The organism is Granulicella mallensis, assembly GCF_014203225.1.
Lineage (GTDB): Bacteria > Acidobacteriota > Terriglobia > Terriglobales > Acidobacteriaceae > Granulicella > Granulicella mallensis_A.
In genome coordinates this window covers 1-424397 of sequence record NZ_JACHIO010000002.1, presented here as the reverse complement: position 1 = coordinate 424397, position 424397 = coordinate 1, and the positions used below count along the sequence as shown (strand labels likewise).

The window sequence follows — 424397 nt, the reverse complement described above, 5'->3', positions numbered from 1 at the left end:
AGCGGTTGTTCCGCAGGCTCAAGGGCTTCCGAAGAATCTTCTCCCGCTTCGAGAAACTGGACGTACTCTTTATCGGCTTCCTCCACTTCGCACTCATCGTCGAAGCGCTCAGATAGCGTGAACACGCCCTAGATGCTTTGCACAGTCAGCTTAGGGGGCCCGGGATCATGATTGCCGAAATCGTATCGGTAAATATCAGCAGTCTGCAAAAGATGTGGTGGAACGGCCAGGAGATCCTGACCGGAATCCACAAGAGCGCAGTCAGCCATCCTGTTCAGGTCGAAACACTGAGCATCGTTGGTGACTCGCAAGCGGATCTGGTAAATCATGGCGGAAAGGATAAAGCCGTCTATTTTTATCCCTCCGAGCACTTTCCGTTTTGGGCCGAAGTTCTCGGTAAGCCGCAACTCCATCCGGGTGACCTGGGTGAGAACTTCACGTCGAAGGGCGTCCTGGAAACCGACGTCTTCATTGGGGATACCTGGCGTGTGGGAACAGCGCTCGTGCAGATCACCCAGCCTCGCAGCCCTTGCTACAAACTAGCGATCAAGCATGAACGTGCCGATCTCGTCACGAGGTTCCTGGAGGCGACGAAGCCTGGTTTCTATGCCTCCGTATTGCGGGAAGGGGTCGTCCGGGCTGGGGATTCCATGGAACTGGTCTCCCGGGAACAAGACCAGATCACGGTGGCTGATGTATTTCGTTTGGCCGTTGGCTTCGAACCGGAGGTGAAGCTGCGGTCGGCGATTCGAGACTATGATCTGATCCCGGAGTTTTGGCGAAAAAAGGTCAGGGCGCACGGTCCGGCGGTGGAGAGCATAGCGCTCGCAAGTTAGCTCCTTGTACGGAACAGAGAATAAGAAGGTGAAGGAGCGCCGTGGCCCGGGTTTTGGGCGACCAGGGATAGCTCCGCCTGCGGAGATGTATGTTCTTTGTCATCGTGGGAAACCCACGGATGTAAGAACTATAAAATCAAACCAGAATCAGCTAACGTGCATTTACCCAAGGAGTTCAATCTCTGATGTCAGCTACGCCTGCCAAACCGCTAGACTCCGAGAGTCCGCTATCGAAGGCGATGCCAGATGAGACTGGAACGACACGAGAGGTGATTGCCTGGTCCAGCTTCTTCTTTGCCCTTCTTCAAAGCGTCTGCACATTCTTTGCGGCTCTTGACGGTCTCCGGCTCGCGATTGGGATAGGTTCTCTTGCTGTGAGTGCCGGCGTCGGAACGGCGATGGATCGGTTTCATCAGGACTGGATTCGGGTCCCAATGATGGGACTTGCGTTGGTTGGCTCCTTGCTGAACCTGGTGATCCTGGCGCAGGTTCGTCATCTGCGTAATCGCCCGGCCTCGCAGTGGCGTCGAATTCCGTTGAGCCCTCACAAGATTCGGATGGAACGAGTGCAAATCGTCTTGTCCATCGCCACCCTTGTTCTCATCGGGCTTGAAGAGTATCTGCATCTCCGTTGGTGCGGGCATCTGTAGGTATCGTCATGAAACTGCTCTAGAACGTAATCTTTGCCGCGAATTGGAATTGTCTGGCCGCCGAGCCAGCGGTCGTCGAGGTGCTGATGCCGAAGTTTCCTGCATTGGTCGCTTCGAATCTGCCATTTGCATCAGGCGTCGGGCTGTAGCTGGAGATCTGGCCGCCAGGTTGAGCAAAGTTCGGAGTGTTCGAGATGTTGAAGCACTCAGCGCGGAACTGAAGATTGAGGGAGTTGTGCAGCGGAACCGTCTTGAACAACGAGAGGTCTGTGCGTCGTTGATGAGGGCCGTGTATGAAGTTGCGACCGGCGTTGCCGGCTGTGCCAAGGGCCTGGCGGGCAAAGGCCGCCGGATTCAGGAATCCAGTCGTGGCGCTGGGGTGAGCGAGGAAGGGCGATCCAATACGATCAGGGCGATCGGATGTTACCGTTGCCAGATTGATGTAGGCGCGCCCATTCTGCGTCACGCCGCTGGTGATAGAGAACGGCGAACCCGTCTGCCAGAAGCTCAACCCATTCACCTGCCAGTCGCCCAGCGCGAGTTTGGCCAGACGGTTGGTCCCGTGGAACGGAATCGCATAGTTTGCGGTGACGGCGATCCGATCCCGGACATCGAGGATCGAATTTCCGTAGTCATAGGTGCTGATCTTCGTTGGCTGCAAGCCGTATCCTCCATCGCCATCTGTTGACTGGTTATCGGTATCGTCCAGTGCATGCGCGAGAGTGTAGTTTGCGTTGAGTGTCAGGCCGTGATTCAGGCGCCTTTCGAAGGTGGCCTGGAGCGAGTTGTAACTTGAACTGGCGAAGTCTCCGAAGTATTGAATCGTGTTCACATTCGGAAGCAGCGCCGCATAGACCGGAGACGGTACGGTTGCCGAGCCACTCGGGCTTGGCAGATTGACGTTGGGAATCATCGCTGCCAGGTGGCGGCCCAGTTCACCCACATATCCGATGGTGACGACGTTGCCGGAGAAGTCGCGTTGGAGGAGCAAGTTGAATTGCTCGACGTATGCCGTCTTATAGTCGAAGGGTTTCGCTGCTACAGATCCGGACAGGGCTGTTGTCGATGGCGTGGAGACTGCAACGACTCCAGCCGATAGCGGTGTCGTCGACGTGACCGTGCCGGTCGCAAAGCTGTATGGAGGATTCAGAAGTTGGAAGGCGTTCTGGACGTCGCTGGCGTAGAACGTCATTCCGAAACCGCCGCGCACAACCATGTGTGGCGTGATGGAGTCGGCAAAGCCGAATCGAGGTGCCAGATTCGCATGGTTTGTTTGAATGCCACCAGTGTTTGAGGTGATCAGGGTTCCCGTAGAAAAGTCGAGATCGGAGTTGAATCCATCTTTCTCGTTAGGGGCGGTGAACACATCGTAGCGGAGACCGAGATTGAGGGTGAGGTTCGGCCTTATGCGCCAGTCGTCCTGAACGAACATGCTTGGCTCCCACGTCCGCACGTGCGGACGGCGTGTCAAGCCCTGCCGTTGATAGTTGAAGGGATCGCCGGCAAAGAACTCTGCGAGTGCCGCCTGAGGCGTAGCGCCGTTGAAGGAGATACTCGGCTTGCCGTAATTCTGCTGCAGATTGCTGACAAGACGCCGAATCAGGGCACCCCCGACTTTGATCGTTTGGGAGCCGCGTATGTAGGTGAGGTTTCCCGCGTACTGGTAGTTGCTTTCGGTCAGCAGGATCGGCAGAAAATTTCCATCGCCAATGCCTGAGTAGCCGCCCCCGGGCGCGATCGGTGCCAGGCCTGAGCAATCCAGACAGGTGTTTGCGTTGGGGATGGCATAGGTGGGCGTGTCATTGAGGTTTGTACCGGAGTTCAAGGCCGTGACCTGATCGAGGAACAGGGTGTAGCCAGTTCTCAACTCCAACAGCAGTCGTGGTGAGAAGACATGGGAGTAGTTCAGTTGGCCATTGTTGGTCGTAATGATCGAGGTGCCGGGGAAGGTGCCGGCGGTTCCGCCAGGCTGGATCGAGCCAACCGACGGCAACTGTCCTGGGACGAAGGTCTTCACGTTGTTATAGGAGTAACGACCGAACAGAATATCCGTAGGACTGAAGTGGTGGTCGATCCGGAGATCCCCGAGCGTTGTGCTCTGTGTGCGAGCAGGATCAAACAGGAAGTTGTTGGAAGGAACGCTTACTCCAGGTGTGAAAGATGTGCCGGGCTGGTTGGGTGCAGGATACAGCTTGAAGTATGCCAGCGCAGTGGGGTCGATCTTGGTGACAAGAGGACCACCGACGTCTGTGAGGTCGCCTGGATGCTGCTCTTCATACAGAGTTGGGACCGTAGAGGTGTAGACCGTGCCCGTTGCATCCACCTGGCGGAACTCCTCCAAATCGGCGAAGAAGAAGGTTCTGCCGTGGAGGATGGGACCACCGATACTTCCACCAAACTGGTTCTGCCGGAGCTCTGGCTTGTGAGGGAGTGTGGACGATCGCGCGAAGTAGTTACGGGCATCAGTCACGTCGTTGCGCAAGAACTCGTAGAGTGAGCCGTGAAAACTGTCGGTTCCAGATTTGGTGAGGATGGTTACAGCCGCTCCGGCGGTGCGGCCAACCTCAGCGGTATAGGTGTTCGTGTCAACGCGCACCTGTTGAATCGCCTCGACCGATGGCCGCAACAGGATGAGGCCCTTATAGCGCTCGTTGTTGTCGAGGCCATCGATGAGCTGGTTATTCAGCAGCTCATATTGCCCGTTCGCGGAGATGGAACTTGACTGGCGACGATCATCCGGCCGGTTGCCGCTGGTGAGCGAACTGGGGCTTCCGGCATTCGCTCCTGGCGCTACCTGGACGAGCCCAAAGACGTTGCGGCCGTTCAGGGGAATATCGGAGATGGCCTTCGCCTCGATCGACGAACCGACGTTGGTGCTGTCGGTCTGCAGAGCGCTTGGCTGGGTAGTGACCTCAACGGTCTCGGTCGTCTCGCCTATCTGCAGGGTGGCATCGACGCGGGCTCTATCGCCGGCGATCAGAACGAGTGAAGGATTGGAAAAGAACTTGAATCCGCTCATGCCGATGCCAAGGCGATAAGTGCCTGGCTGTAACTGGGTAAAGGTGTAGGACCCGTTTTCTCCCGAGGTCGCCTGTTGGTGGACATGGGTTCCTAAGTTCTCCAAGCGCACCTTGGCGTTGGGAATAGCCGCGCCGGTGGAGTCGGTGACGTTGCCGAGGATGTCTCCGGTAGCGACTTGCCCTTCGACGAGGGGGGCCATACAGACCAGAAGAAGAACTACGAACAGACGGGTCGCGATCCGTGCCGCCCTGAACGGGAGATTACAGATCACCTGCGCTCGGATGAAGGAGTGGCGGTTTACATCCTGTCGGTCCATAGAGGATTTCTCTTTTCTTGTGTGAAGTCTGCCGGCAGCAGTTGCGCCTCGGCTCCTCGCTGGCGAATTACGCCAGCGTTTCGGAGCGAAAGAAGACGCACCTCTTTAGCGGCCACCATCCTAGGAGCCGATTTGTACGGCATGAAAGGGGAATTTCCGGGGAAGTTCGAGCTTTTACGGGGAAAGTGCTGTGTGGAGGCAGGGAATCGGGATGCTGCTAAGAGGAAGGGGTAATAGCGCGTTGGGCGACTACTCGTATGTTCCCGGGAACTGCGTTAATTCCCTTTACCTCAAGAACGACCTCGAACGACGGTAGTTGCGCGAGGGAGCTGACTTGAAAGCGACGCAGCAGGTCATTCAGGAAATCCTGTGAGATCAGGTAATCTCCGCCTGCCTCGAGCGATTCCAGGCTGTTCGCTCCGACCAGGACGACCTGGCCGCTCTTGTTCAGGTTCGGCAAGACTGCGATCCGAACGTAGGTGATGGTCTGGCCGTTCTTCTGACGGGGTACGAAGGTCGCAGGCTCGCCCGGTTGGGGATGGCGATTGAGAATCACTGACCCGGCTGGGTTGTCCGGAGGGGGAACCAGTTGAAAGTTGAGCCGGTCCTCAAACAACTGACCCCAGGGATTGATCCAGGGGCCACCGAGCAGGATCATATTCCCACTTTGGAAGTCTCTCAGGCTCAGATCGTGAGGGTGTCTTATAGAGACAACCACCGGAGCGGCGGCTTTTTGAATGGTCGCTGCGACGATCGCGGACGTGAGAGTGGTTTCTGTCGTGCCGCTTGCATATTTCAACGCCCCCGCAGAAAGGTTATCCACGGCGTTCGGTTGGGACCGGACGTACGAGCGATCAATATAGGAGTCGAGCGAAACCTCCTTCTTGAAGATCTCGCGATAGGCCTGCAGATTGGAATCAGTGACGACAACGGTCAGCTGGTTGCCGTGCTGGACCAGCATCTGTAGCAGGCCCGAACTTTCTTGAGATCCGGCTCTGGCAGCGTTTCCGAATTCCACCCTATAGAGGGTGTAGCTGAGGGCTAGTGAGAGCACCAGCAAAGCACCGGCGACCAGCCAGCCGATTCCAACCCTGGAAGACAGCGAAGGCGGAGGAGTAGGATCGGTTTCAAGAGCCTGTAGCAGTCTGGGCGGTGTTGCTGCTGCAGGCGTGCCGGATCCTGGGTGGCCTGCCTCGCGGGGAACAAGAAAGGGAATGTACTTGCCCTTGGGGATCTCGAGAATGTAGGTCTCGTGCTTTCCCTCGGTGCGATAGAACTCTTCGAGACGGGTGCGAAGGTGACGAAGTGTGACGCGGACGATGTTATCGTCACCCGGATTGTACCCAACCGGTTTGCCGAATACAGCTTCCCCAATGCTCTGTTCGGTAATCTCGTTGGATCGGCCTTCTATAAAAGCGTCGACCAGATACCGAAGGACGGCACATAAGCGAGGAGCCCGTGTCATCGTCTCGCTTTCGAGTAACCGCGCGAGCGAGGCTCGTTCTTCTTCACGGAGTTCCGTCTTTGCCACTAGGGTCCTTGAACTGGCCAAGTCTTTGCAGGCCTTAGGCATCCAGACGATCTCGAAGGAGATACGTCATATCAGCCTAATTTTACAGGGAATCCGAGTACGATTCTCGGGAAATTCCCCTTCCGCACAGAATGCGAAGAGACGTAGCATCGCTGGTGTTGGTGCTTAGAGCTCAGTGCGTGGCGAGTAGGGAACGAACCTAATTAGCTGAGGAGTATTTTCGAATGCCGATCGATCGACGTAGTTTTATGAAGACGCTGAGTGCGGCGTGTGTTGTGCCGTTGAGCCCGGAAGCAAAAGCCAGTCAACCCGAGACCGCCGTCGTGACCGGCCAGCGCCGTCAGAGATCGCACTCTCCCAATGTGATCGTGATGATTTGCGATGACCTCGGCTATGGCGATCTCGGCTGCTATGGGTCTCACCTGCCTACGCCGAATCTCGATCGCATGGCTCTTGAGAGCACTCGGTTCACCCATTTCAACGCGGCACATCCGATCTGTTCGGCTTCCCGCTCCGCTCTGCTTACGGGAAGGTATGCTCAACGAACGCATACGCAAGGCGCCTATTTTCCGCATTCGAAGACGGGGATGTCGCTTGATGAAGTTACGTTGGCGAACGCCTTCAAGGGCGCGACTTATGCGACGAAGTGTATCGGCAAGTGGCATCTTGGCGACGCACCGGAGTACCTGCCCACGAATCGTGGCTTTGACTCTTACTTCGGGGTGCCCTACAGTGTCGACATGCAGCCGTTGCCGCTTCTTCGCGATCTCACGGCTTTGGAGCCGGAGACCGATCGCGACGACCTCACGAAGCGATACACCGAAGAAGCGGTTCACTTTCTGGACAACGCCGGAGAGGGTCCTTTTTTCCTCTACCTCGCCTACTCCTATCCCCACGATCCAGCGCGAGCCTCGAAGGAGTTCCAAGGCAAATCGCATTTCGGAGATGTCGGAGACGCGGTGATGGAGATTGACTGGAGCGTCGGAGAGGTGATGAAGACGTTACGGCAGAGAGGTTTGGATTCGGATACGGTCGTCTTCTTCACCAGCGATCATGGGCCATGGTTTCAAGGCAGCCCCGGAGGTTTGCGGGGGCGCAAGGCGTCCACGTTCGAGGGGGGCTTCCGCGTTCCGATGCTCGCACGATGGCCCGGCCAGATTCCTGCAAACCGTGTCGTCAGCGATTGGGGTTCGAACCTCGATCTGTTTCCGACGCTTGCTGGCCTTTGCGGTCTCAAGCTCCCGGAGCATCCGTTGGATGGGGCCGATATCAGTCATGTTCTCTTCAAAACAGGGAACGAAGAGGTAACGCGGAAACCTATTCTCTACTTCAGTCCGATGAGTGCGCAGGGAGCCGATCTGCACTGCGTTCGGGAGGGCGATTGGAAGCTGCGAGTCGCGCAAGGAGGAGGGAATATCTATATCAATGACAGCGGCTCCAGAAGCGAGAGTGCTTGGCTTCCGCGCCCTGAACTCTACAATCTGGCGATCGATCCGGGAGAGAGCTACGATGTAGCAAAACAATATCCTGAGCGGGTTCAGCAGATGCTGGCAGATATCGAAGCCCTCATGCCGACCTTTCCACCCGACATCATCGCTGCCTACACTGCGCTCAAGCGCAATGTAGCAAGCCGGACGACACCCCCGGGCGCGGCGTTCCGGCAGAAGACGAATGCTCCGTTGCCGGAATGGGCCTGGGAACCGCAGGATCGCCGCTGAAGGGATGGCTGAATTCTTTGTTACTAGTTAACCGAAGAGTTATCTAGCTGCGGGGACTTCGAGTTAGTACTCTGCTTTCTCTCCCTTAGCAGGGATTGAAGTGGGAACGCCGGGTGTGCCTGCATAGGTGATGAGCAGCACGGTGGGTTCGTCTCCCGACTCGCCCCGATGGACAGCGTCTACCGATTCTCCGACGGCCGCTCCCTGATGGACGACCTGGGTCTTGCCGCTGGCTTTGTCGTGCAGGGTGAGCGTGCCGGAAAGTACGTAAACAACATTGGGGAAGGGGTGGGTGTGCCACGGCAGAGCGCTGTGCGGTGCGATGGTCAGCTTGATCATGGTGAGTTGCGGCTGGCCTGTGGGGTAGTGCGTATAGGGCTTGCCGTTCCACGATTGATTTGTTTGCAGCAGGATTTCGCGTTTGCCGCTTGCAACGGATGGAGCACCGTTTTGAGCGAGTAGAGCCGTGAGAGAGGCTCCGGTGAGTACGGCCACGATTCCTGCATTGCGATATTTAAAGACCATCTGGATTCTTCCCCTGTTTGTTGGTGATTCGATAGAGCAGGCTACAGCCATTTCTGTAGCTACGATGTCATTCTTTCATCTCTGAGGCTCGAGGACTTCCCCTTGGGTTGAAGAGGAAGTCCTCTGCGGAGCACTGAGCAGGTCTGCAGGTTGCCGTATCAGGCAGCTAAATGGATTACTCCGACTTCACAATCTGGCCGCGAATTTCACCGCCCGGATTGGCAGACGTATGGAGGTTGAAATACCACTTCCCATCGAGCAAGTCTTTGGACTGTTCCGGTGTCAACGTCACCTTGCCGTCAACCGGACTAGTGATGGGGCTCCCTTTGATTGGGACCTGGGGCTTTGCATTGGCTCCTTCGAGTGCCGGGCCGTGGAAGTGTGCCGCGACCACGGGGCCGGTAAGACCGCTGAAGTCAATGTGGTACGTCAATTCGTTCGTGTCGGTGTTCAGCGTAGCGGTCAGGTGGCCTGTTCCGGCGCTGTCCTTTGGGGGAACTTCGGTGGAGGCCTTCAATTCCGCCTGGAGATGGAGCGTTGCGGCGTGGGAGGCGATGGAGACGAAGAGCAGCGCGGAAGCGGCCACGGCTGTACGGATAAGTCTGGATATCTTTTTCATGTGAATTCTCCTTGAGGTTGATATTGGGGATGAATTGCGAACGATACAGGATCGGCACAAAGGGAGGACGATTGGTCCGACAGTATTACGATGCCTGCGCCATGCCTAAACGCCGCAATGGAACGAAGCAAAAGTTTGGAAATGAGGTGGGATAGGAGCAATTGCAGGTTTGCAATCGTTTCGTGCAGCCGTTAAGGGCTAGTCCAGAAGAGGACAACAGAGGGAGTGTCGCGTTTGATGGTTCGCAAACATGGTGTGCCTTAGAAGCTAACGTACTTTCATTCCTTGTGCAATCCAGTACCTGGTAGTAACTAATCTTTCGAAGGGATGATGATGCTCTATAGCTCCACAGAGATAACTCCTCCAGCAGTTACCAACTATTGGAGGAGTTATCGCCGAAAGATGGATAAAAGCATTGCAATCCGGAAATATTTTTAGTAGTATTCGGGAAATGCAATATTTGACGAAAATTTCTCTACGTTGTTGCCCGAACTTCCTGCAATCAGCAGATGTGAGCGGCTTCGTGGAGAGCGTCATCCAACCTATCTAGCAGTCCGGCAGACCTATAGGTCTGTGCTGCATAGGCCCACGAGATCCTCTCGTGGGCTTTTTCATTTTTACAACTAAAAATTCTGGAGGCAGGTGTGAGGCTTATTTCTATAAGCAGGCGCGTAGTTGCGTTTGTGCGTCCTGTTGTACTCATTGCATTGGTATCGATTGGTTTCAATGCAGTTCGAGTGAATGCCCAAAATGCAGCATCCATCTCGGGCGCCGTTCAGGACACCCAGAAGGCGCAAATCCCTGGTGCTCGGGTGGTCGCGATACGGGCGGAAACAGGCGATATCCATGAAACAAGCTCCGATGGCTCCGGGTTCTTTTCTTTTCCTGTGCTGCTTCCGGGACACTACAACCTGAAGGTTGAAAAGGATGGATTCAGTCCCCAGGTACAGTCCGGTGTACAGATCTTTACCGGAGGTACAACGCCGGTGAACTTTGTTCTGGATCCAGGACAGGTGGAAGAGCGTATCGATGTTCAGGGGGACGTTGCTTTGCTGCAGACTGCAACCTCGGCGGTTTCGGATGTGATTGAAAACAAGACCATCGTCAACTATCCGCTGGTGGATCGTCGCGCAACTCAGTTGCAGCGGCTCAACGGTTTTGTGATTGGTGGTGGTACTGGTTCCGGTGCTTATTTTGCGATCGCCGGCGGTCGCGGGGGCAATGCAAACTACACGGTCGATGGCGGCACGACACAGAACCTGTTGCAAGGCGTGCCGACGCAGATGTTCGATCTTCCTATCGACTCGCTCCAGGAGTTCAGCTTGAGTGTGAGCAACTACACCGCTGACCAGGGACGATCGAGTGGCGGCATTATTCAGATGACTACCAAATCCGGCACCAATCAGCTCCACGGCAGCGCCTATATCTACTATCGCAGCCAAAATCTGCAGGCGATCCCCGAGTTCGCGCCGATCAGTCCTATTACAAATAAGCCTATCAACGCTCCTTTGAGCTACAAGCTGTTCGGAGCCAGCATCGGAGGCCCGATCAAAAAGGGCAAGACCTACTTCTTCTTTACCTACGAAGGGAAGGTGGAGACGACGACCAGCATCCTCTCACTCAATGTGCCTACAGCCGCGGAGCGCATCGGAGATTTCTCGGCCATCTCTACCCCCGTTATCGATCCTCGCACCGGAAAACAGGCCATAGGAGACAACGGAACCCTCAACGTACTACCCAGCTCTGAAATCGACCCGTATGGGCTAAAGTTGGCTTCCTATTATCCGCTGCCGAATGTTCCCGGAGCGGCGATCAACAATAACAATTTCGCGGCCAATGATTCGGATGTGCAGCTTTATAACGACTATGTCGTGCGTATCGACCACACCTTCAATGAAAGGAATTCAATCTACTTCCGCTTTTTAGCACAGCCCGATCATGAGAATACGTTGGATGTCTATCCGACAGCAGGGACGGATGGCTATGGCTCTCTTTCCCATAACTTTTACTACAACCCCTCCGCAACCTGGAATCACGCCTTCACTTCTGCGCTGCTCAACGAAGCGCGCTTTACGTTTACCAACCGCCAGGGCCTGTCGATCAGTCATGGGGTCAATGCCGCAGCTGCCACGCAACTGGCGCTCCCTGGGACGAATCCTACTTTCTTCCCTGGAGCCACCCTCACCGGTCTGGCTGCCATTGGCAATACCTCGCAGCAGCAGCGGCTGCAAACCCCCATCATCAGCAACGAATACACCGATAATCTCTCCTGGCAACGGGGGAATCATCAGTTGAAGTTTGGAGTTGACTACCGTACTTCCGCAGACGGTGACTTGTACTCTCCTTCTGCTGGTGGTTTCTTTACCTTCACTCCTGCCGGCGCCAGTGCCAACTCGGCCGCAGGCAGTCTGGCGAATCTATTGTTGGGTGTTGTCAATACCGCCAGCCGTCAAGAGACGGAGTATCTATACTCGGCAGCCTGGAGTTGGGGGCTCTACGCGCAGGACAACTGGCACGTGAACAATAAACTCACCTTGAACTACGGGTTGCGTTGGGATGTTGACTCCCCTCGCTATCTGGAGAACAACCGCCAGAATTCGTTTGATACAAAGGCGATCAATCCGGTCTCCGGAACACCTGGCGTGATTACTTTTTCAGGGATCAATGGACAGAGCCGTTATGCCAACAACTTTGACGATCATCTCTTTGGGCCGCGTTTTGGTTTTGCCTATACTCCACGGGAGCACACAGTCGTTCGTGGGGGAGCGGGAATTCTTTACCCTGGTGAATACGATCAAGCCACTCCGATCGTTCTCAACACCGGGTTTTCCAATGCCGTCACGATTAATTCTCCGAACTCCGTTGCGGGCACGCCGGCCTTCCTGCTCAAGAACAACGGCACCCAAGGGACGGGCCTGGCTGTATTTCCGACGATTTCTCAACTGACGCCTGGATACGGTGCTGTCGCGGCACCTTACACCGCGCCCTATATTGCGCCGCAGTTTATAGCACCCAAACGCCTAACCGGATATCTGTATCAGACCAACCTTGATCTACAGCATGAGTTTGCAGGCAACCTGCTTCTTGATATCGGATATCTCGGAACCTTTGGCCATCGCCTGGCCAGTCCCTTTGCGGAGAGCATCAACCAGATCACCCCTGCAAATCTGGCTACCTTGGCCAACGGAACCGCAACGGTAAAGCCACAAGCCTTGCGTCCTTTCCCTCAGTTCAGTAATGTGCAGAATCTCTATCCTGATATCGGGCAGTCTCGTTATAACGGCATCAATATCGGTGTGCAGAAGCGATATAGCCACGGGTTCCAGTATCAGTTGAACTACACCTACTCGAAGTTCATCGATAATGAAGAGTCGCGCAGTGAACTGGCCGGTTATCCCGGCATAGATACCTATACGGATTATTACAACCCGAAGGATCGCTTTGGTCTCTCCGGTAACGACGTTCGCAATCGGCTCATCGCCAATGGGGTGCTTGAGTTGCCGTTTGGCAGAGGGAAGCTAGTGAACGTGCAATCCGGCTGGCTGAATGAGGTTGTTGGCGGATGGTCTATCAGCGGTCTCGCCGAGATCCATTCGGGCACGGCGCTCAGCGTGATCGATGCAACCAATAACACGGGCAGCTACTCCGATGGCGTGCGGCCTAACCTGACCGGTAATCCGAACGGTCTATCGAAGTCCAGATCTCGGGCGGCTAAAACGGCTGAGTGGTTTGATACAAGCGCCTTTACCCAAAATGCCGCGTATACCTTCGGCAATGCACCCCGCACCTTTGGCCGTGGACCTGATCTGGTAACCGCCGATCTCACATTGCTCAAGAGAGTAGCGATCCACGAACAGCAGGGAATCGAGTTTCGCCTGGAGGATTTTAACGCCTTCAACCATGCAAACCTGGGTAATCCCAATACAGTTTTTGGTAATGCAAACTTTGGCAAGATCAGTACGTTGCAATCTGGAACTACCGGTTCCAGAACATTACAGCTTGCTGCTCATTACACCTTCTGATCTGCGCGGGCTGCGATTGAAGAGGTCGGGAGAGAAAAGAAGATGCCCCAGCAGAGAATCTCTGCTGGGGCATCTTCTTTTTTTGGTAGAGCTGTTATGGCATATCGATTTATTTGCCTTCTGTAGCGGCTACAGCATGAGTTGCACTGGTCTGTTCTGCGGTGGGCTTGGGTACAGCGATCTTCAGCAGTGCTCCACCTTCGGTCTCATAGGTCTGCGCGCCGATGGCTCCTGCTACTTCGAAACCATTCTCTGCCAGCAGGTCGGCTGCTATGGAGGCTCTCGCGGCGTGATTGGAGACTGTGATGATGAGTTTGTCTTTAGGAATTTCTCCAAGATGGATTTTCAGGTCCTTGATCTGGATGCTGAGATAGACGGGAAAGCCTCCGATCGAAGAGATCTCATCGGGTCTGCGAACATCGATGAGCAGCACTCGATCGGGATGAGCGATAAGGGCATCGAACTCTGCACGAGTTAGTTTCTTTGCCTTCGAGGCAGGTTGTGTTTCCTTCGCCTGATTGGGTTGGTGGGGAGAGACAGGGGACTGCTGTGCGAACGCTATGGTTGATAAGAAACTGATGGCGCTAATCGTCGCTATTTTCTTCAACATGATTCATCTCCTCTTTCGTTGATCTTTGGGGTTTTCGTTAAAAGGAATGGCCCGCTCTCAAGGTATTGGCGAGCGGGCCTATTGATTTGGAGGCGATAAAATCGCACCTGAACTCAGGTGAGGTGATAGGTCGCCGTCTGCCGCTTGCATAAGCGATACAGGGACGGGCAACAATCCATGCGGTGGGCGTGGTTTGTCATTTAGGCGAAGACCTGATGTTGAACGACACCCGCTACATTGGTCAGACGGAAGTCGCGGCCGGCGTAGCGGTAAGTAAGCTGCTCGTGATCGATGCCCATCAATGCCAGCAGTGTGGCGTGCAGATCATTGATGTGCATGCGACCATCGACGGCTGTCATGCCGATCTCATCGGTGCCACCGTAGCTGAATCCTTTCTTGACTCCAGCACCGGTAAGGAACATCGCGTAGCCCGTGATGTTGTGGTCCCGTCCATCGGCTCCCTGCGAGGTGGGTAGCCGTCCGAACTCCGAGCCGAAGAGCACGAGAGTATCTTCAAGCAGGCCGCGTTGCTTCAGATCTTCCAGCAGTGCGGCAGTAGGCTGATCGATTCTGCGGCTCTGTTCGATGAGACCATTGTGCAGGTTGGTGTGATGGTCCCAGCCCGGTTGGCGAATCTCGACAAAGCGAACACCTGCCTCGCTGAGCCTGCGGGCCATCAGGCACTGACGGGCGAAGGAACCCTCCAGGCCCGGCTTGACACCGTAGGCATCGAGTACATGCTGCGGCTCCTTTGAAATATCCAATAGTGCAGGCACACTATCCTGCATGCGAAAGCCCAGCTCATAGGATTTGATCACTCCGTCTACTGCTTCCGGTGCACCTGCATAGGAAGCTACTTCATGATTGAGATCCTGGATGAGATCGATCTGCTCACGCTCGAGAGCTCTGGATGTAGTCGCTGCTATATTCGGCATGCCGCCTGCATCACTTATCGCTGTTCCTTGATAGTAGGCGGGAAGAAAGGCGCTGCCATAGTTTGATGCTCCACCGAAGGCGACTGGGGGGTTGATGGTGACATAGCCGGGAAGATCCTGATTTTCTGTGCCAAGCCCATAGAGTAGCCACGAACCCATACTGGGGCGAGTCAGTGAAGCATTGGCGCTACCGGTATGCAGTTGCACAACAGCCTGCGGGTGAGCTGGCGTATCGGTGTAGAGACCGCGCAGAAAGCAGAGGTCGTCGGCGTGCCTGGCAATATTCGGCATTAATTCTGAGAACCATGCCCCGGAGCTTCCATATTGCTTGAACTTGAATTTAGAAGCAGTAATGGTTCCGCCGCCGGGCCCGGATTTGCCATCACGTTTTTTAAGCTCCGGCTTGTACTCAAAGGTGTCGACACTCGACATCGCACCTTCTTGAAACAGGAAGATAATGCGCTTGGCTTTGACTGGAAGGGGTGGGCGCTTTGGCGCCAGTGGGTTCAGAGCGTTTAGTTCAGCGGCAGAGGCCTTATTCGCAAGGGAGCCCAGAAGGCCAGCCAATGCGAGATGGCCGAAGCCTGCGCCGGCAGCACGCAGAACGTTACGACGAGTTGTGATGAGAGGTTTATATTCCGACATATCTGGCTTCTCCATGATCGTTTTCAAGCGTGGGTGTTACCTGACAAACTGAAAGGCCGCGGAGCCATACAGCGATTGCACAAAGGCAGCCCAAGCTGCTTGCTTTGCGGTATCCGGTAAGGGAACTGGCGAATCATCCTGTTTCTCGTTGGCGTTCTCAACCGCATCATCCTGTGCCAGGCCATCCGAGCGAACGATGCCTGCTGTGATGGAAGAATCCTGGCTTCCGACGAGTGCTGCGCCTGGCGTGGTAGCCACGGGATGCGATTTACTCCAGGTATCCGCGTAACGCGCGAGAAAAGCTTTCACTCTCGCGGTGTCTTGCGGTGTCGGACCGTGCCCAACAACTCGTTCATAGGCCTGTCGAATCTGTTCCGTATCGCTTTGAGACCGATCCGCGAGCAGACTATTGGCGAGCTTCGCGGATTGTTGGCGAACGAAGGGTGAGTTGAGCATAAACAGAGCCTGCGATGGAACAGTCGTTGAGTCACGTTGTCCAGTTACAAGCGTCTGTGTCACTGGATCGAAGGCTGCCAGTGGGCGAGGTATCTCATCCCGAAGAAGTGGCAGGTAAACACTTCTATAGTGGCTGCGATCCGCGGCGGACAGAATCGAGTGAACGACCGGACCATCGTCGCGCATCTCGATCATCCGTAGCGCCATGGAAGGCGAGCCCTTGGGGTGATCCAGACTGAGCTGGCCGGACGATGCCAGGATGCTGTCTCGAATCTCCTCCGCTTCCAGACGGCGCGGGGCGTGCCGCCAGACGAAATGATCCGCGGGATCGATGTCACGGTAGCCCGGTGGAATATCTGAACCTAGCCGATAAGCACGAGTAAGAACAATCTCCCGGACAAGCTTCTTCGTTGACCATCCATTTCGGATAAAGTCTTGCGCGAGGTAGTCGAGTAACTCCGGATTGGAGGGTTGATCTCCCGTGGTTCCAAAGTTATCCAGACTACTTACAATGCCTGTGCCGAATAGATGCTGCCAGACCCGGTTTACATACACTCTCGACGTCAGTGGGTTGTCGGGGCGAGTAATCCATTGCGCCAGTTCCAGACGTCCGCTGTGATTTGCTGGGATCTGTTGTGTATTTGGCAGGCTAACCAGCGTCAGGAATCCTCTGGGTACGGCTGGTCCATGACGCTCTTCCACCCCGCGAATACGGACGGTGGTATCGGCTATGACTCCGTCATGCACACTGTGTACGCCGTAACCACGTTCTCCCAGGTCGTTGATGAGCTGCAGATCTTCTCGGTGTTGAATAAAGTTTTGGGTGATAGTCAGGCGCCGTTGCTTCTCGGCTGCAGACAGCGGTGGTTGTACTGGATTTATCTTCTTTGAGGCCTCTTCTTTTTTCTGGATGACCTGTAAGGCGTCGAATTCTTTCTTGGCTGCGTCTGTTTCAGCTTTTAATTTGTCGATCTGTGTCTGCGGAATTGCGGGTGCTTGAGAGGCAGTGCTAAGGTAGCCGAGCTGTTTGGGCTCGTAGTAGGCCAGGCTGCTGCCACCCATCTTGCTGCCCAGGCCTGCGGCGTCTACCGTGCTGGTGAAGATGCCGGCCAACGCATAGTAGTCGGTGGCTGGAATGGGATCGAACTTATGGTCATGGCACCGGGCGCAGGATACGGTGAGGGCCATCGTGGAACGGGTAACGGTGTCGATCTGATCGTCGACGTTGTCCATCTTGAAGCGGGCTTTGAAGCGTTGGTTGACGTCCTTGGGGCCCAGGGCAAGATATCCGGTAGCTATGAGTAAGCGGTCGTGTTCAGCTGGTGTTGCAGCGGGAAGCAGATCTCCGGCTAACTGCTCCTGAAGGAAGCGGTTGTAGGGAACATCTCGATTGACGGAGTCAATGACGTAATCGCGATAGCGCCACGCATTGGGATAAGGCATGTTGCGCGAAGGGCCGGAGGACTCCGCATAACGCGCTACGTCCAGCCAGTGGCGACCCCAGCGTTCTCCAAACTGTTGTGAGGCGAGAAGACGATCTACGAGCCTGGTGTAATCCTGCGCAGAGTGGTTCTTCTGGAAGGCCTTTACCTCTGCTGGTGTAGGAGGAAGGCCGGTAAGGTCGTAGCTCAGGCGGCGAATCAGGGTAACTGGGTCCGCATCTTTGACGGGAGCTAGCTTCTTCTCTTCAAGCTTAGCCAGAATGAAATGGTCGATATTAGTCGATGACCATGAGTTATCAGCCACTGCTGGAATTGCCGGATCGGTGAGGGGCTGCCAGGACCAGTAATGAGCCCGCAGCTTTGGGTAGGCCGCTGCAAGCCGGGCAGGCGTCTGCGGGAGTTTCTCGGTCTCGTCCGGCCAGGCAGCGCCGTTTTTGATCCAGGTCTCCAGAATGGCAACTTCCTCCGGAGGAAGTGCTTCGTCGGTCTCCTGGGGCATGCGCTTTTTCGCATCGGCCGACTTGACGCGCTCGATGAGAAGACTCTTCTCCGGATGTCCGGGGATAATGACTGGGCCATCACTGCCGCCTGCGAAGATGCTGATACCTACATCGACACGCAACCCACCGGCTTCTTTGAAGGCATCCGAGTGGCAGTTATAGCAACGATTGACCAGGATAGGACGAACGTTCTTCTCGAAGTAAGCTAACTGTTCGGCTGTCGCCGGCCTTGGATAGGGAACGAGTCCGGCATGGACAGCCTGCTGGCCTGCGGTGGCACTGGAGGAGCCTGCGTTCTTACCGGCAGACCATAAGGCGCCCTGCTGGATCCAGGCCTTCAGGTCGGCAATCTCTTTTGTGGAGAGCGGTTCGTCTTCGCCTTTGGGCATGCGCGTCTTGGGGTCAGTGGACAAAACACGCTGCAAGAGAAGGCTATCGTCTGGCTTTTTGGGAATAATCGCGGGGCCTGACTTACCACCCTTCAGCAAAGCGTCGCGATCATCTACAAGCAGACCGCCGGCAGACCGCGTCTGCGTTGAGTGGCAGTCATAGCAATGATTGGTAAGAATCGGCTGAATATTCTGGTCAAAGAAAGCCGTTTGCTCCGGTGTAGGTGTTTGGGGAGGGGGCGTAGATGTTTGCGGAGAGATACGTGCGGCCGTAACCGGTGTGATCCGGTTAGAAGCGATAAGACCACCTAACAGGAGCGTAGTGACAAAGAGGCCTGCGTATACGGGCCTGACTCTCTTTAAATGTGTGTTCATGCAAACCCTTTAGGCAACACTCAAGTGCCCTGCATGTGAAGCATGCGGAGATAGGAAGTATCTGAGAGTCATGCAAGCAAACGGAGATATCCGCAGGCATGGCTGAGATCAGAGATGAATTTTAGAAGGGGGTGTTACGGGAACTAGCAACAACGGCGACGGGGAGTCGCGCTGGGAGAGAACACAGAACCAGATAGCAATGTATAAGTTTTCTGCATTGATATTGATTGAGCCACGGGCGAATAGAAAAGTCAAGGAATATTTGAATTATCGACCTGTATTTGAATGAATCGTTCGAATGCAGGTCGGTAATTCAAAATACCAAACAGGTGCTTAAGAGTTCATGGAGGGCTCTCGGCTGTCTGTTCGTCATGCTGGCTCTGGCTTTGTGTCAAGATCTCGTACGAGATCGATTCTGGGCAGATGCAAATCAGCGATCCCTTTGGATCTCTAAAAAGGCCTTGTCGAGGAGGGATACTGTGCCCCTTGGTATACCGATCCCTTGGAACCTGATGAAGACCTTAAACCCGCAACGATGTCTTTCAAGGTTAGGGAAGAGCCTCGCACGCGGCTCTGCCTCGCTGGCCTCCCGTGCCGCAGGTTTTGGCTATTGGCTCATATAGTTTAGGCTATCAACTATAAAGATCAATACGAAACCTCGATTGCTCAATCTTCAATGAAGATGCACGCTGAATAGAGCTTGCAAGAAAGAACTTGCGCGAGGTTTTCCATGCAAAACGTGACGGCTGCCCCTTCCTTTTCTCTGCTCAGCAACGAACTTCTTGCCGGAAAGATCCTCCGAGTTGCCCTAGGCACGCTTGTTCTTACGGCCTCCTCCTGGATCTCGATTCCCCTGTCTCCCATCCCCATTACCATGCAGACGTATGCGGTGATCGTGATCGGCTCGTTGTTTGGGGCTCGCATGGGGGCTATTACGGTACTGGCATGGCTGGCCGAGGCCGCGATCGGGTTCCCGGTTCTTGCCCAGGGAGCTGCTGGCCTGCCTGTATTCTTTGGGCCGTCCGTTGGATATCTTGTCAGCTTTCCTGTGATTGCCGCCTTTGCTGGCTGGTTTTCCGATCGCAAGTTCGACGGCGGACCGATCCGTTCGCTCTCCACGATGCTTGCCGCCAATGCCATCAATCTTGGTCTTGGGGTGATGTGGTTGGCCGCCCTCCTCGGGTGGCATCGTGCTGTCATCGTCGGCTTCATGCCCTTTTGGATTGGCGGGATCGTCAAGGCCGTTCTGGCGACCACTACAGTACTCCTGATCCGTGGAGGCCGCGCTCGGCGCGCAACCGACGCGCGATGACGATCAGGCTTCGTCCCCACCACCTGCTTTGCATGCTGACTTTTGTAGGGGAAGGCTATACTCCCGCTTTCGTTGAGAACCTCGAACAGGTGATCGATCGCATTGCAGCGGGTAAAGAGGGGATAGAGATCGTTGAAGGGCCTGATGACATCTGCGTAGGACTCCTGACGGAAGGGGACTGCCACTGTCATAACGCCAGCGTTTTGATCCGGGACCAGCAGGCGGCAATCGCTGTCGGCGAACTCCTGCAACAGCGGATTCACGCGGGAACGCTGTTGCAGCCGACAGACGATCTTCTTGGACGCCTGCGCCAGGCGTTTGCCTCTGGAACGATCCGCCAGGCGTGTACCGGCTGCCAGTGGTTCTCGATCTGTAGCCAGGTAGCTGGAGACGGCTTCAACGCAACGCGTCTGCTCAGTGCCGAATCCTGATTAATCGTCGCCTTCCAACTCAAAATCGCCCACCTCAGAGGTGGATGAGGAGCGGACGGTGCCTGTGGCAAGGGTAAAGAAAGCATTGCCGGCACGCGTCAGCGGCAGGTCGTTGCGCGATATGAGGGCGAGGTCACGTGGTATGTTGACCCCCTCTATATCGATGGCTTGTAAAAGTCCTCGGTTGAGTTCGTCGACGACGTTGATGCGTGGCAGGAAGCTGATCCCCAGGCCCCCGATAATCAGGCGTTTCAACAACTCGCTGGAGTCAAGCTCCATGGCAATGCGCCGGGCTGTCTTGTTCTGGACGAACAGATGGTCGATCATCTCGCGCCGGCGGCCTTCTTTGGGAACAAGAAAACCGTACTGTGCGGCATGCGACAGCGTGACGGATTCCAGAGTGGTCAGGGGATGCCCCGCAGGCACCACAAGCACCAGCTTGTCTTCGTGAACCACCTCGACGTGGAGGCGTGGGTCTTTTACGGGCAGGGAGACAATGCCGAATTCCACCTCGCGATCCAGAACCAGTGCCAGGGTTTTGGACCGCTCGGCACGAACGATGTTGAGGGCGACGCGGGGGTATTGCTTTTTGAACTTGGAGATCAGAAGAGGCAGGACGTAGAGCGCGGTGGAATCGTTTGCGCTGACTGTCAACGTGCCGCGCGGCATACGCTCCAGGTCAGCCAACGTGAGTTGGATGTGCTTCAGCTGAATCAGGGACTGTTCCGCGAAGGGTTGAAAGACCCTGCCGGCCGCGGTAAGTGTCACTTTACTGCCGCCACGGTCCAACAGCCTATGCCCGAGGTGTGTTTCGAGAGCTCTGATCTGTGCAGAGATGGAAGGCTGTGTAACGTGCAGCTTCTCTCCGGCACGCGAAAAGCTCCTCTGGCGTGCCACCTCAAGAAAAGTATTTAACCAGTCAAAATCCATTTTGGCCCTTTGCAGAGTTTATGCAGCAAGGAGTACGTGGCGTCTCAGTCCATATCCTCCCGGCTGCGCACGGGAACTTGCGTATGAACTACTCAAGGCTGCTTAGGGGGTCGTTCATACGACCCGGTTGGATTGAGTTCACCTTCGCGTGCCTGGCTCACGTTGATGAATTTCCTGGATGTTCCTATCTGTCGAACTTTACTGCCTCCTCGGCAGGGCCATGGTGAAGGGACGGCAGTGTCTTCGCCATGGGAGTCACCGCAGATCCAGCCAAATTGAAAAAGCTTTCTGCTTCAACGGTAGATGAAAAACAAATGTTGCGCATAGGAAATACTGTGAATCGCATTATAGCCTATACGGTCAATACGAAAATCCCATACTGCAAGGTCGATGGCCCGCGCAGGCCCATTTTGCAGCGCTTGAAGCGTGAGGTCTGAGAGCTTCCAGGACGTTGATTCGTCTTGGAGACAGTAGTTGAGCGCGGGTGAGGACGTGGTTGTGTAGCCGAAGGAGTGAAGGGCAAAGAAACATTCTTCCAGATTGAGCCTCAGGAGGAGTGTGCTCCGTTGGCCGCGACAAAGGTTTGCGTCTCATTATTTACTGCAAAGAAAAACAGTATCTAAATTCTCTATCCAGAGAATAGGTAAATGCCGGTTTTCTTGATTTATGCAAAGTGCCTTCGCATAATCGACTCACGGTATTTCATAAACATTAAAAAATTCCAGAGCTTTACCGACGCTGACCAGATTCAGCCAGTATTTGCCTTCCATGCCGAATGATCGTTTGGCGTGCAAAGTCCTCGTTCGTCCTAAAAACCTGCAGGGTGCTGTCGCAGCTAACACTGCGCATAAGCAGTTAGGCCATGCCTACTCTGCCGGCTCTGCTTTTCCATGGAGAATGTATATGCAAACTCGCTCTATTCGATATAGCACCACTCTTTTTCTTGCCTTTCTGTTTGCGGTGGGGGCCCCCTGGCTCTTAGCTCAGACGAACACGACGGAGCTATCTGGAACGGTGACAGATGCAACAGGTGCAATTCTTCCGGAAGTGAGTGTGAGTCTTTCGAATGAGGCGACTGGCAGTGTGCAGAATACGCAGACAAAGTCCAAAGGCGAATTTTCGTTTGAGCAGATACCTCCTGGGACCTATGACGTAAAGGTCGTCGCGCCGGGGTTCGCTGAACTGGATCAAAAGGTAGAACTACTGGTATCGACACCCGTCAAACTGACCTTCAAGATGACCGTAGGCACGAATGAAGTTGTGAACGTCGAAACGAGCCTGTCGGAGGTAAATACCACGGATGCCACGCTGGGAAAGGCTTTCAATAGTGCGCAGGTACAAAACCTGCCGTACCTTGCGAACAACGTTACCTACCTTCTCTCCTTGCAGCCAGGCGTTCTTGCACTGGACAGCGGTTCGCAGACCGGTGGATTGAATGCTGACCCGAGAACGGGCATTGTCAACGGCGCCCGCCAGGATCAGAGCAACATCTCGCTGGATGGAGTGGACAATAACGATCAGGTATTTGGCTATGCCTTCAACGGTGCGCTGCGCTCCACGCGCGATTCGGTCGAAGAGTTTCGGGTGACGACAACGAATGCCAATGCGGATTCCGGGAGATCTTCGGGGGCACAAGTGTCTCTCGTGACACGGAGCGGCACCAATAAATTCCATGGCAGCGCTTACGAGTATTATCGTGATCCCGGCACTACTTCTAACAACTGGTTTATTAAGCAGGCGCAGGTGAGTTCCGGAGAGCCGAACATCGCGGCCAAGGTTTTGGAACATACCTATGGAGCTTCGCTAGGGCTCCCTATCCTAAAAGACAAGCTGTTTTTCTTTGGGGCGTATGAAGGATTTAAGCAGGCGAGTGATGTCCCGGTTGGCGAGACCGTGCCGTCAATCATTGGCGGTGGCGGACTTGTCACCGGTAACGTAACGTATGAGGCCTGTCCCAGCTCGGCAAATTGCCAAAATGGAACTGCCCATAAAACACTCACTCCCGCAGACATTGCGCAGTTGGATGGAAGGGCTCTCGATTCAGCCTGCAATCCCGCTTCACTCTGCACTGCTCCGAGCACAAATGCCGCGGCCGTTGCTTACTTCAAGCAGTTTCCCATCGCTAACTCCAATGGCGCCGGCGATGGTTATAACACGGGTGGTTACAACTTCACCTCACCCGCGCCCGTTCATCAGATTACGAATATCGCTCGATTGGACTACACCATCAGCTCGCGGCAGACGCTCTTTGTGCGTGGCAACCTGCAAAGCGATAACCAGGCGACGCCGCTCCAGTTTCCCGGTTTACCTGCTGCAGCGAATATCTTTGGTGATAGCAAAGGCATTGCAGCAGGCCATACCTGGTCCATTAACGACAATATGACCAACAACTTCCGCTATGGCTTTGTACGCATGGGGAGCGCCACAAGAGGCACCGGCAGCCTGCCCAACGTCAAGTTCGGTGCTTTCGATAATTTGAATGCTACGACGACCACGACGATCTATGACGTTGTGACCAACAATATCGTGGATGACTTTACATACGTGAAGGGGCGGCACACGATACAGGTTGGTGCAAACTTCCAGATACTCTCGAACGGCGAGTACTTCGACGCCCCGCTGGTAGCGACTGCGAATGTAAGTCCCAATCTTCTGGCGACCGCAGCGATCGCCAATCAGGGAGGGAGCCTTGATCCAGCGGCTTTTGCCTGTGCCGATTGCGGAACAGTATCGGCTGCCTTCTCTAACTTCTACAACAATGCGATCATTTCGAACGTCGGAGCGATCGAGACGGCTACCTCCGGAACTGAGTTCGAGGTGAAAAATGGTTCGCTGAATCCTTTGGGGGCAGGTGTTATTCCTACCCATACCTTCCGTAACCTCGAACAGGAGTATTACGTTCAGGATCAATGGAAGGCTACGTCGCGATTCACACTAACGGTTGGTTTGCGTTATGTTCATCTTGGGGTTCCGTATGAGAAGAATGGACAGCAGATTGCCCCCACGATCTCTGCCGATACTTTTCTGGCCGATCGTACCGCGGCCGCCGAAGCAGGCACCGCGTACACTACGCGCATCGCGTTTCGTGCCTCTGGTTCTCCAAATGGTCAGCCCAACTTCTGGACTCCACAGAATCTCAACTTCGCTCCTCGTATTGCGTTTGCCTATGCTACGCCGGATAACAAGACATCGGTCCGCGGAGGCTTCGCTCTTGCCTACGATCACTTTGGCGCAGGTGTCATCGATTCTTATCAGTCAAACCCCCAGTCGCTGCTCTCGCTGTCTCAGACGAATCTTGCTACGTATACGGACATCAACTCTAACCCACGCTTTACCGGCTACCACGATGTTCCGACAGTGCCGGGAGCTACAGGATCTTTGACGTTACCGTATACGCCCGCAGATAGCCCCTTTACCTTCGATTACAGCATCAACGATCATCAGAAAACTCCTTACGCAGAGACCTTTAACCTGACGTTGGAGCATCAACTTCCCCATAGTCTGGATGTAACGGCATCGTATGTCGGACGCCTGGGGCGTCACCTGTTTGCGAATCTGGATATCGCGCAGCCAACCAATCTTTATGATCCAGCCAGTGGCCAGTCTTACTTTCAGGCGGCTACTGCCTACGATAAGATGGTTGACGCTGGGGTAGGGGCCGCGAATGTACCGGATACAGGCTACTTTCATAATATCTTCCCTAACTTCAGCTATAACGGCTATAAAGGCGCGCAGGCCTACTATGCTGTCTTCGCCAATAACCGGGGCAACGAAACAAACGTTCTCTTCCAGGCGGATACCGACCCGACTGCTTCACCGAGTGGGCAGTCCTTCCGCTACTTCTTCCCCCAGACTTCCTCTATCTTTGTCCAGTCCAGTATCGGGACAAGCAACTACAACGCCCTGCAGCTTTCTGTGCGCCAGGCTCTGAAGTACGGTCTGGAGTATGACGTGAACTACACCTACTCCAAATCGATGGATGAAGGCTCCGATCCAGAGAGAAATGGGACGACCGGAAGTCCCATCATCAACACCTTTGGCAGACATCAAATGTACGGAGTTTCGGACTTCGATGTTCGTCACAACCTCACGGCCAACTATTCCATACCGCTACCTTTCGGCAAAGGGACACCGTTTCTGAACAAGGGTGGTTTGTTGGATCGTCTCGTGGGCGGATTTCAATTGAATGGGGTCGTTCACTACAGCACGGGTTTTCCCTTTAGTGCCACGGCCTCAGGTAACTGGGGAACCAATTTCGCGTTTTCCAGCAATATGGTGGAGACCGCTCCTATCCCAACGGGCGGACATCACTATGTTGCAAGCAACCAGACCGAGACAGCACTGAATGGAATTACGTCACAGCAGGCGCATGCAAATCTTCGGTTTGCTTATGTGGGAGATAGTGGCCAGCGTAATAACTTCCGTTCTGATGGATACCTTTCCATCGACGATGGTTTATCGAAATCCTTCCATACCTTTGGCGAGCAAAGATTGAGGATCTCCGCGGAAATCTTCAATGTGATCAATACAAACCGCTTTGGGATCGTGCAGAATGACGGTACCAGCAGTAACTTTGGCGTATATCAAAATCAGCCTGCAGTCTCGACTGGTGGCCCGGGGTCGCTGCTGCTGCAGCCTCGACAGATGCAATTCTCAGGTAAGTACATCTTTTAGGGTTTATTGAAAGGGCCGGTGTAGGTCTCATTCGCACCGGCTTCATTTTCCAAAACTTAAACTCCAGTCATTTGATTGGTCCAACTGGCAAGTATTGAGGCACGTGTGAACAAGATATCTTTTGCTTTGACGAATCTGGCGGCGGTGCTTTGCCTTACCTTGTGTTCCGCTCATGCGCAACTTCCTGAGCCCGATGGCGGGACGATTGAGCGTGGTGTACTGCCCACTCGGTGGCTGTCAGAGGGATTGAAGTGCATGGAGATTCCGGAGTGGCAGGTGCACGAGTACAACCCAAACTTCTTCCTTCTGCGGCAGTCTCCCTGTACGGATTATGAGAAGCCGGTTGTCTTTCTCTTCTTTGGGAAGGACAAGGCGATGCTGATCGACACGGGGTCGAGGAAAGGCAATCTCGCTCCTTCTCTCCAGTGGGTCGTGAAGAACTGGCTGGCAAGGAATGGCCGGACCAGCATTCCGTTATTGGTGGTTCATACTCATGAGCACGGCGACCATATAGCGGGGGATGCGGCACTCCAGGCTATGAACGATCCGGCAATGCCCGTGACCTTTCTCGCTCCTACCGATCTGGAGGCGGCTAAGCGCTTCTATGGAATTACGAACTGGCCCACCGACATCGGACACATCGATCTTGGCGGACGCATGATTGACGTGATTCCGATCCCGGGACACAGTGCGCTGAGCATTGCGTTTTACGATCGGAGGACGGCAATTTTGCTATCGGGCGACACCCTCTATCCGGGACGGCTCTACGTGCAGGACTTCGCAGCCTTTCAGGCAAGCACGGAGCGGCTGATCGAATTCACGAAGGGCAAGCCGGTAGCCCATATTCTGGGGAACCATATCGAGGAGACGAGCACGCCGTTTTTGGATTACCCGGTAGGCACGATCTATCAGCCGAACGAGCATGAACTGGCGTTATCGCGGGGATCGCTGCTGGAGTTGGAAGATGCGCTGCTATCGATGCATGGTGTCCCGCAACGGATGGCGCTCCGGGACTTCTCGGTATGGCCTTCGGGACGGCAGTTTGCAAAACCCGGGGACAAGGAAAAGTACGAGAAGCATGCGAAGGAAGAGAAGGAAAAGATGTGGGACCATTCGCTGCAGTAGCAGCGAATGGCTTCAGGACAAGGCATCGGTAGTCTATCTTTAGATCTTGCATCATCGAAGTTTCTTCGATCTATGAGGAGGAATATGAAGTCAGGTGTTGGTCTTATTGGCTTGATGGGGTTCAGCATTGCGGCTCTGGTATCTGTATCCGTCGGTTTCAACTCGACATCCGTTCAGGCTCGAGAGGATACCGCGAAGCCTGAGTTCTACACAACGCGCGTCAAGCCAATCTTCGACACGAATTGCGCCCGTTGCCACGGGGGACCGAACCATCGCGGAGGATTGAATATGGATACCCGCGAGGCTCTGCTGAAGGGCGGACGTGATGGCGCGGTGGTAGTGCCGGGAGATCCGGCAAAGTCTCTGCTACTCACATTGATCCGTCATGAAGGTCCAGCGAATGATCCCAAGGACATGCCCCCGAACAAGTCAAAGCTTTCGGATGACGATATCAAGACCGTGACGGACTGGATCAAAGCAGGAGCGATCATGCCGCCAGCAGTCGCGCAGTAGAACGTCATACTTGGCCATGAAGAAACGCACAAGCCGGTTGGCTTGTGCGTTTTACTTTGAGGAACCGTTATAGACAACAGGGCTGCCGAGGCTGCCGGCCTTGGGGAGATGGCGAATGTAGAGAACCATCTGCCACATCTCATCATTGGAGAAATCGCCGTTGGACGGGGGCATGCCGGAAGGGTAGATGCCGTTCTTGATGATCCACTTGAGCTGGCCGTCGGTGTAAGCCTGAACCTGGGGCAGAGCGAGCGAGGGGACCGGGGGAGAGACGGCCGCGGCGAAGGGGACGCCGGTGTTCTGGCCGTCGAGGCCATGGCAGACCATGCAGTAGGAAGTAAAGAGCTCTTTTCCTTCTTCGATGTTTTCGGCGCTCGCCTTGATCGGATTGATATCCTTTTTGCCCCCGACGGTGATGTGGTGCTTGGTCCAGTACGCGACCTTGGTTTCGGTTGGCGAGGGAGGGGTAGCGCGGCAGCCCGCGAGGACTAGCGTCGAAAGCAGAAGGATGGCTGGCAGGTGCTTCATGGGTCCATTCAAATTGAGGATTGGGATCAAGGTAATTTGTGTCTCATCATAAACGCCACCCAACGATGATGGAAGTATCGACATCGTTGGGTGGCGCTTTGATGTGCCTGAGAACGGGTCTTCCGGTTAGGCGATGATGTCGTGAATGACGTTTCCAGCAACGTCGGTGAGGCGGAAGTCGCGGCCGCTGGAGCGGAAGGTGAGCTTGGTGTGATCGATACCCATGAGGTAAAGGATCGTAGCGTGGATGTCATGGACATGGACGGGTTTGTCGACCACCTTCCAGCCGAAGTCATCGGTAGCGCCATAGGTCATGCCGCCTTTGACACCGCCGCCTGCGAGCCACATCGTGAAGCCGTGAGGGTTGTGGTCGCGTCCAGCGTGCGTGCCCGCGCCGCCGAGTTCAACGACCGGGGTACGGCCGAACTCCGAACCGCAGACGATGATGGTCTCATCGAGAAGACCACGAGCCTTTAGATCCTTGATGAGGGCAGCGAAGGGCTGATCGGAGTCCTTCGCATTTTTACGGTGGGCCTGGATGTCCTGGTGCGCATCCCAGGGATCGCCAGCGGAGTAGTAGACCTGGACCATGCGGACACCGCGCTCGATGAGGCGGGCGGCGGTAAGACATCCGCGAGCCGTTGAGCCTTCGCCGTACATCTTGATGGTCGCCGCAGACTCTTTGCGAACATCAAAGACGTCGGGGGCTTCGGTCTGCATGCGATAGGCCGTCTCCATCGAGCCGATCGTGGCTTCGAGCTGGGGATCAGCATCCGCTACGTTGCCGTAGGTCTCTTCTTCGTTGAGAGAATCCAGCTTCTTGACGAGTTCCAGTTCCTTGCGCTGCTGCGTGATGTCGTACTTCGAGTTGTGGATGTCAGGAATCAGCTTGTAGGGATCGAAGTCTTTCGAACTCGTGTCGCTCGTCACATAAGTCGCCTGGTTGACGGCAGGAAGGAAACCAGAGCTCCAGAGCGGCGGACCCACGGTGGTGGGAACCTTGGGGCAGAGAACCACAAAGCCAGGAAGATTTTTATTGGTCGTACCGAGGCCATAGGTGAGCCAGGAGCCCATGGAGGGGCGGCCAATGATATTCGCGCCGGTGTTCATCATGATGAGCGCGGGCTCGTGGTTGGGAATCTCCGTGAAGACGGATTTGACGACGCAGATGTCGTCGGCGCAGGCCCCTACATTAGGGAAGAGCTCCGAGACTTCGAGGCCGCTCTTGCCGTAGCGAGAGAACTCGAAGGGAGACTTCATCAGGGTGCCGGTCTTGCGCTCGTGGCCCAGATCGCCGCCGGGCATGGGCTGTCCGTGGTACTTGGTGAGCATCGGCTTGTTGTCGAAACTGTCGATGTGGGACAGGCCGCCGTTCATGAACAGGAAGATGACGTGCTTGGCCTTGGGCTTGAAGTGCGGATCGCGGAGCATCCAGGGATTGGTGGCAGCCGTGTCCGCGGCGACCGAGCCGGGGTTCTTCGCGTTGAGAGTTTCAGCCTCTGCGAGAGACTCGCCGAGCATACCGGCGAAGCTCATCATGGCGAATCCGCCGCCAATCTTACGGAGGGCATCACGACGATTGATAGGTTTCGGCTTCTGACAAGACATAGTCTGATCTCCTGGTTCGAGCAAAATTTCTAGTACTTTCGAATGCCTGGGACCTGTCTGAAAGCGACCGGACCCGCTATAGCCGTGCGATTAGTTGAGAAACTCGAATTCGTTGGAACTGAAGAGAACGCGGCAATATTCCTTCCATGCGCTGATCGGTTCCTGGTTGACCATATAGCCGGGTTTATCCGGAGTCGTCTTCAGGAAATCAATGCCGGCCTGAAGCTCAGCGGGAGTTGGGGCGCGGCCGAAGAGGAGGCGGTAGGTCTCCGTAATGCGGGCTGCGTCGTCACCCTTCGGATAGACACGGTTGGAGAGTACCTCCGCCTGCTTGTACACGAAGGGATCGTTCATGAAGTAGAGGCGCTGGACGGGCACGTTCGTAGAGAAGCGCTGTTCCGCCGTGAACGTCGGGTTGGGGAAGTCGAAGGCCTGCAGGAACGGATCGATGCGGAAGCGGCTGACCTTGGCATAGACCGTGCGCTTGTCGTTATCGATGCCGAGCGCTGTGGCTGGGCCACCTGTCTCCTTGGTGTCGAGATCTCCTGCGACGAAGAGGATGGAGTCACGAAGTTGTTCGGCGTCGAGGCGTTGCAGCGAGAAGTGCGAGTAGAAGCGGTTGAGGGGATCCTTGACGTGCTCGTCCGGAGTCTCCTTGCTGCTCTGCTGATAGACGGCGGAGAGCATGATCATGCGCTGCAGCTTCTTGAGCGACATGCCGTTCTTCTGGAACTGCGTGGCAAGATACTCGAGTAGTGCCGGATCGGAGGGCGGATCGCCGATGACGCCGAAGTTATCCGGCGTATTGACGATACCCGTGCCGAAGTGCCACTTCCAGACCCGATTCACGAAGACGCGGCTGGCGATCGGGCTGGCGATGATATCGTCTGCGAGCTGAAGTCTTCCGCTTCCCTGGGTGTAGGGTTTTTTCCCTGCAGGTCCCAGGACGGTGAGAAAGGCTCTCGGAACGACGTCGCCCTGGGCGTGGGGGTTACCACGCAGGTCGAGCGCGATGTCTACGAGCTTGGGTTTGTCGGCCATGCCATGGACGAAGGGATACATCTCCGGAACGTCCTTGGGGGCACCACGGCGGCCACCACCACCGTCGCCTTGCAGCGAGGTGAGATAGGCCTGTTCGACGGGACCGAGGCGACGGGTGAGTTCCCAGCCGCGGAAGCTGAAGAGAGCTGGATCGCCGCGACCTTCTTCATCGCCCGAGCTGAGGCTACGGACAAAGAGGTCGGTATAGAGATTGGCTTCCTCAGGGGGAAGGACCTTGAGCTCCAGCGTGCAGCCTGGGCAGAACTCATCGTAGGTATCGAACTGATTTGGCTTGACGTCTTTTTCGCGCCGGGTGGGAACACCAGCCTTCGCTTTGATCTTGTCGTTCTCGTCCTCGATGGCTTTGTTCTTGAGTTCGAGATCGAGAATCCGCTGCTGGAAGGAGCTGGCGAGGAACTTGGCCTGATCCTCCGAGCCTCCCTCCGCGATCATGAGCTGCCAATCCTTGAGGTAGGGATAGTAGAGAGGCTTCTTGGCGAGGAACTTTACCCAGCGATCCAGAAGTTCGGGATCGAGACGAGCCTGATCGGCAGCGTCTTCAGACTTCATCTTGGGCTTTCCTGCGACTCGCCAGGCAGCAACCATGTAGGCAGAGCTCTGGGCGGCATAGGCTTTAGAAAGCTGCTCTCCCGCGGTCTTGGTGTACTCCTGCGAGGCATCTTCCTTGCTGTTGGCTTGCTTGAACTTCTCGCGCCAGAAGTTGACTTCGGAGTCGGGTACGAAGTTGTACTCTTTATAGGTGGAGTTCGCGAAGACTCCGCCGAGTGCGTAGTAGTCCTTGGCCAGGATGGGGTCGTACTTGTGATCGTGGCAGCGAGCGCAGGCTACGGTCATTCCGAGGAAACCGCGAGTGACGGCATCGATGCGCTCATTGCGTTCGTCTGCGCGGCCTTGAATCGGCTCTGCCTGATCCCAGATCCAGGGTGCACCGCCGAGGAAGCCCGTCCCCTTGAGATCTTCGGCCGTGGGATGGTTGGACATGAGATCGCCGGCGAGCTGCCGTTTTACGAACTGGTCGTAGGGCATGTCCTGGTTGATGGACTTGATGACCCAGTCGCGATAGACCCAGGCTCCATCGAGCGGCATGTAGCCACGGCCACGCGGATCGAGGCCACGGATATCATCGTCGCCGTAGCGTGCGACATCGAGCCAGTGACGGCCCCAGCGTTCTCCATAATGTGGTGAGGCCAGAAGGCGATCGACGACCTTGGCGAACGCGTCGGGGGTGTTGTCCTTTTCGAAGGCCTCAATCTCTTCAGGCGTGGGCGGCAGGCCGATGAGGTCGAGCGTGGCGCGACGGATGAGGGTGCGCTTGTCGGCCATAGGCGCAGGTTTGAGGCCCTTTTCTTCAAGCTTCGCGAGAACAAAGTGATCGATGTCGGTCTTGGCCCAGGCCTTGAGCTGGGCATCCTTGATCTCGGGAACCGTCGGTTCCTGCAGGGGAACGAAGGACCAGAACTTACGCATGTCGTCGGTGATCTGCTTGCCCGCAGGACGAACCGCCGCAGTGCTCTGGGGCCAGGGAGCGCCCATGCGAATCCAGTCGGAGAGAACCTGAATCTCGTCGGCGGTCAGCTTGGTGCCCTTGGGCGGCATCTTGAGCTCGCCTGTCTGGTGAACGGCCTGGATAAGAAGGCTCTTTTCGGGATCGCCGGAGACGATGGCAGGGCCAGTGTCGCCACCCTTGAGGATGGACTCGCGGGAGGTAAGGCTGAGGCCGCCTGCTGCACGGTCCTGATGGCAGGAGCCGCAGGAGTTGGCGAGGATGGGGCGCACTTTGGTCTCGAAGAAGTCGTCGCCGGGCGTGCCTTTTGCCTGGGCTGAGGTCAGCAGGGCTACGACGGGCTTGGAGGGTTCAGCGCTATCCCAGGAGCCTCCACGTCGAACCCATTCGACGAGGTCGGCAATGTCTCCGTCGGCGAGCTTGTCGCCCTTGGGGGGCATCTTGAGATCGCCGGTCTGGCGAACAGCTTTGATGAGGAGGCTCTTCTCGGGATCGCCGGGAACCATTGCAGGGCCGGAGTCGCCACCCTTCAGTACGCCGTCGAGAGAGTCCAGACGCAGACCGCCGGCCATCTCAGTGGTGTGGCACTGGTAGCAACGCTGAGCGAGAACAGGGCGAACCTTCTGCGTGAAGTATTGAGTGTTGTCCTCGGCTGACGGCGTGGCGGCGGCATGGGCGTTCGCTTGTCCGTGAACGGTGGTATTGCTGGCAGCCAGGAAGCTGATCGTGACGAAGCTACAAGCCCCGAGGATACGGATAAAGGTTTGAGTGGGGATACGAAGGTTCTTCACAGCGTCTCTCCATTTGAGGGGAAGGCGTTAGGTGATTCGTAAGGACCGTTGGCGGCGTCGAGGTCGGCAGAAGGGGCGTGGTGATCTCCGCGAGAGAAACGCTCGACGTGCTCGACGAGATCGAGGAATTGCTGGCCGTTGTTGCGCAGGCTCATGCCGGAGGCGGGAAGCTTCATGTCGAGAGCGACGCGCGAGCCGCAGTGGTCTTCGCGGCTCTGACGAGCGAGAACGATCACGCGGGTTCCGAGGATGAGAGCTTCAGCCGTGTTGTGGGTGACAAAGACGACCGTAGGTTTGGTCTCTCCCCAGACGGTGCGCAGCAGGCGTTGCAGGTTAGAGCGGGTAGCAGGATCGAGTGCGCTGAAGGCCTCGTCCATCAGCAAGACACGAGACTTCATCATGAGTGCCTGCGCGATCGCTACGCGCTGCTGCATGCCGCCGGAGAGCTGATGTGGATACTTCGCGGCGTCCGATGCCTGTAGTCCCATGTGGCTAAGCTGACGAAGCGCCTCTTCGCGGACTTGGCGGCGGAAGGCGCGGAAGCTGGGGAGTAGACGACCGAGGATGTGGTACTTGGAAGTCTCCGGTCCCATGGCGAGGTTCTCGAGAACGGTGCGGTCGGGGAAGAGGGAGTACTTTTGCGGAACGTAGCTGGAGCGGGCATCGACTCGCTGCACGAGACTGCCTGCAACGGAGATACGCCCGGAGGTAGGACGATCCTGACCGAGGATCAGGCGGAGCAGCGTGCTCTTTCCGCAGCCGGTCTCTCCGAGCAGAACGACGAACTCGCCTTCTTCGATATCGAGCGAGATGTTCTCCAATACTGTGCGGCATCCCTTACGTCCCGTGGGGAAGGAGACGGAGACGTCGTCAATATGAATAGCGGTGGCCGTACGGACAGGCGCAGTCGTCATGGTGTCGAGAGATTTCGTCTCTCTCGCGGCGTTTAAGGGAGGTGTCATTTCGAGCGTGCTCAAGCCTGAAACCATGGATGCAGCCTCCTGTTGATCACGCGCAGAGAAAAGTCGATGAGGAAGAGAAGAAAGGCAACCCAGAGGACGTAGGGAAGAATGATGTCCATGCCCATGTGGCGACGCATGATGGCGATGCGATAGGCCAGGCCATCGGAGGCGGCGATCATCTCTCCGGCGAAGAGGAAGAGCATCATGGGCTTGAGGTTGAGGCGAAGGCTGTTGATGACCTGCGGCAGGATCTGCCGGAAGACGACGCGGTAGGCGACGTCGAAGTTGTTGGCGTCCAGGGTGAAGGCTTTGACGATCTGCTCCTGGGGTACGGCCTTCACCATCTGGGTTACATCGAGGATCATGGTGGGCGCGACGCCTATGACGACAAGAGCGATCTTGGACCACTCGTCGATGCCGAAGACGATGAAGAGAATCGGCAGAAGCGAAAGAGCGACGATCTTATCGAAGAAGAGGACGAAGCGCAGGAACCCGGCGCCAAACCAGGGGAAGAGACCGATGTGAAGGGCGAGGATCACAGCAGGAATCAGAAGGAAGAGGCTGATGAAGAAGCGACGGCCGCTCGATACTGTGTCCTTCCAGATCATGGAATGATGAACCCGCTCCCACGTAGAGGCGTTGTCGGCGGGGATGTAATCATCCTCTTCCGCAGGCTCAAGGACAGCGGAACGAATGCCGGCGAGAAGCTGGTGTCCGCTGGGGACGATGCGGTCTTCAGGATTCTCGCGATGCCGGCTGATCGAAGTCTGCATATAGAAGCCGATGCACACAATGAAGATGAGACAGGAGAACGCCTGCATCAGCAGCCGGTTAGGCCGCGCCTGGATGTCGAATGGGGAAAGGTTCGCCATAAGCGCTAGAGCTTTCCTTGTTGGGCAGCCTGCATGTAGGCCGCGTTGAAGCGGAAGCGGACGCGATCTTTCTTGCCCTGAATCGCGCCATTTGGGTAGGCGATAGCTACGTCATCGACGGACTTGATGCCCTGGCCAAGCAGGCCGTGCGTAAAGCAGAACTGGCGAACCAGGTCCATCTTCTTCTGAAGGTCGGGGCTGGTGGTAAAGTCCACGGCGGACTTGGGTGTAGCGAAGAGGGCTGTGGTCTTGAGCTGCTCTTTGTAGGAGTCGGTGGAGTCGCCGGAGGCCGCAGCGGAGTACTTGATGGCAGCAGCTTGTCCTGAAGCGACCTGCTGAATCGTCTCGTACCAGGCGCCGGTGATGGCCTTGGCGAACTTCTGACCATTGGGGGTGTTGAGCAGTTCGGTGCGGATGACGAGAAGATCCATGATCTCGCCGGGAATCTTCGAAGAGTCGAAGATCGAGTGGACACTCTTATCGCCAACAATCTGGCTGACGAGAGGCTTCCAGGTAACGACGGCCTGATTGGACTTGTTATTCAGGAAGGCTGCGACGATGTCGGAGTCTGAGGTGTTAATGAGGTGAAGCTTGGAGAGCTGCGCCTGCTGACCGTTGAGCACCATGCCACGCTCCAACAGATACTCGGATACGGTCTTCTGAACCAGCATAATGGGCTTGCCGGGGAGCGTGCCGAAGTTGAGACCGTTGCGTACCAGGACTGCGTCGTTGCCGTTGCTGTAGTCGCCGACGATGATCGCGGTGGAGTCAACACCGGCGGCGGCCGGCATGTCGAGCGCCTCCATGTTGGTCATGGTGCAGGCATCGATGTTCTTGGCTACAAATGAATCGAGTGAGGCCGCATAGTCAAAGCGCTGAACCTTGATGGTGATGCCGTACTTGTCGGCCCACTTTTTCAGAATGCCGGACTTCTGCATGTAGAAATAGGGGTTCCAACCGGCATAGACGGACCAGCCAACGGTAAAGGTCGGTGTGTCGGCCTGTGCGGCAGCAGGAGCAAGGATTCCGAGAAGCAGGAACATCGCACAGGTCAGAGAGAATAAGCGCGGCTTGGTCACTTTTATCAACACCTCGGCGTTTCGAACGGTCGTACCGTTGCAACGTGTTCTGAGAATTAAGAGTTAGTTAGCTTTCCCTGAGAGCGCCGATCAAGCTGTTACCTGAAGCGGCATCTGTAGTTAACACCGCAAACATGAGCCAAGTTTAGACCGGATAATCGTGAAATCAACGGGGTATTGAAGCAATCGATGCAGGTCATATGAGAATGACATGGGATAGATTTTCTATTATGAGTCGAATAGAGAAATCGAATACTCAAGCGGTTTCTTTCGCGGAAAGCAAGTTAGTTTGAATCGCTGGATGCCGCGCCCATGCCCGCCTTTCCGCCTTCTTTTTTGGGCTTGTAAGTGCCATCGAGGACCTGATCGATCGTGGAGAGCATTTCAGGAGAGTCCGGGGCTGCATCCGGGTCGAGCCGGGCTACGACGTTGCCTTTTTTGTCCACGATGAACTTCGTGTAGTTCCAGGCGACGGGGCCGCCAGCAGGTGCGTTCTTGCTCTTCGTGAGATAGAGATAGAAGGGAAGTGCGTCGTCGCCGGTGAGCTTGGAGACGCCTGTGATGAGGAAGTCGACCTTGGCATCGGCATAGGCCTTTTGAATCTCGGGGCCTGTGCCAGGTTCTGCCGCACCGAATTCGTTGGACGGAATACCGATGACGACGAGCCCCTTGTCCTTGTAGGTATCGTTCAACTTGATGAGAGCGGGAAGCTGGTCGTTGTAACTCGACTTGCGGCCAAGGTTGACGATGAGAATATATTTGCCCTTGTAGTTTGAAAGCGGGATGTCTTTTCCGTCCGAGCTTGGAAGGGAATAGTCATACGCGTTCTTCTCGGACTTGGCATTCGGCCCTTCTGCCGCGTCGGCTCCGCCACCGTGCCGTCTGCCTCCTCCTCCGCCTGATGGTTTTGCTTGGTCTGCGCGGGCGGCCTGTGGGGCTGGGGTGGCAGGAGTATCAGGAGTGGTCTTTGCCTGGGCGAATCCGGGCGTAGCTGAGACTATAAGAAGCGTGAGAAGCAAGGCGTAGCCTGTCTTCGTGAGAACCGTCTTCTGAGGCTTCGGATTTTTAATCAGGTTAGGCACTTGAATACTCCTGGTAGTTATTCCCGGAATCAGCGAAGCTGAATCGATACACCTTCGTTGAAGCCTTACACCCCATCCTCTTGACGTTGAGAGCATGAGGTGTAAGGCGATGACGGTTAGAAGTAGTACTTGCCCGAGAACTGCATCTGCCGAGGCGAGGTAAGCAACGCAGTGTTAGTAGCTGTCGGTGCGTAGTTGCCGAACTTCACATTGGCAACAGGGGCAACAGGAGTACTGAAGCGGACGTTATTGAAGATATTGAATCCCTCGACCGAGATCTTGAAGCTTTGATCGCGGAAGGTCCTGAACGACTTGCTCAGACCATCGTCGAAAGAGAGATAGCCATCGGCCAGCAGCGAGTTCCGTTGGCCGACCTCACCTGGATAGGCATACCGGAAGGCCGCTGCGGCCTGGGCCTGTGTATCCGACTTGAAGGCTGTCTCGTAGGGAGTCGCTGTATTCTGTACGAAGCGATGTCCCCCTGAGGCAATGGGAGCGATCTTAACCAGATAGCTCGTCATGTCGAAGTTGGTTCCATATCCAGAGGCGGATGCGCTCCAGGGAAATGCGCTGCTGTAGCGGACCGTGCCGTTGAGTTGCCAGCCGCTGAGGATGCGGTCCATGATGGCGCCGGGGTTGCTGAAGAACCGCTGGCCTTTACCGAAAGGCAGGCTAAGGCTGTAGTTAGCGGTGAGATTGTGGCGTGCGTCGAAGTCAGAGACAGCGTAGTTCTCATGCGGGTCGAAGGTGTTGAGGATACTGCTTGCGTTGGAGCGCTCGGGGGACGATCCATAGTCCAGCGACTTCGACAATGTGTAGTTGATGTCATACTCATTGCCGTATTTGAAGGCGTGCCGCACGGAAAGCTGGAACGCGTTGTAGTTGCTGGTTCCGATTGAAGACTCTACGTAAATCGAGGTGTATTGAGGGTAGAAGAACTGCTCGATGCCCTTGGGATTGAAGCCGGGAGTGGTATCGAAGTTGTAGAGAGTGTTGGTGTCGTTACCACTCTTGCGATCGACGGAGAGTGAGGCATAGTAGGCCTTGGCGCCGGTGTAAGTGCCCTTTGGAATGGTCGGAGTCGCAGTCTTCTGAGTGTAGGTTGCATTCGGGAAGATGTCCTGAAAGTAACCGCTATTCGGAATGCTGCCGATCGAGGCTCCGGCATCGATCGCCTTGTCAAAGGCGGTCGCGGCTTGGAAGTAGGTGAGGCTACTCGCTGGATCGTAAAGGTTGGTGGGGGCCGCGACATCGAGATTATTTAGAACGTGGCGTCCGAGCCTGCCGACATAAGAAGCCGTGACCGTCATGCCATGGATCACTTCATGCTGGACGGATAGGTTGAAAGTTTCGGCATACGGTGTTTTGAGGTTGGAGTTGATGTCCTTCTTGAAAGAGCTGCCGAAGGCCGTGATAGATGTATCCGCCGGGGTAATGGGGAAGGACTGGGTGGCTGCACTTACAGCGGGTGCGGGTACATTCTCGAAGCCGGTAAACTCCGCGGTGGTAGCGGTAGTAGGGAATGCAAAGCCATTATTACGGCTCAGAGCGAAGGCGCCACCGGAGTCATAGGAATCGATGACCGCTTCACCGAAGTGATCGAAGGCCAGAGCGAAGCCACCGCGAATGGAGGTGCGGTTGTTCGGCGTGGCATAGGCGAAGGCCAGGCGCGGGGCGAAGTTGAGCTTCTGCGGGGTATAGAGGTTGGGCGCTCCATTGGCCTGACCACCCGGCACGACACTGATGCGAGTGTTGTAGGTTGTGCCGGCGGCTGCGGCTGTCTCACGATTCTGCAGGAAGGTAGTGCCAAGATCGATATTGGGTGCGACCTGCTGACCGTTCTCCTCGTAGGGCACGCCAAGATGGGTATAGCGGAGGCCGGCGGTCAGAGTAAGCTGCGACGTGGCCTTCCACTGATCCTGAAAGTAGTATTCCTGCTCAAGCGCCTTATAGATGTGAGTGGGAACCGTTCCGGTGGGGGCGGCAACCAGTGAGTTGTTTTGAACGACGAAGTTGGTATAAGAGGTGGCAGAGGTGATGCCGCCAACGTTCGCCAGGATGTCATTGTTGTACGAAGGATAGAAAGACGTCGCGACTGCTCCGTAGGCTCCGGTTGGATCGAGGTTGGCACCACTCCCCGCAATAGCATCCGAGGCCAGCACCGTGTAGGACACAGAGGCAGAAGAGTAGAGCGTGTTGGAGGCATAACGACTATTGGAGATAAAGCGGTCGTTTATTCCGAACTGAAGGGTATGTTTACCTTTTACATAGGTCGCGTCATCGATGATGTTGTTGGTGGTGACGATGTAAATCGTGTCTCCTGTGGATCCGGTACCTGTACCGGTGAGCGAACTAAAGGCGCCGAAGCTGACGTACGGATGAGATCCGGCGCCTCGAGTTGCCGTTCCCTCACGGACATACCCATACCGCAGATTGTTTGTCAAAGCATTGTCGATCTGCCAGATATGACCGGCGGCCAGGCCCTTATTATTGCTGTAGGTAAGGCTGTTTGCCGGTTGGCCAGGAAACTGAAGTGCGCTGGCCTGATTGTCGCTCTGGAGTGTGCCTCGAATGAAGAAGCTCTGGTGCGAGTTGATCGTGTAATCCAGGCGAGCGACATTGGTGATCTGGTGGACGGGCTGCGGCGATGCGAAGATATAGGTTCCCGTGTTATAGCCGTCACCACCGGAGTTTGAATTCGCCGCGGGGAACTGTTTGAAGTAGGCGAGGGCCGCAGCATTGGTACCGGGTGCGCTGCACAGCGTGCAGCCCTGATCAATAGCCGCGATATCACTCGGCGTCAGCACCTGAACCCCGCTCGAGGCCAATGGGTAGAGGACGTTTCCAGTGACCAGGCCACCCACATTTACGCCATTAACGTTGACCATTCCTCCAGCAACAGGATTAGGGATGGAGGGCACGATCTGCGTGACGATGGCGTCTGTCGCCTGCTTGAAGCCTTCATAGGCCCCGAAAAAGAAGAGCTTGTCCTTAATGATCGGAGCGCCCAGAGAGCCGCCATAGGTGTGCTGCAGCACCTTAGCGGCGATGTTGGGCTGCTGCGACTGGAGTTGCGTTTGTTTGAGAAACCAGCTATTTGCCGCTGCCGCTGGATCGCGATAGAGCTCGTAAGCACTGCCATGAATTTTGTTGGTGCCGCTGCGGGTGCTGACGGAGACCTGGCCACCGGAAGACCGGCCTGCATCCGCGCCGCTGTTGGTCGTGGTGACGCGGAACTCTTCGACAGACTCACGTGTGGAACGCAGCACCCCGACAAAGGCATATCCGTAGTTAGGGTCATTGTTGTCGACGCCGTCGAGAGTGAGGTTCGTCTGGTCCTGTCGCGCGCCATTCACGATGCCGGTACGGATGTCGGTATTGACGCCGCCTGTGGTAGCACCGGGATCAAGGGCGAGAACACCTGGTTGAAGCGATAGAAGATAGTTGACGTTATTGGCCAGATAGGGAAGATTCTGGACCTGTGCACTATTGAAGGCTTTGCCAAGGGTCGCATCCGTGGTGTTGATTGCAGACAAGGATGTGCTCTCGACATCGACGACTTCATTTGCTCCAACCGTCAGCTTGAAGTTGGCTTTGAGTGGGGTGGCGACAAGGAGTTCCACTTGCTCGACCTGCTCGGAAAAGCCCGGAACGACGACTGTGACCGTATATTTGCCAGGCTCAACCTGTTCGAAGCCATAGTTGCCCTTGGCGTCAGTCTTGATGCTCTTGGTAAGTCCGGTCGCAGGGTTGGAGATGGTAACAGCAGCATCGGCCAGCATGGCGCCGGTGGCATCCATGACAGTGCCTGTGAGGCTGGTGGTATTACTCTGCGCCATCATGGGGCGAGACAGAAGCGGAGAGACAGCTCCTAGAAGCGTACAGATAAGGCCGAAAAACGATACCGTAACCAATCGTTTGATACGAAAGTCCATGCACTACCTCCAAGGAAGCGGGATGAAATAGAAGCGGATGATTTTGCAATTCTGCAAGTGCAGATGGAATCTGCATTCGTCGGAACCGACGAAAGGCCTTTTATTGCTGTCTGGTGAAAAGAGCTTAGCCTGCGAGAAGTGAAAGTCAAAGGGACATGGATTTCTCTTATGGACCGCATAAGGCGCGAAGATTGCATCTCTGCCAAAGGATCGGTACTGTGTGTGCCCCATCCTTTCGTGAAACTCCAGCAATTGAAACGAGATGACGCTATCTATAGAAGGGAACGCACGAAGATGAGAGATAGGATCTCAACGGAGTAAATGGCCCATATTTGAGCCTGTTTGGGTGCAATCAGCTATGTAAGGCGCTTGCTATCCGTGTTTGCCTATATCGGTGATAGCCAATTTGCATACCCGCTCATTGCCAAATGCTTTTGTGGTCTAGTTAAGAAAATCTGTGACTACGCAGAATCTCCTTTCCTATCCATGATTTCCATGCAGGGGGCTTGAAAGAAATGTCCTTACACGATCAGGTTTTGTCCGTAACGGGGCGTACCCTTCTCTTCGCTGGGATTGCGTTGGCACCGCTCGCATTCAGTCAGACGCCATCCTCACCGCCAGTTCCTCCAACGGGACAGGCTCCCGTCAGGGTTCGGCCGCCTCGTATCGTCAGGCCGGGCGTGGCTACGGAAGGTGTCTCGCGCTCCATGGCGGATATCCAGACCGAAGCTGTCCTCCCGGTTGAGGGATCGCCTGATTGGGCTGTCGTCACGAAAGACTCCGTCTGGATTACCAGTGCTCGATCGAATCATGTCGTCCAGCTTCTTGCAGCTACCAATAAGGTGGGGCTGATCGTCGATGTGCAGCGTCCTTGCTCGGGATTGGCGGACGGATTCGGATCGATCTGGATTCCGAGCTGCGGTGGACACTCTGTCATTCGTGTCGATCCCACAACGGGAAAGACGGTGGCGGAGATCACACGAGATCCGGCGAACTCGGAGGGTGGAATTACTGTTGGTGCGGGCTCGGTCTGGATGGTTACGAAGCCATCAGCCCTGGTGCGCATCGATCCAAAGACGAATGCGGTAGTCGCAACGATTCAACTGCCCTCTGGTTCGGAAAATCCTTTATTCAGCGATGGCTTTCTATGGGTCTCCTCTTTTGAGCATGACCAACTACTGAAGGTCGATCCTGCTTCGGAAAAGATTGTCGCCACGATTCCCGTTGGGCCGAAGCCGCGTTTCCTTACGGCGGGTGCCGGTTCGGTATGGACGCTCAACCAGGGCGATGGAACGATCTCCCGGGTCGAGATGAAGACTGGCAAAGTCGTTGCGACGGTCTCGTGTGGCATCCCCGGCAGCGGGGGAGAGATCACCTTTGGAGCTGGATCTGTGTGGGCTACCATGTTTGATTTTCCCTTGACCCAGGTGGACCCCAGGACAAATAAGGTCGCGAAGCAGTGGGGAGGCCCAGGCGGTGATGGCATACGGTTCGGATTCGGATCGGTGTGGCTTTCCAATGGACGTCAAGGCACCGTGTGGCGAATATCCCCAGACCAGAAATAACGAGCTGTGCTTTTGATTTATGACATCAGCAGAAATCCTGGAACGGATGCACTGGATGTGCATCGCCCTTTCAGTAGAAGGTACTGAAGAAGGACGGATCTATTGAATACATCTACTCTCTGGGAGGAGACTCTCCCCGGCTCGTCTTCCTGGTCTCATATCTTGAAGCGCGGTACAGCGCTTCGCATTGAGGCGATTGAAGACAACAGCAATGTAGGCGCTATCTTTCTCAACGCCGACAATCCGTCAGAACGTCTCAATCTATCCGATACGTTGAAGGCGCAGCATATTGCCCGCCTGGCGAAAGATTCTGTCCTGTACTCCGATATGGGAAGGATTCTCTGCTCCATTACGGACGATACGCTTGGCTGGCACGATCCTCTTGGCGGTTGCTCCGACGCTACGCTTGTCGAGAAGAAATACGGCAGGCTCTCCTATCAGGAGGCGAAAAATAACTGGCATCAGAATGCGCTCGATGGCTTCCTGATTGAGTTGGCAAAGTATGGAATGAACGGCCGTGACCTCATGATGAATGTGAACTTCTTCAGCAAGGTTGCGGTACGCGAAGACGGCGGGATGCGGTTTGTTGAGAATCACTCGGCGGCTGGTTCGGCTATAGAGCTGCGTTCAGAGATGAATACGCTTGTGATTCTCAATACCTGTCAGCATCCCATGGACCCGGACAAGACCTATGCGCAACGTCCGGTCAAGCTGACGATCAAGAAGGTAGAAGCTCCAGGACCTGACGATACCTGCCGGAATGCCTGTCCGGAAAATGGTCGAGGTTTCATTCTCACCGAGCGATATTTCGTTTAAATCCAAGGAGTTTTTATGGTGACAGAGACAACGATTCAAGTGAGCCCGCGTCTGCCCGATGACGCAATCTTCAACGAGACCATTGAAGCCGGTGATTACTTCGTCCACGAGATCTTTCAAGGACAGACCGTTCGCATTGTCGATCTGCGGGGAAACCAGGCAGTAGATACTCTTTTTTACAATGCGCATAACTACTCCGATCGCTATAGCGCGCAGGACACGATTCGCGAGCAGAACAATATCTACCTCACGACGGGAACAAAGCTGATCTCAACCAATCGTAACGTCATGTTGACGATTGTGGCGGACACTTGCGGTCAGCACGACACCCTTGGAGGCGCTTGTTCCGCGGAGAGCAATATGATTCGCTACGCCATTCATACGCATTCCATGCACGCCTGCCGGCAGAGCTTTCTGAAGGGAGCTCTCGCCTGGTCCAAAGAGACTGGACAGGAGCTGGGGAAGCGTGATCTCACTGCTAATGTCAACTTCTTCATGAACGTTCCCGTGACCTCCGAGGGAAAGCTCACCTTTGAAGATGGGGTATCCGATGCGGGAAAATATGTGGAACTGCGGGCGGAGATGGACGTGCTGATGGTCATCTCTAACTGTCCCCAATTGAACAATCCGTGTAATGCGTATAACCCGACCCCTGCGCAGGTTCTTGTCTGGGATGCGAAATAGGAGATGTATGTTTAGAAAAATTTTGATCGCCAACCGCGGCGCAATTGCCTGCAGGATTGAACGTACCTTGCATCGTCTGGGCGTAGGCTCGGTGGCCGTTTACTCTACGGCGGACAAAAACTCCTTGCACGTTCTGCAGGCTGATGAAGCTGTTCTGATTGGCGAAGCTCCGGCGGCCTCGAGCTATCTTTCTTTCGAGGCGATCTTTGCCGCTGCGGCGCAGACGAGCGCAGAGGCGATTCATCCTGGCTATGGCTTCCTGAGTGAAAACATTCAGTTTGCACGTGAGTGCGCGGCGCGGGGGATCACCTTTATTGGACCTGCTCCGGAACATATTGAAGCGTTTGCGCTGAAGCATACGGCACGCGCTACCGCAAAGGCTTGCGGTGTTCCTTTGTTGCCTGGCACAGGTCTGCTGTCGAGTCTCGAAGACGCTCTGGCGCAGGCTGAGCTGCTGAAGTACCCAGTGATGCTGAAGAGTTCCGGCGGCGGTGGTGGGATCGGCATGCGTGTTTGCCACTCCGCTGAACAGCTTGGCGAAGCCTACGAGTCTGTGCTTCGTTTGAGCCGTGCGAACTTTGGCGATAGTGGTGTGTATCTTGAGAAGTTTGTGTCGCGCGCGCGCCATATTGAGGTGCAGATCTTTGGCGACGGAGCGGGCAATGTCCTGGCCCTGGGAGAACGGGATTGCTCTGCCCAGCGCCGCCATCAGAAGGTGTTGGAAGAGACGCCGGCTCCGGGCCTTACAGAGGCTACTCGAGAGCAGTTGAGGTCCGCAGCGATTCTACTGGCGAAGGCCGTGAACTATGCCTCAGCCGGTACGGTCGAATTTATCTACGATGACGACACGAACGAGTTCTACTTCCTGGAGGTAAACACGCGCCTGCAGGTGGAACACGGCGTGACCGAAGAGGTTACTGGGATCGATCTAGTTGAGTGGATGGTCCGTCAGGCTGCGGGTGATATGTCGCCCCTGGATTCTTTTACGATCAAGCCTGCAGGAGCTTCGATCGAGGCCAGGGTCTATGCGGAAGATCCCGCGCATAACTTCCAGCCGACTCCGGGAAAACTGACTCTGGTGAAATTTCCGGATGCCAGCCTGGCTCGTGTTGAAACATGGATCGAGTCCGGAACTACCATTACCTCTTTCTACGATCCGATGATCGCGAAGATTATCGTCCATGGAAAAGACAGGGAAGAGGCTTTGCAGAAGCTCTCTGCGGCTCTTTCCGCTACCGCGATTGATGGTACTGAGACGAATCTGCGGTATCTGAGAGAGGTGATTCAGACGCCGGAGTTTGTGTCGGGCAAGATCACAACCTCCTTCCTTGGGACCTTTGCGTTTGCCCGGCACGCCGTGGAAGTGCTCGAGGGTGGAACGCAGACTACGATTCAGGACTACCCAGGCCGCATCGGCTATTGGAATATCGGCGTGCCGCCCTCCGGTCCGATGGATCATCTGTCCTTCCGGATTGCCAACCGGTTGGTGGGTAATCCCGAGAGTGCCTCTGCGACCGAGTTCGCTACGATGGGTGGCCGTCTCAAATTCCATGGCAATACACGCATTGCTCTTACAGGCGCCGATATGGGGGCAAAGCTCAATGGGACGTTGATACCAATGTGGACAGCTGTTGAGGTCAAGGCGGGTAGCGTACTGTCCCTTGGTGCGGCGTCGAAAGAAGGTACTCGTACCTATCTGGCTGTCCAGGGGAGCTTCGATACGCAGCCTTATCTTGGAAGCCGCAGCACCTTCGTGCTCGGTGGTTTCGGCGGTCACGCTGGGAGGGGATTACGCGCTGGGGATGTTCTTCATATCGGCCAGCAGGATTTAGCGCTTGAGACGGCAGCAGTCTTGCCCTCTGCGCTTGTGCCAGCGCTCACGCACACTTGGACCATCGGCGTCCTCTTCGGCCCTCATACGGCACCGGAGTTCTTTACCGAAGAAGATATCGAGATGCTCTTCTCGACGCAGTGGAAGGTGCATTATCAGAGCGATCGGACAGGGGTAAGACTGGTTGGACCGAAGCCCACGTGGGCGCGGCCTGACGGCGGCGAAGCCGGACTGCATCCTTCCAATATTCACGACAACGCCTATGCCATCGGTACGATCGACTTTACTGGCGACATGCCAATCCTGCTCGGGCCCGACGGTCCCAGCCTGGGAGGATTTGTTTGCCCTGCCACAATCGTGCAAGCCGAGCTCTGGAAGCTCGGGCAGCTTAAGGCCGGTGATCTCGTTCAGTTCTACCGCGTGAATCTTGCCCAGGCTGAAGCGATGGAGAAAGAACAGGATAAGTTTCTCCAGAGCTTTAGCAGCCCCTTAGCCGCACTTCCTGAAGCGCCTACGCTTGAACCGGCTATATTGAAGCGAATTACAGACCGTGCCCAGTCCATGACCTTTCGTGCGGACGGCGATAAGTATCTCCTCGTGGAGTACGGAGAGTTACAGCTTGATCTGAACCTGCGATTCCGTGTTCATATCCTCGAGCAGAATCTGCGTGCTGCGAATATTCCGGGCATCATCGATATCACTCCAGGAATCCGTTCGCTGCATATTCACTACGACAGCCGCAAGCTTGCCCGGCAGAAGTTGATCGATGCTCTGGACGAGATCGACCGCACCATGCCGGAGCTTACGGACATCACAGTTCCGTCGCGCATCGTGCACCTGCCGCTGTCGTGGGACGATCCTCAGGCAAAGCTCGCACAGCAGAAATATATGCAGGCCGTGAGGCCGGATGCTCCCTGGTGCCCCTCGAATATCGAGTTTATTCGGCGCATCAATGGACTGGATTCCATCGATGACGTCTATCGCATTGTGCATGAGGCTAGTTATTTAGTGCTTGGGCTGGGCGATGTTTATCTCGGAGCCCCGGTAGCGACGCCGATTGATCCTCGCCATCGCCTTGTCACCACGAAGTACAATCCTGCGCGCACGTGGACTCCGGAGAACGCTGTTGGCATTGGCGGAGCTTACATGTGCGTCTACGGAATGGAAGGCCCCGGCGGATACCAGTTAGTCGGTCGCACCATTCAGGTGTGGAACACCTGGAAGTCAACGCCGGCCTTTGCCGAGGGCATTCCGTGGTCGCTGCGCTTCTTCGACCAGATTCGTTTCTATCCGGTTTCCGCGGAAGAGTTACTTGATGCTCGGGAACGGTTTCCGCATGGCGGTTACGAACTGAAGGTTGAGGAGACTACCTTCAACCTCGCTGACTATCAGCGTTTTCTCGATTCCATCAGCGTTGAAGCCGCTGCGTTCAAACGACATCAGAAGGAATCCTTCGATGCGGAGCGGGAGCGCTGGCGTGCTGACGGTTTGCTGACGGTGGTTGAACCGCCTGAGGTTCCTCAGGAGACGGAAAGCGCCACGGTGGCAGAAGGTTGCGAGGGAGTTTCTTCTCCTCTTACTGCAAGCGTCTTCCAGATCGCCGTCAAGCCGGGACAGGTCGTTGCCGAGGATGAAAAGTTGATCGTCCTCGATGCCATGAAGACCGAGATTGCGATTTCCTCGCCTATCAGCGGCACCGTCGAAGAGATCCATTGTGAACTCGGAGCCATTGTCAACGGTGGACAGTTACTCGTTTCCATTCGTCCCTCTTAGCACGGAAAATGATGTGGTGAAAGGCAGCAACGATTATGGATATTACATCGATCCACAAAGCCTATGCCTCCGGCCAGGTGACTCCTGAAGCTGTGGTCAACGAGATCTACGACCGCATCGATGCAGAAGGATTGCATCCTGTGTGGATCGCGCTGGTTCCCCGGGAGCAGGCTCTGGAGCGCGCAAGGAAACTGCAATCCGCAGTACAGGCGGATCTGCCCCTTTATGGAATTCCTTTCGCGGTGAAAGACAATATCGACGTTGCCGGTATTCCTACTACGGCAGCGTGTCCGGAATATTCCTATACTCCGGAGCAGAACGCTACGGTTGTTACCCGGTTGGAAGCTGCAGGAGCCTTGCTGATCGGTAAGACCAACATGGACCAGTTCGCAACGGGACTCGTTGGTACGAGAACTCCGTACGGAGTCTGCTCCAGTGTTTTTGATAAGAGATATATCTCGGGTGGTTCCAGCTCTGGTTCGGCTGTCTCGGTTGCCAGCGGTTTGGTGAGCTTCTCGTTAGGTACGGATACTGCAGGCTCGGGGCGTGTTCCTGCGATGTTCAATAACCTGATCGGACTGAAGCCGACACGTGGGGTCTTGAGCACTCATGGCGTGGTCCCTGCCTGCCGCACGCTGGATTGCGTGTCGATCTTCGCGGAGACTGCATCCGATGCTGCAGTGGTGTTGAGTGCGGCTCGAGGCCTCGATGGTCAAGACCCTTACTCTCGTGTTCCTGCCATTGGTGCGGGAGCGGCTCCCTGGATCGCCGCACCAAGCTTTCGCTTTGGTGTTCCTGCGGCTGCCATGCTGGAGTTCTATGGGGACGCACATAATCCCGCGCTCTATCAGGCTGCGGTAGAAAAACTCGTGGCGCTGGGAGGACAGCCCGTCGAATTTGACCTCGCTCCTTTTCTGGCCACGGCACAGTTGCTCTATAAAGGGCCCTGGGTTGCAGAGCGTTATGCTGCGATAGAGCCGTTCATTGAGAAGCACGTTGAGGCGATGGACGCGACGGTTGCGAAGATCATTCAGGGTGCGGCTAATTATTCAGCAATCGATACCTTCAAGGCAGCTTATAAGCTCGAAAAGCTTCGCCAGCAGACTGCACGAGTGTGGAACTCCATCGACGTGATGGTTCTTCCAACTGCACCTCGAACCTATACGATAGAAGAGATTGCTGAAGCTCCGATTGAGCGGAATAGCCACCTCGGACAGTACACGAACTTCGTCAATCTGCTGGATCTTTCAGCGGTCGCCTTACCGGCTGGTTTTCGTCCGGATGGCTTGCCGTTCGGTGTCAGTCTTATTGGACAGGCATTTCAAGAGACCGCTCTTCTTGTGCTGGCGGACCGTTTGCATCGAGGCCTTGTATCTACTCTGGGTGTCTCCGACAGGAAGCTGGCTGAAACACCTGCGTTGGTTGCTGCAACGCCGCCGCCCGGCTGCTTACTGATGGCGGTTGTCGGCGCCCACCTTACCGGTCAACCGCTGAATTGGCAGTTGACGGAACGCAAGGGCTCTCTTCTCCGAACCTGCCGCACGTATTCCAACTATAAATTTTACGCTTTGAAGGGAACCGTACCTCCTAAGCCCGGACTTGTGCGTGTCCCCGGTTTTGAAGGTCCAGGGATTGAAGTTGAGGTCTGGGCTCTTCCAGAGGATACTGTCGGAAGCTTTGTTGACGGAGTTCCGCAACCACTTTCGATTGGGACGCTTCGTCTTGAAGATGGGGTTCTAGTTAAAGGTTTTCTTGTAGAACCTGCCGCAACTGATGATGCCATTGAGATCACCCATCTTGGTGGATGGCGCAAATATCTCGAAAGTCTGAAGTAGGTGAAAGAGGCGTTGATTAGTTTCCTCCCGCGACTGATCCCAGTGTAGGCGATGCCAATTCCAGGCGGATGACGTCGTAGCAGATACCGCTCATAGGACTACCGGCAGGGACGGTCAGTACGATGGTGTTCGCTCCCGGCTTGAGCAGGGAGGCGTCGAAGGTGAAGTCCTTTTCGGTCCATGTGCCTTCGACTCCATCGCGGTTGATGACTGAGCCACCGCCAAACATATTGGTCAACTCTCCAGCAGACTTATCGTTGACAGAGATTGCAAGTGAGCGCGTTGAAACGCCCGAGAGACCGAAGCGCAATGTAGCTTGGCCGGTGGGCTGAGAGGTGCCGGGCATATTGAAGTGGATGGTCCAGGGCGTGGCTCTCCCCTCGGCCTTTCCGGTGGGGTCGTCGACGGTCACGTGGGGTACCTGGTAGATGAACCAATCCTGCGCAGGATCGGATTTCCCGATGGTGAAATCAACGTCATGGGGAAACAACTTCGAGTATTCGAGGTAGAGACCCCAGTGCCAATGATCGTTGCCCATCTTGAATTCTTTGGCGGAGCGGTTCGGTGTTCCAATCTGCCAGAGCTGGCGACCGAAGTGTACGGGGTGCCACTCGATGGTACGCAAATCGAGCGGCTTACCGGCTTCTATCGTTATGGGATCGGAAGCATATTCTCCGAGAACGCCATCCGTTACGGCGTGAAGCTGGTAGGTTCCAGGCCGTACATTCCGGATATTGAATGATCCATCGGTCGCGCCATTCACCCAGAACTCATAGTGTTTTGCATCGTTCTGCCAGGTGATGGGTTGAGGTGGGAAGCGGAAGGTGCGAGCTCCGCGTGGACGATGAGGCACATACGTTCCGCGATTGAGGATATGTCCCTGGGCATCGCGCTGGGGCCCGGGATCCGGCGTTGTCTCTGGTTCGGCAGGTGGCGGTGGAGGAAGCGGGGCTTGCGCTGGTGCGGGTTGATCGGGGTAAGAGAGGCCCACAAGGAGATTCGTAAACTTCATGGAGGGTGCTTGTGGGTCGACAAGCTTGAGACGTCCGTGGACGGTAGTGCGTTCCGCAGCCTGAGGATAATCAACACCCTTTACCCAGGGGTACGGCCAATGTGCCGACTCGACCGTTGCCTGGTGTCGTGCCTCTGCAAACAGTGCATTTGGAGAAGCTCCGGTGGGGACGTAGATGAAGATAGGGCCGACCACTTTCGTCCAGGGCTCATTCGCGTCGAAGTTGAGTACGGAGCCTCCGTAGTGTGTGCCGCGCCAGTAGTCGAGAAGCGTAGGATCGCCACCGTCTCCGTCATCGATGTGGCCGCTCAGCTCAAAGTGGAGCGGGCCGGAGGAAAGATATTCCATGGAGGGATTGATGAGATAGAGCCCAACCTTTTGAGTCGTCGATGCCCAACCGAAGGCGGGCGTTTTGAACTGGTCCGTGGAGTAATCGTATTTGTGCTCCGCGCGACCTTTATAGATGCCTGTCGTAAGGCGGCGTGCTTCCTTCATGTTGAGGTCAGAGGCTGCGTCCCAATCGGCTCCGGTGGGCATCAAGGCGTTCCGCTGGTTGTCGACTGAAAGCCAATCGAACACCTTACCCGAAAGTTTGAAGCCGAAGCGTGACTCGCCGACAGAGCCTGTGGGATAGGTCGATTGATGCGTGAAGATCGCATAGGTATAAACACCATGCGCAGAACGCGCGAGAGTGTAACGAATCTCAAGATCTGCAATGAGGCCTCCCTCCTGTCCGGCTGCGGTAGGATGCGGGCCCAGAATCGATTGACCGTCGGAATAACCTTTGACCGAAACCTCGACGAGGTCGGGAGTCTGAATGGTTATCTTTGTTTCGTGGCGCGCCGCTAGTGCAGGGCTTTGCTCCCAATAGCCGGCATGATGGCCGGAGAGATAACCCATCAGCTCAATATTGGGAGTCGTTGTGGCAGGAGTTTTTAGAGAGGTGAGATCTCCGGTCCGTTTATCGATCTTCACTGTAAGGTATCCGTTGGTCATCGTGTAGGACGAGCCATCTTCTGTCACCGTGACCGGCGGGGTCGTGGCGACTGCCCTGGCGGCGGGAATTGTCATGGCAGAGCAAAGGGCTAAAAGAGAAAGTATGCGCACGAGAGACACGGCGGAGCTCCTGACAGGTAGAACAATGGCGGTTGTAAAAGAAGAGAGGAACGATCAGGGCCAGGCACAAGGCATCTGTGCCTGGCCCTGATCTTTAGAAGGTGATGCGACCTGAGAACTGGAATCTGCGATTTCCGCTAAAGCTGGTTAGTTCACCGAAAGCCGATGAGGTTGCTGCTTTTGTTACCGATACGGTCTCAGTCTGATTGGAAGGGAATGCAAAGGTGACTTTGTTTGTCACGTCGAAGCAGTCTGCTCTGAAAATAAACTTGACTCGTTCCGGAGTGATATTGAAGCTGCGTTGCAAGGCTGCATCCAGGTTGTAGTGACTTGGTGTCCATAGGTTGAGTGAGCTGCGTGGAGAGCTGCCTATCTTTGTAATAGGAACAGCATTCGATGGAGCTCCTGCCGGCAGAGCGAAGGTTTGCAGAGGAGCAAAGGCCGTAGGGTCGAGATACTGTGTTGTGGCGAAGTTCGCATAGGTCACACCTTTTCCGCCATACCCGCCGTGGATACGGATCGAGTCGAGGGTCCGCCCGGGCGCAAGATCGGGCATGCAGGTTCCTCCCGATGGATTCGTGCATCCTGATCCCACGACGAGAAGAGGGTTTCCAGAGGTATAGCTGAAGATTCCAGCTATTTGCCAACCTCCAGCCAGATTGCGTAGAGCCCAGTTGTCCCCGCCAATTTTGTTTTTGCCGAAGGGAGACTTGGCCAATCCATAGGCATTTAGATTTTGAGGAACGTCGGTGATGACCAGGTCTCGGTCGGCACGATTATTGCCTGCTATGGCGACGCCATTGGAAGACGCTGATGCCGGTACGGCGAAGGCGCTGCGTGTTGTGCCGTCGTCGCCGATATTACGGGAGTAGGTGTAGTTGAGGGTGAACGTGACACCTTTGAATTCACGCTGTTTGAGCGTGAGCTGAAAGGCGTTATAGCTAAGGTTGGCCACATTATCCCATTCCGGACTCGGTGGGCTGGAGTACTGCGGATAAGGACGCAACATACGGCCGATCGTTGCATTTGAGTTTGCGCTGCCGGACTGTGTCTGCGCATAGGTGACATAGGGCACCTTTACGGATGGATCTGCAGCTTCGGCAATCGCAATGTTCGCCGGAGTCGCGGGGGCATTGAGGATGTTGGTGGCTCCATCGGTAGCGAGTACGGAACCCAGCGTGGCAAGGTACTTGGGATCAAGCTGCCCTGACCAGAATCCTGCAATGCCAGCCCCTCCGACAAAGTGGGATTCGCTTCCCGAGTAGCCCAGCGTGACTGTCATATCTTTCGTCAGGACTTTCTGCATCGCGAAGTTGTAGAAGATGAACTCCGGCGCACGACCGGAGAGATAAGGATCTGCATAGGAGGGAGCGCCTCCTGCTGTTACGTAGCTCCCAGCTCCGTTTACGTAGTTTCCGATGCCCAGTACGAGAGAGGACGCGCTCGGTCCTGTCGGAGCTGGAATTGCATAACCTGGCCCGCCGAAGTTCGTGTTCGCCACACCCGCTGCCGTAAAGGCGGTGCTGTTGTTGAGATAGTACGACGGTCCGGCGGCTACTCCTGTACTAACTGCGGGGGGGAGAATAATGCTGGATCCAAAACCGCTTTGTCCGGTTCCGGAGGCGTCACCAGCGCGGCCTCCGACTCCTCCCGCACGTGAGTATGCAATTGCGAAACCTGCACGGAAAACCGTCTTCGGATCGGGAGAGAACTCAGCCCCAAGGCGTGGTCCCCAGTTCTTCCAGTAAGTCTGCACAGGAGTCCTGCATTCGCAACTGATATCCGAACCGCGGAAGCCGGCGTACTGAAGCTCTCCTGCCGTACCTGTCTGGGGATTGTTTATGTTGGGATTGAAGAAGGCGAACCGGTCCTGAGCTTCATGAAAAGGCGGCAGGTAGTCCCAGCGCAAGCCCAGATTGAGGGTCAGGTTGGGAAGGATCTTCCAGTCATCCTGAAAGTAAGGAGAGATCGGACGGAACCGGCCTCCTGTTTCGTTGAAGAGAGGGACTGAGGTTGCACCGCTATTTACAGCACCTAGAAGGAAGCTGGCATAGGAATATCCCGTAGCCGTGCTGCTCAGACTGGTTCCGACGTAGTTTGCGGTCGAGGTTCCTGCAAAGGCCTGGGTATAGATGCCTGAGGGGCTGCTCTGCGACGTTGCATTGTCCTGCAGCCACTGCATCTGGATGCCAAAGGTCATGTTGTGCTGGCCCTTGTTCCATTGAAAGTTGTCGACAATCGTATAGGCGTTAGGCACGGTATTGTGAGTCGCATCGGACGCACCCGCTTCTGTCCATGACGATTGTGCGGTAGCAAAGGCTGTGGTTGCGCCGAAGGTTGTACCGGGGAAGTTACCCGAGGATTGTCCGGGAGGCAAGCCTCCAATGCCCAGGTCAGGACCTGCACGGTAAGGGGCCAGTCCATCCGTGGGGGCTATCACCGGTTGAGGGAACCGGGTGAAGCCATATTTGAACTGGTTCACCATGCGCGACGTAACGGCGAAGGAGTGTTCGAAGATCAACATGGTAGGCGAAATAGAGGAGCTGTCAGCAGCCGCATAGGGAATAGGGAGGTTCGCGCCATAACCTACAGTCTGCCGAACACCATGCGAGTACACGAAAGAAAAGCGTTGCGACGAAGTCAGATCGTAGTCAATTTTGAATACCAGCTCATGGTTGTCGAATCCGGAGAGACCGCCTTCCAAGAAGTTATTTGCAATACCCGGCAAGTTGGGGTCGGGCATATATTGCTGCTCGTTGAGTGAGATGGGAGAGAGGTAACTGGTTGGGATGACATTGGCGGTTGGAACGCCGTTCTTCAGGCCCATGAAGGGTTGACGGGTGCACGTGCTTCCCGCACAGGAGTTACTCAGTGGGTTATAGATATAGGTTCCTGTACCGAGTTCGGTAAAGTCGCCTGTCTTCATCAAGGCTGTTGGAATGGTGAACACGCTTGGGTTGACGCCGATTCGGCCGTGGAACTTATCGTAGTTTGCGAAGAAGAATCCTTTGTGGCGGGTGAAGGGAATGGGGCCTCCGACAGCGGCGGAAAGCTCATTCTGGTGTTCGATATTCTTGCCTGCGGGAACGGTTGTAATCTTGCCGTTGACCACTGCGCTCGTTGTCGCCTGATTTCCCGCAAAGCCCCAGGTGTCAAAGATGGTATTGCGGATGAGGTCGACAATCTGTCCGTGATACTTATTGCCACCCGATTTAATGGTGAAGCCGATTGCGCCCGCGCCCTGGTACTCCGCCGAGGGACCACTCGATATGATCTGCAACTGATCCACCGATTCGACAGGTACGCCATTGGCCACAACGCGATTGTCTCCTTGCTGATTCGAAGTGGTAGTGGGTATGCCATCCATGTAGACCTCAGCGAGGTAGTTGCCCGTGCCGGAGAAGATAGGTGCGCGTGCACCGCTCTGCGCTCCGACAGCAAGAGTGGCAAACCCTGTGGGATCGCGTTGCTGGTTATTCATGATCAAGGGCAGTGACTCATAGGTCTCATTGGTGATCACTGCTTCAACGGCCGCATCCGTGGTCTGTAGCTGCGGTGGAGCTTCCGTTACGGTGACGTCCTGCTGTGAAGAACCCACATTCAGCTTCGCGTTGAAGCCAGTTACGGTCAGCCCATTTACTTCAATGTTTTTCTGCGTGAGTGTTTCGAATCCTGCGACCTTCACCGTAATGGTGTAAATGCCAGGGATCAAGGGAGTGACGCTGTATAGGCCGGCTCCGGAACTTACGCGTGTCGTTTTGACGCCGCTCGCTTGATCGGTTGCTGTAACGGTCACGTGAGGAATCACCGCTCCGGTTGTATCTGTGATCGTTCCTTCCAGCGCTCCTTGTCCACCGGTCTGCGCCAGTGCGTTATGTCCGTCGATCAGGAACGGTGCCAGCAGAAACAGTAGTGTCAGACTGACCGCATATTTTGCAATCGCCTTCAAAAGCTCTTTGCTGGCGTACGTTTTCTTCGTAATCCTATGCTGCATACCGCCTCCAAAAGTTGTTCTTTTGTTCCCACAATCCAATGCGGTGTTTGAAGCCGTTGCAGAGTGGGTTGTTCGAGCGGCGATCATTTAAGCAGCCATGAATCGTTTGTGTCAATGGGAAAATAGTTTCCTATTAGGCAATGTGCGTAATGAGCCTTGCCTGGCTTCGAACTTTTGCGCATAGAAATGCGGCGGGGCGTGTAAGCCGCCGTGAGCGAGGTTGGTGCGAATTTGTTCGATCGTTCGGACTGCCCGCGCGATCAAAAAGAACGAATAAAAGAGGCTGGTTTGACGGGTATGGCTTTGAGTAAAGTGGTGCCGTTCGTGAGGCCTGGAGCCGAGGCTGTTACTTGAATCGTTCCTTTAGCTGCAGTGGCACGAATGAGAACAACGGCTCTTCCTTGATAAGCATGCCGCTGAGGAATTTGAAACGAATCATGATCGGCGTTGCTGCCATTGTCGACGGCGACAATCGTTCCAGGTCCGCTTACTGAAAAATGAATGAGTGTGGACGCGCCCGGTACTTTATTTCCGTTCCGATCGTTCAGGGAGGCTTCGACATAGACGAGATCCTCCGCCCCCGCGGAGACTGTGTTCCGCTCTGGCGATAGAACAAGGTGTGTGGCTTCGCCTGCCGTGCGTAACTCATCTTCGGCAACTTGCTGGCCGTGGTTGTAGGCGACAGCCTTCAAAGTCCCTGGGACATACGCGACCTTCCAGATAAGTGCGGAGGCATCGGGATGCAATTGTTGCTTCCCGAGCGAGACCCCATTGAGGAAGAGCTCAACCTCTTCGCAGTTGGTGTAGACCTCGACTGATTCGTTATGTGGTGCTGGATTCTGTGGTGTCCAGTCGAGAAAAAGAGACTGTCGGAATCGGAGCGGCGCCGACTCGTAGCCGGGGTCTCCTGATAAATGTTCGGTGGGCGCGATACGGCGAGCCATGTGCACATTGGGCTGCGATGCCCACCAGCTCTGACGCTCAAAGGCACGGGCACGCGGATAGGCAGTGCGATCCAGAAGACCGGAGCCATTGCCGATAAGGGGCCAGTCGCCGCCTTCACGAGCTTCTCCGAGATAGTCGATACCTGTCCAAAGAAATTGTCCGGAGTAGGGTGGATGATCGCGAAGCGCGAGCCAGATGTCGCGATCATGGCCATTTTCCGTGCCGACGATCTTGCGTGTGGGCTTCGCTTCGTGCGCGGCCAGAATCTCTTTTTCGCGATAGTTCTGCCCGACGACATCGAGCAGATCGGCAAGACCATTGTCATAGTCATGGCTTACGTTGGGGCGGAAGAGTGCCTGCGTGACGGGGCGCGTCGGATCGTTCTCGTGAAAGGTAGCCACGAGGGAGGAAAGAATCTTGTGGGCCAACTCTTCGTGAGGCGTGTCATGAATCTCATTCCCAGCACTGTAGAGGATGATGCTGGGATGATTGCGGTCGCGACGGACAGCGTCACGCGTGTCGCGCAGAGACCACTGCTGGAAGAAGAGGTGATAGTCGTACGGATTCTTGCCGACAGTCCAGGCATCGAACATCTCATCCATTACGAGAAAGCCGAGACGATCGCAGAGATCCAGGAACTCAGGTGATTGAGGATTATGTGCCGTGCGAATGGCATTGACGCCAAGCGCGCGCAGTGCGAGCAGGCGATGCTCATAGACTGCGGTCGGTACAGCGATCCCGACAGCCCCACCATCGATATGGAGCGCCGCTCCTTTCAGCTTGAAGTTGCGGCCGTTGAGCCAGAAGCCGGTGTCGGCGTCGAAGTGAAATTCTCGAATGCCGAACTGCTGTTGTTCGTCATCGGTAATTGTGCCACCGGATTTTACCTGCACAATGGCGCGATATAACTGCGGACTGTCGATGTTCCACAACGCTGGCTTGGTGAGATTGATGTCGGTGTTGAACTGTGCGGTACCGCCCTTGGCGATAGTTTTCGCAGGCACGTTCTGCGTGGCGGCTGTATGGCCGTCAGGGCCGATGAGCGAAATTGTCAGCGCTGTGTTCGCCTCGGCAGAGCTTTCATTTACTACCGTGCTCTGCACATGAACAACAGCCTTGTCGGCAGTGATGGTGGGTGTAGTAACGAAGACACTCCAGGGATCGAGATAAAGATCCTCTGTCGACACAAGACGTACGGAGCGATAGATACCTGCGCCTTCGTACCAGCGGGAAGCAGGCTGTTGAGAGTTATCGCAACGAACCGCGAGCACATTATGAGCTCCGGGCCCAAACTGAAGGTGGCCTGTGAGCTCATAGAGAAAACTGACCGTACCATTCGGACGATGGCCCAGATGATATCCATTAATCCAGACGTCGCTATTGGCCATCACTCCATCGAAGACGATGTAGAGATGGCGATGCGAGTCCTGCTGGGGGAGCGCGAATTCCTTGCGATACCAGCCGATGCCGTTGGGGAAGTAGCCTCCTCCTTGTCCGGTCAGATTGGATTGGGCGACCGGACCCGCAATGCTCCAGTCATGCGGAACACTGAGCGAACGCCACTTGCTGTCATCAAAGCCAGGCTCTTCGGCATGGTCTGCGTCGCTCTGCAGAAATCGCCACGCGTCGTTGAAGTTGCGTACCTGCCTGGTCGAGCTCAGGATCGGACTCTTCGACCTGGTGCCAGATGCAGCACGAGCTGCCGGAACCAGAGTCGGCATGAAAAATAAGAAGGACGCCGCAAGGGAAAGACCGGTAGCGCGCCGGCATCGATTGCCGAATGAGGGACGAAGCAGGGCGATCAAGGGGCAGACTCCGATGACAGGGGATTCACGAAACTCGATGGAACCTGTGCTCAGCGTTTCGATGCCGACGATCATACCCTTTCGATAGTTTGGTAGGGAAATAATTCCCCAAATGCATTGCGCCTGCTGTTCTGATCGTTGTTTTGAGGGTTGAAATGATTCGATGTATTCCTATTGAAAAAATTTCTGTACTACAATGATCAGCGTAATGCGGGAGCGTGTTTGTGGTCTGCCACGACGGCTTCTGATTCCGAAAGCACCGGGGAACCCATGTCGAATACCTCTTCCCGCCGTGAATTTCTGACCACTGCGGCTATAGCCGCGGTGGGATTGCCTGCCATTCTTCGCTCCGGCCTTCCTGTCTTTGCCGCCACGGAACAGGCTCAGACGTATAATCCACCGTCCTCTCCCCGAGAGAAGTTGGACTTCAATCTCGATTGGCGCTTTCTTCGTGAGGATGCGGTGGGCGCCGAGACCCTGCAGTTCGACGATGCTCAGTGGGCCACGGTGAGTACGCCACATACGTTCAACGATGTCGATTCCTTTCGAACGATCATCTCCCACAGCGGCGGCGATCGAGGAACCTACAAAGGACTCTCGTGGTATCGCAAGCACTTTAAACTTCCGGCGAGTTTAGCGGGTAGCAGAATCTTTCTTGAGTTCGAAGGGATGCGCCAGGCCGGCGATATCTTCCTTAACGGAAAGTCTGTTGGTCTCGATGAGAATGGGATTACCGCTTATGGGGTCGATATCTCCGATGCCGTGAAGTTTGGTGCGCAGGAGAATGTGCTGGCCGTAAAGGTCGACAACCGGACGAATTATCCGGAGCGAGCGACGGGCACCACCTTTCAATGGAACGCCAACGACTTTAACCCGGATTTTGGCGGCATCCATCGCCATGTGTGGCTGCATGTGACAGGGAAGATCTACCAGACCTTGCCGTTGTACTACGGGCTTGAGACTACCGGCGTGTATGTGTATTCGGGGAACTTCGATATTGCGAAGAAGCTCGCCGATGTGACGGTGGAGTCGCAGGTGAAGAATGCCTCGGGAGACCGCGCCACGGTTGAGTTATCTGCTGTGGTCGTGGATGCAAGCGGGCGTTTGATCGCACAACTCGAGGGTAACTCGGTCGACATGGTCGAAGGAGAGAAGACCGTCATCACTGCAAGTGGTGGTTTGAAGAATGCACGATTCTGGAGCGTGGAAGATCCCTATCTGTATGACGTCTACACCGTTTTAAAGGTCGATGGAAAAGTCGTGGATGTGGAGAGGTCTACAACGGGATTTCGCAAGGCTGAGTTTAAGGGTGGGGCTGGAACCGGCGGAGTCTACCTGAACGGCAAGTTCGTTTACCTGAAAGGCTTTGCGCAACGTTCGAGCGATGAGTGGGCCGGTCTGGGGCAGGCTTATCCGGATTGGATGCACGACTTCACCGCCAATATGATCCGTGCCTGCCATGGCAATTACATTCGCTGGATGCATGTATCTCCTCAGAAGGTAGATGCGGATGCGATGGCGCGCTATGGCGTGATCCAGGTGTGTCCGGCGGGAGATAAAGAGGCTGATACCCAGGGCCGCCGCTGGGAGCAGCGTCTTGAGGTGATGCGCGCTTCGATGATCTATTTCCGCAACAATCCGAGCATCCTGTTCTGGGAGGCGGGTAACACTGTAGTCACCGCAGAGCACATGCAGCAGATGGTTGCGCTGCGTAAGCAATGGGACCCCGAAGGGGAACGTGTCATCGGTGCCCGCGGCAATAGTGACGATGCGGCCAATAGCGCTATTTCACCCATTGCAGAATATTTTGGCGTCATGCTGGGGCAAGATCCAAAGACGGACCAGCTAGAAGGGAAGAGTGCGATATTCCGGGGATATAGTGCCGATCGTCGTGACCGCGGCCCTATCATCGAGACCGAAGATTTCCGGGATGAAGGCGCACGACGTTTCTGGGACAATGACTCTCCACCGTACTTTGGCTTTAAGAAAGGGCCGGAGGATACGTACGAATACACCTCGGAGAGCTTTGCGCTGGCTGGCATTAAGCGCTACTGGGCGTATTGGCAGAATCGCATCTCGAATACCGATCCTGCACATTCAAAGTGGTCAGGATATGCCTCAATTTATTTCTCCGATTCGAATGCGGATGGAAGGCAGGATTCAAGTGAGGTCGCTCGTGTAAGCGGCAAGGTCGATGCTGTGCGTCTGCCGAAGGAGATCTACTATGCGCATCGCGTAATGCAGAGCGAGAGCCAGGATCTTCATATCCTCGGGCACTGGAGTTATCCAGTAGGGGCACAGGCAAAGAAGACGGTGAAGACGATCTACGTCGTAGCGAATGTGGAATCCGTGGAGCTGTTCCTCAACGGGAAATCCATTGGCACAAATAATAAGCCGGACGATGGATATGTTTTTGCATTTCCTGCCGTCGAGTTTGCCCCGGGAAGTCTGAAGGCGATAGGCCGTATCCGTGGCAAGGCTGTGGTCAATCAGGAGTTGCTGACGGCTGGATCTCCTGCAGCGATACGGCTGACGCCCATCGTAGGTCCACAGGGACTCCAGGCCGATGGGCAGGACGTAGTTCTTGTCGATGTTGAGGTGGTAGACGCGCAAGGAAGGCGCGTGCCTACTGATGACGCTAGAGTTGATTTCACTTTGACTGGGCCAGGGATATGGCGTGGTGGATACAACAGCGGCAAGACGGACTCGACCAATAACCTGTATTTGAACACTGAGTGCGGCATCAATCGTATTGCCGTGCGAACTACGTTGTCTCCCGGCACTCTTACGGTTACGGCCAAGCGCGACGGACTCAAGCCGGCACAGGTACAGATTGTGGCCAAGCCTGTGGAGGTCGTGGATGGTATTGGGCACGGCCAAATTCAGAGACTTACGCTGCCTTCATGAGACTTTTGGAACATAACGATTGTTGGAGCATCGTTCCCGATAACGATGACCTCCATGGAGGCATTTTCAGTGAGTATGGAGAAGATGAGGAGCTCTCTTCAGGGAAAGAGAGCGATCGTAACCGGAGCAAGTTCCGGGGCTGGCTGGGCTACAGTGAAGGCGTTAGCGGCTGAGGGTGTGAAGGTCATGGCGACAGCGAGGCGGGAGGAGCGATTGCAGGCGCTTCAGGCTGAAGTCTCAGAGGCAGGTGGACACTGTATTTATTCGGTGGGCGATGCAGGAGCTTCGGAGACCGCATCGTCCGTGGTGGATGCGACGATGGAGCACTTCGGCGGAGTGGATATTCTCATCAATAATGCGGGACAGGGAAACTACAAGTCTCTGATCGATACGTCCCTCGATGAATACGACGAGCTGATGCAGAGCAATATGCGCAGCTCGTTTCTCTTTACTCGTGCGGTTGTTCCGTACTTCATGGCGCAGCGTTCCGGTGTTCTTGTCTTTGTATCGTCGGTGGCCGGCCTTGCGGGGGCTGCGAATGAAGCTGTCTACAGTGCCAGTAAATTTGCGCAGGTTGGTTTTGCGCAGTCGCTCGATCACGAACTTCGTCCCCATGGGATCAAAGTTTCCACGCTCTGTCCGGGAGGCATGAAGACGGAGTTTGCCGTAGGACGTGGCCGGCTGGCGACAGACGTGGAGAACTCACGCATGATGGAGGCCTCTGATTTTGCCGACTCCATTGTGTTTGTCTGCATGCAACCGGCCAATGTGCGATTGCCGTTGCTGACCGTGCGTCACATGGGATAAGACTCTCAATTTGTACTTCCGGAGAATTCGATGCTTCAGAGACTTTGTATCCTTCTGCTCCTCTCGCCGGCCCTGCTGGCGCAGAGTTATACGTGTGGGCGCAGTGCTAACGGGCAATCCAATATCGCTCTTACGCGAGACACCACCTATACCTCTGCTGCCGGTGGTTTTGATCTGGGCATGCTGCCGGAGCAGATAGACGCTGCTGGTTGTACCTCCAGCAAGGCCTTTTTCTTCTCGGCTCCCGTGGCGGAAGGGAACTACAACGTTACCGTCGTTCTTGGAGGAGCACCGGATGCGGTTACGACAGTCAGGGCGGAGTCTCGCCGGCTTATGCTGGCCAGGATCGCGACATCTGCCGGGCACTCTCGCACGGAGAGCTTTGTGGTGAATGTTCGGCGTCCGGAGATCTCTACGGGAGGTGTCGTGAAGCGCAAGCCACGAGAGATCGGCTCGCTCGACTGGGACGATAAGCTGACCCTGGAGTTCTCCGGGCAGCAACCTTCTGTGCGGAGTATCAGTATCAGTCCTGTAGCTGCCGATACTCCGACAATCTACCTTGCAGGAGACTCTACCGTTGTGGATCAGGACAACGAGCCCTGGGCAGCATGGGGGCAGATGCTACCTGCTTTCTTCGGCCCAAAAGTAGCTGTAGCGAACCATGCTGAATCTGGCGAGACGATTCGCAGCTTCGAAGGGGAGCAGCGGTTTGCAAAGATCTTTTCCGTGATCAAGAAGGGAGACTATCTTTTCTTTCAGTTCGCGCACAACGACCAGAAGCCGGGGGGAGGATATGTCTCTCCTGAGATGTATACCGGGCTTTTGCATAAATACATTGCGATGGCGCGGGAACGCGGTGCCACGCCTGTTCTGGTGACGAGTATGAATCGACGTACCTTCGATACGGAGGGACATGTGCGAGACACGCTGGCTCCTTATCCGCAGACGATGCGAACGGTAGCAGAGACAGAGCACGTTATGCTGCTGGATCTGAATGCGATGAGCAAGACGCTTTACGAAGCGATTGGAGAGAAGGATTCGCGGATATTGTTTGTCTATGCTCCGGCGAATACTTATCCCAACCAGAAAGAAGCTCTGCACGACGACACGCACTTTAATAACTATGGAGCCTATGAACTGGCTCGGTGCATCGTTCTTGGGCTACAGCAAAAAGGATCTCCGCTTGTGCACTATCTGCGTTTGCCTAAACAGCGTTTCAATCCGGAGAAGCCTGATGCGCAAGATGTAGTAGCTCTTCCGGGAACGCCGTTTGTTGATATTCAGACTCCTTATGAGAGGTGAGATTGGGTGCAAAGGGTCGGATTCCGGGGGAGATTGATCTTTTTCCGCGGATTGAAATGTTTCTATAGAAAGAGTTGCCCTATTGATTCTGGTGTGACATCATTATCACGCTGCAAAATCGCTCGCTACGCCAGAGGTTAATCGGTGTCTGAGGGCACGCCAGCACAGCTTTAATGCGAGGGAACGAATGCGGCTGCGACAGTCATTGCAGGGACGTGGATTGAGAAGCATTGGGTTGATTGTCTTGAGCTGCGGCATTCTTTGCGTTCATGCCGTCGCGCAACGTCCCGTGGATGTTGCTAGTGTCCAGCGGAGCTTCGTTACGCCGCCTGACGATGCGCGGCCCATGATGCGGTGGTGGTGGTTTGGGCCGGGAGTGGTGAAGCCTGAGCTGGAGCGCGAGATTCTTGCGATGAAGGCCGGCGGTATCGGCGGGTTCGAGATTCAGCCGGTGTATCCGATGGCGCTCGACGACCAGACGAAGAACTTTCGCAACCTGCCGTATCTGTCCGATGAGTTTCTCGATGCGGTGAAGTTTGCGTCAGAGACAGCGAATAAGAATGGCATGCGTGTCGACATGACGCTGGCCAGTGGCTGGCCCTACGGCGGACCGCATGTGCCTATCGATCAGGCGTCAGAGCAGTTGAAGGCGATCACGGTGGAGGTTGCGCCCGGGGCGGATTTCGTCGTGGCTCCTGCGATCGGCAATGGTGAAAGCCTGGTCGCGGCCTTTATCGCCGATGGAGCGGGCAAGCAGTTCGATAGCGACAAGATGACGCGGCTTACGGAAGAGGTTAGGAACGGACGCATGGCGCTTGCTCCGAAGCCTGAATCTCGCGTCGTCGAGTTCTTTGTCGCGACGGGCACCGGGCAGCAGGTCAAACGTGCGGCGGTCGATGCCGATGGTTTTGTGCTCGACCACTTCAGCCGCACGGCGGTCGACAACCATCTGCACACGGTTGCCGACCGGCTGATGACGGCCTTTGGAGACAAACCGCCTTACGCGGTCTTCAGCGACAGCCTTGAGGTCTACAACGCCGACTGGACGCCCGATCTGCTGGCGGAGTTTCAGCGGCGGCGGGGATACGACCTCGCGCCGTATCTGCCGCAGCTTTACAGTGGTACGAGCGCTATCAGCGGAGCACTGCGCCACGATTGGGGCGTCACCCTGACAGAGCTGGTTGATGAGCGCTATCTGACACCGGTGAACGACTGGGCGATTGCGCATTACACGCGCTTCCGTTCGCAGACCTACGGTCATCCGGCGGTTTCGCTCTCCAGCAACAACCTGGTCGCTCTGCCGGAGGGCGAAGGGCCGCAGTGGAAGAGCTTTTCGTTTACGCGCTGGGCCACTTCGGCGAGCCATCTGTATGGGCGTCCGGTTACCTCCGCGGAGACGTGGACGTGGCTGCACTCTCCCGCATTTCGTGCGACGCCTCTGGACATGAAGGCGGAGGCCGACTGCTTCTTTCTGGAAGGCGTCAATCAACTGATCGGACACGGCTGGCCGTATACCCCGCCGGGAGTTGCGGAGCCGGGATGGTCGTTCTATGCGGCTGCCGTATTCAACGATCACAATCCCTGGTGGAGCGTGATGCCTGACGTCACGAAGTATCTGCAGCGCATGAGCTACCTGCTGCGGCAGGGCAAGCCGGCGAACGATGTAGCACTGCTACTGCCGAACGATGATGCCTATGCGAACTTCAAGCCGGGTACGGTGAGCCTGTCGGATGAGATGAAGAAACTCATCTCCCCGGCGCTGATGCAGGGAATTCTGAGCGCGGGATATAACGTCGACTACATCGATGCGGAAGCTATTAAACAGGTGGGCGTCCCCTATCCTGTGTTGATCCTGCCGCATGTCGAACGGCTCTCGCCGGAGACGCTGAAGACGATTGCAGCCTACACGGAGCATGGCGGCAAGGTCATCGCGGTAGGTTCGACGCCGGACCTTGCTCCGGGATTTGTTCATGCCGAACAAGTCACGGCAGAGGTAAAGAGCTTGTCGAAGGCGCTCTTCGCAGGTCCTCATGCGCAAGTGGTCTCGCAAGACGACGGGCTTGGTGCGGCCCTGCAGCAGGCGGTGCAGCCGGATATGAAGCTGTCGAGCGGTTCGGATGTCGTTGGCTTCCTGCATCGCAAGCTGGAGGGGGCGGATGTCTACTTCGTTGCCAACACCTCGAACCATGCGGTGAATGCGACGGCCACGTTCCGGGCAAACCGCAAGTTTGCCTCTTCGTGGAACCCATTTACTGGCGTGACCAACGGCTTGCAAGCAGGGCCGGTCAAGATGGAACTCGCGCCCTATGAGTCTCGCGTGATCGTGTTCAGCGATACGACTCTTGCAGCTCCTGAGGCTGCATCCACCGACAAGGGACGCATGGTCGCCGATCTATCGCATGGCTGGGAGGTTCGCTTTCCCGGCTCGGAGAAGACACAGCATTCCCTCGATGCTCCTGCCTCCTGGACGGATGATCCGGGGACACGATTCTTTTCCGGCGAGGCTGTCTATACGAAAAATGTGACGCTGAGCGCTGCCGATCTTGCCGGAGCCAAGCGGCTGGTGCTGGACTTTGGTGAAGGGACGCCAGTGAGCGTCGATCCGAAGATCAAGAGCGGAACGCGTGCGCTGCTGGATGGTCCGATACGCGAGGCAGCTATCGTCAGCGTGAACGGCAAACGGGTTGGGTCGGTGTGGCATCCGCCGTATGTGCTCGATCTCGGCGGGGAACTACACGCTGGTGAAAACCGCATCGAGATTCGCGTCTCCAATACGGCTATCAACGAACTGGCCGGGCGTGCTCCGGCGGACTATCGCCTGCTTTGGGCGCGTTATGGACAGCGGTTTATCCCGCAGGATATGGACAATCTGCAACCACTGCCTTCGGGGATTCTCGGTGGCGTGCATCTGCTGGAGATGAAGTAAACGTCGGCGGTTCGGGCTGCAAAGGGATAGACGGAGGAGATTGAGATGATTGGGAGATCGACGAAGTGCGTTCTTGCTGCTGCGATGTTGCTGCTGACTGTTCAGGGAGTCATGAGTGCGCAGAAGTATCCTCTGCCCACGGCGGCGCAGCAGGCCGGGATCGATAAGGACGCCTCGCGGCACTTCGGAGATTCACCCGCGGACCCCGGTCCTCTGGCGACGGACCTTTCGCCTGACCTTACGCCCGCCGCCATCGATGCGGCCACGCGCAAGGTGGCGGACTGGCAGTTGGCGCGGTCGCAGCCGTACTTCGACCGCATCTGGACGTGGAGCGTGCTGTACAGCGGCTTTATGGCGGCGTCGGACTCGACGGGTGATGCGAAGTATCGCGACGCCATGACGGCGATGGCGAAGAAGTACGATTGGTCGCTGCGCAACCGCCTGCCGAATGCGGACGACCAGAGTGTCGGGCAGACCTATCTCGAGCTCTATCTGCACGACGGCAAGAAGGACCCGGCGATGATTGCGCCGACGCGTGCGGATCTCGATTCGGTCATTGGTCTGTCCACGCTGAAGCCGGGAGATCCGAGGATTCCGTGGTGGTGGTGCGATGCGCTGTTTATGGCTCCGGGAGTATGGGTGCGGATGTCCGAGGCGACAGGCGATCACAAGTACATCGACTATCTGAATGCGCAGTGGCAGCGCACGTATGACACGCTGTGGGACAAGGATGAACATCTTTACGCGCGAGATGCCAGCTATCAGGCAAAGCGCGAGGCGAACGGGAAGAAGATCTTCTGGTCGCGCGGCGAGGGCTGGGTGATGGCCGGGATCGTGCGCGTGCTACAGTACCTGCCGAAGAACGATCCGCATCGTGCGTTCTATGTTGAGCAGTTGCGCGAGATGTCGGCGCGGGTGGCGCAGTTACAGGATACGGACGGCCTCTGGCACGCAGGCCTGCTGGACCCCGAGCACTATCCGCTGCCGGAGGTGTCGGGATCGGCGCTGTTTGTCTATGCGATGACGTGGGGCGTGAATGAAGGCGTTCTGGACGGTGCGACCTACCGTCCGGTGATTACCAAGGCCTGGGGTGGGATGCTGCAGCATGTCTATGCCGATGGGCGGCTTGGCTGCATTCAGCAGACCGGGCCTGAGCCTGCGCTCTATCTGCCTTCCGCGAGCTATACCTACGGTGTTGGTGGATTCCTGCTGGCCGCGAGCGAGTTGAAGCGGATGTCGCTGCAGCATTCTGGATCTGGGGTTGTCGATACCGATCCGGGCCGTTCGGCCAATATCGTTCTGCCGGTACCTGCGAACCCGTCGCTGCCGACGATCTTCCTGGTGGGGGATTCAACGGTGCGCAACGGCCACGGAGATGGCGCGAACAACCAGATGGGATGGGGCGAGCCTTTTGTCTCCTACTTCGACACGTCGAAGGTGAATGTCGTCAATCGGGCGATCGGGGGCCGCAGTTCACGGACCTACATCACCGAGGGACACTGGGAGAGGACGCTGGCGCTGATCAAGCCGGGCGATGTCGTGCTGTTTCAGTTTGGGCATAACGACAGTGGATCGCTGGATGATACGGCGCGGGCACGGGGCACGATCAACGGCGTAGGCGATGAGTCGAAGGAGATCGAAAACCCGATCCTGAAGAAGCATGAGGTGGTGCATACCTTCGGCTGGTACATGGCGCAGTATGTCGAGGAGACGAAGGCCAAGGGGGCGACGCCGATCATCTGCTCGCTCGTGCCGCGCAAAACATGGAAGGACGGGAAGATTGTTCGCGGCGCGAGCTCGTATGGCGGGTGGGCGAGGGAAGTGGCGGAGAAGGAGCACGTCGGCTTCATCGATCTGAATGAGATTACCGCGCGCAAGTACGACGCGCTGGGTGAGGCTGGGGTAGAACCGCTGTTCGGCGATCCGCATACGCATACGACGCTTGCCGGGGCTGAGATGAATGCGGAGAGTGTGGTGTCGGGGTTGAAGGCGCTGAAGAAGGACCCGGTGGCGAAGGACTTTTCGGGTAAGGGCAAGGCGGTTAAGGCTTATCGAGAGAAGTGAAGTCTTTTGACAGGGTTCATGCCTTGTCCTCTTGGTCGAAGCGTATGGTTTCCAAAGAGCGTTATCTGGGGTGCAAGCATGACAGCTCCCTGTCGCGCGTCTCTCAGGATTCAACCACCGCGTACGTCTACCAAGCCTTTATGTGTGGCCACAGCGCCGTAAGTGGAGGGTAGATCCCTCTGCACATAAAGATGGTGTAGCGCTCATCGTCACGCGAGTATTCCGCGTTTACATTGCCAGCGGGTTCGACCGAACGGAAGTGCTCGCGATCCCCGCTGCCATCGCTGCCCAGAACGATCACACTCTGTCCGTCATACTGATGCGGACCCCACAGCCAGTACGTTTCAGAATTACTGATCGAGGCAGGCAGTCCGTAACGAGGGCCAAAGAAGTCGATGGCCGCTGCTTGGCCATAGTCGTTGGCGAAGATCGCTGTATGCGCCTGTTCTTGCGGCGGAAGGTGGTGAAATATCTGCGCTGTTGTCTGGGTCATCGCTTCCCAGCCAAACTCGTCGGAGAAATACTGTGGCAGAGGACGGTCAGGCTCGTCTTCAAAGACCACCGGCGTGAAATCGTGCCACAGATGATGGTAGGCAAGAAACCTCTGAGGAGACAGGATCGGCATCACCAAAGGCGCGAGCGCGCATCCGGAAACGAGAATGCAAAGCGGGTAAGCTGCTCGAATCCAGACACGGCGCGCAGACAACCGTTCCAGAAAGATCGCTCCACTTGCAAAGAGAACCGGATAAACCGGCGAAACGTAATAGTTCTTCGCTTGCATTCCGAGCAGCAGCAAAATGACAAACAGCGCAGCAATGCCGATCGAACGGAGGGCCTTGCCTTCTTTCGTAAAAAAATAAGCCAAACCTAGCAGCCAGAGCGGGGCCAGTACAGGGTTCATGATGCGTGCCTGGTCCACCAGGAAGGACACAGGTCCGCGAAGGATGCGCGAGCCGCTCTGCCTTGAATTGCGCTCGAATTCAAGGAAAGGGAATCCGTGATGAACGAGCCACAGCAGATTCGGAAGGAACAGCAGCACAGCGACCCCAACGGAAATCGCAAGATACTGTGATCGAAGCCACTTCCTCTCAGGTGTGAGCAGCAATCCAAAGAGCAGACCCACCAGAGGAAAGACGATAGAGTATTTGTTTTCGAGGCCGATGCCCGCCAACACTCCGATCAATACCAAATAGCGGGGGTTCTGACGAAGAATGATGCGCGAGGCGGCCCAGAAGATCCCAACCCAGCATAAGGGCTCGAAAGCGTTCATCGTGAGCCAGTGCTGGAGTATGAGATAGATCGGGACCGGAGCGATGGACAGGGCCGCGAGGAATTGGGCATAGCGCCCGCCACCCCACTCCTGCGCGATGCATGCGGTCATCCATACGAGGAGTCCGCTTGCCAGCGCCGGTAACAGTCTCAGCGCAAGCAGGGAGGAGCCAAGGGTGTGCAGAACAATCCAGGTGATCCAGGCAATCAAGGGCGGATGATCGACATATCCGGCTCCGAGGTGTCGAGCGCAGGCGATGTAATATAGTTCGTCGCGAAAGATCCCGTATCGACTAGCCGTCAGCAAATGAGCAAGCACGACCAAACAGGCAATGGGGAGAACTACAGGCGAGCTTGAGCCTCGCTTTTCATCTAAAGGCACGATCCCTCCGATACCCTTTATACGTCACCGTATGAGTGTTGGTTCCAGAGCATTCGTATCGAGAATGTATGGTCCGCCGCGTGACTGCAAGAGTTAGTTTGGGCGAGAAGACAAGCTGCGGCAATGTATTCGGCCTTTGATGGAGCCGCGTGCTCCTGGTCAGGATGAGTTCCGCTGCAGCGGAGCATCGGGCTGACCTCGGAACAAAACAAAATGACACAGAACTAAACGCTGATCGACTGCAAGGCCCAGCACGGGATAGTGGTTCATGTAGCGCCATCAACCAAGCCCTAGCGGTTGCCCCGCATATTGCGCAACGGGCGTTGGTGTTGATAGATCGCGGGCGAGTAAAGTCGTGCTTTGATGTGCATGACTGACACTCTTGCTCTCCCACATCTCAGAAGCGAGATGTGGGGCACCCGGCGGTACGGGCAGCACCCAACGTCTATGTCTTCAATCAGAATCTACGGTTCGGCATCCGCATCATCATCTGGGAAGGAGGCCTGTCGGTTTTTCCTAAATGGGGTAAGGCGGTTAATTTGCTCTCCGGCCCACCGAATAACAGACATGAAATTTGTTTGGGAGAGATGCCCTGAAAATAGTGCGTATAGACATATCAGAACGATAGCCAACGTTGTTATAACCATGACCAATGAAAAGCCGGTACGGCCAGGATGATGAACGAGTGCATACCAGCAAGCCCACGCTGCCAGACCAATGACTATGGTTGCTAGAAGAGTAGCGACCGTCGGAGAGATTTTCGCTTCCGACTTCTGATGCTGTTTTTGTCTCTCGTTAGCCAGTGTGACGGCGGCATTGATGATTGCGGGATGGGTTGATTTGTCGGCGAGTTGTAGAAAATCCATGATTTGCTCATGGGCCTGCGCGCTCAAATTGGGGGAGGCTGAAGGTTTCCGCTTCCGAGCAAGAGCGGTTTGTTTCATGCAGCCATCCCGATATCTCGCGCCGAGGGAAATTGGAACGCGAGTTCTAACCGGAGTCCGTCTCTTTCATGATCCTCATCGCATTCGTCACAATGCGGGATGTCGTTTAACTTGTCCTCGCTAGACACTGTTGCAAGAAGTGCTCCGCTCTTCTTGCAATAAACATTGAACGCGCGTGTCAGCACTCCGGCGCGCGCTAAAACCTCCAAGAGCACGTATGCTTCTCCGTCATTCAGGCGGAGTTTCGCCGCAGCAAGCTTTGGCAGGAAGAAATGTTGTCCGCTTTGTTGTTGACGCTCAAGGTATTGCATGAGTTCGTCTAGGAGGTCGGAGAGACCCGGGTTATCACGTTTAGCGCGCTCGAATTTGCGAGACAACATAGTTCACCTCTTCGTCGCTACAATCTGCATTGACTTTAACGTACCCGGTTTCGGCATCGATATGCGAGTAAAGTTCACGAGTTAGAAATCCGTTGGAAACTTTGGGTAGCCAGTAGAAAGATTGTGCATCCCAAGCCCACGATTCACCGTTTTTTTTATACGCAAGTTTCCAATCGGGATCGTCTCGCACATCGGCCCGTGATGAGTGGGTTTTGGCTTTCGTGTTGCTCTGGTTTGTGTGGTTGTCGATGTGAATGCGAACAACGCGCGGCTCCTCTTCTTCGACCAATTGTCGTACGACGGGGCGCCATTCGATTGGAAGAAGTGTGCATTCCAGCAGATCAGAAACTTTATCGAGATATGCCTGATAGTAAAGTTCGGAAGGTGTTCTACCTGATGCGTCTTCGTACGCGTGCCGAGTCTCGGGAGGGTTCATTCGCAACTCTGCCGTTTTGGACGCAAGGTCAGCTATCAATACTATTCGTCTGGGCACCGGCTCTTTGACTACAGCCCCCGTTTTGTCGTCAATCTTTAGGCTCTCGTGTTCCTCAGCCCACTTCACACGTAATAATTCACCTTCCAATTCGGCATATACAGGCGACATCGGTTTCGTCTTCTCGCCCGCGAACGTGCGGATTTTTGTTAGCGCGAAACCTGTATTCAGGAGGCGATTTGGGAGCCACTTTCTGGTATCTACTTTGGGTAATTCATCTAGTTTGTAAAGGTAGATGCGCATGTCGCTGGCCTCTTCAAAGCCGATCAGCGCTCTTTCAAGTGCATCCTCCGCTAATCTCTTTTCGGCGATCTCATCCGCAACCAAATTGGTGATTGTTGGTCGCGTATACGCAGAACTTGATAGGCCTATGGCTTTAAGCCACGCCCTTAATCCTTTTACCGCAACCTTATCTAATGTGGGCTTGATCCGCGCTCGAATCTCGTCTCGTGACTGCTTATCAGTGCTCATGTAAGGCGGGGTGTCCTTCTGACTTCTCAGATGTACGAAAATGATGGATGAGCGATTATGCCATCCGTTTTTGGTGCAGGCAATGAAAATACTTAGCATGGCACGTGGCAAACGTCAGTCTCAGATTCGGACTAGCGTTAGCGCTGATGGCGTCCTCGTCCGGCAGTTGTCTCCTTTTCCTCTCATTTATGCCATTTCGTCCCATAATCGACGATATTGGTGCTCACCACTACATTGATCGGTCTTCGGGGAACCTGCAGCCGCTCGATGGATTATTGGTGGAGGCGTTGCTTCAACCCGATGCGATTGCGTGGCGCAGGGACAACGATTCGCCTCTTTTCAACCTCCTCAGAATAAGGGGGCGAGATTGATGCAGATTGGCTCTCAGTTCGCGTTTTACCGCTCTCTGAGTTTTAACGAGCCGACTGGGTGACCTTTTGAGGGACTTCTCGTCCATTCTTTGACACCGAAGATCAAGAGCTCATCATGCCTTACACTAGAGAGTGATTTGCGTGCCCGGAAGTCCAGGACCCGCTTTGGGAAATCGACACACGTAACGGTTGCGAACCGGTTCAGAATCAAGCTCTTCTGCTGGGCATCACTTTTGGTCACAACAGCGCTCCCCCAGGCACTCGGGCAATCTACTAACGTCGCCGCGTTCCCGTATCTGGGTTGGAGCAGTTTCAGCTTACAGACTCAATCGAGCGGCTTTCTGAGCCAGACAAATATCGAAGCGCAATCAGACGCGCTGAGATCTTCGGTTCTGCAAGAACACGGTTTCACCTATATCAATATCGTCGACGGATTTCAGCTTCCGCAGAACATCGGGCTGACCTCGGAACAAAACAAGATGACACTGAACTACACGCTGACCGACTGCAAGACTCAGCACGGGATAGTGGTTCATGTAGCGCCATCAACCAAGCCCTAGAGGTTGCCCGCATATTGCGCAACGGACGTTGGTGTTGATGGGTAAAGTCGTGCTTTGATGTGCGTGACTGATACTCTTGCTCTCCCACATCTCAGAAGCGAGATGTGGGGCACCCGGCTTTTGTGGCACAAGACTGATGTGCAGCGCGCATCGAGAGCGGATCGTATTTCGAAGCGCTTTAGCGTTGGGAGAAGCGAAGGCGCATCGGTAGGTGGGCTCGGGCATTATTGCTGCCTCGAACAAAAGGTCCGGGCCTAAAGGCCACATCTTGCCTGGTCCTTATTCCGTAGCCTAAAGGCGATTGCCTCCCTTACCCTCCGTCTCCGTGACGCTGAAGCGTCGCGGAACGCGCTTCGCGCTTCGCGCTAAAGGCGAGTGGTGATGTAGGCATTTGTGACACCCATTCGACTGCGCTCAGGGCAGGCCCTGAAGCCGTGCCCTTGACGAGACTGATCTGCAGCGTGCATCGAGAGCGGATCGCATTTCGAAGCGCTTTAGCGTTGGGAAGGGAAGGCGCATCGGTAGTTGGGCTTGGGTATTCTTGCTGCATCGAACAAAAGGCCCGGGCCTAAAGGCCACATCTTGCCTGGCCTCCTTATTCCGTAGCCTGAAGGCGATTGCCTCCCTTACCCTCCGTCTCCGTGACGCTGAAGCGTCACGGAACGCGCTTCGCGCTATGAGCCGTATGGGGATGTAGGGTTTTGTGGCACCCATTCGACTACGCTTAGGGCACGTTCTGAAGCTGTGCCCTTGACGAGACTGATGTGCCGCGCGCATCGAGAGCGGATGTGGGGCACCCGGCACCCGGCGCGTTGCCCGTTTCCTATGACTGCGGAGGGTTTCGCAGGCGTGTTTCTGGCATGCTTGCCGTTCCAGGTTCGGGAACGGATTGTAGATTGTCGTCTCCAACCCTACTGCTATCTTGTCTATGTGATTTCGGTCTCGTGTCGCTTTCTCGATTGGAGAACAAATGTTCCGGTTGCAGCATTTAGATAGGGAGTTTCTAACGGTACTTTGTGCACTCGTGATTGTTGCATCGATTTCGACCGGAACAACCGCGCAAGTCCCGACAGAGCCGTCCCGTCCGCAGCGGCTTTCTTTCGACGTGGCTTCCGTTCGAGCCCACGACCCAAACGAGATCGAGGACACGGATAATTACCAGCCGTATCCTGGTGGAAGATTCACGGCTAGTAATTGTTCTCTGTGGATGCTCATCCATTACGCCTTCGAATTGCAGCCGTACCAGATCACTGGCACGCCCGGTTGGATCAAATCCGAACATTACGATGTGGATGCGAAACCTGCAGAGGCCGACCCGAACTTCGACGATATCCACCTTATGGTTCAGGTGCTGCTTGAAGATCGGTTTCAACTCAAATACCACTGGGAGACGAAGGAACAACCAGGTTACGACCTCGTGGCCATGAGGCCCGGTAAGCTCAGCGCATCGATTCTCAAAGGCGATTGCCCTCCATACCTCTCAAATTCTGAGCTGCTTCCCAAAGGCGCTGCGTGCGGAAGCCTTACGAATTCCCCAGGTCACACCAAGGGCTATAATCTCACTGCCAGTGACCTGGCAGGAAGCCTCTCGTGGCTGTTGTCGAAGCCGATATCGGACAAGACAAATCTGACGGGCAGATATGATGTCGAACTTCGATGGACTCCTGAGTCCATCGAAATGAGATCAAATGCCTCCTCAGAGCAGGACGTCCCCAACATCTTCACAGCCACCCAGGAGCAGCTTGGTCTCAAACTGCAGCCTTCCAGAGTTCCGGTCCGCGTGTTTGTCGTTGATCACATCGAGAAGAAGCCTTCAGACAACTAGCGATTTGTCAGATGGTGGGCGAACCAGTACCGACAAGGCGGCTTGTCGAAAGTAATCTGTCAACTTTACGAAAGCGCGTTTACTGGTACTAATCACTTAGCGACTCCGAAACCTTCGTCGCAATCGATCGAGAAACGAACGTTTCTTCTGATGAGCCAACTCTAGAACTAGAACCAGAATCGAAATCAGGACACTGTCTCCCCCTATTCTGTTGTACGTTTCTTGGGTTGGGGTTGGGCAAAATTTAATTATTGGGCAACCCTATTCTGGCGAAACCAGACAGTCTCAAAGGTTGAGCATCGGAGCCCGGCTAGTCGCTACCGGAGGCCTAGACCTTTATTTAAAGCTATGCGTCATAGCAACCGGTCAATAAAGAATATGGCATCCTCAAACTCAACCGATCGATCGCAACCTGCACCAGTTCGCGCACCCTGGATGGAGGGACATCCAGAAACCTTGCGACCTCGATCTCAGAAGAACGCAAAACGAGCTTGAGCATGAAAGCGAGTCGCGGCATATCCGGCAGATCCCCGAGAGAACTTGGCAGATACGCTGCATCTTCTTCACTCTCCTTGCGCCCCAGATTTAATCCCGCAATCGCCTGTGTAATCAGCTCCGCCTTGGCCTGCTTATAGGCAAGCAGAGGCATCGACGCCTCGAAAGGATTCATCTCGAGCTGAGCCAACGTACGCTGAATCGTCTCTTCCACGAGTTGGTGGTCGGCCACCAGGTACCAGGCCAAGGTCGCAAATTCGTCCAGATGTTCGAGAAAAAGCAGATACCACGCGGGATTTTTCCATGCAGTCTCCTGCGGCGCCGTTTGGGACGACGACCTGAGCGATACATCGAATCGAATTGACATCATCGTCCTCCTGGCGGCATTTCGCGGCCGCAATAGACTACGCCCTTCGCTTATGCGGCACGGCGTCTTGTTCGGGCTGCGCAAATCTCGCGGCCACAACCTTCGAACCGGGCACACTGAAGCGCTCGAACACATCGTTGGCAGTCTCTTGCAATCGGGTATTTGGACGATGCAGCTTGCGGGTTCCCTTCGCGATCAGCCGGCACAGTTGATAACGGTTCGATTCATTGACAAGTGCTTTGAAGACCAAATTAGAACGCATCGGTATTTTCTCCTGACAAGATTGAAATAGGCTCTCTGCTTTCGATCACCCTTGCTCATCAGTAGTGGGCGTCCCAACGTTTTCATCCTTCGTCATCGCTACAACAGACATCCAGCAGACGGTTATGACTGTGCCGGATAATAGTTGATCGATGGTTTTGCAAGTCTCAAAGCGAATATGGTGCAACCGGGATAAGTGCATTCAATCTGCAGGCTGCCACAGTACTCACGTGCTACATAATGTGCGATCGTGATGCCGAGGCCGATCCCGTCCTGTTTGCCGGATGTAACAAATGGTTGAGACATACTTTGCCGCACGCCGGCAGGAACGCCCGGACCATTGTCTTTCACGCGAATGCAAACGAAGGACTGATCCTCGTGAAGTGAGATCTCAACTTTCCCCGATTCACTTGTCCGTTGCGCCGCGAAACAGGCATTGAGCAGCAGATTGTAGACGGCACTGCCGACGATGGTTTTATTGAAGAGGGCGGAGATCGACGGAGACTCTTCAATGGTGATCCTTACTCCTGTCGCATGCGGATGGGGCCGAATGGCGGCCACGGTTCGCTCCATGAGATTGTTGAACGACTCCAGGACAACCTGCGAAGGGAGCTCGCTTTTAGCATGGAGAAGTATAAAATCGAGGGTTTTCGTTATATCTTCGATGGCCAGTCTAACTTCTTCAAAGAGCTGTTTACGGTCAGCTGCCAGAGTTGCCGGGTCATTCATGAATTCAGCATTGCAATAGACAGCTGCCAGATGATGTCGAATGTCGTGTGACAGCAATGACGCTATCAACGTTGCCAACGACTCACCGCATCCCACATTGAGACGACTTCGATGAAGTAGCATATCGCTTCTCTGCGATACTCCGGTAGAGGTGAGAGCTCTCTTTGTGTCGAGGCTAGTGTCGTCGACTGACATAAGCTGACCCATGGATCGACTCCTTTGGTTTGTCACGCAGGCAGGCGTCCAACCGCTGGACTACCGGCCTGCGAAAATTTAACAGAAGGCGCTCTTTTGCTCTTGATTCGCCTGAATACAAGCTCTACACGGCAAAAACTACGGCATTGAATTTCGATGTCGACAGCTTATTGAATGTTCCAAGATCTTCGTTTCTTCGTTACCCACTGTCCTATGTAGGCGAGCAAGGCACGATCTCGATTCCATTGCCCCGCAGATTGCTCGACGAACCTGATAGAACGGCGAAGTGAAGATAAGTTTCCATCAGTTCCCGCAGAGACGAAAGCCCCATTCGGATGGCATTCGTATAACCCTTTGGTATATCCACAGACCTTAGGGGAAGGACCAAGAGCCACCTTACTGCCGGTTGCTCACATATCGAGCGCGGCTCGAACTCTGTTGAGCAGGACCTGATCGTCGAACGGTTTCGCCAGGAACTCGGCTGCTCCCTCCCTCATGGCTTGCATCCGCACTCTCGCATCTCCGTGCGCGGTGATGAAAATGACCGGAGTGTCAGATTGAGCAGCCTTAAGCTTTGCCTGCAGTTCCAGGCCTGACATTCCCGGCATTCTGATATCAACTATCAGACACGCGGCTTCATGCTGCAGGCCGGATTCGAGGAATTCTTCCGCTGACCCAAAGCAAAGAGCCGGAAGCCCATCCGCTTCCATCAGGTCCTGGAGCGCGCTTAGGACTGATTCATCGTCATCTACAATTGCAACGAACTTAGTGCTCTGGTTGCTCGCCATTTCACCACCGTAACGCGACAATGGACAGAAAACAATCAGACCTTCGGACGGCGCAATAAGACTTTGGTCAAGGCGTGCCTTCGGCTATAGATTGAGTTTGGAATGCCGAAACGGAAGTGATGGGTATCAGCGGTGAGGTGAAATCTTGAGCCTGTCCGCCATTCTGACCAGGTCGGGCAAAGACTTAGCCTGCATCTTTTGCATCACGCGGCCACGGTGGATTTTTACTGTAGTTTCGCTGGCTCCGAGTTCCGCTGCAATCTGCTTGTTGAGCAAGCCGGAGACGACCAGATTCATGACCTCATCCTCGCGGGCACTCAGCGTGCCATAGCGCTTCTGCAGTTCCGCTAATTGCTTCTGCTTTTCGCGGATTCCCCGGTCGCACCTGAGTGCGCGATGAATCACATCGAGCAGGTCCTGCTCCCGGAAGGGCTTCGTGAGAAACTCGACAGCACCAGACTTCATGGCTTTCACGGTCATCGGAATGTCTGCGTAGCCGGTGATGAATATGATGGGAATTCTAATTCCTGCCCTGCTCAATTCCTGCTGAAGATCCAAACCGCTGGTGTCGGGGAGTCTTACGTCCAAAACCAGGCAGCTAGGGCCGTCTTGCCGCTCGCCCGACAAGAACCCTTGCGCCGTAGAAAAGGACTCTGCGTGCAGGCTCACCGACTCCACTAAATCGTGAATTGATTCACGCATGCCGGCATCATCGTCGATGATGAATACGGTGGGTACCTCTGCAACGCTCATGGCTGCAGCTCCGCAGGCAAGGTGAAATGAAAGGTCGCACCACGCTCCGCATTGGCGGTGGCCCACAAGCGGCCACCGTGTGCTTCAATGATGGAACGGCTAATTGCCAGGCCCATACCAGTGCCTTGAGGTTTCGTCGTATAAAAAGCCCTGAAAAGCTGGTCCAGCTTTTCGCAGGGAAGTCCAACGCCGGTATCGCTAACGGAGATCAGCAAAAGCCCGTCTTCAGTGCTCTGCGATCGGATCATAAGCTTGCCGGCCCTGCCCGTCATGGCCTCCATGCCATTCAGTAACAGGTTCAGTAATACCTGTTGCAGTTGCACTCGGTCGGCCATGATTTGCGGCAGTTGAGTGGCAAGCTCCGTGCGTAGAGAGATGGAGTGCTGGTCTGCCTCGTCACGCAGCAACGCAAGCATCTCCCCGGCGACCTCGTTTATATCGACCAACTCACGCTCCGGTGGAGCACCTGTCTTGTAGAACGCCCGCAGACGTTGAATGATTTCGGCAGCACGGCTTCCGTCATGCTCAATTCTTGTTGCCGCGGCGCGGGCTCTTTCCAGATCCGGGGGATTGTGCGCAAGCCATCGCGAGCAGGCATTGGCGCTTGTGATGGCAGCGGCGATGGGTTGATTGAGCTCATGGGCAAGGGAACTGGCCAGCTCACCAAGCATGGTCACCCGGTTCATGTGCGCGAGGTCTGTCTCCAGCTGGCGCAGTCTCTCGCGCTCCTCTTCCGCACGCTTGCGTTCCGTCACATCGATGGTCGTTCCGATCATTTCAACGAGCTCGCCGGACAGGCTCAAAACAGGATGTGCGACTGCGTGCAGGTGCTTGATGGTGCCATCGGTGAGAACGATCCTGTAGTCCCCCTCATAGTCCGTTTTCAGGCGTTCACTTTTTTCAAAAAGTTCCCGGATGCGCTGCTGGTCCTCCGGATGATTTCTGCCAAACCAAAATTCAGCGCTCGAAGTATCCTCATCGGGTTGGACTCCGAATATTCGGAGGATCTCAGGCGACACGATGACTGCCCCGGACGCAATATCGTGTCGCCAGCTGCCCATATGGCTCAGCCTTTGGGCTTCAAGAAGAGATTCTTCGCTGCGGCGCAGTTTCTCCTCCGCACGTTTGCGCTCCGTCACGTCCATGATCGTGCCCACAACTTCGGTGATTTCTCCCGACTCATCCACCACTGGGTGTGCGAGCGCGTGGAGGTGCTTTATCGTTTCGTCTGTCAGCACGATGCGAAAATCCGACTCGAAATCTTTCCATTCCTTCTTCAGGGACTCTATCTTCACTCTCCGCTCGATCTTCGCTCGATCTTCGGGGTGAGTCTTCTCGATGAGAAAGTCCCAGGTGGGCACCATCCTGGGATCGCAGTCGTAAATGCGAAAGATCTCCTGCGACCAGAAGTAAGCGCCGGTACGAACATTCCAAGCCCAACTTCCGGTGTGTGTCAGTCTCTGCGCTTCGGCCAAATAAGATTCACTCCGCTGTAGAGCTTCCTGTATCAGTTTTCGTTCAATCGCAACTCCTACCAGATGCGTAATCTGTTCGATGGTCTCCAGGTCGTGGGAGCTCGGGCTGCGCGGCTCACGATAATACATGGCGAACGTCCCGATTACTTTGCCTTGAGAAGAGAAGACAGGAGTGGACCAACAGGCGCGTAGAGAGTGTGGCAAAGCCGCCTCGCGGTAGTTCTCCCACAAGGGGTCGGTTGCGATGTCCACCACGATCACCTGTTCTCCGCGGTATGCGGCTGTCCCGCAGGAACCTGTAGATGGCCCAAACGTAAGTCCATCGATGGCATCCGTGTAGGTCCGTGGAAGGCTGGGCGCCCCGCCATGCCGTAAACGACCGCCGTCAACTAATAAGACCGACGCCAGAAAACCGCTGGCTTGTTCCTCTACGAAACGGCAGACGCCGTCCAGTATCTGATTAAGCGGGTCTCCTTTGGCCACCATCTCAAGAATCCGCTTCTCACCAGTAAGTAAGTCTTCGGCACGTTTCCGCGCGGTGATGTCAGTATTTATCCCGAACCATTTGACGATGTTGCCGGATTCATCGCGCAAGGGGTTAGCCCGAAACAGAAACCACCGATACTCTCCGTCGAAGCGGCGCAATCGCGCTTCGGCCTCTCCTACCTTACCGGTAGCCATAATGGATTGCCACGAACCAGCCAGGCCGCCAAGGTCGTCCGGATGAACCGCAACCGTCCAGCCCCAATCCTGTGCCTGTTCCGCGGACAAGCCCACAAAGTCAAGGTAGTGCTGGTTGAAGAAATCCGCCGTGCCGTCTGTACGGGCCGACCATGACAGTGCCGGGATCGTGTTGATGATCAGGTTAAGCTCGCGTTCGCTCGCCCGAAGGGCTTCATCGGCCCGCTTGTGATCTTCAATATCCGTGGCGATTCCGTACCATTTGAGGACCCCGCCGTGCTCATCGCGCAAGGGCATACCACGAACTAAAAACCAGCGATATTGTCCATCGGCAATCCGCCGCAAACGCACCTCATGCTCCAACGGCTGGCCCGTAGCCAGGGACTGACGCCACTTCTCTGTATGTCCGCTGGCGTCTTCGGGGTGAACTGTGCTCAGCCAACCTGCAGTTTGCTCCGCCGATAAACCCGTATATTCCGCCCATTGCCTGTTTACGAAGGCATTGGAGCCATCGGGCAGGGCACTCCACGCCATCGCCGGCATCGTTTCGATGACCTCACGAAGCCCCTCTTCACTCCGGCGGGCAGCGGCTTCTGCCCGCCGGGCGTTCAGAGCTTCTCTACGGACGCGGTCGGAAAGATAGCTGGTAGTGATCCCGATGAACAGGAATGCCGCGAGCGCAAAGATGTCGCGGGAATCACTGAGCTGAAAAAAAACACCGACTGGCGGGAGCAACCAACTAAACGCCAGGGCTGCCAGTAAGGAGACGAAGAGCGCGTAACGAAAGCCCCAGAAGTAAGAGACAGTCCACACGAGAAAGAGAAAAGCCAGGACAGCGGATAAGGTCCGGTCATGAAGGGGAACTGTATAGAGCACGGCCGTAAGCACGCCGACAGCCGCAATACATATCAGAAGCCGGAGAATCGGGTTCTCAACAGCCCTTGCGTGCATCATGTCAGAGGAGCGATCGCCCTGTGATCCCATAGATGCCTCAACGTTAGCGTGTCTGCCACCTGGGGTGTCCAGACGCAGTTTCATAATGGCTTCAAAATGCTAACTGCTGGACATGATAGCGCATTCCCGAAAGGGTTCTCTAATCGCCAGCAGCAACGTTCGCCACCCGCTTCGACAGAATACGAGCCACACCTGCCTATGGCTAGGGCCTGTCATCTAACTGCTGTCCAAGATGACGACTGAGTCTGCCGACTCCGTGCTGCTGTAGTTCTTCTACATCTTCTATGGGAATGTGTTGCTGATTGCATTGATAGTGAGTTGGGACTGGCGATGCGGGAGGCTCGTGTGGTCGTTTGTGGTGGGAGCGGCGAGGTTATTGGCAGTAGAGTGGGTTGCCACACTCCTGTACTTCTGGGGGCTCTTGGACGATGCAGATGTGCTCGCAGTTCGCGTTTTACTGCTCTCTGAGTTTTTAACAAGTCGATTGGGTGACCTTTTGAGGGGCTTCTCGTCCATTCTTCGATACCGAAGATCAAGAGCTCATCATGCCTTACACACTAGAGAGTTATCTGGCTGCCCGGAAGTCCAAGACCCGCTTTGGAACATCGACACGTGTAACGGTTCCGAACCGATTCAGAATCAAGCTCTTCTGCTGCGCATCACTTTTGGTCACAACAGCGCTTCCCCAGGCACTCGGACAGTCTACTAACGTCGCCGCGCAGCCGTATCTGGGTTGGAGCAGTTTCAGCTCGCAGACCCAATCGAGCGGCTTCCTGAACCAGACAAATATCGCAGCGCAATCAGACGCGCTGAGGTCTTCGGTCCTGGAAGAACACGGCTTCACCTATATCAATATCGACGACGGATGGCAGAAGGGTTACGACTCAAGTGGGAGACCCACTCCGAACTCCGCGTTATTTACGGACATCTCAGCGCTAATCTCGCACATTCACCAAAACGGGCAGAAGGCCGGCATCTACTGGCGGCCCGGTGTCGCCCAGGAAGTGGTGCAGGCCAATCCGCTGATTTCAGGGAGCACCCAGTACGTCAAAGACATCCTCGCTGTTCCGCACGCTCCAGGAAACGCATTTGCGGCGTCCGATGCGACAACGTCTCTTTCTAATCTCAAAATCGATTTCAGCCAATCAGGAGCACAACTCTATGTTGAGTCGATCGTGAACCTCTTCGCATCCTGGGGAGTGGATTACATACGGCTCGATGGCGTTGCGCCAGGCTCCGGCGTGCTGACAGTGGACAACCAGGAGGAGGTTCAGGCCTGGGCTCAGGCGATCAGCAAGTCAGGACGCCCCATGTGGCTTACCGTCTCAACGGGCGTCGAGCTGGGCGATTTCAGCACCTGGGGGAGCTATAGCAATGCCCGCCGCATTGGAGCTGCGATCGAATGCAAAGGCTCTTGCAGTACGCTTACCGACTGGGCCCTGACTTCAGAACGCTGGTTCGATCTGATCGGGTGGCAGAACTTCACCAGTGCGCAAACGGGATGGAACGATCTTGGACCGCTCGAAATAGGTGTTCCAGCTTCTGTCGGTTTGTCGGGCGTTGAGCAACAGTCCGCGATTACCCTGTGGGCCATGGCCAATGCGCCGATCTATGTTGGCGGCGATATCAGCGCTATCGACACGGATGGAACGAACCTTCTGACCAACGATGAGGTGATCGGCGTCGATCAGTCAGGGGAACCTGCTACGCAGCTGGCCGGTGGCCTCACGCCCGTATGGGTCAGCGCGCCGAGCAATGGAGTGTTCTATGTTGCGCTCTTCAATCTCAACGCTTTTCCAGCTGAAGTTACGGTGCGATGGAAAGATCTTGGCTTCCTGGACGCATTGAACGTCCGCGATGTGTGGAATCGCAAGGATCTCGGTCCATCCAAACAGAAATTTTCCAGCGTGATTCTCGGGCACGGTGCCCGGCTCTTACGGGTATCGAAATCCGGCGTCGTGGATCCCCAGAGTTCCCAGTCCTATCCGGCGTTCCTGGGGAAGACCCATGGAAAGACGGCCTTCATTCGCTGCCCCGGCGCATGCGCTTCCGGGCACGAGGTGGTAAAGCTCGGACTGGAAAAAGAAAACTACGTCGATATCGAGGGAGTTTCTGTAGAGAAGTCGGGAATCTACCGCATGAAAATTGACGCCGCAACCTATGGGCCAAGCGATCTCTTTTATCAACCGAACGGCGGCGCCGAAATTGCAGTGAAGGTCGGCGGCAGCAGCTTCGGCGTGCCCTCAAACACAATCGTTCCTGTGTTCCTGAAGAGCGGAGAGAACACGATCCGGTTCACGAATCCTACCGGCGTGGCTCCCTATCTTGACCTCATCACGATCGTCGGGAACGGAGACCTTTCTGACTCACACATCGGGGTCTACGATGCCGAGGTCGGAGTTCTTGAGGGTAACGCGACGCACACTCCCTGCGAATATTGTTCCGGGAATACGAAGGTCATCACGCTCGGCGGAAAGCCTGATAACGATGTTCTCTTCGACAATGTCGTGGTCCAGGCTGACGGCGTGTACATGATGGAGATTGATTTTGTGGCGCAAGGGACCCGGCCGCTTTGGATCAAAGTCAATCACGAAAAGCCCTTTCAGTTGAACCTCACAGGAGATAGCGATTCTCTCCCGGCCAGCATGGTCATTCCGGTCGCGTTGAAGCAAGGCAAGAACAGTATCACCGTAGGGGGCGGCAAAGAGGATGGTCCTGGAGTCGATAAGATTGTCATCGGGCCTTCCGAACCGGCCAATCACCTCGCCATGGGTCTTGTCTCTCGCAAAGGAACATCCGTTAGCCGTGTTTGGACGCTTGAGTTGGCGAATCTCGGTAACGAAGCGCTCCAGGCAGCGCAGGTGAATTCTTTCGCTTTCGTGCAAGTGAGCGGCCAGGGGTCTTGCCAGCCAGCGATTTTGACGGGCTTCCCAATCGCTGTCGGGGATATTCCTGCTCAATCCTTCAAGACATTTGAGCTTGCCATGGATTTCTCCGGATGCTCTTCCGACGCGCGATTCAACACGAGTACCTCCTATTCGGCCGACCGTGGAGCTGTTGCTGCCGGTGTTGTCGACGTATCGCTTGAGCCGTAATGCCGGACGAAGTGGGCGAGACTGGACTACTTTTTTGCAGCCGAGTCGGTCCCCGCATGATTGGCTTTGCGCGAGTCGCGCGCAAAGCGGACAGAACCGAAATCAGCCGGCCCGGTCGTTGTTCAGCGTCAAATCGTAGGGAGCAAGCAAGAGCGTTCGTCCGCTCCTGCTTGCTCGTAGACTGGAGCGATTTACAGATTCGGGTGCAGATCGCTTACAGGGCTAACCTGCTCGAGAAGGGAAGCGATGTAAAGAATTGTCGACTCGGCTTGCCAGCTACCAACGATTTGTACTCCGATCGGCATTCCTTCCTTGCTTGTGCCGAACCGCATAGAAACGGCGGGCAGGCCGGTAACATTTAAGTGCGATGTGATATTCATGATGCCCATGGCGCCAATCGTCTGGCCATTGATCAGCAACTCTGCCTGGTCATGCTTGAAGGATGGGGTTGGCAGTACCGGCGTGAGCAGTACGTCGTACTTCTGGAAGTACTCGGCATAGCCATCCTTCAGCCGCTCCGCTCCCTGCACTGCATCGATGTAATCCGCTGCAGGCGTATCGGGCAGCCCGAGCATGAACCTGGCCATATAGGAGATCTCATCTTCGCTGCGGCCAGCCGTAGTCTTCACGAATCCGGGCTTCATCTCCAGCACGTGCAGACGGCTGAAGACATCAAGCCCAAAGTCGCGCTCAAGGGCAGGGATGCGCACGGACTCGACGATGTGGCCGAGGCCTTTGAGAGCTTCCGCGGCGGCTTCTACTGTCGAGGCAGTCTCGCGGTCGATCGGTCCAAAGCCGGGTTCTACCAGCCAGCCCACACGAAGCGGACGTTTGTTGGAACTACCTATGCCGGCATCAAAGGGGATGGCGCTGCTGGAGTAGCCGTCCTGGCCGTCAGGTCCGGCAAGCTGCGAAAAGGCCAGCGACAGATCGCGGATGCTCCGTGCCATCGGGCCCACATGCCAGAAACGGCGCGGTTCACGCGGCCAGATACCCGTCATGGGCACACGTCCGTGCGTTGCTTTGAGCGACACAATGCCCGTGTGGGCCGCCGGACCACGAAGGGAGATACCAAGGTCCGTACCCAGGCCCAGCGGAGACATGCCCGCCGCGATCGCTGCCGACTCGCCACCACTTGAGCCACCCGGTGTCATCTCCAGGTTCCAGGGATTCTTCGTCCGACCGGTGAGCAGGTTGTCGCTTTCAATCCAGTACGAGAATTCAGGAAGGTTGGTCTTCGCAAGCAGAATTGCCCCTGCTTTCTTCATGCGCACAACGCTGGTCGCATCGGTCTCGGGCGTGCGTCCTTTGAAGATCGGCGATCCACGTTGGGTCAGTACGTTCGCGGTGTCGATCGAATCCTTCACCGTGAAGGGCACACCGTGCAGGGGGCCCAGTTCATCTCCGCGTAGTACGGCCGCTTCTGCTTCTTTGGCGGATTCCAAGGCCCCATCGGCAATCGTGACGATGGCATTCACCTTGGGGTTGACGGCCTCAATGCGATCAAGGTGCGTCTTCATGACTTCGACCGGGGAGATCTCGCGTGTGCGGATCAGTTCGGCCAGCTTCGTTGCATCGGAATAAATCAGTTCTGTGCTCATGGTTGCCTCTCTACCTGCCAGCAGGCAGGTTGTATGATTGAGATTCTACCTGCCACATGGTAGATTCAAAAAAGTAGAGAGACTTTTTGCCGCGCAAGGGTTCGGAGGTTGTGATGAGCACAAATGCCCGCGAAGATATCCTGTCTGCTGCGAAGCTTGTTGCCCAGGCTCACGGCTATGCCGGTTTGAACTTTCGTGATCTGGCTCAACAGGTTGGAATCAAAGCAGCGAGTGTTTACTATCATTTTCCGGGCAAGGCTGAACTGGCCACGGCGGTTGCGAAGCGTTACTGGGAAGACTCGGCGGCCTACCTTGAATCCCTGTTGCAGAGTTCATCCGGGCCGCTGGAAGCGTTGCGCCGCTACCCTGAAACCTTTCGCTGGGCGCTGGAGAACGACAATCGTATCTGCCTTTGCAGCTTTATGTCCGCGCAGTTCGACGATCTGCCTGACTTAGTAAAGACGGAAGTTCAAGTTTTTGCTGATGTCAATATCGCCTGGCTGAAGAAGGTGCTGATTGCGGCTAAAGTTGCCAGCCCCAAGGAGGCCGAGAAGCGAGCACGTGCTATCTACTCTGGAATCGTGGGCGCACAACTCATGGCAAGGAGCCGGGCAGATATCGCTCTCTACGATAGCCTGATCGAAAGCTACCGCACAGCAGGATTGCTTCCTGCGTAAGGCTAATTCTCGATGAAATGTGCTGGTCGGGTATCGAGAGCTCGCGGCAGGTAGCCTGAAGGGGATTGCCTCCGTTACCCCCATCTTCGTGACGCTAAAGAGTCACGGAATGCGCTTCGCGCTGTGCAACAGACCATCCTTCTTTATGAACTAATGGCTTCCCACACTAGCGCCCGCATCGATTAGCAGTTCCTTTGACTTGCGGTAATCGTCTTTATTCAGCGCATTACATCTTGAATACTCCGCGGTCATCCATTTAGGATCCCTCTCCTTTACGATTGGACGTCCGCAATTCGCTGCATTCAGATAGTCCAAGGCGGTTCTCCCCGCTGCATCCTTTTTAAAAGTAGAAGCACCAGCTTTTAGCAAAGTCTTGATTTCGTCCGGCTCCCCGCGCTGGACCAGCAGCATAAGCGTGGTCATTCCAACATCGTTGACCACATTCACGTCCGCCCTTGCATCCAGAAGTTCCTCATCCGCCATGCCCGTGACAGCCGAAGCCATGAGAGCTGTTTCGCCCCGCCTGGACCGCGCATTCACGTTCGCCCCTGCCTTCAGCATCTCGCTCACTACCGATTCGCCATAGGAACTAGCGGCATACATCAGAGGTGTCCAGCCGCTTGCGTCGACATCCGTCAGCTTATCTCCCGCCGCCAATGCGGCCTGAACACCCGCCTTGTCTCCGCGTTGCGCCGCATCCATAAGCTTCGTCTTGCCTGGTTTGGGCAAATACTCGTAGGTGATTTCTATGATGCTCTCGCGACTCGGGTCGCCATGTCGCCACTGGTGCGTATTGGCGGCTGCGTCGACAGCGAGTTCAACCTCCCTAAAGATAGGAGGTGCGACATCGCCATATTCGCCTACGTTCTTTTCTCGTCCACCGATGCGCACCTTGAACGAACTCCCATCTCCATCCATCAGTCCCGCCTGGTTGTAGCGGCCACACAAACTCCAAACAGACTGAGTGCGAAACTGCTCTAAAAGTGACTTCGCTTGATCCGGGGGAATGTGCCCTCTCTGTGAAGTTTTCCCCTGTTCCCAGGCAACCGAGCCGTCGACGTCAACTCTTACAACTTCGTTCCAGCGATCTACCTCCACAAAATCTCCGCTCATCACTGCCGATGGAAGCGCGCGCTCAACGGCGGACGGACACTCCGAGCGCTCAAGCCCCGTTGTGAAGACCGAAAGTACCCGAATGCCACCTATCCCATCCAGTTCTACTTTCGTGATTGGCTGGCTGTTGTCGTATCTATCGTCAGACGGATGAAGCTGGAAGTGAAATGTGACCTTGTGAACCTGCCCGGCAGGCTTCGCCATTGTTGCAAAGTGCCAGGCCTTCACGTTTTCAACGGCGATACCCTGCAACATCGGAGGACCTGAGACCGTCCGCACATCTGCAGTCCTACCGTCCAGTGTCTGCTGGAAGCTCACAACCACGTCACCCTGAACGCGAGCGACTCTGGCAATTGGAGGATATTTCAGTTCAGGCATGAAATCGGGAATCGCTGTCTGTGCCTGACAGACACTGAAGGTTAGCGCGAACAAAGACAGAGAAAACCGTGCCCAAAGATTCGCCATCTGCTGAACTCCGTTCTGACATGTGTGCCGACGATCCCGGATTCATCCTCACCCGCGATACTGGCTCGGTCATGATCTTACTCATTTAATTTCCAAGGATAGCGTTTTCGAAAGCGCCTACCGCTTGAAGGGGTAGGTCTCTACAAGTCGACTTATCGTAGGCAATTGATCTAACCAACAGAAGAGCGTTAATGAGATGGTCCGCCGCTTGATCCTTCCGTGTCGCTGGGGATGGTAGAGGCAGCTTCTAACAAGGGGGATCATTGCTATGCAGATACATTTTCAAGAGGGAGATGGGGTATTCGCCGCGTCAGTATGGCCACGCCCGCATGTCTGCTTCGGCCACACTCCTCAACAACTCGCGCAGCAGTTGATCAATTCAGCATCCGCCAAAAAGCCTCGAAACCCTCTTTGCTGTGCTTCTTTGCGTTGGCCGGATCCTGCGTCATGAAGTCCATGGTCGCCTCCGCCACCGAGTTCATGAGCGCGACCAGGAAAACCATCGACACTTTTTGCATAGGTCCGTGGGCGCGAGCGCGCTCCACCAGATCGGCGACGTGGGCCATCATCTTGTGTCCCGCTGCGCGGGTTACCGGAGTGATCTCGTCGGATACGGTGAGCTGTGCGAGCGCTCGCCGCTTCTCCGGGTTGGAGATTGCCCAGTTCATCCACTTCTTCCACAGGTGAAAGAACTGCTCACGAACTTCGACATCCACCGGAAGATTCATCGCGCCAGTTGCCATTTCCATTTTCAGCTCAAGAAAGAGCTGGTTGAAGAGATCCGTCTTGGTCTCGAAGTAGGTAAAGAGAGAGCCATTCGCCACGCCGGCTTCTTTTGCGATGACCATGGTCGGGGCGCTCAGGCCCTGCTTCACGATGACACGCGTCGCGGCCTCTAAAATCGCAATTCGCTTCTCGTCGCTCCTCGGCCTTGGCATGTTTTCACCCTACATGTACGCGTCTAGACAGTCAACAATTATGAGTGAATGTATTTCATTATCTATATGAATATCTGTTTGTAGTTGACTGTCTAGACGTTTATGTATAGGATCTCAACAGTAGCACAGCCCGCTGTTGCCGCTAGCATCAGCAACCTATTCAGTTCCAGAGAGGGATTGATCCAATGAGAACAGTTGTTATGACAGGTGGAACTGCCGGTTTCGGTGCAGTTGCCGCGAAGAGAATCTCCGACACTCCGAACACGAAACTGATCCTGGGGGCGCGCGACAACAAGAATCCTTCGATCGAGGCCCTGCCATTGGATCTGGCGAGCTTTTCGAGTGTTCGGTCTTTCGTTCAATCGCTTACGAAGAAGTTGGCCGGGACGAAGATCGACATCCTCATCCTGAATGCCGGAGCGCAGTTCGGAAGCACCAGGCAAAGGACAGGGGATGGCTTCGAATCGACATTCGCGATCAATCACCTCGCGCATTATCTTCTGCTCAGGCTTCTGACGCCTGGTCTTGCGAAGAACGCCACCATCGTTATCACTACGAGCGACGTCCACGATCCCAAGATGGTTCCATTCGGACCCAAGGAACTCGATGCCGAGGCGCTGGCTCATCCTAAAGATAAGAACAAAGGCTTCGGCCCGGGAATCAGGGCTTACGCAGGTTCGAAGCTCTGCAACCTCCTCACTGCGCGTGCATTCGAGGCTTCTTCCGATGCGCAGATCCATGGCATGCGGGTCATTGCCTACAATCCCGGACTGACTCCCGGCACGTCGCTGTTTCGCGCGTGGCCCTGGTGGGCAAAGTTGATGATGGGGGTGGCTTCTAAACTTCGTCCCGTGAATACGGTCGAGCAGGCAGGAGATGCGATTGCCGATCTGGGACTCGGAACGATTGTGCCGCCGTCCGGTCGCATCTACGCGTCCCTGGTGAAGGGCAAGCTGACGTGGCCCGATCCTTCGGATCTGGCGCAAAGCGATACGGCAATGAGCGGGCTCTGGCTGGAAAGCGCCCAGATGGTCGGTGTGCGATGAAGATCGAGATCCGGGAGATGGCGACGGCCGACGATGCAACGGCGTTCCGGACGCTGAACGAGGAGTGGATTACGAAGATTTTTTCGCTTGAGGCGAAGGACGTCGAGATCCTCGGCAACCCACAACAGATGATCGTCGACAAAGGGGGGCGAGTCTTTGTGGTGTCGGCTGAGGGTGAGGCGGTGGGATGCGTCGCGTTGATCCCGATGGAAGGAGGTGTCTATGAGCTTTCGAAGATGGCGATATCGCCAAAGCTGCGCGGGATGGGAATCGGTCGGAGACTGATCGAGCACGCCATTGCGCAGGCTCGGGAACTCGGAGCGAAGTCGCTGTTTTTAGGCAGCAGTACCAAGCTGCCTCATGCAGTGCATCTGTACGAGACAGTCGGGTTCCAGCATGTACCTCCGGAGCGTCTGCCACCGAATCCCTATGTGCGCGCAAACGTCTTTATGGAGATGGCACTGTAAAGGCGAGCTTAAAAGTCGCTGCTTGCAAGCAACTAACTGACGTTACGCACCTCCATATTATGCGGTCTTCAATGGTCCGGCGGCCTTGTACGTATTAATGACGATGCCTGAGGGCAAAGCTTTCGAGCTGATGAGTTCGAAGGAGCGTGCCGGGGTCCCCTCCGCAAAGAAGCGCTTTCCCGTGCCGAGCAGGACCGGATAGACGAACAGCAGGACCTCATCCGCAAGCCCATGTTCGAGTAGCGTCGATGTCAGCGTGGAGCTGCCCCAGAGGACAAGGTCCGGGCCGTCCTGCGACTTGATGCGGCGAACTCCCTCGACGAGGTCCGGTCCAAGGCCCTCGAACGGGCCCCATTCGAGACTCTCCGGACGGTGGGTAGCGATATATTTTGTTGCCGCATTGAGGGCGTCCGCCATGGGACTGCTCGGCGCCTTTGGCCAGAAGCCGGACAAGATATCGTAGGCGCGACGGCCCAGCAGCACATCGAAGCTCCCGCCACACGCGGCGAAGAGTGCATCCCGGCCAGCGGGGGTCCGATAGGGCGCGTTCCAGTCGACGTAGGGGAAATTGTCGTCATCGGCGGTGTGCTGGATCACGCCGTCCAGCGAGATGTGTTCGAAGATTTTGAGCTTTCTCATTTGAGTCTCCTGGTTCTGAGATTGGAGTTTCTATTCTGTGGGCATTGCGAGGAACTCACGCACCTCGACCGATGCGCGGCAGGCGACGACGGCTTTGCGTCCCCACGCCACGGCCTCATCCATGTTGGCTGCGTCGAGTATCCAAAAGCCGCCAATGTGTTCCTTGGCCTCAAGGTAGGGGCCATCGGTGAGGAGCGCCTCTCCGCCAGGCTGCTTGCGCAGTGATTTCGCGTGGGGCGCCGATTGCAGGCCGCCGGCGAAGAACCTGGCACCGGCAGCCGCCATCTCTTCGTTGAGTACATCGATATCGAGGATCATCGCTTCGTCCTCTGTGGATGGGTCATAGTTGTCGGGGTGGTGAATAGCAACCAGATATTGCGGCATATCGTCTCCTGGAATGGTCTTCAGCCGGGCTTGTTTCCCGCCTTCACTATAACGACGAACGGCGAGACCGGAATTCGACAAATGATCCAGAGAATTTTAGCTCTTATATTTGAGGGCGGTGTTGCACTCCTCGCCCGCCTGCAGCCGCTGTAGCGTTTTACCCACATGCCCCGGTTGCCCTGTTGCTGGCCTCCATCATCGCTTCATCAACAGAAGCGTGTTTCTCGAGACGGATCACCTCGTGGAGGCATCCTGTAGAGTACTTTCTCAGGAGAGCAATTTGAGAGGCTGCCTACTCGCACTTATCTTAGCTGCGGCAATCCGAGCGGCCAGCTGTCAATCACCGGAAGCTACGCAGGAAGATCGAACGAAACACGAGGTTCTGGCCGTGGAGGTTGAACCTTCCGTCCGGCTTGAAGTCCTGGATTGGGGCGGAAAAGGAAGCCCAGTCATCCTGATCCCGGGACTCGGTATGACAGCTCACTCGTTCGATGCGTTCGCAGTAAAGCTCTCCTCCGCACACCACGTGTACGGCATTACGCCTCGTGGCATTGGAAATTCCAGCACTCCTGCACCCACAGCGACAAACTACACGGCAGCTCGACTTGGAGCAGATGTGGTGGCTGTGATGGCCTATCTCAAGATTCCCAAGGCTGTGTTGATCGGGCACTCTTTCGGCGGAGAAGAATTGAGCGCCGTTGGCACGGCGCATCCCGAAATGGTCTCTGGGCTCATCTATCTTGATGCAGCGTATGGCTATGCGTTCTACGATCCGCGGGTCGGCAACCTTGAAATCGACGTGCGCGATGTTCGTGACGAACTTGCGACGATCGATCCGGGAAAGTTGCCTCTTGATAAGCGAGACCAGTTGCGCGAGCTATTGAGCCAGCTACCCCGTCTTACGAAAGACCTCGAATCGCTGCTGAAGCAAATGAATGACAATCCGCCTCCCTCTGATGATCCGTCCAAACTGCCACCACCCCAACTGGCCGCGATGCTTACTGGACAGCAGAAGTTCACAAAGATGACCGTGCCTGTTCTTGCGATCTTTGCCTATCGACACCAGTTGCCGGGAGAGGGCATGCTTCAGGATGAACAACAGCGTAAGGCTGCCGGTAGAGACGCAGTGTTTACAGAGGAACATGCCGAAGCGCTGAAAGCAGTTGTTCCATCGGCCCACATCGCGCGTATGCCTAATGCGGACCACTTCGTCTTCAATTCGAACGAATCAGAAGTACTGCGAGAGGTGGACGAGTTCATCGACGGCCTTCCGCGATAGTCTTTAGACGGCTGAAGCCGTGCCCTTAACGAAGCGAAGGTTCGGCGCATTTTCGCAGGGCTTTAGCGTTGGGGGAGGCGACGGCGCATCGGTAGTTAGGCTTGGGGATTCTTGCTGCGTCGAACAAAAGGCCCGGGCCTAAAGGCGATTGCCTCCCTTACCCTCCGTCTCCGTGACGCTGAAGCGTCACGGAACGCGCTTTGCGCTATGAGGGCAATATTCCTTGTGCTTGCATCCCTATCATCCGGTGCCTGATAAGGATGCTTCGACGACTAACGACTCAGGACTTTAGGGCTTTGCTTTCTCTATCTCTACGCCGAAGACGTAGGTTGGACCGAACATGTTGGAGCGGAAGATGATCATCTTGCCGTCCGGCGTAAAGCTTACGTTGGGTTCGAGGGCGTAGTTGTGCTTCGACATGTTGACCAGGCGCTCGGCGTGGAGCACGCCGGGTTGCACGAAGTCCTTGCTCTGCAGGCCTGTGTTCTTCAGGAGCTCCGGATGGAAGAGATAGATCCATTCGCCGTCATGAGCTTTCGCTACCTGGCCGGGATCGCCGCCGTCGCCGGCGAAGAGTTCGCCATCCTTGTAGACGTTGAAGTGGATCGACCATTCGTTGCGGTCCATGTGGTACCAGCGGCGCTCGCCGTTGGTCAGATTCAGAGAGGCGAGGAAGAAGTCCTGGCCCTTGGGGGTCTGCAGGTCGTAGTAGACAGTTTCGCCGTTTTGTCCCCAGAACTCGTGGCCCGCAATCTCCATGGCCATGTGGCGCTGGTGCATGAGCTGGTTGTGGGTGCCGTCCGTGCGGATGGTCCAGATGCGGTCGACGGCTTGCCATGGGCCTTCGTGGCAGTACATGAGGACGCTGGGGTCGCTGGGAGAGAAGAGCAGATGGTTGACCCAGTCGGTGCTGTGCAGCAGGGGAGTGATCTTGCCGTTGCCGGTGAGATCAAGCGTGTAGAGCACGAGTGGGATGCGCGCGGCGAGGCGGCGCTCCATCATCTCGCCTTTGTTCGCAGCCTGTTCCAGTGGGCTGGTCTGGGGGCTGACACCAGTGGTGGATTTGCCATCGTTATGTCCGAACTGCTCGTTCGGACGGTCGACCTCGTCATAGGTTCCTGCCGCAAGAGTCTCGTCGGCGTTCACGGTTGAGATGTTGCCGTGCGGGGGAATTTTAGCGAGGAGCTTCGTCTCGCCGGTATCGACGTTGGTTTTGTAGATCGCGTTTTCTTCGGGCTTGATATAGAAGATGCTCGGCGTCTTGTGTCCCACGATGATGGTGTGCAGCATGCCCTTCACTACGGAGCGGGTCTTGTGCGTCGTGAGGTCCAGCACATGGATGCCGTCCGGCGCGGTGTAGACCATCTCGTGGCCGTCCGGCGTGTACCCGTTCACGTTGAAGTAGAAACTTGCGGAGCCGGGTTCGTCGGTCAGACGAATCACGCGGTGTCCGGTGTCTTGATCGATCCAGGTCTTGGGCGGGTTGGCGCGTTCCTCTGCCGTCGGCATCTTGTCGGCAGCTCGTGTGTCGGGATGCGCTTGGGCGAAGGCGATCGAGGAACACAGCATCGTGGCGGCGAACGAAAATCGGTAGAACGAACGGAAGTGCATGCAGACTCCTATAGCGATAGGCGGCGAAAAGCGGTTACAGAAAAAGAGGCCTCGGGCACAAGATACGTACCCGAGGCTTGAGGAGGCACCACAGCGTTAGAAGTTGATGTGACCCGCGAACTGGAAGTCGCGGGAGTTAGCCATTGCTCCCGTGATGACACCGAAGGAGTTTCCGGCGGCGGAGCCCGGAGGACCCCACGTAGACGAAGGATTCGACAGGGTAGCGTGGTTGGCGACGTTGAGACAATCCACTTCGGCTACGAACTGCAGGCGGTTCCATATGCCGAAGGTGCGGCGCAGGCTTACGTCGTCCTTCCAGAAATAAGGGTTCCGCAGACCGTAAGGCGCTGTGCGCGGCGCATTGCCGATCTTGTTGTAGTTCGTGCTGAGATTGGAGCTATAGGTTGTCGGAGCGCTGAAGGCGGCCGGGTTGATGTATTGAGTATTGAACTTGCGGTAGCCCTTCTGGAGGCGAGGGTTGCCGGTAAAGTTCGGGTTGAGATCTACTTCACAGGTACCGGCAGTCGACGTTGTTGAACCGGAAGTCGGCGCGCTGCAACCGCCATACGAAACCACAAAGGGAGTTCCGCTGGTGAACTGGTAGATCGTGGATAGCTGCCAACCGCTGGTAAGTGCGCGGACGATGAAGTGATCTCCACCCATGTGCCCCTTGCCGAACGGCAATTCCCACAGCCCATACGCCGAGATGTTGTGAGTCATATCGGTGATCGTGGGGGAGCGCTCGATGCGGTTCATGTGGTATGCGCTGGTCGTTCCTGAAACAGAGCCCGAGGGCAGGTCGAAGCCTGAGCGGAAGGTGCCGTCGTCACCGATATTGCGTGACCACGTGTAGTTGAAGGTATAGGAGATTCCGTGCGACGCACGCTGTGCGAGTGACGCCTGTAGCGAGTTGTAGCTGATGTTCGCCACGTTCTGTCCCCAGGTATCGGAGAGACCGTTGTATTGAGGGAAGGCAACCAGAGTCTGGGCAATCGTGGCCTGGGCGCCTGCTGAGGAGATCGCGGTATACGGAAGCTTATAGCCTTGTAAGGATCTTTGGGCGATAGCGACGTTCGCAGGCGTAGCCTTAGCGCCGAGCAGAGGGTTCTTGCCGGTTGAATCGGCTACTGCAGCCAGCGCCACCATGTACTTCGGATCAAGCTCGTTGGTCCAATAGCCGCGAGGGTTTGCGCCGCCCGCTAAGAGGAAGTGGCTTTGAGTGCCTGCATAGTTCAGGGTGAACGTGAGATTGCTGTTCAGGGCCTGCTGGATACCGGCATTGAAGAGGGCGAACTCGGGTGCGCGACCGGAAAGATACGGGTCGGCAAAGCCCGGCCCGCTGCCGGTCGAACCGGTTGAGCCGTAGAAGCTGGTCAGCAGAGTTTGTGCTGCCGCATTCTGCTGTGGCAATGCTGGCAGCGTATATCCGGGACCGCCGTACTGCGTGTTGGCCAAGCCCAGACCCTTGAAAACATCGCTGTTGTTCAAGTAGTACGAGGGACCCGGAGCGCCGTTCGAAGTAGCTGTGATTTCAGTAGGCGTGGTAGCGGTGGTATTGAAACCCGTCTGACCGGTACCGGTGCCTGCACCGCCGCGGCCACCGACCCCGCCCCCAATCGAGTACACCATCCCATAACCCGCTCGGATGACGGTCGTCGGACTTACGGAGTACGCCAAGCCAATGCGAGGTCCCAAGTTCTTCCACCACGTCTGCACCGGTGTCCGGCAGTTGCAGCTCACGCCCGGTCCGCCATGATTGCCGGCAAACTGGAGTTCGCCCATGTTTCCGGTGATGGCGTTCTGGAGGTTCGGATTCAGGAAGCTCCACCGATCCTGTACCTCGTGGAAGGGAGGAAAGTAATCCCAACGTAGACCGATATTCAGGGTCAGATTCGGCGTTACTTTCCAAACATCCGCAGCGTAAGGAGAGGTGTCGTGATAGCGACCGCCAGTCTCCGATACTGCCTGAAGGCCGATATTGGATTGGCTTGCCGCGCCCAGCAGGTAGCTGGCATAGGAGAAGCCGCTTCCTTGAGGGATAGTAGCATTCGTAGCATTTGGGGAGACGATTCCACCTACAATCGCGGCCGTCGAATTCGCCGAGAAGCCGAGCTGGTAAACGCTGGAGGGTCCGAGTTGCGCGGCAACGTTATCTTCAAGCCATTGCGATGTGAATCCCAGCGTGAGACTGTGCTTGCCCTTGGTCAGGATGAAGTTATCCAGCAGTGTGAACGTATTGGGGATCGTCGTCTGGGTCGCTCCGCTGGCTCCATTCGAGGTCCACGTTGCAAGTTGTGAGGAGTTTGCGGTGGTAGTCGCGAAGCTTACCTCAGGAAACTCCGTGGAGGCCTGGCCGTCCGGCAGACCTGTGATGCCCAGATCCGCCGCGGCACGATAGGGAGCGACGCCATCAGTCAGGTTGGTGATCGGCTGCCCGAAGCGGTTGAAGGCGAACTTCAACTGGTTGGTCATGCTGTTGGAGATCTGCCACGCATGTTCGATGTCCGTGACGACAGGCGTAATGGTCGCGAAACCACCTGCGGTGTAGGGCAGCGGAAGCACAACGCCGGCTACGGTCGGCACTGCGTTCGAGCCGACGGTGAAGGGGACGTTCTTGCGAACGCCATAGGCGATGACGTAGGAAAGACGCTGCTTCGAGGTGAGATCGAAGTCGGCTCTTCCGGCGATCTCCCAGTTGTCGTAACCGCTGGGCACGCCGCCAAAGAAGTTGTTCACGGTATTAGTGTTGGCGTAGTTCGTGGGCAGATAGCTCTGCATCTGGATGGCCAGCGGCGACTGCTCCGCCAGGGGAATGGTTTTGTTGGGGAACTGGGAGCGGCAAATTTGCTGAGTAGAGCCGGGAATGGCTGCGCAGGTTCCGTCCGTGGTGGGGTCGTAGATCGGGACCTTGAGTTCGCTGAAGTTACCCTGCCGCATGAGTGCCGTTGGGATCGTGAGGAAGTTAGGATTGATGCCGTTGCGGCCGTGATATTTATCGTAGGTCACATAGAAGAAGCCATGCTTCTTCATGAAGGGAATGGGACCACCGCCGGAGGCGACATATTCTGATTGGTGCTCGTCGGGCTTGGGTGAGGGGATGGTCTGGCCGGCTGCATTAACTGCGGTTGCGTCCTTCGAGGCAAAGCTCCAGGTGTCGAACATGCGCGCACGAACGTAAGTGGCCGCCGAGCCGTGATATTGGTTGGAGCCGGACTTCAGCGAGAAGTTGATGATGCCGGCGCCCTGGTACTCGGCATCGGGTGTGCTGGTAACCACCTGAAACTGGTCGATGGATTCAACGGGAAGCGCGTTCGCGACGACACGGTTGTCGCCCTGCTGATTGATCGTCGTTACGGGGATACCGTCGACATAGACCGCAGCGAGATAGTTGCCGGTTCCGCCGATGATGGGAGCGCGAGCGCCGCTTTGGACTCCGGGCACGAGGACGGCGAAGGCCGTCGGATCACGCTGCTGTCCGCTCATCTGGAGGGGCAGGTTGGCGTAGGTCTTGTTTTCCATCACGGCGCCAAGAACGGCATTCGTTGTTTCCAGCGCGGGGGGAGCGTCGGTGACCGTGACCTCGGTCGATTCCGAACCGACGGACAATGTAAGGTTCAAGCCGGTGAGCTTGAGCGCGTCTACGGCGAGATTTTTCTGCGTGGCTTCCTGGAAGCCCTTGGCCTTGACAGACACGGTATAGACACCCGGAAGGATGGGGGAGATCGTATAGAGTCCGTCGCTGGAGGCTACGCGCGACGTTGCAACTCCTGTGCCCACGTTGGTCGCGGTGACAACGGCTCCCGGAACGGCGGCGCCAGTCGGATCGACGACCGTGCCCTGAATGCCGCCTTCACCGCCTGTCTGCGCTTGCAATGTTGCTGAGCCGAAGAGGACCAGGCTGAAGATGCATGCGAAGAGGAACAAAATATCTTTCGCTCGCGAACAAGGGGTTTTACTGAAACGCTTGTTGGGCGTGCTTACGTTGAGTGAAGACATGGTTCCTCCGAACGGGGTTACGTGCAAATGGTTCTCAGCCACAAAACCTTACGTGCCGCCAACAAGAGATGTCAATAGAAAAATTGTTCCCGTATAAAGATACGGCGGGTGTGGGTTTTGTTGATGAAGCGGTTCGAGGTGGTGGTGATTGGGCTCGGGTTTTGGGGGATTGGGCTTTAGATTGGGGCTTGCTGAAGGAACGACCGTTTGTCGTTATTTGTTCGGCTGCATTTAGGTGGTAAGTCGTTATAGCGCGAAGCGCAAACCGTGACGCTTTAGCGTCGCGGGACGGAGGGAGCCGTAGCCTTTAGGCTACGGAATTCAGGCTTAGGAAAGATGTGGCCTTTAGGCCCGGGCCTTCTTTCGGCTGCAAACAAAAGGCCCAGGGCTAAAGCCCAATTCACGCCTGGCCTTTTATTCCGTAGCCTAAAGGCTACGGCTCCCTCCGTCTCCCTGACGCTAAAGCGTCAGGGAACGCGCTTCGCGCTGTAGTGAAGGCCATGGCCGTATTAAAGGCTATGGCTGTAGTGAAGGTGGTCATTGTTCAACGAGCTAAGAACTCGGGATTCTGGTTAGCGGAGCACGAGTACTTCGGTGGCATAGGGAGCGAGCGACAGGGGAAGGGCTCGCTGGTTGCGGCCGGTTGAGTGGGCTTCTTTGATCGGAATAATCGTTCCGGATTGCGGGTCCCATACTTCTACCCGGGTGCCGCGTCCTCGGAGGAGGAGTTGGTCGTTCAGGGGCTGGTTCGATTCGTTGAAGAGCAGGAATAGGGTGGCGTTCTTCAACGTGCGGTGCGTGAAGCGTAGCGCGGGGTCGGCGTTGGCGAGCGACAGTGTGCTGGGTGGAAGTGCTTTCTGGAGAGCTGAAAGGAGTGCCGGTGGCACAATGAGTGGGGCCGGTGGCGACGTGGGTGGTTGGGCCGGAGGGGTGGGTGTTGGGGGAAGCTCGGCGTCGACGAGGGTGGCCCAGGCGAAGTCTTCAGGATGAGCGGCGTGGGCTTCCAGATCATTCTGCCCGCCGATAAAACCGGGGGCTGCGCCAAGGAACACTACGTGTCCGCCGGTAGCGGCGAAGTGCCTCAGGCGATCGACGACCGTGGCCGGGAGCAATGCGGCGTGCGGCACCAGAACGGTTCGGTAGCGATTGCCGCTGAGGCTGAGGAAGGCGCCGGGTTCGGTCTTCAGGAGGGAGCCGATCGCATCTTCATCCACGATATCGAAGTCGATCTGGTGTTCGGAGAGCACGCGCTCGGTGGAGACGAAGGTATCGTCGGCTTTGGCATCGCCCATCCATAGGGATTCGGCGGGGAGCAACAGGGCGACGTCGGCGGCGGGGTGGCCGCTGCTCATCAGGTAGCTCAGACGGCTGGTGTACTGCATGAGCGCCGGGTAGCCGGGGTCGCGCATGAACTCCATCGGGCCGCCGCGGCCGGGAGTGCTGGTGGCGGGGAAGTACATGGTCTCCACCTGGTTCACGCCGCGCACGAACTGCTCGTTCAGGATGTAGCGTGCCAGCGTAATGTCGGGCAACGGGCGATAGGCCGCAAAGCTTTCGGTGAAGGCGCGCGGGTGTCCGTAGACATGGGCCGCCGAGGACGCAAGACGGGGATAGTCGGAGATAGTGTCGGTCCAGATCTGGTGCCAGATCGCGTCGATGCCGGGTACCTGCACGTAGCGCATGTCGCGAAAGAAGTCGCCTTCGCTGTGCGCGAGTTGAATCTGCATCTCTTCGTGATTCAGGTGCACCTGGTACTCGAGCCCGTTGGCTGCGCACCAGTCGGCCTGAGGCTTGAAGAAGCCATCGCGAAAGAGGTTGGCGAAGATGTCGTAGTAGTCGGCGCGGGCACGGAGCTGGCGTGGGGTTAGTTCCACGTTCTTGCCTTGCAGAAACACTGCGAGGAAGGGACGGATGTCGTAGCCTTTGGCTGCCTGAAAGCGGGCGAAGAATTGCGGCGTCCAGGGCAGGCCGTTGATGGAGTAGTCGGGTTCATCGCCGCGGAATCCCAGGATGGTCTTGCCGAACTCGTCTCCTACGGCCTTCTTGTAGCCTTCATGGGTGTAGGCGAGGTACTGTGCGGTGGCGGTGGGGTCGAGGTAATCTTCGAGAGATTGTGAGGTGTCTTTGACTCGCTTGGGGTTGGTGTCCGAACGCGTGGGCGAGGTGCGGAAGGCGTGCTCGACGATGTAAACGGTCCACTTGCCGTCGGGTGCGGTCCAATGCGCATGGCCGTTCTCGATGGGGATCTGTACGGTCTCGCCGCTGGGTGATTGGATTGCGGTTACGGCCACGGTGTTGGGTTCGACAGCCTGATCGAAGGTTCCGCCGCTGGCGACCTGCGTTGGACTGCTGGTGATGAGCGCCTGCATGCGCAGCTCGGGATGTTCAGCGGTGAACTTGCCACCGGCGAAACCGCTTGGGTAGCCTGCGTCATCTACGATCCAGACGCGCATGTTGCGCTTCTTCGCTTCGATGACGAACTGGCGGAAGAAGCGGAAGTACTCCGGCGAAAGATAGGGGCGGTCGGCGCCGTAGCCGTCCTGCACGGTGACCGCGCGGAAGCCGAGGCTGCGCATTGTGTCGAGGTCGCGCTGCACGGTCTCCAGGGTGACGGGGCCGTTGAGACCATAGTAGGGTTCGGGGCCGTACTCGGGCGGCGGGGTAATCCAGAGGGACTGCACCTGATCGATGGTTGGTGTGTTCAGCGTCTGCCAGGGGCGGGGTGCCGAGGTCTGCGCGTTGATGAGGCCGGCGACCGACAACAGGGATGTGAGGACGCTGATTCGCTTGATTTGTACCCACGCAGGGATCACAGGACTTTCTCCGAATCTTGATTCCGAGGGTCGATGGAATCGCGTCCATGATACAGGAGAGAAGTGGAAATTATTTCCCATATGAAGCATGACGGCTTCAGAGAGTGTGTGGAGGGGGTTATATAGCCAGGTGGTTATGCGAGCTTTCGATAGGGCAGAGCCAGCAGCTCGTTGACCAGCGTCGATAGCTTCTTCAGATCGTCGGAGGTCTGGCGGCCTACGGTCTGCGCGTCCGCATTCGTATGGCCTTCCGCGGCCAGGTACAGGATGTTGGTCAGGCTCTGCAGGGGATTGTTGATCTTGTGCGCCAGATCGTTGGCCATGGCGGCAGCGGCGGCGGCGCTTGCTTGCTCGAGCAACAACTTCTGCTGTTGCTGCTGCCGGACGCCCATAGCGGCGAAGTCGGCGAGCATCTGCATCATGCGGCAGTCGTCCTGATCGAAGGCTTCGGTCCGGCCGTGGGCCATGATGAAGATCGTTCCACGCGTCTCACCTGCGACCCAGGGAAGCAGGATACCGTCGGTTACGAGAGGGGCCTCTTTGATTCCCATGATGTCGAAGAAGCGCTGGTCCACGCGAAAGAGTTGCGGCTGTCCGCGTTCGAGACAGATACCGCAGGCGCTGGGATAACGCGGGAGCATGGCACCCAAAAACTCGGTATATTGACCGGCGGTTGCGACCCAGTGGTAGAAATCATGTTCGGTCCGGTCTTCTTTTTCGATGCTGATGCCCGCGCTGTCCGCACCGCAGAGCTCGACGGCGGCGTTGGCCAGCTCCAGCAGGATGGTGTCGGGGTTTTCGACGAAGGCGTGGGCGATGCGCTGCATTCCCTCCATCTGGATGGCGACGTCACGGACGTGTACGCGCCTGGCTGCAAAGGCCGCATCACTCTGGGCGTTGATTACTTCCAGGCCGGTATCAGCAGCTGTATCCATATCGACCTTTCGAGACGTGCGGGATTTCTTTACCTTACTCGCTCCCTGGCGGAATTTTCAGAATACTTTATCGGTGGCCCTCCTGGTGATTGCAGGGATGCGGCGGGTTCCAGGGCGTGTTATCAAACTATTCTTGGATCGAAAGTTGAGCTATGCGTAGTTTTGATGAGCCACGAATCGGAAAGGCCCGGTTTCAACCGGGCCGAAAAGGCTGGGTCAAAGCTTCTTTCCACTCTGCCGAAGGCTGAAGCGGAGGCGTAGCCGGAGCGACTGAATTGCTTTCGTTGATTGTGGCAAAACGAGTGGCCGCATCCTCAAAAGTGTCCCCGGTGGTCCTTGTGCAGCTTGGGCTGCACGAAAGAAGGCAATTCAGTCGTTGCGCCCTTCGGCCTTCACTTCGGCCTTCGGCAGAGTGGAAAGAGCCTTTAAATGCTGCTTTTGTGGCACGGTTGAAACCGTGCCCTTCCGATTTGTGCCTCAATAAACTAACTGCACAGTTCGAGCATCTTCCAAGTGCAGTTTGATGGCATGCCCTAGTGAAGTTTGTAGGGCGACGGTGGCACTTCAACTAGAGGGTGTTTGGCGGGAGCGGGAATCTGCGTTGCTCCTTCGAGCCCGTGACCCGTTACGTTGGCGAGACTCAGCAGTGGTCCGGTGTAACCGGTCACAGAGACGTTCTTGATGGCGACGTTGCGGGCGTTCGCGATCGAGATTCCTTTGGTGCAGGTTCCGGAGATGCCCTGGAGCACTAACCCATCGAGCATCTTGCCGGAGTCGGTGTTCACTGCTTCGACAAGCACCGGAGCGTCCTGAACGCGGATGTTTTCGAAGCGGAAGTTGCGGAAGAGCGGCAGGCCTTCCAGGCCCGGAACAGGATCGGCGTCCTGAATTCCGGCATTGGTCTGGTCGATGCGCAGGAAGCCCATGCGCATCCTGGCGGCGTCCATATCGCGGACCGTGAGGTTCTCGATGAATGCGCCGCGGCCGATGCGGCTCTTGATGTAGATCGCGTACTTGTACACGCTGGTGACGTGGCAGTGTTCGATCACGACGTCCCGGATTCCGGCGGAGGATTCGGTGCCGATGCCCAGGCAGGCGAACCCGCGGCCTTCCAGGGTGCAGTTGGTGATGCGGACGTCCTCGGTGGGGCGGTTCATCGTGTAGGCTTCTTCACCACGGCCCGACTTCAGCGAGATGCAATCGTCGCCGGAGGCGATGTCGCAGGAATCGATCAGGACGTGACGGCAGGAGTCGATGTCGATGCCGTCTCCATTGGTCTTTGTGCTGCGAATGGTGAGATTGCGGAAGACGAGGTTGTCGCAGCAGGTGGGGTGGATGGACCACATGTGTGCGTAGCTGGTGGAGATGCCCTCCAGGTGCACGCCATCGCAGTTGATGAACTCGAGCAGCGCGGGACGCCGCAGTGGGTTGTCCTTCGTTGGCCTACCCGCGACAGCCTCGTTGCCTTCGATCTTTCCTTCGCCGACGATGGCGATGCTGTGCGCGTCGAGGGCGTGCACCAGGGCGGTGTAGCCGGGAATCCATTTGCCCTCCCAGCGGACCTGCGCGACCTGATAGTGGGCGAGATCGGGGGAGCCTAGTAGTGTGGCATCTTTGTCGAGGCGCAAGGTGACACGGCTTCGCAGGCTGAGGCCTCCGGTGAGATAGCGGCCTGCGGGGATGAGCACCTCGCCTCCGCCCAGGACGTTACAGCGGTCGAGAGCCTGCTGGAGGCTGGCTGTTTCCAGTGCCGAGCCGTCGCCGGTGGCTCCGAAGTCTCGAACGTTGAGTTGCAGGGAGGGTGGTGCGGCAGGTTTGGCGGGCTTTTCCGCTGCGAGTGGAATGGCTCTCGCACTGAGCGATGCAGCCAGACTTGCTTGCACTGCGCTTTTCAGGAAGCTGCGCCGACCGATGCCTTGCTGTCCTTCGTGGGTCATGTTTTCCTCTTTCAAATTGTGTGCGAAGGATTACCTGGCGAGTGTGATGGCCAGGAGGCCGAGTACAACGCCGAAGAGTTCGCACTTGAGTCCCAGTTCTGAGAGGTCGCGATGTTCGTCCAGTTCGATCCGCAAGACGTTCGCGGAGCCGCCCTCGATGGTCTTGCCGTGGCCTTTGAGGGCTGTGCGGTCTAGCTCGCGCACGGCTCCTGTCTGCAGGTCTACGCGTAGGGGGAGCGGTTGCTCCGATGCGCCCATGGGTTCGAGGCGGAAGATGTAGTCGTCGACGAGAAAGTCCTGTTCCACCGGCCACCAGTTTTCGGGAGAGCTTAGAACCAGTTCGGTGGCTGGACCGCCGTCCGTATAGTGGACCTGTAAACTGCCATGCCTTGAGCGGGTCGCTTGCGGAAAGGTCGTGCAGGCGAACAGCAGATAGATGGCTTTCGCTCGCCCTGTAAGTTTTACGCTTGCGGTGCTCTGATCGCCTCGCCATTGGGAGAGGAAGCAGCAGTTGGGGGAGCTGGCGTTCTGTGGGGTTGAGAAGACGAGGCCATTTAGGATGGGCAGCTTACCTGCGGCGGCGCGGAGCCCTGCGTCGTTGAGGCTGGCCTTCTTGTCGAAGTTGGCCCATCCTCCGAGGAGTTCCTCTGGGAGATTCAGTGAGCAGAGCCCAGACTTTGGTGCTGTGTATCCGCGCTTGAAGATATCTCGCACCTGGCCGTGCAGAATGTTCTGCAGGTCTACTGTCTCGAAATGCTCTCCGGCTTTTGGAGCCATGCTATGGCTGAGGGATAGATCACCCAGCACGTTGATCTCCAGAGGAAGCCAGTACCGGCAGGTCCCGTGTTCAACTCGGGTGAAAAGGGTATGTCCTCCGAGGCGATGGGCTTTGCCGTTGCGGAGGCAGCTTTGGAGATCGTCTATTTCTGCATATGGGATTTCGTTTGGCCAGGAGAGTGTTTCCCCGAGTTTGCAGACGATCGGATGCGCTGGTACGGAGAGAGGAAGTTTTCCGTGCCACTTCAATTCGACCTTCCAACTCTTCGCTGCATCGAGAGGGCCGAGCATGAGTTGTGGAGAGCCTACGGAGTCGCTGTCGAACACGGCTGTTGCAGGATGCCCATTTACACGCACGATGGGTAGCTCCATCGTGCGAGCTTGTAGATGGAGCATCAACGTTACTGGCTTTGAGAATCGCGACGTGATGATCCAGACTTCTGCCAGGTCCTCGTGTGTGTAGGTGAGATCGAGTTCGGGATGGTGGAGGCTGGCATGATTCCACTCTGGGGGAAGTTGTGGACGAAGCTTCAACCTGCTCGACGATAGATCGGGAAGGATGCCCCACAGGCCTTCGACGATGGTTCGCGAGGCGCAGCCGATGGGATCTCCGAAGTCTCGCTGGGACTCCTGCCGATGAGGATCGAGCTGCAGAGACATCGGGAAGTTGCCGGGACAGAGCCCTCTATAACCAGCGTCAATCAGACAGCCGCGAAGCAGGCCGTAGCCTTGCTCGGACATGCCGGCTTGAAAGAGAGCGAGTGCGGTGTGCAGGTTTTCACCGAGCGCGAGCAGGGTCAGCGACCACTCGTAGGGCATCCAGTCGGAGCACGCGATCTGCCAACCGCCTTCGGGAACGTCCGGGCCTGTGACGGGGACTTTGCGCACGGCGCGGAGGCGTTCGGCGGCCATCTGCCAGGCTTCTTTCGGAGTCGTAATCTCGCTGTCGATGGCGTGATACAGCGTCCACATTGCGGGGCTTTCGCTGAGGGTCTGTTCGCCCAGCCAGTCCTTGCTTTCGGCGAAGGCTCCGCGTTCGGGCATCCACAAGAGCCTGCGCATTGCTGTTGAGATTGCATGTGCCTCGGCGCGATAGGCTGCGGGATCTTCGCCGACCATCTCGGCGATAGAAGCCATGCCGAGATTGAGAAAGACGTTGTAGGCGGAGGAGTGGGTTGCGCCGCCACCGTTGTACTGCAGATTGTCGCTGGCCCAGATTGCGGCATAGGCCTCGTAGAGCGGCAAAGGATCTTTCGCAGAGCCGAAGTTGCGGCGGAAGAGTCGTCTTTCCCATGCCGCATGACGCACCAGGGCAGGCCACGTCTCGCGAGCGAAGGCTGCGTCGCCCGTCCAGCGAAGATGGCGGAGCAGGGCGTCGAAGAAGACGAGGTTCATGTCGTAGTGGTTGTGCGAGAGGTCGCCGTTGGAGTGCAATAGACTCTCTGTTCTTGTTCCGGCTGAGCCTGCATCGGGCGCGCCTGTTGCCGGTGCGATGCCGGCAAAGCCTTGCGGTGTCGGAAGGCCACCTGATCCGTTCGTGATGGCCGATACATTTTGCCGGGCGATCCAGCGGCGAAGATGGCGCTGCATCCGGTCGTGGCGTCCTGTCACGTCAAGCGCGTAAGGGCCGCGCCATCCGGCGAGCGGCATTCGCCACGCGACGGCTCCGTGCATCACGCAGCCAAGAGCCTCATCCCAGATGGCGTCCGCAGCGATGTTCAATGCGCCGGCCATTCCATCGAGCCATGGGTCCGGTGTGCTCCATGCTACGGCTCCTGCCGTGCGAGCCAGGTCCGCTCGCCGGTGTGCGAAATCGTCCGGAGACTGCGAGGGGAGGCTGGGTTGGGTTGCGCCTTCGAGAACGTTGAGGCGCAGTCGGATGGCTCTTCCATCGAGTGCTACGCGCCCAGCCACAAGAGGGAACTCGGGTTTCGTCTTTTCGGCACCGCTGGCCCAGAGGGCGCTCCAGCCGTGGTTCCAGAGCGTGCCATCGCCGATACGCATCTCCGAGGCTTCGGGTGCCTGAAGTTGGATGCGGATCTTGCGTGCGACTACTTCGGCTTCGGTGTTGTGTACCGACCAGCTGTTGTCGCGGCACTCTTCCGGTCTGACTTGAAAGAAGCGGCTGACAGGTTCTACCTCGCAGCCGATATCGCCGTTGCGTTTTCCCTTGCGGCCGCTGACTCCGGCGAAGGCCCAGGTGAGCACTATGCCGGGAATGAGATGTTCGCCGGAGACTTCTACCCAAAGACCTGCGCCGATGGTGAGTGCTTCAACGTGCAGCACTGCTTCATGGCCAAGTAGCGGATCACGCACTTCATAGAGCAGGCGTCCCGCTACATATCGCATGGTTACGGATGAGGCCTGAAACAGCCAGCGGTTTGCACCTTCCGAGGTTGTGATTCCAAGCCTCAGGTTGCCGCCGTGGCCGGGCAGGTAGAGGGAGAACTCAGGCAGGTCTCCACCGTCGACGCGAAAGGGAATGTTCGGTCCATAGAGTGGCCGATTGAAAAACTCTGTTCCGTTATGGATAGTGAAGGCGCCATCCATAATGCTGTACCGCAGGGGACACGCCACGTTCGATTCAAGCAGGGGAATGACGCTGCCGGAGGTGATCTCAGGCGAGCTTGCCTGCGATCGCGGCGGCGGCAAGACTGTTTGGCCCAGTGCTTGCCGCCATGCGGGAACGAGAGACGACGAAGCGCCGGCAGCCGTCGCTGTTGCCAAAAATCTACGTCGCGTCCAGAACCCTTCGTGCATTGGTTTTCAGGCCTTACTTTCCGCTGGGAGGAGCTTCGGGTTTGAACTTCCGTCCGAGCTCCGTCGTCGATTGAATGTCCGCTGCCGGAGGATTGACGGCCTTCTGCACCTCTACGCCGAAGACGTAGCTGGGGCCGAAGAGATTGCTGGTGAAGATGACGAGCGATTTATCGGGAGAGAAGCGCACATTCGGTTCTTCACGATAGTTATGGTGAGCCATGTTGACGAGATGTTCGGAGTGGAAGACGCCGGGATGAAAGAAGTCCGGTCCAGACAGCGCGCCATCACTTATCTTGAGTAGTTCCGGGTGGAAGAGCTCGATCCATTCGTCATCGGGAGCCTTGGCTACGTGACCGGGATCGCCGCCATCGCCGGTGAAGAGATCGAGGTCTTTGGTCAGGTTGAAGTGAATGGACCAGTCGTTGCGCGGCATGTTGTAGGCCGTGCGTTCGTGCGTCTTGAGGTTGTAGCCGGCGAGATAAAAGACCTCGCCGCGGGGATACTGCCAGTCGTACCAGATGGTCTCGCCATCGAGGCCCCAGAACTCGTGGCCGGCGATCTCCATCAGCATGGTGCGCTTGTGGATGAGCGTGTTCTGGGTGCCGTCGGTGTGGATCATCCAGATGCGGTCGACCTTCTCCCAGGCACCTTCGTGGCAGTACATCAGGAGTTCAGGATCGGTGGGCGAGAACAAAAGGTGGTTGACCCAGTCGGTCGAGTGCAGGAGCGTCTTCATGGTGCCCGGCTTTTCGCCGTTGGGGCCGGGCTCCAGTCGAACGGTGAAGAGAACAAGGGGAAGACGTGCGGCGAGACGAAGCCGCATCATCTCGCCTTTGTTGGTGGGTTGATAGTGCGGTCCCTGAGCCGCAGGAGTGTCTGTTTTTCCTGACTTGGGAGGAGCGTTTGAGCCGTACTCTTTGCCGGTGGCATCGCCCTCGATGTAGGTGCCTGCGGCGAGTGTCTCGTCGGCGTTGACTGTGGAGATGCTGGTATGCGGCGGCAGGTCGGTGAGCTTGCGGATGGTGCCGGTGTTGGTGTCGATCTTGTAGACCGTGGTGATGCTTTTGTCGGGACTGGAGACGGTATAGAAGAGACTGTTTGTTTTATGTCCCACGACAACCGGGTGGGGAGTTCCGGCCGCTCTTGATTCACCGGCAGGATTGGGTAGCAGCAGGCGGGTCTTGCGGGTGCTGAGGTCGAGGACGTGGACGCCGTCGGGAGCGGTGTAGATCATCTGTTTGGAGTCAGGCGTATAGGCGTTGACGTTGAAGTAGAAGCCGCCGGAGTTTGGTTCGTCGCTTAGCCGCCAGATGCGGTGGCCGGTGTCTTTGTCTACCCAGGAACGTGGTGGGGATTGCGCGAGGGAGAGGAGCGGCGATAAGACGAGTCCGCCGATGGTTAGGGAGTGGAAGAGAGACTTCATCGGATGTTCTCCTTGGGTGAGTGAAGAGCGAGGCTGTGAGCGGCGTTCTTCGCTGAAACAGATCGTGGCGCGCTGAAGCGCGTTCCCTCAGCGGCTAAAGCCGCGTTGCGACGTAAGTTTTACGGCACGGCTGAAGCGTGCCCTTAACGAAACGAGACCGCTTCAGCAACATCTAAAGTCCGGTCCCATCTCAGAAACAACAACAAAGGCAGAAGCAAATTAGTTGAGACCTGTTACGTCGTGGCTGTCGGTGACAGTTACTTTGCTGCCATCGGCTGTGGTGAGAGCGATGTCTGAAAAGCTCCAGTTGGCGGCATAGGCGATATGTCCGGCCGTCTGGGTTTGCAGCGCCAGGTGATCGAGCTTGAAGCGTTCCAGTGGAGCCTTTGGATGGCCGTCTACCTCGAAGGCTGTCTTTGCCGTGCCCGCGATGTTCCAGATGTGGACGTCGTGGAAGTGAGCGATGCCTTTGTCTTCCGGCACAGGAGTGCCCAGGACCTTCCAGTAGCTGGGATAGTCTTTGATCTCCGGTGGGATCGTGGCGTAGCTATAGGCGGGATTCCAGTTCATGATGACGCGGATGGCCACAGCGACATCCTTCAGGTCCATATCGTGAATGCGGATGTCCTCTGCCCAGCCGCCACGCGTATGTGCCGACTTGAAGAGGATTCCCACCGGCACAGGCTTGAGGACCGTGATGCCGTAGGCTTCGACGTTGCGAAAGCCTCCCGAGGTCTCGCTGCCGAAAGTCACTCCGGCGGCCCCGGCACGGACGATCGAGTCTTTCAGCACGACATCTTCGGTGGGGCGGTTGACGCGCAATCCGTCGGAGTCGCGGCCAGCTTTAAGGCAGAGCGCGTCATCGTTGACGGAGATATCGGCGTGCTGCACCAGAATCTTTTTGGAGGAGTCGATGTCGATGCCATCGGTGCTCGGCCCTTTGCCGTCTTCGTTGTTGCGGATGGTCACTCCATCGACTTCAATGTCGTGCGAGTAGCAGATATGCACGGTCCAGAAGCCTGACCGTTTGAGCATCAGACTGCTCAACTTGATGTGGTCGGAGTTGAAGATCTGGACGAGGCGCGGACGTTTCGCATCGTAGTCCGCGGCCCAGCGCAGGCCCTTGGGATCGTAGTCACTGCGCAGGGTGCGATAGCTGTCCCAGAAGATCTTGCCGTCTCCGTCGATGGTTCCGCCCCCGGTGATCGCGGCGTTTTTTTGCTCGTACACGTTGACCAGTGCGGCGGGCCAGCTCATCTCAATGCCGGCGACACGCGTCGGCATCAGCGGATAGTCGGTAATCTTCTGCGAGCCGCGAATGGTGGCGTCTTTTTCGATCTGGAGGGTTACACCGCTCTTTACGAAGATCGATCCACAGAGATAAGTGCCCGTCGGCACGATGACGGTGCCTCCGGAGTGGGCTGCGGCATCGATGGCGCGCTGGATCGCGGGGGAGTCGAGAGTCGTGCCATCGCCCTTGGCTCCGAAGTCAGATACTTTGAAGATCTTTGTCGCAGGAGCGGCAAAGGCTCCTGCCTCGAAGAGGGGAGCGATCAGCAACAGGCATAGAGCGATGCGCAGGAAGGAGGGCCGAACTAAATTCATTTCATCTCCGGGGGCAAGAGGAGGAGGATAAGGATGAACCGATGGACTTCAGAATGATTCTGCGATCCATCGGTTCATCCCACGTACGTTCATTAGCAAGCTAGAACTCGAAGCGGCCTGCAAACTGCCAGTCACGATTGCCGCTTCCGTTGTTCGACTGCCCAAAGTTCGCAGAGTCGATGTTGGTGGATGCGTATCCGAAGGCAACATTATTCGGTACGTCAAAGCAGTCAGCCTGGAATGTGAACTTGTAGCGATTCACAATAGGAAATGATTTCCGCAAGCTGGCATTCAAAGTGTACGACCCGGGAGACCAGAGGTTGTGGGGGGCGCGGTTCGGAGCGTTTCCGATCATGTAGGGCGCTGGGTCTTGAAAGGCCGCGGCATTGATATAAACCGGTGAGACTCCACCCGCGACATATCCTTTGCCAACGCTGCCATTCATCCGGATAGGACCGGTGAAGTTCGGGTTCAGGTCGGGATAGCAGGTGCCTTGTCCAACGAGTACGCATTTGCTGGCCGTCACTGAAACCGGCCCACCAGAGCTGTACTGATAAGTGGAAGAGAACTGCCAGTCATTGATGAGGGGCCTGGTGATGAAGTTACCGCCACGGAACCTGCGGTCTTTGCCGAAGGGCAGCTCCCAGACTCCATAGAGAGTGAGTTGTTGTTTGTTCGCATTGCTCTGCCAGCTGTTGTCGAGACTGTTCTGCTTGGCGGTTGTGGTGAGGCCCGAGACCACACCGGCGGGAATGTCATAACCGCTGCGAGAGTCGTCCGCATCGCCTGTGGCCAGAGCATAGGTGTAGTTCAGCGTGAAGGTTACGCCGTTCCATGTCTTCTGGTTCAGCGTTAGCTGCAACGAGTGATAGGCCGTGTTCGCCGCATCGGCCCATACATCTGAGATTGCTGAGTATTGAGGAAAGGGAACGAGAGCCTGCGCAATGGTGGCCGCGCTGCCCGCGAACGTTGAGTAGGGTAGATGGAAGCCTGGGAGGATCTTTTGAGCTGCTGCCACATTCGCCGGATTGGCGGGCAGGTTGAGCAGGGGGCCAAGTCCACCGAGAAGATATTTGGGATCCAATTTGTCGGTCCAGTAACCGCGAGGAGCACCCGGAACGAAGTGTCCAAGGCTGCCCACGTAGTTGACGCTAAGCGTTGTCGTATTGGTGACAGCGCGTTGGACGCCAAAGTTTATGTTCTGGAAGTAGGGAACACGACGGCCGAGGTATGGATCGCCGTAACCAATGGTTGAGCCTTGAACGACAGCTCCTGCCGAGGTCAACTGCGCGCTGGAGTTGCCGCTGAGTTGGGTGGGATCGGTGTCCGGCAGTACCGGCACGGAACCAGGAAAGGCGCCTGCGCCAAAGACTGTGGGACCAATTCTGCTGGTGTCCGAATCCCAGGAGAAAGCAGCTTCTCCGAGGGATGTACCGGCGAGTGATGTGGTTCCCGCGAATCCTTGCTGGCTGGGCCCGGTGCGGGCGCCGGAGTTGTGGCCACCCTCAGCGGCATCGCGTGCATACGAGATGCCATAAGCCCCGCGGATGACAGTCTTGGGCGTAACGGCGTAAGCGAAGCCGATGCGTGGCGCGACATTCTTCCACCACATCTGGATAGGAGAAGAGCAGTTACAACTGTTGGGCCCGTTGCCGTAGTACTTCAGCGCGCCGGCGGTACCTGTGAGAGGGTTCGTTTCGGTTGGGTCGAAGTAGGCAGAACGATTGCGAACTTCTTTGAAGGGCGTCCAGAGATCCCAGCGGATACCGAGATTGATCGTCAGATTTTTCAGCGCTTTGTAGTCGTCCTGAAAGTACGGTGCGTAGGTCTTATAGCGAGCGCCAGTCTCCGGCAGAGAGGTAATCTGCAGACTCGAAGAATCTACTGCGCCGAGCAGGAAGCCCGCATAAGCTACGCCCGTTGCCGCTGTATTGAGTGTTCCAGCAGACTTGTTCCCGGCGGGATAAAAGTTCGCGGTCTCGGTGCTGTTGAAGCCATAGGTCATCGGGAAGCTGTTGCTGTTATTGGGATATTTGTAGTTGTCCTGGAGCCACTGGATCTGGCCGCCAAAGGTCATGGAATGCTTGCCGTGGAGATACTGCATGTTGTCGATCAAGATGTACGTATTGACCACTTCGTTGTTCGAAACCGACCCGGAGATCGCGTGCCAGCTCGTCGGATTATCGACGCCCCCTGAAAAGTTGACCGCTGGAAAAGTGTCCGTTGCTTCGCCTGCAGGGAGTCCGGTCAGGCCTGCATTCTGCGCGGTGTTCGGGGTGCCGAGGGTGGCATTTACGTCGGGAGCCGCAAGCCGGTTGAACGCGTACTTCAGTTGATTTACCAGGTGTGGAGTGATCGTGTAACTGTGTTCCACATCTCCTGTGATGGAGAACTGCGAGACGTACTCCGCGGTGCCGTAGGGCAAGGGCAGCTTTGACGTATAGTCCGGGCCGACGGTTGCGTAGTTTCCAACGAGCAGAATTCCCGAGAGGCGCTGTTTGCTGCTGAGATCGTAATCGACTCGTTCGGCGCTCTTCCAGTAGGTCGTTCCTGTTTTGATCGCCGAGAAATAGTTATTTACCAGCGCGGAATTGGTCGGAGTTGGGAGCGCCGCTGCCAGCGCCTTCGAGATAGGAGAGATGCGGCTTGGATCGATCACGTTGGGCGTCGGTACACCATTCTTCAAGCCCATGAATTGATAGCGGCAAGGGGTGCCGGTTGCCGCGGTGCAGGCGGCTGTCGTTGTGGGGTCGTAGACGGGGTACGGATATTCCGTGAAGTCGCCGTTTCTGGCGAGCATGGTGGGAACGGTCAACTGCGTGGGATTGGGTGTGCTTGTGTATTTGAAGTTGTCATAGGTGCCAAAGGCGAACAACTTGTCTTTGATGATCGGGCCGCCAAGGCTGCCGCCTACCTCCAGTTGGTGCTCCACTGGTTTCACCGGCAGCTTGGTGATGCTGTTGATGTTGGTGACTGCTGCCGAGAATCCCCAGGTGTCAAAGATCGTATTGCGGACGTAGCCGAAGAGATTGCCATGATACTGATTCGTGCCGGATTTGATCACGTAGTTTTGAATACCGGCGCCTTCAAACTCAACAGGGGAGCCGCTGGTCTGCACCTGAAACTGCTCTACGGCTTCGGGCGAAACGGTGTACGCTACGGAGCGATTGTCTCCCTGCTGTACGGGAGCCGTCAGTGGGATGCCGTCGACATAGACTTCGTCGAGATAACCTGCAGAACCGCTGCCGTTGAATTCCCCCGAACGTCCGACACCACCATTTACGCCCGGCATCAAGCCTACGAATGAGGTGGGATTGCGTGGCGAACCATTCATGATCAAGGGCAGGTTGGTGTATTCCTTCTGCTCCATCGTCGTGCCTAGTGTTGCGTTCTCGGTTTCGAGAGCCGGCGGTGCGGTGTCGACGGTGATCTTCTCGGTGACGGAACCTATCGTGAGCTTTGGGCTGTACCCAACGGTCTGCAGTGCATCGACGACGAGATGCTCCTGCGTGAGTGGGCTGAATCCCTGGGCTGACGTCGTGATGGTGTACTCGCCCGGCGCGATCGGTGAAAGCACGTAGTAGCCGGCACTTGAAGTAGTGCGGGTGGTGACCGAGTTCGTTCCGATGTTGGTTGCGCTGACGGTAGCTCCTGGAATCGCTGCGCCTGACTGATCCGTGACGGTACCGGAGATGGCTCCCTGGCCGCCGATCTGTCCCTGCGCGAAGGGGGCGTAGACCAACGCCGAAAGCAGAAAGAGCAACGCGAGAACGTTGCAGGAGAGACGGCGGCGAGAGCGGTTAGATGCGTGCATGCTAAACCTCGGCAGAGATGGGGTGAATCCGTTGCAGCTTTTGAGGACGAGGCAGATGTTAGGAGCGTTCCAAAACATTTGTCAATAGGAAAGTTATTTTATGAGTGAAATATATTTGCGAAACTGATACGCTTTGCGCGGAAGATCTAAGGCTGTTCGGACGTTGTCTGGAGAGGCAGTTAACGAGCAGGGATGGATCGGCAATGCCGGAGGTGTGTAAAAAAATGATCTCGACTTATTCCAGCCGCAGGACTTTTCTTGCCCGTGCTGCTGCCGCAGTTTCAGCATTTGCGCTTCCGTTACGGGCTTCGTTTGGGCAAGGTACTTCAGGCTCTATGCCTCCTCCGAAGTTTCCGGATGCCGATGCGCGCTGGCAGCGTACGTGGGATGCGGCGCTGGCCATGCTGGCGGAGAACATCAAGATCGTTCCGCGTTACGATCAGCCTGTTCTGCTGGAGGGCAGTGTCTATCCCGGGGTGTGGCAAGAGTGCGCGCCGCAGGAGGGCCTGGTGTACCGCAGTCTGAGCCGGTACATCGACACGAAGCCAGGGCAGGTGACGCCGCTTCAGGTCGCGCGTAACAACCACATGGCCTTCTTCACGCTGCAGAAAGAAGATGGGCAGCTTCCGGCCTGTGTGAAGATGAGCGCGACGGGCTATGGGCAGATCCAGATGGTTGTCCCTATCGCCGCGACGGCGTGGGAACTGTCACAGATGACGAAGGACGAAGAGTTTCTTCAGACTGCGTACAAGGCTTGCTCGCGTTGGGATGCCTGGCTGCGGCAATTTCGAGATACGCGAAAGACAGGGCTGGTCGAAGGATTCTGCGTCTACGACACGGGGCACGACAACAGCCCGCGCTGGACGGGGACTCCGAAGCAGTGCCCGAGGGCTGACGCTCATCTCTACGACCACAGCGTCGATACACTGCCGCGTCTCTGCCCGGATCTTTCCGCTACGGCTTATGGAGGCCGTGTGGCGCTTGCGGCGATGGCCACGGCCCTTGGCAAGAAGGACGAGGCAGCTCGCTGGCAGGAGGATGCGGAGACGATTCGGCGGCTCATCCTCGATAAGCTCTACGATCCGCAGGATGCGGCCTTCTACGATCTGGATGCACAGGGCAAGTTTGTTCGAGTGCGTTCGGACGTCATCAGCCGAGTACTCGGAGAGCATGTGCTGAAGCTCTCCGATCGCAAGGACAAGGCGATCTTCGAAGCCATATGGACGCGTCAGATTCATAATCCCAAGGCGTTCTGGGCGCCGTTTCCGCTGACGTCGATCGCGCAGGACGATTCGGCTTTTGTGCGGCCGATCCCGCGCAATAGCTGGGGTGGAGCATCGCAGGCGTTGACGGCGCTTCGTGCGCCGCGCTGGATGACGCACTACGGCAAGGCGAAGGAGCAGGCCCACATGATGTACCAGTGGTGCGAGGCCATCAGCCGGCATACGGAGTTCCGGCAGCAGATGGACCCGCTGACAGGAGAGTTCACACGCGTCGATCCCAGCGGCTATTCACCGGCGGCGCTTGTCTATCTCGACTTCATCACGCGGTTGTCGAAGTCGTCAGGACATCAAGAAAAGTGATTCCAGACCTAGATGTGGCTTGAAATTGGCGGTTAGATCTAGCGTCTTTAATCCATTTAAAAGTGGGCCGTTCCGAATAGCGCGAAGCGCAAACCGTGACGCTTTAGCGTCGCGGTACGGAGGGAGCCGTAGCCTTTAGGCTACGGAATCAAGGGCTAAGCAAGAATTGGGCTTTAGCCCCGGGCCTTTTGTTCGCAGCCGAAAGAAGGCCCGGGCCTAAAGGCCACATCTTTGCTAAGCCTCTAATTCCGTAGCCTAAAGGCTACGGCTCCCTCCGTCTCCCTGATGCTGAAGCATCAGGGAATGCGCTTCGCGCTATGGATGGCCACTAGCATGATAATCAGAATGACGAGGAGTCACCGCAACTGGATTTCAGTGACTCCTCATGGACGAAAGTTCATCTCCCGTGAAGAGCGTACCCCGTAGAAAAACGGCGTTGATGTGGCGAGTGTTGGCGATGTTCTCCAGAGGATTCGCGTCGAGAAGCACAAGGTCTGCGATCTTTCCATGTTCAATGGTGCCCATGCTCTTCGATACGCCCATGAACTGTGCGGCATCCCGTGTTGCCGACTGAAGGGCCTGAAGAGGCGTCAACCCAGCCTGCACGAGAAGTTCCAGTTCACGATGCAGAGCTTCTCCTCCCTGGGGATACGGTCCGTCTGTTCCGGCAAGAATGGGGACGCCAGCTTTCTTCATTTCTCCGACTACCTCCAGGTCCTTTGCGAAGATTCTCTTTCCAGACTCCAGATCACGATCGTTCAACTTGTCCCCATCTTTGTTGCTTGCCCACAGGGTGTTCAGGACATACAGTGTTGGGGTTTGTGCGATGCCATGAGCCGCGTAGAGACGATAGAGGCGCTGAGCTTTATCCTCACTAAAAGTGGAGAGAAGTCTATCGTCAAATTCGGCTTTAAATTGTGGTTCGCTGGCCTGACGTTTTTCTTTCATCGCGGTTAAGAGTTCGTTATAGGTTCTCTTTGTTTCCATATTGAAAGATTCCTCGTCGCTGGAGCAGGAGATGAGAACGTTGAGAAATCTTCCACCTAAGTGTTCGACGTTCTTCTGATTCGCCTGCACGATGCTTCCGGCGGAGATCTCTGCAGGGATGTGGCCAACGAGCGGAAGCCCCTGAGTCCTCGCCTCGTCTGCAATAGCCCCATACAGCTCCGGAGTCAGGCTCGTGTCGACTTCAACATAATCGACTCCGCGTTGTTTTAAAGTTCGGACCTCATCGCGTGCCTGCTTCTCATCGAACAGAGCGACGATGAGTGACATTTGGATAGAAACAGGTCCCTCCAATAGAGGACCTGCAATGAAGAGACGTGGACCGATGAGCGCTCCGGAGGCCGTTGCGGTGCGAAGCCGCACAATATCATCCAGCGGCGCGCCCATATCGCGTACGGTAGTGATCCCGTAGGAGACCAGGGATAAAAGAGGTGCCTTTGCCTGATCGAAGGCCGGTCCATGCAGGTCGTTGTTCCAGAGCCCCGGGATCAGGAATTTCCCGGTACCGTCAATGATCTTCGTTCCCTGGGGTTGACGCTTGTGACTACTGGTAATTGCGATGATTGTCGCCCCTTCCACGACAACAGTAGTGCCGTGCCTGGGTGCATGGTCAGTTCCATCGATGAGCGTGACATTTTCAATGGCGATTCGGCTCTGTGCAGATAAGGGAAGGAGCGAGAACGCAGAAAGGGCAAGAAGCAGGAGGCTTCGCATCCTGTGTCATACGCGGCGAATCTATGTTCGGTTCCGCAAAAGTACTTATTGTTCGTGAGATGGAAGCCATACGACCTCGACAAGGGAATCTTGTCGAGGTCGTATGGTGTAAATAAGCCTGCTTGGAGATGAAAACAGGTTAGTAGAGGATCTTGACGGCGAATTGGAGCTGCCGTGCAGGATAGGCGGAAGTGATCGAACCGTAGCCACCATCTGTTCTGGTGTCATCCGGAGCCTGGTAGTTCACCTGGTTCAGCGCGTTGAACGCTTCCGCGCGGAAATCAAGTTTCGTATTGTCTCTCCACAGATTGAAGGCTTTGTGCAGTCCTAGATCGAGCTGCGAGAAGCCGGGTGCCCGTGCAGAGTTTCTGCCGGTGTTGCCGAGAGGCTGGCTTGGATCTGTCGGCAAAACCACGGTGCTGGGATTGAGATATCCATTGAGGGCAGAGGATGTCTTTACCCACTTTGAGGAAGGGTTCACGGGGTTGCCGATGGTGTTGGGGCGTTGAGCATAGAGTGTGCCCGACGACGCCGCGCCTGCCGTAAGGGCGAAGGCATCGGACGCGAGGTTGCCCAGCTTGTAGCCACCGGCAGAGTAGGTGATGTTGATCGGAAGACCGCTGGTTGCCGTGTTGATCGCGGTAAACTGCCAGTCTCCCAGAACACCCCGGACGATGTGATTTGCATTGCCTCCGAAGCGCTTTCCGCGTCCGTACGGCAGATCGTAGACGAGCGAGGTGGTGTCGTTGATCGGCTGATCGTAGCCGGAGCGGCCGCGGTCGTAGTTCGGGTCCTTGTAGGTCAGGAAGTTGGTGTCGCCATTGTTGTTCTCGAGGGTGCCGGAGGCGTTGTCGATGGCGTGCGACCAGGTAAATGAGTTGAGCAGGTAGAGGCCGTACGAGTATCGGTGCTCCAGCTTGACCTGAAGCGCGTGATAGATGCTGTCACCCGCTCCGAAGGCGATTTCGATTCCGGCAAAGCTCTGGATGGGGCGACGTTTCTGTACTGTCAAGCAAGTGGCTGTGTTGGCTGATTGGCAGGTAGGGGCTTGCGGATTCGCTTCGTTGTAGTCCGCCAGGGTCGGCAGGTGCTTTCCTGATACTCCAACGTAAGCGATATCGAGCAGGGTGTTCCTGGTGAGCTGCTGCTGTACGGTCACATGCCAGCTTTCGGCGTAGCCGTTGGGATCGTTCGCGGGCTCGTAGTGCGGCTGGGCCAGCAGAGGATTGAAGTTGGAGGGATCGGTGAAGCCGTTGGCATAACCCTGCATCGTGGTGCGGAAGCAGGAGGCGGGATTCTGCGAGAGGCTGGTGCAGAGCGGCTGTCCGTTGGCGGCCAGGGGAGCGATCTGGTTTACCTGCGCGTCGAAGGTGAAGGGAGCGTTATAGACCAGCAGGTTCTCTCCGCCTTCACGAACGAAGTGGGTATAGCTGATGCCGTAACCTGCGCGAACCACCGTGGTAGGTTGTGCCTGGAACGAGAAGCCGACGCGGGGTGCGAAGTTGTTCTTCTGCATGTTGACCAGCGCACGGTTGTAGATTGAGCCGGGGGATGCGGTGATCAGCTTGCCTGTCGAGGGGGATGTGGCGGGATCGAAGTTGGCGAGCTGGTTGTTGGCCTCCCACTCCGGCGTTCCGAGTTCATAGCGAAGACCGACGTTGACCGTCAGCTTGTGGTTCAGACGCAGATCGTCTTGTCCGTACCACTGGTGCAGACGCTGCTGGATGCTGACGAGGTGAGTGTTATTCAACTCGTAGTGGCTGCGCGCGCCGAAGACGAAGTCCGTCAGGGCGATGGCTTCGTTGGTCACCGTACTGCTGAGCCCGGCAGGTGTGGGCGTTCCCATGGGAGGCGTGCTGAAGGCTCCGGAGTAGGTGTCGTTGCCGTACTTCGGATGGAAGTCATCGTCGGCAACGGAGATGTGCTGATACTCATAGCCGAACTTCAAGCTGTGCGCGGCGCGCAACATGGAGTAGTTGACCTTGGGGTTGATGACGAAGGGGTTCTGTACGTTCGGGCTTGTCGTCTGGCGGCCAAAGCTGCTGAAGTTGTTTACGGCCTGTGAGTTCAGCGGGCCAACGACGCGTGGATCGGTAGGGATGTTGGGAATGCCGGCTTCGGCGAGGAAGCTGGGTTGGCCGATGTTGGGCGGCACCTTGCTTCCGTTGACCTTGCTGATGCCGACGCGAGCGTCGAGCAGGGAGTTATTGCTCACGGTGTAGGTGATGCCGAAGGCTTCCTGCTGGTCGAAGATCGTAACGATGCTGTTGGAGTTTCCGCCGTCGGGGCCGGGGATATTGGGAGGATCGAAGATATCGACGTTGCGCTGGCTGAAGCGAAAGAACGCGTTGAGCTTCGGGGTGAAGTAGCCATCGTAACGGGCATCTCCCTTGTTGTCGTTGAGCGAGCCGCGCGGCAGAGAGACATAGTTGTTGGAGGCGCCCGGAACATTGGTGGCAGGAAGAGCCGCCAGGACCAGCGTTGCCAGCGGATTGATCAATGAGGTGGGCACCTGGGCGAATTTTGTGACCGGATCCACCTGGTAGATCTGTCCGGTATAGGGGTTCATCACAGGGGTGGGGAAGCGTCCGAGCCGCTGGTTTGCGTCCGGAATCGTCGCGGTGGCCAGGCTTCGTGTGACTCGCCGCTCTCCTTCGTAATCGAGGAAGAAGAACTGCTTGTTGCGCAGGAAGGGGGTCTTGATTGGGCCGCCGAAGGTTCCGCCGAACTGGTTCTGCTGATAGGTCGGCTTCTGGGTGTTTCCGGTCAGTGCGTTGACCGGCGGCAGAAAGGGGCCGATGGCATTTAACGAGGTGTTGCGGAGATACTCCCATGCAGCGCCATGGAAGTGGCTGGTTCCGCTGCGGGTTGTCGCGTTGACGACGGCTCCGGTTACACGACCGTACTCGGCGCTGTAGTTATCAGTCATCACCTTGAACTCGCTGAGTGCGTCTGGCGAGGGTTGGATGGTCTGGTTCGAGAAGCCCTGGTTGTCGGTTCCGTAGAGGTTGTTATCCAGACCGTCGAGGATGAAGTTGTTCTGTTCGCTGCGCTGTCCGTTGACGTTGAAGGAGGAATCGCGGCTTGAAAGTGTCTGGTTTTCCAGTACAGATTTTCTGACGCCCGGCACCAGTAGCGCGAGATCGGCGTAGGAGCGGCCGTTGAGCGGAAGGTTGACGATCTCGCGCTGGCCGATGACCTCGCCGCGATCGCTGGTATCTGTCTCGAGCATGCTCTCGGCGCCGGTTACGGTGACGCTCTCGCTGGCTCCGCCTACATCCATCGTGACATCGACGCGCTGGCGTGCCGCCACCGCTACGGTGATGTGGTCGACGTGCGCGGTCTTGAAGCCTGTGAGTTCGGCGGTCAGGTTATAGTCGCCCGGCTGGACGGAGGCGAACTCGTAGTCGCCCTGGCCGTTGGTGACGGCGGTCTGCTGAGTGCGGGTAGCTATATTCGTCAGCACTACCGTGCTCTTGGGGAGGAAGGCGCCGCTGCGGTCTCTAAGGGTTCCGAGCACACTGGCGGAATCGAACTGTGCCATAGCCTGACCTGCGGCGAGCAGAAAGAGAATGGCGAGGAGCAACGAGGAACGGCCGAAAAATCGGGAACGACGCGCGGCGAGTCGCGTTGTCGGACTGGCGGAACGAGGCAGGGAAAAACGGAACATGGTTGAGATTCTCCTGATCTTTCGTTGAATGTAGGGGTGATCAGGATGATGGTGAGGTAAGGGACGGCCAGCGCATAGGTGGTACCCCGGGGTAGGAGAAGAAGATTGCAAATCCTGCTGGTGGAAGACCTCTGTTTTGCTGGGAATAACAGCTTGATTCATACAGTAGGAACGGTGTGTTCACTGTAATTTCATGCTGGAAAAATCAAGCCTACCCTGTGATATTCCACCGTTGAGAGATTGTGGATAGGACTGCTTAACGTTCACATTCTATTGATGAAAGGCTCTTATCTTCGGGGGAAGCCCCGGTTTAATCGATTTTCTTGGTAGTACTCGCATACCGCAGTTGTTCACTGCGAGTAATCCGGGCGGAACGGGCCTATGAAGGATCGCAGTTCCTACAAACCGTCGAACCCTGGACTATCGAAAGATGCACGCTGGCTTCTTGCACAGCGGCTTGTGGCGAATAAGAACTTTGCCAAGTCCCCCTTTCTTACTAACTTTCTTCTGTATGTGTGCGACCGCGAGCTCAGTGGGCGCGCCGATGAGATCACCGAGTACCAGATCGGGATTCAGGCCTTTGGCCGGCCAGTGGACTACAACCCGGGTGTCGACAATGTTGTTCGCAACTATGCTCGCGTATTGCGCAAGCGGCTGGACCAGTACTTCGAGACGGATGGAAAGAATGAGCCAATCCGGATCAGCATTCCTGTAGGCCGCTATGTCCCCATCTTTCACGAGAGTGCGCAGGCATCTGGCGATGGAATGCCTGTGCAACCGACGCAAGCTCCCAAAGAAGAAGTTGAGATAAAGGAGCAGGTTCAAGAGAAGGCAGGGAATCCGAGCAAGCCGGAGAGGAGAGGTTCGCGAGGGCTCCTGCTCGGAGTAGTGTTTGCTGTCGTGGGAGTAGCCCTGGTCACCGGCTTTTTGGGAATCCACCTCTTCAAGCGAAGGCCTGCGACGCTCTCGCATCAGCTCTTGACGCAACTCTTCCGCAAGGACAGGCAGACGCTCGTTGTCCCAGCCGACAGCGGCCTTGGAATTCTTGAAAACCTTACCCGGCGCCCTGTTCGGCTCTCCGAATATGTTACTGGCTCGTATCTCTCCCATGAAGATGCCATGGATCATGTGGATGCGAATAACATGAACGATCTTCGCAACCAGCGATATACCAGTGTGGCCGATCTGAACATTGCGTTGAGCTTGTCTCACGTGCCGGAGCTGGTCCAGGAGCTGTTTGCGATTCGATACGCTCGCGATCTCAGGATGGATGACCTGAAGCAATCGAATGTCATTCTTCTGGGATCGGTCCATACGAATCCCTGGGTCGAGCTCTTCGAGAAGAAGTTGAACTTTGCGCTGCAGTACAGCTCAGAGGTAGATGATTCGATTGTTGTGAATCGGCGCCCTGGGACAGGGGAGAGTGCGGTCTATCAGAACGGCCACGCCGAAGACCCGCAGCGGACGTATGCCATCGTTGCGTTTGTCCCCAGCCTGGATGGAAAGGGACATGCGCTTCTGCTGGAAGGACTCAATATGGCGGGGACGCAGGCAGCTTCCGATTTCTTTCTTAGTGAGAAAGCGATGGATCCCATTCTGCAGAAGGCGCGAGGTGTGGATGGATCGATTCGTCCCTTCGAGATCTTGCTTGAGACGAGTAGCATCGGAGCGAATGCTCCTGAGTCTCGGGTGATTGCTGAGAGATATGCGGATGGTATTTATTAGAGCGTCGGGGTGGTGTGACCTCAAGTTTTGAGGTTTAGCCGGATTTTTGTTTTGAAGGGGCGGGGCTTCAGCCCCGCCGTTGGGACAACACCTAAAGCGGCTTCAGCCGCGGAGGGGAACGATGTCTATCTAGCCAGCAACTCTGTCCCTTGGAGACTCTCGGCGGTGGCAGGCAAGAACTCTTGCATGTGGCAGCGCGCAGGCTTGCCCCAGCATCACTCCCTCCGTGACTAAAGTCACTGTACGTAGAGGCTTCTAACGGCGGGGCTGAAGCCCCGCCCCTTCAAAACAAAAAACTCTTCGGCTGCAATCAAAAGATCCAGGACACCAGAGGACTACTTCAACTCAAAGATGCTGTCGATCTCAACTGGAATGCCCATCGGCAAGGTGTGGACTCCGAGGGCGCTACGTGCGGGGAGCTTGTCCGACCCGAACAAGGTGAGCAGGAGATCGCTGGCGCCATTCGCTACCTTGGGGTGCTGGGTGAAGGATGAATCGGCGCGGACGTAAACAGTCAATCGGCTGCACCGATCGATCTTGTCCAGGCCATGTGCTTGATTGACGCAGGACAGAATCATCAGCATGGTCAGGCGCGCTGCCTCTTGCGCTCTCTCCAGTGAAATGTCTCCACCGACCACACCTACAATCGGCTTGCCGTCTTCAAACGGTCCGAGTCCAGAGACGTAGAGCTGGCTTCCTGAAATCGAAACCGTTTTGTAAGATCCGAGAGGGTTGATGGGGGTGGGTAGTTCAAGGCCGAGTTGTGTGAGGCGATCTGCGAAGTTCATAGTTTCTCTTTTTAGCGTATCAAGATTTCAGGGCGCGTTATTCATCATGCGAGTCGTTCAGACCAGCAGCGTCGCCAGGGAACAGCAGATTCCCTTTCCACCCCAGAGAGCAAAGAACGCTCTCTGGGGGCCCCGGCCTTTGGGTATGACACTCAAGAAAGGCAAAGGCCAAAGGACCGAGGATAAGCCAAAGGCTGGAGTGAGCGAATCCACAATAACCATTGTGATAGCTTGATAGTTAATATCAAGAGTTGAGCCTAGCTCAACGCCAACCTGCTTCCGGGCAAGGTGGAGCTCCCATTGCAGGAGGGAAGATATGGCCGATCTGGCAACACCGGTTTTTATCTCATCGCGTCCACCTATGAGCCATAGAGGGATTTGAGACGTAATGAGTAAAGAAAACATCAATATTGTTCAGCAGTTTGCGAGTGATAACTATTCGGGTATCTGTCCCGAGGCTTTGTCCGCGATGCAGGATGCGAACTTCGGGCATGCCTCTTCTTACGGTGACGATGCCTGGACCGGACGAGCCGCTAATGCCTTCCGTCAACTCTTTGAGACCGATTGTGAAGTCTTCTTCGTATTCAACGGAACGGCGGCTAACTCGCTTGCGCTGGCCTCGCTTTGCCAGTCCTACCATGGGGTCATCTGTGCCGATTCGGCGCACGTGGAGACGGACGAATGCGGTGCTCCCGAATTCTTTTCCAATGGTTCAAAGCTGCTGGTGGCTCACACCACAGATGGCAAGCTGACGCCGGATTCCATTCATGAACTGGCGACGAAGCGTCAGGATATCCACTATCCAAAGCCGCGGGTCGTTACGATGACGCAGCCGACGGAGACGGGACGTGTCTACACAACAGAAGAGGTGCAGGCGATCTCCGCAGCGTGTAAGGCGCATGGTCTCTCGCTGCATATGGACGGCGCCCGTTTTGCGAATGCCTGCGCCAAGCTCGAGCAGTCGCCGGCGGAGCTTACCTGGAAGAGTGGCGTCGATGTTCTGTGTTTCGGCGGAACGAAGAATGGGATGGCTGTAGGCGAGGCCGTGATCTTCTTCGATCGCAAGCTTGCTGCTGATTTTGATTACCGCTGCAAGCAGGCCGGGCAGCTTGCTTCCAAGATGCGCTTTTTGACTGCACCTTGGGTAGGGCTGCTCGAGAGCGGAGCGTGGTTGAGCAATGCGGCGCATGCCAATCGGTGCGCTGCGTACTTTGCGGAACAGATCGCGACGATTCCAGGGGTCACCATCGTCTCTTCCGTCGATGCCAATGCTGTCTTCGTTCATGCCTCTGAGGGGATACTGGAGCCATTGCAAAAGCGTGGCTGGAAGTTCTATACCTTCATTGGCGGCGCCGCGCGCTTCATGTTCTCCTGGGACGCGGATCTGGCCAGGATCGATGAGCTTGTGCGTGACCTGCAGGAGTGTGCGCTTTCGGCAAAGGACGTGCTCGTCTAGAAGACCCAGGCAGCAGATTCCCTGCAGGGAATAAAACAAAGGCAAAAGGGTTCTAATAAAGGAGATGCCGGGCTGAGGCTCGGCAAGGCTTATGATCGAATCGCATATGACAAAAGCTCAATCCCGCCGCAACTTCCTTCGGACCGCGCCTCTTGCCGCGGTTACGCTTCCCTTGGCAAGCACTCTGTTCTCTGCGTCTCCTGCGGTTGCTGAGACGGGACAGTCTACCGATGAGAAATCGCAGGCGACTTTCCAGTTGTTTCCGGCAACAACGATCGACGAGATGGTAAAGGGATTGCAAGCTGCACCCGCCGCTAAAGACATCGTCAGCGCGAAAGGGCTGGCCGTGTCGATGACGGTGAGCGCGGAGGAGAAGAAAATAGCGAAGGAGTTCGAGTTCCATGAACATCGCGATCATGTCTTCCAGGTGCTGGATGGCGCAACCGTCTACGAGGTTGGCGGATCGCCCCAGAACGCGCGCCAGACCAAGCCTGGTGAATGGCTCGCTCCTCACTCGGAAGGATTTACTTCGATCGCCCTCAAGAAGGGGGACATGCTGGTTGTCCCACGGATGACGCCGCATAGACGTGTAACTGAAGTGGGCGTGAGCCTGTTGTTGATCAACGCCACGACGCCTGCCTAGCAGAGTCAACAGATTTATCGCCTTCTCCAACTCCGGTTATTGCACGGAGTGTAACCCCTAACCGATTTACAGTACCTGTACCAAGGAGCCACGTCATGCGTTTCGCATCCGCTATTTTTTCTACGATTATTCTGGCAACCGCCGTCTCCGCCCAGGCCCCTTCGGCCGACCACACCAGCGAACTCAAGAATGGAAGCGGAAGCGTTCTCGGCAAGGTAACGGTGACCGGCACTCCTCGTGGCGTGCTTTTGCGCATTGAGGCCAAGGGACTGACTCCGGGCTGGCATGGCATGCACTTCCATGAAAAGGGCGATTGCGGCGATGCGATGTTCAAAGGCGCGGGCGCTCACGTTCATGCCAAGACGCCGGTTGTTCATGGACTTCTGAACGCCGATGCGAATGACGCTGGAGATCTTCCCAACCTTTTTGTGGCTGCGGATGGAACCGCGACGGTAGAGCTTTATTCGACGCTGGTCACGCTTAAGGGTGGCGACGAACGCCCGGCTCTTCTCGATGCTGACGGCTCGTCGTTGATCATCCATGCCAATCCGGATGATTACCAGTCTCAGCCGATTGGCGGCGCCGGCGGGCGCGTGGCCTGCGCTGTAATTCGGTAACCAGCTACTGGTTGTAGTCAGTAGAATGTTGGCCATGAGACAAAGGATGCGGTCAGGGCTGCTCGCTCTGCTGCTGGGATGGGTATGCTCTTTGGGGCTGCGGGCAGAGAAGGTTGTGACGCTGCCCGCGCCCAAGAGCTACATCAACGACTACGCCGGTGTACTGAGCGATGCGGCGAAGGCGCAGACCGAGGCGATCTGCCGCGAGGTACACGACAAGACCAAGGCGCAGATCTTTGTGGTGACCATTCACACACTTGGGGACGAGTCGAAGGAGCAGTTCGCCAACGATCTGTTTCACAAGTGGAAGATCGGAGAGAAGAAGACAGACCGCGGCCTGCTGCTGCTGTTTTCGATTGACGACCACAAGTGGCGGATCGAGGTAGGGTACGGCTTCGAAGGGATTCTGAACGACGCCAAGGTGGGAGACATTGGCCGGGAGATGGTTCCGGCTCTGAAACAGAAGGACTACGACGGGGCAGTCGAGCTGGGAGTGCAGCGGGTCGCGAAGGTGGTCGCCGACGACGCCAAGATCACGCTCGATACGCTAACGCCTCCAGACTCCTCCGGCGATGCGGGAGATACGACTTCAACACCTCCTCCTGCGGTACTTCCTCTCGCGGATACTCCTGAACCCTGGTGGCAGAGGGTCGACTTGCCTGTATGGCTTATATTTTTCTTCCTCGGCCTCTATGTCTGGTATGAGGTTACCCGTAAGGGGCGTCGAACCTCCGGCGGCTCAGGGACGAGCTTCAGCGATAGCAGTTCAAGCAGCTCTGACAGCGGAAGCAGCAGCGATGACTTCAGTGGAGGTGATGGGGGCGACTCGGGTGGCGGTGGTGCGGGAGGGGACTGGTAGCGTACGATTCCATCGCTGTCTCAAGAGACGTGCACACGGCGTATTCATCTTCAGGTCGCACAATCAATGCTGGTAACCGTCTGATCACGCAAATTGGGATCAGGTAAACAACATCATCCGGCTGGTATGAATCAAAGAATCAGGAGACATTATGAACAAAATTCGCAAAGCTTTGGCCCTATCGATTGTTGCTGCGACCCTCAGCGGAGGAGCGGCTTTCGCACAAGATCATCATGACGACCACCACGATAACCACGCCTATGTCCAACATAAGGAGTGGAGAAAAGGCGCGCGCATGAATCATGACGATTGGAATCGCGGCGAACGCGTTGATTATCGTCAGTACCACCTGAGTGCACCGCGGCCGGGCTACGAATGGCGCCAGGTGGATGGTAACTATGTGATGGCTGCTATTGCGACCGGCGTGATCGCTTCAGTAATCGTTGCTTCGGCAGCACACTAAGCCTTTAGCGAAGATTTGGTCAGGTATCTGGATTAGATATCTGGGTTGACGACAATGCCGGAGCAGTTGCTCCGGCATTGTCGTTTCGATAGAGATATATGTTGCGCAGAGGAAGACCTTGCGGACCCAAAGGAATAAGACTGGTCCAAGTCTGCACCTCTTGATACTCTTCCAGGCGGGGAGGCTAGACAACGTCAAGGCTAGCGAATTTGACGTACGACCCGCACTCCCGGACCTGCACGGAAGAGATAGTGTGTGTGTTGGTCCGTTGCTCTGTTATACGGTGAGACCACCATACGTTGCGAACCAACTAGAACTGTTATCTAACAATGGGGACTGGAAGCGTAACAGGTTTTCCATCCTGTGCGCTATACGCAACAAATACGTCAGAAATCTGGATTAAAAGTCTTTATTATGCGGTATTTAGTCAATCGTCTGCCGAGCAGAGGCAAGAGCTGCAACCATTAATTAAGTTTCGGATAAGCAACAAAATTAATGAGTTGTCGGTTTTTACCTGATCCTCCTCTAGTCTCTGCTCAGCGCACATTCGCGCTAAAGGAGACACAATGTTCAATAGCAATGTCCGTAAGTCTGTTTTGGCGCTTATTCTTCTCGCTCTGGTTATGCCAATGGGTAGAGCTTTTGCTCAGTCTGGTCAATCCACCACCAAGCCGCTCGCATCTGCCCCTGTTGTAGGTGGCACCGATCCCGAGCCGCAGGTTGTGGGTGGTACTGATCCCGAACCGCAGATTAATACCATGCAAATGATCCTCATTCTGCTGCATATGGCATAAGATGATTGCAGCGTATATCTAGGGAGCGGTCGCCCAATTGGAGAGATTTGAATGCAGTTGACAGGCATCGATCTCGTATTTTGGGCGGCCGGTTTCTTGGCGCATGCAGTACTGCTGGTGGTGCTTTGGACTCGTCACCGTGCAACTGTTTTTCCGTTTTTTACTACGCTGATTACAGAATACGTAGTGAGAACGATTACCCTCTATTTCATCGTCCATTACGGGACCAAGCATCAATATCTTCTCGCTTACTTATCGCTTGGAACGGTAGATTTGGTTTTACAGCTTTGCGTTGTATACGAGCTGGCTTCTCATATCTTTCGTCCTCTGGGCAAATGGGCTCCAGATGTGCGGGGCAGTTTCGGGTGGCTGATCGGCGGCAGCATCCTCATTGCATCGGCGCTTACCTGGCTCACGGCTCCTCCTGCTAATTCCTGGATGCGAGCGGTGATCATCCGGGGAAACTTCTTTTCTTCGGTGCTGATGAGTGAACTCTTCGTTGGAATGATTGCACTTTCGGCGACGGTAGGGCTTCCATGGAAGACTCATGTCGCCAGGATTTCGCAGGGCCTTGGGCTCTACTCGATCATTGGAATATTGACCGAGGCAGGGCATAGTTACCTGGGAATGGATCATCACGCACGAATATCTGCGAATTTGTCTTATATTCGTATATCGTCTTATTTGGCCTGCCAAGTGTACTGGATCATCATGCTTTGGCGAGAGGCTCCAGCATCCCTGGAGCTGCCGGAAGAAATGCGGGAACAACTCGCTGCTTTGCAGCGAAGAGTTGAATATGACCTCCGTGAGCTGAGGAGTTGGAGACCATGATGAACACAAGCGCCATTCCCTTTTTCAGTGCAGTCGCAGTCTTTCTTGTCGCTCTGACTGCGACCGCAGCGCATTTCTATCGCCGTCGCCCGAAGACTCCTTATGGGAATTGGGAGATGTTGCTGGCCCGCTTCACCTCAGTCGATCGCGAGAGCATCACCTTGATCGCGCTGGATCTTGTCGATGAGTCGGGTGGTCCGAGGTATGGAGAGGATGACATCATTCTCGATCCCTCTTGCATCTCGCCCCTGATTGGTGGGCTGGAAGGCCTTGAGGTGCTGAAGCGAAATTGTGCCGTGTTGATCGATCTCGCTTTTTACGTACAGCAGTGGTATCCCGAAGCTCTGGTCGTCGCAGAGCAGCTGCGTATGAATGCCAGGGAGATTGAATGGCACATCGATCGCCTGAGAGGCGCCGCGAAGATAGGGAAGCTTGAGTCCGTCTTCCCGGAGTATGGGCAGCGCGTCATTGCGACCTATTACCTCATGACTCGGCACGTGCTTGCACTCTATGAAATCGGCAATTTTCCCGGTCTCGCCGATTTACAGAGAGCGTTATAGCTTTCGTTTCGATCGATGATCGTGGGACCTGTCGGAGTGATAGCGATGGGTCTCGCTTACAAAGAAGGATGGTCTGTTCAGCACAGCGGGAAGCGTGTTCCCTGATGCTTCAGCATCAGGGATACGGAGGGAGCCGTAGCCTTTAGGCTACGGAAATCGAGGCTTAGCAAGGGGATGGCCTTTAGGCCCGGGCTCTCTTTCGGCTGCGAACAAAAGGCCCGGGGCTAAAGCCCAATTCTTGCCTAGCTTTAATTCCGTAGCCTAAAGGCTACGGCTCCCTCCGTCCCGCGACGCTAAAGCGTCACGGTTTGCGCTCCGCGCTATGAGTAACACTAGTTCTTTACGAACTAATGACTCACCACTCTAGTCGCGCATTGCCTCTGGAACACCCGTTCAGGCGAGACGCCGGGAGAAGATTCCAGCGACTGTGCCAATGACTTCAACTTCGTGCTTATAGCGCAATCGTTTGTTGGTTTCGAAGGACAGCATGTGGGGTACCAGCGTCAACCACTCAGACAGCTTGTCAAGATCGCAGAAGCCGCAGAGATAGCCCGTTCGTGTGAATAAAAAATAAATGGGGCGGTTGAACTCGTTGGTCCAGTCCCTCCTGCTGCCAATCGCACGCTTTTGCGTGTCGATCAAGACAATCGATCCCGGGAGAATCATTGGATCCATGGTGCGGTCCCGTTGACCGATGATCCCGCGCCGGTAATGGATCGGCATCACTGTTTTGTCGGGAGGAAGAAGCATTGTGTCCTGGGGCGGAGGATCGGTCACTAATGTTTCAGGAAGCAAGAGCCTGGCGTGCTCCTCCAGAGGACCTTCCAGCAACAGATGCGTCGAGTTCGGACTGGAGGCAGGAGCGAGCTGGGGGGTAGGGGGCTCGTTTGTTTCCGGATAAAGCGCCAGAATCTGATCGGTCTTCAGACCGTAGATGTGCGCCAGAACAATCAGCTTGGTCGCGGATAATCCGCGATTTTCACGCTCTATCCGATCGAGCCAACTGGCTGAGATACGGTACGCAGAGTTGTTCGACTGCTGTGCGAGCGCGCCGCTGCGTTCTTCCACTTCTCGCAAGGTAAGACCCCATTGATTGCGGGCCGAACGAAGCTTAACGCCTATTCCATCCATGTATCACCTCTCCGGAAACGCAACCGGGGATGATTCATCTTCCATGTTGTTCGTTGCAATGACGATCCACTTTGCGAAGCAGATGCCATCCAAACAGGGAAGACTGACCACCGTAGATTTCACGAATTTCACTCCCGGGAAATAGCCCAAAGACATCAATCAGTGCAAGAAAACCAGATTGCCGTTTTTGTTTCAGTTGGGAGCAGTGTAGCGCATGTGACGGTTCTATGGCGTTTTGTGTTCTTTCCGGCTCCCTTAAGAACGCTTCCAGTTGTGGCACAGGATGGTAAACCTGCCTGACCACACGCCAAAGCGAAGCAGGTGAGAATCTGCATTCTCACCTGCTTCGCTTTTGTCGTTACGCCGCTCGTTGCACAGTGTCTGCTCCGCTCGGATGGCAGGCGCAGAGCGTTAGAACGACTCTCCGACCAGCTCTTCGCTCTTCTTCCAGAGCGCCGCAGCATTCTTGGGATCGAGCGCATATCCGCGTACTCCTTCGCTGGCGGGGCTGATCATTACGTCATCCGCTACAGCCTTGCCGACGTGGCAGTTCTCGCAGTACTGTCCGCCCATCTCTTCTGCCGGAGCGACTATGCCTGCCCAGACCGAGGTTGCCGCGCCCTGGGGGACTGTCTTGAACTCGAAGGTGTCATGGCCTTCCGCTGCAAGCTGCTGCCGTATCTGATCGATCATTGCCTGGAGGTGGGCTGGGTCCATGTGGCGGGCCAGCTCGGTATGAATGCCTCCGGGATGGACGGCTGCAGCACGTACGCCCCGCTCCTTATGCCGGCGGTCAAACTCGACGGAGAACAGGATGTTTGCCGTCTTTGAGCGACCGTAGGCGACGAAGGGATCATAGGGTGTGTTCTCGAAGTTCGGGTCGTCGAGGTCGACGTTCGAGAAGCGATGACCAGAAGAGGCGAGGTTGACCAGGCGTCCGCCTGCACGGATCAGAGGAGCGATCCGATTGACGAAGACAAAGTGGCCGAGGTGATTGGTGCCGAACTGTGTCTCAAAGCCGTCCGCGGTATGGCCGAACGGCGTCGCCATGACTCCGGCATTGGCGATGATCACGTCGAAGGGTTCACCCTTTGCCAGCAGCGCGTCGGCGCTTGCACGAACGCTCTTGAGGTTGGAGAGATCGAGCTCAATCAGCTCGAAGCTTCCGCCGTGGGCCGCGGCGTCCTCTCGTACCTGAGTGGTGGCCGCTTCTGCTTTCTTCAGGTCCCGCGCCGCACCGACCACATGCGCTCCATGGGCAGCGAGCGTGCGCGCGGTTTCCACGCCGATTCCGGCGGAGACACCTGTCACCAGTATCCGTTTGCCGTCCAGCTTTACGCCCGATAGCACATCTTCCGTTGTTGAGGTCGCACCGAATACATTCGCCATCTTCTTCTCCTGGTTCTTCTTCTGGGGTTTGTGGAACACTTCAAGAGGGCTGCGCAGGTTCTTCCTGCCAAACAGCCCTTGCTAAAATAAAGCGGAGAGTCTCTCCATAATAATAGATAACCGGAGACTCCCTCCGGTTGCAAATATTTTGCCATGGCTACGAAACATTCAGAATCCGTACCGCGAAGACCGCGCGCCGATGCGCAGCGCAATCGTGAGCGCATTCTGGAGGTAGCCAAAGAAGCGTTTACGCGTTCGGGCGCAGACACCAGCCTGGACGATATTGCGAAACAGGCAGGGGTTGGAGCGGGAACGCTCTATCGCCACTTTCCGACGCGCGACGCGCTGCTGGAGGCGGTGTATCGGACCGAGGTAGAGAAGCTGGCGGCAGCAGAGAAAGAGTTTGCCAGGACCCTGCCGCCGGTCGAGGCCTTGCGTGCCTGGATGTTGCTGTTCGTCGACTACATCGCCGCGAAGCAACTCATCGCGCCGGCTCTCAACACGGTTGTGGGTGGGCCGTCCAAGCTGTATGAGGCAACTACCGGGTTGGTCGTAGGCGCGATTACAGCGCTGGTCGAGCGCGCGATCGAGAGCGGTGAGATACGCCTGGATCTGGAGCCCATGGATTTGCTTCGTGCTCTGGTCGGCGTCTCCTATGTGGCGTCCACTCCGGATTGGCCGCAGAGCGCGAAAAGGCTCGTGGAGATTCTTATTCTGGGGTCACGGACGACTGTCTAAGCTGTTTGTATCGGCCATCATTAGAGGTATAAGTGTCATCGAAGTGATGGCTATAGCCGCTGCTTCTAGACTCGCGCCTTAGGATATACACTTGCTCCAACATGATTCCCTATGCCTCTATGAGGAAGCTCTCGCTCTCAAGACTATGGATAGGCGCACTCGGGGTCTCCCTGCTTCTAAGTGGCTGTAGTACGGGCTATCACTCCTATCGGATAGCGAGCGAATCAATGCTTCCGTTGCTTCATCCCGGAGACAGAATCTTTGTTGATGAAGGGGATCAAGCCCGCTCCGACCTGCATGATGGAGACGTCATCGCGCTACGACGCAGCAATAATGTCATCGTTATGAAGCGTATCCTCGCAATGCCCGGTGAAACCATCGGCGGTACCCAACGCAAGGTTTATCGCGATGGGAAGCAAATTGACGAGCCATATCTCGCCCCGGCTACAGGTGTCGATGGACCAGCACTAGTAACGTTTGCGCCCCAGACAGTTGGTCCAGGAGAATTGTTTGTCATGGGAGATAATCGAGACCGCAGCTTCGACAGCCGAGCCGCAGAGTATGAGCCTGTCCGGCTCTCCGATGTCGTTGGCCAATACAGCTGGACGTACTGGCACACCTCGTCGGTTGCCAAGTAAACCCACACCATAGAAATAAGCGTTCATGCATCTTCACCGCCGCTCCTTTTCGGTCTTTCTGGAGAACCATATCTCGGTGATACCGTAGATTCTGTGAAGCATTCCAGCGATGCTGATCATCTCTGGTTCCTGGGGAACGACATATGAAGCAAGCCCAAAATAGATTGAGACGAGCCGGATGACGATGGTGAACCAACCGGACCAGACACCTCTTCCACAGCCAGTTCTTGGGCCGCTCACGCGTGCGGCGATCTTTCTTGTCGTCACCGTGAAGCAGGATGCTGAGAGCTATGCCGCCATACGTTCTTTCTGCGGCGATATCGCCGGGCTCATTCGGGCCGTGGAGTTTCGCGACATCGATGCCGGACTCACCTGCATTGTGGGGTTCGGATCGAATGCCTGGGACCGGCTCTTCGGCAGGCCTCGGCCGGCAGAGCTGCATCCCTTTCGCGAGTTCCATGCGGGCGATCGACATGCTATCGCTACGCCGGGCGATGTGTTGTTTCACATCCGTGCCGGGCGAATGGATATCTGTTTCGAGCTGGCCACGCAGATCATGGAACGCATCGGCGATGCGGTGACGGTTGCCGATGAGGTTCAGGGCTTTCGATACTTCGAGGACCGCGACCTGATCGGCTTTGTCGATGGCACGGAGAACCCACGGGGCACTCTTGCTCTTGAATCCGCACTGGTTGGCGAAGAGGATGCTGCGTTTGCAGGCGGCAGTTATGTCCTCGTCCAAAAGTACCTTCACGATATGAAGGGGTGGAATACGCTTTCGACCGAGGCGCAGGAGCGGATCATCGGCCGCAAGAAACTGTCGGACATCGAGCTGGATGATGCTGTAAAACCGGCCTCGGCCCACAGCGCTTTGACCGTCATCGTCGAGAACGGCAAAGAGGTCAAAATTCTGCGCGACAACATGCCCTTTGGGCAGCCTGGACGCGGTGAGTTTGGCACGTACTTCATCGGCTACAGCCGGACGCCGCGTATCACCGAGCTGATGCTCGAGAATATGTTCGTGGGCCGTCCGCCGGGAAACTATGACCGGCTGCTGGACTTTAGCAAGGCGGTTACAGGGGGCCTGTTCTTTGCGCCTTCGGCAACTTTTCTTGAAGGCGCAGGGGAAGAAGAGCCTGCAGCAGCGGCCATCGCGACGCCGCCTGTGGCGTCTGAGCCGTCTTCTACAACAGCTGTGAGCGATACATCACTTGGGATAGGATCCCTTAGAGGAGAACGAAATGAATAACCTCCATCGGGAGTTGGCACCAGTCTCTGACGCAGCGTGGGAGCAGATCGAAGAAGAGACGACTCGGACACTCAAGCGCTATCTCGCAGGCCGGCGTGTTGTCGATGTACCGACTCCGAACGGCATTGGTTTGCCGGCGGTTGGCACGGGACATCTGCTGTCGATTGCTCCGCCAGCGGAAGACATCATTGCCAGGCAGCGTGAGGTAAAGGCTCTTGTAGAGTTGCGGGTCCCCTTTGAGCTGACGCGCGAAGCGATCGATGATGTCGAGCGGGGCGCGGATGACTCCGACTGGCAGCCGGCGAAGGACGCGGCCCAGAAGATTGCGTTCGCTGAGGACCGGGCCATCTTCAACGGCTATAGCGCAGCCAACATCCAGGGCATCCGCGAAGGCAGCAGCAATCCGGTGATGACTCTTCCCAGCGATGTGCGGGACTATCCGGATGCCGTGGCTCAGGCATTGAGCCAGTTGCGTCTTGTCGGTGTGAATGGCCCCTACTCGGTCTTGCTCGGCGCCAAGGCCTATACGGAGCTCGCGGAGACTCGCGACCACGGCTATCCCATTCTCGAACACGTGAAGCGCATCGTCGACGGCAACCTCATCTGGGCTCCGGCCATAGAGGGTGCGTTCGTGTTGACGACACGTGGCGGTGACTTTGAACTCAATATCGGGCAGGATGTTTCCATCGGCTACCTCAGCCACACGGATTCCGTCGTCCGGCTTTATCTGCAGGAGAGTTTTACGTTTCGTGTGTTGACGAGCGAAGCGTCGGTTGTGCTCGCACCGTCTGCTTGAGCGCTTAGCATTCGGGCTCGTTTCGCAAATGATGAAGTGCGGAACGAGCCATGAGGGCTGCATTAGAATCGTTTCATGTCCGATCTATCCCTAGCGTCTCTTGCTTCGCCAGATGTGTTGGCCCGCGCCCGTAAGATCAAACTCTTCCTGATGGATGTGGATGGCACGCTGACCGATGGTGGCGTCTGCCTGATTTCTACGACGTCCGCGGACGGCTCTGGAGATCCGATTGTCTCCGAGATGAAGGTGTTTAGCGCGAAGGATGGACAAGGACTGTCCCTGGCCCACACGATGGGGATTCAGACAGGTTTTATCACCGGTAGATCTTCTCCGGCGGTAGCCCGGCGCGCAGCCGAACTAAAGGTCCCGTTTGTGTACCTGGGGCAGGCGAAGAAGACTGCTGCCTTCGAGGAGTGCCTGCAAAGGGCAGGCGTTACCGAAGAGGAAGTCGCCTATATGGGCGACGATCTGCCGGATATTCCTTTGGCGCGGCGAGCCGGTTTAGGGGTGTGCGTGGCAGATGGTGCTCCTGAGTTGAAGGCAGTCTGTCATTTCACCACTCAGCAGCTGGCAGGTCGTGGCGCCGCTCGTGAAGTCATAGAACTGATCCTGAAGGCGCAGGGGCGTTGGGAAGAGGCTGTGCCTCAGGCGCTTGCTTAGCTGAACCCAGGGGCTTCAGCCTGCCTTGCGGAAGGTGAGATTGAATCGGTATCCGCCGGTTAGTGGATGAGACCCCTCCTTGAGCGGGTTGATGCCGTGATAGCGCAGCCGCGCCGGCCCGCCCCAAACCAGCACGTCGCCATGAACTATCGGCAGCCGAATGGTTTTGTCGGATCTCTCCAGTCCTCCAAACAGGAAGACGGCGGGAAGCCCGAGAGACACGGACACGATGGGTTCTGCGAAGTCGTTTTCATTCTTGTCCTGATGTAGCGTAAGCCGTGCACCAGGCTCGTAGCGGTTGATGAGGCAAGCGTCCGGGATGAAGGTCGGATAGCCCGCCAGCGTGGCTGCCTGCCGCGCCAGGTCCATGAAGACCTTTGGCATCGCTGGCCATGGACCGCCGGTTTCCGGGTCCATAGAGGCATAGCGATACCCCTTGCTGTCTGTGACCCAGCCGAGAGCTCCGCAGTTGGTCATCGCCACGGACATCCGGAAGCCTCCTGGCGTGACCATATGCCGGAAAGGGGACTCTGCCGCCACGGCAGACAAGGCTTCCATGATCAGGGCTTCGCGGTCTTGCGCGAGGCCACGCAGGATCGCCGTTCCAGTCCCAAGCTCCTCGCTCAAGGGCTCCTGTTGTTCGAGGTGATCGAAGAGCGTCGGCATCATGATGTCCTCCTAGTTAGCATCATGAAATAGGATGCCGGTGGTGTGCCGTTGTCCTGAGAGCAGGCGGCTCTATGAGGGGGGTAAAACCTCTCACTATCGGGAGATAGAAGATGAAAGGCTCAAGTGATAAAGACTCGGGATATTGTCTGGCCTCAGAAGATCGCTCCGACCACGAGTAGGACAAGGCTTGCGAGCCCGGCAATCACTCGGATGAGATGAAACCTGAGCCAGCGATCGCGAAGCTCCTGCCAGTCGGCGGGAAGAGTGGAAACCGTCCATGTTGCGATCTCTTCGACGATAGGAACTTCAACCAGCACTGTCACAAGCAGCGCCACAATAAAGAGAACGAGTGCGGTTGCGCTGAGGGCAAAGGTCAGTGGCCTCTCGTGATAGGAGAGGAGCAGGACAGGGACAATCGACAAAAGCGACGCCGGCATCAGGACGGTCATCACGGGTGCCATGTTGCGGTTCATCCGGTCCACGATCGCGAGGAAGACTTCAGGCGTGAAGGTATTCATCGACCTGCTCAACGCGGCCCATGGACCGTGGAACATCCCGGCCATTAACGCCAGGAGAACAATGCTGATCAACTCCCATGTCTTCATCGTGACGCCTATTGTCGCCACCACACATCCCTGGCGTCAAACTTCGGCATTGGGTGGCTATCATTGCTCCTGAATCTCAAGCCTATTGCGATCGCAGTGACTCTACCTGATAGCCAGTGCGGAAACGATCAGGCGTCCTCTGCAATGCAGTCTAGGGAGTGTCATCAAACTCCTTCCAGGGCGAAGTCGAACTGTGCAGTCAGTTTATTGAGGCAGAGATCGGAAGGGCACGGTTTCAACCGTGCCGCAAAAGCGGGGACAAAGCCTCTTTCCACTCTGCCGAAGGCTGAAGCGTAGGCGTAGCCGGAGCGACTGAATCGCTTTCTTTGCTTGCGGCAAGATGGGTGGCCGCATCTTCAAAAGTGTCCCCGGCGGTTCTTGTGCAGCCTGGGCCGCACGAAGGAAGGCAATTCAGTCGTTGCGCCCTGCGGGCTTCACTTCAGCCTTCGGCAGAGTGGAAAGGGCCTCTATACGCGGCTTTTGCGGCACGGTTGAAACCGTGCCCTTCCGATTCGTGTCTCATCAAGCTGCTTGCATAGCTCAACTTTTGCTCCAAGAATAGTTTGATGACACGCCCTAGAGCCCACCTATCTCGGCAAACAAACTCTCATCTTCATCTTTCGAGACGTTTGGGGTCGTCAGGAGTTTGTCCCCCATGAAGATAGAGTTTGCTCCGGCGAAAAAAGCTAGTAATTGAGCCTCTCGATTCAGGGAGAGGCGTCCAGCCGAAAGCCGAATCCGAGCTTTTGGCATCAGGATACGCGCCACGGCAATCGTTCTGATCAGCACCGTACTGCTTACTGGCACCGCGCGCTCCAGAGGTGTGCCCTTAACCGGAACGAGTAAGTTCATGGGAACCGATTCGGGCTGTGGGTTCATGCTCGCGAGTTCGGTCAAAAGACGACAACGATCCTCGTCACTTTCGCCAAGCCCGAGGATGCCCCCACTGCAAACAGTGATTCCTGCTTCTCGCACGGATTGAATCGTTCGGAGACGATCATCAAAGGTGCGCGTTGTAATGACGTTGCCGTAAAACTCCCGGCTGGTGTCGAGGTTATGGTTGTAGGCATCCAGCCCGGCCTCTTTCAACAGCTTCGCCTGTTCAGGTGTAAGCATGCCCAAGGTAGCGCAGGCCTCCAGGCCTAAACTCTTCACCTCTCGAATGAACCCCAGTACCTGTTCAAACGATTGGCCAGAGGGTGCGCTACGCCAGGCAGCTCCCATGCAGAATCTCTGGGCGCCTTGTTCCCGTGCGCGCAGTGCAGCCGCGCGCACATCCTGAATCGAGAGAAGTGCCTGACGCTCCAAACCCGTTTCATGGTGAGCCGACTGTGAACAATAGCCACAGTCCTCGGGACAGCCGCCGGTCTTGATCGATAGTAGGACGCACTTCTGGATATCCGACAGATTGTGATGCTCGATATGAACAAGATGTGCGAGGGAAATAAGTTCAAGTAACGGCATTCGATAGAGCGAACCTGAACTTTCAGGCCTGTGTTCGGCAACCACGTATCACCTCAAAGAAGATGATCGGGGCAGCTTGCTGCGAGCACAAGGATGGTTTGGTACGGTGCTAGATAGTTTATTGGCTAAATTATAAATTTCTTCCTGTGCGACCAGAAATTCTTCCATTCTCTGTCGAGATGGCAACACAGATTGATATAGGACTGAAAGTGTCGTAGTTTAAGGGAGAGTCTCTAAGACCCCAGAAAAGAAGCACAAGGACCCCCGCGGCAGTCTTTTTGGCGAAGCGCCGCGAGGGTCCGGAGATCGACAACCCGAAGGCTGACGACTTTTGACAGGATATAAGAATCCGTCAGCCTCGCATCAAGAAAGGTTTTTCCATGGCTGGCCGTTTTTCTCTTCGATTGCGTATTCTGCACGTTTTTTTCCTGTTATCTCTCCCCATAGTCCTCGCGCCGCAGTCGGCCTGGGGGCAGAGCGCGCAAATTGCAGGCACGGTTACTGACACCTCCAAAGCCATCATTCCGGGGGCATCGGTCGTGATCGTCAACAATGCGACGCAGGTGAAGTGGGAGACGAAGTCGAATGGTGATGGCCGGTACCTGGCGCCCTCGCTTCTCCCCGGTGTCTACCAGATCATGGTGCAGGCTCCGAACTTTGAGACCGAGATCATTCAGAATCTGAAGCTCAATATCGCCAGCAAGATATCGCTGGATTTCGTTCTGCATCCAGGTGCGGTCAGCCAATCGGTCACCGTCGATGGGAGCGGTATCACTCTGAATACGACCGATGCCAGCGTGAGCACGGTGATCGACCGGCAGTTTGTCGAAAATCTTCCGCTCAACGGCAGAAGTTTTCAGTCGCTCATGACGCTCGCGCCCGGAGTCCTGATCGTTCCCTCGCAGGGAGTTGGTCAGAGCGGGGAACTCAGCGTGAACGGCCAGCGCACTGAAGCGAATTACTTCACCGTGGATGGTGTGAGCGCGAACATTGGAGCTAGTGTCTCCTCCTCAGGATTTACTGGTGCCGGTTTTGGGGGCGCGACCCCGGGGGAGACGGCGCTGGGAACGACGCAGAGCCTGGTATCGATCGATGCGTTGCAGGAGTTCCGCGCGACCACTTCGACGTATTCGGCGGAGTACGGCCGCACCCCAGGCGGCCAGTTTTCCTTTCAGACGCGATCGGGCACCAACCAGTATCACGGCACGGCGTTCGACTATCTTCGCAACGATGCGCTCGACGCGAACAACTGGTTCAACGGATATACGAACACCCCGCCGATCGCGAAGCAGGCGTTGCGGCAGAACGATTTTGGCGGCACGCTCGGCGGCTTTATCGACATTCCCCATCTCTACAACGGCCGCGACAAGACCTTCTTCTTCTTTTCCTACGAAGGGTTGCGTCTGACCAATCCGACGCCCTCGCAGCTCTATGAGGTGCCGAGCACCTTTCTGCGGCAAAATGCTCCGGCGGCGCTGCAACCGTTTCTTGCGTCTTTTCCCGTCTCCACGCAGCGGGATAACGGCAATGGTTTGTCGTACTATACGGCTGGCTACAGTGCGCCAAGTTCGATCGACACCAGCAGCATCCGGATTGACCATAGCTTCAGCGACAAGTTTAAGATCTTCGGTCGCTACAGCGATTCGCCTTCCAATAGCACAGCCCGCCAGCCAACCGACCTGGCACAGGTGAACGCCACCATCATCAACGTGAAGACAGTCACACTTGGCGCGACGAGTGTGTTGACTCCGAAGATGGACAACGAATTTCGATTCAATGTCACGGGCGACGATTACAAGTCCTCGCGTACTCTCGACAACTTCGGTGGTGCAACGCCGCTCAATCTGTCGGGTGTCCCGGGCCTGCAATCGAATAGCTGGCTCACGTTCTTCCTCTTCTATGACCTCTATCCCTACTACCTGCTGGAGCCGCAGTCGAATCGCGAGAGACAGGTGAATGTTGTCGACACCTTTACGCACACTCTTGGACGGCACAATCTGAAGTACGGCGTGGACTACCGCAGGCTGGTGGTCTCCGAAGAACTGCCGCCGCTTTGGGAGGTGGGGTTTTATTACAGTGAGGCGTCGGTGCTCGCGAACCATGCGGACGGCATCAACATGTACAAGCAGACGATCAACATGAAGGCCGTGTACCCGAACACCTCGCTCTTCGTGCAGGATGAGTGGAAGGTGAATGATCGTCTGAGTCTCTCCTATGGTGTGCGCTGGGAGCTGAATCCGGCACCGCATGATGCCAATGGCAACACGCCTTATACCGTCGACCAGATCACCGATCTTGCTACCGTAAAGCTTGCGCCGAAGGGAGGTCCTCTGTGGCAGACGGTCTACACCAACTTCGCGCCTCGATTGGGGGCGGCGTATCAGGTGCATAGCGGGCGGGGAAGCGGGACAGTGCTGCGTGCAGGAGCAGGTCTCTTTTACGACACCGGCACACAACTCGCGGCGGATGGCTACTACGGCGTGGGTACTACGGGATTCAAGTCCTTCAACGGAGATTCGTTTCCACTGACGACTGCGCAGATCGACAGCGTTCCCCAACCGAATGCGAATCCACCGTACAACGTGGCTGTCTGGGGCTTCGATCCTCATCTCAAAGCGCCGTATACGCTGCAGTGGAACGCTGCGGTAGAGCAGCACCTTGGTGAGCAGCAGACGCTGAATATCAATTACGTGGCGTCAGCCTCGCGCCGCCTGCTCACGCAGAACTTCTATAGTCCTGACCTGCTGGGGAATCCGAACTTCATCTCGGGCAACGGTCTGTACCTGACCACGAACCGCGCCAGCGCTGACTATCAGTCGCTTCAGGTTCGCTTTCAGCGCACGCTTTCGCATGGGTTTCAGGGCCTGCTCGCCTATACCTGGTCGCACTCGCTCGACGATGCCAGCACCAACTTTACGATCTACGAATTAGAACGTGGGCCTTCGGACTTCGACATCCGCAACAACTTCCAGGCGGCGCTCTCTTATGAGGTTCCAGGACACTACGACAATCCGTGGCTCTCGTATGCGTTGAAGCACTGGTCGCTGGATGCCAGAGTCTCCGCTCGCTCTGCTCTTCCAGTCGATGTGTTCTCGAAGACCACAGTCGACAGCGGCTCAGGACAGGGAATCCATTTTCATCCGGACCGGGATCTCTCGAATCCCCTCTATATCTTCAACCCGATTGCTCCGACAGGCCGTCAGATCAATCCTCTGGCTTTCAAAGAGAAAGACAATGCCAACGGCAATGTGATCGAGGGCGATGCGGGCCGAAATTCAGCGAGAGGCTTCGATGCGGTTCAGGCGGATATGACGCTTCGTCGTGACTTTCCCTTCAGCGGACGGGTTGGGCTGCAGTTCCGTGCCGAGGCCTATAACATCTTCAACCATCCGAGCTTTGGCTCCATCTACAACTCTCTCGATAGTGGAGCGCTCTTCGGTCAGGCTTACACCACGCTCGGCAGCCAGTTGGGCGGACTGAGTTCGATCTACCAGCTCGGTGGGTCGCGTTCGATGCAGGTCGCGTTGAAGTTGCACTTCTAGTAGATAAGGAACGGCAACGCATGGGATTTATCGACAGACCGCAACGCGTGTGGTGGCGCATGGCCATGTTCCAGATTCATCTCTGGGGCGGCGTCGTCCTGTGCCTCTACATGCTGGTCATCGGAGTCACAGGATCCATTCTCGTCTTTGAGAGCGAGTTGGAGCATGTCGCCTATCCGCAGCTGTGGCGTGCGACCGATTCGCAAGCAGGGAAGCAGGCTGCAGAGCTTCCCGCCGTAACCGAAACCGTGAGGAAGGAGTATCCCGGATATAAGATCACTGCCGCTTATCTACCGGACAAGCCTGGCGATAACTTCGAGGTCTTCGTCCACGAGGGAAAGACCTTTCGATATGTCTTCCTCGATGCGAATACAGGGAGGATTGTGGGGGCCATCAATCCGGATCGATCCTGGCTGATCTGGATCATCGATCTCCATTTTCGCCTTCTGGGAGGTCGCGTCGGCGAGATCATCAATGGAATTGGCGCGGGGTGTCTGCTACTCTTATGCGCGACTGGAGCTCTTGTCTGGTGGGCGGGGCTGAAACACTGGACGCGTGGGCTCAAGGTCAATCTTCATAGAAGCTGGCGGCGGGTTAACTTCGACCTCCATAGTGCTGTCGGCTTCTGGACGCTGCTGGTTCTGTCGATGTGGGCCTTCACCGGCGTGTATTTCGTTTGGCCGAAGCCTATCGAATCTTTCGTCAACCATTTTTCTTCGATAGCCTCTGCCAACCCACCAGTTTTCGTCGTTCCACCGCGAGGCGATGGGCCCTGGGTAGATCTTCACCGAATGATCGAACAGGCGCAGCAATCCTCTCCGAATGCGAGGTTCGCCGGTGCGTTTTTTCCCGGGAGTGACAAGAGTGCCTTGACCTTGCTCATGGCACGCGGCGCGGCGCGTAATTTCAGCCAGATGGACTATGTCTATTTCGATCCGGCAACAGGCAGACAGTTGGCTCTCTGGCATCGCGGGATCAATACCACCTGGGGTGGATCGTTCATCTTCTGGCTCAGTCCATTGCACTTCGGATACGACTGGGGCCTCGCTATCAAAATTCTCTGGGCTACACTCGGCTGCGCCTTGCCCTTGCTGGCCATTACCGGAGTGCTCATGTACTGGAACCGGTCCTTGAGCAAGAAGTGGAAGAGGCTGTCATGGGCAGAGTCGCAGTAATATTTCAGAAAATGAGCTTTTGCTCACTTATTGCAAGAGGCTGCTCCGCTGACAATCGCTCAGGACGTGAAGACCTGCAGTTGCTGCAGGATTGGTGATGCGCCCGCTGTACTCATTTCAGGTAGGCTCTTACGAGTTCAATCATGTCCTCTGCCAGTTCATGCGGGTTGGTCGTTTTACTCTCTGGCGTCAATAGATGTAATCGTATGTGATCTTCGAGTACTTCTGCCATAAGGCTGTTGATTCCACCTCGCACATTGGCGAGGAGCATCAGAATGTCAGCGCAGTCGTCGCCACCGGTCAGCGAGCGTTCAATAGAATCTACCTGTCCACGGATGCGTTTGATGCGGGCAATAAGCTTCTGCTTTTCTTTATCGGTATGGGACATAAATCTCCTTGGTATACCCTAGGGGGATATGGTACAAGATGGAAGGCGTGAGGTTCACGCGCAGGAGAACGAGAAACACCTATGACCACAAATACAGCACAAGAGCCTCCTAGTAGTCCGAGTGCCTGCCTGTGCCGTGAACAGCATTCTGGAACAAGCCTTTAGCTTTGCTTTTTCTATCGACGATTCCTCACTGCTCATCATGGCATGATACCTGTGATTTGAGCGCGTGAGACCGTGGTCCGAGCGATCAGCCTCACCCCCCAACTGATGATCTGCCAAGCGTTCTCGGTTACGCGCCTTTGTGCGTAGCCGACCATGACGCCTGCGATGTTGATGACGTCTACCACGTCCTCGACCTCTCCGGTCTTCTACACAAGATTCGCTAACTGCTTGCGATACGAAGGAGGAAGTATGGACGACCCGGTTCCAAGTGAGCCTTCGCCTGGCCGGAGGCCTGTAGTCATCCCTCTCTGAGCACGACATCGCATGATGCTCTCTGCTCGCAGCAAGGGATCACTGCCCCCTGCGCGAGCTTTTTGAACAAGCTCCGTAACAACTGAGTGTTTGCGTAACAGACAGACGCAGACGAAAGACTCACTGGCGAACCGGATAGCGGTTCCGCCCAGAACACTCGACGTGTGCCAAAAACGTCGCGGAGATACCATCATGTCGATTTTCAGCAAGCTGCTCGCCGTTCTCAAGGGAGCACAGAGTTTCCCCCAACCCTTCCGTCGCACGGTCTCGATTCTCTTTTTTCTCTCCTGTGTTGCGCCGACATTTCTTATTGCTCAAACGGGTGGGCGCATCGCTGGTGCTGTGAAGGATGCCACCGGCGGGAGGCTTAATAGCCTCCCTCATTCTTCAAAGCCACCAGAACGGAGAAAGACATGATCGGAATCAGCACACTCCACTTTGCCATCCGCTTGTTGCTCGCGATTGCAATGGGCGCGACGGTTGGACTGGAACGTCAGTGGCGACAGCGCATGGCGGGTACTCGTACCAATGCGCTTGTTGCTGCGGGCGCAGCAGCGTTTGTCATGTGTGGCCTTTTGCTCGACAACGACCCCTCAGCCCGGGGGCGCATTGTTTCGTACGTTGTCTCAGGTGTCGGATTTCTAGGTGCAGGCGTTATCTTCAAGGATGGCGCGAACGTGCGCGGCCTCAACACCGCCGCGACAATCTGGTGTTCTGCCGCAATTGGAGCACTGACTGGCCTCGGCTCACTGAATCTCGCCCTTGTTCTGGCGGCTGCAGTTTTGCTCACCAATATGGTGCTTCGCCCGTTGGCCTATCTTCTTCATCCCGTACTTCCTGATGCCTCTCCCGTCGAGACGCTCTATGAGATTCGCCTTACCTGCGGTCTTTCTGTTGCCGTGCATATCCGCTCCTTGTTGCTTACTACGATCAGCCGATTGCCGGTGGTCCTTCAGTCCATCCACGGGGAGCAGGATGAGCAGACTGATGAGACACATATCCGGGCCGAGGTGATGACTGCGGGTAGAAACAACGAGGCCCTGGAGCAGGTGGTGGTTCGGCTGTCGATTGAAGACGCGGTCTCCAATCTGAGCTGGTCGATCGTTCAATCTTCAATGGAATAGGCGAGTGGTCATTGCCGAATTGCTCCGCACGCATTTCAGAGGCATCGAAAGTAATAACAAAGACCGCTACTACCGGTTGGTTGTTCTATCTGTCGATGGGGGATTCATGCGGAGAGCGGCCTTGTTCCGCAGCAGCTTGCGCAGATGATCGCTGTAGGTCCTGCTTACGCGCAGGGCGGTTCCATTCTGCAGTGTTACGCAGCAGTCACGGTTCGGCAGGGAGGAGATGCTTGCAATTCGGTTGACGCGCACGATGGCTCCGCGATGGATCCGGATGAACATGCCGGCGTCGAGCCGGTTGCTCAGCACACTCAGTGATTCACGAATCAGGTGCGTGCGGGTTCCTACATGGATTTCCGCGTAGTCGCCCTGGGCTTCTATCCAGTCGATCTCGTCTACGTTTACGAAGCGCACTTGTTTGCCGACGCGCACGCTGAACTCGCGAAGTGGAGACTCTGTTGTCTCTTCCTGGCCTGTCCGCAACAGATTCTGCATGCGTTCGCGATACTCCGCCGCACCCTGATTGCCTAGAACTCGTCGCGCATGCTGTAGCGCCGCGGAGAAGCGTGCATCATCGACCGGCTTCAGCAGGTAGTCGATCGCATGCACTTCGAACGCCCGTAGCACGTATTCATCGAACGCAGTAAGAAAGATGACGAAGGGATGCGTTTCGGGCGGTAAGGTGCGCAGGAGGTCGATGCCATTCAGATATGGCATCTGGATATCAAGAAAGACTAGATCCGGCTTTTGTTGGAGGATGAACTCCTGAGCTTCGCGCCCGTTGACGCACTCGCCTATGATCTCGATGTCATGGTGATGCTGTAGACGAAGTGCCACTCCTTGCCTGGCGAGCGGTTCATCATCGACAACAAGTACCCTGATCTTCATAGGCCTGACTGCGACAGCTTGTATTCACTGCTATTTCTGTTCATCGAGAGTGGCATCCGCAAGGCAACCTCATAGTTGCCACGGGCGTTGGTGGTGGTGTGCATGCTGCTCTCAGAGCCATACATCTGCTCGAGCCGTTGGCGGACATTTTCGAGACCAACGCCGCCGATGCGTGGCACGCCATCCAACAGCATGGCTGCGGACTCTTCCGGTGGCTCGTTTTCTATCAGCAACGCCAGGTGGTCTCCTTCCCGATGCGTCTTTACCAGAATAAATCCGCCTTGAGGTCGGCGTGCAATGCCGTGGCGTACCGCATTTTCAACCAGCGGCTGCAGGATGAGCCGCGGCACGATGGTGTCGACGAGCGTTTGATCGATGTCCCAGCGCACGGTGAGACGGTCTCCGAAACGCACCTCCTCGATGGCCAGGTACTCTTCGGTAACCGCGAGTTCGTCGCTCAAAGGAATCGTATGCAGATCGGGCGCGTCCAGCGTGCTGCGCAGCAAATGCGCGAGCTTGCCGATCATTTCGGTGGCGGCGAATGTCTGGTTATTCAGCACGAGGGTTGAGATCGCGTTCAAAGTATTGAAGAGAAAGTGGGGTTGCAACTGAAAGCGAAGGGCGCGCAGTTGCGCTTCCTGCGCCATGATCTCCGTCGCGATGAGTTGACGATGCTTCTCCTCAAGTGCCAGGTAATGCTTGATGCCGAAGTAGAACGAACTCCAGGCGATCAGTGCATACCATCCGCTGGGCGTAGCTGTAATGACATCGACCCATTTGAACGGCGGCCGTACCGAGCTGAGCCGCACGGCGGCTTCAAAGGCACTCGCCGAGCACAGCATTCCCAGCGGAAGAGAGGCCAGCATGCACACGAGAGCAACTGTCCAAACGCGTGCGTGGCGCTTCCAGAGCAAGTGGCAAAGCCAGTACATGGGAAAGCTGGCGAGAAAGCTGCTCAGCAGGAAAGCGCCACGAAAAGCGTCGTAATCCAGTCTGCGCCACCACGGCAAAGAGCACAGTACATTCACGCCGAAATAGGTTCCCCAGCCCATCAACTGCAAGGGCCAGAAGCGTAGAAAACGCAGATTGGAATCAGTTCTATTCAATGGGTTTCATCAATTCTTTTCTGTGGTCCTAATTTATTTTTTCCAGTGGTTTTATTGTAGGCACACAACACAGGCATTACAGCCATCGGCTCGGCGCAGGAAGTACACGGCTCGGCGCATACCGTGCTTTGAGCCGGATTACAGGAGCGTTACAGGTTGTACGCTCAGACCCAAGCAAAGACTCACCCCCACAATTTTCGCAATGCCTGCCACCGGCGTGCCTCTCCGTTATCGGCGATGCCGTTCAGGCCTGGCAACTCAAGTCGTATGGCCCCGGATGTCGATGATCGCAGAGTTCCATTCCAGGGGTTCACGGAAGTACCTGATGTTTCCGAAGGAGTTTGGCCGATGATTCGCAATGTACTCTATCGCTCTCTTTGCACCGTAGCTACGCTGGCCATTTGTACTCTGCTTTCTGCCGGGGCCCGCGCGCAGACCTCGCCGGCAGCCCGGCTTATCACCACAGCAATCAATGCCGGTGATAAGGTTCCGCTGTCGAACGAAATTCGCCCGCAGCTAAAACGGTCGCAGGATCTCGGTGCTGTGTCAGGTTCTACCCCCGTGCGCCATATGCTCTTAGTGCTCGCTCGAAGCAGCACTCGCCAGCAGGCGTTGGCTCAGTACCTGAGCGATGTGCAGAACCCCGCGTCGCCGAACTTCCACAAATGGCTAACGCCTGCGCAGTTCGGCTCTACGTTTGGGGCTTCTACCGACGACATCGCCACGCTTTCGTCGTGGCTGCAGTCGCAGGGGTTCACGGTGGAGAAGGTCTCGGCCGCAGCCAATCTCATTTAGTTCTCCGGCAACGTTGCGCAGGCGCAGAAGGCCTTCAACACCGAGATTCATTCGCTCTCCCTGGACGGTGTGCGGCATATGGCCAACACCACGTCGCCGCAGGTGCCACGCGCGTTTTCGTCTGCGGTGGCGGGCCTGGTAGGGCTTGACGACTTTCATCCGCGCCCCACTTTACAGAAGGGGCCGAGCGCTAAGTTTGACGCGAACACGAAGACGATTCGCCCGGACTTCACACTCTTTTCTACTTCAGGCGCACCGTATCTCTACATCAACCCGGCAGACGCGGCAACGATCTATAACGTGCCGAACAGTCTGCTCAATCCGAACTATTCGGGGACGAGCTATGACGGCACCGGCGTTACGGTTGGCGTTGTGGGCGATTCGAACGTCGACCTGACCCCTGTGAGTCTGTACCGCGAGGACTTCCTTGGCGAGACCGCTGCCAACGTTAATTTGCCGACGGTCATCATTGACGGCGCAGACCCCGGTATCAATGGCGATGAGGTCGAAACTTTCCTCGATCTCGAAGTGCTTGGCGGCATCGCGCCCAAGGCGAAGATCAACTACTACACGTCGGATGACAGCGATCTTTCATCCGGGCTCTTCGATGCTATCGAGCGAGCCGTGGATGACAACACCGTCAGCGTGCTCAGCATCAGCTTCGGCGAATGCGAGGCGGGATTGGGAAGCTCGACAAGTCAGTTCCTCGCGGAGAAGTACCAGCAGGCCGCGGCACAGGGCATCACGGTTACGGTTTCCTCAGGCGATAGCGGAGCCGCAAACTGCGACGCGGATAACTCCACCATAGCGACGCAGGGTCTCGCGGTGAACGGGATCGGTTCTACGCCCTACAACGTTTCTGTGGGCGGCACGGACTATGACATTCTCGGCACAAACTTCACTGATTATGTGCAGGACTCGTTGAATGGATCTCCCTACAGTGGTGCGGCGCCGTATTGGCGCACAGCTCTGAAGTACATCCCAGAGCTGCCGTGGAACGACTCGACCTCTTCGAACGGTGCGCTGGCCAATAATTCTCCTCTTACCAGCGGAGGAGCCACCGACATTATCGGTGGTGGCGGTGGCGTAAGTTCCGTCTTCAGCAAGCCCGCGTTCCAGACAGCGCTGACACCAGCAGACGGTAAGCGCGATTTGCCCGACGTTGCATTCATGGCAGGAAATGGCCTGTATGGCGCAGTATGGCTTGTCTGTGGCGCCGGTTCGGCGTTTTCAGGGCCTGACTGCCAGATGACCAACAGCGCGTTCACATCGAGTTCGACGTTCTCCGGCGCTGGCGGCACTTCAGCTTCTACCCCCGCATTTGCCGGCATGCTTGCGCTCGTCGTGCAGGCTACGGGATCTCGCCTCGGTCAGGCGAACGATGTGCTCTATCAGCTTGCAGCAAGCCAGTACGCCACCGTCTTCCATGACGTGACTACGGGCAACAACGCCGTGGTGTGCGCCAGTGGCAGCCCCAACTGCGGCTCCAACGGCTTTACGACCGGTTACGATGCGGGCACTGGCTACGATCTTGCGTCCGGCCTCGGCAGCGTCGACGCGTCCGCCATGCTATCCAACTGGAGCTCTGTTGCTGCGAGCGGCACGTCTATATCGCTGAAGATCGACGGCTCCACGTTGCCGGTAAGCGTCACTCATGGCACCAGCCTGAACTTCAGCGTTGGGGTTACTCCTTCCACCGCGACCGGTTCAGCCGCGTTAGTTACCACGCAGACTGCCGGTGCGGCTCAGCCTACCAATAACGGACAGGTTGTCGTTCCTATCAGCAGCGGTGCGGGCACTCTCAGCTACAACGGACTGCCAGGCGGAACGTATACCGTCTATGCGCGCTACAGTGGCGATACCGCGGATGCTGCGAGCAGCTCAACGCCTATCAATGTGAACATTGCCGCTGAGGCCAGCAGCACGCTCCTGACGGTGAATGCTTATGGCACTGCGGGAGGCAGCGCGCCGCTCACCAACCTCGCTGCGATTCCTTATGGCTCCTACATCTTCGCGGATGCGTCGGTCTACGGAACGGCAGAGGGCTATGACGCCTCACTCGGTCTTGCGACCGGAACCTTCACGATTGCGGACAACGGCGCCACGCTGGGTACCGCACCGATGAGCAGCGGCAACTTCGCTTCGTTTCCCAGCATGGCAGCAGGCGTGTATCCGTTCGTGGTGGGTACACACAAAGTGGTTGCCACGTATCCAGGAGACTCCAGCTACAAAGCCAACACCAGCAATACCGTGGCTTTCACGGTCGTCAAAGGAGCTACGACTGCGTCTGTCTTCGACGCCAGCCCCACGTTGAATTCAACGGCTAGTGAGGTGGTGCAGGTCGATATCGGGACCACCAGCCTCGGGACGGCTCCAACGGGCACCATCACTCTTACAGCCAACGGCGTCACGCTCGGCAGTGCCTCCAGCCTTCTCACAGGCGTTGCCACCGATGGCTCCGCTGTCTCGTATGCGAACTTTACGGTGCAGGGAAGTCAGTTTCTTGCCGGAGCCAACACGTTGTCGGCGACCTATTCAGGCGATAGCAACTACCAGGGGTCTTCGGCCACAAGCAGCATCACTGTCTCGCAGGCGAGCTTCACTCTGAAGGCCGGTACCATCGCGATTACCGCTGGAAGTAACACCGGCAACACAGCCACGATCTCTGCCACACCGAACAACGGATTTGCCGGAATAGTGAATCTGAGTTGCGCGGTTACTTCGACACCTGCAAATGCGACCAGTCCCATCACGTGCAGTGTGCCCGCGACGGTCAACATCACAGGCACAGGCGTGGCGACCGGGACGCTGACAGTCAATTCGACGGCGTCGACTAGTGGGGGCAGCTACACCGTAACGATCTCCGGCACGGATGCGGCGACCGGCAAGGTCACGGCATCCACGACTACGAAGGTGACGGTTACGGCTGCGGTTGCAGCAAGTCTCTTGCTCACCAATAGCGGAGCCCTCAGTATCCAGGCTGGCGCCTCCAGCGGCAACGCCGTAACGATCGGTGTGACTCCGGCGGGTGGATATACCGGCACCGTCAGTCTTGCGTGCGCTGTAACCAGTTCGCCTGCGGGTGCTGTCGATCCGATTACCTGTGCGATGACTCCGCCTTCGGTGAGTATCACAGGCGCGGCTGCAGCATCTTCCGTGCTGACGGTCAGCTCTACGGCTCGCACGACTAGTTCGCTCGACAGGTCTCGTGACCTGTTGCGCGGTATCAGCGGTACGTTCCTCGCTTTCGGTGTCTTCCTGCTTGTGCCCACACGCCGTCGCCGGTACCTGCGGTTGCTGTCGATGCTGATTGTGCTGGCTTCATTAGGCTCGATCATCGGCTGCGGTGGTGGCCACTCAGCCGCGAGCGGTGGCGGTACCGGTAGCAGCCCCACCAGTTCCGGTACGACCGCCGGCGCCTATGTCATTACGGTGACTTCGTCGGCAACAGGTGTGGGTGCGCAGACCAGCACGGTAAACGTAACGGTCAACTAGCCGAATTCTTCAGGTTGTAGTTTCTTCGCGGATCAATAGATGAAATTCAGGAGGCTGTGTATGTCACATAGACTGTTTCAAGGTGCGAAGACCCTCGCGCTGCTCTGTTCGATACTTTCGGGATTCGCCATGGCTCAGAAGCAGGCGCGCCCTGTTCGCACGCAGACCCCACCTCTGCCTGCGGCACTGCAGCGCTTCCAGACGCCAGCCCAACAGGTAATGGTGCCCTTTCTCAAAGCGCATCCCCTGCAGGCCGCAAAAACTAACGGACAGCTCCAGGCGCAGGATACGACCAACTACGTTACCTCGCCGAACTTTGGCGGCTACGTGAACGCGCCGACATTCGACGGGCGTACTACCGCATCGCTCGCTACCGGCGTCTTTGACAATGGCGTAACAGTGGAACTCACTGCCGACTTCAACAAAGACGGGAAACCGGACATTGCGGTTCTGCAGCAGGATGGCACCCTGAACATCTTGCTCGGTAATGGGGGCGGTAGCCTGGCCGCACCGGTGAGTTACTACAATCCGAATTACCAGACATCGAGTGTGAACAACGCCTACGCCATAGACATGAACAATGATGGTGCTATTGACATCGTCGCATTCGACTACAACAACAATGCGATGATCACATGGTTGAACACGGGCAACGGTACCTTCAGTGGGGCGGTGGCAACGACGCTAGACGCCACGAATGGCTATCCGAACGACGTTCTCGTGCAGGACGTGAACGGGGATGGCATACCCGACCTGATCTTTACCGTGTCGCAGTTCGTCTCTCAAACCAGCGCCAATATCTATCTAGAAGTGATGTCTGGCAGCAGCAAACTCAATGGCACCTTCGACCTGCCAACTAAAGCGCAGGTACAGATGTTCTCGGTCCCCGCTTCGGTGCAACTGCCGTATGACGATGGCATTGCGTTGGGCGATATCAACGGCGACGGCAAGCTCGATATCGCAGTCGCCATCGATGAGCAGACTTCGCAAACCACTGGACAGTATGTGGTCACGACGGCTCTCGGCAACGGCGACGGTACGTTTGGCGGGCTCGGCACGACGATTCCTATCTCTGTACCGGTATCGGCGGGCAGTGGCTTTGGCGTACCCTTCAACAGCACCGGGGTACAGTTCGTTGATCTGAACAATGACAAAAAACTCGACGTCGTGAGTGACATCAACGGAACTCTGATGGCTGGGCTGGGACAAGGCAATGGATCGTTCAACACTGCCGTGTCGAGCGGGTTCTATCAGATTGTCGGTGTAACGCAGATGGCCTTCGCTGATCTGAACGGTGACGGCAATCCGGATCTCATAGCCGGCGGAGGCACACTCGGCATCTATCTTGGCAATGGCGATGGGACCTTTGCAGCACCCACAACGGCCGCGCAATATGTCGTCGATCCCACGACGGACCAGGGAATCGTGCTCGCGGATTTCAATGGCGATGGCATTCCAGACATTGCTCAACTTGGCAGCGACTATAAGCAGGTAGCCCTGTTCTTCGGCAACGGCAAGGGCCAGTTTGGCGGAGCTCCCCTCATCACCACCGCCAGCGATCCAGAGGGCATCGATTGGAATCTGGAGACGACGGGCAAGTACACCGCCAGCGGTTACAGCGATGCGGTCTTTCTCCATGCCATCCCTACCGGGGTGGAGATGCTGACAGGCGTCAATGACGGCAAGGGCAACTTTACCTTCGTACAGTCTCTCGCTGGCGGAGTGCCTGCGGATCTGCAGTACATTCAACCCATCCACGCTGACCTGAACGGCGACGGCAATGAGGATCTTGTGTTCACAGGTGCCGCGGGTGACGTGACGGTTGCGCTATCCAAGGGCGACGGAACTTTTGCTGCACCGGTGTCTGTCAACCTTCCCTCTACGCTTGCCTGCCCGGTGTACTACGCTGCGGCTGGTGACGTGAACGGCGATGGCAAGACCGATCTGGTCATCCCCTACGGCGGTGACGTGGCTTGCGGCTCTGCGAATGGCGCTCCGTCCGGATTCTATGTCCTGCTGGGCAAGGGCGATGGTACGTTCGCTACTCCGGCGTTTACGCAAGCCGGCACGGAACTGTATAGCGCGACGCTTGCCGATATCAACGGAGACGGCCAGCTCGATCTTGTTCTCGATGACGCGCCGTTTGCTACTGGTTCGGGTTTTAGCATCCTGCTCGCTTCGGGCAATGGAGACGGCACCTTCGGCTCCCCAAGCACCATTCTGACAAACTACCTCGTCAGCAATGTTGCCGCCGGAGACATCAATGGCGACGGCAAGGCCGACCTGGTGCTCAGCGCGGAAGAGGTGGAGGGAAGCACCATAGCCACTGGCGGTATTCTCACCCTTACCGGCAACGGCGATGGCACTTTCAACACGCCTTCGCTCATCGCAACCGGAAACTTCTTTTGGGGCCTGCAGCTGGCGGACATGAACACTGACGGCAATCCTGACATCGTCGCCACGCTCTACTCCACCAACGGCCAGCCGAAGGATTATTACGGCATGGTGACTCTCCTTGGACTGGGTAACGGCCAGTTCTCCGGACCTGTCAATCAACTCGAGAGTCTCGACGGTACGCTTCCGCAGGTCGGCAACTTTTATAACGACAACGCACTGGATGTGATGACGGAGTCGGGTTATGGTCCTGCACTCTTCGTCGGCCAGGGTGCCTCTACCTTGGGGCTGGCTGTGTCGGCTTCCTCGGCAGCTTTCGGGTCGACCGAAACCCTCACCGCTACGGTCGCGGCGGGCATGAGCAATCGCCCTGTGCCGACCGGATCGGTCTCGTTCTATGACGGCAGCACGAAGCTCGGCAAAGCTGACGTGACAAACGGAACGGCAGTCTTCACAACGGCTTCGTTTGCTGTTGGGGCGCACAGCCTCAAGGCGATCTATGCCGGCGATGCCAACTTCAACCCTGCAATCTCCTCGACGACGGCTGTCACGATCACTGTGCTCACTCCGGCGTTCTCGCTCACAAATACGTCCGCAACGCTCTCGCTTGGCAGCGGAGCCAACGGTGTCGTAACGCTCAACCTCGCGGCAAATGCCAGCTTCGCTGGCGCGGTCAACCTGACTTGTTCAGGGGCTCCCGCGAACGCGTCCTGCACGGTGAATCCGGGCAGCGTTACGCTGGCAGCGGGACAATCGTCGACAGCCACGCTGGTGATCGGCACCACAACCGCCAGCGCAGACGTGAATCATTCAGCGACATCCTGGGGAACGACGGGCGCTACGGCCAGCCTCGCCGTGCTCTGCTGTATCTTCTTTGGGCGCCGCAGGCGCGTGCGGATATTGGCTGTGCTCGGCCTCGGTGTCGTGCTTTCACTCGGCACGCTGCTCACCGGCTGCAACGGGGGTGGAGGCTCAGGCTCGACAGCTCCACCGACGACTGTCCCGATGAACTTCACGGTTACAGTTACGGCTACGCCGGCTAGCGGAAGTACCGCATCGCCGCAAACTACAACAGTCGGCGTCACGGTCAATTAGGGCCGCTGACATTGGAACCCAAATGCCTCCACAACAATGGGAGCGGCCTCAGAAGCAGGCCGCTCCTGTTCTTCCTAACCCAGTAGCGGTACTGAATATCTGCGCGTTATCGTAGATCCAGTTCCTACCCCTGTCCAACGAGGTCTTTCCTAAAGCTGACGAGATGATTGTTCACTGCGTCCACTCCTTCCTGGATCTCCTCTGAGGTCGCAAAGGAGCCGAGGAAGCTGTTGCGCGCAAGAGCAGCGATGTCCTCTACGGATAGGCCCAGAGCCTTCCAGCACGCGAGCAGGTTCTCATTGACGTAGCCGCCGAAGTACGGCGGATCATCGGAGTGAACGCTCACTCGCAGTCCACGATCCAGCATTTTCTTGAGCGGATGTACCTCTAGCGATGGAACACCCTTCAGGCGGAGGTTGGAGAGCGGACAAACCGTGAGAGGGATCAGCTCCGTGGCGAGTCGCTCCATCAGCTCTTCATCGCGATGTGCGGTGACACCATGATCGATCCTGTCGATGGGCAGCATGTCCAGAGCCTCGCGGATGTATGCGGGCGGCCCTTCTTCGCCTGCATGAACTGTGGTTTTGTAACCCAATGCTTTGGCCTTAAGGTAGAACGGCCTGAATCTCCCCGGAGGATAACCCACTTCCGGGCCGCCCATGCCGATGCCGGCGACTTGTTCGGCCCACGGCGCGATAGCGTCGAGTACTTCCATCGCATCTTCGACGGGTCTGTGACGATGAACGCTGACGATATACCCGGCGCTGATGTCGGTAGCGGAGTGCGCGTCATCGATAGCGCCAAGCACACCGCGCATGATGGCCTCGATCGACACGCCTCGCGCAGTGAAGCTCTGCGGGCCGAGAAAAATCTCTGCGCGCCAGACGCCCTGCTCACTTGCTTTCGCCAGGTAAGCGGCAGTCACATCATAGAAATCCTGCTCCGTCACCAGAACCCGGCAACCCTCAAAGTAGAGCGCTAGAAAGTCTTCCAGGTTGGCGAATTCGTAGGCAGCGCGGAGTGTCTCTACAGAAGGCCAACGCAGCGAGATGTTGTTACGTTCAGCCAAAGAGAACAGCATCGCCGGTTCGAGAGAACCTTCAAGGTGCATGTGGAGTTCTGCTTTCGGCAACGTTCGGATGAACTGTTCGATGTTAATTCCTGCCTCCCTCAATTTCATTCCGGAATATACAAGCTCGTGATGTGCCAGAGGCTTGGCCCGCAGCGAAGGGCTGGAGCAAGAGGAGAATCTCTTGTTCCAGCTTGTGGCTATTGGCTTAGAGCGTTGCCGGTACTTCCCATTCGGCAAAGACGAAATCGGCGATCGATTTACGGGTGCGCGGTGCGAGTTCGCGTTGCTTGAGTCCCTCTGGCAGGGTGTCGGGGTCGCCGAGATAGCCAATGGCCCAGCAGGCGCCAATCTCGAAGTCTGCGGGAATGTTGAAGTGAGCGCGGGCCTTCTCCTGGCTGAAGCCGCCAAGGCCGTGTGCGTGCAGGCCGAGCGCGGTGGCCTGGAGCGTCAGATACGCGGAGGCCGCGCCGGTATCGTGCAGTGCGTAACGGTTATTCTGGCCGCTGAAAGGGCCTGGCGAGAAGGTAGACTTGCCGACCGAGAGCAGGAGAACGGGCGCGTGCCTGGCCCAGGCCTGGTTGGCCTCGACCATGGAGTCGAGGATCTTAGCGAAGGTCGCGTCGCCATTGCGCCCGAAGAGAAAGCGCCAGGGCTGCTCGTTGGCGGAGGATGCAGCCCAGGAGGCCGCGGTGAAGATCTTGTGCAGGTCTTCTGTAGAGACTGGCTGATCGCTGAAGGCCCGTGGGGACCAGCGGCTGGCGATGGGATCGAGGATGCCGGCGGAGGCAGGGGCGTGTTTGATCTGTTCGAGGTCGGGCATGGGTTCTCCTTTACTTATTTTATTTGCCCGAGATAAAGGGCAAGCTTCAAGCGAGATGTTCGCATCCCGATATTCGGCACTCTACTCGCAAGTGCCACGTATCTAAATGAGGAAGCGCAGAAGGAAGAAGGCAAGTTCGCGCCACGCCTATCTGGCACGACGGCCTCAAAACTTCCTCGATACGCCATGGTTCTATAGAAGTTCAAGGACTGGACGGGGCCGAGATTGATGCACTTCTATCTTTTCAGCCTTTTCAGTTGAAAAGGTTTTGGAACCGACCTGGCCAGTCGAAGTGGCCCGAGCCGCGTCGTTCCAACCTGCCTCGAGTTCAATCGGATACAGGTGTAGATGAGAGCGGCAGTCGCACTTCAGCGATGCATCCAATCGCATCGGGATTGTTGTAAAGGCTAACCGACCCCTTATGCGCGATCGCGATCTGCTGGGCGAGCACAAGACCGATACCGGTACCCTTTGGCTTCGTTGTGTAGAAGGGGACGAACAGGTTTTCGGGGTTCATCAGTCCAAGACCGCTGTCGACGATCTTTATGATTGCGGAGCTGGAGATCAGTTCCCAGGTGGCCCACACTCTCGCATCCTGGGTCCTTGCTGGATCGAGAGCGGCGTCTGCGGCATTCCGAATGAGATTGATAAACATATGCTGCAGCTGATCTTGGTCCGCGTAAATGGATATAGGTGGGCCAGGAGAGATGGCAACACGGAGGCGTGTTTCCAAAAGGACGATCTGCTCCAGCAGGGGACCGAGCGAGACGCTTTCCAGGCGAGGATTCGGCAACCGCATGAGCCGCTGATAGGCCTGTAGAAAGCGATTGAGTGAAGCAGCGCGCTCCTCGATAACGGAAAGTCCACGACGCATATCCTGATTCGCGCCGCTATCCATGCCAACGGAACCTGGAAGGCGTGTGCGCAGGCTGCCTGCAATGGATATGATCGGCGTGAGGGAGTTATTGATCTCATGGCTGAGCACGCGGATCAGGCGTTGCCATGCCAGACGCTCTTCTTCACGAAGAGCTGCCGCAACATCAGAGAGCACGAACAGGGTATGAGGGACGCCATGCAGACGGAAGGTGGTGCGTCGCACAGACCAGCGGGTATCACCAGCGCCGGATTGAATAGAGCGCGGATCCTTTGCGTATAGGTCCTCATCCGCAACGGCAAGCAGACTGTCGATACTCAATGCTTCTGCGGTTTGATCGAGGCTGATCTCGCGCTGGAGGTCAAGGGCCAGTTCGGCAGCTGGGTTGAGCAGGCGCAGGTGTGTGGAGGCGTCGAAGGCCAACACGGGGGATTGCATGGATGTCATCACGCGCTCGACCAGTGTCAGAGCATCGCGGGCTGAAGACCGTTGCCGCTGCATTGTGCGGGCGAGGGCGTTGATCTCTAATGCGAGGTCGCCGAGAGCATCTCCACGCTGCGCACCACGTGCACGGAAGGAGAAGTCGTCCTCACGAAGCGCACCGACGACGTTCGTGAGCGTCTGCAGAGGACGAACGAGTTGCTCGAAGAAATATGCAGAGGCGATAGCCCACAGGATGGCGGCTGTGGATGCGGCAGCAATGGCGATCGGGAGTGAAGAACTCCGTTCGTAGACGATGACCGCAACGCCTACGATGGTGGGAAGAGAAAAGGCAGTCAGCCAGATGCGAATCTTGTATTCGTAGTGGCGGCGACGTGTTCTCCGGTGAGGCCTTCGCTCAACCGATGCCACAGTTGCGGACTTATGCCGGCTAGAGTCCATACTTTTCCATACGGCGATAGAGAGCCCCGCGGCTCAGACCGAGGGCTTCGGCGGCATGGGTCACATTGCCTTGCGCGCGAGATAGGGCCTTCTGGATCAGCACGGACTCCACGGCTTCAAGGCTGAGATCGTCAAGGTTCTGAGAGGATATACGCGCGGGCTGGAGGCCCAGGTCTGCAACTTCGATGCGAGTGGAACGCGCCATAAGTGTTGCACGCTCCATGGTGTGGTCCAGCTCGCGGACGTTACCGGGCCACTCATGCGAGAGCATCAGCGTGAGGGCGGCAGAATCAAAACCTGTGAGCTGTTTCCGATATCTCGTTGCATATATCGCGAGAAAGTGGGCGGCCAGTGCGGGAATATCTTCGCGGCGCTCCCGCAGCGCGGGAAGGCGAATCTCGACCGTGTTCAGCCGAAACAGAAGGTCAGGGCGGAAGCGCCCGGCTGCGGCTTCTGTGTGTAGGTCGGCGTTGGTCGCGGACAATATGCGCACGTCGACCTTGCGCGTAGTGGAAGAGCCGACGCGCTCAAGTTCTCCGGTCTCAAGCACTCGGAGCAGCTTGGCCTGCTGCCTGGGCGGGATATTGGCGATCTCGTCGAGGAAGAGAGTGGACTGATGCGCGAGCTCAAATCGTCCGATCCTATCGTTGCGTGCGTCGGTGAATGCGCCCTTGATGTGGCCGAAGATTTCACTCTCGAAGGTGCCTTCAGAGAGTGCGCCTGTGTTGACCGCAACCAATGTGCGCTGTGCGCGTTGGGAGAGTCGATGCAGGGTCTGTGCGACCACTTCCTTGCCTGTACCGTGCTCACCCGTTATAAGGACATTTGCACCTGACGGTCCGATACGGCTGACCAGTTCGAGAACGGGCAACATGGCGGGCGCGTTGGCGATAAAGTCCGGAGCGCCTTCCGCACGCAGAATACGGTTCTCCGCCTCGAGCCATTGGGTGCGCCTGACCGCACGGTATAGTTCGACCTGGTTGCGCAGAATCGTAATCAGGCGGGAGTTATCCCAGGGTTTCTGTATGAAGTCGTTTGCGCCGCGGCGCATGGCCTCGACGGCAAGCTCGATGTTGGCATATGCGGTCATGACAATGACAGGGATGTGAGTGTCATGGCTGCGAATGGCGGCTATCAGTCCCAGACCCTCGGTTCCGGACGTGGTGTCGCGAGTGTAGTTCAGGTCAAGCAGGATAGCGTCGAACTCACCAGAGGCGAAGCATTCCAGCAGGAGCGCGGAGGAGCGAACCATGGTGAGCTGATAATCTGCGGGCCGCAACAGTAGATCCAGTGCCTCGAGAACATGGGCCTGGTCGTCGCCAATGAGTATCCGTGGCTGTTTCTCTGATGACGAAGGCTTCTGTTCTTTCAACAAGCTTGGGGCCGGTGGCTCGTGTGGAATGGATAGCTGTGTAGACATAGGGTGAGCTAATACTTCTGTGGTGCCGATGATACGACACCTGTACGAGCCGATTCTACCGAAATTGCGTTGTCCACGAGTGTTCTGCCTGTGGCGCGGTCGAGCTCTACGCTGGCCTTCTGGTACGCGGTACGGGCTGCGACGAGCATGGACTCGGCGGTAGCGAGGTCATGGCGTGAAGCAAGAGTCTGCAGCGCTGAGCCTGCACCGAGGGACTGTTCCTTGGTGGTGATGTCGAAGGTCTTTTGAGCGAGTTCTCGTGCCTTTGTAGCGGAGGTCACCCTGGCCGCGCTTTGTTCGAGGGCATATTGAGCGTTGCGGACTTCGATACGAATCTGTTTTTGCAGCTGCTGGGAGCGAAGCTGTGCCTGTCGCAGTTCGAGGCCCGCACGATACTCGTCGGATTTAGCGATGCGATTGCGCAGAGGTATATTCAGTGAGAGGCCGACATAGTAGTCGGGCGCATCATTCTTGAAGGCGTTGGCGATCTGGCCGGAGTTGCTGGTGGGCGCCGTAGAGGGGATGCCCGAGGTTACATTATCGAGGCCGCCAAGGCCGGTGCCGCCGTACCAGGCTGTGAGTTCGAGCGTGGGAAGAAGCGAGTTACGGACCGCAGCGAGCGAGATGTCACGGTTTTTGAGATCAATGGAGGATTCCGAAAGTTCGATGCGATTTTTCAGCGCCTGTTGAATGACGTCTTCGGTGGGGGCGGTGGTGACGAAGGCCGAGTCGGTAGCGACGGTGCTCAGGTCGGTAGGCTGGACCGGCATCGCTTCGAGGACCGGGTCGTCGAGGTTTTTGGTCAACGCGTTCTTGATGAGAAGCTCCTGGAACTGGAGCGTCGATTTGGCGATGGTAAGGTCCTGCTCGCGGGCAGCGACCTCACCTTCGGCCTTGAGTACGTCGAGAGCAGGGATAGCCTGCAGTTCCAGCTGTTTTCGATCGCTGTCGAAAGTTTGATTCGCGAAGTCGAGAGAGGCCTGCTTCACCTTCTCGTCCTCGTAGGCGTTCACCAGATCCCAGTAGATATTTTCGATTTGGGTAACTGTACTGATGATCTGGAGCTGGAAGGACTGGTCGGAGATCTTCTGGTTGTTGCGGGCGATGCGGAGATAGCGCAGGTTGGGGCTGAGGCCGAAGCCGGAGAGTAATTGCTGCTGGAATTCGACGCGGTAGTAGCTGTCGAGCTCAGGCGTGAGGATGTTATTCGCGCTGTTGGTGGCGATGCGATCGTTGTTGAGCAGCACCGTCAGGGTTGTGCCTGTCGGAAGGGACTGGGTGAAGTTGAACTGGCCGTAGATGCTGTTGCTGCGTAAGGTAGGCACACCGTAGGAGATGGTGTTGGCTAGGGGTTCGGTGTAATGCTCATCCGTGCCCGTGATGCTGATGGTCGGATCATAGGACGAGACCGATGATCCACTGCCGAGAGTGGACTGAACAAGACCGCCCGCGCCGCCACCGGCGCCGCCTGCGCCACCTGTGGTGCCGCCCGCTCCAGCGCCGCCTGCGCCCACGGTTCCCGTGCCAGGGGTGTTCTGGACTACACCGGTATTAACTCCCCGGAAGACGCCGCCCGCTTCCGTGCGGAGGATGTCGGCCTGCGCGATAGGGATGTTGTAGCGGGCGATGGCGAGATCGAGATTGTTTTCGAGAGCGAGTTCAATGGCGTTCTTCAGCGAGAGATGTAGAACGCCGTCAGAGATGAGCTCGTCGATGAGCGCAGAGTTTGCGAGATTGGGTGCGGCCACCGGGGTGGCCCGATAGGCAGAGAGCGGATTCCAGGAGTGTGGAATGTCGAGACGCAGCGTAGGCTGCGGGGTCTCTGGAACAGTTGAGGAGAGGGTGATCTGGGCGTGAATACTGCTCCCCGCAAGTACTAGTAGAGCGGCGATCGCGAAGGTGTGGTAAGAACTCAGAGTCATGGCTTAAGCACCGCTTCCAGTAACAGGTCGTGGTTGAATGTGTTGCAGGCTGGTTTTTCCTCAGGGCGATGAAAGGCGAACGGCGCAGGACTGCAAGCGCGTAGCAGAGATCGGCGATTATTCGTAACTGCGGTAGCTCCGGTCAAGCTACGGTGCTGGTGGATGGATTATGCGTGGGGTCGGCGAGCAGTTGAAGGAGTTCGCCTTCCGCGACGATCTTGCCATCAAAGAGGTGGATCTGCCGATCAGCATGGGCAGCAAAGCGAGGATCGTGGGTGACCATGCAAATGGTTGAGCCTTCGGCGTGCAGGTCCTGCATCAGGCGCATGACGGCCTCGCCGTTCTTCGAGTCGAGGTTTCCCGTGGGCTCGTCCGCCAGCAGTATGGAGGGTGAGCCTGCGAGCGCACGGGCTACGGCGACGCGCTGCTGCTGACCGCCGGAGAGTTGGGCCGGGTAGTGGCGAGTGCGGTGGGCCATGTCGACGCGTTGCAGCGCATGCATTACGCGCTCCTTGCGCTCGGCTGCAGGCATGCCTGCACGATACGTCAGGGGCAGTTCCACATTCTCAAATACGGTAAGTTCCCCGATGAGATTGAAGCTCTGAAAGATGAAGCCGATCTCCTGATTGCGAATGCGCGACCGTTCAGCGAAGTCGAGGTTGGCGAACTCTCTGCCGTTGAGAATGTACTTCCCGGAGGTTGGCGTATCGAGCAGCCCGAGGATGGAGAGCAGTGTTGACTTGCCGCAGCCGGACGGGCCGGACATGGCCACGTATTCTCCGCGCGCAATCGAAAGATGGATGCCGGAGAGAGCATGTGTTTCAAGCTCATCCGTATAGAAGATCTTGGTGAGCTGCTCGATATGAATGAGATCGATCTGAGTTGGCTCGGACATAGTCATGCCTTTCCTTTCTTGCTAGTGATTCTGAAGTTGTACGCGGTCAGCTGAGTCCCATCGAGACATGTCGGAGAGGATGACCGTGTCACCGGCATTAAGGCCCTCGATGATCTGCACGCTGTTGATCGAAGCCCGACCAACCTTGACCGGAACACGGGTCGCGGTCTTGCCGTCAGGCGCGACCCGGAAGAGATTGATCGTGGTATTTTCGCTGCCGAACGCCGGACGACCGACGTAAAGCACATCCGTCATGCGATCGAGGTCGATGGTGCCGTCGACGGAGAGGTCGGGGCGAGCACCCTGGGGCAGGGCACTGACCAATTCGACATCGACTGTGACCGTGCCGTTCTGTACTGCGGGGTCAATCCGTATAATCTTGCCTGAGATGACGCCGTTATGGGTGTCGATCTCCGCTGGCTGACCGATTTGAATATCTCGCGCCTGGGTTTCGGAGATCTTGAGCGCGGCCTTTAGCTGATCTGGCTGAACCACTTTGGCAAGCGTAGTGCCGACTGCGACATGCTCACCTACCTGATGTGGAAGATCGACGAGCACGCCAGAGATTCCTGCACGCACACTGAGGGCTTCCTGCTGCTTCTGCCGCAGCGCGAGAATCGCTTCGGCCTGCCGCACTTTTGTCTGCTGTACGGAGAGTTCGGTGCCGATCGCCTTCTGGTTGAGATCGAGTCGCTGCTGCTCGATGTCGTTGCGCTGGCTTAGTTCGTCTGCCTTCCCCCTGGAGGCGCTGTAGGTGAGGCCGCTGATTACGCCGAGGTCGTAGAGATTTTTGTCCGTCTGGGCCTGCAACTGCGCCTGCTTCTGATCTGCACCGACCGTCGCGGCGCCAGCGCGCTGGGTCATTAGATCACTCTGCAGCTTCGCCTGCGTGTTTTTGTAATCGGCCTGGGCGGCCTGGAGCTGCAGGCGAGCATCCATTAGCTGCTGCTGTAGTTCGGGATCGACAAGTTCCATAAGCACGGTGTCCGGATCTACGAGCGCTCCGGGCAGCACACGAATCCTCACGACGGTCGCCTCCGTCTCCGCTGGGATGAGGCGAATGCGGTCTTCACGCGGCACCAGAGATCCCTGCCCTCGCACCTGACGAAGCAGCGGACCGCGCTTCACCGTGTCGGTCCAGACAGCGCTGTCGACGGTTGGAATCGCTGGCTTCAGCCGAAGGATGAACCAGGCGATTGCGGCAATCACGGCCAGTACAACGGCTGCAACGATCAGTTGCGAGCGTCGCTTACGCTTTTGTATGTCCGGTCGAGAGATATCCATTGAAGTTCAGTAGTGCAAACCGACGGCCAAATTTGCATAGAGCAACGCGCAATAAAATGAATGACTTAGGCATTAGGCTAAACGCCACATTGTCCGAAAGCGAGGAAAGCTGTCCGGAATCGGACACTAGTTGCTAACTTCGATCATTGCTATGGTTGATGGCTTGATAGGAGGAAGCTTGGCACCTTCTAGAGAGAGAGCTCCCGGAAGCAGGTGCTCAGGAACACTCCTCAGTTAGAGGAGCATTTCGGAGTCAGCGCCCGGTTGGCTTGGCCGGGACATCACACGTGGAGCTACCATCTGCTGCACATGGCGCAGGGCCTGTCGGAATCGGCTTGCCCTCATCCGGCATAGGCTTTCCTTCCGCGAAGGCATCGAGAATGGCCTGCTCCAGTTCGGGTGTTACCTCGTGATGCTGCACATAGGCCACCTTGCCATCGTCTCCAATGAACAGGAGCAGGGGCAGATGATGCACATTTGCGCCGACAGCGATAGGGAGCCCGCCCAGATAAGTGCAATCGGTCAATCCCATGTCGTGCACAAAGCTCTTTGTGTCTTTGGCGTTCCCCACAGATGCAAATATGAACTGTAGCTTCCCGGCGTATTGCGCCTTCAGACCAGTGAGGACAGTCGCTTCTTTTCTGCAGTGCGGGCAGAAGGGAGCAATGATCGCAAACACTGTCCGATGTCCCTTGAGATCGACATCGTTCATGGGATGGACCGTCGTGCCTGGCGCGCGCGTCAGCTTGAAGTGTGGGAACGTATCTCCCGGGCTAAGAGACGTTGAGCTTTCCCAGATACCAGAGGTGGGATTCTGGTTGGCTGCTGGCATGGCGGTCGCTTGTAGAAGAGAAATTCCAAGAACCAGTGATGCGATCATTACTGCTCTCCTTTGATGATCATCGATTGGTTGAGTCAGCCGTTCATCAGCGCATAGCTCCCATGACGGATTGCCCTGCACGAACAGGCAGGAAAGCACGCGTTCTTTGTCGTATCGATGCAGGCTTTAGCTGATGCCTTCCTACTGGTGGGTTAGCTGGATCAGCTGTGCCATGGCCAACATGCTGATGAACTGGCCCAAGTATGTCGGTGTCGCTGTAAAGTGTCAAGAATTCACGCTACAGAAAAAATTAAAAGAATTTTAAAAAAAGCTTGCATCGACTTCCGGCCGGTGTTACACAAGATCAACGTATCCGCGCTGAACAATTGTGTGAGTTGACTACCAGAGCAGTACATGCAGCCCTATCAAGGAGTTCGCCATTAGAGATATGTTCTCAATGCAGCCCTACATCCCCTTCTCAGTAATTCATTCATCGCGTCCTGCGCACAGGGCAAGATCGCCTTCGTGTGCGCTTCGCAAGTGGCGACGAAGTAAGACAAGGTAGTCAATCTATTCAGCGAGACGAGAGCAGAGTGCTCGGCTAGTCCAGGCGCATTCGCGGAGTTGCGTTCTTTTTCGAACGCCTCGGCTTATTTTCTAACTCGGCGCTATGTTTGGCGTCAGATGGCTTTGTATCGCAGAGGAGTCTTATGGCCGCAGTTCTTGTGCAACGTCAAGTGCCGTATCGCCGAATACAGAGCAATTCCATCCTGCAGATCGGCCAGCATGTACTGTTTCTAAACGAAACGGCCACAACGATCTGGGATCTGGTGGATGGCAAGACAGAAGATACCGACCTGGTGACGAAGTTGGCCCGGCAATATCCCATTGTTCCCTTTGATCAATTGGCCGCGGACGCCGCGGGAATCATCCGGCGCCTGATTCGGGCGCGAGCCCTCACATACTCGGATGGGCACACGGACCATATTGCGTTGTCGACTTTCGATAAAGGGAGCAATTCAGAGACGGGTGTGACGAAGAACGACAGTCCTTTTTCGATCTGTCTGACACCTAAGCGAGACATCGCGAATGCGACGACAGTTCGTGACCGGATCGAATCTGCCTACTGGCAGAACCACTTCATCCAGAAGATGCACCTGGAACTTACCTATCGATGTAACTACCGCTGTGTGCATTGTTACAACACGACCCACAGCGGAAAAGAACGAGAGCTATCGACTGAGCAATGGATGGACGTCCTGCATCAGCTCAAGGAGATGAACTGCCACACCGTGACTCTCACCGGTGGAGAGCTTTTCATCCGTCGCGATGCAATGGACATTATCGAAGAGGCGTCGCGGCTGGGCTTCTCTATCCTGATGAACACAAACGGCTCTTTGGTAACCGACGAGGTTGTAGACCGTTTGACATCAATCAAAGACTCCATCCAGATGCTTGAAGTCAGCTTCTATGGCGCTGACCAGATTACACACGACTCGCTGTCGCGATCTTTCGGTGGATTTACCAAGAGTACGCGACTCCTGACGCTCTTCACCGAGCGCGGCATCCCGGCCATGGCGAAGTTCATCACGCTGAAGGATAACTTTGCCGGTATTCCTATCTTTGAAAAAACGATGCGCTCTCTCGGCGCTAAGTATCTGATCAGCTCTGGCAATCTAATCCCAAGAACAGACCGAGATCAAGGCCCACTGGTGCAGCTGCTGACAGATGAGCAGTACAACAAGATGCTGGACACTCGTCCTGAGGATGCTTGTCCGCCAGGAAGCCTCCACATGAAGGACTGCCAGCCGGGGCACGTGCGCGGAGCGATTACGCCGGATGGTTCTGTAAGTCCGTGCGAGTGGCTCACCGACTTCAAGCTCGGCAATCTCAAGGACGCTCCGCTACGCGAGATCTGGTATTCGCAGAGCTTCTCGACCTTTAGGAAGGTTTTTGAAGAGGACTCGGATTGCCCCGAATGCTCTCTGAATACGTCTTGCCAGCGATGCCCGGCGATGTCGTATCTGGAAACCGGGAACCTGCAAGCCTGTGCGCCGGTGCCTCGGCACTATGCAGAGCTACATCAGAACTGGACGGAGACAAAGGAGACCACCGTATGTTGACCCAAGCCGTTACCTTGCGCGATAAGGTTGGAACCCGCCAAATTGGAGCTCACCTTTGCCTTATCAACCAGCGATCCCAGCAGGCATGGGTGTTCTCAGGCGTTAGCTCTCAGCTCTGGGACGAGCTTCGCGCTGGCAGGACTCCTGAGGAAATTGCGCTGAGCCTTGCAGCACGCGTGAAGGTTCCTCTCGCGAAAGCAGAAGCCGCCGTTCAGGATTTCCTCGAGAACCTCTGGGGACACGGTTTTGTCACCCTGGAGGAGCGCAGTGGAGAGGCGCCCGCCAGCGCGGAAGAGCCATTCAACAGCCACGGAAGACTGTGGAACATCTGTTTCGATAACCATGTGCTTTTTCGGACGTGGATCGATCTGCTCATCCCGTGTAATCTCCGATGTCAGCATTGTTATCTTGACTTCTCCAAGACAGATGTCATGCCCTTCGCGGATGTCTGCAGCTATCTTGACCAGCTTGCTGAACACGGTTGTCCAGAGGTCGTTCTCACCGGTGGGGAGATCTTCCTTCGACGAGACATCATGGACATCATTGCTTATACCCAGGAAAAGGGTTTTCTCTTCGAACTCTTCACCAATGGCAATTTCATCACTGCGTCTGTCGCCGATCAGTTAGCGAAATATCACATTGGAGCTGTTCAGATCAGTGTGTATGGCACCTCTGCCGCGGTGCACGAAGCGATCACTCGGAAACCGGGAACCTTTGAAAAGAGCATACGCGCAGCGAAACTTCTCATCGAACGCGGAATCCCGGTCCGCCTTGTTAATGTAGTGCAGGCCGTCAACTACGAAGATGCCTTCGGTTTTCCTGCTTTCGCTCACAGCATCGGCGCGGACTACGACATCGATGGAACCTTGATGCCCAACAGAAACGGCTCTCAGGAGCCACTGAAGCTGGGTATCTCGGTCGCCCAGATGGCTGCCCTCCATACAGCCGGCGTTACCAAACCACCGAATCCACAGGTGCAGTGCACGGCGGCCCGTGGAAAGGGAAGGATCACCTCGCACGGAGATATCTATCCGTGCAACGTGATTAACAACGCCAGCCTGGGAAATCTCCGCACGACAAGCCTGGAAGACATCTGGGCTTCACCGTGGAGAAATGAGCTGCGGGAAAGCATCGTCAACTATAAGCCGACACGATGCGGCTCCTGCTCCAACGATCCGGACTGTGTGCCCTGTGCCGCAACTCGCGGCTTCAACCAGGAGCATCATGAAGAAGCTCCGGTATCCGAAGCCTGCATGATAACGACGGCGGATCTTCTCTATCGCGGTCGAGCCATGGCGCCGGATTCGCCAGTCGCACGCGTCGCCGCGAGTATGGGCAGCGATCCTTATGCCCAAAATGCCGGGAACCTTATTCACGGTGGCCTTGTTCAAATTCAGGCTATCGCCGCAGCTCGCTGAGCCGCCATCACGAGGTTGTACAAACTGCACCACCAAAAGGAGAAGTGACATGAATGATCTGAACACGAGCATCGAACCGAAGCACGAAGCGTACGTCGAGCCACAGATGGAAGAGAGCGGAGAAAATTCCTCCGATCTCCTGTCGACAGCCTTTATCAGCCAGGCTGGTGTAGTGAAGGGCGGCAGCACCATTTGTGGTTGCTGCTTCTGCTAAACGAAGATACGGAGTGTGCTTCCTGAAGTACACTCCGTTTTTTCAATTATCCAGGAAGACGCTGCGGAAGAGTTTGATAGCCGTTGGAGGAAAGAAGATTGACAGTAAGAAGCTTTACTACCCGATACTTCCCCTACTTTAAGCGGTATCGCCTTGCCTACACGATAGCTTTTCTGCTGCTAGCCTTGATGTCAGCACTCTCCCTGCTGCCGCCACTGTTGATCCGCTCGGTGGTGGACCGAGCTATTGCCGGACACAACTCCGGGCTGCTATGGAGACAGACGGTCTACCTCGTCGTTCTCGTTTTGTTTCTGGGGCTCTGTCGCGGTTTCATGGATTATCTGCACGAATGGGCAGGGAATCGAGTCATCGCTTCTTTACGGAATAATCTGCTGGAAAAGCTCCTGTCACAGGACATGAAGTTTTATACGGTCACGCGTGTTGGAGAACTACTCGGGCGTCTGCGCACAGATACAACCAGACTATACGGCACAGTGATGAGCACATTGCTCGCGCTATGTTCAGATCTGGTTCAAGCTCTTGGTATCTCTGGACTGCTCTTGTGGATGAACTGGAAGCTGGCGCTGGTTGCGCTCTCATTTGTAATTCCGATGTTGGCCACAACGTATCTGAGGCGTGAACGTCTGCAGCGATTAGCGCTGGAATTTCGTGACAAAGATGTAGGTCTGCTGGATTTTGCACAGGAGCTGTTCACAAACATAAGCCTGGTTAAGCTTCTGAGTGGAGAACAATATGTGCGCGATCGGCATTTCGCTTTGAATGCCGACCTCGTTGATTCCGGTCTTGAAAATGTGAGATACAAGTTTGTCTCCATTTACTTGATTGGAATCTTCTCGGCTCTCCCCAGTATCGTAGTACTGTACTTGTCAGCGCTTGCGGTCATTCATGGCACAATGAGCGTTGGAAGTCTGATCGCGTTCTACCTCTTCGTTACCCGTGTCTATGGGCCGATCCAATCTCTTGCAGGCAGGGCCATCGAGATATCGAGCGGACTCGCATCCGCCACTCGCATCGAGGAGTTCCTGGCGCTGCCTGATAAGGAAGAGTGGCGTCATCTGTTGCCCCACCGTCCGCACCTGGCAGGTGCGCTGCAATTCCGCGATGTGTCATTTACATACCCGGGCCGGAAGCAACCGGCTCTTGCCAACGTCAGCTTCGCTGTCAATTCGGGTGAACGCATCGTGGTCATCGGCGAAAGCGGTGCTGGTAAGAGCACTCTGATCCATTTGATGACTCGCCTCTACGAACCTTCGAGCGGTTACATTGAAATCGCTGGTAAGCCACTGAACGAACAGGCGCTGCCAATCCTTAGGCGGAGTATCGGTGTGGTGTCACAAGACGTTGCACTTTTCAACGACACGATAGAAGGAAACATCCGCTTTGGGGATTTCGCCTCCAGCGCAGAAGATATCTTGGCGGCGATAAGGCTGGCAGGACTAGAACCGTTTCTTGGAACACTGCCTTTGGGACTGCAGACAGCGGTGGGTCCTCGAGGGCTGACGCTTTCTGGCGGACAACGTCAGCGCCTCGCGCTGGCCCGCATGCTTTTGCGACGTCCCGATATCTGGATCCTGGACGAGCCAACATCTTCGCTCGATTCAGTGTCGGCCGTGCAGATCTTTGAGCGGCTGAAAGATGTTACGGCAGGTGTCACGACGATCGTCGTAACACACGACCATTCCAGACTCCTCGAATTCGATCGCGTCCTGACTATCGAAAAGGGACATATGCTGTCGTTTTCAAGTCCACACGATTACCTGGCGAAGCGCAGAGAAGAAGCTTCGGCGAGTCCTTTTGTCGACTTTAGTTCCGACTTCGCAGTGAAGAACGGATATTCTGCGGTTGAACTTTGACCTGACCAGATAGAAACAGATTTCAGGAGATACAGCAGGATGAACTTCACTTCAAGAGCAAACAAGTATCTGCATCAACTGCGCGGCTTCCTTCTTGTAATCGTGTCGATTGCGGCGGCGCTTGCCTGTGGGGTTGTGGTGTGGAGCATTGCCATGACGTATCTTTTCAAGCCGGTGCCGTTTCCCCGGCCGGATACCCTGGTCATGGGATGGTTGCAGCTGCCAGGGAGTGACGATCGTGTCACGTTTTCGCCTGGGATCTTCAATGACTATGCGGGTCGACAAAGAAGCTTCGATAAGCTTGCCATCTTTGAGACGCGTTTTTTTGATACACAAGGCTCGGATGGGGCTCAGCGGATACCGGCGCTGCGTACCTCAACCAATCTGTTCGACCTCTTAGAGTCTCACCCACTAGCCGGCAGGCTCTTCGCGCGTTCAGACGAACAGGCAGGAGCGCCTCCTGTCGTTCTATTGACTTCGAGCTACTGGCGATCCCGCTATGGCGGGCTTACGTCTGCAATCGGAAAGACGATCGAACTGGATCGGCAACGGTATGAAATCGTTGGAGTTCTCCCGGATAACTTCTCCTTCCCGTTGGTGGGATTTCCGGAGAACAATGTTCCTGCCAAGGTAGTGGTTCCTGCGGCATTTTCGCAAGAAGAGGCCACCACACGCAGTGCCATGTTCGAATACTCCCTTCTCGGAAGGCTTCGTGCTGGAGTGACGATAGATCAAGCGCAATCAGAGGCATCGACCATCGTTGCAAACCTGCATCAGGACTACATCTCTACAGGTGGCGACCAGACAAACCAACAGCCCAATGGAATTACCTTATCCAGCTTGAAAGAGACGGTGACAGCAAGTGAGCGCCGACCGATTCAGCTTCTATTGGCCGCATCCGCGCTCTTGCTGATCATCGCAGGCTTCAATGCCGCAACAATCCTTCTGGTCCGTGGCTTGCAGCAAAACAAGCAGTATGCGATCCAGGTTGCTCTAGGGGCAGGGAAACGCGATTTCCTGCATCAGGCGATCGCCGAAAGCTCTGTTATCTCGGTCACGGCCTCGGTGCTTGGATTAGTTATCGGGGTGGTGGGTTTGTACAGCCTCAACAACTATCTCAGTAATTTGACTCCTTACTGGAGAGTGGTGCCTTGTGCCTGGTGGTTTGTCCCACTTATGTTTCTGGTGTACATGGCTGTGTTGAGCACTACCATCTACAAAATCAGCACCGTCTCTATGACTGTGCTTGGACGCCGTCTTTTTCAGGAAGCGGATATGCGTGTCACGGGGTCGAAGATGGTTCGTCTGATTCAGCAAATCTGTGTCAGCGGACAGGTAGCGCTTTCGGTGATGTTGCTGCTGCTTAGCAGTATTCTGACCAAAAGCCTGTATAACCTGCGGAACGCGGATATTGGGGTAGCAGCCGACCACCTATATACTGCGACTGCGACGCTCCCTAGAGAAAGCTATAAATCCGCTACCGCGATTCGTGAGTTCTACAGCTCCGTACTTGATGGAGCCACTGGCTTGCCGCAAACAACACAGGCAGGTATCGGCACGGACCTCCCTCTCGACGCTACGGAGACGGAGACTGTCCATGCTGTAGATGGCCATCGTGCCTCTGCGCGGGAACATATTCCTGTCGTACGAACGTGGACAACGGGAGATTACCTCGGAACGCTGCACGTTCGCTTGATAGCAGGGCGCTTATTCTCAACTGCAGAACAGCCGCAATCCCTCCCTGCGGTGGTCATCAGCGAATCACTGGCAACGCACCTTTGGGGTAGTACCGACGTTCTTGGAAAAACGATTACGGTTGGCCCCTCGGTTGTTCTTACTGTGGTGGGCGTGGTCGGCGACGTGAAGGATTCGACTGTCCGCTTGTCGGCAACGCCTCACGTGTACACCCCGCTCATTCAGGAAAAGGCCGAGATGCTTGAGCATCCGACCTGGAATGGGTTGCGGCGCATGAGTGTGGTGCTCAGGAGCTCCGCCGATTCATCTCTGCTCGACTCGAATCTGAAAGGCATCATTGCGCGCCTGGATCGAGGCCTGGTAGTGACTGATCTCGTTAGCGTCTCTTCTGAAATCAAGAGAGCCGCTTTGCCAGAGTCCTTTATGACGATCGGTACGACTGCTCTCGCTGCTATTGCTTTTGCGTTGGCGCTTGTTGGGGAGTATTCCCTGACCTCTTTCGCAGCCGTTCAGCGGAAGAAGGAGATGGGGATTCGGATCGCACTGGGGGCGAGACGAGGAAATATTCTGGCTCTTTCTGCTCGCTTTGCTCTTCTAAGTGCGCTCGTTGGAGTCAGCACCGGAGTGATCCTCGCTCTCGCTTGCGATCACCTCGTAAAGTCTTTCGTCTTTGGTATTCAGGTCAACGATCCATTGACCTATGTGATCATCGCGATCTGTTCACTTTGCGCAGTAGCGATCGCCGCGGCTATACCGTCGGTTCGTTCTTCAAGGATAGATCCGATGGAGGCGTTGAAGAGTATTTGATAGGAACCGCTGGAAAAGTCCCGTTTGGCAAAGTTTCGAGTCTTCTAAGGGCTGCTTCGACCCTACGCAAGAGATTGGCAGAGCTCTCTGCCTCTATCCCATCACCGTATTCTGGATCGGCCCCGTTCCAGTAGCGCTATATGTATGGCATTCTCTCAACGCTCAAGGTTCCGTTCCAACGCCCGCAATATTCGTAACGAGTACGCTATCGCATACCACTCCGCCCAGACTTCTGCTGGCGGCTAACACACGGTCAAAGTTGAGTCTCAGGCTCAAAGACATGGCAAGCTTACCGTTTATACCTGGTCAGGCTATCTCTCAACGCGATCCTCATTCCGCAACATAAAGAACCGGTGACCTTGCCGTCTTCACACCACTCTGGGCCCGGATGGATATCAGTGCGACACTAAAGGTTCTCCTCATCTGACATCCTTGAGCGTACATTTGAGTCTTAGCGGACCCCAACACGCCAACATTCAGCGGACCTTCAGGTTGCAGCGCGTATGCTCGATTTGAAGAAGCGGAAATCGATCCTCGACTTAAACAATCCGAGCCGGCGAGTGAGCCGGGAAGACCTTAGCTGGAGATATCACTATGTCATGCAAGCCGCTAGTCGTTGCAACCCTCGCCGTGATGCTCTTCCTTGCGAGCCTCGCCAAAGCTCAGGACAGCGGTCCATACAAGGTCCTCAGGATTCAATTGGTCGGAGGCGATGGAGGATTCGATTACGTTACGGCCGACCCTGACAGCCGCAACCTTTACGTCGCTCGGTCTGGCCCCGCAGGCCACATTGGTGTCTATAACCTCGACACGCTGGCACAGGTAGGAGATATCCCGGGCGTGAGCGCGCACGGCGCAGCGGTTGACGCCGCGACGGGACACGGGTTCGCAACTTCTAAGCCAGTAACGATGTTCGACTCTAAGACCTTTGCGATTCTGAAGAAGATCGACGTACAAGGAAATCCGGACGGCTACCTCAACGACTCCTACAATCACCGCTTTTATGTTTTAAGTCATTCGGCGCCGAATATTACTGTGCTCGACGATAAGGATGGCTCGATCCTTGGCACCATCGACATCGGCGGCGCACCTGAGCAGGCTGTTACTGATGGCCACGGCAAGATCTACGTCGACATCGAAGACAAGGCCGCCGTCGCGGTGATTGACGCGAACACCATGAAGATGATCGGCAGGTACGACGTTTCGAGCAAGGGTGGAGGATGCGCCGGCCTTGCGCTGGATGCGAAGAACAATATCCTCTTCGCTTCATGCCGCGACAAGAAGAACATGATCGTTCTGTCAGCTACGGACGGGCAAATCATCACCGATCTTCCGATTGGCAATGGGTCGGATGGTGCCATCTTCAATCCGGCCACAATGGAGGCCTTCAGCTCGCAAGGTGATGGGACGCTTACGGTGGTGCAGGAGAATTCGCCCACGAGCTTCTCCGTCGAGCAGACGGTCACGACGCCAGCGCGGGCGAAGGTGTTGACCCTGGATACAAAGACCAATCAGATTCTGACGATCACCGCCGAGTTTGGCCCGCTGCCAAGCGCGCCGACCTCGGCAGCGGGTACGACTCCGCCTGCTGGTGCTCCGGTCTCGCCGCGCAGTCCTCGCGCGCCGATGATCCCGCACTCTTTCCAGATACTTGTGATCGGCAAGTAACCACCTGACACTTGCGATAACAGAATTCTTGTTCAAGTGACTCCGCCCGGACAGCTCCCTCATTGCCCGCAGCAGAAGCGCTCCGCAGATTTGTCGCTGTGATTCTGGAAGCGCCGGCTCGCATTCTTGAGCTTCACGGATTCGAAGGTTTCAACACGAATGCCATCGCAGAGCGCGCCGGAATGTGTAATGAAGTGCTGGACTCACCAAACCTGACGCGAGGATACCTCGCGTCGGCTCTAGTCAAACTCGCCTCTCCACTTGTCGCTTACAAATCCTTACCAAAATCTACGATCGCTTACAGCACTCTGCTCATGGCCTCCGCACAATAGAAATTCAAGGGTTCATGATAGTTAGAACCTGGTACAGGTTGAGAACAGCAACGGTGGCACAGGCTGTAGAGATGATAGAGAAGTAGACAAGGCGAGGCTAAATGGTCCGACATACGCGAAGGGCGACGGTTTGTTTCGCTTTCGGGATTGAGAGTGGGGCGAGAAACGAATGTCGTCGTTATCCAGCATGGAAAGATGAAAGAATAGAGTGTTGCTTCTTCGCAGCTTCGATTCTAAGGGCTGCACGGAAAGAAATAAGACTTATCAGCTCCATCTCCAAGGAGAGCAGTACATGGTTCGCTTGTTGTGGCTTTTCCTCTTAGTTCCCATCATCATGGTTTTGGGATTGCTGTATCAGTGGGTTGGGTCACGGTACGACCGCAGGCGTTTTCTTCGTTTGGGCCGGTTAGTGGACATCGGTGAGCGCCGGCGACTGTTTATGACGGAGATGGGCGATGGAGTTGGGCCGTCGGTGATCTTCGAGTCGGGAATTGGGGCTACGAGTCAGAACTGGGCCAGGATTCAGATGTCGGTGAGCGAGTTCGCGCACACGGTTTCTTACGATCGGTTGGGGCTGGGTTGGAGTACACCGGCAGTGTCGGAACGAATTCCTTCGAAGGTGGTGGAGGAGTTGCGGGCGATGTTGCAAGCGGCCGGCATTGCGCCGCCTTACCTGCTGGTGGGGCATTCATTTGGCGGGTTGGTGGCGCGATATTTTGCGGCCGAGTATCCCGACGAGGTGGTAGGCGCGGTGCTGGTAGATGCAATGCGCACGGACGAGTGGCCGCCGGTGGATGAATCACAGCGCAGGCTGTTGAACCGTGGGGTGCAGCTGACCCAGTGGGGCGTGCTGATTGCTTATTCGGGTCTTGCACGACTGACTACTATGTCATTTTTCCGGCGGTCGGGCAAGTTTACAAACCTCTTCACGCGCGCGACCGGGGGCCATCATGTGCTTGAGCGGTTGACGAGCGAGTTGAACAAAATGCCGCCGACGGTGTGGCCGATCGTGGCGGCGCACTGGTCGAACCCGGCTTACTTTCGCGGGTTGACGGCACATATCCAGGGAGTTCCGGGAACAGTGATGGAGATGCTGGAGGCAACGCCGATCGTGGGCCTACCGGTGGTGTTGCTGACGCCGGGGCATCCGAAGGCGATCTCGGACGCGGATTTGAGGAAGATTGGGCCGGATGCGGAACAGTTGATCGCGGAGAAGAGTGGGCACTGGGTACATCTTGATGAGCCGGAGCTGGTTATCGAGCAGATTCGCGAGATGATGACGGCCTTACTGTCCAGGCTCTCCTACGAAGCGGTGATGGGGGAGAGCGTGTCGGCCGATTGATGGGGGCGTGATGCTGGGGGTCTAGTGAACGGCCTCGCCTTTGAGTGTGCCATGTTGATCGACACTCATGTTATTAGACCACTGCAACGCGTATAACCTGCCGTTTTCTTAGCGACGCGATCAAGGACGATGCACCACTGGCCACCGTCCTTGATCGCCACGGACCAACTCGGATCCTATCCTGAAGCAATCGTGGGACTTGCAACGAGAAGGTAAGCTGTCAGGACTGGACAAAGCACCACACCTACAAGTAACTGTCGGATATGTCATTAGCTTTATATTCTGCTTGTTCTTTCCCTGACTGCGGGGACAAACCCTCTTCCTGAACGTTCTCAACGTACTTCGTGCGGGCACTCTGGAGCTGCTGTACCTGGTCCCGGCCAAGTGGACGAGCCGACCCGAGTTGACGGGCAACGAGAGCTATGTGAGCCAAGTGTTCAAGGGTCTCCATCTTCATGAAAGCGTCCAGAAGCGTCGCGCCATAGCTGACCGCACCATGATTCTCAAGAAGGATCGCATCATACTCCGAGATGAAAGGTCTCATGCTAGCCGCCACCTCAGCCGTTCCAGTGGTTGCATAAGAGGCCAAGGGAACGGCTCCAACCGTCATCACTGCTTCTTGACAGAGAATCTCATCAATAGCTCGCCCCGAGCAGGCAAAAGCTGTCGCTGTCGGGGGATGAGAATGGACGACGGCATCTACATCCTTTCGTTGCGTATAGATGGCAAGATGCATGGATATTTCGCTAGTGACCTTCCTTGAGCCCGCGAGTTGCCGCCCGTGGAGGTCAACGATCACCATGTCGGATGTCTTAACTAAACCTTTACTCATGCCAGTTGGTGTAACCAGCAGTCTTCGCGAGTCGAGACGTACCGAAAGGTTTCCAGAGGTCCCGGGGGTAAAGCCGAGGCGAGACAGCCACCTGCTGAATCTAACGAGTTCGCGCCGTAATCCTTCTTCTGTCGTGCATCCACTTTCGTTCAAGACTTTGCTCCTGTCGATCTATGTTGGGGATGAGCTGAAAGATCTTCAATGGGACTTGTGGTTCGCGTGTCCGGTTCGACGAGAACATCGCCTGCGCTTTACGCTATTGGCCAATCCTATCTGACACTGTGAAGAAGTGACCAGCACTTAGCCAGCCGATTAGAATGTCCTCACGCTGGGAACAGCTCCGGCATGCAGGGTTGTGATGAGGCCGTGCGAACGACTCTGGGGCGACGTCATCGTCTTGTTTTCTGCGGCACGCATTAGAGCTTGAGGCGCGCGGCGCTTGGGAGAATTTCCAGTTGATCATCAGAATGTTACGTTTCCCACCTGCAAGGAGCCGATGATCTCCGAGACCTATAGCGACGATGGTGCTGATATGGGGTATTCTGAACAAATTGATATTGCACCGTACACAGAATTGCTCGGGTATTCTAGCTTGACCCAGTATCCAATCGCGCGATCAAGGTGCAGTCGTTTGGAAGTCTCTTGGCAATAAACACCGCGCAGTTACAGGATAGCTGGCGCTCCACTCTCGACCACGATAGGACACATTCAAGCGCATGAGCTCAAAATTGTCGTCAGTACGATTTGTCAGGAAGGATATGGGACGGCTACGCCTTCGGACATTCATCAGGTTCTGCGTGGCAAGTAGGGAGAGCAGGGCATTCATTAGTCCGATTCACTATTTTCACCCGTTCCCAGACGAGCTGCTGAGCGTTGTCGTGCTGGCGAAACTAACTGCCGGAGTGTTTCCAGCCTCGCGCGGCATAAGCCTTTCTAAGGTTTAGGCGCTGCGTCATGGCTAGTCCGATTCTGGAAGTACGCAACCTGCACAAGAACTACGACGAAGGACGAATCGAAGCTCTCCGCGGCGTCGATCTCTCCATCGACGCTGGCGAATTTGTTGCCATCAGCGGGCACAGCGGCAGTGGTAAATCGACCCTACTCCACTTACTAGGCGGCCTTGATACGCCCACCCACGGCGCTATTCTTTTTCGAGGCACGCCTCTAGGGTCTTCTCTTAGCCTCGACGCCTATCGCTGCAATCATGTTGGTTTTATCTTCCAGGCTTTCTACCTACTGCCCACATTGCGTGCTGTCGAAAACGTGCAGGCCCCCATGCTCGCTACGAGAAATGGTGCTGGCGATAGGGCGGAACGTGCCGAGGCACTGATGCGTGAAGTGGGGCTGGAGCACCGTATGCGTCAGCATCCGAATGAACTCTCCGGGGGAGAGCGGCAGCGCGTAGCGATTGCTCGTGCACTGGCCAATAACCCTTCAATCCTGTTGGCAGATGAGCCCACTGGTAATCTTGACAGCACGAACTCCATGCGGATCATGGAAATCCTCACTGGCATTCAGAAGGCCCGAGGTATGACGTTGATTGTCATCACGCACGAGGAGGAGATTGCGAACTCTGCGCAACGGCACATTCGCATTCATGATGGAAGGATTGTGCCATGAGACTCGCCTCCATTGTGACTGCGGCGATGCTGATTATTGCGACCTCTGCGCACGCAACGGATACGCCAGCGGTAGTTGCCATCGCGCGAAAGCGCATCGAGGCTACGGATTTTCGCGCCAGCGGACGCCTGATACGGGTGGATGCAACTGGGAATCGAATCAGCAATGCCATCACCATGGCAGCGCACTGGTTTCCAGGCGTTCTGCGCGTGCTCGTGCAGGTGGTTCCATCTCGAAACTCGACGGGAAGTGCGGACCAGAATCCGCGCGTCACGATCTTGTTTGAAATGCGGCCAAGCGGCCAGAGTACGATTCGGATTTTCCGCCCACACGAGTCCCAACCAGCCACGTTGCCTTTTGAGAAGTGGAGCGAGAGTGTAATTGGAAGCGACTTCAACTATGAGGATTTTCTGCAGCCGGAGTACTACTGGCAGCGCCAGACGCTTCTTAAGAGTGCCAGATTTGGTGCTCACGATTGCGATGTACTGAGGAGCGCACCGAGCGAATCAGATCGTTCGCACTATGCCGAGGTTCAAACTTGGCTCGACCACACGATCGGCTACCCCATCTATGTGGAAAAGAAGCCGAAATACGGCGGAGATGTAAAAGAATTTACGTACTTCGGTCTGAGTCAATCGGGAGGGGTGTGGTCAGCCAGACAGGTGGAAGTAAAGATACATGGCCACCCTGGATCGACAGTTTTGATTATCGAACGAGGAAGCGCGAAGGCTAAACTTGGCATCAGGGACTTCAGTCCCGAGCAGATCAGTCGGTTTGAGGATCACCCATGACCCTTTCAGTCGTACTATTTTGAAAGGGATCGAGCAACGAGAGGTGCCGGTAACGGCGACTTCAGTCCATCAGCCTCTGAGAATCGGTCCTGCAGCACTCGACGAAGAAACTTACCGCTGTGATTCTGCGGCAGCTCGCCAGAGGCGAGAATCCAGATGCGCCGCGGCGTCTTATATGCCGCGAGATTATTACGGCACCAATCCAGCAGGTCAACTTCTTGCGCAGTGAAACCTGGCTGCAGTTCAACTGCGGCCACGGGGATCTCGCCTTTCTCTTGATGATGCAAGCCGAAAGCAACCGCGCGGGCCACAGCAGCATGGGCCAGCATTACTTCTTCGAGTTCGCGAACGTACACCGAATAGCCGCCCGATTTGATCACATCCTTTGTGCGCCCAACCAGCCGGATAAATCCCAGGCGATTGCGCGTAGCCAGGTCGCCCGTACGCAACCAGCCGTCGCAGGTAAGGAGGCCCTGAGTGTCGGCCTTGTCCTTCCAGTAGTGCGGAGCGAGACCTCGGCGTCGAATCTGGCATTCTCCCGTGACACCCGCGGGCACGCTTTGGCTATTCTCATCGACCAGCCGAATGCGAAACGGTGGCACAGGGAGACACAGGTCGCCACTCCCTCTCAGCAGCGGCAACTCAATGCCCATCATGGCGAGGCCGCCCAACTCGACCATGCCATATCCGTTCAGCAGAATGGGTGGGATACGCGAACGACCGAACAGCCGGAACAGGGCTCCGAACTGGCGCAGACGCTGTCGAACTTCGGAGGGAAGGTGGTCGCTGGCCGAGAGCCAAACACGCACACTCGCCAGGCGTGCAGGTGCCGGGTTGCTGTTGACCAGGCGGGCAAACATGGTGGGCACGCCAACAAAGGCCGTGATGCGAAAGCGCTCAACAAGCTCCAGCGCAGCATCGACATCGAAGCGATCGAGAAAGCATCCGCGAATACCCGCCATGAGGCCGTACAAAGCAATACTTACAGCCATGATGTGTGACCAGGGCAGCGCTATGAGTGCAAGGTCCCGTGGCCCCAGAAATATTCCCGTTAGTACTGTAGACGCGCGCGCTCCAAGTAGAGCATTGCTTGACAAGGCTGCGCCCTTGGGGAATCCACTGGTGCCGGAGGTATGAAAGATGGCAACCGTTGCGGCCGGGTCGATGGTGACGGGTGGTGCCGGCATACCAGTCTGAGAGACGCGCAGAAATCCGTCGAGCGTCTCCTTCTCATCATCCGCCTGTATCCAGGTGCGCACCTCAAGGGCTTGGCGGTTTCCGATGTTCCGTTCAAATACCATCCTATCGGTGACCAGAATATCTGTGCCGCTATCAGCGAGAATCCGGCGCATCTCGTTAAGGGAGAGCTGTGGATTCAACGGAACCGCAATGCCTCCCGCGCGGATAATAGCAAGAAACCAATGGAAGCATTCGCGATTGTTACTGCGATAGATGGCAACAGCCTGGCCCGGGCGAAGCGCGACGGACTGGCGTAGAAAAGTATCGATGGAGCAGACTTCGTTGTGCAGATCCGAGAGATGAAAGATGCCGCTTTCATGTACGGCGACCTCACAATTCCCTTTGCGACGAACCAATTCATCTACAAGATTGGCTACCGTGACGTCGCTGTCCCGAGCGAGTTGATAACGTTGGATGATGCTCATTGCGCAGTGACCGGCTTGCGGCCCCAGTCGCTGGCCACGCAATAATGGAAGAGGCGGTCGAGATAGTCGAGTACCGGTGGCGGACTCATCCCTGCAGGCTGTAGAAGACTTTCGGCATTGCTGGTGTCAAACTGCATGCGCATAGTGAAGTAATCCCGATAGGCGCGGCCGTCGCGCAGCACACGACGTTTGCGTCCCCACAGGGAGAGAAACAGAAGCGGCCGTACCACGGCGAAGAAAAATTTCGGATCAACGAAACGCGGCTCGGGACCGTTGAAGTATTCCATGGCGCGATGGGCAACCTGCTGGATAGTCGCGCTGGAGCGTGGTCCGGCACAAAGGTGAATGGTAGAGCCCAGGGCGGCTTCATCAAAGAGGAGTTGCGCGACAGAACTGGCGACAAAATCCACGGGCACAATGTCGAGCACTGCGTCCGGATAGCCAGGGACGGTGCGCCAAAGGCGTCGTGCGTAGATCTTCAGTGGCCAGTACATCATCTTGAAGCTGGAGGTGACGCCGGTTCTGGAGTCCCCCACGATGATGCTGGGACGCAGTATTACGCCAGGAATAGAGCCGAGACGCGATTGTACAAGGGCCTCAGCCTCAGCCTTCGTTTGTTCGTAGGTATTGCGATAGCTCTGGCCCACGGCAAGCTCGTTTTCGCGAACCAGGCCCGAGCGCTCGCCGGCCACGTAGGCTGTACCAACGTAGGCGAAGCTTCGAAGCGCGCGCACGCCGCCCGCAAAATCGAGAATATGCCGGGTGCCCTCGACGTTAATGCGGCGTGCTTCGTCGAGCGAATGATCGAACCGCACTGTTGCAGCGGAATGAATCACTCGGGTCGTTTCAGCCGAAAGGCGCCGGTAGGCAGCCGAGTCCAGCCCACAGTTTGGCTGGCTGACGTCTCCAGCAAAAACCTGAACGCGTGACCGCTCCACTAAAGGAATGAAGGAATCAGCGCGCTGTTGAGCCGATTGCCCGGTTCCGTTGCGGATGAGCAGTGCGAGTGTAGCGTTCGGCTTCCGCTCCAGAAGTTCGCGCACCAACTGCACTCCGAGAAAGCCAGTGGCGCCCGTAACCAGAATGAGCTCTTCGTTATTCAGTTCAAAACCTTCCTTAGTCCGCGCACAAAAAAGAGAGCCGGGGCATCATGACCGTTGGGTGCCTATGCGACGGCCTGCACTAAGGCTCAGTATACTGCGAGCAGTGTTGAACTATTTTCTCCTCATGAGACAAGAGAATAACTTTGCGAGAAGTACCGGAATGGCCACGAGGTGGCGCCGCTTGCTGTCTGCTAAGGCGTCTGGATCGTGTGCGGTACCAGTCGGCGATCCGGGCTCAGCAAGCTATAGAGAGAGGATGTTCCGAAAGGCATCAAGTCCGCACGGCTGTAAGAGCAGGGAGCGGTCTCCAGCCAGGCCCAAACCATCTGATGCTTCGTCGACGACCTAGCAGAACATACCCTTGCGCACGGAGTTGCGCAGAGGGGAATCTACGTCGCGATATCGTAGGGCATCTGACGGCAGAGATCGAAAATTGGAATTAACGCCTGAACTTCTTATTTGGAATGGGCGCATCTGACACCGTCGCGGCTAACTAGCAGCTTAACTTTCTTCAATGCGAAGACAAAAGGACGCATTCCAAGTTCATGGCCAGATCATTGTCATTCACGGGATTTGTTTTGAAGAACCTGCGGCGTCGGCGGTTGAGGACACTGCTCACACTGGCTGGAATCGGAACGGCGGTTGGCGCGTTCGTAGGCCTGGTGGGCTTTTCAAGCGCGTTCGAACAGCAGTGGGCACGTATTTACTCCAGCAGTGGCACTGACATTGCCGTAATTCAGGGAACATTCCTGAATACCTCGATGGACGAGTCGACGACGGCTAAGCTGAGTGATATGCCCGAAGTGGCGCAGGCGTCACCTACTATCTTTAACCTGATGGACCTGACACCGGACGTGAATGCGCTTGTTTACGGCTGGAAGGGTGATGCATTTCAGTTTGCTTCTCTGCAAATTCTTGCAGGGCGGCGGTTTCGTGACGGCCGTGCCGAAGTGATGCTCGGCGATATGCTCGCTCGTGGTCTGAAGAAGGCCCCTGGTGACATTCTCGAGCTTCAGGGCACGTCGTTCACAGTAACGGCCATTTACCACGGTGCTTCAACGCTTGAGGCGGACGCGGTCATCATGCCGCTGGATCAGTTGCAGCAGCTAAGCAGCTTGCAAGGCAAAGTTTCGACAATTGATGTTCGGCTGCGCCCAGTGCCTCGCGGAGAGACTCCGGAAGAATACTTGAAGCACGCGCAGGCTGAGATCGAAACTGCTCTTCCGGGAATGCGTGCAGTCCCAGCTGCGGAGCGCGCCAGCGACAATCAGTTTGTGAAACTGGCCCACGCATCTGCCTGGGGCACCTCTTCGATGGCCCTCCTTATCGGCATACTGGGAATCGCCAACACCATGGCGATGTCTGTATTCGAGCGCACTCGGGAGATCGGTATCCTGCGCGCTTTGGGTTGGAACCGATGGCAGGTGCTGGCCCACATTGAGATTGAAGCCGTCACACTCGGCCTGGGCGGGGGATGCCTCGGTATCGCTTTGGGGTGGTGTGCCCTCCGAGTGCTGGCGGCGTTGCCACGTACGGCAAGTCTCGTTTCGGCGTCACTCCACTGGCAGCTTCTTACTGAGGCGATAGGAATCGCGGTGTCCGCTGGACTGATTGCCGGAGCGCTTCCGGCGTGGCGCGCGGGGCAACTCTCACCTGTGGATGCGCTGAGGCACGATTAGCCGAGCTTGGACAGAACCGTTCGCCCCATCCTGGCCGTGGAATATTGCCACCGCAATGGTTGGCAAGTTGCTAGCCAGGAGCTCAGATGAGGCGCGGTGCTTTGCCCGAGGCCGATACAGCAGATTGTTTTCATCGGGCACCCTGCTGAAGTTGGACCTCTGCAGGAAATTGGGACACTTGCTAACGTATCAGCCATTACTGGCACATAAAATCAACGAATTATTGAAGAGGACTATGGCAAGATTTGGAGCATTTTGTTTTCCGGCGACCGGTCATCTCAATCCGATGATCGCGCTGGCGCATTCCCTACAACTGAGAGGCCACGAGGTAGTAATCTTCGGGATATCGGACGTTGAGGCAGTTGTCCGTGCGGCGGGTATCGAGTTCTGTCGAATAGGCTTCAAAGACTATCCGCCTCGCACCCTCAAGAGGCTGGATGAGAAACTAGCGCAGCTAAGAGGGATTGCGGCCTTTCGATTTACGTTGGAGCGGGTGAGAAATTCGACGCGGATGATCCTACGCGACGGACCGGAGGCGGTGCGAACAGCTAATGTAGAAGCGCTGCTGGTCGATGAGGCTGAGTTTGCTGGAAACGTGGCAGAACATTTAGGCCTGCCTTGGATCTCCCTGGCCTTGATTCCTCCCCTCCTTCCTGACGACCGATTTCCGCCCTTCTGGTTAGGCTGGGCGGCGGGACAGGATCGGCTCAGCCGTTTGCGGAACCGCCTTGCAATTCATCTGCTTTTGCGGATCGCTACCCCCATCTTCAGAGAAGTGAACCAGCAGCGTAGCGCATGGGGACTGAGGCCTTTAACACGTCCCGAGGATGGGCTATCGCCTCTGGCGCAAATTACACAGTTGCCTGAAGCACTGGAGTTCGAAATCGGCGGCAAGAAGCCGGCTGGGCTTCACTATACTGGGCCGTTCTTACACGCTCAACAGCGTCCTGCCGTCGATTTTCCCTGGGACCGTCTCGACGGACGTCCACTCATTTACGCATCGTTGGGTACTCTCCAGAACGGTTCAGAGGCTATCTTCAGAACGATCACAGATGCCTGTGCCGGACTCGACGCACAGTTATTGATCTCGCTGGGTGGCGGGCTCGATCCGGCAAGACTGGGAAGGGTGGCCGGCGATCCGGTGGTGGTGCACTTTGCTCCCCAACTGGAGATTCTGAAGCGAGCCGCGCTGGTGATCACACATGCTGGCCTGAACACGGTTCTGGAGTCGCTTTGCGAGGGCGTGCCGATGGTGGCCATACCCCTCGGAAACGATCAACCCGGGGTGGCGGCGAGGCTCAAGGCACGCGGAGCATGCGTTGTGATTTCACGGCACAGGCTAAGCCCGGCCAAGCTGCGTAAAGCAGTGATTCTCGTGCTTCAAGATAACGGATACCGCAAAGCGGCCCAGGTTTTGCAGAGCGCTATCCAGCAGTTAAACGGGCCAGACCGCGCTGTAGATCTCATCGAACAGGTGCTGAAACTCCGTTCGACTCAGCCCCTGGCCTGAACTGCCGGATGGCCACATCGCTTAGCTGCGGGCATGAAGCTATTGTCAATCCTATCGGCACGGATTCACTCGTCGCTTGGGCGTGGGCACCAGGATTCGGCAGAGGGCCTGCCCCGGGGATACAGATAATGGCCGGCGCTTTGGCCCAGGCACAGGTGCCGTATATCCGGTCTCATCGTCGGCAGTCGCTGTTACGATGCGCTGAGATTGCGGAACTCGGTTATTTGTTGCGATCAATGTGTGGCTATGTCTTCCTGAAGACTCAAATGGCAAGAGGCCTGTCGTTGAGATTTCGAATCTGAACCTGCATCCGCGCTCTCTGGCTAATTTAGTAGTCGCCTGATGTGAACGAAAGACTATAGGCTCAAGGCGAGGTGCTGATTCGCATGATTGAGTATTCAAGCCGCACATTTCGTTCGTTGCGAATTCGTTGTGCTCTTTGCTGTTTACTTGGCTGGCTGGGACTGATGACCCCTGCTTTCAGCCAGCAACCGTTCCAAACTCTTCTTGTTGGCCTCGATCGCCGCACCGTCACTAGTCTCGACGGGGACTGGCATTACCTCGTTGATCAGTCTCCTGGCCGCGCTCTCTACACTTCGAACGGGGGGATCAACGACAAGAGCTATGCCATGAACACCCACCCCCACATCGTCGGCATCCACAACGAGGAGTACGACTTCGCTACCGCGCCTACTCTGAAGGTCCCCGGCGACTGGAACACCCAGGTTCCAGAACTTTTCAACTACGAGGGTGTCGTCTGGTATCAACGTGATTTTGATGCCCAACCTAAACCCGGCACCCGTTCTTTTCTCCACATCGGCGCCGCAAACTATCGGTCTCACGTGTGGGTCAATCAGAAGCGGGTCTGCGATCACGAAGGCGGCTACACTCCCTTCGATTGCGAAGTTACTGCGGTACTGCATCCTGGCTCCAACTTCGTTGTCATCGCTGTCGACGCTACTCGACTCGTCGATGGCATTCCCTCTGTCGGTATCGACTGGTTCAACTATGGTGGCCTGACTCGGGATGTGTCTCTCGTTACCGTCTCCCAGTCCTTCATTGATGATTACGATGTACACCTTGCCCATCGTCCGAAATTCGAGCCTGGCAACGTCGAGATCTCTGGCTACGTCCATGTTCTCGACGCTCCAGCCGGAACAGCCGTCGCCATCAACATCCCCGAGGCAGGTGCTAAAACCACCGTTAAGACCGACGCCGAAGGCAACGCGCCGTTTAGCGTTACAGCCACCAAGCTCACACTCTGGTCGCCCGAATCTCCAAAGCTCTACAAAGTCATCCTGACTTCTGGCGAGGATAGTCTGACCGATGACATAGGGTTCCGCGATATTCGCGTCGATGGTACCCGCATCCTGCTCAACGGCAAGGCAATTTTTCTGCAGGGCGCAAATATGCATGCAGAGGCTCCCATTCGTGGAGGTCGCGTCAACACCGACGAAGACGTCACCACCATCTTCAACTATTTGAAGGATATGAACGCGAACTTCGTTCGTCTCGCACACTATCCCCACGACGAGCGGATGGAGCGCGAGGCCGACCGCGATGGCATCATGGTCTGGTCTGAAATACCGAATTGGCAGCACATCTCTTTTGATAAACCCGAGGTCTATGCCAAAGACGTCGTTATGCTCAAAGAGATGATCCGGCGTGACCGCAACAAGGCATCGGTCATCCTTTGGTCCATCTCTAACGAGACATCCAACAACCCCACCCGTACCAGGTTCCTCACCGACTTAGCCAACGAAGCACGCAAGCTTGATCCCACCCGCCCTATTACCTCCGCGATTCTCGGACCCAGACTTGATGGGAATGAAATGGTCAACAATGATCCTCTCTGCGACGCGCTCGACGTCATTGGCCAGAACGAGTACGTCGGTTGGTATGATGGATCCCCCGAAGACGCTGACAGAATTCACTGGAGTTTCCCGCAAAAGCCCGTCATTATGAGTGAGTTCGGTGCCGAAGCCAAGTACGGTAACCACGGCGTGACCAACCAGCGCTGGACTGAAGAGCAACAGGTCTACGTCTTCCAGCACCAGTTCGTCATGCTCAATAAAATCCCCCAGCTCCGCGGCATCAGCCCATGGATACTTGTGGACTTTCGTTCGCCCACGCGAAACATCCCCAAGTTGCAGGATGGATACAATCGCAAAGGATTGATCTCCGAAGACGGGAAGAAAAAGCAGGCCTTCGAGCTACTCGAAAAGACCTACAAAGAGCACTCCGTAGGCAAGCCTGAATAGGACAAAGGGCAGAAACCGAAGCGACAAGAAAATCTTCTTATTGCACGATGAGGGTGAACGATCCCGTTTGGACTTGGGAACCGGAAGTTGTTGTGACGGTGATGGTGCTGGTACCTGTTGGCGTCATCGTGGAGGATGGGGAACTTCCGCCGCTGCTGCCGCAGCCCGTGAGCTGAAGAGCGGCAGTCGCCGTAAGGAGCATGAAGATCAGCAGAGCGAGTCTCCGGGACATTGCGGTAAGGTCACGTTTCTTGCGAAGGGTGACCAGAAATCCTAGTCCCATGATCAGTCCTGCATACCAGATTCCGCGGGTCCCCGTCCGGCCGTCGTTCTTGTTGTCGTTGCTGGCAACATTCACATTGGTCGTAATTGTAAGCATGGTGGATGCGGCAGCGCCTCCGGTGGGAGTTACTGTCGCGGGATTGAAGGTGCAAGTGCTGAACTGGGGCAAGCCAGCGCAGCTAAACGTGACGGGTTGATTGAAGCCGCCTACCGGCGTGACGGTGAGCGTGACTGTTCCACTTTGGCCGCTGCTCACGGTCAGCGATGTCGGATTGAACGTGACGGTGTAGCTCGCCGGAGCGCTGACCGTTTGGGTCAGAACACTGGAGGTCGAGCCCGCATAGTTCATATCGCCGGCATACTGGGCGGTGATCGGGGCTGCTCCCACTGCCAAAGTGGATACGCTCAGTGTTGCCTGCGCGCTTCCATTCAGGGTTCCGGTGCCGAGCGTGGTTGAACCGTTGAGGAACGTCACGCTGCCAGTCGGCAAAGGCGTATTGTCGCCAACGCCCGCGACTGTGGCCGTGAACGTTACGGACTGGCCGTTCATAGAGGGATTGGCTGACGATGTGAGACTGGTGGTTGTTGCGGTGGCCACCGGCATAGAAGTGCCGGTCAAGGTAAGCTGCACGGACGGGGGAGTGGACAGTGTGGTGTTGGTGAGATTGCCGTTGAACGTAGCGATGTCTGTTGTCTTGGCTAAGCTCGTGGGTGTGTACGTGGCGGTCAACGCGCAGACCCCGCCCACGGCCAAGGTTGAGGGCGATGTGCCGTTGAGGATGCAGTCGGTGGAAGAGGCGGCTGTCAGGCTGTAGTCCGTCGTATCCGTTTGGCTGACCGAACTGAGTTGCAAGGGTTGATTTCCAGAGCCAAGCAGGTCGACGGTTTGAGGCGAAGCGGAGGCTCCAGCAAACTGCACGGAGCCTTGCGTGCGGGTGAGTGCAAGGACAGATCCGCCGGAGGAGGTATAGAGATTGCCTGCGGAATCGATCGCGAGCGCCAGGGGTGAAAGGCTGGCAACGGTGAATGGTGTGCTGTTGGTGCTGGCCGGGACTGCGAAGATCGAAGCTGTATCGGCAATCAGCAGGTTTCCGGCAGCATCGGTGGCTATAGCAAAAGGTTTGGCGGCTGGCGAAGAGACCGTGGTGGTCACTCCGCTCTGAAGATTGAAGCGGTAGATGGCTGCCGTGCCAGGATCGGATATGAGCAGGTTGCCGCTAGGGTCGATCGTCAGGCCTGCGGGCGCAGCCAGTGTTCCAACAGCTAGTGCGCGAGCGACCCCGGTAATGGGATTGACTTGATAGACCGTCTGGGCGGACGAATCCGCAACATAGAGATTGTTCAAGGCATCGACGGCAAGACCCGAGGGAGTCTTGAGCGGGAGAGCCAGGGTAGACGTCGCCCCAGCGGGTGAGATCTGCGTAATCGTAGCTTTAGAGGTGTCGGCGACATAGACGTAGCCGCGAGGATCGACGGCAACAGCGCCCGGTGAGGTGAGCGTCACCAAAGACGTTGAAGGTGCGATTGTGCCCTGCGTGAGAGCCGTGGGCGCGAAGCGAAGCAGTTGCTTGCTGTTCGTGTCTGAAACATAGACATTTCCAGCGGTGTCGACGGCCAGACCTGCAACCTTGAGATTCGCGCCGAAGCTAACCTGGTTGGCTGGATCGAGTGTGGACCCGGCACCGAGTCCGGTTCCCGTGAGAGCGAGGTTGGCGCTGTTACCGAGTGAGCTGTTGATGGTAACCGGCATGGAACGTGAGCCAGGAACGGCGGGAGTGAAGGTGGAAGCGAGGAGGCAATCCGCCGTGTTGTCGGCATTGGAAGTGCAGGCAGGAGTTCCCAACGACCACTCGGGTGCAGTGTAGGGAGGAGTGGCGATGGAGGCAAAAGTATCGCCGTTGATGAAGTGCAGTTGTACCGGCTGCGTGAGGAGAGAACCGGTCGCGGTGGAACCCGATGCGAGGCCGGTAGTCACTTTACGGATGCGTGCGTTCAGCGTGTCGGAGATATACAGGTTGCCCTGCGTATCGATGCCGACGCCGATGCCGTTGCCGCCATCGCCGATGACAGCCTGGGTTGCCGGGCAGCCATCGCCAAAGCTATCCGTTGCCGTGGAACAGTTGGCGGTCTGTTTGCCGGCAATGGGACGAATCTCGCCGGTGTGGCTGTCAAGAAACCAGACGGCACCGTTGCCATCGGAGATGTAGAGGTTGCTGCTTCCGTCGATGGCCAGCTTCTGCGGGGCCATGGTCACGTTCGTGGCCAGTGTCGGATAGGTCCCTGAATAAGCCGCCGCAGCACCGCCGGCGATGGTGTAGATGTATCCGTTCTGTGCTGAGGGTGTGCCCAGCGTTGCCAGCAGTGCATCGAGTGGAGAACCTGTGCCGCAGGTGACACAGACGACGCGAACCTTTACCGAATCGGCGATGTAGACGTTGAGGTTTGCGTCGGTGAGGACTCCCTGCGGATTATCGATAGCCGCGGATGTGGCAGGTGCGCCGTCGCCGTTGGAGGCTGCCGTTCCGGTGCCGGCAAAGGTTTGAATATTTCCCGTAATATCGACAACCCGGATCTTATTGTTGGAAGTATCGGCGATGTAGACGTTACCGACCGTATCTCCCCATACACCGCGCGGTGAATTGACTTTGGCCGACGAGGCGGGACCTCCATCCCCGGCGTTGCCTGTGCTTCCGGTCCCGGCTACAACATACATCAGGCCTGTGGAGGCGCTGACTTTGAAGACCAGTTGGCTTTCATAGCCGGCGATATAGATGTTGCCCTGGCTGTCGGAAGAGATGCCGCGCGGCTTGTCGAGGCTTACCAGTGAAGGTGTGCAGCCGGTGGTTGCTGTAGGAACACAGGCAGTACCGGTAACTCTGCCCGCGAAGTCGCTGATGATGCCATTGGGTGCGATTTTGCGCACCAGGTTGGACACCGCATCGGTTAGATAGACATTGCCAAAGGGATCGGCTACGACACTACGCAGGTCGACCGAACCACTGAAGAGCATCGAGGTAGCCTGGCAGCCATCGCCAAAACTGTCGGTGGCCGTGGAACAGTTGGCTGCCGCGCCACCGGCGAGTGTGGTCATGGTGTAGGGAAGAGGAATCGGATTGCCGGGCAACGCAAAGATCGTCCCCGCACTGACGGTGACAGGCACCGGCAGTGAAGCGGACCCGGCAAAGCTTCCGCTGGCAACGTAGGTAGCTGTAATCGAATCAGTACCGGTAGGCAAGCTGACGCCGGCGGTGGCTACTCCACCGATCACTGCGGCGGTGGTCTGGACGGGAGAGCCATTGCCTGTTGTGGTGTAGGTAAACATGACCGCCCCGGTGGGTGTTCCAACCGGGGAGGTTACGGTCGCGGTCAGTGCGATCGGGTGGCCGAGTGTGGCGGTCGTGGCGCTCGCAGACAACGTAGTCGTTGTGAGTGCCGCGGTTACGGTGACCGATGAAGTGGGTGACGTGGAGCCATCGTTAACAGCATCGCCGCTATAGATGGCATAGATGCTGTAGGGGACGGTGCTGAAAGGCAAGCTGATCGTGGCTGTAGCCGTACCCGAAGAGCTCACGGCTGCGACGGAATTGACAGAACCATTCACAATAAACTGCACGTTGCCGATAGGAGTGCTGCCACTGCCGGCGACTGTGGCTGTAGCCATGAAGGAAGTGCCGAACGACGTAGAGCTTGGCACACCCGATAGCATCGTTGTGGTGCTGCCAAGGCTGCCGGCGTTGACCGTGATCTCATAGGGCGCCGTTGTGGAGTAGGCAGTCTGTCCGGGAGTCAGAGGATAGTTGGTGTCGCCCGAGTAGGTCGCGGTGAAGGTGTGCGTACCTACTGCGAGAGAAGTCAGCGGGACAAAGAGCGTATCGGTAGTCCCAGGAAGCGTCACGATGGTTGCGCTGCCGGTGAGCGCGTCTGTCAGCGTGACATTGCCGGTGGGATAGGCGGCGCCTCCCACGGCCGGAGTCAAGATGACGACGGCGGTTGCATTCTGGCCTTCGGTGATGGTTTGTGGCAGACCGCTCGGACCCGTCAATTCGGGTGCAATGTAAGTAAAGTTGCAGGTGGGTGGCAGCAGGTTGCTTGCCGTGATTTTGTTGGTCACGGTATTGCCGTTCGACCCGGCGAAGGTTGCGTAGTCTGTCATGAAGTCGGAAGAGACCTGTCCGGGGCCATAGGTCAGGGCAGCGTTGGTTGGTGCTGGATTGAACTCGGAGGCCGGATAGGTGCCTGGGAAACTCACGTTGTCCAGCGTGAGCTGAAGCGGAAGGATGCTGCCACTGTTGTTCGTGCCGGTGAACTGTGCCGTTCCGCTGGTTAGAAAGGTCAGGTTCTGCATCAGAATGTTTTCGAAGTTGGGCGATAAAGACCCGGTTGTGTTTTCGTAGTTTGGGTTGAAGTCGATTTCAGCGTTGTGATCCTGAAAGCACGAGTTGGAATATTGAATATTTCTAACTACTCCGCCGCGATCGTACCCGGACTTGATGCGAATGCCGGTTGAGTTGGTGTCGGCCGTATTTTCGATAGAGCTGCCGCTACCGGCGATTCCATTGCCGGAAGACATATTGCTATCGAAGAGCACATTGCTCACGCCGCCCTGTGTGAAGCTCCCGATCGACTGACCATGGCCAGCGAAGAAATGATTGTTGGTTACGGAGATATTTGCGGCAGGCGCTGTGTTGGCAGCGCCAACTGCGACGTTGTCGTCACCATCGGAGATCCAGGATCGCGTGATGGTAAAGTTCTGCGCGTTGCCCGGATCTATGCCGTCCGTGTTGCGCGAGCTGGTGGGCGTAACAATCTTGATGTCCCAGGCAGTGAAGCCGGAGACGGCGCCTGTTGTGGAAACATGGAAGAGAGGTGAGTTACGCAGCGTGATCTTATACAGCGTGATATTGCTGGAGCCCGTTTCCATCTGGATGAAACGAGGGTTCTGCTGGCTGCCGCCGCTGTTGGCGATGGAAGACAATCCCCACCAGCTCTGACCCGCATAGGTGGAAGGAAACGCGTTGATCAGCGTATCGCCGCCTCGGCCATCCAGCTTGCCGAAACCCATAATGCCGACGTTCGTCGAACTCGCTGGAATATCGATCAGCGGCAGGCACGAGGAGGTGGCGCTGGCGGAGTTTACCGTGCCGCAGGTGTGTGTGCCGGGCTTTGCGTCGTAATCCTGCACGTTACGCGAGAAGTAGACGTAGACGCCGGGATCCACCAGCAGTGTGACGCCTGAAGGCATGGAAAGCGATCCGGTCAAATAGGCGTTGTGGCCGGCTGCGTCCACCGAAAGTTCAACGGCCTTACCGGTATTGGCGCAGCTATTGATCGCCGCCTGAATGCGCGCTCCGTCGGGATTGGTAACGGTGGCATCGACCGAGACGGGAAGATCGTCATTGACAGAGGTGAGTGCCGCGGTGAGCGTGGTGCACACGGCAGGGAAGGACGGCTCAGCGACGGTGCGGGTGTCGCCGGTGGCCACGAACTGATTGATGGTGAACGCCACAGAGGCACTGGAAGGCTGAGCGTTTGTAGCCCCGGCATAAGCCGCCGAGAGGGTGTGTGTGCCCAGGGCAAGGTTCGACAGGCTCACCATGGTCATGCCGGAGGCATTCAGCATGTAGCTGGTTGCGGCTCCCGAGTCTACCGAGACTGCAACAGCGCTGCCGCTGGGTGCATTCAATACGGTGACTGTAAACATGACTTCCGTGCCACTGGCGGCGAACCGTGGATTGGCCGGTGTCTCGCCCGTGATGCTGGTTGTCGTTAGATTGGTGGGTACTGTGCCGGTGAACTCTGCAGACCCGGTGGTGGTGGCAGCGGGAAGGAACGTAGCGATGTTGCTTACGGCTGCGCCCGAGGTGCTTGTCTGTGGAGTAAAGGTGGCTTGAACGGTGCAGGCCTCGCCGGAGGCAAAGGTCTTCGAAACGGTTGAGAGGGTGCAGCCCGCGGTTAATCCGGGAGCCAGGGTAATGTCGGCTGAGTCCGTCTGCGCAAGACCACTCGCAGCGATGTTGCCTGCATTGGTGATCGTTCCCGCGAGCGTGGTTGTCAAGCTGGTACCAAAGCTCCCTCTGGTAATATTTCGCGGAATCTCCACCAATCCGGACTGCGTTGTGTCGGCCACATACACATTTCCGAAGGGATCGACAGCCACTCCCGCTGGCTGCGTAAGAGATGTGCTAAGCGTAGTCCTGGGGCCGCTGACCGGATACTCGAAGACGCTGCCGGTCAGAGTATCTGCTGCGTAAAGATCACCTGCCGAATCGGCGCTCAGGCCTATGGCAGAGACGCCTGTGGCCAAGGTTGTTTGCACACTGGTGGGAGTGATCGTATAGATCGACTGTACCCCGCTATCGGAGACGTATAGATTGCCGAGACTATCGAGCGCGAGTGCGACTACATGATCGAATCCTGATGCAATGAGGGAAGTGAGTGCTCCGGTTTTGCTCTTGCTCTGACGGTAGATCGACTTGCTCGTGCTGTCGTAGACGAACAGGTTGCCTGCCGCATCGATGGCGATCGCCTGCGGCGTGGCCGTGGCGCCGTTGGGTGCGAAAGCGATCGATCCGGCGGCGGTATAGGAACCGTTGCTGCCGAGCGCAAACTCAGTGATCGCACCGCCGCCAACAGCATAGATGTTCCCGCTGGCGTCGATCGCAATCTGCGTGGGAGTTCCCGGCAGCGTGCCCGTCAAGTGAGTGGGTGGGACCAGCCCAGTGACCTCCGTCATGCTGGCTGTGGCTAAATCGTAAGTAAAGAAATTGCCGTTGCCATCGGTCGCCAATCCTGTTGGTTGCAGCGAGGTGCCGATCAAGGCTGCATTATTGCCGAAGCCGTCGAAGACCAGGGCGGTGCCGGTTGCAGTTCCGATGAGTGGCAGCAGTGCGGTTTCCGAGGCGCCCGAAGGAACGGCGGCCAGTGTAACCGTATGCCTGCCTGGTGAGACTGGCGAAAACGTAACAGGGACGGTGCAGTCAAGCGTCTTGTCCGCGTTTTCACTGCCACAGGACGAAACACCGATGCTGATGGGCTCGGAGACAGAGAGGTTCGCCTGCGAGGCCGCAAGGTATGTTGTTCCCGCCGCACCGTGGAGCAGAATGTTTTGTGTTGAAGAGCTGTTCACCGCGGTCGAAGCCAGTGAAGTCGCGGCTACGTTGCGAATGAGCAGGTTGGTGCTATCGGCAAGAATGAGATCGCCAAGTTCGTTTACAGCAACGCCAAGACCATTGGAGCCACCGAAGGCTGGCCCCGACGGCGCAAGTTTGCGGATGTAGCCTGTATTGATATCGAAGAAGAGCACGGACGTGTTGTCCCCGACGTAAATATTCCCTTGAAAGTCGGTGGTGACCTTGAACGCGGAGGTGTCGATGGAGACTTCGGAGCCTAACTGGGGTGTGCTCGACGAACTGCTGCTGCCACCGCCGGCGATGGAGTAGATCGAACCTGCAACCGGAGAGGTCACCATGGGGTTGTTCGCTGTGATCGCGCTCGCCATCTGCGCGCCACCCATGTAGATCACGCGCAATCTCTGCGCAGAGACATCGCTGATGAGGATGTTGCCGTTGGGGTCAACCGCAATACCCTGAACGGCCGAGGAGCTGGGATTGTTGAGCGAGGATACGTAGTAGGGGCAGCCGTCTCCGAACGCGTCAAGAGAGTTCGTCGAAGAGCCGGTAACGCAGGGCATGCCTGAAGCAGGCGGTGTAAACCCGCCGAGCAAGGGGTAGATATTGCCGACCGCGGTGGCCGCGGTGATTCCGCTGTATGCGGGATTCAAGGCGATGAGTGCAGCCAGTGGATTGGCAACGCCGTTATACGAGGCAGGACCAACTACCACGAGATATCGAAGGTCCCCCGTGTCTGCAATGTAGACGTTGCCGTAACGATCTGCAGTGACACCCCGTGGCTGATCCAGCTCAGTGACGGTGCTGTTGCAGGTTCCAGTGGGCGTGGCGATACCGCCGGTTGCGCCAGTCGCAGCCCCGGGCCCCGCGGTGCCTGCGTTGCCGGTGTTAACCACGCAGCCGGCGACCAGATACATGGATCCAATCTGGTGTGTGCCGGTTGTGTTGGGGCAAAGAGGTGAAACGGCATTGCAAACAAGATTGACGAGATCGCTGCCGTAGCCGGCTACAAAGATGTTGCCGTAGGGGTCGCTCCCCATTCCACGCGGCGTGGAGCTGAACTTTGTGTTGGCCAGGGGGCAATTGTCGCCATTGTCGTCGCTCTTCGAACTGCACGCAGTACCCAGGCCGGCCAGGAGTGTGATGATGTTCGAATGTGCGTTGATCCTGCGAAGCGCGGAGTCGCCACTGTCCATCACATAAATATTGCCGGCGGGGTCCGTTGCTACGCCGCCGCGCAGATCGCCTGATGAAGTCGTTCCGAAGTAGGCCGATGTGGCCGGACAGCCATCGCCAAGCGTATCCGTCGCTGTGAGGGAGCTTCCAGTGCTGCAAGCGGCGCCAACGGTCAGAGCCGATGTAACTCCCCCACCGACGGTGGTGACAGTGTTCGGAAGCGCAATAGGAGCTTGTTGCGCAATGGCGCCCAGGGGACAGATGACACAGAGGGTAAGGAGGCTGGTAAGAGCAAGACGAAGTTGAGATAACACGATGTTCCTTTATGTGACGACGCTGGAATGTTTTGTTTTTTGCTACAGGCCCGTCGAACTGGTTCCGCTTTAGCTGGTCGCGAAAATGACTTGATAGTCTTCCGCGTTGGCTTTGACCTCGCGTGTTGTGCCAGTTCCAAGGTCAACGATTTTGATCGAGGCATTCGGTATGACAGATATTGTTGCGTCACTAGGAGTTTCAGTGATGGCACCTGAACCCGCCTATACATGGAGTGCGGATGTGCAGGCTGAAATGCAGATAATTGGCATAATTATCGCGGCGATTCGAGTCATGCGCGTCATTGTCGATATCCGAGGCGAGATGGCATTGCCCTACAGTCATAAAAATCTGTCATGCAGATTCTGAAGTCGCCCGAACAATAAAGAGTCGCAGAGAGATTTGTCAAGCTCCAGAGGCCTGTCCTCAAATCCGAAAATCTAGAGGTATTTGCCTTTCTAGTTTGTTATTCCGGGCAGAGCGAGGAGCTTGCTTTCTCCCGTTTTCGCAGCTCTTACCGAGAAAGCGGGAGCCAGTGGTAAAGGGTTGGTGGATGACAACACCGTAATGTTTACGGCTGCTTTAGCGACAGTAAGCAACTCTTCTGCACTCACCGCAAGCAGCGCGAGGACCGTCGCAACTACCTGTACGAATCGCGTACCTCAGCGTAGCCGGCCGCATTTGCTTGTTTGCAATGTCAGTTCAGTCGCTTTGTCTGTCGGACAGCATTAGCGCATAGCGGAACACGCGCGTGGCGTTGCCGGATCGCGAAATAAATAGTCAATATCTCTAATAGGCCGAAACACGAAGTCTTTGGAGTTGTCATTATCTTGTCATTTTTTGCTCTCCAGCCCGAATAATCTGTCAGACACCTTCCCAAGCTTAGATCGTTATGGCTATATTGTTCGGCGGCACCAAGTCCACACATTTTGGAGTTGTACTTCTTTGAGGAGGCCTTCCGAGGAGTGTGTGCGCCACGTAATTCCATTTTCAGGAAAGAAGTTCGCCCCCATGGCTCTTCGCTCTTCGCCGTTCGCTGTTTCTATCCGTTCCTCTCTCGAACTCGTCGCAAGCTCTATTCGCCAACGTTTGAAGATCGCGGGAAAAATCGGGGGGCTCGCAGCGGTGGTGGTGCTGGCCGGCTCGAATGTTGTGTCCGCGCAGACTCCTGTGCTGTTTCCAAACACGATCAGCTCGGTTGCAGGTAATACGCCGGTAGTGTCGACACCAAGTGCAGCCTGTCCAACCAATGGGCAGTTCACGGCAACGGACGCAACAGGAAACGGTTGTCCGGCGGTGAATGCGACGCTTCCGTCCGTGGTGACGGGCATTGCGGTGGACCCGTCCGGCAATATTTATATCTCGGCCAACTCGACCAATCCTCAAATCATTCGGAAGATTGATGCGCGTACCGGCATCATCAGCGCGTATGCCGGGGCGTATGCCAGCCAGTGCGTCGGCAGTGGCGGAGTGAAGATTTACGGCACCAAGGCTGTTCAGAACGACAAACTCGGCGATGGTTGTCCCGTGACCTACACCTCCGGGTTCAATGGGCCGGTTTCTCTGGGCACGGACGCCTATGGCAACCTGCTGATCGGAACAACCGGTGACAATGCGCTGCATATGGTTTGCAACGCTGTCTCGCCGATCTGCACCAGTGCGATGGCCGGCGAAAATGTGATGATCGGCGCGGTCGAGTGCACGGTGGCCGGTGGGACGACATCCTTCGCGTCCGCTGTGGCCGGCACGACGGTGGGAAGCGCCGGTGATGGCACGGTCGCAGCGGCGCTGGGCGTTGCTGCCTGCAGTGCGACTGCCGCTCCTCCTGTCGCTGGTGTAGGCGGGCGCATTTATGCACCGACGGGCGACCGGTGGGACAACATTTACTTCATGGATGGTACGAATGGCCGCATCCGCGTGGTTGCCGGTCCTTCTTCGATCACTGTCAATGGAGCTTCAGTCCCCAATCCTCTGTATGCAGCGCTTCAGACAACGGCCGGTGTTGCCGGTCTGAGCTACAGCAGCCCGGAGCAGGGATTTGTCTATCCCATTGCCGGTGGAGCTGTGGCTGGCACGGTCTGCTCCGGTAACACGGATGCGGGCGGCGACGGGTGTCCGTTCTACCAGACGCTAGTTAACACCGGCAGCACGGGAGGAATGGTGCAGGGAACTGCCGTCGATCATGATGGCGACTTTCTCTTCGACGATGGCCTGGGCCGGCTCCGCATTATTTATATGGGCGGCACGATCATCAAGGGTGCGCTTGCGGCGAATGGTATTACCAGCCCTCAGGTCGGTTTTTCGTATGTGCTGATTGGCGGCGGGACAGCGATCAACTTCAACTCGGCTAATCCCGGTATTGTTCTGGGCAAGAGTGCTGCACTGCAAAGTGGCGCGGTCCAGACGTTGGCAATCGACCCCGCTGGAAACATCCTGATCGGCGACCAGGAGCAGATTCTGTTCTACGACATCGCTACCGGCTACGTTCGCCGCATCACGACGGCGAGCGGCGCGACAAGCTGCAATACGTCCGCACTTGGCGATGGCTGCCCGGCGAATCAGTTTGTGTTCGGGGCGAACGGCACGACTCTGCCGGTTGCCGAGGATGTCCTCGGCAACCTCTACATGCTGGACATCGCGAACGCGCGAGTACGCCGTTTGTCCGCGCAAACGCTGCCTTCGACGACGGTCACCAGCGCGGGCAACACTGCGACGCTCAGTTCTTCGCTGACGGTCCATGCGCCGGTGGTGGGATCGACTGTGACGATCACGGCGCCTGCCGGAAGTGACTTCACTGTCGGGAGTGCGACCTGCACAACCAATACTTCGAGCGACGGATCGGTGGATTGCACCGCCCCTGTTACGTATGCCCCGACGATGCTGGCGCAGCGTGCGGAACCGGTCTCGATTGCGACGACCGCGGGCTCCGCGACCGCCACGCAGGACATCTCTTTGAATGCCATCTCTACCGGTTCGGCGCTGGTGTTCGACACGGCCGGTACGCCTGCGACCTCAGTCCTCGGAGCTGCTACCACCGGCAACACAGCCGTTGTTCTGGATGGTGCGGGTAACGCGTACGTGAGTGGAACGCAGGGCATCAGCAAGGTGACCGGTTCGACTGTGACCAACATCTCGGCTATCCCGGCTGCTTATCTTGCAGTGGATACGGCGGGGAGTGTGTATGCTGCCGCCGCCGGTTCGACCACCATCACCAAGTACGTGTTCACAGCAGCGACAGGGAAGTACTCGCCGCAGACGATATCGATCCCGTCGATCGATATCTGCACGACGACGGTCACCACGATCAGTTGCGCGCTGACGCAGGCAAACAGCGGCCCCATGGTCGTGGATACGAACGGCTTGATCTATATCGCGGACGTTACCAGCAGATATGTGGAGAAGTTCTCGCCGACCACGGGCGTTGGATCGCAACTGAACCAGATTCCTCTCACGTCTCCGACTGCGATGGGGATGGATAGCTACGGAAACCTGCTGGTGGTCGATGGCACTTCGGTGTTCAAGATCCCAGCCGGCGGAATCCCGGTGACGACCACATCGCCGACGGAGAACACTGTCGTGACGTTCTCGCCGGTGCTCTCCAATCCCACCAGCGTTACCGCCGACCAGGGTGAGAATATCTACGTCGCCGATGGCGGCAGCATCAAGGTGCAGTCCCTTAGCGGTGGGCAGTACACGATTCCGGGAGTCTCTGGATCTGCGGTTGCCGTCGATGGTGCGGGCAATCTGTACACCACCGCCACAGTGGTTGCCGGAATTACCGAAGTCCTGCGCAGCAGCGGGACATTCAACTTCGGCACGAGCATCACCACAACAGATGTCGGTGTCTTTTCGAACACCGGTGCAAGTGCGCCGACCGGCTTCGGCCAGACGGACACAGGAGGCAACTTTACCGCTGCCGTCCCGGCCACGCCGCTGGCAAGCGCTGCGCCGACCTGCAACCTTACCTCGACGGTGCTGCTCGGAGGGAGCCTCTGCAATGTGTCGCTTTCGTTTACGCCGACGGCGAACGGGAACGGTGCGATTCAGGATGCGATTACGCTGCTACCGGAGACCGACACGCTCGGCTCGCTGGTGTTGAACGGGACCAAGACCGGCACCAATGCCACAACCACGACAGCCATCACCGGTGGCAACACCGGCCTGACCTACACCGCCGGCACTGAAGCGACCTTCACTGTGACGGTCTCGGAAAGCCCTGCAGCGATACCCTCGGGGACTGTTGCTGTGACCATCGATGGCGGTGCGGCGGTCAACTACCCGCTTACGGGCGCGACCGCCTCGACCGCCGCGGCCAGCGTGCCTGTCGCCGGCCTGATCGCGGCCGCACACAGTATCGTCGCGACTTACGGCAACTCCCCAGGCATCGTCGGCTCTACCTCTGCCACGACCAACTTCGCCATTGGACAGGCCACCAGCGCGGTCAACTGGACTCCAAGTGCAACGACCCAGCAATACAGTGCTGCCGTCGGCACTGCGGTGCTCGACGCCGCTGCCACGTCGACCGCGATAGCAGGGAACATCGCCGGGGCCTTTATCTACACCGCGACTCCGAGCAGCGGCGGCACTACAGTTCCGATTCACTCGGCCAGCTACCTGCCCATCGGCACCTACTCGCTGGGCGTCACGTTCGTTCCCAACGATGCGGTGGACTATGCACCGTCCACGGCCACCATTGGCACCTACACCGTGACCAAGGCCACTACTACGGCTGCCGTCGGCGTAACGCAGATGCTGGTCGCCGCCGATGGCAGTGGAAACTTCTCTACGGTCCAGTCTGCTGTAGACGCCTTGCCGTCGGGTGGCTCGATCTACATCAAGCCCGGAACCTACAACGCCTTCATCACTGTCGTTCAACCCAATATCGCGTTGCGTGGTCTGGGCGGCGATTCCACCAAGGTCATCCTCACGCACGGGGGTGGAGCCTTCGGATCGACCTATCCCTACATTGGCGAGTTCCAGGCCACCAACAGTAATGGCTCGCAGATGCAGAGTGGAAGCACCGTCTTTACCGGCGATGAAGGCTCCGCGACGCTCGTCGTCGCGAAGGGAATCAATGCCAAACTGGGTGCAACGCAACAGACGCCCAACGGCTTCTACGCTGAAAACCTGAGCCTCATCAACACCTACGACACCGACGCGACGACGACCACCACTACGTACGCCTCTTCAAGCGGCGGTGCCTGCGCCCTTGGCCAGACCCCTGCGATGACGTATGCCGCTCTTTACAACTCCGGCCAGCTCTGCGCTTCACAGGCGCTGGTGATCTGGACTAACTCCGATCTCTCGATCATGAACAATATCTACGCCACCAGCCTGCAGGACACGGTCTACACGGCCAGCCCCGGCTCCGGTTCGAACGGCTTTGTTCCAACCCGTCAGTACTGGTTCCGCGGCAAGATCTCCGGCGACGTCGATTACATCTTCGGCGATGCCGCCGCGGTATTCGATTCGACCAGTATCTATACCGCATTTCACGGCGCCACCGCGACCGGCACGGAGACGATCGAAGCGCAAAACAAGATGACGGAGACCGGCTCTTCCGGCGATTACCTGAGCGGATACATCATGAACAATGATGTATTCACCTCGCAGGCTCCGGGCATGACCAACCTCTTCCTGGGCCGTCCTTACGGCACGTTCTCCACCTGGATCCTGTTGAATTCGTACATCGACCAGACCAACCCGGCTGGGTACACCACTGGCCTAGGGCCGTCGCTTACCAGCGCGACCTACGGCGAGTACAACGACTTGACCTACACCGATCCCGCGACCGGAAGTGCCGATCTCAACGGCAATCTTTATCTGGGGCTGGGCGGCAACTCAGGTTCGGGAGTCAGTGGCCCGCGCGAAACCACTTCGACGAACCCGGGCACGGCGATGGCGAACAACAACCCGCCGGTCACCATGAGCCAGGCGCAGGCGCAGGCCTACTTCCCCACAAACTTCCTCAGCCAGACGGTACCTTCGTCGATCTCCACTACGACGAACTGGAATCCTACTGCGGCCCTGGCTTCGGCGGTGAACACGTTCATCCCGGCAGGCACGACCGCAACCGTCGCAAGCGGGACGAGCGTAACGATCCTGATGCGTCCGCAGACTCCGGGTCTAGGAGCCATCACGAATGGCGTTTACACCATTCCGACAGGGAGCTACACACTCACCGACAGCATCAACGGCGGCACGGCGACGACCATCGCCTCCGGTCCGCTTGATGCTTCGGGTGAGGCGTACTTCACCTCCAGCAACCTCACGGCGGGCAGCCACAATCTTTCGTGGACGTACAGCGGCGACGCCAACTTCTCCGGTTCCACGACCGCAGCGGCTTACGTGCTGACTGTTACTGGGAGCAGTACCGTGGCCACCACCAACACAACAACGACACTGTCTGCCACCGCTACCACAGCTGTCAGCGGCACTAGCATCAAGCTGACCGCGACCATCGCTCCAGCTGCGAGCAGCACCACAACTCCCACCGGCACCGTCACCTTTATGGACGGCGCCACCACTCTCGGCACCGGAACCGTCGCTTCCGGCATGGCCACTTACACTACCAGCACCCTCGCCGTCGGGCCGAACAGCATCACTGCCGTCTATGGTGGAGATACGAACTTCGCTCCCTCAACCTCCGCGGCTCTCTCCATTACCATCACCGCCGCGGTGCAGAGCAGTTTCACTCTTGGCCTCTCGCCCACGAGCGGTACCGTGACCAGCGGCAGCATGGCTACCTCCACGATCACCATCACCCCATCCGGAGGATTTAACCAGCAGGTCAGCTTCGCCTGCTCCGGTCTTCCCCAAAATGCCTCCTGCAGCTTCAGTCCGGCTACTGTGACGCCGAGTGGGACCGGCACCGCAACGTCCACATTGACGATAGCGACAGGTACGGCTTCGGCTGCTCTCTATCAACATCAGCCTGCGTTGCCCGGCCAGGGCTCCGGTGGAACGTCGGCGCTGGCGTTCTTAGGTGGAGGAGGTTTTCTGGCCTGGACGCTGCTTCGACGCAGGAAGAGCAAGAGCCTATGGTATGTGCAACTCGGCTTGGCGCTCATGATCGTGGTGGCTTCCGCTACAGTCGGGTGCGGAGGCGGTTCAATGTCAACACCAACGCCACCGACAGCAACGACAACACCAGCAGGAACGTATCAGGTCACGATTACCGGTACAGCGGGCTCAGCAACACAAACAGCTACTTATAGTCTGACGGTGCAATGATCGATGGGAGTTGATCGGTAGCCTTGGACGGCGCTTGGGACGGCAGTTGACCGATCGCAGCTGCCGCAGTCGCCAGCGCAATGCAGGTTAGAGAGGAGGCGCGCTGCGACGGTCCTGGTGCGAAGAATCATTGATTCTCCTATATGCGTAAATGGATTTACCTTACGGAATGCGGGACGCACTCAGTTGGCGCACCTGATCTAGATACGGGAGGCCCGCGTGGGATAACGGAGTACGGTTCAGCCTGTAGCGGTCTGCCGAGAGCACACTCTCACTCTGCGCCAACGCGTCGCTTGGCCTTGAGTAACACATCCACAGGCTCCGGACGGTCATCCCAATAGTCCAGCCGCACTCTTCCATCTGGCAATTGGCTCACCGTCGCCGGAACAGCGCTGCCCGTGCAATACCAGCCCGAGGGCAACACTACCGCATTGCGTGGCCGGTCCAGGCTGCGATCGAACACCAACTCGTCGCCATTTATCCGATAGCTCGCCGGAGCTGTATAGGTCTCGGCAATGCGCAGCCGCAGCGTCTGCCCTGTCTGTACCGCGGCAAAGGGAATCACCACGACCTGTGCGTCCGCCGCCACCGTTTCTCCGGTATTGATCCTGGACGCGGCCATCGCTGCACCACTCATTTCTTCCGCCTTCAACTGCTCGCCCGTATCCAGAATGTATGCCGAAGGATGGCTGGCCAGGCTGCCAGGGCGCACCACATTGGCATAGCCATTCACGCCCGCGCGACTCTCGGTGTAGTCGTGATAGAGGCTAAAGGCATGGGTCTCGGGCTGCTGTAGGAAGTACACGATATCCCTGTTCTGCCTGGCCCGCTCCGACAGCCGGTCCTGCTCGGTCTCTCCAGCAAAGGGCGACTCCCAGCTGCGCTCATTCGTCAAAGTCTTGGGCAACGCCGCTGCTCCGGTCTGCGCATCCTTCACCGCGCGCACCTCCAGCGGAGCCTCGCCCGCCCCTGCATGTAGAAAGCTGATCGCAATCCGTCCGTCGTTCTCGGTTAGGATCTGCGAGGGCACGGTCAGCTTCACCACCTCATACCCTATCGGCAACACCACCTGATCGCGCTGGATGCCCAAGGGCCGTTTGAAGACGATCGCCTTCCCATCCAAGTAGTAGCTCTTGGCGTCTTTATATGTCTTGACGATGATGACCCGCCCCTGCCCATGCTCCGGCACCGGGCGCGCCAGCGTCACCTTGATGTACTCGGTATCCAGATCTGCGTCCGCCATCGACGCATCCTTGCGAGCCTCGGCGCCGCTCACCACCTCAAAGTGCAACGGCTTGCCGCCCATGGCGTCAAAGACGCTTTCGTCACTGGCCACGCTGCCTTTGCGGATCGGGTTATAAAAAAATCTTGCACCCGCAGTCGTTGCTGTCACTTCATAGTAGATTTTGAAGCTCGCTGTCTCCGGAGACAGCAGTTCATATCTCGTATATTCGTCGGTCTCCGTTTGCAGCGCGGAAGCCGCCGGATAGTAAACCGCATCCTTGGTCGCCGTGTTTTGAGCCAGTACCACCGAAGGTGCTGCGAGCGCCAGGGACCACACCAGACTGTTGCGAAGAAGCTTTTTCATGGACGCCCCCCAGCATACTGTATTTCTGCTCCCCATAAAGGCCGGGCAACCAGCATCCAGCGTCATCAAGGGCTGAGAGCCCGCCCCAACGGCTGTGGCCAGCGCGTCGATGCTCTATCGAGTGGCTGCGAGCTGTTTGAGCTTGGTTTGAAGCTGCGTGAGATCTTCTTGCGACAGATAGCGACCGTCGCTGACGACCGCCTCAATCTTGCGCGTATTGGCGATGTCCACCAGAGGGTTCGCATCCAGCAGAACGAGGTCGGCAATCCGGCCGGGCTGGACCGTTCCAAACTCATCGAGCCGGTTGAGGAACCTGGCTGGATTGAGCGTAGCCGTCTGTAGCGCCTGGAGCGGAGTAAAGCCAGCCGCGACGAACCGCTGTAGCTCCAGATGCAGGCTGATGCCAGGAATCACATCCACGCCCGCGGGAGTGTCCGTGCCCGCCAGAAACGGAACATGGGCAGCATGGAGTTTGCGAACAATCTCCAATTCGTGGAGCACAAACTCTTTGCGCACCGGCAGCGGATCCACGTCGAGGGTGTTCATGATTCCTTTTTGCGCTGCGGGCCAATGCTTTTCCACCCACGAGCGAGGAGCATATGCCAAATCAGGGTCCTGGCTGTAGTCGATCGCGTCGACCAGCCATTGCCCCCGCTCCCAGAAGAGAGTCGGACACTGCCAGACCTGCTTTTGCGCCAGAAGTTGAATGATGTTGTCTTCCAGTTTGGGGTCGTAGCTAGCGAGGAACATGCCCACCGTTTTCTTACCGGTAAGGTACTTGGTCTCGTCCGGAGAACTGGCCTCAAAGATGCCGATCAGATGCTCGAAGGTGTGTTGGCCGGCGGCGACAGCTTCCGAGGCGCGGATAGCATCTGGAACGTGGCCTTCATAGATGATGCCCACCTTCTTGGCTTCGTCGGCGATGGCGAAGTACGCTTCACGGGGAACGCCGGACTGGACCTTGATAAAGTCCACGCCACGGCTGTGCAGCATGTCGACCGCCTGTCGTCCATCTGCAGGAGTGGTGATGGCAATGGCTGCCCGGTAATGCGATGTTGGGCCATCCAGCATGGGGCCGGAGACGACCATGCGGGGGCCGAGCAGACGGTGTGCGGCGATCTCGTCGCGGGCGTGAAGCACAGGATCGAGTGCGCTGCCCATGTCGCGGATGCCGGTGATGCCGTTGGCCAGGAACAGTGGCAGCACGATATCCGTTCCATCGGCAGCGGTGCTGTCAAAGTAGACGTGCGTGTGCATATCCCACAGACCGGGGATGAGATATGCGCCATGCGCGTCGATGACCTGTGCAGCCTTGGGGGTGCGCCGGGTGCTGTGCGCCACGCGAGTGATGCGATTGCCATCGATGACGACGGTTGTGTCGGATTGGATGGCGCCGCTTACCGTGTCGATGACGTTGGCGTGGGTAATGGCAAGGGTCTGCGCCTGAGCGGCAAGTGCCCACAGTGGCAGAGAGAAGAGAAGTTTTTGTAGGGCCTGCACGCATCCATAGTAATTGGAGGCAATAGGATTCGGCCCGGATCAGAGCTCGTTTGCAACGGGGCGGTAACAAACTTTCCGTGGACCTTCTGTGGACCCATTTACCGTTCGCTACTGCGCAAAGGGTGCGTTCCGGTGGCCGATGGTGTTTTGTCTGGGGCGTTGAATGCGGCGATATTCTGGAAGACTGGGAGGTTGGCGCCGGCGATGGTATTGAGCCGGTAACAGTCTCGTTCCTGCCCCACCTGCCGCGTACCTGCGCGAAGCTCTGCCGCAAGAATGGCGGAAAGATCGAACAGATCAAGTTTCTGCTCGGACACTCCTCGATTCAGACGACCGAACGCTACCTTGGCTCCGAGCAGGAGATCGAGGTAGCGGTGAACGATAACTTGGGGCTTTAGTCACCAGCGATGGGGTCGCCAACGAGGATGCCATCACGAGCTGCGCAAAACTTTTCAGGAGATGCGTCGTGATTGTCGAGGGCGACCTTGAATGTGAATGGAGATAACTCTTAATGTAATGGCAAAGGATCCCTTAGTTCTCGCAGATGGTGGTCCTAGCGAAGTTCAGGTTGGACCCATCGACTTTCCGTATTTTGATCTTGAGCCCTTTTCGTTTGCAGGTTTTTGCAATAGCGATTACCCCAGAGCAGTTCCCGTAAAGGTGTATAGCGAACTACAGGTCTATACGTTCTTTTTCCCTAAGAAAAACAGCACTCGCAGGGATTATCCACTTCACATCAATACGAGAACTGCTCTAGCAAATGCCTCGGCCGCACGATGGAGGATGTTACGGGGTAGCTTTGTTAATCTTCAGCTGGGACACGTAGATCTGTTGGCCTTCTTTGTCCTTGCCGTCACCCTTATTAGCCAAGATCAGCACCCATTCACCGTTTCGTAAGGCGGTCGTCATGCCGGTAGTAGAGTCGGTTTCCGGTTGGATATTCGAGGATTCGTAGATCTGCTTGTTGCCAGACCACGCCTGGTCGGTGAGCATTGCCCAGTAGATCTCTTTGTACTTCTCGCCTTTGTAGGTCATGTACATTGAACCGTTGTACAACGCGATACCGGGCGGCACATTAGACTTCGGGGTTTTAAATTCGCCACGCTTGTCCTTGATGTCTTCGTTGCCGCTCCATTCCTTAGTGATGACGTTATAGGAGGCCCACATCAGTTCGTCGCCGTGGCGTGCCTTGAAAATGACCATCACGCTATAGCCGTAGCCGCACAGCGTAGGTCCGTAATCCGACTGTGGCGTTCCGTTCGAGGCGACTTTCTCGATCTTGCCCATATTGGTCCAGGTTATTCCATCAAAGGTTGCTGTGAAGAGGTCGCTGTCCTTCTGCCAGCCAAGCCACAGAGTCGCTGAACTTCCGGTGCCCTGCACGGTCAGCGAGGGCGCGTGATCGGTCGGCAGATTTTTGCCGCCGATGCTAATCAACTTTCCATCCTGCCATTGCTTAGTGGGAGAGGCCAGCGTCGTCAGCATGATCGGATACTCGCCGTCGATTTTGATCGACGAGCGATAGGCCATGTAGAGTGTTTCATTGAATACGGCGAGGCTTGGTCCATTGCTGGTGTAGAGTTTTTTGTTGTTGATGGTCTCCACGACATCCTCTTTCCAGATGTTGTCCTTGTAAAGACATTGCCAGATGACATTGGTTTCGTCGTAGGAGCAATAGGTGAACAACAGACTGTCGGAAAAGTAGGCCACAGCAGGTGTGGCGCTAGTCCGCGGGTTAATCTTGCCATGGTCGGCGGATAGCAGCGCGATTGATTCGTTGCCGGTCCACGAGTCGTCGCTCGATATGATTTCCAGGGTGGATTGCTCTGACATTTTTCTCCTCCGGATGCTGGTTTGTGTGTAGCGTTAAAGTTGAAAGTCGCAGTATCTCCATCGGTCCAACCCGAGGTTAGCCGTTGAATAAACATGCACACAGTCAGTCGTGAGTTATCTATCGGTCGCCACCGCCATCAGTTGCAGATGAATCTCCAGAATTTCGACCGTATAACCGTATAACAGCGGGGTGAAAGGGCTGCTGCACCCTCGAAGGGTATGATGCGGAAATCCCGGCGAACGCGCGTGCACTAGGATTGCGCTCATGACGGATGCTGATCAGGCAAACAGGAACGTAATACCGGATTTTATCCTTCTGATTATGAATGACTTACATAAGCTAACCCGACCTCAGCGTACTTTCTTGAGGTGATCCTTTAAAGCGGCTCCTTCATGATCGTGCCGTTTATCAGGAAGAGCACGCAGCGCAACTCATTCATAGCCAGGAGACTCGAATCTCCATTCAAGGGCCGAATGCATTTGCGCAGATCTGTCATTCGCCCTTAGCTTTCCCTTGCAGTCGTGCGGCGGACTATACATCTGCGGGAACATTCGCAATTGTCAATTTGTTGACCGTCCAGGCAGGTGTACGTTTCGGTTTGGTAGCCGTCCAACATTTGGGGCAGCATGGATTTAGTGGCAGGCGATGACTTTACATATGGGGCACGGATGAAAAATCTAACACTCTGCACCGTACTCGTCATTGCATCTGCCAGCTATGCGCAAACGCCAACTCCACCGTCCGGTCAGCCCAGGCTTACATTCGATGTTGCATCCATCCGCCCGTCATTACCAATACAGCATGGCTATCAGGACCTCAAGGCGCGCGCCGATGGTTATATGGCGACCTATGTTCCGGTGAAGATGTTGATCGCCTACATGTATCGGATTCCGGCGCGGCAGATTATCGGCGGCCCAAGCTGGCTCAAAGACGATCGCTACGATGTGGAAGCGAAGGCGGATCAAAAGCGTACCGTCGACGACCTCAATACCATGTTTCAGAATATGCTAGTCGACCGTTTCCACCTCAAGTTCCACATCGAGACCAAGGAAGCAAACGCCTACGTCCTAACTATCGACAAAAGCGGCAGCAAAATGAAGGTCAACGATCAGCCCCAGAGCGACGACATGCCTATGACTTTCAGCAGCATAGGCGTTTGGAGTGGCCACCGCGTCCCCATGCCCTACTTCTGCTGGCTACTCAGCCAGAACCTCCAGGACGACGAGCGCCCGGTCGTGGACCTGACCGGGCTTACCGGCTTTTACGACTTCACCTTATCTTTCCTGCCGCCAGGTCTCCCGCAGGAGCAGCTCGACCAGCTCTCCCCAGAAGCTCGCGACCGCCCCACACTTTTTGAAGCCCTTAAAGACCAACTGGGCCTCAAGTTAGTCGCCGGAAAAGGCCCCGTTCAATACTTCGTCATCGACCACATAGATCGCCCGACCTCTAATTGAGTGAAGTGTTGTTGTCTCATTATCTGGCACACTTCTGAACTAATTATTTGGCGCACTGGCTAGGAGAATGTGTGGTGCAGGCGCATTCCTGCTGGAAGTTTAGGATTCAGACGCTCCTCGGGATCCCCGAGCCAGGTCAGGAACGATAGTGTGCCAGATCATCCGCACAAGAATGTGCCAACTAATTAGCAAAACGACAGCCAGTCCTGAACCACCGCGTCACATCTCGACTCTACCCGTTTCGTGAGGTATCCCCAAGAGTTCCACGAAAAGTTCTTATGCCTGGAATAATTGACCGATCTCATTGAGTCTATGCATTCTCCAGCCCTTGCGCGCTCGCTCCCATCTTGTGAGAATTGTCCGAATCGATTTTTACCCAATCCATTCATCTCCAGAGGGACCCATCATGCAGCGCCTCTCCACGCTCCTCGCCCTGCCCGCATTTGTTCTCGCCTCGGCCGTCGCCCAATCGCAGACCCTCGCGCCGGAAACAACCTCCCAGATCGACAAAATCTTTGCGCAGTACGACCACACCGACTCCCCCGGCTGCGCCCTCGGCGTCTACCAGGACGGCCACATCGTCTACCAGCACGGCTACGGCATGGCTAACCTCAACGACGACGTCACCATCACCCCGGAAACCGTCTTCCACGTCGCGTCAATGTCCAAGCAGTTCACGGCCTTCTCCATCCTCCTGCTGCAGCAGCAGGGCAAGCTATCGCTCGACGACGACGTCCACAAATACATCCCCGAGCTCCCCGCCTTCGGCCAGCGCATCACCCTGCGCGAAATGATGCACCACACCAGCGGCCTGCGCGACCAATGGTCGCTGCTTGGCCTTGCCGGCTGGCGCTACTCGCAGGACCTCATCACCGACGGCGACGTCCTATCCGTCGTCACCCGCCAGAAAGATCTCAACTACAAGCCCGGCGAAAAATTCCTCTACTCCAACACTGGCTTCACCCTGCTCGCCGTCATTGTCAGCCGTGTCAGCGGCATGAGCTTCCGCGAGTTCACCACCAAAAACATCTTCGCGCCCCTGGGCATGACCCACACCCATTTCCGCGACGACCACGAAGAAATCATCAAGCACGACGCCCTCGGCTACGAGCAGGACGGCCCCGGCAAGCCCTTCCGTATGAACCTCACCAACTTCGACACCGCGGGCGCCACCAGCCTGCACACCACCGTTGAAGACCTGCAGCTCTGGGACGAAAACTTCTACCATCCCCGCGTCGGCAACGCCGAGCTTATTCAACAGATGGTCGAGCGCGGCAAGCTCAACTCCGGTGAGCTTCAGGACTACGCCTCGGGCCTCTCCATCGGCACCTATCGCGGCCTGCCCACCGTCGACCACTCAGGCGGCGACGCCGGCTACCGCTCCGATATGACGCGCTTCCCCGAGCAGCATTTCTCCGCGTCCGCCCTCTGCAACTTCGCCGACACCAATCCCAGCGATCTGGTCCGCAAAGTCGCCGACATCGTCCTCGCGAAAGAGCTCAAACCCGTGCCGCCCAAGTCCGCAAAGGACACAGCAAACGCAGCACTGCCGCCCTTGACCGCGCAGCAGAAACAAGCCATCGCCGGCAACTACTGGGACGGTGAAGATCAGTTCGCCAAAGTAATCATTAAGGATGGCAAGCTGCTGCTCGACGTCAATCGCGACGACTGGCACGAACTCGTCCAGTTCGCGCCCTCCCATTTCCACGTGGCCGACGAGCCCTGGGGCAACCAGATCGACCTCCACTTCATCGCCGCCGAAGCCGCCAGGCCGCGCAGCATGGAGCAGTCTTTCGATGGGGGCAAGTCCGCACCGTTCCAGTCCGTCAACCCCGCGCCGCTCACCGCCGCCGAAATAGCCGACTACGCCGGCGACTACACCAGCGAAGAGATCGACCCCGTCTACCGCATGGCTGCGCAGAACGGCCAGATCGTTCTCACCCGTCTAAAGAGCGGCCCCGACGCTCTCCGCCCCGCCATCCCCGACGTCTTCGTCGGCGACATCGGCAAAATAAGATTCACCCGCGACCCCGCCGGCCACGTCTCCGGCTTCATCCTCGACGCAGGCCGCATCCAGAACTTCCGTTTCACCAAAAAGAAAAGCTGACCGCCGAAGCGATCAGCCTAGGGCGTATCGACATATAGACTTTGCGTGCAGTCGAAGATTTGTTGCAGTGGATGGATGGGAATCAGTCGTTACGAGTTGAGCGAAGTACAGTGGGAAAAGATCAAGGGCTTTCTTCCTGGGCGAGTGGAGCATGTTGGACGAACGGCAGTGACAACCGTATTTTTGTGAACGGGGTTTTGTGGGTTCTGCGTTCAGAAGCTCGTTGGCACGATCTGCCGGAACGGTATGGCAAGTACAAGAGTGTACATAAGCGTTTCAGCCGGTGGGCGAAGAGCGGCGCCTGGGAGAAGGTCTTCCATGAACTGCTGCGCGACCGGAAGAACCTGTATTTGATGATCGATTCGACGATCGTGCGGGCGCATCAGCAGGCGGCCACTGGCCGCAAAAAGGGGGCTCCGACAAGGCTCTGGGGCGCTCCCGAGGAGGTTTGTCGACCAAGATCCATCTGCTGGCCGACGAGCAGGGTCTGCCGGTGGACTTCGACGTAACGGCGGGACAGGCCAACGATTGCACCCAAGCCATCCCGCTGTTGGGAGAGCGGACAACCGGCCATGTGCTGGCCGACAAGGGCTATGACAGCGACGCAATCGTCGAGCACGTTGCCGCCATGGGCGCGGTGGTTGTCACCCGCCCAAACGCAACCGGAAGGTGCAGCGCGAATACGACAAAGACCTTTACAAACAGAGAAATCGCATCGAACGCTGCGGTCGCCGGCGTATTTGCAATCGGCTGAGTGGCGGGTAAAAACGGAAGCAGCATCAGGGCTCCCCCACTTCAGACCTGGATTGTGCTGGGTCTTTGAAGTGGGTCAAAAATTGGACGGCGTACAAATCACGTACAAAAAACCGACCAATTTATTGCCCTAAAAGGTAAGTCGTTCACAGTAAACGACTTAGAAGTGGTGGAGGCGGCGGGAGTCGAACCCGCGTCCGAAACTACAGTCAACAGAGAGCTTTCATGCTTTTTCCGGTTCACGTTTGTCTCGTGGCGGACGCTTGGAACGGACGAAGACGCGTCAACCACCAGCCTGATTGGTCTCGCCCTTGGCGTCCAGACGGAACTCCTTGGGCCAGCCTACTGTGCGACGATCGGTACAAGCCCGTAGGCGAAGCCTGAGCGATCGGCTACTTAATTAATTAAGCAGCAAGCGCGAATTGAGGTTCGGCACTTATAGTTTTGTGAGCGATTACGGGTGTCCACACCCCGGCATGCCTCTCTGCCGCTAGCAATCCCGTCGAAGCCGTGACGCCCCCATATGCTGGAGAAGCTTCGAGCGTTGCATCATGCAGCGCTGTCAAAGAACTACTTCCATTATAAGGCCCGCTGATCCTCAGGTTCACTCGTGAACTGAAACCGGAAGAATGCTCCTTACTTCTTCACGAAATCACTGACGAACGCAGCGATTTCGTCTGCTTTGGTATCCAAAGCGAAATGCCCAGCGTCCAGAACGTGGATTTCGGCCTTCGGAACGTCCTTCCGGTAACGCTCAGGTTCAGCGGCATCGAAGGAAAGATCGTGCTTTCCCCAAAGGACCAGTAGTTTGGGCTGGGTTTTCTGCATCCATGCCTGCCACTTCGGATAATCCTCGACGTTAGTCCGGTAGTCGTAGAAGAGATCCGTTTGGATTTGTGCCTGCCCCGGAGAGTTCAGAAAGGCGTACTCATCGGTCCAAAGATCCGGGTCATAGAGCTCGACGTTCGGGTCGTCTCCGATATGGCGCGTCTTCGTTGTTGTCATCGACAGCAGGTTGGTGCGCAACGCCGCTTCGTGCGCAGGCCGGTCCGCCCAGAAGGCCCGCCGTGTTGCCCAGTTTGCCCCGAGACCTTCGTTATGACTGACCGCATCCTGGACGATCAGAGCCTGTACCCGCTCGGGGTGTGCCAGGGCCATGCGAAAGCCAACCGGTCCACCGTAGTCCTGCATGTAAAGGGTGTAGTGCTCGAGACCCAGTGCTTTGGTAAAGCTGTCCATGACGGAGGCGATGTGGTCGAAGGTGTAGTCGAACTGCTTCGGGTCCGGCCAGTCGCTGTGCCCGAAGCCCGGATAATCGGGCGCGACCAGGTGGTAGTGGTCCGCAAGCCTTGTCAACAGCGGCTGAAACATCCGCGAGGACGACGGAAGGCCATGCAGCAAAAGAAGGGTAGGTGCGTCTTTCGGTCCGGCCTCTCTGTAGAAGATAGACAGCCCATCGACCTGCACCGTGCGATAGGCAATGGGGTGTTCCATGGGACGCTCCTTTCGCTGCGCAAGACAAGCTATTGAAAGTGATGCGGTCATCAAAGCGATCACTAAGGTCACCAGGGGAAACCTGCGTGTGCTGTTCATTGAGGTAGGTCCTTTCCAGTCTTCTCGCGCAACATCATAGCGGTTGGGTAGCCAGGCCTCTTTCCACCATCACCACCAGCCGCTCGCCCAGCGCCAGCACGATCTCCTTTGGCATCTTATGTAGCGGTCCTTCAAGCACCAAAAGTGCCAACCCGTGAACGGACGACCACGCAAGATACTCCGCATCTTTGCGATCCTTCTTGCTGAGCAGGCCGCTCTGCTGCATGTGATCGAGCGCCAGCGAGAGCAGTTGAAACGGATTCAACCCCATGGACGCCATATTCGCCGGGTTAGGGGAATCAACCGCTGGTGGAACCGAAAAAGCCGTGCGAAACATCCCCGGCTCTCTCATCGCAAATCCCAGATACCCTATACCCACCGCACGCAGACTCTTTCGTGCAAATGCTTGCGGATCGCGTCCTGGACGCTGCTTCTTCATCTCGTCTTCAATCGCAGCAGCTAGCCGCGACAAACATGCTGACCGTACCGCATCCAGCAGTTCAGCCTGGCTGGCAAAGTGCCGGTACGCCGCATTCGGAGAAACGCCTGCCTGCCGCGTGGCCTCACGCAGAATGACTGCATTGGGCCCTCCAGCATGGGCCATCTCAAGTCCGGCTGTGACGAGTGCGTTACGCAGATCGCCATGACGAAAGGTCTTGCGTTTCTCAGTGGTGACGTTCTTTTTCATTGTCTATTCAAAGAAGAGTGTACCGCGGTGAGAATGATTGTGGACATCATCCACTTATGGTGGTAGGGTATGTGGACGGTGTTCACTTTGTGGCGATACGTCGCTAAATGGAAGGTGCAAAATGGCAGACGGATTCATTTGGTACGAGCTTGTCACCAATGACATGGGCAAGGCAGTCAACTTCTATAAAAAGGTTATCGGGTGGGACATCAAGGACGCCGGCATGCCCGGTTTTTCCTACATGCTCTTCGGTAAAGACGGCAAAGATGTTGGCGGCATCATGACCTGGGCTGGAGCAGGTGCGCCTGAGATGCCTCCCGAATGGATGGGCCACATCCACACCGCAAAGCTTGATGAAGAGCTAAAGGCTGTAACAGCCGATGGTGGAACCATTGTGAAGCCCGCTCAGGACATTCCCGGCGTCGGCCGTTTCGCTGTCGTGATGGATCCGCAAAAGGTGAAATACCTGCTCTTTGAACCTGGCAAGCAATATGCTCCGCCACGTTTGGATCAAATGGCAGTGGCCAACGTGGGCTGGCATGAATTGCTCACCGATGACCCGGCAAAAGCCTTTGATTATTACTCGAAGCATTACGGCTGGCAGAAGGACTATGCGCACGACATGGGAGCCCTGGGCACCTATCAAACCTTCCGGACCGACAAACCCCTCTATACCGGTGGAATGATGATTCGCAAAGGCCCCGGCATTCCCGAAGGCATCCCGCCACACTGGAAGTTTTACTTTACGGTCGATGATATCGAGGCCGCGCAGAAACGTGTGATCGATGCCGGTGGGAAAGTCCTTCTGCCACCAATGGACGTCCCCGGAGGCTCACGCATTCTGCAGGCCACAGACGATCAGAACGGCCACTTTGCTTTGATGCAGGGGCCAAAATCGTAACAGCGTCCTGATCAAGGCTGCGCGCGCGAAACAGTAGCACAGATCATCGAACCAACCGCCGGAAGAAAAGGAGGCCCTTTCATGTCACCGGAAGTTCTTTTTCCTGTGCAACTCGCCCTGGGATATGTCGCATGCGTGCTTTGGTTCAGGACGTATGTTTTGCCAAGACTCAAGTCGATGGGAACGTTCGAAGCGCAGCGGATCATCGCCACAATTCATAGCTTTCGCTTTTTCGGACTCGTCTTTATCCTTCCGGGAGTCGTGGGACCCAATCTGCCCGCTGGTTTCGCCACCTTTGCTGCTTATGGAGACTTCGCCACAGGAGTGCTGGCGATACTCGCGCTTCTTGCAACAAGGGTGCGCCCGCTGTTCTGGTCTTTAGTCGCTGCCTTTAATCTCGTTGGCATGGCAGATATCCTCATCGACTATTACCACGCCACCCGCGTCGGCCTCCCTGCGGTAGCGGGGCAACTGAGTTCCGCTTATGTTGTTCCGATCCTCTATGTGCCCGTGCTCATGATCACCCACGTTGCCGCTCTCTATTGGCTCTTGTGTTTCAGGAAAAACGCTGCAGGCTCGATATAGCTACGACCCGCCAGCCTCGTCTAGCGAATCAACGCTGCATGGAGTTGCGTTACGCGAAGGCCAGGACCAGTGCGCCAGCAGTGACGAGCGAGGCTCCAAGGATCTTCATCGGCGTCAGGCTTTCTCCAAGAAACAGCCACGCAAACACGATGACGATGGCTACGCTTAACTTGTCGATGGGTGCGACGCCACTTACAGGACCGAGTTGGAGGGCCCGGAAATAACACAGCCACGACAGCCCTGTACATAAGCCGGAGAGAACCAGAAAGATCCAGCTTCGCCGCTCGATGGCAGGCAGTCCACGATGAGCATTGAGGCCGAGAACGATGGCCCAGGTGAAGAAGAGGACGACTGTCGTCCGGATCGCCGTGGCGAGGTTGCTGTCGATATGCTCGACGCCTACTTTGGCGAGCAGGGCAGTGCCTGCGGCAAAGACGGCGGAGAGAATTGCCCAGAAGATCCAGCTCATAGTTCATCGCCGCCAGTTTGCAGAAACTACATGGTTATGGCTTCAAGGTCGATCTTTTCCCACTCGCCACGTTCGATGCCGGCGCGAATCTGGGCTGGCGTACGGCCCTTTTTCGTCTCCAAATAGGAGTACACGCCTTCCTTCATGCAGGTGGCGCACTCGGCTCCGTGGGTTACTTCAAAGCAGCTATGCAGGCTGTTATGGCCCATCGCGCGATCGCAGTGGCAGTAGCAGGGCTCCTGGTGCAGGACACCGGGAATCTTGGCGGCCATCTTGTAGGCCGTGACCTGAAAGGGATGAGAGAAGTTGGGGCCGGTGAGCTGTGCTCCCTTCAAGATCGGGGGCAGGGGGTGGCTTGGAGGTGCCGCGTTGTAGGCAGGAACGTCGTTTGCGGGGTCGGAGAACTGAGCTGAGGCAGCTAACGTGACGAAGACCAGGGCGACACAACCGAGGAGACGCTTCATAGCTCCGATCATAACCGCTGGCATGTCAACCGTAAAAGGGTGGGCAAGGAGCATTACAGGCTGATAGGGTCATGGCCCCTATCAGCCGCAGAACAGGTGCTAGCGTTTGTTCACTGCGAGCGAGGGTATGCACGGTAGGAATCCGCCACTACCCATGCGCCGGCCATCAGCGCCGCGGAGATGACGGTCTCGCTCCATTGGAAGGCGCTTTTGGGGCCTGCCGCCGCGATGATGGGTACCCACACCAGCAGCACGAACAGTCCAATCTGCAACGTCGAGAGTGCAGCCGCCAGCCGTGCATACACCCCAACGAGCACCGCCAAGCCCGCCGCGATAAAGGCCCCGCCCGTGAAGTACGCCCACGCCACATGCCATGGTAGCCAGCCAGGCACGTCCGCGACAGTCTCTTTGAGAAAGACAAAATGAGCCGTGCCGAAGTAAATCAAAGCCAGTCCGTAGAGCACCCTCGCGATGCGCACCCCTCTGTCGCCGGTGGCGAAACCGAGGCGCTGCCTCTTCCAATCTCCGGTGAACCGGGCATACAGTACCCAAGCGGCGGCTACCATTACCGCAGCCTCAACGCAGCCAAACCAGGAACCTAGCGCAGCGTGTGCGCGAAAGATGTCGGGCACGTTCATCAGCAGGGACCAAAGCAGGAGATAGATGAGCAGCACCCGTGCAGCGGTGGGGGCCGCGCGTTCCCAGAGCAGGCTCAGGCCACAGGCCAGGGAGAGGAAGGCGCAGAGATAGCCCAGGACCTCGTGGGCTGGCACACTTCTGGGTACCGGCTGCCATACCAGGGCGAAATTGCTATTGATCAGGCCCAGGATGCCAAGGGCGATCATGGTCGTCGCAAACACCGCATGACCCACACTTGCAATGCGCATCGCCCTATCCTCCGGTCGCGTTCCGGTTCTAAATCTACAGGGAAACTGTTCTATCGCCAGCAGCTATAAATAGCAGGTCTCTCCGCTGCGCACTGCATAAAACCGTAAGGCTTCGGCTGAGATGACATTGTTGGGGGAAGTGAAGATCTAAATTCTATTGATTGAGGTCACATTCGGCTTAAGAAAAAAGGCGGCATGAACGGTATTTTGTCCATGCCGGGAGGCCAGTGACGCAACTTGCTCTCGAACGAAACTTCCGACCGTCCGAGTAATCTTTAGAGTCGCCCCTGTGGGGTTCACTCTTGAAACATCCTAGCACGGGAATTTGCAAATGTACAAATATTTGCATCGGCACTCTAAAAATATGTAGAAAACTGTAGAAAGTTTTTGGTTGCATTCATTCAATGCTGTTTCGTCGCATCAGCTAATGATTTTTTGTTTCATCATTTTAGGCCGCTTCTTTGGTTCCGAGCGCCTCATTGAGGCTGGCAGCCATGTCCGCATCCTTCGCGGTAATGCCTCCAGCGTCGTGGGTTACCAGTGCCAGCCGCACCCGGTTGTAGCGGATATCGATGTCGGGATGGTGTCCGGCGGCCTCCGCCAGGACGGCGACGCGGTCCACGAACTCCATCGCCGCGATGAAATCTGCGAACTTCCAGTCTCGAACCAGCTTTCCCTCTTCCAGTTTCCATTGGGGAAGAGCGGCGACTGCATCCCGTAACTCCTGCTCATTCAGCTTTTGCATGGCTACTCCTTCGGTTTTGCCTTCGATTTGCGGGCGGCGACCCAGCCGGGCTTGGTGGTCTGGCGGCTGCGTCCCAGGGCCAGGGAGTCAGCAGGGACATCTTCTGTGATGCAGGATCCGGCGGCGATGTAAGACCGGTCGCCGATGGTCAAGGGCGCGACGAGGGTCGAGTCGGAACCGACGAAGACACCATCGCCGATGGTGGTCGTGTGCTTGTGGACGCCGTCATAGTTGCAGGTAATGGCTCCAGCGCCGACGTTGACCCCGGCTCCGATCACGGCGTCGCCGAGGTAGCTGAGGTGGTTGGCCTTGGAGCCGCGGCCCAGGCGAACCTTCTTGGTCTCGACGAAGTTGCCGATATGGGCGGCCTCGCCGATCTCGCTACCGGGCCGCAGGTGAGAGTAAGGCCCCAACAGGGCGTCAGAGCCAACGACAGCCTCGTCGAGGATGCAGCCGTTGCGCACGAGGACGTTGTCCCCAATCACCGAGTTCTGGATGACCGAATAGGAGCGGATGCGGCAGTCTTCGCCGATGCGGGTGTTGCCCAGCAACTGCACGAACGGTTCGATGATCGTGTCCGGGCCGACCTGCACGCCGGAGTCGATGACACTGGTTTCCGGCCGGAAGATGGTCACACCCTGCGCCATCAGTTTGCGGGCGGTTGCAAGGCGCATCGCTGCGTCGAGGTGCATCATCTCGGCGATGGTGTTGGCTCCGAGCACCTCCTCTACGCTGTCCGCCTTCATGGCGACGACGCGCTTGTGATCTGCCACCAGCAGCGCTGCGATGTCCGTCAGGTAGTACTCGCCGTGGGCGTTGTCGGTGGAAAGGGAATCGAGGTAGGCGAAGAGGCAGGAGGTGTTGAAGCAATAGATGCCGGAGTTGATCTCGGGCGCCGCGAGCTGACTCGGCGTCAGCGATTTCTGCTCGACGATGGCGGTTACTTCAGGACAGTCCGCCTTCACTCGCAGCACGCGGCCATAGCCGGTTGGATTGGGTGGGACGGCGGTAAGGATCGTCATCGCCGCACGCTCACGAAGATGCAGTTTGCAGAGGTCGGCGAGGGTCTCCGGACGAATGAGAGGCACATCGCCTGAGAGCACCAGCAGTTGCGCGGGGGGAGCCGCGCCGGTTGCCGCGAAGTGGGCCTTTACCTGCTGCAGGGCGTGGCCGGTGCCACATTGCTCGGGCTGCAGCACAAAGTCAACACCGGTGGCTGCAACCGCGGCTCGTACACGCTTGGCCTCGTGGCCGATGATGCAGTAGATGCGCTCGGGCGGAGCGATTGTTTTGGCCGCGGCGATGACATGCAGCAGCAAGGCCCGCCCGCCGATCTCGTGGAGGACCTTGGGCCGCTTGGACTTCAGCCGCGTGCCTTTGCCCGCGGCCATGATGGCGATACCGAATGCGCTTGTATCCATACGGTGTTTATCCTCTCATGAGGAATCCTCTCCCGTCGTTGGGGAATTGTACGGATTCTGTCAGGCGCGGCAGAGGTCGATGACGGCGGGGCCGTAGGTGTCGATCTTCTCGGGGCCGAAGCCTCGGACTGTGCGGAGGTCGCTCAAGGATTGGGGCCTGGCTACTGCGATATTGCGAAGGACCGTATCGCTGCAGATGAAGAACGAGGGAAGACCGGCCTGTTTGGCGGTTTCACCGCGCCATGTCTTGAGCTTGGCATCGAGGGCCTGCTGCGCTTCGGTAAGCTGCTCCGGGACTGGTGGGGGTGGAGCGGGCCGCTTATTTTCGCGAACGGCTGAGACGGTGGTTGTTGCCGGGCGCTCGCGCTCTATAGGACGTTCCAGGGGAAGCGTGGCGGGACGGGGCTGCGTGATTTTAGGGGCCGGTGGCGGGATGGAGGCGACGGCTTCGCCACGGCAGACCGCAAGAATCGCCGCTCCATAGCGATCGACCTTGGCAGGCCCCATGCCGGGAACGGCGTTGAGGCTGGCGAGGTTCTTCGGAGCGTGGTTGGCGATGGCGCGCATCACGGCGTCCGCGAGGATCATGAAGGCTGGCGTCTTGGTGGGTTTGGCCACTTCGGTACGCCATTGGCGAAGCTGCTCGAAGAGCTGTTCCGCCTGGGGATTAAGCGGCTGCTTCTCTGCTGCCGGTGTGGCATTGCGAGGTTTGCTGCCGGACTTCTTCTTTGAGGTGGGAGCGTCGGAGAGGCTGCCGCGAATCCAGACAGTGTCGAGGGTCGCATCGTCGGGCTCTCGGCCTTCGTGCGTGATGCTGGCCTTCTTGTACGTGATGTCCTTGCCCTCCGGGTTGCGGAAGGTGTCGTTCACGATGCTGATGAGGCCAGAGCGTGCCAGACCGTCGAGAAGGGAGTCGAAGTCCTTCCGGTCTTTCATCAGGTGCAGATCGGTGAAGAGTTTGCCGGTGCTGGTGCTGCGCTTGTCGAGTGCGGAGAGGATCTCGCGGAGCCACTCCCGTTCCTGGCCGCTGGGCTGGTGGGCCGCATTCGCACCCGCACCGCTGGGGTTGCAGACATCGCAGATGCCGCAGCTCTGGGTCTTGTCGCTGGTGTCGCCGAAGTGCTGCACGAGGGCGGCCATGCGGCAGGTATTGGACTCGGCGAAGGCGATCATGCGGTCGATCTGGGCGCGGCGGATGGCGACCTGAGACTCGTAGCCGGCTTGCCACTTCGTCTCTCCGGTGGCCTGGTCTTCGGAGAGGCGGACATCGCCTGCCATGTCCATGAGAGCGACGCCCGCGGCGAGAAGTTTTTCGATGGTACGGTCGAGGGTCTCGCGGTCGATCTTCAGCTTGTGCTGGAGAGAATCGACCTGGACAAATTCATTGGTGAGCGCGCCGGCGACGCGTTCAAGATCCGAGGTTGGCGGATAGTTCTTTTCGAGGAAGAACTCCTGCAGGCGGCGGTCGGCGAAGCCGTGGAGCAGTACTGTACGCGAGGGCTTGCCGTCGCGTCCTGCGCGTCCGATCTCCTGGTAGTAGGCCTCGACGGAGCCCGGCAGAGCGACATGGATGACGGTGCGGACATCAGCCTTGTCGACGCCCATGCCGAAGGCGACCGTGGCGACGACGACGTCCAGCTTGCCCCCGAGAAAAGCGCGCTGCACGCGGTCGCGCGTACCTGCTTCCAGGCCTGCGTGATAGGCGGCCGTGGGGAAGTGTTTGTGGAGTTTTCCGGCGAGCTCTTCCGCGGATTTACGCGAGGAGGCATAGACGATGGCGGGGCGTGCGGAGGACTCCTTGAGCAGCTTGATGGCGAATTCGTCGCGCTGCGGCTTGGAGAGCTCCACGACCTCTACCGCAAGATTGTGGCGGCGGAAGCCGGTGATGAAGATGGAGGGCTGCTGGAGGTCGAGCTGCGCTGCGATGTCGCGCTGAACGGTCGGTGTCGCCGTCGCGGTCAGCGCGATGATCGGCGATGGGCGTAGGGCCGGAAGGTGCTGGCCCAGGGTTCGGTAGTCGGGCCGGAAGTCGTGTCCCCATTGCGAGATGCAGTGGGCTTCGTCGATCGCGATGAGCGCGGGCTTGCGCTTGGCGAGCATCTCGGGAAAGCCGGGGACGCGCATGCGCTCGGGAGCGATGAAGAGGAAGTCGAGATCGCCGGCGAGGTAGTCGCGGCAGGCCTGGCGGGAGTCGTCCCGGGAGAGACCGGAGTGGATGCGGGCGACGCGCAGGCCGAGGGCAGAGAGCTTGGAGGACTGGTCGTCCATCAGCGCAATCAGCGGTGAGATGACGAGAGCTGTGCCGCCGAGTGCCAGAGCTGGAAGCTGATAGCAGAGACTCTTGCCCGCGCCCGTCGGCATGACCAGCAGGACGTCTTTGCCGGAAGCGGCGGCTTCGCAGACCTGCTGCTGGTGCGGTCGAAACTCACGATGACCAAAGACGCTGTGGAGGAGTTTCGGAAGATCGCGAGTTGGCGAAACGGTAGCCATGTGCCTCGGCTATCTTCGCATATTCTTTGCCTCAGCCAAACTGCAAACGCTGAGTTCGCAGAGGACGCCAAGTTTTCGCAAAGTAAACTCTGCGCAAACTTGGTGTACTTCGCGAACTCAGCGTTTGCAGTTTGGAGCTTTGGTGGGAATCTGGGCCTGTCCCGGTTACGCCTGCATGATCTTGTCCGGAGTCATCGGATAGTTTCGGACGCGCTTTCCGGTGGCGTTGTAGATGGCATTGGCCACAGCCGCGGCCGCGCCTGTAATGCCGATCTCACCGATGCCTCGCGAGCCCAGGGGATTGAACTTGGTGTCGGGGATGTTGAGAACGCTGACATCGATGTCGCCGATATCGGCGTTGACGGGAACGTGGTAGTCGGCGAAGTTTCCATTCACCGTACGCCCATAGACCGGGTCGATGACGGCTTCTTCGTGCAGGGCAAACCCAACGCCCCAGACGATGCCGCCCATCAACTGGTTGAGGCCGGTCTTGTTATTCATGAGCGTGCCGATGTCGTAGGTGCCGACGACGCGTCGCACCTGCACCATGTGCGTGTCCTTGTCGACGGCAACCTCCGCAAAGACTGCGCCGAAGGACTGTGTCGTCATCGAGTTTTTGTCCGGGCCAGGTTCCGCAGAGCCTTCGGCTTCGATAGGCGCTGCGCCATTGCGCGTGAGCAAAGCCGTGAAGCTCTCTCCAGTAGAGGGATTCGACTTCAGGAAGATGTGCCCGTCCTTCGTCTCGATATCCGTGTCTTTCGCGTTGTAGAGCGGCGAGTGGGTGTCCTGCATCGCAAGCTGGAACAGCTTGAGCTTTGCCTGCCTGGCTGCGGCATCGACGGCAGGGAGCACCGAGGCCGTCGACTGCGATCCCCCGGAGACGGGAGCTTTGGGCAGGGCGGAATCTCCTAGTTTGACATCGACCAGTGTGGGGTCGAGCCCCAGTGCGGCGGCCGCGGTCTGCGCCATGATGGTGTACATGCCCGTACCGATGTCCTGCGTGCCCGAACCGGCGAAGACGCGGCCATTGGGCAGGATGCGGACAATTGCCGAGGCGGCGGAGCGGTTCGCGGGATAGGTCGCTGTCGCCATGCCGTAGCCGATCTGCTTGTTGCCCTCGGTCTTCTGGCCCGGTTCAGCATTGCGTTTCGACCAGCCGAAGTTCTCGGCGGCCTGGGTGTAACACTCGCGGAGATGCTTGGAGCTGAAGGGCCGGTTTCGGGAAGGGTCGGTTTCGGCATAGTTCACCAACCGGAGTTGAACAGGGTCCATCTTCAGCTTGTGGGCGAGTTCGTCCATCGCGATCTCGAGCACGGCCGTTCCGGTAGCTTCGCCGGGCGCGCGCATGTAGGTCCCCATGCCGAGATTCATCTCCACCATCTTTTCCGTGGTGGCGTTGGCTTCGCTGTTATAGAGCATGCGGCTGGTGCCGGCGGAGTGCTCTACGAAGTCGTCCATCACGGAGGTGTTCATGATGGCATCGTGCTGAATGCCGACGATCTTGCCGCTGGCATCCGCTCCAATTTTGATCTTGTTGACCGTGGTGGGACGCGTGCCGACGGGGCCGAACATCTGGTTGCGTTCCAGCACCAGCTTCACCGGTTTCTGCACGACCTTTGCCGCCATCGCCGCAAGTGTTACATGCGACCATGCCGTGCCCTTGCTGCCAAAGCCGCCGCCGGTATACGGGCACTGCACATGCACATTCTCCAGCGGAAGATTGAGGATTCTGGCCAGCGACATCTTTACGCCGGAGATGTACTGAGTTCCGTCGTAGACGTTGAGCTCTTCGCCCTCCCACCAGGCGATTGTCGCGTGCGGCTCCATCGGATTGTGGTTCTGGAGCGGCGTGATGTAGGTCTCGTCGACGGTGACGGTTGCCTTTGCCATGGAGGCTGCGAGATCGCCGCGCTGGGTGCCTGGCTGCTCTCTGCCGCCCTGTTTCGGAGGGCGCGCCTCGTCGAGACGTCCCATGAAGTTGAGCTTCGCAGGCTGCTGGTTGTACTTGATCGTCAGCATGCGCGCAGCCTGTCTTGCGAAGGGCAGGGAGCTTGCGAGCACAACAGCGATCGGCTGCCCGTTGTAGTGAACGTCTGTGTCCTGGAGGATGCTCAGGTTATGTGGTTTGGCAGAGGTTAGTTTGGGAACGTTGAAGGGGGTGAGGATCGCGATGACCCCAAAGGCCCGTTCCGCCTCTTTCTGATCGATGGAGGCGATGGAGCCGCTGGGGATCGTCGAGTGCACAATATAGGCGTAGACCAGATCCTTCTTCGGGAAGGGCTCAGTGAACTCGGCCGCATACTTCGCTTTGCCTGTGACTTTGGCGATGCCGTCATAACGATGCTCGAGCTGTCCTTCAGGTGTGGGGCGTGCCTGGTTGTTTCTAATCATGCTTGAGCTCCTTTGCTGGCTTGTGTAAGGGCACGGACGATACTCTGCTTGGCGAGCTCGACCTTGAAGGCATTGTGTTCGTAGGGTTTGGCTCCGGCAACGGCGAGTTCCGCTGCGCGCTGGAAGGTCTCTCTGGTTGCGGGTTTTCCGGCGAGGGCATGCTCGGCTTCCGGGGAACGCCAGGGCTTGTGCGCTACACCGCCCAGCGCAAGGCCGGCGGATCTGATGGTGTCTCCGTCCATCTCCAGGCCCGCTGCTACAGAGACCAGCGCAAACGCATACGATTGGCGGTCGCGCACCTTGAGGTACCAGGAGTTCTTCGCAAACTTCGCCGGAGGCAAGGTGACAGCGACGATCAACTCGTCGGGATGGAGGTTGGTATCCACTTCAGGAGTTGTACCGGGCAGTCGATGGAAGTCGGCAAGGGGAAGTGTTCGCTTGCCTTTAGCGCTTTGAATCTCAACCTTCGCATCCAGGGCGGCGAGCGCGACGTTCATATCGGAAGGGTTCGTGGCGATGCAGGTGTGGGCCGAAGTTGCACCTTCATCGGTCTGACCCAGGATGGCGTGAATCCTGTTGAAGCCCTGGATCGCTGCGCAGCCGCTGCCCGGCACACGTTTATTGCAGGCAGGGAAGGCGGTATCCATGAAGTAGAAGCAGCGGGTGCGCTGCATCAGGTTTCCGCCGGTGGTTGCCATGTTGCGGAGTTGCGGACTCGCGCCTGAAAGTAGCGCGTGCGAGAGCAGGGGATAGTGCGCGACGATAGCGGGGTCATTCGCCAGATCGGAGTTGCGAACCAGCGCGCCAATGGTCGCTCCGTTCGCATTGACCAATACCTTGTTCAGGCCGATGTGATTGATATCGATCAGCGTAGAGGGGGACTCGACGCCATCTTTCATCAGGTCGACGAGGTTGGTGCCTCCGCCAAGAAATTTGGCGTTATGAATGGCGATGGCCTGGAGAGCAGCGTCGGGAGCTTCCACACGTTGATAGGCGAAAGGATTCATGCAGCACCTCCCATGCCGGTAAGGGAGCGTACCGCCGCCACAATGTTTGGATACGCGCCGCAACGGCAGATGTTGCCGGACATGCGCTCGCGAATCTCGTTGTCGGTAAGCTCCGGGTGTTCGGTCTTTCCGGTCTCGAAGCTGATGCGAGAGAGGTTGCCGTGCTTGCCCTCTTCGAGCAGGGCCGTCGCCGAACAGATTTGCCCGGGAGTGCAATAGCCGCACTGAAAGCCATCATGTTCCAGGAAGGCTTTCTGTACCGGGCTCAGATGCAGGGCGTCGCCGAGGCCTTCAATCGTCGTTACCTCTGAGCCTTGTGCGGCGACCGCCAGGGTCAGGCACGAATTAACGCGGCGGCCATTCAGCAGCACGGTGCAGGCGCCGCATTGACCGTGATCGCAACCCTTTTTGCTGCCGGTAAGTTCCAGGTTCTCGCGCAGCAGGTCGAGCAGCGTTGTGCGGGTATCGACCGTAAGCCGGTGCACCTGCTTGTTGATCGATAGGCTCAAGGGGAACATCTGCGGCGCGGACGGAGACGGCTGCTGGGCCGCTGCGACTCGCGGCAGCCCGGTGGCGATACCGGCAGTCAATACTCCGGAGACAGTCAGGAATTGGCGACGATTTAGTTCAATGTCGTTTCGTTCAACATCGTTTTGTTCAACATTATGGGCGGATACCTCTTCGGTATCCGGCGTGTCAGCGACTTCAGCGCATGGCGGCATGGCAACCTCATTTCTCTTTCGATGCAGGGAGTACGGGCTTGCAGTTGTTTGCAAAAAGTAAGGCAGAAAAATAGCGACCGGAACGCCCGTTCAGGGTCTGCGCGGCGTACTGGGAATACGATCCGTCCTGCGGGGTTAGACGCTGGATCTTCGGACTTAGTCTATGCTCAGTAACAATCTGAATTTTCTTTGCCTGGGAGGGCTTGAGTGAAGCTTACGGATCTACGTTTGTCCGCAGCATTATTAGGGGTGGCATTGTCGCTTGGTTCTATCGCTGGAGCGCAGGAAGCGCGCCCGCATCGTTCCGCTGAGGCCGGGGCGGACGCAAAACCGGCATCTGATGCAAAGCCGGGGTCTGATAATGATGCCAACACTTTGCCCATTCCGCCGGAGACCACAACTATCAGCAAGCACGACTGGAGCGCGGGCGGCCGCACGGTTCACTACACCGCAACTGCCGGCAACCTGCTGATTAAAGACGACAACGACAAGGCCAACGGCAGCATCTTCTATGTGGCGTACACCGAGGATGGGGTTTCCGCGAAGAACCGCCCGATTACTTTCCTGTATAACGGTGGCCCGGGTTCCGCGACGATCTGGCTGCATATGGGCTCGGTGGGCCCTGTCCGCGTCGTCACCGAAAGCCCCAAGGCAACCGGTCCGGCGCCCTTCGAGTGGGTGCAGAACCAATACAGCCTGATCGACAAGAGTGACTTGGTTTTTATTGACGCGCCGCTCTGCGGTTTTTCGCGCGCCGTGGGCAAGGGAACTGCCAAGGATTTCGCGGGCGTAGACCAGGACATCAAGGCATTTGAGAAGTTCATTACGCGCTATATCACCGTGAACCAGCGCTGGGGATCACCCAAGTTTCTCTTTGGCGAAAGCTACGGCACGCCGCGTTCGGCTGCGCTGGTCGCCGCGCTCAACAATGACGGCATTGAGTTCAACGGCGTCGTTCTGCTCTCGTCGGTCCTGAACTACAACGTTCGCGAACCGGGCTATGACGTTGAGACGAAGACCTATCTGCCCAGCTATGCGGCCGTCGCCTGGCACTACAACAAGGTCCCGCACAATGGCGAGATGAAAGACTTCGTCGAGCAGGCTCGCAAGTTCTCGCGCGGTCCTTATGCCGAAGCGCTGGAGCAGGGCGATCAGTTGCCCAAGGCGGAGTTCGATGCCATTGCGGCGAAGGTCGCCTCCTTCACCGGCCTCAGCGTGCAGTACGTCAAGGAGTCCAAGCTGCGCATCGCTCCGACGCGCTTCCGCAAGGAGTTGCTGCGCGACGATGAGGAGATTCTCGGCCGCTACGATGCTCGCTTTGAGGGCTTCGATGTGGATGCCGCCGGTGAGAACCCCGGCTACGATCCTTCGGACACAGGCATCAGCGGTGTCTTTGTAGGGGCCTTCCACGACTACATCCAGAGCGAGCTCAAGTACACGAGTTCAGAGCCTTACAACTTGCAGGGGCCGGGAATCAACCAGAACTGGGACTGGAAGCATCATCCCTCCGGCGGTGCCCGTGGCGGCGGCGAACAGAGCCAGCCGGATACGGTTATCGACCTGTCCGATGCTATGCGCAAGAATCCGAAGCTGAAGGTCTTTTCTGCTAATGGCTGGTTCGATCTTGCTACGCCCTTCTTCGGGACGGAACACGATATTGCGCAGATGATGCTGCCTGACGCGATTCGCGACAACGTGAGCTTCGGCTACTATCCGGCGGGCCACATGGTCTACCTGAATGTGGACGCGCTCAAAGAGATGCATGCCGACCTGGAACGCTGGTACCCAGAGGCTGCGAAGCACTAGAGCCTGTTTGGTCTGGAAGGTTTGATCGCGCCCGTGTTGTTGTTGCCTCGGTGTGATCAAGCCTTCCGACAAGCCCACTTCTGGTTACCAATCCAACCTCAAAACGCGCATTGGCGCTTTCGCACTAATTGAGATGAGCGCTAGATTCCATCCATACGCAGAGGGGCATATTTTGGATTTATGAACTATAAAGGCATTCATAACCCTTTGCGTTGGGAAACTTGCCGGATGTTCTGTCTGCGCCTCGCTATCGTGTCGTTGTTGTTCACGATTTCTGTTGCGGCTTCAGCACAAATCCAGAATTTGAGAGCAGACGCGGCGCTGGTTCCTGCATCTGGGCATGTTGCCGAACAGATGTTTGTCCAGATTGGTGGCATCCCGCAATGGATCACAATCAAAGGCGAGAATCGTGACAACCCGGTTGTGCTCTTTCTGCATGGCGGACCAGGCGATGTGTTGAGTCCGTACTCCGATTCCATGTTTGCGGGATGGGACAAGTACTTCACGCTTGTGCAATGGGACCAGCGCGGCGCAGGCAGAACCTTCACAAAGAATGGCACCACCATTGAGCCGACGATGACTGTCGAGCGGATGGCGCAGGATGGGATTGAAGTTGCCGAATACCTGGTCGAGCACCTTCACAAGAAAAAGATCATTATTCTAGGAAGCTCATGGGGTTCGATCCTCGGCGTTTACATAGCCCACGCGAGACCGGACCTTTTCTATGCCTATGTGGGCGTTGCCCAAATCGTGAACTCTCAGCAAGGTGTCTCGGCAGGCTACGCACGGGTGCTGGAAATGGCTCGTAAAGATGGGAATCAACAGGCAATCACTGCATTGACGGGAATTGGTTCCCCGCCGTGGCATTCAGTTTTGAAGTGGCCTGTATATCGGAAGTGGGAAAGCATATACCAGGCCAAGCTGGTGACCGCACCTCCAGCTAGCGCTACGATTAGTCCGGAATACGCCTCATCGCAAGAGCAGGCTCAGTACGCCGCGGCAGACGATTTCTCCTTTATGCATTTCTGGGGGGCGACCCTCTCGGGGCCGCTCATGAAAGTCGATCTTCTGGCACTTGGGACGACCTTTGCTATTCCGATGTTCTTCATCCATGGTCAGGAAGACCTGACCGCTCCTCCAGAATTGGCCAAGGCCTATTTCGATAGAATTCATGCCCCGCTCAAGCAGTTCTATCTGGTTCCGGGTACCGGTCATGAGGACTCTGCTCGATCGCTGGTTTTGATAAAGAAGGTGCTCAGCGAACAGGTGCGTCCTCTGACCTGACCCTCTCCAGTCGGTTCACCGATTAGTCCCGCTAAACGCTTTTCTCTTCAGTAGTAGCAATTCGACTCGTGCTGCGCTATCGGAAGCGCAGACCTTCATTTCGCGGAGCAGGACTTTGTCCCGGTATCGGCAATGCTCGCGATCATCCACCTTCCGTCGACACGAACCAGATTGAATAGGTCTGTTCCACAGTGATCAACCTTTCCATCGACCAGGAAGTCGAACGGCGCCCACACTACGGCGAGATCGTTGTCGATACGGATCAGTGGATTGTGAATGCGTTCTTCGATCTGTGTGGTCCCGGGTTTGCCTACGCGCTCCGCGAAAGCTTCAAAGGTCATCTGCGTGGGTTTTCCGTCGCGCATCAGCACCATCGTGCCACCCGGTAGCGTGGGCGCTTTGATCGCCGCGGCATCTCGTTTCGACATGCCCTCAAACATCGCATGGATCGGAGCCAGTACAGCTTGCTGCTCCGCCGATTGCGCAAAGACGTGGATGGCGATGCTCATTGCCAGAATCATGCCGAAAAAGAATGCGAACTTCCTGGTGTGCCTGTTCATGCTCGCCATTCTATCTTGAGATCAACGGCGAGAAACGCGCCTCTCGCAACTAAGGTTTGTGACGACGAAAAACAAACAATACCGTCCTCTTTGTCAGTTTCTCTTTTGCGGACGAACGAATGACTCACCACCCCAGCGCTATTCAATTACCGTTTCCGAACCTCTGGATGACGAGGCGCACGCTCGTTACTTCCTCCGTCGTTGTCGCGCGGTGCAGGCCACCTGCTTGCGGTACCGATAACCGCAGCACGAGCCGTCTGCCGCTCAAAGCCTCTGCGGGCACCGGAATGGTATAGGTTCCAGCGGCTTGACCGGAGCGTATCCCGAAGGGAGAGATGTTACCCAGATCCTTTCCACTCTGTGTCGTGAGCTGAATCTGATTGTGGCCGATCATGCCAACCGTCACGAGCAGCCAGGCCGTCTCACCCTTCCGCAGTGCATGCGGAAGGGTGAGCGTCATCTCGCGGGCGTCACCGGCTTGCCGGGACTGTGCCGTTGGAGCCGGTGTTGAACCAGCTTGCGGTGTAACGAATGCGAGGATGACAGACAACGCTAAGACGGACATGGCCAATAGACTACAGCGACTGCACGGTTACAGCACGAAGCACTGATGCACCTCCGCCAGAAGGTACGGCCCGGATAGTCACTGCGACATTCCCAGCCGCTGCGCTCAGATTGGCGAAGGCTTCTTTCCGCTTCGGCAGCGGAACAATGAAGGTTGCCTCGTCGGTCATTCCGGACATATGCATCATGCCGCAGAAGAAGGCGACCTTGCCGGCATAATAAGGACTATCTGCGGTGATGTTCGTCGCGTCCGCCGGTGCGCCTACCAGTACATCGAACTCGCGATTGGGCGAATTCTCCGTCGGACGAGGCACGGTGACCAGCGCGAAGAGGGATGTTGCCGTATCGCTGTCCAGATGGGTTTTGATCGCGGCGGCGCTGAGTGTCAGCGTGGCGGCGTTCCCCTTCATCAACCCTTCCACGGACGCGGTTGGATGCTTCGCGGCCAGGACCAGGTTCCGTTTCCCGATGATTTCTTCTCCGTAACCCGGTTCATAGTCGTACCCGAAACGGGACATGGAGATGTACTCCTTCGCGATACTGGGACCGACTTGCTTGCCGTTGCCGTCCACGTAAAAGAGGAAGGGTTCCTTTTCGTAAGACGGGAGTTGCTGGCTATTGGGAAGATAGGGCAGGTTGAGGGCCTGCTGCTTGCGTGTCCACACATCCCATAGCCGGTCCATGTTGCTGTGGTGCAGGAAGAAGATCGGATCGACAGGGGAGAGATTGTTGGTCATATTGCCCCAGGGTCCGTTGGGGATGGGTGACCCCTCTCCCGCTCCGCCGCCGATGTAGTTATGCGTGCTGTTGTGAGGGAGTCCTTCCAGGGTGGAGAAGACGGTGCCTTTAGAGGGGGCCGTGTTGTGCGAAGCTGTCGTGGAACTGTTGAAGCCGATTTTAATCGGGTTTGCGATGGGGATATGTTGGTAGTAGGTAGTGGCGAAGTTCGTTGGCTCAAGCCCGGAGTAAACCGTTCCCTTCGATACGTTCTTTTTGACCGAGTCACTCAGCTGGGGATTTTGAAGAGTGAGATAACGCGCAATGGGGGTCGGCGCGAAGGCCGTGTTCTCAGGATTAAAGTGTCCCGGATGTGATAGATGTCCCGTCATCGGGGTCGGAGTCCAACCCGATACATCGTTCCACATATCATCGAAGGTCTTGTACCCGCGGATATTCAGCTGCTGGATCTGGGCCGGGCTGAGCTTGCCCCAGTAGTTCTTGAGGGAAGGCTGAATGAAAGCCGTAAACGTCTGGAGGTCCTTGGTGTAGCGCTCGTAGGCAGAGGCGACCGGCGTCAGTACATCGTTGAACATAGAGTCCGGAATCTGCGCCAGATCGCTCCAATCCCAGTAGGGCATGGCGAAGTTCGGATCGCCGCTCATGGTGCGGATCGTCTGCTCAAAGTAGCCTAAGTATCCGCGGTGCCAGACGTAAAACCACCAGTTGCCGTGCGGACAATCCATCAGGTGGACGAAGGCGTTGCGAAACCAGTTCTGCGGATGATCCGCCGGTAGGTTCAACATCGCCTGGATGGCCTTTGCATAGCTGACGAGAGCCTTCTGGCCTTGCTGGCTGGTGACGCTATAGCGGCGATACTTTGCAGGGGCTTGGGCCAGGGCAAGATGCCGAGAGAGAGCGGCGGTTCCGGCAGTGGCGAGAGAGGTCTTCAGGAAGTCACGGCGAGTCGTTTCAAAGTAAATGCTCATTGTTCTTTTCACCTGAAACGGGCGAGCAGCCGAGCCGTGCGATAGGTAGAGTTCCGCAGAAAGCAGCTCTGGTGCGGGGTCCCGTTGTATCGAATTTGGATTAAGTTACCGTGCGCCCCGGGAAAGGGAAGCACGGGGATTTCTGGTTGCTAGAGGCCCGAGCTCACTAAAACTCTGCGAGAGAAGCAAGTGCGACTACAAACGCTGGAAATCCCGGCAATAGATGCCCGGCGAAAGACGAGGCCAATTATGGAAGAGCACTTTCTCAATGTCAAGGAAAGAAATAAGAAGATTGATTCACTCTATCGGTTTAATCTTCGACCGAGACATGTTGTTACGACATAGCACAGGAAACTACCAAACTAGTTAGGGCCACGGGTGCAGGTGTGCGTTATTAATCGTTCATAAGCAACAAGAAAATATGAAGATGTTGCGGAAACATTCCTGCTATGTATAATTCCGCACATTCTTAGATTCCAATTTGATGCAACGCTGATTCTGTCCGCACGAAGTTGTTGAACTTTAGCGAATACCGCTTGATAGGCTGCAACCTCTAAGCCTTAGAAACTGCTTCACGCTTGAACACACCAGAGCTTTTCAATCGTTACAGATTCTTCGATTTGATGAGGAACGCCTATGAAAGTGAGAGTCAGAACGATCTGCGTCGTGCTGCTCTTTATTGCGGCACTTAGTCTCTACCCACCACAACCTATTTCGGCACAGCCATCATCTCCGCGAGCACCGCAGGTGCGCATGAAGTTACACGACTTCATGCAGGGGCCTGATGGCGTGCGAGCCCGCAGCTCCTAAGCTGCGACTGGCCTGGTGGCACTGCGCGTTACAGCGACAAAGCTGCCATCCCTTGCTGTATTCCGTGCTGTATTACGTTCCAAGGGCCAAGCTTTCCATTGAAGCCGAATCTCGGCAGACCGGGCCCCCATTTACCTGCGCTTCGGCTTTATCTCTATCGCAACAGAACCGGTCGGTCCGCGTTCATCGTGGAGCCGTTCCTTTAGGGAGTCAATAAATGCGCCTACGCATTTTGTTGTTGTCGATGTTCTCTGCGTTGCTGTGCCAGCCTCTCGTCGCACAACAAAGCCCCCAACCCTTTGCAGCGCCACCAACGCTGCAGGAAAAAGCACTTCCAGGCAAGACTCTTTCTCTTGCACTCTCCCAACCGAAGCCTGGCTGCAATCCTTCCGGAGATGTTACCCACAACGGAAACCTCGTCACGCTCGATCTCAATGTGGTCAAGCGGCCCAACAAGATCTACGATCCCGGCACCGGATCCATGGATGATGTGGACCTGCGCTCCTATGGCGGATGCCTGACTGGACCTCTGATTGAAGTGAATCCTGGCAACACGCTACGTGTGTTTCTGCACAATGAGCTGGAGCAGCCGCCACCCGGCGCACCTAAATGCCCGGATGGCGGCCCGAACTGCTTCAGCATCATCAATCTTCACTTCCACGGCATGCATGTTTCGCCTGCGGGCAACAGCGATAACGTCCTGTTGAACATTGCTCCTAAGACCAATTTTCAATACGAGGTCAATGTGCCTGAGGACCATCCTGCAGGTACCTTCTGGTATCACGCACATCGCCACGGATCGACCGCTTTGCAGGTGGCGAGCGGAGCTTCGGGGGTACTGATCGTGCGCGGCAACCGACCGTACACGGGCTACACTCCCGGCGATATTGACACCATTCTGCGCGACGCTAATAACAAGCCCTTTACCGAGCAGGTGTTTCTCTTCCAGCAGATCCCCTACGCCTGCTTTAGTGATCCTCCGATCGATAAGAAGATCATTACCAATCCTGACGGCACCTGGAGCTGTCCGGCCGGCGATACCGGTGTGGTCGAAAACTTTAATGACCAGCTTTCTTCGCCAACGGTCTGGGACAATAGCGGACGGTTCACCAGCATTAACGGCGTCGTGCAACCTGCCATCACCAACGTTAAGGCAGGGGAGATCCAGCGCTGGCGGCTCATTCACGGTGGCATTCACGATACGGTGAATCTGCAGATCGTTCCGATGGTATCGAAGGGGCCGGCAGCCGCGCTGGCGCTACGCGGTATCTTCTCCGGAACACCGGCGCAACAAGCCAAGATCATTGCAGAAGTTTGCCCTATTACCCAGCCCGATTCGACCAAGCCTGTTGCCCTGGTCCCACAGTTTGAGATCGCTTCGGATGGCCTGACACGTACTGCGATTAATCCCATCGGGGTTGATGAAAAGAGCGTCAGTGGAGGCGTTGGCAGTAACTTCCTGCAGCCGGGCTATCGCAGCGACTTGCTAATGGTCTTTCCTCATGCCGGCACCTACTGCGTCCTGAACCAGGCGGCAACGCCGGAAGAGCGTGCCAATGCCGGCCCCGATGGAGGCCCCGGTGGTCAGGGTCCCAACGAGACTCAGCTGCTTGCGACTGTCATTGTGAAGGCTGGAATCACAGTCCCCACCGATCAACTCACAAAGTATGTGGAACAGACCCTGGTCAAGAACAACAAGAATCTTCCAGCGAACGCGTTGAAAGGTCTTGCTAATGGCGACCTGACTCCCTGGCGCGGCATGCCGGAGTCTGGCCCTGCCTCCAACTCTTCTGATCCGCTCGAAGTCGCTTTCTATATCGGGAATCTCCCCAGCCCTCCCGCTAAACCCACGGATCCCCCAGGAAAATTTGGCTTCTACATCAACTCCAAGGAGTACAGCCCCCACCGGATCGACTTCACCCGTCAGGTGGGCGCCACCGAGGATTGGGTGCTTACCTCCTATGGCGAACCCCACATCTTTCACATCCACGTCAATCCCTTCGAGGTCATGGACGTCACCCACGACGGGAAGAGCATCTACGGAGCGCACGGCGAGTGCCTGGTTCCACCCGACAGCGTCGGCCTGCAGAACCAGTACTGCGGCATGTGGCACACCTTCAAGGACACAGTCTTTGTGCAAAACAAATACCAGGTCCACATCCGTACCACCTATGACCGCTACATAGGCGAGTTCGTCATTCACTGTCACATCCTGGATCACGAGGATGGGGGAATGATGACCAATGTCGAGATCGTTCCCGACCTCGGTGCTCCAGGCAACGGCATAGGCATGCCCGAGATGAAGGACATGGACCATAACGAGCAGTAATCACTGGCGACAGCCAAAAGGAGGAATTCGATGAGCAATCCTTTCGCAGGTACCTGGACTTATCGCAGTTTTCTAAATGATCCCGGCCTTGTCGGCGACGACAAGGACAAGCTGTACCATCTCCTGTTCGCCGAGGGGGTGTGGACTGTAGAAGACACCCCCCTCCAAGATTCAGAGGTGTGCTGAGTTTCGGGGCAGGGGAAGACATGGATCTCATCGGTATCATCACACCAGCCGCGCCCGGCGGCCCGGCCCACGTACACATTACCGGCTCAGGGCGGCCAGGCACGCCGACGGCGGATTACTTCTACGACTACGATGGCTCCCTGACAGAACAGTGGCCCAACGGTGTGAAGCAGGTGCCCGCGATCACCGGCTCGACCATCCGCGTAAAACCGCATGATGGCAGGCCGGCAGGGGTAGTCGCTTCCATCATCGTCGTCAAGGCAGGCCTGGCCCAACAAGGCTAAAGGAGCAGGGAATGAAGCTGGGAATCCTGGCCTATGAAGGTGTCGATCTGCTCGATGTCATGGGCCCCTACGAGATGTTTAGCTGGGTCGATAAAAGCAAAGGCCTGGAGACCCTGATTCTCTCCGCCTGCGGAGACGCGGTAACCTCGGGAAATGGCGTGCGGTTCCATGCCCACGCCAGCTTCCGGGAGACTCCGAAGTTGGATATTGTCTGGGTGCCAGGTGGCATCGAGACAGCGCTCCAGAAGATGTTGCAGGATCCAGACTCACACTACTTCACGTATCTGCGGAAAGTATCGGCTCATGCGAAATGGGTTTGTTCCGTCTGCGAGGGCGCAATGCTGCTTGCCCGTGCAGGTCTGCTCGATGGCCGCAGAGCGACCACGCACTGGGCGTTCGTGAGATGTCTGCAGGAGTTTCGAGAGATTGAAGTCGATACAACTCACCAACGCTTTGTCGTGTCCGGAAACCGTCTGACAGGCGGTGGTATCTCTTCCGGATTGGATGAGGCTTTGAAGCTGATTACGCTGCTATACGACGAAGCCACCGCGGAGCAGGTCCAGGTAACAACGCAGTACTTTCCCAAGCCGCCGGTCTCAGGCTCTATCCCGCCAACGCCGGCCTGCACGTTGACGTGGTAAACAGGTTTGATTCGTGACAATTAGATGACAACTCGATGACAACCCAAGGGTTGGGATGGTCTAGATTCTTTTTATCGGTACTGGATCACGCGCGATTCCGGTGCGAAGAATGATTGGATGTAAGGGCTTCCTCTAGTCCAGGTTCCCTGATTTGCAGCGAAAAGTCAGCATCTTGACGTCTTGTTTACACCGCAAACCGGCGGTAGAATAGGAAGTTGCGGATTTGGTAATGGTTTTCAGTCAGTCCGTTGCGTGGAAAGCGAGGAACCTCTTACATGGCAAAACGCCGTGGCAATCCCAATTGGGGCAAGCCGGAGCCGATTGGCCCCGTCGTCCCGACCATCACATCGTTTGAGCAGGTCGTAAAGGAATACAAGCTGACGCCCGACCAGTACGTCCGGTCGACGCGGTTGCGCGAGTGGGCTCGTCGCAACAAGAACTCCAAGTACATTCCTGAGGCTCTGCTCGAGGCCTGGGGCTTCGAGATCGAGTCGACCCTCTAACGCATCAAACCAACATCAAAGCCGTCCGCAAGGGCGGCTTTTTACTGAAGCGGAGAACCGGAAAGACATGGCAGAACACGGCAATGGCTTTGTAGATGTAGCGGAAGCGGTAGCGGAGCTGAAAGCCGGACGGATGATCATCGTGGTCGACGACGAAGACCGCGAGAATGAGGGCGACCTGACCCTGGCAGCGGAGTTCTGCACGCCTGAGGCGATCAACTTCATGGCCAAGTTCGGCCGCGGCCTCATCTGCCTGACGCTGACCGAGGAACGGGCTGATGCAATGCGGCTCGGGCCGATGACCCAGGACAACACCTCGCGCTTCGGAACGGCGTTCACGGAGTCCATCGAGGCGCGCGAAGGCGTGACGACGGGCATCTCCGCCGCCGACCGTGCCCACACAATTCAAGTGGCCATTAGCCCCACGACGACGGCCCATGACCTGGCGCGTCCCGGCCACGTTTTTCCGCTGCGCGCGCGCAAGGGCGGCGTGCTGGTTCGTGCAGGGCAGACCGAGGCTTCGGTCGACCTGGCGCGCATGGCAGGGCTGATTCCGGCAGGCGTGATCTGCGAGATCATGAACGAAGACGGCACGATGGCTCGTGTGCCGGACCTGATCGAGTTCTGCCGCGTGCATGAGCTCAAGATGATCACGGTCGCCGAGGTCATCCGCTACAGGCTGCAGCATGAGCGCTACGTGAAGCGCGTTGCGGAAGCTATGTTGCCCACGGCTTTTGGCGAGTTCCGTATGATCGCCTATGAGAGTGAAGTGGAGGGCGGAGAATCCCACGTGGCTCTCGTGTATGGCGATGTGGAAGAGGGAACCGTCGACAATCCCGTGCTGGTGCGCGTGCACACGCATTGCCTGTCGGGCAACATCTTTGCCGCCAGCCTGTGCGACTGCCGCGCGGTCGTCGAGGGTTCGCTACGAGCCATCGCCGAAGCCGGACGCGGGGCGCTGGTCTATCTGCATCACACGCAGCGCGGCTTCGGGATCGATCGCACCGTGCAGCCGGGACGTCTGAGCTTCCATCGCGAAGAAGGCCGCAGCAATGAAGGACCGGGCGACAAGGAGCATCGTATCCTGCGCCAGGTTGGTCTTGGCGGACAGATCCTCTCCGATCTTGGGATTAAGAAGATCAAGCTGTTGAGCAACCATCGCACGCATGTGCCTGCGCTGCAGGGGTTCGGCATCGAGATCGTAGATCAGGTGTCGATTCCGGTAGAGGCGGTCAAGCGGTAAGAGGAAGAGCTTTAACGTAGAAGGCGGGTTTTGTTTTGAAGGGGCGGGGCTTTCAGCCCCGCCGTTAGAAGCCGCCGGATACAGTGACTTTAGTCACTGAGGGAACGATGTCTGTGCAAGCTCAGGTGCTTCTTAAGGGCAAAGATATTCCAAGAGACAGAGCCCTTGCCCCTAGCTCCCTCCGCGGCTGAAGCCGCTTTACTTATTGCGTTGGCTCAACGGCGGGGCTGAAGCCCCGCCCCTTCAAAACCAAAAGTATGGCCAAATCCTGAAACACAGTTGCATGACATCCTAAAGAATATTCAGCAGCGAGCCGAATCCGCGCTCATTCATCGTTTGAACGAACGCGGCATGGTTTGTGTATTGGATGGCCTGCATCCCCACAGCCTCTGCCGCTTTGATATTTTCCATGCGATCGTCGATGAACAGAATCTCTGACGGTGGCAGTCCGAGCCCTTCGGCTGCGTGATGATAGATCGCAGGCTCCGGCTTCGCGAGCAGGAGTCTGTGGGACCAGGTATGGTGGTCGAAGTCCGCGAGCCAGGCGAAGGTCTGCACGATGCCTACTTCCATGGCGTCGGGCATATTGGAAAGTATTCCGGTCTTGATCCCCGCGCGCTGCAGGCTGGCAGCCCAGTCGATCATTGCCTGGTTCGGCTGCGTCCAGAGGCCGATGTCCGCAGCGACGAGCTCGGCCAGAGCCTCGGGGGTGAGAGGCTGGTGCAGATCGTCGGCAACGATCTGCCAGTAGGCCCGGCTGGTCAGTGTGCCGCGATCATAGTCGTCGCGATGGCTCCAGTAGGCCTGATGGAAGCTCGCTTCGTCGGCGGAGAAGACGCGCTTCAGGCGTTCCCAGGAAGCTGGGTCCGGGGGGCCGGAGAGAACCATTCCGAAGTCGAAGAGGACGGCGCGGATCGTTGCTTTTGAGAGGGGCATCCTTCAGCGATTGTAAGAGAATCGAGGGTGGACGCGTATCCTCGAGAGAGCAACATGAACTTTTCGACACGAACCAACTGGAACCTTGCGGAGAATGATTTCACCGTCGCGGTGCGTGAGGCTTACAGCTCCGGCGCTGAGCTCTTCGATCTGACGGTGTCCAATCCGACGTCCTGCGGCTTTACCTACGACGCTGAAGCGCTGCTTAAGCCCCTGGGGCAACTGGAAGCGATGCACTACGAGCCCGACCCGCTCGGCATGTCTACTGCCCGTGCGGCTGTTGCGCAGTACTATCGCGACGCAGGGGCTGAGATCGCCATCGAACGCATCTGCCTGACGACCAGTACCAGTGAGGCCTACAGCTTTCTCTTTCGACTGCTCTGCGACCCCGGCGACGAAGTTCTGATCGCGCGGCCAAGTTATCCGTTGTTCGACTTCATCGCGCGGCTGGACGATGTGCGGCTCGTCGAGTACCCGCTGCTCTACGATCACGGCTGGCACATTGATTTTCATTCGCTGGAGCAGTCCATCACTCCACGAACGCGCGCCATCGTTATCGTTCATCCGAACAATCCGACAGGGAATTTTGCCTCCGATGCCGAGCGTGCTGCGCTGGACGATCTCTGCGCGAGGCGCAACCTTGCCCTGATCGTCGACGAGGTCTTTCTCGATTATTCGGTTGCCGAGACTACGCCGCCCAGCTTTGCGGCAGATAGCTCGCAGGCGCTGACCTTTGTGCTCAGCGGTCTCAGCAAGGTCTGTGGCCTGCCGCAGATGAAGGTCTCGTGGATCGCGGCAACGGGGCCAGACACAATCGTGTCCGAGGCCATGGCACGCATCGAGGTGATCGCCGATACCTTCCTTTCGATGAATGCACCGATGCAGAGGGCCCTGCCACATTGGCTGGCTGAACGGAGAGATCTGCAACAGCAGATTCGAGCACGGATGCAGACGAATCTTGCCATGCTCGATGCGCGGCTACCAGGAACGCAGGCCAACAGGCTCGCGATGCAGGGCGGATGGACGGCTGTGCTGCGAGTGCCACGAACCGTGCAGGGAAGGCCCTTTGCGGAGGCCGCGCTGAGGCAAGGGGTGATCGTCCAGCCAGGCGAGTTTTATGGCTTGCCTGAAGGGCGCGTAGTGCTTAGTTTGTTGACGCCGTTGTCGATCTGGCAGAGCGGTTTAGAGCGCTTGCCCATCGACTAAAGGTGTTCCGTAGAGGTGTAGAGAGTTCTTTCCGAAGTTAGCTCTAGTGTGATGAGCCGTTAGTTCGTCGAAGAAGCCGTGTGGCCATCTATGGCGCGAAGCGCGTTCCCTGATGCTTTAGCGTCAGGGAGTCGGAGGGAGCCGTAGCCTTTAGGCTACGGAATTCAGGCCTGACGAAGATGTGGCCTTTAGGCCCGGGCCTTCTTTCGACTGCGGACAAGAGGCCTGGGGCTAAAGCCCGATTCTCGGTCTGCCCTTGATTCTGTAGCCTAAAGGCGATTGCCTCCCTTACCCTCCGTACCGCGACGCTAAAGCGTCACGGTTTGCGCTTCGCGCTATTCGGAACGGGCGTCAGATCAAGAAGGGATTGGATGTCCGCTCCCGCACGATGGTCGTTGTCGGCCCATGGCCGGGAACCACAAGGGTTGCGTCGGGCAAGGGAAGCAGGCGTTCCCGAATACTCTCCAGGATCTTGGCGGTGTTGCCGCCGGGGAGGTCGGTGCGTCCTATGCTGCGCGCAAAGAGGGTGTCTCCTGCCAGCAACAGGTTTTCAGTGGGAATGTACAGGCAGAGGCTGCCTTCGGTGTGGCCAGGAGTGTGCAGCACGGTGGCCTCGATTCCGCGCACGGTGATCTTTTCTTCGTCGGCGGGAGAGTGATCGGGCGGCTTGACCTCGGGGACGGCGACCTCAATCCAGGCAGCCTGTTCCTCCATGATCGCGACGAGGGGTAAGTCGGCCTGGTTGTAGAGAATCGGCGCGCCGGTGATCTGTTTGAGTTCGAAGGCGCTGGCGATGTGATCGATGTGCGCGTGGGTCACGACGATCTGCTTCACGGTGAGTTGATGCTTCGCGAGCACGGCCAGGATGCGCGGGATATCGTATCCCGGATCGACGACGATGGCCTCGCGCGAAGCCTCGTCACCAAGTACGGTGCAGTTGCATCCAAGAAGTCCGACAGCCAGGGTCTCGCGAATCAATGTTGTCTCCAAAACAAAAGCGCAGGCGGGTAGCCTGCGCTGTCGATGCTAAAAATGGGTTACTTCTTGGCGGGTGTCGTCTGGCTCGACGGCGTGCCCGAGAACACGGAGTGGCCGCCGGCATTGCGCGACATCATGACCGTGAGGCCAATGGAGGTCAGCATGAAGATGATGGCGGACCAAGTGGTCAGGCGAGTCAGCAGGTTGGCTGCGCCACGAGGACCGAAAGCCGTCTGAGAACCCTGACCGCCGAAGGCGCCGGCGAGGTCGGCCGATTTACCCTGCTGTACCAGAACAACGCCAATAAGGAACAAGCAGACAACGACGTGCAGAATAACGAGAAGAATGATCATGGTTCGAGCGTTGCCTTCGGGCCGCAACTGCGGCAGAGTCCTGAAATAGTGGATTGGTACGGAGGAGGGATGTGCCCCCATGCCTTGCGGCGTTAGCTCCTCAATCTCGATGTAAGTTTATCACCGGTTATCGTGCGGTGTCATGTGATTGATTTTATTGGTAGCGTCCCGGTTTGTGAGGTCGAACTGTGCAGGCCCTTCCGATCCGTGTGTCAACAAGCTGTTGCATAGCTCGACTTCTCCCCAAGAGCAGCTTTATGAGAGCAGAAAGCGCTCCAGCTCTGCGAAGAACGCGGGTGTTTCTTCCAGCCAGGGGAAGTGTCCACTTTTCTCAAAGATCACTAACGAAGATTCAGGGATGCCCTCGTGCAGGCGTTCCGATAAGGCCACAGGACAGATAAAGTCATGCCGTCCTACCAGGATGAGTGTCTTTGCCTTGATCGCATCCAGAGATTTGGTCTGGTCCGTTGGGACAGCCCTGTCCGCTGCAAATTGAGAGGTGAAGGCATAGGAAGAGATGGGACCGGACAGATGCTTGCGGGCCAGAGATAACGACTTTTCCGGGCTGTAAAGGTAGAGCGGCAGAACCTGAGCAATGAATGATTCAAGGCTCTCATCGCTTGAGGCAGGGTTGATCTGTCCTGTAAAAAATGCCGATACAACTTTTGTAGCCTCTTCAAACCGTGGATCGGTAGATCGATCCTGGAGGATTCGTTGTGTGTCTGCAGCCGCGCTCAAGCCCAGCACCTGGCTGTCGCAGAGCACCAACTTATTCACGCGGTCAGGATAGCGAGTGGCATAGGAGAGAGCAATGGCGCCAGAGTTGGAGTGGCCCAGGATGCTGATTTGTGAGAGGTCAAGATGCTCCCGCAGGGCCTCAAGATCATCTGCCATATCGATACTTCCCATGTGCGTGGCATCGGCTGGACGGCCTGAAAGTCCACTGCCTCGGCTATCGATAAAGACGAGCTTAAAGTGCCTGGCCAGGGAGCTGAAAGCGCGCTGCAAGTAGCCGGAAGTTACTCCCCAGCCCGGAGACACAAGAAAGAGTGCCGGGCCATTGCCGATAGTCCTGTAATGAAGATCGACTCCATTGAGGTTGACGGTGTGATCTTCCATAAGGCGTTCTTTGGGACTCATGATTCCTGTCCTATATTCCTTGTTCCATCGTCGATGGTTTTATTGATTGTCCTCTTGCAGCGTGCCTCTTGTGTGGTGCTGATTACGGAGAGCCTTACACAAGAGGCCACTGCATCAGAAGCCAGGGCCACAATGATTCCGCCTTATTCTTCTTCGTTGGTGCCTGTTGCTTCAAAAGTAACGTCACTATCGTTCCACGTTATCTCTATGGGCGTTCCCAGGTTGCGCGATACGCGCTCAGTCATCTGTTTCTTCGCATGGAACACGGTAAATTCCATAAAAGCCTTGTCGAAACCTTCCTTCCTCAAGACTGCCCTCAAGTCCGCTTCGCTTTTGTCAAGAGCTTGAACAAGACTCTTCATGTTGTTGGGGCGACCCCATTCGGTTGTTCTGCTTATATGAATTGAATCTGCGGCAGTCAAAATAGACGGGCCATTATTGTTAATCAGTTTTTGAGCCGTCGATCGCCGGGCAGTCAGATGAAATTGGGTAATCTTCAGATTGAGCTCCGCACCCCGAAAGGAGGTTGGAACACATGTGAAGTTCAGGTGAAAAGCTAATGGGAGACTACCGCTCTTGGCGGGAGGAATGTATGCCTTCGAGATGCAGTTACTGCGTCCTATGCAGCCATCGAGGCCTGTAGTGGGAAACCGAAACTCATCAATTGCGAGATCTTTAAATATCTCGTGGAGAAACTCGGTTTTGTCATTATTTTTGTAGAGATCCATCACATGGCTGCTTGGATGGAGGTTTGCGTTCAATGAATTCGGTTCGATAATGGGCATTGCTTCTCCAGCTTTAAGAGCTTGTAGATCTCGTTCCTGGAGAAATAACACCTGGCCCGGTGATCTATTCCCATGCGCTCGCATTCGAGAGATCGATGCCTCAAAGCTTCGCGTTTGCCTGAAGGGGAATTGAGCAGACTCTGAAGGGCGAGGTTTGCCCCTTACATCATGCGGTGCATTGCATTCAATCTTCTGCAGCCGTCGTCGTGACGAAAAAAGAAGGCCAACCGATTCCGGTTGACCTTCGTAGTACTTGAAACTTTGGATTGGTGCGGAGGAGGGGACTTGAACCCCTATGCCTTGCGGCGCTAGCACCTCAAGCTAGTGCGTCTGCCAATTTCGCCACCTCCGCATGGAGCCTGACACACGCGAAAGTGCGACAGGAGTGACGTGCAATCCGTAGTTGAGTATAGCACCTTCGGCGGGGCATTCAAACCCCTGTGGATCACTGATTTGAAGACGGCAGCGGTGGATATTAAAAATAGCGGGTAAGCTCCGCGATGCCGGCCAGTTCAAGCAGCTTTGCATTGCCGGTGGGAGCGTCGACGGTCTCGTGCTCCAGCACCCAGGTGAAATCATGCGGAACAAACACGGCATGGAGTCCGGCCGCCAGGGACGGATTGATGTCCGACTTCGGCGAGTTGCCGATCATCCAGGTGTTCGCCTTATCGAGACTGTGGCGTGCGGCGAGTTCACGGTAGGCCGTTTCGTTCTTTTCGGCCAGAACTTCCACGGCTGAAAAGAAGGGCCGCAGTCCCGAGCGCTCGAGCTTGTCGGTCTGCTCTTCCAGATTTCCCTTGGTGACCAGGATGAGCCGGTGGCGAAGGCTCAGTTCTTTGAGGGTTTCGGAGACGCCGTCGAGCAGCTCGATCTCCGCCGCTGAGATCGACTCGGTGAAGGACACGATGCGTGCATGCTTCTCCGGGGTGATCACGGAGTCCGTGAGTTGCTCAAAGCAGGTGACCAGCGATCGGCGAAAGCTCTGCAGTCCATAGCCATGCGCGGCAATGGTGGCGCGCTCGCAGGTGTTCAGATGTTCGCGGACCTCTTCGGGCGAATGCACGCGATGGTCGAGATAGGAGATGAACGCTGCAATCGCGCGCTCGAAGTAGATGTTGTTCTCCCACAGCGTGTCGTCCGCGTCGAAGAGGAGCGTCTGGTTGAGGGCGCGAGCTGGAAGCTCAGCTTGCGAGCCGGTTGGAGTTCCTGCGATGATCGAGCTCATGCGCTCATTGTAATGAACGCAGACGCGCCAATTGGGTGCGATGGTACTCTCGCCAGCATGGATAAAGCCGCATACGAGGAGAGCAAGAAGGGCGATGGAGCCTGGCCCCTGGCTTTTCTCCTTTCCCTTGCGGCGATCTTCTTCCTTACCTACTTCAATCGATTTGCCGGGCTTCGCTCGGGAGACGGCGAGTTCAGTGGCGGCGTAGCCTTCCTGGCCGGCAAGCTCCCGTATCGCGATTACTATACGGCGGGCCCCCCGCTCAATCAGATCAAGTCGGCACTGGAACTTGCAATCTTTGGCAAGACACTTCTGGTGACTCGTCTGGCTGGGGTGGCGGAAAGATTGGCGATTGCAGCGCTGCTGTATACGTGGCTGCGGCGGATCTTCAGCTCCTGGGCCTCGGCCATCGCCGCTCTGGTGACGATCATCGTCTCGGCAGGCGATCACACGGACCCGCTGGCTTCTTACAATCACGACGCGATTCTCTTCGCGATCTTGTGCGGCTTTCTGGCGAGTCTCTCTCTGGAAACCAAACACACACGGAGAGGCCTACTTTTGGCAGCTCTGGCTGGAGTGGCCGCTAGTCTCAGCTCTCTGACGAAGCAGACGGTGGGGCTCGGATCGACGGTCGCTGTGCTGGCTCTTGGAGCTGTTGCAATCTTTCAACTGCGTGGGATCAGGAGCTCCATAGGGTGGGCGATGGCCTATCTGGGTGGCTTTGCCGTGCCTGTACTCGCGTTAGGGATCTATCTCCATCGTCTCGGTCTTCTGCGAGCGTGCCTCACGATGCTCTTTGTGAGCGGCCCCTCGGCCAAGGCCTCCGCTCCGCATGCTTTTTTGACGCGCGAGTTTTCTGTCGCTGCGGACAATCCGGCCTGGGTGATCCCGGCCCTGATTGCCATAGTGCTGAGTGCTTGCGCTATCTGGCGTTCGGTAACGGGTACCAGGAGAAGTGAAGAGTGTCCTCCTGTGCGCTGGTTTTATCTTTGGCTGGTTGTGTTTGCGGTGATCGGGTTGGCTGTGGCGCTCGATCTTACGGCGTTGCCTGCTCTCAACGATTTCTCGAAGTGTTCCGTGTATTACGTTCTGCTGGCCGATAGTGTTTTGGGTGCGGTGGTTCTTGGGTATGGACTGAAGGCTCGCAGAGTGGATACGCGCCTCTGGCAGATCGTTTTGTTTGCAGGAGTCGGATGGTCTGTGGCTGTAACGCTTTCTCTCTCGTGGCCGGCGTTTGAAGCCATGACTCTTCCGGGATTGGCCCTACTGCTTGCTGCCGTTCTGGAGGGTTCAAAGGGTTGGGGCAGGCGGTTTCTCTTTCTGGTGATCGCAGCGATGGTCTTTCTTGCGGTGCGCGAAAAGCTGGATCTGCCGTTCAGCTTCGACCATCAGGATGAACCCGCCGTTCGCTTTGCCACGCAGCCCTCCACAGAGCCTATGCTGCGCGGCATGCGCCTGCCACCGGAGACTGTGCGTCTTCTGGATGTGGCGGCCTCGACGATGAGAGCGAAGGCTGGAGCGGGCGATACGGTCTTTACCTATCCTGAGATGGGCCTGCTCTATGTTCTGAGCGGAAAGAATCCGCCGACGTGGTCGGGTTCGCACAACATCGATGTGGTTCCCGACAGCTTCGCGCGAGAGGAGTCCAGCCGCGTGTTGCGAGCCCGGCCTGCTGTCCTGCTCTATGCGCGGCCTACCGAGGCCCAGCTTCGCCTTGAAGAAGCTGTCTGGCGTAACGGAAACCGCAGCGGGCAACGCGATCTCGTCGCGGTACTCGATACACTTGCAGCGGAGTATCAACTGGTGGATACCTTCTGTCTCCAGCCCGGAGATAACCCGATACGTTTGTATGTGCGACGCTCCCGGTAAGTTGACACCCTAAGAATTGGATTGCTATAAAGGGCGCTCCATCAACTCACCGTATGAACAACGCCTACGTGCGAGCCTCTCTGAATCAGTTTTGTGAACGTTATCGTTTTGTGTGGAAGATGGATACAAATAAGGCAAAGAGGTCCCTCGCTGAGGGCCTTTTCTGTATTGAGAGCTAAGAGGCCGTTGTCATACACAACCAAGGAGAGACTGTGAACTGGAAGGGAATCATCGGTTGTTCATCCCTGAAAAATAGATTTCTGGTGCTGACTGGCGTATGCCTGTCTTCGGTGGCCCTCTTTCCCGTGTATTCCCAATCGACTGCTTCTTCTGGAAAGACGAAGACTGTTCTGGTTTACGAGCAATCCAATCTGCCGATCGAAACGCGTTTGGCAGACCTCCTGGGCCGGATGACTCTCGAGGAGAAGGTCCGGCAACTCGACTTCTATAGCGGAACGGACAGTTTTCTTGATCGCGGGCCTAAGAACTCGCTGCCGTCCAAACAGTCGCCCTTTAGTCCGGCGAAGGCTGATACTCTCTTGGGCGGACTGGGAGCTGGTGCGATTCATGATCTGGACCCTACACCTGAGCAATACAACACGATCCAAAAGTGGGTTCTTGAACACACTCGCTTGCATATCCCGGCTCTTTTTATAGAAGAGGGGTTGCATGGTTTTGATACCGGAACGGTCTTTCCTGCACCGCTCAATCTCGCATCCACCTGGAACCCTTCCGTCGCAGAGAAAACAGGAGCCGCGATTGCCGCTGAGGCTCGCGCTACCGGTGTAGGGATGATTCTTGCCCCGGTGCTCGATCTCGCGCGTGACCCGCGATGGGGCCGCATAGAAGAGGACTTCGGTGAAGATCCTTATCTTACCGGTCAGATGGGACTGGCTTATGTGCGGGGAGCACAGGGCGAAAGTCTCAACACGGATCACAACGTAGTTGCGGAGCCGAAGCATTTTGCCGCTCACGGCTCTCCGGAAGGCGGCACGAACACGTCTCCCGTTCATATCGGTGAGCGCGAGTTGCGCAGCGTGATGCTTAAGTCCTTCGAGCCGTCGTTCCGGGAAGGTCACGCGATGGCGACGATGGCGGCCTACCATGAGATCGACGGCATCCCCGTGACTGCGGACCCCTACCTGTTGAAGACCATCCTTCGCCAGGAATGGGGCTTTCAAGGCCTGGTGCTCTCCGATCTGGGTGCAATTCGGCGTCTCTACCAACTGCACCAGGTGGCTTCTTCTCCCAAGGCGGCGTCGTGTCTGGCGATCAAGTCCGGGGTCGATATGCAGTTTTACGACTTCGACCACGATGTGTTTCAGAAAGCTCTCATCGACTGCGTACACGAAGGCAGCCTGCCTCAGGCCGATGTGGATAGAGCGGCTTCAGCGGTCCTCCGTCTCAAGTTCTCGCTGGGTCTCTTTGATCATCCCTACGTCGATCCAGCCCTCAATGCGAAAACGTATCGTTCGAAGCCTCACCTCGATGTCTCCCTGCAGTCTGCGCGGGAGTCACTGGTACTGCTCAAAAACGAGAATGGTTTATTGCCACTTTCAAAGTCCGTCCAACGAATCGCTGTGATTGGCCCGAATGCAGATGTCGCTCGCTACGGAGATTACGAGGAGGAGAGCCATGGCCTTCACATCAGCATCCTGCAGGGCATAAAGGCTGAAGCGCCTCATGTGCAGGTAGAGTTCGATTCGGGCAAAGATATCGACTCCGCAGTCGCCAAAGCCAAGTCGGCAGACGTTGTCATTATGGGCCTCGGAGAGTGGCAGGGTATCTCAGGCGAATCCTTCGACCGAACCTCGCTGGACTTGCCGGGGGAACAGGAAAAACTGCTGGAAGCGATTACGGCGACTAATAAGCCCGTCGTGCTGGTGCTGCAGAACGGACGGCCGCTCACGATCAGCTGGGCCAAGTCCCACGTTGGAGCGATCGTCGAGGCTTGGTATCCCGGCGAATTCGGCGGTCAAGCCATTGCGGAGACACTCTTTGGAGACAACAATCCTGCGGGCCGGCTCACCATTACCTTCCCCAAGACGGTGGGCCAGATCCCCGACTACTACAACACGGATCCTTCCAGGGCTTATGACTCGGACCTTACCAGGAAAAAGGTCTACGTCGATAACGATAGCCAACCACTGTTTCCCTTTGGCTATGGCCTGAGTTACACGACTTTTCATTATGGTGATCTTCAGGTCACGCCGCCGGCTGCAAAGTCCAATGAAGACGTCTCCGTCACCTTCACCGTTACGAATACAGGGACCAGGGCAGGAGACGAAGTGTCGCAGGTCTATCTGCGCGAGCAGTTCAGCAGCGTAGAGACTCCGGTGCGATCCTTGAAAGCTTTTACCCGTATACCGCTACAGCCAAAAGAGAGCAGAACGGTGACCCTGAAGATTCCTCGGTCCGAATTGGCGGTTTGGAATGCCGATGAGAAGTGGGCTGTCGAGGGAGGGAAGTACACGGTGTGGGTAGGTGGATCTTCCGAGGCGGACTTGTCGAAGGAGTTCGAGCTTCAGCCTTGAGGCAGGGAATCAGGGAATGCCTTCGGACAGCCCGGAGGTATGATCGCAGTTGCATTTGTTTTTCTGGTTGTCATTCCGAGCGCAGCGAGCGAATCTGCTGTCTCCCGTTCTTCGTTCGAACTACCCAGAAGATATGTGGATTAGAACTGCGGCATGGTTGTAGCCTTCGCATAAATGTTTGCGGCGGCGCTGGCAAAAACGGGAGACAGCAGATTCGCTCGCTGCGCTCGGAATGACAACCAGAAAAGCAACATCGCCGTATATCTATAGGGGAAGCGGCTTCTAAAGCCACTCGCAGAGCGCCGCCACGCGTTCCGCCCACTCGTCTTCCGTTGGAAGCGGTGGCAGTGGAACCTCGAGTTGTATCCCGCGAACCACGCCACTAATCGCGCTCCGAAGCCCAGGCAACATGCCTTCTTCACCGCCTTCGATGACCGTGGCCCAAGGCGTTGAGCGCAGGATATCGCTCACGCCGGACTCGCGATGCAGCAGCACCGGCAGGCCGCGTTCGAGAGCCTCAATCGCGGGAATGCCGTACCCCTGGACGGCAGGCATAAGGAACAGATGGGCCTGCGCGTAGATTTGCTGCAGTTCGGTATCGCTAATGTATCCGAGGAAATGAACGCGGTTGGTTAGTCCAAGCTCGGAGGCCAGCGATTGCATCGCCTCGATCTGTGAGCCGCGACCGGTGATATCCAGAGTCCAATTCAACTGCGATGAGAGTGGGGAAGAGGCATTCTCCAATGCTGCCAGGGCGCGCAGTATCCAGTCGATTCTCTTGTTGGCTTCGATCCGCGACACGCTCAACATCCGCAACTCGCTCTGTACCGGTCGCAGATGGAAGGCCTGGGGATCGCTCAGCCCACCCATGCGTGCGATGTCGGCCTCCACCCCGTAGACGCGCCGCGTCTCATCGCGGAGGTACTCGCTGGTGACGATAGTATGGCCGCCGCTGCGCAGGCCGTGTGCGGCGATCTTGTCGGAGACCCAGCGTGCAAGGCGCCGTTTGGCGGTGAGTTGGCTCGAGTCTTCAAAGAGACTCGGCGTATCGTGCATCAGGCAGTGGAAGCCGCGCATTCCAGCGAGTGTGGCGTGCAGCGCTGGCTGAAAGCCTGACATCAGCGGAGCAGGGGCCTGGGGCCTTGCGGAGAAATAGCGGCGCAGGGCGGCAATCTTCTTCGTCGCGCGCATCTCCGGATGAAGCTGCACGACCTCGATGGGATGGCCTGCGTGAGCTGCCATGTCGACATGGTCGACGTAGGTGACGAAGTGGTGCGGAAGATCGTGCTGCATCAGCCAGCGCGACAGTGCGAGGACACTGCGCTCCGCACCGCCCATCGCCTCAATCTCGGTCAGGACGATGGCGCGTGAGTTCATCGGGATCTCTCGGCTCATCGTCCTCCTGGGTTATCGAACGGCCAGTTCGTCGAGATAGGTAAAGAACTCGGGGAACGAGATGCTTGCCGCTTCCGCGCCGTGGATCTCTGTCTCGCCCTCGGCACGCAATGCCGCGATGGAGAAGGCCATGGCGATGCGGTGGTCCATGCCGGAGTCGACAATTCCGCCGCGCAGACGCTGGCCGCCGGGGACATCCATGCCGTCCTCGTGCTCCGTAACTTCCGCGCCCATTGCACGGAGGTTCTTCACGACGAGAGCGATGCGGTCGGACTCCTTCACGCGCAGCTCCTTCGCATCGCGGATACGGATGCCATCCTGCGTGTAGGGTGCGATGGCGGCGATGACGGGCAACTCGTCGATCAGCTGCGCGGAGAGTGCGCCCGCGATGTCGATCCCTTTCAGGCCGCCGCGGCTGCGATTGACCTGGATGGTGCCGGCCATCTCACCGTACTGTTCCTGTACGTCGAGTACCTTGATGGTGCCGCCCAGAGCGGTGATGACGTCCAGCAGCGCAGCGCGTGTCGGGTTCATTCCCAGCAGGTCGAGCACGAGATTCGAGTCTTCAAACAGCAACGCAGCGCACAGGAAGAACGCAGCGGAAGACATATCGCCCGGTACGGTTGCGTCGATGGCTTGCAGCTTCTGTCCGCCTTGGATATACAGACGTTCGTCGCGCCGTTCGAGCTCTACACCGAAGGCTCGCAGGGCATGCTCAGTATGGTCGCGCGTGCGAACGGATTCGGCGAACGAGGTGACGCCCTGTGCCTGCAGACCAGCGAACAAAACGGCGGTCTTAACCTGCGCGCTGGCGATGGGGGCGTCGAAGTCAATGGCTTTGAGCGGAGCGCCGTGGACCGTCATCGGGGCATGGCCTTCGGTGAGCTCGATGCGGGCGCCCATGGCCTCAAGAGGCTTGCGAATGCGCTCCATGGGCCGCACGGTCAGCGACTCGTCGCCGACGAACGTGTACACACCCTGCTGCGGCGCTACGAGCCCTGCGAGCATGCGCATCGTCGAGCCGGAGTTGCCGCAATCGAGGTTGTGCTTCGGCTGATGCAGGTTGCCGGCTGTCCCGGTCACGGAGATCGTCCGGCCATCGAGCGCAACCTGTGCGCCCATGGCCTTCATGCAGCCCAACGAGCTGTGGGGATCAGCGCCGGTAGAAAAGTTTGTCAGCCGCGAGGTCCCCGCGGCAAAGCCGGCCAGCATGGCGTAGCGATGCGAGATCGACTTATCGCCAGGCAGGGTAAGAGAACCGCGCAGGCTGCGCGCTGGACGAACGATCTGTGTCGTGGAGGCTGAAGCGTGTGAGACAGAGGACATACTTTTATCTTAGAGCCAACACATGAACAGAAAGTAGAAAACAGGAAACGGGAAAGATAACTCTCCCTCTGTTTCCTGTTTGCTACTTCCTGTTTCCTGCTGCTTAGTGTCCCGGAGGATTCTCCGGCATGATGCGAATGTCTTCGACGCCGCGATAGCGCTCGGCGTAGTCCATGCCGTAGCCAATCACAAAGCTGTTGGGGATCTTGAAGCAGACGTAGTCGGCTTCGATCGGCACGAGACGGCGCTCCGGCTTATCCAGGCAGGTCGCAATCTTCAGCGAGGCGGGTTTGTGCTGCAACATGAGGCCGCGCAGGTAGCTCAGGGTCAGGCCGGTGTCGAGAATGTCCTCGACCAGGATGACGTGCTTGCCTTCAATGGGGTTGTCGATGTCCTTGATGAGCTTGACGGCGCCGGAGGAGACACGGGCGCGGCCATAGCTGGAGACGGCGACGAAATCGAAGGTATTGTCCACTTCGATCGAACGGGCGAGATCGGCGAGAAAGATCGCCGCGCCCTTGAGCACGCCGATCAGCACAATGGCTTGTCCGGCATACTCCTCGGAGATTTCTTTGCCCAGCGCGCGAACACGCTCAGCGATCTGTTCTTTTGAAAAAAGGACTTCCATTGTTCCAGGCGGCACAAACTCGGGCAGATTCGTAGACATGGGCGTAGGTTAGCGCGAAAACATGCTGAGGAAAACGTGTGACTATCTAAAGCTTGACGCTATCCGAACGGGAGTTTGCCCCTCCTCCCGATATACTCGAAGACGACATGTACCCGTTTATCAATATTGGTTCCTTCCATATCGGAACGTTTGGACTGCTTCTCTGGCTGGCGGCCGTCTGTGCCACCGTCGTACTGCATAAGAACTTTGTTCGCAACGGCGTAGATGCCGACGCGCTCACGATCGTCGCTCTGGTCACACTTGCCGGTATTCTGGGCGCAAAGGCCTGGCATGAGCTGGAGAATCCGCGAGAACTCGTTCTCGCCTGGCACCAGATCATGCTTCCGGGATGGCATCATCCTGTGGATATCCTTTTCGGCTTTCTACGTTGGTTCCAGGCGGGTTTTGCCTGGTTTGGAGGTCTGCTGGCCGGGATTATCATGCTGATCGTTCAGGGGCATCTGGCCAGGCCCAATGGTCTGCGCGGGCTGCGCGCGGGCTTGCGGTTGATGGATTTCGCGGCGCCAGCGGCAGCGATTGGCTATGGCGTGGGTCGCATCGGCTGCCTGACCTCGGGCGACGGCGACTACGGCATCAACACCACGCTCCCCTGGGGCGTTCATATGGCCTGGAATGCGCTGGTTCCTCCCAATCCCCCGAACGCCCTGGTTCAGCCGACTCCGGTCTACGAGTTGCTGTTTGCTCTGGTGATCGGCTGGTGGCTCTGGAAGCGCGGTTCGAAGCCGCTCGCTCTGGGCTTCCTGACAGGGGAATACCTTGTACTCAGCGGCATCGGCCGCTTCCTGGTGGAGTTCGTCCGCATCAACCCGAAGCTCTACTTTGGTCATACAATGTCGAATGCACAGGTCGCCGCGCTCGGAACGATCGTTGTCGGTGCCCTGGTCATGTTTGCGACACGGAATAACGAGGCGATTGTATCCTCGCCGTTACCCAAGAAGGCACAAACCAACCCTGCAACGGCCTAGGGATAGCCAGACATGGGGATTGCCTTCGTACTGCTCTTTTATGCTGGTGCGCTCAGCATTGCGGCAGTCGTTTCCATGGGCGTATTGTTCGCGCTGGTTGCTTTCTTCACCCGGCATGTAGAGTCTGGTCGCAAACGAGCACTGGCATTTTCTCTTCTTCTGCCTCCATGTTGCGTTCTGTTTTGTGGGCTTTCTTTCCCTTGTTACTGGGTCATCAATGACACCATTTTTCACCGCGATGCAGGTCTTGGTGACAGTTGGTATACGCCAATGCCAAACGGCTACATGCTCCAGATGATCGATGTAACGGAGTATGGCAGTATCTCCGCCCCCCAAAAACAAGCGGATGGAGAGACTGTTTCTAATGTCCGCCGCCTTCAGGTTGACGGGGACATGATTTCGGGAACCAGCGATAGTCTTGCGCTTCAGTCTTTTGGGCGCTCGGAAGATGCCGAAGATCAATATTTCATACTGAATGCCAAAAATGGTGTGAAGCAGCAATTTAAAAGCATGGCTGAGTTCAATCAGGCTATCCAGAATCTCGGGCTGCACCAGCACTTGCGACCGTTCTGGAACGTGTTCTGCGACTATCGCAACAGTTGGTTCGACTATGTCTACGCTGTTGGTCTGCTGCTTCTGCCTCTTGCGGGGTTAGGAATGCTATTGGGCTATGTCTTGCGAATTCGTAAGACATCAGAAAATAGCCGTTCTTCCTCTTACAGGAGATAACAGTTACTAGTTCTCGGAAGGCTTCTCGATGTGGTCGATTACGAGAACCTGAATAGGGCCCTTCGATGGCTCCAGCTTGAGCCCAAGCTGATCCTGAACCGCTGTGTCTAGCGTTGGCACGGGGTCAAGGTCGTCTGCACTTCTCTCGCTCAGGTGGATGCCGTGGTAGCGCAGTTTGAAGTTATATTTCCCTGTAAGCCCTGTCTTATTCGAAACGGGATGGCCAAATTGTCCAGCCAGTTCTTCCGCTATCTTGTCCGTTGAGCATTGATAGGCAATGAAATCAAAGCCAGTTCGGCTATCGCCTTGCTGATAGATGGGTGGCATGGGTTTGTCACCCCATATTTTGATGGCTTCTGGACTTGGTGGCTCATTTTTTGCTTCTCTTAATTTCGGTCCATTCTTGGCAACGATCAGATTGTAGATCGGACCTTCTCGCGTCTCCCAGTGGGTTTTCAGCTTGAAGCGGTCAGCGAGGAGCACTTGCATCATATGTTGTTGTTCCAGCTTTTCTTGACCTTTGCTCAACTTTGCCAGGCGTTCATCGGCGGCGCTATCTGACTTCGCCTGGATATTAAACATCGCGTGGTGCCAATTCGGCATATCCACTATCTGGTCCCATCGGACGTCATAAGCCATGCTAAGAAGATTCATGGCGTCGAAGTTTACGATACGGACAGAGCTGGAATGAGGCTGGAACATTCCCGTGACCATATAAGAACTTGCCTCTGGGCTCTGCCGGATTGAAGCCACATCAAACGTCAGCGTGGGCACATAGCCCTCGCTCGCAGGGGCAGCATGCGTAGCATCTTCACTCGTACTTGCCTGCGCGAATGCCGCTGGCACGGCGAAGATGATCCACCCAGAGACAAGCAGCAATAGCTCGCGAGCGAAGCTTCGTTTGCATCCCAAAGGGTTCACCATAAGGCACCTTATACACCTGGCCAGCCGATTGCCAGACGAATGTATCGCGCTTTTCCTTATAATCGCTTCAGATACTCCCGCGCTAGCTCCAGCTCAGGAAACAACCGTTCCTCCGCTTGAAACTCCTTGGAGTGCACACACCGCCGCCCGGCCCGTACACGCACGGGGTGCTTCAGGTGCAGCATCTCGTGGTACAGCAGGTATTCGATGGCGTAGCGCGGGGTTCCGGGCCTGTCGAAGACGCGGCTGACGACGATGGTATTGTGCGCCGCGTCATAGTGGCCGAGCATGCGCTTGGCTACGTGGGCGCTCCAGGTCAGCGTAGGCCGTCCCAGCAGACCATGGAAGAAGCGTAGATTGACGGCTTCAAAGACCTCATCCAGGTCGTAGAGATGTCCCTGAGCCGTACTGATGCGCTTGCGTCCGCGATCCTGCCGGATGCGCTCCGCCTGTTTGGAGACCACCTCCGACTGCGTATAGCGGCGATAGCGGTCGGCATGAACAGGGAAGATCGGTTTGCGATACAGCTTGGCCAGCAGGATGTGCGCGATGGCGTGATGGATTGTGTCGGGAGCGTAGATCAGAAGGTCCGAGAGCCGGACGATGAGTTTGCCATCGCGCAACCGGATCGTCGTGTTGAGGCTGGTGAAGCGGCGAAACTTGATCTCCAGCGCAGGAATGGGAGCGCGCGGGCGAATCTCGCGGTACTCCTGCTCGAAGATCGAGAGGAGTTCGGGTGAAACAGATGGCAAAGCGGTAACAGACACGGCTTTGGTCAGCTTAACACGCGGAGGCTCAAACGCTATGGGGAGGCTGGTTGTGAAGGCTAATTCTCCGTGGGCTCTCTATCGACATGGTCGATCACCACTATGTCGACAGGCACCTGTTGGGTTTCCAGCCTGAGTCCCAATTGTTCTGTCACAGCCGTGAAGACCGAGGGGAACGGGGAATCCGTTGATTCGTTGGGGGAGTAGTCGAGCTTGAAGTCGTAACTACCTTGAATGCCTGTCTTATCGACGACCGGACGTCCCACCGGATGCGAAAGGAGTGAGGCAAGGTCCTGCAGCGACAGGTTCTGCCCCTGTAACCCGTTGGGGAGAATACTGGCATGATGGTTGGCCTCCCCTTTACTTGTCTGTAGCTTGGGGCCGCCCTTGGCTACTAACAGTACGTACCCTTTGACATACTTGGTCTCGTGATGAACCGCCAGATGAAAGCGCTGTTCAAGTAGCTGCTGCAACAAGGGCTTGAGCTGCTCATAGGTAAGAGCAGTTTCTCCCTCGGGCTTCGCCGAGACATCGTAAAGCGTTGAATCAGACCAACTGGTTTTTTGCAGAATCTGGTAGTCATCGACTCCAAATGCCAACTGCAAAAGAAGAGGAAGAGATACATTCGTCGCGGTAAATCGAGTCGTCCCCAAATAGTTGAATGAGCTAAGCCCGGTTCCACCTGGTGGACTGAGTCTTACCGACGCCACTTCGAACGTAATTGGGGTCTGGGCGTGGCTAGAGGGAACAGCCTCGCCGCACAGCGCGAGAGTTCCGATGAGCACGCCAAGGATGAAAAGCCTTTTGACGATCCCGTTGAACCCGACCATAGAACGCCTCGCAGACACTGCCGTAGTCTACTTCACATTCTGCAACGCGATCAGGCGGTGGCGCGCCTGGAACTCCTGATCGGGAAACTTGCCGTTGGCCACGGAGAGAAATGCACGGTAAGCCCGCGACGCTTCCTTGGACTCGTGCAGCGTGTCATGCGCGGTCGCTTCGAGGAAGAGCGACGAGGGTGAGTTGGGCAGGACGGTAGCGCGTGCTGTGAGCGCCTGCAGGGTGACGTGCGGATCGTGATTCTTGGAGGCTGCAAAGGCCAGATGACCGGCAGCCTCACCCCAATCCTCAGGAGTAGCAAAGTTCGAACGCATGCCGACAGCCTTCTCCAGCAGAACCTGGGCCTCAGGGTAGTGCTGTTGCTGGATGAACGCGTCCGCAAGATCGTCCAGCAGAGACGGGTCTTTGGGGTTGCGGTCGACGAGCGTCTTGTAGATCTTTTCGGAGTCTTCGTATTGGCCGTTCATGCCATACAGCCGGGCGAGCAGGCGGGTGGTACTGTCGTCGGTGGCAAGCTGGGGATCGGCCGCGCGCATCTGCTCCACCAGCGGAATCGCCTGCTGCGCCTTGTCTTCCGAGACATAGACCGACGCCAGCTGCGATACGAGCCGCGGATCATTGGGATGGGTCTTCAGTGCTGAGGTTAGAACCGTCTCTGCCTCTTCCGACTTTTTCTCCTGCACGAGCACATGAGCGAGTCCGGCGACGGCATCGATGTTCTGGGGATCGGCAGTGATCGCGCGGCGGAACTCTGTCTCTGCATCGTCATTGTCTCCCGCGCGAGCGGCGAGATCTGCAGTGGCTAACGTGTCGCTGGAAGCTTCTCCTGTCAACTTCACTGCCGCCAGCAACTCATCGCGTGCTGCGTCCGGGTGCGACGATTCATCCATCGATGCCAGGGCCCGCAGCGCCCGGCCACGCAGTTCAGGAGCCGCTGAGGTCAGTGCAGCGGCATCCTGCAGCTCCTGGTGGGCCTTCTCCAGCCGGCCGGCGCGCGCGTCCAACAGCCCGAGAGCTACACGAGGCTCGCCCAGAGTTGCGTCTGCAGCGATCGCATTGGCGTAGGCCTGCGCCGCGGCATCTTCCTCACCGTTTCGCTCTTCCGCAAAGCCCAGATCGTAGAGAACGTGCGCATCTTTCGGAAGCTCTGCGGCCAGAACCTTGAGTTTGGCCGAGGCGTCCTTGTAGTCCTGGTGTTCGAGCGCTGTCTCCGCCTCCTGAATACGAGCGCTGGCGGCGTCTTCGCGGGAGTGGTCATCGGCGGCGTGGGTGCCTGCGGGCAACTGCTGCGCCTGCGCTGTTCCCAGAGTCACGCCAAAAGCGATGGTGAAGAAGATCGAAGGCCGAATCATGCTCTCTCGTTTCCGTCGCCCAGCACCGTAGCGAGCCACTTTCCTGTGTGCGAACCCGTCACTTTGACGATCTCTTCGGGGGTTCCGGTAGCGACGATCTGTCCGCCGCCCGAGCCGCCCTCAGGGCCCATGTCGATCACCCAATCGGCGCTCTTGATGACATCGAGATTATGCTCGATCACCAGCAGCGATCCACCGCCATCGATCAGCTTGCGAAACGCGGAGAGCAGTGTGGCGACATCTTCAAAGTGCAGGCCGGTCGTCGGCTCATCGAGGATGTAGAGGATACGGCTTGCAACCCGCTTGGCTTCGCTCTTGACACTGCCTGCGCCGCCGGAGGCTCCGGAACGCGCCGAGGCGAGATGCTGTGCCAGCTTGACTCGCTGTGCCTCGCCACCGCTGAGCGTCGTCGCGCTCTGGCCGAGCCGCACATAGCCCAGGCCCACTTCATCGAGCACCGCGAGCTTGTCGACGATCTTGGGATAGCCTGCAAAGTACACGAGCGCCTCTTTCACCGTCATGCCAAGCACGTCGTGAATGTTCTTGCCCTTGTACTTGACCTCAAGCAGCGACGCCTTGTAGCGGGTGCCGTTGCACTCCTCGCAGGGAAGCTCGACGTCGGCGAGAAACTGCATCTCGACCGTAACGGTGCCGTCTCCCTCGCAGACATCGCAGCGTCCGCCGGGGACGTTGAAGGAGAACGATCCTGCCGACAGTCCTTTGCGTTTGGAATCAGGCTGCGCCGCGAAGAGTTCGCGGATGGCGTCGAAGGCCTTGATGTACGTCACGGGATTCGAGCGTGGCGTGCGCCCAATCGGCGACTGATCGACCAGAACTACATCGTTCAGGTACTGCGTGCCCGAAAGCTCACGATAGAGGTGTGCCGGGTCGCCGCCTTCGGTCTGTCCCAGTGCCTGCATCAGCGCGCGATAGAGCACCTGGTGCACGATAGTTGATTTGCCTGAGCCGGAGACGCCCGTGACGCAGCACAACAGGCCGAGCGGAACCTCGAGGTCTACGCCGCGCAGGTTATGAATGCGAGCACCCTTGAGCAGCAGTTTTTCGCGGCCCGGTTCGCGGCGATGTTTCGGGATAGCAATCTTTGCGCGTCCGCTCAGGTACTTGCCGGTCAGGGATGCCGGGTTGTTCCGGACTTCGTCAACTGTTCCCGCAGCCAGCAGGCGGCCACCAAGCTCTCCGGCCCCCGGTCCAAGGTCGAGCAGGTAGTCGGCGGAGCGAATGACGTCGGGATCGTGTTCGACGACGAGGATGGTGTTGCCGAGATCGCGGAGCTCTTCCATGATCGTGACGAGCTTCGCGGTGTCGCGTGCGTGCAGGCCGATGGAGGGCTCGTCGAGTACATAGAGCGCACCGACCAGTCGTGAACCCAGACTCGTCGCGAGCTGAATGCGCTGCGACTCGCCTCCGCTCAAGGTGGAGCTCAGGCGGTCGAGCGTCAGGTACTCCAGCCCGACCTGCTCGAGAAAGTGCACTCGCTGGCGCACCTCTTCGAGAATCTTTCCCGCGATCTCGGTCTGCGCGGGTGTGAGCTTCAACCCGTCAAAGAACTCTTCGGCAGCGGTGATCGTAAGGGCGCTAACCTCGCAGATATTCCGGCCTTCGATCAGCACAGCGCGAGCCTCGGCGCGGAGACGCTGGCCCCGGCAATCGGGGCAGGTGGCATAGCCGCGATAGCGCGACAGGAAGACGCGCACATGCAGCTTGTACTTCTTGCGTTCGAGGTCGGCGAAGAAGCCGCGGATGCCGGACCAACTGCCTTGCCCGTCTTCGATGAAGCGCTGCTGCGCCTCGGTCAGGTCGTACCACGGCACGTCGGTCGGAATGCCGGCGGTCTTGGCTGCGCGCTTCATCTCGCCGTGGTGTGCCCGATACTTCGGCTTCGTCCACGGATCGATCGCACCTGCATCAAGTGTCTTCGACTTATCGGGAATGATGAGCCCGGGATCGAAGTCGATGGTGTTGCCGAAGCCCTGGCAGCGCGGACACGCGCCGAACGGGTTGTTGAAGCTGAACAGCCTCGGTTCCGGCTCGCGATAGGCGCGATGGCAGGTGGAGCACTCAAACGCTGCGGAGAAACGCAGCGTCTTGGCCTGTTCGTCGTCCTCGCGCGGAACGGTGCGGAAGACGATCTCGCCGGCCTCGCGATAGCCCGTCTCGATGGCATCGACCAGGCGGCTGCGGATGTCGCTCGACAGCGCAAGGCGGTCCGTGAGCACGTAGATCGGCCGCTTCTCGACAGCACGGAAATCGAGTTCCAGCAGCGATTCAGGAGTGGAGAACTCAACGATATGGCCCGCGCCTTCACCGTCCTCCGAAGCCTGCCAGAGCCGGTTGTAGCCACGGCGGCGAAGCTCTCCCAGCCGCTCCTTGATGGCATCGGTCACATCCACCGCGACGGGTGCGGCGTCTTTCTTTGCCTTGGAGGTTTTCTTCGGAGCCTTCTTTACAGGCCCCGCCACAGCGGCTTCGGCATCTGCCGAGGGCCCCTGCATGGGCTCGAACTTGATCTCGCGTCGCACGACAGGGAAGAGTGCATAGACCCGCGTGCCTTCCGGCTGTGCGAGCACGCGGGTTACGATCTCATCCACGGTATCGTGGCGAACGATGCCGCCGCAGTGTAGGCATGTTACCGTTCCGCAGCGAGCATAAAGCAGGCGCAGATAGTCATAGATCTCCGTCGCAGTGGCCACCGTAGAGCGGGGATTGCGAGTCTGATTCTTCTGCTTGATCGCGATCGCCGGAGCGAGGCCGTCCATGTGATCGACATCGGGTTTCTCGATGCGTTCGAGAAACTGACGCGCATAGGCCGACAGGCTTTCGACATAGCGGCGCTGACCTTCGGCATACACCGTGTCGAACGCGAGCGAGGATTTGCCCGAGCCGGAGACACCGCTGACCACGGTCAGCGAGTTATGCGGAATATCGACGTCGATGCTCTTCAGATTGTGCGTTCGCGCACCGCGAATGACGATCTTGTCGTTAGCTGCCGGTGTTGCCATGGATTAGTTTGCCCTCTGGGGCCGCAGGATCTCAATCAGCAACAGGCACGCGCCCACCACGATGGCCGAATCGGCCACATTGAAGTCCGGCCAGTGATAGTGCACGATGTGGACTTCGAGAAAGTCCACGACATGCTTATAGAGAATGCGGTCATAGAGATTGCCGATCGCGCCGCCCAGGATTAACGCCAACGCAACGGACGTAAGCGTGAAGCTGCGCCCCAGCTTCCACAGCAGCACGAGCACAAGCACGATAGCCGCAACCGAGAAACCAACGAGCAGGTTTCTTACGAACAGGGGAGACTTGGCACTCTCAAACATGCTGAAGGCCGCGCCCGTGTTCAGAACATGTGAGAGCCGAAAGACCTTCGGGATGACAACAATCGTGTGACCAATCTTGATATGGGCTTCGATCCAGGCCTTGGTCAGGCGATCGACAAGAATCACGAGCGCAGACAGTACCAACAGTAACCAGCGCGAATCGCGCCCCACGGTGCGAGTCGTCATTACACAGCCTCCCCGGACATTGCCGGAAAATCAATTGCTTCAAGCGCCTCAGCGCAACGCCCGCAGACCGCGGGCCAACGGGCATCAACGCCCACATCGGGAACGACACGCCAGCAGCGGCCGCACTTGGTGCCTTCGGCAACAGTGGCTCGGATGAGGATCACTTTGTCTTCATTGGTCGCGCCCACAACCTGCACGCTGGCTTGCGACACGTTGAAGAACTCCGGTAGAGCCTCTTCGTATTTCACGAGCAGGATGGCATCCGCAGAGCCTTCTTCAACCATGATCTGGATGCTTGCTTCGAGCGATTTGCCGATAGCCTTCGATAGCCGCAGAGCCTCGAGTTCGACCATGACAATCGAACGAATGGCCAGCAACCGTTCCCAGTCAGCCTCAATTCCCGAGACGGTTCCGGGCACGATCTCCTGCATAGCCGGGAACAGCGCCAGATGAACGCTGGAAACACGGTCCTCCATCTTCGGCAGGTACTGCCAGACCTCCTCGGCGGTGAACGAGAGGATCGGTGCGATGAGCCGGGTCAGGGCTTCGGCGATGCGCCACAGAGAGGTCTGCGCACTGCGCCGGGCCTGACTATTGGGCGCAAAGGTGTAGAGCCTGTCCTTGATGACATCGAGGTACATTGCGCTGAGATCGGTGTTGATGAACTCATTCAACGCCTGGTAGGCACGATGGAATTCAAAGTGGTCATAGGAGTTGCGAATCTTCGCATCAAGCTCAGCCGTGCGCGCCAGGATGTACTGATCGAGCGGCTGCAGCGCGGCCCACTCCACCACGTTCTTTGCGGGATCGAAGTCGAACAGGTTCGAGAGCAGAAAGCGCAGCGTGTTGCGCAGCTTGCGATAGTTCTCGCTCACGCGCTGCATCAGGCCTTCACTGGCGGCGACATCTTCACGGAAGTCGACGCTCGCCACCCAGAGACGAATGATCTCGCCGCCCAGGCGGTTCGCGACGTCGACAGGATCGACGCCATTGCCCAGCGACTTGGAGAAGGCGCGGCCCTGCTCATCGAGCGTCCATCCGCTCGTTGCCACGTACTTGTAGGGCGCGGAGTCGCGAATGCCTACGGAGCTTAGCAGGGAAGAGTGGAACCAGCCGCGATGCTGGTCGCCGCCTTCGGTATAGAGATCGGCAGGCCAGTGCAGTTCAGGTTCGACGTCGAGCACGGCATGCCAGCTTGCGCCGCTCTCGAACCACACGTCGAGAATGTCCATCTCCTTGCGGAACTGCATGACGGCACCGCAGCTCTTGCACGAGGTTCCCGCCGGAAGCAGTTGCTCGGCCGAGTGGGAGTACCAGGCGTCGGCGCCTTCGCTCTGAAACAGCTTGACGATGCTGGCGTTGATCTTCGGGTCGTTCAACGGCTCGTGGCACTTCTCGCAGAGGAACACTGCGATAGGCACACCCCAGATGCGTTGCCGAGAGATGCACCAGTCGGGCCGCGTGGCGATCATGTTGGAGATGCGCTCTTCGCCCCATGACGGGTCCCAGACCACGCGTTTGATCTCGTCGAGCGCACGCTCACGGAACGTCGTACCCGCGCCCTTGGGCGAGAGTACGGGCGTCTCCATACCGATGAACCACTGCTCCGTCGCGCGGAAGATCAGCGGATTGTGGCAGCGCCAGCAGTGCGGATACTTGTGCTCCAGATTGTGCCGGCCCATCAGCGCGGCTTTCGTCGCCACCAGCTCGATGATCGGCGCATTCGCCTTATGGACGAACAGGCCGTCGTACTCCGGCAGGCCGTTGCGCAGCTTGCCGTGAGCATCGACGTTGCAGGTCAGGGGCAGATCGTAACGTTGACCTGTCGCAAAATCGTCAGGGCCGTGTGCGGGAGCGGTGTGTACAGCTCCGGTGCCTTGCTCGGTGGTGACGTAATCGGCGTTGACACCGAGGATCTCGCGATCAAGAAAAGGATGCGCGAACGTGACGCGATCGAGCTTCGATCCGGGGAAGCTGGCGATCTCGACCGCCGTTTTCAGGCTGCCGAGGAGATCGCAAGCCTCTCGCACCTGCCCGACCAGTTCCTTCGCAACGATATAGACGACATTGCCGTCTTCGAGCGCGACGTACTCAATCTCCGGATTGAAGGCGACAGCCACCGACGCGGGCAACGTCCAGGGCGTCGTGGTCCAGATGATGGTGTAGACCTCTTTGCCCGCCAGCCGGGGATCGATATTCTCGGGGGCGCTCGTCAGCTTGTAGCGCACATAGACGCTGGGCGAGGTGTGCATCTCATACTCCACCTCGGCCTCAGCCAGAGCCGTGTGGTCGTGAGAGCACCAGTAGACCGGCTTCAGGCCCTTGTAGACGTAGCCCTTTTCGTAGAACCCGTAGAACGTCTCAAGGATGCTGGCTTCGTAGGGGAAGTCCATGGTGGCATAGGGTTTAGCCCAACGTCCAAAGACGCCCAGCCGCTTGAACTGCGAGCGCTGCAGGTCGATAAACTTCGCCGCATACTCGCGGCAGGCCTTGCGGACGGCGACCGGGTCCATCTCCAGCTTCTTGCCGCCGAGCTTCTCATCGACCTTGATCTCAATCGGAAGGCCGTGGCAGTCCCAGCCGGGAACATAGGGGGCATCGAAGCCGGCCATCGTCTTGGTCTTGACGACGAAGTCTTTGATGCACTTATTCAGGGCGTGGCCCAAGTGAATCGCGCCATTGGCGTAGGGCGGGCCATCGTGCAGGATGTACTTCGGAGCGCCCTCGCGCGCTGCCCGAATCTTGGCATACAGATCGTCGGCGTCCCACTGCGCCAGACGTGTAGGCTCATTCTGCGGAAGGTTCGCCTTCATGGCGAAATCCGTCTTTGGCAGGTTGAGCGTGCTCTTCAAGGTCTTCGTTTCAGGAACTTCCGGCATCCAGCTCTCCATCATTCGCGCGGCACCCATAGAACAGAGCCAGGCAACCCAACGCGCAAACTCTTATTGTAAAGTCAGCGGAGACATAGTTGCTGCGAGGGAGACCTCTTGCGGGTACTATGCGTCTAAAAGAAAGCAGGAACGGGGACATAGTTTGTAGAATGAATCCCTGTGTGCGAAGTACCTTCCCGGTGCGGCATGGCAGACCGCAGTACGCAAAATATTGTTTCAGTCTGGAATAAGCTCCTCGTTTTGTAACTTATGGCCGATACCGATATCCTCCCCCCCGACAACCCCCAACACGCTGACGCGTCCCTTCGTCCAGCCGAAGAAGCACTGCATCTGACCGGCGAGATCAAGGAAGAAGGCGTCTTTGCCTCTCTCGTATCCAGCTTTCGCGATGTTTTTTTTCCGGCTAAACTGCCCCCTCTCGTGCTCCAGTCCAAGCCGGTGGCCGTCGTGGACCGCATGGCTACCAAGCGGAGCCCTGCCTCGACCGCGGGTGCAGTGGCCCTTCACGTCGTCGCGATTCTTCTGATCGCGCTCCTGATAGCGCATCAGGTACATATTGCGCCGCCAGTCAAGAAGACGGTGATCCTGACGGATATCGTTCCGCCCCCACCGCCCCCAGTAGCTCCAAGACCCTCCCAGATTGGCGGCGGCGGCGGGCAACACGACCTCGCACCGGTGACGCAGGGACATCTGCCGAAGCTGGCGCAGCAGCAGATTGTTCCACCCAAGGCTCCTCCCACCATCGCTCCCAAGCTCGCTGTGGAGCCTACGGTCGTCGTTCAGCCTGACCTGAAGATGGCCAACAACACGATGCCGAACATCGGCGCGCCTAACTCGACGCTCAAGGGCTTCTCGATGGGCAATGGCAACGGCTCAGGCATCGGTTCAGGCAACGGCAATGGCATTGGGCCGGGTTCCGGAGGCAATACGGGCGGTGGCGTGATGCACCCGGGCGGCGCGGTAAAGGCACCGATCCCGATCTTTACTCCTGACCCCGAGTTCTCGGAAGAGGCCCGCAAAGCCAAGTTTTCAGGCAATGTAGTGGTTTATCTGTGGGTCGATGAGCAGGGACATCCATCCCATATCAAGGTCTCTCGCGGCGTGGGAATGGGATTGGATGAGAAGGCTATCGAAGCCGTTCGCCAGTACAAGTTCAAGCCCGCGATGCTCAACGGCAAGCCTGTCAAGGTAGATATGTACGTTGAGGTTAACTTCCAGATCTTCTAAGTCCTTGATGCCAGGACAAGAAAAAGCCAGGTTTCGCCATACCAATATGGCGAAACCTGGCTTTTCAGGAAATCTACCCGTGAGTTGCGAGGACTCCGGCTTCCGCGAAGGTCAGGTTTTCAGCAGGACTGTCGGTTGCTTCCTTCCAGGCATTGAAGAGTGCCCCATAGCTTAGGGTGGAGCAGGTTTCGGGATCGATGCCTAGTTGCTGCAGTACCGCATCAATCCAGGCCGGCTCGCCCTCCAGTTCGGCCCACAGACCGATAGGGGTTTCGTCGAGCACAAGGTGTCCGCCGCCTTCCGCTACCCACTCGGTTCGGTACTTCTCGTAACGGAACACCGGAGCATAGCCCAACTGGTTGAAGATCTCTGCAAGAGCCTCGGCATCTTCTACGACACTCTCGGTCTCGATCCGCGTCTTATAGCGCGCACCCGCATCCCCATTGGTCGATTGCCGTTTGTGGGTCACCGTGTTGCGGGTGCCGTATTGCCGCAATCGCAAGAGCTGTTTGCCGGCACGCAACGTACGTTCCGGGGTGTCATAGAGAGTGTTACTCTCGAAGGTTCGTTCCGTTTCGAGCCGAAAACCAAGCTCACTTGCGGATGACCGGAACCTCCGTTCATCCGTCACAGGAAACTTCAGTTCGATCTCCGCACCGTGCATGCGGTTCAGTATACGTTCGGTTGGGCATGATAGGCCCACTACCCTAAAAGAAACATAGAGAGCCGGATATCCTGAAAGAACCTATGACGACGCTTCACCTCCACGCCGAAGACCCAGGGGATATCTCCCGTGCCGCTGACCTGCTGCGTTCCGGCGGAACGGTGGCCTTTGCCACGGAGACGGTCTACGGCCTGGGCGCCAATGCGCTCTCTGAGGCAGCAGTGGCCAGGATCTTCGAGGCCAAGCAACGGCCCTCCTGGGACCCGCTCATCGTTCATCTTTCTTCTGTGGCCGATATCTCTTCTATTACCAACGTGGAAGGGGAGTTGCAGCGTCGCGTCGATCTTCTGGCGGAGGCGTTCTGGCCGGGGCCGCTTACGCTATTGCTGCCGCGCAAGGCTGTTGTGCCGGACTCCGTCACGGCTGGTCGGCCACTCGTAGGGGTGCGCGTCCCATCCCATCCAGCGGCGCTCGCTTTGCTGCGGGCTACTGGATTACCGATTGCCGCCCCCAGTGCCAATACCTTTGGCCATACAAGCCCCACGACGGCTGCCCACGTTCTGGCGGATCTGGAGGGACGCATCGACGCGGTGCTCGATGCAGGTCCCACATCGGTTGGGTTGGAATCTACTGTCATTGACCCGGCACAGACGCCTATGGTGCTGTATCGCCCGGGTGCCGTCACGGCAGAACAGATTGCTGCTGCGACTGACGTACCTGTTGAGATCTTTCGCGCGGCTGGAACTCTTCCGACACAGCCAAAAGAATCTTTGCCATCACCAGGTGTCGGCATTCGGCATTATGCTCCGCGGGCACGTCTGATCCTGGTGGAAGGTTCTGAGGAGGCGTTGAGACAGGCGTTGCGGGAGGTGCTGGCTCAAGGGGGAGAACGGGTCGGCGTGCTTCTACCCGATGGCTGGCGACTAGATGCCTCAGCCCTGATTGAACCCTGGGCCGCGTGGGAGGATCAGGCTGCTCTGGCTGCTGCGTTGTTTGCTGGCCTGCGGGCTCTCGACGATCGTGGAGCCACGATCATTCTCTGTCCGTTGCCACTCTCCGGCGGTCTTAATGACGCGATTCGGGATCGGCTGGAGAAGGCGGCGCGGCAGGCGTAGGCACTACTTCATGACGCTCTTGCCTGCCAAGGCTTCGCTGGCCTTGTACATGTACTTGATGCCGCTCTTATAGATCATCATCCGCCGCCGTCCAGCCTTTAGTTTAACAACACACTTGTCGTACCACTCGATGACTCCGTTGATCTCCTCGCCATCTTCGAGCACGACGGTCATCTCGGTGTGCTGCTGTACCTGCTTCTGGAAGTAGAAGACCTCGGCATGGGAGCTCTCGGGAACACTATGCGTATCGGACATCGCATGGGTTAACGGATCGTCGCTGTGCAGGGAATCGCGTCGCTGATTGCCAATGGGCAAATGGGGGCGCACCAGCTTGCGCGTCCCGTTGAAGGCGCTAGCCTCGGCCTTGCGTGCGATCTCGGTCAAATCGTTCAATATCCTCTCCGGTTCAAAACCTGCCCGCATCTGAAGCGACGCGAGGAGGCGTGTTTCATCACGGCGCTTGGCCGCACAAATTAACGTTGTAGAGCAATCGTTGTACGGAAGACGCGCTACAGCGTCGAATGGTTTCGCAGAAATTGCAAAGTCTATTACAGGATATTCCTATAACCGGCCAGCTACTCCCAGCTCGGCTGCGAACGCATCCAGGCTCAGGCTGCGCAGCAGATTGCGCCGCATCCCGCTCTGGACCGCATCCAGGCCTCGGACAGCCTCTTCAAGCCACGCAAAATCAACGCTTTCTGAGAATCTACGAAGTTCTTCTCGAATATCCGTATTGCGAATGCGCTCGGGAGAACCACCCTGCAGCAGCAGAACGTCCTCCAGCACGCTTGCCAGCGCCCGCAGCAGGGCCGTGGTCTTCGCCTGCCCCTCCGCCCCGGCGCGATAGGTTTCCGTCATCCGGAACAGGGAAGAGTGATCGCCGGTCTGCACCGCTCCGCGCATGATAATCAGCGCATCCGCTCGTGCTGCGACATATTCGGCAAGATTGAAGCCCAGTGCACGCCCGACTGCCCCTTCGCTCAGCCGCGCCAGCAGGGCACGTTCTGTCTTGTTGCTCTCCGGCCGGAGCCGTGTCAGCAGAGTCTCGATCTCCTCTGCGGGAAGGGCTCCCAGGCGTACGATCGCGCAGCGCGACCGGATGGTCGGAAGCAGCTCTCCGAGGTTCTCCGCAAGAATCAGAATGTGCGCATAGGTCGGCGGCTCTTCCAAAACCTTCAGCAGGGAGTTGGCTGCTTCTTTCATGAACGAGGCAGTGGTGATGATGAAGACCTTCGCCGGGGCCTCGGAAGGCATGCGTTGGGAGCGGCCGATGAGTGTCCGCACCTGTCCGAGCTTGATCAGCAGTTGTGGGGGGTCGGGTGGCAGAATCAGCACGTCCGGATGTGTCTGTACCAGTACGCGCGTGTCTTTCTTGTCGGTCTCGCGCATGTCCTCGCGCGCCGCGACGGCCTCTTCGACCTTCTGTTCCAGCTCCGCGCTTTCGGCTATGCGGGTGCAGTTGCGGCAGACGCCGCAGAAGTTTGCCAGCGGACGTCCATCGGGAGCGGTCTCACGCGGCTGCTGCTCGCACTGCAGGGCCATCGTCAGCATGAGCGCGAGGGTGTACTTGCCCGCGCCACGCGGGCCGGCCACGATCATCGAGTGCGGCAGACGTCCGGCAGCAATGGCCGCGCGCAGGCTTTCAACCGTCGAGGGGTTGCCGAGAAACTCCGCAAAGCTGGAAGGAATTGCCATCTCTTCCAGCCTATCGCACCTGGCCGGGGTGTTCCGGCACGGCTTGAGGAAAGCGCTCGCGAGGAATCATGATCATTGGAAATTTAGGCCGCAAGGTAATCTTTGCCTGGGCTACGACGGGATAGCGATTCACGAACTCCAGCCGCCACTTTTGCGCGATGGTCGCGAGAGAAAGTACCCCCTCCATCCACGCAAAGCCTTCTCCGATGCATTGCCGACGGCCGCCGCCAAAAGGGAAGTACACGAATCGCGGCCGTTCGGCCTTGGCTTCAGGAGTGTGGCGTTCGGGCCGAAACGCCTCGGGTTCGTCCCAGAACTCGGCGGAGCGATGCATGACATATTGGCTGAAGAAAAAATGCGCTCCCGGCGGAATCCTGTATGGGCCAAGCTCAACGGCCTTCGTCGACCTTCGTCCCATGGCCCAGGCTGGCGGATAAAGCCGCATGGCCTCTGCAAAGACCATCTCCGTATAGCGCAGGTTGGGATACTCCTGCATGGTGACGGGGCGACCGCCGAGCACCTGGTCGATCTCCGCCTCCATACGCGCGGCGACCTCGGGATTCTGGCTCAGCAGATACCAGGTCCAGCTCAGTGCATTGGCAACGGTCTCGTACCCGGCAAGAAAGATCGTCAGCGTCTCATCGCGGAGCTGCTTATCACTCATGCCGTCGGGGTCGCCTTCTGCCGCAGCCTCGTCTCGCGCGGCCACAAGCTCCGAGAGCAGATCGCCCCGGCTCTCCAGGTCTTCCCTCGAGAGTGCTCTACGGCTGGCAATCATGCGCTCCACAATCACATCCAACCGTGCGCGCGAGCGGCGAAACTTCATGACTCCCGGAATCGGCCAGTGCAGCACTCTCTCCAGTCTTGGAAAGGCGACCAGGTAGTTGTAGAGGCCCATGATCGTGTCGACCTCATCGGCCACGGACAAGACCTCCGGCGTTACCTCGGTATCGAACAATGTTCGCGCTACGATGCGCAGGCTGAGCTGCATCATCGACTCGGCAACGTCGAACTCCACATCTTTCTTCCACCCATCGCGTATCGTGGCCGCGCTGGCGGCAATCTGTTCGGCGTAGCCCGCAATCCGCTGGCGATGAAAGGCCGGTGCGGCGATGCGCCGTTGCCGCATGTGGATCGGGTCGTCGGAGGTGATCAGTCCTTCGCCCAGCAGGATCTTCATCCGTTGCAGCGTCCGCTCTTTGACGAAGCTGCCTGCCTGGTTAATCAGGATCTCCTGAATCCAGGCAGGGTCGTTCACAAAGACGATCAAGGTTCCCATGAACCGGTAGTGCGCAATCGGTCCGAAGGTCTTATGCAGATGCTCGAACAGGGGAATGGGCTCGCCAAAACTGACCCAGGCGCGCCGCATATAAAAGGGAAGCGCCTTGCGCAGGCCAGGGGGCAGGCGCCAACTACCTTCTTCCTTCGCCTGAACGTAATCGTCGTTTTCAGCCATTTACTGTGCCATGCGTTCGTGAACGATGGTGCGGATATGCTCTGCAATCGCTTCGATGCTGGCTTCCTCTTCAATCGTTACGACACGCTCGGAGTCCCGCCGGGCAATCTCGACGTATTGGTCATAGATTCGCCGATAGAACTCATCGCCTTCGCGCTCGAAGCGATTCTCATCCGTACCGCGCGTCCGGACGTTGCGTTCATTGCGGCGTCTGGCGCGGGCCAGGGAACCCTCCAATGGTGGGAGGAGAAGAATCGTCAGCTCCGGCTGGAAGCCGTCGCAGACGGCGGCATGCATCGCCCGAATTCGCTCGCTCCCGAGCCCACGCCCTGCTCCCTGGTAAGCCTCGGAGGAGTCGGTGTAACGGTCACAGAGCACCACCGCGCCCTCTGCCAGCGCAGGATGAATCACATGTGCCAGAGACTGCGCACGGTCGGCGAACATCAGCGCCATCTCGGCTGTCGGGGCAATACCGCCAAGTTCGGATTCCGTACGGGAGTCCAGCAGAACGCTGCGAATGCGATCGCCCAGAGCAGTTCCTCCCGGTTGACGCAGTGTAACTACGCGAAGGCCCTCGGCCTCCAGCGCTGCGGCCAGACGCCGCAACTGGGTCGTCTTGCCCGACCCATCCAAACCCTCAAACGTAATGAAAAAACCTCGGCTCACGAAGCTGAGTTTACTGCACGACTTTCAATGGCATCGAAGAACCAGTCTTGCTTTTCTGTTTGTCATTCCGAGCGCAGCGAGGAACCTGCTGTCTCCCGCTCTTCGCCTATGCCATCGCAAAAGCTGTTCTGCAACGAAATAACACCTTTGCTTTTTGCATACGCTTTCGGAAGCATAAGCAAAAAACGGGAGACAGCAGGTTCCTCGCTACGCTCGGAATGACAACCAGAAAGGCAAAGGCAAATGCCTTAGCGATGCAACTGCGTGTTCCACGTTGCGCTGGTGGCAGAGAGGGCCACCGTGAGACGGCCCTGCAATCCCTCCTGCAACTCCGGCCCTGCCACCGTGTGTTCCTTCCGTGCGGAATCCGTCCAAATCACCTTGGTCGGGCCATTGCCAAGAATCTTGAACCGGTAGTGATACTCGCCCCCTGCCGCCAGGGTTTCGGTCCCAAAGCTGGCACTTGGATAGTCCAGCTCCACCAGCGATACGGCAGCACCAGAGTCGTTCCGCACTACAGCTTCGACGTAGGCTGAATGGCAGCCTGAAGCCGCCAGCAAAACAAATCCTGCAAGCCCACTGATCGCAAAAGATCTCCGTCTATCCATAGCCACAAGCCTACCAGTCACTTCGCATCTCTTTCGCTGGATTTCAGGCGGCGCAGCAGTTCGGGTAGTCGATTCACGGCAGCTACCGTTCGCAGCCATGCCCGGTTGTCCATCGCCGGATACCCGCTCACCACCGCTCCCGGCGCCACATCCGAAGGAATTCCACTCTGCGCTGTGGCCACAGCGCCATCGCCAACCGTCAGATGCCCGGCAACCCCCACCTGGCCGGCAAGGATGACATTCTTGCCAATCGTGGTCGATCCTGCGAGCCCAACCTGGGCGCAGAGCAGCGTGTTTTCTCCAACCGTGGAACCATGCCCGACCTGCACCAGGTTATCGACCTTGGCGCCCCGCCCGATCCGCGTCTCCCCGATGGAGGCGCGGTCGATGCAGGCGTTGGCCTGTACTTCCACGGAGTCTTCCAGAACAGCAGGGCCGGACTGCACGATCTTGACCCAGCGTCCCTCTGCCCCCTTGGCAAAGCCGAAGCCGTCCGCTCCGACGATCGCTCCATTCTGGAGCACGACGTCATTTCCCAGCCGGCAACCCTCGCGGACCACGGCATGCGCATGCGCAAAGAAACGGTCGCCGATCGTTACCTCCGGATAGATCACCACATGGGGAAGCAGGACTGCGTCATTCCCTATAGCGCACCCAGCAGAGATCACGACATAGGCCCCAATATGCGCGTTGCTGCCAACGCTGGCGCTGGGATCGATCACTGCTGTCGGATGAATGCCAGAGGCATACACCGGGGGCTGATAGAAGACTTCGATCGCTTTGGCAAACGCCAGATAGGGATTTTTGATCCGCAGCGTGGGAACGCCGATGACGGCAAACTCCGGCTCTACGATTACGGCCGCTGCCCGGGTCGAGCGGGCCAGCCCGGCATACTTGGGATTGGCGACAAACGTCACGTGCCCGGGGCCGGCATCTTCTATACCTGCGATTCCCGTGACTTCTACTTCACCCGGAGCTTCCTGCCCGTCGCTCGTTACCAGTTCCGCGCCCAGGCGCTCTGCCAGATCCTTCAGCTTCATGTTCGCGATTGTATCGAAGGCTTGGATCTACTCTCCGAAGAGCTCGGTCTGGATCGTGCTTACAACGCGAGCTGCCGTCTTCTGCTTGGAGGCGGCACCGATAAAGCCCAACACCTGAACCGAGATCAGGGCTGCTCTTGGAACGAAGAGGCGCTGGGTGTTCGACCGTGCATCGGGCGGGGAGACCGTAAGCCCGCGATCTTCGAGAAGAGACTCGATAAAACCCAGATCGAAGTTTGCCAGCCCTTCGAGAGAATCGTTGTCCCGGAACCCGAGCTTGAGCCAGAGACCCTCGGCACGCGGCCTGCTCAGAAAGCTGCGCCGCCCAATCTGTTCCGGATCGGTTCCACCCTCAAGATTGAAATCCTTTACATAAGCAATCGTCTTGATCTGGTTCAGCGCAAGGGGGATCACGCGTCCTGAGGTGTCGAGGACCTCAACCGTTTCGCCAGAAACAAAGCCGTTCTGCGGCAGATAGCCCCAGGTGACAGAGCCGTCGAACTGACGAACCACCGTTTTCTTCTGTGCGATTGCCATAGGGCAGAATTGCCAGTTTGTCGGATTGTCGCATAGGGCTGTCATAAACAGCCAAAATCGTGAAATTTCGGGTAAAGCGAGCCCTCCACCGGGGGGAGCTGGAGGGTGTCCTGCGAAACCGTAGCAAAAATGGTGCAAAAAACTGGTAAAAGTAATAGTCATCGTGTAGAATCTAGGTTTGCGTCGAGCCTTCAGCGCTCTCCAAATAGTTGATTCGCCGCAAGTTACACCACGGTTCAGAAGCGCCTCAGAACCATCCGGAGCGAAGAGCAAAAAACGATGGCTGATTACATCTATCTGCTGCAAACCCGACTGACAGGCGCACAACAACAGGCTCTGGCAAAGGTTCGTGATGTCGCGCGTGCGCACGGCATGACTGTTTTTCTCGTTGGTGGGGCCGTCCGCGACCTTACGAGCGGTTCACCCATCCGTGATCTTGACGTTACAGTTCAGGGAAATGCATTAAAGCTCAAGAAAGACCTGCAGCATGCTGGCGCAGTCCTGGTCGGCGAGTCCGATCTCATGCAGGCGCTTTACTTTACGTTTCCGGGTGGCATTCGCCTGGAAGTGGGTTCAACCCTTTCGGTCACCTATCCGAAGCCGGGTAAACCTGTTGTGAAGGCCGCGACCATCCTCGACGACCTGCGCCGCCGCGACTTTACCGCGAACGCCATGGCCATCTCGCTGAATGAGGGTTCCTATGGCCTGCTGATGGACCCGCTCAATGGCGTTGCCGATATCGACAACCGCGAACTGCGGCTGGTGTCCAACTATGGGTTCATCGAAGATCCTGCCCGTATGATTCGTGCGGCACGTTTTGGCGCACGCCTGGGTTGGCACATGGAAGAGAAGACCCAGCAGCGCTACGACACGGGCAAGGCTGAAGGCTACATCTCCGCCATGGGCAGTGCTGAGCGCGGCTATGAGACCGAAGAGATCTTCCACGAGGAAGATCCGCTTCGGGTGCTGCGCCGTCTGGAGTCCGAGGGCTGGAACAAGTTCCTGTTCCCGGCATGGACATCGGCAAAGGCCAACGAGACCGAGTTGAACCGGCTGCGCGACACGGTGGGCCAGCTTGAAGCGATGGGCATCCACCCTGATCCTTCCGCGGCCTACTTTCCGCTGCTGACCGCAAAGCTTGCACCTAAGGACGTCGCGGACCTCAAGGCGAGCTTTGCACGTCCAGGATTTGTGAATCAGATCGCCGCACTTGAGGGCGAAACAAAGAACTTTGCCACACAGTTTACGAGCAAGGCGGCTGCCGCTCCTTCCGACGCCTGGAAGATGTTGATGTCCGCCGTTCCCGAGCAAGTCCTGTGGCTGGCTCATAGCTCCAAGACCGCGGCTATTCAGGCACGCTTCAAGGCCTTCTTTGAAGAATGGCCGCAAGCCCGTCAACGCATTCCGTATCAGTTGATGCAGGAGATGCGCATCACCCCCGAACTGCCCGGCTATAACGACCTGATTGGCGAGCTTTTCTTTGCCATTATGGACGGCAAGCTCGATACCCCTGAGACAGCCAGGGCCTATCTGGAGCCGTATTCTCCCCCAGCACCGCCGCCGCCGATAAATCTGCGTCGTCGTGCTGTGAAGAAGGAAGCGAAGGTTCCCAAGTCTCGGAGCAAGAAGGTTGTGGCCGAGTCTGAGGATTCCAGCGACGTCGAATCCGTGACCGCACCTGCCGCACACAAGGAACCGGCAGTCGCTCCGGTGAAGGCAAAGCCGGTTGCGGCAAAAGCTGCGGCTTCTAAGGCTGAGACGCCTAAGCCAGTGGCTGCCAAGCCTGCGGCCAAGGCTCCGGAGAAGAAGGCTGTGGCTGGAAAGAAAGTGGAAGCCAAGGCTGCAGTCAAGAAGGCTGCTCCTAAGCCAGCTCCCGCCAAGAAGGCCGTAAAAGCCCCCGCGAAAAAAGCTACTAAGGCAGCGGTAAAGGCCATTAAGCATAAGACAGCCACGACTCCCGCGAAGAAAGCGGTCAAGGCTGCGCCTGCAAAGAAAGCCGCTCCGAAGAAGAACCTGAAGCCGGCTCCGAAGCCCAAGGTTCCGGCGAAGGCCAAGCCTAAGTCTCCTGCCAAGAAAAAGGCGCCCGCAAAGGCTCGTCGCTAATCGATACTGATTGAGACACACCCTGGCGTGAAGTCATCTCGCAAGGTGGAGGACTCATGCAAGGTCTGCGGCGATCCGACTGGGGAGATCTGATGGCTCTCCTGGTAAGCGTGGTAGCTGCGACTGTGGCTCCGCTACAGGTGCTTATCCTTTCGTACGCCTTTCTTGGACCCTTCCACTACCTCACTGAAATTGCCTGGCTGCGCGGAAAGCAGTTTTACTTTGGCAAAGGCCTGGTTTCGCCACGTGTCTATGCACTGCTGGCTATCGGCATGTCGATCCTGGCGCTGGTCGAGGGGCTTGCAAAGAGAGCTGACTTCGCCTTCTGGATCGTCGGTGTTCTCCTGCTACTTTCCCTCACGGTATGGGTCCGCAATGCTTATCTCATCGCGATGATTGCGTTAGCCGCTGTGGGTGTGTCCTTCGTTCTGCGGACCTGGGTGTATTTCATCAGCACCATGGTGCCGACACTGGTACATGTCTTCTTCTTTACCCTGGCCTTTATGGTGAGCGGTGCGCTGCGGGACAAGCGGACGACCCTATTGAAGTGGCTCAACCCTGGACTGCTGGCCGCCTTTCCGCTACTGCTGCTCTTCCTGCCGATGCACTATTCCGCGCCCAGCGGTTTTTGGTTATGGGCTGAGTCGGCAAGCTTCGCCGCGATCCACGCGAAGCTCGCAGGCGATCTGCATCACACGCTGCTGTTGAACTCGAAGCTGTTCAACGATCCCGTGGTTGCAGGCTTGCTGAGGCTGTTTGCGTTCATCTACCTCTACCACTATCTGAACTGGTTTGCGAAGACCGAGCTGCTGCAGTGGCATAAGACTTCGAGACGAGGATGGGTGGGGATACTCACGCTGTATGCCGCATCGATCGCGATCTATGCGTGGAACTTCCGTATAGGTCTCGTTGTATCGACCTTTCTAAGCGTGCTGCATGTGCTGTTGGAGTTCCCGCTGAACTGGCACACACTGCGGTTCCTGACGCTTCGATGGCGTGGGGAACGTGCGGAGGCAACGACCGGTAGCCGGACGCAGCTTCAGGTTCCTCTTTAGGGTGTGCCTGACGAATTGACGACTACGTTTTTGCTGTTGTATTTGAGATAGGCCCGGGCTTTAGCCTAGGCCTATCTCAAATACAACAGCAAAGAGAAAGATGTCTTCAATTCGTCAGATGTGACTTTAATCCCGGATGCGCTTCTTGACCTCAACGCTGAGCCGCTTGATCTTCTGGTTCAGCGTTGAGAGCGGAATCCGGAAGTACTCCGCTGCTTCCGTCTGGTTCCAGTTGCAGCGCTCGAGACGGTCGGCGATGATGCGCCGTTCAATCTCTTCCATGACATCGAACAGGGAGGCATCAGGCTTCTGTTCCAGCAGGCTCGTCGAGTAGCTGGTCCCGCGGAGTTGTGCGGGCAGAAGTTCGGGTGTGATCTCCGTGCTGCTGGAGAGTACAACGCCGCGCTCCATTGCATTCTCCAGTTCGCGTACATTGCCGGGCCACTCGTAGTCCATCATGACGCGCAACGCCTCCGGAGAAAGCACGCGCGCCGGGAAACCGTTTTCTTCCGCGTAGAACTTTAGATAGTGCGCCGCAAGCAAGGGAATATCTTCTTTCCGTGCGCGAAGCGGCGGCAGTTCGAGGCAGATGACATTCAGGCGGTAGAAGAGGTCTTCGCGGAAGCGCCCTTCTTTGACAGCGTTCTGGAGATTCACGTTGGTGGCGGCGACGATGCGGACATCCACCTGGATCTCGTGCGTTCCGCCAAGATGCATGAAGCGGCGATCCTGGAGCACGCGCAGCAGCTTGGCCTGCATGTCCATGCTCATGGTGCCGATCTCATCGAGGAAGAGCGTTCCCCCATCGGCGACTTCGAAGAGGCCCTTCTTCGCGGCTACTGCAGAAGTAAACGCACCACGCTCATGACCGAACAGGGTCGACTCAAGAAGATCCGACGGTACTGAGCCCGTGTTGACAGGGATGAAGGCGTGGTCGCGGCGGGGCGAGTTCGCATGGATGGCTTTGGCTATGAGTTCCTTGCCGGTGCCGCTTTCGCCCTGGATCAGCACGGTCGAACGACTGGGAGCTACCTGCGCCACCATGTCGAAGAGCCGCAACATGACGTCGCTTTTGCCGACGATATTGTGGAAGGAGTAACGCTGCTTCAGCGTGCGCTTGAGTTGCACGACCTCCTGCTCGGCGAGGTTGCGGCCGATCGCCGCACGAATGTCGGCCAGCAGCTTTTCATTATCCCAGGGCTTCTGGACGAAGTTGGCAGCGCCGGCGCGGATGGCATCCACGACGTTCCCAACGGTGCCATAGGCCGTAATCATGATGACCGGAAGATCCGGCACGAGAGACTTGATGCGTGGCAGCAGGTCGATGCCGCTATCGCCCGGCAGGGCTAAATCCAGCAGCAATAAATCGTAGTGGTGACGCGCCAGGAGATCGAGCCCTGAAGATCCATCCACGGCCATCTCAACCGTAAAGTCTTCCAGCACCAGCAGGGTTTCGAGGGAGTCACGAATACCGGCTTCGTCGTCGATGATGAGGATCCGCTGACTACGCGCACTGCCTCCTGCCTGGGGTGAATCGGGTGCGTTTCGTTCTGTAACAGCGGTATTAGACATGTACTACCTTTCCTTCCAAACCAGCCGCGGTACTGGAGTCACTGGGACGCGGACGCACATTTTCGATAGCGGGGAACAATAGTCTGAAGGCCGTGCCCTCGCCGACTGTGCTGCTCGCCTCGATCGTTCCGCCATGCTCCTGCACGATGCCATAGGTCACTGCGAGCCCAAGCCCCGTGCCTTTGCGCTGGCCTTCTTTCGGATTGCTCTTGGTGGTGAAGAACGGATCGTAGATCTTGCGCAGTACCTCCGGCGGCATTCCTGGGCCGTCGTCCTCGAAGAGGATCTCTACACTATCTGACGTTTGCGAGGTCGAAATCTTGATACGTCCCGAGCCCTTGTCCTGCAGGGCGTCCTTGGCATTCATCATCATATTGACCGCAACCTGCTGCAGCTTGCCCAGGTTGCCGGAGATCGCCGGCAGTTGTGGGTCCAGGTGCATCTCCACGGCGACGCGGCCGGAGCGCAACTGGTGCTCTAACAACAGAGCTGTATCGCGCAGCATCGCATTGACATCTACCCGCGCAAAGTCGACGGTCCCCATGCGGGCAAAGTTCAGCAGGCCATTCACGATCTCTGAGGCACGGAAGGTTTGCTGCGTGATCTTTTCGAGTACAGGCTGCAGGCGCGCATGGTTGGCTTCGTCACCGCGAAGCTGCTTGCCGAGCATCTGGGTATAGCTGGAGATCACGGCCAGAGGTGTGTTGACTTCGTGCGCAACGCCGGCAGCCAGCAGGCCGATGGAAGACAGCTTCTCCGACTGCGTGAGCTGCTTCTCCATGTTGATGGAGTCGGTGATGTCATCGATGATGATGATGCGGCCCACCGCGCGGAAGTCGCGATTGAGCAGTGGCGCGATGGTGATGTTTGCCGTGCGGGACTCGCCCGTCGGCGTTGGGAGCCGAAACTTGTAGAGCGTACAGAGGCCCTGCTCGGCGCGCAGGCGGTCGAACTCCTGCAGGAACTCGACAGGGAAGACTTCGTTCAACGGGCGGCGCAGGGCTTCGGCGCGCGGCGTGGCGTACATGACCTCCATCTGCGCGTTCCAGCTCTCAATCCGGTCCTCGAGATCGACCGCAAACACACCGATGTTGATCGACTCGACGATGTTCTCGTTGAAGTCGCGCAGCCGCTCGAAGTCGAAGATCTTCTGTTCCAGGCGGCGATAAAGCTGCGCGTTCTGGATAGCAATACCGATGTAGCTGGCCAGCGATTCGAGCAGCTCGACGTCTTCGCTGGAGAGGAAGTCGCCTTCGCCCGTGCGGCCCAGTCCGAGTACTGCAATGGTGCTGAGACCACCGCCCTCGTGCCTGGCTACGCGACAGGGAACGTAGTAGTTGAGATCGAGCGTTGCCACGGTCTGTCGTTGAGGCTCGGGCAGTCGAAGCGCTGCCTGAGGGCTCTCAAAGAAGATGTGGTTATCGGCATCGCGGCGGTCGAAGTCCAGGAAGCCAAGATCGAAGCGGTCACTGGTGTCGCTGATCGCCTTGGACAGGCCGTGCGAAGCGATCAGCTTGAAGTGCGTACGCTGTCCGGGCAGTTCATCGTCGGCCAGGAATACGGCGACTCTCGTCAGCAGCAACGTCTGGGGCAGGCGCTCGACGATAGAGCCGACCAGAGCGCCAAGATCCGTCTGGGCGTTCAGCTCGCGGCCAAACTCCACCAGCGTTTCGCGGTAGTCGAGACGCTTCTGGTCGAAGACACGGTCCACGCGTGCCTGAATGGCACGCTTCAAGGGATCGAAGAGGAGTGCTGCCGCGATGATGGCGGCCACAAGGCCCCATTCGCGAAGGCCCGGCGGTAGCCGGTCAGCCGCCATGGCCGATGCCATCTTGGCTGTGAGCCCAACAACGCCGAAATAAAGCCCAACCAGGGCTGCTGTCGCCAGCGTGTACGTGACGCCGCGCTTGAAGATCAGGTCGACGTCCATCAGGCGGTAACGCACAATCGCCCAACTAAATGTCAGCGGCAGCAGAAGGATCGACAGTAGCGCTACCTTCGTCAGTGCGCCAGGAACGTTTGCGTCGAGCAGGAACGGAATGACGTAAAAGGCGGTGAACGGAAACACTGTCATCAGCGTTCCGCGCGAGAGCCATTTCAGTTGTTGCCGTTGGAGAGGCTGCTGCTCACGCCGATAGCGTATCCAGAAGACGAGCGCGGCAATGACGTAATAGGCCGCGAGGTACGCGTAATCGATCTGATCCAGCCGGTGCTGCAGGCGCCCGGTGCTCGACCAGAGATGGAACGAAAGAAAGCGCAGCACCAGCAGGGCTGCTCCAGGCAGATAGAGCAGGGAATAGAAAAACCGCCACGTTTTCTGCCGGGAACCCTCTCCCGTGAAAGAGACGGCAAAGTGCAGAAAGAGGGCCGGCTGCAGAGCCATCGCCAGGATATTGGCCCACAGGATGACCTGATCCAGGCCATCCAGCACTCCGGAGTACTGAAAGGCATAGAAGATGAAGGAGACGAGGCAGAAGACGTAAAAGTGCATCGACTTCGGCGCTGTCCAGCGCCGAAAGAGCACATAAAGTCCGATCGCCAGGTAGACCAGGGCGATCAATCGCAGCACGTAGTGATCTGCCCGATCCGTCGGCTCGAGGTAGACGACGGCAAGGATCTCCCGAACCATCGGCCTGCCGTTGCTGACGGTATTTCTCTGCAGGGAGTATGTTGCATGAGACCAGACGCCGCTGCGTTCGATCTCCCGTTCAAAGGAGGCAACCTTGGGGGTTGGGACGTCATTTCCCCCGGAGAGGATATCTCCGCGCCGAATAGCGGTAAGCACATCGCCGGTACGAATGCCCGCGCGGTATGCCGGGGTATCCCTGGGAACGATGTAGGCGCGCAGGCCACCTTCTGTTTCAGCCCAGTGAACACCGTCGGTAGGCGCGGAGTAGGAGCTCTCCTGCATCAAATTGGCAATCGACAGCCCGAACGCAGCGAGTGTAACAACCGCGAGCAGAATGGCCAACAGACGAGTTTGAGACCCAGCTTTCACACGAATACTCTTTTAAGAGATGATGTCCCCAGTGGACTGATAGCAACCCAGGGGCCAAAGGCCTTTTTGTTGCAATTGCGGGTACTTACGAGGTTTAGAGAGAACGTTATGCTTGGATTCATAGGCAAATACGGTTTTCTGGAGGCCTAAGTTCCATCTCTTCTTCTATTTTGCCGTATCCTGTGTGATTCCGCACGGACTTAAACCGGTTGCCCCCGACATGCAACTTCTGGGATACGAAGGGACAATATCCTCCGACCTTCGGCAGAATGCTGCCGCCCAAAATCCTGGAGCTCCTGCATATTCTTGAGGAAGAAGGCTTACTCGAATAGGTGCAGGATACTGGGGCTTATTTGTTTGAAAGTTTGCGCCAAATTGGCTCAGGCCAACCCCCGTTGCAGTGGAAGCCAGCAGGCAGGGATTGTTACAGAGGCTTGAACTTTCCTGGGCATGACAACCGTTGCAGAGGCAGTACAGGTTGAAGACGTCCTGCTCAATGTGTTGCAGGGAAACGTGTTACAGCTCCCCTCTCCTTCCTGCTGGAGAGGGAACACGTGGACTTTGCAATCGAGTTAATTTCACGTATTATTAATATAACGAGCGATGGGAGTGTGGAGTCGCCGTCTGCGCAGGATCAGAGTGAGGCTAACGCCGAAGTGATGGTTCCAGCGGCAGTTTAATTCAAAAGACATATTCGAAATGCTGGAACGGCACCATCTAGACCTCGACGGACTTCGCCTCTCGTACCTTGAAAAAGGTACGGCGACTGCGGGTGATCCTTCGTTCGTGCTCCTGCACGGTCTGATGGGATCGGCCGAGACCTTCCAGCCTCTGCTTGCGGAGATGCCCTCACACTGGCATGTGATCGCGCTCGATATGCCCGGCTCGGGACTCTCCGAACGCCGCGATGATCTTGCTGCCACCATGCCCGCAACGGCCGCCTTCATTGAGCGGTTCCTCGATTCTCTCGGTCTCGAAAAGCCCTGTTTGATAGGCCATTCGCACGGTGGAGCGGTTGCCTTGCGTCTTGCCCGGACCTCTCCGAACCGCGTTCGTTCGCTGGTTCTGCTGGGCCCCGCGCACCCTTATTTCAACGAAGCCGACCAGATCATCAAATTCTATCTCTCGCTTCCGGGCAGAATCTTTGCGTACACCATGCCCTGGTATCCGCAGTGGTTCCAGATGATGGGCCTGCGCCGTATGGCTGGTCCCCAGAGCTGGGACACGCCGGAGCGCCTCATGCCCTATCGGGCGAATCTCCGCATCCGCGGTACGATGTCACATCTTCTGCGCCTTTTGGGCACCTGGCATGAGGATATGGCTGAACTGCGCCATCTGCTGCGCAAGCCCGTCACGCAGCCCACGCTGATTCTCTGGGGAGATTGCGATCGGGCCGTTCCTGTGCGCACGGCCGAGAAGCTGCGCGCTCACCTGCGCCAGTCCGAGCTGCATGTTCTGCCAGGCGTCGGACATCGTCCCGCTGAAGAGCAGCCTGAGCTTACTGCCGGGTTGATTGAGTCGTGGATGCTGCGTGCCGAAGCTGCGGCCCATCAGCAGCACTACAAGCCGAACTCCTCTGCGAGCCAGAGCCGGATTCCTGCATTCATGGTTCCCAGCTTGGAAGCCGGCGACTGAGCGGTTCCCGCGAAGAAGTGGTCGGCACCCTCGACCCAGATCACACGCTTCGGTTCCTGCGCCGAGACCAGGACAGATTCCAGCACATCTTTAGGTCCGAACTGATCGTGGTCTCCACTGATGAAGAGCTTGGGCACAGCGCCGCAGCCAGGTAGAAACCCATACGTATAGTCGCGCCCCTCGGCGCGTACCGGCAGACCCAACCCCACCAGCCCTCGTACTCTTGCGTCGCCACAGCAGGCGCGAAAGCCAACGTTCGATCCAAACGAGAAACCCGCAAATAAGATCGGCAGCCGATATCTTTCGGTCATCCAGTCGAGCGCAGCCCTTACATCGTCGACCTCGCCGCGTCCTTCATCGTGCACACCTTCGCTCAGGCCGGTTCCGCGAAAGTTGAACCGCAACACAGGCAGGCCGAAGCTGGAAAACGCTTTGGCTGCGTGATAGACGACCTTGTTGTGCATGGTGCCGCCGCCGAGCGGATGCGGATGCGCGACGATGGCGGCGTAGAGAGCGTCCTCACGTCCGGTGTTGAGGATAGCTTCGAGCCGTCCGACTGGACCGTGCAGGTCTTCGACGGCTTTTACATGAGACTGAAAGGGAAGTGCGTCAGACATAGAGCTAGTTTAGAAGAAAGCGACCTCCGCGCCCTCTGCGTTAAAGAAGGGTGATAAGTCGCAGCCCTCGCCGTCAGGATTCATCGGCTCGGGTATTCTGGACTCGCATGGCAATCGACCCGATCCAACTCACGAAGCAGCTCGTCGACATTGAATCGACCACCTATCACGAAGCCCCGGCGGGTGAGTTCCTCGCGGAGTTTCTGGGGAAGCAGGGCTATGCTGTGGAGCGCCAGCCCGTGCCCCAGCCCGATCCCTCGAAGACACCCAACGGCGCCAGCGGCCCGCGCTTCAATGTGTATGCCGTGGAGCAGGGGATCATCCCCGATGTCGTGCTCTCGACCCACATGGACACCGTACCCCCATTCCTCGGCCCCTGCCGCGAGGACGCCGACTTTCTGTATGGCCGTGGGACCTGTGACGCGAAGGGCATCATCGCCGCGCAGATTGCCGCTGCCGAAAAGCTGCGTGCTGCCGGTGTTCGCGTAGGCCTGCTCTTCGTTGTCGGTGAAGAGCGTGACTCCGCAGGGGCGAAGATTGCGAATGAGAATCCACGCGGATCGCGCTTCCTGATCAATGGCGAGCCCACGGACAATCGTCTCGCGGTCGCCTCGAAGGGCTGCCTGCGCGTTGAACTCTTTGCGCATGGCAAGATGGCGCATTCGGCTTATCCCGAACTTGGTGAGTCCGCCGTCGATAAGCTCCTGGCCGCACTGCACGATATCCAGGCGCTGCCGCTGCCTGTCATTGAGGGCATCGGCGACTCGACGATGAACGTAGGCATCATCAAGGGCGGTGTGGCTCCAAACGTCATCGCCGATAAGGCAGAGGCGCATCTGTTGATCCGCCTTGTGGGGCCAGCGGACGAGACGCAGGCTGCGATCCTCAAGGCGGCTGCTGGACGTTGCGAGGTAAATTTTTCGCTGAAGCTGCCGTTCATCCAGATGCGTACGGTCGAAGGCTTCGAGACGATGGTCGCAAAGTTCACGACGGACATCCCCTCTCTCACCAACTGGGGTGAGCCGTTTCTGCTGGGACCGGGGAGCATCCATGTTGCGCATACGCCGGACGAGAAGATCAGCAAGAAAGAATTGCTGGACTGCGTGGATCTCTACGTCCAGCTTGCGACACACCTCGTATCTGTCTAACTAATCATCGAAAACCCAAGCCGCTTAGGTTAGGATAGGTTTGTGGGTTCATCCAAGTTTGGTGGTGTCCTCTTCGTGGCATATCCAAACGACCATCTTCCACGCCACGTGCATGGATTTACGGGTGAGACTGAGGCGATCGTGGATTTGCTGCCCGATGGGAATGCGGCATTGGCAGAGCGTGCGGACGCTGTTCGCCCTTCAAACGCTAAGCGCTCAGACGTGAAAAAGATATTGTCCGCAGCAGCATCACACTTTGACGAGTTGGTGGAACTCTGGGAGAAGAATCATGACAACGCATAGGGTGGTTACCACGGATGCTCAAATCGATCAGGCGATCTCCCGCGCCAAAGCACTAGCGAATGAACCACGAGTAACCGATGTAACGTATCGGCCAGGACCTGGGCTCGATCTGTTGATTCTGCAGATGAGTGACGGGCATCGCTGCGTTCTCCCGCGCGAAGATCTTCAGGGGTTGCAGGGAGCTACCCGACAACAGATTTCGCAGATTGAGATTCTTGGCAATGGCACGGGACTGCATTGGCCGGCCCTCGATGTAGACCTCTACGTTCCTGCACTTCTACAAGGAATCTATGGAACCCGAAAGTGGATGGCAGAGATTGGCGCCAAGGGCGGTGCCGCTAGCAGCATTGCAAAGAGAAGGGCGTCCCGTGCGAACGGTCGCCGGGGTGGACGTCCGAAACGTCAAGAATCTTCTGCCATTGCCGCCTGAAATCTTTGACGTCATAACGGACTCGAAGACTTATTGAAAGAATTGGCCACCTTCGGTTGAGAGGGCAGATCGTCAGTCTGAAATAAGTGCCTCTGAATTAGTCTCGGCTAATCTCGAAGGGAAGAACTTCATCGTTGGGCATGACGATCATCTCGTCCGGATCCTTCGCGTTATAACGAACCAATAAAGTCGCGGGTTTCTCTGAATGGTTCAGAAACTCGAGGGCCGGATAATCACCCATGCCGACACTGTTCAGCAGACCGTAATGTCGATGACCATCCACAGTGATCGCGAGTGTGGCTCGAATCTGTAGAGAGTGGTCGTTCGATGCGCCGCCGTGTGCTGGGATCATCGCCCCGGCGACTGCGGTGGGCCAGTCTGTCGGTGCTTCCTGCCCCTTCAAATGTAGAAGTTTGCCTGCAAGCTGAGATATCGCGCCAACGAACGTGTCACTCATGAGCGGGATTCTGGCATTGGCACGAACGAACCCTATTTGGTTCAGGTTTTCCTCTGCCTCATCCCTGTTGACCAAGCAGTAAACTAGCTTCATGGCCGCTGAGTTTACGCACCTCCATCTACATACCGATTACTCCCTCCTCGACGGAGCTTGCGACGTCGACAAACTGGCCAAGCATCTCGTCAAAATCGGGCAGACCTCGGCCGCCATGACCGACCACGGCAACATCTATGGAGCCGTTCACTTCTTCGACGCGATGAAGAAGAAGAATCTGAAGCCCATCCTCGGCTGCGAGCTCTATGTCTGCAAAGAAGAAGACCATCGCCGCGAGTTCGCCGATCCCAGCTCCAAGTACAACCACATGCTGGTGCTGGCCGAGAACGAAGCCGGTTACCGCAACCTCGTTCGCCTGACCAGTGAGGCAGCGCTGCATGGCTTCTACAAGAAGCCGCGTGTCAGCAAGAACTTCCTCGCCAAACACGTTGAGGGACTCATCGGCTTCTCCGGTTGTCTCGCCGGCGAGGTCAGCCAGCATCTGATGGAAGGGGACTACGAGAAGGCCAAGAAGGCCGCTGGCGACTACGAGACGATGTTCGGCCGTGGCAACTTCTTCCTCGAGATTCAGGACCACGGACTCGAGCCTGACAAGGCGGTTACCGAAGCGATGTTCCGGCTTGAAAAAGATCTCGACATCCCGCTGATCGCGACCAATGACTCGCACTACATCGAAAACGAAGACTCGCGTGCCCATGAGGTGCTGCTCTGCGTGCAGACCGCCGGGTCGATGAACGATCCCAAGCGCTTCAAGTTCGATACGCAGGAGTTCTACATCAAGTCGGCGGATGAGATGCACCGTCTCTTCAGCCATGCGCCCGAGGTCTGTACTCGCACGATGCAGTTTCCGGAGCGCTGCCAGCTCGAGCTCAAGGCCGTCAAGAACCCGTTCCCCAAGTTTGACGTGCCCGAGGGCGAAGACCTCGACAGCTACTTCGAGCAGGTATGTCGCGCGGGTTGGAGACATCGCCGTGAGACCGCCATCAAGCACCTTGAAGATCGCGGCATTCTGCGCAAGTCCATCGCTGACTATGAAGCGCGCCTGAACCGCGAGATCGACTGTATCAAGCAGATGAAGTTTCCCGGCTACTTCATGATCGTCTGGGACTTTATCCGCTACGCCAAGCAGCAGAGCATTCCCGTCGGCCCGGGCCGTGGATCGGCAGCTGGATCGCTGGTCGCGTACGTCATGGAGATCACCGACGTCGACCCGTTGCAGAACGATCTGCTCTTCGAGCGCTTCCTGAACCCCGAACGCGTCTCCATGCCTGACGTCGACATCGACTTCTGCATGAACCGCCGCGGCGAGGTCATCAAGTACGTGCGCGAGAAGTACGGCGAGGACCAGGTCGCGCAGATCATCACCTTCAACACCATGGCCGCGAAGGCTGCGATCAAGGACGTTGGACGTGCGCTCGACATGCCCTATGGTGAAGTCGATCGCATCGCCAAGCTGATTCCCGCGACCATCGGCATCACCATCGAACAGGCGCTAAAGGATTCACCTCCGCTGGCTCAAGCTTATGAAGATCCTAAGATCAAGGAGTTGATCGACACAGCTCTGCGCCTTGAAGGTCTGGTACGTGGCGCTGGCGTTCACGCTGCCGGTGTCGTGATCGCGCCGCAGCCGCTGACGGAACTCGTCCCCGTCACGCGCACCAAGGACGACGCCATCGTCACCAGCTACGACATGAAGGCCGTCGAGAAGATGGGCCTGCTGAAGATGGACTTCCTTGGCCTGACGACGCTGACCGTCATCGACGACTGCCTCAAGCTGATCAAGTCCAATCGTGGCGTCGATGTCGATATGGCGACCATCCCGCTCGACGATGCCGAGACTTACGAGAAGGTCTACCATCGCGCTCTTACCAGCGGCGTGTTCCAGTTTGAATCCGGCGGCATGCGCGATGTTCTGCGCCGCTACAAGCCCACCACGGTCGAAGATCTTACCGCGCTCAACGCACTCTATCGTCCCGGCCCAATCCAGGGCGGCATGATCGATGACTTCATCGAGCGCAAGTGGGGACGCCGCGCCGTTGAATATCTCTTCCCTGAACTTGAACCGATCCTCAAGGAGACGCTGGGCGTCATCGTCTACCAGGAACAGGTCATGCAGATCTCGAGTGCTATCGCGGGCTACTCGCTCGGTGGCGCCGATCTGTTGCGCCGCGCGATGGGTAAGAAGAACGCTGAGGAGATGGCCAAGCAGCGCGTCTTGTTCATGGCGGGCGCTGCCGAGCGCAAGTTCAACAAGGATCGCGCGGGGCAACTCTTCGACCTCATGGAGCAGTTCGCCGGATACGGCTTCAACAAGTCGCACTCGGCTGCCTACGCGCTGCTGGCGTATCACACGGCCTGGCTCAAGACTCACTACCCGGTTGAGTTCATGGCCGCCCTGCTGACCTCTGAAACCTCGAAGCCGGAGAACGTCGTCAAGTACATCGGTGAGTGCCGAGAGATCAACATCCCGGTCGTTCCGCCCGACGTGCAGATCTCTGCTGCTAACTTCACTCCGGCTGGAGACAGCATCCGCTTCGGCCTGGCTGCGATCAAGAACGTAGGCCACAACGCGATCGACTCTATTATCAAAGCCCGCGAAGAACTGCAGGCCGCAGGGAAGCAGGGCTTCGTCAGCCTGTGGGAGTTCTGCGACAAGGTCGACCTTCGCCTGATGAACAAGCGCGTGCTGGAGTCTCTGTGCAAGGCCGGTGCGCTCGATGCCTTCGGTCCCCGCGCCCGGGTCTTCGCCGCGCTGGACAAGGCGATGGAGCGCGCACAGAAGTCGCAGCGCGACGCTGCCGCTGGTCAGTCCGGGCTCTTCGGCATGTTCGACGACCCCGGCCCCGCCTCTTCCTCCTCTACAGGAGAAGAGACGCTTCCGCCTGCGCCCGATTGGGACGAGCACACCCGTTTGCAGAACGAGAAGGACGTGCTCGGCTTCTTCGTCTCCGGCCATCCGATGGACAAGTATCGCGAGAAGCTGCGCAATATGAAGGTCGTCGATACGGCGACAGCCTGCGAGATGAAGCCCGAGCCCCAGGTCTTCCGCCGCGGACAGGCAGAGCAGGGCAACGAGATCCAGATTGCCGGTGTGATCACCGGCCTGAAGGTCGCGAAGTCCAAGCGCTCCGGCGAGATGTACGCGCAGGCGTACCTCGAAGATACGGTCGGCAAGATCGATCTCATCGCCTTCCCGCAGAGCTACGAGAAGCTTGCCGAGAAGCTTCGCATCGACGTGCCCGTACTGGTCCGTGGCTCGCTGCGTGGTGAAGAAGACTCGGCGCCGAAGCTGGCGATCTCCAGCATCCAGGCGCTTGAGGACGTCAAGATCAAGCTGCCGGATGCACTTCGTATCCGCATTCCACTGCATAGCCACGATGAGACTCTGCTGGACAAGCTGCACACGCTCTTCCTTAGCGCTCCCGGGAACGGCAAGCTATTGCTGAACCTCGAAGAGCCGGGCCAGTTCTGTGCCGTGCTCGAACCGAGCGGCTTCCATGTCGCTGCGGACGTGGCCTTTATCGAAGGAGTCGAAGCCCTTGTCGGCCGCGGCGCTGTGCAGGTGATCTGATGAAGATATCGTGCATCGCAGCTTGTCTGGTTCTTGGTAGCGCGGGCGCGCAGACTCAGTCCCTGCCGCCCAACTACAAGACAACGTTTGAGAACTCCGACATCATCGTGATGCGCGTGCATTATGGTGCGCACGAGTTTGTGCCGATGCACGACCACTCGGCCTATCCAACGGTGTATGTGTACCTGAACAACTCCGGCGAGGTCGACCTCAAACACGAGGGCCCGAACGGCTTCACGGCTCATCGTCCTCCAACGCACACGGGAGCCTTCCGCATTAGCCCAGGCATGGCGGAGAGGCATAGCGTCACCAATCTGGGAGATGTCCCCTCGGACTTCCTGCGTGTTGAACTGAAGAGCATTCCGTCGGACGACCTAAAGGAGGTCTTCCGTGGAGAAGCTCCAGCGCTACCGGCAACTCCCGGCACGCGGACCGAGTATCATGATGCCGCGCTAAAGATTGAGCGCACGCAGTGCCCCACAACTGAGTCCTGCACGATATCCTCTGCTGGACCACGCTCGTTGCTGGTCTCTATCGGGACAGCCAAAGCATCGATTGCCGGAAGTGAACGTACTCTTACGCCAGGAGACACGGTCTGGGTCCCAGCGTACAAGGACGGCTCGATTCGATTGAGTGCCGGAGCGCAGTTTCTGCGAGTGATTCTGCAATATCCATAGAGCGGTTCCAGCGCGAGGGCACGCACAAGCTAAAAAGATTCCTAGCCTTTATCTTTTGATTGCGTCGAACGAACATACGCAATCCGTGAAGAGGACTGAGAGATGGCAAAGTGTATTGCCTATAGGTGTGGCGGGTTTCTACTATGCTTTGCCACGGTAGCGTGCGGCTCATCAACGGCGCTTCATGGCCAAACGTCTACATCTCCAAAAATAACCGGCTCGCAGACAGAAGCCGGCTCTGCTCAGATGCCCGCGTTCGAGGTTTCTACGATCAAACCCCATGATTTTAATCATGGCGGAATGCTGGGATTTATCTCGTATCCCGGAGGCAGAGTCGTCGTTGGAGCTGCCAACTTGAAGATGCTTTTGTACTTTGCGTTTGACCTTCAGAGCTTCCAGATATCCGGCGTTCCAGCCTGGGCTGACAAGAATCGCTACGACATAGAGGCTTTGCCTCCCGCTTCCTCCGAATCACGCACTGCAGTACAACCTCCAATGAAAGCAACTCCCAGTGACGAGCAACGAAAGATGCTGCAGAATCTTCTGGTCGAGCGATTCGGATTGAAGTTCCATCGTGAGACGAAAGAAGGGCCGGTCTATCTTTTGCTCCGAGGAAAAGGGCAACTTCGGCTGGAAGCCCCAGCGCACCCGGAGGGCGACTCCAGGGGAGGTGTGATCATGATGCAGGGCGGCATCGCCGATGGATCGGCGTTCGGTTTAAATATCTCCATGCCATTTCTGGCGAGACAGTTGAGTTCGAATCTTGATCGCCCGGTACTGGATCGAACCGGTTTACCAGGACTTTATGACTTCCAGCTCGAACCGGACGATCCTACGAATCACGACATGACCGCAGCTATTGTTGACGCCATGAATCGGCTGGGACTCAAGCTGAAGGCTGCGAAAGGCCCCGTCGAAACGATCGTGATCGACAGTGTGACCGAGCCGACGGAAAACTAGTCGTGCTGTTCGTCAACGGTGCGATTGCGTGCATCCAATTTAGCCATGAGCGATCAACCTCCCAGCATCGAACAACTCCACGCTTACGTCCTCTTCCGTCTGCTCACCGGTCTGGATTTCTTTGGCCATGGCTTTGCGCGCATCTTCACCGGCTCCCACCTCTCGGGCTTTGCGCAGGGCATGGTGAAGAGCATGGCATCGACGCCGCTACCGTCCTCGCTGACTCTCGTCAGCGGCTATGCCATTCCTTGTGTTGAGTTGTTGATCGGGATCTTGCTTCTGCTTGGCCTGTTCACTCGATACACGCTCATCCTCGCCTTCCTGCTGATGTTTGTGCTGATGTTCGGTATCACGCTCAAACAGGACTGGAATATCGCCATGCAGCAACTGATGTATGGTCTTGTCCTGTTTCTTTTGCTCTTTGCCCGGGAGCGCTACGATCTCTCCTGGCCGCAGCTCTTCCGTCATCGGGACAACTTCTGACCCCGGCTATCGCATACAATCGTTTAGGTACAAAGATGGCCGAAAACATTCCTCAGAAGTCTGTCACTGCACCCGCACCAACGCCCGAGTCGTGGATCAAGACCGAACTCGCGCGGCACCCTCAGCGTCCTTATCCGATGGACTACATCGAAGCACTCTTTACCGATTTCAGCGAGATTCACGGTGACCGGCAGTTTGCCGATGACGCCGCGATGACTGCGGGTATGGCCCGCTTTCACGGCGAGCCTGTGCTGGTGGTGGGCAATCTCAAGGGCCGAACCCTCAAAGAGCGCACCGCTCGCAAATTCGGCATGCCCGATCCCGAGGGTTATCGTAAGGCTTTGCGCGCCATGAAGATAGCGGAAAAATTTGGCCGTCCTGTCTTCACTTTCATCGACCTTGCCGGAGCCTATCCTGGTCTCAGTGCCGAGGAGCGCGGACAGGGGGAAGCCATCGCACGTAACATCCGCGAGATGTCCCGTCTCCGGGTTCCTACCATCGCCACCGTCACCGGGGAAGGCGGTTCAGGCGGAGCTCTGGCTCTGGCAGTTGCCGACCGCGTGTTGATGCTGGAAAACGCGATCTATACCGTCATTACGCCGGAGAGCTGCGCAGCCATCACCTGGAAGGACTCCAGTAAGAAACAGCTGGCGGCTGAAGCTCTCCGATACACCGCCGATAGCGTCCAAAGCTTAGGCTGTGTGGACGATGTGATCCCTGAACCTGAGGGCGGTACGCAGATGGATCCGGCCTATGCCATGGAGCTGGTCAACGAACGGCTGGAACGCCATCTCAGCGACCTGAAGCGTCTCTCGATCGACGATCTGCTGGCTGCCCGGTATGCAAAGTTTCGTAATATCGCGCAGTTTTATACCATAGCCTGAGCCTGACCGCCGGCGGTGGAGTTCCTAAGGAGCCAGTCACTGTTGCAACCCAACCAGCCCCAACGCGCGATTCCGCGCTCCATGCAGTTCGCTCTTTTCATCACGGGACTGCTGTGGCTTCTTGCCTCTCATTCGGTCGCGGATCACTCCGCGCAGGGCATTGCGAACCACCTGAACCTTGCTCTGATTCAGCCGCTGCTCAGCGAAGGCTTTTTCCTCTTCCTGCTGCTCGTTGGGTTTGCAACATTAAGCTGGATCGCTACCCGCACCGGCAATCTCCGCAGAGATAATGCGCTGCCGCAGCGTGCGACGGCACTTCGCGAAGGACAGCAGGGGATCGTGCTGGGTTGGGCCATGCTGTTGGTCGCCGTGCTTCCGATGATGCTCGTCGGCGATCTGCACCCGGAGTTCTGGCTTGCTCCACGGTCCTGGGGCCTTGCACTGATCTCCCTTGCCACGCTGGCTGTCGGCACACTCGCTTTGGAAGTCGCCTTCCGCGGATATCTCTACGCCAGGCTTATCGCCGCTGTAGGGTCTGTACTGGCAACGATTCTGCTCTCTGGAATCTATGCGTTGTTCTCGAGCTTCCATCCCAACTCAACCAGTTCCAGCGTCGGCATCGCCTTTCTCCTGGGCATTCTGTTCTCTCTGGCTTATCTAAGAACGCACGGTCTCTGGCTCGGCTGGGGATTGCACTTCGCCTGGACTGCGGCCATGGGAGTTCTGCTGGGTTTGCCCGTCGGTGGGCTGGAGACGTACAGCAGTCTCGTGACTACGGATAGCAGTGGAGTGGCCTGGATCACAGGTGGACCCTATGGGCCTGAAGGCGCGTTGTTCACGGTGATCGTGCTGGTGGTTGGGATGATCGTACTTTATCGCATGACCACAGACTATGCCTGGGAGTACACCCATCCGCCGATCGTCCCGGCAGGCTATGAGACGACCGTCGCTCCGCCCCCCGCGCACACTGCTATGGAAGCGGCTGCCGCCGCAAAGCCCGTACCGCTGGTGCAGATACTCGGCACCACCTCGACGAGCGCTTCAACGATGCCGATCATTGATGAACATCTCAGGACGAACTCCGACAAAACAGAGTAGCGGCAGAGGAAACAGCATGCTTCTGCTGTTTCCTCTGTGCCAGCTCAATAGGCCAGAGCCACGCCATCTGCGCGCATCTCGCTGGCAGCCGCATAGACACGATCTTCACCCTGCTTGCGGTTTTCGATGCACTCGTAGCGTCCATAACCGCCATCGCTTTCACCCATCGGCCAACCCATTTCGACGAGAGCTTTACGAGTGGCTGCGGGAACACCGCTCTCCAGGCGTAGAATGCCGCGAGGAGTAAGGTGCGGTGGGTCTTCGCCCATGCTTTGCGATGAGCCTTCGTGGTGCCAGCGCGGACTGTCTCCAGCCGCCTGCACATCGATCCCGTAGTCGACGCGATTGATGATGATCTGGCTTTGCCCCTGGGGCTGCATGTCGCCACCCATCACTCCAAAGGCGAGCCATGGCACACCATCTTTGGCTGCAAAGCCCGGGATGATGGTCTGGAAGGGACGCTTGCCGGGCGCATAGATGTTTGGGTGGCCATCCTGCAGCGAGAACAACTGGCCGCGATCCTGGAACATGAAGCCGAGGCCGTCCGCGACCAGGCCTGAGCCCATGCCGCGGAAGTTGGACTGGATCATCGACACCATCATCCCGTCCTTGTCGGCGGTAGAGAAATAAGTAGTGTCACCGTGGCTGGGAGCCTGGCCGGGATAGACAGGTTCGAGGATGCGGTCGAGCTGGATCAGCTTGGCACGCTCTTTGGCATACTCCTTCGACTTGAGCCAGTCGATCGGGATCTTCGAAAAGTGTGGGTCGGCGTAGAAGCGGGCACGATCCTCATAGGCAAGTCGCTTCGCCTCGATCTGCACATGCAGTGACTCAGGGGACTGGAAGCCATATCCGCGTAGATCAAACTGCTCGATGATGTTGAGCATCTGCAGGGTGGCGAGTCCCTGTGTGTTGGCGCCCATGGCATAGACGTCTACGCCGCGATACTTCGTCACCAGCGGCTCAACCCACTCCGCATGATGCTCGCGCAGATCGTCCGCCGAGAGCCAGCCGCCGATCCGCTTGAAGTACGCATCGATCGTCTTCGCAATCGGGCCATCGTAAAAAGCATCGCGCCCACCTGCTGCGATCATCCGATAGGTCTTCGCAAGATCGGGGTTACGCCGCACATCGTATTCGTTGGGCGAGATGCCGCCAGGGCTATAAGTCTTCACCGCGTTGGCGGTCTCTTCGACACCCGAGTGCGGCCTCAAAAAGATCGCCATGTTCCGCTTGATGTACCAGCCGATGATCTGCGGCGCTGGGGCGCCGGCTTCGCAGTAGTGGATGGCCGGCTCGAAGAGCTCGGCCCACTTGAGCTTGCCGTAGCGCTGGTGCAGCGTCCACCAGCCGTCGAGCGCGCCGGGCGTGGAGACGCTGACTGCTCCCAGTGCAGGCAGAGCACCGTTGACTGCGCGCGAGCGAACGGTCTCGAGCGAGAGCGACTTCGGTGAGCGGCCCGAGCTGGCCATTCCGGCCAGCTTGCCAACCTTGGGGTCCCACACGAAGGCGTAGCAATCTCCCCCGAGCCCGGAGCTCGTCGGTTCGACGAAGCCCAGCAGGGCATTGGCCGCGATAGCCGCATCGACTGCCGATCCGCCGCGCTTGAGCATCTCGATAGCTGCCTGTGTCGCCAGCGGATGCGCCGTTCCCGCAGCCCCCGAACAACCCAGTGCAGGGGAGCGCGAGGAGAAGCTGGCACCGGCAGGCCGATCTCCGGCGTGCACATCAGGCCGGAGAAACCGGTCCTCTCCGGGGGCCTGAAATTTAGGCAGCTTCGATAGTTCTTCTTCGCCAGGGAGGAGAGCCGGTTCATGGACACCGTTGTTGGTGGCGGCAACGAGAGAGCCCGCAGTAGCCAGGGGTAGCGTTGCAAGAAACGTTCGACGGAGCATGAAGCTCTCCTTTTACCGCGTAACGGTTGTTATTTAACTGCGATTGGTAGAAAGGGCAAGACCGGCGTCTTCCTCGTAGATGGTTAGGGGTTCTGTTGCCTTCAGCGAACGCAGCAGAGAGTCGCGAACGTATTGGATGTGATCTTTCATGGCCTGCTGAGCCAAAACCCGCTCGCCTTCCTTCAGGGCAAGGTAGATCCTGCTGTGACTTATCGGCGCGGTTGTCGAAGAGAGATTGAAGGTCTTCGACCGGCATAGAAGACTCTTGTGGTTCATGTTTTCAAGGACGCGACGGAGCTCTTCATTGCCCGTAGCGGCGGCGATGAGATTGTGGAAGCGAATATCCTCTTCCACGTGTGCCATTCTGTCGCCTGCATCGAGATGCTTCCGGGTGTGTTCGATGCTCTCCGCGAGCGTGCCGAGGAACGCTGGAGTAATCACCGCCAACCCTACCGCATGCACCTCCAGCAGTTCGCGAAGGTCATACAGGTCGCTGACATCTTTTCTGTTGAACCGGCGAACATAGGCGCCGCGCCTGGCTTCGATGTTGAGCAGGCCTTCGCTTTCAAGGCGGGTGAGCGCCTCGCGTATGGGGGATTTGCTGATGCCTAGCTGGGTGGAGAGAGATTCTTCTGTCAATCTCTGGCCCTCGCCCAGGGAACCGTCGACGAGGGACTGCTTGACGCTGAGATAGGCGAGCTCTGTCAGGTTCGGTGGTTTAGAGATTTTGATCATTGTGTATGCTCGGAATCCAATAGATTCTCTGGTCCTCGGACGCTATGGTAAAGGTTCGAGGGGAGACCGACATCCTGTTGCGTGGAAGAAACTTGAATACCTTCGTAAGACATGTGCGCTCGACCGGCGAAACGTTTTGGTCGAGCGCACACCTCACGAACTAGAAGGTGAACTTACCACTGATTTGGAGTTGACGAGAGGAGCCGCCATCGCTGGTAGCAAAGCGGGTGGCGCTGATCTGGCCAAAGGTTGACGATTGAACGTTCCCCGATGGTTGACCAAAGTTGGGGTGGTTGAGGATATCGAACGCGTCGGCACGAAGCGTGAACATCACGTTCTTGAAGAGTTTGGTCTCTTTCTGTCCTGACAGATCGACATCCGCAAAGCCGGGGCCGGTAACGCCGTTACGCTGTATGTTGCCGATGCCGGTATAAGCCGTGGGTGCGGTAGGTGCGGTGGCACTGGCTTGTGTTCCCGGAATCTCAAAGGTGCAGGCTGGAGTGTACGTCGTCACGTCGCAGATAGTGCCTGGGGAGTTCTGGATGAAGGTGACATTGGTCGCGGAACTTACCGAACCAGCAACAGGAGCCTGCGACTTATGTGTGATGACATGACCAACCAGATTGGGACGGATAACGCCGGTAAGGCCGTTGAAGCTTGAGCTGCCTGCGGTGATGTTGACCGGGTTGCCGGTCTGGTACTGGACGATCGTTGAAAGCTGATAGCCCGAGACCAGGCGGTTGCCCTTGAAGGGCAGCACATAGATCGCTGTACCGGCGAAGTGATGGCGCACGTCGAAGTCCGACAGGCCATAGTTGCCGCTGGGGTTGTTGCTGTCCTGCAGGTTCAACCCACCCTGCGATCCAAGCGAGTTAATGTCCATCGACTTCGCCCACTCGTAGTTCATATTGAGTTCGAGTCCATGGTGCAAGTTCTTGCTGAACACCAGCCACAGGGCATTGTAGTTCGAGGTGCCGATGCTGTTCACCTCGCTGATGTTGGAAGCGATCGTTACACCGGGATCGATGGGGCTGTTGGCCGAGAGGGTCTGGTAAAGATGGGGAGATCCCACCGGACCGCTTGCCTGATTCTCATTCGTGGCAATACGCAGATGGCGTCCGACAGAGCCGTAGTAGCCGAGCGAAGTAACGATGCCGCCGGGGAGCGCCTGCTGCACATTCAGGTTGAAGCTCTCGATATACGCATCTTTGAAGTTGGGGTTGATGGAGCTGATCGCAACACCTGCGGCCTTTGCAGAGGCATACAGCGAGGAGACCGGAATGGCCGCGCCATTGTAGGTGACGGAGGTGCTGAAGGGAGGATTTGCGGCCAGTCCTGTTACCGTGTTCGAAGCCGGTTGGTCGACCAGGTAAGCATAGCCGCCACGCACCACGGTCTTGCTGGTTCCGAAGATATCGTAGGCGAATCCCAGGCGGGGCTCATAGCTGTAGCTCTGCTTGTAGGCAGAGTTGGCTGCGAGCCCATTGGTACCGACTTGTGTCAGCGTTGGGCCGCCATTGCCGTTTGGATTGAAGAGCACGAAGCGATTTTCACCTTCGACTGGAGTTCCGTTCCACTCGAAGCGAAGACCGTACTCCAGTGTCAGCCTTTGTGTGAACTTGAAGTTGTCCTGGAAGAACGCTCCCAGTGCCCCATCGTAGACGCGGCTGGATGAAATGTTGGGCTGGACACTGAAGACGGTGGCGTTGTCCTTCTCAAAGTTATTCGGGGTGCTCACATAGGTGAGCGTACCGATGTTCCCGGCGAAGCTGGCGCTGAGATAGCGGCGGAACTCGCCGCCAAACTTGAGGGTGTGCTTGCCGCGCAACAGGGTTGCCGTATCTGAGATGAGGCCCAGCGTGTCATTGCGTCCCTGCGGGAAACCCGAGGGCCCACCGAAGACGAGACCGATATCGGAGAGTGTGGTCTGAGGCAAGCCGACGTTGCCCACAAGGCCATCGCCAATGCCTACGCTGGTCGGGTCGATGAGATTGGCCGGATTGAAGGCGATCGAGATGCGGTTGAAGCCGAGCCGCGCTTCATTGACGAAGTTTGGGCTGAAAATATGGGTTTCGTTGAGGGTCAGGATCTGGCGATGTGCGGCACGGTGATCGCCCCAGCCGGGAATGGTGTCGCCCTGCAATGCGGGCTCTGTCCGAACGTCCTTCTGGAAGGCATAGAAACCGTGTAGTGAATCATTGCTGCTGAACTGCTGCAGGACATCTGCAGTGTACTGATCGATGCTGACCGGGCCCGGCGTGAAGGCTACATAATTGTTTCCACTATTCGGCAATGGAATGAGCTTGGCCAGGGCAGCGGCGGCAGGGAAGAGGGCGGCATTGGCGGCGATGGTCGCCTGCTGAGCTGCGGTGAGCACCGTACTGTTCTGCAGAATGCCCTGGTGCTGACGCAAACCCTCATAGCTGGCATAGAAGAAAGTCTTGTCCTTCCAGATGGGACCGCCTACGGAGCCGCCGAAGTTATTGCGTTTGAGAGGCGCCTTTTCCCCTGGAAGTCCAACGATCGGGAGGCCCGTGGAGGGGTTGAAGTTGCGGTTGAAGTAGTTGCGGGCATCCAGCGCCTCGTTGCGGAAGAAGTCGAAGGCTTCACCGTGGAACTGGTTGGTGCCGGATCGAGTAGCAACGGTCACAATCGATCCATCGCTGCGGCCAAACTCCGCACTGAACGTGGAGTTATTGATCTTGAACTCGGAGGTTGTGCTGATCGACGGCTGAAAGGTGATCTGGTTCTGGCTGATGTCGTTCAGATTGACGCCGTTGATCTGGAAGTTGACCGAGTCTTCGCGGTTGCCGGCAGTAATGAAGGAGTTGGCTCCAAGCCCACGGCTTGGGGCGGTGAGGCTGCCCGAAGTGGGAGCCACTACGCCGCCTGGCGTCAGCACTGTCAGGTCAAGGAAGTGACGGCCGTTGAGAGGAATCTCCTGCACGGTCTTTCTGTCGATGACCTGGCCCACGGTCATGGTCTGAGTCTCGATCTGCTGTGACGTGCTCTCAACCTCTATCGTCTCGCCTGCGGACGAGACCGCGAGATGCATGTTGACCGTAACGGTCTGAGATACGTCGAGGGTGACCTTCTGCACGGTGTAGTTGCTGAACCCCGATACGGTCGCCTGAACGGAGTAATCTCCGGGTTCCAGCGAAGGCACCACATAGATTCCGTCGGAGTCAGTATGGATGACACGATCGATTCCGGTAGCCAGGCTATGCACTTTTACCTGCGCGCTGGGAACGACTGCGCCGCTTGGGTCCGTTACGGTTCCCGTAAGTGTGGCTGTTGATTGGCCCCAGGCAGCAAGGCTGCACATAGAAAGCAAAATTGCGAGAGAAAACCACTTAAAGGACTTCATAGACGAACCTCCGAAGGGTGCTGCGCTGGAGCTAACTCAAGGCAAAGGCAAAAAGAGGTGTTTCGATGTCAAGGAACATATATGAGATATCACGTTTCATATCTCATTGAAAGAATATTAATCTTTTTTACATCATTTGTTTATGGGGCCGATAGGATTTAACGATCAATCTATGCTTTAAGAACGTGGACATGATGATCGTTCTCATTAGGCTATTCAATGACGGTAACGTGTACCGGACAAGGCTCGTTTCATGATGGTGATGGCTTCAATACTATGAAATTGCGATCAGGATCGTGATACTGCAGTTCCGGGAGAGAAGGCCGAAGCGTTTCTCTCCCGAAGTGATAGCAACTCAGTAAAGGGAACGAGCACTATCAGACTCGGCAGCTCTTGACAATGCCACGCGTCACGCCTTGCTGATCTCTTGTCTTGTTCATCGTTCTTAATTGGTGATTAGGGAGTGGCCTGATCGCTGCGCGGAGATTGATCGTGCGTTTGTCTAAAGTCGCGGCGAGAACGGTGTTTGAGCCACAATGGCCGGTAGCAATTGCGACAGAACCACGGATATCGTCCGATCATCTTAGCCAGAAAGGAGAACCAACCTTTTCGCTGAAGGCGGTCGAGCTCGTCAGTGCGCAAGCAATATTTACAAAAAAGGCTCTTTTGACTGTTCATCTATGTTCACTCCAGGGCGAAGTCGTACGAAGCTCCGAGGTCATTTCTGATAAAAGGAGCCACAGAAAGGCAAGTTCTTATATCGAACGAGCGAAGAAAAATCTCCTGTGTGCGAGAGAATACGCACGCAGGAAAAGAAGATTCACTAGATCTCCGCCGGTCCTGTTCTGTACGGGATGTCGGGCTGCGATGCAAGCTAGAGGCCGCAGGGCATAGGGGGACGGGAAGAGGCAGCGAGCTGATTATTGATTGCGAGTAGGCATGGCAGTTCCGATCAAGGCGATAACGTCGGTGGCAGCCTTAACTGCAGTGGACTCGGTCCTGGCGCCACGAAACAGTGCTTAACATCGCGGTTGACGACGTCGGGTACGCGTTACAGACGGGCAGCTAAGTTGATCTTCAGGCAACAGAAATTAGTAAGGTGTTGAGGTGAGGGGTGGCCCATTACCCCGAGTGCGCATCTCGGACCCCTCACCCTCTTCCGTGGCCCTACCCATGAGGCAGGGCCACGGAAACATCTATCGGTCGTAATCCCTCGGCTGCTCCGACACCTTCTTCCAGCCGAAAGGCACCGAAGGCGCCGAGCCTGTTCTGGCTCGACAGACTGTGACGTCTACGGGCGTGTACCAAGGTTGCTGGTTCCGTCCTTTGTTGGCACAACGGGTAGACCAGCAGAGATCGGCGTAATCACAGGAGTGCCAACGCCGATGATCTCAGTCATGGAGGTACCTGAAGTACTGGTTATCCAGACATTACCCGAGCCGTCGATCGCGATACCCTGTGGGCGGCTCACCGAGCCACCGGTGTAGCCGTTGGCTCCGGAGAGGACGGCCCCGGTGCTCGAGAGCTCGACCACGGAGTTGTTACCCGAATTAGCTATCCAGGCGTTACCCGAGCCGTCGAGAGTGATCCCCATGGGATTGTTCAGTCCGCCGCCGCCGTAGCCATTGGCCCCAGAGAGGACGGCCCCGGTGCTCGATAACTCGACCACGGAGTTGGTAGAAAAGTTAGGTATCCAAGCGTTGCCCAAACCATCGATCGCAACTCCTGATGGTAAAAACAAATTCTGGCCACTGATGTAGCCATTGGTCCCGGAGAGGACAGCCCCGGTGCTGGAGAACTCGGTCACGGTCTGACCTCCGGTATTCGCTATCCAGGCGTTGCCCGAGCCGTCGATCGCGATGGCCTCTGTCACGCCCAGACCTCCTGTGTATCCATTGGCCCCGGAGAGGGCTGCCCCGGTGCTGGAGAGCTCGGTCACGGAGGTAGCTAGAGCATTGAGCATCCAGGCGTTGCCCGAGCCGTCGAACGCGATTTGAAATGGATCGTTCATTCCGCCACCGGTGTAGCCATTGGCCCCAGAGAGGACAGCCCCGGTGCTGGAGAACTCGACCACGGAGTTGTTAAAGTTAGTTATCCAAGCGTTGCCCGAGCCGTCGATCGCGAGCCAATTGGGCTTGTTCAGCCCGCCGGTGTAGCCATTGGTCCCGGAGAGGACAGCCCCGGTGCTGGAGAACTCGAGCACGGAGTTAGTAGAAAAGTTAGGTATCCAAGCGTTGCCCGAGCCATCGATCGCTACCATCTGTGCTCCGCTCAGTCCGCCACCGGTGTATTTGATCCCGAGGGACAGGTCGTTGGCAGAGGTAAGGATGGACTGGAAGGGGCTGGCGTTGGTTGCCAGATTGAGCAACGCGGAGACGTTGGCTGCCGGGTGCTGCGCGATGTTGATGGCCGCCGTTGCCGTATCGGTCGGTGCCGTGCCGTAGGTTGTGTTGGCGAAGAGCGTGCTGCATCCCGACGAGCTGACCCCGTTGGAGTTGATGCAGGCCGCAAGGATGTCTGCCAGCGTGTTGATCATGCTCACGGGAACGGCGGCGTTGCTGTTGAGAGGTAGAGTCGCATAGGGCGCTCCGCTGGCCTGGTTCACGATATTCAAGGCCGATTTGAAGGCGTTGGCCAGACCGATCCCGGCGAGCGAATGGCCCGATACGGAGCTGGGTGCGCCGATATGCAGGGGATCGGTAGCAAAGCCCGCAAGCGCATAGGCCGCGGCCACCGTGCTGGCCTCATTCATCCACACGAATGAGGTCAGGTTCGGAAAGGCCGCGCTCACTGTCGAACTGGCGCAATTGCCCACAACGGCCAGCAGCGTGGCCGCGGGATTCGGCGTGCCGGCAATGCCGATACCTGCCAACTGCGGATCGCCGTCGACAGAGTACAGATAAACCTGCTGTCCGGGAGAGCAGGCGAACGCTCCATTGATATTGAAGTTGCCGTTCACATCCGTGGTAACGTAGAAGTTTCCATTTGCATCTGCCGGGTTCCCTGTCGCGGCGGTCAGCAGCGAGGTCGAGGCATTGCCGGCGGCACCAGAGGTTGGGGCGATTCCATTACCGCCATAGGCGACCGTGCTGGCGGCGTACATATATACGCGAGCACCACTGAGCGGCTGCTGGCCGCCATGAACGATGCCTTGAATATGCATCGCCGTCGGTGTCGTGGCTGTGGAAACGTCTCCGAAGTTGGCTGAGCAACCGCTCAGGCCGAGGACGCCGAGAAGAAGACTGGCTGTGGCTGAAATAGCTAAAGATTGATCTCTCAATGAGGGCCTCTGTTGAATATCGATTTTGGGAATGCAGCTCTGTATAAATCTCACGGGCTATCAGCAGCTGATGACTCGAAATGGTTGTGGTGTTCCTGGGTTGCCGTGTTGATTGCTATCAGAAGCATTACGCAAGAGCCTCGCGAAGTCCTTACGAGGTATTACGGATTTCTCAAGAAAAAATGAAGTTCTTTACAGTGGGGCTACGAATTTCTCAAGAAAAATCAAGAAGTTGTTTTTGGCGCTAATTTGCTGCAAATTGGGTTGAATTTCCCAGGTGATGTTGATAGATATGGGGTGGCGGCGGAGACGCGTCGCGTATTTGCGCAAATAGATAGAGGGAGCATGACGCACGGGAATGAAAGAAGTCTTTACCGTGCGTCACGAACTTCTCAAGGAAAATAAAGCCACATGATCCGCAGCAACCCGCTTCAAGAGTCATCTGAGTTTGGCCGTCGTTGGAGATTTGGCGATTGCGAATTTATCGAAATCCGCCGCCAACTCCTGGTACACGGTGAACCTGTCAAGCTTGAGTCGAAGCCTCTTGATGTTCTCCAGCACCTACTCGAAAACCCAGGCCAGATCATCACCAAGGATGAGCTGATCGGTGCCGCCTGGGACACCTCAACGACAGACCAGTCTCTGGCGACGGCCATCTCAAAGCTGCGCAAGGCGTTCGGCGGCCCGCGCGATGCTGTCATCCTGAACGTCTCGGGTGTTGGATACAGGATGGCCGTACCGGTTATGTGCACTGTCGTGGATGAACCGGCTTCCGTTCCTTTTCTGTTGAAGGCAGGAGATTTTATCCCCGGCCGTCCCCATTGGCGAACGCTGAAACAACTGGGGATGGGGACACCTCACCCCGTCTGGCTCGGAGAACATTCGAAGACCCATGAAAACCGCGTCTTCAAGTTCGCAGTCGATGGTGTTCGCCTCCAGGCTTTGCAAAGAGAGGTCACGCTTTCTCGACTCTTTCAAAAATCTCTCGCCGAGAGCCGGGGATTTGTGCAGATTCTCGATTGGGATTTTGAGAATGAGCCCTTCTTCATTGAAAGCGAATATTGCGGTCGTAACTTATTCGAGTGGGCTCAGACTGAAGAATTTGCACGCCTGTCACTGTTGGAACGTGTCGCCCTGGCAGCCCAGCTTGCGGAGACCGTTGCCTCCGCCCACGCGCTGGGTATATTGCATAACGATCTGAAGCCGGCCAATGTTCTTGTCTCGGCACGAACTTCGGATACTGGGATTGAACTTCAGAAGGCAGGGGAAGATCAGGCAGAAAACTGGCAGATGAAGGTCGCCGATTTTGGTGTGGCCTCCATCAGCAATCTGCAACGGGTTGCCGAACTACAGATTACGCACTACGGCTCGTTTGAAGAGCCGAATGAAAACGATGGGAGCGGAACACCGGTAGGCACGGCAATGTACCGCGCGCCGGAGCTGCTTGCGGGGACTGCACCCAGCATTCGGGGCGATGTATATGCGCTGGGCGTGATGCTGTACCAGATCGTATGTGGAGACTTCCTCGAGCCGCCTTCGGTTGGCTGGGGGGCCAGGATCTTCGACCCGATTCTTCGCGAGGACATTGCCGCTGCGGCTAACATTGATCCGTCTCGACGTATGTCCAGTGCCGCGGAACTGGCGGAGCGGCTGCGATCGATAGAGAAACGCCGTGCCGAGCGGAAGGAGCGAGCCTCGGCGATTGCTGCGGCAGAACAAGCCAGGCAGGAGATCGAAAGAGCTCGTCTACGCCAGCCGTGGCTGATCCTCGCGGTGGTTGCGCTCCTTGCCGGACTTTGCGCCAGTCTGTGGTTCTACCATCGGGCTACGCATGAACGCGACCTGGCGAACTCCCGCAACGAGACACTCTCTGCGATGAATGACTTCCTGTCTGATGATCTTCTTGGACAAAATAAGCCGTTCCGGGAGTTTGATAGTTCGGGTAACATGCTGCAGGAGACTCTTGTAGAGGCGCTCAAAAGGGGATTACTTCAGGTCGATCGCCGCTTCTCAAAAGCGCCTGAGATCGCCGGGGGGCTCCACCAAGTGATTGCACGCGCGTTGTCTATGCGCATGGAATCTGCGGAGGCTGATCGCGAATTCAAGATTGCAATTCAACGCTTCAAAGAGGCCGAAGGCCCGCTCTCCCAGAATGCGATCATCACAGAGCTGAGGCGGGAAGATGCTGAGATAAGCAATGGTATTCCAGAAGCGGTCCAGGATGCTACGAAGTGCCTGGAACAGCAGCAGCAACTGATCTCGAGGCTCCATGATATCAGCCCGGAACTTCAGGCTTCGCTGGTTGTGAGGGAGAGTAATCTCACTTTGGCGGGGCCGCACCCGGAGCAATGGATACACCCCCTGGAGGATGCGATCAGCAGGGCTGAAGCAACCCCGAATTTCAATCCTCTATTGTTGATCAATTTGAAAAGACACCTTTATAGCGCGTATTCCAGCGACGAACCCGGTCATGCGGAACAGGTTATCCGAGAGACCATCTCCTACATACAGACGATGCGTGGATCAGAAAGCCCGGTGCTCTTTACTGCATACCAGTCTCTTGAAGATGTACTTGGCCGCGAAGGGAAGTTCAGTGAAGCCCTTGCGCAAGCAAACCAAAACTATACGAGACTATCAAAACTGTCGGGGCCGAAGAGTCAATCTACTCTTTACGCTTGGAGGATGCGTGTCCGAGCCGAAGAGATGGCGGAAGATTACGACGCTGCGATCCGTGATGGACTAGCGCTGGATGCGGCTGAAGCGCTCAATCCCCCTTCAAAGTGGGAAGATGATCCGCTGCATGTTGTTGCCAAGAGTGAATGCTACAGCGGACGCTTCGATTCCGGACTGAACCATGCGCGACAGTTGATCCGTGGGCGCAATGCAATCTTCCAACCTGAAAGCACCAAGTTAGGAACTTTTATAGTTGCCGAGTGCATGATCGCACAAGCGGAGAACTCGGAATCACATCGCAACACAGAAACGTTGAACGAGATTGATCGCTTGCTCAAGATGGTCGATATCCCTCGTCTCGCCCAGACTCCGGAGCAGAACGATATCGCTCTTGCCCATGTCCTGCACCAGAAGGATATCGAAGGGATCTTCTATGTAGCCGAGGCCAGGCTAGCGCTCTTGCGCGGGCAGCCCGATATCGCCAAAGAGTACGCCGATAAAGCTGCCCCTTTCATGGGACTCGCCTATCTTGACCCCTACGAGAAGAAAGCATTCGCTAAACTTCAAACCGCTCTGACTCATGTTTTACCTCAGAAGACGTAGCTTTCAAGGATTGAATATCTTTAGAAGAGAAAACTGGGAGCGGACTCCCCGCACCAAGAGTGTCGGATAAAACCGTATAGGAAAACGAATTGGGGGCAGCCGGCTGGCTGCCCCGTTCGTTTTGCTCTCTGCTACTTCTACTTCGTTTCGGAAGTGTTGACGATCGTGCCGACATTTGCTCCCTGGTTTGAGGAGAAGACTGCATGAACACCAAAGCTGTTGTCCTTATTGCAGAAAGGGGAGAAGACAACAGGGACAGTGACGCTTCTGGAGCCGTTTGCCGGGATCGTGCCTAGGCTGAGTGGCCCGAGGAAGACTGCAGCGGCTCCGCAGCCGGAGCTGCTGTTGGTGGAGGCGACGGTGAAGCTATCGAGGGTGGTCTGCGTGGCCGCGCCACTGCCTGTATTGGACAGCGTAAGCTGCCAGAGACGCAGATCCTCCGGGCCGGATTTGCGGTTGATCACCGCGCTAAGGTTGGCGCTGTTGACGACGGGGCCGACGGTGATGCTGTCCAGACCCGGCGCAAAGCCATTTGCATTCGGGTTCGTAAACACAATGGTGTTGGCGCCCGCGTTTAGCTGCACTGGAGTAAGCAGGAACTGGGGCGAATCCCAGGAACTGCCGTTGACGTCAAGCTCGATGGGTGACCCGCCGTTGACATAGACGAAGAAAGAACGTGGCCCGTTTTCGGTGTAGTCGACCTCAAGCTGATAGGTGCCGGCTTGCGGTGCCGTGACATTGTTGAAGGTGACGGCATTCTGCGTGCCTGCGCCGAAGCTGCCGATGTATGCTCCACCCGAGCAGTAAGAGCATCCGGCTACACTGGCGGAGCCGGAGAGCTGTGCGGCCTCTGCCTCGTAGGTCGTGAAGCTGGGCGGAGGTTCGTTGCCGTTGCCGGAGATCACGATGCGGTCAAGATCCGGGCCAAACGTAGCTGGATTGTTGAAGGTGATGATGTTCACACCGGCCTTGAGGGTGACCGGAACCGTCGTTGCCTGGGGCAGGTTGAAGCTGCCGCCGCCCAGGTTGAGCGTAGCAGGAGAACCTCCGTTGACGGTGTAGACCAGGGCGCGGGGGCCTTGCGTCATGGCATCGACTTCCATGCGGTAGGTGCCGTCGTGCTCGACCTGAACATTATTGAAGGTGACGGAGTTGGACGTGGTGGAGGCGCCGATATTGCCGGCCTTGGAGCCGCCGGAGCAGGCCGTGCAGGCAACGACCGAGGCCGTGCCGTTGAGCACAGCAGATTCGGCTTCATAGCTCTGTGTGAAGGTGGAGGGCGCTGTGCCGGTGGGATAGACCCTCAGCAGGCGTACACCGTGGCCTGGAAGAATCGTGGTGAAGCTACTCGGAGTGGGGGAGAGGTTGATGCTGTTCCAGAGGTCGCGGACCTGAAGAGCTTGAGTGAATCCGAGATCGCTCCAGGGAACGGTCACCTGCGAGGGCAGGCCGTTCAGGTTGTACAGAGCGAGGTAGAAGCTTCCGTCACCGGCGTCGGCAACCCATACCGGCTGTGCGCCTCCAGTGACCTGGACGCCAGGGTTGCCGGACTGGTCGACCGCGAGGATCTCATCGTTGGTGAAGGCAGCTTTAGCAAAGGCATCGAGCTGGGTAAGGTCGCCACCTAAATAGAGCGGGGAATTCGCCATGGCCCAGATGGTCACGGCTGTCTGCTTCTCCGTGTCGCTGAGCCCGTCCTCGGTACCCATGCCTATGTCGAGGGTGTCCATGTCGTTCCAGCCGAGCGTGGGGCCGGTGGAATGTTCCCAGCCCACGTCCTCGTACTCGCGGAGCACGATGCGCGGCCAGTCGGTGAGCGTGGCGCAGTCACCCTCGCACTCGACATCCTGGTCGATGCGGCGGGCATTGGAGAATTGCTGCCACGTGCTGAGGTAATCCTGGTCGAGATCCCAGGAGACCGTGAACCAGATGGGACGTCCGCTCTGTGCGATCGCCTGCGACCAGGCCGCGACGTCAGGACGATCGTCGACGGCAGTGCTATCGACATCCGAACCGGGTGCAACCGAGTCCAGCTTGATGAAGTCGATGCCCCAGGAGGCGAACAGAGCTACGACGGAGTTGATGTACTCCTGTGCGCCCGGCTTCGTGAAATCGATCTTGTCGTGGAAAGGGTTCGGCAATGGTCCGGCGAAGGTATTGCCCTGGGCGAGCGGTATCGCGACGATCTGCTGCGTGGTGTACGAGGTGCCGAGGATGGGAAAGTTGCCATCGACTGCAGGCTGTTCAATGCCCGGAATCCAGTAGATGCCGGCCTTCTGTCCGTTGGCGTGGATGTGATCGACCAGGGCTTTGATGTTTGGGAACGTGGAAGTATTTGGAATGGGGCGACCGTTTGCATCGAAGCTGCCCTGCCAGCCGGAATCGATGTTGATGTAGACGAAGCCGTGTTGCTGAAGGCCCGAAGCCTTCAGCGCATCGGACTGCGCCTGAATGTTTGCCTGGGTAAGGAAGCCGCTGTTGATGGTCTGTTCGCTGAAGGTCGACCAGCCAAGATACGGGCGTTGGCCAACGCCGTTGACCTGCGCGGCGGCAGGAAGGAAGGAGGTCAGCGCAGAGACGAACGCTGCAGCGAGTAGCGGGCGAAAGGTGCGGTGCAGAAAGCTGGATAGTGGGGGCATCGGTCGGCTCCAGTGAATAGGTTTGAGAAGACAGGCGGCGCAAGAGGGCTGCGCAGCTCAAAAGTGGCAGCCTATGCTGCGCAGCCATAAGACCGTGTACGAACACGTTTTGTCAATACAGAATCGCAAAATAGGTTTATTTATAGAGGGAAACTTCAAGCGTGAACGAGCACTGATAACACCCATTCTCGAAGACGGGTCCGAAATCTCAAAGAAGGGTGTGCGTGTTAGATGTGATCAAATTGCTTCTGCATCGAAATCGAACGGTGCAAACAGTTTGTTGAGGCGCAGAACGGAAGGGCACGGTTTCAACCGTGCCGTAGCAAGCCGGGCCAAAGGCCCGTACAGCTCTACCAAAGGGATCTGTGCCCCACTTCTACGGCCTGGCTGAAGCCAGGCCCTTCCGATTCTTGCCTCAAGAAGTTATCTGTGCCGCTCGAATAGCAGTTTGATAACACTCCCTAGGGTTTTGCAGCGCCGATATCCGCAGGGCTGCGCGGATCGATCTCGTGATGCGTGTCGTACTGGCTGCTGAAGCCGGTTACGCTTATCTCTTTCCCCGCAGCAAGGCTGTTCATGGAGATGCCGGTCTGCACGTTGACGAAGATCAGGGCTTCGCCGGAACCATCGTTGACAGAGAACTTGAAGCCGTAAGGCCCATCGCCGGCCGGTGCCTGGGTGATCTTCCCGTGTACCCTGACGATCCGTCCCTCGTTGGCTTCGCCCACCTCCACGGTCTTGAGCGCCTTCGGCTCGATCACGCTGAAGTCGCCGGCATTCTTCAGGGGCGCCATTTTCACGGCCGCCGCGTCGGCGGGGACTACCACCAGCAGCCCGGCCTTGTCTGTGAGCACGCCGCTGACCCGCGCGCGCCTGGGTGGCGTCGCTACATTTGGATTACCCGGTGTGCTGATATAGATGCCGCCGCTGGCGTCCTGCAGGCCAAAGCCCTTGTCGTCAAAGCTCGACTCGAAGGCGCCCGAGGGCGTGGAGACGATCCCATCGATCATGACGTGGGTACCCAGGGGAAGGGATCGCGCCTTGGCGATTGGGATGACGTTATCGACGGGTGCGGCAGCCGTAAGGGTGCCTGCAAAGACGGAAAGCAGACCCAGACTGACGACGGTCAAAATGCGGCGTCGCAGGAAAGACACTACTGTGCGTTCGGACGGAGCTATCTGGTTTAAGCTATTTCCAAGAGCCATGCCTGATCCTCTTTCTGTTGCTCAAATTTGCAAGAAGGGTACTGGGCCCGGAGTTCAACACGATGATCTGTGCGGATCAGCATAGATCAATTGCGATCGATCCCCGATTTATTTTTAGAGAATGAATTGCAGGCTTTCCAGAGGTCTCCCCCCCTGAAATCCACCTGCGGAAAGCCAAAGGAAAGGGCAGGCCTGTGCGGCCTGCCCTCTCCTTATGTTTGTGTTTTCGTTGATCAGAAGCTGAACTTGCCCGTGAGCTGCAAGGTACGGGCGTTGTTGTTGAACTCCTTTTGGGGCTGATTGAAGAGCGCGTTGGAGACGGTCTGGAAGGCGACGCTCGAGATATAGCTGGTGGCGTTCACGTTGTCGACCGTACCCGGGATGTACTGGGCATGGTTGGCGAGATTGAAGGCCTGCACGCCGAACTCGAACGAGTAGCGATCGTGGAAGGTGAGGCGCTTGTTCAGCGTCAGATCGATATTGTTGATCGGACGGATGGGAAGTGTGTTGCGGCTCGCATTCGGCAATGTACCCGGACCTGCTTCGATGTAATAGGCCTTCGGGTTTATTGCCTGGTAGCCAATTGTGTCGCCCGTTCCGTTGGTGATCGCGGTGACACCCGAGCCGGTTCCCTTGACGCCGGTCGGGTTGATCAGGGGACGATCGATCTGCTGTCCGTTGTCGCCATTCAGGTTGGAGTTCACACCCGAGAGGGCCGTCGCGTACTCCGGCGACTCGTAGGTGTAGATGGGAGCCACAACCCAGTTCGCCACCAGGTTCCGGAGCAGCCAGTTGTGACCATTGAAGCCCTTGTAGCTGTAATCAGCCTCGAGTGTCACGCGGTGCGTGCGGTCGAGCGCCGAACGGCTGTAGTCCTGATTGAGGTTCTGCGAGTCCTCCGGACGGCGCGGCGTCAGCACGGTCGAGAACACCTCGGCCGTCGCGTTGTCCATTGCCTTCGACCACGTCCAGGAGAGATTCATCTGCAGATTATGCAGGTGACCCTGGAGGTTGGTGATCAGGCCGTTGTAGTTGGAACTCGACCATGGCTGATACGAGGTGATCTTGCTGACGAACCCCTTACTTCCGTACGCCGGGATGATGTTGCCGATCGCTTGAAGCTGCAGCAGCGTCGTCCCGTTGTTCGGAGTCAGCTCGGTGTTGCCCAACTCCGTGAACAGCGCGTTCTGCGCGGTGACAGGTGCCTGCACATTCAACTGGATCTGCGTAGGCAGGTGAATGCCGCGGGTGCCGACGTAACCAATCTCGGCGACGAGGCCTCTGGAGATCTCACGCTGGATAGTAAGCGTGTAGTTCTCCGAATAAGGAACTACCTGGTTTGGAACATAGGCTGCGGTCGTCGCAATCGCTGTCGCCTGATCCAGTAGCGTGACACCGCTGCCCGTACCGGGCGGCAGACCGCCGCCTGCCAGGAAGCCCGGCAGGCTGAACGGATACTTCGGATTGGTGCCAACATCGTTGGTCTGTGATAGCTGTGGAGGGAAGGACAGCGTGCCCAGGTTGTCGAAGAGCACGTCATAGGCAATACCGTAGCCGGCGCGGATGGATGTCTTCGAATCTGGAGCGAAGACCACACCGAAGCGTGGAGCGAAGCTGGTGTAGGTGGGCTGCGGGGCTCCGAAGGTAATCAGGCCAGGGACGCTCGAGATGCTGTTGAGCGACTGCTCCCGTTCGCCAGAGGGAACTGAGGTGAACTCATAGCGGAGACCAAAGTTAAGCGTCAGCTTGTCGCTCGCGCGCCATGTGTCGTTCCCGTAGCCGTAAAGAGCGGTTTGATCGCCGTAGTAGGTCTCGTTACCGGTCGAGCGCTCGCCAAAGCCATTCGGGTCGGGCGCGAGATCGTGCAGGTAGTCACTCAGGTTCGACCACTCGTAATCGCCGCGGGCGCGCTGCGTGAAGCCCTGGGGCGAGATGTACTTGCGCCCGTCGAAGCCGAACTTGAGCGTGTGTTTCCCCTTTGTCCAGCTAATATTGTCCGTCACCTGGTATAGGTTCTGGATAGTGAATTGGGGCGCGTTGTCGTCCGGGCCAACGTCGATGGAGCCCTGGTCGTAGAAGTACAGATTGGGGAACGAGTCCAGGCCAGGGAAGCTGAAGTTGCCGGCGGTCAGCTCATTTTCGTACCGGTTGAAACCGACACGGAACTCGTTGACAAGGTTCGGAGTAAAGGTGTGGAACTCCGAAAGCGCGAAGAGGTGCCACTTGAAAGGTTGGGCGGCGTAAAAGGTGGGCAGTGCCGCTACGTCATCGATCGAAGTCTGATTGTTGTAGATGTAGCGCAGGCGCAACGAGTCCGACGAATTGATCGTGTAGTCGACGCTTGTGGTCAGTGCCCAGAACTTAACCGGCGCACTACCCTGCCCGAGATAGTTGCCCAGCGGAATGTTGGTCTGCGGAGTGGTAGCGTCGGCCCCAGCAGCGGCGCCGGTCGTGTTGTAGACGGTCAGGAACTGCGGTCCGGTTGGCTCGTTGCCGCAGGAAATATCCTGCGCAGCATCAATACCCGTTCCATTCGGCCCCGTGGTCGACGCCGCAGGAATGTACTTTTCATACTGAGCAAGGTTGTTCGTGTTGAGGCCATATGCTGCGCCCAGCGATTGCAGAGTCGCCAGACCGCCTGCTGTTGGCGTGCAAAGATGAGTCGACAAGACCTGATTGATCGTGTTCCGTTCGTAGTTGGCGAAGAAGAACAGCTTGTTGTGAAGGATCGGGCCGCCGACTTCCGCGCCGTAACGGTTGTTATCATAGCCCGGAATGGGGAAAGTCTTAGCACCCGCTGGTCCATTCGCCGCGTTCAGATTCCGGTTCTGGAAGTACTCGTACACCTTGCCGTGGAACGTGTTCGTACCCGAGATGACGTTGGTGTTGAACTGGCCGCCGGACGAGTGGCCGAACTCCGGTGAAAACTGGGTGGTGATCAGCGAGAAGTCGCCGACCGCATCGTTCGGCACATAGACCAGGGGACCGGTCACGGCCTTGTTATTGTTGTCGATGCCTTCGATCTCGAAGTTGTTATTGCGCGGACGCTGGCCGCCGATCGACGGACCGATACCAATACCAATACCTCCCGAAGAGGCCACGCCTGGCGCCAGCAGCGAAACGTTCAGGACGCCGTTCTGGTTGGCACCGCCGACGGCCGCCGTTGGCAGCGCCTGGAGCTGCTCTGCGTCGAAGGTCTGCGTCAGGTTCTGCGTCGTCGTGTCCAGAACCACGCCCGCTCCTCCCGTCACCTCAATCGAGGTGGACACGGTCCCCACTGAAAGACTCAGGTTCGCCGTGGATGCGCTGTTCGGCACGACAGTCAACGCCTTCAGCGTGGAGTTGGAAAAGCCGGATGCCGACGCCTGGATGTCGTAAAGACCGGGCAGCAGGTTCTGCACCTGGAACTGGCCCGCGGCGTTTGTCTTCGTGGTGCTCTGCGTGCCAGTCTTCTCGTTGGTGACTGTGATTGAGACATTGGGAATCGCGGCGCCCAAAGAATCCTTGATCGTACCGGCAATGTCACCGCTGGTCGTCTGCGCTGAGGCCGAAGGAGCCAAAAAGGTCGTGATTAGAACGATCGGGGAAAGCGCAAGAACGCAGCCCGCTGCAATGGATCGAAGGTTCTCTATGAAAGTCAAACGCATCTCCTTGGACTTCATGGGTTTAGTTATTAGTTAGTTTGTTTGTAAGATCTATCGCATTTGAGTTGCCAAAGAGCTAAAGTTACCCGGCAATCAAATTCGCCCATTATGTCGATATTCTCCGAATATTCATTGCCTTCGTACGACGAGGAATCTATAGAAATCCATACGGGGCAGGTTCTGGATTCGATTTCTCATAGCGACGCTCGCCGCCACGCCTATATCGCTACCTGGCCCAAAGGGCACGAGATCCCCTGAGCCTTGCGAATGGTGTAGAATCAAGTTCGAGCTTTATCCGGTTTTCGCCTTCGCACTTTCCTGTTCGGCCCAGCCTCAAAGCCAGCCCACAGATAACGCAAGGTAGGGCTGTGTTCGACAACCGGGCAAGCCACTCATTCGTTTTCAGGGAGATTACACAATGGCGAAGATTGCCAAGACCGGCGACCGCAAGAAGGTCATGGACACACAGAAGAGCACCGATTGTCCGAAGTGCTCCAAGACGACCCGCATCGTAAAGCGTGTCAAGGATCGCGAGCGCGGGATTCCGGGCGGAGTTTACATCTCCTGCTCCGCATGCGACTTCTTTGAAAAGCTGTAAATTTTTAGCAATCCACAAGAAAGGCTCACCCTTCGAGGTGGGCCTTTTGCATTGATCCTGCGTCTTACTTCCAGAGCCCGCACTGGGGTTCATGTATCGAGTTTGGCACCCTCCACCGTCGGCACTTGACGATTGTTGTGTGGAGCGAGCAGACTCCCAGTCGGAAAGTAGGGAAACCAGGAATCATGGCAACCAGCATCATCGTTTCATCCTCCCCCCTCCCCACCCTAGCCTCATCGCCTCACTACACCCGTCCCACCTACCTGATGTGTCCGCCCGAGTGGTACGGCGTCGACTATGTCATCAATCCGTGGATGGCCGGCAACGTCCATCGATCCTCGCGCGATCTTGCCTTCGCGCAGTGGAAGGGTTTTCATAACGTCCTGCGTGGTGTCGCCGACGTTCGCCTGCTGCATCCCGAACCGGGCTGTCCCGACATGGTCTTCCTCGGCCACGGCGCCCTGGTACAGCACGGGGTAGCCGCGCTCTCCAGCTTCAACCATCCGCAGCGCCGGACCGAGACCCCGCACCTCAACAAGTGGCTCGAGAGTCAGGGCTTCCTGCTCTGGAAGACGCCGCGTGAGACAGCCTTCGAGGGAGAAGGGGATATCACCTTCAACGACGATGGCACGATCCTCTGGGCGGCCCATGGTGTCCGTACCTGCCGTGCGGCTCATCGCCATGTCGCCGACGCCTGGCATACGCCCGTGCGCTCGCTGCACCTGGTCGACCCGCGCTTCTATCACCTCGACACCTGCTTCACTCCGCTGCACGGCGGGTTCCTGCTTTACTATCCCGGGGCCTTCGACGCGGCTTCACTAGCCCTGATCGAGGCAGCCTACCCGGCAGAGAAGCGGGTTGCGGTCTCAGAGCACGACGCTACCCACATGGCGTGCTGCGCTCTGAACATCGGGCGGACGGTCTTCACGGGAGAGTTGAGCCGCGAACTGGCGGCGCATCTCTTCGATGTCGGCTTCGATGTCGTCCAACTGGAGCTGGGCGAGTTCATCAAGGGTGGGGGCGGTGCAAAGTCGCTGGCTCTGCGCTTGAGCGATCTGCGTGTCACCCACGCAACCGTCGGCCGCTAACAAAATAAGACAGCAATGCCTCCTTCTGGTTGAAGGAGGCATTGCTGTCTTAGGTATTTAGCGAGCTTTCTTGGGGATGGGTGCGGAGCCTTACCGAACGATGATCGTCGGGCTGGAGAGGGGAGGCATCTCGGGCAGAGAAGCTACCAACGCCTGGGACATCTGCACATCGCCGGGGTTGACCGCTTCTACTTTGACCTTGCCCAGGCCCTGGATGCCCAGCTTCTTTGCCGCAGCATAGGACAGATCCATGATCAGGTTTCCGGCTACCGGACCACGATCGTTCACCCGCAAAAAGGTTGTTTTCTGATTGTGCAGGTTGGTCACCCGAACCCAGCTTCCCAGGGGAAGCGTGCGGTGTGCACAGGTCAGAGCATTCATATCGAAGCGTTCGCCGGTTGCAGTCCTGTGGCCTTGGAACCTGCCGCCGTACCAGGAGGCTCTGCCGACCTGGAACCAATGATGCTTGATAGAAGCGGAGGGCGTAGAAACGATCTTTGCACTACCAGGGGCCGGGGGACTTGCTACGATAGTGGTCGTCAGGCCTAGAGCAGCTGCCAACAGGACGACGCGATTGCGTCTCCGGCTTCCAGCAATCAAGGTATTCTTTCGATCTCTCGTGTTGTAACCATTCATACATATATTGTCGAACGCCCAGGAGCCTAAGTCAAACATTTGAAAGGCTTTTTTCTTCGATAAAGTGTTGACTCATGGGGTTCCCGCGTGGTAGGAAATTAGAGAGGGAATCAGGTCTTCTGTTGCCGCCACCGATAGCTCTTACCATTGCCGGTTTCGATCCTTCGAACGGTGCTGGCGTCACTGCCGACCTCCAGGTCTTTGCCGCTCACGGGCTCTTCGGGGTCTCGGCGATTACGGCTCTCACCGTTCAGTCGACGCTTGGGGTTGCTTCCGTGGAACCCGTCTCAGCGCAACTGCTTCGCCAGACCCTGAATCACCTAAGCTTCGATCTGCCTCCGCAAGGGATCAAAATTGGGATGCTGGCCACCCGGGAGATCGTTTCGGCAGTGGATGACTTTCTTCAAGCTTATACGCATGAAAATGCTGCTAAACAACAGATTCCTATTGTCTTAGATTCTGTCCTGGTTTCCAGCTCCGGCACCCCGCTTCTCGATAGAGAAGGGGTTCATGATCTTAAGGAGAAGCTCCTCGGCCATGTCTCATGGGCTACCCCTAACTGGGCTGAACTCGCTATCCTCAGCGGTCTGGAAGTGTCCTCTCTAGCTGGTGCCGAAGACGCATTGCACGCTCTGGGGGAGCGTTATCCCAGGCTGCATGCCATCGCTACCGGAGGTGATCAGGGTGGACATCCTATCGATCTCTTGAGAACGGTAGAGGGAGAGATCCATCGTTTTGCCGGCGAGCGCATCGACACAACGTCCACCCACGGAACGGGTTGTGCCTTCTCTTCGGCGCTACTTAGCCGCCTGGTTTTGGGCGAAACGCCTGTCGCCGCCGTTGCCGGGGCTAAAAAATATGTCGAAGGAGCCCTGCGCTATGCTCCCGGAGTAGGTCATGGCCGAGGTCCTATGGGCCTGCTTTGGCTCTTGCGTTCTCTATAAACAAAAGCCAGATTTCTTGCTTCGAAGGGGCGGAGCCTTAGCTCCGCCGTTGGGACAACACCCAAAGCTGCTTCAGCCGCGGACGGAAAAGGTAGGATTGTAGCTGGTAATGCTGACCGACATGACGCTTCAAATCAATGGACAAACCCGTAGCTTTTCTGAACCCGTTCCCTCAACGCTCGACCAGGTGCTCCTGCAACTTGGCATGAAGGCCGACCGGGTGGCGGTAGAACGAAACGGGGAGATCGTACCCCGGACACAGTGGAGTGAGACAGCAGTGCAATCCGGTGACCGACTGGAAGTCGTACATTTTGTCGGCGGCGGCTCGTCAGCTTCGAGCTGATTTTGCCAGCAGGTCTTGTAGGAGTCGCTCCCAGCGGTCTCCGTACTCGGTCCAGCCCCCAATCGCGTGAACACGAGCCAGAGCTGCCGCGCGCATCTTCGCTTGCAGAGGGGGATCGTCCGCCAACTGCTGGAGCCTCTGGGTAACCGCTTCAGGATCACGGATGGGCGTGATAAACCCTTCAACACCATCGCTCAAGAGGTTTTCCCCTCCGGTATTGGTTGAACAGATGACCGGGCATCCGCAGGCCAGTGCCTGGGCCTGTACCAGGGCCAGCCCTTCTTCAATGCTGGGCAGCACGAGAGCCTGGCTCGTGCTCATCAACTCCGCAAGCCGCGACTGCGGAACAGCCCCCAGAAATTCGACATTCTCCTGCGGGCAGTTGGGCAGGACGGTGCGTAGATCTTCCTGTACCTGGCCTGCGATCAGCAGCCGCTTGCGTGGATGACGCAACGCTGCGAAGCCCTGTAGCAGGTAGGGAACTCCTTTACGCAGTCCCGCGGCTCCGGCAAAGAGTACCTGGAATTCGTTCTGCGCCGGTTCGCCGGTCGGGTGAAAGTTTTCGAGGCGAACGCCGTAGGGAATCGTATGCACCTTCGAAGCCGGCACGCCCATCTCCACAAAAGAACGGGCCGCAACGCTGGACGGAACCGTGATGGCGTCGGCCTGGGCATAGATCGCTTCCTCGCGCACAGTATCGCGCTCGTCGGAGACCTGCCGCTCGACACCCCAGCGGCGATACTCCTCGGCGACGATGTTCTCCTGATATCGCTGGTGCGTGGAGCCACGGTCGCACACAAAGAGTCCACCGCGTTCCTGCAGATGCTTGCCGGTCTGCAGGCCAGCTCCGGAGATGGCGATCAGGACATCGGGAGAAGGTTCGCCACGGCGCAGATTGCGTTGGAACTGGAGGTCGGTCCAGAGGTCGAAGGTCAGCGCGTTGGCGTACCCCAGATGGTCGTCGAGGGCCGGCAGATCGAGTGGGCTGCGCTGTAGCGCGAGCTGCGGAAGATGCAGCCAGGGAAAGGTCTTGACCTTGTCCCGAGACAGGCCTTCACGTTTTAGCCGGGACCACGGCCAGGTTGAATAGACTCTGTCGAGGTGTCCACGCCGCTCGAGTTCACGGGCCAGTTCGAAGTGATGAAATACGCCGAAGACGGCCTGGGCTACTCGCATGAAGAGTGTTGGGCTTCAGCTGTAGGATAACAAAGCGGCGTAAACCCTTGACTGTGCCAAGCTTGATTGCCTTGGTGATTGGACGCAGAGGGGGAACTCATAGAGCTCCCCCTGCTGTGAACGACTACGGCAGGACGAGCTTCCACGCCTGAGCTGCTGTTCCATTGCAGGTGTAGATATCCAGCTGCACCCCGTTTGCGGTTGAAGCACTCGGAGTGTCCAGGCAGAGACCGCTGCCTTGACCTACAAAGTTGTAGTAGCCATTGCCCAGCGGCACGGCTTCCCATTCTTCGTTGGGATTTCCGGCATAGGTCCACGTCTGCAGGAGACTACCACTGGTGGTGCCGCTGCCGGTTACATTCCAGGTTTCGGTCGGAGCATTGGCGTTGGCGACGTAATAATAGCCACTGGCGGTCCCGTTCAGGAACTCCCACTGCTGGTTGGGTTGGGTGCTGGTGGTGCCTTGACCGCAAGCCCACTGCTGAACGGCGGTTCCATTCGCCGTACCCGAAGCGGTGTCGTCGATGCAGGAACCGCTGTTCTCGTTGACGAGGTTGTAAAAGACGCCCGTGGTCAAGGTAGATCCGCCACCCGAGCCACTGGAGGCAAAGGCTGCAGAGTAGAGGTTGTAGCCGCCGTTATCCTGGTTCCACGTCAGGACTTGTTCACCTGCCGGCAGTGTGACACTGGCCGTCACGGTTGTCCAGGTTTGATAGCCGCCAGTCGCCGGAATATTGACCGACCCGGTCAGGTTTGCCCCCGAGGCGTTCGACAGGTGGAACCCATCGGTCACTGCGTTTGGAGAGGCAACCGTGAAGGTGACGTTGTAGGTCCCCGCCGTGGCCACGTTCACCGTATAGCGGAACCACTGTCCAGCAGCCGTCCAGCCGATATCGTTGCCGCCACCACCGGCCGAGGTGGTCTCCAGATCGACGCCGTCGGAGCGATAGCCGTTGTCCGACCCATTGACGGTCGCGACACTGTAGCCAACGCCCGGGCCGCCCGTGTCGTAGTTTTCTGCCAGCACTGTTCCGGGGATGGCTGCAGGAGTTCCTCCGTAGGGCTCTTCGGCTGTGCCACCACCGCTGCCGGTAATGGTCGTCCCATTTCCTTGCGCCGAATTGGCCGAGGCGCCGGCTGCGTTCACTGCTTGCACAACGTAGTAGTAGGTTGTCGTGGCAGCCAGGCCTGAATCGATGAACGACGGCGCGGTTAAATCCGAAGCGATCATATTGCTCGACGAAGGCGTGAACCCGGCTGCTGTACTGCGGAACAGGTTATAGCTCAGTGTGCAGTTCGACCCCTCCGAGCTGGCGCTCCAGCTTACGTTGATCGTGCTGCCCGAAGTTCCTGATCCGGAGGGTGTCCCTGGAGTTCCCGGGGCACCGCCGCAATTGCCGCTCGTGCCTCCCCAGGAGGTCACGTAGCTGTTGGCCCCAGCCGTCGTGCCACCGTTATCGACCGTGGCATTGTTGGAGGCGATGGTGTAGTTGATCTGACCGCCTGAGAGCGTTACCGATACCATGTCGTGGAAGGTGACTCCCTTGGCGACGGGTGCGGCGATCCCGCTGTTCGCAATGATATTCACTCCCTGATCGAATACGGAGTAAACACCCAGGCCGTAGGCCACATGGTTGGCGACCGTCGGCGCGACGTTGTAGGACGCATAACCGTCCACACTGCCGTTCATCCATGCGCCCTCACTGGGAACGTCATAGGGCATTTCGCTCTGGTAGAAGATGGTTTCACCACCCTCACCGTTCCAGACGACCTGCTCTTTTTCGTAGTGCTCGACCGCCAGGCCAGTGGCCAGTACGTTGTCCCCGTTTACGACCAATCCGTTATTGCAGACATTCAACGACCAGCCAACAGTCCCACCGTTTCCATGGTCGGCGCGCCAGCTCCACATGTTGTCGATAATCACGTTGTCGCTATCGATCTCCGTGGCTTCGCTGCAGGTTCCCAGGGTGGCTCCGCCAACGCGAAAGTGCACATCGCTGATCGTGGTCGGATTGGTTGCGTGGCTGACGCGCGGCGCGCCCTTCACTCCTACCTGTAGAAGTACCGATGAGTTGACCGGACCAGCATCGATGAGAAATCCGGCGAGTTGCACTCCGTCGACGTCGGCTACCGTGAGCGCTGGCGTTCCCGACTGTGGAACAAGATCGGCGTAGCCGAGCCCGAGCACCACGGTGTTGGCGTTCGTGACGTTGATGGCTCCGCTGTACTGGTAGATACCAGGGGTCAGAATGAGATTTTTGCCGGAGGCCAGCGCAGCGTTGATTGTGGCTAATGAGGTCGAAGGGGTAGCGATCAGGAAGGTGCTGATCGAAAGGGAAGTGCCGGCCTCTCCGCTGCCTACGCCGCCGTTGCCCCAGGTGATGCCTGACGTATTTGTCCCATAGGTTGGTGCGAAGACCCAATAGTTGCTGCTGCTATCCATATAGAGGAAGGGCTTTTCGCGACTGACGGGAGTGCTGGCGAGAACGGTATGCGAACTGCCTCCGCCACCGAAGGGATTGCTTTGTGCTGGAGCGCCGGAGACTCCCGAAAAGACCATGTTCCAACTGCCGCCCGTCCAGCTCCCAAGGGAACTGTTGCGTGTATACCACTGCTGCTGGGAACAGGAGTTGAGTTGGCCCGTGATCCTGGTGTTGGCAATGAATCCGCCACTCGAGTAGTTGCAGCCGGAGTCTGTCAGCTCTACCGGATTATTGATCAGCATGCGTCGGATGGACGCTCCCTGCGAAACGCCCCATTGCAGCGTGCCGGACCCCGGCGTGGTCATCTCCAGGTTCTCCATCGAACGCCAGAAGGTCTGCGTGTCGTTTCCGTTGATGAGTTCGTTCGATTCCAGGTAGCCCTGGCTGAGGTTGACGGCGCTGGGCGTCTGGCCGAGGCCGGCAATAGACTCATAGAACCCCACCTCAGATTCGACACCGGTATAGGTGCCCGGCGCGAACAGCACCGCATAGCGGTTGGTGCTGAACTGCCCGTTACCAGCCAGGGTGGCGAGCGTAGAGTTGATCGACGAGATCGAATTGCTGGGAGTAAAGACGTAGACATTGGGGCCAAAGATTGTGCCGTTCTGTGCGAAGGCCGAGGTGCCCAGGGCCAGGAGCCCCACGAAAGTCAGGCAAAGGAATTTGCCCACGATAGTAGCTTCGAATATGCGATTTCTCATCAGATTCAACTCCGATCAACTCAGCTTGGGCGAGGGAAATCAATGTCATAGTGCGCGAAGCAGGGTGCGCCCCCGAGACAATATCTTTGTAAGGAATGTTTCGTAAAAAACCATATTCGGCTAAATCAAGGTTGTCAACAATTTTTCGCGTGTTTCTACTTCGAAAGCCTGACTAGCTCTGCAGAGGCGGCAGGGGATTGAGACTTCTCTCTTCGAGGAAGACCAGTTGCGAATAGCCATAGGCAATCTTCGGCCATCCGCGGCGGGTTCACTATAGGATGGCGTATGCCCCTTGCGAATCCTGTTTTGTTGTTTCTCTCTGTTCTCAGCCTTCCGCTTGCAGCCCAAAGCACTCCTGCGCCAGCCCCGGTTGAGGCACCTGCGGCAGCGATAACCCAGGCTCCAAAAGCCGCACCCAAAGTAATGATCCCTCTGTATATGTCATCGAAGCGAGCTCTCCTGATGTTGCGTATCGGAGATCATCCTCCCGTGCCTGTTGTGTTTGATACGGGCACGAACGGCAACCTGATCGATCTCAAGCTGGCCACGTCTCTACAGCTTCCCAGAACAGGACCGTCGCCTTCGATCGATGGCAGCACAGGGAAGCCTGTACCCGGCTTCGACACCTTCATCAAGGGCGCAAGCCTTGGCGGCGTTCCCATCGCCGATGCGAGGGCGACAGCTCTCGCGTATGACATTACCGACGAGGTCGGCATCTTTGGGCCGAACAGCTTTCCCAACCATCTTGTGCGCATGGAAGGCCCGCGAAGCAGGCTGGTCCTTCAGGAGAAGACCCCTGAGACGATTCCAAGCGGCAAACCCTTCGCCTATCTGGGAACGCACGATGACAGTCTTCCGTCTGCGGTGCTTGATTTTGGGGAGATCAAGGTAACGGCGATCCTGGACACCGGCAATGATGCGCCCATCATTCTGCCCATGATGTACAAAGATAAGCTGCCTTTGGATGGGCCTCCAGTTCAGATCGGGTTCGCCGTATCGGCAGCAGGCAAGCAGCCGATCTATCAAGCCCGGTTGAAAGGCTCCGTCCGGCTTGGGGACGTGAAGTTGGACCAGCCTGAGATCCGCTTCATGGAGGGCGGACGTCCCAACATCGGCCTGCCCACCCTGCGAATGCTCACCGTGGTCTTTGACCCAACGGAATCACGTGACTGGATTCTGCCGACGGAAGCCCCAAAACCCTAGGGTATGGAGCTGTTTTGTTCACGAGGTTTTGATCTTCGCTTCGTCAGGGGAGGATTAGATTGATCGGAGTTCGGATACTCGAACACTGAGCGTTCTGCTCAGGCACTGGCTTGGATAGTTGATCTAACACTAAGGAGAAATTAGATGCCCTACAGCCCATTGCTTGTCAAACCCTTTCGCGACGAAGTCACCGAAGTTGACGTTCAGGAATTATTGACCCCTCAGGATGTAGATAATTTTTTCAATAACCAGACTGGCTCGGCTCTTCTGTTTATCAACTCCGTATGCGGCTGTGCGGCAGGAACGGCGAGGCCGGCACTGCGTCAGGCAAAGGCAAACGGGAATGGAAAAACACCTGATAGGTGGGTGAGTGTCTTCGCCGGTCAGGACCTTGAGGCCACAGCAAGGGCCAGAGGTTATTTCCCGGATATACCACCTTCGTCTCCATCCATTGCATTATTCAAAGATGGCGAACTTGTCTATTTCGTTCCCAAACATCGGATAGAAGGCCGGGATGCGAATGGTCTGGCAAATGATCTGACCAGCGCATTCAGTGAAGTCCTGTAACGGGCTGTTCTTTCACTTCATCCTAAAAATCAGCACATGACGTGAAAGCCCGTTTTCGGTGATGGCAGCAGGGAAGAAAGCTCCCTCTGCCATCTCATCCTTTTGGGGCAGCGTATCGATCAACGCCTGAACTGCCTGAGATGATGATCCGTGTGAAGATATCCCCATCGCATCCAGTCCACAAACGACATCGCGCCAAACAAAGAGTGATCGACGCGGGTCGACAGAAGCGCTCTAACTCGGCCAGGACATCAGCCCGATGCATGCGGCTCGATTATTAGGTTTGAAAGGCATCCATGAAACGCAGCCAGAAGTGTTCTCAACGTCTCAGAGCAGGAGCCATTCTGCTGAGTTGCATTGGCACATGTTTCGCGCAAAATCTGTCGAGCGGGCCAAAGGCTAAACCGCTGGCGTTCGAGGTAGCTACGGTGAGACCAACTCGGCCGGATTCCACGAACGAGGATTGGGACAGTGAAGGTAACCGCGTCACCATTAAAGGCTATTCTCTTCGTCAACTGATCAAGGCAGCATTCAACCTGAGGAGCGCCGCCCAGATCCTGGGAGGGCCTGAGTGGCTAGACAAACAACGCTTCGACATATTGGCCATAATAGACGAGGAACAGGCAACATCCTTTCGTGCAGCGGGTGCCGATCGGGATGAGGAGGCTGAAATCCAAATGATGCTGCAGGCTCTCCTTTCGGAGCGCTTCCACCTTAGAGTCAGATCTGTTGAGAAAAAACTACCCATATTCGGACTGGTGGTCAGTAGCACTCATACACGGCTCGTTCCGGATTTGGCAAAGCCTCGCAGCTTATCAATCCGCAACGGACACATGGTTGCAGTCGCGACTTCAATGGACGACATGGCTCAGAGCTTGACACGAATGCGAGAGGTCGGCGATCGAATGGTTATCAACCAAACCAGCCTCGTCGGAACCTATGATTTCGACCTCAGCTGGACTCCGGACCGTGGTGCCGGAGTTCCCGAACAAGCTGTTTACCCCGGCCTCTTCACGGCTCTCCAAGATCAACTGGGGTTGAAATTGAAGCCTGGAAAAGCTGACGCACCAGTTCTCGAAGTGCTCGCGGCGGAGCTTCCACATTTCGATTGATTGATATTGACGCTGCTAGGTTCAGTCCATACAGCGCGATTATCGTGGGATACTCGCAACGGTCGATGGTCCGGTACGCGTCAATCACTTAGACAGATTTGCTTTGCAGAAACCGGACACTTCAACTTTGCGTCTACACTGGCGCTGCAAAGCTGAACTGTCATCAGACCGTCATTTCCACCACTGTTTTTTGCAAATCGTTGAAAATCAATCTCAACTCTTCTTTCAGATCTATGTGACTATCAACGAAAGTTTCACTTTGAGACGAGCCCTTGGGGTCGAATCAAAATCTTTTTTGCGTTTCTCAGCCACTATCAAAGCGGAACCCCCCGTTGTAGGCCCTCTTGACTGAAATGCTATATCGCCGTTTGATCGCAAGAATATTGGGATCACAAATTCTCTTACGGCTTAACTTCGCTTCTATTTGGAACGCCATAGGATCATGGTTATGAAAAATGCTTCCGCCAGTAAGCGGGAGGATATCCAACAATACTCTTGAACACAAATGTGAAATGGGCCTGCGTGCTGAATCCAAGCGCGAGCGCGACGTTAACAACTGACATCGAAGGATTTCGGAGTAGAGTCTGTGCGTGAGCAATCTTTCGCCCAAGGATGTACCGATTTGGCGTATAGCCGGTGGCTGCGCGGAATTGAGCGGCAAAGTGCATTCGTGAAAGTCCAACGGCATTACTGAGTTCGACCAGATATATCGGCTTCAAGAGGTTGGCCTCGATGTATTCGATCGACCGATTTAGCCGCCACCTCAACAATGCCGAGGGCTCTTTTCCGGAACAATTGAGTTGCGCTCTTTTCGAGTCGAGTGCTAACAAGCGAGATGCAATGGCCAAACTTATGCCATCAATGAATAGTGGTCCAGCTGGACCACCATTGTCATCGACGTCAACCAACATTCGGACGAGGTGTTTGAGAGTGGGGCAGTCTACACGTTTTGTCTTCGACAAGACTAGTTCTGCATTGGGAGGACGGCCGTATGCCGCCTCATAGCACTCAGCCAATAGAGCTTGAGGCAGATACACGCGGAAGGAGGTGAAACCCTCATAATATATTGCTCTAGCTTCCTGAAATGGCTCTTTGATCCAGAGCGAGTCAGCAGAAGCAGAGCCACTATAAAACGGCTTACCACCGAATTGCCATTCGCCTCTCGCCGGCTTGCGAGAACACAAAAGCATGTGGGCACCGTCTGCGCCACTGGAAGAGAATTCTATCGGAGAAGCTAGTTCCGGGAGAACCCACCGAGAAAGTATTACTTGAGACGCCATTCCGGACGATTCAGATTCAAGTAATGGAGGCGTGAACCATCCCACCTCAGAGCGAATGAGCGGCGGCCTAGTCAGGTGAGGCTCGCCACCGCTCATTCGCTCTTTTGACTGATCAAGTTGCGTGAGTAAAGGCTGCTGCACAAATCCCTCGCAATAGAGCGGCTAACAACAGAAAGGAACGGGTGTAGCTTGATTCGAAGCAGCCGAAGCTCGATTGACATAGGACATTGGAATTGTGATCGCTTACCGTCTCCTCGTCCCCCAATTAATGGACCTCATAGGCGACCAGATCTATAGGTAATTCGTGTCCCTGCGACAATCGCTAAACCGTAGCTGCCGACGAAAACAGATGCGAGATTTCACCATTTTTCAGCGTCCCTCCCCCTGCTTGCCACTGCCTCATATTCAACGTTCCGCTTACCCAGCGCCCGTGATTGCTCATGAAAACTTATTGCAGCAACTCTCTAGGACGAAAGGCGATCTGTTAACAGAAATACACCTAAATTCACGCCTACACAAGTTGTTAATTCTTAATAATAGTGAAGATTTGGTTCGATCTCGTGCCGGGTGGGCACAGCCCGATACCCCTCATCGCTTATAGATGGAACTTGCGTGCCTCGTCGATCAGGCGACTACGTCTGCAGAGGAACGCCTTCATCCAGGAGCCAACGACAGATTCGGCGGCACCGATATTATTCGTCCAGAAGGCAGGATAGGCGTGCATTTTCGGAAAGCCTGATTCATTACCGAAAGACGTTCAAGTCAAATGTCCGTAGACTCGGAACGTTATAGTTCAGCCTTCGTGCGGAGAAGGCGGTTATAAGCGGATACTGGGATAGCCGAAAAAGAAGCCATCCATTGGACTATCAAGAATCTTGTCTGTAATCACTTCGGAGAATATCAATGGCTTCTAAGAATTTAGACAGGGTTGTGCCCATGCGCGAGTCGAGTCAATATGGTCTTGCCCTAACATCAGCGTCATCATATGACGCGATCGTCCTAGGTAGTGGAGAGGCGGGAAAATACATCGCCTGGAACTTTGCATCAGGCGAAAAAAAAACAGCTTTGATCGAACGCCAATATATTGGCGGATCCTGCCCAAACATCGCATGCCTGCCAACACGCGAAGCGCCGTAATCAAAAGATGACAGATGCGAAACGCATCGTGCAGCTCGACGGGCTCCGCGCCATTGCCGTATTGATGGTTTTTGGTAGTCACTCCTTTGGCTTCCATCTGCTCTGGACTGGAGTGGACTTATTCTTCGTTTTATCTGGCTTTCTTGTCACAGGAATTTTGCTGGAACAGCGCAGACATAAGACTTGGAGCAGCTATCTGGCCTTGTTTTATCAGCGCCGCATACAAAGAATTCTTCCTCCCTACCTTCTCTTCCTTGGCCTCACATCGATTTTGTTTGGTATCGGCTGGATGCATCATTGGTATCTGTTTGTATTTCTGATGAACACTGCATCGTTCGGGGAGCTGTCTTACCACTATTCCCTCGCCGTTCTGTGGTCGCTGGCAGTGGAGGAGCAGTTTTATATTCTGTGGCCCTTTGCGGTCTACTGGCTTAGCGAGACGGCTCTCGCTTGGTTAGCGGGAACCTTGGTGCTCGTAGCTCCCCTGTTACGCTGGGGCGCGACTGCTTTTTTCCCAGGGCATTGGCCGATCCATACCTCGACTCCCTTCCGAATGGACCTGCTGGCGATCGGAGCGCTAATCGCGCTCGCCTGGCGTCATTATCGAACGGTTCTCGAACAGCTCAGCGCTTATGGTCTTCTACTGACCGGCATTTCGGTATGCTTCCTGCTCCTGTTTTCTCGGTATCCGTGGTTTCAAGCCGGTGCAAATAATGTCTCAGCCAGCGTCTGGCTGTACGAGCTCAGTCTTCTCGGCTGTGCGGGAGCTGTGTTATGGGCGCTGGGTGGCCGTGGTGTCGGAATGCTAAAGCTAACACCGCTGGTGTACCTCGGAAGAATAAGTTACAGCTTTTACCTGGTCCACTTCACAGTGATTTCTGTTGTCCGGAATCATTTGCATCATATCCTCCTTGCAAGAGCGATAGCCTTCGCCGTTTCCTTTATCTACGCGGCGCTTTCCTGGCATCTCCTGGAGCGGCCCACGCTGTATGGTCTTGTCAGTCCTCACAGTCAAATGGGGGTAGAGGTAGAGGTAGAGGTAGAGGTAGAGGTAGAGGTAGGGGTAAGGGAATAGGAGCTGGGCCTGCTGGTGGATCTCGCCCGCGAATCCTTATTTCGCTAGCCGGGTGGCATCATGGACCACGTTGAAGCGAAAGCAGCCGTCGCCCGCGAACCGTTTGGGGAGACTTCTGTAGAGGCAAACCACAGGAGAGACGACGGCCATCCGCATTCGTCGAATGGACAGGGCTGCGTAGATGAGAAGGATTGACAAGTGTGGCGGGCAAGCAGAAAGGGCACAGCAGACAAGCAATGAATCTCAGCCCAATCTGTCGCCTCCGAATCCTGTTCTAAGGATGGGGCAACGACACGTTGGCTTTGCAGAGCTACGACGTTATTGCTTTGCAGCTACATTGTCACTATACAGAATATCCGTTATCGGACATAGATGTACTTTGCTTTATTGTTCAAGCATCCCTCCACCAGGCCGTCTCTGCTTTGCAGCATGACAACCTGATGTTGGGATGATTGCTGAACCTTTCGTTCGAAAGCCATCGGACGCGAATCCTAGTGTCTTTTCGACAAGTGGCGAGTCATCATTTAGCGACCCTTACATTGAAGGTCACCGTGTTGATTCCCCCGGCGTTCTTGATGACAAACTTGTACTGCCCGTCCTTCTCCGGCGTGAACTTAACCGAACACTTCGGTCCGGATGAGACATCCTTAGCGACTTCCGCGCCTGTGGAGTCGTAGACGAAAAGGTGCACATCGGTATTCTTCAGGCCGTCCGTGGTGGCCTCGAACTCTTTCCCCGCCGTGAAAGACAGGAGGTACGCGGCCACTCCGTTGTCCTTCATCTCGAGCTTCTTGCCATTGAACGCCGACGCCGTGCCCAGATTCTTCGCCTTGGCGTCCTGCGCGGGACACAGTACGGTGACCATCAACATAACTGCCACCACTGCTGTGATAAAACGAGTAATCGATTTCATTGCTATTTCCTCCAGAGTCGGATCAGATCCGCACTTCTGGCCCCAGTAGACGCTGAAACATATAAAGAATGTATGTGCATTGACCCATTTAGCGTTCTACCCCAACTTGGTTCGGCGCCTAAGAGGGGTTGCGGGTGTCTGATATAGCTTGGATAACCCGCAGAGGATGATCAAACGAATGATCGCATTCGGGCCCGGACCTTGCTTCGGCAGCTTTAGCCATTGCTGAGCGGATTGCCAGAGCTGTCGGTGTTCCATGACTCGGTCTGGAAGGCGATGAAGATGGCGGTCCAGGTTGCAGTAGACGGTAGATAGGTGAAAATAGCGCCATCCTGCCAGATGCCATTGTCCTTGCCAAAGGTGCTGATGGGGTTGCCCTGGTTCATGTGGATGTCGTGGATACCGTCCACCTTGCCGCTATCGGCGTAGGCGCTGCCAAAGGCAAAGATCATTCCCTTTTCGGCGACGGCTTGGTTGAGCAAGGTATCGACGGCGTTCTCGAGTGGAGTGGCGTGATCGCCAATCCTTTCGCTCTCAGGCAGAAGGGTCATCTGAGCGAGGGTGATCATCGGTTTGCCGCTCACCTCCTCACGTACGAAATCCAGTGCGAGGCCGCCAGAGGTACTAGGCAGAGAGTGCATGCCGGATTTGAGGGCAAGGAGTCCTGCTGGATCGGGCGGTTGGAAGCCCTCGACGATGGCATAGAGTACCTCGGAGCCATCGGTAGACTCGATATTGACAGCGACGGTAAAGGGGCCGCCGGTGGCCTGCATGGTGATCTGGTAGTGGGTGCTCGTACCGGTGACAACTTTGCCTGCTGTTGGCAGGCCCTGCAGAACGCTGTAATTAGTAATCGGCATAGATCTTTCCTCTATGCGTCGATGATAGATCCTATTGCGGAGCAGCGATCGCCGGCAGGCCGTGTAAGTATGGCGCAATCGTATTCGACAATGCGAATCCATTGACATCGTCCCAATTAATCGAGAAGGTCATCAGGCCACGTAACCCCGGATACCCTGCCGGATTCTGCAGCACATATTGGCCACCAAAAGGCACACCGGTAATGAGGTAATTCAATGCCTGCTCTACGGCACTTGGTGCTGTGAATCCTCCCCCGGCGCTCGTGCTGGCGGGTACACCGAAAGCTATCTGTCCCGGGGGAAAGCCTGGAAAGTTTTGTCCGTTGGCCAGGGTGAAGCCATGCAGCAGCAGCTCGGTCATCGCAACCTGGAAATCAGCTGTGCCTTCCGTGTAGTTCTTGCCATCCAGAGCGTTCGTTCCGCCGGTGTTGTAATCCTGGACCTGAAGGAACGACATAATATCTCTGCACCCCCACACCAGAGGCAATTGATCGCCAAAGGTGGAGACGTAGGCGACATTCGCCTCCTGTATGTCCGCAATCTGAGGGGCAAACGACAGCATAAATCCGGGGAATTTACTCGCCAGTTGGTGTAACGCATTGATCATATTCACGGTGGTCGGTGTCTTCGGGTTGGTAAAGTCGTTATCCCCGGAGATCAAGGCAAATGAATTGTTCTCAATGTCGATATCCACTCCGTTGAACCCGAATTTCTGTATCAGCCCGGAAACAGAGTTCACAAAGTTGGTCACGTCTTGAGCCGTGTTCAAGGCAACATTGCCGTTCGCGCCGCCAATGGAGAGTATGACCTTTTTACCGCGACCTTGCAGCGTGGCAACGTCCTCAATAAACTGCGCCTCGCTTTCAATATCGACAGTGTCCACATCGAACGAAATGGTACTCGTGTCGGTGGTCGTGCCGGCAAAAGCAACATCAATCACATCGAAATTGGAAGAGACCTGGGCTAAAGGCAGGTTGACCGAACCATTGCTGAAGTCATGCCAATAGCCAATAAGAACGCGCCCGTTGCCACTTCCTGATGTCGGAGGCGGGTTGGTAGGCGGAGGGTTGGAGGGCGGCGGCGGTGGCGGTGGTGGTGTCGTCGTACTAGATCCGCACGCACCTACCAACGTCCAAAGTGCTGGTACATTCGGAGGCTGCCAGTTTGAAACAGCAAATGTCTCGGCCTGTAGCGCTCGATAGTTTTCACCATTGTATGAAACCACCTCGCCAACGGTCACGCTCATACCTGCAGTCCAGGGAGAGGCGCATGCGGGCACGCTTTGTGCAGAAGCACAGCGCACACCTGATAAGAGGAAAGAAAGACCCCAAACGCTCACGTTGAAAATAGAAACTCTTTTCATGCTATCTCCTAACTAAGCTGAATTTCTTCTATCTGTTGCGATGACAGCTTCAAAAAGCGGCGCTGAAAACTGGCTGAAACGCGGTTTCCGGAAGCAGCGTAGGCTCTGCTTCCCTGCCGTTGATCCGTGAATTGCCTACAACCTCTATATTTCAATGATCTCGATGCAGGAACGATAGCGGGTTCTTGAGGTGGCTATCCTGCATACTTTTTATTCATTCATAAGTAATGTCCGAAACGGTAACAGTCGAACATCAGCCTGTCAATAAATTTATGAAGGCTGGGGTTTGCCTCTATAGCGGTTCATTTGTTTATAGAACTGCTCTCACTCTAGAGGCCCACCTGCGTTGCTTATCGGCAAGAAAGGTATTGTTCCACTGGCCCTGCTTACACACGGCTGAGCCGGATGAGGAAACCATCAAATCCGGTTTTCGGGTAAGGGAGCAGCAGGAATGCTGTTCCCTTACCCGACTCCCTCATGGATACAGAGAAAGACAATACGAAAGAGTACGGTCTCAGTGGTTTGAATCAGTTGCCGCCGATGTCATCGGAGCCAAAATCTCCGTCAGCATGTCCGGCGTATTGTCGGCGCGAGAAAGACGAGGATAGCGCGGGCCCTCGTTATAGAGGAGGCTCATCGGAGCGATCGTGTCCTCATCCTGCACCATCAACTGTATCGGCGTGTTTGCGCCCTTGGCGGCCTTCAGGGCATCGGTCAAGGCCTCAATCGTGAAGACTCGTCCGTTGACCGCCGTGAGCTTTTGCCCGGGCGCGAAACCCGCCTTATCCGCGACACTTCCGACGCGCACATCGCGGATCGTCCCTTCCCTATCCTCACTCAAGCCGATCGAGAACCATGTCGCGAGTGACGGGTTTCCCTTCAGTGACCGTTCCATCTCGGGCGTGAGCTCCGAGGTGTACTCCAGCCGATACCCACCCTGCTCGATACCTTCGGTGTTCACATTTGGTTGTACGTCGTACAGACGCGTCTTGATGAAGCCAGCCCAGTCATAGGCGACTACCTGATTAAGATCCGCTTCTACCTCGCTGAGGCTGTAAGGCACTACGCGAGCAACGCCGCTTCCACCTTTCTGCAAAAAGATCTGCAGGAAGTCGCGCAGAGATTTTTTGTCCTGTGTGAGCCTGCGAATGGTCGTGTCCACATCCAGCCAGAAGAGCGAACCCTCGGGATAGTAATCTGTTCCGCGCTTCCAGCTACTCCAGGCACCGCCCCTGCCGCCACCGTTGCGAGGCATGGCTGAATCGAAGGTAGTGTCTTCGATGCTGCGCCATGCGCGGCCACTTGTCGCATCCTGCTCTGCCGCGGTTAGGGCGAGGTCCTGCCGGTACTGCTCGGCGGTCACCATGCCAATGCGCTCGCCCATCACGTCGCCCAGATAGTTGGTCAGGCCCTCATACACCCAAAGCAGGTTGTCCTGCATAGGCGTCGCGTAATCCGGCGTCGAAAGACCATCGGGACGGCGATACTTGCCGTTCCAGGAGTGCGTGAACTCATGCGGGAGCAATCCGGCCATACCGACCGACGGTTTATAGCCAGTAAAGAAATCCTTCTGGATCGTATTGTCGGATGACTCATGGTGTTCCAGACCACCACCGCCACCGTCCCCCTGCAGCAGGATGAGAAAGTGATAACTGGTGTAATGGGGTGGCCCATACATCGCAAAGGCCTCATGCACCAGACGCGACATCTGCTCAACCGTCTCAGGGCGAGCCTCTATCGAAGCAGCCGTTGGTCCGATCACATCCATATAGTGTTGTGGCGACACGCCGGGAGCGAGAGCATACTCGTGAAAGTAGAGTCCCGTCATGACGGGCGAATCCTCAAGCATCTCAACGGTCGTCGCTGCATACTTTACCGTGCCGCCTTCCGGATGCTGCGGGTCATAGGGAGTCAGCGGCTTCAATGAGGTACCGATGCCCCAATGCGCAGGGACGGTGACCGTAGGCTGGATCGCAATCTCATGCACCGGCATGTGCGCCGGATAAAGCATCAGGTCTTCCCACTCCAGCGTTGCCGCCGTGCGGGTCGCGCGGCTAAAGATGCAATCCAGATGCGCATGCAACAGAGAAACACCCGCGGGGATCTCAAGGTGATATTCGTAGGTGTCCACCGGATCGCGGTGCCAGGGAATCGTCTTGCCATCCGCTTCAAAGCGAATCCCCGTGATGTTGCCAATCGGGCCATCGGGACCGTGCGCACCGGGAATCCACTCCGGCGTGATCAGCTCAAGAGGGCCGCGATGTACAGGAAGGTCGACATCGGCGTGATAGATTTTGCGCGGCGCATCTGTGAGGTCTGCGTGAATCTGGATTGGCGTGTGCTGTGCGTTAGCCGTAAGCAGACTTGAGGCAAACACAATCGATAGAAGCTGGAATCGCAGTTGGATTTCCTTCATGAATGAGCGGACCCTCTCTAAACACTTCTTTGGCTCTTAGCCGTTTGGTGTCTTATGCCCCATTCTAGGGCGTGTCATCAAATTGCTGTTTTGGGGTTGAAAATTGAGCCGTGCAAATCGCATGCCGAGGCAAGACCAGGAAGGGCCCGGTTTCAACCGGGCCGGAAAAGTCCGGACAAAGCCTCCTTCCACTCTGCCGAAGGCTGAAGCCAGGCCCTTCCGCTCAGTGCCTCAACAAACTGGTTGCACAGTTCGATTACGTTCCAGAAGCAATTTGCTGACAGACCGGCCAACGCCCGCAGTAATAGCCGAAGCGATCGATGCCATCCTGGAAACGGATACCTACCGAAGCCATTCTCGCGCCATAGCTGAAGAAGAGGCCGTGCTGACAAGAACAAGCCCAATCCTCGTAAACGCATAGATCGTAGGAGTCAGCCACAGTGCGTCCGAGAAAATCGCGCACTGTGGCTCGCCCTGTTGTATCGAGTTAGTCGTCATCATCGTCGGTGTACTTCTTGGCGGCCTTAACAAATGGCCCAGGCATGAGCAGCTTGGTTTCTCCCGGATACGGCCGCTTCCAATCCGTTGCTGAATACCAGGTCACGTGATTGAGAAAATTCGGGTCCACCGCATCGGCTTTATCGTACTTCCCTTTCATCACTTCGGCTGTGGCCTTGAGCCATGCTTTCTGTAGTGGAGTGTAGTCGGCTACGGTTTTCCCCAACGGCAGGCCTGGACCTTCATTCAGCGGAATAACAGCAGCCATATGATCGTAGGGTGTGAGGTCCGGCGTGTTTTGGAACGCATCGAACATCGGTGAAGCCACCAGGTCGAACTGTGTCAGAGGTTGCATTCCCAGAATGTTCTCGATGGTACGGTTGATGTTTTCCGCTGTGTACGTAGTATGGATGGCTTTGCCCTGACCAGGAGTCTGAGGCGCCACTGTATAGGGGCTGATGACGTAGACCGGCTGCCGGTGACCGTCGACATGGTCGGTCCCTGCTTGAGAATCGTCTTCCTCCACAAAGATCGCTGAGTCCGCCCAAACTTTGCTGTGGCTGATGGCCTCCACCATGAGGCCCAGCGCGAGATCATTGTCTGCCTGGTAGTTGGCGGGATAGGGCTGGCCCTTCGTGGTACCGGCAGTATGGTCATTCGGGAGCCAGAGAATCGTGAAGTTGGGAACCTGATTCGCTGCATCCAGACGTTTGAATTCGGGAATCCAGTAATCCATGCGGTATTGATCCGGAATCACCAGATTGAAGGGCGGATAATGCGGGTCCATAATCTTCGCCGCCGATGGAATATCGGACGACACCTTAATGGCGTCGTCTGGAACGACGCAACTGGAGGCAGGAGCCTTGCCTTCCTTGCACAGGGATGTGTTGTAGAAATCGCTCCAGGTGTAGGCACTCCCGTCTGCTTTTTTCGCAACGGTTGCGCCGCCGCTCCACTCCCCGTACAGCTTCACAGAAAGCCCCCTGGCCTCAGCCGATGTCCATAGAAAGCCCTGGGGCGTATAGGTCAAGGCATCTTCCGAGCTGCCTCCGGGATAGGATCGGATCCAATCCGGCGACAGGATATCGTTGGAGTAGAACGACCCGGACATTCCGATCCAGGGGTGACCATCCGCGGACTGACGGCTTGGTGCGTACACATTGTCGAGCAATGGGAAGCGCTTTACGAGGGCATGTTGATTCGGAGTGTCAGACCCGAAGATGGCCAGAGCCGGAGCGCCATTACCCCAGGCAACGTTCCCCAGCATCTGGTCATAGGTGCGGTTCTCTTTGATGATGAGAAAGACATGTTTGATGAGCGAAGGCTCGCCGATATGCTTAGGAACCGCTACAGGGGTAGCATGCTGGTCGATGTACTGCTGTCCAACCTCGATGTTCGTGGTCAGGTCCCAGTGATTGTTCACAAACACCTGCTTGCTGAACCTCGCTAATTCGCTCGCGTTCGGCTCCGGAATCAGATTCACGACTCCGGTATCGGCGTGCGTGTTGTAGCCGATCACTCCATCCTTGGTACTTGTATTGCCCCGCGATCCCAGACCTTTGTCATCGGCAATCACAAGTTGTTTCTGCGCCTTGTCGTAGGTGATCGAAGTTGGGAAATAGGCAGTCGGGATATAGCCAATCACTGGATTGGCATCCCGGCCCTGGAGGTTGACGACGGCTACGGAATTGGCTTGTCCCAGCGTTACGTAGGCTTTCCCGTCTTCCGTCACGGCAACGCCGTTCGGACCGGAGCCAAAGACTCCGCGAGCGATCGGAACGCTGAGATTGATGGTGCGGATCACCGCATCGGTGTGGAGATCGATGACAGACAAACTGTCGCTATAGGCGTTGGCTACATAGAGATTGGAACCGGAGATTGCCATGCCAACGGGGTGTAGACCGACTTGAATTGTCTTGACCTCTTTACCTTCGGTGAGGTCTACAACAGACACTGTCCCGGTGAGGGTAAATGCATCCTTACGGTCTACGACGATGGGTGTTCCGTCGGAATAGTTTGTGAAGTCCTCACTGGTAGCCGGCCGCCCACCTTCATTGGTGACATAGGCATACTTGCCCCGGACAATGACGCTGTTCGGCACATTGCCGACAGGTATCTGAGCGATGAGCTTAGCCGGAGACGCTGTAAGATCGATCACGCCGAGCGTATTCGCCACGTTGAGCGCGACATACGCCTGTTTGTTGTCTCCGGAGAATGCAATGCCTCCCGGATTAATCGACTTCGCGTTGTGATAAGGCCGTCCATCCGCAGGTGGCTCAGGCAGATTGACCCTCTGCTGGTGAGTCAACGTTCCGGTCTCTCGATCTACATTCGCAACGACGACGTAATTGTTGTCCTGACTGAATAACAGCTTCTTGCCATCGGAGGAATACGTGATTCCGGTGAAGGAGCCAGTCTGCAACCCTTTGGAAGCATCTCCCGTAGCGCCCGTAGGAATGAAGCGCTGAAGCACTTTTCCGGTCACGGTATCGAATACGATGACCGGTTCCGGCGACCCCATCAGCAGCACGGCGCCGCTATGCGTCGCGCCGTTCGGATTGAGTACGATGGCTTTGGCACGTACAGGCGATCCGAGTTCAATAATTCTTCCGGCCGGGGTCAGTGTCTGGTTGTCCGAGACAACAATAGAACCATCCTGCTGGGGACCAACGGTGCGATCCGGACTGCTTGATTGTGACGCCGGAGGGTGGCCTGGAGCCATGTTCTTCCCTGCCGGCGCAACTCCTGTAGCAGCATCTTTTGCCGGGGCGACGTTAAAATCGGAGCTGCTTTTCGGAGAGGACTGTGTTTGGGCGTAAGCCAACCCAGAGCTGGCGAGCAGGCAAAACAAGACCGAATGAGTGGCTGAAATCGAGAACGGAAATTTTAAGTGCATATTGGATACTCTCTTTCAAGATGTATCGTAGCTATGTTCTTTCTCATTGTTATGAACATTTAAAGAAGGAAAGGAATAATTGGAGCGGACGCTAAGGAAGACCGTGCGACGGATATTCACTATGATCGCAGGGTTGGGCACAACAACATCCAGGACAGCACAGAATATTGGCCTCTTCTAAAGGGTGATTAGAAGAGGCCAATATTCTGTGCTTGCCCGATGTTTCATTCTTCCCAAGCCGCGGCGCCCTGTTTAGTTGCTATCGCAAGCGGTACCACCGGGTATCTGGGCGGTCTTCGTTGCGATGACTGCGCTGGGAGGAAACCAAAACTCTGCGCCTCCGCCGTTCTGGCCAAAAGCAGGGGCGACAACGCCCATATAGGCGCGCACTCCGGGCCTTACCGAGTCAGCGTAAGCAATGCATGCTGGCGAACTCGGCAATGCCAATTTTCTTTGGATAGCTTCTGCGTCGAGCAGCTGCCCGCCCTGGCTGACATTGTCGAGCGTCGTCCACCAACTACCACTGCGCGCGGAAATGGATCTTCCGGAGACGCGTACCAATCCACTGGTGCCGGTGAATGAACCGATGAATTTATCGGTAGTGATGAACGTGACCACCTCAGTGCCAGGCACGAACGCGGGATAGAGAACACCATCCATCTCTGCATTGACCCGGCGCGCGGACCTGAGTTCCAGATCGATCTCACCGCTTGCCAGCAGTCGATCATATACAGAACAGATGGGTGAATTGTAGTCAGTCGTTCCCTGCGTCTGGATCTCCGGATCTGCAAGACAACCAGGAATTGCCGGCCATGTCCAGTTATTCGGAGTGGCACTTGTTTGAGCATGGGCGAGTCCGCCCATCCAACCGCTCCCGGCAACAGAAATGCCTGCGAGCAGTAGAGGCGCTATGACTTTTGGGAATAGTGTTTTGAGGGAATGCGGAAGGCGTGCGTATATAAAAGACATAAAGCTCCTTGAAAAACTCAGCGGTTGGAAGCTTGGGCGAAACTGCGAGAATAGCTAGGGGCGATGCTAAAGGCGAAGCGTCGGCGCGTCAATAATTTTTATCAGACCGCATCCGCGTTTAGTGGCCTTGCTGCAATAAGCGGATATTTCTGAGCGTATCCTCATCCCCGGGTTTCAACTCCAGGACTTTTGTGTAAAGAGGCATTGCCAGGTCTCCTCGCCCAGCCTGTTGAAAGAGCGCTCCCAGGTCATAGTAAGGAACGATGTCGTTGCTCTTCATGTCGATCGCTATCGCGAACTGGTGCATGGCATCACTCTGTCTGTTCTCTGCGACGTACAGCACACCAAGATTCACGTGTGCGGCACTGCTTTTGGGATCGATCTGGAGGACCCGCTGCCACGTTGCATCCGCCTCAGGCAGTGCCCCGGCCCCCTGATAGGCTGCTCCAACGTTCAGCAAAACGGCTGCGTCGTTCGGGTCTTGTGCGAGCGCCTTCTGATAGGCGGCTTGTGCCTGGGCATAAGAATTCATCCGCAGATACGCATCGCCCAAGCCGGCATATCCCTTCGGAAATCTTTTGTCGATATCAACGGTACGTTGATACTCCGCGATAGCCTCCTGCAGCTGCCCTCTCTCCCTCAGTGAGTAGGCAAGGTTGAAATGAACCGATGGACTCTGCGGAGTCGCAGCAAGCGAGCTGCGATACAGGCGCACCTCGTCGGACCAATCGGCCACGCGTATCGAAGTTCGGCAAAGATTCCAAAGAGACCAGAGCGCCAGACAAACGGCCAAAGCCCTTCTCACCTGCGGCTGACTTACATCCATGCAGACAGCAACAATGGCGGCGACCATGCCGATAGCGGCAAAGTAGGCAAAGCGCTCCGCGAGGCCCTGATAGTTGAGCAGTATGCAAAAGGGGGCAACCCCGATGGCGAACCAGCCCAAACCGTCGAGCAGAACAGGCTGATCCCTCCGTCGAAAAAGCGCATAGCCCAGGACGAGTCCAAACCCAAGGAGTCCCACATAAGACCAGAGATGAGGCTGGCTTAACGAGAGGGTGGTGGAACGTTCCACACTCATGTGCACGGGGAGGACGGTGAGGGAAACATACTCCCACGAGGCCAGGCCTATCCACTTGATCGAGGCGAATGCCGAGAAAGACTTTACGCCGACTCCAATGCGGATAGCTTCGACGGCCATCACGGCCGCGGTGACAGCGCCAATCGTTAGAAACAGTCCTTTCGACCATTTCAGGCGTGTGACGAAGACCAGCACCAACAAGATGGGAAGGATGACGATTCCCAACTCATGGGAAAGTACGGCGCAGGCAGCAGTGAGCGAGCATACAATTGCCCATCGGGGTTGAGCCCGTTCCAGATGAGTGATCGCTGAAAGCAGACAAAGCAGGATGAAAAATGTGCAAAGCACGTAGGACCGTCCACTCACCCATGCGACTACCTCTGTATTGATCGGCAACGAAAGCCACAACAAGGCGACAGCGGCAGCCGTCGAAACGGGTAGCTTCAGCCTGCGAAACAACGCGAAAACAAGATTCCCGTTCAAGAAGTGAAGCAGTATATTCGTTGCATGGAATGCAGGAGCGCTAAGGCCCCAAACAGCACGATCCAGAAATAAGGAGAGCCAGAATAAGGGTCTGTAGGTGGATCCTCCATATCCCAGGTACGAGGTGTTCAACGACACCGGACGGAAGAAAAAGCGGTGAACAAAACTGCTCCAGGGTTGAAGATTCGGATTGTTCACGATCTGATCGAGGTCGTCATAGACAAACGGCGCACTGAACGCATGCCAGTAGAGCGCCAATACCAGCAGCGCCGAAAGGATCAGAAAATTACGCCGTGGCCGCTGAGCGAACCACAGGGAGAGAGAGTGCCTTGAATACATAACTTCCTGTTGGAATGAAGGAGTTTGTCCAGCCCCATTCTACAAACGCCAGTGCCGTCCGGAAGAGCGAAGCCAATCGCTTATGAGACTCAAAATGCCAGGCGAAGAAAGCAAACGTAGCGAATCTGATATCCGATTGACTCCATTACCCTGTTTCATTCGTCTCAAGTTGTATCAGCCCCTGCGAGGTTTGTCCTTGTTCTCTGTCCGGCCGCAAGCTTCTGCCTTTCGCGTTGCACTCTGGCTGTGGGTATCCCTGGTCTGTTTTTTAGGATCGGGCGTTCCAGCCCTGGCGCAATCCAGTCAGGCGCCTGCTGGTCCCACGACGGTCTCCGGTCAGGTCATCAACGCGGTGAGTGGGCAGCCTGTCTCGCGCGCCCTCGTGCGGCTCGCCGATCGTTCCATGCTGACCAACTACGAAGGCCGATTTCAGTTTGAGCAGGTGACGCAGGATGGCGTGCTTCTTGTGACGAAACCAGGCTTCGCCATGAACCCCGATTCGTTCAGCCCTGCCAATGTCATTCTGAGCAAGCTCTCCGGGCAGCTCACACTCCGTCTCTACCCGGAGGCCATCATTACCGTGCATGTCTCCGAGCCGGATGGCGATCCCTTGCAGGGTATCTTTGTGACCTCCCAGCGTTACCTCTTCGATGGTTCGCGCCGTTGGGCCACCGTGGGAGGAGGTTTGACGGACACCCATGGCGATGCCCGGCTTCCGCTTTCAGCCGGCGAATACCGGCTCGTCACACGCTATCTTGCCCCGAATGCAGATCGCGAAGAAGCTATTTTGCCTCTCGTAGTTCCAGAGCAAACCTCAAGCAATACCTTGCAAGCGGTGCACCTGCATAGCGGTCAGGAGATGCACTTCGATCTGCATCCCCAGCTAAGCCGAACTTACCCCGTCGACGTTACGGTCAAGGGGGCCGTACTTCGATCCGATCCCGCGATCATGGTGACGTCCAGCATTGGCGCTCGTATCTCCGTCTCTCCCCGGAAAGACGCTGGCAGCGGCGTGCAGCGTATCGATCTTCCCAACGGCTCCTATACTCTGACGGCTCGAAGCGGAGAACAAGGGGTGGTAGAGATGGCTGAAACCAGCGTTTCTGTCTCGAGCCAGGGACTTTCGGGAGTGGCCCTCAATCTTCAGCCAGCGCCCACAATCCCTATAGAGCTGACGATCGATCCGGCATCTACCTCCGATAACTCCGCAAGCTCCCCTCCGAACGTGAATCAGCTAGGGCTTTTCCTGGAAAATCAGCAGCAGGATTTCGATAGCGGGAACGCAAATGCCACTCTTATGACCCGTCGTGACGGGGTTTCTGCTTTCACAGTTCCCTTCGGCACCTATCGTCTCCGCGCAAGGAGTGCAGGCCAGTGGTACGTCAAATCCGCCACGTATGGCAGCTCCGACCTGCTGCAGGAGAATCTCGTTGCCACTTCCGGAGGGGGCGGTGTTCCAATCCGTCTCATAGTCTCCAACCAGGCCGGATCGGTGCAAGGAACGACCTCTCTCGGGGGCAAAGCTGCTGCCGGCTCGATCTACCTGATCAGCCTCACTCCCGGCCTGACCTCCATGATCAGCCTGCGTAGCCGTGATGATGGAAGCTTTAGCAGTTCGAGGATTCCGCCGGGTTCCTATCGGGCGCTTGCACTGGAACAGCCCAGGCAGATCGACTTTACCGATCCAACCCTTGCCGCCCCTTTCACCTCGTGGATGCAGAACATCACGGTCGGAACCGGTGTCGCCAGTAATCTTAATCTTGACGAAGTGCCTGTCGAGGACCTCTTCCCATGAGACTCCTCTTCTCAACGGCTTCCCTTCTTCTCACTCTGACGGCTTTTGTCTTCGGAGGCTGCTGGAGCTGCCTGGCGCAGTCTCAGGATCTGAAGGCCATCAAGACATCCAAGGCTCCTACCTTTCACATCACCGGAACAGTGGTCAACAGCGTAACGCAATCTCCCGTTCCCCGCTGCCACATGACGGCGACGCTCACCAATGCTCCTCAGGGGCCAACGTCCGACAGCTTCGAGACCGACGAGAGTGGCCGCTTCGATGTTCCTGTTGCCTCCGCCGGCGCGTGGAGGCTGACCGCCCATGCTCGCGGATACATCGTTCAGGCCCTGGATGAACACGAGGGGTTCTCCTCCGCGATTGTGCTTACCGCGGAGAATCCTACATTGGACGTGCTCTTCCCTTTGACGCCCAACTCTTCGATCTTCGGCACCGTACTCGATGAAGCCAATGAGCCTGTTCGCCAGGCACGTGTCACCCTTCAGTCTGTCGCACCTCGTGACAACGACAACGGGCAGCCAACACCCGCGGTGCGGGGCCAGGCTCTTACGGATGATCGCGGTCACTATGAATTGCCCAACCTATCCCCTGGAGACTATCGCGTCGAAGTACAGGCTAACCCCTGGTATGCTGCGGCGGTTCAACCCTCCAGTAACCAATCCGCAAGCGCTGACCCGTCTCTGGACGTGATCTATCAGCCGACATGGTTTCCGGGCGTGACGGATTCAACCTCTGCCGCAACGATCACAATGCACGGCGGCGAATCGAGCGAGGCCGACTTCCACCTGCTGCCCATTCCGGGAATTCATCTTCACCTTTCGACGCTTGCCGCCGCCGCGTCGTCCTCGTCTGAGGGACAGCCTACTCTTCGCTTTCCGCAGATTACCCCGATTACGTCTGCGGGGGGTGCTTTGGGATCAGTGCCTTCCACGCTCTCCACCGCGCAGGGCCAGGTCGATACGGGAGGCCTGGCCCCTGGTCTGTACAAGGTGAGCTGGCCCGACTCCGGCGGGCATAGCACGCTCATCCAGATCACAGCCAATTCGCCCCGTTCAATGGATCTGAGTTCAGGCTCGGTCGGCGTTCACGTCTCTCTCAAGGTCGATGGGACTGCGGTGATCGGCGCGGAACAGATTACCTTTATCGATGTCAACAACCCGGAGAACGTCTTCCCCGCCTCCGGCGCTGCGTCTCCCGGGCGTGCAGGGCGAAGGGGAAATCTCCAGGCGCGTGGACAGAGTTCTGAACCGCGTGGACAGAGTTCTGAACTAGGCGTCGATCTTCTGCCCGGTCGTTATAGCGTCCACCTTGCCGGCAATCCGGACACGTACCTCGCAAGCCTCTCTGCAATGGGGGCCGAGGTCGCCGGCCGTACCGTCACGGTGCATGGAGACGCTTCCCTCGCCTTGCATGTGACGAGCGGACGGTCCGTGGTCTCCGGCTTCGCCCGCTATCAGGGCAAGCCGTCGGTGGGGGCTGAGGTCCTGCTTATTCCCGCGACCTTTGGAGAGCCGGAGAGCATCACGACTGTTCGTCGCGATCAGACCAACACGGATGGCAGCTACCAACTCCCGGAGATCATTCCAGGCCAGTACATTCTCATCGCCATCGATCACGGCTGGCAGGTGAACTGGAACGACCCGGCAACGCTACGCGGATACCTGCTCCACGGCGTGCCGCTGGATCTCAAGTCAGGCGCGAATGTAAAACAAGAGATCGCAGCCCAGGCTCCCTAGGAAAAGTGAGACCTGCAAGTATGGTAGATTCAATAAGTCAGGTGCGACTGCGGAGAGATGGCCGAGTGGCTGAAGGCGCACGCTTGGAAAGCGTGTATACCGCAAGGTATCCAGGGTTCGAATCCCTGTCTCTCCGCCATAAACCTTTAGAATCTGTTGTTTGCGTGGAGTATAGCTCCAGGCCGGATTCTAAGGCGTGAGCCATTGGTATGGCGCAGGCATTCTTAAGTCCGTGCATTGAAACTTCAAAGTCGAAGCGTTCCTTAGTTCAAGGTGATTGGCGCTCTGAGTACAATCTGTTCAGAAGAAGTGCCCACTTCGATGGTGTATTTCCCTTGATCCGTCTTCCAGGTGTGCCCACTGATATCGAAGTAGGCAAATGCCCGGTCGCTTAGCGAGAGAGAGACGTGTTTCGTTTCACCTGGCTTTAGCCTTACCTTGGAAAACCCCTTCAACTCTCGGAGCGGGCGGGAGACGGGAGGAGAGTTTTCTCCTACGTAGACCTGAGGAATCTCTGTGCCTTCACGATCACCAATATTAGTGACGTCGAATTCAACCGACACCATAGGATTCTTTGCCTCCGTGCTACCACTGACCTTGAGATGATCGAGTCGAAAGGAGGTATAGGACAGGCCGTATCCGAACGGAAACAGAGTCGCTTTCTGGCGGCTCGTGTAATAGCGATATCCAACGAACAAGCCTTCGCTATAGCGAACACTAGGCGTTGGTTTCAAGGACGGGTCAGGATAATAATTCTTCATCGTAGGGTTGTCCTCGAGACGGCGCTCAAAGGTCATCGGCAGCTTACCTTCAGGACTATGGCCTAGAAGAATGTCAGCCAGCGCGCGTCCGCCCTCCTGGCCGAAGTACCAATCCTGTAAAAGAGCCGGCACCTGGTCTAGCCAGCTTTCGGTCTCGTAGCCACCGCCGCTCGCGACCGTCACAATAGTGTGTGGGTTATCGCGGGCAATGCGACGAATCAGCTCGGCCTGCCCATACGGTAGCGTGAACGTACGATCATGCGACTCTCCCTCAGATTCCGGACCGAAACCTGCGGCCACAATCACTGCATCCGCATTGCGCGCGATGGTGTCAACCTCTGGTGCGATCAAATGGCTTGTAGGCGCAATGGCCACTCCCAACCGATCCGCTTCCGCATCCGGCAGATATCGCACTCTTATCTTCACCCGATCTCCGGCGTGTAGAGATATCTCAGCAGAGTTGGGACTCTAGTCTTCCGACTTCGATTGGTGAAGGACAGTTTTTTCGCCGACGTTCACGTCATAAACATCCCGGAGCACGGCGGCCGCGAGCACCGTATAACTGCCGGTCACAGGCGCCTCGTAGGTTCCGGTCCACTCCTCGCAACGTCGGTCCTCGGCTACGGGGAGATTCGCAAGCGAATAGATGGAGGTCCGATAGTCCGCTATACGCGTCGCTGGAGCAGAGCGAATGGGTTTTCCGGTACAAGTCTCCGTTTCATAGATGTTCTTCGTCATAGCGTCGAAGTGCATCTGCGAAAACATATCCGTAGGGCGTATGACTCCACGCGAATAGAGAATATTTACCTTATTACCCAGCTTTTGCTTCAAAGCCTGCATGAGTGACGTGTACTGTTGCGGTGTCACCAGGGAGCTACCGCCACCCCCTATCGCCGGAGGGTCGGCGTCAGGACCGATCACTGCGACCGTCTTGAGGTTTGCTGGCGAAAGCGGCAGCACATCGCCATCGTTCTTGAGTAACGTAATACTCGCAAGCGCCGCTTGATAGGACACTTCGTCGCCACCGCTATCAAACTCGGAGAGACCTGGGTCCCACTGTTGCTTACCCATAAAACCAAACCGCACAGCGATCCGAAGTATTCGCCGGACTTTGTCGTCGATCGTTTCCATCGATAGCGTGCCCTTCGCCAGCTCGGCCCTGAGGCTATCCGGATTCATGTAGTGCCCGTTAGGCATCTCCAGATCGAGCCCTCCTTTGGCCGATGGCAAAGTGGATGCTGTCGCTCCCCAGTCGGACATCACGATGCCGTCGAACTTCCAATCCTGTTTCAGAAGTTGATTGTTCATTCGATCGCTTTGCGTCAATCGTTCCCCATTCAGTAGGTTGTAGCTATCCATCACTGCGCCAACCTTCGCTTCACGAACACTTGCTTCGAATGCTGGGAGGTAGATCTCGCGGAGGGTACGCTCGTCTACGATGGCATTTAAATTGTGCCTGTCGTATTCCGAGTTGTTCGCTGCAAAATGCTTCACGGTCGCAACCACACCTTCGCTTTGAAGCCCCTGGATGAAGCCCACAGCAATCCGCGAAGTCAGATAAGGATCTTCGCCAAAATACTCGAAGTTCCGGCCATTCAAAGGCGATCGATAGATGTTCACTCCTGGCGCCAGTAATATGCCCACGCCTCTGGCCTTCGCATCTCGCGCCAGGCTGCGGCCGGCAGCTTGAGCCATCTGCGGATCCCAGGCTGCGGCCAGCGAGACTCCAGCCGCGTAGGCTGTCGCTGACCCAAAGGTGCGCACGCCATAGGGTCCGTCGCTCATCTTGATAGCGGGCATCCCGATGGACGGTAACGCGTGAATGTAGAAGCTTCGATCTCCTCCTAAAACCTGAAGCTTTTCTTCCAGCGTGAGCTTACCGAGCAACGTGTCGACGCGCTGTTCCTCATTCTTCGAGTTTTGCTTCGAGATTTGAGCTGCGACATTGGAGACCATCACGGCAGCCCACAACACAACTACTACGTATTTCGCACAATCTGATGCCCGCATGACAGATAACACACCCTCTCCTGCTCTTCTTGAGTTCGGAATCCACGCAAATCAGCTTCTTCAATCGTTAGCGCGCCACTATAAGGATGTACAAGGAGCGTTGAGAAGCGAGGCAAGGTCCATCCCGATCCGTCTCACCATGCGGTCTAACGGAAGGCTCAAAGCATGGTTCGCAAAAGCACGTCCCACGAGCTGAGGGCTGCAGAAGTTTGAGGTAATTTTCAGGATTGCAGGAGATTCTGTTGAGTCTATCCGAGTGTTACTTGTTTCACATTGTGAGACGCAAGCATAGTCTTCTCCCGCCAATTAAGAACAACGCGTGTACCAGCATCTCGGCTATCACCCAGGATCATTCTCCGAACCGGTTAGAGAAGTCTGCGTGCGGCCTGGACAAAAACGCCAGCAATAGCCCGCTGAATACGCCCAGCCAATCCAGAAGGACGTCAGACCACTCCATCGGCATTTGGAAGATCAGATGTTCCCCTAGCTCTATCCCCAGGGCGAAAAGCACCAGCCCAAGAAAAAACAGAAGCCGATTCCGAAAAGTCTTCGGTGTCATCGCTCCTGCGAAGCCAATTGCCGCGAAAGCCAGCAAGTGCCCTAACGGATGAAATCTTCCCCTGGTGTGCAAGACGTGTTTGTCTCCCACCGGCAGGAATGAAACGAAGGCGATCAGAGCAACCATCGCAGCAAGGGCCGTGCCAAAGACAAGTTTTCTTTTACTCCGTTGAACCATCTCTTATAAGGATACCTGTTAGGTTCCGAGTTTAGAAAGATCATCAGAGAGTGTCACAGGAACCCACCATGAAGAGGGTATGGGGACAAAGCTGCGATCCTACAAGAAGCTTCCATTGTCTTCTATGGAAAAGGCATCCCTCTAAAACTTAAGTTGGAGCGACATCTTTGCGCCGGATGATCCTCTTCCGCCTGCTCCAGGAGCGCGTAGGCCACCAGCCCCACCAAAGTTCCCAGCTCCGCTATCGCCACCCAGTCCAAAAGATCCAGCGCCAGAGCCGCCCGTACCTTGGGAAAAGCTGCTTCCCAGCATGTCTTTCATGGAGAGATGGACGTCGAATATCGAAGTCTTCAGAGGAACGATCACCCCTACACCTCCCGCTGAGGCTTGATTGTTTCTGGATGCCGAGGTGAACGGGTTTTCAGAAGTTCCACCAAAGGCTGCTCCAGTCGAGCGCATGGAACTACCGTCTGAGGGAAACATGGAGAAGTCGCTACCCCCTGTAGACTTCATTCCTCCGGAGTCGAGAAGAGAGCCAAATCCCTGGCCTCCCATCCCATGATCCACTCCAGCGAAAGACAGCCTGGGCAGAGCCAACTGGAATTTGATCCCCGAAGAGGTCGTCTCCGTGAAAGATCGCGGCAAACCAAAGAGGTTTGATCCACCCGATCGAGACCCTGAATGGGAACCGGATTGTGAAGTCTGGCCGGATAGATCGGCTCCTGGCTTCATTCCCGAATCCGTACTCGTAGAACCACTTGCCACGTCAGGCAGATTCTGTTGCGTTGTATCGGTGGGTGCCGGAGGCACGGAACTCTGGGCGCGCAGAAGTGCGGAGCTCGAAAGGACAAGTGCGGTAACCAGCAGCATGGTGTGTTTCCTGCGGTGCCAGGAATGAGACAGTATCGTGCAAGAAAGAGCTCCCAATCTGGTTACCTCCCTGCGCAGGCACATGCCGAACACATCACTGCTTCGATAGACGCGATCTCCCGGTAAAAGTTTCCTCTGGTTTGAAGATGAGCGATAGCTCCGACCTGCAATGGATGCCGTTTATGGAGTCATTGTAATTGTGCGTCCGGTGCGTGCAGACTCCCGGGCAGCCTCAAGAATCCGCATGACTTTGACGTTGGTATCCGTTCCGGAGAGATCGTTTTGATCCTGGATCTGACCGTGGAGCACGGCAGCAAGATAGTTCAAAGGATCATTCTGCGGTGCGGAGAGAGGCGTTGCAGGTTTGAGTGTCTCGTCGGTTTCACCCGTGAGACGCACTCGAACCTTGTCGCGCTTCAGCGTGTCGACATAGCCGGTCGCCCCGTAGACTTCCATGTCCTTGCGATCGTACGGCTAGTTCCAGGAGCCTTGAATGATCGCCTGGGTGTGCGGATACGTCAGCAGGATGGTGCTGTCGTCGTCTACCTTGGGGTAGATCTCCGGCTTGATGTGCAATGTAATGGCCGTCACTGTAAGTGGCATCTCTCCGTGCATCAGCCATGTAGAGAGATCGACTCCATAGCAGCCGAAGTCGAAGAGCGCGCCGGCTCCATTTTCAACGGGATCAGTGAGCCAGCGGAAGAACTCCGGGGAGACGCCGGTCTCCTTGGGCCCGCGGTGGCCGTCGTGAACGACGATCTTGCGCAGGTCTCCGATCTTTCCGCTGGCAAGAATATTTGCTGCTTCGATGTTCGAGGGAAACCAGGTGGTGGCGTAGTTCACCAGCACGGGAACATGGTATTCCTGCGAGGCCCGTTGCATGGCCAGAGCGTCGTCAAGCGTGGTGCTGAAGGGCTTCTCGACCATGGAAGCAATATGATGGCGAGCAGCCATTTCGACGGCTGCACGATGAGCGAGCGGCGAAGTGTAGACGAGGATTGCCTCAGGGTGAGTATGGTCGAGCATCTCCGCTTCAGAGGTATAGAAGAGATTGTCCGGAAGATGGAAGAGAGCTTTGTACTTCTCGCGCAAGGTCGCGTCAGGCTCGGCAATGCCGACTAACGTGACCTCGGGATGAGTCGGAAGAAACTTCAGCAAGCCTGCAGTATGGCCATGAACCAGGCCAACGAGCGCGATACGCATCGGAACCGGTGTTTGTGCATTGGCATGCGGCTGCATCGTTGCAGAGCCGAGAGACAGGGCGAAAAAAATAGCGAGTATAGAACGAAGAAATTTGTGCATAGGTAATTCCGGAGATGCGGTACCTCAAGGTGTTAGTGAGCAGCGCCGTAGCGGAGGCACAGATGCTCCGCTACAACATCTCGATAGCGTGGTGAGTCGTTCATTCGTCGAAGCAGGATAGCCTGTCCAGCACAGCGCGAAGCGCATTCCCTGACGCTTCAGCGTCAGGGAGACGGAGGGTAAGGGAGGCAATCGCCTTTAGGCTACGGAATAGGAGCTCCGCAAGAATTGGCCTTTAGGCCCGGGCCTTCTTTCGGCTGCGAACAAAATGCCCGGGGCTGAAGCCCAATTCTCGCCTGCCCTTGATTCCGTGGCCTAAAGGCGATTGCCTCCCTTACCCTCCGTCCCGCGACGCTAAAGCGTCACGGTTTGCGCTTTGCGCCATTCGGAACGTTCTCCATCTTCGACCAATGAACGACTCCCCACACTGGTAGTTATTCGGAGGCGTGGTTCTGCAGCTTCCAGTCGACACAGCTATGGAAGTCGGCATCGCTCATCGAAGGCGGCGGCGTGACCGTACCCCAGGCGGAGGGAGCCGGTCCCATGGTGAGAACCAGAGTGGCTCCATCCTTGATCTGTGCATGACGGAACCACGCGTTCGGCAGGTCCACTCCATTGAGTGTGGCTGACTGTACGTAACGATTGAGCCCATCTCCATCGAGGTTCTTCGCAACGATGCGCAATTTCTTGCCGTTGCCCAGTGAGAGCGAAGCATCGGGAATGCTTGGTGTGCTGATCAGGTAGACATCCTGACCGGCAACAGGAAAGAGGCCCAGCGTGGAGAAGATGAGCCAGCTCGACATCGCACCTGAATCATCATTGCCGGGAATGCCCGCGCGAGTATCCGTAAATGCTTTCTCAAGGGTCATGTGAACGATGTCGGCAGTCTTATCGGGACGACCGGCATAGTTGTAGAGCACGGGAAGCATAAAGCCGGGTTCGTTGGTGACGTCGAAGTGACGGCGCAGGAACGTCCAATCGAGGCGACGGACGAATGCCTCATTGCCCCCGGCTAACTCGATCAGACGGCGCATATCCTGCGGGGCATAGATGGAGTAGGTCCAGATATCGCCCTCATAGAAGAAGTCCGGCCATGTACCGCGAACAACCACATACGGTGCGGCCCAGGAGCCATCCGGATTGCGTGGCCGCATAAAGCCCTTGAAGCCTTCGACCGTCATGTCCTTGTCCCACAGGTTCGCGAAGTTATGCGTGCGGCTGGAGTAGAGCGCAGCCTCCTTCGTCTTGCCGAGGCCGCAGGCTACTTCCGCGATAGCGAAGTCATCGTAGCTATACTCTGCGGTGCGCGAACCCGCACGCTCACTGGCCAGCGTGACATACCCCTTCTGGTTGTAGTCCTTCAGGCCGCCTCTTCCCTGCTTCTGCGGATCGGCGGGAGGCACCTCTGCATCGTGAACCATGGCGGCGAAGGCTGTCTCGAAGTCGATACCTTTGAGGCCTTTTACGAAAGCATCGGCTACAACGACGTTGGCGTTGGAGCCGCCTTGGGTGCGTCCGTTGTCATTGCCGCTACGGGCGTCGGGCATGTAGCCCGTATGGCGATAGATGTCGATCAGCGAGCGGATAATATCGCGCTGGCGATCGGGCGAGATCAACGTAAGCAGAGGGCTTGAGGTGCGGAACGTATCCCAGATGCAGTAGAAGTCATCGTAGTAAGGTTCATTGGACTTCCAGCCAGGGTTCTCGCCGGTGCGATCGGTAGGCATCAGCATAATGTGATACATCGCCGAATAGAGCTGGTGTCGCTGAGAATCGTTCTCGCCGGTAAGACTCAACTTCGCCAGCTCCGTATTCCAGAGAGCCTTGGCCGCGGCATGAACGGTAGCGAAGTTCCACGCAGGAATCTCCTGCTGTACGTTCTGCTTCGCCTGCTCGGCGCTGATGAAGGAGATTCCTACCTTGGCTTGGATCACCTGGTTGGCCTTCGTCGTGTAATCGAACGTCGCGCCGATAGGAGTGCTGTTTCCGACGGTAGCGTCTTTCGCGTCGGAGAGAGTGCTTCCGGTCCAGGTCTGCGTCGCTTCGGCAGGCGTGTCGAGCACCATGTAGTAGTAGACCTTGTACTCTCCGCCACGATTCCAACCGCCGATGAAGCGCGCTACGCCCTGCGCCTCGTGGTTGGAGGTGAGGTGAATCTCAGCGCCGAGAAACTTCTGTGCCTGCCAATCATTCCCGAGGCCCAGGGCTGCGGCCACGTTGATCGTAAGATGCGACTGCTTGGAGGCTGGAAACACATAGCGATGGAAGCCGACGCGGCGGCTGCTGGTCAGTTCAGCCTTGACCTGATAGCGCGTGAGCTTTGCCGCATAGTAGCCGACCTGGTTGACCTCGTCGGTGCGTGGAGTTCTGATGTCGTCCAGCTTAAGTGGACCGGTGACAGGAGCGACGAGGATATTGCCGTACTTGCCCTGCGCGCCACTGAGGTGCAGATGCGAAAAGCCGAGGATGTTGCCATTGCTGGAATAACCGAAGCCGGAGCGGCGGCCATCGAAGGTCTCCATGTCAGGGCCGATCTTGACCAGGCCGTAAGGAATGGCGGAACCAACAAATGTATTGCCACCCCAATCTACACCGATGAAGGGATCGACGTTGTGGGTGTAATCCAGCGTTGGTTTGGTCGCGGTCTTTTGCGTTGAGACAGACTGCCCTGTCATGGGCGCAGCGAGCAGCAGAGCGCCGAGCGAGAGCTGTATCGAACGCCGAAGGATGAATTGCATCTTCCCTTGCATCATGAATCGTTCCTTGAAATAGCTATTTGCAACCTGGTGACTTAATAAGACTATCGGGGCCTGTTTACACAGGCCCCGACACTATCCAGCAAAGGATAAGCCGTTAGAACGAGTAGCGAAGGCTGGCCTGCATTGCACGCTGACCTGTCTTGCTGGTGACTCTGCCGAAAGCCGCATCCGTATAGGTGGAATCCGGAGCGGAGAGGTTGGGATGGTTGGGAAAGTCGAAGGCATCGAACCGGAAGGACAGGAACTGCTCCTTGTAGGTCATGAAGCGCTTCTGCAAGCTGGCATTGAAGCTATCCTGCCCAGGGCCATAGAGAATGTTGCGATTGTGCTGGGTGGTAAAGGTACCCAGCGTTGGCGTTGTAAAGATCTTGCTGCCATCGCTGTTCGTGGTGTTGAACCAGAAGTTGGAGTCGGTGCCGTTCGAGAACTTACCATTGCCACGAAGGTTTGCACCAGGGGTAATCTGAAGGAACTGTCCCTGGAAGCCCGCACCAACACCGGCGATATCCTGTGTCGTTAAGACTTCGAGAGGAGTACCCGTCTGGAACTGGTAGGCCTGCGAGAGCTGCCAACCACCCAGGGCTTCATTCGCGATACGGCTGTGGCTGCGGAAGGGGATGCGATAGACGGAGTTGAGGACGAGTACCTGGCGGACGTCATAATCAGCCGTTCCGCAGAGGCCTTTGGTGTCGTCGGCATTGGGGAGAAAGTTCTTCTGGAAGGAACCGCAATCTCGCGAATGGGCAAAGGTGTAAGCAACACCGAAGCCGAGGCCATGGCTGAAGCGGTGGTTCACGTCGATCTGCAACCCCTGATAGAACGCGGTATCTCCCTGGTAGACCTCGGTGATGGCGGCATATCCCTTATACGGCCGGTAGGCGTTGACACCGTTGGTGCCTGTGGGCAGATAGGCGCTTCCCGCGGGGGCCTGATTGACGTCCGCTTCGAACTGCTGATGCAGCGCGTGACGGCCGACGTATGAGATATCGGCGACGGTATCGAAGCCGAGTTCGCGTTCCACCGAAACGTTCCAGATGTAGGCTTCGGGCTGGGGCGACTGCTGGTTGATCTCACCCGCCAGCGTTGGGTAAGAGCCTGTTGCAGCCGCTGTTCCACCGGGGTTGTCCGCACTGCCGCCGGAGATGGAAACAACCTGCTGCAAGGGGGCAAAGCCGCCCAGGAAGACGCTGTCCGAGGTGCCCTGACGGCTGGTGTACCGTCCAAAACCCGTGCGCAGAACAGTCTTGCTGTTCAACGAATAGGCAATGCCGACACGAGGCTGCAACAGCAGCTTCTGCACATGGATGTAACCGCGAGGCAGGTTGTGGAAGAGATTGTTGTACTGCCCCGTCGATGCGATAGCGACATGGCCGTTTGCGCTGGAAGGAAAGCCGTTGCCGAAGAGAACGGTACCGTCCAGAGGATCTCCGCTACCGGCAATAGGATTACCGGTAGAAGGGCTTACCTGCACGGCCGTGTTGGCGTTGTAGAAGGCCGGATCAAAGGTGCCGGCGTTATTCCAGAGGCTGTAGAACGGGTGGATGCTGCTATAGCGAATACCGTACTCGAGATGCAGCTTGGGCGTGGCCTTCCAGGAGTCCTGTGCAAAGAACTCGAACATATTGGCGCGGCTGGGAGTCTCGTTGCGCGGTCCAATTTCGGAGTAGGTATTGAAGATACCCAGTGCCGCGTTCGCGAGGTCATACCCCGTCCCGCCCGTCGTCAGGCTGGAGAAGTCAAACTTACCGTTTTGATTGTTGGTCTGTCCGGTCGTGCCGTTGGAGAAGGCGATCTGGTCGTCGTCGTTCTCACCCGCGCGTTCGTACAGTCCACCGGCGCGCAGGATGTGATTGCCGATGATGCGTGTAAAGGTATCGGCGTAATCGAAGATCTCGCCCTGTGAGTGCGAAGGATAGGTGCTGCCGTCCAGCGTCGTAATCCCCGTTGTATCGAATGCGATGGTCGGGATCTTATTCGGAAGGTCCTTCCCCTGCGGAAAGAGATAGGGATAGTTGATCCCGTAAGCCGCGCGGTTATAAGTGCCCGTGGAGGTATCGATGCTCAGACGAGCGGCGTCGTGGCTGGCCGTGAACAGTACCTCGTTCGTACTGTGGGGGCCGAAGGTGTGGACCCAGTCGAGAGAACCGGTCTGGTTCGGACGGTTATAGATACGAGGAACGATGTCGTAGTTGGAGGTCGCGAACGGGTTGACCTCGTAATAGAAGAAATGGATGAAGCGGAAGCGGATGTAATCCTTGTCTGTCGGGATAATGTCGAGGTTGCCGCTGTCGATCTCCTGATGAATCGGATATCTTGCAGTCTCCAGCAGGTTGTTCGCGCCGATCTGGAAGCCGGGCGTCGGCGTCGGGAACGCGGTAAGCAGACCTACGCCATTTGGGCTGAGGCGAGATTGAGGAATGATATTGCCGGGAAAACATCCAGGACCGCCATTTGCAACGTCGCAGACAAGGGGTGCCAGCTTTGGGTCTGCGATGTAGTGATTGGTCTTTGGGTTGCCGGTAATCAGCGAACTGAAGTCGCCTGTTCTGAAGGCCGCATTGGGCACCGCATCGGTTTCTGTGGAGAGCGATGGGTTATGAACAAAGGCCTCAGAGTACAGGAAGAAGACCTTGCCCTTGGGGAGAACCTTCGGGACATAGAGCGGTCCGTCGAAGACAAAACCAAACTGGTTGAAGGTGAACGGCGCTACAGAGTTGGTTTTGAGCGCGGCTGGATAGTTGGGGTTTGAATTGTTGGCGTTATCGTTGCGCACCCAGCTATTCGCGTTCAGAACCGGGTTCTGAAGATACTCATAGAGGCTGCCGTGGAAGCGGTCGCCACCGCTCTTTGTGATGATGCGGATCTGTCCGCCAATCGATCGGCCATACTCTGCCGGGTAGTTGGTGGAGAGGACCTGAACCTCCTGCACGGCGTCCAGATCGGGGGTGCCGACCGAGTCGCCGCTGGCACGGATGCGGACGGCCACCGCGCCGTCATAGGTCAGCAGGTTGTCGCGTTCACGAGCGCCATTGATATTGATGGCGCCAAGTCCCGTGCTGTAGCTCTGTGTCGAGACGTTGCTGGTGATACTGGTGATACCGGCTTTGGTGAGCGCCAGGTAGATGGGGTTGCGTCCATTGAGTGGCAGGTTATCCGCCTGGCTGCTGGTGATCACTCTTCCCAGCGTGGCGGTATCGGCCTGCAATGTTGTCTCTTGCGCAGTCACTTCGACCTGTTCGGTATCGTTGCCAACTGGGAGCATGACATTGACCGTGGCAGGGAGCGATGGATCGAGGTTGTTATTCGTTTTCGTTACGGTGCTAAAACCCGGCGCTGTAACCGCGACGGTATATTTCCCCGGCGAAAGTCCGGCGATCGTATAAAACCCCGACTTATTGCTGGCAGTCTTATGCACTGCGCCATTGAGTTCACTGGTGACGGTGATAGAGGCCTGGCCGATCTCCGCGCCGGAAGGATCGGTGATTGTGCCCGCGATCGAGGAGTTATCCGATTGTGCCCGAAGAGCGGTGGGGTGAATGATCACCATGCCGACGAACAGAAAAAGCATGAGAGAGATGGGAGCAAAGCTGGATGTAACGCGTGACAGTCCTTCGATCAGGAACTTCGCGGCGAAAGGCCTGCGGAACCGTTCGTTGGGACTGGATAGCGACATAGACTTTCTGAACACAGGTGCCTCCTGGGCAAGTGAGTAAAAATCATTCAGGACAAAGCGCTCCGTGAAGGACTCGGATGGGATCGCTATAAAGCCGATAGGTGTCAGGGCCGAATTTGGGTTTTCTTACTTCGTGCTTGATGGTTCAAGGAGCGAGTCCACACAGCCCGCAGGTGCCGTCACAGGGTTGCAACGCGCCACGAGCCCGTGTGGCAAACCAACAAAAAAGCCCGTCCATTGCGAAGGCTCGGAAGAGGGATAGTCCGTGCTCAACATCTGCGCCCCGCTGGAAAGTGCCAGCTCGGTGCGGGTACGGTCATTGGTGCGAGCCTCTTCGGTGCCATCGTCCGTACGTGTGCGAATCAGATAGCCCTGCTTGGCGAGCGCATCGATCTCTGCCTTCGTTCCGCTGTTCTCTTCTGTAAAGGCTGCGTCCGGAGCACCCGGGGTGGCATTGGTAAAGATCACGCGACCGCGAAGAGAGGGATGGCCTTCGGTATAAACGGCCTCCACGGGTCTCTGATCCATCAGGAAGACCACCTTGCCGCGGGCTTCCGCCAGCGTGGGCCAGCCACCGGCTTTCTTGCCCAGGGTGCCGCTTCCACTGGCGAGAACTGCATCGCGCAGAGTGTCGTAGCTACCCCGAACCTGGTCCGGAGTAACCATATCTTTCTCCGTAAAGACCGAACGGATCTCGGCGTCCAGCGCATCGAAGGTCGCAGCGGTGAACGGCTCCGGTCCATGAGCCATCGGCGCGGCGCCGGGTCTTCCCTGCTTCGTTTCGACCAGGATGAAGATCGGCACATGCCGGGGATGCTGCTTTGACCACTGTTTGATCACCGTCAGGCAGGCAACGAAGGTATGGCAGGAGCTGCGCTGGTCGAAGTCCAGCACATGCATGACCTTGAAGCCGGGCTTGTCCATCTCGTGGTTCGGATCGAAGTCCGGATCAGCAGGCAGACCCGCTGCCGCAACGTTGTCGACGATAGCCGGGTGGGCATAGCGGCCGCCCTTGGTATCCGCATAGACGTCGATCTCCAACTGGCGGACTCCACCGGTAAGCTGATCCGGTAATGGAGCGTGCGCATAATCGAGTGCTCGCATGGCCTTGGGGTTCTGCTGTTCGATGAACTTCCGCTCACTCGGAGCAATCCCTGTGTGGTAGCTGTTGTGGCTGCCGATCACCTGAATCTGGTTAATGCGCAAGGTCCGATCCTGCCTGACAGCCGTTGCCTGTTGCGCCACACCGCAGAGCGGAACCATTGCGAGCAAGGAGAGTGTTGCCAGAAGTTTCGTCATCTCATCCATCTTTCTGTCGTCCTGAAAAGAACCCGCAAGCCGTCTGGTTGATTGCAGCCACTGAGATAGGAAGAAACTTCCGGCTCCTGGAGACGCATCTTCGCCAAGTTCTTTCTGTCACCTGATTTTCTGCGGGCTGGACCTGTTTTGTTAGGGGGTTCCACGGTGTAAAGCGGGTAAAGTCGGGCGAGGTGGAAACTTCTATCTGCTGGAATATAAAGGCTTGCAGTAGCCATTGAAAAAATATTTTGATGCTGCCGTAATTAGCCGTCATCTTCGAAAGATGCGGATTAACTTTCCCGTAACATTGGAAACTCCTGTGTGCGTGTCTACTTATCACAGTGGAAAAGACTTCAATTGGCAGATCGACAGCAAGTTCCAATGCCAGACCGTCATTGGTTAAGGTGGCTGCTAAAGATCGTGTCAGTCTTGAAGAAGATCCGCGCTGGCAGGTCGCCAGACGCCTCGTTGCGAGCAAGGGCTTTGCCAAGTCCAGATTCCTTACCAGCTTCATCCTCTATATCTGTGAGAAGCATCTGCTCGATCAGGGCGACGAGATTAATGAGCAGCAGATTGGCGAACATGTCTTTGAGCGTCCCCAGGGCTACAACCCCGGAGACGACAACATCGTCCGCAACTATGCGCGCCTGCTGCGGCAGAGACTCGATGAGTACTTCACCGGAGACGGTATCGACGAGAAGATCCGCATCGTCGTTCCCCGCGGAGGCTATGTCCCCCTCTTCGTAGAAGAAGGCACGATGGTGGGGGAGAGCAAACCAGGCTACTCAGCCGTTGAGCCGCAGCCTCATGGCCCTTATCTGCAAGAGGACAAGGAACCCTTTCCGGCATCGCCGAATACGTCCATGACAGCTGCCCGGTCGTCCTGGGCACTCAAGTCTCTCTGTGCAGTATTGTTCCTCGCGCTGCTCTTTGTCTTGGTTCGCGATGCTCACCTGGTTAAGCCGCCGCAAACGGCAACGAACCGCTTCTGGAGTGTGTTCTTCAGCCCAACGCGCGATACCCTGGTGGTTCCTGCCGACAGCGGTCTGGCCATCTACCAGGATTTCAGCGGGAAGCACACTCATCTGGCGGACTATGTTGCCGGGGAGTATCACAAGGACATCTCTGTCCCTGCCGGCATTACTCCGGAGATCGTGAACGAGCTGGGAAGCCGCCGCTACACCAGCGTTGTCGATCTCCATCTTGTTCTATCGATCTCTCAGCTTCCCTCTGTAGTAAGAAATCGATTCAAGGTGCGCTACGCGCGTGAAGTGACGCTGGACGACTTGAAGCAATCCAATGTCATCCTGCTGGGTTCTCTCGATTCCAACCCGTGGGCAGAGCTCTTTCAGAAAGACTTGAACTTTCAGTTCGAGTGGCCCCAGAAGGCGAACAATGTAGTCATCCACAATCTCCACCCGCTGCCCGGGGAAAAGCCGTATTACGAGACGAACCAGACTGATCCCTCGCGCAGCACCTTCGGCGTAATCGCCGTCGCGCCAAATCTGGATGGAACCGGGCACGTCCTTCTTGTCGAGGGGATTAATATGGCCGGCACGGAGGCCGCCGCAGACTATCTCTTTAGCGATGCGTCCGCCGCACTGTTGAATCAGGTATTCGACACAAAGGGCAATGTGCTTCCGTTTGAAGTGCTGCTGGAGACAAGCAATATCGGCGCAAATGCTCCCCGCCCCGTGATCATCTCCCAGCGCATCGCACGAAGATAACCTTCTCTTCAGAGCCCATAAGCTTCTATTGCCGTCTTCGCCATGATCTGCTCTTGTTCGTCCGGCGAGAGTTTAGCAATCGCGCGTCTCACGAGCTCAATCCATGCTGTGTAGTCTGACGCCAGATTGAGTACAGGCCAGTCAGAACCAAACATGAGCCGCTCCGCGCCGAAGGCAGAAAGCACAGTCTCCATGTAAGGCCACAGCTGTTGCTCGCTCCACGAACTCCAGTCCGCCTCCGTCGTCATGCCGGAGAGCTTGCAATAGACGTTCTCGCGCCGGGCAAGCTCACGCAGATTCGATCTCCATGGCTCCATCGCCTGCTCGCGGATCAGGGGCTTCGCGATGTGGTCGAGGATGAAGATCTGCTGGGGATGCCGATCTACAAACTCGATCGTTTGCAGCAGATGCCGTTCAAAGACCAGCAGGTCATACCTTAGATCGAACTGCTGCAGGCAGGCGATGCCGCGATTGAAGTCGTCGCGCAGCATGTAGCGATCGTCAGCCTCGTCCTGCAGGATGTGGCGTAGCCCCTTCAACTTCGGATGCTTCGCAATCTCTTCAAGACAGGCTTCGATCTTTGGCTCTACCAGCGGCGCCCAACCCACTACTCCGCGAATGCGTTGGCTGTCCTTCGCCAGCGAAAGAAGCCACTCGGTCTCCGCAAGCGTTTGCTGTGCCTGGACGACGACCGTTCCGGTAACACCTGCCGCAGTCGTTACCGCATCAAGCTCGGGGAGAAGGTAGTCATGCCGGAGAACCTCCATCTTGTCCGACATCCAGGGATAGTCCTCAGGGGAATATCTCCAGAGGTGATGATGTGCGTCGATACATTCCATAGGCATGGGCTTCAACGATTCTCCAGTCGCCCTCTCATCATGACCGACAGAAAACCTGTACTGCAAGTTTCATCCAGTAGCACGCAAAAATGCCATGAAAGACGCATAGGTTCCAGATGAACCCCCACGTCTTTCATGGCTCCATGCTTGCAGCCCATAACAACCGTAGTACCGGTAAGCTTAGTTGGGCATCAGAACGGTATCGACGACATGGATCACGCCGTTCGATTGGAATACATCGGCAATGGTCACGGTCGATGTGCCACCCTTTTCGTCGGTCAGGATGATCTTCCCGCCCTGCATTGTTGCTGTCAGGCTTCCACCCTGGACAGTCTTCAGGACAGCCTTGCCGCCACCCGCCTTGATCTGCTTCTTCAGGTCCTTTGCGGTTACCTTACCGGAGACCACGTGATAGGTGAGAATCTTCACGAGCGTGTCCTTGTTTTCTGGCTTCAACAGCGTGTCCACGGTGCCGGCCGGCAACTTGTCGAAGGCTGCATTGGTTGGGGCAAAGACGGTGAAGGGGCCAGGGCCCTCCAATGTATCTACCAACCCGGCTGCCTTGACGGCTGCGACGAGCGTCGTGTGGTCTTTGGAGTTCACAGCGTTTTCGACGATGTTCTTCGTGGGATACATCGCCGCTCCGCCTACATCCGGGTCCTTCTGCGCATGGGCTGCGATACCGGAGAGCGCAAGTACTGCCGTCAGAACCATTACAGGAAACTTCTTCATAGATGTCCTATCCATTGCTGAGTTTTACTTCATTAGCAAAACGACACCCAGGGGTGAATGGATTCATGGGCGGCGGAATGATGCCGCTCCAAAAATATATTTAGAAATTTTCGCAATCCTTCCAATCCAAACTTTCATGTCCTGCGTTCCCCCATCGTGACAGTTCTGATTTAGTCAGCACTGGTCTTGCAAATACGACAAAGATCCCATGCAGAGGCCACCACTCTGCACGACATACTTACCTGCGTTCTGACTGGTTTCGGCTGCACGCCTTTTCCTGGCAACTCTTGGTTTCGCCAGGCTAAAAAACGTCTACTTCCGCACGTGTGCTCGCTCACTACAGGCGAATGACATGGCAAGCATCTATCAACGCACCTCAGGAGATGTACTGTGAAGACACTCGATTCAATTGTTGATAAAGCTCTCTCTCGGCGATCGTTTCTCGCAGGCGCTGGAGCCGTGGCCGCTACTACAGCGGTGGTCGGCTGCAGTGGCAATGGCAATAACATGCCCCCTGTCACGACCACACCGCCTCCTACGGGTGGAAGTGCTCCCGCCTTCACCGACACGGATGTTCTAAACTTCGCCCTCAACCTTGAATATCTTGAGGCACAGTTTTACCTCTATGCCGCGACCGGCGCAGGGCTTCAAAGCTCTGACACGACTCCAGGTTCCGCCGCGCCCTCTCAGACTGCGGGTACGGTCACCGTGGGCAGTGCTGCCGCAGTCCCAGGACTTACACCCGCACAGCAGGAGATCCTGAATGAGATCGCCTACGAGGAGCAGACGCACGTCCAATTCCTTCGCAAGGCACTCGGTTCGGCTGCGGTTGGCATGCCTGATATCGATCTCTCCTTCTTCGGACCTCTCGCAGTTGCAGCCGGTATCACTACGGCAGCCACTGGCGCAGGCGCTTTCAATCCCTTCTCCAGTTTTGACTATTTCCTCGTCGGCTCCTTCATCTTCGAGGATGTCGGCGTAACCGCCTACTCCGGCGCAGCTCCGCTGATTAGCCCGGCAGGCGTAACAGCCGGCTATCTCACTGCTGCCGCGGGCATTCTCGCCGTCGAAGCCTACCACGCCGGCTACGTCCGCACCTCACTCACTGGACGCGCCATCGCCGCCGGCTCCGCAGCTGCTTATCCGTACTTAGCTGCGGCCAACAAAGTAGCGGCTCTGCGAGCCACACTCACCGTCGGCAACAGCAATGCGCCTTCGACGAGTGGCTCAGTCGAGACGCTGCTCACCTTGCCTACCAGCTTGACCATGCCGAGTGCCATCGTTGCCGCCGATCCTGGCGATGCCGTTGGCTTCTCGCGCAGTGTGGACCAGGTTCTGCATATCGTTTATGGTTCGCCGATGGTCGGCGTCAAGAGCGGCGGCTTCTTCCCCAGCGGCGTCAACAGCGTCTTCGCCACCACTACAGCCTAAGCGGCAACAACCCCCAAAGGACGGTAAATTCCATGGCAAATCAAGAGACTCAACTTCTGGATGAGATCATCGTCACGAGCCGGCGCAAGATGTTGTCGCTCGGGGCCGCGTCGCTCGCTGGCCTGGTTCTGAGCGCAAGCGCTCCCGAGGCCAAGGCGGCAACGGCAGCCTACTCGGACACGGACATTCTCAACTTCGCCCTCAACCTCGAATACCTGGAGGCGAACTTCTACTACCTCGCAGCCTTCGGCACAACCATCGACAAAGCCAACGCAGCCTCGATGGCAGCCGGCGCTCCGCTGATCATGTTGTCGGGCACCGTCGGAACACCCGGCACGGTCTCCGGCGGCAGCCTGGTTCCCTTCACGACCATCCCAGTGGCGTCCTATGCCATCGAGACGGCCGTTGAAGAGGGTAAGCATGTCCAGTTACTACTCAGCGCGCTTACCACTTCAGCCGTTGCTCAGCCTGCCATCAATCTGGGCACGTCCTTCCAGACCCTTGCCACCGCGGCAAAGATCCCCGGCGGCTCAGCCTTCAGCCCGTATGCCAGCGATGCTACCTTTCTGATCGGCGCCTATGTCTTCGAAGACGTAGGAGTCACGGCGTATCACGGCGCGGCTTCCCTGCTCACCTCGTCCAAGAACCTGACGACAGCAGCCGGCATCCTCGCGGTCGAGGCCTATCACGCGGGTCTCGTCCGCACCACGATCAACTACCTCGATCCAGCGGGCACCAGCATCGCCGGTTACACCAACTTGATCTCGACGCTGCGCGCATCGCTCTCCCAGGCCGGTCTACTTGGCGTTGCCCCGACGGCTTCGCAGTACGACAACAACCCCGACGACTACGGCCTGGCTACCTTTCAGGTCGCCCTCGGCGGTGGAGGAAACGTTACTGCAACGCGCATCACCGATGCCGATCCTACCGACGTTGTTGCCTTTGCCCGCAACACCACGCAGGTCCTGAACATCGTGACAGGCGGCGGTGCAGTCAACGGAACGACAGTCGTCAGCCCTGCCAAAGGAGTCTTCTTCCCCGCAGGAATGAACGCAGGTCCTAACGGCTTCAAATAGACCATAAATGCAGCAAAAGAGCCGTCTCGGCTACGAGACGGCTCTTTGTTGTGTTCTATCGTAATATTTGCTATTCCCTTTTATGGGTGCTTGGCATCCAAGCTATGTACTATGGATGTTGCGCTACGAACCATGTACCTTGCCTTCTGTTTGATCCCTCGATGATAGAAAAATCCTCCAATCCGATTAGGGCCTCTGAGCGTTCCCTTAATAGCGATTTGGATCGCCTCCAGGCAGCAAATGATGAGCTCCTGCTGGAACGGGTGCGCGCCAACGATCAGGGGGCGATGGCAGACATCTTCGATCGCTATGGAAGCCTGGTGTATTCGGTATCTCTCCGAGTCTTGAAGGACCCGGGCCAGGCTGAAGATGTGATGCAGGAGATCTTCTTCCAGCTTTGGAAGAACCCAAACACCTTTGTCCAGGGCCGTGGTTCGCTGGGGGCATGGCTCGCAGTTGTGGCAAGAAATCGGGCGATCGACGTTTTGCGGCGCAGAAAACCGACCGATTCCGTAGACGAGGTCGTCCTGGTTTCAAAGACGAACATCTCCTCGGAGATCGAGCGCAACATCATGGTAGAAAAGATTCGCGAACTCATGAAGAGTCTTCCATCCGAGCAGCAGAAGTCGGTAGAACTAGCATTTTTTGAAGGGTTGAGCCACGCGGAGGTTGCGGCTAAAACGGGCGATCCCCTGGGCACTGTAAAGACGAGAATTAGATTGGCATTAATCAGCTTACGAAAGGCCATCCAGGCATGATGCAAGGCGAACACATCTCGCAGGAGGATCTAGGTCTCTATGCGATGCAGGCTCTCTCTCCGGAGGAGGCCCTGGCAGTCCGCACGCATCTGGCGGAGTGTGCACTTTGCCGCGCCGAGTTGGCTGAGCTCTCCGGCGATTTAGCGCTGGTCGCCCTAAGCGTCGAACAACATCCCGTGCCTGAAGGCGCGCGGCAGCGTTTCCTCAACAGGGTCTCCGCAGATTCGGCAGCAACCACGCAGCAGGCAGTAGGACTTCTGGCTGCTCAAGAAGCGCCCCGCAGGGCGACGCGTACGACAGCAATCTGGCTTCCCTGGGCAGCGGTCGCGGCACTGCTCATCGCGGTAGTCTCTCTCAACATGAAGATTGCTTCGCTCAAGGAGCAACTGAGCGAGCAGTCCAGTGCAGCGCTGAAACTGGAAGCAGAATCCTCACACGCGCAGCAGGTACTCGAGGTCTTGACCGCGCCCAAGGCCCAGCGCGCAACGCTGACGGCCAGCAAGGTCCCTGCCATTCCGACCGGGCGAGCTGTCTATCTGGCAGATCGTGGCGCTTTGGTCCTGCAGGCGAGCAATCTGGAACATCTGCCGGAAGGTAAGACCTATGAGCTTTGGGTGGTTCCGGCGAACGGTGCCTCGCCCATTCCGGCAGGACTCTTCCGGCCCGACGCAACGGGCTCCGCCAGCCTGGTGCTGCCGCCATTGCCCAAGGGCATTCCGGCGAAGGCCTTCGCGATCACCATCGAAAGAGCCGAAGGCTCCAGCGTCCCAACCGCTCCGATTATTCTCTCCGGCGCTGCGATAGGCGTTTAGCCCGGAAACACAATCGTTGGATCCCTGGTGTTTCCGCTTCTGTCTTTGCCCTTGCTTTTCTGGCTTGTCATTCCTGAAGGGAATCTGCTTTTGCAGTTGCTTCTGCTTTTCTGGTTGTCATTCCGAGCGCAGCGAGCGAACCTGCTGTCTCCCGTTTTTTGCCTGTGCCTTGAACAGACATGATGCGCCAGTACAGAACATAACCTCTCGGTTTTGCCTATATCTCCAGGAAACACACAAACGAAGAACGGGAGGAAGCAGATTCCCTTCGGGAATGACAAGCCAGAAAAGCAAAGGGCCCGCCACTACATCTTGTAACGCCCCATCTCGTCATCATTCAGGTTCTCCAGCCAACGCCGCAGATCCTCCGGTGCCAGCGAAGTCGATCCCCCCGAAGCAAGCCGGGCCTGCTCCAGAAGCTGCTTGCTGACAAAGATAGGGCAGTCCGCGCGCAGAGCCAGCGCGATAGCGTCAGAAGGGCGCGCATCCAGCGCAACGACTTCCCCGCCCTGATCCATCCAGATCGTTGCGTGAAAGGTATCCTCGCGCAGCGCCCCGACAACCACACGAGTCACGCGCGCATTCAGCCCGTGGATGATGTTGCGCAGCAGATCATGGGTCATCGGCCGTGGAGTCGTGGCCTTTTCTATTTCGAGAGCGATCGCGTTGGCCTCAAACAGTCCAACCCAGATCGGAAGCACGACCTCCCCGCTGAGATCGTTGAGCACGACGATGGGCATCTTCGTCGAAGGGTCCATCATGAGCCCGCGAATGCGAACCTCTACATCAGGTTCCGCAGACTCCTGGGGGTTGGACTCGAATTTGAAGCCGGGCAAGTGCATGGGTGCTAGTGTACAACCGGAACGCGTGCGTTCAGAGCCTGTTGGGCGGCCAGTGCCGGAGACGGTACCGTCGGGACGGAAATCGCCTCACCCACCAGCGAGCTCGGAAAGACCTGGGTGATACGTACGTCAATATAGCTCCCAGGCGGCGGAGTGCTATCGCACATGAAGTTGACGGTCTTATTCTGCGTGGAGCGCCCCGTAATCTGCCCCCGCGAGTTGGCGCCGTGCTCCACCATGACCTCGACGGTCTGGTCGAGATGCCGGCCATAGTTTTCGCGCTGAATCTCGCGTTGGCGGGCGTTGAGGATTGCGAGGCGGGCCACCTTCACGTCCTCGGGGATCGAATCGTGCATGTGGATCGCCGGGGTATTCGGCCGTGGCGAATACTTAAACCCATAGATGGCGTCGTAACCGACCGTCTCCAGCAGCGTAATGGTGTCCTCGAAGTCGCGGTCGGTCTCGCCCGGAAACCCGACGATGATGTCCGAGGTCAAAGAGATGTCGCGGCGCGCTGCTTTGGTCCAGGCGATACGCTCCAGGTACCAGTCGCGCGTGTAGTCGCGCTGCATGGCGCGCAGAACGTCGGTGGAACCCGACTGCACGGGCAGATGGACGTGGTCGCAGAGCGTCGGCACGGCGTCGATGGCGTCGACGATGTCCTTCGTGAAATCACGCGGATGCGAGGTTGTGAAGCGCACGCGCTTGATGCCGTTTACCTCTCCCACTGCCGCCAGAAGCTCGGCAAAGCTGCGTTTGCTGCTGGGATCGAGATAGCTGTTGACGTTCTGGCCGAGCAACTGGATCTCGGTAAAGCCCATCTGCGCGATGCGCTGGGCTTCGGCAAGCACCGAGGCCGAGGTGCGCGAGCGCTCTTTGCCGCGCGTATACGGCACAACGCAGTAGGAACAGAACTTGTCGCAGCCTTCGATGATGGTGATATAGCCGCGATGCGGATTCGTGCGGGCGGTGAACTCGGTGTCGAAGGTCTCATCGGTCTGGCGGTCGTCGAGCCCGGTAATACGGGTTTCGCCGGCCTCAAGGCGGGCGAGCATCTCCGGGAGGTTCCGATAGGATGCCGATCCGGCGACCAGCGAGACATAAGGCGCACGCTCGAAGATCTTGTTGCCCTCCTGCTGCGCCACACAGCCCAGCACGGCAAACTTCTTGCCTTCGCCCTGCATGCGCTTGTACTCGTTCAGGCGGTGAAAGACCTTCTGCTCGGCCTTATCGCGGATGGAGCAGGTGTTGTAAAGAATGAGACCCGCATCGGCCTCGTCGACGACCTGGCTGTAGCCTTCGCGCAGCAGCGTGCCGACGACCTTCTCCGAGTCGTGCGCGTTCATCTGACAGCCAAAGGTTTCGATATAAAACGTCTTCAAGTAAGTTTCCTCTACCGGCATGACAAACAAGCCAGGTTGCAAGCCGCCCTCAGCCTAAGCTTTTGTGCCTTCTGGGGACTCTATCCAGTATAGATGGCGATCTAACCGATCATCGGTTTCGACGAACTGTCCATAAGCGAGGTTAAGAACAGGGCCCTTCGGCTTAGGGGTGCCATCAAACGGCAAATGCCGAGTGCGCCGGGTATGCCAAGGTGAGGCAAAGAAAACTCTGCGCAAGCTTGGTGTCCTTTGCGCACTCTGGGTTTGCCGTTTGGATTAGCTCGGCGTGCAGCTTTGTTGCCCCTAAACGCGCGATAGTGCTGCCCATTATAAGGTCTCCGGTAACCTTACCGGCAGATCAGACTCTAACTAAATAATCGTACAGTCCAGCCTCAACCGCTAATGCAAGACCAAGAGAGGTCTGATGAGCAGCCAACGGTATGTCTATGTAGCAGCACAACGATAGTACGGAGAAAGACATGTTGAATCGCAGGGATTTGGTGAAAACGGGTGGATTGGCCGTGGGCGCGCTTACTCTCGGTGGATTGTCTGCACAGCCAGCGGGCGCGCAGAGCACACCACCGGCTGTGCAGAGTATTCAAATTCCAGCAAATGGTTTTATCTTCGAAGCCATTGCCTGTGGACCGCAGAGTGGCGAAGAGGTGGCGGTGAATACGGCGAACTTCGTGGCAGGGCCGTATACGTTCATTCAACTGCCGAATGTAGGGCATTTTATTGCGGACCAAGTGCCTCAGGACGTTGTAACAATCTTCCTGCAGCAGGTGCAGGCGAAACTCACTTAGTCCGTCCCGTCACACTTCACCTGGTTTCAGTAAGTAATGATTTCTATTACATACTGAGAGCGGTCCGGACAGCCGGACCGCTTCTAATTTAACTCCACTCGCGGTGATCAAGGATCACAAGACGATCGTTTGAGTTGCACCCCAGGCCCGGTCGCCGGGGTGCCTTTCGGGACTCAGTGATAGCCCAAAGGCTAGAGCAGTTTCCCTGTAGGTGTATAGCGAAGCCACGACACTTATGGCCGTTTTTTCTCAACAGCGCGAATCGCGTTCCCTGATGCGTCAGCATCAGGGAGACGGGGGAGCGTAGCCTTATAGGCTACGGAAATAGAGGCACAACTCGAATCTCGAAGCCGGCCTCACCCCCTCTTCGCTAAACTCCTCGCCGCTCTCTGCTCAATAAAACCCGCCCTTTCCCCTGCCACTCTAGACGTCATCGGCAACCCCTTATTCCGTAGCCTAAAGGCGATTACCTCCCTTGCCCTTCGTCTGCGACGTTGTTTGCGCTTCGCGCTATGGGTAGCGCTGGTTCTTCAACAAACAAATGACTCATCACTCTAGAAACAGCTCCATAAGGGCTTTATTGCTCCCAGAAGTGCGGCAGGAGTAACCCTCTCTCCGCGCAGCTAAAACTGCAGCCGCAAAACGGCTCCTCATAAAATTAAATCCACAGCGTTTAGATCAAACCCTGCTCAATTCAAGGGCTTGAATGTTTCAATTCCCTCCTTGAACTGAAACCGCCAAAGTTTCAAGGCTTGACAGCCAATACCGGGCTCGGGCAGTATCGTTTGCGGTTTGAAAGACAAGCGTTTGTCTTTCACTAAAAAACAGGAATGCAGAAGCCATGACAAGGGTATGGGGACAGGATGAGCGCGGCTGGGGCTAAAGCAGAATAAGAATGATCCGCAAATGCAGTCGTGGATTGAATGCAGAAGCGTGGCGCCAAACGCTGCTTTCCTCTGTATTTAATGGGCGTTGCTTTTTCTTGTTCAATCAGAATTTCTTCCCAAAAGACAAAGGTTTGTCTTGACAATAAAATGACAAAAAATCAATTGACAGTCTTCCCTCAAACTTGTTTTCATTCGCAGGAGCCAACAACACCCGTCTACTTTGTTGAGTAGCTAAACGGTTGTCTTGGTGGTTCGTGTTGGGGGTGCTCGGGGAGGATTTTGCTCTTAGGGCATAAGCACCGGCCTGTAACAGGACTGGGTGAGCCGCTTTGCGCGGTTTTCCAACGCGTTATCCAGGAGTAAAGAGCTTCAAGACTATATATCAGCGGGGCTCAGTGAGTGAACGCAGGTACCGGGCCGCGCAGTCAAATGGCAACATTTTCAGGAGGCAATATGAAGCAGTGGATCCGCGCCAGCCTTGGGCTGACGCAAGAGTGCAAGCCGTGTCAAACAACGGATAAAAGTAAATACCGCAGTCCGCGAAAAGATGAAAGCAACGTACGCCGTACACTGTTACCTGCTCTTGCCCTGGTAGCTTTGCTATTGTCGGCTCTTCCGGTCTTGGCCCAGAATACAAATTCAGGTGACCTTCGCGGCACAGTGACCGACGCAACCGGAGCGGTCATCCCAGGGGTAACCGTTGAGGTCAAAGACGTGGACAAGGGCGTCGTCAAGGCTTACGTCACCAATGGAGCCGGCTTGTACGATACCGGTTCGATCACGCCGGACCACTATTTGCTGACCTTTACCAGGCCTGGGTTTAGCTCCTTTGTGCGCGGTCCCATTACGCTGGACGTCTCAATTCAGACCATCGATGCGCAGTTGAAGGCGGGCTCGACGCAGGAGCTGATCGTGACCACCGATGTGCCCCTGCTCAGCACCGAGTCGGGCGCGGTAGAGGCGACACTATCTTCCGACGTTATCTCCCAACTGCCCCAAACGAACCTTGGAGCGGACTGGGAGAACTTTATCGTATTGCTGCCAGGCGCCGCCGGCGCTCCCGAGAATGCCAGCAGCGCCTCGAACCCCGGCCAGGTAGCCGCTATCAACGGTAATCTGCCCTTTGACAGCATCCTGGCCGATGGCGCCACGACGACGCTGCCGAGCAGCGAAAACTCTGATGTCACGATCTTCGAAACGACGTCAGAGGTGAAGATTAGCACCAACGGCTTCTCGGCCCAATATGGCCAGGGAGGCATTATCTACAACCAGATCACCAAAAGCGGTACGAATCAATTCCACGGTGCGGCATACGAATATTTTGCCAATGATGCCCTGGATGCTTTTGCTTACCAGTTTGGTGCAACCGGCGTACAGCTCCCCAGATTGCGCTTCAATAACTTCGGCGTTGCAGTGGGTGGGCCAGTCATCCGCAACAAAGTCTTCTTCTACTTCGACTTCGACAAAACCATTAACAACACGATCAATCGCAACTATGAAACACTTCCGCTTGCCCAGAATGCAGCCATAGCAAATGGTGACTTTACCGGTCCCGGCTTCCCTACTATCTACGACCCGACGACTCAGGTAATCCAGGCTACCGGCTCCCACACGTACACACTCTCTCCCGGCTCCAAGGTCGCTTCCGTTACTCAGCAGTGCCCGTGTGTGATTCGCCAGAGTTTTGCCGATGAGTATCACAATGGCAACCGTATTCCAGCTAGCCTGATCAGCCCTGTATCTCAAAACTTCCAAAACCTCCTGAATACCCAGGCCACGAATGCGGTTTTGCAGCCGGCTAATGTAGGCAGATCGCAGACGATTCAGGGGATCATCACCAATAACTACGCTTTCGTCACTCCGGGCATCAATCCATTTACCAAATTTTTCGGTCGTCTGGATTATGACATCGCCGCCAATAACCGGTTCACGGCCTCGGTAACAGAAAGCGATAACCCTGGATATGATTTCGGTAGCACGGTTTGCCCCATCAATTGCGAAAGCGAGGACGTCAGTCGGCACAATGCGCAGATCTCCGACGTCTGGAACCATAGTTCGACTTTTCTCAACGAAGCGCGCCTGGGCTTTACCGACCAGTTGAACTTCTTTCTACCAGCGACCATCAACCAGGGCTATCCCGCGAAACTAGGGTACAAGCTCGCAAAGGTGGATCTACTACCGGGCTTCGGGCCAGGAAGCAACATTTCAGGCTTCGGCAACGGCAATACCAGTCCGTTCATCTATAAAGAATTTGTCTACGATCCATCGGACGTAGTGACGCTGATTCGCGGGCGGCATGTCATACACTTTGGTGGCGAGTTCCTGATCAGCCTCTCGGACTCGACTCAGTACGGGTATGTCAATGCAGGCACTCCGGGCTTCAACGGCAACTACACGTCGCAGGGCGGACAGGTTACGCAGGGGACAGACACTGGTATCGGTAATGGCTTCAGTTACGCGGACTTCCTTCTTGGACAACTAAACAGTTTCAGCGCCAGCCAGACACCGGAGTACGGTGCACGAACCAAGAGTCCGCAGTTATTCGTTCAGGATGACTGGAAGATGCGTCCGAACCTCACCATCAACCTTGGCCTGCGCTATCAGATTCACACTGGCTGGAGCGAAGTGAAAGGCAACGAGGCGACCTTCGATCCCACAGTGATCAACCCTGCCAACAACAGCCTGGGAGCTATCTGGTATGGTTTCAGCAAAGCGAACGGACGCAATCAACTGATTGCGCCAAACTATAACATCTGGCTTCCGCGCGTCGGCGCCAGTTGGCAGCCTCTTCCGAATACGGTCATCCGTGGCGGCTTCGGTGTCTATGCTTCTACCCTGAGTCTCGACACCTATGGTGCAGGCATGGGAGCCGCCTTCGGCAGTAGCGGCAACGTTAGCGACCTGACCAGCGGCATCTGCCCTGTTGCGCAGATCGACAGCGACGGCAGCGCGCCGGATACGACAGATCCCGGTTGCGGTGTAATCGCAAACGGCAAAAACTACAATACGCTTTCCCCGAATGCGGCCTATGTCAATTCACCGACTACACCGGATGCCCTCAATGGCCAGGGCGTAAATTACAACCAATACCATACGCCCCTGCCTGAAAATTTACAGTGGAACCTCGACGTACAGCGGCAGCTTGGACACGACTATTCGATCGATGTCGCCTACGTCGGCAATCACGGATACCATTTGAGCTTTCCAGTAGATCTCGACCAGGTTCCTGAAAACCTGCTTGGGCCTAACGATATTAACAACAAACCGTATCCGCTTTACCAAAGCGTAACTGGAAGTACGAACAACGCCGTTTCGAACTATAACGCCCTTCAAGCTCAAATGACCAAGCGCCTGAGAAACGGCTTTCAGTTCAATGTCAATTACACCTGGTCCCACTTTCTGGACGATCTGGACTCTGCCGGGTTTGGCTCACGCGAGGGCTACCAAAACTACCAGAATGCCTTCAATCCTCACGATAACTATAGCAATGGAAACTTCGACATCCGGAACATGCTAAAGGGACAGGTAATCTACCAGTTGCCCTTCGGCAAGGGCAAGCTATTCCTGAATAACAGCTTATTGCTCGATGAATTACTGGGCGGCTGGCAGGTGTCCAGTGTATGGGTGATTGAAGGAGGCAACCCAATCGGTATCACGACCGGCGGCAATAACACGTCAAATAACCAGTCGGGCAGCTATACGCAGGAGGCGAATCGGGTTCCCGGCCAAAGTCTTCACCTGCCCGGCAGCACGAAGCAGCGCCTGAACGAGTATTACAACCTGAATGCTCTAACGCTCCCCGCTCCTTATACCTATGGCAACTTCCTAAGGAATACCGTTTACGGGCCCGGAGTCGTCAATGTCGCTGCCTCACTGGGCAAGACGTTCGATGTCTGGCCCAGCCGCGGAGTGAAAATGTTGTTTCGGGCCGATGCAGGAAACGTGTTAAACCATCCCAGCTTCGGCCAGCCTGGAAACAACGCTATCGGACCAGGTCAGACTGCTAATATTACGAGCACCACAGTAGGCGGCAGACAGATCCAGCTCTACGGACGAGTCTCCTTCTAATCGGCAACAGGCAACAAAGGCAGGGGCGGTGCGAAAGCGCCGCCCCTGTTTCATTTCGACTAGCATCTGAAATATATTTTTTGTCGAAAAAAATAGACAACGAGACAAACGTTTGTCTACAATTGCGATGCTGTTCAATCTCAAACTCCTCTCATTAATTACGCTAAACGCCCTTTGCGAATACGCGACTGATGCAATTTCCATTTCTGGAGATATACCGTGCGAACCCATGTTGCTCCTGCCCCGAAGCTGTTTTGCGCAGTCTCATCCTTTCTACTGCTGGCTTCCCCGCTTCTGCTCTCCACTTCGCACGCAGCGTACGCACAGCGGCCAAATTCGACAGTTCGCGCCACTTCCGGGCAGGATGGCGAAGCGTTTGTAAACAGTCTGCTGGGCAAGATGACGCTGGAAGAGAAGATCGGGCAGATGAGCCAGGTAGCGCTCAATACAAAGCTCGATACGCCAGCCGACGAGATGGCTCGTAAGGGGCAGGTCGGATCTTTCCTCTTCCTGACAGACGCGGCAGAGATTAATCGATTGCAGCATGTAGCTGTCGACCAGAGCCGGTTGCATATTCCTCTCCTCTTTGGCTTTGACGTGATTCACGGGTTTCGCACGATCTATCCTGTTCCGCTGGCGATGGCCGCGAGCTGGGATCCTGCCGTGGCGGAACGCGCACAGAGCATGGCCGCAAAAGAAGCCAGTGCCACGGGTGTTCAGTGGACCTTTGCTCCGATGGTCGATATAGCGCGCGATCCTCGCTGGGGCCGCATCATGGAAGGAGCCGGTGAAGACCCGTTCCTCGGTTCGCGGATGGCGGAGGCGCAGGTGCGCGGCTTCCAAGGTGACACTCTCGGAGCACCGGATCACATTCTTGCCTGCGTCAAACACTTCGCAGGGTACGGCGCGGCCCTGGGAGGCCGTGATTACGAAGAGTCAAACATCTCCGATGAGCAGCTTTGGAACGTCTACTTCCCTCCGTTCGAGGCAGCGATCCATGCGGGTGCGGGCTCGTTGATGAGTGCGTACATGGACTTGAATGGTGTTCCCGCTACCGGCAATCGCTATCTTCTGCACGATGTGCTGCGCGACGACTGGAAGTTTCAGGGCCTGGTGGTGAGCGACTGGGAGTCGGTGATGAATCTGACCACCCACGGTTTTTCACGCGATGCCGAAGATGCAGCCGCCCGGGCCGTCAATGCTGGGGTGGATATGGAGATGACCAGCCATACTTTTCGTGATGGACTGCCGGCCGCGCTTCATCAGGGCCTGGTTACCCAGGCGACCCTCGACACAGCTGTGCGCCAGGTTCTGTTGACGAAGTATCGGATGGGCTTGTTCCGGAATCCCTATGTCGACGTTTCCAAAACGGCTTCTCAGATGGTGACACCGGAGCAGCGCGATGCTGCGCGGCAGGCGGCCACTCGCGCAGCGGTACTGCTGCGCAATGAAGGCAATCTTCTTCCTTTGAGCAAGCAGTACAAATCAATTGCGCTCATTGGTTCGCTCGCGGACTCCAAAGCAGACATCATGGGATCGTGGAGCCTCGCAGGTCATCCTTCCGACTCTGTCACTGTGCTCGAAGGCTTGAAGAAGCGGTTCAGTCCCGGTACGCAGGTTGAGTACACCAAGGGCGTTGAGATCGAACGTGAACAGACTTCTATCTTCGATGAACAGTTTTCAAGTCCGAAACCGACACTGAAGACAGAGGCTGAACGGGATGCAGAGTTTCATCATGCGATCGATCTTGTTCGCCAATCGGATGTGGCTGTGCTCGTTCTTGGTGAGTTGCAAAGCATGAGTGGTGAGCGGGCTTCCCGGTCGAGTCTCGACCTGCCAGGCAAGCAGGAAGAGCTTCTGGAGGCTGCGGTGGCCACGGGCAAGCCTGTCGTGCTTGTGTTGTTGAATGCCCGCCCCCTGGATATCAGCTGGGCCTCCCAGCATGTCGCCGCCATTCTTGAGGCCTGGTATCCCGGAACGGAAGGCGGCGATGCAATTGCCGATCTGCTCTCCGGTGATGCGAACCCCGGCGGCAAGCTTCCTGTTGCGTGGCCTCGCAGTGTTGGACAAATTCCTATCAACTACGCGCGCAACCTGACGCAGATTCCTAATGATCCGGATACGCGCTACTGGGATGGCTCCAGCGCGCCGCTCTATCCGTTCGGATATGGCCTCAGCTACTCGAGCTTTTCCATGACGAACCTTCACCTCGCTTCGAACTCAGTACACGCTGGTTCAAAGCTCGAGGTTTCGGTTGATCTTCAGAACACGAGCTCGCGTGATGGCGATGAAGTCGTGCAGCTTTACACGCATCAACGCGCGGGGAGTGCTTCGCGGCCAGTTCGGGAGCTGAAGGGCTTTCGTCGCGTTACCTTGAAGGCAGGTGAGAAGCGAACGGTTACGCTTGCGCTCGACACGCACGATCTTGGGTTCTGGAGCCCTCAGACTCATCATTGGAGTATGGAGCCCGGCGCGTTCGATCTATGGGTTGGACACGATTCCTCTGCCAGCGATCACGCTTCCTTCACACTGCAACCGTGAGTAGATTCACGGTTGCAGTGTGAACATGCCCGGGAACCTTTTGTATGCGGAGTTCGTCCAACTCCCATATGAGAACGATTACCCTTGAAGAGCACTTTGTTACCGAGTCTTTCCTCCGTGCCACAGGAGCTTACGGTAAAGATCTTCCTGCATACATGGAGGCGCTACAGCCAAAGCTTCTCGATCTCGGAGCGGGACGTGTCGCGGCTATGGATGAGGCTGCCGTCGATTTTCAAGTTCTCTCCCTTGCTGCGATGGGCATTGACCAGCTGGACGCGGCTATGGCCAATGCGCTCGCCCGGGACGTCAACGATGAACTGGCTGAAGCCGTTCGTGCTCACCCCAGCCGTCTCGGTGGCTTCGCCACACTCGCACTGAAAGATCCCGATACCGCAGCCGTAGAGCTTGAGCGTTGTGTCACACAACTGGGCTTTCACGGTGCTCTCGTCGATGGCACTACCGACGGCTTATTTCTGGACGATCCTCGCTTCCTTCCGATCTTCGAGGCTGCAGCCCATCTTGGTGTTCCTGTCTATCTTCATCCTGCGCTGCCACCCGAGCCCGTTAAGAATGCGTACTTCTCAGGCCTCCCCGGAGAACTTGGCCATCTGCTCTCGATTGCGGGCTGGGGCTGGCATGCGGAGACGGGACTTCATACGTTGCGGCTGATCCTCTCCGGCCTCTTTGACCGATTCCCCTCCCTGCAGCTCATCATCGGCCATATGGGAGAGGGCCTGCCGTATGCGCTCGCTCGCTCCAGTGGTGTGCTCTCTCAGGCAGCGCCCCATCTGCGCCAACCTGTGGCTGCTTACTTCAAGTCCAATATTCACCTGACGACCAGCGGTTACTTTAGCCAGCCGCCTCTGCGTTGCGCAATGGATGTTGTCGGCATCGATCGCCTCATGTTCTCCATCGACTATCCCTTCAGCCCCAATGGCCGCGGCCGCGCCTACCTGGATAGTCTTCAGGAGCTGCTTTCATCAGAAGATCTAGCCAAGCTCGTCCATCGAAATGCTGAGGCACTTCTTGGCTTGTAGCGCTCCAGCGGAGCCTCAGCATCGATCTCATGCATCAATGCTGAGGCTCCTCTGGATTAACTTGCCGAGATAGGATCGAAGGGCTCTATTTCGTGGTTGGCCCCTGGTGCAGGATCTCTTCGAATCGTTAGTGCCTGAAGTATGTCTGACTTTGTCACAACCCCTTCCATCCGGCCCTCTTTCGAGATGACCAGCAATATGGGTTGCTGGTGCTCCTGTGCAAGTAGCCGGAGGGCTTCCATCACATCGCACTCAGGAGAAATCGTTTGGGGGTCCAGCTCGGTGATCTCCCTGACGGTTGTCGTACTCCATTTGTCGACGGGGACCTGGGCTATCGACCAAAGTGCAACCGTTCCCAGAAGCTCCTGATCTTCAAAGACAGGAAATACCTCGTGGCGATGGTGTGGGGACAGAGTGCTGGCAAACTCACGGAGCGTTAAGGATGCCTGCACTGAAACCATCTGCCGCTGCATGACCTCGCGGACAAAGATGTCTCCCAGTTCCTGAATCTTTACCCCTTCATGCAGACGTTGATCGCCTGAGGCAGAGGCATCTCCGGAGACCGCATAAGCCACGGCGGCTCCAATGAGAGCGGGGATGATGAAGGCATGACCACCCGTTGCTTCTGCCACAAACACGACTGCGGCCAGAGGGGTCTTATACCCCGCCGAGATGAAAGAGGCCATGCCTACGGCAGCGTACAGCCCAAGCGCAGGACTATGGACGATGGATTGAGCGAAGGCCGTTCCGATAGCTCCGCCGGTCAGAAAGAGGGGGACGAACATGGCGCTGACGCCGCCAACGGCAAGGGTGAATAGCGTGGCGGCAAGTTTCAGCGCACTGAAGATAAGAAGCTCGCCGGAGCTATGGTGTTTACCCAGGATCTCTCCCACGGCCTCGTAGTTTGGGCCGATCGGCATCAACGTACCGTGGTAGAGATGCAGGAAGAGGATGCCGCACAGCCCGGTTAAAAGGCCTCCGATGGCGAGCTTCAACCAATGGGGCAACCCGTTCTTGACGAAGAAGGTCCGGGCGCGGCGAAAGGTCACCACAAACGCCATGGCGATCAAGCCGATGATCACGCCAAGCAGTGCGCACCAGACGATATCTTTGCCTGTATACGATGAGCCGCCGGCGAAGTTGAAGAGTGGCGTTCCGCCGAGGAAAGAACTCATGGTTACAAAAGAGACGACGGAGGCGATCAGAGAAGGCACCAGGGCCTCGTGTGCGAGATCATCCCGATAAGGCATCTCGAGGGCAAAGACAATACCTGTGAGTGGCGCGCGGAAGACAGCTGACATGCCGGCGGCCGCGCCGCAGATCAACATGATGCGGCGGTCTCGTGAATCCAGTCTCAACCGCCCCAGCTTCGTCCAGAGCCACGACCCGATGGCGGCACCGCCATAGATGCTCGGACCCTCCAGCGCAGCACTGCCTCCGAATCCGACGGTCGTGACCGCCGCGAGTAGTTTCGGGAAGAAGGGGCGCATGTCGATATCGCCCTGATGCTCGTGGTAGGAGCGGATAATCTCCTCGGTGGAGTGCTCGTCCGGATCGGGCGTAAGGTACTGCATGATCAGTCCGGTGATAGCAAAGCCCGCAACCAGGCTGGGAACGATGGCCCAGTGATGGCCCAGATAGTAAGCCATCACTGCAGGCCACATCTTGCCGAGAATGATGACGGCAATCGCTGTGATGGCCAGGCCCGTTGTTACACCGATGATGGGGGCGATGATCAGCCACTTGATCAGGTCTCGCGAATAGATCACGCCCAGGTCTTCATGGACCAAAGGCAAATACTTTCGTAGCAGCGGGTGCTGCAGCACCCTGTCCATTCTTCTTTGCGGCTTTGCTTGTGTCGTCTTCATTGAATTGTGTGACATTTCCTTGCCGGTTATACGACCGTGTCTATCCTCAGAACAAGTCTGGCTGCCTTCTCGCTGAAGCGAAGGAGCTTCCGCAGGCTGTAATGAAACATTGCGAGTTCTCGAATAACGGCTGGTGGCATCTCTCCGATTGACGCTGGATTGAGATGTGCTCACCGCATGTCTAGATTATATCGTATTACGACTTATTAAGGCTCACATTGCTGGGAACATCCTTGAAACGGGTTCAAACATAAAGAAGAGGTCAGGCTCACGGGCCTGACCTCTTCTTTTATGCACGAAGCATCTCCGTTTAGGGATGACGACCAGCAAGGGCCGACGGTTTTACCATCGAATCGTTACCTTCATGGTTTGATACCCCTCGCCTGAAGGCGCATGTACCTGAAGCAGATCGCCATGTAACTCACCTCCGCTAACCATTAGAGAGGGCGCCTTATCCGCGTGGTCCATATTGCGACGGACTTTGAGAGTTTGATCGCTCCCACCAGGCGCTTCCAGGGTGAGTGTCAGAGACTTTGCTTCACGCTGCTCGTTGAGCACGTGCATGTGCTGTGACTGCATCCCCTGTCGCGTCTCTGCTTCCTCACCCAGGCTTACCTCTACAGGGGTGAGCGGTAGATGCAGGGAGTGATGCGATGCGGGCGGCTCGTTGCAGGGGGTATTGTTCGTAGCAGCCGTAAGACACAGAACAGTCGCTTCCGTTGAGTCTGCATCGATGACAAGCTCGGGACCTTTACGATCCATCGTTACGTTGTAGCGTGTGTTGCCCACGGTCACATTGCGCAGTGCGACATGATTCCAGTCCGCCGGAAGCTGTGGAGAGATCGTCAGCCGATGGTTCAGGGCATCGGCATTGATGCCGAAGAGGCCGCGAATCGCCGGGCTCAGCAGCATCGCCGAGGACCACAGTTGATGGGAGCTGCTCCGTGCGAGCGGTTGGTAGAACTCTCCCGAAAGCACTTCCGTAATGGCTCCGGGGTCCTGTAAGTCGGTTAGTCTCACGCTCGATTGCAGGTGCTCGAACGCAGCAAGACTGCGGCCTGTACGATACTCCGCCATGGCTGTCCATCCGGTATAGAGCGGCCACACCGAACCGCGGTGATAGCTGATCGGATCGTAGATCGTCTGCGTGTTGGCTACGGACCGGACACCCCAGTCGACGGTGAAGTGACTTCCCTCCCAGTCGGCAAAGGTCTTGTCCGCTTCCGCCGGATGTAAGTCGCCCGTCCACCAGGCTACGCTCGGAAAGGTCGATCGCACATTCTCGAAGGAGCCGTCATGATTGCGACTGAAGCGGTAGATCCCGGTGGGAGAGCGATAGGCTGCAAGCCGCGCCTCCACCGTTCGCGCGGTTTCGAGCGAACCTGCTTCCAGCTTTGAGTCGCCCATCAGTTTTGCCAACCGTGAGACGGCAAGGTTGGCCTGGGCATCCAGTGCAACCATATAGATCTCCTGGTCCGGCTTATGCGGCAGCCACTCCTCGACCCATCCGGTGCCCTGCGAGTTGTCCATCGCACCCTCTGTCGTATGCGCGCGGGTGAAACGATAGGCTAGCAGGATCTCCTGCCAGTGGGCGCGAAGAAACTCCACATCACCGCTCATGCGAACGTAATCGTCCATTGCCATCAGCAGAAGGGGTGTGGCATCGGCTGCAGCGTATTGGTACGGCATCGATCGCCAGTCAACCTGCCCGGCGGTCTGCGAGAACTCGTGCATGATCTTGCCGTCTGCTCTCTGCTGCGACAGAAGAAATTCAAGGGCTCCCCGGCTGAATTGAAAGTCGCCATAGCTGTTGATCGCGTAGAGCGACCAGAGAGCGTCGCGCCCAAAGAACCAGCCATAACCTGGTCTAGCGGTGGTTCCGGCAGGAAGCCATCCTGCGGTCATGCCTGTACCTTTCGCGAGCGGCGTGCGCGATTGATCGACCGAGATCTCAGCCCAGCGGAGAGCTTTATCGAACTGGGGGTCTGGAGTCGTTACGTCCAGGCGCTCGTCAAAAAAGTGTTTGTAGTACTCCGCTGTCGAGCGATAGAGCTCGGGGATATGGTCTTCGAGTGCGAGAACGCGGTCGAGCAGCTCGCCCGTCGGGTCAGCTCCCTGCTTTGCCTGTGGGTTCAGGCCGCCTGCGTCGGAGACGCCGCAAAGCAACGGGTAGAAGGTGTGGTCATCGCGCTTTGGGTCGTAGGAGAAGGTCAGGACGGCTGGTGGCTCCGCTGCGCGCTCCTGGTAGGGGCGAATCTCTCCATGCGTCGCGCCCGGCATGGCGACTACACCATAGAGTCCGGGGCTATTGGTCTGCAGAACATAGCCGCTTCCGCCTGGCCGCTCCCTCCACCCGGCATTGGTGGGCCCGAAGTTGGGAGCAGGCCACTCCATCGTCATGGAGGGATCGAAGGTCAGCGTGATCTGCGCGGGCCGGACCGCGTGAACCTCAAAGAGAACCACCGCGGATGCAATCCCCGAGGCTCCTGTTCTGGGCAGGAACATATGCTGCCGCACCGTGATGGCTGCATGGGAGTATGTGATCGTCGTATGGTCAGGTTCGACGTCAACATCGGTCGCAAGCTTGTTCAGCTCGATGGGGAAATCATAGCCTTGGAGCCGTGCCGTCAGGTGGGCATTGCGCAAAACCTGAATAGGCATGAGCCAGAGCTCAAAGGTTCCGTCCTGCTCTCCCAGAATGGCGGCATGCTCTCCCACCAGCGTAAAGGGCTGTTGCGGTTGAGCTACATGGTGGATCGCCAGCGAATCGTTCTCCAGCTGAAACTGCGCGAGAGAGGGTGACGTTTGAGCTTGCAGTCCCAGAGAGAAGAAGACGAATTGAGCCAGAAGAAAGATCTTGAGCATTGAGTCTTGAGCCCCACACAGTAACAGCCTTTCAAAAGAGACACCGCGCTGTCACTATATTTCACCGTACTCTGCTGTATTTGACGGGTGAAACGGCATGGATTCTCTTGTGCTGCACGATTCTGAGGATTCTGGGGGTACCGCTACCGCTTACCGTCCTTCCACTCTGCGTAAGAGATTCGGGGAATCGTCATGAAGGCGTCCCTCGTCTTCACGTAGGCTCCAAGACCGTTCATCCGGCCGATCGCGTGCAACTCTTCCGCCTTTACGTAGGGACCGGCTGGGTCTACATACTGGTCTTCGATATAAATCGCAACGACCCTGCCAAGGATGATGCGTGAGCGGCCAATCTCCATCGTCGTAAATTCCCTGCATTCGAGTGCCGCATGCGCCTGTGCGATACGGGGTACCTTCACCGACTGGGAGGGTGCCGTGGTCAAGCCAGCCATCTCCAGTTCATTGATCTCGGCGGGAAAGTCGGTGGCGCAGATGTTCATCTGCTGCGCCAGGTCCTCGGTCACGACATTTACGACGAATTCGCCCGTACGCCGAATGTTTCTGGCCGTGTCCTTGGGAACAAAATGCTCCTGCGGGCGATTTGTGACGCCCATTCCGATAATCGGTGGATCGGTGCACAGATAGTTGTAAGAACTAAAGGGTGCCGCATTCAGGCTGCCATCCTCATTCATGCTGGTAACCAACGCAATGGGCCGCGGCGCAACGAGACCAATCAACAACTTATAGGTGACACTTGCAGCAACTTGTTCCAGATCGAATTGCATGGAATAGGTATCTCCTTGTTCGTTCCAGCTTAGAGCTTTTCGCAGAAGGTGCAATGCAAAATGAAAGGGTCAAAGGCTAGGCCTCTGACCCTTTCATTATTTATGAAGCGATGACGTTATACGAGGCCACCCATCAAAGGGTCGCTAAAGCTGGAGCGGCCTGTCTCTACACGGCCTGCATAGCGGGCTGCAGACGTTGCGCCGTCCGCCGTCACGGTGAAGTCGTACCAGCCATGACTGTGCTTGAGATTCAGGACAACAGACATCTCATGCCCGGCACGGATCGTCTTGTTCACAGTACCAGTCTTGTAGGAGTTATCCAGTACCGCGACCTTGAGGGGTTGGGTTCCGGGATTATGCAGGAGGACCTGTACATTGCCTGTCAGGTGCGAACTCTGCCGCTCGTAGGAGGTGCGCGCCTGCAGGCCGGTCGCCTGAGGCTCGCCCGTAAAGGAACGATAGAAGCCGTTCGGTCCGTGGACGTCGATCGAGTAGCGGCCGTCCGCAAAGAGCGACAGCGGAAACTCCTCGGAGAGCGTATCGCCCGGTTTCACCGCATAGGTTGCAACCATCATTCCGGGAGTCGCGTCACCCTTCGTATTGCGCAGATAGACATTGAAGGGAGCACCGGCTGCGCGCTTTCCATAGACGTCGTTGCCGGCCTTCATGTGCAGTTCGAACTTGCTGCCGTCTGCGCTTAGCTTGCCCTCTGCATAAAGTTCGTAGGGCAGCGAGCACGCCGGGCGAATGCCCTTCTCCTGATGAGACATCAAGTCGGAGCTCGTCTGGTTGCGGTTGATCTCCGCTATTTGTTCAGACGTCAGCTTCTTGTAGTTCGAAGGTACTTCTTTATAGCGAGCCTGCTGGATGCTGACAACGAACTTGTTCCGGTCGAGAAAGTCGAGCTTGGTCTCCTTGGCATCGTGAGGACGGAAGCAGGAGGTGAGGTCGCCGGAGATAGAACGGCGCCATGCGCTGATGTTCTCTTCCCTGACCGTCTTGCCGTGCTTTTTCTGTACGAACTCCTCCAGGAACATGAGCGTCGAGGTGTGATCGAAGAGCTGGGAGTTGACCCAACCGCCGCGGCTCCAGGGAGACGCAACGATCATGGGCACACGGAAGCCCATACCGATGGGCCCGGAGCGCGCTTCCTTTTCGGGCACGCCCTGGACCAGTTCGTCCTTCGCATAGCTGTATTCGAGACCGGTATCGATGCCTTCCGAGGCGCGGCCCGTCTGCGGACGCTTGGGGTCGGCGGCTACGAAGGAGGGTGCGTGATCGAAGTAACCGTCATTCTCGTCATAGGTAAGAATGAAGATCGTCTTCTTCCAGACCTCGGGGTTCTTGGTCAGGATGTCCATGACCTCGGAGACGTACCATGCGCCGTACCAGGGCGATGTCGGATGATCTGAAAACTTCTCCGGCGAGCTCAGCCAGGAGATCGTGGGGAGCTTACCCTCATTCACATCCTGACGGAACTGATGCAGAATGTCTCCCTTGGGGACTTCCATCGTCAACGGCTTCCCTGCATCTTCGAAGTCAATGGAGTCCAGGGACCTGTAGTGAGGATCATTCGCATTCGTGACGAAGGCGGCATCATGAAGCGAACGTTGCTGGGGTGTGAGCTGTTTGTAGCGAGCTTCACCGCTATTCGCCAGTGAGGCTTTGATCTTCTCTATGCGCTTTTGATCGCCTTCGATCCGGATGTGGATTCGTGCCGCAGCCTCCGGGTCCTGTTCGTTGGCTACCGTCTGCTGAAGCTTCGTCATCTGCTTTGTGAGCGAGGCGATCTGCTGCTGCATCGCCAGAACGCTTCCCGGATAAGCTTCGATGTTGTAAGCCGCAAAAGCCTCCAGGACGTTCGTGCCAAAGTTGGACAGCCATGCCGACTCTTCTCTGCTCATGCCGCCGGAGTTCGTCAACTCATTCTGATAGAGCTTCCAACTGATCCCAGCTTCATGCAGGCGCTCCGGATAGGTCTTCCAGGTCATGCCGCCGCTCATGATCTCGTCGTTGCGCATGAAGACCTTGGAGTCGGCACGCTGCTCATCGCGCACAGTCCCGGTCCAGAAGACGCTGCGGTTCGGTGTCGTGCTGGTCATGACGGAGCAGTAGTTCTGGTCGCATACCGTAAAGGCATCCGCGAGCTCGTAGTAGAACGGCAGGTCTTTGCGGGTGTAGTGCCCCATCGTGAGAGGAATGTGGGAGTACTCAGGCGAATACGCGCGCTTGGCTTCGATCCATCCGTCGTGATGTCCCTCGTTCCAGGCATCGACCTGGCTGTTACGAGAGTGAGGAATGGATCCCATCCAGGTAACGCGCGTATCTCGGATATCCAATCGCCAGGGAGCATACGATTCTCCGGCGGCATTGGTCTGTACGAACACGGAGTTGCCATTGGCCTGACGGATAGCGCGCGGATCGTTGAACCCACGAACGCCTTGCAGCGTTCCCAGTGCGTGGTCGAAGGAGCGATTTTCCTGCATCAGGATAACGATGTGCTCGGCGTCCAGATAGGTAGAACCGGCTTCCGGCTCGATGGCAAAAGCCCGTTGAATGGAATCGGGAAGAAAGCCAGATACGCCTGCAGCTCCTGACAACATTGCTGCAACCTTAAGAAAATCACGTCGTGTATGCGCCATGTTTTTCATCTTTTCACAATTGAGTGTGTAGTCGCGTTAAGGCTAGGTGAAACAGTACGGCTATTGCGGAAAAAATCAATGGCCTGGCTTCTGCTGAAGCCAGGCCATTGATGTACATGTACGTACCTCTACTCCGTTCCTTCACGAGCGCCCTTCCATAGATCGATTCCACCCTCTTGAGCGTGGTGATCAATGGCATCCAACTCATCCTGTGTGAAGTCAAGCTTCTTCACCGCATCAAGCGAGTTATCAAGCTGCTCGACATTGCGTGCACCAATAAGAGCTGAAGTAACTCGCTGGTCGCGCAGCACCCACGCAATCGCCATCTGGGCGAGCGTCTGTCCGCGGCCTTGAGCCATATCATTCAGAGCTCGCACCTGCTTGAGATTCTTCTCATTCAGGAACGACTGCAGGAACGATCCTCCCGCGCCTCCCGACTTGGCGCGCGAGTTCTCAGGAACTCCATTGAGATACTTGTTCGTCAGTAGTCCCTGGGCGAGTGGAGAGAACGCGATGCAGCCGGCACCCACATCCTCCAGGGTGTCCAGCAACTCCGTTTCGATCCAGCGATTCAGCATCGAGTAGGAGGGTTGATGGATCAGCAGCGGCACTCCTTCACTCCGCAGGATCTTCGCTGCCTCTCGCGTGCGCTCCGGGCTATAAGACGAGATGCCCACGTACAGAGCTTTGCCCTGTCGCACGGCGTGTGCGAGAGCTCCCATCGTCTCTTCAAGCGGCACATCCAGGCTGGGACGGTGCGAGTAGAAGATATCGACGTACTCCAGTCCCATGCGCTGCAGGCTCTCATCGAGAGACGCCAGCAGATACTTGCGCGATCCGCCCATGCCATAGGGGCCGGGCCACATATCCCAGCCGGCCTTCGACGAGATGATGAGTTCGTTCCGATACGGGTGAAGATCTTTGCGCAGAATCTGGCCGAAGTTCTCCTCCGCCGATCCATACGGGGGCCCATAGTTATTCGCAAGATCGAAGTGCGTCATGCCCCGATCGAATGCACGCCGTACGACCGCGCGGCCCGTCTCGAAGACGTCCGTGCCGCCGAAGTTCTGCCACAACCCCAGCGACACCGGTGGCAGCACAATTCCCGATCGACCGCACTGGCGAAACTGCGCACCCTCGTATCGCTTTGTCTCAGCTACATAACTCATCTGTCTAAATCTCCTTGACTGCGGTAAGCCAGGCGCTCTCCGCTGACAGAATCATAACTGTCGGCGGAGAGCGTTTGGTAATCGATCGTTTCTAGGGTGCAACCGGCAAGCTGATAAAGCTGGCTTCTCCCGGCGTGTGCCAGATGCGCTGCGTTGCCTTTTGATAGTCCGCAGGCTTCGCGTCAAAGATGTTCGGCACAAACTTCTGCGGATTGCGATCGTAGAGCGGGAACAAGGTGGACTGCACCTGCACCATCACCCGATGTCCCGGTAGAAAGACATGGTTCACCGTGGGCAGGCCGAAGTGATAGAGCAGCGGCTTGTCCGAAACGATGGCTTCGGGATGCTCAAAGCTGGTGCGATAGCGGCCGCGAAAGATGTCCAAAGAGACCGATAGTTCATATCCGCCCATCGACGGCTTTGAGGGCACCGTGTCGGGAAAGACATCGATCAGCTTTACGACCCAGTCGCTATCGCTTCCACTAGTGGAGGCGTACAGGCTTACCTGTGGCGCGCCACTCAAACGCAATGGAGCGGTGAGCGATTCGCTCTCATAGGTGAGAACATCCGGGCGGCCATCGACAAAGCGCTGATCGGTAACCAGCCATGTCTTCCAGCCATCGCCGTCGCCGGTGAATACCGGACGCGGTCTGTACGGCACAGGCTTCGCCGGATCAGAGACGTATTCGTCGAACTTGAGGCTAGCAGTATTTGGGCTATCGAACGACAAGCCACCGTTAGCCGTCAGATAAAGCGCGCGAGGCTTCGACGGGCAATTCGTCTCGCAGCTCAGAGGCCACGACTTGAAGCGGTCCCAATGGTCTTCGCCGGTGTTGTAGATCAGCACGGGAGGAGTGTCAGCCTTTGGCGCTCCATCCAGCAGGTACTGATTGAAGAATGGCAGCAGCACATCGCGCCGGAACTGTAGCGTGGTATCCCCGGTCCAGAGCAGCGGCCCAAGGGAGAATCCTTCAGTGTTCACCTGGCTGTGCCGCCAGGGGCCCATCACCAGGTAGTTCTTGTCATTAGCTGTATCCTTGGGCTCAACCGCGGCGTAGCTGTGGATAGCGCCCCACATATCTTCCTGGTCCCATAGCCCCTGCAACCACATCGTGGGTACAGTGAGAGGCTGTGCCGCCATGACCTTATCGAGAGCCAGTCCCTGCCAGAAGGCATCGTATGCGGGATGCTCGTCTACCTTCTTCCAGAACGGAAGCTGTCCGAGGCCCCCAGCGCGGGCAAAGTCTCCCGCAGAGCCCTTCCGCAGGAAGTTGGTGTATTCGTCATACCCTTCGCGCGGAATAGCAGGACCGCCTCCACGAGCCGTTGTCTGCTCGATGTAGTAATCAAGGTTGACCTGGCGAAAGGCTCCATAGTGGAACCAGTCATCGCCCATCCAGCCGTCGACCATGGGGCTCTCGGGAGCCGTGACCTTCAACGCCGGATGCGGGTGGATGAGTGCCATCACGACCGTGAATCCTTCATACGAAGAGCCGAGCATGCCGACTTTGCCGTTGGACTGCGAGATGTTTTTCACCAGCCAGTCGATGGTGTCGTAGGCGTCTGTCGTGTCATTCGGACCCTTGGGATTGAGAGGGCCGGTCGGCGGCGGAGTCATGAGGTACTCGCCCTCGGAGCCATACTTGCCGCGTACGTCCTGAAAGACGCGGATATAGCCAGCTTTGACGAAGACATCGTCGCCCTGCGGCAACTCATCCAGCATGTGGGGAGACTCCGTCCGAGCCGCACGGCCTGCAGCGTTATAGGGTGTGCGAGTCAGCAGGATCGGAGCGTGGGTCGCGCTCTTGGGAATTACGATCACGGTATAAAGCTTGACCCCATCGCGCATGGGGACCATCTCCACACGCTTCACGTAGTCGTAGTCGTCCTTCGGAGCGGTGAACTTCGCCGGAATATCCGGAGTCGTGGTCGGGGTTTGCGCGAAGGCAGATAGTCCCAGCGACAGGGCTGTCAGGGCGAGGGTAAGAGTACGGGGAGTAAAAGGCATGAGCCGTCCTTATTTCTCAAAAGATTTACTGGATGCGATGCGATTGGAGTGGTATCCCTGCTGCGAGCTGATTCGCAGTATATCAAGATGTATCGACGGAACCTCATTCCTGCGTAACAATGCACTAAGCCCCACTCGTGGAGAACGCCTTGCTGCTCTGGACTTTTTTTCTGCTCGCCTTTAGCGCGATGCTCCCGTTAATCAACCCGCTAGGGTCGGCCCTGGTCTTTGTCGGTCTCGTGGGCCCTGAGCCGCCGGAGGTCTATCGATCGCTGGCGCGCAAAATAGCTATCAATACGGTCATCTTCCTCTCGGTTATCGAGGTTGTAGGCTCGGCTATCCTCAATTTCTTTGGAGTCTCTCTTCCGATCGTGCAGGTTTCGGGCGGCATCGTCATTGCGGCTATAGGTTGGTCGCTTCTCAACGAAAACGATGCCCATGCAAACGTAAAGAATAAGCAGGCGGAGATGGAGGCTCAAGTCGACGCTGGGACGCGGGACCTCGAAGAAAAAGCCTTCTACCCGTTCACATTTCCTGTGACGGCAGGTCCCGGGACGCTCGTTGTGATGTTGACACTCAGTGCACATGCTTCAAATCCAGTTCTCTCAAAGAATGTGCTGGGCCATCTTGGAATATTTCTGGCAGTCATCGTTCTCAGCGCGCTGATCTATCTCTGCTATGCCTACGCTCCAAAGATCACAACTTCGATCTCGGAGTCCACGGCGCACGGAATCCTACGAGTCGTGGCTTTCATCCTGTTGAGCATTGGCGTCCAGATTGCCTGGAACGGCCTCTCCGTACTGCTTGCCTCTGTGCTTAAGAGATAGACAAGCACTCTGCTGCGGCAAGAACCGGAAGGGCAAGGTCAAAACCGAGCCCTTCCGATTCGTACGCACCATGACTACTGCACAATCTTGATAGGAGCCTGCCAGAACGTGCTCTTCATATCTGTTGGATCAAGTACGGTCACCTGACAATCGTATTCACCAGGTGAAAGCTGAGGCGGCAGGCTAAGGCTGAAGTTGAGAGGCACCATGCCCAGGTGGCTTCCGGCCGCAGGAGTAACGGCTATGGGCTGCGTCTCAAAGACCTTTGCCTGGTCACGGTAAAAACTTACGAACGCGACGAGCGGCTTGGGCGTTGTAGCGGCCTGCTCGTAAGCCTGCAGATAGACGTACATCTCCCGGCCACTGTTGAAGACTCGCGTTACGCTCGGAATCAGCTTCTTCCCATCCTGTACCAGCGGATTAACGGCTGCCTGCTTGATCTGATCTTTGCTCTTCGCGGCGTCATAAAGAGCGTCCTTCATCTCGACGCGCTGGCTGCTTAGAACTACAGAGCTGATAGGGACACGCTTGTCTTCTTTATTCAGGTTTGGAATGACAAAGTTTGTCTGATAGGTACCAATTCTTCCCGTCTCGTCATCACGAGCCAGGAACTTGATGGCGTATTTGCCGGGCAACAGCGTATAGCCTCCATCGTATTCAATCGGCCGATGGCTAAGCTCGCTGGCAGTGGCATCGCTCAGCTTGATGTTGACGTTGTCACGCATGTTCTCAACGGTAATGCCGCCGTAGATATCCTTGATCTCTCCGACAAAGTCGATGAGCGTATGGTCGGCTCCTCCACGCTTGGCCAGCGCCAGTTCACGCCCGGGAATCTTCACCATGATAGGAACGAAGTACTCCGCACGATTGAGTTGGAAGTAATTGATCTCCATCGCGACAGTGAGTTCAGTGATGGGATCGCCCAGCATGAGGGCATCCTCGAGTTGGCGCTCCTTGTCGGCGACCGAAAACTTGCTGAACACTTTACCGGCGAAGTATCCCTGCCGGTAGTCGAGCTTGGCGTTGGCATCCTTGTTGAGGGTGACCTTGATCTTGCGGAAGCGGCCGTCGAGAGAGGGGTTGGAGGTGTAGTACTCGATGATGTAGTAGTCGGAGATGGCCTGCTGCGCCTGTACGATTCCCTTCGTCAGGTCGTTGTAATCCAGCAGCGCCTTGCCTCCGGTATCGCCGGCGAGCGCGAAGAGTGTGTCTTGCGACTGCTGAAAGTTGCCCGTCGTCGCTAGTGCCGCGGCGCCGGTGTACATCCCCTGATTGCCGGGCGAGCCCTGCGTGGCATCGCCGAGTGGAGCTCCCGCAACGAGGCCACGCGCGTCGATGGGCCAGAACGAAACGCCTGCGCGGATCGCTGCATCGACAGTGGCATGAAGCTGCGCCTGGTTATCGACGCCATTCAGCCGCAGGCCGCTGGCAAAGTAGATCAGTGATTTTTTCTCGCTTAGCTGGCCCAGCATGTTCGCCGCGGTCTGCAGCGCGGAGAGCTGGCGGTCGGTGTTGAAGACATTGAACTCACCATCATCTTGACCGAAGGCGGCTCCGGTGTCGGCACTGCTGGCGTCATCGACGGACTCGACCGAGCCCTGGCCTTCTCCAACGATCAATGTTTCCAAAATGCTGAGAAGCTTATTTCGATCGGCAGTAAAGTCTTGCAGCACATCCACCGAGCCTCCCTGGTAGCGCAGGATCGAGACAAGGTCGACTTCAGTTAACTGGGTGCGAACGAACTTCTCGGCCGCGCTCAGAGCACGCAACTGCTCGGCGGGGCGCATGGCGCTCATATCGAAGTAGAGCGCGAGAAGGCGGCGGTCTTTGTACCTGAGATTATCGGTGGACTCCGGCGCAACTTGGGTATGAGCAAGCCGGTTATAGATCTTGATGTCTTCCTTGCCGGCAGGAACCGGTACGACCGGAAGAGGGTTCGTCGGAAGCACCTGATGCTCGCAGAAGCGAATCTTCTGCGGCACGCCGTCCTCGGTAAGCGTGAAATCCTGCGCCGTGAGACCGGGGACAGGATTGCCCTGCTTATCTTTGACGACAACCGTCTCAACAACCAACTGAGACCGCACCGACAGCGTAAAGGTGTTTGGCGCTTCCGGATCTTTATTCTGGCCGATTGTCTGGGCACCAGCGCCTGTGCTGAAACCAACCGTCGCGAGAAGGAATGTGATGAGTATCGATCGCATACTAGAACCTCAATCTCGCGGTGGTTTGCAGGCTGCGCATGGGATTGGGAGAAGTCGGTGTCCCAAAGAGAGGACTACTCAAGGCCGGATTCGAAACGGCGCCTGTAGCCGGATTCAGTATCGTATTCCAACTGCTGAAGACAACATGATTGAGCAAGTTGGTGGAATCTACTCGTATATCGAGGTTGTAACGCTTGGTCACGCGAAAGGTCCGCGCGAGTGAAAGGTTGAAGGTAAACTCTCCTGGGCCGGTAATAGAGTCTCTTCCCGCATCTCCCCATTGTCCGGGTTGAGGGGCGGTATAGGCTGCGGGATTTAGAAAACGCCCTCCAGTTGCTACATGGATCGGCTCGGAGCTTCTATCCGGACGGATGCTGCCCGTTACACCTGTGCCGGGTACGGCTGCGAGATAGATCGGTGTCTCCGGCAGACCGCTGCCTGCAACGATCTGACCTACAACCGTCCACTCTTTGAACGCCCTTCCTCGCCATCCGGTCAGCAAAGTTCCGCCACCAAGCCCCATGCCGGTCGTGTACTGAAATGTAGCGTTCAGCAGATGCCGTTGGTCAAAGGTCGAAAGCCCACGCTCTGCGTCCAGGTCGAGCCAGTTCTGCGCTATGGATGCGTTCGCCGCGGCCTGGCTCACCGCACCGGCAGCTACCGGCCCCTGGCCTCCAAGCACGGAGTCGTCATCGATCGATTTAGAGAAGGTGTATTGCAAAGAAGCGGTAAAACCGCTACGCAGTCTGCGCCGCAGTTGAATGCTTCCAGCCTGGCGCGTGGAGCTTCCGTTGGAGGTGCGGTACACAAAGCCCAGAGGGCAAGAGGGGCATGGATTGACGGTGCCGATGGGATAGGTGTTCGGCAAGAACTCCTGCACACCATGCGCACCCTTGATCCCGAGATAAGTTGCAGTCATCTGCAGCGCAGCAGGCAGGTCACGCTGTACCGCAACCTGCCAGGTCTGCGCGTAGCCTACGCGGAAGTTCGGATCGACGGCGAATGAATCCTCCGTCGTCGGAGGGCATGGAATAAATCCGTTAGCGAGCGACAGTCTGCAGGTAGCACTGTTGTACTGCACATTCAGGCTGGTTGAGAGTGGGGCTTGCTGCGCTAGTTGCAGCGCAGTCCCTGTGTAGACCGACGTGTCCTGGTAGATTCCATAGCCTGCACGAACCACCATGGAAGATCCCGGGATGGGGCGCCATGAAAGCCCAAGACGAGGTTCGACACCACTCTTGTCCGGCCGTATCAACGAAGTAGGATAGCTCTGGCCCGTCAGCGGGCCGGTAGGACTGCTGCCTAATACCGGCGCAACGGCTGAAAAGCCTGAAGCGACATCCAGATTGACGAGCCGTCCCTTCAACTCAGTGATGGGCGCGCCATACTCCCAGCGAACGCCGACGTTGAGGGTGAGGTCCGGCCTGATTCTCCAGTCGTCCGTCGCGTAGATTGCATAGACGGATTGCCGGAAATATTTATCCGCGTTGCCAAAGGCGATCTGGCTCGTGTCCGGAATGCCGGCAACGAAATCGGCGAAGTCTGAAACGCCCGTTACAGCGCCCGTAAAAGTGTAGGAGCCGCGCGGGTTTTGTTGCGAGAGGTAGTTGAACTCCTGCCTGCGGAAGTCGGTGCCGAAGGTAAAGTTATGATGCCCTCGATACCACTCCAAGGAGGGTGCAATGCCATCGGTGCGGTTGCGGTTGAAGGAACTCTGTGCATCCGTGAGCGAGGCGATTCCGCTCGAAAAGGTAAGGGACGGAGGACCCCAGTTGGTGGGGTCCTGGTTGTTCCCGTAAGGAGTCGCAGGAGTGTTGGCCGAGATACCCGCCAACCCGGATATGTTGGTACGGTTTGCAAAGTAAGGCGTCACCTGCGTTCTCAAGCGGCTAAAGCGAAACCCGGTATTCAGATAGAGGCTGTGATTGAAGCGGTGTTGCCAGTTGAGCGTCGTGTTAATGCCCAGCGTGTCGGTTGTATCGAGAAAGCCGAAGAGATTGGAGCCGTCCGCACGGATGCTCTGAAAGGCGAAGCTGCCATAGACCTCGTCCCTATGTCCGATGGACTTATCGAGACGCGTTTGCAGCGCATCCTGATGCGAGTTGTTGAGGACCGGAATCTGATAGTTGTAGAGCGAACTTCCCGCCACATTGGGCAAGGGATAGAGCGCCAACAGAGCCTGGGCTACAGGATCAATGGGGGTGGCACCGCGCTGGTCCGCTGTGGGGACCAACCCGGTGTCTGTCGTTGCGGTCGTGCTGCGTGTCAGTTGGTAGGCAACAAAGAAATTAGGACCGCGAGGCATCAGGTGGGGAATATTCAGCGGGCCGCCAAAGGTCAGGCCTGCGGTGATCGTATTGTAGGCCGACTTCGGGGTGTCCAGTCCGCTCAACGAATAAGGCCGCGCATCGAGTGCTGAGTTATCCAGGATGAGAACAAGCCCACCCGTGTAGAGACTCTTTGATCCCTTGCGCGTATTTCCGAATGCCTGGGCGAGTGTGAACTGCGACGTCGCCGCATTGTTCACGCTACCGTTGACGAGGAAGCCGTCAGAGGATTGCTGGTTGGAGGAGTCGGCCGGTTTTGGCAGAACCGCATTCTCAGCGGGCTTGGGCGCATCAATCTTGCCCGGTGCAGCTGCGGCGCTGGGGCTGGGCGGCGGTACTGGTGGCGCTTTAATGATCTTAGTCTGCGCGATGATCTGATCGAGCGGAAGCATCTTCAACTCCCACTTGATGGACGGCATATTGGAAGAGATCGTGACATCCTGCTCGACTGGCGAGAAGCACGACATCTCAACTTCAATCTTCCATGAGCCATCCGGAAGATCCGCAAAAGCGTAGTTTCCCTGCTCGTTGGAGATGGCGACGAATTTCTTGCTGCCCTGCGTAGCCGTGATCGTCGCACCCGGGACCGGCAGACCATTGAAGGTCACCTGGCCATGATGCTCCGACGCTACAGCTAAACCGGATGTAAATAGACATGCAAGAAGACAAAAGAGGCGAAGATATCTGCTCACTCGTTGCGACAATATCGAATACGTCATCCGCAGCTCATTCTCCGAAGGTCTCTCATGATCTATACGTTAGTTCAAGAAGAGATGTTCAATATGGTCGACAACAATAAAATCCACGGGACCCTTTTGTGCCTCGAGCTTTAGCCCGAGTTGTTCCTTCAAAGCCTCAAGAAACGTCGGTCCTGACGTATCAGAGGGCGTGTCCATGCCAGATGGCATGGAATGATGAGTTTCAGGAGCCCACTCAAGCGTGAAATCGAAGGTTCCACTCAGTCCGGTCCGATCCAGAACAGGCCGTCCTAAAGCTCCCCAATCAGGCAATGCGCTTGCGATCAATCCTATAGTCACATTGCGCGCGCCGACGCTTAGGCGGCCGGGGGCGCTCGCCGGAATCAATACAGGGCCCCCGCAGGTCTGGGGAAACCCATCGGCCGTTGACGAGGGTGCAGCGCTGGAACCGCGATCTGGTTCAGGTGCAAGTGTCGTAGAGCAGGAGGAGTCGTTTGGGTGGGGGCGGAGTCTCGGGCCCATCTTTTCTGGCTTCGACAGTAAAAGGGCGAGCACGGGAACCTGCCGAGTCTCGTTGTGGACCGTCAACTTGAAACGATCCGCGAGCAGAGATCGCATCATCAAGCGCATCTCGTCCTTGGTGGGAGAGCCTTCCGATCGTGCCTGGATATCAAACCGATCGGATGAAACCCAGTCCGGCAACCCAGACCGGAGAAATTGCAACTGATTGTTGGTCAGCTTGTAGGCAAAAGCAATGTACACGATCAAAGGGGTACTGCTCGCCGAGAACAAGCCTCCATTGGGAGCATAGACATCACCAGGCCCCAGAAGAAAGTTAGACTTCGGCTTGTCGTCAGATTTGTTCTGCTTGACGGAGGCCACGTCGAATTGAATCTTTTGGCCACCGGATGTCTCCGTTGAGGGCATAGCCGGTGGCAATTGTGCGCGGCTTTGGGTTGAAGGCACAAGTTGTATGGCTACAACGATCAACCCCAACGTAATCATCGAATGCCTTTTTCGACCCCATAGCTTGTGCCCGGCATGTTCGGTCAACATCCTGATGGTCCTTTTCTTGACTCAGGCTATAAGCTTAGACATTACTTTCCCGTGCACAACGAGTTCGCTCATGGCACAGATGGTCCCAACTTTGACTTCGATATTCGTCAGACGAAGCAAGTCTGACGATGTCATCGCCACTCGCTAGTTTGCGGAAGGTTTTTCGATGCGATCGAGGACAAGCACCTCGGTTGCAGTCTTCTTTGCCTCCAGTTTCAACCCAAGTTGCTGGATTGCCTCAAAGAATCCTGGCGCCTCTTCAACGCCTTCGGGCGCCTTTGTAACCGGGATCGGCGGATGCCCCTTGAATTGTGACTCGTCGGGCGCAAAGGTAAGGTTGAAGTCGTACTTTCCTGAAAGCCCTGTCTGATCGACCACTGGCCGGTCAACCACCAGCATTTGCAGGGCGTCCGCAAACTGCGTCATTGTGAAATTTGCCACAGGGATGGTTACTCCCCCAGGAGCTGGCCTCAACCCGAAGCCTCCCCCAGGTCCGGGAAATTGAGTTGGAGTCAGCTTCGGTCCGTCCTTTCCAACCGTCAACACGAACGCCGAGAGCTCTCGCTTGTCGTGATGGAACTTCAATTGAAACCGATCGGCCAGCAGCTTCTGAAATACAGTCCTTAATTGCTTAGAGTCCGGATCTCCCTCTACATTTACTGTGGCCACGATGTCGTAACGATCTTTGTCCGACCAATCCGGCGCTCCTACGACCTGTTTTGCCTGAAGGTTGTATGCAAAGCAGATCAGATCGACCAGAGACGTGTTGTTTGAGGTGGCATCATGACCGTTAAAGCCAATACCCTGCACGTTTGGAGACCCGGAGTTATTCGGTTTAATCGTCGCCACATCAAAAGAGGGATCGGCATCTACCGCCATCGCCTTCCTCGGCACAAACGCCGGAATCTCCCACGCTGTCTCCGTCGTCGCACGCACCAGAGTCAGCGGCCGCGGGGTGGGCCCCTGGCTCCAGGTTCCTACGATGGATTTACCATCCGCACTCAGCTTCCCTGCGTATTTTCCGAAGAACCACTCAGCCTTGAAAGTCGAATCATCCAATGCGTCAGAAGAAGCGCTCATCGGTCGAGCATCCTGATCGATGCTGTACATGACAGCCTTCAACTTGCCATCATCCTTCGAGACCTTCACAATGAGCCGGAGATCTCGATCGCCATGCAAGGTGCCCTGCCAGGTACCAACACTGCCTGTTGCATTCTCAGTTGTGACCTGGGCTTGCACATGATTGATATGCACCAGGCCAAGGACAACCGGCGTCGTCACTGCAACGATTGCAGCGATACCAAGCAGAAGCTTTCTGCCGAGATCGAGTTTCCGCGCTACCTGCTCGGTCATGATTCGCACGATGCGCCGCTTCAGGTCCGCCCCGGTAATTCCTGAGACACAAGCCAGCGGCGACTCGACGTAGAACTTGCAGACATTGAGGATGCTCTCGGCATAGAGGGGAGCGTCATTACCCGACTGCAGTACGGCTTCGTCGCAGGCCTGCTCACGCTCATCCAACAGCCGAGCCTTGATCCACCACACCGCAGGATGGAACCAGAAGAGCGTTTCCACGATCATGTGGATGGCCGCAGTGAGGTTGTCGCGTCTGCGGATATGGCACATCTCATGAGCGATGATCGTGCCGAACTGCGGCGGAGTGAGACGTTCATCAATTCCCTTCGGCAACAGAAGCACAGGGCGAACGATGCCGAAGACACCAGGCTCAAGCAGCTTGGAAGAGGAGAGAACAGGCAAATCGCCCAGCAGCGTCGTCTGGGTAGAAGCACTGACGATAGTGCGAACCTTCCACCAACTGCGTGCCCAGGAAAACACGATAGCCAGCGCGCCGCACAGCCAGACTGCAAGCAGTATCACCGGCCAAACCTCTGTGTGGGACAAAGCTGCAGCAGAAGCTGTGCCAGCATGAGCGGCAACGGAAGAAGTAGCAGTGGCAGAGGCCGCAGTCTGCGCAAAGGGCTGCGTGAACTGCTCCATCATGTCTGCGAATGCCGGCTGTTGAATAGGAGTGGCCATCTTCGCGCGCAGCGATTCACCGGCCGCAATAAGAAGTGAGAATGGAACTAGAAACTTCAGGGACGCAATCATCCATATCCAGTAGCGCGTCCTAGCATGATTGTTTCGCAGAGCCAGCGTGAGAAGCCACGCCATGAGCACCACAACGGTCGACTGCCAGAGATGATTGACCACCGCCGCGGTCCAGGTTTCATTCCAGAATGACAGGATCGTCATAGCTTCTTCTCCTTTGCAGAAAGGCTCCGCAATGTCTTCTCTGCTTCCTTTACATCCTCCAACGTGAGCTTGCCGGACTCGATCAGATGCACCATGACGGGCTGGGTGCGGCCGCCAAACAGAGCCAACAGGTCGTCGACCAACCTGCGCTGAGCTGCGTTGCGAGAGATGCTTGCTTCGAAGACATGGAAGTTTCCGACCTTCCTGACGCGCCGCAGTATCTTCTTCTCTTCCATGCGATACATGGTCGTCTGGATCGTCGTATAGGCAGGTCTTCCCTTCTCAGGAAAAGCTTCCTGGATCTCGCGGATAGAGGACTCGCCTCGGGTCCAAAGCGTCTCCATGATCCGCAGTTCGAGCTTCGTCAATTTGGGTCCCGGCATCTTTAGCAACTACCCCTGTGTTTTTCTCTACTACATCTGTGGTAGAAACTACCACGGACGTTTGACTGGATGCAAGAAGGTATGAAGAAAATTGATTCGTTCGTCAATGCCGCCAAAGATCTAAGGCGAACAGTCTTGACTGTCTAATCTGCCGAAGGCATCTCGACGTGGTCGACGACGAGTGTGTCTACTGGACCTTTGGAAGGTTGCAGTTTGAGGCCTAGCTGCTCCTGCAAGGCAGTGAAGAAGGGGGCCGCGGAGGATTCGGAAGAAGCATCCTGATCATCCTCAGGCGCCCACTCCAACAGGAGATCGTACTTACCTGTAAGCCCGGTCTTATCAGCGACGGTGCGATGCAGTCGATCCCCTAACATATTCGCCAAGATCGCCAAAGAAACAGCATGAGCCGTAAGTTCTGTGTTGTAGACTGTCACGCCTCCACGCCCCACGCCGTTCGGGCTTTTATCTTCAGGAGAGCCCTCAGGTGCGGACTCCTTGAACTTTGGACCATCTTTGACGAGGACCATCTCGTAGAGGGGAAGCACTTTGGTTTCGGTGTGGGCCTTGAGCTGGAAACGGTCCATCAGCAGTTGCTGGATCATTGACCGGCGTTGTTTGCGACTAAGCTTCTTCAGAACCTCTGCGTCTGGTTCGACGATCTTTGCTTTGACATCGAAGCGTGCGGAGTTTGCCCAGCCGGGCAGGCCAGAGACTAAATCTTCTTTTATGTCGTAGGCGTGCTCAAGAAGCATCTTCAATGAGACGTTTGTCGCAGAATAGCTGTCGTCGTTGGTGTTGACGCTGATGTTCCCGCTGTCGGACTTGTTGGGCTTAATCGAGACAATATCGTATGCAGGTGCTGTAGCTTCTGTGCCGACGGGCCGAGGAGGCGTTCCACTTTGACTTGAGATCGCCTGCCCAAACAATCTGCTTATCGGAATCATGAGCAGTACGGCTAGCAGCGCAAGGCAAACTGCCGTCTTCGCAATGATTTTGCTCATACCTTGATCGATCCTCTTCTTCATGGCTATTACTGGTACTCACTAATTTTTTGAAGGTTTTTCGACAGCATCGATCACCAGAGTCTCGACGGGCCCCTTTGTCGGTTGGAGTTTTAAGCCGAGTTGCTCCTGCAGCGCGGTAAAGAGAGTCGGCCCTGCATCCGCGGAGACATCGGCAGCCTCTCCTTCCCCGGGATTCCATTTGAGATCGATATCGTACTTGCCGGCGATCCCGGTCTTGTCCAGCACCGTACGCTGCATGGAAGAGGACAACTCGCCGGCCAGGTCCTGAAGTGTTACGGCCCCTCCCTTGAACATACCGGGCCCCAATCCTCGAAAACTCGGGGATGATGGTTGTGCCTCTTTGATCTTGAATCCGCCTTTTTCCTTTACCAGTTCATAGATAGGCAGCACCTTTGTTTCGAGGTGGATCTTCAGCTTGAAGCGATCGACAAGTAGAGACTGAAGCATCGCTTGGAGCTGCTCTGGAGACAACTTCTTGAAGGTATCTACATCTGCGCCGGTGACCTTGGCTTGGAGATCAAAGCGAGTTGAACTCACCCAGCCGGGAGCGCCGGAGATAAGATCCTGTCTAATCCCATAGGCATAAGCAATGAGTACCTCCAGCGAAGTATTCGTTGCTTGAAAGCCATCGGACATATACGTCGACAGCATTGCGTACTCGGCAGACTTACTTTCCTTGACGGAAACAACATCGTAATCCGGCGCCTTCACCTCGGTGTTCGCGGTCTTCGAGGTGGTGGATGGACTGGGCGAGCTTTGTGACGATGCATTCGCGGCGGCGCACAGCAGTGCAACCGCAAATACTGGAATATAAATTTGCCTGCGTATGGACCGTTTATTCATAGCGCGAACGAGACTCTCTTCGATATTGTCAGACGAAGTACTTACCCTCTGCTAATTCGCAGAGGGCTTCTCCACCTTGTCGATAACGATCACGTCGACGGGTGTCTTCTTAGCCTCTAACTTCAGGCCTGCCTGAGCTTGCAGGGCTTGAAAGAGATCGGGAGCAGTTTCTGTCGCATCGGTCTGCGGCGGCAACTTCGGTGGATGGCCGTTGAACTGCGAGTCATCAGGTGTGAACGTGAACTTGAAGTCGTACCTGCCTGTAATCGCTGTCTGATCTACAACAGGGCGATCCAACACGAGCATCTGCATGAAACTCGTAAAATCCTCCATCGTCGAATTGATCACGTTCATGGTCACACCGCCGGATCCTGGCCGCATACCAAACCCAGGGAGTGGACCATTCAGCTGCGTAGGCGTTAACTTTTGTCCGTCTTTTCCTACCGTAAGCACGAAGGCCGAAAGCTCTCGTTTGTCGTGATGGAAAGTGAGCTTGAAGCGGTCCGCCAGCAACTTCCGCATCATGCTTCTTAGCTGTTTGTCGTTGGGAACACCCTCCTGATCGGGCACACCATCGATGTCGTAGCGGTCTTTTTCAGCCCAATCGGGGCCACCTATGATCTGTTTCATCTGCACGTTGTAGGCAAATGCAATCAGATCTCCCAGAGAGCCGTTGCGGATGGTAAAGTTACGCCCTCTCACAAAGAGCCCTTGCATGCTCGGGGATCCAGAGTTGTTCGGCTTAATCGTCGCGACATCAAACGCCGGGTCTGCATCTGCTGCCATCAACTTCGGAGGTGCCGGAGGTGCTGGAATCTCCCATGCTGTCTCCTTGGTCGCTCGTACCAGATTCAGTGGCCGTGGACTGCCCTGGATCCAGCTTCCCGCAATCGACTTGCCGTCCGGACTCAGCTTGCCTTCGTAGTTGCCAATGATGAGTTCGACCTTCAACGTTGAATCGGCGAATGTCACAGACGAAGCCTTGAAGGGCTGTCCGCCCTGATCGATGCTGTTCATAACAGCCTTCAACTTGCCATCGTCCTTCGAGATCGTCATAACGATTCGCAGGTCTTTACCATTCGGCGGCGTCAACGTCCCCTGCCATGCGCCGGTAATGTCCTGAGCAAACAACGCGCTCCCCGATAACGTTAAGAACGCGATGATCCACAGAATCATCTTCTTCATACACAATCTCCTGAAACCTGTTGCAGACTTCGACCAGGGCTCGGCAAGAAAACGGCGTTGTGTCTTTATAGCAGTTAGACGATGTGCTGTAGGAAAATGGGATCGAAAATCGGCAACTCTCACACAAGAAAGACGCCATGCAGAGGCACGGCGTCTTCTGTGTTTGTATCGAAACAACTTATGCGTTGCGGAGATTGCCGATCATAGCCTGAACGTCCGCGACGTCCACCACGAAGCGTGATGTGCCATCGAACTGGTCTGTTTCCTCCAGCACCCAGTTGCGTTCATGCTGCATTCCGCTGGCTTCGCTACTGCGGAGTGAACCATGGAAATGGTTCGCACCAGTAGCTCGAGCGAGGGCGATTGCGTCCTTGATGCGGAGACCTCCGCCGACAGCGATTTCAATTCGTCCAGCAGCTTGCTGTACCAACTGCGCCAGCTTACCGGCTCCCGCCAGAACATCGGGTTCACCACCCGAAGTGAGAATACGTCTGCATCCTGTGCCAAGGATATCTTCGAGGGCTTGCTCAAGAGAGACGGTGTAGTCAAAGGCCCGATGGAACGTGACTTCCAACGGTGCAGCCAGCTCTACCAGTTCACGGGTGCGCTCGACATCCACCGTGCCATCGGCACGGAGAATACCGAGGACGAAGCCCGTAGCCCCAAGGGTGCGTGCATGAGAGAGGTCTTCCCGCATGAGATTAAACTCATCCTCCGTATAGAGGAAGTCGCCGCCGCGAGGCCGCAGCAGGACATGCACGGGGAGCTCGCTGCGCAGAACCGCTGCACGGATAAGACCGTGGCTGGGTGTGAGGCCGCCCTCACTGAGCGCGGAGCAAAGTTCGATGCGGTCCGCCCCTCCTTCGCGTGCTGCGAGGCAGGCCTGGATACTCTCCGCACAAAGTTCAAAGACAATCTTGCGCATTAAATCACACGGACGAAATGAAACATTTCAATTCTTTGAAAGCGGTGAAGCTCGCAGCCCCGATGCGCCGCACCGGGGCTGCAAGACTTTACAGAGTAAGAGAAGGAGGGAGGCTGGAAACATCCGCCCCAAGGGTAGTGCTAGGTTCGGGCCCCATTTCGAGAACGAGCTTTCCGCCCTGTGCTATGTCTTCGTGGCGGAACCAGGTTTTCTGTTGCGGCTTTCCGTTCAGCGAGAAGGCCTGTACGTACTGGTACGCAGGGTCCTTGCGTCGCACTTCGATCTCCAGCTTTTTGCCGCCGCCGAGTTCAACCGTTGCACGCTCGAAGAGCGGGGAGCCGATGATGTAGACGCCGCTGACAGGATCTACGGGATAAAAGCCGAGGGAGCTGAGAACGTACCATGCCGACATCTGACCTACGTCTTCGTTGCCCTGAAGACCATCCGGCTCTGCGGCGTACATGGTCTCGAGCAGGCTGCGAATGCGGCCCTGGGTCTTGTGCGGAACTCCGGCATACACATAGAGGTAAGCGATGTGATGCGAAGGCTCGTTACCGTGTGCATACTGCCCGACGAGGCCTGCGATATCCGGCGGTGCGTTGGCCGGCAGTGTCGATGGCGCACTGAAGAGGCCATCAAGCTTGGTGACAAAAGGATCCTTGCCTCCAAAAAGCTGGATGAGTCCGGCAACGTCATGCTGCACGCCGAACGTAGTCTGCCAGGCGTTGGACTCCGTGTAGTCGCGCCACTTGGTGGAGTGCCCCAAGTCAATGGGATTGAAGGGCGAGGTCCAGCTGCCGTCCTCCAGCTTGGGCCGCATGAAGGCGACGGAAGCATCGAAGTAGTTCCGGTAGTTGGTGGAGCGCTGGGTGAGCATCGCCGCGTCGCTGGACTTGCCGAGCTTGCGTGCCACATGAGCGATCGACCAATCGTCGTAGCAGTATTCGAAGGTCTTCGAAACCGACTCTTCTTCCTTGTCTGCTGGGATGAAGTGGAGCTTGCGGTAGTACCCCAAGCCGCGATAGTCGTCGACCATGGCGCGCTTCATCATGAGGCCATAGGCCTTCTCCCAATCAACGCCGGTGAAGCCCTTGTTGCAGGCCTCGGAGATGACCGCAGCGGAGTGGTAACCGGTCATGGTGCCGGTCTCCCTTCCCATCAGTGGCCAGACGGGCATTCCATCGGGGCTCTGCTCGGCCATGCGGATCAACGTGTTGACGAACTGCGGCACGCGCTCCGGCTCGATCAGAGTGTAGGTCGGGTGCGCCGCGCGGAAGGTATCCCACAACGAGAAGGTGGTGAAGTTCCGCTGTCCGGCAGGAAGCGTGTGGACCTCGTTGTCCATGCCGCGATACTGGCGGTCGACATCGTCAAACAAAGCCGGTCCAAGCGACATATGGTACAGCGACGTATAGAAGATGCGCTTATGCGTCTCGTTCTCTGTCTGGACCTGGATCTTGGAGAGCTGGCGGCGCCAGGCATTGCGGGCCGCTGTGCGTACCTGGTCGAAGTTCCAGGCCGGAATCTCCGCGCTAAGGTTCTTGGCTGCACCCTCCGGGCTTACGCCGGAGAAGCCGGTCTTCACCAGGATGGCCTCGTTCGCCTTCGTCTTGAAGTACAGAACGGCCTTCAGGTTCTTGCCCGTTAGATCGGTTCCGCTTGCCGGTGCTGCTACTTCCTGATTGTCGGAGTAGAAGACGATGCGCTCCGGCGTCTTCGAGAACTGCATGGTGAAGTTGGAGTGACGGTCATTTCCCCAGGCAGCAGTGCGACGGCCACCGGCGAGCGTGTCCGGCGCAGTCTGGCGAAGCTCTGCAGCGTTCACGAGGCCGGGACCAGTTCCATCCCCTGCACCGTAGCCATGCTGCAGGTCGACGATCAGGTAGGCCTGCTCGCTGGCAGGAAAGGTATAGCGATGAATGCCTGCGCGTTCCGTTGCGGTCAGCTCAACATGGACCTTGTAGTCCTTCAGGATTACGGAATAGTAGCCCGGCTCCGAGTGCTCATCCGCATGATCGAAGCGCGAGCGATATCCCGCATCGGGATTCTTGCGGTCGCCGGCGATCAGATGGGCAGGACCGGTGCCCGCCATGACCAGGAAGTCCAGAAGATCGCCGCAGCCGGTACCGCTAAGATGGGTATGGCTGAATCCCATGATGGAGTCATCCGAGATGTGATAGCCGGAGCACCAGTCCCAGCCATCATTAAACGTGTCAGGGCTGAGCTGAACACCGCCGAAAGGCATGGCCGCACCCGGAAAGCAATGCCCGTGTCCGCCTGTACCGATACGCAAATCGACCCAGCGAAGCGGATCTTCCGCGGTTTGACCATGGGCGGCATGAGCCAGCTTGCTGGCAGGGAGAGTGCTGATAGCGCAAGCAGCAGAGGCGCGCTGCAGGAAGGTCCTACGGGTGATCATAACTACTCCATGGGAGAGAGGAGTTCTCCCGGGTCGTACAAGACTTTGATCGGATGACTGCCGATGTTGCATCATTGTGACTGATTGAACGCTAAATGCGCAACTATGACAGAATGGCTCGAAAGTGAATCCATGCAAATTACAAATTCAGGGTACAGCAGACGTGATTTTATAAGAGCAACGAGCCTCGCTACGCTTGGTTGCGGAATTTCCGGTCTCCCCCTTTCGGGTACGGCTAACGCCCAAGTGCCGGCGACGGATCACTGGGACATAAAACAAGGCAGGCCGAAGCCCGCCGATCGCCGCTTCAGGAGCGCTGCCGTTGAAGAGTTCCTGACGGATCGCAGTGCCGGAATCGGCGACCCTGCGCTGGCAGCTCTGTTTATTAATTGTTTTCCGAACACCCTCGATACGACTGTCGCGCCGGGACAGTTCGAAGGCAAACCCGATACGGCGGTGCTCACTGGTGATATTCCCGCGATGTGGCTGCGGGATTCGTCCGCGCAAGTGTGGCCTTATCTGCAGTTGGCGGTAAAAGATCGTGCACTGCGTCAGCTTCTGGAGGGAGTGATTCGGAGACAGACGCGCTGCATTCTGATCGATCCCTACGCCAATGCCTTTATGGCCGATCTGGATGCACCTCCGCTGTCCTGGAGCACTAAAGATCTGACCGACATGAAGCGTGGCGTCGGGGAACGCAAATGGGAGGTCGATTCGTTGTGCTATCCGATACGGCTGGCCCACGGCTACTGGAAGCAGACAGGCGACACAGGCCCATTCGACCAGCAGTGGCGGCAGGCGATGCGGTTGGTCGTCGACACGCTGCACGTTCAGCAGCGCAAGCAGGGTCTGGGGCCCTACCACTTTCAGCGCGAGTCGACGGTTTCGACAGAGATGCTCCCCGCAGAGGGCTTCGGCAATCCTGTTCGTCCAGTAGGTCTGATTGCTTCCGGCTTCCGTCCCTCGGACGATGCCTGCATCTTCCCTTTCCTGGTTCCGTCCAATCTGTTCGCTGTAACATCGTTGCGGCAACTGGCCACGATGGCTCACGCAATTCTGCACGACGAGGCTTTGGCCAATGATGCCAGTGCCCTTGCCGGCGAAGTGGAGCAGGCGCTACAGCAACACGCTATTGCTACGACCCCTCAGGGCACGATCTGGGCGTACGAGGTCGATGGCTTTGGCGGCCAGCTCCTGATGGACGATGCGAATGTTCCCAGCCTGCTGGGACTACCCTATCTCGAAAGCTCGCCGGACAAAGACCTCTACGCGAGAACCCGCGCTTTTTGCTGGAGCGACCGCAATCCCTGGTTCTTCCGCGGCACCGCGGGAGAAGGCATTGGCGGGCCTCACGAAGGCAGAAGGATGATCTGGCCGATGTCGCAGATGATCTATGCGTTTACGAGCAGCAATCCGAGCGAGATTCGTCAGTCCCTCAAGATGCTGAAGAACTCCGCCGAAGGGTTTGGCTTCATGCACGAAAGCTACGACCAGGACAATCCGAAGAAGTTTACAAGGGAGTGGTTTGCCTGGGCGAATACCCTGTTCGGAGAGCTTGTCGGTACGTTGGCCGTGAGCCACCCTGAGTTGCTGCGCACAGTTTAGAAGTTTTGGTCACCCGGTTGGAGCGCTACGCCCAACCGGGCATGTGTGCGTTTTTGAAAAGGAGTTGTGATGGGTGTGATCGAATCGCTTGCTCCGGCTGACTGGGCCAGACAACTTGGCAATCCCGAGGGAGAGATTGGCCTCGCCGTTATAGAGCGGGTATACGAAAGTAACTCGAAGTCCAGCGTAAAGACAGTCGCGGCGCTAGGGTTGAATGCAGGCAGTCATGTTCTCGAGATTGGCTTCGGCAATGGCCGGATGACCCCGGAAGTTATCGGCCAGGCCGAGAATATCCGCTACGCGGGGCTCGATATCTCACCCACAATGGTGGCTGAAGCGGAGCGATTGAACGCGGCATTGGTCGCCGCGGGCCGCGCCAGTTTTTATTTAGGCTCAGCGGAGCACATGCCATTTCCTGACAGCAGTTTTGATTGCGTCTTCTCCATTGGGGTGGCTCACTTCTGGTCTGCACCAGACAAGGCTCTGTCAGAGATTCGCCGGGTGCTACGTCCGGGTGGTCTAAGTATGATGGGCTGTTTGCATCCTCTTACGGCTCCTCTATTTGCCCGGCCGGAGAATGGCTTTTACCTTCGCGACGCTGCCGAGTGGGAGAGGCTTCACCAGTCTGTAGGCTTTGTGGATGTTCAAGTGCAAGAGATTGAAATACCGCAGATCGATGCTGCAGGAGCACAGGTAAAGCGCTATGTCTTCAAGATGGAAGCACACGCCTGAACTGCGTTCGGATCGAGCTTGGAAGCGTGCCCCGTGGGTCTCTCCCAAGAGGCACGATTTATTTGTGCCCGGTCTGAACCGTAGAGTCGAAGAGCGAGCGGACTGCGAGTGCCTTTTGAAGCTCCGCCAGAGAGGCTTTACTCGCAACGTGAATTCTGCGCGGCTCATGAGGAAGAACGTCAAAGTAGTTGTCGTCCGGCTTCGCATCGAGATCGCCGAAGCTAAGAGCCACCGCACGCGCCAGCACCGGAGTGCTCAGATCTACGACAAAACCTGAGCCTTCAGCATGCACTTGAGCTTTGATCTGCGGCTGCTGAAGAGCAAGGTCAGCACTACGAGTGAAGTAGACGTTACGAGTCGCCAGAGACCGTCCCTCTTGCTCGAGTGTGAGCACCGCAACTGTAGCCGCAGGGTCAAAGCCTGGAACGTTAGTCAGTGAGATAGGAGCCACGGGAGTGCTGGCCAAAGCCGCGACCGAAACAGGCTGATGCTGATCGCTCAGAACCGTCCCATCGAAGCGCATCAACCGAACGCGGAGGACAGCGGCGCGCGGAGTGGGCTCATCGGAGACAATACGCAGACGCAGCTCATGCCCTGCACTGTCCAGCTCAGGCGCCACGATGATCGGCGCGTAGAAACGCTTCGCATAGTACTGGAGCGCCTTCCAGCGGCCGTAGTAATCGATGGAGGCCCATGAAGCCACCGGCCAGCAATCGTCGAGCTGCCAGTAAAGCGTTCCCATATTCTGCGGACGCAGACTGCGCATGTGCTCAACGCCAAACTGGATGGCTTCAGCCTGCATCAGCTGGCTCAGGTAAACGAACGACGGAAAATCACGAGCAGGCCGGAACTCAGCCTTGAGATACTGCTGCATGCGATCGAAGCCGTGGATGAAGCGTTCGTGGTTGAGGAGCGCGGGCGAGCTTAGATCCTCATCCTTCCCCGCGAAGCTACGGACAGTGCGCAGGTCGGGCATGGCCTGGAAGCCGAACTCAGAGAGAAAGCGTGGAGCCAGTTTGGCGTAGTCCGTATAGGGCGCTCCTGCGCTCCATACGCTCCAGGAGTGCACATCGCCATTGCTGTCTGTGCCACCTGCATCGTCAAAGTTGGAGCCGGGAGAGCTGGGCCAGTAAGGCACGCCATTGCCATGCTCGGCCACGGCGCTCTTGAGGATGTCGCGGAACATGACGACGTAATCCTGCCAGACACGCTCGCGCTGGGCCGGCGTCACATCCTTCTGGAACTTCTGTTGATCGCCCCAGTTGTGCCAGGCCGTTTCGACCTCGTTATTGCCGCACCAGATCGTCATGCTGGGATGGTCGCTGAGACGCTCGACCTGTTCGACAGCTTCGGCCTGGACGTTCTCCTGATAAGCCTTATCGCCGGGCACCATCGCGCCACCGAACATGAAGTCGTGCCAGACCATCAGGCCGAGTTCATCGCAGAGATCGTAGAAGTCGTCGGTCTCGTAGAACCCACCACCCCAGATGCGCAACATATTCATGTGGACATCGCGCGCCGAGGTCAGGATCTCGCGTTTCTGAGCGGTTGTCGTACGGGGTGGAAAGCTATCGAAAGGAACGACGTCCGCACCCTTCGCGTAGATCGGGACTCCATTGATGACGAAGGTAAAGCTGGTTCCCCACTGGTCCGGCACACGCCTCAACTCAACGGAGCGCAGCCCCGTTCGCAAGGTCGCGGTCGCAAGATGCTGACCTCCCCGCACTAAGTTGACCGCAACCGTATAGCGGTTCTGAGGGCCATAGCCGTTGGGCCACCAAAGCTGCGGATGATCGAGCCGCACGGGAACCAGCAGATGATTCGCACCGCGATCGAGCTCCACGGGGACCTGCCGCATGGGGAGCGCGTGGCCTGCGGGATCGGTGAGGTGTACTTCCAGCGTTGCCGGTCCTGCGACGTCAGAGTCCAGCGCAACGCTTACGTTCGTGATGGCACGGGCGGAGGTGACGGACTCCTGCTGAAGATGAAGGCTGCGGATGCGCGCACCGCTCCAGGTATCCAGATGCACAGGACGCCAGATGCCGGAGGTCACGAATCTGGGACCCCAATCCCAGCCAAACTGGTAGGGAGCCTTGCGCATGTAATGTCCGACGGGATAGATCCCCTTCGCGGGATTGAAGGGCTCGTAGCCAGTCCCAGGCAGGACATAGGGAGCCTTCGCCACCAGAGGCGTCACGGTGTTCATCGGCGAATGGAAGAGGATCGTGAGCGTGTTATGCCCAGCCACCAGATAGGGCTTGGCATCAAAGGTCCATGAGCGGAACATGTTGTCCGTGTGCAGGACAGGCTTGCCATTGAGTTGAATGTCGGCAAAGGTATCGAGCCCTTCGAAGACCAGTTCCGCGTGCTGCTGATGCAGCGAGGCCGTGCTCACCTCGAAATCGCAGGTGTACTCCCAGTCCGTTCGCTCGATCCACTGGAGACGCTTTTCGTTATCGCCGAAGAAGGGATCGGGAATCAGGCCCGCGTGTTCAAGATCGGTGTGAACTGCACCGGGCACAGTGGCCGAATGCCATGCCGTAGTTTCGGGATGGTCTGAAGACTGGACAGCACGAAAGCGCCAACCACTCGTAAGCTGCCGCTGCTGCAACTGGCCCGTTATGCCGACTGCTTCGGTATGCTGCATCTTGTTCTGGGCTGCCAGCCATGAGGTTGAGGAGAAAAAGAGACTAAATGTAAGTAGAAACAGAACTGCTTGTTTGATTCCCCGCAAAGAAAGCTCCCTCAGTAGCACGCCGTTCGATGATATCGTCTCCCGTAGTTGTGGTCATCTCTTTGGGGAGAATCGGCGACGAAAGCCCTTCCGAAGGAACAAAAAAGGGCAGAGCCGAAGCTCTGCCCCTTAGAAGTACATGATGCCTATTTAGAAGCTATATTTGGCGCTCACCTGGACGCGACGTTCAGTCGAACGCACGCCGGTAATCTGGCCGAAGTTTGAATCGGTGATTCCGGTGTCAGGATTGCCCAGGCTCGGGTGGTTGAATACGTTGAAAGCATCGAAGTGGAAGTTCAGGATATTTTCCGCGAACAGATGAAAATCCTTGGAAGCAGAGAGATCGGCAGTCCAGTAGCCAGGACCACGAACACTGCCGTTCGACGAGGAGCCAAACGCATTGGAAGCTGCTGCACCAAAGGCGCACACTCCGTTATCGACTCCCGCCTGTGTACATCCAAGAGCGGAGGGATCAGTTCCAAACCACGCGCCAAGCTGGCGATGAGCGATCTTCAGTGGCCGGTACTGGTTAGCACGTGAGACCCCATAACTGTTTGCACCATCGTCCGGTCCTGTGATCGTCTCCGGAAGGCCCGAGTAGGCGAAGCCGGTACTGGAGAGCTTCCAGCCACCAACGAAGACATCCACGAAGCGGTTCAAGCCAGATCCAAACTGCTGCCCGCGCCCGAAAGGCAGTGCGTACACCAGCAGTCCCGACACACTGTGCTTCACATCTGTTCCGGCTACACCGTAGTCGGCGTGGCTATCGTAATAGTTCTGGAATGCGCCGCTATATCCGTTGACATTGAGCGCATAGTTTCCAAGACTGTTCGTCATCGCCTTGCCGTAGGTGTAATTGAAGGTAAACTCCAGACCGTGTGTTGCACGCTGGCGCAAGGTAGTTTGCAGGGCGTTGTAGTTCATCAGGGCTCGCGACTCAGTAATCAACAACTTGCTTGAGCCGACGCCTAGCGCGGCGTTGTTGAAATAAGGAGCCGTTGTGGGATCGCCATTCACCAGGTACTGGTTGACGTTGCCGTAGTCTTCGATGTGCTGCCCCTGCTCCCCGAGATATCCAACCACAAGGGACGTTGTGCGAGTAAGAGCGTATTCCGTGGTCAGGCTCCACTCCTGCACATAAGCTGGCTGAATGTTCTGCGGATAGATGTTGTAGGACGAACCGTTGAAGTTAATATCGCTTGAGTTATCGACGGCGAATCCCTGCTCCGCCGTACGGGGAGCCTGTCCAGGATTTCCTGGCGTAGGCACGACCTGATTAATGTTCACGGATTGAACAAAGGGTGTAATGGAAGTCAGTCTCTGGTTAGCAGCGTTGCCCTCAAAGAAACTGGTTGCGCCGTAACCGCCACGAACAACGAAACGGTCCGTAGCCTGATAGGCAAAACCGAAGCGAGGCATGATTTGTTTGTAGTTTGGCTGGTAGCAGGCGCGATTGCTGCAAACCCCTGAGCCGGCCGGAGCATTGGCGGGAACGCTCCCTGCGTAAATGACCTGACCCGTGCTGACCAGAACATTGCCGGTCTTGTTGTTTTGCTCATACCAGGGCTGATCGTACTCATACCGGACACCGAGATTGAATGTCAGATTAGGGAAAGCCTTCCAGTCATCTTGGATGAAGCCGGCTGCACGCCACTGGCGATTGCCTACACGAATTCCCTGGGAGGTAACCTGTGCTGACTGCACACGATCCAGAAGAAAGTCGGCTGCGCCATCACCCAACCCGTCTCCAGCACTCTTGTTGGCCGTATAACCGCCGGTGTATCCCAGCGAGCCAAGAAAACCGGAGTTATTGTTGGTTGTGTAATTATTCTCGTAACGCAAGGCCTGCACACCTGCACTGATGAGATGCAAGCCACGCTGCCAGGTAATGTTGTCCATGTAGGTGAAGGTGTTGTCTGTGATGTCAGCGTCATACGCTGGACTGCCACCAGCCACAATAGAACTGGGATCCGTGATGCTCTGAAACGAATAGCCGGGATCCGTTTGTACACCGAAGGGGATTCCCACTTTCGCATTTCCAGTCAGGCCAAACTGTCCGCTTGGATCGCCCGGATTGGATTCGCGAAAGATGACGCGGGTATAACCCGCGCGAGCGGAATTAACGATTGCGGGAGAAAAGACATGGACCCAGTTTGCACCCATAATCTTGGTGGGATATCGACTGAGGGACGGGAATGAGATCGCCAGGACCGCGCCAGCCTGATCGTAAGCAGTTGATTGCGAGTAGAACCCGGTAATCTTATCTGCTGCACGAGGATCGTATTCGATTTTGACGTCGAATTGATTGTTGACCGTATAGCTCTTACTCGATCCCTGGTAGTTATTGGAAGCAATGCCGTCGCTGGGCACCGCATTGGGGAGGGGGTACAAGTCAGGATGTGCGAAGAGAAACTTTGCGACGGGATTCAAAATCGAAATTTGATTGTTTACAAAAGGGGCAAAATTATTCAGCGGATCATAGAGCTGAATGGGCTTGTTCGCTACGCCGGTGCTTGCTCCTACTGGCGGATTCAGCAATGCTGAAAAATCGCCCGTTCGCATGGCAGCGGTAAATACGGAGGCCGTTCCCGTAGTGGTGGTGTGATAGCGACTTCCCAGATAGTCGCCAAAGAAAAATAGTTTGTCCTTTTTGATCGGGCCGCCAATTGTGCCGCCGAACTGTGTTTGCGTGAAGGGGTTGATAGGAATAATCGGTGTGAGATGATCGTTGCCCCAGGAGTTTGCATCCAGGGTCTGATTCTGCACGTAGGCGTAGGCCGAACCATGGAACTTATTGGTTCCGCTCTTCAATACGCTGACAACTCCGCCGCCGTTCACATTGCCGTACTCCGCTGGAGAGTTGGCTGTGAGAACCTTGATCTCCTGAAGCGCTTCGGGTGCCGGGTTATACGCAATGATATTGTTGAAGGTCTCATTCATATCAATGCCGTCGAGGGTGTAATTATTCGCCTGCGAGCGGTTTCCATTGATGCTGGGGATATCTGAGTAATAGGTGTCGCGCTCGATGGCATTATTGCCCGTCTGGCCAGACGTGCCATTGGTATTGATAGCGCCGGGAATGAGCTGCGTCAGAGCAGAAAAGTTCAGTCCATTGAGCGGCACGTTCTGAATGGCATTGGCGGTAAACGTCGTGCCCAGCGTCGCATCGCTGGTGTTCAGAATGGGCGCGGCTGTTGAAACCTCTACTGTTTCAGCCGTGCTGCCTACCTTAAGTGCCACATTGAAGGTTGCGGTCTGGAGAATTTCCAGCGTAAACGGAGGCACGGTCTCCTTGCCGAAGCCGTTTGCCTCTATCGTGACCTCATACCGCCCGATCGGCAGATATTGGATGCGATACAAGCCGGATGAGTTAGTGCTTGTCGGCGAATCCACACCGGTGTCCAGATCATGTGCGATGACCCTGGCTCCCGGAACGATAGCGCCGCTCGAATCCGTCACTGTGCCGGTGATGGAGCCGGTGACGTTTTGTGCCTGCGCAAACGGTATACAGAAGAGCGTTGCCGTGGCAATCGCAATCCCGGAGAAATACTTGAGAAGCTTCTTCTTACTGGCGAATTTCATCATTGAGAGAACTCCAGGAGTGCATCGATATGGAAGGGCCCACATGCGGGTAGAGCTTAAGCTCTGCCGCATATCCGCTCAACGGGCTGCTATGCAAATCAAAATATGAACAAGAGCATAGAAACCTACCTGAACGCTTGTCAACATAAAATTTCATAATTATGACGAAACTTGATTCATATGCTCAAATGGTGGCACGACTTCCCTCTCCAACTTTGCTGACTGTAGATTTGTTCTTTATTCAGAAGGGACTTAAAACATGGCTCCAAAGACGCAGGACCGCGCAAATCAGATCCTTCATCTTCTTCTTCAGAAAGGCCAGAGCTGTGTTGAGGACCTGGCGGTTACGATCAATGCTTCCCCGGCGAGCGTACGGCGCGATCTCATTAAGCTCGCGCAACGCGGCCTTGTGAACCGCACTCATGGCAGTGTGGAGCTGGCCGGCAAGATGACCTACGAACCGTTCCGGTTTGACGCAGCCTTTCCGCTGCGCGCAGAACGCTTCGCCGATGAGAAGCGGCGCATCGCCATTGCTGCCGCCGAGATGGTCAACGAAGGCGATACGGTTGCGCTATCGTCAGGCACAACCACCACGCAGGTCGCCCGCAGCCTTCGGCATCGTGAGGGCATCCACATTGTGACGAATGCGGTGAATATCGGGATGGAGCTTTCCAGCCTTCCCAATGCACGCGTAACCCTTACCGGAGGCTCGATCCGGTGGCCTGGCGCGTTCTCGATGGTCGGCGCAACGGCCTTCGATTCCCTGCAGCGGCTCTTCTTCGACAAGGTGTTTATGGGCGCCTGCGGGATTCATCCCGAACACGGCCTGACCGTGATCGAATCCGACGAAGCTCTGATCCTCGGCGAGATGGTGAAGCATTCCAAGCAGGTGATTGCGGTGGCGGATGCCAGCAAGCTCGGCATGTTTACTGCGACCAAGGTCTGCGGCACCGATGCCCTGCATGCCATCATCACGGACGACAGCGTTGACCCCAGACTCGTCGAAGATTTTCAGCGCAAACAGATCAAAGTAATCGTTGTTTAGCTGGCGTGAATGCACTTGGCCGACAAGTAGCGGTATCTTTACTAATAGAAGTAGCTTTTTATTGGAACATCCTTTGCCCCCACCAGGAACCCAGGTAACACTGAAGGAGTAGCAATGAACCACCCGTCGCCCCTGCGTCATTACCGCAATCAACTTGTCCGTTTTGGGGTACTTTGCCTGATTGCCTCTCCCTTTATGTCCGCACAGACTTCGAACACCCTTCTTCCAAAGCCCGCGCAGATGACCGTTGCCACCGGTTCGATTCCCTTCACCGGAAACTTCACCGTATCGCTCGGCGGAACGCACAATCCGATCCTCGAAGCGGCAACGCGCCGCACCCTCGATGCCCTGGAGCTCTCTACCGGAATCCCACTGGGCAAAGAGATGCAGGCTCCCGACGCAACCCTGACGATTCAGGTGCAGGATCCTTCGGGCACGCGTCCAACTCTGGACACCGATGAAAGCTACTCCATCCACTCAACTGGCAACAAGATTGTTTTGAAGGCCGGCAATATCTTCGGAGCTCTCCATGGCCTCGAGACCTTCCAGCAGCTTCTTCAGGTTGAAGGAGGAAACTACGTCATTCCTACCGTCCAGATCGACGATGCTCCGCGCTTCCCCTGGCGCGGATTCATGCTCGATGTGAGCCGTCACTTCATGCCCTTGCCGGTGATCTACCGCACACTGGATGGCATGGCTGCCGTCAAGCTCAATGTCTTCCACTGGCATCTCACGGATGACCAGGGCTTTCGCGTAGAGAGCAAGCGATTCCCCCAGCTCACCCAGGTGGGGTCTGACCATCTCTTCTATACGCAGGACCAGGTACGCGCAGTCATCGCCTATGCCAGCGCACGCGGCATCCGTGTCGTGCCGGAGTTCGACGTCCCCGGCCACGTTACCAGCTGGCTGATCGGCATGCCTGAGCTTGGCAGCATCCAGCGTCCATACGCGATCGCCCGCACCTTCGGCGTCTGGGATGGAGCGCTCGATCCCACCAAAGATAGTACGTATCAGTTCCTCGACGCCTTCATCGGGGAGATGGCTGACCTCTTCCCCGACGAGTACATGCACATGGGCGGAGACGAGAGCAACGGTAAGGACTGGAAGGCTAATCCGCAGATCGTAGACTTCATGAAGGCGCACAATATGAAGTCCACCGAGGAGCTGCAAGCCTACTTCAGCGCGCGTGTCCTCGAACTGGTCAAGGGACACCATAAGCAGATGGTCGGCTGGGATGAGATCCTGACTCCCAACACGCCGAAGGATGCCATCATCCAGAGCTGGCGCGGTGTTGAGTCACTTGCCGTAGCCTCGAAGCAGGGGAACAGAGGTATCCTCTCCGCGCCCTATTACCTCGATGGGATGAAGACCTCCGAGCGGATGTACCTGGACGATCCGATCCCCGAGGGTTCCGCGCTCACAGCCGAACAGCAAAAGCTTGTTCTTGGCGGCGAGGCCTGCATGTGGGCTGAGCAGATCACCCCGCAAACCGTCGACTCCCGAGTCTGGCCGCGCACAGCCGCCCTTGCGGAACGCTTCTGGTCACCGCGCGAGACCCGGGACGTTCCCGATATGTATCGGCGTCTCGCGGTTGAGTCCCTGCGCCTGGATGCTCTGGGGCTCACTCATATCTCCGGTCCTCAGTCTGGATTGAGACAGCTTGCCGGCGGCGAAGAAGGAGCGGCCCAGCTTGCGGTACTTGCCTCCACACTCAGCCCCGTCTCCTTCGGCGAACGCTACCACCAGCAGAGAACCTCGCAGCTCACGCCGATGGGTAATCCCGTCGACTACCTGCGGCCCGATCCTGCCCTTCGCGAGAATCTCCTTCTGATCGCCGACCGCTATCTGCACAGCACCTCGCCGGCAGAGCACTCGGCAGCACGTCAGCAGCTAGAGAGCCTCTTCCAATCATGGATCGATTCCGGTCCCCGATTCGATAGCCTTGCTGCGGACAATCCCCGGTTGCGTCAACTCTCTGAGCGCCGCGTGCAACTGGTAAAACTTGGGACTCTCGGCGTTCAAGCGCTCAAGGCGATCGACTCGCACAAGGCTCCGAGTCCGACGTGGATCGAGCAGCAGAATGCGCTCCTCAAAGAAGCAGGAAGCCATGCCGAGCTGACCGATTTCGTCGTCCTTCCTCCTCTACAACAGCTCCTTGAGGCTGCTGGAAAGTACTAATTCGGAACGATCATCCACTGGAGTTCTTCGGCTTGGTCAACGCCTGTTGATGTTGCGTTGAAGGACTCCAGTTTTTATTTCTGCAAGGCTCTCACCTCTGATTGCCTTGATCCGCTCATGATCGTTTTAGCCCCTAGGCATTAGACTTCTCGGGAACCTATTTCTTCGTGATCGGAGCAGTACAGGATGGATCTCCAGGAACACCCCACTACGGCTAAGGAAACCTCTGTCTTCGAGAGCGATCTGCCGCTGGAGAACAAACTGGACCGGGCCCGAACGGATCTCCTGGATCTTTCGGCGCGCAACCGCCTGTTGCATGTGCCCCGTTCGGCAAAGAATGCTCGCATCATCGAGGTGATCGATGAGCGGTCCGAAGAGATCTTCCGGCTGCTTGTAGGCGAGAGCAAAACCTTTACCTTTCTTGCCGGGAAGGACAATTCGACCACACCGTCGGAAAGCTCAGAAGAGCCTGACGAGATCGCGGAACTAGCCCAGCCGGAAGACGATTCCATCGACGAACGCGGAGTCTTGAATCGTCATGCGGACACGAAGCTGCAGACACGGCTCACCTCCAAAGGACTACAGAAACGGCTTCTGGAACTCTACCTTGACGCAAATACGTTGGAGCAGGAACAAGGCGTCAACATCCTGTTCCTGGCCCTGGGTATGCTCCGCTGGGTCGACCCGAAGAACGCCGAAAATATTCGCTATGCGCCACTGGTTCTGGTTCCCGTCGCGCTTGAGCGTGGCAGTGCCGCAGAACGCTTCAAGCTGAAGTGCCGTCCTGAAGAATTCGCGTCGAACCTTTCGCTTGAGACCTACCTCGAACGTATCCACAATCTGAAGCTGCCTGCCTTCGAGGGGGGTGATGACTTCAACCTGTCCGCCTACATGGCGGCAGTGGCTGAAGTCATCGCGTCGAAACCGGACTGGTCAGTTGTCCCTGACGATGTAGTCCTGGGATTCTTCTCCTTCGCCAAGTTCCTGATGTATCGCGACCTCGATCCCGAGTGCTGGCCGGAGGATAGAAAGATCACGGCCCAGCCCCTGGTGCGCGGTCTTCTCAGCGAAGGCTTCCCACAGGCAGAATCTCTGCTCGCCGATCACGCCTCAGAGGAAGATACGTCGGTAGACAACCTCATTCCGCTATCAGAGATGCTGCACATCGTGGATTGCGACAGTTCGCAGGCCCTCGCCGTACAGGATGTGCGCCGCGGCGGCAACCTCGTTATCCAGGGCCCTCCCGGCACCGGTAAGTCACAAACCATTGCCAACATCATTGCTTCAGCGGTAGCAGATGGAAAGACGGTATTGTTCGTCGCAGAAAAGATGGCCGCTCTGGATGTCGTAAAGCGGCGTCTCGATCAGGCCGGTGTGGGCGATGCCTGTCTTGAACTGCACAGCAACAAGGCCAACAAGCGCGAGCTGCTGGAAGAGCTGCGTCGCACCTGGGAACTGGGATCGCCTCGCGGCACCATCGACGACGCGCTGGACAACTCATTTACTTCAGCCCGAGACCAGTTGAACAGTTACGTTAATTTGCTGCACCAGCCTCGGGTACCATCTGGACTTACGGCCTATCAAGTCATAGGAGAAATTGTCCGGCTGCGCCACGCCGGACAGACGCCCGTCGAATTTCGCCTTCTCGATGCCCCAACATGGGACCCACAGCAACGACGCGAACGAGCTGAACTCCTGGAAGAACTGTCTCAGCGAATTGCAGTAATCGGTGTGCCGGTCCAACATGTATGGCGAGGCATAGGGATCGAACAGATATTGCCTCATGACGTCGAACGGCTAACGGCACGTCTTGTAAAGCTTCGAGAGAACCTCTCCAGCCTGCTCGATCGCTATACGCAATTCGCCCCGACTCTTCTGATGGAGGTTCCACAATCACTCCATGACATGATCTCCGTGGAAGAGACTGCAGGCTCAATCGCCACGTCCCCTGCCGTAGATGCCGCAGCACGCCTGTTATCGGCGCAGACCGATGGAACGCCAAAACCCGCATGGCTGTCTACATTCTTCACGCAGAAGTCTGAGCTTCAGCAAAGCGTGACGACCTTATCCGAATTGCTGAAACTTTCAGTTGAAGAATCGACGAGTAAGTCGCTACAGCAACTGGTGGCAATGGCCACCCATGCGGCCTCGCTCCCTGCTTATGCCGCGTCGCTTGCAAATCCAGCCTGGGACAACGGAACCGAAAGAGCCGCGCGACTTGCAACGGCAGCCTCCGCATTAGAAGAAGCTCGAGTTGCAATAGGTTCTCAACTGAGCGAAGCTGTGTGGTCTGCTGACCTCAACAATGCGCGCCAGGTTCTGGCCTCTCATGGCAGCAGCCTCTTTCGCTTTTTGAACGGACAGTGGAGAGCGGCCAATCGTCTCGTACAGTCCTATCTAACCGGCGGCAAATCTCCTCTTGAAGAGGTGCTGCGTTTGCTGGATGCGCTCTCCAAAGGCCAGACTGCGCGAACCGTTCTGCTGCAGGAAGACAGCTTCGGGCGAGAGTCCTTTGGCGCAGCGTGGCGTGGCACTGATACCCCTGCGAAGCCACTGCATGCACTGGTCGATTGGATGCACAGTATCGCCCCGCTTGCTTCTGAAGATCGGGAGCATCTTCGTTCTCTTGCAGCAACCCTCAATCCTTCAGAAAGTCTGCAAGGGCCACTTCAGGAACTACTCCGCAAAGCTGTAGAAGTGCAGAGGCTACCACTTCACCTCATCGAGCCGTTTGTAGCCCAGCGCGTACTACTCACAACAGAGTTGGAACATATCTGCCAGGAGCTCAAGCTCGATCTGACAGAGACGTTTGGAGTAGGCACCCTGCCCGAGCTTGCGCTCGATCTTCTCGTTGAGCGCCTGGCGCTCTGGGCCGCGCGGAGCGAACAACTTTCCAACTGGATTGCCTACCGCAACCGTTCGGAGCGAGCACGTATCCTTGGCCTCGAAGATCTCGTCAGCCGTGTCTACAACGGCACACTCATTCCCGCACAGATTGTTCCTGTCTTTGAAATGGCTTACTTCGAGGCGCTCCTCTCCGCCATGGCCCAGGAGCATCCTGAACTCGGCCGCTTCGACGGACATCTGCATACGAGATTGGTCGAGAGCTTCACGGCGATAGACAAGCAGCGCATCCAGTCGGCGGCATTGCAGGTAGCCAGAATTCACCATCGCCGCATCCCGCAAGGCTCCGGTGGTGTTGGGCCTCTCGGTGTTTTGCGGGGTGAGATGGCGCGGCGACGTGGCCATATGCCCATTCGAAAGCTCATGCAGAATGCGGGGCCGGCTGTCCAGGCGCTCAAGCCCGTCCTAATGATGAGCCCTCTCTCCGTTGCACAGTTTCTATCTCCCGGCGAGATGATGTTCGACCTGCTCGTGATGGATGAAGCCAGCCAGATCCAACCCGTCGACGCGCTCGGAGCCATTGCCCGCTGCCGTCAGGTGGTCGTCGTTGGCGACGAGCGGCAGCTGCCACCGACGAAGTTCTTTGCCAAGGTCACCGGTGATGCTTCGGACGACGATGACGATACGGCACAGGTTGGCGACATCGAAAGCGTCCTCGGATTGTTCTCCGCGCGAGGCTTGCCGCAACGCATGTTGCGCTGGCACTATCGCTCGCGCCATCAGTCACTGATCGCGGTATCGAATAGCCAGTTTTACGAGAACAAGCTTCTCATCGTGCCGAGTCCATACACAGCGACCGCAGGGACCGGTCTCCGCTTCCACCACTTGCCGAACGGAGTGTTTGATTCCGGCGGCACAGGAGCGAATACGATTGAGGCTCGTGCTGTAGCCGAAGCCGTCATTCATCATGCCCTTGAGCATCCCCATGAATCTCTTGGCGTCGCTACGTTTTCAGTAAGGCAGAGACGCGCCATCCAGGATGAGTTGGAAGCCTTGCGGCGTCTGAATCCTCAGGCCGAATCATTCTTCACGAGTCATCCGACAGAACCTTTCTTCTTGAAGAATCTGGAGAACGTGCAGGGCGACGAGCGCGATGTCATCTTCATCTCGGTCGGCTATGGGCGCAACGCGGCAGGAGTCTTTGCGATGCGTTTCGGCCCGCTGGGCAACGATGGCGGAGAGCGCCGCCTCAATGTATTGATCAGCCGTGCCAAACGCAGTTGCGAGGTCTTCTCCTCCATCACCGATGAGGACATCGACCTTGAGCGCGCTCGTGGACGAGGTGTCTTCGCGTTCAAACTCTTTCTTCATTTCGCTCGTACCGGACATCTCGATATGGGCCGTACGGCCTCTGTCGATACGGTACAGATGCTCTTTGAGCGTGAGGTCAAGACCGCTCTCACGCAGCATCCGTCCTTTCGACAAGGCGGCTATCAGGTCCACGAGAAGATCGGCATCTCCGGGCTGGTCATCGATCTTGCCATCGCACACCCGGAGGTACCGGGCCGGTACCTTCTAGGAATTGAGTGCGATGGTCCTTCGTATCGCAGGGGGCGCTGGGCCAGAGACCGCGATCGGATCAGTCAGCAAGTCCTCGCAGATCAAGGCTGGATACTGCATCGGCTCTGGAGCCCTGATTGGCTGCATCGCCCGGCTGAACAATTGGAACGCGTTCTTGCAGCCATAGACCACGCAAAGGTACAGATCGTAGAAGGCACTCAAGAAGCCCAGGCGACGAACGCTTCAACACGTGCTGTTCCAATGCAGCTCCAAACCATCGAACGCGAAAGCGTTGTAGAGATCAGTCTCGAGCCTGCCTCTTCAGTTTCGCCCTCTCATTTGTACGTCGAAGCAAGTCCCGTCTGCCCTTCACCGCCGATTGAGCTTCATCTCACACCGATGAAGCTGTTGTCTGAGATGGTCAAGCAGATTGTTGCCGTCGAAGGGCCTGTGCACACCGACGAAGTTACCGCACGAATTCGCACGGCATGGGGCCTACAGCGGACAGGACCGAGAATACAGGCCGCGGTAGAACAGGCTATTGCTCTTGCCCTCCGTGAGGGGCAAGTCCTCGCGGAGGGATCGTTTCTTAGCAGCCCAACTTGCGTTCCCCGTCCACGTGACCGGAGCCACACGACGTCTCCGGGACTTCGCAGACCGGAGATGATCTGCGTGAGTGAAATCGACGCAGCAGTTCTTCAAGTCATTCACAGCAATCTGGGAGCGCGTCCCGAAGAACTCGAGCATTCAGTTGCACGTCTCTTTGGTTTCCGGGCGACAAGCATGCAGATGCGCGAAACCATTCAGGCCAGTGTGCAACGGTTGCTCGCACAGGACATCCTGCAGCTTCACTCAGGGCTGCTGGTTCTGCCAGATGCGTCACTGCGTCATAGGCTATGTTCGACTGGAGGAGTTCCTGAGCGGGCAGCTAGGCCCGCCCCGCAAACTCCTTGTTCTCCGTCGACACCTTCACCTTTTCCCCTTCTTTGATGAAGAGAGGAACACGGATCTCCAAACCTGTTTCCAGCCTGGCCGTTTTGGTCACACTGCCGCTAGACGAATCGCCTTTCACTCCAGGCTCTGTGTAAGCGACATCCAGTTCAACAAAGATTGGCAGTTGCAATCCAATGGGGTTGCCGTTGTACTTGTGCAACTGGAGCATCGCGCCTTCGATCAGGAACTCCAGGGCATTGCCGAGCATTCCCTCCGTAAGGGTGAGAGTCTCGAAGCTTTCCTGATCCAGAAAGTGTGAGCCATCATTGTCGCTATACAGATAAGAGGCAGGAACCAACTGCAGATCCGGCTCCTTGAATTTATCGTTCGCCTTGAAGGTCTTCTCAAAGACCGCGCTCGTAAGAAGGTTGCGCATCTTCAGGCGTACCAGGGTTTGGCCACCACGAGCGGTAGGTGAATTTACCTCTGCTTCCAGGCAGGCATACGGCGTGTTTTCAAACTCAAATACAGTCTTGCGCTTGACGTTAATTGCATCGATTAGTGCGGCCATGAACTCCTCAAAGATCGGATACGCATTGAATTCCTATGCGAAGCGGATGAACTTCCCTTTCAAGTATAAGTGGATGGGTTGGGTCCTGGTTTCGTTAAGGGCCAGGGCGTGGCATCAAACTGGAAACGCAAGGTGCGCGAAGGACACTAAGTTTGCGCCGAGTTTCCTTTGCGTCAACTCGTCGCACTCTGCGTTTGCAGTTTGAATTAGGGCGTGTTCACGCTATCTGAGCGCTTCGACGAGGAGTGCGAAGTGGAGGAAGCCGATAAAGAGTACGTCCAGTTTCTCGAAGCGGGAGAAGATTCTTCGGAAGCCCTTGAGCCTGCGGAACAACCGCT

Annotated in this window: 282 protein-coding genes, 2 tRNA genes, 1 other RNA gene, 3 pseudogenes and 1 riboswitch; of the genes and pseudogenes, 125 read left to right on the top strand and 163 right to left on the bottom strand. The window is 56.8% G+C overall.

Annotated features, from left to right (window positions below):
* The 3 genes and pseudogenes from HDF15_RS03420 to HDF15_RS03410 all read left to right on the top strand — a co-directional run.
* Positions 1 to 116 (top strand): annotated as a pseudogene (locus HDF15_RS03420) (IS5/IS1182 family transposase); the annotation flags it as partial.
* A gap of 51 nt (positions 117 to 167) precedes the next feature.
* Entirely contained in the window at positions 168 to 836 is a 669-nt protein-coding gene (locus HDF15_RS03415) for an MOSC domain-containing protein (RefSeq protein ID WP_184252852.1), read from the top strand.
* A 185-nt stretch (positions 837 to 1021) separates the two neighbouring features.
* Positions 1022 to 1486 carry a hypothetical protein gene (locus HDF15_RS03410; protein ID WP_184252851.1) on the top strand — a complete coding sequence of 155 codons (465 nt, stop codon included), beginning with the start codon at positions 1022 to 1024 and terminating at the stop codon, positions 1484 to 1486.
* Positions 1487 to 1505: 19 nt separating this feature from the next.
* On the opposite strand, the gene HDF15_RS03405 is transcribed toward HDF15_RS03410, so the two are convergent.
* Together HDF15_RS03405 and HDF15_RS03400 are read right to left on the bottom strand one after the other, a co-directional pair.
* Positions 1506 to 4823: a TonB-dependent receptor gene (locus HDF15_RS03405; protein WP_184252850.1), complete on the bottom strand. Its 3318-nt coding sequence runs from the start codon at positions 4821 to 4823 to the stop codon at positions 1506 to 1508.
* Between the two features lie 217 nt (positions 4824 to 5040).
* Positions 5041 to 6354 (bottom strand): hypothetical protein, encoded by a 1314-nt coding sequence (locus tag HDF15_RS03400; protein ID WP_184252849.1) that lies wholly within the window; start codon positions 6352 to 6354, stop codon positions 5041 to 5043.
* Positions 6355 to 6578: 224 nt separating this feature from the next.
* Between HDF15_RS03400 and HDF15_RS03395 the strand changes: the two genes are divergently transcribed.
* Positions 6579 to 8072 carry a sulfatase gene (locus HDF15_RS03395; RefSeq protein WP_184252848.1) on the top strand — a complete coding sequence of 498 codons (1494 nt, stop codon included), beginning with the start codon at positions 6579 to 6581 and terminating at the stop codon, positions 8070 to 8072.
* Positions 8073 to 8135: 63 nt separating this feature from the next.
* On the opposite strand, the gene HDF15_RS03390 is transcribed toward HDF15_RS03395, so the two are convergent.
* Positions 8136 to 8597, bottom strand: a complete 462-nt coding sequence (locus HDF15_RS03390; protein WP_184252847.1) for a cupin domain-containing protein — start codon at positions 8595 to 8597, stop codon at positions 8136 to 8138.
* Positions 8598 to 8772: 175 nt separating this feature from the next.
* Complete coding sequence (locus tag HDF15_RS03385; RefSeq protein ID WP_184252846.1) at positions 8773 to 9216, bottom strand: CHRD domain-containing protein; 444 nt, start codon at positions 9214 to 9216, stop codon at positions 8773 to 8775.
* Positions 9217 to 9953: 737 nt separating this feature from the next.
* On the opposite strand from HDF15_RS03385, the gene HDF15_RS03380 reads away from it, so the two are divergent.
* Positions 9954 to 13238, top strand: coding sequence for a TonB-dependent receptor domain-containing protein (locus HDF15_RS03380; protein WP_184252845.1), 3285 nt, complete (start codon positions 9954 to 9956; stop codon positions 13236 to 13238).
* Between the two features lie 109 nt (positions 13239 to 13347).
* Here the strand turns inward: HDF15_RS03380 and HDF15_RS03375 are convergent, their stop codons facing one another.
* The 3 genes from HDF15_RS03375 to HDF15_RS03365 form a co-directional block, all read right to left on the bottom strand.
* Positions 13348 to 13848: a rhodanese-like domain-containing protein gene (locus tag HDF15_RS03375; RefSeq protein ID WP_184252844.1), complete on the bottom strand. Its 501-nt coding sequence runs from the start codon at positions 13846 to 13848 to the stop codon at positions 13348 to 13350.
* Between the two features lie 200 nt (positions 13849 to 14048).
* Positions 14049 to 15428, bottom strand: coding sequence for a DUF1501 domain-containing protein (locus HDF15_RS03370; protein ID WP_184252843.1), 1380 nt, complete (start codon positions 15426 to 15428; stop codon positions 14049 to 14051).
* Between the two features lie 36 nt (positions 15429 to 15464).
* A complete protein-coding gene (locus HDF15_RS03365) occupies positions 15465 to 18590 on the bottom strand; it encodes a PSD1 and planctomycete cytochrome C domain-containing protein (protein ID WP_184252842.1) in 3126 nt (1041 codons plus the stop codon).
* Positions 18591 to 19320: 730 nt separating this feature from the next.
* Here HDF15_RS03365 and HDF15_RS03360 point away from each other — a divergent pair.
* Both HDF15_RS03360 and HDF15_RS03355 read left to right on the top strand, forming a co-directional pair.
* On the top strand, positions 19321 to 19902 hold the full coding sequence (locus tag HDF15_RS03360) for a biotin transporter BioY (protein ID WP_184252841.1): 582 nt from the start codon (positions 19321 to 19323) through the stop codon (positions 19900 to 19902).
* On the top strand, positions 19899 to 20333 hold the full coding sequence (locus HDF15_RS03355; protein WP_184252840.1) for a DUF1284 domain-containing protein: 435 nt from the start codon (positions 19899 to 19901) through the stop codon (positions 20331 to 20333). The genes HDF15_RS03360 and HDF15_RS03355 overlap by 4 nt, the downstream gene beginning before the upstream one ends.
* On the opposite strand, the gene HDF15_RS03350 is transcribed toward HDF15_RS03355, so the two are convergent.
* Entirely contained in the window at positions 20334 to 21263 is a 930-nt protein-coding gene (locus tag HDF15_RS03350) for a LysR family transcriptional regulator (protein WP_184252839.1), read from the bottom strand.
* 903 nt (positions 21264 to 22166) lie between these two features.
* Here HDF15_RS03350 and HDF15_RS03345 point away from each other — a divergent pair.
* The 3 genes from HDF15_RS03345 to HDF15_RS03335 all read left to right on the top strand — a co-directional run bounded on the left by HDF15_RS03345 (position 22167) and on the right by HDF15_RS03335 (position 27575).
* Positions 22167 to 25937: a carboxypeptidase-like regulatory domain-containing protein gene (locus HDF15_RS03345; RefSeq protein ID WP_184252838.1), complete on the top strand. Its 3771-nt coding sequence runs from the start codon at positions 22167 to 22169 to the stop codon at positions 25935 to 25937.
* Between the two features lie 105 nt (positions 25938 to 26042).
* On the top strand, positions 26043 to 27062 hold the full coding sequence (locus HDF15_RS03340) for an MBL fold metallo-hydrolase (protein WP_184252837.1): 1020 nt from the start codon (positions 26043 to 26045) through the stop codon (positions 27060 to 27062).
* 84 nt (positions 27063 to 27146) lie between these two features.
* A complete protein-coding gene (locus HDF15_RS03335) occupies positions 27147 to 27575 on the top strand; it encodes a c-type cytochrome domain-containing protein (RefSeq protein WP_184252836.1) in 429 nt (142 codons plus the stop codon).
* 51 nt (positions 27576 to 27626) lie between these two features.
* On the opposite strand, the gene HDF15_RS03330 is transcribed toward HDF15_RS03335, so the two are convergent.
* The 8 genes from HDF15_RS03330 to HDF15_RS03295 form a co-directional block, all read right to left on the bottom strand.
* Positions 27627 to 28103 (bottom strand): cytochrome c, encoded by a 477-nt coding sequence (locus HDF15_RS03330; protein WP_260330791.1) that lies wholly within the window; start codon positions 28101 to 28103, stop codon positions 27627 to 27629.
* 126 nt (positions 28104 to 28229) lie between these two features.
* Positions 28230 to 29711, bottom strand: coding sequence for a DUF1501 domain-containing protein (locus tag HDF15_RS03325; protein ID WP_184252834.1), 1482 nt, complete (start codon positions 29709 to 29711; stop codon positions 28230 to 28232).
* 90 nt (positions 29712 to 29801) lie between these two features.
* Positions 29802 to 33068: a PSD1 and planctomycete cytochrome C domain-containing protein gene (locus HDF15_RS03320; RefSeq protein WP_184252833.1), complete on the bottom strand. Its 3267-nt coding sequence runs from the start codon at positions 33066 to 33068 to the stop codon at positions 29802 to 29804.
* The gene (locus HDF15_RS03315; RefSeq protein ID WP_184252832.1) at positions 33065 to 34057 is read right to left on the bottom strand and encodes an ABC transporter ATP-binding protein; all 993 of its coding nucleotides are present in this window, start codon (positions 34055 to 34057) and stop codon (positions 33065 to 33067) included. Before HDF15_RS03315 ends, HDF15_RS03320 begins: the two co-directional genes overlap by 4 nt.
* Positions 34042 to 34902 (bottom strand): ABC transporter permease, encoded by an 861-nt coding sequence (locus HDF15_RS03310; RefSeq protein ID WP_184252831.1) that lies wholly within the window; start codon positions 34900 to 34902, stop codon positions 34042 to 34044. Before HDF15_RS03310 ends, HDF15_RS03315 begins: the two co-directional genes overlap by 16 nt.
* 5 nt (positions 34903 to 34907) lie before the next feature.
* The gene (locus tag HDF15_RS03305; RefSeq protein ID WP_184252830.1) at positions 34908 to 35981 is read right to left on the bottom strand and encodes a putative urea ABC transporter substrate-binding protein; all 1074 of its coding nucleotides are present in this window, start codon (positions 35979 to 35981) and stop codon (positions 34908 to 34910) included.
* Positions 35982 to 36265: 284 nt separating this feature from the next.
* Positions 36266 to 37063 (bottom strand): glutathione peroxidase, encoded by a 798-nt coding sequence (locus HDF15_RS03300; RefSeq protein ID WP_184252829.1) that lies wholly within the window; start codon positions 37061 to 37063, stop codon positions 36266 to 36268.
* 116 nt (positions 37064 to 37179) lie between these two features.
* The gene (locus HDF15_RS03295; RefSeq protein ID WP_184252828.1) at positions 37180 to 40998 is read right to left on the bottom strand and encodes a carboxypeptidase-like regulatory domain-containing protein; all 3819 of its coding nucleotides are present in this window, start codon (positions 40996 to 40998) and stop codon (positions 37180 to 37182) included.
* A gap of 515 nt (positions 40999 to 41513) precedes the next feature.
* Between HDF15_RS03295 and HDF15_RS03290 the strand changes: the two genes are divergently transcribed.
* From HDF15_RS03290 to atzF, 5 genes are all read left to right on the top strand, one after another.
* Positions 41514 to 42563 carry a hypothetical protein gene (locus tag HDF15_RS03290; RefSeq protein WP_184252827.1) on the top strand — a complete coding sequence of 350 codons (1050 nt, stop codon included), beginning with the start codon at positions 41514 to 41516 and terminating at the stop codon, positions 42561 to 42563.
* 102 nt (positions 42564 to 42665) lie between these two features.
* The gene (locus HDF15_RS03285) at positions 42666 to 43379 is read left to right on the top strand and encodes an urea amidolyase associated protein UAAP1 (protein ID WP_184252826.1); all 714 of its coding nucleotides are present in this window, start codon (positions 42666 to 42668) and stop codon (positions 43377 to 43379) included.
* 15 nt (positions 43380 to 43394) lie between these two features.
* Positions 43395 to 44063 (top strand): urea amidolyase associated protein UAAP2, encoded by a 669-nt coding sequence (locus HDF15_RS03280; protein ID WP_184252825.1) that lies wholly within the window; start codon positions 43395 to 43397, stop codon positions 44061 to 44063.
* Positions 44064 to 44070: 7 nt separating this feature from the next.
* Positions 44071 to 47667 (top strand): urea carboxylase, encoded by a 3597-nt coding sequence (gene uca / locus HDF15_RS03275; RefSeq protein WP_184252824.1) that lies wholly within the window; start codon positions 44071 to 44073, stop codon positions 47665 to 47667.
* 35 nt (positions 47668 to 47702) lie between these two features.
* Complete coding sequence (atzF, locus tag HDF15_RS03270; RefSeq protein ID WP_184252823.1) at positions 47703 to 49502, top strand: allophanate hydrolase; 1800 nt, start codon at positions 47703 to 47705, stop codon at positions 49500 to 49502.
* Positions 49503 to 49518: 16 nt separating this feature from the next.
* On the opposite strand, the gene HDF15_RS03265 is transcribed toward atzF, so the two are convergent.
* From HDF15_RS03265 to HDF15_RS03255, 3 genes are all read right to left on the bottom strand, one after another.
* Positions 49519 to 51630 carry a polysaccharide lyase family protein gene (locus HDF15_RS03265; protein WP_184252822.1) on the bottom strand — a complete coding sequence of 704 codons (2112 nt, stop codon included), beginning with the start codon at positions 51628 to 51630 and terminating at the stop codon, positions 49519 to 49521.
* 94 nt (positions 51631 to 51724) lie between these two features.
* A complete protein-coding gene (locus tag HDF15_RS03260; protein ID WP_184252821.1) occupies positions 51725 to 55624 on the bottom strand; it encodes a TonB-dependent receptor in 3900 nt (1299 codons plus the stop codon).
* 260 nt (positions 55625 to 55884) lie between these two features.
* Positions 55885 to 58449: a glycoside hydrolase family 2 TIM barrel-domain containing protein gene (locus HDF15_RS03255; protein ID WP_184252820.1), complete on the bottom strand. Its 2565-nt coding sequence runs from the start codon at positions 58447 to 58449 to the stop codon at positions 55885 to 55887.
* 195 nt (positions 58450 to 58644) lie between these two features.
* Here HDF15_RS03255 and HDF15_RS03250 point away from each other — a divergent pair, with 195 nt between their 5' ends.
* From HDF15_RS03250 to HDF15_RS25695, 5 genes are all read left to right on the top strand, one after another.
* Positions 58645 to 61281, top strand: coding sequence for a DUF4982 domain-containing protein (locus HDF15_RS03250; protein ID WP_260330790.1), 2637 nt, complete (start codon positions 58645 to 58647; stop codon positions 61279 to 61281).
* 84 nt (positions 61282 to 61365) lie between these two features.
* Positions 61366 to 62088: an SDR family oxidoreductase gene (locus HDF15_RS03245; protein ID WP_184252818.1), complete on the top strand. Its 723-nt coding sequence runs from the start codon at positions 61366 to 61368 to the stop codon at positions 62086 to 62088.
* A gap of 30 nt (positions 62089 to 62118) precedes the next feature.
* Entirely contained in the window at positions 62119 to 63390 is a 1272-nt protein-coding gene (locus HDF15_RS03240) for a rhamnogalacturonan acetylesterase (protein WP_184252817.1), read from the top strand.
* Positions 63391 to 63577: 187 nt separating this feature from the next.
* On the top strand, positions 63578 to 66316 hold the full coding sequence (locus HDF15_RS03235; RefSeq protein ID WP_184252816.1) for a glycosyl hydrolase: 2739 nt from the start codon (positions 63578 to 63580) through the stop codon (positions 66314 to 66316).
* A 45-nt stretch (positions 66317 to 66361) separates the two neighbouring features.
* Positions 66362 to 68380 (top strand): glycoside hydrolase family 88 protein, encoded by a 2019-nt coding sequence (locus tag HDF15_RS25695; protein WP_260330789.1) that lies wholly within the window; start codon positions 66362 to 66364, stop codon positions 68378 to 68380.
* Between the two features lie 127 nt (positions 68381 to 68507).
* On the opposite strand, the gene HDF15_RS03220 is transcribed toward HDF15_RS25695, so the two are convergent.
* From HDF15_RS03220 to HDF15_RS03205, 4 genes are all read right to left on the bottom strand, one after another.
* On the bottom strand, positions 68508 to 70031 hold the full coding sequence (locus tag HDF15_RS03220) for a glycosyltransferase family 39 protein (protein ID WP_184252815.1): 1524 nt from the start codon (positions 70029 to 70031) through the stop codon (positions 68508 to 68510).
* Positions 70032 to 70495: 464 nt separating this feature from the next.
* Complete coding sequence (locus HDF15_RS03215) at positions 70496 to 70975, bottom strand: hypothetical protein (protein WP_184252814.1); 480 nt, start codon at positions 70973 to 70975, stop codon at positions 70496 to 70498.
* The gene (locus tag HDF15_RS03210) at positions 70972 to 71355 is read right to left on the bottom strand and encodes a hypothetical protein (RefSeq protein ID WP_184252813.1); all 384 of its coding nucleotides are present in this window, start codon (positions 71353 to 71355) and stop codon (positions 70972 to 70974) included. Before HDF15_RS03210 ends, HDF15_RS03215 begins: the two co-directional genes overlap by 4 nt.
* On the bottom strand, positions 71327 to 72319 hold the full coding sequence (locus HDF15_RS03205) for a hypothetical protein (RefSeq protein WP_184252812.1): 993 nt from the start codon (positions 72317 to 72319) through the stop codon (positions 71327 to 71329). Before HDF15_RS03205 ends, HDF15_RS03210 begins: the two co-directional genes overlap by 29 nt.
* Positions 72320 to 72827: 508 nt before the next feature.
* Between HDF15_RS03205 and HDF15_RS03200 the strand changes: the two genes are divergently transcribed.
* Together HDF15_RS03200 and HDF15_RS03195 are read left to right on the top strand one after the other, a co-directional pair.
* Positions 72828 to 73250, top strand: a complete 423-nt coding sequence (locus HDF15_RS03200; RefSeq protein ID WP_184252811.1) for a hypothetical protein — start codon at positions 72828 to 72830, stop codon at positions 73248 to 73250.
* A 970-nt stretch (positions 73251 to 74220) separates the two neighbouring features.
* A complete protein-coding gene (locus tag HDF15_RS03195) occupies positions 74221 to 75075 on the top strand; it encodes a TIGR03435 family protein (protein WP_221314247.1) in 855 nt (284 codons plus the stop codon).
* Between the two features lie 346 nt (positions 75076 to 75421).
* Here HDF15_RS03195 and HDF15_RS03190 read toward each other — a convergent pair whose 3' ends face one another.
* From HDF15_RS03190 to HDF15_RS03165, 6 genes are all read right to left on the bottom strand, one after another.
* The gene (locus HDF15_RS03190; protein WP_260330788.1) at positions 75422 to 75940 is read right to left on the bottom strand and encodes a hypothetical protein; all 519 of its coding nucleotides are present in this window, start codon (positions 75938 to 75940) and stop codon (positions 75422 to 75424) included.
* 34 nt (positions 75941 to 75974) lie between these two features.
* The gene (locus HDF15_RS03185) at positions 75975 to 76199 is read right to left on the bottom strand and encodes a hypothetical protein (RefSeq protein ID WP_184252809.1); all 225 of its coding nucleotides are present in this window, start codon (positions 76197 to 76199) and stop codon (positions 75975 to 75977) included.
* 122 nt (positions 76200 to 76321) lie between these two features.
* The gene (locus HDF15_RS03180; RefSeq protein ID WP_184252808.1) at positions 76322 to 77005 is read right to left on the bottom strand and encodes a sensor histidine kinase KdpD; all 684 of its coding nucleotides are present in this window, start codon (positions 77003 to 77005) and stop codon (positions 76322 to 76324) included.
* Between the two features lie 527 nt (positions 77006 to 77532).
* Positions 77533 to 77910 (bottom strand): response regulator transcription factor, encoded by a 378-nt coding sequence (locus tag HDF15_RS03175; RefSeq protein ID WP_184252807.1) that lies wholly within the window; start codon positions 77908 to 77910, stop codon positions 77533 to 77535.
* 126 nt (positions 77911 to 78036) lie between these two features.
* Positions 78037 to 78663 (bottom strand): response regulator transcription factor, encoded by a 627-nt coding sequence (locus HDF15_RS03170; RefSeq protein WP_184252806.1) that lies wholly within the window; start codon positions 78661 to 78663, stop codon positions 78037 to 78039.
* Positions 78660 to 81803 (bottom strand): PAS domain-containing protein, encoded by a 3144-nt coding sequence (locus tag HDF15_RS03165; protein ID WP_184252805.1) that lies wholly within the window; start codon positions 81801 to 81803, stop codon positions 78660 to 78662. The genes HDF15_RS03170 and HDF15_RS03165 overlap by 4 nt, the downstream gene beginning before the upstream one ends.
* A 515-nt stretch (positions 81804 to 82318) precedes the next feature.
* Between HDF15_RS03165 and HDF15_RS03160 the strand changes: the two genes are divergently transcribed.
* Entirely contained in the window at positions 82319 to 84868 is a 2550-nt protein-coding gene (locus HDF15_RS03160; RefSeq protein WP_184252804.1) for an alpha-galactosidase, read from the top strand.
* A gap of 191 nt (positions 84869 to 85059) precedes the next feature.
* Here HDF15_RS03160 and HDF15_RS03155 read toward each other — a convergent pair whose 3' ends face one another.
* The gene (locus HDF15_RS03155) at positions 85060 to 86469 is read right to left on the bottom strand and encodes an amidase (RefSeq protein ID WP_184252803.1); all 1410 of its coding nucleotides are present in this window, start codon (positions 86467 to 86469) and stop codon (positions 85060 to 85062) included.
* Positions 86470 to 86582: 113 nt separating this feature from the next.
* On the opposite strand from HDF15_RS03155, the gene HDF15_RS03150 reads away from it, so the two are divergent.
* Positions 86583 to 87146, top strand: a complete 564-nt coding sequence (locus tag HDF15_RS03150) for a TetR/AcrR family transcriptional regulator (protein ID WP_184252802.1) — start codon at positions 86583 to 86585, stop codon at positions 87144 to 87146.
* 150 nt (positions 87147 to 87296) lie between these two features.
* On the opposite strand, the gene HDF15_RS03145 is transcribed toward HDF15_RS03150, so the two are convergent.
* Both HDF15_RS03145 and HDF15_RS03140 read right to left on the bottom strand, forming a co-directional pair.
* The gene (locus HDF15_RS03145) at positions 87297 to 88724 is read right to left on the bottom strand and encodes a TonB family protein (RefSeq protein ID WP_184252801.1); all 1428 of its coding nucleotides are present in this window, start codon (positions 88722 to 88724) and stop codon (positions 87297 to 87299) included.
* A 374-nt stretch (positions 88725 to 89098) separates the two neighbouring features.
* Positions 89099 to 89662, bottom strand: coding sequence for a TetR/AcrR family transcriptional regulator (locus HDF15_RS03140; protein WP_184252800.1), 564 nt, complete (start codon positions 89660 to 89662; stop codon positions 89099 to 89101).
* 185 nt (positions 89663 to 89847) lie between these two features.
* Here HDF15_RS03140 and HDF15_RS03135 point away from each other — a divergent pair, with 185 nt between their 5' ends.
* Together HDF15_RS03135 and HDF15_RS03130 are read left to right on the top strand one after the other, a co-directional pair.
* The gene (locus HDF15_RS03135) at positions 89848 to 90708 is read left to right on the top strand and encodes an SDR family NAD(P)-dependent oxidoreductase (protein ID WP_184252799.1); all 861 of its coding nucleotides are present in this window, start codon (positions 89848 to 89850) and stop codon (positions 90706 to 90708) included.
* Positions 90705 to 91175 (top strand): GNAT family N-acetyltransferase, encoded by a 471-nt coding sequence (locus HDF15_RS03130; RefSeq protein WP_184252798.1) that lies wholly within the window; start codon positions 90705 to 90707, stop codon positions 91173 to 91175. Before HDF15_RS03135 ends, HDF15_RS03130 begins: the two co-directional genes overlap by 4 nt.
* A 57-nt stretch (positions 91176 to 91232) precedes the next feature.
* Here HDF15_RS03130 and HDF15_RS03125 read toward each other — a convergent pair whose 3' ends face one another.
* Together HDF15_RS03125 and HDF15_RS03120 are read right to left on the bottom strand one after the other, a co-directional pair.
* Positions 91233 to 91814 (bottom strand): dihydrofolate reductase family protein, encoded by a 582-nt coding sequence (locus HDF15_RS03125; RefSeq protein WP_184252797.1) that lies wholly within the window; start codon positions 91812 to 91814, stop codon positions 91233 to 91235.
* A gap of 30 nt (positions 91815 to 91844) precedes the next feature.
* Complete coding sequence (locus HDF15_RS03120; protein ID WP_184252796.1) at positions 91845 to 92198, bottom strand: YciI family protein; 354 nt, start codon at positions 92196 to 92198, stop codon at positions 91845 to 91847.
* Between the two features lie 388 nt (positions 92199 to 92586).
* Here HDF15_RS03120 and HDF15_RS03115 point away from each other — a divergent pair, with 388 nt between their 5' ends.
* Positions 92587 to 93477: an alpha/beta fold hydrolase gene (locus tag HDF15_RS03115; protein ID WP_184252795.1), complete on the top strand. Its 891-nt coding sequence runs from the start codon at positions 92587 to 92589 to the stop codon at positions 93475 to 93477.
* A 288-nt stretch (positions 93478 to 93765) separates the two neighbouring features.
* On the opposite strand, the gene HDF15_RS03110 is transcribed toward HDF15_RS03115, so the two are convergent.
* From HDF15_RS03110 to HDF15_RS03070, 9 genes are all read right to left on the bottom strand, one after another.
* On the bottom strand, positions 93766 to 95088 hold the full coding sequence (locus HDF15_RS03110; protein WP_184252794.1) for an oligogalacturonate lyase family protein: 1323 nt from the start codon (positions 95086 to 95088) through the stop codon (positions 93766 to 93768).
* A gap of 96 nt (positions 95089 to 95184) precedes the next feature.
* Positions 95185 to 99084, bottom strand: coding sequence for a carboxypeptidase-like regulatory domain-containing protein (locus HDF15_RS03105; protein ID WP_184252793.1), 3900 nt, complete (start codon positions 99082 to 99084; stop codon positions 95185 to 95187).
* 572 nt (positions 99085 to 99656) lie between these two features.
* Positions 99657 to 101897: a glycosyl hydrolase gene (locus tag HDF15_RS03100; RefSeq protein WP_184252792.1), complete on the bottom strand. Its 2241-nt coding sequence runs from the start codon at positions 101895 to 101897 to the stop codon at positions 99657 to 99659.
* A 134-nt stretch (positions 101898 to 102031) separates the two neighbouring features.
* Positions 102032 to 102832 (bottom strand): GAF domain-containing protein, encoded by an 801-nt coding sequence (locus tag HDF15_RS03095; RefSeq protein WP_184252791.1) that lies wholly within the window; start codon positions 102830 to 102832, stop codon positions 102032 to 102034.
* Between the two features lie 533 nt (positions 102833 to 103365).
* Positions 103366 to 104769 carry a glycoside hydrolase family 28 protein gene (locus HDF15_RS03090; protein ID WP_184252790.1) on the bottom strand — a complete coding sequence of 468 codons (1404 nt, stop codon included), beginning with the start codon at positions 104767 to 104769 and terminating at the stop codon, positions 103366 to 103368.
* Between the two features lie 30 nt (positions 104770 to 104799).
* Positions 104800 to 108273, bottom strand: a complete 3474-nt coding sequence (locus HDF15_RS03085) for a DUF4450 domain-containing protein (RefSeq protein WP_260330787.1) — start codon at positions 108271 to 108273, stop codon at positions 104800 to 104802.
* A gap of 46 nt (positions 108274 to 108319) precedes the next feature.
* The gene (locus HDF15_RS03080) at positions 108320 to 109729 is read right to left on the bottom strand and encodes an oligogalacturonate lyase family protein (protein WP_184252788.1); all 1410 of its coding nucleotides are present in this window, start codon (positions 109727 to 109729) and stop codon (positions 108320 to 108322) included.
* Positions 109730 to 109948: 219 nt separating this feature from the next.
* A complete protein-coding gene (locus HDF15_RS03075) occupies positions 109949 to 111334 on the bottom strand; it encodes a glycoside hydrolase family 28 protein (RefSeq protein ID WP_184252787.1) in 1386 nt (461 codons plus the stop codon).
* Positions 111335 to 111434: 100 nt separating this feature from the next.
* Positions 111435 to 115148 carry a carboxypeptidase-like regulatory domain-containing protein gene (locus tag HDF15_RS03070; protein ID WP_184252786.1) on the bottom strand — a complete coding sequence of 1238 codons (3714 nt, stop codon included), beginning with the start codon at positions 115146 to 115148 and terminating at the stop codon, positions 111435 to 111437.
* 224 nt (positions 115149 to 115372) lie between these two features.
* Between HDF15_RS03070 and HDF15_RS03065 the strand changes: the two genes are divergently transcribed.
* On the top strand, positions 115373 to 116731 hold the full coding sequence (locus HDF15_RS03065; RefSeq protein WP_184252785.1) for an MGH1-like glycoside hydrolase domain-containing protein: 1359 nt from the start codon (positions 115373 to 115375) through the stop codon (positions 116729 to 116731).
* A gap of 372 nt (positions 116732 to 117103) precedes the next feature.
* On the opposite strand, the gene HDF15_RS03060 is transcribed toward HDF15_RS03065, so the two are convergent.
* A complete protein-coding gene (locus HDF15_RS03060) occupies positions 117104 to 118450 on the bottom strand; it encodes an amidohydrolase family protein (protein WP_184252784.1) in 1347 nt (448 codons plus the stop codon).
* A gap of 139 nt (positions 118451 to 118589) precedes the next feature.
* A complete protein-coding gene (locus HDF15_RS03055) occupies positions 118590 to 122120 on the bottom strand; it encodes a TonB-dependent receptor (protein WP_184252783.1) in 3531 nt (1176 codons plus the stop codon).
* A gap of 381 nt (positions 122121 to 122501) precedes the next feature.
* On the opposite strand from HDF15_RS03055, the gene HDF15_RS03050 reads away from it, so the two are divergent.
* Positions 122502 to 123845 (top strand): hypothetical protein, encoded by a 1344-nt coding sequence (locus tag HDF15_RS03050; protein ID WP_184252782.1) that lies wholly within the window; start codon positions 122502 to 122504, stop codon positions 123843 to 123845.
* 335 nt (positions 123846 to 124180) lie between these two features.
* Here the strand turns inward: HDF15_RS03050 and HDF15_RS03045 are convergent, their stop codons facing one another.
* Positions 124181 to 124633 (bottom strand): RidA family protein, encoded by a 453-nt coding sequence (locus HDF15_RS03045; RefSeq protein ID WP_184252781.1) that lies wholly within the window; start codon positions 124631 to 124633, stop codon positions 124181 to 124183.
* Positions 124634 to 124869: 236 nt separating this feature from the next.
* Positions 124870 to 124979, top strand: a riboswitch (SAM-I-IV-variant riboswitch).
* Between the two features lie 42 nt (positions 124980 to 125021).
* On the opposite strand from HDF15_RS03045, the gene HDF15_RS03040 reads away from it, so the two are divergent.
* The 8 genes from HDF15_RS03040 to HDF15_RS03005 all read left to right on the top strand — a co-directional run bounded on the left by HDF15_RS03040 (position 125022) and on the right by HDF15_RS03005 (position 130856).
* Positions 125022 to 126089, top strand: a complete 1068-nt coding sequence (locus HDF15_RS03040) for a low specificity L-threonine aldolase (RefSeq protein WP_184252780.1) — start codon at positions 125022 to 125024, stop codon at positions 126087 to 126089.
* Between the two features lie 91 nt (positions 126090 to 126180).
* Positions 126181 to 126732, top strand: a complete 552-nt coding sequence (locus HDF15_RS03035) for a hypothetical protein (protein WP_184252779.1) — start codon at positions 126181 to 126183, stop codon at positions 126730 to 126732.
* A gap of 95 nt (positions 126733 to 126827) precedes the next feature.
* Positions 126828 to 127349 (top strand): superoxide dismutase[Cu-Zn], encoded by a 522-nt coding sequence (gene sodC, locus HDF15_RS03030; RefSeq protein WP_014265537.1) that lies wholly within the window; start codon positions 126828 to 126830, stop codon positions 127347 to 127349.
* A gap of 34 nt (positions 127350 to 127383) precedes the next feature.
* Positions 127384 to 128208, top strand: a complete 825-nt coding sequence (locus tag HDF15_RS03025) for a YgcG family protein (protein WP_184252778.1) — start codon at positions 127384 to 127386, stop codon at positions 128206 to 128208.
* Positions 128209 to 128359: 151 nt separating this feature from the next.
* Positions 128360 to 128671: an RcnB family protein gene (locus tag HDF15_RS03020; RefSeq protein ID WP_184252777.1), complete on the top strand. Its 312-nt coding sequence runs from the start codon at positions 128360 to 128362 to the stop codon at positions 128669 to 128671.
* Positions 128672 to 129237: 566 nt separating this feature from the next.
* Complete coding sequence (locus HDF15_RS03015; RefSeq protein ID WP_184252776.1) at positions 129238 to 129465, top strand: hypothetical protein; 228 nt, start codon at positions 129238 to 129240, stop codon at positions 129463 to 129465.
* 51 nt (positions 129466 to 129516) lie between these two features.
* Complete coding sequence (locus HDF15_RS03010) at positions 129517 to 130296, top strand: hypothetical protein (protein ID WP_184252775.1); 780 nt, start codon at positions 129517 to 129519, stop codon at positions 130294 to 130296.
* Entirely contained in the window at positions 130293 to 130856 is a 564-nt protein-coding gene (locus HDF15_RS03005) for a hypothetical protein (protein WP_184252774.1), read from the top strand. The genes HDF15_RS03010 and HDF15_RS03005 overlap by 4 nt, the downstream gene beginning before the upstream one ends.
* 393 nt (positions 130857 to 131249) lie before the next feature.
* Here the strand turns inward: HDF15_RS03005 and HDF15_RS03000 are convergent, their stop codons facing one another.
* Positions 131250 to 131987 (bottom strand): helix-turn-helix domain-containing protein, encoded by a 738-nt coding sequence (locus HDF15_RS03000; RefSeq protein WP_184252773.1) that lies wholly within the window; start codon positions 131985 to 131987, stop codon positions 131250 to 131252.
* Between the two features lie 411 nt (positions 131988 to 132398).
* A complete protein-coding gene (locus HDF15_RS02995; protein ID WP_184252772.1) occupies positions 132399 to 133376 on the bottom strand; it encodes an SDR family NAD(P)-dependent oxidoreductase in 978 nt (325 codons plus the stop codon).
* Positions 133377 to 133529: 153 nt separating this feature from the next.
* Between HDF15_RS02995 and HDF15_RS02990 the strand changes: the two genes are divergently transcribed.
* The 5 genes from HDF15_RS02990 to HDF15_RS02970 all read left to right on the top strand — a co-directional run bounded on the left by HDF15_RS02990 (position 133530) and on the right by HDF15_RS02970 (position 137457).
* Positions 133530 to 134114 (top strand): TetR/AcrR family transcriptional regulator, encoded by a 585-nt coding sequence (locus tag HDF15_RS02990; RefSeq protein ID WP_184252771.1) that lies wholly within the window; start codon positions 133530 to 133532, stop codon positions 134112 to 134114.
* A 101-nt stretch (positions 134115 to 134215) separates the two neighbouring features.
* Complete coding sequence (lepB, locus tag HDF15_RS02985; protein WP_311733020.1) at positions 134216 to 134752, top strand: signal peptidase I; 537 nt, start codon at positions 134216 to 134218, stop codon at positions 134750 to 134752.
* Positions 134753 to 134936: 184 nt separating this feature from the next.
* Entirely contained in the window at positions 134937 to 136001 is a 1065-nt protein-coding gene (locus HDF15_RS02980; protein WP_260330786.1) for a Dyp-type peroxidase, read from the top strand.
* Complete coding sequence (locus tag HDF15_RS02975; RefSeq protein ID WP_184252768.1) at positions 135994 to 136797, top strand: family 1 encapsulin nanocompartment shell protein; 804 nt, start codon at positions 135994 to 135996, stop codon at positions 136795 to 136797. The genes HDF15_RS02980 and HDF15_RS02975 overlap by 8 nt, the downstream gene beginning before the upstream one ends.
* Positions 136798 to 136872: 75 nt before the next feature.
* Positions 136873 to 137457, top strand: a complete 585-nt coding sequence (locus tag HDF15_RS02970) for an HAD family hydrolase (RefSeq protein ID WP_184252767.1) — start codon at positions 136873 to 136875, stop codon at positions 137455 to 137457.
* A gap of 15 nt (positions 137458 to 137472) precedes the next feature.
* Here HDF15_RS02970 and alkB read toward each other — a convergent pair whose 3' ends face one another.
* From alkB to bioB, 3 genes are all read right to left on the bottom strand, one after another.
* Positions 137473 to 138126, bottom strand: a complete 654-nt coding sequence (gene alkB, locus HDF15_RS02965; protein WP_184252766.1) for a DNA oxidative demethylase AlkB — start codon at positions 138124 to 138126, stop codon at positions 137473 to 137475.
* Positions 138127 to 138278: 152 nt separating this feature from the next.
* Positions 138279 to 138752, bottom strand: coding sequence for a DUF1772 domain-containing protein (locus HDF15_RS02960; RefSeq protein WP_311733019.1), 474 nt, complete (start codon positions 138750 to 138752; stop codon positions 138279 to 138281).
* 555 nt (positions 138753 to 139307) lie between these two features.
* On the bottom strand, positions 139308 to 140240 hold the full coding sequence (bioB, locus tag HDF15_RS02955) for a biotin synthase BioB (RefSeq protein WP_184252765.1): 933 nt from the start codon (positions 140238 to 140240) through the stop codon (positions 139308 to 139310).
* Between the two features lie 335 nt (positions 140241 to 140575).
* On the opposite strand from bioB, the gene HDF15_RS02950 reads away from it, so the two are divergent.
* Entirely contained in the window at positions 140576 to 143737 is a 3162-nt protein-coding gene (locus tag HDF15_RS02950; protein ID WP_184252764.1) for a TonB-dependent receptor, read from the top strand.
* A 20-nt stretch (positions 143738 to 143757) separates the two neighbouring features.
* On the top strand, positions 143758 to 144912 hold the full coding sequence (locus HDF15_RS02945) for a PepSY domain-containing protein (RefSeq protein ID WP_184252763.1): 1155 nt from the start codon (positions 143758 to 143760) through the stop codon (positions 144910 to 144912).
* A 112-nt stretch (positions 144913 to 145024) separates the two neighbouring features.
* Here HDF15_RS02945 and HDF15_RS02940 read toward each other — a convergent pair whose 3' ends face one another.
* Complete coding sequence (locus tag HDF15_RS02940) at positions 145025 to 145300, bottom strand: metal/formaldehyde-sensitive transcriptional repressor (RefSeq protein WP_184252762.1); 276 nt, start codon at positions 145298 to 145300, stop codon at positions 145025 to 145027.
* An 890-nt stretch (positions 145301 to 146190) separates the two neighbouring features.
* Here HDF15_RS02940 and HDF15_RS02935 point away from each other — a divergent pair.
* Positions 146191 to 146901 carry an MgtC/SapB family protein gene (locus HDF15_RS02935; protein ID WP_014265560.1) on the top strand — a complete coding sequence of 237 codons (711 nt, stop codon included), beginning with the start codon at positions 146191 to 146193 and terminating at the stop codon, positions 146899 to 146901.
* A 69-nt stretch (positions 146902 to 146970) separates the two neighbouring features.
* On the opposite strand, the gene HDF15_RS02930 is transcribed toward HDF15_RS02935, so the two are convergent.
* Together HDF15_RS02930 and HDF15_RS02925 are read right to left on the bottom strand one after the other, a co-directional pair.
* Entirely contained in the window at positions 146971 to 147789 is an 819-nt protein-coding gene (locus HDF15_RS02930; protein ID WP_184252761.1) for a LytTR family DNA-binding domain-containing protein, read from the bottom strand.
* On the bottom strand, positions 147786 to 148895 hold the full coding sequence (locus HDF15_RS02925; RefSeq protein ID WP_184252760.1) for a sensor histidine kinase: 1110 nt from the start codon (positions 148893 to 148895) through the stop codon (positions 147786 to 147788). Before HDF15_RS02925 ends, HDF15_RS02930 begins: the two co-directional genes overlap by 4 nt.
* Before the next feature lie 237 nt (positions 148896 to 149132).
* Here HDF15_RS02925 and HDF15_RS26360 point away from each other — a divergent pair.
* The 3 genes and pseudogenes from HDF15_RS26360 to HDF15_RS02910 form a co-directional block, all read left to right on the top strand.
* Positions 149133 to 151040: pseudogene (locus tag HDF15_RS26360) on the top strand (protease pro-enzyme activation domain-containing protein); the annotation flags it as partial.
* The gene (locus HDF15_RS26355; RefSeq protein ID WP_409254856.1) at positions 151020 to 153185 is read left to right on the top strand and encodes an Ig-like domain repeat protein; all 2166 of its coding nucleotides are present in this window, start codon (positions 151020 to 151022) and stop codon (positions 153183 to 153185) included. The pseudogene HDF15_RS26360 and the gene HDF15_RS26355, both read left to right, overlap by 21 nt.
* Before the next feature lie 60 nt (positions 153186 to 153245).
* Positions 153246 to 156674 carry an FG-GAP-like repeat-containing protein gene (locus tag HDF15_RS02910; RefSeq protein ID WP_184252757.1) on the top strand — a complete coding sequence of 1143 codons (3429 nt, stop codon included), beginning with the start codon at positions 153246 to 153248 and terminating at the stop codon, positions 156672 to 156674.
* Between the two features lie 124 nt (positions 156675 to 156798).
* On the opposite strand, the gene HDF15_RS02905 is transcribed toward HDF15_RS02910, so the two are convergent.
* From HDF15_RS02905 to HDF15_RS02870, 8 genes are all read right to left on the bottom strand, one after another.
* Positions 156799 to 157854, bottom strand: coding sequence for an adenosine deaminase (locus tag HDF15_RS02905; protein ID WP_184252756.1), 1056 nt, complete (start codon positions 157852 to 157854; stop codon positions 156799 to 156801).
* 97 nt (positions 157855 to 157951) lie between these two features.
* A complete protein-coding gene (locus HDF15_RS02900; RefSeq protein WP_184252755.1) occupies positions 157952 to 158566 on the bottom strand; it encodes a nitroreductase family protein in 615 nt (204 codons plus the stop codon).
* A gap of 328 nt (positions 158567 to 158894) precedes the next feature.
* A complete protein-coding gene (locus HDF15_RS02895) occupies positions 158895 to 160322 on the bottom strand; it encodes a PAS domain-containing sensor histidine kinase (RefSeq protein ID WP_184252754.1) in 1428 nt (475 codons plus the stop codon).
* Complete coding sequence (locus HDF15_RS02890; protein WP_184252753.1) at positions 160312 to 161742, bottom strand: sigma-54 dependent transcriptional regulator; 1431 nt, start codon at positions 161740 to 161742, stop codon at positions 160312 to 160314. Before HDF15_RS02890 ends, HDF15_RS02895 begins: the two co-directional genes overlap by 11 nt.
* A gap of 8 nt (positions 161743 to 161750) precedes the next feature.
* Positions 161751 to 163664, bottom strand: coding sequence for a TolC family protein (locus HDF15_RS02885; protein WP_184252752.1), 1914 nt, complete (start codon positions 163662 to 163664; stop codon positions 161751 to 161753).
* Positions 163665 to 163806: 142 nt separating this feature from the next.
* A complete protein-coding gene (locus HDF15_RS02880; protein WP_184252751.1) occupies positions 163807 to 164559 on the bottom strand; it encodes an ABC transporter ATP-binding protein in 753 nt (250 codons plus the stop codon).
* Between the two features lie 21 nt (positions 164560 to 164580).
* Positions 164581 to 165843, bottom strand: a complete 1263-nt coding sequence (locus HDF15_RS02875) for an efflux RND transporter periplasmic adaptor subunit (RefSeq protein WP_184252750.1) — start codon at positions 165841 to 165843, stop codon at positions 164581 to 164583.
* Between the two features lie 253 nt (positions 165844 to 166096).
* Positions 166097 to 166723, bottom strand: coding sequence for a redoxin family protein (locus HDF15_RS02870; protein ID WP_184252749.1), 627 nt, complete (start codon positions 166721 to 166723; stop codon positions 166097 to 166099).
* A 650-nt stretch (positions 166724 to 167373) separates the two neighbouring features.
* Between HDF15_RS02870 and HDF15_RS02865 the strand changes: the two genes are divergently transcribed.
* From HDF15_RS02865 to HDF15_RS02835, 7 genes are all read left to right on the top strand, one after another.
* A complete protein-coding gene (locus tag HDF15_RS02865) occupies positions 167374 to 168786 on the top strand; it encodes a PqqD family peptide modification chaperone (protein WP_184252748.1) in 1413 nt (470 codons plus the stop codon).
* The gene (locus HDF15_RS02860; RefSeq protein ID WP_184252747.1) at positions 168780 to 170204 is read left to right on the top strand and encodes a PqqD family peptide modification chaperone; all 1425 of its coding nucleotides are present in this window, start codon (positions 168780 to 168782) and stop codon (positions 170202 to 170204) included. Before HDF15_RS02865 ends, HDF15_RS02860 begins: the two co-directional genes overlap by 7 nt.
* A gap of 49 nt (positions 170205 to 170253) precedes the next feature.
* Positions 170254 to 170418, top strand: a complete 165-nt coding sequence (locus HDF15_RS02855; RefSeq protein ID WP_184252746.1) for a hypothetical protein — start codon at positions 170254 to 170256, stop codon at positions 170416 to 170418.
* 98 nt (positions 170419 to 170516) lie between these two features.
* Positions 170517 to 172292: an ABC transporter ATP-binding protein gene (locus tag HDF15_RS02850; RefSeq protein ID WP_184252745.1), complete on the top strand. Its 1776-nt coding sequence runs from the start codon at positions 170517 to 170519 to the stop codon at positions 172290 to 172292.
* Between the two features lie 39 nt (positions 172293 to 172331).
* A complete protein-coding gene (locus HDF15_RS02845) occupies positions 172332 to 174794 on the top strand; it encodes an ABC transporter permease (protein ID WP_184252744.1) in 2463 nt (820 codons plus the stop codon).
* 594 nt (positions 174795 to 175388) lie between these two features.
* On the top strand, positions 175389 to 176462 hold the full coding sequence (locus tag HDF15_RS02840; protein WP_184252743.1) for a YncE family protein: 1074 nt from the start codon (positions 175389 to 175391) through the stop codon (positions 176460 to 176462).
* Between the two features lie 624 nt (positions 176463 to 177086).
* Entirely contained in the window at positions 177087 to 178136 is a 1050-nt protein-coding gene (locus tag HDF15_RS02835) for an alpha/beta hydrolase (protein ID WP_184252742.1), read from the top strand.
* A gap of 244 nt (positions 178137 to 178380) precedes the next feature.
* Here HDF15_RS02835 and HDF15_RS02830 read toward each other — a convergent pair whose 3' ends face one another.
* Positions 178381 to 179121: a class II aldolase/adducin family protein gene (locus HDF15_RS02830; protein ID WP_221314244.1), complete on the bottom strand. Its 741-nt coding sequence runs from the start codon at positions 179119 to 179121 to the stop codon at positions 178381 to 178383.
* Between the two features lie 801 nt (positions 179122 to 179922).
* Between HDF15_RS02830 and HDF15_RS02825 the strand changes: the two genes are divergently transcribed.
* Both HDF15_RS02825 and HDF15_RS02820 read left to right on the top strand, forming a co-directional pair.
* Entirely contained in the window at positions 179923 to 180588 is a 666-nt protein-coding gene (locus HDF15_RS02825) for an ABC transporter ATP-binding protein (protein ID WP_184252741.1), read from the top strand.
* Positions 180585 to 181379, top strand: a complete 795-nt coding sequence (locus HDF15_RS02820; protein ID WP_184252740.1) for an outer membrane lipoprotein-sorting protein — start codon at positions 180585 to 180587, stop codon at positions 181377 to 181379. The genes HDF15_RS02825 and HDF15_RS02820 overlap by 4 nt, the downstream gene beginning before the upstream one ends.
* Before the next feature lie 14 nt (positions 181380 to 181393).
* On the opposite strand, the gene HDF15_RS02815 is transcribed toward HDF15_RS02820, so the two are convergent.
* Positions 181394 to 183043 (bottom strand): class I adenylate-forming enzyme family protein, encoded by a 1650-nt coding sequence (locus HDF15_RS02815; RefSeq protein WP_184252739.1) that lies wholly within the window; start codon positions 183041 to 183043, stop codon positions 181394 to 181396.
* A complete protein-coding gene (locus HDF15_RS02810) occupies positions 183040 to 184125 on the bottom strand; it encodes an SDR family oxidoreductase (RefSeq protein ID WP_184252861.1) in 1086 nt (361 codons plus the stop codon). The genes HDF15_RS02815 and HDF15_RS02810 overlap by 4 nt, the downstream gene beginning before the upstream one ends.
* A 566-nt stretch (positions 184126 to 184691) precedes the next feature.
* On the opposite strand from HDF15_RS02810, the gene HDF15_RS02805 reads away from it, so the two are divergent.
* The 3 genes from HDF15_RS02805 to HDF15_RS02795 all read left to right on the top strand — a co-directional run bounded on the left by HDF15_RS02805 (position 184692) and on the right by HDF15_RS02795 (position 189596).
* Positions 184692 to 185825 (top strand): ABC transporter permease, encoded by a 1134-nt coding sequence (locus HDF15_RS02805; RefSeq protein WP_184252738.1) that lies wholly within the window; start codon positions 184692 to 184694, stop codon positions 185823 to 185825.
* A gap of 235 nt (positions 185826 to 186060) precedes the next feature.
* Positions 186061 to 187335 carry a glycosyltransferase gene (locus tag HDF15_RS02800; protein WP_184252737.1) on the top strand — a complete coding sequence of 425 codons (1275 nt, stop codon included), beginning with the start codon at positions 186061 to 186063 and terminating at the stop codon, positions 187333 to 187335.
* Between the two features lie 467 nt (positions 187336 to 187802).
* On the top strand, positions 187803 to 189596 hold the full coding sequence (locus HDF15_RS02795) for a glycoside hydrolase family 2 protein (protein WP_260330785.1): 1794 nt from the start codon (positions 187803 to 187805) through the stop codon (positions 189594 to 189596).
* Positions 189597 to 189633: 37 nt separating this feature from the next.
* On the opposite strand, the gene HDF15_RS26160 is transcribed toward HDF15_RS02795, so the two are convergent.
* Entirely contained in the window at positions 189634 to 198495 is an 8862-nt protein-coding gene (locus tag HDF15_RS26160; protein ID WP_184252735.1) for an Ig-like domain repeat protein, read from the bottom strand.
* Positions 198496 to 198664: 169 nt separating this feature from the next.
* Here HDF15_RS26160 and HDF15_RS02785 point away from each other — a divergent pair, with 169 nt between their 5' ends.
* Together HDF15_RS02785 and HDF15_RS02780 are read left to right on the top strand one after the other, a co-directional pair.
* A complete protein-coding gene (locus tag HDF15_RS02785) occupies positions 198665 to 198862 on the top strand; it encodes a hypothetical protein (protein WP_184252734.1) in 198 nt (65 codons plus the stop codon).
* Between the two features lie 642 nt (positions 198863 to 199504).
* Complete coding sequence (locus HDF15_RS02780; RefSeq protein ID WP_184252733.1) at positions 199505 to 205726, top strand: pectinesterase family protein; 6222 nt, start codon at positions 199505 to 199507, stop codon at positions 205724 to 205726.
* Positions 205727 to 205997: 271 nt separating this feature from the next.
* On the opposite strand, the gene HDF15_RS02775 is transcribed toward HDF15_RS02780, so the two are convergent.
* Positions 205998 to 207314, bottom strand: coding sequence for a hypothetical protein (locus HDF15_RS02775; protein ID WP_184252732.1), 1317 nt, complete (start codon positions 207312 to 207314; stop codon positions 205998 to 206000).
* A 114-nt stretch (positions 207315 to 207428) separates the two neighbouring features.
* Entirely contained in the window at positions 207429 to 208814 is a 1386-nt protein-coding gene (locus HDF15_RS02770; protein WP_184252731.1) for an amidohydrolase family protein, read from the bottom strand.
* A gap of 77 nt (positions 208815 to 208891) precedes the next feature.
* Here HDF15_RS02770 and HDF15_RS25685 point away from each other — a divergent pair, with 77 nt between their 5' ends.
* Positions 208892 to 209212 (top strand): hypothetical protein, encoded by a 321-nt coding sequence (locus HDF15_RS25685; RefSeq protein ID WP_260330784.1) that lies wholly within the window; start codon positions 208892 to 208894, stop codon positions 209210 to 209212.
* 388 nt (positions 209213 to 209600) lie between these two features.
* On the opposite strand, the gene HDF15_RS02760 is transcribed toward HDF15_RS25685, so the two are convergent.
* Positions 209601 to 210647, bottom strand: coding sequence for a hypothetical protein (locus HDF15_RS02760; protein ID WP_184252730.1), 1047 nt, complete (start codon positions 210645 to 210647; stop codon positions 209601 to 209603).
* Between the two features lie 669 nt (positions 210648 to 211316).
* Here HDF15_RS02760 and HDF15_RS02755 point away from each other — a divergent pair.
* The 4 genes from HDF15_RS02755 to HDF15_RS02740 all read left to right on the top strand — a co-directional run bounded on the left by HDF15_RS02755 (position 211317) and on the right by HDF15_RS02740 (position 214963).
* Positions 211317 to 212102 carry a TIGR03435 family protein gene (locus tag HDF15_RS02755; protein ID WP_184252860.1) on the top strand — a complete coding sequence of 262 codons (786 nt, stop codon included), beginning with the start codon at positions 211317 to 211319 and terminating at the stop codon, positions 212100 to 212102.
* Positions 212103 to 212406: 304 nt separating this feature from the next.
* Positions 212407 to 214209, top strand: coding sequence for a serine hydrolase (locus HDF15_RS02750; protein ID WP_184252729.1), 1803 nt, complete (start codon positions 212407 to 212409; stop codon positions 214207 to 214209).
* Between the two features lie 71 nt (positions 214210 to 214280).
* Positions 214281 to 214718, top strand: a complete 438-nt coding sequence (locus HDF15_RS02745; protein WP_260330797.1) for a transposase — start codon at positions 214281 to 214283, stop codon at positions 214716 to 214718.
* Entirely contained in the window at positions 214637 to 214963 is a 327-nt protein-coding gene (locus tag HDF15_RS02740; protein ID WP_184252859.1) for a transposase, read from the top strand. The genes HDF15_RS02745 and HDF15_RS02740 overlap by 82 nt, the downstream gene beginning before the upstream one ends.
* Positions 214964 to 215129: 166 nt before the next feature.
* Here HDF15_RS02740 and ssrA read toward each other — a convergent pair.
* The 3 genes from ssrA to HDF15_RS02725 form a co-directional block, all read right to left on the bottom strand.
* Positions 215130 to 215483: a transfer-messenger RNA gene (gene ssrA, locus HDF15_RS02735) on the bottom strand.
* A 115-nt stretch (positions 215484 to 215598) separates the two neighbouring features.
* Positions 215599 to 216456, bottom strand: a complete 858-nt coding sequence (locus HDF15_RS02730; protein WP_184252727.1) for an alpha/beta fold hydrolase — start codon at positions 216454 to 216456, stop codon at positions 215599 to 215601.
* Between the two features lie 133 nt (positions 216457 to 216589).
* Positions 216590 to 217243, bottom strand: coding sequence for a TetR/AcrR family transcriptional regulator (locus HDF15_RS02725; RefSeq protein ID WP_184252726.1), 654 nt, complete (start codon positions 217241 to 217243; stop codon positions 216590 to 216592).
* A gap of 121 nt (positions 217244 to 217364) precedes the next feature.
* Between HDF15_RS02725 and HDF15_RS02720 the strand changes: the two genes are divergently transcribed.
* The gene (locus HDF15_RS02720) at positions 217365 to 218144 is read left to right on the top strand and encodes a VOC family protein (protein WP_184252725.1); all 780 of its coding nucleotides are present in this window, start codon (positions 217365 to 217367) and stop codon (positions 218142 to 218144) included.
* Between the two features lie 81 nt (positions 218145 to 218225).
* A complete protein-coding gene (locus tag HDF15_RS02715; RefSeq protein ID WP_184252724.1) occupies positions 218226 to 218729 on the top strand; it encodes a hypothetical protein in 504 nt (167 codons plus the stop codon).
* Between the two features lie 49 nt (positions 218730 to 218778).
* Here the strand turns inward: HDF15_RS02715 and HDF15_RS02710 are convergent, their stop codons facing one another.
* The 9 genes from HDF15_RS02710 to HDF15_RS02670 form a co-directional block, all read right to left on the bottom strand.
* On the bottom strand, positions 218779 to 219198 hold the full coding sequence (locus HDF15_RS02710) for an EamA family transporter (RefSeq protein ID WP_014265564.1): 420 nt from the start codon (positions 219196 to 219198) through the stop codon (positions 218779 to 218781).
* A 26-nt stretch (positions 219199 to 219224) separates the two neighbouring features.
* Positions 219225 to 219662 carry a CYCXC family (seleno)protein gene (locus HDF15_RS02705; protein WP_184252723.1) on the bottom strand — a complete coding sequence of 146 codons (438 nt, stop codon included), beginning with the start codon at positions 219660 to 219662 and terminating at the stop codon, positions 219225 to 219227.
* A 110-nt stretch (positions 219663 to 219772) separates the two neighbouring features.
* Positions 219773 to 220549 (bottom strand): DoxX family protein, encoded by a 777-nt coding sequence (locus HDF15_RS02700; RefSeq protein WP_184252722.1) that lies wholly within the window; start codon positions 220547 to 220549, stop codon positions 219773 to 219775.
* 448 nt (positions 220550 to 220997) lie between these two features.
* Positions 220998 to 221294, bottom strand: coding sequence for a 4a-hydroxytetrahydrobiopterin dehydratase (locus HDF15_RS02695; protein WP_184252721.1), 297 nt, complete (start codon positions 221292 to 221294; stop codon positions 220998 to 221000).
* A 2-nt stretch (positions 221295 to 221296) separates the two neighbouring features.
* Complete coding sequence (gene glmU, locus HDF15_RS02690; protein ID WP_184252720.1) at positions 221297 to 222715, bottom strand: bifunctional UDP-N-acetylglucosamine diphosphorylase/glucosamine-1-phosphate N-acetyltransferase GlmU; 1419 nt, start codon at positions 222713 to 222715, stop codon at positions 221297 to 221299.
* A 60-nt stretch (positions 222716 to 222775) separates the two neighbouring features.
* Positions 222776 to 225205, bottom strand: coding sequence for a RecQ family ATP-dependent DNA helicase (locus HDF15_RS02685; RefSeq protein WP_184252719.1), 2430 nt, complete (start codon positions 225203 to 225205; stop codon positions 222776 to 222778).
* Positions 225206 to 225370: 165 nt separating this feature from the next.
* Positions 225371 to 227596 carry a xanthine dehydrogenase family protein molybdopterin-binding subunit gene (locus HDF15_RS02680; protein WP_184252718.1) on the bottom strand — a complete coding sequence of 742 codons (2226 nt, stop codon included), beginning with the start codon at positions 227594 to 227596 and terminating at the stop codon, positions 225371 to 225373.
* On the bottom strand, positions 227593 to 228603 hold the full coding sequence (locus HDF15_RS02675) for a xanthine dehydrogenase family protein subunit M (protein WP_184252717.1): 1011 nt from the start codon (positions 228601 to 228603) through the stop codon (positions 227593 to 227595). Before HDF15_RS02675 ends, HDF15_RS02680 begins: the two co-directional genes overlap by 4 nt.
* Positions 228600 to 229325 carry a 2Fe-2S iron-sulfur cluster-binding protein gene (locus HDF15_RS02670; RefSeq protein WP_184252716.1) on the bottom strand — a complete coding sequence of 242 codons (726 nt, stop codon included), beginning with the start codon at positions 229323 to 229325 and terminating at the stop codon, positions 228600 to 228602. The genes HDF15_RS02675 and HDF15_RS02670 overlap by 4 nt, the downstream gene beginning before the upstream one ends.
* Positions 229326 to 229532: 207 nt before the next feature.
* Here HDF15_RS02670 and HDF15_RS02665 point away from each other — a divergent pair, with 207 nt between their 5' ends.
* Positions 229533 to 231131, top strand: a complete 1599-nt coding sequence (locus HDF15_RS02665; RefSeq protein ID WP_184252715.1) for a S10 family peptidase — start codon at positions 229533 to 229535, stop codon at positions 231129 to 231131.
* Between the two features lie 180 nt (positions 231132 to 231311).
* Positions 231312 to 232415 carry an alpha/beta fold hydrolase gene (locus HDF15_RS02660; protein ID WP_184252714.1) on the top strand — a complete coding sequence of 368 codons (1104 nt, stop codon included), beginning with the start codon at positions 231312 to 231314 and terminating at the stop codon, positions 232413 to 232415.
* Positions 232416 to 232510: 95 nt separating this feature from the next.
* On the opposite strand, the gene HDF15_RS02655 is transcribed toward HDF15_RS02660, so the two are convergent.
* The 3 genes from HDF15_RS02655 to HDF15_RS02645 all read right to left on the bottom strand — a co-directional run bounded on the left by HDF15_RS02655 (position 232511) and on the right by HDF15_RS02645 (position 235245).
* Positions 232511 to 232924, bottom strand: coding sequence for a nuclear transport factor 2 family protein (locus tag HDF15_RS02655; protein ID WP_260330783.1), 414 nt, complete (start codon positions 232922 to 232924; stop codon positions 232511 to 232513).
* A 193-nt stretch (positions 232925 to 233117) separates the two neighbouring features.
* A complete protein-coding gene (locus HDF15_RS02650) occupies positions 233118 to 233540 on the bottom strand; it encodes a hypothetical protein (protein ID WP_184252712.1) in 423 nt (140 codons plus the stop codon).
* Positions 233541 to 233550: 10 nt separating this feature from the next.
* Complete coding sequence (locus tag HDF15_RS02645) at positions 233551 to 235245, bottom strand: tyrosinase family protein (RefSeq protein ID WP_184252711.1); 1695 nt, start codon at positions 235243 to 235245, stop codon at positions 233551 to 233553.
* Between the two features lie 636 nt (positions 235246 to 235881).
* Between HDF15_RS02645 and HDF15_RS02640 the strand changes: the two genes are divergently transcribed.
* From HDF15_RS02640 to ribB, 7 genes are all read left to right on the top strand, one after another.
* Positions 235882 to 236055, top strand: coding sequence for a hypothetical protein (locus tag HDF15_RS02640; protein ID WP_184252710.1), 174 nt, complete (start codon positions 235882 to 235884; stop codon positions 236053 to 236055).
* Between the two features lie 217 nt (positions 236056 to 236272).
* On the top strand, positions 236273 to 238384 hold the full coding sequence (locus HDF15_RS02635) for a multicopper oxidase family protein (protein ID WP_184252709.1): 2112 nt from the start codon (positions 236273 to 236275) through the stop codon (positions 238382 to 238384).
* A 30-nt stretch (positions 238385 to 238414) separates the two neighbouring features.
* Entirely contained in the window at positions 238415 to 238570 is a 156-nt protein-coding gene (locus HDF15_RS25475) for a hypothetical protein (protein ID WP_221314242.1), read from the top strand.
* A 20-nt stretch (positions 238571 to 238590) separates the two neighbouring features.
* The gene (locus tag HDF15_RS25470; RefSeq protein ID WP_221314241.1) at positions 238591 to 238854 is read left to right on the top strand and encodes a hypothetical protein; all 264 of its coding nucleotides are present in this window, start codon (positions 238591 to 238593) and stop codon (positions 238852 to 238854) included.
* Positions 238855 to 238865: 11 nt separating this feature from the next.
* Positions 238866 to 239495: a DJ-1/PfpI family protein gene (locus HDF15_RS02625; protein WP_184252708.1), complete on the top strand. Its 630-nt coding sequence runs from the start codon at positions 238866 to 238868 to the stop codon at positions 239493 to 239495.
* A gap of 275 nt (positions 239496 to 239770) precedes the next feature.
* A complete protein-coding gene (locus tag HDF15_RS02620; protein ID WP_014265581.1) occupies positions 239771 to 239998 on the top strand; it encodes a hypothetical protein in 228 nt (75 codons plus the stop codon).
* Positions 239999 to 240065: 67 nt separating this feature from the next.
* Positions 240066 to 241241 (top strand): 3,4-dihydroxy-2-butanone-4-phosphate synthase, encoded by a 1176-nt coding sequence (ribB, locus tag HDF15_RS02615; protein ID WP_184252707.1) that lies wholly within the window; start codon positions 240066 to 240068, stop codon positions 241239 to 241241.
* Between the two features lie 291 nt (positions 241242 to 241532).
* On the opposite strand, the gene HDF15_RS02610 is transcribed toward ribB, so the two are convergent.
* Entirely contained in the window at positions 241533 to 242177 is a 645-nt protein-coding gene (locus HDF15_RS02610; protein ID WP_184252706.1) for an HAD family phosphatase, read from the bottom strand.
* Between the two features lie 54 nt (positions 242178 to 242231).
* Between HDF15_RS02610 and HDF15_RS02605 the strand changes: the two genes are divergently transcribed.
* Positions 242232 to 243383 (top strand): pyridoxal phosphate-dependent aminotransferase, encoded by a 1152-nt coding sequence (locus HDF15_RS02605; RefSeq protein WP_184252705.1) that lies wholly within the window; start codon positions 242232 to 242234, stop codon positions 243381 to 243383.
* A gap of 351 nt (positions 243384 to 243734) precedes the next feature.
* Here HDF15_RS02605 and HDF15_RS02600 read toward each other — a convergent pair whose 3' ends face one another.
* The 6 genes from HDF15_RS02600 to HDF15_RS02575 all read right to left on the bottom strand — a co-directional run bounded on the left by HDF15_RS02600 (position 243735) and on the right by HDF15_RS02575 (position 247864).
* A complete protein-coding gene (locus HDF15_RS02600) occupies positions 243735 to 244361 on the bottom strand; it encodes an MBL fold metallo-hydrolase (RefSeq protein ID WP_184252704.1) in 627 nt (208 codons plus the stop codon).
* A 59-nt stretch (positions 244362 to 244420) separates the two neighbouring features.
* The gene (gene secG, locus HDF15_RS02595) at positions 244421 to 244795 is read right to left on the bottom strand and encodes a preprotein translocase subunit SecG (protein WP_311733018.1); all 375 of its coding nucleotides are present in this window, start codon (positions 244793 to 244795) and stop codon (positions 244421 to 244423) included.
* Between the two features lie 174 nt (positions 244796 to 244969).
* Positions 244970 to 245854 (bottom strand): alpha/beta fold hydrolase, encoded by an 885-nt coding sequence (locus tag HDF15_RS02590; protein WP_184252703.1) that lies wholly within the window; start codon positions 245852 to 245854, stop codon positions 244970 to 244972.
* Positions 245855 to 245997: 143 nt separating this feature from the next.
* The gene (locus HDF15_RS02585) at positions 245998 to 246639 is read right to left on the bottom strand and encodes a hypothetical protein (protein ID WP_184252702.1); all 642 of its coding nucleotides are present in this window, start codon (positions 246637 to 246639) and stop codon (positions 245998 to 246000) included.
* Between the two features lie 267 nt (positions 246640 to 246906).
* Positions 246907 to 246991, bottom strand: a tRNA-Leu gene (locus HDF15_RS02580).
* A gap of 123 nt (positions 246992 to 247114) precedes the next feature.
* The gene (locus tag HDF15_RS02575) at positions 247115 to 247864 is read right to left on the bottom strand and encodes an HAD family hydrolase (RefSeq protein WP_184252701.1); all 750 of its coding nucleotides are present in this window, start codon (positions 247862 to 247864) and stop codon (positions 247115 to 247117) included.
* A gap of 57 nt (positions 247865 to 247921) precedes the next feature.
* Between HDF15_RS02575 and HDF15_RS02570 the strand changes: the two genes are divergently transcribed.
* Positions 247922 to 249733: a glycosyltransferase family 39 protein gene (locus HDF15_RS02570; RefSeq protein WP_184252700.1), complete on the top strand. Its 1812-nt coding sequence runs from the start codon at positions 247922 to 247924 to the stop codon at positions 249731 to 249733.
* Between the two features lie 212 nt (positions 249734 to 249945).
* On the top strand, positions 249946 to 252267 hold the full coding sequence (locus HDF15_RS02565) for a glycoside hydrolase family 3 C-terminal domain-containing protein (RefSeq protein WP_184252699.1): 2322 nt from the start codon (positions 249946 to 249948) through the stop codon (positions 252265 to 252267).
* A 282-nt stretch (positions 252268 to 252549) separates the two neighbouring features.
* Here HDF15_RS02565 and HDF15_RS02560 read toward each other — a convergent pair whose 3' ends face one another.
* From HDF15_RS02560 to hpt, 3 genes are all read right to left on the bottom strand, one after another.
* Positions 252550 to 253662, bottom strand: coding sequence for a glycosyltransferase family 4 protein (locus tag HDF15_RS02560; protein ID WP_184252698.1), 1113 nt, complete (start codon positions 253660 to 253662; stop codon positions 252550 to 252552).
* A gap of 12 nt (positions 253663 to 253674) precedes the next feature.
* Complete coding sequence (gene aroA, locus HDF15_RS02555) at positions 253675 to 254988, bottom strand: 3-phosphoshikimate 1-carboxyvinyltransferase (RefSeq protein ID WP_184252697.1); 1314 nt, start codon at positions 254986 to 254988, stop codon at positions 253675 to 253677.
* 103 nt (positions 254989 to 255091) lie between these two features.
* Positions 255092 to 255655: a hypoxanthine phosphoribosyltransferase gene (gene hpt / locus HDF15_RS02550; protein WP_014265597.1), complete on the bottom strand. Its 564-nt coding sequence runs from the start codon at positions 255653 to 255655 to the stop codon at positions 255092 to 255094.
* A gap of 107 nt (positions 255656 to 255762) precedes the next feature.
* Here hpt and HDF15_RS02545 point away from each other — a divergent pair, with 107 nt between their 5' ends.
* Both HDF15_RS02545 and HDF15_RS02540 read left to right on the top strand, forming a co-directional pair.
* Positions 255763 to 256641 carry a prolipoprotein diacylglyceryl transferase gene (locus HDF15_RS02545; protein ID WP_184252696.1) on the top strand — a complete coding sequence of 293 codons (879 nt, stop codon included), beginning with the start codon at positions 255763 to 255765 and terminating at the stop codon, positions 256639 to 256641.
* Between the two features lie 12 nt (positions 256642 to 256653).
* Complete coding sequence (locus tag HDF15_RS02540) at positions 256654 to 257370, top strand: hypothetical protein (RefSeq protein WP_184252695.1); 717 nt, start codon at positions 256654 to 256656, stop codon at positions 257368 to 257370.
* Between the two features lie 6 nt (positions 257371 to 257376).
* On the opposite strand, the gene HDF15_RS02535 is transcribed toward HDF15_RS02540, so the two are convergent.
* The 7 genes from HDF15_RS02535 to ileS are packed head-to-tail and all read right to left on the bottom strand — an operon-like array spanning position 257377 to position 267659.
* Positions 257377 to 258294, bottom strand: a complete 918-nt coding sequence (locus tag HDF15_RS02535) for a TIGR03435 family protein (RefSeq protein WP_184252694.1) — start codon at positions 258292 to 258294, stop codon at positions 257377 to 257379.
* Positions 258295 to 258350: 56 nt separating this feature from the next.
* Entirely contained in the window at positions 258351 to 259061 is a 711-nt protein-coding gene (locus HDF15_RS02530; protein WP_184252693.1) for a M48 family metallopeptidase, read from the bottom strand.
* Positions 259062 to 259120: 59 nt separating this feature from the next.
* Complete coding sequence (locus HDF15_RS02525; protein ID WP_184252692.1) at positions 259121 to 259891, bottom strand: TIGR03435 family protein; 771 nt, start codon at positions 259889 to 259891, stop codon at positions 259121 to 259123.
* A gap of 27 nt (positions 259892 to 259918) precedes the next feature.
* On the bottom strand, positions 259919 to 261253 hold the full coding sequence (locus HDF15_RS02520; protein ID WP_184252691.1) for a lipopolysaccharide assembly protein LapB: 1335 nt from the start codon (positions 261251 to 261253) through the stop codon (positions 259919 to 259921).
* Positions 261250 to 264273: an excinuclease ABC subunit UvrA gene (gene uvrA / locus HDF15_RS02515; RefSeq protein ID WP_184252690.1), complete on the bottom strand. Its 3024-nt coding sequence runs from the start codon at positions 264271 to 264273 to the stop codon at positions 261250 to 261252. Before uvrA ends, HDF15_RS02520 begins: the two co-directional genes overlap by 4 nt.
* A 3-nt stretch (positions 264274 to 264276) precedes the next feature.
* A complete protein-coding gene (gene lspA, locus HDF15_RS02510) occupies positions 264277 to 264780 on the bottom strand; it encodes a signal peptidase II (RefSeq protein WP_184252689.1) in 504 nt (167 codons plus the stop codon).
* Complete coding sequence (ileS, locus tag HDF15_RS02505) at positions 264780 to 267659, bottom strand: isoleucine--tRNA ligase (protein WP_184252688.1); 2880 nt, start codon at positions 267657 to 267659, stop codon at positions 264780 to 264782. Before ileS ends, lspA begins: the two co-directional genes overlap by 1 nt.
* Positions 267660 to 267920: 261 nt before the next feature.
* Here ileS and HDF15_RS02500 point away from each other — a divergent pair, with 261 nt between their 5' ends.
* Positions 267921 to 268898: an energy transducer TonB gene (locus HDF15_RS02500; RefSeq protein WP_184252687.1), complete on the top strand. Its 978-nt coding sequence runs from the start codon at positions 267921 to 267923 to the stop codon at positions 268896 to 268898.
* 73 nt (positions 268899 to 268971) lie between these two features.
* Here the strand turns inward: HDF15_RS02500 and HDF15_RS02495 are convergent, their stop codons facing one another.
* Positions 268972 to 269562 carry a class IV adenylate cyclase gene (locus HDF15_RS02495; protein WP_184252686.1) on the bottom strand — a complete coding sequence of 197 codons (591 nt, stop codon included), beginning with the start codon at positions 269560 to 269562 and terminating at the stop codon, positions 268972 to 268974.
* Positions 269563 to 269645: 83 nt separating this feature from the next.
* Here HDF15_RS02495 and HDF15_RS02490 point away from each other — a divergent pair, with 83 nt between their 5' ends.
* Entirely contained in the window at positions 269646 to 270677 is a 1032-nt protein-coding gene (locus HDF15_RS02490) for an L-threonylcarbamoyladenylate synthase (RefSeq protein ID WP_184252685.1), read from the top strand.
* Positions 270678 to 270680: 3 nt separating this feature from the next.
* Here HDF15_RS02490 and HDF15_RS02485 read toward each other — a convergent pair whose 3' ends face one another.
* The 7 genes from HDF15_RS02485 to HDF15_RS02455 form a co-directional block, all read right to left on the bottom strand.
* On the bottom strand, positions 270681 to 271070 hold the full coding sequence (locus HDF15_RS02485; protein WP_014265609.1) for an RNA chaperone Hfq: 390 nt from the start codon (positions 271068 to 271070) through the stop codon (positions 270681 to 270683).
* A gap of 168 nt (positions 271071 to 271238) precedes the next feature.
* Entirely contained in the window at positions 271239 to 272372 is a 1134-nt protein-coding gene (locus tag HDF15_RS02480; protein ID WP_184252684.1) for an ATP-binding protein, read from the bottom strand.
* Between the two features lie 10 nt (positions 272373 to 272382).
* Positions 272383 to 273828: a cytochrome P450 gene (locus tag HDF15_RS02475; protein ID WP_184252683.1), complete on the bottom strand. Its 1446-nt coding sequence runs from the start codon at positions 273826 to 273828 to the stop codon at positions 272383 to 272385.
* Positions 273829 to 274494: a dTMP kinase gene (gene tmk / locus HDF15_RS02470; RefSeq protein WP_184252682.1), complete on the bottom strand. Its 666-nt coding sequence runs from the start codon at positions 274492 to 274494 to the stop codon at positions 273829 to 273831.
* Positions 274495 to 274742: 248 nt separating this feature from the next.
* Complete coding sequence (locus HDF15_RS02465; RefSeq protein ID WP_184252681.1) at positions 274743 to 275102, bottom strand: hypothetical protein; 360 nt, start codon at positions 275100 to 275102, stop codon at positions 274743 to 274745.
* A gap of 17 nt (positions 275103 to 275119) precedes the next feature.
* A complete protein-coding gene (lpxD, locus tag HDF15_RS02460) occupies positions 275120 to 276142 on the bottom strand; it encodes a UDP-3-O-(3-hydroxymyristoyl)glucosamine N-acyltransferase (RefSeq protein WP_184252680.1) in 1023 nt (340 codons plus the stop codon).
* 27 nt (positions 276143 to 276169) lie between these two features.
* Positions 276170 to 276679, bottom strand: coding sequence for a DUF6982 domain-containing protein (locus HDF15_RS02455; protein ID WP_184252679.1), 510 nt, complete (start codon positions 276677 to 276679; stop codon positions 276170 to 276172).
* Between the two features lie 279 nt (positions 276680 to 276958).
* Between HDF15_RS02455 and HDF15_RS02450 the strand changes: the two genes are divergently transcribed.
* Together HDF15_RS02450 and HDF15_RS02445 are read left to right on the top strand one after the other, a co-directional pair.
* A complete protein-coding gene (locus HDF15_RS02450) occupies positions 276959 to 278782 on the top strand; it encodes a CCA tRNA nucleotidyltransferase (protein WP_184252678.1) in 1824 nt (607 codons plus the stop codon).
* A 56-nt stretch (positions 278783 to 278838) separates the two neighbouring features.
* Positions 278839 to 279837 carry a hypothetical protein gene (locus HDF15_RS02445; RefSeq protein WP_184252677.1) on the top strand — a complete coding sequence of 333 codons (999 nt, stop codon included), beginning with the start codon at positions 278839 to 278841 and terminating at the stop codon, positions 279835 to 279837.
* A gap of 126 nt (positions 279838 to 279963) precedes the next feature.
* Here HDF15_RS02445 and HDF15_RS02440 read toward each other — a convergent pair whose 3' ends face one another.
* Both HDF15_RS02440 and HDF15_RS02435 read right to left on the bottom strand, forming a co-directional pair.
* Positions 279964 to 281409 carry a sigma-54 dependent transcriptional regulator gene (locus HDF15_RS02440; protein WP_184252676.1) on the bottom strand — a complete coding sequence of 482 codons (1446 nt, stop codon included), beginning with the start codon at positions 281407 to 281409 and terminating at the stop codon, positions 279964 to 279966.
* Positions 281402 to 284407: an ATP-binding protein gene (locus HDF15_RS02435; protein ID WP_184252675.1), complete on the bottom strand. Its 3006-nt coding sequence runs from the start codon at positions 284405 to 284407 to the stop codon at positions 281402 to 281404. Before HDF15_RS02435 ends, HDF15_RS02440 begins: the two co-directional genes overlap by 8 nt.
* A gap of 699 nt (positions 284408 to 285106) precedes the next feature.
* Here HDF15_RS02435 and HDF15_RS02430 point away from each other — a divergent pair.
* Positions 285107 to 286042, top strand: a complete 936-nt coding sequence (locus HDF15_RS02430; protein ID WP_184252674.1) for an alpha/beta fold hydrolase — start codon at positions 285107 to 285109, stop codon at positions 286040 to 286042.
* Here the strand turns inward: HDF15_RS02430 and HDF15_RS02425 are convergent.
* Positions 285967 to 286659, bottom strand: coding sequence for an alpha/beta hydrolase (locus HDF15_RS02425; RefSeq protein WP_184252673.1), 693 nt, complete (start codon positions 286657 to 286659; stop codon positions 285967 to 285969). The two genes, HDF15_RS02430 and HDF15_RS02425, sit on opposite strands and share 76 nt — an antisense overlap.
* 107 nt (positions 286660 to 286766) lie before the next feature.
* On the opposite strand from HDF15_RS02425, the gene HDF15_RS02420 reads away from it, so the two are divergent.
* Genes HDF15_RS02420 through HDF15_RS02410 form a run of 3 tightly spaced genes read left to right on the top strand, consistent with a single transcriptional unit; the run spans position 286767 to position 288540 of the window.
* On the top strand, positions 286767 to 287807 hold the full coding sequence (locus HDF15_RS02420; RefSeq protein WP_184252672.1) for a M20/M25/M40 family metallo-hydrolase: 1041 nt from the start codon (positions 286767 to 286769) through the stop codon (positions 287805 to 287807).
* A 42-nt stretch (positions 287808 to 287849) separates the two neighbouring features.
* Positions 287850 to 288110 (top strand): DUF4160 domain-containing protein, encoded by a 261-nt coding sequence (locus HDF15_RS02415; protein WP_184252671.1) that lies wholly within the window; start codon positions 287850 to 287852, stop codon positions 288108 to 288110.
* Positions 288097 to 288540, top strand: a complete 444-nt coding sequence (locus HDF15_RS02410; protein WP_184252670.1) for a DUF2442 domain-containing protein — start codon at positions 288097 to 288099, stop codon at positions 288538 to 288540. The genes HDF15_RS02415 and HDF15_RS02410 overlap by 14 nt, the downstream gene beginning before the upstream one ends.
* Positions 288541 to 288637: 97 nt before the next feature.
* On the opposite strand, the gene HDF15_RS02405 is transcribed toward HDF15_RS02410, so the two are convergent.
* Positions 288638 to 288997 carry a hypothetical protein gene (locus HDF15_RS02405; RefSeq protein ID WP_184252669.1) on the bottom strand — a complete coding sequence of 120 codons (360 nt, stop codon included), beginning with the start codon at positions 288995 to 288997 and terminating at the stop codon, positions 288638 to 288640.
* 91 nt (positions 288998 to 289088) lie between these two features.
* Here HDF15_RS02405 and dnaE point away from each other — a divergent pair, with 91 nt between their 5' ends.
* The 6 genes from dnaE (at position 289089) to HDF15_RS02375 (ending at position 296724) form a co-directional block, all read left to right on the top strand.
* Entirely contained in the window at positions 289089 to 292622 is a 3534-nt protein-coding gene (gene dnaE / locus HDF15_RS02400) for a DNA polymerase III subunit alpha (RefSeq protein WP_184252668.1), read from the top strand.
* Entirely contained in the window at positions 292622 to 293299 is a 678-nt protein-coding gene (locus tag HDF15_RS02395) for a hypothetical protein (protein ID WP_184252667.1), read from the top strand. Before dnaE ends, HDF15_RS02395 begins: the two co-directional genes overlap by 1 nt.
* A gap of 102 nt (positions 293300 to 293401) precedes the next feature.
* The gene (locus HDF15_RS02390; RefSeq protein WP_311733017.1) at positions 293402 to 294259 is read left to right on the top strand and encodes a TIGR03435 family protein; all 858 of its coding nucleotides are present in this window, start codon (positions 293402 to 293404) and stop codon (positions 294257 to 294259) included.
* A 45-nt stretch (positions 294260 to 294304) separates the two neighbouring features.
* Positions 294305 to 294742 carry a DoxX family membrane protein gene (locus HDF15_RS02385; RefSeq protein WP_184252665.1) on the top strand — a complete coding sequence of 146 codons (438 nt, stop codon included), beginning with the start codon at positions 294305 to 294307 and terminating at the stop codon, positions 294740 to 294742.
* Positions 294743 to 294777: 35 nt separating this feature from the next.
* On the top strand, positions 294778 to 295626 hold the full coding sequence (locus HDF15_RS02380; RefSeq protein ID WP_184252664.1) for an acetyl-CoA carboxylase carboxyltransferase subunit alpha: 849 nt from the start codon (positions 294778 to 294780) through the stop codon (positions 295624 to 295626).
* A gap of 42 nt (positions 295627 to 295668) precedes the next feature.
* Positions 295669 to 296724, top strand: a complete 1056-nt coding sequence (locus HDF15_RS02375) for a CPBP family intramembrane glutamic endopeptidase (RefSeq protein WP_184252663.1) — start codon at positions 295669 to 295671, stop codon at positions 296722 to 296724.
* 44 nt (positions 296725 to 296768) lie between these two features.
* Here HDF15_RS02375 and HDF15_RS02370 read toward each other — a convergent pair whose 3' ends face one another.
* The 4 genes from HDF15_RS02370 to HDF15_RS02355 all read right to left on the bottom strand — a co-directional run bounded on the left by HDF15_RS02370 (position 296769) and on the right by HDF15_RS02355 (position 306001).
* Positions 296769 to 298619, bottom strand: coding sequence for a gamma-glutamyltransferase family protein (locus HDF15_RS02370; protein WP_184252662.1), 1851 nt, complete (start codon positions 298617 to 298619; stop codon positions 296769 to 296771).
* Positions 298620 to 298652: 33 nt separating this feature from the next.
* Entirely contained in the window at positions 298653 to 299354 is a 702-nt protein-coding gene (locus tag HDF15_RS02365; RefSeq protein ID WP_184252661.1) for a GntR family transcriptional regulator, read from the bottom strand.
* A gap of 160 nt (positions 299355 to 299514) precedes the next feature.
* Positions 299515 to 302721 (bottom strand): TonB-dependent receptor, encoded by a 3207-nt coding sequence (locus HDF15_RS02360; protein ID WP_184252660.1) that lies wholly within the window; start codon positions 302719 to 302721, stop codon positions 299515 to 299517.
* 1291 nt (positions 302722 to 304012) lie between these two features.
* The gene (locus HDF15_RS02355; RefSeq protein ID WP_184252659.1) at positions 304013 to 306001 is read right to left on the bottom strand and encodes an NHL repeat-containing protein; all 1989 of its coding nucleotides are present in this window, start codon (positions 305999 to 306001) and stop codon (positions 304013 to 304015) included.
* 411 nt (positions 306002 to 306412) lie between these two features.
* Here HDF15_RS02355 and HDF15_RS02350 point away from each other — a divergent pair, with 411 nt between their 5' ends.
* A complete protein-coding gene (locus HDF15_RS02350; RefSeq protein ID WP_184252658.1) occupies positions 306413 to 309277 on the top strand; it encodes a protein kinase domain-containing protein in 2865 nt (954 codons plus the stop codon).
* 137 nt (positions 309278 to 309414) lie between these two features.
* Here HDF15_RS02350 and HDF15_RS02345 read toward each other — a convergent pair whose 3' ends face one another.
* From HDF15_RS02345 to HDF15_RS02335, 3 genes are all read right to left on the bottom strand, one after another.
* Positions 309415 to 311916, bottom strand: coding sequence for a CBM35 domain-containing protein (locus HDF15_RS02345; RefSeq protein WP_184252657.1), 2502 nt, complete (start codon positions 311914 to 311916; stop codon positions 309415 to 309417).
* A gap of 461 nt (positions 311917 to 312377) precedes the next feature.
* Complete coding sequence (locus HDF15_RS02340; protein WP_184252656.1) at positions 312378 to 313121, bottom strand: hypothetical protein; 744 nt, start codon at positions 313119 to 313121, stop codon at positions 312378 to 312380.
* 233 nt (positions 313122 to 313354) lie between these two features.
* Positions 313355 to 316762 (bottom strand): TonB-dependent receptor, encoded by a 3408-nt coding sequence (locus tag HDF15_RS02335; protein ID WP_260330782.1) that lies wholly within the window; start codon positions 316760 to 316762, stop codon positions 313355 to 313357.
* Positions 316763 to 317183: 421 nt separating this feature from the next.
* On the opposite strand from HDF15_RS02335, the gene HDF15_RS02330 reads away from it, so the two are divergent.
* On the top strand, positions 317184 to 317363 hold the full coding sequence (locus tag HDF15_RS02330) for a hypothetical protein (RefSeq protein WP_184252654.1): 180 nt from the start codon (positions 317184 to 317186) through the stop codon (positions 317361 to 317363).
* A gap of 185 nt (positions 317364 to 317548) precedes the next feature.
* Positions 317549 to 318451, top strand: coding sequence for a dimethylarginine dimethylaminohydrolase family protein (locus tag HDF15_RS02325; protein WP_184252653.1), 903 nt, complete (start codon positions 317549 to 317551; stop codon positions 318449 to 318451).
* Positions 318452 to 318541: 90 nt separating this feature from the next.
* Here the strand turns inward: HDF15_RS02325 and HDF15_RS02320 are convergent, their stop codons facing one another.
* Positions 318542 to 319087 (bottom strand): septal ring lytic transglycosylase RlpA family protein, encoded by a 546-nt coding sequence (locus HDF15_RS02320; RefSeq protein ID WP_184252652.1) that lies wholly within the window; start codon positions 319085 to 319087, stop codon positions 318542 to 318544.
* Positions 319088 to 319209: 122 nt separating this feature from the next.
* Between HDF15_RS02320 and thiD the strand changes: the two genes are divergently transcribed.
* Both thiD and thiS read left to right on the top strand, forming a co-directional pair.
* Positions 319210 to 320031, top strand: coding sequence for a bifunctional hydroxymethylpyrimidine kinase/phosphomethylpyrimidine kinase (gene thiD / locus HDF15_RS02315; RefSeq protein WP_260330781.1), 822 nt, complete (start codon positions 319210 to 319212; stop codon positions 320029 to 320031).
* Between the two features lie 109 nt (positions 320032 to 320140).
* Positions 320141 to 320374, top strand: coding sequence for a sulfur carrier protein ThiS (gene thiS, locus HDF15_RS02310; protein ID WP_184252650.1), 234 nt, complete (start codon positions 320141 to 320143; stop codon positions 320372 to 320374).
* On the opposite strand, the gene HDF15_RS02305 is transcribed toward thiS, so the two are convergent.
* Both HDF15_RS02305 and HDF15_RS02300 read right to left on the bottom strand, forming a co-directional pair.
* Entirely contained in the window at positions 320360 to 321550 is a 1191-nt protein-coding gene (locus HDF15_RS02305) for a glycosyltransferase (RefSeq protein WP_184252649.1), read from the bottom strand. The two genes, thiS and HDF15_RS02305, sit on opposite strands and share 15 nt — an antisense overlap.
* Positions 321551 to 321674: 124 nt before the next feature.
* Positions 321675 to 324734 (bottom strand): RICIN domain-containing protein, encoded by a 3060-nt coding sequence (locus HDF15_RS02300; protein WP_184252648.1) that lies wholly within the window; start codon positions 324732 to 324734, stop codon positions 321675 to 321677.
* 285 nt (positions 324735 to 325019) lie between these two features.
* Here HDF15_RS02300 and HDF15_RS02295 point away from each other — a divergent pair, with 285 nt between their 5' ends.
* The 3 genes from HDF15_RS02295 (at position 325020) to HDF15_RS02285 (ending at position 327616) form a co-directional block, all read left to right on the top strand.
* On the top strand, positions 325020 to 325937 hold the full coding sequence (locus HDF15_RS02295) for an aspartyl protease family protein (protein ID WP_184252647.1): 918 nt from the start codon (positions 325020 to 325022) through the stop codon (positions 325935 to 325937).
* A gap of 144 nt (positions 325938 to 326081) precedes the next feature.
* On the top strand, positions 326082 to 326504 hold the full coding sequence (locus HDF15_RS02290) for a BrxA/BrxB family bacilliredoxin (protein ID WP_184252646.1): 423 nt from the start codon (positions 326082 to 326084) through the stop codon (positions 326502 to 326504).
* Between the two features lie 296 nt (positions 326505 to 326800).
* The gene (locus tag HDF15_RS02285; RefSeq protein WP_184252645.1) at positions 326801 to 327616 is read left to right on the top strand and encodes a TIGR03435 family protein; all 816 of its coding nucleotides are present in this window, start codon (positions 326801 to 326803) and stop codon (positions 327614 to 327616) included.
* 446 nt (positions 327617 to 328062) lie between these two features.
* Here HDF15_RS02285 and HDF15_RS26350 read toward each other — a convergent pair whose 3' ends face one another.
* Positions 328063 to 328527, bottom strand: coding sequence for a helix-turn-helix domain-containing protein (locus tag HDF15_RS26350; protein WP_409254855.1), 465 nt, complete (start codon positions 328525 to 328527; stop codon positions 328063 to 328065).
* A 1272-nt stretch (positions 328528 to 329799) separates the two neighbouring features.
* On the opposite strand from HDF15_RS26350, the gene HDF15_RS02275 reads away from it, so the two are divergent.
* Together HDF15_RS02275 and HDF15_RS02270 are read left to right on the top strand one after the other, a co-directional pair.
* On the top strand, positions 329800 to 330033 hold the full coding sequence (locus HDF15_RS02275) for a hypothetical protein (RefSeq protein WP_184252643.1): 234 nt from the start codon (positions 329800 to 329802) through the stop codon (positions 330031 to 330033).
* Positions 330034 to 330040: 7 nt separating this feature from the next.
* Positions 330041 to 331108, top strand: coding sequence for an acyltransferase (locus HDF15_RS02270; protein WP_184252642.1), 1068 nt, complete (start codon positions 330041 to 330043; stop codon positions 331106 to 331108).
* A 520-nt stretch (positions 331109 to 331628) separates the two neighbouring features.
* Here the strand turns inward: HDF15_RS02270 and HDF15_RS02265 are convergent.
* From HDF15_RS02265 to HDF15_RS02235, 7 genes are all read right to left on the bottom strand, one after another.
* A complete protein-coding gene (locus HDF15_RS02265; RefSeq protein ID WP_184252641.1) occupies positions 331629 to 332021 on the bottom strand; it encodes a hypothetical protein in 393 nt (130 codons plus the stop codon).
* A gap of 215 nt (positions 332022 to 332236) precedes the next feature.
* Positions 332237 to 332881: a YukJ family protein gene (locus HDF15_RS02260; protein WP_184252640.1), complete on the bottom strand. Its 645-nt coding sequence runs from the start codon at positions 332879 to 332881 to the stop codon at positions 332237 to 332239.
* Between the two features lie 31 nt (positions 332882 to 332912).
* The gene (locus HDF15_RS02255) at positions 332913 to 334244 is read right to left on the bottom strand and encodes a chitinase (protein WP_184252639.1); all 1332 of its coding nucleotides are present in this window, start codon (positions 334242 to 334244) and stop codon (positions 332913 to 332915) included.
* Between the two features lie 514 nt (positions 334245 to 334758).
* Entirely contained in the window at positions 334759 to 336660 is a 1902-nt protein-coding gene (locus HDF15_RS02250; protein ID WP_184252638.1) for a PDZ domain-containing protein, read from the bottom strand.
* Between the two features lie 487 nt (positions 336661 to 337147).
* On the bottom strand, positions 337148 to 339880 hold the full coding sequence (locus HDF15_RS02245) for a bifunctional YncE family protein/alkaline phosphatase family protein (protein ID WP_184252637.1): 2733 nt from the start codon (positions 339878 to 339880) through the stop codon (positions 337148 to 337150).
* 426 nt (positions 339881 to 340306) lie between these two features.
* The gene (locus HDF15_RS02240; protein ID WP_184252636.1) at positions 340307 to 340918 is read right to left on the bottom strand and encodes a hypothetical protein; all 612 of its coding nucleotides are present in this window, start codon (positions 340916 to 340918) and stop codon (positions 340307 to 340309) included.
* A gap of 223 nt (positions 340919 to 341141) precedes the next feature.
* On the bottom strand, positions 341142 to 342926 hold the full coding sequence (locus HDF15_RS02235) for a tetratricopeptide repeat protein (RefSeq protein WP_184252635.1): 1785 nt from the start codon (positions 342924 to 342926) through the stop codon (positions 341142 to 341144).
* 196 nt (positions 342927 to 343122) lie between these two features.
* Between HDF15_RS02235 and HDF15_RS02230 the strand changes: the two genes are divergently transcribed.
* The 3 genes from HDF15_RS02230 to HDF15_RS02220 all read left to right on the top strand — a co-directional run bounded on the left by HDF15_RS02230 (position 343123) and on the right by HDF15_RS02220 (position 346593).
* Entirely contained in the window at positions 343123 to 344721 is a 1599-nt protein-coding gene (locus HDF15_RS02230) for a carboxypeptidase-like regulatory domain-containing protein (RefSeq protein WP_184252634.1), read from the top strand.
* The gene (locus HDF15_RS02225) at positions 344718 to 346454 is read left to right on the top strand and encodes a carboxypeptidase-like regulatory domain-containing protein (protein ID WP_184252633.1); all 1737 of its coding nucleotides are present in this window, start codon (positions 344718 to 344720) and stop codon (positions 346452 to 346454) included. The genes HDF15_RS02230 and HDF15_RS02225 overlap by 4 nt, the downstream gene beginning before the upstream one ends.
* A 51-nt stretch (positions 346455 to 346505) precedes the next feature.
* Positions 346506 to 346593: transfer RNA gene (locus HDF15_RS02220), tRNA-Ser, on the top strand.
* A gap of 124 nt (positions 346594 to 346717) precedes the next feature.
* On the opposite strand, the gene HDF15_RS02215 is transcribed toward HDF15_RS02220, so the two are convergent.
* The 8 genes from HDF15_RS02215 to HDF15_RS02185 all read right to left on the bottom strand — a co-directional run bounded on the left by HDF15_RS02215 (position 346718) and on the right by HDF15_RS02185 (position 359873).
* Positions 346718 to 347629: a glycoside hydrolase family 3 C-terminal domain-containing protein gene (locus HDF15_RS02215; protein WP_184252632.1), complete on the bottom strand. Its 912-nt coding sequence runs from the start codon at positions 347627 to 347629 to the stop codon at positions 346718 to 346720.
* Positions 347630 to 347683: 54 nt separating this feature from the next.
* Positions 347684 to 349237, bottom strand: a complete 1554-nt coding sequence (locus HDF15_RS02210) for a glycoside hydrolase family 3 protein (RefSeq protein WP_184252631.1) — start codon at positions 349235 to 349237, stop codon at positions 347684 to 347686.
* 865 nt (positions 349238 to 350102) lie between these two features.
* Positions 350103 to 350831 (bottom strand): hypothetical protein, encoded by a 729-nt coding sequence (locus HDF15_RS02205; RefSeq protein ID WP_184252866.1) that lies wholly within the window; start codon positions 350829 to 350831, stop codon positions 350103 to 350105.
* Between the two features lie 180 nt (positions 350832 to 351011).
* On the bottom strand, positions 351012 to 351287 hold the full coding sequence (locus HDF15_RS25680) for a hypothetical protein (protein WP_260330780.1): 276 nt from the start codon (positions 351285 to 351287) through the stop codon (positions 351012 to 351014).
* Between the two features lie 18 nt (positions 351288 to 351305).
* Positions 351306 to 352133 carry a Gfo/Idh/MocA family protein gene (locus tag HDF15_RS02200; RefSeq protein WP_260330779.1) on the bottom strand — a complete coding sequence of 276 codons (828 nt, stop codon included), beginning with the start codon at positions 352131 to 352133 and terminating at the stop codon, positions 351306 to 351308.
* A gap of 434 nt (positions 352134 to 352567) precedes the next feature.
* A complete protein-coding gene (locus HDF15_RS02195; protein ID WP_184252630.1) occupies positions 352568 to 354886 on the bottom strand; it encodes a GH92 family glycosyl hydrolase in 2319 nt (772 codons plus the stop codon).
* A 100-nt stretch (positions 354887 to 354986) separates the two neighbouring features.
* The gene (locus tag HDF15_RS02190; RefSeq protein WP_184252629.1) at positions 354987 to 358580 is read right to left on the bottom strand and encodes a carboxypeptidase-like regulatory domain-containing protein; all 3594 of its coding nucleotides are present in this window, start codon (positions 358578 to 358580) and stop codon (positions 354987 to 354989) included.
* 111 nt (positions 358581 to 358691) lie between these two features.
* A complete protein-coding gene (locus tag HDF15_RS02185; protein WP_184252628.1) occupies positions 358692 to 359873 on the bottom strand; it encodes a phosphatidylinositol-specific phospholipase C1-like protein in 1182 nt (393 codons plus the stop codon).
* Positions 359874 to 360268: 395 nt separating this feature from the next.
* Between HDF15_RS02185 and HDF15_RS02180 the strand changes: the two genes are divergently transcribed.
* Positions 360269 to 361591, top strand: a complete 1323-nt coding sequence (locus tag HDF15_RS02180; protein WP_184252627.1) for a hypothetical protein — start codon at positions 360269 to 360271, stop codon at positions 361589 to 361591.
* Between the two features lie 8 nt (positions 361592 to 361599).
* Here HDF15_RS02180 and HDF15_RS02175 read toward each other — a convergent pair whose 3' ends face one another.
* Both HDF15_RS02175 and HDF15_RS02170 read right to left on the bottom strand, forming a co-directional pair.
* Positions 361600 to 362436, bottom strand: coding sequence for an amidohydrolase (locus tag HDF15_RS02175; RefSeq protein WP_260330778.1), 837 nt, complete (start codon positions 362434 to 362436; stop codon positions 361600 to 361602).
* Positions 362437 to 362610: 174 nt separating this feature from the next.
* Entirely contained in the window at positions 362611 to 363162 is a 552-nt protein-coding gene (locus HDF15_RS02170; RefSeq protein ID WP_184252626.1) for a fasciclin domain-containing protein, read from the bottom strand.
* Between the two features lie 390 nt (positions 363163 to 363552).
* On the opposite strand from HDF15_RS02170, the gene HDF15_RS02165 reads away from it, so the two are divergent.
* The 4 genes from HDF15_RS02165 (at position 363553) to HDF15_RS02150 (ending at position 367239) form a co-directional block, all read left to right on the top strand.
* Positions 363553 to 364593 (top strand): ferritin-like domain-containing protein, encoded by a 1041-nt coding sequence (locus HDF15_RS02165; protein WP_184252625.1) that lies wholly within the window; start codon positions 363553 to 363555, stop codon positions 364591 to 364593.
* 32 nt (positions 364594 to 364625) lie between these two features.
* Entirely contained in the window at positions 364626 to 365669 is a 1044-nt protein-coding gene (locus HDF15_RS02160) for a ferritin-like domain-containing protein (RefSeq protein ID WP_184252624.1), read from the top strand.
* Positions 365670 to 365887: 218 nt separating this feature from the next.
* Positions 365888 to 366427 (top strand): sigma-70 family RNA polymerase sigma factor, encoded by a 540-nt coding sequence (locus HDF15_RS02155; RefSeq protein ID WP_311733016.1) that lies wholly within the window; start codon positions 365888 to 365890, stop codon positions 366425 to 366427.
* Positions 366424 to 367239, top strand: coding sequence for an anti-sigma factor domain-containing protein (locus tag HDF15_RS02150; RefSeq protein WP_184252857.1), 816 nt, complete (start codon positions 366424 to 366426; stop codon positions 367237 to 367239). Before HDF15_RS02155 ends, HDF15_RS02150 begins: the two co-directional genes overlap by 4 nt.
* A gap of 305 nt (positions 367240 to 367544) precedes the next feature.
* Here the strand turns inward: HDF15_RS02150 and HDF15_RS02145 are convergent, their stop codons facing one another.
* Both HDF15_RS02145 and miaB read right to left on the bottom strand, forming a co-directional pair.
* Positions 367545 to 368081, bottom strand: coding sequence for a bifunctional nuclease family protein (locus HDF15_RS02145; protein WP_184252622.1), 537 nt, complete (start codon positions 368079 to 368081; stop codon positions 367545 to 367547).
* A 5-nt stretch (positions 368082 to 368086) separates the two neighbouring features.
* Complete coding sequence (miaB, locus tag HDF15_RS02140) at positions 368087 to 369484, bottom strand: tRNA (N6-isopentenyl adenosine(37)-C2)-methylthiotransferase MiaB (protein WP_184252856.1); 1398 nt, start codon at positions 369482 to 369484, stop codon at positions 368087 to 368089.
* 458 nt (positions 369485 to 369942) lie between these two features.
* Between miaB and HDF15_RS02135 the strand changes: the two genes are divergently transcribed.
* From HDF15_RS02135 to HDF15_RS02120, 4 genes are all read left to right on the top strand, one after another.
* Positions 369943 to 370266, top strand: coding sequence for a twin-arginine translocation signal domain-containing protein (locus HDF15_RS02135; protein ID WP_184252621.1), 324 nt, complete (start codon positions 369943 to 369945; stop codon positions 370264 to 370266).
* A gap of 1547 nt (positions 370267 to 371813) precedes the next feature.
* A complete protein-coding gene (locus HDF15_RS02130; RefSeq protein WP_311733015.1) occupies positions 371814 to 375221 on the top strand; it encodes a TonB-dependent receptor in 3408 nt (1135 codons plus the stop codon).
* A 219-nt stretch (positions 375222 to 375440) separates the two neighbouring features.
* Positions 375441 to 377762 (top strand): beta-glucosidase BglX, encoded by a 2322-nt coding sequence (bglX, locus tag HDF15_RS02125; protein WP_311733014.1) that lies wholly within the window; start codon positions 375441 to 375443, stop codon positions 377760 to 377762.
* A gap of 44 nt (positions 377763 to 377806) precedes the next feature.
* Entirely contained in the window at positions 377807 to 378799 is a 993-nt protein-coding gene (locus HDF15_RS02120; RefSeq protein ID WP_260330777.1) for an amidohydrolase family protein, read from the top strand.
* A 56-nt stretch (positions 378800 to 378855) separates the two neighbouring features.
* Here the strand turns inward: HDF15_RS02120 and HDF15_RS02115 are convergent, their stop codons facing one another.
* The 6 genes from HDF15_RS02115 to HDF15_RS02090 all read right to left on the bottom strand — a co-directional run bounded on the left by HDF15_RS02115 (position 378856) and on the right by HDF15_RS02090 (position 390133).
* Positions 378856 to 380667, bottom strand: coding sequence for a chloride channel protein (locus HDF15_RS02115; protein ID WP_260330776.1), 1812 nt, complete (start codon positions 380665 to 380667; stop codon positions 378856 to 378858).
* A gap of 342 nt (positions 380668 to 381009) precedes the next feature.
* Positions 381010 to 383532: an amylo-alpha-1,6-glucosidase gene (locus HDF15_RS02110; RefSeq protein WP_184252619.1), complete on the bottom strand. Its 2523-nt coding sequence runs from the start codon at positions 383530 to 383532 to the stop codon at positions 381010 to 381012.
* Positions 383533 to 383675: 143 nt separating this feature from the next.
* A complete protein-coding gene (locus HDF15_RS02105) occupies positions 383676 to 384314 on the bottom strand; it encodes a flavin reductase family protein (RefSeq protein WP_184252618.1) in 639 nt (212 codons plus the stop codon).
* A 116-nt stretch (positions 384315 to 384430) separates the two neighbouring features.
* The gene (locus HDF15_RS02100) at positions 384431 to 386956 is read right to left on the bottom strand and encodes a phosphocholine-specific phospholipase C (RefSeq protein WP_184252617.1); all 2526 of its coding nucleotides are present in this window, start codon (positions 386954 to 386956) and stop codon (positions 384431 to 384433) included.
* 128 nt (positions 386957 to 387084) lie between these two features.
* Positions 387085 to 388125, bottom strand: coding sequence for an L-glyceraldehyde 3-phosphate reductase (gene mgrA, locus HDF15_RS02095; RefSeq protein WP_184252616.1), 1041 nt, complete (start codon positions 388123 to 388125; stop codon positions 387085 to 387087).
* Between the two features lie 91 nt (positions 388126 to 388216).
* Positions 388217 to 390133, bottom strand: a complete 1917-nt coding sequence (locus HDF15_RS02090; RefSeq protein WP_184252615.1) for a CocE/NonD family hydrolase — start codon at positions 390131 to 390133, stop codon at positions 388217 to 388219.
* Between the two features lie 149 nt (positions 390134 to 390282).
* Here HDF15_RS02090 and HDF15_RS02085 point away from each other — a divergent pair, with 149 nt between their 5' ends.
* Positions 390283 to 390960 carry a MarC family protein gene (locus HDF15_RS02085; protein ID WP_184252614.1) on the top strand — a complete coding sequence of 226 codons (678 nt, stop codon included), beginning with the start codon at positions 390283 to 390285 and terminating at the stop codon, positions 390958 to 390960.
* 74 nt (positions 390961 to 391034) lie between these two features.
* Here the strand turns inward: HDF15_RS02085 and HDF15_RS02080 are convergent, their stop codons facing one another.
* The 10 genes from HDF15_RS02080 to HDF15_RS02035 all read right to left on the bottom strand — a co-directional run bounded on the left by HDF15_RS02080 (position 391035) and on the right by HDF15_RS02035 (position 406275).
* On the bottom strand, positions 391035 to 393161 hold the full coding sequence (locus HDF15_RS02080) for a VWA domain-containing protein (protein ID WP_184252613.1): 2127 nt from the start codon (positions 393159 to 393161) through the stop codon (positions 391035 to 391037).
* A 1-nt stretch (position 393162) separates the two neighbouring features.
* On the bottom strand, positions 393163 to 396096 hold the full coding sequence (locus HDF15_RS02075) for a TonB-dependent receptor (protein ID WP_311733013.1): 2934 nt from the start codon (positions 396094 to 396096) through the stop codon (positions 393163 to 393165).
* Positions 396097 to 396246: 150 nt separating this feature from the next.
* Entirely contained in the window at positions 396247 to 397191 is a 945-nt protein-coding gene (locus HDF15_RS02070) for a TIGR03435 family protein (protein WP_184252611.1), read from the bottom strand.
* Positions 397192 to 397386: 195 nt separating this feature from the next.
* Positions 397387 to 399495, bottom strand: a complete 2109-nt coding sequence (locus tag HDF15_RS02065) for a M56 family metallopeptidase (protein ID WP_184252610.1) — start codon at positions 399493 to 399495, stop codon at positions 397387 to 397389.
* Positions 399492 to 399878, bottom strand: a complete 387-nt coding sequence (locus HDF15_RS02060) for a BlaI/MecI/CopY family transcriptional regulator (RefSeq protein ID WP_184252609.1) — start codon at positions 399876 to 399878, stop codon at positions 399492 to 399494. The genes HDF15_RS02065 and HDF15_RS02060 overlap by 4 nt, the downstream gene beginning before the upstream one ends.
* A 143-nt stretch (positions 399879 to 400021) precedes the next feature.
* Complete coding sequence (locus HDF15_RS02055; RefSeq protein ID WP_184252608.1) at positions 400022 to 400879, bottom strand: TIGR03435 family protein; 858 nt, start codon at positions 400877 to 400879, stop codon at positions 400022 to 400024.
* A gap of 42 nt (positions 400880 to 400921) precedes the next feature.
* Entirely contained in the window at positions 400922 to 401746 is an 825-nt protein-coding gene (locus HDF15_RS02050; RefSeq protein WP_184252607.1) for a TIGR03435 family protein, read from the bottom strand.
* A 51-nt stretch (positions 401747 to 401797) separates the two neighbouring features.
* Complete coding sequence (locus tag HDF15_RS02045; protein ID WP_184252606.1) at positions 401798 to 402931, bottom strand: TIGR03435 family protein; 1134 nt, start codon at positions 402929 to 402931, stop codon at positions 401798 to 401800.
* A 178-nt stretch (positions 402932 to 403109) separates the two neighbouring features.
* A complete protein-coding gene (locus HDF15_RS02040) occupies positions 403110 to 403856 on the bottom strand; it encodes a copper homeostasis protein CutC (RefSeq protein WP_184252605.1) in 747 nt (248 codons plus the stop codon).
* 88 nt (positions 403857 to 403944) lie between these two features.
* Positions 403945 to 406275: a GH92 family glycosyl hydrolase gene (locus HDF15_RS02035; protein WP_184252604.1), complete on the bottom strand. Its 2331-nt coding sequence runs from the start codon at positions 406273 to 406275 to the stop codon at positions 403945 to 403947.
* Positions 406276 to 406380: 105 nt separating this feature from the next.
* Here HDF15_RS02035 and HDF15_RS02030 point away from each other — a divergent pair, with 105 nt between their 5' ends.
* Positions 406381 to 407880, top strand: coding sequence for a glycoside hydrolase family 125 protein (locus HDF15_RS02030; RefSeq protein ID WP_260330775.1), 1500 nt, complete (start codon positions 406381 to 406383; stop codon positions 407878 to 407880).
* Between the two features lie 69 nt (positions 407881 to 407949).
* A complete protein-coding gene (locus HDF15_RS02025; RefSeq protein WP_184252602.1) occupies positions 407950 to 408612 on the top strand; it encodes a class I SAM-dependent methyltransferase in 663 nt (220 codons plus the stop codon).
* Positions 408613 to 408670: 58 nt separating this feature from the next.
* On the opposite strand, the gene HDF15_RS02020 is transcribed toward HDF15_RS02025, so the two are convergent.
* Entirely contained in the window at positions 408671 to 411259 is a 2589-nt protein-coding gene (locus HDF15_RS02020; RefSeq protein WP_184252601.1) for a glycoside hydrolase family 2 protein, read from the bottom strand.
* Positions 411260 to 411496: 237 nt separating this feature from the next.
* On the bottom strand, positions 411497 to 414931 hold the full coding sequence (locus HDF15_RS02015; RefSeq protein WP_184252600.1) for a carboxypeptidase regulatory-like domain-containing protein: 3435 nt from the start codon (positions 414929 to 414931) through the stop codon (positions 411497 to 411499).
* Between the two features lie 256 nt (positions 414932 to 415187).
* Here HDF15_RS02015 and HDF15_RS02010 point away from each other — a divergent pair, with 256 nt between their 5' ends.
* From HDF15_RS02010 to HDF15_RS02000, 3 genes are all read left to right on the top strand, one after another.
* A complete protein-coding gene (locus HDF15_RS02010) occupies positions 415188 to 415973 on the top strand; it encodes a DeoR/GlpR family DNA-binding transcription regulator (protein ID WP_184252599.1) in 786 nt (261 codons plus the stop codon).
* Between the two features lie 114 nt (positions 415974 to 416087).
* Positions 416088 to 418151 carry a beta-N-acetylhexosaminidase gene (locus HDF15_RS02005; protein ID WP_184252598.1) on the top strand — a complete coding sequence of 688 codons (2064 nt, stop codon included), beginning with the start codon at positions 416088 to 416090 and terminating at the stop codon, positions 418149 to 418151.
* 186 nt (positions 418152 to 418337) lie between these two features.
* Positions 418338 to 423545, top strand: a complete 5208-nt coding sequence (locus tag HDF15_RS02000; protein WP_260330774.1) for a DUF3320 domain-containing protein — start codon at positions 418338 to 418340, stop codon at positions 423543 to 423545.
* Here the strand turns inward: HDF15_RS02000 and HDF15_RS01995 are convergent.
* On the bottom strand, positions 423484 to 424059 hold the full coding sequence (locus tag HDF15_RS01995; RefSeq protein ID WP_184252597.1) for an elongation factor P: 576 nt from the start codon (positions 424057 to 424059) through the stop codon (positions 423484 to 423486). The two genes, HDF15_RS02000 and HDF15_RS01995, sit on opposite strands and share 62 nt — an antisense overlap.
* Before the next feature lie 222 nt (positions 424060 to 424281).
* Positions 424282 to 424397, bottom strand: a pseudogene (locus HDF15_RS01990) (IS5/IS1182 family transposase); the annotation flags it as partial.

Excerpts from the sequence above, each read along its gene's own strand:
- HDF15_RS03415 (WP_184252852.1), top strand. The coding sequence starts at position 168 with ATGATTGCCGAAATCGTATCGGTAAATATCAGCAGTCTGCAAAAGATG.
- HDF15_RS03410 (WP_184252851.1), top strand. The coding sequence starts at position 1,022 with ATGTCAGCTACGCCTGCCAAACCGCTAGACTCCGAGAGTCCGCTATCG.
- HDF15_RS03405 (WP_184252850.1), bottom strand. The coding sequence starts at position 4,823 with ATGGACCGACAGGATGTAAACCGCCACTCCTTCATCCGAGCGCAGGTG.
- HDF15_RS03395 (WP_184252848.1), top strand. The coding sequence starts at position 6,579 with ATGCCGATCGATCGACGTAGTTTTATGAAGACGCTGAGTGCGGCGTGT.
- HDF15_RS03390 (WP_184252847.1), bottom strand. The coding sequence starts at position 8,597 with ATGGTCTTTAAATATCGCAATGCAGGAATCGTGGCCGTACTCACCGGA.
- HDF15_RS03385 (WP_184252846.1), bottom strand. The coding sequence starts at position 9,216 with ATGAAAAAGATATCCAGACTTATCCGTACAGCCGTGGCCGCTTCCGCG.
- HDF15_RS03375 (WP_184252844.1), bottom strand. The coding sequence starts at position 13,848 with ATGTTGAAGAAAATAGCGACGATTAGCGCCATCAGTTTCTTATCAACC.
- HDF15_RS03370 (WP_184252843.1), bottom strand. The coding sequence starts at position 15,428 with ATGTCGGAATATAAACCTCTCATCACAACTCGTCGTAACGTTCTGCGT.
- HDF15_RS03365 (WP_184252842.1), bottom strand. The coding sequence starts at position 18,590 with ATGAACACACATTTAAAGAGAGTCAGGCCCGTATACGCAGGCCTCTTT.
- HDF15_RS03360 (WP_184252841.1), top strand. The coding sequence starts at position 19,321 with ATGCAAAACGTGACGGCTGCCCCTTCCTTTTCTCTGCTCAGCAACGAA.
- HDF15_RS03355 (WP_184252840.1), top strand. The coding sequence starts at position 19,899 with ATGACGATCAGGCTTCGTCCCCACCACCTGCTTTGCATGCTGACTTTT.
- HDF15_RS03350 (WP_184252839.1), bottom strand. The coding sequence starts at position 21,263 with ATGGATTTTGACTGGTTAAATACTTTTCTTGAGGTGGCACGCCAGAGG.
- HDF15_RS03345 (WP_184252838.1), top strand. The coding sequence starts at position 22,167 with ATGCAAACTCGCTCTATTCGATATAGCACCACTCTTTTTCTTGCCTTT.
- HDF15_RS03335 (WP_184252836.1), top strand. The coding sequence starts at position 27,147 with ATGAAGTCAGGTGTTGGTCTTATTGGCTTGATGGGGTTCAGCATTGCG.
- HDF15_RS03330 (WP_260330791.1), bottom strand. The coding sequence starts at position 28,103 with ATGAAGCACCTGCCAGCCATCCTTCTGCTTTCGACGCTAGTCCTCGCG.
- HDF15_RS03325 (WP_184252834.1), bottom strand. The coding sequence starts at position 29,711 with ATGTCTTGTCAGAAGCCGAAACCTATCAATCGTCGTGATGCCCTCCGT.
- HDF15_RS03315 (WP_184252832.1), bottom strand. The coding sequence starts at position 34,057 with ATGGTTTCAGGCTTGAGCACGCTCGAAATGACACCTCCCTTAAACGCC.
- HDF15_RS03310 (WP_184252831.1), bottom strand. The coding sequence starts at position 34,902 with ATGGCGAACCTTTCCCCATTCGACATCCAGGCGCGGCCTAACCGGCTG.
- HDF15_RS03295 (WP_184252828.1), bottom strand. The coding sequence starts at position 40,998 with ATGGACTTTCGTATCAAACGATTGGTTACGGTATCGTTTTTCGGCCTT.
- HDF15_RS03290 (WP_184252827.1), top strand. The coding sequence starts at position 41,514 with ATGTCCTTACACGATCAGGTTTTGTCCGTAACGGGGCGTACCCTTCTC.
- HDF15_RS03280 (WP_184252825.1), top strand. The coding sequence starts at position 43,395 with ATGGTGACAGAGACAACGATTCAAGTGAGCCCGCGTCTGCCCGATGAC.
- uca (WP_184252824.1), top strand. The coding sequence starts at position 44,071 with ATGTTTAGAAAAATTTTGATCGCCAACCGCGGCGCAATTGCCTGCAGG.
- atzF (WP_184252823.1), top strand. The coding sequence starts at position 47,703 with ATGGATATTACATCGATCCACAAAGCCTATGCCTCCGGCCAGGTGACT.
- HDF15_RS03260 (WP_184252821.1), bottom strand. The coding sequence starts at position 55,624 with ATGCAGCATAGGATTACGAAGAAAACGTACGCCAGCAAAGAGCTTTTG.
- HDF15_RS03255 (WP_184252820.1), bottom strand. The coding sequence starts at position 58,449 with ATGATCGTCGGCATCGAAACGCTGAGCACAGGTTCCATCGAGTTTCGT.
- HDF15_RS03250 (WP_260330790.1), top strand. The coding sequence starts at position 58,645 with ATGTCGAATACCTCTTCCCGCCGTGAATTTCTGACCACTGCGGCTATA.
- HDF15_RS03245 (WP_184252818.1), top strand. The coding sequence starts at position 61,366 with ATGAGGAGCTCTCTTCAGGGAAAGAGAGCGATCGTAACCGGAGCAAGT.
- HDF15_RS03240 (WP_184252817.1), top strand. The coding sequence starts at position 62,119 with ATGCTTCAGAGACTTTGTATCCTTCTGCTCCTCTCGCCGGCCCTGCTG.
- HDF15_RS03235 (WP_184252816.1), top strand. The coding sequence starts at position 63,578 with ATGCGGCTGCGACAGTCATTGCAGGGACGTGGATTGAGAAGCATTGGG.
- HDF15_RS25695 (WP_260330789.1), top strand. The coding sequence starts at position 66,362 with ATGATTGGGAGATCGACGAAGTGCGTTCTTGCTGCTGCGATGTTGCTG.
- HDF15_RS03215 (WP_184252814.1), bottom strand. The coding sequence starts at position 70,975 with ATGAAACAAACCGCTCTTGCTCGGAAGCGGAAACCTTCAGCCTCCCCC.
- HDF15_RS03210 (WP_184252813.1), bottom strand. The coding sequence starts at position 71,355 with ATGTTGTCTCGCAAATTCGAGCGCGCTAAACGTGATAACCCGGGTCTC.
- HDF15_RS03205 (WP_184252812.1), bottom strand. The coding sequence starts at position 72,319 with ATGAGCACTGATAAGCAGTCACGAGACGAGATTCGAGCGCGGATCAAG.
- HDF15_RS03195 (WP_221314247.1), top strand. The coding sequence starts at position 74,221 with ATGTTCCGGTTGCAGCATTTAGATAGGGAGTTTCTAACGGTACTTTGT.
- HDF15_RS03190 (WP_260330788.1), bottom strand. The coding sequence starts at position 75,940 with ATGATGTCAATTCGATTCGATGTATCGCTCAGGTCGTCGTCCCAAACG.
- HDF15_RS03185 (WP_184252809.1), bottom strand. The coding sequence starts at position 76,199 with ATGCGTTCTAATTTGGTCTTCAAAGCACTTGTCAATGAATCGAACCGT.
- HDF15_RS03175 (WP_184252807.1), bottom strand. The coding sequence starts at position 77,910 with ATGGCGAGCAACCAGAGCACTAAGTTCGTTGCAATTGTAGATGACGAT.
- HDF15_RS03170 (WP_184252806.1), bottom strand. The coding sequence starts at position 78,663 with ATGAGCGTTGCAGAGGTACCCACCGTATTCATCATCGACGATGATGCC.
- HDF15_RS03165 (WP_184252805.1), bottom strand. The coding sequence starts at position 81,803 with ATGGGATCACAGGGCGATCGCTCCTCTGACATGATGCACGCAAGGGCT.
- HDF15_RS03160 (WP_184252804.1), top strand. The coding sequence starts at position 82,319 with ATGCCTTACACACTAGAGAGTTATCTGGCTGCCCGGAAGTCCAAGACC.
- HDF15_RS03155 (WP_184252803.1), bottom strand. The coding sequence starts at position 86,469 with ATGAGCACAGAACTGATTTATTCCGATGCAACGAAGCTGGCCGAACTG.
- HDF15_RS03150 (WP_184252802.1), top strand. The coding sequence starts at position 86,583 with ATGAGCACAAATGCCCGCGAAGATATCCTGTCTGCTGCGAAGCTTGTT.
- HDF15_RS03145 (WP_184252801.1), bottom strand. The coding sequence starts at position 88,724 with ATGGCGAATCTTTGGGCACGGTTTTCTCTGTCTTTGTTCGCGCTAACC.
- HDF15_RS03140 (WP_184252800.1), bottom strand. The coding sequence starts at position 89,662 with ATGCCAAGGCCGAGGAGCGACGAGAAGCGAATTGCGATTTTAGAGGCC.
- HDF15_RS03135 (WP_184252799.1), top strand. The coding sequence starts at position 89,848 with ATGAGAACAGTTGTTATGACAGGTGGAACTGCCGGTTTCGGTGCAGTT.
- HDF15_RS03130 (WP_184252798.1), top strand. The coding sequence starts at position 90,705 with ATGAAGATCGAGATCCGGGAGATGGCGACGGCCGACGATGCAACGGCG.
- HDF15_RS03125 (WP_184252797.1), bottom strand. The coding sequence starts at position 91,814 with ATGAGAAAGCTCAAAATCTTCGAACACATCTCGCTGGACGGCGTGATC.
- HDF15_RS03120 (WP_184252796.1), bottom strand. The coding sequence starts at position 92,198 with ATGCCGCAATATCTGGTTGCTATTCACCACCCCGACAACTATGACCCA.
- HDF15_RS03110 (WP_184252794.1), bottom strand. The coding sequence starts at position 95,088 with ATGCACTTCCGTTCGTTCTACCGATTTTCGTTCGCCGCCACGATGCTG.
- HDF15_RS03105 (WP_184252793.1), bottom strand. The coding sequence starts at position 99,084 with ATGTCTTCACTCAACGTAAGCACGCCCAACAAGCGTTTCAGTAAAACC.
- HDF15_RS03095 (WP_184252791.1), bottom strand. The coding sequence starts at position 102,832 with ATGGATACAGCTGCTGATACCGGCCTGGAAGTAATCAACGCCCAGAGT.
- HDF15_RS03090 (WP_184252790.1), bottom strand. The coding sequence starts at position 104,769 with ATGACCCACGAAGGACAGCAAGGCATCGGTCGGCGCAGCTTCCTGAAA.
- HDF15_RS03080 (WP_184252788.1), bottom strand. The coding sequence starts at position 109,729 with ATGAAGTCTCTCTTCCACTCCCTAACCATCGGCGGACTCGTCTTATCG.
- HDF15_RS03075 (WP_184252787.1), bottom strand. The coding sequence starts at position 111,334 with ATGAATTTAGTTCGGCCCTCCTTCCTGCGCATCGCTCTATGCCTGTTG.
- HDF15_RS03070 (WP_184252786.1), bottom strand. The coding sequence starts at position 115,148 with ATGCACGCATCTAACCGCTCTCGCCGCCGTCTCTCCTGCAACGTTCTC.
- HDF15_RS03065 (WP_184252785.1), top strand. The coding sequence starts at position 115,373 with ATGATCTCGACTTATTCCAGCCGCAGGACTTTTCTTGCCCGTGCTGCT.
- HDF15_RS03060 (WP_184252784.1), bottom strand. The coding sequence starts at position 118,450 with ATGCGAAGCCTCCTGCTTCTTGCCCTTTCTGCGTTCTCGCTCCTTCCC.
- HDF15_RS03055 (WP_184252783.1), bottom strand. The coding sequence starts at position 122,120 with ATGTTCCGTTTTTCCCTGCCTCGTTCCGCCAGTCCGACAACGCGACTC.
- HDF15_RS03050 (WP_184252782.1), top strand. The coding sequence starts at position 122,502 with ATGAAGGATCGCAGTTCCTACAAACCGTCGAACCCTGGACTATCGAAA.
- HDF15_RS03045 (WP_184252781.1), bottom strand. The coding sequence starts at position 124,633 with ATGAACTTCGCAGATCGCCTCACACAACTCGGCCTTGAACTACCCACC.
- HDF15_RS03040 (WP_184252780.1), top strand. The coding sequence starts at position 125,022 with ATGAGTAAAGAAAACATCAATATTGTTCAGCAGTTTGCGAGTGATAAC.
- HDF15_RS03035 (WP_184252779.1), top strand. The coding sequence starts at position 126,181 with ATGATCGAATCGCATATGACAAAAGCTCAATCCCGCCGCAACTTCCTT.
- sodC (WP_014265537.1), top strand. The coding sequence starts at position 126,828 with ATGCGTTTCGCATCCGCTATTTTTTCTACGATTATTCTGGCAACCGCC.
- HDF15_RS03025 (WP_184252778.1), top strand. The coding sequence starts at position 127,384 with ATGAGACAAAGGATGCGGTCAGGGCTGCTCGCTCTGCTGCTGGGATGG.
- HDF15_RS03020 (WP_184252777.1), top strand. The coding sequence starts at position 128,360 with ATGAACAAAATTCGCAAAGCTTTGGCCCTATCGATTGTTGCTGCGACC.
- HDF15_RS03015 (WP_184252776.1), top strand. The coding sequence starts at position 129,238 with ATGTTCAATAGCAATGTCCGTAAGTCTGTTTTGGCGCTTATTCTTCTC.
- HDF15_RS03010 (WP_184252775.1), top strand. The coding sequence starts at position 129,517 with ATGCAGTTGACAGGCATCGATCTCGTATTTTGGGCGGCCGGTTTCTTG.
- HDF15_RS03005 (WP_184252774.1), top strand. The coding sequence starts at position 130,293 with ATGATGAACACAAGCGCCATTCCCTTTTTCAGTGCAGTCGCAGTCTTT.
- HDF15_RS03000 (WP_184252773.1), bottom strand. The coding sequence starts at position 131,987 with ATGGATGGAATAGGCGTTAAGCTTCGTTCGGCCCGCAATCAATGGGGT.
- HDF15_RS02995 (WP_184252772.1), bottom strand. The coding sequence starts at position 133,376 with ATGGCGAATGTATTCGGTGCGACCTCAACAACGGAAGATGTGCTATCG.
- HDF15_RS02990 (WP_184252771.1), top strand. The coding sequence starts at position 133,530 with ATGGCTACGAAACATTCAGAATCCGTACCGCGAAGACCGCGCGCCGAT.
- lepB (WP_311733020.1), top strand. The coding sequence starts at position 134,216 with ATGATTCCCTATGCCTCTATGAGGAAGCTCTCGCTCTCAAGACTATGG.
- HDF15_RS02980 (WP_260330786.1), top strand. The coding sequence starts at position 134,937 with ATGGTGAACCAACCGGACCAGACACCTCTTCCACAGCCAGTTCTTGGG.
- HDF15_RS02975 (WP_184252768.1), top strand. The coding sequence starts at position 135,994 with ATGAATAACCTCCATCGGGAGTTGGCACCAGTCTCTGACGCAGCGTGG.
- HDF15_RS02970 (WP_184252767.1), top strand. The coding sequence starts at position 136,873 with ATGTCCGATCTATCCCTAGCGTCTCTTGCTTCGCCAGATGTGTTGGCC.
- alkB (WP_184252766.1), bottom strand. The coding sequence starts at position 138,126 with ATGATGCCGACGCTCTTCGATCACCTCGAACAACAGGAGCCCTTGAGC.
- HDF15_RS02950 (WP_184252764.1), top strand. The coding sequence starts at position 140,576 with ATGGCTGGCCGTTTTTCTCTTCGATTGCGTATTCTGCACGTTTTTTTC.
- HDF15_RS02945 (WP_184252763.1), top strand. The coding sequence starts at position 143,758 with ATGGGATTTATCGACAGACCGCAACGCGTGTGGTGGCGCATGGCCATG.
- HDF15_RS02940 (WP_184252762.1), bottom strand. The coding sequence starts at position 145,300 with ATGTCCCATACCGATAAAGAAAAGCAGAAGCTTATTGCCCGCATCAAA.
- HDF15_RS02935 (WP_014265560.1), top strand. The coding sequence starts at position 146,191 with ATGATCGGAATCAGCACACTCCACTTTGCCATCCGCTTGTTGCTCGCG.
- HDF15_RS02930 (WP_184252761.1), bottom strand. The coding sequence starts at position 147,789 with ATGAAGATCAGGGTACTTGTTGTCGATGATGAACCGCTCGCCAGGCAA.
- HDF15_RS26355 (WP_409254856.1), top strand. The coding sequence starts at position 151,020 with ATGCTTGCGCTCGTCGTGCAGGCTACGGGATCTCGCCTCGGTCAGGCG.
- HDF15_RS02910 (WP_184252757.1), top strand. The coding sequence starts at position 153,246 with ATGTCACATAGACTGTTTCAAGGTGCGAAGACCCTCGCGCTGCTCTGT.
- HDF15_RS02905 (WP_184252756.1), bottom strand. The coding sequence starts at position 157,854 with ATGAAATTGAGGGAGGCAGGAATTAACATCGAACAGTTCATCCGAACG.
- HDF15_RS02900 (WP_184252755.1), bottom strand. The coding sequence starts at position 158,566 with ATGCCCGACCTCGAACAGATCAAACACGCCCCTGCCTCCGCCGGCATC.
- HDF15_RS02895 (WP_184252754.1), bottom strand. The coding sequence starts at position 160,322 with ATGGACTCTAGCCGGCATAAGTCCGCAACTGTGGCATCGGTTGAGCGA.
- HDF15_RS02890 (WP_184252753.1), bottom strand. The coding sequence starts at position 161,742 with ATGTCTACACAGCTATCCATTCCACACGAGCCACCGGCCCCAAGCTTG.
- HDF15_RS02885 (WP_184252752.1), bottom strand. The coding sequence starts at position 163,664 with ATGACTCTGAGTTCTTACCACACCTTCGCGATCGCCGCTCTACTAGTA.
- HDF15_RS02880 (WP_184252751.1), bottom strand. The coding sequence starts at position 164,559 with ATGTCCGAGCCAACTCAGATCGATCTCATTCATATCGAGCAGCTCACC.
- HDF15_RS02875 (WP_184252750.1), bottom strand. The coding sequence starts at position 165,843 with ATGGATATCTCTCGACCGGACATACAAAAGCGTAAGCGACGCTCGCAA.
- HDF15_RS02870 (WP_184252749.1), bottom strand. The coding sequence starts at position 166,723 with ATGATCGCATCACTGGTTCTTGGAATTTCTCTTCTACAAGCGACCGCC.
- HDF15_RS02865 (WP_184252748.1), top strand. The coding sequence starts at position 167,374 with ATGGCCGCAGTTCTTGTGCAACGTCAAGTGCCGTATCGCCGAATACAG.
- HDF15_RS02860 (WP_184252747.1), top strand. The coding sequence starts at position 168,780 with ATGTTGACCCAAGCCGTTACCTTGCGCGATAAGGTTGGAACCCGCCAA.
- HDF15_RS02855 (WP_184252746.1), top strand. The coding sequence starts at position 170,254 with ATGAATGATCTGAACACGAGCATCGAACCGAAGCACGAAGCGTACGTC.
- HDF15_RS02845 (WP_184252744.1), top strand. The coding sequence starts at position 172,332 with ATGAACTTCACTTCAAGAGCAAACAAGTATCTGCATCAACTGCGCGGC.
- HDF15_RS02840 (WP_184252743.1), top strand. The coding sequence starts at position 175,389 with ATGTCATGCAAGCCGCTAGTCGTTGCAACCCTCGCCGTGATGCTCTTC.
- HDF15_RS02835 (WP_184252742.1), top strand. The coding sequence starts at position 177,087 with ATGGTTCGCTTGTTGTGGCTTTTCCTCTTAGTTCCCATCATCATGGTT.
- HDF15_RS02825 (WP_184252741.1), top strand. The coding sequence starts at position 179,923 with ATGGCTAGTCCGATTCTGGAAGTACGCAACCTGCACAAGAACTACGAC.
- HDF15_RS02820 (WP_184252740.1), top strand. The coding sequence starts at position 180,585 with ATGAGACTCGCCTCCATTGTGACTGCGGCGATGCTGATTATTGCGACC.
- HDF15_RS02815 (WP_184252739.1), bottom strand. The coding sequence starts at position 183,043 with ATGAGCATCATCCAACGTTATCAACTCGCTCGGGACAGCGACGTCACG.
- HDF15_RS02805 (WP_184252738.1), top strand. The coding sequence starts at position 184,692 with ATGGCCAGATCATTGTCATTCACGGGATTTGTTTTGAAGAACCTGCGG.
- HDF15_RS02800 (WP_184252737.1), top strand. The coding sequence starts at position 186,061 with ATGGCAAGATTTGGAGCATTTTGTTTTCCGGCGACCGGTCATCTCAAT.
- HDF15_RS02795 (WP_260330785.1), top strand. The coding sequence starts at position 187,803 with ATGACCCCTGCTTTCAGCCAGCAACCGTTCCAAACTCTTCTTGTTGGC.
- HDF15_RS02785 (WP_184252734.1), top strand. The coding sequence starts at position 198,665 with ATGACAGATATTGTTGCGTCACTAGGAGTTTCAGTGATGGCACCTGAA.
- HDF15_RS02780 (WP_184252733.1), top strand. The coding sequence starts at position 199,505 with ATGGCTCTTCGCTCTTCGCCGTTCGCTGTTTCTATCCGTTCCTCTCTC.
- HDF15_RS02775 (WP_184252732.1), bottom strand. The coding sequence starts at position 207,314 with ATGAAAAAGCTTCTTCGCAACAGTCTGGTGTGGTCCCTGGCGCTCGCA.
- HDF15_RS02760 (WP_184252730.1), bottom strand. The coding sequence starts at position 210,647 with ATGTCAGAGCAATCCACCCTGGAAATCATATCGAGCGACGACTCGTGG.
- HDF15_RS02755 (WP_184252860.1), top strand. The coding sequence starts at position 211,317 with ATGAAAAATCTAACACTCTGCACCGTACTCGTCATTGCATCTGCCAGC.
- HDF15_RS02745 (WP_260330797.1), top strand. The coding sequence starts at position 214,281 with ATGGATGGGAATCAGTCGTTACGAGTTGAGCGAAGTACAGTGGGAAAA.
- HDF15_RS02730 (WP_184252727.1), bottom strand. The coding sequence starts at position 216,456 with ATGGAACACCCCATTGCCTATCGCACGGTGCAGGTCGATGGGCTGTCT.
- HDF15_RS02725 (WP_184252726.1), bottom strand. The coding sequence starts at position 217,243 with ATGAAAAAGAACGTCACCACTGAGAAACGCAAGACCTTTCGTCATGGC.
- HDF15_RS02720 (WP_184252725.1), top strand. The coding sequence starts at position 217,365 with ATGGCAGACGGATTCATTTGGTACGAGCTTGTCACCAATGACATGGGC.
- HDF15_RS02715 (WP_184252724.1), top strand. The coding sequence starts at position 218,226 with ATGTCACCGGAAGTTCTTTTTCCTGTGCAACTCGCCCTGGGATATGTC.
- HDF15_RS02710 (WP_014265564.1), bottom strand. The coding sequence starts at position 219,198 with ATGAGCTGGATCTTCTGGGCAATTCTCTCCGCCGTCTTTGCCGCAGGC.
- HDF15_RS02705 (WP_184252723.1), bottom strand. The coding sequence starts at position 219,662 with ATGAAGCGTCTCCTCGGTTGTGTCGCCCTGGTCTTCGTCACGTTAGCT.
- HDF15_RS02700 (WP_184252722.1), bottom strand. The coding sequence starts at position 220,549 with ATGCGCATTGCAAGTGTGGGTCATGCGGTGTTTGCGACGACCATGATC.
- HDF15_RS02695 (WP_184252721.1), bottom strand. The coding sequence starts at position 221,294 with ATGCAAAAGCTGAATGAGCAGGAGTTACGGGATGCAGTCGCCGCTCTT.
- glmU (WP_184252720.1), bottom strand. The coding sequence starts at position 222,715 with ATGGATACAAGCGCATTCGGTATCGCCATCATGGCCGCGGGCAAAGGC.
- HDF15_RS02685 (WP_184252719.1), bottom strand. The coding sequence starts at position 225,205 with ATGGCTACCGTTTCGCCAACTCGCGATCTTCCGAAACTCCTCCACAGC.
- HDF15_RS02680 (WP_184252718.1), bottom strand. The coding sequence starts at position 227,596 with ATGATTAGAAACAACCAGGCACGCCCCACACCTGAAGGACAGCTCGAG.
- HDF15_RS02675 (WP_184252717.1), bottom strand. The coding sequence starts at position 228,603 with ATGAATCCTTTCGCCTATCAACGTGTGGAAGCTCCCGACGCTGCTCTC.
- HDF15_RS02670 (WP_184252716.1), bottom strand. The coding sequence starts at position 229,325 with ATGCCGCCATGCGCTGAAGTCGCTGACACGCCGGATACCGAAGAGGTA.
- HDF15_RS02660 (WP_184252714.1), top strand. The coding sequence starts at position 231,312 with ATGAACTATAAAGGCATTCATAACCCTTTGCGTTGGGAAACTTGCCGG.
- HDF15_RS02655 (WP_260330783.1), bottom strand. The coding sequence starts at position 232,924 with ATGAGCATCGCCATCCACGTCTTTGCGCAATCGGCGGAGCAGCAAGCT.
- HDF15_RS02650 (WP_184252712.1), bottom strand. The coding sequence starts at position 233,540 with ATGTCCGTCTTAGCGTTGTCTGTCATCCTCGCATTCGTTACACCGCAA.
- HDF15_RS02645 (WP_184252711.1), bottom strand. The coding sequence starts at position 235,245 with ATGAGCATTTACTTTGAAACGACTCGCCGTGACTTCCTGAAGACCTCT.
- HDF15_RS02640 (WP_184252710.1), top strand. The coding sequence starts at position 235,882 with ATGAAAGTGAGAGTCAGAACGATCTGCGTCGTGCTGCTCTTTATTGCG.
- HDF15_RS02635 (WP_184252709.1), top strand. The coding sequence starts at position 236,273 with ATGCGCCTACGCATTTTGTTGTTGTCGATGTTCTCTGCGTTGCTGTGC.
- HDF15_RS25475 (WP_221314242.1), top strand. The coding sequence starts at position 238,415 with ATGAGCAATCCTTTCGCAGGTACCTGGACTTATCGCAGTTTTCTAAAT.
- HDF15_RS25470 (WP_221314241.1), top strand. The coding sequence starts at position 238,591 with ATGGATCTCATCGGTATCATCACACCAGCCGCGCCCGGCGGCCCGGCC.
- HDF15_RS02625 (WP_184252708.1), top strand. The coding sequence starts at position 238,866 with ATGAAGCTGGGAATCCTGGCCTATGAAGGTGTCGATCTGCTCGATGTC.
- HDF15_RS02620 (WP_014265581.1), top strand. The coding sequence starts at position 239,771 with ATGGCAAAACGCCGTGGCAATCCCAATTGGGGCAAGCCGGAGCCGATT.
- ribB (WP_184252707.1), top strand. The coding sequence starts at position 240,066 with ATGGCAGAACACGGCAATGGCTTTGTAGATGTAGCGGAAGCGGTAGCG.
- HDF15_RS02610 (WP_184252706.1), bottom strand. The coding sequence starts at position 242,177 with ATGCCCCTCTCAAAAGCAACGATCCGCGCCGTCCTCTTCGACTTCGGA.
- HDF15_RS02605 (WP_184252705.1), top strand. The coding sequence starts at position 242,232 with ATGAACTTTTCGACACGAACCAACTGGAACCTTGCGGAGAATGATTTC.
- secG (WP_311733018.1), bottom strand. The coding sequence starts at position 244,795 with ATGGGGGCACATCCCTCCTCCGTACCAATCCACTATTTCAGGACTCTG.
- HDF15_RS02590 (WP_184252703.1), bottom strand. The coding sequence starts at position 245,854 with ATGAGTCCCAAAGAACGCCTTATGGAAGATCACACCGTCAACCTCAAT.
- HDF15_RS02585 (WP_184252702.1), bottom strand. The coding sequence starts at position 246,639 with ATGCCCATTATCGAACCGAATTCATTGAACGCAAACCTCCATCCAAGC.
- HDF15_RS02575 (WP_184252701.1), bottom strand. The coding sequence starts at position 247,864 with ATGAGCTCGATCATCGCAGGAACTCCAACCGGCTCGCAAGCTGAGCTT.
- HDF15_RS02570 (WP_184252700.1), top strand. The coding sequence starts at position 247,922 with ATGGATAAAGCCGCATACGAGGAGAGCAAGAAGGGCGATGGAGCCTGG.
- HDF15_RS02560 (WP_184252698.1), bottom strand. The coding sequence starts at position 253,662 with ATGAGCCGAGAGATCCCGATGAACTCACGCGCCATCGTCCTGACCGAG.
- aroA (WP_184252697.1), bottom strand. The coding sequence starts at position 254,988 with ATGTCCTCTGTCTCACACGCTTCAGCCTCCACGACACAGATCGTTCGT.
- hpt (WP_014265597.1), bottom strand. The coding sequence starts at position 255,655 with ATGTCTACGAATCTGCCCGAGTTTGTGCCGCCTGGAACAATGGAAGTC.
- HDF15_RS02545 (WP_184252696.1), top strand. The coding sequence starts at position 255,763 with ATGTACCCGTTTATCAATATTGGTTCCTTCCATATCGGAACGTTTGGA.
- HDF15_RS02540 (WP_184252695.1), top strand. The coding sequence starts at position 256,654 with ATGGGGATTGCCTTCGTACTGCTCTTTTATGCTGGTGCGCTCAGCATT.
- HDF15_RS02535 (WP_184252694.1), bottom strand. The coding sequence starts at position 258,294 with ATGGTGAACCCTTTGGGATGCAAACGAAGCTTCGCTCGCGAGCTATTG.
- HDF15_RS02525 (WP_184252692.1), bottom strand. The coding sequence starts at position 259,891 with ATGGTCGGGTTCAACGGGATCGTCAAAAGGCTTTTCATCCTTGGCGTG.
- HDF15_RS02520 (WP_184252691.1), bottom strand. The coding sequence starts at position 261,253 with ATGATTCGGCCTTCGATCTTCTTCACCATCGCTTTTGGCGTGACTCTG.
- uvrA (WP_184252690.1), bottom strand. The coding sequence starts at position 264,273 with ATGGCAACACCGGCAGCTAACGACAAGATCGTCATTCGCGGTGCGCGA.
- lspA (WP_184252689.1), bottom strand. The coding sequence starts at position 264,780 with ATGACGACTCGCACCGTGGGGCGCGATTCGCGCTGGTTACTGTTGGTA.
- ileS (WP_184252688.1), bottom strand. The coding sequence starts at position 267,659 with ATGCCGGAAGTTCCTGAAACGAAGACCTTGAAGAGCACGCTCAACCTG.
- HDF15_RS02500 (WP_184252687.1), top strand. The coding sequence starts at position 267,921 with ATGGCCGATACCGATATCCTCCCCCCCGACAACCCCCAACACGCTGAC.
- HDF15_RS02495 (WP_184252686.1), bottom strand. The coding sequence starts at position 269,562 with ATGCACGGTGCGGAGATCGAACTGAAGTTTCCTGTGACGGATGAACGG.
- HDF15_RS02490 (WP_184252685.1), top strand. The coding sequence starts at position 269,646 with ATGACGACGCTTCACCTCCACGCCGAAGACCCAGGGGATATCTCCCGT.
- HDF15_RS02480 (WP_184252684.1), bottom strand. The coding sequence starts at position 272,372 with ATGGCAATTCCTTCCAGCTTTGCGGAGTTTCTCGGCAACCCCTCGACG.
- HDF15_RS02475 (WP_184252683.1), bottom strand. The coding sequence starts at position 273,828 with ATGGCTGAAAACGACGATTACGTTCAGGCGAAGGAAGAAGGTAGTTGG.
- HDF15_RS02465 (WP_184252681.1), bottom strand. The coding sequence starts at position 275,102 with ATGGATAGACGGAGATCTTTTGCGATCAGTGGGCTTGCAGGATTTGTT.
- lpxD (WP_184252680.1), bottom strand. The coding sequence starts at position 276,142 with ATGAAGCTGAAGGATCTGGCAGAGCGCCTGGGCGCGGAACTGGTAACG.
- HDF15_RS02455 (WP_184252679.1), bottom strand. The coding sequence starts at position 276,679 with ATGGCAATCGCACAGAAGAAAACGGTGGTTCGTCAGTTCGACGGCTCT.
- HDF15_RS02450 (WP_184252678.1), top strand. The coding sequence starts at position 276,959 with ATGGCTGATTACATCTATCTGCTGCAAACCCGACTGACAGGCGCACAA.
- HDF15_RS02445 (WP_184252677.1), top strand. The coding sequence starts at position 278,839 with ATGCAAGGTCTGCGGCGATCCGACTGGGGAGATCTGATGGCTCTCCTG.
- HDF15_RS02440 (WP_184252676.1), bottom strand. The coding sequence starts at position 281,409 with ATGTCTAATACCGCTGTTACAGAACGAAACGCACCCGATTCACCCCAG.
- HDF15_RS02430 (WP_184252674.1), top strand. The coding sequence starts at position 285,107 with ATGCTGGAACGGCACCATCTAGACCTCGACGGACTTCGCCTCTCGTAC.
- HDF15_RS02425 (WP_184252673.1), bottom strand. The coding sequence starts at position 286,659 with ATGTCTGACGCACTTCCCTTTCAGTCTCATGTAAAAGCCGTCGAAGAC.
- HDF15_RS02420 (WP_184252672.1), top strand. The coding sequence starts at position 286,767 with ATGGCAATCGACCCGATCCAACTCACGAAGCAGCTCGTCGACATTGAA.
- HDF15_RS02410 (WP_184252670.1), top strand. The coding sequence starts at position 288,097 with ATGACAACGCATAGGGTGGTTACCACGGATGCTCAAATCGATCAGGCG.
- HDF15_RS02405 (WP_184252669.1), bottom strand. The coding sequence starts at position 288,997 with ATGAGTGACACGTTCGTTGGCGCGATATCTCAGCTTGCAGGCAAACTT.
- dnaE (WP_184252668.1), top strand. The coding sequence starts at position 289,089 with ATGGCCGCTGAGTTTACGCACCTCCATCTACATACCGATTACTCCCTC.
- HDF15_RS02395 (WP_184252667.1), top strand. The coding sequence starts at position 292,622 with ATGAAGATATCGTGCATCGCAGCTTGTCTGGTTCTTGGTAGCGCGGGC.
- HDF15_RS02390 (WP_311733017.1), top strand. The coding sequence starts at position 293,402 with ATGGCAAAGTGTATTGCCTATAGGTGTGGCGGGTTTCTACTATGCTTT.
- HDF15_RS02385 (WP_184252665.1), top strand. The coding sequence starts at position 294,305 with ATGAGCGATCAACCTCCCAGCATCGAACAACTCCACGCTTACGTCCTC.
- HDF15_RS02380 (WP_184252664.1), top strand. The coding sequence starts at position 294,778 with ATGGCCGAAAACATTCCTCAGAAGTCTGTCACTGCACCCGCACCAACG.
- HDF15_RS02370 (WP_184252662.1), bottom strand. The coding sequence starts at position 298,619 with ATGCTCCGTCGAACGTTTCTTGCAACGCTACCCCTGGCTACTGCGGGC.
- HDF15_RS02365 (WP_184252661.1), bottom strand. The coding sequence starts at position 299,354 with ATGATCAAAATCTCTAAACCACCGAACCTGACAGAGCTCGCCTATCTC.
- HDF15_RS02360 (WP_184252660.1), bottom strand. The coding sequence starts at position 302,721 with ATGAAGTCCTTTAAGTGGTTTTCTCTCGCAATTTTGCTTTCTATGTGC.
- HDF15_RS02350 (WP_184252658.1), top strand. The coding sequence starts at position 306,413 with ATGATCCGCAGCAACCCGCTTCAAGAGTCATCTGAGTTTGGCCGTCGT.
- HDF15_RS02345 (WP_184252657.1), bottom strand. The coding sequence starts at position 311,916 with ATGCCCCCACTATCCAGCTTTCTGCACCGCACCTTTCGCCCGCTACTC.
- HDF15_RS02340 (WP_184252656.1), bottom strand. The coding sequence starts at position 313,121 with ATGGCTCTTGGAAATAGCTTAAACCAGATAGCTCCGTCCGAACGCACA.
- HDF15_RS02330 (WP_184252654.1), top strand. The coding sequence starts at position 317,184 with ATGGCGAAGATTGCCAAGACCGGCGACCGCAAGAAGGTCATGGACACA.
- HDF15_RS02325 (WP_184252653.1), top strand. The coding sequence starts at position 317,549 with ATGGCAACCAGCATCATCGTTTCATCCTCCCCCCTCCCCACCCTAGCC.
- HDF15_RS02320 (WP_184252652.1), bottom strand. The coding sequence starts at position 319,087 with ATGAATGGTTACAACACGAGAGATCGAAAGAATACCTTGATTGCTGGA.
- thiS (WP_184252650.1), top strand. The coding sequence starts at position 320,141 with ATGCTGACCGACATGACGCTTCAAATCAATGGACAAACCCGTAGCTTT.
- HDF15_RS02305 (WP_184252649.1), bottom strand. The coding sequence starts at position 321,550 with ATGCGAGTAGCCCAGGCCGTCTTCGGCGTATTTCATCACTTCGAACTG.
- HDF15_RS02300 (WP_184252648.1), bottom strand. The coding sequence starts at position 324,734 with ATGAGAAATCGCATATTCGAAGCTACTATCGTGGGCAAATTCCTTTGC.
- HDF15_RS02295 (WP_184252647.1), top strand. The coding sequence starts at position 325,020 with ATGCCCCTTGCGAATCCTGTTTTGTTGTTTCTCTCTGTTCTCAGCCTT.
- HDF15_RS02290 (WP_184252646.1), top strand. The coding sequence starts at position 326,082 with ATGCCCTACAGCCCATTGCTTGTCAAACCCTTTCGCGACGAAGTCACC.
- HDF15_RS02285 (WP_184252645.1), top strand. The coding sequence starts at position 326,801 with ATGAAACGCAGCCAGAAGTGTTCTCAACGTCTCAGAGCAGGAGCCATT.
- HDF15_RS26350 (WP_409254855.1), bottom strand. The coding sequence starts at position 328,527 with ATGTTGGTTGACGTCGATGACAATGGTGGTCCAGCTGGACCACTATTC.
- HDF15_RS02275 (WP_184252643.1), top strand. The coding sequence starts at position 329,800 with ATGGCTTCTAAGAATTTAGACAGGGTTGTGCCCATGCGCGAGTCGAGT.
- HDF15_RS02270 (WP_184252642.1), top strand. The coding sequence starts at position 330,041 with ATGACAGATGCGAAACGCATCGTGCAGCTCGACGGGCTCCGCGCCATT.
- HDF15_RS02265 (WP_184252641.1), bottom strand. The coding sequence starts at position 332,021 with ATGAAATCGATTACTCGTTTTATCACAGCAGTGGTGGCAGTTATGTTG.
- HDF15_RS02260 (WP_184252640.1), bottom strand. The coding sequence starts at position 332,881 with ATGCCGATTACTAATTACAGCGTTCTGCAGGGCCTGCCAACAGCAGGC.
- HDF15_RS02255 (WP_184252639.1), bottom strand. The coding sequence starts at position 334,244 with ATGAAAAGAGTTTCTATTTTCAACGTGAGCGTTTGGGGTCTTTCTTTC.
- HDF15_RS02250 (WP_184252638.1), bottom strand. The coding sequence starts at position 336,660 with ATGAAGGAAATCCAACTGCGATTCCAGCTTCTATCGATTGTGTTTGCC.
- HDF15_RS02245 (WP_184252637.1), bottom strand. The coding sequence starts at position 339,880 with ATGGCTCCAGGCCACCCTCCGGCGTCACAATCAAGCAGTCCGGATCGC.
- HDF15_RS02240 (WP_184252636.1), bottom strand. The coding sequence starts at position 340,918 with ATGGGCGGACTCGCCCATGCTCAAACAAGTGCCACTCCGAATAACTGG.
- HDF15_RS02235 (WP_184252635.1), bottom strand. The coding sequence starts at position 342,926 with ATGTATTCAAGGCACTCTCTCTCCCTGTGGTTCGCTCAGCGGCCACGG.
- HDF15_RS02225 (WP_184252633.1), top strand. The coding sequence starts at position 344,718 with ATGAGACTCCTCTTCTCAACGGCTTCCCTTCTTCTCACTCTGACGGCT.
- HDF15_RS02205 (WP_184252866.1), bottom strand. The coding sequence starts at position 350,831 with ATGCTGCTGGTTACCGCACTTGTCCTTTCGAGCTCCGCACTTCTGCGC.
- HDF15_RS25680 (WP_260330780.1), bottom strand. The coding sequence starts at position 351,287 with ATGGAAGTCTACGGGGCGACCGGCTATGTCGACACGCTGAAGCGCGAC.
- HDF15_RS02200 (WP_260330779.1), bottom strand. The coding sequence starts at position 352,133 with ATGCACAAATTTCTTCGTTCTATACTCGCTATTTTTTTCGCCCTGTCT.
- HDF15_RS02195 (WP_184252630.1), bottom strand. The coding sequence starts at position 354,886 with ATGATGCAAGGGAAGATGCAATTCATCCTTCGGCGTTCGATACAGCTC.
- HDF15_RS02185 (WP_184252628.1), bottom strand. The coding sequence starts at position 359,873 with ATGGATGAGATGACGAAACTTCTGGCAACACTCTCCTTGCTCGCAATG.
- HDF15_RS02175 (WP_260330778.1), bottom strand. The coding sequence starts at position 362,436 with ATGCCTATGGAATGTATCGACGCACATCATCACCTCTGGAGATATTCC.
- HDF15_RS02170 (WP_184252626.1), bottom strand. The coding sequence starts at position 363,162 with ATGAAGAAGTTTCCTGTAATGGTTCTGACGGCAGTACTTGCGCTCTCC.
- HDF15_RS02160 (WP_184252624.1), top strand. The coding sequence starts at position 364,626 with ATGGCAAATCAAGAGACTCAACTTCTGGATGAGATCATCGTCACGAGC.
- HDF15_RS02150 (WP_184252857.1), top strand. The coding sequence starts at position 366,424 with ATGATGCAAGGCGAACACATCTCGCAGGAGGATCTAGGTCTCTATGCG.
- HDF15_RS02145 (WP_184252622.1), bottom strand. The coding sequence starts at position 368,081 with ATGCACTTGCCCGGCTTCAAATTCGAGTCCAACCCCCAGGAGTCTGCG.
- miaB (WP_184252856.1), bottom strand. The coding sequence starts at position 369,484 with ATGCCGGTAGAGGAAACTTACTTGAAGACGTTTTATATCGAAACCTTT.
- HDF15_RS02135 (WP_184252621.1), top strand. The coding sequence starts at position 369,943 with ATGTTGAATCGCAGGGATTTGGTGAAAACGGGTGGATTGGCCGTGGGC.
- HDF15_RS02120 (WP_260330777.1), top strand. The coding sequence starts at position 377,807 with ATGCGGAGTTCGTCCAACTCCCATATGAGAACGATTACCCTTGAAGAG.
- HDF15_RS02115 (WP_260330776.1), bottom strand. The coding sequence starts at position 380,667 with ATGAAGACGACACAAGCAAAGCCGCAAAGAAGAATGGACAGGGTGCTG.
- HDF15_RS02110 (WP_184252619.1), bottom strand. The coding sequence starts at position 383,532 with ATGCTCAAGATCTTTCTTCTGGCTCAATTCGTCTTCTTCTCTCTGGGA.
- HDF15_RS02105 (WP_184252618.1), bottom strand. The coding sequence starts at position 384,314 with ATGCAATTCGATCTGGAACAAGTTGCTGCAAGTGTCACCTATAAGTTG.
- HDF15_RS02100 (WP_184252617.1), bottom strand. The coding sequence starts at position 386,956 with ATGGCGCATACACGACGTGATTTTCTTAAGGTTGCAGCAATGTTGTCA.
- mgrA (WP_184252616.1), bottom strand. The coding sequence starts at position 388,125 with ATGAGTTATGTAGCTGAGACAAAGCGATACGAGGGTGCGCAGTTTCGC.
- HDF15_RS02090 (WP_184252615.1), bottom strand. The coding sequence starts at position 390,133 with ATGCCTTTTACTCCCCGTACTCTTACCCTCGCCCTGACAGCCCTGTCG.
- HDF15_RS02080 (WP_184252613.1), bottom strand. The coding sequence starts at position 393,161 with ATGCGATCGATACTCATCACATTCCTTCTCGCGACGGTTGGTTTCAGC.
- HDF15_RS02070 (WP_184252611.1), bottom strand. The coding sequence starts at position 397,191 with ATGATTACGTTGGGGTTGATCGTTGTAGCCATACAACTTGTGCCTTCA.
- HDF15_RS02065 (WP_184252610.1), bottom strand. The coding sequence starts at position 399,495 with ATGACGATCCTGTCATTCTGGAATGAAACCTGGACCGCGGCGGTGGTC.
- HDF15_RS02060 (WP_184252609.1), bottom strand. The coding sequence starts at position 399,878 with ATGCCGGGACCCAAATTGACGAAGCTCGAACTGCGGATCATGGAGACG.
- HDF15_RS02055 (WP_184252608.1), bottom strand. The coding sequence starts at position 400,879 with ATGAGCAAAATCATTGCGAAGACGGCAGTTTGCCTTGCGCTGCTAGCC.
- HDF15_RS02050 (WP_184252607.1), bottom strand. The coding sequence starts at position 401,746 with ATGAATAAACGGTCCATACGCAGGCAAATTTATATTCCAGTATTTGCG.
- HDF15_RS02045 (WP_184252606.1), bottom strand. The coding sequence starts at position 402,931 with ATGAAGAAGATGATTCTGTGGATCATCGCGTTCTTAACGTTATCGGGG.
- HDF15_RS02040 (WP_184252605.1), bottom strand. The coding sequence starts at position 403,856 with ATGCGCAAGATTGTCTTTGAACTTTGTGCGGAGAGTATCCAGGCCTGC.
- HDF15_RS02035 (WP_184252604.1), bottom strand. The coding sequence starts at position 406,275 with ATGATCACCCGTAGGACCTTCCTGCAGCGCGCCTCTGCTGCTTGCGCT.
- HDF15_RS02030 (WP_260330775.1), top strand. The coding sequence starts at position 406,381 with ATGACAGAATGGCTCGAAAGTGAATCCATGCAAATTACAAATTCAGGG.
- HDF15_RS02025 (WP_184252602.1), top strand. The coding sequence starts at position 407,950 with ATGGGTGTGATCGAATCGCTTGCTCCGGCTGACTGGGCCAGACAACTT.
- HDF15_RS02020 (WP_184252601.1), bottom strand. The coding sequence starts at position 411,259 with ATGCAGCATACCGAAGCAGTCGGCATAACGGGCCAGTTGCAGCAGCGG.
- HDF15_RS02015 (WP_184252600.1), bottom strand. The coding sequence starts at position 414,931 with ATGATGAAATTCGCCAGTAAGAAGAAGCTTCTCAAGTATTTCTCCGGG.
- HDF15_RS02010 (WP_184252599.1), top strand. The coding sequence starts at position 415,188 with ATGGCTCCAAAGACGCAGGACCGCGCAAATCAGATCCTTCATCTTCTT.
- HDF15_RS02005 (WP_184252598.1), top strand. The coding sequence starts at position 416,088 with ATGAACCACCCGTCGCCCCTGCGTCATTACCGCAATCAACTTGTCCGT.
- HDF15_RS02000 (WP_260330774.1), top strand. The coding sequence starts at position 418,338 with ATGGATCTCCAGGAACACCCCACTACGGCTAAGGAAACCTCTGTCTTC.
- HDF15_RS01995 (WP_184252597.1), bottom strand. The coding sequence starts at position 424,059 with ATGGCCGCACTAATCGATGCAATTAACGTCAAGCGCAAGACTGTATTT.